Source organism: Paenibacillus rhizovicinus, from assembly GCF_010365285.1.
GTDB classification, from domain to species: domain Bacteria; phylum Bacillota; class Bacilli; order Paenibacillales; family Paenibacillaceae; genus Paenibacillus_Z; species Paenibacillus_Z rhizovicinus.
In genome coordinates this window covers 5377672-5839044 of record NZ_CP048286.1, presented here as the reverse complement: position 1 = coordinate 5839044, position 461373 = coordinate 5377672, and the positions used below count along the sequence as shown (strand labels likewise).

Sequence of the window (461373 nt, the reverse complement as noted above, 5' to 3'; positions counted from 1 at the left end):
GAATGACCCGATCTGCTCGGCCGCCGAATCCGAGGAGCTGACATCCCTGCTTCAAGGCGCCGGTGCTTCCGTGACGGTGCATTGGGAGAATAACGGTCACCGTTTGTCGGCATCCGAAGTTTATCAGGCGGCGGATTGGTTCCGCGCCGCGTTTCCATCTTGAGCAGCGGGAGGACGAGCGCTTGATATCCATCGATCCGGCAAGCCAGAGCGAGCGAGATAATTACAAATTCATGATCGGCAGCATCATTCCGCGTCCCATCGCATGGGTAACGACGATGACGCCTTCAGGAACCGTCAACGCGGCGCCGTTCAGTTATTTCAACATCGTAACGTCCAAGCCGCCGATGATATCCGTGTCGGTGCAGCGCAAGAACGGCGTGATGAAGGATACCGCCCGAAATGCCGGGGAACTTGGCGAATTCGTCGTCCATATCGCCGATGAACGCCATGTCGCGCAGATGAATCAGACCGCCGCCAACCTCGGACCCGAGGAAAGCGAAGCCGAGGCAGCGGGGCTAACGACCGTGCCGAGCGAAGTCGTGCGCGTTCCCGGCATTGCCGAGGCAGCCATCCGGATGGAATGCAAGGTCGAACGTATTCTGTCTCTCGGGGGCACTGACGATGCGCCGGCTTGCGATCTGCTTATCGGACGAATCGTCCGGTTCCATGCAGACGAAGCCGTTTACGACGAACATGGCCATGTCGACGCATCGGCGCTGCGGCCGGTCAGCCGGTTAGCCGGCTCCACGTACGCCTTGCTTGGCGAGACGTTCGATCTGGAGCGGCCATGATGGAGACCGATTTGGAATAGGGAATGAATACTTCATACTGGCTGTCGAAGTCCGCGGAAACGCGGACTTTTGCTCGTTCAGGTTGCGGTTTCGCCCCATTCAGGGTACTATCGTAACATTGAGTACATAGGCAAGCTGCCTGATCTTCGCAAATGAGAGGAACTGAATACACGGCTATGATCATTAAACCAAGAACACGCGGATTTATTTGCACGACCTCGCATCCGATTGGCTGCGCCCTGCAAGTGCAGGAACAAGTGGATTACGTGAAAGATCGCCCCGCCATTCAAGGCCCGAGCAACGTGCTCGTTATCGGCGCGTCCGCAGGCTACGGGCTCGCGGCCCGCATCGTGTCGGCATTCGGCGCCGGCGCCAATACGATCGGTATCTACCGCGCCAGCGAAGGCAAGCCCGGACGTACGGCCTCCGCAGGCTGGTATAATTCCGCAGCCTTCGAGAAAGCCGCCCAAGCGGCAGGCCTGAAATCGTTCAGCGTCACCGGCGATGCGTTCACGTCCGAGACGAAGGCCAAAGCCGTCGAGACGATCCGCAGAGAGCTCGGTCAAGTCGACCTTGTCGTCTACAGCGTCGCTTCGGCGCGCAGAACGGATCCCGTTACGGGCGAAACGTTCAATTCCGTCCTTAAGCCGCTTGGCGGCACCTATACGAACAAGACGGTCAACTTCCATTCCGGCGAAGTGAGCATGATTTCCATCGATCCGGCGAACGAGCAGGAAACGAAGGAAACGGTAGCCGTCATGGGCGGCGACGACTGGCAGCTGTGGATTGACGCGCTCCGTGAAGGCGGCGTGCTGGCAGAGGGCGCGACGACGATCTCGTACTCGTACATCGGCTCCAAGATTACGACGCCGATTTACCGCGATGGCACGATCGGTCAAGCCAAAGACCACCTGGAAGCGACCGCCAAGCGGTTGTCCGAACAGCTTGGCGCTACCGGCGGACGCGCATTCGTCACGGTCAGCAAAGCGCTCGTGACGCAGTCGAGCTCGGCGATTCCCGTCGTGCCGCTGTATATCTCCGCGCTCTATAAAGTCATGAAGGAAAAAGGCATTCACGAGGGCTGCATCGAGCAAACGTACCGTTTGTTCTCGGAACGTCTGTATGCCGGCGGCGAAGTACCTGTCGATAACGAAGGCCGCATCCGCATCGACGACTGGGAGCTGCGCGAAGACGTGCAGAGCGAAGTCGCGAAGCTCTGGGAAGCCGTTACGTCCGACAATATCGAGCAGTTGACCGACCTTGCCGGCTACCGCAAAGAGTTCTTCCAGCTGTTCGGCTTCGAGACGGACGGCGTGGATTACGAAGCCGACGTCGATCCGGCGGTTGAAGTGCCGAATGTGTATTAAGTAATGCTGGCCGGGCTCCTCGTATGAGGGGCCCTTTTTTCGCATTAAATGGCCTGGAACGAGAAGCGAATGTGCAGATTTTTATCTATAAACATAAAATGGTGCTGTTAACGGAGGAAGGGAAGGCGCTCCTTCATTATGCTACCCGCATAATTTCGTGGGCCGACGAAGCACGCCAAGTACTGACCGACTATGCGCAATTTAAAATCGGCAAAATCGTTATCGGATCGAGCAATACCCCGGCGACTCACTTCCTTCCGAAGCTGCTTGGCAGGATGCGCGAGCTTTATCCGGACGTTCACATCGCCCTGCAAGTGAAAAACTCGCCGCAGATCGTGGAGATGGTGAGAAAGTTCGAGATTGATTTCGGTCTGGTCGCGGAATACAAAGTCGATGATCCGAAACTCGAATGCGTCCCCTTGATTGAGGACGAGCTTGGTCTGGTCGTTTATCCCGGCCATGCTCTTGCCGACGCCGAAGCAATCGAACCGGGGATGCTTCAAAACGGATATTGGATTCTAAGGGAGCAGGATTCAGCTTCCCGCCGAATGATGGAGACGTGGATAGGCCAGCATCACATCAAAAGCAGAAGGCGCCGCCAGAATTACATGGCAACAATTCGGTTACATCCGTGTCACACTTTGGCGATATTTTTCCCTTATCTTTATCTTCGGACAACTACATTCCGAAAAGAGGGAAATAACATGAAGAAAATCGCATGGACCCTGACAAGCCTGATATGCTTGCTCGCCGCCTGCAGCAACGGCAACTCCAATGGGACAGCCGGCGCCTCTTCGCCAGCGAAAGCCCCCATCGAAAACGAGACAGCGTCCGAACCTGTCACGCTAACGTTTTCCACCTATTTCCTGAGCGATCAGATGAAGACGGCCGTAACGAAATATGAATCCATGCATCCCAACGTAACCATACAGCTTCAAGCTACGCCGTCTTACGGAAAGGATTTGGACGAAGCGGCGGCTTACAGGGAAACGTTCCTGACCAGCACGAATGCGGCCATTTTGGCGGGCAAAGGTCCCGATCTAGTGGAGATGGACATCTTGCCCATAGAGGCTTATGCGGATCGTCATCTGCTCGTTAATTTGCAAGACATAATGTCAGGCGATGCATCGTTTCACTCGCAAGATTACTTCACCAACATCCTGGACAATGCAAGACTGAACGATGGTCTGTACGGAATACCTTTATACTTCTACCTTGACGGATTGCTTGGCGATACTGCGGCAATCGACAAGACCGGCGTACCGATTAACGACAGCGACTGGACGTGGAACGATTTTATGGATGCGGCCAAGCAATTGCAGCAAAAAGGCGAGTACAAAACCGCGCTAATCAGCGAGCCCTCCGTCCTGCTGAGCGAGTTGACCGTCGATAATTTCACTCAGCTCGTAAAAGAGAAGAACGGCGAGCGCAAGTTTGATTCCGATTCGTTCATCGATCTTATTCATCAAGTAAAGTCAATGATCGATGACGGCTTGCTGTTCGACATGGTCAAGGACGGCGGCGGAAGAGGAAGCGCGACCACCCTACAAACGAAGGCATACTTCAACGCATGGCCGATCGACTCGTTCGAAAGTTATTTATTGAACGGTTTTGCCGAACAAACGAAGCTATATACGATGCCGCATCCACACAGTTACGGCGCCGGCGGTTATTTCTCCACGTTCGGCATGGTAGGTATCAACGCGAACTCTCCCCATAAGCAGGAGGCGTGGAAATTCCTCGAATTTCTCATGGATGACGAAGCGAAGACGATTACCGATGCTTCTATATCAAGTCACGGCTTTCCGATAAACAAGAACGCATACGATTTGCAAGTCGAGAAATTGAAAGAAGCGGGTACGATTCAATCGGACGTACATCCCGAGATCGCCGTTGACACCGAGAAACTGGATCGATTAAAAGGTTCGATTACGGAAGCCGTTCACTGGGTGCGGACACCTTCCGAAATAGAAGAAACGATCAGGAATGAATCCAAAGCCTACTTCAGCGGCCAGAAATCGGCCGAATCCGTCGCGAAGCTCGTTCAGAGCAAAATCAATCTCATACTCAACGAATGATAGTCATGCATGCAGGCTTGCTCTTAAACTTCGTTGCGCGTCGCTTCAACCCGGCAATAAATAACATAGAGCCCGCTAGCTCGAGGCTAGCAGGCTCCGCTCCACGCGAGTTCAGAATAATCCGTTACGCCGCGTATTTTAAATACTTAATGAGATTCGACCAAAAATCCGAATAGTGCTTCCAATTCATAAACTCCGGAGATCCCCAATGCGGAGAGCAGTCGCTTGCAAAAGCTGCAGTGTTACCTTTTCCATACTTCCCAACCGTCAGAATGGCATCGCCTCCGTGGCTTAGCAATTCCTCTGCTTCGGATTTGGCGGTCAGCTTGTTATAGCCCAGAAGTCTTGGCCATTCTCCTAAATTCTCAACCAATGGATGCGTCCGGGATACGACGGGCGAGAAGCCGCTCGGCATTTCTACACGATCATCGTTATCCATCATCGTAACCGGCAGCACTTCCGACAAGCATGTGTTTTTATAATTTGCTTTGCCTTCGATCCCCATGAACGTCAGGTAGCCCCCGACCATCAGAAGGCCTCCGCCTTCGGAGACATATTGCTTCACAAGTTCAAGCGCGTTCGGAAGCATTTGAAATTGGTAGAAGGTTGGATTCTGAAGCAGGAACGTATTCGCTCCTACGTCGCTAAGCACGATCGCATCATATGCCTGGAGCTCCTCCAACGTTTGAGGAAAGCGCACCTGTACCTCATGCGCCGGCATGTAAGTGACGTCGATGTCCTGCTCGCGCAGACAGGCAAGCAGATACGTGGCTCCCTCCTCGTACTTGGTCGAGGTAAAGCTGTCATAACCTTTCGTATGAATCATATGCACAATCCATGATTCTCCTACAAATAAGATCTTCATTGGTCAAGCACCTCCGTTTTTTATATATCCAGGCCGCTTTCGGCCATTGCGTTCAGTCCTAAGCTTCTTCGATTTCACACCAGTCGATAATCGTTTTGGCAATCATCTTGACGGCCTGAATCAATTCATCAATCGGTATAAACTCATCACTGTGATGGGCAAGGCTAGGATCGCCCGGACCGAAGTTGATTGTCGGAATGCCTACGTTCACCGGCCAGCCCATATCTGTATGGAAGCCGAGTCCCTCAATTTTCCCTTCCTCTCCAATGCCCTTCAAGGATTGCACGCATGTCTGAACAAAAGGATGGGATACTTCGGTCTCTGCACAGTCCGCGTCTACCATCCAGACGATTTCCGGCTTATGCTCGCTTAGCCACGGATCCGATTGGGCCACCTGTTGCAGAAAGGCGGTCAATTCTTTCTTCACATTGCCTCCCACCAGCTTCTCATCGCGTTCGGACGGCAAGTATTGGGCATTGAATACGATCTCCGCTTCATTCGCGAAGGAGGTTGGATACTCGCCGGCGTTCAATTGCGCTACGTGAACCTGACAAGGAATAGACAAATAAGGATGTGTCTTGCTTACAGCCCACTCTTCATTTAACCGGTCCAGATGATCAAGAATGTATCTCGCTTTTTTAACGGCGTCTACGGCACCGCCATCTTTGTAGTCCGCTTGCGGCATTTCAATATGACCGCTGCGGCCTTGGATCTTGATTTTCCCCCATAAAATCCCTCTGCACAGAGGGGCAATTGTCAGCGAAGTCGGCTCGGTCAGTATGCATGCATCCGCCCGGTAGCCATGATGGATGAAATCAAGCGCCCCCATGCCCCCGGCTTCTTCATCTACTACAGTTCCGACGACGACCGGCCCTTTCAACTTAAAGCCGCTGCGCAGCACAGCCTCGACAGCCATAATCATCGCCGCGACGCCGCCCTTCATATCGACAGTACCCCGGCCGTACATTTTCCCATCGACGATCTTGCCCTCGAACGGATCGACCGTCCATTTCGTGCCTGCCATGACGACATCAATGTGACCGAACAAGAGCAGAGACTTGCCTTCGGCTCCTTTGCCAAAAGTAGCCGCCAGATTCGGCCGTCCTGTAAAATCTCTCCCTGGATAATAGCCTGCCATGCCTTCGTATTGCTTCAATTCATCGGCAACCGGTTCCCACATTTCGATATCTGCGCCAAGGCCCTCCAGCTTGCGAGCAAGAAATTCTTGGAGCTCCTTCTCTTTGGAAGGTGCTGGCTCGTTGAAGAACCAGGGATTCACGCTTGGAATTTGAATGAGCTGCTGCAAAAATTGAATAATTTCATCTTGATGGCTTTCAATCCACTTCATCACTTGCTGTTCTTGGTTCATAGCTCATGCTCCCTCTCGGCAGAAGTATTGCCTGCTCTCTTATTCGAATCGAACGGTACGTCCGCCGGCAAAATCGACCCACGGGTTAATCATTTCATCGCCGAACTTATCCTTCTTCTTCTCAATCCCGAACAGATATCGGGCATCGTCGGATGCCGGGTAGGCCGGACTATGCCAGACCCCCCGGTTGATCACGACGGCTTGTCCGGGCTTAATCCTGAAACACTTGACGGTTGAGGAATCAGGATGCTCGTCCGGATCTTCAATGTCGATACATTTTGCTACGGGCTGCACAATCTCACGGTCGAAAGTAAGCAGCAGTTCTTCTCGACTGACATGCCTCTCCATTGCCGTTACGACGAATTCGCGCTTCTTGGTGACGACTAGGCCGAATCCTATCGGCTCCGTTACGTCCATCATTTGAATATAGCTCCAACAATCCCACCCTTCTCCGACTTTTGAAGGGTCGATCGCCGGTAAATCAATAACTTTGCCATAGGGCGCGAAGGCTTTCTCCGTCAAATCTTCGATAAACACCTTATGTTCCATTCAATGGCCTCCTAGCATGGGAAAATCAGAAATCAAAGCTGTCTACATTGTCGTTAGTTACTTCCAGCGTTCCGATAAATACATTTTGTCCATCGACCTTGATCGTCCCTGCGGATGGGATTTCCATGCCGTCCGTAATCTCTTTGCCCTGAGCCAGCTGATCCAAAATATAAACCGTTACATAGGCCAGCTTGCCTGGATCCCAAATAATATCTGTTTTGATGGTGCCATTCTTAATGTAATTTTTCACTACGCTTGGTACGGCGATGCCCGTAATTGCAATCTGATTTTTCTCCAAGGTGCCTGCCTTCACAGCTTGTTCCACAACCTCTGCCGCTGCCGACGGTTCACCGCCTGCAAATCCGATAATTCCTTTCAAATCAGGGTACGTCTTAATCAAGTTTTGCGCATTGGCAAACGCCTTCTGTTGATCATCGTCGCTGGCAACTGTCGTAACGACCTCAACGTCAGGATAGTTAGCCTTAAAATAAGCCTTCGCAGCATCAGCCTTGGCAATTTGGTTTTGCGAGCCCAGGCCGGCTACCATGAACGCTACCTGTCCTTTACCGCCGACTTCCTCGCCAATGGTTTTGGCTAGCAACTCGCCTACCTCTTGGTCTGTACCGGGAGCTACATAATATTGACGATCCGTCTCCGGAGCATCGCTGTCCCAAGTTACGATCTTGACATCCTGGCCGGCCGCCTTCTTAAACACAGGCCCTACGGCTTTTGCATCGTTAGGCGATACGCCGATTCCGCTCACCTTGCGCGTCAGCATGTCTTGAATCATATTAATTTGTTTCGCAGAATCCGCCTCCGTCGGAGCGTTGAAAACAACCTTTACGTTCAAATCCTTTTCCGCCTTTTCGGCCCCTTTCTCGGCAGCTGCCCAGTAGGCTGGTCCAATAGACTTTGGATTCATAAAGTAAGTTCTCTCGCCCGACGAGGAAGCCCCCCCATTAGTAGCGCCTTCGGAATTCGATTGATTGTTGCCCGTCTTCCCGCAAGCTGCCAAATTTAAAGCCAATACGCCTGTAAGTAACGCCAATGCTAGTTTTTTCATACGTTTCACGCTCCGTTGAATTTTTTGTTTCCTACGGCGAGCAGAAGCAGCGCCCCTAAGATAACCGCCTGGTAAAGCACTGACACACCTAGCAAATTCAAGCCATTCCTCAAAAAAACAATGATCAGCAGCCCCACGAATGTCCCTGCAAGACTCCCCCTTCCCCCAAAAATATGCGTACCTCCTATTAAAGTAGCCGTGATAACATCAAGCTCTATATTGGTACCCGATGTCGCTTCCGCGCTTGCTAAACGGGACATCAGGAATACGCCTGCCAAGGCAGAGAATAAACCGCTAAGCATAAAGAGGATAAATCGTATGCGCACGACCGAAATGCCCGAATAACGAACGACTTCTTCGTTATTCCCGATCCCGTACACATAGGCGCTGAATCTTGTTTTCTTCATGACAAAGCTGGCTATCAGGAAAATCACCACAAGAAAAATGGCGTTAAAAGGTACGCCTCCGATAAACCGCTGCCCCAAAAAGTAAAAGGAATCCGGGAATCCGCTGATCGGCCTGCCTTCGTTCACGACGTAAACCAGCCCTCTCAACATGACCAGCATCCCGATGGTGACGACAATCGCCTGCATGCGATGCCTAGCAATCAAATAACCGTTGACTGCTCCGCATAACAAACCTGCCAGCAAGCCGATTCCCACACTAACCCAAATATTGATACCACGCTCGAACGCAACTCCAATGCAAACTGCGGAGAAAGCCAAAATCGAACCTACCGAGAGATCCATTGCTCCGGAAATAATAATCAGCGTCATCGGAATCGCGATGAGGCCGACTTCGACCATCTGGTTCAACACATTCATGAAGTTGGTGGCAGACAGGAAGTAAGGAGACCATATACTGAACAGGACGAGAATGAAGAGTAGCAGAATCAACTGAACGACTAATGAACTCGACTTGAGCGAGAACCGACCAGTCCAAACACTCATACCAATTCACCCTCTTTGCCTTTGTTTTGTCGGAAGCGCTGCAATGTATTTATGATTATTGCCAGAATAATCAGAAAACCGGTCGAAGCATCTACCCAGAACGGAGACACCTTAGAGATGATCAGTCCGTTTTTAATAATGCCCATAAAGAGTACGCCCAGCATCGTTCCGGCTACGGTGCCTATGCCGCCGAATATGCTTCCGCCGCCGATCAGCACAGCTGCCATCACCTCAAACGACAAAGCATTTCCCGCCGTGGAGGCTTGCACGCTGCCTACTTTGGAGGCAAAAATAACGGAAGCCACTCCGACAAGCAATCCCGTTAACACGTACACCTTGAACTTGGATTTCGCTACGTCGATTCCAGCGAGCTTAGCTGCGGAGCCGTTTCCGCCGATCGCGTATATTCTTCTACCGGACCGAGTGAATTTAAGCAGATAGACGAAGATAGCAATGAGAACAAGGGCTATCAATAATGGAAAGGATATCCCGAACAGCTTACCTTGCCCGAAGAAGCGAAAACCTTCCGGAAAGTTGGTCATCCAGGTCCCTCCGCTGATACCGACCGCAATTCCTCTGAAAATATACATGGTGGCCAGCGTAACAATAATGTCAGGGATCTTCCTTACGGCTATAAAATAACCATTGACCATCCCGCACAGCCCACCGATGATTATCCCCAATAGCGCTGCAATCCAAGGATGGATACCATGACTGAGGAGAAGCCCTACGGCGGTCGCAGTCACTGCCAGGACGGACCCGACGGATAAATCCATCCCCCCTAGGAGAATGACCATCGTCATGCCAATCGCTACGATGAACGTAGAAATGTTCTGATCCAGAATGAGCTTCACGTTATCGAATTGGAAAAAATCAGAAGAAGTAATGGAAAACAACAGTGTGATAAGAATCGTAAAAACAATGATAGGCGCTTCATGCACGTTCAGTAATCGTTTCATACCGCGCCTCCTTCTATGCGCGGATGCGAAGCCCGTTGCAGCAATTGCTCTTGATCGGCCTCGCCATGCTGGAATTCATGCACAACCTCACCCTTGTGTAACACCAAAATACGATCGCTCAGACCGATGACTTCCGGCAATTCGGACGTGATGAGCAAGATACTCAGCCCTTCACCGGCCAGCTGATGGATAATATTGTATATCTCCGCCTTAGCCCCCACATCGACGCCCCGCGTCGGCTCCTCCAGAATGAGAATTTCCGGATTGGCGGCAAGCCATTTGCCGATGACGACCTTCTGCTGATTGCCTCCGCTCAGAAAGTCCACGCTTTGCTGATCGCTGGGCGCTTTAATCCGAAGCTTCTCCATATATTCGCCGCTCATCTGCTCGGTACGGGCACGATCCATTACGATCCCGTTTGAAAGTTGGGGCAGCGTGGGAAGCGATAAATTTTGCCGGATGCTCATCGGTTTAATAATGCCCTGACGGTGTCGATCCGGCGGGACATAAGCAATCTTCTTGGCTTTGGCTTCGCTGGGGCTATTGATTCGCGCCACGGTGCCGTTGATGATGATTTCGCCTGATCCGCGTTTTAACCCGAATAAACGCTCCGCAACGGTGTGCGTGCCGGAGCCCGGAATACCGAACAGTCCGAGTATTTCTCCTTTTCGCAATTCGAAGGAGACGCGGTGAGTTGAATCAAGCGACATATGCTTGACCTGCAATACAACCTCTTCCCCATGCTTCTGCTCACGTACCGGGTACAATTGCTTTACCTCTTTGCCCACCATCATTTGAATCAGGCTCTGTTCGGTAACCTCATCAATGCGTCGGGTATCGATCCTCGATCCATCCCGCAGCACCGTAACCTTATCCGCAATCTCGAAAATTTCCTTCATTCTGTGGGAGACATACACGATGGCTACGCCTTGAGACCGCAATCTGTTCACAACCTCGAACATTTTCTTCACTTCGTTTTCCGGCAAAGCGGCCGACGGCTCATCCATAATCAATACATCCGCTTGGAAGGACAGCGCCTTGGCAATCTCGATGACTTGCTGGCTATGAACGCCGAGATGACGCACCTCCTGTCGGACATCGATTTCGCCTCCTCCGATGGAGTCCACGAGCCGCTGGGCCTCGTCGAACATCTTCGACCACTTGATCCGACCGGCCTTTCCTACCATCTCGGGCCGATCGATAAAAATATTTTCCGCCGCGGACAAATTGGCAAATAAATTGAATTCCTGATGGATAATCGATACGCCCTGCCGCTGAGCATCCAATGGATTGTTGAATGTCACGTCCTCGCCCTTGAGCCTGATCGTCCCCCGCGACGCTGAATAGACGCCGGATAAAATCTTCATCAGCGTGGATTTCCCCGCTCCATTCTCTCCCATGAGCGCATGAACCTCACCTGGATACAGCTCAAAGTCGACATCGGACAGAGCCTTAACCCCTGGAAATTCCTTGCTGATTCCTTCCATTGTCAAAACCGGGTGCCCCATCATGCGACCTCCTCTTCATCTTGATTTGCTATAGCCACAAGAGATGACTTTATTAAGACTCAGCGTTAATGGATAAAAGCATTTGGCTATAGAGATTCCCTAAAGAGAAAGAATCTCTGTATATTGCAGTAAATATTCCCTTGTTCGGCTTAAGGTTTAATTGTCGCCAGGAAAGCCATTACCTCATCTTCAGTCGGAATCGAGCTTTGTGCACCGGCAGCGGATACGGCAAGCGCCGAAGCTGCAGTCGCATAATGCAGACACTCCCTTATCGTGCTTCCGTCCGCGTGTTTTGCAGCGAAAGCTCCTATAAAGGTGTCTCCCGCCGCTGTCGTATCCACGACAGATACTGAAAACGCAGGCATTTCCACAAAAATTCCGGTCTGATCCATATAGAGGGATCCCTTGCTGCCCAACGTTATAATAATACGAGATAGGCCTGATTCAAACATTCGCTTCGCCGCTTGCTTCGCCTCGTCGATACCTCCGATTTCGATACCGCTTATCTCTTCTGCTTCCAGCTCATTCAGAATCATGAAACTGACCTTCCTCAGCTGGGCAACGTCAAATCCGGCAATAGGTGCCGGGTTCATGAATACAGGAATGTTCGCCTCGACTGCTCTGTCCAGCACTCGCGCGGTCGCAGCCACGGAAATCTCATTTTGCAGCAATATGACGTCGTATCGAGCTAAATCTAGTTGATCCACATCATTTGCTCCATATGCGTTATTGGCGCCTGCAGATAAAATAATGTGATTCTCGCCAGCTTGATCAATCGTGATCAACGCGACGCCAGTCATTACTGATTTCTTAACGACCCGATCAAGTTCAATTCGATCCTCCGCCAAACGATTGATAATATCCAAACCGAAGGCATCCGAACCAATGGCTCCCGCCATGGCTACTAATGCCCCGGAGCGCGAGGCGGCAACCGCCTGATTAGCCCCCTTGCCTCCAATGTAAAAATTCGTTGCGTTGCCTTGTATAGTTTCACCGGGAATAGGATGACGATCAACCTGCGTGACGATATCCATATTCATGCTGCCGACTACCAAGATATTCGCCATCGTGTTCCTCCTTTAAGACTCATTCAGCTTTTTGACCGAGTCGAACTTCATCAATTCAACGTCTAATATCATCTTCTTCAGCTTTGCCTGCCCCTTGGGCGGTTCCTTGATTTTTTGTATAAGCATCTCTGCCGCTTGAATCCCCATTTCCCTTGTCGGCCTGCCAACAACCGTTACTCTTGGCCGTACAAACTGAGCAAGCTCGTTCTCATCGAAACCGATCAACGAAATATCTTCCCCGATATGAAGATTCAAATCCCGGATCGCTTTAATCGCCCCCGTACAAATGACATTGTTAGCCGCAAATATCGCGGTAGGAGGTTGCTCGGACTGCATAAGTTCAACCGTAAACCGATAACCGTCCTCTTCAAGCCATTTCCCCTGCTTATGGAGCTTAGGATCAGGTGTCAGTCTACTCTCATGCATAGCCTGATGGTAGCCCCAGTATCGATCCTTACCATCGTTATAATCATGCGCTCCGTCTATAATGGCGATTCGTTCATGACCGCATTCCACGAAATGCTTGGTCGCATCGTATGCCCCGCGAAAGTTATCAATTATCACTCCGTCATGACCGCAATCATTAATATAACGATCCACTAGGATGGTGGGCTTGCGAATATTCCGATAAAACTCCGCATCTTTGTGCGTACCGACCAAGACAATGCCGTCTACGTTTTTTCCGAGGAAGCTTTCGAAAAATGCCGCCTCTTCCACCTCGTCGTCATTCGTGGATACAACAAGCGTAACGAAACCTGCATGCTTGGCGATCTCTACCATGCCGCCAATAACCGCGGTATAGAAAGGATTCTGAATTTCCGGGACGACGACCGACAACATATTGGTCTTTTTATTTACCATGGATGCAGCCATTGTATTGGGAACGAAGTTTAGTTCATCGATAATCTTAAGTATTTTCTTTCGAGTCGCATCGCTCACTCGATCCCGTCCGTTCATCACTCGGGAAACAGTTGCTACAGACACGTTCGCCCGCTTTGCTACATCTTTTATTGTGATTTCCTTGTTCGTCATGGCAACCTCCAATCCTTAAAAAATATTGTAATAACGTTTACGCAATTTCTAGGTTCATTCTATTACACACGAATCCATATTACAAGAGTCTATCAAAAGAAAATAGTAATTAAAGCGCTTACATTTTATATATATGACATGAATGTGTTATGTTTTTAATGATTTATTATTATTTCCATCGAGTTTTTTTATTTTTGTGTCAACTAACATGACACTAATTTGCGGTTTATTAGATGAATGCATTGCATTGTATCGATTAAATGTTGGCTCCGCCACATTCGTTTATGATAACGTTTACGCAAAATCCTCGATTGCATCTTATTTCTTCTATAGGGGGATGCTTCCATTATCTGCTTAGGAGCAACGATAACCATGGTCGGTGGAAGTATACTCGGAACAGGCCTAATTGGGCCTAAAACAAATCAAAATGAGGGTTTCCATTCCGGAAACGAAAGGGAGCGTTTCGTCGGAGCTGGTTAAGCAAGAACTGAAAGAAATCCTCACGAAACGGTTTAATCGGAGTTTTCATAAAACGAAAGCCCGTGCCGGTATATTCTGATTGGCCTAATAATACGAAGAGCCTGCCCCCAAAGGGGCAAGCTCTTCTCCTTTACCGCTTTACCTCGCCCAGCCTCAGCGCCAAGCGGGCTACAGCATAACCTTCTGCCCGGTGCGCGCGCTCTCGACGGCGCCGAACACCATCGCTACGCTCTTGATGTTATCCAGGCAGTCGGTCTCGGCCGGCCGGCCCGCTTCGAGCGCCGCGAACATTTCGTCCAGACAGCCCCAGTGACCTTCTTGGCCGTCATAGACCTCTTGGCCTTCGATGCGAAGCATCTCGCGGATGAAGCCCTCGGCCTTCTCCGGATTGACGATTTCGCCGTACGGCATCGTCGCGCCGTCCCAGCGCGCGCCGCCTTTGCTGCCCGTGACGCGCCAGTCCGATTCCCACGACGTATTCAAGCCGTCCGCGCACCACGATCCGCGGTAGGTGAAGACGGAGCCGTCGCTCATTTCGTAAATGCAGATTGCCGACGCGTTGCCCGCATACCACGATCCCGGAGGGTTGAATTCATGACAGTACACGGATACGGGATCCGCGCCCGTAATGAAACGCGCCTGGTCGAACGTATGAATGGCCATATCGATGATCAACGGGTTGTCCATGGCATCGCGGAAGCCGCCGAAATGCGCGCCAAGGAAGAAGTCCGCGTGGATCGAACCGATGGTTCCGATGGAACCGGAGCCGACCATGTCGCGGTATGAACGAATTTGCTTGTTATAACGGCGGTTCTGCATGACGGAGTACCGTTTGCCCGTCGCTTGGCTGACTTCGACGATCTCTTTCGCGTCCGCGAACGACTCCGCCATCGGCTTCTCGCCGAATACGTTGCAGCCCGCCTGCATCGCCGTGATGGCGATTGTCTTGTGGCTTGCCGGAATGGTCACGTCGAACACGAGATTCGCGCCTGTCGCCGCAAGAGCCGCGCCAAGGTCCGTGAACGTCGGAACGTTCAGTCCTTTTTTCGCTGCCATCGCTTTCGCGCTTTCTTCGAAAATATCGACCAAGCCGACGATTTCGGCGTTCTCCCGCTGGATCGCGTAATCCAGCCAAGTGTTGGACATGCCGCCGCAGCCGGCAACGATGATTTTATGGGTCATGGCTTATTCAAGCTCCTTTTCGTAAGACAATAATAGATGGTGCATCGCAGCGATTAAACAATCGGATTCGGCACGAAATCGCCGCCGCGGCAGCGTTTCAAATAATTCAGGCCATGCACTTGCCCCGTCATCTCCAACTCGTCCTTGTACACCGGATCATGCCAGCCTTCGATATCGATGCTGCCCGTATAGCCCGCTTGCCGAAGAATCGAGATGATGTCCGTCCAATTCGTGTCCCCGAAGCCAGGCGTGCGGTGCCAGACGAATTCGCGCGGCCCATGAATGCCGTATTCCTTCACGACATCCCAAGCAATCGTGGCGTCCTTGCCATGCACGTTGAAAATCTTCCCTGTCGATGCCCACTTGCGAAGCTGCGGGATCGGATCTATCAGGCTTACCATCTGATGGCATGGCTCCCATTGCAGTCCGATGTTGTCGGCAGGCAGCGCATTGAACATCATTTCCCACGCCGTCGGATTATGCGCGATGTTCCACTCTCCGCCTTTCCACGTGCCGCCCATGTCGCAGTTCTCGAACGCGAGGCGCACGCCGCGCGCTTCCGCGCGTTTGGCGAGCTCGCCGAACACTTCCGCATAACGCGTCATGGACTCGTCGATGCTTCCCGGCATGCGGCCCGTGAACCCGTTGACGAGATTCGTGCCGAATGCTTCCGCCGCGTCGATCAAACGCTCCCAGCTCGCCAATGTATCCGCATTATCGCCTGCCCCCGTAAGCGGGTTGCCGAATACGCCGATCGCCGATATGGCGATGTCGTGTCCCTCGATTTGATCCCTGACCCGCTTGGCCAGCTCATAGAGGTCCGCTCCCCCGGTCGACTGCCAGAACGTTAATGCGAACGACTCGAAGCCGTGCGGAATGAGTTGAGGAATGACTTTATCTGCCGTGCCGCCGCCAACGAGCGTACCGATACGAATGTTTTTCATGATTGCAAATTCATCACCTTTCAGCGCAATATGGAACTGCATTAATCGTACTGAAAGATTCACGTTGAGACTAGCATCGAAATTGTGATATATTCGTACAATCTTACGTTTCTTCATTCAATTAAAACGGTAACAACGCTATTACTCGTGATCTTGATCGTAAAATCGTATGCTTGCGCCGAGGAGGTACGCCCGATGACAGTCAGTCCGCTCAAAGAAAACACGCCCATTCCCGATCGCACCTTTCCCATCAACGTCTTCATCGTCAAAGGCATTTCCACGCACTGGCATGATCATATCGAATGGGTTTACGTGCGCAAGGGGCAGGCGCGAATCCAGGTGGACGGCTCCTTCGAGCAGCTCGGCAAAGGCGAGCTCGCCTTCGTCAATTCAAAGCAGCTGCACAGCGCAGTCCAGCTCACGCCCGACACGGAGCTCGTCTGCATCGTCTTCAACGAAGCGCTCGTACGCGGAAGCGGCCTCGACATTACCGAGCATCACTACTTCGTCCCCTACTTGAACCAACATCTGAAATGGCCGAGCTGGATGCGGACGGATGCCCCGTATATCGAAGAAATGAATGCCTCGTTCTCGCGGCTGCTCATCGAATTCACCAACAAACAGTCCGGCTACGAGCTGCTCGTGAAGGCCGAGCTGCTGCGAATCTTCGGCCTCTACTTCCGATACGCGCAGCAGAGCACTTCCCAGTCGCCGACCCGCGTGCAGAAGCCGTACGACTTCACAAACCTGCTTCAGACGCTGCGCGAGCGGTACCAGGAGACGATCAGCGTCGGCGAAGCCGCCCGGATGGTCAACTTAAGCCCTAACCATTTCTGCAAAATCTTCAAAAGCGTCACCGGAAAAACGTTGATCGAATACATGCATATGCTGCGCGTCCAGGAAGCGGAACGCCTGCTGCTCGATACCGATTATCCCGTTACCGAGATCGCGAGCCTTGTCGGATTCTCCAACATGACGTATTTCGGCCGCGTGTTCAAGAAAGTTCGCAGCAAAGCGCCTTCGGCGATCCGCAAAGGGCCGGCTCCTCCTCTCCCGGAAGAAAGAAATCTGAGCTAAGCGTCCGCACGAAAGAGTTACTTTTGTCCCAAGCCACGGTATAATAACTCTATATTAATACCTTCTACTACGATCATCGGACAGACTCCTTGAGCTCAAGAAGTCTACTTTTCAGGGGGGATCCCATGCAACTGCTGAATAGAATTACGGATCGGGACATTCTGGGAGGGGAGCCGGACCTGCTGCCTTCCGTTAACCGCTACGCTTCCCGCGGGGTCCTGTTGGATGAGGAAGCCAACGTGGCCATGATGTACATGGCCAAATCGTCGCTCTACAAGCTTCCGGGCGGCGGCGTGGAAGCCAAAGAGACGCCGGAGGTAGCGTTCTTGCGTGAAATCCGGGAAGAAACAGGGTATGACGCCGAAATTTTGGAGCCGCTTGGGTATATCGAGGAACACAAGAAGCGGAATCATTACTTGCAGCTGTCTTATTGTTTCATCGCGCGCGCCAGCCAAGCGTACGAGACGCAGCTGACCGCGAACGAGAAGCGGCTTGGCATGACGGCGCAATGGATGACCATCGAGCAGGCGCTGGACGTCATGAATACCGGACTTGCAAGCTGCACGGACTATTCGACAGGGTTCATGCTGCTGCGGGACAAGCTTATTCTCGAAGAAGCCGCCAAATGGCTGGCGTTCTCCGACTCCGAACAAGCTCCGTAAATCTCTTCCGGACGACAATAGCCCGCGACTTCGAAAAGATCCCTTGCAACAAGGGCCTGTTTCGAAGCTGCGGGCTATTCGATATGTTCTTTATCGCTTATGCGCTTGATAATCGGCTTATACTTTTTACTTGTTACTTCACGTAGATTCGTGCGCGCTCTTGCCACACTTCTCCGGGCGCGAGGCTGAACAAGCCGATCTCGTCTGCCGGCAGGCTCGTATTCGGCGCGTTGACTAAGCTCACTTGCGGCTCCGGACAGAAGAACCCTTCCGTAGCGCCGTTGTTCCAGATCATCCACTGCTTATAGGACGTACCGGCGTCGTATACGAGCGTCAATCCGGCTTTCGTATCCGTCAGCTCCATCCGGTTGCGGCCGTTCTGCGGCTCCACGGTATAGTGATTGTCGAGCGATTCGAAGAACGGGTACACGCCTTCGCCTTTCAACAATTCCTCGTTTGCCGTCAGCGGCTGGAACTCGCCCGTCGGCAGCATGCGCTCGTTCAAATGCCAGCGCTCGCCGATCGTCAGCTTCAGGCGGTAGTCCTGCGCGGAATTGCCGGGCACGAACGGCGCATTGACCGACGTATGGAATGCGAAGAGGCAAGGCAGCGTCTCATCGCCTTCGTTGATGACCATGAATTGCTGCTCCAGCCCTAGATCGCTGATCGCATAACGAAGCCGCAGCGTGAAACGGAACGGCAAGTACTTGTACGCCGCGCTCTGCTCGTCTACTTTCAGTGCCGCGACGACATAGCTCTCGGTTGCCGTCGTGCCGAAATCTTCTACCGCCCACGCCTCGCTGTGAACGAAACCGTGCAGATGGTTGCCCGTCGCCGGCTCGTTGACCGGGAACTCCAGCGTGCGGCCGTTCCACGGGAACTTGCCGTCTTCGAAACGGTTCGGCGGGAACAGCACGGGAATGCCGTGAATGAACGGTCTTGCTTTGAATGATTCCATCTCTTCTTGCGTCGGTTCATGCAGGAAGGCGTAACCGCTCTCAACATCGCGGAAAGCAATCAGATTGCCTCCGACCTCGGGAAGCAGGACGGCTTCATAACGGCCGAACTTCAGCCATACCGCCGGTTCGCCTTGATACGTATCTTGATAAGCTTGCTTGCTGCTCATGCGGATGTCGTCTCTCCTTTATGGTTGAACGATAATAGGGATAGCAAATCTATCATACCACTATTGTCCCGGAGTATGGAACAGCCCGTATTTCGATAGTGGCCGGGAAGACACTGCCGTACGCCAATAGCGGCAGACATGCAAAGATCCTTCCCGCCACAGGCAGGAAGGATCCTTATCGCTCGCTTGCGAACCGCAAGCGGCAAACGGAACGGCGTTGGCGCATATTTGCCCGTCGTCCGCTTCTCCGCGTACTAAACTTGACTGCTGCTTACGCTTACGCGACTGCTAGAACGCGTAGCGCTTCAACCATAACCCGCACACCGTCGACCATGTCGCGACATGCGGATCTTCCTCGGCGAGTCCCAAACCGTGCCGCCCTTTCTCGTACACATGCAGATCGAACGGCACGCCCGAGCGGCGCAAAGCCATTGCGAACTGCAAGGCGTTCTCCACCGGAACCGCTCCATCGTCCGCGGTATGCCACAAGAACGTCGGCGGCGTATCCGAAGTGACCTGCAGCTCGCTGCTCATGCGTTCGATCATCGCCGCTTCCGGATTCTTGCCGAGCAGATTCTGGCGCGAGCCCTCGTGCGTGAACGGGGACCCCATCGTAATGACGGCATAACAGAGCATAAGCGCATTCGGACGGCTTGACATCCGCTCGACCGGATCCTCCGCCTCGGGATTTCCGGCATCGTACTGCGTTCCTGCCGTCGAAGCCAAGTGGCCGCCAGCGGAGAAGCCGAGAATGCCGATTTTCTGCTCGTCGATTCCCCATTCGGCCGCATGCAGACGCACGTAACGAATCGCTCGCTGCGCATCTAGCAGCGGGCTCGGATGCGAATACGGCTCCACGCGGTAACGCAGCACGAAAGCCGAGATACCGATGCTGTTCAGCCATAGCGCGATCGGATGGCCTTCATGGTCCGCCCGCATGCCGTAGCCGCCGCCGGGGCAAACGATGACGGCGCCCTGGCTGCCTTCGACCAGATACGTCGTCAGCGCCGGTCTGTCTTCATCCGTCGTCCCCGCTGCATAAGGGGCGCCTTCCGGCCAAAGCTCGATTAACGCGTTCTCAGATCCAGCCATTTGATTTCCTCCGGCGATAATGAAATGCTTGTTGCTTCCAGGCAAGACTTCATCTCCGCTTCATTGCGGGCACCGATGATGGCCGCCGAAGGGAAAGATTGATTCAGCACGTAAGCGAGCGCGATCTGAATCGTCGAGAAGCCCTTTTGCTTGCCGAGTTCCTCGGCGCGGCGGTAACGCTCCCAATTGTCGTCGTTGTAGAAGACGCGTACGAGATCGGCGTCCGAACGGTCTTCTTGCGTGAAGCGGCCCGTGAAGAAACCGCGCGCCTGCGACGACCAGGAGAAGATTGGCAATCCGTTGCTCTCATGCCATGCCAGAATCTTGTCGTCTACGCTGATGCAGTCTGCCCAATAAGGCTCCTGCGCTTTCGCGAGGCTGAGGTTCGGACTGCTGAATTCGAAGCCGCGCAAACCGTGCGCCGCCGCGTATTCGTTCGCTTCCTGCAATCTTGCGGTCGTCCAGTTGGAACCGCCGAACGTGCGAATGCGTCCTGCTTCGATATGCGAATTCAAGATTTCCACGATTTCGCCGACAGGCACGTTCACATCGTCGCGATGCAGTGCATAGACGTCGATGTAGTCCGTGCGAAGACGTTCTAGGCTGATCATCAGTTCGTCATAGATGGCTTGCTTGTTCACTTGCGGCACGCCGTTGTGCGGATGGCCGCCCTTCGTCCAGACATTGATCGAATCGCGGTTCTTCCGCTCTTCCATCCACATGCCGATTGCCTGCTCGCTCTTGCCGCCGTAATAAATGTAAGCGGTGTCGATCGTGTTGCCGCCAATAGCGACGAAAGCGTCCAAATTCGAGCTGACCAATTCATAAACCTCGGGCGAAAAATAATCAGACCCCATAATCAATTGAGATACGCCTTGCTTTAATCCGGGAAGTTCGATATGTTTCATTAGAATGTTTCTCCCTTCTATAATGTCACGCGCTTGCGGGAATACGCGGATTCCAGGCAGGCGTCGATGACTTTCATATTCGCTACCGCATCGGCAGGCGTGAATCTGACTTCTTGTTCGCCCCATACATTGCGCGCGAACGTATCGGCTTGAAGCGAGTATTGATTAAGCGCCGGCTGCTTCGCTTCGCGCTTGCCGTCTTTCGTGTAAACATAGAAGGTAGGGTCGTTAACGAACGCGTTCGGAATTTCGATCCGTCCGCTCGTTCCGAGAATTTCCAGCGTGTTGCGGAAGTCCGCCCACATGCCGCAATCGAAGGTCAGCGCCACGCTGCCCGGGAATTCCAGGATACCGGACGCCATCATATCGACATTGTCATGCTCCGGAGAGATCAGAGCATGCACGGTCGCCGCTTCTGGCTCCGTGCCCAGAATCAGTCTCGCCGCGCTGATCGGATAGCAGCCGACGTCGTAGAGGGAGCCACCGCCCCATTCTTTGCGGTAGCGGACGTTGCCGGAATCGCCGGCGTTGTTGAACGTGAACGCGCCGTGAATGCCGCGCAGCTCCCCGATTTCGCCGGAGTCGATGATCGCTTTGATCTCGTCGTAGCGCGGGTGGTTGCGGTACATGAACGCTTCGGCCAGGTGCACGCCGTTCTTGGCTGCCGCATCCGCCATCCGCTGTGCCTCTTCGGCATTCAGCGCGATCGGCTTCTCGCAAAGCACATGCTTGCCCGCTTCCATGGCGCGGATCGACCACTCCATGTGCAGATGGTTCGGCAGCGGGATATAAATGGCGTCAATCTCTTGATCCGCCAAAATTTCTTCATAGCTTCCATAGGCTTTCGGAATACCAAGCTTGGCTGCCGTTTCCTCGGCCTTGGCGATTCCGCGGCTTGCAATCGCTGTCACTTCTCCTGTCGAGGATTGTTGGATGCCGGGGATAACGGAATGAACGGCGATGCCCGCGCAGCCGATGACTCCCCAACGCAATTTACGAGTCAATTTGATAGCCACCTTTTTCGATAAAATGGATTCGTTCCTAGTATAGTCCATTCCGATATGGGAAGAAATATAAAACAACTACACTTTCATATAACATTCATGTCGTATCTATCGATCACGATCGCAGAAAGTAGGCCACTGCCTTGGAAAACCTCTTAGAGCTGCTCATTATGCGCTACGGATATTTCGGATTGACGCTTGCCTTGTCGCTCGGCATCGTCGGCGTTCCCGTCCCGGACGAAGCGCTGTTGACGTATTCGGGCTATCTCGTCGGCGACGGCAGGCTGCTTGCGCCGCTCGTCGTCCTCAGCGCTTTCCTCGGCGCAGCCATCGGCATCACCGCCAGCTACATGATCGGCAACCGTTTCGGACTGCCTTTCCTGCTCAAATACGGTCCTCGCGTCCGTCTCTCGCCTGCCAAGATCGAACGCGCCCAAGGCTGGATGAACCGCTACGGCAAATTGCTGCTGTTCGCCGGATTCTTCATTCCGGGCCTTCGCCACGTGACGGCTTATATGGCAGGCATGTCGCGTTTCAAGCTTCGGACTTTTCTGCTGTACGCCTACGCGGGCGCTCTCGTATGGAGCACGCTCTTCATCTATGTCGGCTACATGCTCGGGGAAGAATGGGAGACGGTCAAAACCTATGTCCATCACAATGCCCGCACGCTGCTGTTCATCGCCTGCGTGCTCGCGCTCGTCGCGCTCATCTTCCGCGTCATGCTGAACGGCCGCAAGGTGAAAGCTTAACGGCGCTGCGACTGAAGGCTTCTGCCCGCGCTTTCCTAAACCGGTTACCGGCGACAGCCGCAAGTCCGTCCCGCCGAACCAAGCTGCGATCGAGCCGTTTCTTCGGCTACGAAATCACGATGCCGAAATATTCAGCCAACGCTTCGTCCAGTTCGGCTTTCGTCGCCGGCTGAAGCACCGTTACGTCGCCGTTCCGGAACAGCCGGATTTCGCCGCCCGCGCCGGTGTTGCGGCCTTCCGGCGTACAGATCGCAAGCTTCAATTCCGCCCGAAACGGGGAGTCCGGCGCGTGTTGGCACCAGTAGCTGGCGAACGCGTAATCGTCCGGGAACTGCGGCTCTTCCGTAAAGGAATAAACTTGACCCCATATCCCCTTCTTCCGCTCGCTCAGAAACCACCCGAACGCCGCATCCCGGTCGAGCCGGTAGCATTCTTCGCCTTGCTGCTGCTCCAATCCATCCTCCAGCAGCAGCGGCCGGCGAGGTACACTCCCGCCTACGCCGACATCGCACAGATAAACTCTGCCTTCCGCTTCCACCCTCAGCACATGATGCCGCCTCTTCGGGGGCAGCGCCGTTTCGTCCCGCCAGAAGCGCGCCACGTAATTCGTGACGCGATAACCAAGCTCCCCGAGCAGCCAGCCGAACAGCGCGTTCAGCTCGAAGCAATACCCGCCGCGGCGCCTGCGGACGATTTTGTCCCATAATGCTTCCGGAGCGAGCGACAGCGGGACCCCGTTCAAAATATCCAAGTTCTCGTAAGGAACCGCGTGCAGATGCGCTTGCTGCAGCGCTGCCAGCATTTCGGCGCTTCCGTCGAGCGGCCCCTTATAGTCGATCCGTTCCAAATAAGCCATGATTTCCGGCTTCAAGCTTTCTTCCGATTTCATTCCGTTTCCCGCTCCTCTCCATACAGTCGGCCTCCCTTATAGACATTGGTTCCAGGCCATGACATAATCATCCTAACCAAGGTGAAACGAAGGGAAAGGATGCCGTCCATGACGATTTTCAAAGGCGATATGTACTTTAATCTGGATGACTTCCCTTTCTACATCGACCGCTATACCATTCAGAAGAATGAATATATCCCGCCGCATACCCATGACTTCATCGAGCTCGTGTTCGTCGTCGAAGGCAGCGCCACGCACGAAATGTCCGGACATACGTATCAGCTTGCCGCCGGCAACGTATTCGTCGTGGAGCCCAACGTCTATCACAGCTACGCGTGCGAGCCGGACAAAGATACGGTCGTGTACAACGTGCTGTTCGACGCGGGCTTCCTGCAGCGGGAGATGGAAGTGCTGCAGCGGATGCCGTCTTTCGTCGACTTCTTCTACCTCGTTCCCTTCTTGCGCAAAAGCCATTCCTTCGTGCCCTACCATCCGCTGCAGCCCAGCCAAAAGGTGCACATTCAAGCGCATCTGCAGACGATCTACGACGAGTTCATACAGCGGCGCGACGGCTACCAGCTCGTCATCAAGACGCGGCTGATCGAATGCCTCGTCTGGCTGAGCCGCTTCCACCAAGAGAATCGCGAAGCCGATCGAAGGCTTGGCGTCGGCGACCGCGCCTGGATGGACTCCATTATCAACTTCGTCGACCAGCACTACTATCAGCCGCTTACGCTGCAGCAGCTGAGCCGGTTAAGCGGCATGAGCGTCTCTTCGTTCACGGCCAAATTCAAAGAAGCAGCCGGCATGAGCCTGCTTGATTATAAGCATACCGTGCAAATCCGTCAGGCGTCTACACTGCTGCGGACGACGGACAAAAAAGTGCTCGACATCGCGCACGAAACCGGCTTCGGCGACATCAGCTTCTTCAATCGCATCTTCCGCAAGCATACCGGTTATACGCCGCGTGAGTTCCGTTCGAGTCCCCCGCGCCAGTAGACGGCGCCAGTGTATATTCCGCCTGGAGAAAGACCGCCGAACGTCTCGAGGAGGCTGGCGGTCTTATTAGGATTATTTGAATATTTTAGTAATTTTCTGTTGTTATAGGAACGTTCGTTTTTTATAATTCAGATGAATGGGATTTCCAGAAATGAGAGACAGACACAAAAAGACCCACCTATTGGTGGGTCTTCACGTGATTATCGGATTGGGCTTTCATCCGTGCAATGGCTCTGCTAATTTCTCTGTCCCGCTCTGGATTGACGCTGGGGACGGATTGTACGACGTAATGTCCATCGGCGGCATGGCGGGCAACATCATCAAGACTGTGCGTATTCTTTTTATCCATGGAACCTCACCTACCTCTGCTCTAAGTATAGCATGATTAACCGACGAGCAACAGTTTCATTAAGGATCATTCGAAGTCCTCCCACATGCTTGGCTCCAATAACCTGCGTGTAAAAGTGGAGAAGTCTTGGGGCTGATTTTGATTGTAGAACTACATATCCATCGTGCCCAAATCGCATGCTGAGCTGACAAGCATAGGCAAGCAAATGCTCACCAATAAATTCAAACACCTTATCCGAACGGTTATGCGGAGCGCTCTCAATTAAATGCACGTAAACATGATCTTCTTTATTTTCCAATGCAATGGCGCCTTGTATTGCATCATTACCTATAATCATCATCTTAAACACGAGAACTTGAGGATAATTATAATAAATGGTCCAATCAAATGCCTTGTCCCTCCCGTTTAGTTGTTCCTGAATTTCATGAGGATTCATTGCAGCAAAGTGAACTGGATAGGATTCTAGACTGGCATTGTGTAAAAGCAAGTATGACACCTCCCAAGGAACTATCATACCATGATTTTCCAAATACATAGAAAGTAGAAATGCATTTATTCGTATGATTACTTACCACCTCCAAGGAGGCCATTATGAACGCTATCCATCACATGATCGATCAACTGGACGCACGATTGGACGAGTATATGCAGCATGCACCGATGCCCGGACTGGCCGTAGGCGTCGTATTCAATAACCGAACCATCTATGCCAAAGGCTTCGGCTTGACGAACGCCGCCTCCGGCGAGCCTGTCGGCACCGGGACGTTATTCCATCAAGCATCGATATCCAAAACGGCCGTAGCAACCGGCATCATGCAGCTGGCCGAACAAGGACGGCTCGAGCTGGACGCCGGCATCGTCGCCTATCTCCCTTATTTCCACATGGCGGACGACAGATTCCGGCTAATCACGGTCCGTCAATTATTGAACCATACTTCGGGCATGCCCGATGAAGAGGATTACGAATGGGATCGCCCCCAATACGATGATCAAAGCTTGGAGAGATACGTCAGGAGCCTTCGGCCACGCTCCTTGTTAAGCGAACCTGGCGAGAACTATGCATACAGCAATATCGGCTATGAAATTCTGGGGGATATTATCGCGAAGCGCTCAGGGACAAGTTTTGAGCAGTATATGAAAGAACGGATATTCGAACCCGCCTTGATGCGGGAAAGCACTTATTTGAAATCGGAAGCGGACGATCGCCTAGCGGCTCCTCACGTGCTTAGTCTGCAGCATGGCTATGGAGGCAAAGTAAGCGACGTTTTCCCTTATCATCGCGCCCACGGGCCTAGCTCCACGATGTACGCCCATGTCGAGGATATGTGCCGCTATGCAATCGTCCACTTGAATAAAGGCATTACCGCTGATGGCCAAGCGCTTCTAACGCAAGAAAGCTACGACGAATTATGGACCTCTTATGCTGCGACCGGCCATGGAGAGGAGTCGGCAAACATCGGGCTGTCTTGGTTCATCGGCACGTACAAAGGCCAGCGGATGGTATCGCATTCCGGCATGGATACCGGCTTCCAGAGCCACCTCGTACTGCTTCCCGACAAAAGCATCGCAGTCGCGGTTATGGCAAACGCAGATTATGGCTGGCTCACCGTCGGCTCTTCTATTCTCGATTTCCTGTTAACCGGACACTTTCCGACGCTCAAACAATCCATGGCGCATCATTTAGCGCAGCATTTGACCTCCCACGGTATCGATTCCGCCATGCAAGAACATGAACGCATTAAGAATGACGAACGCTATTATTCATGGGAAGGCGAGTACGGCTTCATTGCCGCCATGTTGAAGGAGAACGGTTACGCCTCGGAAGGCGCGCGATTGTTGACGCTGTCCGCGCAGCTGTTTCCCGACTCTTCCGATCTTCGTCGTGCTCTAGCCGGGCTTCTCGGCGAAACGATTAGAGATTAAGAATTAAGGATTACGGATTATGGATTAAGGATTAAGGATTAAGGATTACGGATTATGGATTAAGGATTAAGGATTATGGATTACGGATTAAGCTCAGCCCTGGTTTCATCAGGCAGCGTCAATGCCAATGAGCCCGATTGTTCCTTCACTTCGTCGCCGACGACGCTTTTGCTTCCGATTAACGTCTTGCGGCCATCGGCGCCGATCGTCCCTGCCGTAGTATTCGTGACGTTCACGATTCCGCTCTTTCGGTAGAAGAACATCGGCCCGTCGATGACGGGTCTGGCACCCGTGGCCTTCGTCACCTGGTTGTCCATGAACAGCTCGTCCGTGTCCTTCTTCCCGACGGGAATTTGCGCCTGCCAGGTGATGACGAAGAACTCTCCCTGCAATTCATAGAACGAGACCATACTATCTGAAATCAAGAAGAAACGGTTGGCTTCTCCGAGCGGGAAGAAAAACGTGCTTTCGAAACCTTCGATTTCGTTCAAGTACTCGATCGGCGGCTTGGCATAATGCGCATGCTTCCAAGCGTTTGCCATGACGAACTGCCTTGCTTTGCCTAGATCTCCATGGTGCAGGATATCCTGCTCGTTCCGGCTAAAAGGCGAAGTCACGTTCACGGTATCCGCTTGCGCTTCCACGCGATATCCGTAGAACTGCGACAAGAAACGTAAAGGAACGTATACGCGATCGTGTACGAGGGTGACGGACGCATCGAGCTTCATCGTGTTATATTGATTGGCTTTTACATAGGATGCGATCGATTGACCGACTGTCAGCTTTACCGTTTCCGACCATTTGCCGATGGTCGCCGTCTTCGACTTCGCATTCCATGCTGCCGTAATGCCCAGCGGTTCCGTAACTGCACGAAGCGGAACCAATACGCGCCCGTTCTTAACGATCCATGCAGCATCGGACTGAATCGGCTTGCCCATAATAACAATGCCGGAAGGGGCCGCGGCGTAACTTATGGCGGATACAGCCAGCATACTTGCAGCAGCAGCAGTTGCGCATGCTATCTTCTTCATGATCTCATCCACGCTCCTTTATGATAAGTTGGACGACGCTGCCAACAGGATTGTTTCACCATCCCGCCCGCAAGGCGTTGTCCAATGCAAGCCCGAATGATTAACCGGATACAGCATGTTCAAAACGGGCAAGCTGATCTGCCGTTGAAGGGAGGGATATGATGGCCTCGTTCATTAATCCGAGAATCTCGGAGCACTTCCTTGCCTATTCTCCCTCGCATGTTGTCGTACTTGCGATCCTGCTCGCGTTCGCCGGCATGCTGTATCGCTTCCGAAACGAAATTCGCAGACGGTCGAGCGTGAAGCAGACGATTCGTTACGGCCTTCTTGCCTGCTTGATCGTACCGGAGTGCTTCCTCTTCTGGTGGTACGCGACGGAGGATTTATGGAACGCGAGGTATACGCTGCCGCTTGAGTTGTGCAGTATTTCGCAAATGCTTGCCATCGTCATGCTGATCGCGCGCAGCCGTCTTTTGTACCAGATCGTGTTGTTCGCCGGCATTGGCGGCGCGATTCAAGCGATGCTTACACCCGATCTCGTATATCCGTTTCCCCATTTCCGATTCTTCCACTTCTTCATCGTGCATATGGCCATCATCCTAGCGCCGCTCTATATGACATGGATCGAGCGCTATCGTCCTACCTGGAAATCCATCGGCATTACGATGATCTTCCTGAACATCCTCGTCGTTCTCGTGGGCGGCGTCGATTATTGGCTGGATGCCAACTATATGTTCCTCAAGCATAAGCCGGAAGCGGCTTCGTTATTGGATGCCTTGGGGTCTTACCCGTACTATTTAATCACGGAAGAGTTCATAGCGGTCGGCATCTTCTCCTTGATGTACGTACCCTTCCTTCTTCGCAAACGGAGGTAGCGGAGCCAGCCCGTCCGCCTCATCACGCATTGGCGACGAAAAGTCCTCCAGACGCAGCGAAGGCCGCCGCAAGCAAGTTGCGGCGGCCTTCCGCCAATGAACTATTCGAATCGGACGAGGAAATAATTCTTCTTCCCTTTGCGCAGCACGATGTATTTGCCGTGAAGCCGCTGATCGGCGGTAATGACCGTCTCCATGCCAGCTTGCTTGACTCCGTTCACGGAGATCGCGTTGCCTTCGATGTCTTGTCTAGCTTGACGGCGAGACGGAGCCACGCCCGCTTCGATAAGCAGATCCATGAGCGGCTTCTCCTCTTGAGCGGCAAGAACGGTCGTCGGCAAACCTTGCAAGGCTTCCACGAGCTCCGCTTCCGTCAACTTCGTAATATCGCCGGAGAACAACGCCAGCGTGATCTTCTCCGCGCTCTCGACGGCTTCTTCACCGTGTACGAGCTTCGTCACTTGACGAGCCAGTTCGCGCTGCGCGGCGCGTTTCTCCGGCTGCTGCTTCAGCTCTTCCTCGAGCGCTTCGATTTCCGGCCGGGTCAGGAACGTGAAATATTTCAAAAACTTGATGACGTCGCTATCGTCCGTATTCATCCAGAACTGGTAGAAGTGGTACACCGACGTTTTGTTCCGATCCAACCAGATGGCGCCCGTCTCGGATTTACCGAACTTCTTCCCGTCGCTCTTCGTTACGAGCGGCATCGTCAGTCCGAAAGCGCCGCTGCTGCCCATTTTCCCGATCAGATCCAGACCCGCCGTAATGTTGCCCCATTGGTCGCTGCCGCCGACTTGGAGATGGCAGCCATGCTCTTGGTGCAGCTTCCAGAAGTCGTAAGCTTGCAGAATCATGTAGCTGAATTCCGTGAACGAGATTCCGTTCGCCAAGCGCGAGTCGACCGAGTCTTTCGCCAGCATGTAATTCACCGTGAAGTTTTTGCCGACGTCCCGCAAGAACGAAATGACGTCCAGTTGGGAAATCCAATCGTAGTTGCTGACCAGCTTGGCGGCATTGCCTTCCGCATCGAAATCCAGGAACGTGGAGAGCTGGCGTTTCAAGCTGTTCGTCCATTCCGCGACCGTATCCGATGTATTGAGCGAGCGCTCCGACGAACGGCCGCTCGGATCGCCGATCAAGCCCGTGCCTCCGCCTACCAGCGCGATCGGCGCATGGCCGGCATTTTGGAAGCGGCGCAAAATCAAAATCGGAAGCAGGCTGCCGATATGCAGGCTGTCCGCGGTCGGATCAAAGCCGCAATACAGCGTAAGCTGCTCTTCTTGAAGCTTCTTGCTCAGATTCTCGCGGTCGGTCACTTGATGCACCAGTCCGCGGTATTCCAGATCCTCCAACAGATCGACATGCTCGATTACGGTTTCTTTCGTCATTTCAAGTCCCCCTAGCGTAATGTGAAAACAAAAAAGACCCGCCCTGTCAAAGACAGGGACGAGTCATCGCGGTACCACCCTAATTGAAAATGCGCATGCATCTTCCACTCTGCCCGATAACGGCGGACGGCCGTCTGCCCCTTCTGCAAGCATGCAGTTTCGGGACAAGAAGCTCCAGGCTGTAATTCGCGTTCATTCACGTACCGGCTTGCACCAACCGCCGGCTCTCTGGAAGCATGAGGTGAACACTACTAATGCCCTTCAACGCTGACAAAATGAATCCTAATGACAACACTTTATTCAATACGGCTGCGATTGTCAAGATTTACGCTGTTGACCGGACGGTTCAAATATTGGATAACCCTGTCTTCAAGCCGCAGAACCGGACAAGTCAACTCATGCGACGGCCGGCCGCATAAGGCAGAAATCCCCCCAGCCGGATAAGGCAGAAATCCCCCAGCCGCAGCGTTTCGTGGAATCAGGTTCCGCAGAACGTCCGATACGGAGCGGAAGAATCGTCAGGCAGCGAACAATAAGCTTCCTGCTCGGGCGCATGCGCGAATGGATTCGCCAGCGCAGCGAGCAGCCGTTCCATGACGCCGTAATCTCCCGCCGCCGCTGCCTCCAGCGCTTCTTCCACCCGATGATTGCGCGGAATTACCGCCGGATTGCTGGCCTGCATCAACTGCTGCGATGAAGCATGCAGCGCCTGCTGCCGGCCGCGTCTTGTTTGCCAACGCTCATGCCATTCCGTAAAGCCCGACGTGCCGAACATCGCGGTATTCTCCGGCTCATCGAACGTTAATGCGCGGAACGTATTCGTATAATCGGCCCGGTGCTTCCGCATGATGTCGAGCAGGTCATCGATCAACGCCTCATCCTCCGCCTCTTCGTTCAACAGTCCCAGCTTGGCCCTCATCCCGTCGAGCCAATGCGCGTGAAACGCTGCCGGGAATGCCGCGATCGCGTCCTCGGCGAGCTTGACGGCCTGCTCCTCGTCGTCATGCAGCAAGGGCAGCAGCGTCTCGGCGAATCTCGCCAAATTCCATGCGCCGATCTGCGGTTGATTGCCGTAGGCATAGCGGCCTTGCCTGTCGATCGAACTGAACACCGTAGCCGGATCGTAGGCATCCATGAACGCGCAAGGGCCGTAATCGATCGTCTCACCGCTGATAGCCATGTTGTCGGTATTCATCACCCCGTGAATAAACCCAACGAGCTGCCACTTGGCGATCAGCGACGCCTGACGCTTAATGACTTCCTGAAGCAGGGACAAGTATCGATTCCCGCCTTGGTTCTCATTCGCGTTCTCTCCCGCTTGACCGCCGGCAAAATGCCTTTCCCATGCGTAATCCGCCATCGCCCGCAGCTCGTCGATCGTTCCTCTCCCCGCAGCGAACACGAACGTGCCGACGCGCAGATGGCTGGCCGCCACGCGAGTCAGAACGGCGCCCGGCAGCTCCGTTTCGCGGAAAATGGACTCCCCTGTCGTCGTCACCGCTAGACTGCGAGTCGTCGGAATGCCCAGCGCATGCATGGCTTCGCTGATGATGTATTCGCGCAGCATCGGGCCAAGCGCCGCCCTGCCGTCGCCGCCTCGGGAATAAGGCGTCCGCCCCGAGCCTTTGAGCTGAATATCGAATCTCTCGCCGTCAGGCGTGATTTGCTCGCCGATCAGCAAGGCCCTGCCGTCGCCGAGCATGTTCAAATGCCCGAATTGATGCCCGGCGTATGCTTGAGCGAGCGGCAGCGCGCCTGCGGGAATCCGGTTGCCGGCGAACACCGCCGTACCTTCCTCGGTCTGCAGCGATTGCACGTTCAATCCCAACGACGCCGCTACCGTTTCATTCAGCACAGCCAGCTTCGGCGCGCTTGCCGGCGCCGGATGCTGCTTCGAATAGAAGATCTCCGGCAGGCGGGCATAGCTATTGTCGAAGCGCCAGCCCATTTCATTTTCAATCCCGTCCGTGCCGTTCATAGGATTGCCGTTCCTATCACTCGTCTCATGGTCATCCATCATTCCATCGTTCGCATTGTTCGCTGTCATTGGATCTCCTTTTGACAATGTATTGTATGGCGATCGTGCGCTTGTTTAAGATAGTTAGGTTATATACAGTATACCCTTTAACCCGCTCCTTGGCACACCGAATGCCGCTTCCTTGTTCTCGTTCCCGCGCAAGCCTCAACAACAAAAACAGCAAGCTCCTATACCGGATGCTTGCTGCTCTCGTCGAATTCGTTCCGTTCCTTGCTTGTTCGCCTGCTCGCGCTAGCAGTTATTTCGCTTGAATGTAGCCTTCTGCTTTGAGCAGCTCGGCGATCAGAACCGCGCCGCCCGCCGCGCCGCGCAGCGTGTTATGCGACAGGCCCACGAACTTGTAGTCGTAGATGGAGTCTTCGCGCAATCTGCCGACCGATACGCCCATGCCGCCTTCGAGATCGCGATCCAGCTTCGTCTGCGGTCTGTTCTCTTCTTCGAAATAGGTGATGAACTGTTTCGGCGCGCTTGGCAGGCCGAGCTCCTGCGGGCGACCTTTGAAATTCAACCAGCGCGCAAGAATTTCCTCTTTCGCCGGTTTGTTCTCGAACGATGCGAATACGGTAGCCAGATGGCCGTCCGTAACCGGAACGCGGATGCATTGCGTCGTAATGAGCGGCGAGCTTGCTTTGACGATCTCGTTATTGACGATGCTGCCCCAGATGCGAAGCGGCTCCTGCTCGCTCTTCTCTTCTTCGCCGCCGATGTACGGGATCACGTTATCCAGCATATCCGGCCAGTCGGTGAAGTTTTTGCCGGCGCCGGAGATCGCTTGGTACGTCGACGCCACGACCTGAGTCGGTTTGAAATCGAGCAAGGCGTGCAGCGCGGGCACGTAGCTCTGAATGGAGCAGTTCGGCTTCACGGCAATGAAACCGGTCGAAGTGCCCAGACGTTTGCGCTGTGCCGCAATCACTTCGATATGGCCCGGGTTGATCTCCGGGATGACCATCGGGATGTCCGGCGTCCAGCGATGCGCCGAGTTGTTGGACACGACGGGCGTACCCGTCTTCGCGTATGCCTCTTCCAAGGCTTGAATCTCGTTCTTCTTCATATCGACCGCGCAGAAGATAAAATCGACCTGCGATGCGACTTCCTCGACTTTCGAAGCATCCTGCACGACGATGTTCTTCACGCCTTCCGGAATGGATCCGGACAGCTTCCATCTATTTTGCACGGCTTCCTCGTATGTTTTGCCTGCCGATCCCGCGCTTGCTGCAATGGACGTGACTTGGAACCAAGGATGCTGCTCCAACAATTGGACGAGACGTTGACCTACCATGCCCGTTCCACCGACAATACCGACTTTCAGCTTACCTGCCATGAATGATTCAAATCCTTTCGACTGCCATAATGGATGGGAACGCGTTCTTCCCTAAATAACTATTCAAAACATTGGAATTGGTGAGTTTCATATCGAGCCGAGCACTGTATTTCCGCTTTGAAAAAAATAAAAAAATCCCACCCCCAAGACTATTGTCAGTCTCAGGGACGAGATTGGATCCTCGTGGTACCACCCTAGATTCGCCGATCGGTCGCCCGATCAGCCTCTTCAAGTACGGCATCGCGATGCAATGCTTATACTCTAGCTCTATAACAGGAGCTCCTGGCACACCATCCGCCTTCCGAAGGGTTCCGATGCGCTGCTCAGAGACTTTTTTCAATAACGAACGCTTTGCTCCTTTTCAGCGGACGGAGCTCTCTGTGAAAGCATGCATTTATTTACTCTTCTCTTCATTGCATTTGAATGCTTTCGACTATAGTATCAAATAATTCAGGCAAGGTAAACAGCATTTTTGAAAATTCGCAAACCCTGCCGCGCAGGTTCGCTTATCCGCTTCGTCGCTCCGCTTGATTCCTTTACTCCGCCCAGCATTGCGTCTCGGTCGTCACCGCTTCGCCCGTTTCCAGCGATCGCTGCATCGCCAGCGCCAAATAATGGTCTTGGCATGCTTCCGCCAAGCCGTAGAAGTCCGAACCGCCGGCCGCGTATTCGCCCATCCTCGCCAGACATGTCGCCACCGCGATTTCATCGTCGGTCAGCCGTGCCGGAGCGGATTCGTTCCGATAAGCCACCAGCTCTCCGCAATGCAGGCTCTTCAGGTAATAGCCTTCGAGATTGCCGTCCAGCCCCGCTTGTTGGCGGGTTAGCTGCAGATGAACGGGCGTCAGATGATCGACCAAGTAGCGCACGTCGAAATTGTTGATTTCTCCGCTATCTCCCCGCACGAGCAGCCTCGGAGAACGAATCCAGGAGAAATACTGATCGCCGGTGAAATCGTACGAGCCGTATTTGCCGTCGAAATCGAACGAGGCCATGACCTGATTGGACGTCACGATTCGCTGCTCGGCCGGCGGACCGGAACGCCCCGGACCTTCCACGATCGGCGATGCGAAGGCGGAAGCGCGGATCGTGGCATTCTCGAAGCCGATGCCGAGATAGCGGCGCATGAGGCTGATGCCGTGATAGTCGTGAGCGGCGGACACTTGCGCCTGCGTAACTTGACCTAACCGGCCGGAACGGACAATCTCCAGCCGGGCAGCATGATTCGGCTGGAACGCGTATTGCTCCGCCACCTGAATGCGTCCTTTGCGGTCTGCGGCCTGCCGATAGAGCGAGACGAGCTCCTCCAGCGTCTCTGCCGGAGGCGTCTCGCACAGCGTCGGAACGCCGCGGTCCGCGAGCTCCAGCATGATGGACGGAGCGACTTTACGCGGCACGCTGACGACGACGAATGCAGGAGAGGTTCCGCTTAGCAACGCGTCCAGCGTGCGATACGTCGGGACACCCCACTCGCGTTCGAACGCTTCCCCTTTCCCGGCGTCCCGGATGACGACGCCCGCAACCCGGAAGCGCCCGGGCAGTGCCTCCGCGATACGCATGAAGAACTCGGTACGCCAGCCGCCGCCAACGATACCGAAACGAACCGCGCTCATAGCTGCCTCCCGTCTCGGCCGCCGCCGATGCCGGCATACGGAATGCCCGGAATCCAAGCCTTCGCCCCCGCGGAAGGCGGTTCGAACGCATCGACGGGAAACCTGACGATGCCGCCGTGAGTCGCGGAGAGGTACGCACCTTCAACGATTTCCAGCGCTGCCAGCGAGCTGTCCGCCAGACGGTAATCCGCCGTTCCCTCTTCAATCAAATCCGCCATATTCTCCAAATGGCGCTGATGGCCGGTAACCGGGAATTCCTCCGGCACGATCAGGCTGCCGCCGGGATGCGCTTCATTCTGCAGCCAATAGCCGTTCTCCCAGCCCCAGAATTCGATGACGCCGCGCGTGCCGACGATCCGGAACAACGTTTCTTTGCCTTCGCGGTTAACCAGCACGTCGTCTCCGGTCATCATGACCGCCCGAATGCCGCTCGCCGTCTGCGCGTACGTGACCGCAGCCGTCTCCACCTGCATGCCGTCGCGGTACGTGCGCGTACTCGTATCGGCCTGAGCCAAGACATACGCGAGCGGCTCGTTGCCGGTCAATTGAACGAAGAAGTTGAGCCAATGGATGCCGGCATTGATGATGTCCCATTTGGTATTTTGAATTTCCAGCAGCTTCAGCTCGCCAATCTCGCCGCGGTGAACGCGCGAGATAATTTCCAGCGGCGTGATCTTCGCCAGCATGCCGTGCGGGACGACCATCGGCAGCCGGCGGCCCTTGATCGCCTCCAGGATCGCACGGCCGGAAGCGACGGTATGGCCGAGCGGCTTCTCCACGAGGATCCCTTTCAAAGGGAGCTTCAGCGCGTCCATCGTCACCTCTTCATGCGAAGGGGGGAACGTACTGACGCAAACGACGTCTGTCGGACATTGCGCGAACATCTCATGGTGGTCCGTAAACGTTTGGATACCCGGAAATTGCGCCTTCAGTTTCTCGCAAATCTCCGGCCGCAAATCGGCAGCCGCTTTCAATTCGAATCGTCCCGATTCCGCAAGCGCTTTCATGCTTAATAGCCCGCCTGCCCCGCCGCCCACTACGGACGCCGTAAATTTGTTCATGCTATAGGCTCCTTTCGCTGCGAATCGCCACGGCGATCTTGGAATCAGCCGTACCGTAATAGAGCAGCCACTAGTTCTTATGATAAACGAGTCCTTCGACGAAGCATACAGGTTAAGAAAAAATCCCTCCCCGGCGATCGGGAAGGGACGAACAGCTTGACTTAAATCAAATCGGATTGCTGCAGCAGCCGCTGAATGACCGTCGCCGTCTCGGCTCTCGTCATATGGTCTTTCGGCGCCAGCTTGCCGTTGCTCTTGCCCGTGACAATGCCCGCCAGTACGCTGTCGGCAACGCCGCTTCTCGCCCACGCGGACACTGCCGCCGCATCTGCATAAGAATGCAGCACCGTATCGCTTGCGGCATCGGACAGTTTGTTTTGAAGCCCGGTGAGCTTCATGGCTTTGGAGAGAATGGTCATCGCCTGCTCGCGCGTAATCTTGTCATTCGGCAGGAATGCGCCGTTCTTATCCCCAGTAACGAGTTGGTATGCTGCAGCCGTATTCACGGCACTGGCGAACCAGTCCGTCGCTTTGACATCCGTGAATGTCGACGAACCGCCTGTCGGCTTGAGTCCAAGTCCGCGAACGAGAATCGCCAAGAATTCGGCACGGGTAATCTCACCGTCAGGATTGAAACGACCGTCTCCCGTTCCCTCGATGATCATCCGCGAGCCCATATCATTAACGGCGGCTTTGGCCCAGTGCGCGGTCATATCGCTGAAGGCGACAGGGTGCCAGATGACGGCATACGTGCTATTGGTCAGGCTGCTGATTTGCGCATAAAATTTGCCATCGACTTGGACGATCTTGGTCGGTACATGATGAACCGTTCCGTTGGTCTCGATGACGACTGCAGTCGTAATCTTAGCCGGATCGACATCGTCCGGGAGTGCGATCGTACGCTTCACATAAGCGCTGAAGCTGGAGACCGGCACGCTCGCACCTTCATAGTCGACATGGATTGCAAACTCGACAGGCGGCACCTGCACGGTGAACTTGCCTGCGACCGCTGCATCTTCTGCCACTTTCAGCATCTCCGAAGATGGCGATGCGAGTTCAATTTGAACGATCACGTCTTGCAGCGAGATGCTTTGGCCCCATTGTTTGACCGCTTGGTCGATGTTGAGCTGCTGAGCGTTCAGCGTATACGTGGAGCGACCTGTTCTGATTTCCAGAGTGGCGTTATTATCATTTAGCATTTGAATCATTTGGCCATTCAAAACAATGCGCACGTCATCGGATTCCGCTTGCACATCGATCGTAATATGCCGTGCTTGTCCTTCGGCAAGCAACGCTTCCAGTTCAGTCTGATTCACGGTCGCCGTCGTAACGGCATTGCCATCGAGTTGACTCGTTGTTTCGGTCCACAAATCGTGATTCTCGGGCGCGACCTCTTGGCCGGGGCCTGGATCCACGCTGACGCTGTTAATGTTAGCCGTCGTCGTGTACGGATCGAGCGTATAATTGCCGGCATCGGTTCCCGTGAGGGCCAAGCCGCTGACGGTCACTGTCTTGCCTCTGCCTGTTTTGCGGTCTGCGAATTCGCCTGCGGCTGCTGACGCGTCCAAACCCACATCATCCGTGCCGACGATTCCGGTCAGCGCCGCCGTGCCGACGTCGATCTTGGCGGTTGTCTTGCCATCGTACGTTTTGTTTCTGGCGGTAATGCCCGTAACGGCAAGCGGCTTCGGCGTAATATCGGCCGTTGCGGTTGCTGTCGCGGATGCCAGCGTATAATTGCCGCTTGCTGCTCCGCTAAGGGCCAGGCCGCTAATCGCGACGGACTTGCCGGTGTCAGAGTTTCTATCCGAGAAAGTCCCGGTTACGGACGCGGTATCCAACGACACATCGTCCGTTCCGACTTTCCCCGTCAAGCTCGCAGCGCTAAAGTCGAGCGTTGCGTTTGCGTCGCCGTCGTACGTTTTGTCATCGGCTGTAATGCCCGTGACGCTTACCTGCTTCGGCGTAATATCTGCCGTTGCGGCAGCCGTCGTGGAAGACAGCGTATAATTGCCGCCCGCCGCGCCTTTCAGCGCCAAGCCGCTGATCGCAACGGACTTGCCGGCGGCAGCGTCTTCGTCCGAGAACGTCCCGGTTACGGCCGCGGTATCCAACGACACATCGTCCGTTCCGACTTTCCCCGTCAAGCTCGCAGCGCTAAAGTCGAGCATGGCGGTTGTTTCGCCATCGTATATTTTATCGTTGGCAGCAATGCCCGTGACGCTGATCGTCTTCGGCATAATATCGGCCGTTGCTGCTGCTGTCGTGGAAGACAACGTATAGTTGCCGCTTGCCGCGCCTTTAAGTGCCAGTCCACTAATCGCGACGGACTTGCCGTTGCCGGCGTCTTTATTCGCGAAAGCGCCCGTAACCGCCGCGGTATCCAACGACACATCGTCCGTTCCGACTTTCCCCGTCAGGTTCGCGGCGCTAAAGTCGAGCGTTGTGCCAGCGTCGCCATCATACGTTTTGTCATTGGCGGTAATGCCCGTGACGCTGAGCTGCTTAGGCATAATATTCGCCGTCGCCGTAACGGGGTTAAGGGTATAGTTAGCGGCATCGGGGCCTGTAATAGCCAATCCGGTGACCGTGATCAGTTTGCCGTTGCCGGCATTTTTATCCGAGAAGGCGACGTTTTGGTTTGCAAAATTTAAAGTTAAGAAGTCCGAAATGATGACTCCGGTGAACTGTATTCCGCCATAGCTAACTTGCGCGCCGGTCGTACCGTCATAGACTTTATCGATTCCCGCAAGGCCGGTTAGGGTAAGCGGCTTGGGCGTTATATTGGCTAATGCGTACGCGGAGGTGCTCGTCAACGCATAGTTATTCTTATCCGTCCCGCCAATGGCCAAACCGTTGATCACGACGATTTGCCCATTGCCGGCGTCTACGCCCGCGAAATCAGCCGTGCTTGCCGAAACGTCCACTCTTAGATCATCCGATCCGACTTTTCCGGTCAGGGTCGCGGCGCCGACGTTAATCGTGGCGGCCGTCGTGCCGTCGTAGGTTTTGTTAGTGGCCGTGATGCCGTCGATCGTCAGCGCCTTCGGCGTAATATCGGCCGTTAACGTAACCGGGTTAACGATGTAGTTTCCGACGAGAAGGCTAGCCGCGTCGGTCCTCCCGCCAACGGTAAATCCGGTTATTGTGACCTGCTTGCCATTGCCGGCGTTTTTATCCGAGAAGGCAGCGATTCCGTTTGCATACACACCGATGTCAGCATCAAAGTATCCATTTGCACTTACTACTGCGTGGCTATAATCGATGGAACCGCTGGTAGTGCCATCGTAAGTTTTGTTGTTGACTACGAGGCCGTTTACAGTAAACACCGTCTTATTGATCGTTGCCGTCACGTTCATGGTCGACGAATCCAGCGCATACTTGCCCGCATCGGCTCCGCTTAACGACAGGCCGGAGATGGTCGCCGGCTTGTTCGCGCCGGCATTCAGGTCCGCGAAGGCTGCCGTAACGCCGGCATGATTGATCGATACCGAATCGCCAGGCGTGACTCCACCTAATGTTGCGCCGCTCCAGTCGATCGTGGCCGACGTGTTTCCGTCATAATTCTTGTCGGCGACTTTCAGTCCGCTGATGGTGACCTGAGTTAATGGTGCGGCGGCATTCGCTGCATCCGGCGCGAACGGCCCTATCCTGCTCCCTGCCGTAACTCCAACTAAGGTAAGAAGGATAGCTGCAGCAACGAATAGTTTCATAGACAACCTCAAAAAAATTCCCCTCTCTTCATTCGACGCCTTTTTTCGTCAACAATCGACTCTTCCTATGCAAAATAGTATAAGAGACGATAGTTAGTATTGTAAACAAAACATTATATTGGAAATGAGCCTTGGATTATTTGACGAAAGCAATGAATATCCATATTTCGTCGTCAAATTAATCCCGGAAACAAACCCCACAGCGAATACAAAAGGCCTAAGAGTAACCAGTTCGGTTACTCTTAGGCCTTTGTTTGGCATTTCATATTCATCCGGCTGTTACTTTGTCGAAAGCCCCTTAATAAACGAATGCGCGATGACGTGATTCAACCCGACATCCTCGCCGGCCCACTGGCCGTGCAGCATATCGACCGCCATCCTGCCCATGCCGTGCTCGTCCTGCTGGATGTGAGTGAAGGCATGCTTGCCGAACGGATCGGGCGGAGAATCGAAACAAACGATCTCCACGTCTTCCGGAATCCGTTTATTCATGCCGATCAGCACTTCCCGAAGCACCAGCGCCAAGTTGTATTCGGCGGCGACGAAAGCCGTCAGCTCGGGATTCAGCTCGACGAACCGGCGGACCGTCTCGATATCCGTCTGAATATTCGCCTTATCGGATGGACTTGGCAGCGAACTGTGCAGATTCGACATCATATGCTGCGGCTTGAAGGGAATGCCGTTCCGGATCAGCGTCTCGGAGAAGCCGTCGATCCGTTCCTCGACGGAAGAGGTGTTGTCCGACGGCACCGAAATGAAGCCGATCTCCCGGTGCCCGCGCTCCAGCAGATGCATCGTCAAATCGGATACGGATTTCTGGTTATCGGTATAGACCGAGCAGGCCGCGATGCCCTTCAAGTAGCGATCGACGAGAACGACCGGGAACTTATCCAGCACCAGCCGCAACAGCGCCGTATTATAGTGTTCGCCATGCACGGGGAAGATGATGAAGCCGTCCACGCCCAGATCGATAAACGACTGGATGGCGGATTCTTCGACTTCGCGGCTGTCATAGGTCAGCTTCATCAGCATCCGGCAATTCGTCTTGGAGCACTGTTCTTCGACGCCGTGGATCAGCCGCGATCCGTACGATTCGGCAAATTCGGGAAGTATGAGCCCGACCAGCTTCACTGCTTCCGGCGATGATTCCGTTTCGGTATCCGCCAGGTTTTCATACAATATGGCTTCTTCCAAGTCCGGCAAGGCGTCCGAAACGTAAGAGCCCTTGCCTCTAATCCGTTCGACCAGCCGATGCTGGGCCAGCGTCTCGAGTGCTTTCTTGGTCGTAATCCTGCTTACGTTGAACTGATCCGCCAACTCATTTTCCGAAGGCAGCCGGTCGCCGCTTTTAAGCTCGCCGTCTTTAATCTTCTGAAATAGGTGGTTGTATATCTGCTCGTAAAGAGGCGCCTTCATGTGTGCGATCATCCTTCGAATATCATGATATACCAACTATATAAAATAAACGAAGCGATTTCAAGGTTAATTTTCGCGCCGCCCAAAAATAAAACTCCTTTGTTTTCACGCATAATTACTGCAATCGTACGCCGCGCGCTTATTATACTTGGTTGAAAAGCCATTATTAACCATCAATGATTACTTGTATTGATATATCAACATAAAAAATATATTGACATCATATTTTTCCAAATGATATGCTCTCCCACGTAAGCAATTCGCATGACGAACCATCATGACCAACTGTTAAGGAGTGGGACGATGTACGAAACTGTATTCCGCAAAATCGAGGCCATCTCATCTTCGCTAAAGGAAATCGATCCTCATATGGCGGATGTATTCCGAAACTGCTATCCCAATACGCTGCAAACGACCGTCGAACTGCTCGATGACGGCACTTCATTCGTCATTACGGGAGATATCCCGGCCATGTGGCTTCGGGATTCATCGGCGCAAATTCGCCCCTATATGGAGATGGCGAACGAAGATGCAGATCTTCGCAGGCTGATCCGCGGAGTGATTCATCGGCAAGCCAAATTCCTGCTGCTAGACAGTTATGCAAACGCATTCAACAAAGAAGCAAACGGGCAAGGACATACCGGCGACCTGCCTCCCAAAGGACCATCGGTATGGGAACGGAAATACGAGCTGGATTCGCTCTGCTACCCCGTACAGCTGTGCGCGCACTATTGGCGGACAACAGGAGACCGCTCGGTATTCAACGAGGATGTCCGCCTGATGTTCAAGCAGATCGTGGACACGATGCTGATCGAGCAGCACCACGACCGGCAATCGGGCTATTCCTTCCAACGGTTTCAATGCCCGCCGTCGGATACGCTGCCTTTCGAAGGGAAAGGAACGCGCACGAACTTCACCGGCATGGTCTGGTCGGGATTCCGGCCGAGCGATGACGCCTGCAAGTACGGCTATCTGATTCCCGCGAATATGTTCGCCGTCGTCATTCTACGCGACCTTGGCCAGCTGGCGCTCGATATGTACGGTGATTCGGCATTATCCGAAAGCGCTCTCAATTTGGCGGTCCAAATCGAATTCGGCATCGAGACGTACGGCAAAGTGCAGCATCCGGAGTTCGGGACGATCTACGCGTACGAGACGGACGGATACGGCAACTACAATCTGATGGACGACGCCAACGTGCCGAGCCTGCTCTCGATTCCTTATCTCGGCTACCGTCCGGCAGATGATGCCGTGTACCGGAATACGCGGGCATTCGTGCTCAGTCCCGCCAATCCGAGCTACTATTCAGGAACGCATGGACGCGGAGTCGGCAGCCCCCATACGCCGCCCGGACATATTTGGCCGATCGGCCTGATCATGCAGGGCTTGACCTCCGTTGATCCGCAGGAGCAAGAGGCGCTGATCCGCACGCTCATCGCGACGACGGCGGATACGGACTACATGCACGAAAGCTTCCATCCGGACGATCCCGGCACGTTTACGCGGGAATGGTTCGCATGGGCGAACAGCCTCTTCGGCGAATTTATCGTTCGCTGGGTCAGCGGCCGAACCGCCGCCGGCCAGTCGCTGCCAGTCTGACGCCGCAAGGCGATCACGAAAGGAGGAAATCCGTTTCCATGAACAGTGTCGCATCCCGCAAGAGAGACCGCTTCGGATGGGTGAAGGGCTACCTGCACATCTCGCCTTCCATTCTCGGCTTCTGCATCTTCGTCGCTTATCCGCTCGTCATGTCCGTTTATTACGCGTTAACCAAATGGGACGGGTACAACAAGCCGGAATATGTCGGCTTCGACAACTTCAACTACTTATTCACGGTCGATCCCGTCTTCTGGAAAGCGCTTCGCATTACGTTCTATTACGTCCTCATCAATGTGCCCGCTTCGTTGATCGGCGGATTGCTGCTTGCCATGCTGCTCAATAAGAATTTGCCGGGCATCAAGTTCTTCCGTACGGCCTTCTACTTGCCGACCGTACTCCCGATGATCGCTACCTTGACGCTGTGGAAATTCATTTATCAGCCGCAATACGGATTAGCCAACCGCGTCCTGCACTTATTCGGCGCAGATCCGGTCAATTGGCTGAGCGACGAGCGGCTCGCCCTCTTCTCGGTCATTATCGCCGGACTATGGCAAATCGGCGGCGGCATGATTATTTTCTTGAGCGGACTGCAGTCCATTCCGCAGGACTTATATGAAGCGTCGAGCATGGACGGCGCGAAGGGCTGGGCGGTCTTCCGCAACGTCACCCTGCCGCTGATCGCTCCCATCCTGTTCCTGCAGCTCATTCTCGGCATTATCGGCGCCTTCCAATCGTTCGCGCAGGTGCAGGTCATGACCGGCGGAGGACCAAACTACGCTACCGAGCTGCTGAATTTCAAAATCTATTCCGATGTCTTCGGCTCGAAAATGTTCGGCTACGGCATTGCGGAAGTATGGATTTTGTTCCTGATCATTATGTTCTTCACGCTTATCACGTTCCGCTTTTCCAACCAGTTCGTGCATTACGAAAACGACAACCGATAGGAGGTGCCTCTCGTGAAGACTGAATATTCCGCTCCGGCCGTCCGTATCGCCGGACCAAGCAGGCGCAAAGCCCAGCCTGTGAATATAATCCGAATGGCGGTTCTCCTGATCGGTACGGTCGCCATGCTATATCCGCTGCTTTGGGTCATCACGATCGCTTTGAAGGGCAACAACGATATTTTCACAACGACGCCGCAGTGGCTGCCCACTGAGTTTCATTTCGAGAACTTCGTCAAGGGGACCAAAGAAATCCACTTCTGGCAAATGTTCAAAAACTCGGTGTTCATATCGATTCTGAGCACCATCGGGCAGGTAGCCAGCTCCATCGTGGTCGGCTACGGCCTCTCGCGTCTGCGTTTTCCCGGCCGGAAGCTCTGGTTCAGCAGCTTCATCGGCAGCATGATGCTGCCCGGCTTCGTCGGTCTCGTACCCGTCTTCCATCTGTTCTCGCAGCTTGGCTGGTACAATACGTGGCTGCCGCTGATCGTCCCTTCTTACTTGGGGAATCCGGCCTTCACCTTCCTGTTCATTCAGTTCCTAAGCACGATTCCGAAGTCGTTCGACGAGGCGGCCAAAATGGACGGCGCCGGCGACACGCAAATTCTGTGGCGCATTCTGGTTCCGATGTCCCTGCCCGTCGTCGTCACGATGATCATTTTCGCCTTCAACGGTTCATGGAACCAATACCTGGAGCCTCTTATCTACCTGGTCGATCAAGACAAATGGACATTGTCCGTCGCGCTCGCTTCGTTCGCATCCAACTGGACGACGCAGTGGAACTATTTCATGGCCGCCGATCTGATCTACATGCTGCCGCTGCTCATTATTTTCTTCTTCGGCCAAAAGTACTTTATGCAGGGTCTCGGGTCGGTCAATTCCGCCGGCTTGAAATAAACAAACTATGGGAGGTCTTTCTATGAAAGCGATGAAAACTGGGGTTACGTTAACGGCATTCCTGCTGGTGGCCGGCATGCTGTCCGCCTGCGGCAACTCGGACAACAACAATTCGGGCAATACGGGAAACGCGAAGAACGCGGGCAATACCCAAGACGCAGGCAATACGAAGAACGCAGGGAACGACGGAGGCACAACCGGGACTACGACCGAGAAAGCCGAAGTAACGCTGATGACATGGGAATCGCAAGACATGAACAATAAAATCATGGAGAGCATGAAGAAGTTCGAGCAGGAGAACCCAGGCATTACGGTCAAACTTATGCCCGCTCCGCTCAGCGATTACGGCACCAAGCTGAACGGCATGATCGCCGCCAAGCAGGCGCCGGATATTTTCCAATTGGGTAACGACATGCTCGTGCAGGATCAAGCATCGAACCTGCTCTTCGATTGGACGGAACACGCAAGCGCGGATACGGACTTCATGAACGGCTTCTATCCGGGCGTCTTGGATGGCTGGAAGGTCGACGGCAAGAACTACGGATTGCCGGGCCTGCTGAATACGTACGGCATTTTCTACAACAAACAGCTATTCAAGGATGCGGGACTGACCGAGCCTAAGATCGGCTGGACTTACGATGAATTCTTCGCCGACATGAAGAAGCTCTCTTCGAAGAAAGACGGCGTTCAACAATACGGCTTGTACTTCCATCCCGATCCGTTCACCGTATCGCTCTATGCAGCATCCGCGGGCGGCTCTCCGTTCGCCGACAACCTGCTGAATCCGACAAGCGCGACGGTAAGCCCGCAATTCATTGAAGGCGTAACTAAGTATCAGCAAGCGATTGCCGACGGCTCGATGAACCCGGCGACGTTCGACCTGTCCACCATCATGGGACCGTTCAAAGACGGCAAAGTCGCGATGACGTATCAAGGCCAATGGATCGCCGACGATCTCATCCGCAATGCGCCGGACCTGCAATGGGGTTACGTTCCGATGCCTGTCGTCACTTCGCAAGCCGAAATTTATGACGCCGTCGGCTGGGCCAGCCCTGTCAGCATCAAGAATCCGGACGCCGTCTGGAAAGTCATGAAATACTTGGATTCGACGATGTACAAAGACGTGCTGCCGCAAACGCCGGTAGCTCCGTCCGCTTTCCAAGCTTCGGCCTCTTCCTATTACGATACGCTTAAAGCTGCCGGCCATCAGGACTTGGCTGACGGTATCGACCATATTTTGAAATCGCCTACGACGCTGCCGGTTCGTTTCCTAACGTCTTGGGCGGGCAAAGCGAATCCGTTCATCGATACGGTATGGAACAACGTGCTGAGCGGCAAAGGCGGCGAGAAAGAACTGCAAGGCATGGCCGACAAAATCAATAAAACGATCAAAGCCTCATAATCCTCAACATCACCCAATGACCAACAACAGGAGTAGTCAGCAACAGCGTGCTGCTCCTGTTTTTTTATTCGATAAAGGAGGTGAATTTGAGGTCACACGACCGGCGAGGGAGTCTGCGATAGCTACAAGATCCTAACATACCATTGGAGGTTACTAGAAATGGCTTTGAAAAACAGCAAAAAGTTGTACGTCTGCGCGACCGCAATCGCCTTAACCCTTTCTTCGTGGTCCGGTGCCTTGGTATCGCCAGCAAACGCGGCGCAAGCGAATGCTTCGGATGCAAACGGCTTGCCAGCGAGCGTAAAGCCAACCCCATCTTCGCCTGCGCAACCGGGGCAGGTTTCGTTCACGGCCGCGGATGCGGATACGGCGATGAAGGCGTTCAACCAAACGTTCTGGGACAGCACGGCCAAATTCTTCTGGGCCAACTCGAACAAAGGCACGAGCTACCAAGGGTTCTGGGTAGAGGCGGAGCTGTGGGAAATGGTCATGGATGCGTATCAGAATACGTCCGACCCCGCGTTGAAAGCGACGCTGCGCCAGCAAATCGACGACGTCTTCGACGGAACCGTCGCCAGCTACGGGCCGGATTGGACGAATAACCATTTCAATGACGATATCATGTGGTGGGCGATGGCCAGCGCGCGCGCTTACGACATTACCAAAGAGCAGCGGTTTCTGGACAAGGCGAAATATTATTTCGATTTCGTCTACGACACGCAGTGGGACGACGACTTCGCGAACGGCGGCATCTGGTGGATGAACAGCGATCATTCGACCAAGAACGCCTGCATCAACTTCCCTGCCGCCGAAGCCGCCGTTTATCTATATAACGTCACGAAGGACGATCATTACCTAGACGCCGCGACCCGCATCTATCGCTGGGGCAAAACGGTGTTGACCGACGGAAACGGCAAAGTATTCGACCGGATCGAAGTGAAGAACGGCACCGCTCCGGACGCGACGCACTACAATCAAGGGACGTTCATCGGCGCGGCGGTAGGCTTGTACAATATTACCGGCAACAGCGTGTACCTGGACGATGCGGTGAAAGCGGCCTCCTTCACGGAAAGCCATCTGGTCGACGCGAACGGCGTACTGGGCTACGAAGGGCCAAACGGAGATCTTAAAGGCGGCAAGACGATCCTGCTCCGCAATCTGGCCTACCTGCAGCAAGCGCTCGAGCAAGATTCCCATGGCCATAACGCCGCGTTCGCCGACCAGTTCAATAACTGGCTGTCGTTCAATGCTAATTTGGCTTGGCATAACCGCAACGCGAACAATATCGTGGACGGCAACTGGGCGGGTCAGCTGGTCTCCGGCACGTATGAATCCTGGTCGTCCGCGGCAGCCGTAGAAGCGCTAACCGTCTTGCGGCCAGGCAGCGCGAATCTTCATGATACCGTGCGAAATCCTTATGTCAGAACCGAAGCGGAATCGTATGCGATCGGCAGCGGATTCGGCTTGGAAGGCAGCGGCGACGGCACGCTCCAATTGGGCGGCATCCAACCTGGCGGCTATGTCGCCATGAAGAACGTAGATTTCGGCTCCACGGGCGCAACCGGCTTCATTGCCAGAGTGTCGAGCGCGACGGGCGGCGGAAACATCGAAGTCCATCTCGATTCGCTGTCCGGTCCGAAAGCCGGTACGCTGAACGTGCAGGGAACGGGCAGCTGGAATACATTCACCGATGCGGGCACAGTCCTTCGGGACGATCAAGGACAACCGACTACGATTACGGGCGTTCACGATGTCTATCTCGTCTTCGCGCGGACGAACGACGACTACCTGTTTAATTTGAATTGGTTCAAATTCACGCAGACGGACCCGACCAAGACGGACGCTTACGCCAGGCTGCAAGGCATCAACGCCGACGAAGTGTCGGGGTTGACCAAGAACACGGGCGCCGGCATTCTGGACGGCGTGAAGAACAACGCCTATGCCCTGTACAAAGGGATTGACTTCGGCACCGGTGCGGCAGCCGGCATTACGGCGCATATCGCCAGCGGCAATCAAGGCGGATCGATCGAAGTGAAACTGGACAGCCTGAGCGGTCCTACGGCAGGCTCGATCGACGTTCCGGCGCTGAATAGTTGGGATAACTGGGTCGACATCATGGCGAATATCGATGATACGCTGGCAACCGGCGTCCATGACGTTTATCTTGTTTTCCACGGCAAAGACGGCTCGGATTATCCGAGCAACCTAGGCTGGTTCACCTTTACGACGGTGAAGGGTAAATCGCGCGATGCCTTCGGCAAGCTGGAGGCCGAGGACTTTACGGGCGGTACCGGCTTCGGAACGGAGAACGGCGGCGGGCAAACGTATCTGGCAGGCATCAACGCGGCGAATGCGCCTTATGCCATGTACAACTATATTGATTTCGGGACGACAAGCCCGACCCAATTCACGGTCAATGCGGCAAGCGACACGAGCGGCGGTTCGATCGAAGTCCGGCTCGACAGCATGAACGGCCCGATCGTCGCGACCGATCAGGCGCCGGGAACCGGCGGCTGGCAGAACTTCGCGGTCTCCTCGGCGCCCGTCACGACGCCGGTTACCGGCAAGCATATCGTGTTCCTTTTATTCAAAGGCACTGACTACCTCTATAATGTAGATAAATTTACGTTCGGCGATCCGGCCGTCTTCACGGCCCCGGAAATCCCGCCGGTGACGGCACCGGACAGCGTGCCTCCGGGCGAAGTCGAGAACGTGCAGGTCATTCGCGATAACGGCTCCATCCAGCTGTATTGGGACGGCCCTTATGACATTGACGCGCAGAAAGTCGTGCTGAAGCCGGTGAGAAACGGACAGCCTGCTGGCGATGTATTGACGATCGGCAAAGGCATTCAAGGCGCTTTGTTAACCGGCCTTGGCGGGGATACCTCGAACCTCGCGATCGGCATTCAAGCGGTGGATGCATCGGGGAACGTATCGAAAGGCATGACCGTCAACCTGGCGGATTACCCTGCCTATACGCTGACGGCAGACGGCAAAACGCTGCAAGCCGGCGCCTCGATCGGAGATGATGCGCAGCTTCAATTCAAGGTGAAGGATAAGGCGGCATCCATCCAATCTGCCGGGATCGTGATCGACGGCACGACGTATGCCATTGCAGCCCCTGGCAAACAAAGCGTGGATATCGATTTGGCCGGCAATCTAGGCGCCAAGTCCGCCGTGATCACGATCGCGGACGCAGCCGGCAATCGCCTTCAGCAAACCGTAACGTTCAACGTCAGCGCCAGCATCCATTCGATGCAGCAGCTGCTCGACCGTTACAAACGCGCGGGGCAGCTGCGCGGGCCGCTGGTCCCGCAGCTGAACAACGATTTAGCGCAGGCGCAGCACCAGCTTGACGGCGGCAAAAAACCGCAGGCTGTCAAGGCGCTGCAGGATTTCGTGAAGCACTTGAATAACCAAGCCTTAAGCGGCTCGGTAGACAAGCAGGCAAAAGCTGTGCTGAATACGGATGCGGCTGCTGTTATCAAGTCGCTGCAATAATGAAGATGAAGACTCAGGAATCGCCTCTTAGGCGGTTGCTGAGTTTTCTTCGTTGTGGCCGCCAAGCATCGAATTGGCGCCATATGGCCGAAGTAGCGGATCAAGTGGCCGCGTATGGTAACTGCGCTCAGGTTCCCGCGGGGAGCGCCGGGAGCGCGGGTCCCGCGGGGTTCGCGGACTCAGATACTAAATAATACTAGCTGAACAGTGACGAAGCATCGTCTCTCCCTCCGCGAATCCGCTTGACGGCATTTCACCATCTCGCTTATCCTTGGACTGAACAAGGTGCTTATACGATTGTGAAACCGCTATCATCGATCAACTAAGACGATTCTCTATCTCTTGGCAATGGCCGACTATAGGAGGGAATGAATGATGCTGGATCAACGCAATTTGCCGGACATGCTGCTGACATTGGACGGCGAACGGATCGAGACGGCCGATCGCTGGCTGCAGCGCCGGCGGCCCGAGATTCTGGACTTGTTCCGCGAACACGTATACGGACGGGAAACCGTCGGACGTCCTTCGACCTTAGAATTCGATACGAAAGTCACGCCAAACATGCTTGGCGGCATCGCAGTCCGCAAGCAAGTGGACATTCGCTATGAAGGCGCGGGAGGAACGGGCAAGATCCGCTTGCTGATGTTCCTCCCGGACAACGGCCAGGAGCCTTGCCCGGCTTTCCTGCTTCTCAATAATCGAGGCGCGGCCCATATGGATCCGGAGCAGCAAGCTCCCTCCCCATTCTGGCCGGCGGAGCAAATCGTCGCTCGCGGCTATGCGGCGGTCGTCCTTGACGTCGAAGACGCAGATCCGGATTTCCACGATGGCTTCCGAAACGGCGTGCACGGCATTTTCGATCCGTCCACGGGCGAGCGTCCCGCGAACGCCTGGGGAACGATCGCAGCTTGGGCATGGTCCGCGAGCCGCGCAATGGATTATCTGGAAACGGATCCAGACATCGATGCCGCACGCGTTGCGGTCGTCGGTCATTCCCGCGGGGGCAAAGCCGCATTATGGGCAGGCGCCGTTGACGAACGCTTCGCGCTCGTCGTCAGCAACAATTCCGGCTGTACGGGCGCTGCGCTCTCCCGCGGCAAGAAGGGGGAAACGATACGGAATATTAACGATCAGTTTCCGCACTGGTTCAACGGAACCTACAAAACGTACAACGACCGGGAAGAGCATCTCCCCGTCGACCAGCATATGCTGCTCTCCCTCATCGCCCCGCGCCCGCTATACGTGGCAAGCGCTACGAATGACGAATGGGCCGATCCGCGTTCGGAGTTTCAGTCGCTCGTTCATGCCACTGCCGCATACCGGCTGTTCGGTTGCAAGGATTTAACGGAGATGAACTTCCCTCATCCTGAGGAACCTCTCCTGCGCGAGCGAATGGGCTACCACCTGCGAAGCGGGGAGCATGATTTGAAGCCGTACGATTGGGACAGGTTCATGGATTTTGCGGATCAAAATATCTAGACAGAAATGACCCGCAAGGCAGGCACTCTTGTCAAGTGTCCGTCTTGCGGGTCATCGTTCGCTCTGGCGACATGGCTCTACACCGAACCTACTATTGCCGGTTTTATCGTCTACTTTGATAGGTTAACATCGCGTTTGATAATAAACGCAGGGTGCGTCACATACTCCATGTAATTGACCGCTCCGTTAAAATCCAAATAAGCCTGATAACGAGCGCGCAGAGCGGGATGCGAAATGAAATCAAGCACGCGGTCTTTCGCCACCCAGCGGCTATCGGTCGTTTCGTCCGTAACCTCTACCAGCTCCCCGCCCACGGGTTTGCATACGAATTCGAAGATCACCTGCGTCGGAACATCCGTCACGCCGTCATACCATTTGAAAATCCCCGTATTCGAGCAGACGCCGACCAAGTAACCGACGGTGACGTCAATGCCGCTTTCCTCTTTGATCTCACGAACGACAGCATCGATCAGATTCTCTCCAACCTCCACTTGCCCGCCGGGACAAACCCAACCGCCGTCACGCGTTTTCACTAACAGAATATTGCCTTGACCGTCTTCCACGTACCCGCCCGCCGATACGATATGCGTTGGAAATGGCATGTTTGCGCGACCTCCTTATGGAATTGTCTGTCTATTTATTCCATTGGCTGCGGCCGCTTTCCTGCTTCGCTATTCAGTAAACATAGGCACTCCTGCGCCTTAACTCCTCCATACCACCCGAGCTAAAGAATCGTACCAACCTTATTGCTGGATTTTGCGGCCGATTTGGATTCTAACGAATCCTACACACCTTATTCAACTTCATTGCACTGATTTCAGCTAGTTTTTGCATGATTTCGCATCCATAAGCTTTTCTGGGTTCGTTAGATTTCGAATGGGCGTCAAAACTTCCAAATAACGCCTGCTCGATTCGTTACAGAAAAAGCCCACTTATATCGAATGCATGAATCACATGATATATACTAATTTCTGAAAGGCACGTCCTACCTGACATTGTCCGTCGTACAGGCAAAGGGAAGCCAAGGTGGACACGGAGTCATCTTCGAAAATCCGCTGCTTACGAACACGCTGCCGGCATCGGCTCAAGCGGACAGCGCCGCGCTGGCCACTGTCGGATTGGCGGGTTACAGCGACGACGACGACGTTCATTACGGCGGATGGGGATCGTCCCCTTTTGAGAAGAGCGACGGAACGCTCGTAGCACGCGGATACGGACTCGATGCGTACTACAGTTCCACGACTGACATGTACGGGAACTTCTTCATCGGCGACTATAATTACAATGCGCTCGAAACCAACGTATCCATCGATAATAAGTGGCGCACGGGGGACTTCGGAAAATCGATTATCGTGATTTATGCCGATGGCAAAACCATCTATAAACGCGAATTCTCGAACGCCACGCCGGTCCAACACGTACTCGCCCGTATTCCGTCCGGCACGAAATATCTGAAGATGCGGGTCGTGCAGAGCAGGGGAAGCAAAGGCAGCCATGCCGTTATTTTCGAAAATCCCGTACTGCTTAATAAACCCGTCTCGCCCATACTGAAGGCCTCCCAAGTAAAAGTCACGAAAAATAAGGGAAAAGCGGACACGGTATCGGTGAGCGGTCTTGGCAAAACGGATTCGTTTAATATCTATGACGCTAAAGGAAACCTGCTTGGCTTATCCTCCAAAGGCGCAACGACGCTTAGCATTAAGCAGGTTGGCACGAAAGCCGGCACGCTCTATGTGACGAGAACGCAAGACGGCATGCTGGAAAGCAGCAAGACGGCCGTTTCGTTCAAAGGCGAATAAACGGCCGATTAACGAGATCACTTATATCGTTCAATAAAAAACGGGGTATGCCCCAACGGAACACGCGCCTCGCTAGTTAAAATAAAACACCTCCAAAGTTATGCCCCCATGTCTAGAGACATGGCGGACAACTTCGGAGGTGTTTTTGCTTGGTCGGATTAGTCGGCTGCCTACGCCGCTAACCTATCGCTGTCCCATTCCTCACCGGTTCATCCGGCCTGAGCAGCACGACGTCGCCTTCTTCCGGGACGCCGCCCAAGACGAGCGCCTCGGATACGAATCCGGCGATCCGGCGCGGCGGAAAATTGACGACGGCGACGACTTGGCTCCCGACTAGTCCCTCCGCGTCGTATCGCTGCGTAATCTGCGCCGACGACCGCTTCACGCCGAGATCGCCGAAATCGATGGTTAATTTGATGGCCGGCTTGCGCGCTTCCGGGAACGGCTCCGCCTGAATAACGGTGCCGACGCGTATGTCCAATTGCATAAAATCTTCGATCGTTGCCATGTTTGCTCTCCCTTAATCACACGATATTCAAAGCAGCTATCTATCCAGTATCGCCAAAAACCCGCTCTACCGCAAGGAAGAGCAGGTGTAAGGGGCCGATACAAGCATCTGCACTAGCCGTTCCGCCTCGCCCTATTCAACTACAACGCACCAAAAAAAAGACCGCCGGCATCAAAGCCGGCAGCCTTCCCTTCGCTCATATCGCATCACATCGCGTTAAAGCGATTTCATTTCACCCGGAAACGGAAGTCCGCAGCCGCTGCACGAGGGATGACCCCGAATTCAGCCGTGATGGCTATCCGTTTTCTTGTACGCGGACGGGGATTGGCCCGTGTACTTCTTGAATTTGGCATGGAAGTAGTCGACATTCGCATAACCGACCTTTTCCGCCGCCTGTCGTACTTTCACGCCTTCGGACAGCAGTTGAATGGCCTTGGCGATCCGGACGCGATCCAGGTACGTATTGAAGGAATCGCCCGTATGGTTCTTGAACAGCTTCCCCAAGTAACCGCTGTTATAGCTGAACATCTCGGCCAGCGTTTCCAGCCTGAGCTGCTCCACGTAATGGCGCTCGATGTAATCCGTCATCCGCCGCACGATCGGCTGCGTACCGGAAGTGCCCAGCTGCTGCGGCAGCTCCTGCAAGCCGGCCTCCAGCTCCTTCATCAATGCGGGCAAATGCTGCTGCTTATAAGCCGCCGCGATTAATCCGTTATGCTCCTGCGCGGAGAATCCTTCATGGAGCGTATCGAGCTCCGCCAACACGAAGGTCAACAGCTGCGCGATCGACGTAGTTACGTACGCGCGCGAGCTGTTCCAGGCGGCGATCAATGATACTGCCCCCTCCAAGCTTGCGCTGATGCCCGAATCGTTCCCGGCATCGATGACCCGGCTGAGCCGTCGCGCAAGTCCCGCAAGGTCGGGCTCCGCCGGAATGCCTGTCCCTTGGCCGCCGTTCTTCATACTCGAACTCGAACTCGAACTCGAACTCGAACTCGAACTCGAACTCGAACATGACGAGGTCCCGGCCGCGGCGCCCGCTGCATCCTCGCCAAGATGCGCTGCATTCCCGTCTGCATCCGCGTCCGCTTCCGCTTGTGCGCATGCAGCCCGGCCGAGCAGCGCAGGCGGCCCGTCGTATATGCGGCCCGGCTCCAGCAAGAAGCGATGCCGCATCAGCTCGCGCGCCGCGACGAGCGAAGCGCGGACCGTTTCCACGTCCGACGCCTGAGTGCCGACCACGGCGGTGTAGCGATCCTCGCCGCCCGCTGCCTCCGCAAGCAGCTGCGCAGCAAGGCATCCGCCGCTCGCTTCTCCGCCGGCAGCCTTGCCTGCACTTGCACTTGCACCTGCACTTGCACCTGCGGATTCCGGCAGCAGCCAGCCGACGCCGGGCTTCGCGTCGATGACGACCCCCAAACCTTCGCGCTCGGCAGCCTCCGCCAGCCGCTGCCGGAAGCCGCTCTCGCTAATCGGCGCATCGTCGTCCTCTTCCAGCTCGACCAACAGCATACGGCAATTGACCGCACCAGCCTCCGGAGCATCCCTTCCGCTAATGAGCGCAGCAATATCGCACGCGTCTCCCGCCGAGCCGTCGAGCAGTCCCGCAAGCGCTTCCTCGCGGGCCCGTAACCCCCCGCCGCTCGCGGACTTCTCCGCGTTCAGCGAGGCGGCGATCCGCCGCGCGTAATCTTCCAGCTCTTCTTCGTTCACCGGCTTCAGCATATAACCTTCGATCCCGAAGCGAATGGCTTGCTGCGCGTAGGCAAAATCGGCATGGCCGCTTAAGATCAGCACCCGGCAGCGGCTGTCGCTGCGGCGAATTTCTTCGAGCAGCTCCAGACCGTTCTTCCGCGGCATCCGAATATCGATCAGCATCAGATCGGGAGCCAGCTCCCCGTGCAGCCGCAAGCCTTCTTCCCCGTTCCGCGCCGTCCCCGCGACGCGAAACCCGATGTCTTCCCAATCGATCAGCGAAGCCATTCCCTCGCGTATCGCCGGCTCGTCATCCACGATGACTAAAGTATACATGGTCGTTCCCCTCCTCGCCGGGCAGCCGGAACGTAATGCTCGTTCCTTCGTTTTCCCGGCTCTCGATCTTCAGTCCGCTATCCTCTCCGAATGTCAGCTTCAACCGCTGATGAACATTGCGCAGCCCGATCCGATGCTGCTTCTCCTCGTCCGTGTCGTCGAGCGAACGCCTTACTTCCTCCAGCCGTTCCGCGCTCATGCCGATGCCGTTATCTTCGACCGCGACCTGCAGCGTCCCGTCCTCCAGCCGCTGCGTCGTTATCCCGATCCGGCCGCCTTCTCCTGCCTCTTCCAGTCCATGCACGACCGCATTTTCCACCAGGGGCTGGATGATTAGCGGCGGAATGAGCGCGCTCTGCGCCCCTTCGTCCAGCTCCATGCTGAACGTCAACCGATCGCCTCCGTAACGGAATTGCTGAATCTCCAAGTAATACCGCACGATCTCCAGCTCCTGGCCCAGCGGTATGCTGCGCGAGCCAATTTCAATATTATTGCGGATTAGCCTGCCGAGCATGCGGACAACGGACGCGATATCCTTTTCCCCCTTCATGTGGATCCGCATGCGGATCGATTCAAGGGCATTGAACAGGAAATGCGGGTTGATCTGGCTGGCCATCATCTTCAGCTTAATATCCTTCTGCGCCAGCTCCAGCTGCGACTGCCTGCGGTTCGAGTCTTCTACTTCCTCCAACAGCCTGCGAATATTCGCGAGCATCGTATTGAATTGCCTGGACAGCAGGGCGATTTCGTCATTCCCCCGAATGTCCGATACCACCGTCAAATCCCCTTTGCCCGCGCGGCTCAAGTTCCGGTACAGCGTCAGCGTCCGCTTCGTCAACACCGAAGACATGAAATAAATAAGCACGAGGGCGATGACCATGCTCACGAGCAGCACCGTAAACCCGAGCTGCGCAACCCGATTCGCCCCGCCGACGATCGTTTCGACCGCGAACAGCGAGACGATTCGGAGCCCCGTCTCGCTCGAATGCGGCATCAAATCTTCAATGACGACCTGATACTGCTTGCCTTCGAAGCTCATCCGGTACGTGCCCTGCCCTTTGTGGGCCAGGTCGGGAAAATTCAGCCAGGACAAATTCCTCCCGATCCAGCTTCTGTCCTTGGCCGCTACGATGTTGTTCCCCGAATCGAGAATCATCGTATCGTAAGGCTCCTGGCTCAGCATCGTATTGAACAACTGCTGGTTGACGTCGATGACGAGCACGCCGGCAGTCTTGTATTCGGGGAAATTGATCCGCCGCACCAAGCTGAGCGACCGTTCGCCCTGCTTCGTCTCGTTGGACATCAAGCGCCAATTAATCTGCTCGCTGTCGTTGACGCTGCGGTACCAGTCGGTTTGCCGGATTTCCGGCGTCGCATGCAGAAAATCCCAATTCTCCAACAGCGTCTCGTTCGTCGTATAGAACCGGATCCCGTCGATCTCGCGGTACAGCTGCACCGCGTTCTTGAAGCTGTTGAATTCCCAGAGCGCCTGCACGGATTCGAACACGGTGTCGTACCGCGTGTTGACGAGATTTTTCAAAGACGTGCTTATGAGATAATCGTCCGACAGATCGAGCGGAATGCGCAAAATATCCGATGTCTGCGTCCGGATCTTGTCCACGTTGTTGGTCGTCTGCTTCGTCGCCTGCTCGAGCACGTTATTGCGGTACGCGGCCGTAAGGAAAATACCGACGAACAGCACCGGGATCAGAACGACGATAAAAAAAGCAAAAAACAACTGATTTTTCAACCGCAAATTGTTGAAGCTGAACCTGCTTGCCAATCGGCTCGCCGCCTTCCGCATTGCCCCGGCCTTCTCTCTGCTAATCTCGTCCCGCGAGAACGGCAGAAACAGTCTGCCCGCATGGCGGAACAGACTGTTCTATTGGTTTACCGCTTGTTTGCCCCCGGCGTTCCCGTTTCCGGGTCCCCCGGGCTCAGTAGGTCAAACGGTTCGCGCTTTCCTTAACCTTGCCATTGCTTGACGCGGTCCTGGATTGCTTTGGTGTACATTTGCTCCATTTTTTTCGTGCCGACATCATCCAGCTGCTTCAGCATGTTGTCGTACACCTTGTCGAAATCGGCCGGTTTCGCGAGGACCGCTTCCGGAATCTTCTTCCAGATAATGTCTTCGGCCTTCTTGAAGATGACGCTGTAATCGGAATCCGTCGGAGCCGGCGTATTCCATGCTGCGCCGTAAGCACGCACTTTAAACTCGCTCTCTTTCGGGAACAGGTCTTTCCACGTCGTCGCGCTGTACGCTTTCAGCGTATCTTTCTCCGCTTGCGTGTAGCCGGCTACGATTTGATCCGGGAAGTTCGTCGTATAATAGCTGCCTGTCGAATCTTTCACGCCGTCGCCGTAGTGCGCGCTGAAAATATTGTATAAGCCGATGCCCGTTTCTTTCGTGAATGCGGAGTTGTCTTCCGTCTTGCGCTTCTGCACGTCGGCCGGAATGGTGCGGATACCGTTCTCGATCGAGTAATCCGTGCCTTCAATGCCCCAGTTGCGAAGCACTTGGCCTTCGTCGGAAGCCAGATAGTCCAGGAATTTGATCGCGCGGACCGGATCTTTACAGGACGTCGTAATGCCAATGCCCCAGCCAGCCATGAATCCCGTAGGCGCGAAGGAATGATCCTTGTAATCCGCGGACAGCGTTACAGGCAAGTGAGCGTACGTGTATGCGCCGTTGTCTTTGGTCTTGAGCGAATTCTCCGCGTCGGAGTAGCCCCACTCCTGGTCGATCAGACCGAGTACGCGGCCGCTGGCGATCTTCGATTTGTACTGGTCGCTCTTCTGTACGAACGCTTCTTTATCCAGCAAGCCTTCGTTGAACAATTTGTTCATCCAGCGGAAATATTCGCGCTCTTCCGGACGTTTGATATGAAGGGAAGCTTCATACGTATCCTGGTTAATATAGTATTCACCGTCATCCGGCAGGCCAGTCGCTTCAAATGCCGGATTCGTGCCGGTGATCATGATGCGCCAATCGTCGGTGTCCAGCGTCAGCGGAATCGTCGGCTTGCCGTCCGTCGTCGGGTTTTTGGCAACGTAATCTTTAAGCGCTTTCTCGTAATCGTCAAGCGTATTGATTTTCGGATAGCCCAGCTCTTTCAGCACGCGCTGCTGCAGCTCGAAGCCGCCGCCGGCGTCGAAATACGTCGTGTCTACCGCGTCATTCGATGGAAGTACATAGATCGATTGATCGTCGTTGCTGTATTTCAGGCGCTGCATGTAGTCGCCGTATACTTTCTTCAAGTTCGGCGCGTATTTGTTGATCAGGTCGGTCAAATCGATCATCGCGCCGGCGTCGACGAGCTTGTCGATGTCGCCTTTGGCGAACACGAGATCCGGGTACTCGCCGCTTGCCGCCATCAGCGAGATTTTATCTGTGCCGCCGCCCGTAACCGCATACTCGGCTTTGATCGTAACGCCGGTTTTCTTCGTGATTTCTTTGCCGATTTCGTCCTGCATATTGTTCCAGTTCGGGCTTGCATCCGCGCCGAAGAACGAGAAGGTTACCGGCTTGGTGCTCTCTTGATTGTTACCGGCAGCGGCATTATTGGCCGTGCCTGCACCTGCATTGCTCGTGTTATTCGCGTTGTTGGCGCTGCTTCCGCAGCCTGCGGTGATGACAATCGTGCCGGCCAGGATTAGCGCGGCTGCTGTGCGTGGCTTTCTCATCTGTGATCGTTTCAAGATAATTGCCTCCCATAATATGATCGTGAATTCCCCTTGCGCTCATACGAGATCTCTATTTAGAACGAGCCTGCAGCCCGGCTAAATCATGCCAATAGGAACAGCTTTCGTGCCGGCCCTTCCGGGAAGGACCTGTTCTAGCAAATTAGGTAATTAAGACTTGACGGCGCCAAGCGTCATGCCGCCTACGAAATAACGCTGCAAGAACGGGTATACGACAAGAATCGGAACGGTAACGACCATCGTGATGGCCATCTTGATGGATTCCGGCGAGACTTGATTCATCAAGTCGGCCATGTCATTGGTGCCGCCCCGCATCGACGATCCGCCTTGCTGCGTGCTCTGCAGCACCTTCATGAGCTCGTATTGCAGCGTCGTCCACTGCGTAGAGCCGTTATACAAGTACGTATCGAACCAGGAGTTCCATTGTCCGACCGCCAGGAAGAGCGCGATCGTAGCAAGCGCCGGCTTGCACAGCGGCAGAATGACTTTCCAGTATATCGTAAAGTCGTTGGCGCCATCCAGTTTGGCCGATTCCTGCAGCGCGTACGGCAAGCCGTCGATGAACGAGCGGATGACGAACACATTGAAGGCGCCGACCATGCCAGGCAGTACGTACACGTAGAAAGTACCGATCATGTGCAGGTCCCGCATCAGGATGTAGACGGGAATCAAACCGCCGGAGAAATACATCGTCAGCGCCAGGAATACCGAGACGAACCGGCGTGCCTGGAAGTCCGGCCGGCTGAGCGTGAAGGCCAGCATGGAGGCGCTAATTAAGCCAAGCAGCGTGCCGACGACCGTCCGCAGGGCCGACACTTTCAAGCCTTGCACCAGCCCGCTGTAATTCATGATGACTTTATAGTTCTGAAGCGAGAACTGCCTTGGCCAAATTTGAATGCCGCCCCGCACCGTATCCGAGGAATCGTTCAGCGAGATCGCCAGCACGTTCAGGAACGGATACAGCGTGACCGACAGCAGCAGCAGCATGATAATGATATTGATGACATCGAACGTCTTTTCGCCTCGGGTGGCGTTGAAAGCTCGGTTCATTGTGCGATTGCCTCCCTACATGATGCTTTCTTTGGTCACGCGCTTGAGCGTGCCGTTCGCGATGAACAGCAGCAGAATGCTGACCACGGAATTGAAGATGCCGATTGCCGTACCGAAGGAGAATCTCGCCATGCCGAGACCGTAATTAAGCGCATACAAGTCCAGCACCTCGGAGTAATCTTTGACCAAATTGTTGCCGAGCAGGAACTGCTTCTCGAAGCCGATTCCGATCAGATGGCCGATCGACATGATGAGCAGCACCGAGATCGTCGTCCGGATACCCGGCAAAGTGATATGCCACATTTGCTTGAAACGGTTCGCTCCGTCGACGCGGGATGCTTCGTACAGTTCGGGATCGATGCCGGTAATGGCGGCCAGATAGATGATGGCGTTCCAGCCCATTTCCTTCCACAGGTCCGACCCGGTCACGATGCCCCAGAACAGGTTCCCCTTCGCCATGAACTGGATCGGCTCATGAATGATGTGCAGCCACACCAGCAGGTTGTTGATCGCTCCGCCGTCGGTGGAGAGCATTTTGGAAATGATGCCGGCCACGACCACCCAAGATACGAAGTGAGGCAGATAGGAAACCGTCTGCACGGTACGTTTGAAAAACTTGCCTTTGAGGTCGTTCAGCAGCACCGCGAACACGATCGGTACGATAAACCCGGCAACGAGACCCATGATGCTCATCGCCAGCGTATTGCGCATGACGAGGTAAAACCGCTCGTCCGTGAACAGTTCATGAAAATGCTTGAACCCGACCCACTTCTGTTCGCCGAAGCTCTTGCCCGGCTTGAAATCTTGAAAGGCCATCGTCCAGCCCCACAAAGGCAGGTAACTGAATACGAACACCCAGATAACGAAAGGAATAGACATAAAGTACAAATACCGCTGTGATTTCATGACTTTCAAAAACCGGGTAAATCCGCCGCGAGCCGCTCGTTTCTCCGCGCCCAGTTTCAGCGAGCCCTGTTTTTCTGATAGCGTTTCCATCGTTAACCTCCTTCATTCGCACGGGTCTCGCCGCATGCTGCGCCGCCCAAGCTCCGTTCTTGCTGTACATTCATGTTAACGGATTCATAAAAATCATCCTACCAGTCAAATCAGACCAGTAATCATGTCAAAATCGGAGATTTGTGAAAGCGCACTCATGCAAATTACAATGTTCCGATTCGTTTGCGGGATCCGATCATTTTTTTGGCAGATTTAATCATGGCAGAAGGACCGGTCAGGTGTTGCCCTTCCGGTCCTTTGGTTTTGTAGGGAATGGGGAATTGCCATGGTGATGGCTGGCGATTTCGTCGATGAGCCGCGTTAGCGCCGGGGTCGCGGGGACCGCGTTAGCGCCGGGGTCGATGAGCCGCGTTAGCGGCGGTTAATGTAACGAATCCTACAAACCTTATTCATGTCTAAATCGGCTATTTATAAATCTAATGAATCTGACGCACGCTATTTATCGCGATATGTCCGTTTTCAGCCTGTTTTTGCTCATCTTTGCATGCATAAGCATTGCTGGATTCGTTAGCTATAGAAAATACGCCAAAACGTGAAATTAGCACCTCCTGGATTCGTTAGAAACTCTATCTCACTCGCATCGAGCGCAGATCCTTGCCGCATCAACTGGCAGCGATTCCAACTTGCTGAGCGAGTTGTTCACTCTTGCTACTATGTAGTCGCGATTGCCTTTTCACGCAGTGAGAAGGACGTCATTCGCCCAGCCCCGCATATCACCAGCAAGTACTCTGGGCAGCGCCTCCCGCTCCTGCAGTCCAAGCCGCTCCCTGCGGAAGCACAAGCTCCACGTGTACCGTTGTCCAAGCTTGCAAACCGCGGGCGGTTCGCGGAATCGGACAAGCTTCTCTTAGTCAGTCCGTCTCGACGGTCCAAATGGTCAACGATATGAAAGAAACGGCGCGCAATAGAATCATCGCCGCAAAATAGCGAAGCTCGACTCCAGGCAGCAAGCCTTCCACCGCATCCATACCTCAAAACAAAAAAACGCGGCGAGATCACCCGCCGCGTTCTGCCTATTACTTTTCGTTCAACGTCACCGTAAACTCCGAAGCTCCCGCTGCCGGCGTAATCCGGACGCCTTGCTCCGTCTGCTCGGCTGTCGCGTTCTCGGACGCCGCCGAAGCAATGCCGCGAAGCAGCAGCGACCATGGCTTGCTTGCGCCTTCAGCCGATACGCGCAGCTCGTTTCCGTGGCGAATGACGCGTACCGTCAGCACGGCTTCGCCGGTAGTCGCAGGGACGACCGCTTGAGCAGCTGCTCCGTCTGCGAGTTCGAAGGCGTGCAGCACTACGCCGTCCGCATAATCGTAATCCGGATGCTGTTCGTTCGCGCCGACCGCGATCAGGCTGTTCGGACGGGCAAGGACCGGCAGGCTGAAGTAGTCGTGCTGTTCTCTTACCCAGCCGCCGTCATAGGTGCGGCCCGTTTGAAAATCCGTCCAACGGCCTTCGCCCTGCGGCACGTAATAGTGCGCTTCGCCGGCGTCGTTGAAGATCGGAGCCACGAGCAGCGAGTCGCCGAGCATGTACTGCCGGTCGAGGAAATCGCAGGTCGGATCGTTCGCGAATTCCAGTACCATGGCCCGCATCGCCGGATAGCCTTGCTCCGCCGCTTGGACGGCCGCGCCGAACATGTACGGCATAAGCGTCGCCTTCAGTTTGGTGAAGTGACGAAGCACGTCGACCGCTTCTTCGTCGAACTGCCATGGCACCCGGTACGACGAGTTGCCGTGAAGCCGGCTATGGGTCGACAGCATGCCGAAAGCCGTCCAGCGCTTGTACAGATCCGGCGTTGCCGTGCTCTCGAAGCCGGAGATATCGTGACTCCAGAAGCCGAAGCCCGATGCCGTCAGCGACAGTCCGCCGCGCAGCGACTCCGCCATGGACGGATAGTTGGCCGAGCAGTCGCCGCCCCAGTGAACCGGGAACTTCTGGCCGCCGGCAGTCGCGGAACGGGCGAACAATGCCGCTTCGCCTTTGCCGAGCTTGCGTTCCAGCACCTCGAACACGGCTTGGTTGTACTGCTGGGTATAGTAATTGTGCATTTTGAACGGATCGGAGCCGTCATGGTACACCACGTCGGTCGGGATGCGCTCGCCGAAGTCTGTTTTGAAGCTGTCCACGCCCATATCGACCAGCTCTTCCAGCTTGCCTTGGAACCAGCCGACGGCCGCGGGATTCGTGAAATCGACGAGCGCCATGCCGGCTTGCCACATATCCCATTGCCAGACGTCATCCTTATTCCGCATCAAGAGATAGCCGTTCTCCATGCCTTCGTCGAACAGGTATGATTTCTGCGCGATGTACGGGTTGATCCAGACGCAGACTTTAAGCCCTTTTTCCTTCAGACGGGTCAGCATGCCCTTCGGATCGGGGAATACGGCCGGATCCCATTTGAGATCGGTCCACTGGTATTCCTTCATCCAGAAGCAGTCGAAATGGAATACGTGCAGCGGAAGATCCCGCTCCGCCATGCCGTCGATGAAGCTGTTGACGGTCGCTTCGTCGTAGCTCGTCGTGAACGACGTCGTCAGCCAGAGACCGAACGACCAAGCCGGAGGAAGCGCCGGACGTCCTGTCAGCTTTGTATAGTTGGCGAGCACTTCCTTCGGATTCGCGCCGCCGATAATGAAGTAGTCGAGCGCTTGTCCCGGAACCGAGAATTGCACGCGGGAAACGTTCTCCGATGCGATCTCGAAGGAGACATGCTCCGGATGGTTAACGAATACGCCGTAGCTGCGGTTGGACAGGTAGAACGGAACGTTCTTATAAGCCTGCTCGCTGGAGGTGCCGCCGTCTTCGTTCCAAATATCCACGACCTGTCCGTTCTTGACGAACGGCGTGAAGCGCTCGCCCAAGCCGTAGACATATTCGCCCACGCCGAGGTCAAGCTGCTCGCGCATGTAGGCTTCGCCGGCATCCGTACCGATGATAGCCGGCCCCTTGTAGGCGCTGCTCGTCAGCGGGCGGCCGCCGTAGTTGAAGTTCGCGCGCCAGTCCGCGCCTTTCTTGAACGCTACGTTCAGCGCGCCGCTGGTCAACTGCCAGCCTGCTTCGTCTTCCGTCACGACCGGCGAGAATCCGGCATCGGCATCAAGCTGAAAATGCGGCCCTTTGCGCTTCGTGCCCTTGTGGTGAATATATTGCACGCGAATGACGTCCGGCATCGGCGAGCTGTACACCGCGGTGAACAGCGTCGCGTTCAGCGTATCGCCCTTTGTCTTGACATGCTTCATGGCAGCGTAAACGGTCAGCTCGCCTGCGCCAACTTCCACGTCGCGGATTTCGACCGGATTTTGCAGCTGAACGCCTTTGCGGACGCCCCAGTAACCATCGGTAAATTTCATATGTTTTGCCTCCTAATTGTTATACGAGAATGCGGTTTCATCATCTACATCTAATAATATTGATAACCGGGGCAAATTTCTTATAAAATATTGATATATAATCGCACTATTTTGATAACCGGAGGGAGAACGCGTTGGATCGTCATACACTGAAGGAAAACCGCATCCATGGACTTCCAGCCTATCCCTTGTCCGTCTACGAGGTCGATCTGCCGGGACACCAGTCGAGCGTGGACTGCCATTGGCATGACGAGTGGGAGTGGATGCTCGTGACGGCCGGGCGCGGTCTGTTCCAAATCGGCGCCCATACCTATGAAGCGACCGCCGGGCAGACGCTGTTCATTCGCAGCGGCGAGCTGCACGCCGTCTACCGGATCGACGAAGAACCTTGCCGCTTCACCGCCATCGTCTTCGACGCCGAGCTGCTCGCCGGCTCCCGCTTCGACGTCATCCAAGAGCGCTATCTCGATCCGCTCCTCAAGAAGCGCCTCGAGCCTCCCCCGCTGCTCGCGGGAGACGAACCGTGGGAACGCGAGACGCGGGAGCTGCTGGACCGGGTGCTGCGGCTGAACGATGATCGTCAGGACGGTTACGAGCTCGATACCAAAGCGCTGCTGCTTATGGCGGCAGGCCGCTTATCGCTGCATGCCAAGGCACCGCTGACGTCCGGCCGGCCCGACGGCGACCATGCCAAGACGGAACGGCTGAAGACCGCGTTGAACGCCATTCACGAGCATTATGCGTCCAAGCTGACGTTGGGCTGGCTGTCGTCCGAGGCCGGGATGAGCGAAGGACATTTTTGCCGATTTTTCAAAAGCATGGTCCGCAAAAGCCCCACGGAATATATTAACGGCTACCGTGTCCGGATTGCCGCCAAGCTGCTCGAGAACGAGGACCGCAACGTGTCGGAGGTCGCGCTGGACGTCGGTTTCGAGAACCCGAGCTATTTCATCCGCGTCTTCAAGCAGCATCAGGGCTGCACCCCTGCGGCGTATAAGAAAATGATCGCGGGTCAGGCGTGAATGGCAGCTGCATAAGATGGAGCGGCAATCGGTGCGTTCTCCCCCAAAGCCCCAGGACTTCCTTACAACTTAGCGAGTTGGAGATGCGCGTAATAAAAAAGCAGATTGCGCTTCTCCTATACAAGCAAAGAGCCTTCAGAATCACGACGATTTCGTGAAACTGAGGGCTCTTCTGGCAGCGGCCGTGCTGTTGACGCAGCTGCGTTATAGAAATTGCTTAGCTCAATTCGTGCTGCAGCAGTCACTGTGACTGCGACTGGACTGTATTCTTCACGCAGAGGAGAGCAGCGAATTTTGTCGCCGCGTCCACTTTTTGCGCGCTCAAAACGCGTACAATGCGTATACCGCGCCCACTTCAGTAACGATGTCTTCCGGCGGAAGCGGTCTGCGGACACCGTCCGTTATGCCGTTCACCGCATTCAACCGTTACCGCATGTTACCCGTTCAACCGAACGATCCGCACGCCTTTAGCCGCAACCGTAATCCGGCCCGCCAGCTGCTCGCCCGCCAGCAGATCATGACCGCTGGCCGCCCCGAGGTCGACCGCGGCTTCGCCCGCAGCATGGTTGAGCAGGAAGAGGAAGCGCTGGCCGTCTTTCGAGCGAACCGTCACTTCAAGGTCGGCAGGCGCATCGGCGATCGGCGCTTCAATGCCGTTGTCTTGAACCAAGCCGCGGATAAAATCATCCATGAACGCCTGATCCGGACTCGTCGCCACGTACCAGGCGCGGCCTTTGCCGAACGCGTTCACGGTCAATGCGGGCATGCCGCGGTAGAAGTCATCGCCGTATTCCGCGACCACTTCCGCGCCTTCGGCGTGAATGAGGTCGCATAGGATGCCGCATCCGTATTCGCCCGACAGCGCGCCGCGTTCTCCCTTCATGACGATCCGGTTGCGCTGCTCCGGCAGCAGGGCGTCGATCTCTTCCGCCCAGATGCCGAGCACCTTGCGCAGCTCGCCGGGGTAGCCGCCCAGCGTCACGATGTCGTTCTCGTTCACGATGCCGCTGAAGAACGTCGTGACGAACGTGCCTCCGGCTGCGACGAACGCCTCGACCTTCTGCGCAAAACCCGGACGCAGCATGTACAGAACCGGCGCGATAACGATCTTGTACTTATCCAGCGCTTCCTCCACGCTGATCATATCCGCCGCGATATGACGCTTATAGAGCGCATCATAGAACTTGTGCACTTCGTTCACGTATTTCAGCGCGACCGTCGGACCGCTCGACAGCTCCGTCGCCCAGCGGTTCTGCCAATCGTAGACGATGGCGACCTGCGATTCCAGGCGCGAATCCAGCAGCGCGTCGCCCAATCCGCCCAGCTCCCGGCCCAATTCCGCGACTTCGCGGAACACGCGCGTGTGCTCATGGCCGACATGCTCGATGACGGCGCCGTGATACTTCTCGCAAGCCCCTACGGATCTGCGGAGCTGGAAGAACAGCACCGTGTCCGCGCCGCGGGCTACGGCCTGATAGCTCCAGAGGCGCATGACGCCAGGACGCTTGAGGGAATTGTAAGCCTGCCAATTCTGCTGGCTCGGCGTCTGTTCCATCAGCATGAACGGCTGGCCGCTCTTCAGCCCGCGCATCAAGTCATGCGTCATCGCCGTGAAGCTCGCAGGCGTATCGAGACTCGGATAATTGTCCCAGGAGACGATATCCATGTGCTTCGCCCACTCGAAATAATCGAGCTCCGGATAGAAGCCCATCAAGTTCGTCGTCACCGGAATGTGAGGCGTACGCGCTTTAACTTCGTTGTATTCCATTTTATAGCAAGCCAGCAGGCTGTCCGATTGGAAGCGGCGGTAATCCAGCGAAATGCCTTGGAAATTCGTGCGGTGACCGCCCCATTCCTCGCTCAGCTCGTTCGGCACCGGAATTTCGTTCCAATCATAGAACGCGTGGCCCCAGAAGCGCGTGTTCCAAGCGCGGTTCAGCGCGTCGATCGTCTCGTATTTGTCGCGCAGCCAGCCGTGGAAGGCATTCGCGCAATTGTCGCAGTAACAGTAACCGCCGTATTCATTGGAAATATGCCAAATCAGAAGGGCAGGATGGTCCTTGTAACGATCCGCCAGCTTGCCGGCAAGCGCGGACGCGTACTTCCGGTAAGTCGGGCTATTCGGGCATGAATTGTGACGACCGCCGAATGCGCGCTTGCGTCCTTGATAATCTACGCGCAGCACGTCGGGATGGCGCTTCGCCATCCATGCAGGATGCGCCCCCGTTCCGGTCGCGAGGCAAACGCCGATCCCTTGCGCGTGCAGCAGTTCCATCTGCTCGTCCAGCCAGGCAAAATCATACGTCTCCTCGTCCGGCTGGTCCAGCGCCCAGCTGAATACGTTGATCGTGGCCACGTCGATGCCGGCCAATTTGAACATCCGATGATCCTCGGACCATGTTTCGCGATCCCATTGCTCGGGGTTGTAGTCCCCGCCGTACCATATTTTCGGAAGCTTCTCGTTAATCATGCCAGCGCACATCCTTTGTCGCCGCCAAGCGATCGCCGGGATTATCTCCCATTCCTTTCGCAAAGTCGGCATATAATGATATTTCCATTGTAGTGGCGACTCGTTATAATCGAAATATAAATAATTTCCCCGCCTATATAATAATCTTGCACCTCCTATTAATATACAGTCCCGGCAGAAGCATCCCATGAAAGGAGCGGTCTATCCCATGCTGATCGAATACGAAGAAACGCTTGCCACGGAGCATCGCCGGTACGTCGCCGCCGCCACCCAGGCGCAGACGCTGCCGCTGTATCTGGAGAGCATCGGCTTTAACCCGGCACAGGAGCCTATTCAACGTCGGAACGGCTATCCGCTTTATCACTGGCTGGAAACCGTAGAAGGCGAGGGGGACGTCCGGTTTCATGGCCGGGCCCTGACGCTTCCTCCGGGATCGGGAATTCTGCTCATGCCGGGCGAGCCGCACGAATACCGGCGGTCCGCGGACATCTGGCGGACCCGTTACGTCACCTTCGGAGGCGCGGCAGCTCCGGGCATGCTGGAATCGCTCGGCATGTCCGCCTCCGCCTCCTATCGCTGGGAGGCGGATTCGCCAATGGCCGGGATGCTGCCCGCCTTGCTGGCAGAAGCGGCGCGCGGCGGCGATGTGTTCGGTCTGGACGCTTCCCGCGGCGTCTACGGTTTCCTGCTGACACTGTGGAAATTCGGTCAGGCGCGCCAGGGGAGCGGCATTTCGCAGAGCTTGCAGCGGATCGCCCCGCTGCTGGAATGGCTGGAAGCGAGTCTGCAGGACCCGTCGTTGAATCTAGGCAGCATGTCCGAGCATAGCAGCCTGTCCCCGCGCCGGCTGAACACGCTTTTCCATCAATTATTCGGCCTCTCGCCTTATGCGTACCTGCTCCAGCTGCGAATCCGCCGCTCCCAAGAGCTGCTCGTCAGCCGATCCGGACGGACGGTCGCCCAGATCGGACAAGACGTCGGCTTCCGCGATGCCAGCCATTTCGTCGCTACCTTCAGGCGGCATACGGGCGAGACGCCGGAGCGATTCCGACTGCGGTAATCAGCAGCGCGAACAACAAAAAGACCCTGTTCCTAAGAACAAGGTCTTCACAACGAACTACTTTGCTTTTTCAGCTTTCCGCTATCCTAACTACTCCGTCATCCAACTCCGTTCAGCCGGATTTACTTCGTCATCGGATACATCGGCATCTGAAGGGCCGGCGCTTGTTCCGGCTCGCTCGCGTTGCTGAATTTATTGACTTCTTCCTTCAGCCCCAGCATGCGCTGATCCAGCATCCCGATCATATCGGCCGTCGCTTTAAGCTGCTCGCGAATGGAAGCCGGCATATCGTCGTGGAATTGATAATAGATTTTGTGCTCCAGGCTGGCCCAGAAATCCATGGCGATCGTGCGAAGCTGAATCTCGACCGTCACATGCTCCGTCCGATCCGAGAGGAAGATCGGAATGCGAATGATCATATGCAGGCTCTGATAGCCGTTCGGCTTCGGGTTCTTGATATAATCCTTCTCCTCGATCACTTCCACGTCGCCTTGGCTGCGAATCATATCGTATACCCGGTACACGTCCGTCGTGAAGGAGCAGATGACTCTGACCCCCGCAATGTCGCGGATATGCTCGGCGGCGTTCTCTTTGGACACTTCGAGCCCTTTGCGCTGCAGCTTCTCGACGATCCCCTCGGGCGATTTGATCCGCGTCTTCACATGCTCGATCGGATTGTAATTCTGAATAAACTGCAGCTCTTCGTTCAGAATCGTCAGCTTCGTGCTGATTTCGTCGAGCGCGAATTTATAGCTCATGAGCATTTTCGCCCATTCCATGACCATTTGCTTGTCCATCATGATTTCTTCACTCCCGTTGCATTCGTCTATGCCTGTTATAGAATCGGTGACAGCAGCCTTACGCAAGACTCCCGGAAACGCTGAAGCCTGGAACGCCGCTGGTATTCGTCATACGTCAATTCCGTGCATTCCTGCATATCCTCTTCGAATATACGTTTCAATCGCAGCGCCGTTTCCGTATCGTAGAGAATCGCGTTGACCTCGAAGTTCAGCTTGAAGCTCCGGATATCGACATTCGCCGTTCCGACGGATGCCACGCAGCCGTCCACGACGATCGTTTTCGCATGGAGGAAGCCTTTCTCGTAGAGGTAGCACTTCATGCCTTCCTCTAACAGCTCCCCTAAATAGGAAAAGGTTGCCCAATAAACCATTTTGTGATCCGGCTTGCTCGGCAGCATGATCCGGACGTCGATGCCGGACAGAACGGCCAGCTTAAGGGCGTTCAGCAAGCTTTCGTCCGGGATAAAATAAGGCGTTTGCATGTAAATGGTCTTTTTCGCGGAATGGATCATTTTGATATACGCATTCTTGATTTGCTCGAGCGTCTGATCGGGTCCGCTGGAGACGATTTGAATGCCCGTCGTGCCCGTATTCGCCGCCGGCGGGAACAGATCCAGCACCTCGCGGCTCATGGAAGTGTGACTCGCCAAATTCCAGTCCATCATGTAATGCGCCTGCATCTGCAGCACGGCATAACCGGTAATACGCAGATGCGTGTCGCGCCAATAGCCGAATCTTTTGTTGCGGCCCATATACTCGTCCCCGACATTGAAGCCGCCGATGTAGCCGATTTGGCCGTCGATGATAACGAGCTTGCGATGATTGCGGTAATTGACGCGAAAATTCAAGTAAGGGATTTTGGACGGGAAGAAATACGCGATCTCTCCGCCGGCCTGAACGAGCCGGCTGAAAAATTCCCGCTTCAGCAGCGAACTGCCGATATCGTCCACGAGGAATCGAACCTTCACGCCCTGCTTTGCCTTCTCGGTCAATGCGTCGACGAGACGGTTGCCGATCTCATCGTTATGGACGATGTAATACATCAAGTGAATATGATGGCTGGCGCGCTCGATATCCGCGAACAGCGCCTCGAATTTGTCGGGACCGTTCGTGTAAATATCGACCTTGTTGTTCTGCGTGTAGAGCGCGAATCCGCTGGTCAAATTCATATAGATGAGATCCGCGTATTGCGCGGCCGAGTCATCGTGAAACACGATCCGGTGATCCCGAAACTCCCGCCGCTGCTGCTCGATGAGCGCCGTCATCGTCTCCTTCGTGCGCTTGTTCAGCTTGTACAGCTTCTTCTTGCTTAAGTTCTGCCCGAATACCAAATACACCACGAACCCGACGGCCGGCAGAAACAACAGCACCATCAGCCAGGCCCAAGTCACCCCGACATTGCGCCGCTCCAAGAACATGACCGCGATCGCGAGCGGAATATTGATAATGGTAATGATCGTTACGAAATTCGAAAAGATAAAGTCCTTCATGGTCGGTTCTCCTCAGTTAGGCGGATGCAAACGAATCGGAACGCTTGGCGCCAGTACCAGTATAACCCATACGGGCCCCATGAGGAAAATACCCCCGATGCCCGACTCCAAAACGCGCGAAAAAAAGTGCAGCTTCCCGGCTTTCGAGAAACTGCACTTGATTCGTCGCTTTACCTTATCCCGTAACCCGGCACGGCCGATTTGACCGCAGTCGCTTTGCTTTCCGCGCCGCTGTCATTCACTGCCGAGACTTTGTAATAGTACCGCGCGCCGATTGCGGCCGTCGTATCCGTGAACGTCGTACCGCTTACTTTGGCGTTCAAGGTCTCGAAATTGCCGTTATCGGCGGTCGAGCGCATCACTTTATATCCTGTTGCGCCTTTAACCGCAGTCCAACTGAGAACCACTTTCCCGCTGCCGACGTTTGTCGTTGCATCGAAATTCCCGGGAACGGGCAATAACACAATTTGGCCAACGTCGGGCAAATGAATAGGCACGGTGTCTATGATATCGATGTTCTCTTTCGGAACATACACGACATTGCTTGGAGCGCTGATTCCGCCTCTGTCCCCCGCCGTGACTCTATAGCTGAAGCCTCTGATGAACGAAGTCGATGGATCGGTATACGTCGTGCCGCTGACATTAGCGGCTATCGTCTTAAAGTCCGTGCCGGTTCCGTCAGCCCGCTGCACGTCGTACCCTACGAGCCCGCCGACATCGTCCCACTTCAGAACGACGCCAGATTCGCCCCTTACCGCGGTTAAATTTTGAGGTGCCGGCGGCGGCTGCATGGTGACCGCGACCTTAATCGTATTGGAAGGAATGCTCTCGCCGTTTTCGTTCACGGCCGTTACTTGGTAGTAGTAGGTCTTGCCGATGGCAGCGGTCGTGTCCTTATACTTCGTATCCGCAAGGTTCGCGCGTCTCACGGCGAACGGACCGCCGGGCGATTCCGAGCGCTTCACGGTATAGCTCGCTGCATCGCCGACCGCGTCCCAGCTCAGCTGTACATCGGTTCGATTGATGATGACTTCATTATACTTGCCAGCCGTGCCTCTCACGCCGGATAACTGGAATTTCAAATTACCGGGAGGCTTCGGCGGCGGACAATTGAGGTCGTACTGGAAGAGCCGATAGTTCGCGTCGACCACGTTTTTCCTGAAATCATCGGATGCTACCCAAACATCGTAGCCTGCAATGACATCCAGTCGGAGAAAAGCGTCAACGGCGATCGCATCGCATCTTCCCTGTTCATAATTGCGATAATATCCTGCCTTAATGCCTGGATACAGGTCGATGCCGGCATACGCGATATCCAGCAGCGTAAGCGTCAATTGAACATCCGGACCGGCGGCCAGGCTGGCATTTGCCTTGGTGTCCACGTTCAACGCTGCCGTGTTCGTCGTGTTGTTGATCTGATGCAAGCCGTTGCCGGACGAGAGGCTGAAGCCTTCTTCCAGATGGAATTTGTCATTGAAGTCGACGACGATCGTCGCCCTGAAATCAGGATCGATTCTAAGAAAAAGCTGTCCTTTGACGAAGACGCCGGTAAAGACGGGCACATAAAAAGGCGTCGTGAGCGGAATCATCTTGGGCTCGTTCAGCGCACCGTTGCCCGTATCCGCTACGACATGCACGTTCGTCGTGACGTCTCCGATCAGCACGAGCGACGAATAGAAATCGAGATCAATATCGAACCAATCGATATCGATATCCAATCCGATGTCCGCTTTGACCCCCAAGTTGCAGAAGTTCATGTTGGCGTCGAGCGTAACGCCTTGGACATAGGCATGGTTCATGCCGATGTTCATGCACGGCAAGGTCACGGACGTGCTCTGCGCGGCGACCTCGTTCGCCTTGATGGTCACCGACGAATCGATCGGCTTCAGCATCTTCGGATTAATCGCTTCCGTGGTGCTGATATCGAGTTTGGAGAACACCTCGCGCGGCTTGGGCACGGATGTTTTGACGACCAGCGCGCCGTTCTCCTTGCTAAGGGATACCACTTTCTTCGCGACGCCGCCGTAATACTTGTCATTGGGAGGCAGGACGAACACATCGCCGACGTTTAATTTCAAATTCGGATCTTTAATGACCCAAGTAACGGCATCTCTTTTCGAATAATCCGTGCTCTTGCTTTGCTTGACTTCGGGCTTGTATTCGACGATTTTGCGCGAGCCTCCCGGTGTCGACGCAGGCTGCTGCCCCGGAGAATAATGCAGGGCTCTCACCAACATGACTGCCGCTTCCGCCCGGGTCGAATTATTCCCGCCTTTGAAATTGCCGTCCGGGTAGCCTTGAATAATGCCCGATTGCAGCGCGGCTTCGATCAAGTCGCGATTCAGCTTCAGGCTCGCTTGATCCTTCAGCTGGCCGAGCAAATTCTCTTCCGTTTGCGGCGGCAGCTGCAGTGCCCTTACGATCCAAACCGCCATTTCATAACGCGTAATGGGCTGGGACGGTTTAAAACCGTCCGGAAAGTCGGCGAGCAGCAATATGCCGTTCGATAAGCCTGCGGCAATATATGGCGCAGACCAACGCTTCGGATCGACATCCTTGAACGGAACGTCGGCGGACGCATGGGGAAGCTTCCGCAGCTCGACGAGCATCTTCAGGAACTGCTCCCGCGTGACTTTGCCCGAAGGCTTGAACGTTCCGTCTTCGAACCCGGCCACGATGTTCGCTGCGGCAAGCTCCATGATTTCGTTATACGCCCAGTGGGTCTTAATATCGCTGAAGGAAGGTGGTTTGGACTGCTCCGGCTGGCCTGCTCCGCTATTGCCGTTATCACCAGCATAGGCTGAAACACCAGCTGGATCCGCAAGGTCGGCAGGATCGCCAGCAGCGGCTGCATCGAGCGTTGGAGCAATGACGCTGAACAGCATGAGGAACATGGATAAGAAGAGCAATGTCTTACGGCTTCTCTTAAACATTCGAACGCACCTCCCGATTTCAATTAGAAGCGAGCAAAGCAACTCTCTTGACCGACGCTTAGCTGATTTGCTGCAACGTGCTCCCTCCTATCGCATGGAAATAGAAACCGAGGCTAGCTAGCTGATAAGCAAGCATGCATAAACAAGACCAAGAGTATGCAGGGACGCGAGTTGGCATGTCAGATTCAGAGAAAGCATGCGGTCGGAGTCGGCGCCGGAACGCCTAGCGAACAACTTGTATTTCGAAGCGTGCGAACGTCTGGAAGCAATTGCTATATTGAAGCGCGCGAGTGTTAGTAGTGGTATGTATCTGAAAATGGAAGGCATTTCTGACGATCGATGATTTTGCATTACACGTCGGATGTATAGAATCACCGGCAATTCGTTCGGGGAGTGGAACCGAGAGGCTGCTTGGCCGGAGCGATCAAGCCTCGACATGTCGCGCTTCATTGCGAAGTCGCTGCATTTGATTGAGGGGGGAGAGTCTATGCATAGGTGGCTGGACTTCTGGTCGGTTACAGCATATGGGCTAATGATGTAATTATTCGTGATAGGGATGATTTATCCTGTTTGGACCGCCGCGGTTAATGATTCAGCATGGGCTGTCGTCGGTTAGCAGCATCGCACATGTAGTGCGCGTAGTGCACTTCTTGGCTCGTATTCACTGGTTTTTCACCCCTGATGATTCGTGCCCCCTCCTCGTTTCAATTAAATAAGGCTGCCCCCTCGATAAAATCGGGTGAACAGCCTGTGCTTCAGAACCTATTTCGTATACGAACCATCAGCCCAAAGCGCCTATCCGCATGCCTCAGCAATCGAGGCCCATTTCCCTAACACTTCCGTTTCCGCCTTACAAATACCGCATCAAATTACTCACCACATGCTCCAAATGTTCTTTCATCCGCTGGCCGGCCAGCGCCGCATCCCGGTCGCAGACCGCTTCGAAGATCGCCAGATGCTCGCGGTACAGCCGCTCGGCAACGGATTGGTTGGCGTAGATTTCAACGCGCCGGATGTCGCGGATGACGATCTCCAGCTGGCCGACGATCGATTCGAACAAGCGCACCATGATGGAATTATGCGTCGCTTTGGCCATATTCAGGTGAAAAAGCAAATCCGTCCGCTCGCCTTCCAGATCGTCGCCGATCGCCGCTTCCATCTCCAGCATCAGCTTGCGAAGCAGCTCGATATCCGCGTCGTTCGCTTTCTCCGCGGCAATGGATGCATTCGCGACCTCCAGCGACTGCCTCGCTTCCAGCAGCTCGAGCAGCGTCTCGCGGTTCATGCGCAGCTGTTGGAGCTCGGGCAGCTCCACCGGCGCAGGCGCGCTGCTGATGACGCGGCAGCCGCCGCCTTGGCGGATTTCGATGAAGCCCATCGCCTTCAAGGCGCTCAGCGCCTCCCTCGTCGTCGAGCGTCCGACGCCGAACTGCTCGGACATCTCCTTCGTCGAAGGCAGCTTGTCGCCGACCTTCAGTTTGCCATCCAGGATCAGCTGCTTCAGCTGCTCGGCGATTTCTTCGTAATGGTTTCGTTTCGATAGACGGGTGATTTCCATAGCTGAAGCTCCTTTACTACGCGTCGTACGGCTGCGCGGCGCCCGGCCTGCTACCCGACGATCAGCGTATAGACGACGCCGGGGCCGTGAACGCCGATCGTCAAGTCGTTCTCGATATCGGCCGAACGGCTAGGTCCCGATATGAAATGAATGCCCGCCGGGAGATTCTCTCTCCCCGCGCGGTCGAAGTTGATCAGAATCTGTCCCAGCCGCGTGTGCAGCCGCTCGATCGGGATGATGACCATCAGCACCGTCGGCAACAAGCTGACGGAACGGCCTTTATCCTTCGAAGACAGCACCGTCACGGAACCCGTGTACGCAGCCGCGTAATCCGCGATGACGACGCCGAAATCCGCTTCCGCGGCGCGCGCTTTCCAATGCTCCTCCGGATCGCTGTTCCAGACGGAGAACGACGCATCCGGAATCGCGCCTTCCAGATCCAGCGCGTCCAGCTCGGGCTGGTTCTGGCGGATGATGTACCGCGCGCTCATCTCTGCCGCTTTGCCGGCGATAAAAGCACGCGCCTCCTCCATCGATGCGAGACGCTCCGAATGCCCCCCGGCCGCCTTGAAGTTCGCCCTGAACTTCTCGACCCGCTCGTCAACCGGCCATTCAAACGCATTCCAGAAATCCGGAGCGCCCCGGAACGGATGCGCCGGCGGTTCCGATACGCGCGGTCTCCGCAGTTTGCCCGATATGCCGTCAATGAAGCCAGCTTGCTTGGCGCGGGACTTCGCCTCCATGTCGGCAAGCCACGCTTGGTGTTCCTCGGATTTAGCCATGATGCCCGTGACCTCCTTTGCCCGCCGCGCGGTCTTTCACGATCTGTTCCATCCGGTCCTTCATGGCCGGATCCATGTCCTGCAGTCCATGCCGGATCTCTTCTTCCATCGTCTTCCACTGCTGGCGGAACGATTGCTTCGGCAAACTCGGCGCCACGCGGTACGTGTTCCAGCCTTTCAGCGGGCCGATCTTCAACCGGATGCCCCCGTCGCGAACGACGAGCTTCTGGCCGAGCTGACCGAGCTTGACCGCGGCGCCGTACCGCTTCGCATTGGACATGACGGCCGCGAAGCCTTTCATCCCGAGCGCTTCCAGCTTGTCGCCTCGTCCTGCTTCCAGCTTGCGCCGGCGGAGGTAGATCAGCATCTCATGCAGCGGAATCTTCACCGGGCAGGCTTCATAGCAGGCCCCGCACAGACTCGAAGCATTCGCGATATCGTCCCATTCCGCGACGTTCTTCTTCAGCGCCGGGGTCAGCACCGCGCCGATCGGTCCGCTGTACGTACCGCCGTAGGCATGGCCGCCGATATGGCGGTACACCGGGCAGGCGTTCAAGCACGCGCCGCAGCGGATGCAATTCAGCAGCTCTTGGAATTCCGGATCCCCCAGCTGAAGCGAGCGTCCGTTGTCCACGATGATGATGTGCATCTCTTCCGGTCCGTCGGCATCGACTGCGCGGCGCGGTCCGGTAATGCCGGACATGTACACCGTCAGCTTCTGGCCCGTGGCCGAACGCGGCAGCAGCGTCGCCATCACTTCCAAGTCCGCGAAGGACGGGATGATGCGTTCCATGCCCATGAGCGTAATTTGCGTTTTCGGCACCGTCGTTACCATCCGGGCATTGCCTTCGTTCTCGAACAACACCATCGAGCCCGTCTCGGCTATGGCGAAATTGCAGCCGGTCATGCCGATGTCCGCTTCCAGGAATTTCTCCCGCAGCTTGCGGCGCACGAAGCCCGCCAGCACCTGCGTATCCGGCGCCAGCGTCTCGCCAGCGTCGGCCGACAGCAGCTCCGCGATCTGGTAACGGTTCTTGTGAATCGCCGGAATGATAATATGCGACGGCGTCTCGCCTGCCAACTGAATGATATATTCGCCGAGGTCCGTCTCGATCGCTTCGACGCCGATTCCCTCGAGCGCATGGTTAAGATGCAGCTCCTCGGTCACCATCGACTTCGATTTCACGACCGTCTTCGCTTCCGCATGCTTCGCGATGTCCAGCGAAATCTTCACGGCATCCGCCGCCGTATCCGCAAAATGCACGTGCACGCCGTTCGCCCGCGCGTTGTCCGCGAACAAATTCAAATAATAATCCAAATGCGCGATCGTATGCAAACGGATCTGCCGTCCGCGTTCGCGCCAATCGTCCCAGTTGCCGTGATCGGCTGCCGCGTTTTCCTTGCCGCTGCGCAGGCGCTCCGTCGTGAATTTGACCGCTTTCCGCAGAAAATCGTTATTCAGCGCCAGCTCCGCGCGCTCCTTGACGGTCGCCCCGCCAGCATGCGTTCCCGTTCCGCTCATGCGCCCTTCACTCCTTCATATAGAAGTTCCGCCAGATGCATGACGCGCACCGGCTTGTCGCGATAACGCAAATTGCCCGCAATGTTCATCAGGCATGCCATGTCGAGCCCGACGAGCACTTCGGCTTCGGTCTCCAGCACGTGGTCGGTCTTCTCCGTCACCATCGCGCCCGAAATATCGGACATCTTGACCGCGAACGTACCGCCGAACCCGCAGCAATCGTTGGCGAACGGAAGCGGGATCAGCTCCATGCCGTCCACTTGCTCCATCAGCATGAGCGGCTCTTCCTTCACGCCGAGCAACCGGCTGCCGTGACACGAAGGATGGTATGTCACCTTGTGCGGGAAATGCGCGCCGACGTCGGTTACGCCCAGCACCTGGACGAGAAACTGCGAGAATTCGTACGATTTCTCCTGGAGCTTAAGCGCTTTCGCCAGCATGACGGGGTCGTTCTCGAACAGCTTCGGATAATGATGAATCATGCCGGTGCAGGAACCCGACGGCGAAATGACAAAGTCGGCATGCTCGAACGCCGCGATGATCGTGCTCGCCGTTTCGCGCGCTTCTTTCCAGTAGCCGCTGTTGAACGCAGGCTGACCGCAGCAGGTTTGCACGGTCGGAAATTCCAGCGTGACGCCGTATTTCGCTAGCAGACGCACCATCGCTTCCCCGACGCGAGGGTACAGCGCATCGCTCAAACAAGTAATAAACAAGGACACTTTCACGGTATCCGGCACCTCTCTCCAAGTAGGTTGCATACCCGAGCAGCGATATGTCGCGACCAAGGTAGGTTGCATGCCCGAGCAGCGATATGTCGCGACCAGGGTAGGTTGCATACCCGAGCAGCGATATGTCGCGACCAGGGCAGGTTGCATACCCGAGCAGCGAACAACGTTCGCGACCAGGGGTGATCTATGATTATCATTTTATCAGGTTGTCAGACATGTTGACAATACATAATCCGCCGCTTCCGTAAAAATAGGCGCGGCGTTCTGCTGCTGCCGTTCCGTTATGATCGCGATCTTTGAGCGGGATGAAGAGCAACGGATTGAGAAATAAAGCAACCGGCCGAGAAATCGCAGATCGTAAAGAAAGATCGTCTCGAACAAGCAGGATAGTTCCTTCATAAAGCGTATTGTATTTACTTAGTGGTCGTAATCGGGGGCTTACGCGATGGAACGACAAGATGATTAGGAATGGATTGGACTGAGAAGCGCGGTGACATTGCAGTGCTTCGACCCGCTGTCCGTCATGGCCTTTGGTGAATGTTGGTGGCGGTGGGCGGTGGCCTTGGCGGTGGCCTTGGCGGTGGCGGAGGGCGGTGGCGGTGGGCGGTGGCCTTGGCGGTGGCCTTGGCGGTGGCGGAGGGCGGTGGCGGTTGGCGGCGGCCTTGGCGGTGGCGGGACGTGACAGTGTCGATGTCCCCAACCATGCCTATGAATCTGAATCGCTCTGTCTACGGCTAACGAATCGTATCGTGCTTATATGCTCGAAAATCGATGCAAATTTGTTCTAACGAACTTCAGCGTCGTTATGACATGGGGAATACGCGAAAACAGGCTGAATGGCGGGCTTTTGCAGGAAATAGCGCTCGTGGAATTCGTTAGAAATTTAAAACGATGTGTTTTGACCAAATAAGGCTCGTGGGATTCGTTAGGTGGTGGCAGCATGCGTCAGGTGGTGGCACCATTCGTTTGGTGGTGGCACCATTCGTTTGGTGTCGGCAGCATGCGTCAGGTGGTGGCACCATTCGTTTGGTGTCGGCAGCATGCGTCAGGTGGTGGCAGCATGCGTCAGGTGGTGGCACCATTCGTTTGGTGTCGGCAGCATTCGTTAGATGTCGGCAGCATTCGTTAGATGTCGGCACCATTTGTTAGGGGTCGGCAGCATCGGCTCAGCACCCGTTCTGTTCAGGTATCAACACTAGCACAGCTCAGGAAACGGCATAGCTCCGGTTTGCAGTCCGCAACATTAGCTTTCAGCAATCGTTGACCGTATAAATCCTACTATGAACAGGAGCAAACGACATGACCGGAAAGATCAAACCTGCGTTTCAGCTCATTATGGCGGCCCTGATGGCGACCGTCCTGCTTGTCGGCTGCGATAACGCTGCCGATGCCAAGTATCGAGGACCGAGCCTGTCGGGCTATAAGCTCTACAAAGACTACTCGTTCGGCACGAAACGCAAGGTGAACAGTTTGGACGCGCTCTCGAAAGATTTCAATCCGTACGGCATCGCCGGCACGATCGTCATCAACAATGAATGGCAGATCTATCAGCCGATCAACGCGACCAACCATGTACTGACCGCCAATTCCTTGGATTTGACGGCACTCGCGAATCTTGGCGGAGTCAAGCAAGGCGGTATCAGCAGCGGACAAATCGCCACGAAAGAAACGTTCAGCCCTTCGAAGGGCAAGACCTATATCTTCCAGCTGCGCGCCAAAATTCCGAACGGCGCCGGAACTTGGCCGGCCTTCTGGATGTATTCGCCCGGCGGAGAGGGTTCGACCGATTCCGAAATCGATATTTTCGAATTCTTCAACTCCGAGAAGCAGAACGTTTACGACTGGACCGGCTACGACCATGGCGCCGGAGCAAGCGTCGATACCTTCAAGGTCACGGACACGAAAGGAATATGGCATCCGGGCACCGATTTCTCGGCCGATTACCATACGTACACGCTGATCTGGAAGGAAGGCCTGATCGAGAAATGGGTCGATGACACGAAGGTGAAGAGCACCAAATTCAAATGGTTCGGCCCGCCGCCTCAGGTCATCATCAACTTGGCGATCGGCGGCGGCCCGAACGCCGAACCGACTTCGGCCACGTTCCCGGCGAAGCTCAGCCTTGATTATTTCCGCGTCTATGTAAGCAAGTAACCGTCCATGCGAGCAAGCGAAAAAGGGATGAAGGGCATGCGCTTCATCCCTTTTTATCGTTCCGCCGCCGTATAACATCCGCCGTTGCTCGCCGGCGCTATCGCCGAATGCATTCGCCGCTCAACCTTAGAACCGGCATTTGACGAAACGACTCTTCGACCGATAGGGCGTATGATCACCCGCAACGCTTCTTCGTCATACGACGCTTACCGAAATCGACCGCTCCGCCAATGCGCCGAGCGTCTCCTGCGGCACGCGGCGGTCGGTGATGATGCGATGCACCTCGCCGAGCTCCGCCACGTGCGTAAACGCCTGGACGCCGAATTTGCTGGCGTCGGCCAGCAGGACGATATCGTCGGCCATGCCGAGCATTTTCTGCTTGATGCGCGCCTGCAGCTCGTTGGATTCGCTTATGCCGCGCTCCAGATGCACGCCTTTGCAGGAGAAGAACACCTTGTCGACGTGATACGCGTCAAGCGACCGCTCCGCGAGCGGACCGACGTAAGACAACGAACGCTGCGCAAGCGTGCCGCCCGTGGAAATGACCTCGATGCGCTCTTTGCCGCTCAGCTCCATCGCCACTTTAATGGAATTCGTCAGCACGGTCAGCGGCAGATCCGGCAGGATCGTTGCCATATACCAAGCGGTCGAGCTGGCATCCAGCAGGATGCGGTCCTTCGGACGGATCAGCTTCACCGCTTCCTCGGCAATGCGCCGCTTCTCTTCCGCATGGGTAATTTCGCGTTCCGCATACGGAATTTCCGGCTGCGAAGGCGCATCCTTCACGCTCACCGCGCCGCCATGAGAACGGCGGAGCCGGCCGGCCTGCTCAAGCCGGTCCAAATCGCGGCGGATCGTTTCTTCCGTCACCCGGCACAGCTCGCTCAGCTCCGTTACACGGATGCTGCCGCGTTCGTTTACCAGCCCAACGATTTTCTCATAGCGTTCTGCAACCAGCATAGTCAACCTCTTCCTCTTTCTGCGTGTTCGATTATGAAATGCCCGCCAATGCGCGGAACTTGCCGTACGCTTCTTCCCACTGCGCTCCGTCCCGCGGCTCGTAGACCGTGACCGGGAACGATTCGCGAATGACCTTGCGCGCTTCCCAAATATCCGAAAGCTCGCCCTGCGCGATCCATTGGACGACCAGATTACCTAATGCGCTGCCTTCTACCGGCCCGGCCCAGACCGGCTTGCCGATCGCGTTCGCCGCCCACTGGCACAGCAGCACGTTCTGAATGCCGCCGCCGACCATATGGAGACCGCTGAAGCTCTTGCCCGAGAGGCGCTCCGTTAATTCAAGCACATAACGGTATTTCAACGCAAGGCTTTCGAGTATGCAGCGCACCGTTTCGCCCGGCGTCTGCGGCGCGCGCTGTCCCGTGTCGGCGCAATATTTCGCAATGCGGGACGGCATGTCGCCTGGATGCAGGAACATCGGATCGTCCGGATCGATGAACGTCTGGAACGCCGGCGCCTTCTCCGCAAGCGCCACAAGCTCGGGGAAGCCGAACGAAAGTCCTTCTTTCTCCCACGTCCTGCGGGTCTCCTGAAGAATCCACAGGCCCATGATGTTCTTCAGCAGCCGGAACGTGCCACCGACGCCGCCTTCGTTCGTGAAGTTCAGCTCCTGCGCCAATTCGCCCATGATCGGGCGGTCGACTTCCGTCCCCATCAAGGACCACGTGCCGCAGCTTAAGTAGGCGAAATCCCGCTCGAGCGCCGGAACCGCGGCAACCGCCGCGCCCGTATCGTGCTCGGCGACCGCGTACACCGGAATCGTTCCGATACCCAGCTCTTCCGTAAGCGATGCCCGCGTCTGCCCGACTCGCGTTCCCGGCTGAACGACGGTTCCGAACAGCGCCGGCGATATGCCGATATCGCCAAGCAATTCCGCGTCCCAGCCGCCCTGAATCGGGTTATACAGCTGCGTCGTCGTCGCGTTCGAGAATTCGCTGAACATCTCGCCCGTCAGGAAGTAGCGAAGCAGATCCGGGATCATCAGGAAGTGTTCGGCCTGCTCCAGCAGCGGCGAATCCGCTTCCTTCAAGGCAGCCAGCTGATAGATCGTATTGAACGGCAGGAACTGAATGCCGCTCCGTCCGAAGATTCGTTCCGGCGTCAGCCTGGCCATCGTCCGCTCCATCACGCCGTCGGTATGGCGGTCGCGATAGTGGTAGGGATTGCCGAGCAGCTCGCCGTTTCGGCCGATAAAGCCGAAGTCAACGGCCCAGGAATCGATCGCCAGGCTGCTCGGCGTCTCGCCGGCATGCTTCGCTTTCAACAGTCCTTGCTTGATGTCGTGATAGATACGCAGAATGTCCCATTGCAGGCGGTCGCCGATCGCCACGGGATCATTGCCGAAACGATGGATTTCCTCCACCTCGATCGTACGGTTATTCAAACGGCCAAGCAGCGCTCTGCCGCTGCTTGCCCCAAGGTCGTAAGCCAATATGCTGGGCAAAGGAAATCCTCCTATACGTTCGTCTTTGCTGGAATGACGCTGGAATGACAAGACAAGACATCCGCCCGCACGCCGCATAAAACAAACCGCCGCGGACGTATCCGCAGCGGCAGCTTCTGCTTCGGCCGGGTGCTAATTCTTCGCCACGGCGGCTTCCGCACCGCGCTTCAGCAGCACGTCTTGCTCGTACGTTTTCACTTCGGCCAGCCACGCTTCGCGAACCGGCACGCCATGCTTGGCGCAATAGTAATCCCATACCGCGCCGAACGGATAGGACTTGAACTCTTCCTGCAGCGCGAGGCGCGTCGTGAAGTCGAACGCCAGCTCGGCTTTGCGAAGCTCTTCAACCGGATCCAAGAAGCCGCGAAGCAGCGCTTTGATCGTGTTGCGCGTGCCGATGACCCAAGCCGCGACGCGATTGATGCTGGCATCGAAGAAGTCCAGGCCGATATGGGTTTTGCCCAGCAGATCGCCGCGCACGAGCTCGCGCCCGATATCGATCAGCTCGTCGTCCAGCGTGACGACGTGATCGCTGTCCCAGCGCATTGGCCGGCTCACGTGGAGCAGGATGCCGTCGGCGAACAGGGACAAGGAGGACAGTTTATTCGAGATGACTTCCGTCGGATGGAAATGGCCCGCATCCAGACAGATCAGTTTGTTGTTGGCAATGCCGTAGCCCATGTAGAACTCGTGGGAACCGACCACGTACGCCTCGGAACCGAGACCGAACAGTTTGCTCTCGACCGCATCGAGGTGATGCGCAGGGTTCAGCTCTTCCGCGAATACTTCGTCGAGCGCATCCTTCAAACGCTGGCGCGGCGCCAGACGGTCGACCGGCACGTCCTTGAAGCCGTCCGGAATCCACACGTTCGTCACGCAGGTTTGTCCGAGCTGCTCGCCGAAGTAAGCGCCGATCTTCCGGGATGCTTTGCAATGGTCGATCCAGAATTGGCGAATGGCCGGATCCGGATGGCTCAGCGTGAAGCCGTCGGCCGACTTCTCGTGCGAGAAGCATGTCGGATTGAAATCGAGGCCAAGGCCTTGTTCTTGCGCCCAAGCTACCCATTTCTCGAAATGCTTCGGCTGCAGCTGATCCAGCTCCACTTTCTCGTCCGTATCCGCATAGATAGCATGCAGATTCACTTTGTGCTTGCCCGGAATGAGCGAGAACGCTTTCTCCAAATCGGAGCGAAGCTCCGCCGGCGTGCTTGCGGCGCCCGGATAGTTGCCCGTTACGGAGATGCCTCCTGTAAGCGCTTGATCATTATTCAGAAAGCCGCGGACGTCGTCGCCCTGCCAGCAGTGCATGGAGATTTTGATATCGGCAAGCTTCTCGAGCACGGCGTCGACGTCGATGCCGTGGCGTGCGTAGAGCGCCTTCGCCGCTTCGTAATTCGCAACAATACTTTGGTCCATGATCATTGCTCCTTCGCTCTTATTTGATAGGGTGAGCCATGACAGACATCAGCGCGTTCTCGGCCTGCGTAGCGTCCAGACGGCTGTACTGCACGATGACCGGCACATCGCTCAACACCTCGATCGCGTAAGGAACGCCCACCGGAATGGACGCTCCGTTCGCCGAGAGAGACGACGTGCGGATATGCTTCGTTCTTCTGCCGGGTACGACGGCCGAAATATGCTCAAGCGGATCGCGGTCTTCGAAAAATATCGTAATGTCCAGCCGCGCATCCTCGGAAGCGCAGTTCAGCACGCAGATGGATTCATGGCTCTCGTACGCGCCAGGCGCGCTCGTCGGCGGAATGAAGCCGTCCGGAATGATCCAATGTTTCTCGCCTCTAGCTTGATTCATCGTCCGCATCGTCCTCTCTTCTATTCCATTCACTTCAAGTCATTTCGATTAACGCGTGAAAGCAGCCGGTACGCCGCCATCGATCGTCATCATGCAGCCCGTCGTTTTGTCCGCCTTCGAAGAAGCGAAGAACGCGATGCCTTCCGCGATATCGCGCGGATAGATGTTCACGAGCAGCGTCGTGCGCTTGCGATAGTACTCTTCCAGTTGATCCGGCTCGATGCCGTAAGCCGCCGCGCGCTCGTTGCGCCAGTTGCTGTTCCAGATTGCCGAGCCTTGCAGGATCGCATCCGGCAGCACCGTGTTGACGCGGATGCCGAACTCGCCGCCTTCGGACGCGATGCAGCGTGCCAAGTGCGCTTCCAATCCTTTCGCCGCGCTGTACGCCGACGCGCTCTTGCCTGCATAGATCGAGTTCTTCGAGCCGATGAATACCATGTTGCCGCCGATAGCCTGTTCTTTCATCAGCTTGAACGCTTCGCGCGCCACGAGGAAATAGCCCGTGCCGAGCACGCTGATATTCAGGTTCCATTCTTTGAGCGACGTTTGATCGAACGGGCTCGAAGTCGCAAGACCCGCGTTGTTGACGACGATATCGAGGCCGCCGTAAGCGAGCGACGTTTCGCCGATTGCCGCCATAACCGCTTCTTCGCTCGTTACGTCCATCTTCACCGCGATCGCACGGCCTTCTCCGAACTTCTCGTTAATTTCGCCGGCTACGCGTTCCGCACCTTCCAGGTTCAGGTCGGCCAGCACCACGTGCGCGCCTTCGGATACGAGGCGTCGCGCCGTTTCGCTGCCGATGCCGCCCGCGCCGCCCGTGATGAACGCGACTTTGCGGGAGAATTCGGCTTCCGCCGGCGCAAGGGACAGCTTGTAAAGCTCAAGCGGCCAGTATTCGACGTTGAAGGATTCGTTCTCGCTCAGCGATACGAAATTGCCCAGCGCCGTCGCGCCGCGCATAACCGCGATCGCGCGATGGTAGAGGGCGCCGCTCACTTTGGAGTTGGACCAGCTCTTGCCCGTATTGATCATGCCGACGCCGGGAATCAGGATGACGCGCGGAGCCGTTTCGAAAATCACGTCGCCTTCGTTCTTGTTGCGCTCGAAGTAAGCTTCGTATTGTTTCTTGTAAGCAGCGACGCTTTCTTTCAGAATCGCCTTCAAGCCTTCGATATCGTTAGCGTCCGGCTTCCAGTCGATGAACAGCGGAACGACTTTCGTATGCACCAGATGATCCGGGCAAGCTGCGCCGACTTGGGACAGCTCCGCGGAATTGGCGCCGCCCACGAATGCGAGCACGTCGGCTTCGTCGTCGAACGTCAGGATGCTTTTCTTCACGTCGCTGACCGCTCCGCGAATGGTCGGCATGACTTGCGAAGCGATGCTTCTGCGAACGTCCGCATCCAGCGCGGGATGCTTCACGCCGCCGAACAGCTTCGTCTCATTGACGCGCGCTTCGATGAACGCTTCGGCTTCGCTGATGATCTTGATCGTCTGCGCGTAAGCTTCCTCGCTCGTTTCGCCCCATGTCACGAGACCGTGCTTCTCCATCAGAACGAGCTCGGCGTTCGGGTTGTCGAGCACGCCTTGCGCAATCATCTTCGACAGGGTGAAGCCCGGGCGTACGTAAGGCACCCAGACGAAGCGGTTGCCGAAAATCTCTTTCGCCAGCAGCTTGCCGTTGTCCGCGCAGCACAGGCTGATAATGGAATCCGGATGCGTATGGTCAACGTGCTTGAACGGAAGGAACGCGTGCAGGAGCGTCTCGATGGACGCGCGCGGATGCTTGCTGTCGATCATGCAGTGCGCCAGGTAAGCGACCATTTCCTCGTCCGGCATTTCGTCGCGTTCGAAGAGCGGACGGATGTCCTCCATGCGAAGACCCGTGAAATTGCCTGCTTTCATCGTCGCCAGGTCGGAACCGCTGCCTTTGACGTACATGACTTCGATATCGCGGCCGCGGAAATCCTTAACCGTCGTCTTGCTGGACGTATTGCCTCCGCCCCAGTTGCAAACGCGGCGATCCGTGCCGATGATGTTGGAACGATAAACGAGCTGTTCAAGTCCTCCTTGAAGCTCCGATGCCTTAGCGTGATCCCATAAGCTCTGTACCATTTGTTTACCTCCGAATGAGTGGGTATAAGTGCGTATGAACTCAGTTTAGCATGTTTGTTTGTTTTTGAATAGCCGATTCCAAACAAAAACAAAAACGATATCCGCGTTTCGGGGCAAAACAAAAACCCGATTCCGATGGGAACGGAACCGGGCCTTGCGGGCCGCACGGAGCTTGCCTGCCGCCGAACGATTAATCCTCGTAAAATAGACCGATGAACGTAATGATGATGCCCAACAGGATGCAAATAAACGCCGCGCTCGGAAAACGAATGCTGAAATCGATGATCTTGTTCGAAATCACGCCGAGCACGATAAACTGTCCGCCTAGAAACATGAGCTTCTTGCCCGTCAGTCGATGCCGAAATACGGTAAACGCCGCAATCAGCCCGAGGACGATTACGATTCCGATCAATGCGCTTATGAATAAGAATCCGTTCTCCGTCAGCTTGAAGAGCTTGTAATACGTCGGTTCGCTGCCCATCTTCGTCGCTCCTTTCGTCCCGCGCAGCCTTAACGGCCGCATCCGCCTATCATAGCGCAATTCCCAGATTTTTCAACCGATTCCTGTTTAACAATCGGCCTTATGGTTAATGAAAGGTAGAATCCTCCATTCATTTCAGCCATTCATTTCAGCGGCGCGCGTGAACGACGGCGCGAAAACGAAAAGGGAGTGAGCCTATGAAGAGAAGAACCTGGGGAATGACCTATACGGCTTTATTGTGCAGATTAATCCTGGACGAAAGCAAACTGGAAGCGCACGAGCGGCGTTCCGGCAGTGCTGGCTTGCAAGGCGAAGAGGAAGAAGCGGTCGCTTCCTGGACGGAATTGGACGGCAATGCCATGAAGACAGGCACCCGATAACAGGCACGCCAACGACAAACGCATCCCGCGCCGTCAATCGGCCGATCGAGATGCGTTTTTGTGCTGCCTATTCATTCCGTCAAACCCAGCTTCACGGCAAAGATAGCCGCTTGCGTACGATCCGCCAAGCCCAGCTTATCGAGCACATGGCTGACATGGGTTTTGACTGTCCGTTCCGTGATCGTCAGCGCATCGCCGATTTCTTTGTTGCTCTTGCCCTTGGCAATGTGCAGCAGCACCTCTTGCTCCCGCTTGGTCAAGTCCGCGAGCGGATCCAGGGCAGCAGCACCGGACTGCGCGCGGCCTTGCTCGGGAGCAGCCATGAGGTCCATCAACTGAACGGTCACGTTCGGATGAAGCTCCACCTGTCCTTGGAACACGCGCCGAATGGCGCGCGCCAGCTCGTCGGGCTCGACGTCTTTGAGCAGGTATCCGCGAGCCCCCGCACGAATGGCGGGCAGGACATGGTCCTGATCGGAGAAGGAAGTGAGCACGATGACCTTAATGTCCGGATGCGAGCTTTTCAATCGTCTGGTCGCTTCGATTCCATTAAGCATCGGCATGTTCAAATCCATCAGGACGATATCGGGCTGCAGCAGGGCTGCTTGCTCGAGCGTTTCAAAGCCCGTGGATGCTTCGCCGACCAAGGTCATGTCCGCCTGAGTGGCAAGAAACACATGCAGTCCTTTGCGGACCATCGCATGATCGTCGGCGAGCAGAAGTTTGATTGTCATCCTTACCATCCCCTCGTCAGCCGGATTAGCCGGATTAATGGATTGTCTGCATCGGAATGGCTGCCTCCACGACCGTTCCCTTGCTCGGAGAGCTTGTAACCGTCAACCGCCCGCCTAACGCCTCGGTTCGTTCCCGCATAATGCTCAGACCGATCGATTCATGCCGCGGACGCTTGCTTAGGCGCGCGATGCCGCGGCCGCTATCTGAGATCCGCAATACCGCCTGGTCCGCGTCCAAAGCCAGATACGCGTCCGCTGCCGAAACGCCGGCATGCTTGCACACGTTATTGAGCGCTTCCTGGCCGATGCGCCACAACGTCTCTTCGATCGAACGGGGTAACTCGCGCACGCCGGACAGCTGCGTGCTTACGCGAAGTCCAAGCTTCTCCCCATAGGTATGCAGGGCAGTCAGCAGTCCTGTCTCGAGCCCCGCCGGCCGAAGCTGCATGATGAGCTCACGCATCTCCTTCAATGCTTGCCGGGACAACGATTGCATGTCCTTGACCGCCATCCGGGCCGCATCCATCTCTTGTCCTGCCGCGGCCAACAGGCTATCCGTCCCTTTGGCCGTCATGGACAGCGAGAACAGCAGCTGGCACACCGAATCGTGCAAATCGCGCGCAAGCCGATTCCGCTCGTCCAGCCGGGCCAGTTCCCGCCGGTTCGTCTCCAGACTGGCGCTGTCGAGCGCAACGGCGAAATGCTCGCCAAGCGCTTCCAGCACCTCGCTTTCGATATCGAAATGCCCGCGCTCGCTGTCGCTGCCGACTACGATGATCCATGGCAGGCTCAGACCCGCGTTAGGCACGTGCACGGCCATCGCGTCCGCGAGCTTCAGCGGCGGCAAGCCAGACGGATTGGCCTGATTAGCCAGATGGGCCAGATCAGACGCAACTGTGCCCGCAGCGTTCGCGAAACGCTGTTTCTCTCCGATGCAGCGAAGCCATGCCGCACCTTCGGGAGGCAGATGCGTGAGTTCATGATTCAAGCGTCCATGCGCGTGGCTCGCGCGCACGATAAAGTCATCGCCGATTCGTTCCAGGACGGCTGCAAACGTCCATTCGAAATGCCCGGCGATCAGGGCGACCGCCTGTTCAGCCAGCTGAACGGAATCGGTATGCGTCATCGAAGCGATTCTCAGCAGCCTGCTGAAGGTGCCAAGCCGCTCGTACAAGTCCGCTCTGCGCTGTTCGGCCGCATACAATCGCATGCGCTCGACCGCGCCGCCGATCTGGAACGCCACCGCCTGCAGCAGCGCCAGCTCTTCGTCCGAGAAGTGCTCCTTCCCCGGCGCCGCGACGTTCAGCACGCCAACCCTGCGGCTGCCGGACCGCAGGGGCACCGTCGCATGGTGGGTAATGCCCAGCGTGTCTCCCCGGCGGCAGGCTTCAGCGTCCTCGAGCCTTTTGCAGCCCATAATGTTAACCGCGTTGTTCAGCCTGCCGTCCTTGTATCGGTCCATGCACCAGCATCGGCCCGCTTGCATCGGCTGCTTCTCCTCGGACAATAACGCGGGAGGCAAGCCGTAATCCGCGGCGAACACGTACTCCGGGCGACCGTCGCTCAGGAAGATCCAGCCTGTCGTGAGACCTGTCAGCTCCAGCAATTTTTCCAGCACGAGGGTGAGCATCGGGGTCAGATCGCCCGGCTGGTTGAGCGTCTCCGCAATGGTTTTGAGGGTGACGAGTTCATGCACGCGCGGTTCCTTGGTCAAGCTTGATCCCCCCTTTCTGCGGATATTGCCCTGCTTGCACATAACCGCATTCTGTTACATTCGCGCAACAAGCAGGCTTCTCCTGCGCTTTCGTCGTGCCGAGCGCCGGCGCTTCTTCACCACGATTCCGCCCTCTCCGCTATTTATCGAATTTCTTAAGTTCAACAAATTCAAGCCTTTCGCCGTTCAAGCCGTCAAGGAAGACATTGCTCCATCCATTCGCCAGAAGGCTCGGGCCTTCCACGAGGACACAGCCTGCATGCAGCAGAGGATCTATCGCGGCTCGCAAATCATCTACCTCGAACGCCATATGCGTCTGCAAGAGGCGGGCTCCCGTTGTCGGCGCCGCCGATGCCGAAGCTTCCGATTGCGAAGATGCCGATGCCAAAGCCGCCGGCTGAACCAGTTCCAATCGGGCCGCACCTAGCTTAAGGAATGCGATACGCTCCCCGTCGAGGAGCAGCCGCGATTCCGGCACGAAGCCGAGCAAGCGTTCATAGAAGGCGACGGACTGCTCCAAATCCTGCACCTCGAGAGAGAAATGGTGGACTCTCATCGTCCGGCCTCCCTTATATAATCACGTTGATATCTCCGAACTCATGCCACAGGTAGCCATATGCGATTGCTTCTTGATAGGCATCGTACAGCAGGCCGGGCTCGATGAATGCGGACAGCATCTCCAGATGGCTGGCTTCCGGCTCATGAAATCCGCTGATCAGCCCATCCACCACCCGAAGCGGCGTCGACGCCTCGATCATCAAATTCGTCCATCCGGACCCGGCAGCCGGCTCTCCATCCCGGCCTGCCGCGGATTCCAGCGCTCTAACGACCGTCGTGCCCGCCGCAACCACTCGGCCTCCTTCCTTCTTCGTCCGAATGATCGCGTCCGCCGTTTCCTTGGGTACCTCGTATTGCTCGAAATTGTTTCGCGGATCGGGATGTCCCCCTTCCTCGGGGATATAACTGAGCCCGGTATGCAATTGCACGTAAGCGATCCGGACCCCTTGGCGCTTCAGCTTGAAGAGCAGCTCCCAGCTGAACGCCCGTCCCGCGGACGGCATCTCGACCGAACCCGGAGCCGAAGCATAGACGGTCTGATAGTAATCCAGCTCCCACGGGTGCGAGATATATTCATAACGAATAGGTTCGGCATAGGCATACAGGTAGTCGGTCAACCGCGCTCCCTGCAGCGAGAATGCTATAGTGACCAAAGGCTGCGACGATGTCTCCGTTACCTCCGCCGTCACCTCGGCGGACAACAGCGGCTTGAAAGCAAAGCTGTCGCCCGGGAGGGGACGAAACTCTGTCGAAACGACGAGCGCCTGCCAGCTGCAATCATCCCTTCGACGGGCAAGCCGCACCTCGGTCCCCTCGCCAAGCACGACCCCGCCTCTTCGCCATTCGCCATGCAGCACGGCCGGGATCGTTCGACTCGCGTTCAATACGAGCAAATCCCCTTCCTTCATATGTTCATCCAGGCGATAAAATGAAGAATGCGATACGAACCCCGTCCGCCTGTTCAATACGAGCATTTTCACGTGATCGCGCCTTATTCCTCTTCGTTCAGGCGGCGCCGTCGCGTTCAGCTCCTCCGGCACATGAAACGAAGCCATTCTAGTCCGCTCGCTCATCGTCTTCCCCTCCTGTCGGCCATTCGAAACGCTGCGCCTGCAGACGCCGGCCATGAACGGCAGCGGATGCGTCGGAAGCCAAGTAGAGGAACACGTCCGTCACTTCGCTCGGATCCGCAAGCGCATAATCGCAATCCGGCACGGCCAAGGCATGCATAGCAGTATCCATTTCACCCGGATCGACCATATTGACGCGGATAGCCGTCTCCTGCACCTCATCCGCCCATGTTTCCGTCAGTCCTTCCAAAGCAAACTTGGAAATGCCGTAGGCTCCCCATCCCGCATATCCCGTCTGCCCCGCCTCGGAAGTCACATTGATGATCGATCCGCTTCCCCTCACGAGCATATTGGCGATCACGCGGCGAGTTACCAAGAACGGGCCGACCGCATTCACGCGCAGGACTTCGGCAAAGTCCTCCTCCGGATAGTCGAGCAGCAGAGGCATCGGACTCGGGCCAAGTATCGACGCATTGTTGACCAGCACATCGATTCCGCCGTATGCGGCCTCCGCCGCTGCTACGAATCGTTCGACGTCGCGGGATACGGACATATCCCCAGCGACCGCCAGCACCTCCGCTCCCAGCGCAGCCAATTCCTGCCGAACCTGAAGCAGCGACGTTTCTCCTCGCGCCGATATCGCAAGCTTAGCCCCGCTCCGTGCGAATTCAAGCGCGAGCGCCTTTCCTAACCCTCTTGAAGCACCCGTAATCATCACTGTTTTTCCTTGTAAGCCGAACATGGAACCCCTCCTCCGATTTGCGACGAACTTGCTTGGGTTCGTCATCCATGTTTTAATCATAGAGGTTCGCTGTGATTTCAGCGTCGGCACCAGGACTGAGCATCGGGCAGCAATTAGCTCCTTCTATGGATGAGCGTATTTACGACTTTAGGATGAGATTGTAGAATAAAACGAAGACGATGACGGATACGGAAACTTATAAAAGCTATGAACGAAGCATTTTAAACAGTTATGAACGAACAATTTTTTTGAATGAGGGGAATTTATGAACCGTAACGATTTTGTGCCGATTATCCTTGGCAGCGACGAGAACGCCTATGGCAACGTCAGACTTATCCATGAAACCTACCAGGTCAGACCGCTTCTGCTCTGCACGCGGCTGTTGATCCCGACCATGCATAGCAATTTGTTCGACCTCATCCGCATTGACGGCTTCGACCAAGAAGACGTCTTTCCCGGCGCGCTGCTGTCGATCTTGGAGAAGCACGCCGCACCGAACAAGAAGCTGATCGTCATTCCTTGCTCGGATTACTATGCCGGGATGCTGTCGCGTCACTATGACAAGTTCAAGGGACTGATCGCCAATCATTTCATATCGGGCGCGCTGCTCGATACGCTCGATACGAAGGACAAGTTCTACGAGCTGTGCGAACGTTTCGGCTTGGACTACCCGAAGACGGTCGTTTGCGGGCCGCATGAGCGCGAAGGCGCGTTGGAACGGATGGATTTTCAGTTCCCGATCGTCGTGAAGCCGGAGAACAGCAACGCCTATGAATACCTGCATTGCCACTTCGAAGGCAAGAAGAAGGTGTTCTTCTTCGACAACCGCGAAGATTATTTGACCATGGTCCGGAACATGAACACATCCGATTACAACGGCAAATTGATTCTGCAAGAGTTCATTCCCGGCGGCGACAGCGCGATGCGCGTCATCAACAGTTACTCCGACGACAACGGACAAGTGAAGATGATGTGTCTCGGCCAGCCCGTGCTCGAAGAGTACGCGCCGAAGACGCTCGGCAACTACGCCGCCATCATCAGCCGCTCCGACATGGACATCTACGAGAAGGTCAAAGCGTTCCTGGAGAAAATCGGGTATGTCGGATTTTCCAACATCGACATGAAGTTCGACTGCAGGACGGGCAAATACATGATGTTCGAAATCAATCCGCGGCTGGGAAGAAGCAGCTTGTTCGTCCGGGCCGCCGGGTTGAACATGCTCGAGGCGCTCATCAATCAGGTCGTATACGGCAAAGACGACGATGTCGTATACAGCAAAGCGACTGCGCTGTGGACGAATGTGCCCCGAACGGTATTGAAGCGCTATGTCACCGATCCTGCGCTGTCGGCCGAGATCAACCGGCTGTACGGCCAGAAGAAAGTCATCCGCTCGCTCTGGTACAACAAGGATCTGAACCTGAAGCGAATGCTGAGCGTGACTCGGTATGCCTACGGCCATATCAAGAATTACCGGCGCTATTACTTCGATAAAGGACAAGCTTCGTTTGCGGAGCTGCAAGAGTTGGGCGAATAAGAGACGCGTGCCGTTAGACGGACTCCAAGCTCGCGCGCTCTCGCCGGCTTGACGACTAAACGACGACGGGCCAGAGCGGTTGTTACCGCTCTGGCCCGTCGTTTTGCTATTCGTCCGCGATGATTCATTGCTGATGATGCTTCGTAATCGGCTCTGCACGGCGCTCACCGGTCATCGCTTAACCGTTCAAACTCTGTGATCTGCAGCCCTGGCGCAGCCTGCCGTTCGCGCATCTCGGTGAAGCCGAGCTTGCGGTACAGCCGCTTCGCCGGCAGGTTGGCCGAGCCGGTCGCCACGAGAAACGCCCGTCCTTCATTGGCGGCCAGGAGATCGCGCGCCAGCGCCTCCCCGATCCCTTGGCGAAAATAAGCCGGATTCACGACCAGACGGTGAATATCAACGATACCTCCGTCCGTCTTCCAAGCGATCGCCCCCGCCAGCTCGCCGTCCTCGCTAAACCAGCCTTTGAAGGTCTCGCCGCAATCTCTCAGCGTTGCCGCCGTGTCATGCAGGCCCGGTATACCGTCAAAACCGATTAGCTCCGCCTCTACTCGGTAAGCGGCATGCTGAACTTCGAGCAGCCGTTGCAGGAGCTCCGAATCATCGAGCGAAATTAGCCGTATCAGCGGATCCACTTCCTTCCGTTCATGCTAAGCCATTCAAGCGAATACGGACACCCGGATGCTTCTCTCAAGCGGCGATTCGTCCGAGACATTCCGGTCCAGCGCCAGCTTTTCCTTCAACGGCGACGTCCGGTTGCACATGAACCTGACATTGCCGCTGTGATTCTGGGAGGCGGCATGAATGAGGAACGGATGGCACAGGATCACGTCTCCCGCTTCTCCGGTCGTCTCCACCACCCGAAGCTGCGTCCCGTCCTCGTCGGCATAAGCGCTGTCCATGAAGGCGGCGTTCCGTTCTTCCGCGGTCTGCGGCTCGCCGGTCCGTCCCGCCAGCTTCGCGAAATACGGATGCTCGGAGAAGAATCCGCGGATGCCGTCGCCCAGCTCCATGCCTTCCGGATTCTTAGCCAAGTAACGGGCAACCGGCCGGTGCGAGCCTTCGACGACGAGCGTCCCGCCGCCTCGCGGACCGATGTCCGAGAAGAGGCACAAGCACAGCAGTCCTTGCTCCGGCGAATCAACGAAATGCTTGAAGTGAATGCCGTCCCAATGCCAGCCGGTCGTCGGCACAGCCCAAGGGTCGTCGCGGCCTACGAAGAAATTGATCGGCCACCAGCCCCAGCCCGGCAGCCGGTCGGGATCGGTCTCGCCGGCGACGAAACGATGGATCGTCCGGTCCGCGCCAGTCAAATCCTCAATGGCATCGGCGAAACTCGCGGAGTTGCAGGCGTCGAAAGCGGGATGGCGATAATTTTCCCGAAAATTGATCATCGGCTCGCGCCAGGTCGACGGATCCTCGCGCAAGACGCCGGCTTTCTCCGCAAGTCTGTCCCAGAGGAAGGATTGCGCCTCAAGGGCATGCTCTCGCGAGAACGCGCCTTTGATCTGAACGTACCCCTTAACGATGAATTCTTCGATCTGTTCCGTTGTCAGCACGCGCAGGCTCATGCTTCTGTCAGCTCCTTTTTCCCATATGCGATGAACATCGCTTCCTAATTTGGATATGTATACAATACCGCAAACGGGAATAGCTGTATAGTGAAAACGCTTTATTATCAAGGTTCAAAAACAGAAACAAGCCACACGAATAGGCGACTTGCCTCTGTTTCATGAATGGTTTCGCTTCTGCAAGATAGCCTCGACTGCTTCCACCTTGGACTCGATACTCTCCCAACGGTTCATGCAATGATTCATAATCATGTCCAAATCATTTTCATTCTGCGTCTCTTCCGTGTTGCGATAGAGAATATTCATGATCCAGTTGGTTAGATTCCGAAGATGATGGCGATAGGCATAGAACCGCAGCAAGTCCGGATTCAGCGTCACGGGTTGACCGATATGCTGCTCGTACGCGGACCAGAACACCTCGAACTCCTTGCCTATATAGCCCACTAGATCCAGTTCCGGCGGCGCCAACATCGCGGATTCCCAATCCAGCACATGCAGCTCGTTGTCATGAAGAATCAAATTCCCTCCCCAGAGATCGCCGTGGCAAAGGACGTTGTCTCTCGTATCGGCCAGCGCTGCGCCGCGAAGGCTTCGCACCAGGTCCAGCAGGGCCAAGATTCGCTCTTTCCGGGGCAAAACCCGCTCGCGCAGAGCCTGCCTGATTGGATGGTTGAAGGTCAACGTATCTTCGAGCACCGACATGCACTTCTCCAAGTCGGAGGCAAAGGAAATATCATAGTTCTCTGTCATAAGCGATGGCTTAGCTATAAGTGGGGGATTGCAATGAATTGCAGCCACGGTCACGGCAATATGTTCAACAATATCCTCCGAGAACGGGTAGGCCTCCGCTAATGTTTCCCCTTCGATGAAGTTAAAGACGACGACCGTGAACCCATTGAACGCAGTTATAAATTCGCCATGCCGATTGCGGAGCGGATAGGTGAGATTTTGAAAAAGTCCTTGATCATGCAGCTGCCAAGTGAATGGCAAATAGTGTTGAAGCCGCGCCATGCTGCTTGCTTGTCTCTCGTTCCGATGGTCGAACAGCTTCAGATAGTACCGTTCCCCGTTCGTGCAGCTCGCTTCATACGAGTATGCCGAATCGCCCATCGGAATAAAGCGGACGGCTTCGATTTCCAAGCCATATTCGCTGTTAAGGTGCATCGCAAGCGCGTGATCTTCGATCGGATAGTTGACTTTCATGCCGTTCACTCCTAATCTTGAGCTGTCGTTAGGAACCCGACCAAAGTAAGGAAGTATAGCCGGACAGTAGATTATCCCGCCTCTCACTTATATTAAAGGGATTTATACATAAAGGTCACCACTTCAGAGTCAATTCTCGAATTCCCTTCAGCATCCTTATACGCCCAACTGATCGTAAAGTCGCCATGGCCCCAATCGGCATAACCCAGTTTTTCATAAAGTCGTTTTGCATCCGGGTTGTCGCTGCTGCCGACTTCCATGCCGATACGGATACAACCATGCTCTTTGGCCAGCCGCTCTGCTTCATGTATGATTGCTGTCGCGACCCCTTTGCGCCGGTATGCTTCAATCGTCAGTCCGCCTTCAAGGAAGGCGCTGTTCGTTACGTCGACACGGGAAGAAACTCTGGTATCCTGAGGTCCGCTCCATCTGACGAGAAATCCGCCGACTGGAGTCCCGCGGTGCCAAGCAATCAAATATACGCCTTCGCCCTTGCGTTGGACCTCGTATCTTCGATGTTGGGGAAAGGTAAAGTTCTCAGGGGAGAAGATACGATGCACGAATTCGATTTGCTGGGCTTCTGCTGGTTGTATATCAATTTCAAATGGTTTTACCGGATCCCTCATAAGTTATTCCCCCGCCCATTTTAATAACTGAATTCAGTTCCGATGGCAGATTGCTGATCCCAATTCCACCAATCTACGGCGCCTACGAAAGGCGAATTCACCCTATGATCATCCTTCAGCTTCAGTAATTCCTTCGTTGGACCGGTCAGCACAGCGCCATAGATCTGAACCCCGTTCTCTTTCAAGTAGGCATACCTCTGTTCCAGCGTGACCGCTTTTACTTCAGGCTCGTGATTAACGGCAGCGAGTAATATATTCGTCCATTTGGGATGCGCGATCAAATATTGCAGCTCGTTCATATATGCTGTGGCTCTACGCTCGCCTTCCCCGTTCACGGCGATCGTGAAACTTCCGCTATCATCGTCTCCATAATTCAAAGCATCCGGCGCATAGCCGAATACCAATCCATTTCCGAGTAGCTGATGCCGCGCAGACAAACCCTTCTCGATGCCCGTATCGATGGCGAGCCACGTTGTATCCACGTCATAGTTCTTGATGAGCGCAAAATATTCGTCATGCGTCATAGGGCGGTCCAATGAAATCGCTAGTTGGGCGACGGTTCCTTCCGGCAATTTCTGCAGCGTCTTCCAGCCATTCGGATTCAAGGCTGTTTGGGCCCCGTTCGTGTCATCTCCGACGGGATAATGAAAGTTAAACGGCGTACTGTGCCGGCCATCGTTCCAATTAAATTTCCCGGTCAGCTTCGAGAAAACAAAGTTATCTTGAAAGGTGCCCACGGTACGCGCTTCACGTCCGACTCGTTCGTTCAGCTTAAACTGAAAGGTCCATGAGAAGAACTTGTTCTGGCCGGAAGAACTTGAAGCCGTAACGCCGGGCTTATTGAACTGAATCACATCCGCCGTGATCCGTAATGCCGCCTGGGTATTGGGTTCGAACCATCGCGTAACGAAGAGCGAATTCGAATACATATAACCGATTAGAATAAGTGCAAGCATGACGAGCGTCGAGAACGAGATCAGGATAACGAAGAGTCTGCTCCGCCGTCTTCCTTTCTTCAAGATACGTGTCTGCACCTCTTCCGGCAAGAAGGTCTGAGCATGCTGCTCCCGGGGTTTGAACTGCTTGAACAGCTGCCGATCCCACTCCTCGTCGTTATGTTCATTGCTCATGATCCTCACTCCTCCAATTGACGCGTAGTTTCTGCCTTCCCCGATAGATCGCGCTTTTCACGTCCGCAAGCGAAATATCCAGCACTTCTGCTATCTCCTCATAACTCAATTGATGCGCGTAAAACATCAGCAAGGCATGCCTTTGCTTCCACGGAAATTGGGAAATGACCTGCTCGAACGTTTCCCATAATTCCTTATGCAAGACGTGATCTTCCGGATCTTGCCTCTCTTCCGATGTTTCGGCGTATGCATCACGAAGGACAGTTAGCCCTACTCGTTTGCGTTTACGGTACCAGTCTATGAAGGCATGATAAGCGACCTTGAATAGCCAAGGCCGCACTACCCCGTCCTTCTTCACATCCAAATAGCGGAAAGCACGAATGAACGTGTCTTGCGTCAAATCTTCCGCAGCCCCGATATCCCCGGTCAATCTGTGCAAATACCGGTAGATATCGTTCATATGCATACGGTAAACGTCTTCTATCTTGACGCTCACAACTGCGATCACCCCGCTTTTCCTTGCTGCCTACAACCTTACCACGATCTGGCAACGATAAATGTTACAGTCCATGAAATAATAATTGCTAATCCATAATAATTAGTGAATCCAAGCTTCAAGACCAGCCAGCACTATACGACCGGAGCCGTCTTGAAATCGCAAACTAAAAACGGACAACCGGGTGCGCAATGGCACTCGCTTGTCCGTTGTATTGCTGCCTGCGCGACCTGCTCGGACCGCGCTTCAATCAGTGAACAGGGAAATGATAAAAGGAAAGAACGGGCATATACGTCAAGCTATCCAGCGGGAAATACGCGGCCGGATTTCTTTCATAGGCGCCATTCACATAGAGCTGTCCCTGCAGCGGACGGCCGGGCTTGATATGGATGGTGTCTTTGCCGGAGATATACCATTCCAGCACGTCTACGTTACCGTCCTCATCTTCCAACGTGAATACGGACTGACTTGGGCCTGTGTGCAGCAAATATCCTCCCACGTCACCGAACTCCAGTTCCACCGTCGTCCCTCCCGCGGCATCGCTGCTTAATCGGGCATTGCTGATGATCGGGGCACGGTAATGAAGGTTTTGTCCGTAAACCGTTGCCAACGCCGCTCGCGCCATACGTTCCCCGATCAACAAATTGCCTGCAGGGCTATTATGGATTTCGTCGGAAAGCGGGCAATCGATTGCCGGAACGACGGTTACATGATCCATCATTAGCGCAGCCGTCCGCTGCTGTTCTCTTAGCGTACCCCAAGAGCGATCGGCTTCGGCGTCGTTCATGGCCGGGGAAGCCGTATGACGATTTAACTGAACCGTAATGAATGGGAGACCGGCGTCTTGCAAATCGCGTCGCCACTCGCTTACCATGGCACCGAACCGCTCCCCGTAAGTATGGCATTCTTCTGGATTACAATCGCTGCAGCCTTGATACCACAGCACGCCTTTCACGGTTCCGCCCACCGATTGCACGATGTTTACCATATTGCGATACAGCGTGCCCTCTTCTTGCGGATTCCACGACCGAAGAGGCGAGCCGCCTAATGCGGTTTGCACGAGTCCGACCGGATAGCCTGTCTTCCGTTTGATCATACGCGCAAAAGCTAGAAATGGAGAATGACCCGGGTTGCCTCCCTCGCGGTTCTCGATATGTATCGTATTCGTAGACTCATTGAAGGGGTGCGTCGCCAAATCCCAGTTTCCGTTGTTCCGCAGCAAGTGAATCCCCATTTCGGGAGGATCGTTAACCGGTCCTTTACCGTAGCCTGCGGCATTGCTCTGTCCGGCGATCACCCATAAATCCCCGACTCCGACATGGTGAATCATATCTCCGCGCATGGCCCATTCGAGCCCGACTACGCTTCTTTCCCCTTCCGGTTCTGCATTCGCAATCTGTAGACAGGTTTCAATACGGTACAAGCCGCCTGCTGGCACATGATCTAACCGAATAGTCCAAGCTTGCCCTTCTCCCATCTCGGCAGCTACCCATGCGACAATCATCTCGGCCGAGTCCTCCCTGACAACCCGGGCGTATACTTGCGGCGACTTGCAAGCCTCGTTCGCGGACCAGATACCCGACATCGCTATGGATGCCGTTCCGTTCACTTGCTGGATAATCCCCCAAGACTGCGGACCTTGCTTAATCATAACTCCGATTTGCTCATTCCCCATTTATCGCACCTCATCCTCTACGGTATCCATTCCCTTATCAGACAACTATCCTATTCGAGAGCCGGAACAAAGATTCACAGCACAATGCCGCTGCCTTCACCTCGATGACTTGAATGCCATCACCGTCAATCCGAATGAAGCTTCCTGCCTCTTCTTCGTTACGTTCGACGATCGGCGACGTGTATACAGAAGCCACAGCCAACGTTAGCGCCTTTTGAATAGCTTATTATTGAGTCCCTTAATTCTAAACCAGAAAAGTCCAGCGGAAGACGGTGTATGTTACTGGAAAACCGATTACAAGTTGTGTTCTTTTACTAGTTAAAAACAGCCCAAGGTATGGTACCGTAACGAGTAATTCATATAACTCTCACTTGTTTTTGAAGCAAACGGAGTATATTTACATGCAGCTCATTGTTGATGTTACTTAATTTTGATACGATACGTATTGTATCCATATTAAGGAAACGGGGCGTGTGTGTGAAGAAGAAAATCATTCTTTCGTTTGTAGTAATTATGTTGTTGTTGACCGGGGTTGTTAGCGCAACAAGCTTGTACGGCAAGTATAAAGGTTATGACATCGTAAGAGTTAAAGTAGATGGGAAAGAAGTCAAGTCAACATCAGGGGTTCCTGCCATATCTTTTAATGGCAACACGATGGTTCCTGTTTCCATGCTTGCAAAAGCAGGAGTTGGAGTAAACTGGGATGCAAATAATCGTACAGTCGAAATCACTTCTCCAACAAAATCCGCCCCCTCTTCCGGAGCGAATGACCAGCAGTTGTTTTCGAGTGTTGTGAAATATGGGATTAACTCAATAGGCATAAAATATGACGGGAAATCCAGTTCAGTTACTATGAATTATAACGGAGTACCTTCAACATTAAGCGATGACAATCTCACGAATATTGCTGCTGCAGGTTATCATTTACCCACCAAACTACTTATAATAAATTTCACAAGCGGTGAATACTATGCGTTCTTTACATCAGACATCAATGAGTGGGTAGACGGGAAAATAACGGGCAAACAATTAATGGACAGAGTTGCATCGTATATCATCACCTCGACTACAACCTCAATATCTAATAACAATAACGCTAACTCTTCAACAAATACTTCAACAAATACTACTAAGACTTTTCCTCTGCTGTATTCCAACGATGGTAAGGTTTATCTCGGCAAGCTTTCAACTAACAAGTACGACTCGGATTCGATTTTCAATACATACGGAACATACGGCAGTAAATATTCCACTACAAGCATTTGGAATGAATACGGAACGTATGGCGGATCTTACTCATCGGATAGTGCTTTTAATAAGTTCACTTCGACCCCTCCTGAAATCGTTTATCAAAATAAAATTCTCGGCTACGTAACCACAAATTCAACCATTTCAAATGGCATATCACCTAATAGTCTATATGATTGGTTAGCTAATCAGGGATTCTAAAATATCATTCCTCCCCTACCCCTAAGGGCGTAGCGTTGAGAGCGATGTGGAGTATATCGGAGAGATTCCGGTAACCGCGATCGCTCATTTTGCGTTTGGCCTCGTTCAACTTCGACCTCGGCGATCGTCTTAAGTGCAGTCATTTCCATGCCTTGTTTCGCAGCCAGACCAATCAGACACCGAAGAAGTATTGGAACCAATGCCGGATCCAGAAGACTCAGCATGATCTGCTTCGAAGCAACGATTCTATCACGGACATTGTGGAACGAACGACTACTCTTCGATGCATGGTATTCACTAAATCTTTTCATCGGTCGACGGGCATGACGCCGACAGCTTATCGCCGGCAAAGCCGGCTTTATTAAAGAATCGGCAGCTTAAAGTTTCACCACGAGAGTCGTCTACCCGCGCGTCCGCGCGCTTCCTTCCCGAATTTCCGAGGAGAATGCCGGCCACCAGCTCAACTTTCCCGATTTTGACTCGACTCGGATTCGCTTGGGACTCGGCTGTTTAAAGATCCATATAGTGCCGACCTACGCAAGACTTCCAAACTGCTTGAAAGGAGAGATCGTTATGCCATTGCCTATTTATTATGTTTCGATATCCGCCAAGACCATTCAGGAGGAGGCGCCGGAGACCGATCATCTCGCCATTCAGGCGGACGAACGGCAGCTGGTCATACTCAAGCGCAAGCTCGAACGGGAGGAACACAACGACGAAATAACGTCGGGCCGGGCAATCATCCCATTCAAGTCAGCGGAGAAAGATCCTGCGACGGAAGAGTTCAGTGACGACTTGCTGGATCTGTACGCTTATATTTACGAGCTTGGGACGCCGGAGACGAAGGCGCATATCGAATCGCTACGCCTGCTTCCTAAGCTGACGAACCAGAATACGAATCTGCCCGGGTACCAATCCTAGCGGATTACGCGAAGAAAGGGCCAATGCCGCCATGGCATTGGCCCTTTCTCCATTATTCTTTCCTCCACAGACCAGCAGAACAACGAGCAAATCCACAGTTTGAATAGAAAGCTTCATGCTTTTTATCGTGCGTTAAGGTTACGATCTCGATTCCAGAGTGTTCTGCTTCTTCAAGTAAACGCGTTACTAAAGCTTTGCCTATCCCTTTTCGTTGATGTTGAGGATGTATAATGATGTCTTCCATATACCCATGTTGCAGTCCCATTCCTGCAATATAGCCGAATGCAATCAGCTCATTTTTGTCATCTCTGAGACCAGCCCAAAAATTGCAACGTTCAAATAAAATTGGATAATCCGAATGCCTTCCATCCCAACCAACGAGCTCCCTTAGTGTTGGAACTTCTTTCGGTTCAATAGGTAAATTAATGACGATTTCCAGAACCAACTGAACATCTCTCCTTTAAACCTACTGGTATCTCTCTATTCATGACCTATTGACTTGATTCTTTGCCCTCCAAAGGCTTCGCCGCTTGTGACAGCAGCCCTGCGACGGTTACAGCGACTAGCACGACGATCAGGGCACGCAGCAGACTGACCGAGTCGCCGATAATCCCGAGCAGCGGCGGGCCGACAAGAAAGGCAAGGTAACCGGCCGTCGATACCGCGCTTACCCTTGCCGCAACGCCGCGCGGATCGTCTCCCGCCGCGGACAGCCCAACCGGAAAGCCGAATGCCGCCCCAAGTCCCCAAAGCACGATTCCGCTTGCAGCAATCCCATAACTATGCCCGAATATCACGATTAACAGTCCTGCAATCGCAAACAGCGCGGATGCCCGCAATACGACGACTCTGCCGAATCGGTCGAGCAGCTTGCCGCCGGCTGCACGGCCTATCGTCATGGCGGCTACGAATAAGCCAAAAGCGAATGAGCCCAAGGCCGGCGTAACCTTGTAGCCGTCCACCATAACGAGCGGCAGCCAGTCGTTTGCCGAGCCTTCCGCAAAAGCCATGCCGAGCACGATAATCCCGATCAGGATGGTACGCCGCTCTTTCCATATCGCCATACGTTCGCTTGCGCGCATTGGCGGTTCAGCCGATTCGCCGCCAGTTTCCTTCCCGGTGCCTGCGGGTACGAGGCGGTAGGCATATAGAATGGAAAGCAAGATGACCGCCACGGCAAGCGCCATATGAACAGGGACCGGGATACCGAGCTTAATCGCAGCCGATCCGGCCATTGCGCCAAGCAGCGTACCTACGCTAAACGCGGCATGGAACCCGGTTAAGAGCGACTTTCGGGCAGCCCGCTCAACGGCGGTTCCCTCCACGTTCATGGCCACGTCGCATATTCCGTTTCCGAAGCCGAAGACGGCTAGTCCCAGAAACACCACAATGCCATTCGTCAGCCACGATCCCCCTAAACCTACGATCACAAGTCCAATCGAACTGATAACTAATCCGGCAATCATAACAAAGCGCCCGCCTTTATGCGCGATAAGATGACTCGAAAGGGTCAGACCGATGATCGAGCCTATGGCCAGTCCAAAAATAATCCAGCCCATCTGTGACGTCGTAGCGCCCAGATCATCCCGTATGGTCGGCGTACGCGAAACCCAGGAGGCAATAGCAAAGCCTGGCAAAGCAAATATGAAATAAATAGCCATGCGCCATAATTGAATTTGGCGTCCGTTTAATAAGGGTAAGTTCATGCCCGTCCTCCTCATCTAGTTGCGCTTCAATCTGCAGCCAGCATCTTCCGAATTGTCAATTGATGCAGTCCGTGAACATAATCCTCCTCCCAATTTCGAACAACAAGATCCGGGAGATTCTCCTGCGGAACTAGCGATGCGCTTGCGGTCCGAACGTGCGCCAGATCAAGGTCGGTTAGTTCCGAACTGCAGAAAACAACCTGATGCGGATTAATCGTCGCGGTCAACGAGACAACGAGACGGCTTATGGCTTCCATTAGCTTCGATCGGCCCTCATCGCCGTTCGTTTCAGCCGAAGCATCCTGAATCAGTTGAACGAAGTTCCGCGTACCGGACAACGGCATATAAGAAACTTCCCCTGAGAAGAAGGTTCTGCCTCTCACGACCTGTCCATTTACGATAATACCGGCGCCCGGTCCGTTCTTGCCTAAGTACAAGTACACAAGAGAGAGCGAATCATCGTTGCCAAGATGGTCGTAATAACCGATCACGGTGGCATTCATGTCATTCTCGACCTGCACGCTTAGAGGAAACCGTTCCTCATAATAAGCTTTGAAGTTAAAATCCTTAAACCGCTCGTAGCCGGGAATGTGGAAAGCGTGGCCGTTATTGACCGCAGCAGGAATCCCCAGCGTAAGAACGCGCAAAGCGGGGTATCGTGCCAGGAATGTCCCGATTTGTTCGGACAAGAGCTCCGGACCGGCCGCCAACACAGGCGGATGCGTTTCGCGCAGGATGACATCTCCCTCGTAGTTTAAGAGCGAATAGACGGAGACTTCCTTCTCCAGATATACGGCTAGTCCCGCCATATAGTCGGGGTTTAACTTATATTTACTCGGCCGCCTGCCTCCGTTTGATGTACCGAGCCCAGTCAGCAGCACCTCGCCGGCAGCATTCAATTCATCCAGCGCTTTACTGATCGTAGGAAAGCTGATGCCCGTGCGCTGTGCAAGTTCGGCTTTGGTGGATTCCGCATGATAGTAGAGCGTCGAACGAATGAGTTGCTGGATCATGCCGCTCATCATTTTCGGATTCATAAAAGGCTGCTTCATCGTACTCACCTCCGACTTATTAAGCATCTTTAATAAGTCAACATTTTAGCACAGAATATGCCGCTGCACAATCGAGCCGGTTCGTTCCTTGTAGCCACAGTTTAGAAATGAATAATTCTCCTATTCAGGTGGGAAGTTACATTCAAACTAACCTTGGGAGGTATCCGATGTATAGGAAGCTTCTTGCATGTTCTATCCTGTGTCTTTCTCTTATGAGCTGGTCCATTCAAACTACATATGCAGCAGTCCCCACGCTCATATCTGACCATTGGTCAGTCAGCCTCGACGCGCCGGATTCCGATAACCCTAACATGTCTACGCCTGTACCTAACAAAGTAAACATGTATAGCCTTAAACTCAAGAATACCGGCGGGCAGGCTTATCATGTTCGCGTACAAGCGTTCAGGGATGAACCAGGCTCTCACACGCAAATGCAACTAGCCGTAAACGGCATCGTCGCGCCGGTCTGGGAAAGCGGAAGAGAATTAACGGTACATCACAACCTTCCGGTTCTTGCGAAAGCAAACGACATCGAAGTTGTCGTCTATTGGGAAACTGCCGAGGATCAAGATAAAATCGTCCACGGCAAGAAGGCGGCTCGCACTTGGAAGCAATCCTTTCACTTTAAACAAAAAGCCCTTCGACGTTGAAGGGCTTTTGCTTGTTATTGAGGCATGGCGGCTCAAGTTTTAATGGATGCTTAATCGATCCAAATCACCAACAGCAGAGCAGTAATAAGCATTTTTTTGTTCATCATATAGCCGCCCTTCTCTCCGTAATGTCTTTGGCGCGCCATCAAGCGCAGCACGAGATGTTCCGATTATGACTGTATGCTTCCTATTTTCCTGTCAGGGTCTTTACCCTTTGACCGCAGAACCTACCGTTAGCTTTTCGCGCAATAAACCCCAATTGCTCAGAGGATTATTCTTTCACTTCCCATTGACGATTCCATACAATTTCCCACAAATGTCCATCAGGATCTTGAAAGTAACCCGAATATCCGCCCCAAAATGTACTGTGGGCTGGAACTGTGATTGTCGCGCCAGCTTTCTTAGCTTGTTCCATTACTAAATCAACTTCTTCTATGGTTCCAACATTATGACCTATCGTGAATTCTGTAGGACTTGTCATGGTTTGAATAAGATTGGTATCAAACGCAATGTCTTTTCGTTTCCAAATCGCCATTCTTAAGCCTTCCTGTAAATCAAAGAACGCCACGGTACCATGTTCAAATTCTGTACCAACGATCCCTTCCGTTGGAAACCCAAGTCCCTCTTGATAAAACTTTAATGCCCTTTCTACATCATCGACACCCAAAGTTAATACAGTAATTCTTGGTTTCATGAGCACACCTCCGGCCATTTATAATTAAAATTTGCCCGTACCTTCATAGGTTTACCGGTAGAAAAACAGATGTTTTAATATGATCCGAACCATCTATTGATATGCTTTTCTTTGGTCAACCCTAAATATTTATACCGTATCGTTACTTCTTGCAAAGGCTCTTGGTCGAATCGAACGGCGATCCCGTAATAGAGTGGCCTCTTCTGATCCGACTTCGCTTTATTCTCGATGATCGTCCCCATCTCTGGTTCGGATAATTGAGGACGGATGGATTCAGCATGCACATCCATAAATTTAGTCGACGGGTCTGTCTCATCCCCCATGAATTGAACTTGGTAACTACACCTATGATAGCCATTGCGCTAACTAATGCAGCGAGCAGTGATTTCGTCTTCAGTCGTTTCAACAGCAACGCTCCTTTGCTGTACTTCTCGTTTCCCGTTAGCGCGAATCGCTAAGCCCGATGTCATGCATAAGCAACGCTATAAAACCATTTCCTTTCGGCTCCATAGCCCAATATGTTTTATCGTTCATGGTTATTCCTTGACACCCTGTTGCACGTACCACCGCTTTGGAAACCTTCTGAGATTCGAGAGTAAACGTTAGTTCGTATTGAACGCCATTATCATTAGGGCAATTGATTGGCCCTTGGGGAAATAAAGGAAGACTTAATATCTTGTCGTACAGAGTCTCAACTACTTCTTTGTCAGCTACGCTTTTTTCAAAATGCACAGCAGATTGATGTAAGGGGTCTAAACGTTCCACAACAACTTTGTCAGGTTGAATCAGTTTGTCAGGCTGCGTATTCGTTGATGATTGTTTGCATGAAGTCAATACGATTACTATGCAACATGCTAGAACTCCCTTTAAGAATTGATTCAACTCTCATCTTCCCTTCCTCTTTAATTACTTATTTGACGGTATGAATGCTTGGTTTGTTTCATTAACGAAAAGGAACAGCTGCCAGCGGCAAACTGTTCCTTGGTACGATCAACTAACATTCCTCTTTAGCTCATGGGAATCATTCAATATGACGAGACTTAATCTTCGATCGCCTGATAGACCATGGTCCAGAAATCATGGATCAGATGCGCTGAATCCGAGGTGGACATTCCGACTTGGGTGAGCAGGACCCCGGTAAGCTGTTTGTCCGGGTCGGCATACGCCGAGGTTCCGGTTCCGCCGTCCCAGCCGAACTGACCGATGGAAGCGTAGTCGCCGCGATAGGTGCGGACCGCCATCCCGAAGCCCCAGCCGCCGTGCTGTCCTTGACCATGCGACAAATGGACGTTGTTTTTGGCTAAGTCTTCCCGGAACGATTGCTGCTCCGGTGTAAGCCGGTTGGTGGTCATTAATTGAACGGCGGGCCGAGAAAGGATCCGCTCGGTTCCGTGCATCCCTTGATTCAGCAGCATCTGCAAGAAAGCATGATAGTCATCGACGGTCGAGAGCAGTCCGCCGCCGCCTGCTTGAAACGCCGGGGGCTCCGTGTAGCGTCCGCCTTCGGCCTCATCCCACGCGATGAACGTTCCGGTCTGCGGATCGGGGATGTAGGCGGGCGGCAATCGGTCAATCTTGCCCGCCGGCACGTGGAAGCCGGTATCCTTCATCCCCAGCGGATCAAGAATTCGCTCGCGCAGGAACGTCTCGAAGGTTTGACCCGTGACTCTGGAAACGAGCACGCCCAGCACTTCATTGCTGACGTGGTACTGCCAACGCTCTCCAGGCTGGTAGCACAGCGGGAGCGTGCCTAGGCGGCGGATCCACTCATCGGGCTCGGGCAGCGCCTGCCCTGGCGTATCGAATAACCCGTTCTCGAAGATCGCATTTTGGATCGGGGAGCCCATCAACGTGATATCCACGCCTAGTCCGAACGTAGAAGTCAGTAAATCCCGAACGGTGATCGGACGTCGCGCCGGCACGGTTTCGTCCAGCGGGCCGTCGGGCCGCTTCAGCACTTGCCGGTTGGCGAGCTCGGGCAGCCATGTATCTACCGCGTCGTCCAGATGGAGCTTGCACTCGTCGAGCAGGACCATCACCGGCGCGGCCCCGACCATCTTGGAAGTGGACGCCATCCGGAAGATCGTGTCCCGGCGCATCGGAGAGCCGCCATCATGGCGCATCGTGCCGATCGCTTCGACATGCGTCTCGCCATTCCGGCTGACAAGGGCGACGAGCCCGGGAATCTTCCCGGACTCGACATGCCGGGAGAGCACGTCGCGCATTCTGCGCAGTCCTGTTTCGGAGAAGCCGCCGTTCTTTTGTTCCATCGTCTGTGTCATTTCGTTTCCCTCGCTTTGTTATCGTAGTAGGCCAATAATTAACAAGCTCCGTTAAATGACTGTGACATTTGACAGGTTAGCATCCATGCCTTTGAGCATTGCAAAGGTCAGTTTATCCATCGTTGCGCCGTCAAAGCAGATGGTCTTGATCATGCGGTAGTACTTTTTAGTTAACGTAAATCCCGGCTGGAAAGAAACGTTCTTTAATATAGCGCCTTTGAACGAAACGTCGGTTAATTCGGCTTTCTCGAACTTGACGCCGATGAACGTTTGTCCGTCGAAACGCTTCCCGCTCAGATCGGAGCTCTTGAAGTCGACGCCATCGAATAAACAGTCTTCAAAAATCGTTTTTCTAAGATCGGTCATCGTTAACGAGACGTCGGTCAATCTGACTCCCGTGAATTTGGCTCCTTCAAGCCGCGAGCTGCCGATACTGGTTCGAACAAGAATCGTCTTATTGAAGCTTGCGTTCGTCAGATCAAGGGCGGTCAGTCTGCAGTCCGTCAGATTCGCGCCGTCAAAATTAGCTGCGCGCACATCGCTGCCCTTGAACGTACTGCCGGTCAAGTTCGCGCCTGAGAAATCGGAACGGGAGAGCGCGCTGCCTTTAAACTGTCCTTTGTGAGCCGTAACGCCTGCAAAGTCGCCTTTCGTCAGATCGCTTCCGTTAAAGTTTGTCAATGCGTTACGTTCCTGCGAGCGGGAGCTCATTGTCGATTTCGGATTCATTACAATCACATCTCCTTAGAATTGGTTTCTTGCCTGATTTGAGATCGCGTCCTCATTCATACCGACCGACGGTATGTTTAACTGTAAAAATAAAGCTGCCTGGTTGGCAGTTTACTTTTCTACGCTGGCTTCTCGAGCCGACATACGGAACAATTCCTCGTATCGTTGAAACATTTGCTCATCGAACAGGTCCAGCCCCAAGCCTTTCAATAGTTCATCGAAAACCTTTACCTTATTCAGCATCTTCTCGGGCGAAGCCGGAATCACTGCCGGGTTCAACCACAGATTCGTGAGAATCAACAGCACCTCGCTGAGTTCCCTTGGATACTCGGTTCGGATCGAGCCGTCTCGCATCCCTTGTTCGATGATGGGCTGAATATAGACCGGAATGGCCTTTTCGAGCATATGCTCGATCTGGGCTGCCAGCAGCTTCGGATTGCGTAAGAGGTTCGGCGCCGCAGCTGCCATTTCGTTCTGGGCAGGATTGCTGAGCGAGACGCGGGAGATCTTACGAAGCTTCTCCAGACCGTTTAGCTCCTTGTCGTCCCGGACGCCGGAGAGCATCTCGTCAACGTCCTTGAACAGATGATCGATCACCGCCTGCATGATCTCTTCCTTCGACTTGAAGTGATGGTAGATGGCCCCTTTTGTCAGCCCGCCCAGTCCGTTGATGATATCCTGAATGGAGGTCTGCTCGTAGCCTTGCTGAATAAACAGGTTAAGCGCCACGGTTAGGATTTGGTTGGTCGTCTCCTCCGGGTATTTATTCCTTGCCATTTGCTCTCTCCTTACATACATTCGGTTGGTATGTAACCAATATATGCGATCTCCCTTTAATTGTCAACACCTTCCACTCAAAATATTGCGAGCCGTTCCACGGTTAATAAATGTGATTCTACGCTTGCCTGCATGACGACAATCAGAACTTGATTTAATCGCTCCTTTTGACTGATTCCTTTTCCTTCAAGTATCTCGAAAGGTTCATCGAACAAGCCCGTGTCATGCAGAAAATCATAAAGGTTAGATAGCGCCGCTGCAGGAGCGGTAAAAAGCCGATGCTGTGCAAATTTCAAACGCGTGGGGACATAAGACCAGCGCCCGCCACTGACGGTGCTATGCCAATCCGACTTATAAACGGGACGCACCCAGTCTGGTTTTGTTAGAAGCACCTTATACGGTAACTTCTGACCGGCGCGAATAATTTCTTGGGGCGATACCCGTTTCGAAGGAAACGGACGCGGGCTTACGGAGGCATCGAATATATCAATCGGCGTCTCGGGGCTCATGATCCGCTTCTCCAGATTAGTTTCTTCCTTCGTCTGCTGCTCGGGATTGGCGGATACGAGGCTGGATGGAATGAATATAGAAGTAACGATCAGCAGTGACACTATTAACTTTGAACAACTCTTCACTATTTAGTTCTCCCTTGAACAATCTGGTCATTTATTCATGTTCTTTAGGGTAGTATTACCGAGCTAAAGAAAACCACTCCTTCATCCATAAAACTGGCCGTTACTTCAATGAAAACGACAGCTGATCGTTTGACCGGCTGCCGCATTTTGTGATTGATTTGTACGTCTCCCTTTAGCGTGACAACTCATTGGGTTACTCTATTGTTATTTCGCTGACTTAGTTGAGTTGTCCGCATTTCTCCATAAGAGATATAATGTTTCGGGCCATGCTTGGCGGACCGTCAATGTCTTCCTCTAAACCGTTCAATCGCATCCTCGGTCACCGGCTCGAAGAGATTAAGAAGGTTGCCGTCGGGATCGCGGAACAGCATAGAACGGTTCCCCCACGGCATCATGGTAGGTTCCTGTACCCAATCATCGACAAATGGCTTCAAGCGCACGTATTCGGCCTCGACATCGTCGACGCGGAACTCAATAATGACAGTGCGATTGTTGGCCCCCACTACGGAACCGGCGCCGAATAGCCGTGCCGTCTGGGAGTGGCCGATTGCAAGGGTACATGATTGCGTAACGAGTTCGGCAAATACAGGCGCGGGTCGCTCCGCCGTAGCCCCCGTGACTTTCTCATAGAACGCGACGAGGCGATCCACGTCGTCCGTAATGATGCGTATTGAAGCGATATTCACAAGATATCATCCTTCCTAGTCCTAATAGATTCGGCTGTGTCCAGCCGTTGCAAAACCTACTTTTTGCTAATCTCTCCATTACGTTTACATGTCCGATTATAAAAGAACGCTACTGACACCATTATGTCAGTAGCGTTCTAAAATTTTTCGGGCTTCCTCACGAATCCGATCTCGGAAAGATTCGGGTTCCAACACGATCACATTCGCTCCCCAGCCAAGCACCCATTGCAGTAATTCATCCGGCCGACGAACGCGTAATACCACATCCAATCCATCTTGATGCTCTTTCACTTCCTCGATGTAAGGATAGTTCGATTCCTTCACCTTATCTGCGATGTCATAGTCAAACCGAAGGCAGACTCGCAAGTGGCGATCATCCAAGGGGCTATACTTCCCTAAGTCAAATTGCGCCGGGCGTTCGAATCGTTCTTCCAGTTCGATAAGTTCAGCCATTCGGGACAAACGGAAATGACGGATGTCCTGGCGTAGATCGCATTGGGCTATAAGCATCCAAGATCCTTCAACGAGTACGAGGCCATACGGAGCAGCGGTACGTTCGCTATGTCGGCTCTCCGTGGAATCCGTCATTTTTTTCGAATAATGAAATCTGATCTTTCGCCCATCCGATATCGCTCGGCGGATCTTATTGAAATTTTCCCTTTCGTTAGACAGACCTGCCTGCTTGCCCGGATCGAGCAAACGCAGCGACTTGCGTATACGGGAGGTCTCACTGCGGACACGGTCAGATAGTGTGACCTCGATTTTCCTCCTAGCAGATTGAGCCCTATCACGATAATCATCATCAAATCGTTGCTCGATAAAGTCTGTTCCTACAAGCAAGGTCACGGCTTCCTCTATTGTGAAACTGATTGGCGGTAGAAAATAGCCATCCATTAAAGAATACCCTGTGCCTGTAGTGCCTGTAATCGGCACGCCTGCTTCACTGAGCGCCTGAATGTCGCGATAGATCGTCCTCACGCTGGTTTCGAATCGTGCCGCCAAATCTTCTGCCCGTACCACTTGCCTGACTTGCAGCTCTAGCACGATGGCCAACAATCGATCTGTTTTGTTCATTGACTGCCCCCTTGAAACGTAATACTGTACAACAGAAACGCTGTATGAGCATTCATTAAGTTTACCATAGCCCCGAACCCTATATCAGTGTATCGATGCAAAGAAACCACTCTCGGAGTGGTTTCTTTGCATAACCGTATTTGCCTTTATAAGACAAGCAATTCCCCATCGCGGAAATAATAAATATCCTCTCTCTTAAATCCGTATTCTAAGTTCCGAGGCTTAATATGCGGTTCAAATGTAAAGAGAGTTACTTCACTCAGCTTAGTCTTATTTCCCGACTCCAAATATCTCCTGTTGTCCTTATCAAACTCAATTGTATGTCCCAAATTCCCGGCAAAATCAAGGTTAATATAACCGAGTTGGTTTATTGCCTCGTTCATATGCAGATAGACTTCTTCAAAAGTCATGTCGGGCTTGATAAAATCCATAAATAGGTTATGCAGGTTCTCCCCGACTTTAACTCCATCCCTAAGCTCCAAATCATTATCGCTGCATGCTAATGCATCTACGCCGACAGCCTTGCCATCAATGATTATAAACGTTCGGGCATAGTCTCCCCAATAGCTATTCATCTCCGGACTAAGGTCTACAGTTACAATATCGTTCCTTCCGACTAATGTATCCGTAGGCTTATACCCTTTGCCTGATTCGGAAATGGTTGTTCTCTTGCCAACGTGAACGAACGCCCCTATGCCATGATACCAAAAGCTTTTGACGCCTTTGGCTCTCAAAATCTCTTCGGTTATACAGACAATTTCACGTTCTGAAATGCCTTCTTTAATGACGTCCTTTAACTCGCTTATCGTGGATTTAGCGATAGATTGTACGTGCAGATACGTTGACAGTTGTTCCATATTAAAACCGCCTTTAACGAAAGAATGCGAGTCAGTGCGAGTGATTACACCACTAATCGCTCCAGTGCAATAGCAACACCATCGTTATCATTGGATTCGGTTACGTGGGCTGCGCAATGTTTCAATTCAATTATCGCGTTCTCCATTGCGATCGGAAATCCGCATAGTTGGAATAGTCCTACATCGTTAAAATCATCCCCGAAAACCATCACATTTTCCGGCTTCACCCCGATATCATCAAGCACCCATTGCACGGCTTCTTCTTTTGAGGCTGATTTTTGCATGATTTGAACCAATACGCCTCCATCGGTTGCGATTACGTTCACATGATCACCGAAGTGCTCGATCACATCCACCCATGCGCTGTAACCGTGAACCAATATTTTGGTTGGGGAAAGTGAACGAAGAAAATCCTTATCGACAACCAGAGGTTTTGGATCATTTGAACGAATACCGAAGTGACTAAGCTGCGAGTCAGGAATCGGCGTACACGTATAGCAGGCGTCATTCACCTCGTAATTTATTATCGATTGCGGTGCATATAACGCGATGAAATGGTTGATCTGCCGGCTAATTTCCATCGGGATACTAAAGTGCCGCTGAGTTTGCTTAGACTTGCATGTCGTCAGAGCCCCATTGTAATAAACCAAGTAGTCTACAAAAGGAAAATTCTTCACGAATTGATTAGCCGCTCTAGGCGGTCGCGCCGTGGCAACAATGATATGAATGCCGGAATCATAACATCTTTTTACCGTCTCATAGTTTCTAGGTGAGATGGACTTATCGCTGCCGAGTAATGTTCCGTCCAAGTCTAATACAATTGCCTTTATGTCCAGCATTTGCATCTCTCCCCACAAGTAATTCTTCCAATAATAACCTAATCCCTGGAGAGATGCTAGACTCCTGAATGGAAAAAAATTCTGGTTAGATGAACAAAGGCAGCAGATCATTTTCGCTGACCAGCTGCCTTCTCATTCTGTTCTATATAGAGTTTCGCGATTAAAAGCAACGCCCTCTTGGCTGGCCATTTGTCATCCACTCTTTCACGATGAAAATAAATATGCCTGATTACGTTCATCAAGTTATGTATGGAGCGAAGGTGCTGATGTATCATCAATAGTATAACAAATGAACCATCGAGGAGGAGTTAATATGAACATTCAACTCATTCGCCATGCGACATTATGGCTGGAATATGCAGGCTTGACCTTTTTAATCGACCCGATGTTTAGCGAAAAGGCCGTTAATCCGCCAATCGCCAACTCGGGTGACGAACGGAAGAATCCGCTCGTCCCGCTGCCAGGCGCGTTGGATGCATGGCTTGCACCGGACGCCGTCCTCGTGACGCATTTGCATCGGGATCATTGGGACGAAGCGGCAATGCATATGCTTTCGAAGTCTTCAGTAATATTTTGCCAGCAGGGGGATAGGGACGCGATCCGTTCGTCAGGCTTTACCGATGTAACAGAGATACAAACCTTCGTGACTTTCCAAGGCGTAACCCTTCATCGTACGAGCGGACAACATGGAACGGGCGAGATCGGTCAACAAATGGGGCAAGTGTCCGGCTTCGTACTCCAGGCACAAGGGGAGCCTACGCTGTACATCGCTGGAGATACGATCTGGTGTGAGGACATGAAGACGGCACTCGATACCTATAAACCCGATATGACAATTGTCAACGCGGGCGGGGCAAGATTCCTGGTTGGCGACGCGATTACGATGGATGAAGAAGACATAATTGAGCTTATCGGATACGCGCAGTATACTCGTGTCGTTGCTGTTCATATGGATACGATCAATCATTGCCACGTCACACGGGAGGTGCTGCGGACGAAGCTCTCCGCTCACAATTTGCTTCATAAAGTTGATATTCCAGAGGACGGTGAATGGCTATGAACCAAAAGATACTAGAAACGAATGGTATAGTGGTGTCGACCCGGCGAATCGCTCAAGGCAGAAGCGATCAAACCTTATTTGCCTTGGTCCGATCGCTTCTGCATTTCTCTCGTGTGACGGCGTGATGCAATAATGATTCTGCTCACGCTTATGGCTGCTCCTCCAGTTCGGTAATCGGCTGGTCGCAGACGACGGCCACCATGATCATCGGGGCGTCGCCGTCGCTGTGGCCGACGGAGACTGCGACCCATCGGCGGGCGGATACCGGCTCCCATACCGCAAGATCGCCGTAACAGTCCTTATCCAACAGCGCCTGGAACAGCGTCATCGTTGGTATGGAGTCACAGGCCACTTCGTAGTCGGAATCAGCTTCGCAGCATTACTTCACTTTTGATGGAGCTGCTCTTGTTTAATCCGGTTTGAGAACGATCCCCCTATTAGAAACTTTTGGCAACTTCCTTAGCACGTGCAATTGCTTTTTCCTTAATTGCTGGAGCTTGCTCTTGTGATTTTAAAGCGGTTCCTTCAATAAAAATTGCCTCAATAGATTGAATTCCATAGAACTGTAAAATCTTATTTAGATAGCTGTATCCCATTTCAAGTGAAGCTAAAGGACCTTCCGAATAAACAGAACCACTTGCTTGAATGTGTAAGACTTTCTTACCGGTCAACAAACCTTCAGGGCCGTTTTCGGTATACCTAAACGTCTTACCCGGAATTGAAGTCGCATCCGTGTATGCTTTCAAAACCGGCGGGATCGTGAAATTCCACATCGGGGAAACATATACATACTTATCAGCAGCCACGAATTGATCAACAACCGCTGCAAGAGAAGCCACTTTTGACTTCTCATCATCAGTCAGTTGATCGAAAGATGAACCCGACCGAAGTTTTTCCCAACCTCTTAAAACATCAGCATCAAATTGCGGAATATTCTCTTTGTAGAGATCCAAATGAACAACTTTATCTCCCGGATTTGCCTTGCGGTACGCTTCGATAAACGCTTTGCCTACCGCGAGGCTATACGATGATTGAGGATCGAGAGGGTGTGCGGTGATGTACAATACGGTTGCCATGAATCAAAACTTCCCTTCTGTAATGTTATACTTTCAAGGATAATCATATTATATATACTTACTTATTTTAAGTACGCACAATAATGTGGTATAGTATCAAAAAAGGTACTGTAAACGGAGGCCTATGCATGCAAAAGAACCCTGTCCAATGTCAATTCGTTGTGGCGTTGGATTCGATCGTCGGCAAATGGAAGCCGATTATCCTTTATCATTTGCTTCAAGGTAAACCTTTGCGGTTCAATGAGCTAAGAAGATTGCTCCCTGATATCACTCAAAGGATGCTTACGCTCCATCTGCGCGAATTGGAAGAGGAAGAGATTGTTAAACGAGTCATTTATCCGCAAATCCCTCCGAAAGTAGAATACTCCATCACGGAATACGGCATGAGCCTGTCTCCGATTTTGGAAACCTTACATCAATGGGGAGTAGCCCATGTTGAGCGAAAGCAGCTCAAAAAGGAGAAAAATGAACAAACAGAAACGGACTAGCGTTCGACATTACGCTAGTCCGTTTCATTCTTCTCCGAGTCACAATATAACGAAAGTGATTACGAGGCATGTCCGGTACCGCAGCCTGCCAGAACATAAAGAAGATCGATAAATTCGAACTTTCCTGCCACGTTTGCGTAATGAAAAAGGAGCAGCTGCCTACGGCAAACTACTCCAAAATGTATTGAACTATCATGTCCCGTTCGTTGAACAAACCGATATCACTTTACGATTGGCCGTTCGTGTATCAATGTCCATGAGCAAGAATGTTGATAAGCTTACCAAACGGGTCGCGGACATAGAATCGTCGAACGCCCCAAGGCTCATTAACAGGCCCATATTCGATCAGAAATCCAGCTCTCTTCATGCCTTCTAGTGCAGCATAGACATCATCGACTTCAATCGATAGATCAGGCGTAGGCGTCTCTGAGCCACCCTGTGAGGCGAAACTAATTTGTATGCTCATCTCCTCGTCTAAACCATACGTTCTAATCCAACCATGATCCATCATTACATCAAGGCCGAGCACATCCTGGTAGAAGCATTTAGCTGCCGTGATATCCTTCGTATTGATATTGGCGACGATTCGTTTGACCTTCATTTCAAACCTCCCAGCCATAATCAGATTATCCTTCATTATTGAATACATTCGACATTTAACAATTAATTCTTCTTTATAGTAACAATTACCCGTTTACTCCGTTATGCTGCCCGTTAACTTAATGAAATAGGAGCAGCTGCCTTATAACCTCGTCATCACTATCCACAGTAAAGAACGCGCAACAAGGATATTGTAATCTCATTCTCTCCACCTGTAAATCATTCCCAATTTTTAAGATTTCGCCTGAACTGCTTTTCTAAACAATTCTCTATAATGAATTAATCCAAAGTCTCTTTCAAGTCCATTTACAGTACTCCAAACGCCTACAAAGTCCTCCATAATTGACAAGGCAAGATTGTGAAAAGCTTGTGCTATTCGAAATACACGATTGTAGTGATCCATGTTGAATTCGCCACTGTTTTTAATATCCAGAAATGCTTGATAATTAAGGGTTAAGTAAGCTTTCTTTTTGCTTTCCTCCAAAATCCGTCACTCATTTCAAACTGGATTATTCTTTATTTATTCGCAATATTGCTTTCTATCCCTCTATGAATATCGCAAGTTCATTAACGTCAACTGCCTCTATGGACAACGGCCGCCGATCGTTCTGAGGCCACAAGCATGTCATCCTATCGAAGGAGAAGTACTTAGATCCACGTTTGAAACGATTTATTGACCATCTTTACTTTGTTCATTTTGGCCCAACTCTTTAAATCTGAGATACCACTATCTTCGTCCCCTGAGTACCTAAAAGCCATATCAACTGGGACGATCTTTCTCTTGTGAGGTAATATCCCAATAGTAGATTTAAAGTATCCTCTGACCATGATTACTTTAATGTCTCCAGGGTTAATTACATTCCCATTTAATATGATATGGCCATTGGAGAGACATAACTCGGTTGGTTTCTTGAAGAATGTTCTGTCCAACGCAAGTAAGCTTACAATCAGACACATAAGAACCACCGTTAACGAAATGTAGAAGTTACCTATCCGCTCCGATGATTTCACTACAAGAATGGATTGACTGCATATAATAGCCATCATGCTTATCATGGTTCCAATCCTTGAAGGACTTTTAACCGGATGCTTTATTTCCCTCAACCCTGTCCCTCCCTTGTTCAAATTCCTTATTTAGCTTATGGCATATATTGGAACACTTTTCCCGTTTAACTACACTACTTTTCGTGCAGTTACAATGGGCTGGTAATATCCTGATTCTGCTGGCATAGACCATTCGATATCCGCGAATCCGGCTGTACTCAAGATATGAGTGAATTCATCTCGTAATAAAGCTCGGTATCTCGTTTTGGCTTGGGTTGTTTTCCATTGCCCATTCATTTCTTGTAATAAAAAATGGTTTGTCTGATAGGTTTTCGCGTCATCAGCCCAATCCCAAACCTGGAATACGATTCGTTTGCCCTTTTCGAAAATGCGTGGTTCTGTAGTTTTAGGCTTTTCTTTTACCAACTCATCATAATCCCTCATTGTAAGGAGAAGCATGCCGTCTTTTTTAACTTTTGAATACATGTTGCGTACAGCCAGATATAAATCGTCGTCTGTTAGAAGGTGCGGGACTGCATTATCTGCGGAAAGAACGACATCATATACTCCGGAAACATCTTTTGCTAATGAACGAAAATCAGCTACCCTAAAGTTTATTTCAACCCCGTAAGATTCTGCCTCTTTGGTTGCTCTTGCGATGGATACTGGACTTAAATCAGTACCCGTTACTTTAAATCCGTGATTAGCCAACCCTATTGCTTGGGTACCGATCCCACAGGAGCAGTCTAGAAGCGAAGCACCCTCTTTGCTTAGACTCGCGAGCTTTGAATGAATAAATTTGCTTAAAACCTCGCCTTGCCATGAAATGGCATGATGCCAATCAACGAAAATAAGATGGTAAGCTTCAGCTAGGCCGTCATAAAAATCTAAAACAGACTCATCCAATTTACGCACCACCTAGTAGTCATCTTTAATGGTAATTTGCGGTCGTGTAGCCCGCTGCCGTTGTGTCTCCGTTCAACTATATTCCCATTTGTTAAACGATTGGAGTTCCTTGATGGAATATCATCTGCCATTTCGCGTTCTCATACTTCCAGATAGAACTACGTAGTGAATACTGCATGTTTTCTTTATTTAAAATTTTATAAGTGGACAAAGTTACTCCCTCAGATAAGGGATGAATTTGAAAATCGCTTAGTTCCATTTTCACTACACCGATTCCATTTGGATCAAGGGCATCCCTTCTGCTCCAAATCTTCCCCGAGCTGCCAAATTCAAAAAAATCATCTGCTAATAGTTTGGAGAGGGCAGTTACAGAAGTTCGAACTTCAGGCTGTAACAACAGTTCTTCTAATTCCAATAATTCTTGTCTAATTGAATCCATACTAATAATGATTCACCTCCATAATTGCTAACATAGCATGAACGGATAACCTCTCTATAGAAGCTAGCTATTATAACCTGTTTGCTTCTATGGAGAGGGCTTGCAGTTTTGAACTAGCGTTCCCCAGTAGCTCAGTCGAGGCTGTTTTTTCTTATAAAGAAGTGATTAAAAATTCCTAAGACACGTATCTCCTTCTCACCAGGGATACTAGTTTCAGCGGTCATGTAAAAAGGGAGATTACGAACATGCTCTGAAATCGGAACTGTATGAATACACTGGTCATTCCCGTTAACGCAAACTCCGTGAACGTTATATAGGTAGTTGTGATAATCATCTTCCGATGGCTTTGTTAAAGTCAGAATAAGTAATAAAATAAGCACTGTCCAATATAGCAACCTTTTTATCCTCATAACGCCCCCCTTAAAATCACGGATTGCCTCCTATGATAACGGCCTTCCCCGTTAATTTATTTCTTAGGCACAAATCTTTCTGGATAATTTAACATCGCTGCAACCGAACCATCAAAACTAACGGTGCCATACCTTGGACTGTTTGTATCTGATTCAAGAACACAACTTGTAATTGGTTTATCCATCACATTTACACCGTTTTCCATGAGATTCTCCGTTATCTTCATGCCCATAGCGGTATAAACCTTTTCAACGGCGGCCAACCATTCTTTGTTAGTTTGAAGCGATGCATCCTTCCAGCTAATCTGCATCGGCTCATTCTTTCCATTATATTGAAGAATGCTCCCCTGACCTCGCTGTTTATTGAGTTCCTTTTCTATATACGCGACGTCTTCCGGTTTAAACTTGGCAGTGATTCTAAACAAAATAGGCTCGGGGGAATAGTAATCAAACGTAAAACTAACTTCAGCAGGACGATCATGTATCTTTATTTTTTCGTTGGCTTTGAAAATACGCGTTGTACCTAGACTGCTTGTTTCGGTTAAACCCTTTTCCGCGATTCCCAGGACATCTAATGTCTCCTTTACGTTCATGCCCCATTTTAAGTTCTTTATCGGAGCGGGGGTTCCATAAGAAGATGATTGACTACAACCAGCAACAAGAAATACAAGGAACGAAATTAGGATTAAATAAGGACGACGTTTCACATCAAAACCTCCTGTATTAGACCTATTATTTCGACTTGCCTAGCTGTCTGTTCAACACACCCGCAGGTTTACGCATCCCAACTTTTTCCACAAAACATTATACGTCAAAATCCAGAATGAGTTGTGTTTTTATTAAGTTACTCCAATGAAAACGGCAGCTGATCGTTTGACCGGCTGCCGCATATCGTCATTTAATCAACGAGAAAATCGATCTGCGCGTCGATTCGCACCTTCTGGCCCGCCAAGGAAAAATCGGCATAACCATTTACGGCGTAATGGCCTTTGTCATACCCGTTTTTGCGGAAGTTATCGATAAAGTCCTTATAGGCCGTAGGATCGTTCTCGCTATAGCCACCACCTCGGATGTTGAATGTGCCGCGCATCGGTTGGCCTTTGATCAGCTTCGTGCTAGCGCCGACATCACTCATTGCGTAGTCGATGACGTAGCCTCTTTTCAACTCCTGAATCGGAAAATAAAACGGCGACGCGGAATGGTTGATTGTGACGCTCGCTTCATCTCCGATATACGTCAACTCCGCGTAAATCGGAACTGATTCCCCGCGGCTGTATTCGGGCTTCGCCGTCACGAGGCGGTAGGTGAAATCGCCTTTAGTAACAGACGCTTCGGTCGTCGGCTGGACCACCGCCTCTTCATGCGAACCGCAGCCGACCAGTAGGGTGAAGAAGAGGATAAGTCCAACAACTCCGTACGTACGCATCGAATTCCCCTTTCACTATGCAATCGTTCCACGTTGGCTATTCCGTTCAATTGTTACGACGTGATGGGATTGTTAATTGTTGCGTTAACGTATTCGTAAGCCGAAAGAAGGCAACCGATCAAATGTCAATGACCAGCTGCCTTCATGCTTAGTTAAGCTATTGTCTCCGTTTGCGCAGCGAGCTGTTTAAGCAGTAACCTCGCCTACGGCTGTTAATACCTTGCCAACAAAATATGGATTTCCCCAAATGACATAGCGGCCTTTTTTGGCTTTATCATCGTAGAAATATTGAAACTTCGCCTTTCCACGCTGGGGATTCGTCTCATTCATATGCCACATGATGATCTCGGATATTTTCATTGCCTCCGGTGTTCCTACATAGCAATCAAGGACCGTGCAAACTTGGAGCTTACCATCAATTTCGCTATCAAGACCCTGTATAAAGGCCTCGATCTCATTGGTTGCTTCTGTTTGAAGGCTTTCGAATCGTCCGCCTATAAACATTTCTGCATCCTCCTTTCGGATTCTCCACTCAGCACCAACCTTAGAAGCTTGAAGTTGTTTATCGCGAATGTATCGTCTGACCGTTCTTGGGTGGAGCTCAAGCATTTGAGCAAACTGGTCCACGGTAAAGAATTCAGCTATATCCATCACCTCCAAATGTCCGTATAGTTACATATTATTACACATCGTTACATATGTAAACACTTGGAATTCATATTTTGATGAAGTACTTCATAAGGATAACGTACCCTTTGTAGACGGAATGATATCGCTTGTTATCTGAATGGCTTTCTTCAGCGCATCGCCGAATGCCACGAAAATTGCCTCAATAATATGATGCGTATTTCTGCCGTACTCCAAATTGACGTGAATGGTTATCCCGCTATTACTCGCTACTGCGACAAAAAACTCTTCGGTTAATTCGGTTTCAAACTCGCCTACTCGCGTTGAAGGCATTTCCACGTTAAACACTAAAAAAGAACGATTAGCCACATTCAAATCCACCAATGCTAAGCTCTCATCCATAGGTATACGCGAACTACCGTAACGGTTTATCCCCTTCTTATCTCCGATCGCCTTCTTGATTGCTTGCCCCAAGCATATCCCAATGTCCTCAACCGTGTGATGCCCATCGATCTCCAAGTCACCTAAACAATCCACATGAAGTTTTATTCCTGCCCTAAAAGCAAAAAGCGTGAGCATATGGTTAAAGAATCCAATCCCCGTGTTAATCTTACCTTCACTGTATTCATCGAGATTAAGCTCTAGTTTAATGTCTGTTTCTCTTGTTTTTCGGATAATTAATGCCTCACGCACCAGTACCATAAGAATCCCCTTCCAAAATTGAGATATTTTTTTGATATCGTGCAGATTGAAGTTGTTTATTTGAGAGACTAAATCCTTCACCGCTTTATTTATCTAATATAGTAACGCAGTAAAGTGTGAATGTAAAGTTGTATATCGGTCTCCATGCTATCCTTCCTATGAGTTGAGAAAACGGCAGCCCTCGGCCGGCTGCCGTCGTATCACGAATTGGCTATAGTCCCGCAGCCGCTTTGATGTCCGCTCTCTGAGACGTAACCAATAATTTCAACTTATGTGTCCCCAAAGCGCCGCCGTTCGCAAAAGCGTTAGCATCGGGATAGTAGACCATTCGAAATGAAGTACCGTCCTTAAGGAAGAGGCGAAGGAAGATGCCTGTCTCGTTCTTAATTTTCTTATACACCTCATTGAAGCCAACCAAAGGTAAAGGAAGAATTTCTTTACTGAAATCCATGGCTGCGTCTTGGCTGAAGTAACCGATCAGACTACCATCTCTGCCGCTTTCCAACCCCACGGCCTTCACCTTGCCTTCAATGTCCATAAGGTCTCCAATCGTTTTGGCATTTGGGTTATCCGATACCTCATACACCCTGTTGTTAGCTACTACGCGAAAATTCGAGTTATACCCCTTCAGAGCATATACATCGGTGCCTATCGAAAGAAATGCCGCATCTCCATTAGCAGATTTGTAATTCGTGCAGGCATGCCCATTCAGCATGTATTTAATTTCCCCAACCTTTTCCCCTAATTGTTCTGCCGATACTTCTTTTGTTCCATCATGATTCTGATTGTACGTAATCGAATTGATTTTCAGAAAATCCACCCATTCAATGTCAGATCCACACGTTCTCTTTCCTAGCATGCCGCAACCGATCGCAGTAATCAGTAATAAGAGCGATAACATAACCAGTATCAACCTCATAATACCCCTCAGCTTCACTCACCTCTATCGCCTACGTCTGACGCTCTTCCGACCATCGTCTGGTTCTCGTTTGAGCGTCCATTCACTTGTTCCGGCTCGATGAAATCGGTCATGACGCCTTGGACGCCGGATGCCCGGAGCGACTTGATTCGTTCAAGGTCGTTTATCGTGTTGACGTACGTATAAATGCCCTTGTCCTTTAGCGCCTGCACGAATTCCGGCGAATATCGGTTCTCGTCCATGACGGCGATTCGAATGCCTTGCTCGGTCATATCGCGAATGACCTGTTCATCGGAATCCTGATTCATATATAACGTGTAGATATATTGTTTGAACGGATAGACGCCATCGACAGCCGCATAATTATCGGCCTGATAGAGCTGCGGCACGATGCGCTTCAGAAGCGCGGGGTCCACATCTTTCGTCTCATGGACGATTTTCCGGAAAATCGCAGCAGCTTTGGCCGCATCCGCTTCCTTCGTATCCGTTACAAGAAGCACATCGGGATGATTCGCCATAAAAGCAAGCAATTGCTGGAATGTCATCGGCGAATAATGCCCTTGAATCGGAAACGCCTCGAATTTCGCGAGCGTCATCGCTCCGCTCTCTTTCTGTACCGACTGTCCGAGGACGGGATACGTGCCGGCTTCCCAGTCGTGCCGCAACACCAAATGGCCGTCCGACGTAACGCTCACGTCCGTCTCGAACACGCGATGCCCGCAAGCATAGGCATGAACCAGCGCTTCTCGGCTGTTCGTGCCGGCGAATTGTTCGATGCCGCCGAGCGCATGCGAGATAAGAATCGTCTGTCGCACCCAATCGTACGGGGTCGATGCCAATCCAGGCGCAGGCGTCGGACGCGTGGCGCAATCGGGCGACAATGACTGGTTTTCGACGGGCGACATTAGGAATGGCGTAGAGAGAAAGACTAGGAGCGAGAGGATCAACTGTGGCAGCTTTGATTTGCGGTGACGCGGTTCTGTTCTGGTGGATCTGCTAGATTGAATATTAGTCGGAAACATAGATTCGCCCTCCCGGCGTCTGTCTTTCTTACCACTTAGACAGACTTGGGAGATCCAGAAACATGCAGCTCTCTCTCAACTTTCACCAAAACAACAACCGCCGTCCTAATTTTGGTTCACCCCGAATAATGGTACTAAGGTAATTTCCCTATGGTTAGCGCTAAGCATGAGCCAATGTAGGTGCACAAAAGGCAGGCAGCTTGCCTAAATCAGATCGCGATTTAATAAACAAGACATCCTCAAGCTCTCCGAAGGGTTCTGCAGACGCCTTATCAATAACTTGGTCTGGGGTAAAGTGAAAACGAACCTTCCTTGTTCCTTCCGCTGTAATCCGTGAAACCAACGCTTCAATGTCTACTTCTTCATCGCTGACAATATCATACAAATGCAACAAATCACCTTCATGCTCCAAAACTATGATGGCATCATCCGATTGGGAATAATAAAGGCATTCTTGGAAAACGTTCAAAGCGTAAAATTGAAATAACCCTTCGTTGTTAGTAACACCGAAATATTTTGAAATTGGTCTGCGGGAGCTAAGCCTCTGTTTAATGAAATTCCAATGCTCGTTCGTGGAAACATCTAGTTTTTCCAATGAAATTAAATTATTTTTGGGTTCACCAGATATATTTAGGAGAAAACGGTGTTCAGGTACGGCAGAAAATCCAAATTTGGGATAATACTCAAGCGCGGTTCTGTTCGCAAATAAGAAAAACAAGTCGCAGGTGTCTTTGTAAGTATCCAATACATGTTCCATCAGTTGTTTTGACAATCCCTTACCCCTATGCTCGGGATGAGTCATTACAGTCCCTATCTGAAGAGCCCTTATGGATTCACCATGAATGACCAAGTTCATTTTACTTACTGATACATTTGCAATTACCTCTTCATCAGCTACAAATGAATGGCAAATATAACGGTCGTCCCAGGCTCCCTTTTGGTACCATACTTCGAACTCAATACCAAAAACTAGCTTGGATAGTCGATTAAAGCTTGCTCGGTATCCGTCATGGTTTTTATAGTTACAACTATGTATGATCATCGAAAAATCGTTGTCCTTTCATAGTAGAATAAAGATTTATTTCACGCTCCGCCATGTAGTTCCACGCACAACATTCCCTTATTTTACTTGTGACGTTATCGTTTCCCGAGGGAGCTGAATGAATCAGGTGCCCATGAAGAAATACCATCTCCGGGAGTAGCCACGACAAACCATTCATTGCCGGTATATCCTATGCCATCTCCTGCTTGCCAACACTCGTATTTTTTTATGGTGTCCATTTACAAAAAGAGTTTTTCCAGACTCAAATTCAATATGTAAATGCGGAGAAATCTTGCCAAGCTTTATTTTGGCTATTTTTTCTCGCCGAAGTTCAAAAATTAATTTATACTCGTCTTCTTCCGAAAGCTCACTCATTTCATCTTCGGAATTCGGAAAATCATGCGTGTCTTTAGGAAAGACTCCCCATTTTGACTCAATATTAAGCCAAAGTTGATCTGGAGAATGATGATCATAGTGTTCAAAGCGTAATAAAAGCGCAGCTGGACCTAACCCGAATTTCACACCATCTAATTGACTGCCTATAAAAATATGGGAAAGAAGTTTTTCTGTGAACTCTTTGTGTTCAGAATTCAACTGAATGCCCCCTTGTTCTTATCTCTCCTTAATACTACCAAAAAGGATCCTGTTCATTTATCCTATCAGTTAGCGTAACGACAATTTATTTAGACACATAAACACACAATGGTTCAGACAATGGTGAGGAAGTCTTTCCAAGAATTGTTCATCTTAAAAAGGAGCCGTCAATTAAATTTAATATTGCAATAAGTAACAATAGAATTCCGAAAATCCGATTTAATATTTTCATTGCTTTATGTCCAGAATCAGGATAAGTAAATTTCCCAGCTTTTAAGTCAAAACTCATGCGAGAGATCATCCATACTTTTACAGGAAAGAAAAAGAATAAAAGCCCGATGCAAATCAGCATTATTGATAACAACATAATCCACCTATTCTTCCGTTAATGATATGAACTAATGTTCCAAACATTGACTGTCGGGAACAACCTAATGTTTGATTGAGCTATTGTTCCCAGTTAGCGTAATGCACCTTCACAAGGATTAGTAAGTATTGAACAAAATGTAAAATTATTTATTCTTCCTTCTTATCCAAGATATTAATAAGATCGTAAGTATCAAAGCAATATAAATAAACATAGTCCAACCATTTGAATCAATAGTATCCCGATTAGGTAACCAACCTAATTGCTTAATAGTAATGTAAATTCCAAAGAAAATGCATGCTATGAGAAAATTCAAACCAATCCTCTTCATTGCTCTACTCCTTGCTTCGCTCCTCAATTTTACTAACGTTCTCCGTTAGTTTGTTACTGTTCTATTTATCAAGTTTCTTTGATATCTCTTTGAGAACAGACATTATTTTATTAAGAGCAAATAAAATTAAGCCAAGCAGAACAAAAGCAACGATTTCATGTGTATATATTGAAATAGCGCCTAAAATTAAAGCGTATATAGAGTAAAGAAAACATTAATTCTCGACATCAATACTCCCCTCCAATTCTCCAGCTCACGAATAATATCATTCCATTTTCCCTTCGCCACTTAGCTGTGTCCCGCCTGGATGACCCACCTGATTAAAGGTGTACGTATACTCGGATTGATTTTTCTTTTTTATTCCTTCAAGCGAAACGAAATATTCCTTACCTTCCTCCAGAAGGTTATAGACCATTGAGTCCTTTATCATGACTTTATACTTTAATTTGCTTTGACTGCTGTCACTTGAGTTTGAACCAGTGACCCACATTTTCAAGTATCGTCCTGGTTCAATATCATATTCTTTCTTCTCAACATTCATAAACATTGTAATGCTTGTATAAGAGTTGTTGCCTCGTTCAACGTAGTAATATATCGAAGCAAATAAAACGATTACTAATACACCCGCGGCCGCAATGCTCCATCTCCTCTTGTTAGCCAAGCAATCACCTCTATCAATTCTCTATCTGCTCACACCTTAATTTACGTTTCCAACAGTTGGAAGGTTGCGGCAGGTCGGGATCGGAAACCAATCTGCCCCGTTACATTGAACAAAGGCTGCAGTTCATGCCTGCAGCCTGGTGTCGTAGTCGTATAGTTCCGCGTTTAGCTCAATTACGGGATCTTCTCTTATAGATGTATCCCTACGAAAGCATAAAGAATTGGAAGCAGGAAAGGGATAAAGACGATGCGCGTCTCCGTCTTAAAATGTTCAGCGAATATAATGAAATACGCACCCATGATTGCAAGTATCCACGGAAAGGATAAACAAAAAACTAAAAACACGGGAATAACAAGAACAATAAAGCTGTAATGCCCTAGAACTGTTAACAGCAGCCACAATGCAGACAGAAAATAAAGGATATCCAGTATGGTACGTTCAGCATCCTTCGACATGTGCTAGACCTCCGAACGGCTTTATTAGTGTTGAACTTCTCTTTACGAGTGAGTTCATTCTAACGTATTGCCGAAGCGACGAGCAGGCCTAACATTCATAGTACTCGCTGACAATGCTCAATGCCTATATGCTCCCAGTCTAATACATTATTTTCTACAACCGTGAACTTCAGCTTATCGATGGACTAGTCGACGAAAGAAACGGTTTTAGCTGCACTATTCAACATACGGGTTCGCACGTCGTTCTTCGAAATAAAAATCGCGTTTCCAGATGGGTCGAAACAGTAGGCAATCGGTATGGATACCCCACTGCCTCTAAATGAGCCGTCAGCGTGACTTGCTCCAATAATCATTGCCTTATAGGCAACAGCTATCTTTCTTGCTTCATTAATCCATTCATCGAATTGTTCTTCGCTGAACATTCCCACACCGATCGGATGCACAATCACGTCAATTCCACTGGTGTCTTCGTTCTTTACACCTTGTAAGACCAACTCATCGCAAAGCATGTGTCCGATCTTCAATCCCTCTATGGACTTAAAGGTCGTCTGGCTGTACTTAATTCGGTCTAGAACGACTTCGCCTGAACGGTCAATAAGGATTGCCCTATCTTTCGGACTTTCATTTAACCTTCTATACCCTCCGATAAGTATCTTGTTATGGTACTTTGCTAACGCACATGCTTGTTCCACGTTTTCATTTAAATAACCTTCCGGGAACAACACCGCATCGGCAGTAGGATTCGTTCTAAGCTCGTATTCAAGTTGCGTAATGTTCTGCTCAAGTTTTGGTTGGATGATTAGGATTTTCATATGAACCTCCACGAATGATTCTTATCCATATTATAGGATTACTTCAACCGTCTTGGATAGATACGCCGCTAATGTCAATCCCATAGCATCAGACTATACCCAAAGATAGTTTTTAAGTATTTTTTGATAGCAGCTTCCACGATCTATAATGAATCCAACATATTCGTAAGGAGCTGTTACTATTGAAAACGTCCATCATTGGTTATCCGCGCGTCGGCGCCCTTAGAGAACTGAAATTCGCATCCGAAAAATATTTTAAAGGCACGCTGTCGATCGAAGAGCTGCAGCAAACAGCCGCTCGGCTTAGATCCGCAAACTGGAAGCTTCAGCAGGAGAACGGCATCGACTTCATTCCGTCCAACGATTTTTCCTTCTACGACGGACTGCTCGACACGGCGTGCTTGCTCGGAATCGTTCCGCAACGCTACCAAGCGCTTGGCCTAAATCCGCTGGAGACCTATTTCGCAATGGCGAGAGGCTATCAGGGCGACAAGGGCGACGTAAAAGCGCTGGCGATGAAAAAATGGTTCAACACGAACTATCACTACATGGTGCCCGAAATCGACGATACGACCGGCATCCGTTTGTCCGGTTCGAAGCTGTTCGACGAATTCACGGAAGCCAAGCAGCTCGGCATCGCAACCAAGCCTGTGCTAATCGGCGCATTCACCTTGCTGAAGCTGGCGAGATTCACCGGCTCCAAGCAAGCCAAAGACTATGTTCCTGCGATCATCGAAGCGTACACGGCCGTCCTGAACCAATTGAATACGCTCGGCGCAGCATGGCTTCAACTGGATGAGCCTGCATTGGTAACCGATGTGACAGCAGAAGATATCGCGCTTTTCAACGAGCTTTATAACGGCATCCTTTCCGCCAAAGGCAGCGTTAAAGTTATCGCGCAGACGTATTTCGGAGACGTTCGCGACTGCTATCAAGCCCTTCAAGCGCTTCCGTTCGACGGCATCGGCATCGACTTCGTCGAAGGCAAGCAGTCTTTGGAACTCGTGCGCAAGCATGGCTTCGCAAGTGACAAGGTGCTGTTCGCCGGCGTCCTCAACGGCAAGAACATCTGGAAGAACCAGTATAAGCAGACGATTGCCCTCGTTCGCGAAATCAGCAAGCATGCCAGCCAAATCGTAATCGGCGCTTCCTGCTCGCTGCTTCATGTTCCCTACACGATGAGGCACGAAACGAAGCTGACGGCCGCGAATAAGCAATATTTCGCGTTCGCCGAAGAGAAGCTGCGCGAGCTTGCGGATCTGAAGTCGATCTTGGAGCAATCGAACCCGGAAGCCTTCGCGCTCTATACGGAGAACGAGAAGCTGTTCAGCGTATCGCGCCTTGCGAACGACAACTCGGTTCAGAAGCGAGTAGCCGGTTTGACGGATGCCGACTTCACGAGATTGCCTGCCTTCGCCGAACGGGAAACCATTCAGAAGGCCAAGTTCAATCTGCCGCTCTTGCCTACGACGACGATCGGCTCGTTCCCGCAAACGGCTGAAGTCCGCGCAAACCGCGCAGCCTTTAAGAAAGGCAGCATCACCGAGGAACAGTACAAGCAGTTCAACTTTGACCGCATCGCAGAATGCATTGCGCAGCAGGAAGAAATCGGACTTGACGTCATTGTCCACGGTGAATACGAACGCAACGACATGGTCGAATACTTCGGCGAATGCTTGGACGGCTTCATCTTCACGGAGAACGCCTGGGTGCAGTCTTACGGAACGCGCTGCGTAAAACCGCCGGTCGTATGGGGCGACATTAGCCGCAGCAAGCCGATGACCGTTGAATATTCAGCGTTCGCGAAGAGCCGTACTAACAAGCTGGTCAAAGGCATGCTGACGGGTCCGGTCACGATCCTCAACTGGTCGTTCCCTCGCGAAGATATCACCCTGAAGGAAAGCGCGCTGCAGATCTGTCTTGCGATTCGCGACGAAGTACTCGATCTCGAAGCCAACGGCATCGAAATGATTCAGATCGACGAAGCCGCATTGCGCGAGAAGCTTCCATTACGTCATTCGGACTGGCAGAGCGAATACTTGAGCTGGGCGATTCCTGCCTTCAGACTCGTGCACAGCGGCGTGAAAGCCGAAACGCAAATTCATACCCATATGTGCTACAGCCAGTTCAGCGACATCATTCGCGATATCGATGCGATGGACGCCGATGTCATCACGTTCGAAGCGTCGCGCTCGGATCTGGCCATCATCGATGCCATTAACGAATGCGGCTTCCGTACTGAAGTCGGCCCCGGCGTCTACGACATCCATTCGCCTCGGATCCCTAGCGTCGACGAGCTCAAACAAGGACTTGACCGCATGCTGGGCAAGATCGACGTCTCCAAGCTATGGGTTAACCCGGACTGCGGACTTAAAACGCGCGGCGTCACGGAAACGTGGGCCAGCTTGAAGAACCTTGTCCAAGCAGCCAAGGAAGTACGGGCAACGCTGTAATGACGTACAAGAGGATGGGCTCAGTCGAGCCCATCCTCTTGATTTATGATCGGATAGCCGAAATCCGTAATGACGGTTTTGAGCTTCGTCACATAGGCGGCAGCCAGCTGGCTCAAGCTCGCCTTCTGATTCACGATGTAACCTACCTGAATGTTCTCATCCGTACGAAGCCGCACCGATTTGATTTGCTCCCCGTTCAGATCCTTGTTCAGTACGCCCGAGCTGATCGTATAGCCGTTAAGCCCGATCAGCAGGTTGAATAACGTGGCGCGGTCGCTGACCAGTATTTTCTTCTTGTACGTTCGCGTGCTGAGTATCTCCTCCGCGAAGTAGAAGGAATTATATTCGCCTTGCTCGAAAGCCAAGCACGGGAAATCATCCAAATCCTCGATGTCCAGCAACGACTTGGAAGCAAGCGGATGCTCTTCGCTAATGAATACGTGCGCTTCCGCTTGGAACAACGCATGAAAGCGAAGCTCGTTGTCTTTTAATAGCTTCTGAATGACTTTTCGGTTGAATTCGCTCATATAGATGATTCCGAGCTCGCTTTTCATATTCCGCACGTCTTCGATAATTTCATGGGTTCGCGTTTCGCGCAGCGTACACTCGTACTCGTCCACGTCAAGCTCCTTCAGCAGTCCGACGAAAGCCTGCACGGAGAAGGCGTAATGCTGCGTGGAGATCGAGAACAACTTCTTCGAAGGCTTACGATTCATGTACCGCTGTTCGAGAAGCTCGGCTTGCTCCACGACTTGCCTGGCGTAGGATAGAAACTCCGCTCCGTCGCCGGATAGCACGATTCCCTTGGACGATCGTAGGAAGATCTCGATACCGGATTCCGCCTCGATCTCTTTCACCGCGTTGGACAAGCTCGGCTGCGAAATAAACAACCGCTTGGCCGCTTCGCTGATAGAGCCGCAGCTAACGATGGTCAGAATATATTTCAATTGCTGCAAGGTCATTGAGTTTCCCCTTTTGCTTCGGATTTTATCGCCTCTTCAATAAAACATGTCTTCGTTACTCGTATGCTTTGATTCGGCAAAGCGCCAGGAAATTCCCTGCATCTGCCGACAACAATAAAAAGCGTCCTCCCGCTGCAATAGGGAAAGACGCCTTCATATGCGTACATCATGACGGTTCATCTAACACCTCCCTATCTCCCGTAGGTAAAGCAGTGCTGTCAGAACGGGCAGGTCTCCTGGCTCCGGAATCGTCACTCGGCAGCGGCCTTCCCGATCCATGCTGATCAGTGGCCGGATGAGCTGCCTGCTCCTCCGTTACAGTGGCGGGACCGCGTCGGCATTGCACCGAACTTCCCTTTTAAGTCGGAACGACAAGCATGCTCGCCGATCAGACACCTGTTCTCGATTATGCGATTGGGCCGGTAAAGGATATTCATCTATTAAGATAACATACCTGGACGGTTATCACACGATTCCATTTTCTTTATAAACCAATTCCTCTAATGAAACAGGATAAATGGATTTTATGAGCTCTAAGACAGCCTTTGCATAATCCTGGATTTCTTTCTGCGCGTCATGCTCTAATCGTTGCGCCAAGAAGTGAGCAACCGATTGAAAGGATGCCGTCCAATACCAACGAACATACATGCCATAGGCCGGCAGGAACAATCGTGCTTGCTCCGCACATATTCCATCTTTCAAAGCTTGATCATACTTTGTCATCCCTAGTTCGATGTAGGACAACAACGCCTGCGTATGTTTCTCGCCAAGCTCCCAAGAAATAATGTCGCCGCTGCCTTGTTTGGAGTTCTCAGGCTTGGATCTCCATTCATCCGCCTTCGGCGTATAAAAAGCCGGTTCTTCGGTTATGTATCGACGACTCGATTCGTTCCAAGCATCCAAACTGAGCAATGCATCATACATAGGGCAAGTCACCGCATCTGAAGGAGTAAGGTTCAGGAATTATATGAGCGTGAATTTAGGGAAAATGACCGCATAAATCACCTCGAAAGTTGGTCACAACTGGTTTTAGACAATATCATCACTTGCAGCCATTAAAACAGAAAAGAGGGGCTAAAGATATTAGACTCATTAAGTTCTTTGCTCGTGAAGGCCATACCTCACCTTTCAGACATGCATTTCTGCAATTTGAAGTGTATGCACCTCTCATGGTTGCAAGGCAATGGTAAATTTTTTCGTGGCTATATGATATAATTTATATTGGAATACAACAATACAATATAGGAGTGGTCAAAATTATTTATTCTATTGGATCTAAAAAAGGTAAAATCGTGCTAAAGTGTGAAGATTGCGGTGAAATCAGAGAGACGCAACGCAACACAGCCATTTTAGAAAAAGAGGAACATCCTTGTAGGGCTTGCAGCAACAAGAGAAACGGCAAGAATAAAATAGGCAAACCGTCTTGGAACTCAGGTCACAGAAAGCCTCAAGATGAGCGTCAATTAGGTTCAATATATCAAAATCATCATGGATACTATGAAATTTATTTGGCAGGTGATTCTGTTAAATACGGTAGAAAAGATGGATATGTCCTAATGCATCGCAAAGTCGTACAGGATAATATTGAGCGACCATTAGGTGAAAAAGAACTTATTCACCATATCGACGGAAATAAACTCAACAATGATCTGAGCAATCTTTTTCTATGTTCTTCTATGTCTCATCACAGAGATATACATAATAGCCTAGAAGAGGTTGCGTTCCAACTATACCATTTAGGACTAATTACATTTGACCATGAAAATCAAAGTTACAAGTTAGCCCCCTCGGTTAGCAATGACCGTGTGGACGCGTGTGAATTCAGGAAACGCCTAAGGCCAATTAAAGGCTATGATAATCCTGAGCCAAGTCTAAACTAATATAAGTATAGTTTAGAAAGGTGCAACGACTATCCCGTAAGGGAGTAGGGATTAAGCGATCTCGAAGCGCTCGGCATCCCTTGTGGATGATGATATAGTCTGTCCTCATAGGAAACTATGAGAGAATATGTGGATGCGACATATTCGTAACATAAGAGGGAAGTATGTAATTGGCTCGGATCATATTATGGATAGTTGGAATGAATCTTCTCTGCCTGGTTCCAATGAATGGCGCTCTGCTCCTGAGAATAGCAAGCATCGGAACCTTTGGCTATTATATTTCAAACTTAAACCATCCATAAAGTGTAAGTTTTAATGTCACTTCTTCATGTTTTCCGTTAGGTTAGTCCACGCTAACTCAAATGAAACTTAAGAGTTATTTGATGGTCTGTTGCACCCGTATCGTTTAAAATTCGATCATCGCTGTTTTACCCTGTGCTTTCTTTAGACGTAGGCGCTTTTGGGGGCTCGCTCCCCGAATCTTGAGAAGGCGATTCCGTTCGCCGCTTTTCCAGTATGAGCTTGCCTGCAGACTGCGCTAACAACGCGGCGACGATGGCCATTCCCGCCAACGTCCACAGGGCCTCCCGCTTTCGTTCGGGCGCGCGGTCGAAGTGGGCGTGTCCCAGTCGTTGCGGCGCATGCTTCATCAACGCCAGCAATAGTTCCGGATTATCTTGCTTGCCGCCGGCATTGAGGCGGAAGCCGTTGTTCTGGCCAGTACTGTCGAGTCCGTCCTTAACCGTCAGCGTCACGTCGATGCCAAGCTGCGCGGAAATATGCAGCAGCGACTTGGAGAATGCCCCGTATGGGAAAGCTAACACATGATTCGGAGAGCCAAGTTCCCGTTCCAGAATAACATTCGCTTGCTCCAAATCGGCTTTCACTCGCCGTTCGTATTCGCTTTCCGTCTCCCGTCTGCCTAGCTCTTTCAAGTAAATGCGTCCGGTCAATGCGGCAATCATGTGCTTGCCTTTCGCATCCGTAGGCGCGTACCGATGAGAATCGAACGAATGGCTGTAGAATGAAATCCCGTTCCGGCTCATCTCTTTCACCTGGCTCCAATTCAACTTGGGAACCCCGGCTTCCTTCGGGTTACCCACCGTGCAGACGTTCAGAAAACTGGTCGCCGGCGCCTCGTATTTGCTCAAAATCGGATACGCGTACTGGTAAAAAGACGCATAGCCATCATCGAATGTCAGCAATACCGCGTTATTCGGAACAGGGGCTCCGCGCAGGATGAAATCGCGATACTGATCCATCGTGATCCAATGAAAATTGTTGGCTTTCATTAATTCGAGCTGGCGCTCGAATTTAGCAGCGGATAACGCGCCGATATCGTGCGGTACTTGTTCGACTTCGTGATACATCAGCACAAGCACGCGATTCTTATAGTAGGTGGCGTGGGGTTCGTCGGGGCCGGGACGCAGCCCGCTGAACAGCGGCGCAGCTGTCTCCGAATTAACGGCAATCGACGCGCTCCCCTCACCGTATAATCGTCCGATAAGAGGCAAACGGCTGTGATAAGCCTGGATGGTCAGCATGCCGCAAAGTACGGTGAGTCCAAGCAATAACGAAGACAGCAGATAAATTCTAGATTTTAATGACATTGCACAACTCCCATAATAAAAGTAGCGATGTTGAAACCGTCCGTCGACAGCCAATCATCACTTTATGGACGAGGGAACTTTATCGGATGTTGCCGGTCGTCGAATTCTGTCATATCGAACGTGCATCAATGGAGCTTGGACACCGTTCGCGGTTAAGGTCATGACGTCCCCCTTGTACATGATCTTTCTCCTGCTTCTTTTCAACCTCAACTTTCTGTTCATTTCATATAAAACATAAATCACAAAAAAACTTAGGATAAATAAACCCCAAAACACTTAGTCCTAGTAACGTCTTTAAGTAAACGAATCTCAAGCCCGAAACCGACTGCGAATCCTCTCGATACTTTGCTCGCCCCATCCTTTGATCGGCATAGTATGCACTAAATTCATTGTTTAATTTAATTCAAAAATCTCATTTTTGTATTAAGATTCTATTAAATAATTCATAAATCGGTTAGACCATGCTTCAAGACTGCTATTACTCCGCATTGAAGGGAATTTCCGGCCATACAAACCGATCAGGTCAACCGTTGGTGGATGCCTGTACTTACTTCAAGGTTACTGAGTAATCATTTTTTCAGTTCTTATCAGGCTCCGGCGCGCGCTGGTATACTGAAGACGAGACCATCATGGAGAGGGGACAAGCAGATGAAGCTATTGATTACCGGCGCAACCGGGAGCGTGGGCTCCGGCGCGGCCGAAGCGCTGCGCGCGCAGCACGAGATCCGTTTGTCAGATATCGCCGCGATGGATACGACGCTGCCGTTCTACTTGGCGGATGTCCGCGAGCCTGGCGCTTTGAATCAAGCGGCTGAAGGCGTGGATGTCATCATCCATACGCCGGCGTGGCACGGCATCCATATGGGACAGCGCTCCGAGCGCGATTTCTACGAACTTAATATTACGGGGACCTTCAACATGTTCCAATCCGCGGTCAACAATCGGGTGCGCCGCGTGGTGTGGCTGTCGAGCATGTCGTTCTACGGTTCGGACTTCTATGCATACACGAAGAAAATCGGCGAGCAGCTGTGCCGATATTACCACGATCAGCACGGCATCGAGGTCATCCTGCTGCGCCCGGCAGATTTTACGCCTTATACGAACGCGCGCCACTATGGCGAAAGGCTGCTTCACGGCGGGGTCGACCGCCGAGACGTAATTCAGGCCGTGGCGTCCGCCGTCGTATGCCCGCAGACGTACGGCACGTATCATATCGTGCGGGATGACGCGTTCACCGAAGCCGACAAGCTTGCCTACTCGGCCTCTCCCGCCGACGCGTGGGAACGGCTGTACCCCGGCGCGAAACGACTCATCGAAGCCTATCGCCTAGAGCTGCCTCTTCGGCTCGAAACGATGGACTTATCGCGGGAACGCGCGGAGCTCGGATATGAACCGCGTTATCATTTCGGCACCTTCATCCAGGAATTCACGCAGGACGGAACGATCGTCGAGCAAGCGTAGCGCATCAAGCGAAGAGAGGAGCCAAGCAGCCATGAACAAGGAATCAAAGCTGGGCTTAGGCGGACATTCATTCATCGAGGAGCTCGGAAACGATCCCCATGCGTCGTTCGAAGAGCAGTGCGCGATCGTCGCCGCTTGTCTAGATAACGGCATCGACTTAATCGACACGACTTACTATCAGGAACGCGTCGCGCTCGGGCATGTGCTGAAACGGCTAGGCCGGCAGGACGAAGCACGGATCATGGCATGGAATTTCTTCAAGCACCCCGGCCGGGAACACGAGCTGGTCGACTATACGCCGTACGAGCCGCAGCATCTCGACCTTATGCTGGAAGAACTGCAGACGGACGCGATCGATCTCCTGGTGATTCACGCCCACGACGATACCGCGAAACTCCGGGAAGAATTGGCGCTCGCGCAGGACTGGGTGCAAGCGGGCAAGGTGAAACAGGTAGCGCTCGGGATGGCGCAGCTCGGGCATTTGCGGCAGCTGCCGGCCGTTCATCCGATATCCGCCGTATTAGCGCCGTACAATGCGTTCCATCGGGAAGCCAAGGAGATGTTTGAAGCGGCGAAATCGCTGGGGATGGATGCAATCGCTTTATCCCCGTTCGTACGCGGCTGGAAGCTGGATGAGATCGGAGCGGACAAGAACACCGCTGCCGCCATCCTGCTCCGCTGGGTCGCCGCGGAGCCGCTGGTCGACCATGTCGTTGTTTCCATGCGCAAGGCGGAGTGGGTTCACTCCAATCTCCGTGCCGTCGGCGAAGGACCGCTGACCGAAGCGGAGATCGTGCAGCTGCAGGAATGGCTTGCGCGTTGAGGCAGAATTCGGCCGAGGATCGAGGATAGCAGCCATTTACTGAGAGAGGTGACAGCCCCCTCTCTTTTCTTTGCCGGGGACAATTTTGTATGATTGAATTGGATTCGTGCTGTGTTTCAAATTACAAAACCAGTCGGTTAACGGAGGTGGCGTGATGAATGACAATAATATGAGCACGGTGACGCTTGGCATGGGCTGTTTTTGGAGTCCTGACGCTTTGTTCGGACAACTGAGAGGAATCATAAGAACCCGCGTTGGCTATGCCGGAGGAACCCTGGATCAACCTACTTACCGGCAGCTTGGAGATCATACGGAAACGGTCGAAATCGATTATGATCCACGGATTCTTTCATTGGAGAACGTTCTGGATGTATTTTGGAGCAACCACAATCCTTTCAATATTAACGATTATAAAGGCCGTCAGTATCAATCCTTGGTGTTGTATCGCGGCCAAACTCAGCTAAACGCAATCCAGAACGTCATGCAAACACGGGAAGAACAAGGAAAAGGAAAGCCTGACACCGAGGTCGCTCCCTTTAACCGTTTCTACCTTGCCGAGGATCGACATCAGAAATATTATTTGAAACGCTATCCTAGTGCAATCGAAGAGCTGAGCAAGCTTTTTCCGTCCCCGCAAGAGCTGACGAATGCAACCTTGGCAGCAAGGCTGAACGGTTTGGCCAAAGGGTATACCAATCTGCGTGCGATCCTAGACGAAATCCGTACATGGCCGATCAGCGAGGAGGAACAGGGAAACTTGCTCCATCTAATTCAACGAATCAAATGGTAATGGAGCGGAATTTCTTTTCAATTTGGCGCCTTGCACCAAAAAGAGCCCATTTACTGCTCACCAATAAACTGAATCAGCAGTTGGTTTAGCTTGTCATGCTCCTCTATGAAAGTACCATGTCCGCTATACTCGAATGGTACGAGCTGCGAATTGGGGATCAGCTTATGTGTTTCCTCCGCTTGGCTGAACGGTACCACTTTATCATGAATGCCGTGAACGATAAGCGTCGGTACGTGGATCTTATTGAGATCGTTCCGTACGTTCTCATCCCGCAGCATCGCCATGATCGCTGCCGTCGAGTAGCCCGCTGCCACAAGGCCGAGCTGGGAGAACCATTCCGTCATCGGTCCAGACTGATATTGGAAGAAGAACATATCCGTAACGTCACGGAGCATCTTCGGACGATCGTTCAGCGTATCGGTTATGAACGTATTCGCCACTTCTTTCGGAACGCTATCCGGAGCAGCGGCGTCGATGAGCACGAGCTTGCTTACGCCATGGCCTTGGTGCCGCGACATGTACCGAATGGCGATTGCGCCTCCCGTGGAGTGCCCGACGAGGATCACATCCTTCAACTGCAGTGCATCCACGACCGCCCGGACATCATCTGCCAACCGATCATAATGATAACCTTGATAAGGCCGGTCCGACTCGCCGAACCCCCGCCAATCAAGGCCAACGCACCGAAAGCCAACGCCAGGAAGCACATTGTATTGGTATTCGTACTGATTATGGTTCAGCGGCCAGCCGTGAATGAACAGAATCGTCTTCTTGCCTTCTGGGTTAATGTCCTCTACGTATATGTTCACGTTCTTCTCTGCTTTTACGAAAAATCCCATATTCGTATCTCCTTCGCAAGTAGTATCACACTAGGATACTCTCCTATGCGCCCAGAGGTGCCATAATAGCAGATGGCAAGTCTCCTGGAAGGGGAAGCATGGCTGCTTCGAATCGGTTATCCAACAACTTCCGGATAAGTTACAAGGTAGCCTTAGAACTCTCCATGTTGAAAGGGAATGTCCCAAAAAGAAATGAGTGAACAGCTGGGAATTTCGTATTCGGGGGCAAAATCAATGGTTTTTGCAATTCGTTATTTCAAGGTTCCTATAAGCATTTCAATGGTAATCTCTGTTATAGACCCAACTATGTGGTCAGAAGAAGATAAATCTTGGTTTCCTGAATTCAAGTTCTGATACCCAATACACCTCATGCCTGCACGTTTGGATGCTAAAACACCATTGCGTGAATCTTCAATGACAGTGCATTTCTCTGGCGGGATCCCTAAAATTCTTGCTGCCTCGATGTATACATCTGGAGCTGGTTTCCCATTCTCAACTTCTTCACCACTTACGACGGTGTTAAAGAGTTTTCGTATATCAAATTTTGTCAGTACACCTTCAATAAATCGTCTCGGTGATGACGAAGCGATTCCGAGAGGAATATGGTTGTCAGATAAGTTTTGTAATAATTCAAGGATTCCGCTAATTGGTTGTATAGGTGTCTCATTCAAGATTTTGAGTTTTGAAGATAATTGATGTTCAATCAGTTCATCAACAGTTTGTTGAAGTCTGTATTCTTGAATAATTGCTTTCCACATTTCAGGATTGGTCATTCCTACATATTTCTCCAGATACTCACCTGTAACTTCCATACCGACAATCTTACTTAATACGAGTTTGTCAACGTAGAAATGGATGGGCTCACTATCAATAATTACACCATCCATATCAAATATGACTGCTTTCATTCTTGGATTCGCACCTCACCCTATGATAGATGGTCATATATTTCAGTCAAACTATGTAATTGGGTAATGGAATATCTCAATACCGGCTTCAATAAATCCCCTTCGTTGCGCGGCAAGCTTCTTGGGGCTACCTCCCCAGCCGATTTAGATGACAATCCGGGAGGGGAATAGCTTTGAAAACAAGGGGAACGCCTGAGGTTTAATAAAGATTCATGTCCTGCTCGGTTCATGCAATAGTGGGGTATACATCGAAGAGAACAAATTGTACTTTTTATTCTCTTTAAATCCTAATTTTTGTGCCATTCGAAATGAAGCCACGTTCTGAGTATCGCAAGTCCAATTCGGTATTACACCTCGATTCAAACAATCCCCAATGAAATTTCTCGCAAGTTGAAAGCCGAACCCCTGACCTCTTGCTGATTTATTCACATGGATGGAGAGCTCCGCCAATCCGCCTCCAATAAATGCAGCATGACACAGTCCTATCCCTTGTTCATCTGACGAGAAAGCGACCCATCCAACATCATGCTGTAGATATTTTTCTATACTTCCCCATAGACTTTCTATCTCTCTACGTAATGGTTCATACGCCTGAAGCATCGCTGCATCCATTCTAAACATACCTTCGTAATTTTCGACTGGTCCTAGACTTTCGAAAACCTGACGGTCAAATTCAAATTGTGTCCTGCTAATACAAAAAACCTTGTAACCGAATACACGAAAAATGATTTCATTCCATGATTCGGAGGCGGTTGACCAGAATAATCTAAAGTCACTGGCAGAACCATTTACGAAAAAATGATCTTTCATCATAGAAATAAAGCCTTCATTAAACGCCTTATCTACAGCATAACCAATCAAACGTCCCCCAATAAAATCATTGGACATAACAGCGGCACACCGAGGATCATCTTGGTTATCTACATAGACGATTCCATCAATCGTTCCTTCTAAAATCGAGAGTGGATAAGGCGTAAACACCGATTCCGCCCCAGATAATAACCCCTTAACAACATGATACTGATCGCTTTCAATGCGAATAAATGACATTCAGGCACTCCTCCGTTATGGTTAAAGTGACGCATACAAAAAGGCTTTGCTTCTTTTCGAAATACTGTCCGTTGCCCGGTTTTCAGTTATTCACATTGGTTGGGCCGGTGCAGTAAGGGGAAGGAAGTCTATCGGCATAAATGGCTCTCCGTTCGGCTGCGATGCGCTGTACGGCTTGCAGATGCGCGATTTGCTCTTGCAATTGGTTGATATGATTCGTCAGTAGATCTACGCGTTTGTTTAAAATTTGAGCGGTTAAAGTATCAGGCTGTTCCTCCCGTAACAAAAGACAGCCATCCTGCGCGAACAGGACGATATCCTCGAGCCTCATACCGGTTTTTTTCAGTCCGTCGATAAAGGCGATCATTTTCAAATCCGAATCCGTATAACGTCTTGCCTGGCTTCCGTCCGCTCGCTGCGGTACGGGCAGAAGGCTGATCGATTCGTAATAACGCAGCGTTGAGGCGGGGATGCCAGTCATTCGGGATACTTCGCCGATTGCGTACATCTAGATGCACCCTTTCTATGCGTTCATGCATGGACCAATACAATCTTACCTGCGTTCCTGGATGTCTCCAACATTTCGTGCGCCTGGATTGCATCCTCTAACGGAAGAATGCGGGAAACGAGTGGCTTAATTTCACCTCGCGCTAACAGATCAAGCACTGCCGCCACGTCCTCCCGAAACCAATCGGGCTGTTCCTGCTTCATACCCGTAATACTGTAAAGCGATATGGGGTTTCCGTTCTCGGTAGCCTGCTGTTCTGCCAGCCGCTTCCATGCGGATGCCCAGTCTTCCGACTCGCCCGCCTGAAGGATGGAGGTATAACCGTAACCGATGAACCGTCCTTTGACGCTTAAGGTTTGCATGGATCTGCGATAGTTGTCGCCGCCGATCGGATCGAGCACGATGTCCATGCCCTCTGGCACTTGTTCCCGGAGTACGTTAACAAAGTCCTGACTGCGATAATCGATGGGGATGGCTCCATACGACGTGACAACCGCATGCTTGACTTCGGAGGCAGTGCCGTACATCTGCAGTCCGGCAAGCTTGCCAAGTTCCAACAGCGCCGTGCCAACGCCGCCGCTTGCACCGTGAATCAATATTCGCTCGCCTTTGGTTGCGCATGCTAGACGGTGAAGCATTTGATAGGCGGAAACGTAATTCAGAATGACCGCTGCCGCAAGCAAGGGATCTACAGCTTCCGGAATCGGAAACACCTCGTCTGCTTTGGCATAGACATGCGTGGAATAACCGCCGGCGCCGTTAAAGAAGACTCCCACCTGTTGCCCCGGATGAAAGTGCTTCATTACAGCTCCTGCTTCCTCGACGACTCCTACAGCATCGTATCCTGGCGTATAGGGAAGCGTTAAGGATGCCGGATATTTCCCCGCCCGTCTCAAGACATCGCCGAGTGCAACACCGGCAGCTTGAATCTTGATCCGTACCTCTCCCGCGAACGGAGAGCGAAGCGGCTCCCTTACCCATTCCATCGCGTCCGGACCTCCGAACTGGTTGACAACCCAATGCGAACGAAACATAAGCATCTCTCCCCTGATCGAGTGATACTTCTCATTGTAACGTTTAAAGTTAACTTTAAGTCAAGGGAGAACGCCTAATAATTTCCTGCCCCTAAAATCACCTTCTTTGTTTTCCATTCATCTTCCGTTCACAAAAACGTTCTAAGCTGTTATTAATCGAATCGAACTCAAGGAGAGATCCATATGGAGAGCATGGAGAACAAATCATTAATCGAAGCGATGGAAGGCTATTTTCAAGCGGGGACTCTATTGGATTTGGATAGGCTGGATGCCGTCTATGCCCCTGATTTCGTTAACATTCGGACTGACAAGATCGGGCAAACCGTCTCGATTACCAAGGAACAGTTCATGGAAACTTTCCGCCGCTTGAAGGATGGGGGAGGGACGACGCTCGGAACGACTGAAGATGTGAAGTACATGGCCACGACCGTGTATGATAATCACGGATCGGTCGTTCTGCGTCGAACCAAGGAAGGAACGCCCGTGCTGTACAACTTCGTCTGGCGCATGGAAGGTGGATTGCCGACAACGATCATCCGCGAGTTTTCGGTGGAAGAAGACCTGAGTGCACTGATCAGCATGATTCGCGAATCATCTGCCGGCGGACACTAAGGCTCCCGTTAATCCAGTTTGTTACTATCTCTTAACCTGATTACTTTCTCATTATAAATTTTCAACTTGTTTTCAAAACTGTCTCTACTTTGTTCAAAATCCCTTGTCCATTTGTACATCATTTTCAACATCTTGAAATCAGGCTTATAATGAGACTTTTCAATTCCAACCTTTTGTTTTACAAATCTTGTTAGAATTCTAATCTTTCGCTTCCATAATGGAGTATCAACAAAAATGATTGTATCTGCCATTTGATACAAACATTGATAGGAATCTCTATCTGTTCCTTCGAATATCCATGTACCTTTAGTATCGATCTCTTTTATAACTTCAATTTGTTCTTCTGGTGAACGTTTGTAACGTCCCGTAAGTGTTTTATGATAGACTATGGTGTCAAGTTCATACCAAGGAACACTAATTTTCCTTGATAAGCTTCTAGCCAATGTCGTTTTACCACTAGCCACAATTCCAATAATAAGGATCTTTTTCATTCGTGTTCGATCTCCTTGTATTGGCTATTTCTTACTATTGTCCTTTCGCTATAGCTACGATTATCCCTTTGTTACGCTATGATTTTATGAATATTCATTAGCGTAATCTGCCCCTTTAGTTCAATCATCGTTATTTTATTTGTATAACATTATCTTTCAAGTTCAACATCTCCCAAAGGGTTATCTCTTCTAAGTCTAAACATCCAATAACGATGTCATATTGATTATTAGTTTCATTGATTTCAGTTATTACACCAGTTACATCCAAATTATTATTAAGCGGGATATGAATTTCCATTCCTTTGTTTAGCTGCCCTTCTAACAAAACACCTTGAATGATAAAAGCATTTTCTGACTTCAATGTTTCGATTACTTGGAACTGTGCCATAAGCGCCTCCGATATCTTACGACTTAAAGTTGAGCTTTAAATTCGATTGTACGCGTCAGTTCAATATAAAAACTAAGCTTTATTACAGTTTCAATATTACTGATCCAATATAAAAAATGTTCAAGATCGGAATGATAACGAGGATAATCGTGTAAGCCATCATTCGTTTATCATCTTTCTGTAGAGTCAAATTGCAGGAACCTCGCCACCATATCCTTATCCATTTCATAATGATTTCCATGGTTATGACAAACAAATTGACCGCTACAAATAAATATTCCCGAAAAAATTCAGTCGTATTGCCACTGAACAATCCAGTCAAAATATCAAGCGATTTATTCTTTTGATAATCATCATACATAGAAACAATACAGCTAAGTAGTAAAAAGAAGATGGAGCATTTTATCGACCACGATACCAGTGTTGCATAGTTACCGCCTGATACTCGATAAAGTATGCGCTCTAAACCAAAGAATAAAATAACGCTAAAAATAATGATTACGATCGTTTTTATGTCGTCCATACTAGACTCCTTATCTTCTCAGATCACTTGATGAGGACGATATTTATTACGGAGGTTATATGGTAACGTCGCACCATTGTTCAAACAATGCTGCCCGTTACTTCAATGAAAAAAAGGAGCAAGCTGCCGCGGCAACTGCTCCAAGTTTGTTGAGCTATCGTTGCCGTTAGCTGAACACCAGTCAGTTATTTATTACTGCCAAGTCTATCTATAATAAAATGTGATGCCAATAAAGCTAAAAAAAAGTCTGTTACTGGTGTCGATGTATGCCATACACTTGCAACAATCAAAAAGAGGATAACCGCCAACAGTAACACATTAAAGAGATATAAAAGCTTCTTATCGGTCATTCATTACATTCCCTTCTTCAGCAAAGATTCATCATGTTACTTCCTTTACAGTATTTTATAAGATCTCATAGGATGTACACCCGGTTAGTTGAATCATTTCCAACTTTGTTCATTAAATGTATCGATTAATTCTTGAGACATTTTCATTGCTTCCTGCCGGTTTTTCGCTGGGGCAGTAATCCTGTATCCGTTTGTCGGGTTCCACTGATTGTCATCACCCATAACGTTAATCGTGAATTCAGAGAATTTATCATCGACATATGCCAATCCGTAAGTTAACATATCAGAGGCTATTCTACCTTTATCATCGATGACTCGAAAACCGGAGAAAATGGTTGTGAAATTATGACCGTTGTAAATCAACTGTAGTTTTTCTCTATCTTTAGGAATTCGCGGGACCTTACTCCCTTCAAAATCAACGACCCCTCTAAAGGTTCTTTTGCCGTTTAGGTGCTTTTTCAATTTCCCATCAATATGTACTTGTATGTTCTCGATTACTCCTTCCGTACCTAACTGATAATAGACCCCGTTTATTGTCCTCGAATAGTGCTTTGGCGTTGTGTACCAAATAGCAAACACCCCTAGAATAACTACGACTATCGTAAGAAAAATAGCGATTTTCTGCTTCATTACATACCTCCTTTAAGCTATCAGAATCCTCCTATATTATTCCATTCCCCAAACGCCTGCCTTAGTTACGTATAAATTTCTGCTCAGACATAAAATATTCCATCTTGACGTCTGCGTAGGCTCTGTAGGGCCCTGTTTCAATCGTTTATAGTCTCGATAGTTCACGTTATCTCTCCTCAACGTGGCGATGCCTGTCAGCAGCGAAAACGGCAGCCATTGGCCGGCTGCCGTCGTATCAAAGTGCATCCACTAACCTGGAAGAAATCCTTATCGTACTCTCCAATACGTTGTAAATGCTTGGAAAGTTGCACTGCCCTGCCCGTAAGCGCAACGACAGCAGCATCTCAGACTGCACAGCATTATGAATGAACGATCGTTCCCCTTAGTTCAATGGTTCGTCTTGATTAATCGTTGGTTCATGCTCATTCTCATTCTTGATCTTTCTGACACGTACGATCAACCCTGTAACCTCTTCGCCGAAGCAGCCCCAGAGTAATAACAAAATACCGCAAATGATCATAACGATTGAAGAATGGTACGCGGTTGATCCGCCCGTTTCATTCAAAGCTGTCCCCAGTCGTCCAGGCGGTGTCGTCCAACCTCCTAGAGTAGATGCAAGACGAGCAGCCGGGATGAATACCCCTAAGTATAGGATGACTCCGCTGAATAACAGGATTCCTCCAACAATGATCTTCTTCAACTTCACGCTGACCTCCTTATATTAAAATGCTTTCGTAGATGCAATCGTAGGCGAAGCTACGCTTCGAATTTTAACTGCAACGAATCGCAAACGGGCCGGTAGCCTATCTTTTGATAGATGCTATTCGATGTGGGATTCGCCAAGTCCGTATATAAGACGCACTTCGTAAACCCTTTATCCAATGCAAGCTGGCTGATTTGCGCCACTATTGAAGTCGCGTAACCCTTCCTGCGCTCATATGGAGGGGTATATACAAAAGCCACGCCGATGGCCGTCTGCATTTCCCTTGTAAATCCCGCCATAGAAACGGGGATCCCGTTGTCTTCTAGGATATAAAGTTTTTTCGATGCGATTCGGTAGAGGTAAGGGTCCGCCTCTTGCGGGATGGCCATATCTGTTCTGCCATAACTTCCCGCTGCATAAAATGCTTCAGCCCAGTACGGGAAGAAGTGAATATCTTTTTCATCTAGCAGTCGAACGGTACCCGCCTTGTGAATGTCTGGATTTACTGCCGTAAGTTCATAGATACGCTGGCTCATGGTTGTTTTAAAGGTGATTCCCTTGCGCAAGGCATAGGCGTTGGCAAAATACGCCGCCAAGGCTTTTTCGGTTAGCACGCCTGGAATTTCACGGTCTTGAAGCCCATCGATCAGACAAGTTATAGCTTCTGGGTTAATGATGTTATCCGTTGCATAAAGCGTCATATTGTGCGGCGGTGTCATGATGGCGGTAAGTTGTATGCCCCTAGCATCCGAGATCGTTGCCATGAACCAATTTACGGGGTCGCGCCAGTCTGTTTTGTCTTTTCCTTCATGTCCGATTATGAGATTGCCGAGAGGAATTAAATTCTGCGCTTCATGACGCATCAGCACATCATAGGTATCATCGTAAAACGCATGCACATCCGTATACAGCTTAAACTGCATTTGACAGCCCTCCAATAATTTTTCATCTATGAAGACGCAAAAAAACTCCATCCCACGAGGGACGGAGTTACGCCGCGTTACCACCCTGATTGACGTTTATAATAAACGCCCGCTTAGTCATCGTCCAACAACGATGCTTCTTTGTAACGGTAGAATCCCGGGCCCGTCTACTAGATTCGGGGGCCAGCTCCGAGGTGATTTTTCAATTCGGATATCCGCTGCCTCGCACCGGCCGGCAGTTCTCTGAACGGCGTTTCCGTATCTACTTTGTCCTCTTCATCGCATTTGGAAGATATTAGTTGAATCCAATATATGATATTCGCAATTTTCTGTCAATAACTTAAATAACGACAGCTCATTATTAAACTATTCCCCTAGTCGACGACCATGCTTCGTTTCTCGCTCCAACAAAAACCGGGAGCCCTCAAGGGACTCCCGGTCTTCTGGCCTTCGCCGATTACTTCGTCGTCTTATTGTACGTATCGATCTTCGCCGTAATGTCCTTGGCAGCGCCGTCAAGCGCCTTCTTCGGATCCGTCCCGCTGAATGCGGATTCGATCGCGCTCTCGACGACTTGGCGCGCTTCGGGGAACACGCCCATGACGGCGCCTTGCGTGGCGGTGCTCAGCTTCGTCGCGTGCAGCTGGTCGACGGCCGTCTTGAACTGCGGGTAGGCCGCCATGTTGTCTTTGACGATTTGCTCGTCATAGGCTTTCTTCGTAATCGGGAAGTAGCCGGTGTTGATATGCCACTTCGCTTGAACGTCCGGCTGGGCCAAATATTTAATGAATTCCCATGCCGCCTTCTGCTCTTCAACCGGCTTGTTGTTCATGATCCAGTTGCTCGCGCCTCCGACGACCACGCCGCCGTCCTGCGCGCCTTCCGGCTTCGGCAGGAATCCCGTGCCGACCTCGAACTTGTCCTTGGCGCCGTCGACGTATCCGCGCAGGCCTGCCGTCGAGTCGAGCGTCATGCCGATTTGACCGGCCAGGAACGCCTTCTTCGTATCGTCCGTCTTGCGGCCCAGGTTCAACGCCACTTTGCTGTCGACGAGGTCCTTCCACCACGTCAATGTCTTCACGCCCGTATCGCTGTTGACCAGCGATTCCGAGGCGGTGCCTGAACGGCCGTTGCCGTTATTGAGGTAATCCGCGCCCTGGTTGGCGAAGAGCTGCTCCATGAACCAGCCGTAGATGGCGAACGATGCGCCCGTTTTGCCGTCCTTCGTCAACGCCTTGGCCGCATTCTTCACTTCCTCGTACGTAGTCGGCGGCTTCTCGGGATCCAGGCCTGCTGCTTTGAACATGTCTTTGTTGTAATACAGAATCGGATTGGACGTATTGAACGGCATGGAGTACAGCTTGCCGTTGAACGTATAGTAACCAAGGATGTTTTCTTCCAAGCTGGAGATGTCGTAATTGTCCGTATCGATGAAATCCTGAATCGGCGTGATGGCTTTGGAGTCGATCATGAATTTGGAGCCGATCTCGTACACTTGGATGAGCGTCGGCCCGGACTTGGAGTCCATGGAAGCTTTCAGCTTGTTCAGGCTGTCGTCATACGTGCCTTGGTACGCTTCTTCTACCTGAACATCGGGATGCGAAGCGTTAAAGTCGGCAACGAGCTGCGTAACCGCTTTGCCCAGCTCGCCGCTCATCGAATGCCACCAGACGACTTTGACCGGTTCCTTGCTCTGCTCGCCGCTTGCGGCGTTCGTCGCCGCGTTGTCCCCGGCAGCCGCGTTCGCGTTCGCATTCGTCGCTGTCGTCTCCGCCGGCTTGTTCGCGTTGTTGCCGCTAGCTGCGTTATTGCCGTTACCCGCGTTGTTGCCGCAAGCGGCAAGCATGATCGTCAGACCCGCCATTGCCAGCGGCAGTGCCGCGTGCTGTTTCAAAGCTTTCTTGCTCATTCTCTTCTCTCACTCCCATGTTTGTAATGATTTCTCTCGGAGGATCCGCTATGCCGACTTCGCCGGCGCGGCAGCTCCTTCCTATATGGATGCACGTCCGAAGACGATTCCCCCGTTTAGAGGCATACCGGCTGTCTCAGCCTTTCACCGCTCCCGCGGTCAAGCCGCGGACGAGCTGTTTCAGCCCCAGGGCAAGCAGCAGCAGCGACGGCAGCAGGACGAGCGTTACGCCTGCCAACACCAAATTCCATACCGTTACTTCTTGAAACTGCAGCATGCTGATGCCGATCTGAACGGTCCGCTTGGCGTCGGAGTTCGTCACGAGCAGCGGCCACAAATACATATTCCAGGCGTTCAGGAACGCATAGACCCCCAGCGACGCGAGCGCCGGACGGGAGAGCGGCAGCACGATCCGCGCCAAATGTCGGACATGGCCGCATCCGTCGATCCGCGCCGCCTCGAACAGCTCGCGGGGCAGCTGAAGGAAGAACTGCCGCAGCAGAAACACGCTGAAGCCGGAAGCGATGAACGGCACGATCAACCCTTGATAAGAATCGAGCCAGCCCCAGGATTTGACCGTCAAATAATTCGGTATGACCGTCACTTCCCATGGAATCATCATGGTGGACACGAATAGCGCGAACCAGAATGCCCTGCCGCGAAACGGCACATAGACGAAAGCGTATGCCGCCATCGCGGCAGTTATGGCCTGGCCGACCATGATGGCAATCGAGACGATGAAGCTGTTCATCAGGAACGTCTGCAGCGGCACGAGCTCGAGCACCTCGCGGAAACTGCCGAAGTAGAGATGCGACGGAAACATTTTCGGCGGATATTGCGCCGATTCGTCAGGCGTCATGAACGAAGCGAGCGCCGTGTACGCGAGCGGATACAGCACGGCGAGCGCCGCTGCCGCGATCACGGCGTACAGCGCGATCCGGCCGATCGTTCGGCCGTTCAGCCCCAACCGATTCGTCTTCAATGGTAATGCACCTTCCTCTCGGCGAATCGGAACTGCAGAAACGTCAGCAGCATGATGATGGCGAACAGCACCAAGGCATACGCGCTGCCCGTTCCGAATTGATAATTGACGAATGCTTCCTTATAGATCGAATAGACGAAGACTTCCGTCGAGCCGGCGGGCCCGCCTTTAGTCAAAATATTGATCTGTCCGAACGATTGGAACGCGCCCATGATCGAGACGACCGACAAGAAGAAGAGCGTCGGCGACAGCAGCGGCATGATGATCTGGAAGAAGGTGCGGAACGGGCCTGAACCGTCGATGCGCGCGCTGTCGAATATATCGTCCGCGATCCCTTGCAAACCGCTCAGCAGCACGATAAATTGGAAACCGATGTTCATCCAGACCGTCATAATCGACACCGAGATCAGCGCCCAAGCCGGATCGGTGAGCCACTGCACGGGATTCAACCCCAAGCGCGTCAGAAAATAATTCAAGGTGCCCGTCGTCGGATGGAACAGCATCATCCAGATGACGGACGAGGTGCTGACGGACAGCGCCGTCGGCAGCGAGAAGACGAACCGGAATAGCGGCATGCCGCGCAGTTTGCCATGCGTCAAGGCCGCGAGCAACAACGCCGCGAACAATCCCGACGGCACGGTGAGGGCGGTGAATTTGAGCGTAACGAGCAGGCTGTTCCAGAACGCCTCGGCTTGAAACAGCGACGTAAAGTTATCCAGTCCGACGAACGCCGCCACCCGGCCGCGCGGATCCGTCAGGCAGAGACTCAAGTACAGCGACTTCACGAGGGGATAGAACAGAAATACCGCGAACAACACAAGCGAAGGCGCCATGAACAAATATCCTGTCATATTGTCTTTCCAAGCAGTCGATAGGAACGGCTTCGCCTGCCGCGTCCGGCTTCCCGTGCTCTGCCGCGCGGCCAGCCCCGCTTCCGTCGTATTCATGAACAGACATCCTCTCTTATTAATTTCATAGGTAGGATAAGCTCGCGGTGTTAGCCATATGTTTTCAGAACATGAAGAAATTGTTTCAATTGTCCGACAATGCGATAAACATGTCGAAACGCGAAAAGGCCGATCCGATAGGATCGACCAGGTTCGTTAGCGTAATGCGCTTTCGTCATCTATCATTAGCTGTTCTTCTTAATCCTTCTTCATAGAAAGCTGGATTTTCTTTAACCCAAGCAACTTTACATGCATCTTCTGGCCCGAAAAGCCCTCTTCCGTTAGATTCAAATGTATGCTGAAATTCATCGAGTCTTATGATTCTTGCCCAATAAAAGACCATATAGCTATCTGGATAAGGGTACTTATAGTTCTCTGGCTTGTTATATAATCTTATCCGTTCATAGCCGAGAACTTGGGGAGAATCGATTATTGCACCCGTTTCTTCATACAATTCCCTTATCATGGCCTCGATTGGCGTTTCCCCAGGTTCAATATGCCCCCCGGGAATATCCCAGCCTCTTTCATTCAAATTCGTCAATAGCAAGGCATCTTCCTGAAATGCAAGAACAAACGAGCAGGTGATCAGTTCTCGACGAGGAAGGACATCAGTCAATACCGACTGTGTTTCATTAGGCGTAGGGAGGCCTTTAACGTCTTTCTCTTCTCGTATAATTTTCATTCTAATCGTTCACCTCAGTACCGGAATCGAGTACGGCAGCCTGCACGGTTATGAGCTGGGCTTAGTCAATCTGGTTTCAATCGTTTGCACGATGTCATCTACACTTACATCATCAGTCCGAATAAAATCTTCGAAACAGGGATCCTGATAGGCTTCCAAACATTTTCCGATCTGCTGAAAACACCAATTCCCTTCGGACTCCCCGCGATTTCGGAGGCGTTCACCTATCGTTTCTTCACTCCCAATCAAGCAAAAGTGATACGTATGAGGATCAATTTGCTTAAAGCCCTCGTATATGTAGCGAAAATAGTCTTTGTTATAGATTGTCATCGGCACAATCAAGCTTTTCCTATATTTCTTATACAGCAGCTCCGCGACTTGCACCACGAGGATTTTCCACAATTCCATGTCTTGAAAATTGTCCGTTCGTTCATCCGGTGTTCGTAGTTCTTCGGGAATCATGTTACGCAACATATAGCCCACTACTTCAGGGTCATAAATCATGCTATTCATCATGGAATTCCAAAGTTTATTGGCAACGGAGGTTTTCCCAATCCCGAATGCTCCATTTATCATGATAATCATCGTTTACGCCTCCGGCATGTTCGGACTCTACTAACTTCCAAATAATATATCCATCACGGTTCCAAGTTTTCCAATCTTATGGCCTTCCAGAACATCAGGGTCATAGACCTCCACAAACCCGCAATTCATGCACGATACGAACAAATAATGGTTGTACTGGATATCGAACAATTTACTCACGCCCGCACCCGTCATTGCGATCTCCTTCACGCTGCACTCGCTTCCTTTGCATTTCGCGCACTTGAAGTTGTCCTCGATGACCGCAATAATGCTTAATTCCTCCGTCGCGAAGGATTCGGAGTCGTTCTCACTGAGCGGGTCCGATATAAAATCCTCTTCCGTGACTTCGTACAGTTTATTCCGGCAGCGCGGGCATCTTCCTTTGACAATTTCCACCTCATGATTGCACCAAGGACATTCCATTTCGCCGACACTCCTTTCGGTCAATTACTCCTATTAAACGGACACCTATCTACTCTTGGTTTGGTTTGGATCGTTTCCCTTCATCCCCGAGAAGACCGTCCCTCTTCATTGCAGCATCAACAGCCTCTTTCGAATAATCCCGCTTCGGTAACTTCGCGTTAATCACAAAAAGTTGAATGATAATGACGATTAATAAGAGGAGAATAAGAGTCGTAATATGGAATCCCTCCTAGATGCGTTACTTAATCATGCTCGTTAGTCTAAAGGTTCTTCATTTCTCTGGTCATTGGTTTGGGCCTTTTTGTTTTGCCTGTATCGCATAATCGCAACAGGCAAATTCAAAGCCCCCATCAGGACGCAGCATGCAGCCGGCACCATTTGAATAAAAGTAGGGTAATTTGGTTTTCCATCACCTACAGGTCCTATTTTGGGTTGATGAATATCCCAAAGAAAGTAGAGCGTAAAAACGATAGGCAACAAAATACCCACGCAGCAGACGACGATTTGAAAACCATACTTGTTCATAAGGATCTCCTTGCGGATTCTATAAAATCGTCCAGATTTTGAGCGCCTTCATCCTACCATATTTTGAGATCATCCACGTAAATAAAACGTAACGAAAAAATGGAGCAGCTGTCACTGGCAAACCGCTCCAAGATACGTTAACCTCCAGCCCGTAACAGTTCCAAATTCCTATCGATCTCGCCATCGATGGCCATTCCCCATCCGTCCGGAATTCGCGGTTTGTTGATGAGGTGAAGCATGGTAGAGATATCGGCAAGCTTGGAAAGTTCGTACCATTTCTCGGGCAAAGGTTCTCTCGCCTCACGGTTGTAGCCTTCCTGGAAGGCGGCCACGGTGTCTGCGCCGATATAGCGCTCGACTTGCGTTCTTGTCCTGAAGAATTTTCCGATGTCATAAAAGACGGGCGCAGCGAAACAATACTCGTAATCGATAAAACAAGGCTCCAACGAAGGCCTGATCATAATATTGGAGAATATGAAGTCCCCATGCGAGAACGCATGCTTGTCCGCAATCCGCCCGACCAATCCAGCGTGATCCGTTAGGAATTGCAGACATTTCTCTTTCGTCGAAGGTTCAATGTGGGACCCTGCTTGGCCGTTTAGCAGCGTGTAATATTGGCTCTCGAAGGGTTCCAGTTGTTCCGCGGTCTGCAATTGCTCGTCTAACAGCGCCATGTGCGGATATTCGGTTTGATGCAGCAAGGCAAGCGAACTGCCGATTCGATGGATGACAGGGTCAGGACATCCCGCGTTCCCCTCAATAAAATCCCCTAACGTTGAGCCTTCAATAAATGCCATGATCAGGTACGAAAAAGGGACAAGCTGCTTGCTGTCATCGAAGAAGAAAATTTCAGGGGCACTTAGCTTTTCTTTCGCATACCGGTACGCCGCCACTTCAATTCGGCAATGATCGTTGTTAGGGGGATAAATCCGCAATACATACTTGCCGCCGCTGTCTGTCCATAAAGCATAATTGCTCGTGCTCATGCCTTTCGTTAAGGCCGAGACTTGGGTAATGTTGGCCCTGGGGTCGAACGTGGCGAACAGCCTCTTCACCATGTCTTCGTTCAGCGCTTGAAAATCGAACAATCTCGCTGCGTCTTTCACGGCTGCCACCTCCGAAGAACTACGATCCATTACTTACTTTCCGTAACGCAATGGAATTTTTTCTTTATTTTATAGGCGCGGCACGCTCTCCCAGTCGCATCGTACACGTCGGTGGTCACGTCTAATACAGCATCGTAATTCTCATAGTCGGATGGGTTTGTAATCGCAAGCGTACGATTATCCGCCCAGCTGATCGTCGGCGTATGATGCGTTTGTTCGTAATAGATCGTTCGAACGGCATCCTCATGCCGATGATCCGTAATATTCACGAACATCATCGTTCCGCCAGCGGCACCGCCATAATACCGATAGAATGCTTGGGCACTATATTCCCCGTTCGGTGACGCAAGAGGTGCATCAAAGGGCGTACCTTCCGTATAACCAAAGTCATTGGTTTGCTGGCGATAGAACACATAAGCGGCAATCAAAACAAGGCATATGCCAATAATCGTGATGAATTTTACAAGTTTTCGCATGGTGTCATCCCTTAGTAAATCAGTTTCCTCCATCATACCCGGCATTTATTTCCGCATAAAGAGAAGAAATAGTTCTCGCTTTTTCCTATTTACTGCCTATTCCTCGGTATTTGAATGCTTCCCGTCATGATAATCTCCCCATAGCGGGCCGATGTATTTCTCTAGAGCCTGTACGACGTCATCTCTTCTGCCCTCGTCCACATTGACCGTGTCATTTAAAATATCGCTTCTCATGCGTATGAGCACGAATAAAGGAGGCAGCTCGGCCTCGCGGAGCGCCTTAATCATGTTCTCTTCTTGCGGTGTAATATCCATTCATTAATCATCCCTTCGTCGTCGATTGGTTGAAAATATTCTTCATTCGATCCTTCCGGCAAGGGTCTGCATGTTTATGAATTCAACCATTAAACGGAACTCTCCTGCCCCTTACATCAAAACAAAAGACCCGCAGGTACGGGCTGCGGGTCTATGCCTATATGGAATTTACTCGTACTTATACTTATTGTCCAGTCTAAAGCGATATCTTCCCGGAACAAGAGCGTTGCAACGTTAGTTCGACGGCGTCAACAATTCGCTGATTCGAACCGTCCTGCCTTCCCGCGAGGAAGCCGCCGTCGCGAACAGCGCCGCCAGCGTGCGGAGGTTGTCCGCTCCGGAAATCGCCGGTGCCCTTCCCTCGCGGATCGATGCCGCGAATTCGGCCAATACCCCGTGGATGCTGTCCTTCTCGTTGACTGCGTTCGTCAGCTTCCGAACTTGTTGCCCCGCATCGGCCGCATACACGCCGTAGCCTTCGCCTAGATCGTCAAGATGGACCGCGCCGCGCTCGAATTGGAAGCGCCAGACGCCATCCCACGGATCCGCGACGCCCTTGGCCAGCAGGCTGCCGAGATAAAATACGGGAACGCCCGCTTCCGTATCGTACGTCGCCTGCACATGCGGATCGCCTTGATAGCCGCTGGCGGGATCGTTCCAGGTCCGGCCGTTGACGGCGACGATATCCGTGTCCAGCAGGAAGCGAATCATATCGACGTGATGGACCGACATTTCCAGGAGCGTATAGTTGTCCATCGCCCGCTGGTAAGGTTTCCCGTCATGGTCGCAGAAGAAGCGGGATTGCACGAATAACGGCTTCCCGAGCGCCGCGTCCGCGAGCGCCCCTTTCAAGGTAAGCACAGCCGTGTTGTAGCGGTAGTTCTGATTGATCATGATGTTGCATCCCTGCTTCTCAGCAAGCGTCACAAGCTCCTCCGCATCGGAGAGCGTCAGCGTGAACGGTTTCTCGATCAGCACGTGCAGGCCGTGTTCCAGCGCGCACTTGGCGATCTCGTAGTGCGCCGGCGAGATGACGACGAGCAGCATCGCATCGGCGCCCGACTCAGCGATGGCGGCGCGATAATCGGTATACAGCCGTTCCTCCGGGATACCGAACTCGGTTCCCGCCGCGCGCAAGGCATCCCGATTCAGATCGAGCAGCCCCACGAGTTCGAAGTCTTCGGAATGCCGGACGAAATGACGCGCCACGCCGCCCCCATGGCCGCCTATGCCGGCTTGGATCAATTTCAATTTTTGATTCACGCTGCACGCTCCGTTTCATTGATGCGTTGACCGGAATATGTCCCGATTCCCCGCTCATCCATGTGATTTATGACTGCGCCGTTTCTTGCCGCGCCGTGTCCCGGTAACGGTACCCGATCGAGCCGCCCGGAGGCAAAACGCCATAAATATAGACGGCCGTCATTTCCTCGGTCACGACCAGCGAATGTTCGTCGCCCTGTTTCGTCAACACTATGTCGCCGGGGCCGATTTCATAAGAATCCCCTTCCGTCGTGCAGATTCCCCGGCCGCTGACGATGATCCAATATTCGTTGCAATCGTGATAGTGCAGCGGGACTTCCTGGCCGACCTTCAAATAATTAACGCCATAATGATTGATCTCGCTCCAGCTCGGAAAATGCTCCTGTTCCTTCACCCGGATAACCGGCATTATGAATCACCTCTGCTGTAGAATGGATGGCTGCTGTCTTCTATTGTCGATTATTCGCCATGAACGGCTTACCGCAGCCGCAGCACCCGGGATTCAACCGGCTGCATATCATCGAAGAACAATCCCTCGCTCATCAGCTCGGCTCCCGTTTGAACGAATACCGCCCCTGTATCCACGTCCTCCACGGCGTAATGCCGGTCCGCTTCCAGGCCCTCCAGCCGGATACGCGCCGATGCCTCGCCATGCTCGAGCCTGAACACGAACAAGCAAGCCGTTCCTTCCCCGGCCGGCTTCACGAACGAATAGGCATTCCAACCGGCGCCTTGGCCGCCGCGAACCGCTTGCGGCGTCAGACGATAGAGCGTGCTGCCCCGAATCCATTCCCGCGCATGCGCTTTATAGAACGCGATTTGTGCCCGCATGTCGGCAAGCGTATGCCCGTCATATCGGGGCAGCGGATGCGAGTAGCCCGTGGTATGCAGCATCGCGGTGCGCATATGAAACTTGAACGCGCTCTCGCTCAGCTCCGGACTGCCGAAGTCCATGCCCGGGAAACCGTCTCCGCACGTATTCGACCACGCCCAATGGAGACAGCGCTGCGGAGGCAGGACGAGCGAAGCCGCCCAGAACGCTTGCAGCTGGTGCTCGGAGTAATCCGGATCGCTGAGGAAATTGACGTGCATCTGCCGTATGATGCCGAGATCGGTGCGCAGTCCGCCCGAGCTGCAGTTCTCCAAGACGATTTCGGGATAGCGTTCGCGAATCTGTTCCAGCACGCGGTAGAGCCCCTCGTAATGGGCATAAAGCCCGTCATGCGCGCCGTGTCCGTGATCGCCGCAATTGCAGCCTTCGCCCGGATCGAGATTGAAATCGATCTTGATCCAGTCGCAGTCGTAGTCCTCGATCATGCCGGCTAACGTGGCAAACGCCCAGCGCTGCGCTTCCTCTCCGCCCAAGCAGACATACCCGAGAAACGCGCCGTCGCGCTTCGCGACGAACTGCGGATGGGTGCCGCACAGGTCCGCTTTGGCGCCAAGCCCCTCGATCTCGCACCATAAACCGAACTTCATGCCTTTGCCGTGCACATAATCGGCCAGATAGCGGATTCCCTTCGGGAACCGTGTCCGGTTCACTTTATGCCAGTCGCCGCGAACGTCGAACCAATGTTCATCTGCATCGTCGGAGCCGAACCAGCCGGCATCCAGCGTGCAGACTTCCACGCCGATCTCCGCGGCCAGGTCGGCGTTGCGCAGGAAAACGTCCTCGTTGATCCATTTATCCTCGTAAGCCCACCAGTGATTCCATTCCACCGGCATCTGATCCGACAAGGCATTGCGAGGCGTTACGGTTTCGTACCAGGCATGGAATTTCGCGCTGATTTCGTTCAGCGAGCCGGTCTTCGAAGATGCACCCATGACTTTAGGCGTTGTCCATGTCTCTCCTGCAGACAGCTTCTTCGCGAAGGACGCCGACGCCAGTCCGCCGCGTACCGTGAATGCGCAATCGGAATCGGAGGGCTCGATCTCCAGCATCCAATTGCCCGACCACGCGACGGCATAGGCGTACACTGCTCCGCTCCGGCCATGCACCAGAATCAGCGGATGCACGTCGGCCGACGACCGCCCTTTACGATTCTCGATACGCAGTCGCCCCGTAACTTCCACCGTTACCGGCGTATACTCCCGCCCCCAAGCGCTTTCGTAGTAGACGGCCCGAACCGCGGAATCGCCGACGGATGCGTTCACACTGAATGCATCCGTCACTTCGCACCCCGCCGAAGTAAGACAAGTAAACGACGTCCAATACTCCGTAACGCCGTCCATCCCATGGCTAACGGCCATTTGCTCGCGTTTCAGACCTTGCTCCTCCATCGTCACTTCATGGCACCTCCGCTCATTGCGCGAGCCGATTCCTCGGCAGCTGCTTTCGCTCCGTTAGGAAGTTCGACTTTCCATGTCGTGCCGCTGCCGTCGACCTTCGTTCGATAGCCGTCCCCGTCGCGTTCTACTTGAACGCTTATCAAGCCCTCGCCGATCCGCATGTTGCCGATGCGCAATCGGTTCATGCCGCGAGGAAGAACAGGGTTGAGACGGATCGTCTTGGCCTCGAGATCGAGCGACAAACCGAGCATCGACGTCATGAATACGAGCGGCGTGCCGGCGGCCCAAGCTTGCGGCGAGCAAGCGACCGGGTAACTGACCGGACGGCCGTGTACGGCGGAGTAGCCGCAGAACAACTCGGGCAGCCGGTTGTTCTCGAACTTCTTCGAAGCTTCCAGCAAGCCTTCGATAACGACCGCGGCTTCCTGCCGGAAGCCTTGGGCGCTAAGCCCCATCAGGCACATGGAGTTGTCATGCGGCCAAATGCTGCCGTCGTGGTAGCTCATCGGGTTATAACCCGTCTGCCCCTCCGCCATGGTGCGGATGCCGTACCCTCCGAACATATCCGGCGCCACGAGCCGCTTGGCCACGGCCGCCGCGCGCTCCGGCGCGAACAGGCCGGACATGAGCGCGTGTCCGGGATTTGACGTCACGGACTCGACGCGCTTGTTCTCGCGATCGAGCGCGATCGCGTAGTAATTCTCTTCCGCCATCCAAAAATCGGCTTCGAATCGGGTCCGAAGCGCTTCCGCATCGGCTTCCAGTTTCTTGCCGAGGGCGCCGTAAGCATACTCGCCATCGCCTTCTCGCTCGGCCATGACGGCGAACAGCCCGGCCAATGCCCGCTTCGCCTGGTATACGTAGCCCTGCACCTCGATCAAGGCGATCGGCGCCTTCGCGTAGCTGCCGTCCCGGTGAACGACGGAATCGGCGGAATCCTTCCAGCCTTGGTTGGCGATCCCTTTGGAGGATTCCTGGAAATAGGCCACGAACTTGCCGCCTTCGCGGTGACCGTATTCGTCGATCCAATCGAGCGCGCGAAGCGCATTCGGCATCAGTTCCTTCAGTGCGCGGTAATCGCCCGTCCATTTCACGTATTCGCCCAGCAGCACCAGGAAGAGAGGCGTCGCGTCGATCGTGCCGAAATAAGGCGAGAACGGCACTTGATTCGTGTTCGAGAGCTCGCCTTTGCGAAGCTCGTGCATAATCTTGCCGGGCTGTTCGTCGTGCCACGCATCCAGCTTGACGCCTTGATGATGCGCCATCGTGCGCAGCGTGCCGAGCGCGATCTCCGGACGAACCGGAAGCATCTGCAGCGCCGTGATCAGACTGTCCCGTCCGAACGGAACGGCGAACCATGGAAGCCCCGCGACCGGGAACATGCCGAACCCGAGGTCGGTCATCAGCACGCGCAAATCCAGCATGCCGCGGTTATACAGGTCGTTCATGAGGGGCATGTCGCTGTCGAGCGTCGTGGACGTGCCCAGCCAGTTATCGTACTCGGCTTGAAGCGTGTTCAACGCCTCCGTCCGCGGGTACAGCTTCGGCTCGGCGCCGTTCACGATCGGCATGTAATGGAAGGGAATCGACGCGGATTGCGCTGCGTCCAGCGTGATCGGAAAACAAATCGTGCCGTCCGGCTTCACCGAACCGGCATCCTTCGGCCAACCGATCTTCAGTTCGCGGATCATGCCGTCGGCGCCATCGTAACCAAGCTGCATCGCGCCGCCTTGGATCCGGCGTCCCCTTGGCTTGCCCAGCTCGCCGTGCATGAAGCCGCGGACGACGAACATATCGGCGAAATCCGCATCGATCCGCAGCGATAGTTCGAACGAACATGCATACGGGCTGTAGTTCGTCGCTTGGATCGTTTCGTACAACACGTCCTTATAGATGTATCGCGTCCGCTTCAGCTCGATCGATTCTCTCCATAGCGTCAGCACGCCGTTCTCTTCCATATGCGGATTCGTGAGCAGGATCGTGGAGAGGAAGTTCTGGTCGGCTTCGGATGCCAGCACGATCGGCTTCTTGCCGTTGATCAGAAGCTCCATCCTGCTGAGAAACCTGGTGTCCTGCATATACAAGCCGAATCCGTCGCCTTGCTCTTGATGTTCCGGAATATTGCCGCTCTGGTCCGTCAGCAGAAACAAATCATTCTCTTTGATGACGCGATAATCCATAGGTGTTACAGCTCCTTTATGTCTTAGCATGAGTCCTCGTATTGCATGTTCGGCGTTCCGTCGCGGCAATTGCTCCCTTGTATGAACAGCGCCCCCTAAAGCAATTCATCGGCCTACGCCCGGGGCGTTCTCCCATGTCTGCTTTAAGGGGCGTGCGTCACTCTTGTATGGCGTTCTTATTTAGCTGCCAAGTAAGCGTTGATCTGCTTTTGCGTTTCGTCGATGACGTCCTGCAAGCCTGCGGCCTTCATCTTCTTCATGATTTCGTCTTTGACGGTATTGATATCCGTAACGCCAAGGCCCAAATTCTCGCCGTATTCGTTCATAACGGCTTGGAGCTGGCTGATTTGGGATTTGATCTTGCTTTGGTCCAGCGTAAAGCCGACGAACGGACTGATCTCCGACTTGCTGTCCCATGTTTTCAGTTCCTCGATGTCCGATTTCGCATAGTTGGACGAGAAGCGGGCTAGGCGAAGGTCGTTCCACATCCAGACGTCCGTGTTGTATTTGTCGGCATCCGCGATGCTGCTCGTGTCGACGGCATTGTCGGCCAATTTATAGTTCGTGCCTTCCACGCCGTACGACCAGAGATCGAAGTTGGCTTGATCTTTCTTGATCCAGTTCATCAATTCCACGGCTTCCTTCACGTGCTTGCTCGTGCTAGGTACGGCCAGCATATTATCTCCGGCGGAGAAAATATAACGTTTCGTCGGTTCCAGGTAGACCGTTTCGACTTTGGCGCCAGGCACGTTCTTGGTCAATGCATCCACGCGCTCGGATGCTCTGAAAATATTCGCGCCCAGGGCTGCGACCTTGCCGTTATCGAATCCCGCTTCGGCGTCGTCGAGTTTGGAAGCGTCGGCAGAGATGATTCCCTTCGTTTTCCATTCTTTCTTCTTGTTCACGATATCGGCAAAGGCTTGCGTATCCAAGAATGATTTCACGGTGTGCGTCGAATCGGCCGGATCGACGTAAACCGGGTACATGCCGCCGTCGCCGATCGGGAAGTAGTAGTTGGCGTAAACCGGGAACAACGCTTGCGTGTTGGAGCCGACGAATGCGTACATGCTCGGATCGTTCTTCATGACGGCTTGGAAATACGACTCCAGCCCATCGAGCGTCGTGATTTTCGGAATGCCGTACTTCTCGCGCAGATCGCCGCGGATATCGAATACGTTATTGAAGCCCGTCATCGGAATCGCTCTGGCGATCGCATATTGTTTGCCGTTGATGGCGCCGCCCTTGAGCACGTAATCCGGCGTATTCGCCAACAGGTCGGGACCGTCGGACTTCAATTCGTCGTCGATCGGCTGGTAGACCTTCTTCGCGACCAGATCGGACAACGTGCTGCTGTGCGCCCAAGCCAGATCGTACTGCGTGCTGCCGGCAACGCTGAGCGCAAGCTTGTTCCAATAATCGTCGAGGTACTTGATATCGACTTCGATGTTAAGTCCGTCCGCTTTCAGCTTGTCGTTGATCGCCTTCAGAACGGCCGGCGCCGCGGTCGATGCTTGTCCAGGGAATGCGGCGGTGAGTTTCACGACTTCCGCGCTTGACTTGCCGTTGTTCGAACCGGAAGCGGCCGTCCCCGAATTATTGCTTCCGTCCGATGCGTTGTTGTTATTGGAACCGCAGCCAGAAAGCACGAGAGCTGCCATTGCCAAGATGCTCATACCCGTAAACGCTTTTTTGAACTTTTTCATTTCCATCTCTCCCCTTTGTCAACAGCTGGATGTGAAGCGATTTTTATACCGCTGTCGATTGAGTATAAAAACGTTCCCCTTGCATGAAGTGCGAGATGCTATCACAAAAATCTAATTTTCATTAGATTGATGCCAAGATGAAAGTTACCCTTTGACCGCGCCGACCATGATGCCCTTGACAAAAAAGCGCTGAACGAACGGATAAAGCAAGATAATCGGTCCGATCGTCACGAACAAGGTTGCGACCTGGAACGTCGCCGCCGGCATGTCGGTTCCGCCCATGGCCCCGTTCTGGCGAACGAAGTCCATGATGGATTTGATCCGGTAAAGCATATATTGCAGCGGATAGAGATGCGTATTATCGATAAACCACAGCGCGCTCGACCAATCGTTCCAATACATGAGGCCGATGAACAGCGCTACGGTCGCAATGATCGGCTTCGATAACGGAAGGACGATTTGGACGAATGTCTTCAGCACGCCGCAGCCGTCGATTTCCGCCGATTCGACCAGCGAAATCGGCACCGTCGCGAAGTAGTTGCGCATCAGGAACACGTTAAACGGCGATACCAGCAGCGGTACGATGAGCGCCCACACGGTGTTCTGCAGATGAAGAATCTGGGTGCAGACCAGATACCAAGGCAGCGTGCCGGCGTTGAAGATCATCGGCAGGTAGAAGAACATGGCGGCCCAGTTGCGGTACCTCACGCGCTGTATGGACATCGCGTATCCGGCCATGCCGCAGATGAACAACGAGAGCGCCGTGCCGACGACCGTGACCAGAATGGAGACGCCGTAGCCGGTATAGATGAAATCGTTGCGAAACACCATTCGGTATGCCAGCGTCGAGAATTGCTCGGGTATGAGTTGATAGCCGTTAAAGAGAATGCTTTTTTCGCTGCTGAGCGAGACGATGAACGTCACGATAAACGGATATATGCAGCACACGGCAAACGCGAACAGGATCAAATGAATCACAACCTGCGCAATCTGCTCGCCAGTAGAACGCTTATGCATCGAAACCCTTCCTTTCCGCTTCCGGTACGGCTAGAATAGCGCGCTATCCTTGTTGTATCGTTTCACTAATGCATTCGATCCAAATACCAAGACGAAGCCCACTACGGACTGATACAACCCTACGGCAGCGGTCGGCCCGAAATCGGCGGCCTGTTTGATCGCGCGGAAAATGTACGTGTCGATGACATCCGTATGCGCGAATAACAAACCGTTATCCCCGACGATGGAGTAGATGGTGTCGAAGTCGCCGCGCAGCATGCTTCCTATGCTCAGAAGCGTCATGATGATAATGACGGGCGTGAGCATCGGCAGCGTAATCGTCCTGATCTGCTGCCAGCGCGTCGCGCCGTCGAGCGAAGCGGCTTCGTACAAATGATCGTCGATGCCGGCGATGCTGGCGAGATAGATGATGGACGAATACCCGGCCGTCTTCCAGATGTGGGTTCCGATAATGATCCAGCCCCACGGTCCCGACACTTGCGACCAGACGATCGGATCATGCCCGAAGAGGTGGAGAATCTGATTGGCAATCCCGTTCTGGTCGGAGAATACGATATCGGTGACGAGCTTGCCGACGACGACGGCAGAGAAGAAATAAGGCAGAAACATCATGTTCTGATAAAATTTCGTCGCCAGCTTCGAGCGAATTTCGTTCAAGAGAATCGCGAAGAGCACGCTCACGAAGGTCGTCCAGACCAGATAGTTCAAATTAATGAAGATCGTATTGAAGGTCGTGCGGTACGCGTAAGAGCTCGTAAAGAAAAATTTGAAGTTATCCCAGCCGACGAACGGGCTCTTAAATCGATCGACGAAATTAAAATCCTGAAACGCCACGATCATGCCGGGCATCGGCAAATAGGAAAACAAGAACATGATTAACGCGGCCGGCAGCATCATCAGGTAGTAAGGATAATTCCGTTTCATGTCGACGACAAACGCATTCCTTCTCTTGCCGACCGCGGGATTGTCTAAAGTCTCGACGCTTTTCATGCTGAACCTCCCCTTTCGGATAACGATTAGCCGGTCCGGCTAACCCGCAGCTCGTGCTTCCCTGCATTCGCGATCGCCACGGCGATCGATCCCTCCCGCACGGCCGTCGTCACCGGTTCGCCGTCGAGCGTGACGACGAAAGCATCGTCCGCCGGCTGCGGCAATTCCACGTTCACCGACCAGCCGGGCTGTTGCAGCTCGAAGCGGTAGACGTCCCCGTCGCCGGAACGGCTGACCTCGATATCGAGCGTGTTGGCGCGTTCGCCAAGGCCGAGTTGAACCTGCTTGGCCGACATGTCGTTCCAATCGTCCGGAAACCTAGGCCGCAGCGTCAATGATTGCCGGTATGCGTCGGGCTTAATGCCGAACATGAACGTCATCAGCGGCCAGGTCATGCCATAGTTCGTCCATGCCTGCACGAAGCAGCCGTAATCCGGCGACATTTCCGAAATCGATCCGGGAAGGCGCTTGTTGAAGGTGGAGGCGATGAGACGGATCATCCGCAGCGATTCGTTCATCCGGTCGTACCGGGCTTCGGCTACCGCCTGCACGCCGGTCGATATCGTCATCATCTGATCGCGGTACATGCCCGACAGGTACGTTCCCCATGGACCCGTGAATTCGTCCGTCGCCATGCGATCCAACGCTCGGACCGCTTGCTCCCGGGGAGCAAGACCGGTTTCCATCGGCGTGTTAATGACCCAGTTCTTGAAGAGCCACGGCCGCTCGCTCGCCGGATCAAGACCCGACAATTCCGCCTTGATTGCCTCCAAGTCACGTACCGCGTCAAGCGCCCCGAAGTTCTGCGCACGTTCGATGTAAATGTCGATCCGGCTTGCGATCTTGCCTGCCGGCGCCATCGCATCGGCATACAGCCCTTCCTTGTCGATCCACAGGTCTCGATTGATCTTATCGCCGAGGCGTGTCGCGAGCTGCCCGTAATTCGCCCGTGCTTCTTCTTCGCCGAACAGCTCGGCCATATTGGCGCCCGCGAGCAGCGCGGACCACGTATAAACCGCGGAATCGATCAGCTCGACGTTCAGGCCTTCGATTTCAATGATGCCGTAGCCTTCGGGCAGCAAATCTCCGTCCGGATCCATGTCTTCTAGCAGCCAGGACAACCCTTTCTTCACCGCCGGATACATGCGTTTCAGGAAATCGATGTCCCCTGTCCATTTGAACACTTCCCATGCGCATTGGATAAAATGGGCAGTTTCCTGCGTGTTGCCCGGATTGGCTACGAGTCCGCTCGTCGACAATTCGTGTATGATCCGTCCGTTGCCGTTCGCTTCCTCCGAAGCCTTCAAAATCAGCGACAGCGTCTCTTGCGCCATCTCAAGTCCGCCCACGGACAGTAAGCCTAGCAGCGTATAGCTGTTGTCGCATCCGAACCACCACGGATACTCCGGATGGCCGGCGCCCATGCCGCGCCCGACGTCCGGCACTTCCCGGACGAACCAGTCGTTATGGAACTTCACCCAATCGAACACCTTCTGCACATGCTTGTCGGGAATGTCCAAGACGGTCCGCTTGGCGATTTCCTCGTACCTGCACCGCTTGGCCTCCCATAACTGCTCGCGGTTATCCCGCAGGTTCGCGAAAGTTTGCAGGGCGTCTTGCTCGGAGCGATTCGATCCCGCCATATAGAAATGGATCGTCTCTGAGCCTCCGGCCGGAATCGACACCTTCTCGTAAACCAACGAGCCGCTGATGCCTTTGCCTGACGTCCAGTGCGGGCCGAACATTTCTCTTCCGACCTTTCCTCTGCTGCTCTTGCGATCAGCGCCGAGGACGAAATGCCACGGATTGCGCTCGTCCTTCGCGAGGAACAGGCCGGCCTCCTTGTCTATGCGCCCTTCGTCCATGCCGTCCACGATATCTTTGCCTTCGGAGAACCAGACGGGGCTCAAATCGGTTCGGGCCAGCATGTTGAGATCCAAGCTGCGGCTGCGGCCGCTCAAATCGCGGAGGATGTAGGTCACGATAATGCCCTCGGCATCGTCCGGACAGAACTGACGCCGCACGACCTCGAGCTCGAGCGGCTCGAGCCGGTACCGGTGCTCGTTGTAGAACGGATAGTTATGGAACGAATCTGATTCCGTCAGCCACATGGCGGTTGAACCATTCGACGCGGCTCCGGCTTCGCGATCGCCGATATGCAGCCAGAAGCCGTCCAGCAGCTTGATCGGGTGGAGCCAAAGTCCGCCCATCTCGAGTTTTACGTGATGCCCGAAATCGGGAAAGCCTCCGTTCTGGCTTCCTACCATATAAGTGCGGTTGCCGGCGCATATATAGAGGTCCTGCCAGGATAAACCTCTCGTTGCTCGCATTTCATGATAAGGGTCTAGAACCGGTCCGAGATGAAGATCGAACTTGTTATCAGGAATGGTTTGAAGCATTTCCTCTGCCTCCTTCGATAAACGAAAATTCCGAAACGTTTCGGATTGCAGCCATAAAAAAAGGCGAAGCAATTGTTGGATTTTTTGTTTAATTGGACCAATTTAAGCGCATTCATTTTACCGAAACGTTTTGGAAAAACCGGATAAAAAAAGCGCCTTACCGCTAACTCTCGTTGTCCATTCTTAGAGGCGCCGTGCTTTCTCGAACCATCAATTCATTATTCAACACGATTTTATGATTTACGTGCCTGTCCTCAAGCAAGTCGATCAACAGCTGCGCCGCCTGGTAACCCATCTCGTACCTATCTTGGCGAATCGTCGTTAATTTGGGAGACGAGTAGGATGCGATCGCTATGTCGTCATAACCCACGATGGAGAACGTGTCCGGCACTTTCCGCCCGCTCCGCTCCACGGCCCGCAGCGCTCCGAGCACCATCAAGTCGCTTGCCGAGAAGACTGCCGTCACTTCCGGATGATGCAGCATGATCCGGTACATCGCATCGCTGCCGCCTTCTTCCGTGAAGGCCCCGTTAAGGACGAGCTCCGGTTTGAACGGTATGCCATGCGCTTCAAGCGTCTTGCGGTAACCTTCCAGACGGTCCTTGCTGACGGCGGCGTCGTTATGTCCGTTGATCATCGCGATATTACGGTGGCCTTGCTCGATCAAGTGCATAACGGCCTTGGCGGCTCCCGCAACGTTATCGGTGGTCACATGGCCGACATTGTTACCTTCGGCCGGTATATCGATCAGGACGCAAGGGAATCCGGTATCCTTCGTGACTTCCTGCAAATAAGGGTCATTCACGCGCAAGCCCGATATAATCGCGCCATCCACGTTTCTTTCTTTGCACAAATCGCCGTATGACTTCGAAATCTGTTTCTTCGGGTTGGTACTGAACAGCATGATTTCGTAATTCAATTCCGATGCCCGGTCGTTAATGCCGCATAAAATTTCGAATGCCAATGCGTCTTTGGCGCCGGCTCGATTGATTTCGGATATAATGACTCCGATGGAGCGCGATTTCTTCGTAACCAAGCTGCGCGCAAGGACGTTGGGCCGATAATTCATTTCCTTCGCTGCGAGTAAGATTTTCCGGCGGGTCTCTTCATTAACGTCATAGTAGCCGTTCAACGCTCTGGAGACGGTGGTGACGGAGACGCCGGCATATTGAGCCAAATCCTTAATGGTAGTCAACCGCCTGCTCCTTTCGATCCGAAACGTTTTCGGTTCCTTGTCACTCATTATATTCCAACCATGAAAGCGTATGCAACACTTTTTTTTGACATTTTTTCTTCCGTGGGGAAGAATGCGCCGCGGAGTCCAGCTCATGGTCGTGGCGAACCGTGATTGATGAACATAGAATGCTAGTAATCTATGAAACGTAATCATCGAGGTGATAGGTTTGCCACTAACGGAGTTCCAAAGAAAGAAGATCAAGCAGTCGCATGGGATGCTTCCCTTAACGTTCGTCCCGAACAGAGGACAGATAGCCGACAACCGGATTGCATTTCAATCGCAAGCACAGGGCACCCGCTTCGCCTTCGGCGCGGGCAAGGCATGGATGACGTTCTGGACACAGTCGGACGACGACGCAGGAAAGTCCAGCAGCAGCACGGACAGTGCAGGTTTGGGACAGCCCGACAGTGCGGACGACGTAGGGTCAGGACCGCAACAAAGTTTAGACGGCATCACGCTCGCCTGGACGTTCCGCGGCGCTCGGGCAGATGCCGTGCCCGAGGGGCTGGAGCCCGAGCCAGGAACGTTCAGTCGCTTCAGCGGGAGTGATCCGGCGCGCCATTACTCAGGTCTGCCTCTGTACAAGCACGTGATCTACCGCGAGCTATGGCCTGACATCGACATGGACTTCTACGGACAAGAGGGACGATTGAAATATGATGTCCATGTGCGTCCGGGCGGACGTATCGAAGACATTTTGCTTCACTGCGAAGGGGCAAACGGATTGCGGCTGGACGAGGCTGGCAATCTGTTAATCTCCACGCCTCACGGCACGTTGACTGACCTGAAGCCTGTCGCTTATCAAGAGCAGGACGGGAGAACCCGGAGCTTGGCGTGCCGATTCGTCCTTCATCCCCAGGCAGACGGAAGCTATACGGTCGGCTTCGCGCTGGAAGAGGACCTCGATCCCTCGCTGCCGCTCGTTATCGATCCGATCCTTGCCTACTCCTCCTATCTTGGAGGAAGCGACAGGGACTCGGCATCCGCCATGGCGCTGGATGGAGACAGATGCGCCTACGTAACGGGCTATACCTTCTCAGCCAATTACCCGCTTACGCCCGGCGCCTTCGACACCACCAAAACCGGGGTTGACGTCATGGTGACCAAGATTAACCCGGAAGGAACGGCGATCCTGTATTCTACCTTTCTTGGAACGGGTACCGCTACGTGCATCTGCGTTGACTCGTCCGGCCATGCCTATGTGTCGGGCAGCATACAATCGCTGGATTTCCCCACCACGCCCGGTGCCTTCGAGACCGTAGCGACGGCGGCGTTCGCGATATTCGTCACCAAATTCAATCCGACCGGGACGGCGCTCGTCTACTCCACCTTCTTGGGCGGCAACACCTTCAGCGGCGGAAGCGGCATCGCGGTCGATGATTCCGGCTGCGCCTATCTTGTCGGCGCTACAGACTCGGCCGACTTCCCGGTCACGTCCGGCGCGTTCCAGACGACGTTCGGAGGCTCTGGCGACGCGTTCGTCACCAAGTTCAATCCGGACGGAAGCGGGCTAATCTATTCGACGTTTCTAGGCGGAAGCCAGGGCGAGGGCGCCAGGGCGATCGCGATCGACAGCGAGGGAAACGCCTACGTTGCGGGAAGCACCTTGTCCACGAATTTCCCGGTCACCGCCGGGGCATTCCAAACGACGGCGTCATCCGGAATCAAGATGTTCGTCACGAAACTGAATGCTGCCGGCTCGGATCTCTATTACTCCACCTATCTCGGCGAACCGTTATTGAATTACGCGTACAACATCGCGATCAATGACGCGGGCAACGCTTATATCACGGGACAGACCTACTCCGCCAATTACCCCGTTACGCCGGGAGCCTTCAATACCGAATTCGTGCCGCCGAATATGGCCGTCGTAACCAAGTTGAATCCGACAGGAAGCGCGCTTGTCTATTCGACGTTTCTGGGAGGAAGCGGCGACGATTTCGGCAGCGGCATCGTCCTGGATGCCGCCGGCAATGCGGCTATCGTCGGCATGACCTCGTCGCTCGACTTTCCCGTTACGCCCGATGCCATTCAATCCGATCTTGCCGGCGAGAAGGATGCATTCATCACCGTGATCGACCCGGACGGCTCTTCCCTTGTCTTCTCCACCTACCTCGGCGGAACCGGACCCGCCCCGTTCGTGGGTGAGCGCCCAAGCATCGCCATAGACGCCGCCGGCAGCCTGTATGTCGCGGGCACTACGGCCTCGCCTGATTTTCCTGTTACGCCCGGGGCGTTCCAACCGACTTTCGGCGGTTTCTATGATATTTTCGTCTCGAAAATCCAATTCTCCGCCGCGTTCACCACAGGCGTCTTGCCGAATGCCGCCGCGGCCGGGCTCGCCGCCTCCGCCGTGAAGCTGATCGTCAGCAACGATAGTTCGTCCAGTACCGCGATTATTCGAATCGCAGCCTTTGTCGTGAACGGAACAAGCCGAATTACATTCGCTGCCGAAATGATGAGCGTGCCGTCGGGCACCGCCTTGACTCGTAGCTATAACGTGGAATCGTTCGATGCCTTCGAAATCCAATACGAACTCGACGGACCTGGATACGGCGATACCGTCGTCTCCGTATTCCCGGTGGACGCAGGCGGCAACCCGCTCCCCGCCATGCGAGTGCTGCAAGCGGAAGCAACGCCGATCTTCAGGCTCACGCGAACTGACTGACCACGAATTAGAAAGGAGGTTACACGCATGCCAACATTTAGCAGCGGACCAATTCTTAATACGGGCACAAGCCCTTCCACCGTTCTGAACATCATTGTCAGTAACGAAGACCTGACAGGAACGGCGACGATCGAGCTGGAAGTCTTCCTTGTCGGTCTGAGCGCGACGGCGACGCCCAAAATCCCCGTCCTCCATCAGCTGTTCTCGCTTCCCCCCCTCGCCGTTACGACGAGGACTGCCGCTATTGCCGGTTTCCCTGCTTATGAGACGCAATTGAACGTGACGGGCTCGAACGTCGTCATCGACGTCTTCGCTTCCGATGCGGCCGGCAACATGAATGCTGCCCAGCGGGTGCTGCAAGCGGAGCAATCGCCGATCTCGGCGATTACCCCCGTTCTTTGACCTTGATATAAAAGCAGACAAAAGAAGAGATTGTCCCCTTCCAATCGGGACAATCTCTTTCGTTTCGTCATGGCTTGATTAATCCCCGCATCTCCTCTCCAGAACGATGACCCAGTCCTGGAACACTCTCGTCTGGCTGCATCTCCACTTTCCTTCTTCGCTGGGAACGACCCGCCCCATATCATGCTCTTCGCCAGTGGACGGATCGAAGAAAAATACGCGGTAAGGCACGTCGGCTTCGATGGCTTGCACCTCGAGTCCGCCCGCCAGATGGAACGGGGCGTAGATGACGCGAATTTGCCCGGGGATTCCCGAGGCGTGCGGCCTGGCGAACACGGGAGCTTCCGCGAGTTCGGCGGGCAGCCACTCCGGATGAGGTTGGAACGACCACCATTCGTAGCGCGACAACAATTTCTTGCCGAGCCCGACTTGCCCGGATCCCGGCAGCCGAGCGGCATCCTTCCAGGACGTATGGCCCCAAGCGACTCCGGTCGGCGAGGCGCCGTAAGGCAGTTCTTCCGAGTTCACCTGCCAAATCCCGTTCGCCCCGTAGGTGTGGCCGCAAGCCCCGTTCAGCATGCAGGACCAGAATACGTAGCGCTGCACGTCCTGCAAGCTTGACCCGCCGATTCCTTCGTAATTGACTTCCGAATTGATAACCGGCATTCGCGGTTCCCGGGCGACGGAATCCCGGACCATCTTGACGGTCGGTTCGAGCGAGTGATATCCACCATGCCCGGTCTGAAGCATATCGAGATCAAGAATCGATGCATCCTCCACCATATTGCGGCCGTATTCGGTCGGATGGATCGTCAACAGCCTGCCGTAAGGATCCGTCTCTCGGACATAAGCGGCGATTGCTGTCCACTCCTGGCGAAGGCGCGCTTGGTACGACTTCTTCAGCTCGGGATTCTTGAACGAATCCGATTGATAGTACGGCATGTCCGCCTCCCCGGCGAGACACCAAGCCACCGGATAGGCGCCGTATCTGGCAATCAGATACTCCCATTGCTTGCGGATGACGTCCTGGCCGGCGAAGTCGAGGTAGTACCCCCAACAAGCAACCAGACACGGCAATAGACCCGATTCGACCATCCACTCGATCTTCGGATCGGCTGCATCGAAGAACGCCGGGTTGATCCGGGCGAACCCTGGCTCCCAAGCTTGACCGCCTTCGTTCGCGCCTCTCGGATCGAAAGGTCCCATGTCCGGATACAGCCCCATAACGACTTGAATGACGGTAAACCCTTTGTCGACGCGGTCTTGCGCGAGCCACTTCACGTCCGCGGGCCATTTCAACCGGTTCGTAAGCGCCATCCACCACGTATCGCCAAGCCAGAAGAAAGGTTTCCCGTCCGCATGTTCAAGATACTGGCGACCCGAAGCAGCCCGAGGGCTTCCATGCCGGTACAGCGGATTGTCCCCGGCGTACGGGACGATTGCGATCGTTCCCTCTTGCCCGTGCAGATTCCGATCGCCTTGATCGGTGCATGCGGTACGATACCGATGGATTCCGATTTGCGCGGACGAGTAACGTATTTTCCATGTTTGGCCGCCGGCCCAGAAACCGGGAACGATGCGCTCCTTGCCGTCAGGCGACGTTACGAGCGCTTGCACGCGGATCTCGTTAAACGGATCCGCATGCTCCTTGACGGACGTAAATACCCATTCGGTTACGACATTCTGCATCACGTTCAACATGATCGATCCCTCCATTTGAGAAGATGTGACGCTCGGTTCTCACAGGTAGTCATGGGCACTGGTTTGAACGATCCGTGTCTAATCTTTCGTCGTGTCCTGCATGCTGCAAGCCCGTTGGAAGCGTTATCAATAGCATTCAACTTCTCCCGCGAATTTCCTTCGTCAAGGCATGGTTTGAATGAAAAAGCAGCGTACGGATAAATGCCGAACAAGTGTAGACGATTACCCCCTACGGCTGGGCTGTCAAATCCTATATTATGGAAAATGAAGGAAGTAGATTTTACTAATGTGAGGTGATATCGCTGTGAGAAGAGGCGCCTTATGCGTCACGACGATCTTGCTTGCGACGGCGCTAGTCGCGTGCAACAACGAGAAGCAGCCGTCCGGAACAGAGGAGCAGCCTGCGACTGCGACATCGGAAGACAGTGCAACGAAAGTTCCCCTGGTGTTCGCTTCGCTTGGCGAACTTCCTCAACAAGTGAAGGACGATGTAACGAATCATTTCAAAAATGATGACATCACGTTCTTGCCCGTCAATTTCAACGGTCTGGAAGATCATGCGGTAGACGATACATTCCCGGATCTGGTATTGGATATCAATCATCTGGCTACGCCGATTGATATTTGGGAGCAAGTCCGACTCGATTTAACCGATTTCATTCACTTGCAAGACATGGATCTCAATGTGTTTGATGCGGGGCTGATCGAACGACTCAATGCTTACGACAACAAAGAAGAGCATATTTACGAATTGCCGTTTTCCCGAAGCTACAGCGCTCTATTTTATAATAAGAAAGCATTCGATGCGATGAAGATCGCTTATCCGCATGACGGAATGACGTGGAAAGACGTTGCCGAATTGAACAAGCAATTCGCCGGATCGAGCTATGTCGGATTTACGCCGTACACGAGCGATATCAGCATCTTGAATATGATGGACGAGTACGGCTTGCATTTCCTCGATGCGACAACGGATCATTCGACCGTAACAAGTACGAAGTGGGTGGAGCTGGCGACGCAAATCCATGATCTGATCGCGCCAGCAGCTAACCAGGGGACCGAGGCAGGCAACCCGTCGTCCGCACGATCGCTGTTTACGTATAGCGGCAGCATCGCGATGGCGCTTGGAGACGGAACGGATCTGTTGGCGGAAGGAGCGAAAGGCGGACAGGATCTCGACCTTGTCAGCTTCCCGACCTTTGAGGAGGGAACCAAGATCGGACCGTTCCAGCTGTCGACTACGCTATACGTTTCGTCGACTTCCAAGCATGCGAAGGAAGCGTTCCAAATCATCGCTTACCTGTTGTCGGAAGAGAGACAGTTGGAATATGCGAAAGAAGGGTTCGGCCCCGCCGTTCGCACTGCTGGAACGATGGAACAATTCGGCGCATCCGTCACTGGAACGGCCGGCAAGAACGTGCAGGCATTCTTCGAGAATTCTTTCCAGCCGTATTCGGAAACAAGCAAGTACGAGAATGCAGCTTTGCAAGTCGCGGTGCAGCAAATTCCGGGCCTGGCGAATCCGAATGTAAGCGTTGAGGAATTCTTGCGGCAATTGGACGGCATGATCAACAGCGCCGTCGACGACAGCAAGGCCGCGAAGTAGCCACCAAATAGATGTAAGCACGCTCCTCAGCCGATCGATTCCGATCGGCTGCTTTTGGTTCCTTTATTGAACGATCATGCCCCTACGCCATGCATGAGTAAATCCTATTTTCCGGAACTAAAGAATAGGTACCGATTAGAGCAGCGCTATCGCTGTCCCGACCGCATTTTCGATAAACGATCGGTCCGGCTTTGCCTTCAGCATCACGGTGATTCCAATTAACGAAACCACTAAACCTTGAGCTAATGCTTTGGCATTGTTCTCTTTATTAAGCTCGCCCGAGCGGATCCCCCGTTCTATCTCCTCCTGAAACAAGGCAGCCAGATAGGTTTGATGTTCGCGCGTAATGATTTCGAATTTCTGATTTCTGTGCGCAAGTTCAACCATCGCATTGATGCAGAAGCATCCCGGACTGGATTCTCCTTGGTACGATTCGTCGACTAGACCCATGAAATACGAATAAAAGGCATCCCGGACAGAAGATTTGCTATGAAGCTTCTCCCTAACGTTGGAAGCATGCCATTGCGTGTACTTGCGTAAAGCTTGCTCAAACAGTTGTTCTTTATCACCGAAAGCTAAATACAGGCTAGGTCGCTGAATGGCCATTGCCTCCGTCAGATCGTTCAGAGACGCTGCCTCAAAACCTTTTTCCCAAAACACTCGCATCGCGGCACGAAGAGCCTCCTCCTTATCAAACTCCCGAAGTCGGACCATTGCAAAGCCTCCCTTATTATACTGATTGGTACAATAAAAATCATAGTACCAAGCTGCCGAAATGTCAAATATACGTTCATTAACCCTTGACTTCACGAGTATGAAGCCGTATTTTAATTTCATGCACATATTGTACTGATCAGTATATTATACTATTCAGTAAAATTAGAATGGAGTGTGAATAACCAGATGGCACAAGCAAAATCCAATGAAAGCTATGAAGCAGAGCCAGTCGATCAGCAGTCGTATTCCGTTCGTCAACCCGCTGTCATGTCACGCCGTTTAGCGTTATTGTTTGCCATAGCCTGCGGACTGGCTGTCGCTAATGTGTATTACGCGCAGCCCCTGCTTGACGTTATTTCAAGTGAATTCGATATCGGACGTTCGTCGGCGGGTATCCTTATTACGATCACGCAAGTGTCTTATGCTATAGGCCTCTTGCTGCTCGTACCTCTTGGTGATTTGATGAACAGACGCTGGCTGATCCCAGGGCAAATGTTCTTGTCCGTAATCGCGTTAATCGCCATCGTTCTTTCCCCGGGACCAGGTGTATTATTATCAGGCTTGGCGGTCGTAGGATTGTTGGCCGTTGTCACGCAAACACTCGTTGCTTATGCCGCATCCTTAGCAGCCCCCTCTGAACGGGGGCGGATAGTCGGGCTCGTAACTAGCGGCGTTGTCATCGGCATTTTGCTTGCGAGATCCGCTGCCGGGCTATTAACCGATCTCGCGGGCTGGCGTTCAGTCTATCTGTTCTCCTCGGTTTGCATGCTTATTACTTCCGTGACGCTGCTTCGGGTTCTACCTCAGGAACATCGCAAAGTATCATTGAGCTATATCCAACTGCTGCGTTCGGTAATGGTCTTGTATCGAGAGGAACCTATTCTGCGCGTTCGCTCTTTGCTCGGATTGCTAATTTTTACAGCCTTCAGCATCTTTTGGACCTCGCTTGTTTTGCCGCTCAGCATGCCTCCGCAATCGCTCTCGCATTCTGCGATCGGGGCCTTTGGTTTGGCTGGGGTTGCCGGAGTACTGGGCGCGACTCGAGCCGGACGTCTTGCCGACCGCGGACTGGGACAGCATACAACAGGAATTGCGCTCGCCTTATTACTGGTCTCGTGGCTGCCGATCAGCTATGCCAACCAATCGCTAACCGCTCTTGTTGCTGGTATACTCCTATTCGATCTTGCGGTTCAAGCCGTTCACGTCACCAACCAAAGCATGATATTGAAGGTCCGTCCCGAAGCACGCAGCCGGCTTACAGCAGCGTATATGATTTTTTATTCCGCCGGCAGCGCCATGGGTTCAATTGCATCTACAAGACTATACGCCTATGCAGGTTGGATCGGGGTGTGCCGGCTTGGAGCAGGCGTAAGCGCGTTAGCCCTGTTGTTGTGGGCCGTCACCAAACGCCGAAGTCGTGAATAGCGCACAGAAAAAAGAACTTCGAGCCACGGCATTCACGCCGCAGGGAGCTCGATGCTTGGTTTAACAGGAGATACACGCGGTAGAGCAATCGAGCGGTCTCCGCTCTTAGCGAACATGAAAAAAGGATTGCGCGGCGCGTGGCCGGCAATCCCTTGAACTGTCCCGCTGTCATTTCATAAACTCATAAACTCGTTAGCACGTTATCTCGTTACTATCTCGTGTACAGCGTCGGGAAATATTCCTCTCTGTCGAAGCGCATCCCCGGTACCGGACGACCGGCGAGCAGACGGAGATTGTCGTGCTTCTGCCGTACGTCGCGGAAGTACGTATCGCCCGGCATCAAGTGCGCTACGACCGACAACCGCGCCTCGTTCGTTAAATTCGGACCGGAGCCGTGGAAGGTGAGCGCATGATGGAAGCTGGCTTGGCCGGCCTTCAGAATGCACGGTTCTTCAACCCAGTCCCGCGTGGCGAATTTCGCCTTCAGCTTGCTCATGTCCTGTTCGAAGAACGTGTCGCTGCCTTCTACCGCGCCCCATTTGTGCGAGCCTAGAATCGTCATCATGCCGCCGTTCGTCAGGTCCGTATCCTGCAGCGCGATCCATACCGTGACCATGTTCGACGTGCTGCTGACCTTCCAATAACCGTAATCCTGATGCCAGCCCACGTTGCCGGCTTTCGTTTCCTGCCCGTCCGTGCCCGGCTTGTAAATGACTTGATCATGCCACAACCGGATGGAATCCTCGTTCAGCAGATCAGCAGCCATATGGCCCAAATTGCGGTCGGTCACGACAGCGCGAATTTCGTCGTTGATCCACCAGCCGTTGTCGAGCTTGCGGATCGCCAGCGGGTTCTCCGGCAGCGAATAGTGGTAGAACGGCAAGCCGTGACCGTCGTGCTTCTTGCTCCAGACGCGCTCATGCGCATCGCGCAGGCGCTGAATCGTATCGTCGTCGATCAGCTTCGGGCTGATCCAGTAACCGTCCTCGTTAAATCGCTGTTTATCCGCTTCCGTTACTTGATAGGGAATCACGCTCATTGTAGAATCGCCTCTTCTTTCTATTCGCATAGGTAAATGTATCCGCTTCCTATTCACATTGTAAGCGCCGAAGCGCTGCATTGACTTCCGAAAAACTATCAAATAGGATTAGAAACAAACAGATGATCAGAAACAAGCAACAAAGGAGCTGGAAGCCATGCCCCGCAGCAAAAGCGATTCCGCGCGTTGGGTGTACGAATGGGTGAACGCGGGCGAATTCGCCTGTTTTCCCGAGCTGGAAATGATGGGCTTCGACCGTTTTCAGGAGGCTTCGCCGCTCTCCGATCATCGGCATGATCGCTGCTTCGAGTTCGTCTATGTCGAGAACGGCAAATTGGCATGGGAGGTCGATGACGGGCACTATCCGACCCATGCGGGGCAATGCTTCCATACGAAGCCGGGCGAATGGCATCGAGCCGGATCGAATTACGTGGAGCCGTCCAGCATTTGGTGGATCATCATGGTCGATCCGGGCGAAATGCAAGGCTGGCTCGGATTCGGCGAAGCGGATCGGCTCCGCATCCAGGCCGCGCTCGGCGCGCTGCCGCGAATCGTGCATGCGGATATGCGCATCCGCGAGCAATTTCTGAAGCTGCGCGGCATTATCGAACACGGTACGGCAGCCGACTTGTTCCGGGCGAGGCATTATTTGCTGGATATCTTGCTGCAGCTGATCTACCCGCCCGTCGCGCGGCAAATCCCGCTCGATCTGCACGAGGCCATGCTCGCGCTCACCGAGGAAATCGAAGCCGAGCCCGAGCGGCGCTGGGCGAACAAGGAGCTGGCCGCCAAAGTCGGCGTCAGCGAATCGCATTTTTACCGGCTGTTTCAAGATATGCACGGGCAGTCGCCCGCGAATTACATCGACCGCCTGCGGATGAACCGGGCCTGCGGCCTGCTTCGCATGCCGGGCGCGAGCGTGACGGGCGTCGCGATGGACCTCGGGTACAAGACGAGCCAGCATTTCGCAACGGTATTCAAGAAGTATATCGGCGTATCGCCGACGCAGTGGCGTATGTAGAAGCAGGCGATTCCCGGAAGAATGCGGATTAGGAACTGCCGGCCAAGGGGATATATTCGTCATCCCGTTCGGCGCTCAATTCCGGTTCAGAACGGTGATCGAAGACGACGGTGAACGTAGTCCGTTCCGGGCCCGATTCGAAGGTAATCGCTCCGGCGTTGCGTTCGACGATTTGTTTGCAGATCGCAAGGCCGAGCCCCGTGCCGTCGGATTTGGTCGTGACGAAGGGGTCGAATAGATTCGGCCGTAGATGAGGGCGTACTTCCTGCCTTGGATCCTGAGCTGCTCCAGATCGTAAAAGAGCGGGTACGCTCGTTCCATGCGGTTTATCCAGCCCTCGATCATGTTGTCCTGCCGGGTGTCAAAAAAACGCCTGAGTTCACTCATAGAAATCGCTCCGTTTGGAATGAATTATAGTAACTTACCTATTCCCTAAGCCGACTCGATTTCCTTTAATGAAGCCACATACTTTTTGTACCAATCGTTGATCCGAGGAACGTTCGGCCGTGCGGCTTCTTGGTTACGCCAGACTGTTCACGTGCTTATAAAAAGAGGGCTGCCCAGCGTCATCTAGGATGACTTACGGGGCTGCCCCTTTGAATTCAGTGAATCTTCTCCTTCGGCTCGGCGGAAGAACCGTCCGCGGGCGGCTTCGGCTTCAATGCGGACACGGTCAGCAGCAGGAGCGGCATGAACAAGCCGAACGTAAGCGAGTAGAACGGCCAGATTTCGGCCGCGAACACGCGGAAATAGACGATATTCGGATAGACGACGATCGACAACACGCCTAGCACGATGCTGCTTGGCACGAGAAGGGGACGATAGGTTCGCAGGCGGAACAGCTGGGCCATGCCGAGTATCGAAGCATAGAAGCAGAGGGCCAGCTTGAAGAAGATCGTCAGAAACCAAATGATCGCCACCAATACCTCGATGCGCTGGAGAAACTCCCCGACTTGAATTTTTTTGGCCAATGTATAGCTTGGAAAGGTGTGTCTGGCCGTGAAATCCCATCCGAGGACGAACACGCATAGGATCGTCACGACGATGACGATCACGCCGCCGAGGAGCCCCCCCTTCATGAAGGCCGAGCGGATTTTCTTCGGTTTCGTAACGTACGGATAGACCATCAGCAAGACGACGAGTTCCATGTAGGGAATGCTCAGAACGGACAAGCTTCCGTGGATAATGCCTTTGACTCCGGTTTCGAACATCGGCTGTATGCGGTCCAATTGTATTTGAGGAATCAGGAACACGATCAACACGATGATCAGCACGGCGATCCACGGCAGGAAAATCTCCGACGAACGCGCAATGACTTCCAAGCCCAAGCTCACGCCCATGACGGCCGCAAGCAGGAACAACGCATGCACGACTTGAATCGGCGTCTCGGGCATGACGATCGTCGTAATGAAATCGCCTACGTTCCGAAGCACCAATGCCGACAGGATAAAAAAATACGACAGGAAGAGCGCGCAGGCGACCTTGCCCAGCCACCGGCCGAGAATGGCTTCGGTATATTGCATTAATGATTGGTCAGGGTATCTCGAGCCCAACATGCTGTAGAGGAAGATGACCGCCATGCCGCCGGCAACCCCGGCAACGGCGGCAATCCAGCCATCCTGCTTGGCGATGGACGTCAGCGCGGACGGCACGATCAGAATGGTACTGCCCAAGGAGAACAATAGCGTAAGGATCGAAAATTGCCGCGGGTTGATTTTGCCTTTCTCGATCATTTCGCCCATTTCGCCGATACCTTCTTTCCGTGTATTATTCAAGCGTGGACAGAATGGTCCTGCTCATCGGCTTGTACAGCGCGGTAATCCAATCAAGCGGGTTCGGGATGGGCATATGCAGGTATTCGGCCACGCTGAGCAGCATGCCGAAAGCCAGCAAGAACGTAAACAGCCACAGCTCCTTGAACTGTCCGGCGCGTCTGAGCCGCGGGTACTCGTAGAACGCGGTTCCGGCGAGGATGATCAAGACGATCCATTCCAACTCATTCCTCCTCCATTCGCTCTAGGAAGGACTGCACGACCGAACCTGTGCGGCGGATTTTGGCATCTACCGTCAGATGCACGGGCAGATGGACGAACTCGTCTTCCCAGTGGTCCTCCAGGCGGCGCCACACTCTGTAGTCGGCCCGATGAATCGCGGATCCGAAACCGAAGATGTCCGCTTTGTAAGCTTTAGCCCGCATGACGGAAGATGCCATGGTCGCCTTGATGCTATCGCTTAATTCCTTCTCGAGCAATGCCATCGCCTCGTTCGTGCCCAAATCCATGCCGCACTCCACCTCCCCCACATTGCCTTCCGCCCTGACGGTCACTTGGATTTCCGGATGTCCGTTCACGATCTTCCCTTTGATTTTGTGGGTCGCATGAATCAATTCAATGGCCAGATCGCCGCCTTTCGGACACGGGAGCCGAATGATCGTGCTTTGGATGTTTCCCAGTATGTAGTTATAGCCTTTGCTTTGTTTATCGCTCAGCCACCCCACGAGCTTATCCTTGCGAAACACGGCGAGACTCTCGTATTTCAGCAGCGTCTGCGGACTCACATGATCTAAATTGGATTTCGCTTCCCCCTGATTGATGTGGCCGATGATACGGACGCCGGGCAGAACGGGATCCTTGCCCAGGTCAACCAAATCAAAGATCAGCTGGTGCAGATCGACCGTAGACGTCACGCCCCAGTTTCGCTCGGAAGCCTCGAGAGAGGAGAACAGCTTATCGGTCGGAATTTTCTCCAGCGGCGTCAGGATTCTCAGCACGTCGGTCGCAGAAGCTCCCTTAGCTATGACGATGTAGAAATCCGTCCGCAATTCATGGTCGCGGGAGAGGGAGTCCAGCACTTTCGCGATGCCTTCCCTGGCCAGTTCCTCCCCGATGACGAGAATGCGCAAATGGGACGAATAAATCTTACGCGGCGTCGCCGTCGTCATGGCGCGAATCGATTCAAAGATCGTGTGCCCCTTGGACAACTGGACCGTGACCACCGGCACCCGACCGCCTCCGCCCTTCGAAGCGGAGATTTCCGATGCATTGATCAACTGGACCGATACGTTGTATTGATTGCGATACTTATCGAATCCGAAGGCCGTCGCAATGGAGATCTCGTTGAGTTCTTTCCGGTTCCAGCACCCTGTCAACGTCGCGGACGACAGGAGCAGAAGCGCGGACAACAGCAATTTGCGCAGCAGCATGGCTTGAATCATCGCCTTTCCAATCTGTAGATGAAGGGCCGCTATGGCGCAGGTTAAGGCGAAGAACGTTTCTTTTGCCGTTTACGGTCATTCGGGCTGATCATGTGCTGACGCGTCATGAGCATCCATTGAGGCAATCGGAAAATATTATCCTTCTGATCCTCCATGATGAACGGCGCGAACGGCGCCAGATAGGGCACGCCGAACGAACGCAGGCTGCAAAGGTGCAGCACCATGATAATGACGCCGGTCAAAATGCCGTACAATCCGAAGGAAGCGGCGAGCATCATTAGCACAAAGCGAATCATACGGATCGAAATGCCCATGTTGTACGACGGAATGACGAAATTCGAGATTGCCGTGATGGATACGACGATGACCATCGCCGGGCCTACCAACCCCGCGTCGACCGCCGCTTGTCCGATAACGAGCGCCCCGACGATCGATACGGCCTGCCCCACCGTCCTCGGCATGCGAACGCCGGCTTCCCTCAGGATTTCGAAGGTCACTTCCATCAGTAACGCTTCGATGAACGCGGGAAACGGAATCCCTTCCCGCTGCGCCACGATGTTGATGAGGAGCGGCATCGGAATCATCTCTTGATGAAAGGTCGTGATCGCGATGTACGCAGCCGGTCCGAACAAGGCTATGAACGTGCAAACGTACCGGAGTATCCGAAGGAGCGTGCCGATGTCCGCGCGTTGATAATAATCCTCGGCCGTTTGCAGGAAATGGGTGAATAAAGCCGGCACGAGCAGCACGAAAGGCGTTCCGTCGACGATAATCGCCACCCGTCCCTCCAACAGGGCGCCGGCGACCGTATCCGGACGTTCCGTATTGTAGATCGTCGGAAAAGGCGTAAACGTCTCGTCTTGAATCAACTCTTCGATGTAGCCGCTCTCCAGAATCGCATCGATGTCGATCCGATCCAAGCGGAGGCGGACTTCTTCCACGACCTTGTCGTCCACGATTCCTTGAATGTACATGAGGGCAACGTCCGTATGCGTAACGGTGCCTACCTGTCTCGTCTCCAGCCACAACCGGGGATCCTTGATTTTGCGCCGGATCAAAGAGGTATTCGTACGCAGCGTTTCGGAGAATCCTTCCCGCGGACCCCTGACGACCGATTGGGAGGTAGGCTCCGTGACGCCCCTGTCTTCCCACTCGCTCGTGCTGGCAATGATTCCCTCCGAATAACCTTCCACGAGCACCGCGGTTTCGCCGGATAAAATTCCGTGGCAGAGTACTTCGTAATTGAATGCAGCCTTGATATCGCCGATCTTGAGCATGTACATTCGGATCATTTCCAGGGGTTCGGTCTCGTCCGAGAGTTGTTGAAACGCCTGCGTCTCGACGCTGTCGGCAAGCAGCGACTCCAGCAGGTCCTTCGGATTGGCCAGCCCGTCGACGTATACGACCGCGGCCGAATGCGGCTGCAGCTTCGTCATGATTTTAAAATGGCGAACGATAAGATCCGTGCTGTTGCCAAGCAAGGACCGGATGACGCTCAAGGTGACTTCAAGCTCCGCGTTCAATTCTTGCTTAACCGTGTTCTCATCTATGTCCTGCAGCTTAACCACCTAATCCTTAACAGATTAGGACCTAATATTTCCATAAACCCTGTCGTTTAAACTTTTCTTGCCTCCTTCCCCTATTCAAGAAGGAAAGATTCGGGCCATGCTGTCCGTCCCATATGGCAGAGCTACTTTCGCTCCTTATCACGCCCCCGATTGCTTGCACCCGCCATCAAGCGCGCCGTTGGAAAAAACAGCCTTCGGCTTCCCCCGGCAGATACGGTATAATGAAATTTCACATCTTTAGAACGACTGACCGGGGGTATCCCAAATTATGCAACTCTCTTCCTATCCGAAAGAAATCAAAGTCTTCCTGCTGGCCAGCCTCGTCAATGCCATCGGAAGCGCGCTCATGTGGCCGCTCGTGACGATGTTCGTCTTCGACGAGCTTGGCCGAAGCATGAAGGACGCCGGACTCGTCATTCTGATTCAGTCGATCGGCGGCATTGCCGGCCAGCTGCTCGGCGGCTCGCTGTACCACCGGATCGGCGTCAAAAAACTGATCATCGGCGCGCTCGCCTTGAACGCGGCCGGATTGCTGCTGCTTCCCGCGCTCAGCCATTCATGGCCCGTCTTTATCGTCATGATGGGACTGATCGGCCTGTTCAACGCGCTCTCGATGCCAGCCATTCAAGCGTTCATCGGGTTTCGATTCGCCGACCGGCGGGGCGAGCTGTATAACGTCATCTATATCGCCAACAATATCGGCGTCGCCGTCGGCACGGCGCTAAGCGGGTTTCTCGCGGACGTCTCCTATTCGCTCAGCTTCATCCTGAACGGCGTGTCGTCGGGCGTGTTCGCGGTCTTTTTCTTATTTTATTTGAAGCAAGTCGGGACAGGCGGCGAAGGCGGAAGCCCTATGCTCAAGAAACGGGCATCCCAGGAAGCCGGAATCTGGCCGTTATTGACGGACTATCGCATCTACTTGTTCATGGCGCTCGGGGCGATGCTCATCAATCTCGGCAACAGCATATGGAATACCGGCGTGTCTCCGTTCATTATCGAGCACGGCATGTCGAAGCAGATGTTCGGCTTCCTCTGGACGTTCAACGGGATTCTCATCTTCATCGCCCAGCCGGTCACGAACCTCATCAAACGAATGGCCGCCCGTTCCATCAAAGCGCAATTGACGGCCAGCGCGGTGTTCTACTTCCTTGGCTATGCCGTCATTCTGGCAATGCACAGCTTCCCGGGCATGGTGCTCGGCATGCTGCTCACCACGCTGGGCGAAATGCTGATCGCGCCGGCCATCCCGGCTTTCCTGAGCGAGAACGGCGGCCGCCATGCGCCGTTCTATCTCGGCCTTGCCGGCGGCATCGGATCGGCGGGCCGCGTCATCGGCCCTTACGTTATGGGCGGCCTCTACGACGGCGGCGGCCTGACGCCTGTCGCTTGGCTGGCGGTCGCGACCGCGGCGCTGGCGACGGGATCGTTCGTCGTGCATGCGGCGGTCAATCGCCGCAAGGAACCGGCAGCGGCGCAGAAACGCGAGACGCTGCACGTTTGATCTCAACAACCTAGGCGGATGAATAACAAGTTGATCGAACAAGCAAGAGAAGGTTAAGCCATTACTATGCGTTCCAAACGAACAAGGCTTGCCCGCGGCGGACATCCGTCCATGCGGGCAAGCCTTGTTCGTTCCTTCCGGAAACATTCTGCTGCGGGAACTTGCTCAATCGTTCCGATCCGCGGCCACCATCAAGAACATCGGCCGGCGCAGCTCGTCGCGCATGCCGGGAATCGTCTCGACCATCTCCCGCGACGGCTGGGGCTCGGACAGCTTCCGAATGCTGAAGCCGGTTTCGATCAGCGCGTTCAGCAGCGTAGCGACGGTGCGATGGTATTTGATCACGTCATTCTCGAGAAATCTCGCCTGCCGCAAGCCTTCCGCGTAATAATCGTCGACCGGCCAATGCAGCTTCTCGCCCTCCGGACCGTAATGCCAATCCTGCGCGGCGCGCGCGGTGAAGACCGGGTGCTCGGTCGAGAAGACGAAGCTGCCGCCGGGCGCGAGCAGCCTGCGGACATCCCGGCAAACGGCGTCGAAGCGCTCGATATAGTGCAGGGCGAGCGAGCTGATCACGACGTCGAACGAGCCAGCCGGATAATCGAGATCCTCGATCGCCAGACGGCGGTACTCGATCTTCGGATCGTCGGTCAGCTCCCTGGCACGCGCCAGCATATTGTCCGAAATGTCGATGCCTACGACCGACTCGGCCTGCTGCTCCCTCGCATACCGGCAATGCCAGCCGAAGCCGCAGCCGATATCGAGCACCCGTTTCCCCTTCAAGTCAGGCAGCATCGGCCTGAAAGACTGCCATTCGCCAGCCGCTTCCAAGCCGCCGATCGAACGCGGCATCCCGCTGTAGTTGGCGAAGAAGCCATCTTCGTCGTATTTATTTTGTTTCATGGCAAATCCCTCCACTCTTCCATCATCTCTTCCATCATGCCAGAAATTGCGAAAGAAACAAACCGGAGGCGCACCCTTCGTTCGGGATGCGCCTCCGCTTATACTTTAGTCTTTAATATCGAGGTCTTGGCGAACCTTGCTGCGCTTGCCCGTCATTTCGTAAATAACCGGAACGACGATCAGCGTAAGCAGCGTCGAAGTCGTCAAGCCGCCGATAACCGTGATCGCCAAACCGCCGGAAATCAAGCTTGTCGAGGACGTCGACAATGCCAGCGGCAGCAAGGCAAGAATCGTTGCGCAAGCCGTCATCAGAATCGGTCTCAGCCTTGTCTTCGATGCTTCTACGAGCGATTCGCGAAGCTCCATGCCGAGCTTGCGGTTCGTTTCGACGCGGTCAAGGAGTACGACCGCATTGGTGACGACGATACCGACGAGCATCAGCATCCCGATCATCGCGCTCATCGAGAGCGAGTTGCCCGTGATCAGCAGGGCGCCAAGCGCGCCGCTCGGTACGAAGAGCAGGGAAGAGAGAATGATCAGCGGCACGCGCAAACCGCCGAACGTCATGCTCATGACCAGGAAGACGAGCCCGATTGCAGCTCCCATTGCCATGCCCATGCTCTTGAAGCCGCTGGTGATCATTTCGAGGCCGCCGCCGGTTTTCACATCGACATTGCTTGGCAGCGACAAGCTGTCAATATCCGATTTGATCGTGTTCGTGACCTTAGCCGTTTTGTCCGTATCTTTCACGTTGCCTTTCACTTCCGCGTACGTTTTGCCTTCTTCATGGTTAATGGCAACCGGAGCCGTCGACTCGGACAAGTCCGCGAGCTCGCTCAGTTTCTTCACGCCCGCAGCCGTCGGAATCGTAATGTTCTCCAATTCGGACTTGGACGAGATTTGCTGTTGGTACGCCATCGTGATATCCCAGTTCTTGCTGTCCAGCGTGTACGTGCCGACATTAACCGGACGCAGCTGTTCATTGACGGCACCCATGATTTGGAACGAAGAAACGTTCAGATCCTTCGCCGTTTGATTGAGCGAGAGCACCCATTTCGGCGATACGTCTTTGAGATTATTCGAGACGTCTTTCATGTCCGTGTTGGCTTTCATCAAGTTCTCGACTTGCGATGCCGCTTTGGACAATGCCGTCAGATCGTCGGAATAGAGGTCGATCGTGACTTCGCTGCCCGTCGGCGGTCCGTTCTGTTCGCCTTCTTTGACGTCAACTGTCGCTTTAGGCGATACGGCCGTCACGATTTTTTTCAAATCCTCGTTCGCTTTGTCGATCAATTCGTTCGTATCGACTTTCGCGTTTTCCTTGAATTGTACTTTGAACGAAGCCGTATTCGTGCTTGGAATTTGTACGAAAGGATTGTCCACGCCGCCAACCATCGCTTGATAATTGTCGATGTCCTTCAAGCCTTTCAAGTATTCCTCCACTTTCCCGGCTGCCGCGTTCGTCTCTTCCAGCGGCGTTTGTGCCGGCATCTTCAGGTCGACCCCGATGGAAGCGACATTGCCGGCCGGCAGGAATGCCACGCCGAGCAGCGGAATCGTGCCGAACGAAGCGAACAGCAGGACGATCGACAGGATCAATACCCATGCTTTGCGTCGCAGTGCGCCACGGATGACCCGCTCGTAGAAGTCGTTGAAGCGGCTGCCTTCCTTATGCGGCTTGATGGAATTGAAGAACTTCGCGCCCAGCACCGGAATGAGCATCATGGCGACGAGCAGCGAGCACAGGATCGAAATGACGACCGCGATGGCGAACGGACGGAAGAACTCGCCGATAATGCCCGTTACGAACGCAAGCGGCGCGAATACGACAACGGTGGCGATGGTCGAGGAGCCGACCGCGCCGATAACTTCCTTCGTTGCGCGGAACGCCAGCTCTTTGCCGTTCATCTCGCGGCCCTTCTCTTGGCGCCATCTGAAAATATTCTCGATAACGACGATACTGTCATCGACGATCCGTCCGATGGAAACGGCGATCCCGCCGAGCGTCATGATGTTAAGCGTATAACCCATTTGATTCATCAGTGCGATCGTTGCGAAAATCGAGATCGGCAGCGAGATGATGGAAATAAGCGTCGCCCGGATATTCCGCAGGAACAGGAAGATGATGATGACGCAGAACAAGGCGCCGAACAAGCCTTCCCGAATGAGCGAGTTAACGGAGTGCTTGATATCCTCGCCTTGGTCTTGAATCAGGCGAACGTCGAGCGTGCCTTTATCTTGGAAAGCTTTAAGCTCTGCCTTAACGTCATCGGATACGTCAGCCGTATTGGCGTCTTGCGTCTTAACGACGCTGACGATGAAGCTGGACTGGCCGTTGTAGCGCGTAATTTCATTTTGGGACGAGACGGTGTTGATTTTGGCGATGTCCGACAGCTTCACTTTCGCTGCCCCCGGAGCTCCGCCTTTCGCGCCGGCGCCTGCGCCCGCACCCATGCCTTGACCGCCGCCCGCGCTGAGCTGCAGGTTATTGATTTGATCAATGGAGTCGATCTTGCCTACGAGGCGGATCGGAATGGTATTGTCATCCTGGCTGACCGAACCGAGCGGCAGCGCGTAATCGAGCGATTGAATGGCCGTCTGAATCGCGTTCAGCGACAAGCCGTACTGCGCGGCCTTATCCTTGTCCACTACGATGCGAAGCTCTTGGGACACCGCGCCTTTCAGCGTTACCGAGCTGACGCCGGATACTTTCTCCAGCTTCGGAACGACGGTTTCTTCCAGCGTTTTCTGAAGTTCGGCCGTATCTTCCTTCGAGGAGAAGATGGCTGCTTCATAGATCGGCGCTTCGCCGAACGACAGCCGCTGAACCGTAACCTTCGCCTGATCCGGGAGCGTAAGCTTCGCTACCGCGGCCTCGGCGTCTTTCATCTTGTCGTCCATGTTCGTGCCGAATGCATATTGCAGGAAGATACTCGAGGAATTCTCGCTGCTCGAGCTTGTGAGCGAATCGTAATTTTTCAAGCCCAGCAGGCTTTGTTCGATCGGTTTCGTGACCTCCGACTCGATTTCCTCGGTCGAAGCGCCAGGGTATACCGTCTGAATGAAGACGGCCGGGAATGTCACGTCCGGGAACGTCTGCTGCTTGATTTGGGTCGACGAGTAGAAGCCGAAGCCCAGTACGAGCAGACAGAGAATCACGATCGCGACACCGTTTTTCAAACTGAATCTGGATAAAGCGTTCATTGGGTTCTCTCCTCTTCTCTTTATATAGAGAGTATCATAACGGAGTTTTTTGAACTGAACATGAACTGGCGGTTACAATATTAGACAATCTCCGTTTTTGGCCGTATTGGAAGCCTGACTGTGAACAACGTATGAACGCCGGGCTCGCTTTCCGCTTCAATGCTTCCACCATGCACGTCGATGATCGCTTTAACGATCGATAAACCGAGCCCGTTTCCTTTGACCGCGTAATCCCGAGCCTTGTCCGCCTTGTAGAAAGGCGTGAAAATATGCTGCAGCTCTTCGTGCCCGATACCGTGGCCATTGTCGCGAACGACGGCGACCGCCATGCCATCGATTAAGCGCAGCGTAATCGTGATTTCCCCCTGGGGCTCCGTGAACTTGATGCTGTTGCTAATCAAATTATGCCACACTTGCTCGAGACTATCCGCGTCTCCATAGATGGTCACATCGTCCAAATCCAGCTCCGGCTCGATCCCTTTCTCATGCCATTGCGGCTCGCTCGCAATGATGCTGCGGCGGATTTGCTCGTCCAGCCTGAAGTAACCGGGATGGTGAAGCTGCTGATCCTGCTGCAGCACCGACAGACGCAGCAAATTAGCGCTCAACCGGGACAGACGCTGACTTTCCTCTTCGATAATGGTCAGATAGTGTTTCCGTCCTTCTTCCGTCATCGTCTTCGTTCGAAGCGCTTTGGAAAATCCCGAGATCGACGTCAAGGGCGATTGGATTTCATGAGCGACGTTGTTGACGAAATCGCTTCGCAGCTTGTCCAGCATGCGCAGCGAGCCCGCCATTTCGTTGAAGCTGTCCGTCAAGACGCCCAGCTCGTCCTTGCGCTTCGTGCGTAGCACGATACCGAAGTCGCCTTTGGCCATGCGCTTGGTCGCCTCCGTCATCATTTGCACGGGCTTGACGATGTACCGGGCGGCAAGCAGAATGAGCAGACTTCCCGCGAGCAGCACGCAGCCGAATACGGTCAGCGTGAATTTGCGGAACATGTCCAGCAACTTGCTAAGCTCCGGCGTAATGTACAGCGCGTAGGATTGGTCGTGCAATTGGAATGGCAGGCCGATCAGCAAGGATGCCGTTTTATGATGATCATGGATGTACGTCACGGTGCCCCGGTAAATGCCGCCTTGGAGCACCGGCTTCAGCTGCGACGGCGAAATCGGCGTCTTCTCGCCGCTCCCGCCGTCGCCGTAAGATATCGTCTTTCCGTTCTCGTCCATGATTTTGACGCGCAGACCCGGGACGTCGACTGCGTTCTCCAGCACCGTTTGGAGGCTCTCCGGCGGCGCATCGCCGAGCTCGCGGATGATTTTCTTGCCGCTGGCGATCATCTGGTCTTCGGCGAGCGATGTCACGTTCCTGCTGTACATGTGGATTGCAAGCATGAAAGACACGCCAAGGCTGATAATGACGGCGGCAATGAAGATGAGCACGGTCCTGACGTACAGCGACCTAATCATGAAGGACCTCGAGCCGGTAGCCGAGTCCGCGCAATGTCACGATTTTGAATTTTTCTTCATAAGCTGCAAAGCGTTCACGTAATCTTTTGATATGAACGTCCACCGTCCGCTCGTCGCCTTCGTATTCGAATCCCCAGATCTGTTCGATGAGCGCAGCCCGCGTGAACAGCTGTCCGGGATGGCCCGCCAGCTTGTACATGAGCTCGAATTCCTTCAGCGGGATGGTCATCGCTTCCTCGGTGTCTTTGAAAATGACCTGGTAACCGAGCCGGTCCAGAACGATTCCGCCGATCGTCACCATCTGCGAAGCCGAGATCCGGTACCTCTTCAGCAGCGCTTTCACGCGCACGACCAGCTCCATGGGGTCGAACGGCTTCGTCATATAATCGTCGGTCCCCAGCTGGAACCCTTTGATTTTCTCCTCCGACTCGCCTTTCGCCGTGATCATCAGGATCGGCATGTCGCCGGATGCCCGGATTCTTCGGCACAGCTCCCAGCCGTCCATCCGCGGCATCATGATGTCCATGATGGCCATGTCGACCGGATTGTCCGTTATGTATAACCACGCCGCTTCGCCGTTCGCGAACTCCACGACATCGAATCCTTCGTCGCGCAAATAAAGCTGAACGAGCTCGCGTATATGCGCATCGTCGTCGATGACCGCAATTTTTGCCATTCCTGTAATCGCCTCGCGTTCATGTATGACTTTGGTCCTTGTCAATGACCGGACAATAACTTATTATTACAGAATTGCAGTCAGAGATGCTAGTCTAATAGACTCGCTTGTGCGTGAAAGGGGGAAATCGATGTGAACCTGTTGAAACGTTATTATCCATTGATCGGCATGCTTATTTTTCCTGTCATGGGCTGGATTTACGCTTATACGAACAATCCGAATCATCATCCGAGCCAGCAAATTTATAGCCTGATGACGGCCATGGACCGGGCGATACCGCTCGTCAAAATATTCGTGCTGCCTTACTCCGTTTGGATCTTCTATATCTATGTCTGCCTGATCTATTTCTTTATGAAAGACCCGGCCGTTTACCGCAGGGCGCTTATTACGTACGTGACCTGCGCGCTGATCTGCTACGGTATTTACCTCGTCTTCCAGACAACGGTGCCGCGTCCGGATTTGACCGGGAACGATCCGATTACGCGTTTGCTGATGTTCGTGTATCATCGCGACGAGCCGTTCAACTGTTTCCCGAGCATTCACTGCTTCTCCAGCTACATGGTCATGAAAGCCTTGTACGAGAGCAAATTCCGCACCCGTCTGAATCAAACGCTGATCTATGGCATGTCTACGCTTATTATCGTCTCGACGTTCCTAATTAAACAGCATACGCTGCTCGATGCCGCCTGCGGCATTCTGCTTGCGGACATCGTCTATCGCGTGCTGCTCCGTATCGAACGGAGTTCCGGACATCGCAGCAAAGCGAAGCAAGTCATGCAGCAGACGAACATGTAATAGATAAAGTCATAACAAAAAAGCCCCCTGACGAGCGATTGCCCGCCAGAAGGCTAATAGGAAACCTGCTATTCTTGAAGCTCCTGCGATTCCAGACCCAGCTCCGGACCCGGGCCGATCGACTGCCTTTCTATCCATTTTACCGGAATGTCGGCCCGTTCCCGCTGGATCGTCCCGTGCTCCAATTGATCGACGATCATCATCGCTGATCTTCTGCCGATCTCCACGTAATTCTGCTCGACCGTCGAAATCGGAATGTCGGCTTGACGCGACATGTCGTTATTATCGAAACCGACGACGGAGAGCTCTTCCGGCACGTTCACGCCTAATTCCATGCAAGCCTTGATGCAATCGTACGCGACCATATCATGCTCGGCCTGAATGGCCGTCACTTGCAACGCGAGCAAACGCTCGATGAGCTGCCTGTAGAACGCACGGCGGACGTCCGTCGGACCTTCCGCTTCCTTATGCATGTCGCTGAAGATCAATTCCGTATCCAGCGTGATCCCGTTATCGCTCAAGGCCTTGCAGTAGCCGAAATACCGGTCGTGCACCGTGCTGCGATATTGAATGCCGATGGTAGACAGGAACGCGATACGCGCATGACCGAGCTCGATGAGCTTCGATGCGGCCGTGTAGCCGCCTTCGAAGTTGTCCGATACCGCGCTCCCCATCGCCAGTAAACTATAATACTGATCGACGGTGACGATCGGATAACCGTTCTGATGAAGCGCGTGAACGATATCCATATTGTGCTGCGTGCTGACCGGGTACAGAATAATGCCGGACGTTCCTCGTTTGGGCAGCGATTGCAGCAGCTCCCGCTCGCGCGCGCTGTTCCATTCGCTGTTATGAATACTTAGATAGTAGCCTTTGGACTCCACGTATTCGGCCACGCCCTGCATATGCTCGAACGAGTTGTTCGCGGAAACGAATGGTAGAATCATAGAAACGATTCGGCTGGGCGCAGGAACGGCCTGCATCTCCTTCTCCGCCGTGACCTCTTCCTGCTTCTTGACGAAGCTCCCGCTGCCCCTTCTGCGATAGATCAGTCCTTCCCGCTCCAATTCGATCAGCGCCCGCTTGGAGGTTATACGGCTGACCCCGAATTGCTCCGCGAGCTCGACTTCGGTCGGAAGCTGCTGGCCGATCACGTATTCGCCCTGTGAAATGCGCTCTCGTAAAATCCCGAGTATCTGACTGTATAACGGCTTATAATCGCTAAGCAAAACGCACCCACACCTTAGCCTTAATATTTCCTTAAGTATATCGGTAATTGCTTGACGAATCCAACCTATTTTGCATCAGTAGACTTAACCCGTAATGCCCGTCCGCTCGACGCTTTCCACGAAATAACGCTGCACGAACAAATACATGATCACGAGCGGGGCGATCGTGAGCAGCACCCCTGTATTAAGCAGCATCGACGTATAGATCGGATCCGGTTCCTTCAAGCCGATGCCCATGTCCATCAGGCTTGTGGACAGCACCTTGACTTGCTTCAGGAACAAACTGACGTAGTAACTGTCGTTCCACTGCCAGACGAAGGAGAAGAGCAGCACCGTGACGATCGCCGGTACCGCATTCGGAAGCATGATCCGGAAGAACGTCCGGAAGACGCCCGCGCCGTCGACCAGCGCAGCCTCTTCGACCTCCTTGGGAATGCCCCGGAAGAACTGGCGGAATATATAAATGTAGAGCCCGTTCTTCAGCCCCATCGCCGTGCCGGCGGAAATAATAAACGGCCAGAACGTGTCGATCAAATTCAGTCCTCTCTTGCCTGTAACCAAATGCACGACCCCGAACAGATCGAAGTACCGGTAGGTCAAGTACAGCGGAATCATGATCGTCTGAGGCGGCACCACGATCGTGAAGATAACGAGCGCGAACAGAATGCCGCTGCCCTTAAACCGCAGTCGCGCGAAGGCGTAGGCGGCGAGCGCGCACGACGCCATCTGAATGACCGTCGTGCTTGCCGATACGTAGATCGTATTCAGCAAAGCGGTGACATAATGGGACGATTCGATGGCGATCCGAAAATTATCGAGCGTGATGTGGCGCGGAATCCAGAGTACCGTCGGATCGTAGATATCGGCTTTGCTTCGGAATGCCACGGAAACCCGCTGAAACAGGGGAAACAGAATGACGAAGCAGAAGCCGAGGATCATGATGGTGCGGATGAGCAGCCATAACCAACGTTTTGTTTTGTCCACCGGACGATGTTTCCTTACGAAGACAATGGCATAATCTGTTGGCGATTTCATAGACTTCCCTCCACGTTAGTCATAATAGAACACTTTGCGCGAGATCAGTCCGACCGACAACGCGAGCACGAGTCCGACGCAGAGGAAGAAGACCCATGACATTGCGGCGCTTAAACCAAAGTCGAACACTTTGAATGCCGTTTCCGAGATCAGCAGATTAATAGAATTGCTGTTCACCGTATCCGTGATCGAATACACCATATTCGTCAGAATGAGCGGCGTCATCATCGGGAACGTAATTTTCCAAAAGCTCTCGTAGCCCGTCGCTCCTTCAATCTTGGACGCTTCGTACAACGACGGGGAAATCGACTGCAGGCCCGCGAGGAAGATCAAGATCTGCACGCCGGACGAGCTGATGATTTCATAGATTCGGTCCACCGCTCCGGTGAGGTAGTTAACGATACCCGGGGACAGACCGGAATCCAGCATCATTTTGCTTAATTCGATGCTTTGCATCACGCCGCCGGAGTCGTCGCCGCTCCCCGATCCGATTGCGCCGCCCCCGACGAAACTGCTAATATCCAAGTTCGCGATCGCGCTGGAGGCGATGATGACCGGCAGGAAGAAGACGGCCCGGGCGAACGAACGCCCTTTGAACTTCTGATTCAGCAGCACGGCGGCGAACAGACTGAAGATAATGATTAGCGGCACGTTCACGACCAGGTTCACGACCGATTCGGTCAATGTGCGCGGAAAATCAGGATTCGTCGTGAACAGACTCGTATAGTTGCTGAATCCCTTGTACGTGACATCGAAGCCGCCTTCTACCATATCCAGCGAGCTTAAGCTGTAGCGGAACGACTGGATCATCGGCAGAATAAACAAGAGTACCATGCCGATCATGAGCGGTGTCGCGAACAGCACGCCGTACCAAGCGTTCTTCTGCTTAAGCGTCATACGTTTCTTCTCCATGCTATTCACCGCCTAACCGGAAGCTTTCGGCGCCGATGCTCATACCGTTCACCTGTACTGCTGTCGTATTGTAATTAATGAGAATCGAAAGACCGTTCTCGAATGTCGTTTCAACCACGCCATCTGCTAGATTGCGGTGCCCGACAATCGTTTCGTTCCGGACTTGCTTCAGGACGGGATTCATTTCTTGATAGAGCGCCGTCGCCTCGTCGATCCAATCCGCGTAATGCAGCGCGTACAAATCGTTGTAGGCCGTATCCTTCACGGCGGACGAGTCCTTGTAATACCATACGTAATACAGATTCGAACCCGTTTCGAGCGCTTTGAGCATCGAGGCCCTCGGACTCGTCGTATCTTCCCGGTTGAAAGGCGCCCCTGCCAGGTCAACGTAGCCGTGCAGCGCGATCTGATAGAACATGACGTCCTCGTCCGTGATATTCTTCCGGTTACTGGAGGTCGGTGCGCCGACGATGATATCCGCGTACGGCACCATATAGGCATTGCCGCCGCTGACCATCAGCGATTCGGTTCCCTGCTTCAATTTGCCGGCTTCGGCGACGATCGTACCCAGCGCATCCTGACGGCTGACGGGCGAGCTCGGATTGAAGTCCGAATTGACCTCGCTGCCCATGTCCCGCAGCGACAGGCCGTGGATGCCAAGCTTCCCGTAATCGGACAGGAATCCACCGACCGTACCCGGCAGCTTGTTCGCGGACAGCACATAATGCGAGAAGGAAGCGGAATCCTTGACGAACATAACCGGATCGTACTTATAGATCGCCGCATTGCGTCTGTCCAGGAAGTCCGCGCTGTCCTGCGATCCTTTGTATTTCTCCAGAAACGCGGTATCCGGATACAAGCGGACACCGTTCTCCTCGGCATAGTTCGCCAGCTTGTTCAGCCCCGATTTCCCGCCGAGCGCGCTTTCGGGCTTGATTGACTTCGGCGAGCCGTGACGGATGCCGCCATTGAACCAGCCGACATACCGCAGCGCCAGATCGTCGACTCCCCGTTCCTTCAGCATCGCGATAATCCGGGCAGCATCCTCGAAGGTCGTCAACGGTTCCGTCGTCTTGTACGGGATGCCGAGGAATGACTTCTGCCTCTTGAACGCCCCTTCCAGCTCGAGAATAAATGGCGCATTCTCGGCGGACGTCAGCTTCTTCAGGTCGTATTTCGCGATCAAGTATTCCCGGTAGGCTCCCGCCATTCCGACGTAATCCGCATCGTCCCCGGAGAGAAACGCATATCGGAGCTTGATATCGCCCTGATACGGATGCTTCTGAAACATCGGTACCGAACTCGACTTCGTACCGGACGTTAGCGTGTAGACATCCTGGGCGACGAACTGGAATTCCGCATTGACGCTGTTGTAGGCATCATGTCGGCCGCTAATGTCTGCCAATATGCTGGCGAGCGCGTCGCCGCCTTCGATAATGCCCAGCACCGCATGGTCGTTCTGCTTCATTCCGAATACGGGAAGGCGAACCGGCGTGCTTGTCAGTACGCGCTCCTTCACGTCGAACGTGCCGTCCTCGCCGTAGACCGGCATGCGGTACGGTTCGGCGGTCAGCTTCTTGTTGTTCAAGCGGATCAATGCGCCCGAGCCGTCAGGGACGAAAATATAACCGTCCTTCTTATCGTCAGCCGCCCCGAAGTGCTTCAGCACCTGTACGGAAGCGAGCGGAAATGCCTCGTTGTATTTGACATCCTTACCGTGGATCGTGACCACGAATTGATCGCCGTCCAAGGCATATTCGACCGGAATCGTAAATTGCGCCTCCGCCTCCGCCGCTTCCTCGGAAGAGCCGCCGTTCTCCTTGTTATCCTTGGCGGCATCCTTCGCCGTGTAACCGGCTGAAGTCAGATAGTCCGCGAGCTCCTGCTTCACGTTGTCCTGGAGGTTCCGAACCGTGTACACCTGCTTCTCTTCGTTATACCGGTATTTGTACGTCACCTGCTTGCGGGCATCGTCGTCCTTCAATTTCGCAAGGATCGCATCTTCGAACCGCTGCTTGCCGATAACGGCGGGGATGATATCCGTATTTCCCGCCGCTTTGCCGAACTGGTACGTGACGTTGACCGCCCCGTCCTTCACGTTGATGGCGAACTGCTTCTTCTGTACGCTGTCGTCGAAGCTGTTGAACCGATAGACTTGGCCTTTGTCGTTGTAGTAGTTCAATAGCAGCTGCGAGGACATTTCCGACCGGTACAGCGGCGAGGCAAGCTTGTCGCTGCCGGCGTCCACCGGATTGGAGAACCAGATATAGCCGTCCCGCTTGTCCTTGACGGCGATTGCCGCCGTTTCCCTGTTGATGAACAGCGCAAGCGAATCCGTCTCGGACACTTGCTCCATGCGGGTCAGCGCCGCCAGCTCCTCCGGCGTATTCGACGTGCGCGGAGTGACTGCCGCTTGCCCGGATGCCGTATCAATGGACGCGATTGCCGCTTCGCGCGCGGCGGCTTTTCCGTTAGCGGCAGCCGGCGACGGCGCGATGGACAGCTTCGGAGCGCCGCTGCCCTCGGATTGTCCGTGCGCGAAGTGGCGTACGGGACTGACTGCTGCCAAACTGACGCAGAGGGCAGCCATTACGATGCGTTTTCGATTTTTCACAACCGTCCCCCTTAATGAACGTAATTCCGCCGGCCGGTCACTGCCATCTGAATGACATTTCCGCATACAGCGATTTGAAGAAACTGACCATCTCCTGGGTCATATTGAAGAACAGCATGCCGAGGAACAGTATGATGCCGATTACGACAAGCGTAAGCAGCATGGTCAGGAGCGTTTTGCCTGCCGAATATTGATGAACGGTCATCGTGCCGACGAACAGCAGCCCGATAAACCAGCCGACCGCGATCGTATTCAGCAAATAGTAGAACGAGCTCTCGTCTGCCGTGATGACGTTGCTGTACAGCGTTTGCGGCAAATAAACGAGCATGAGCGGCATAAGCGAATAGCCGGTGGCCATCACGATCTCGCGAAACTTGCCTTCGCCGTCCATCAAGGTCGTCAGCGACCAGTTGGCCACGCACCATAGCAGAAACGGCAGCAGAATGAATTTCAACTCGTCGATGCTGTTCAATTCGGCCGGATTGTTGTAGTTCACGACAAACCCGCTGTATTGGCGTTTCAGAATCGTGAACACGGCAAGCAGCAGCAGAACGCCGATCGCGATCTTCAATCTGCCTTTCTTCTCGAACTTCATCTCCCAGAAACCGTTGAACGGATGCAGCATGGTATAGAACGGATTCTTGAGTATGCCGACTTCCTCGTAATGCTTGCCGGCGACCCGTCTGCGAACGAGCTTCGTTGCGCCGATAACGAGCAGAACGGCGGCCAAGACGACGAGTACGATCGTCCCGAAACGATCCAGCACGATTTCCTTGCGGTAACGCTTGAACGCTTCGGAGTACTTCTCCCGATTGTTGCCCAGCTTGAAATACCGCATCGCTTCTTTGTTCTCGCCCTGCTTCAGCAGCGATTTGCCGATCCCGATATAGGCGACCTCGTAGTTGCTGTTGATCTTAAGCACGTCCTGCCACGCGGAGGTCGACTGCTCGATCTTGCCGTTGTACAACGACGTAACCGCCTTGCGGATAAGACTGCCGTAACGGGTCGGTTCGAACACCGTCAAACGGCCGTTGTCCTTGTCCAGAACGAGCGTCTGCTCCCCTAGCATGCCGATCGCCGACGGGGTGCGGAACTTCCCCATCTCCGCTCCTAAGCCGCCGAACATGTAGAGCAGATTGCCGTCTTTGTCATAGGTGAAAATCCTTCCGCGCTTCGAGTCCAGCGCGCTGTACATGCCTCCCTCGTCCTGCGTGACGTCAACGAAGATCGAGCTGCCGGGAATGCTGCCCGCATCCCGCGTGCCGACATCCCCTTTGGGAGGAAAATAACCTTTGCTCCGCAAAATGTCGACGCCGGACGGATTCAGCTTCTTGAGCGGGCTGTTCCCGTTCTCTTCCACCGTCGTCGTGTACATGAAACCGTCGCCGTCGATGGCGATATTGTTGAACTCGAGCGGAATGAACTGCTCCATCTGATCGCGCTGCTTCTTCGTGGACAGCCGCTTCCACAGCAGGTCCGCCGGGTTGAACTTGACGCGGTTCGTTCCGATGAACCCGCTGAACGCGCCGTCCTGATCGAACTCCATGATCCCTTCGTAGGAACCGCGGCTGACCAGATAGAGGCGCTGCGCGCTGTCCATGACGATCTTGCTCGGCGCGTATTGGAAACCGTCGCGGATGAGCGTGGATTGCGGCTTGTCGATCGCCCGAATGAAGCGGCCGTCGGCGGCAAGTTCGACGATGCGGCGATTTTGCGTGTCGGCGACGTACAGATTGCCTTCCTCGTCCGCGAAGACACCTTCCGGCTGATTGAACGTATCCTGCTTGCCCTCATGCTCGAAGCCGGCGATGACCCGTTCGACCTGAAGTGCTTTATTCAAGACGATCATCCGGTTGTTGCCGGTATCGGCGATATAAACCTTGCCTGTTCGCGAGATGTACATATCCTGCGGCGACGATAGCCCGCCGATGTTCAAGTCCGCTCCGTAGACGACCCGCGCGGCGACATACGGATCCGGCGCCGGCACGGCGTCTCCCCAATAGGAATAGGTGTAGCTGTCGCCGGAGGCCGCTGCCACGGGAGCGAACTGGCTGATCAAGAAGATGACCAGCAGTAGTGCTGCAATCGTTCTTTTGGCTGTCAAATCCGGCTCCCCCCTGCTTACTCTTTCAGCCCCGATGTAGACATCGTTTGGATGACTCTGCTTTGCGTGAAAATAAAGACGGCGATCGGTACCGACATCATCAGCAGCGTTACCGCCGCGACCGGCCCCGTTCTGGCGATCCCGCCGCTGGCGATTTGCCCGAAGACCGCGTCGACCGTACGCAGCTGCTCGCTGTAAATATATTTGTGGCTCGTCACCGATCCGTTCGTCCACAAGCTCTGCAGCGAGAAGATGATGAGCGTCATCCAGGCCGGCTTCACGATCGGCATGACGATCTGCCAGTAGATCCGGTACTCGGTGGCGCCGTCGATCTTGGCTGCTTCGATGAGCGCGTCGGGAATTTGCTCCATGAACTGCTTCATGAGATACAGCCCGAGCGTCGATCCGAATGCCGGCAGCAGAATCGCCCAATACGTATCGAGCATGCCAAGATACGAAATCGTCATATAGTTCGGCACCTGGGTCACGTAGGGCGTAAACATCAGCGACATGACCACCAAGGCGAACAACGGCTTGTTGAACGAGAACTTCACCTTCGCCAGTACATAGGCCGCGGCGGACGCGATGATGACATGGCCGAACGTCCCCGAGATCGCGATGAAGAACGTATTGAACACGTAGCGCGAGAACGGCACCCACGAATCCGAGAAGATGCCGACCAAATCCTTGAAGTTCTTGAACGTCGGATTGCTGACGATGAACTTCGGCGGGAAAGCGAAAATTTCGTTAAGGGGCATGAATGCCCGGTTAATCGTGTAAATGAGCGGAAGCGACATGAATGCGGCAACGCCGGTAAGCAGCACGAACAGCAGAATATCGACCGTCCAGGAGCGATTCAGTCTTTTCTTGAGCAGTGACTTCACATTCATCGCCCTTTATTCACCTACTTTTCGGAGAAACTTCTGCGTAATCAAATTCGTCCCCATCATGATCGCGAACAGAATCGTGGCGATCGCGGACGCGTATCCCATCTGGAAGCGGATCGTGCCGTAGTCGATCAGATGCGTAACGATCGTGTGCGCGGCATAGTCCACGCTCGGGAAGCCGATCATGTAGATCGAAATTTCCGCGACGGCGAATGCCGACGTAATCTGAATCACGGCGCCGAACATGAGCTGCGGGCGCATGGCCGGCAAGGTAATGAACCATAGCTCCTGCCAGCGGTTGCGGATGCCGTCGATCGCGCCCGCTTCGTACAAGGTGCGGTCGACGTTCTGCAACCCGGCGATGAACGCCAGGAACGAGGTGCCGAGGCTGAGCCACAGCTGCACGACCATTAGAATCGGCAGCATGTATTTCGGGTCCTGCAGCCATTGGATCGGCTCCAGAATGAAGCCCCACTTGATCAGGAACGCGTTCATGTAGCCGTAAGAATCGCTGGAGAACAGCGTCTGCCAGATCAGGTACGTGTTGCCTGCAATCGACGGGGCGTACAGCACGAGCGTCAGTACGGCCCGCAGCTTCGGCGGCAGCTCGTTGATCAGCCACGCGAACAAGAAGCAGGCGATATAGCTGATCGGTCCGGTGATGAACGCGAACAGGAACGTATTCTTCAAGGCGATCAGGAAGACGTCGTCCTGCACGAACAGGTGGGCGTAATTGCTCCAGCCGATCCACCGCGGGAATTGCAGCATGTTGAAATACGTAAAGCTGAGCACGACGGACATCAGCACCGGAATGACGGTGAACACCAAGAAGATGAGAAAATAAGGCGCCATCAACACAAGCGCATGCTTGTTCTGCTTCATCTCGGACTTCATTAACCGGAATTTTCTAGCGATCATCGTAGCAATCGGGAATCCCCTCACTTCTCATAGGGAAGATTGAATTCTTCTCTTCTGGCGGTGATTTCTTCGTTCATCGTGCGGACATAGTCGTCCATGGTTTCACGCGCGTCCTCGCCCTGGTTGACGACTTTGCGGAACGCATTGTCGATATTCCGTCCGGTCAAGTAACCGCCTGGCACTTCCGGAATGCCTTTCACCCATTTCATCTGCTCCATCAACGTGTTCAAATCCTGAATCGGCCACGACAGCTGCTGCAGCGCTTCCAGGTTGGCGGTCGGATAACGGGCGGACGTGCCGAGCCGTACTTCCATCTCGCGGCCGAAGTCCAATTGCGTATCCTTGCTCGTCCACCATTTCATGAACGTCCAAGCCGCGTCTTTGTTCTTCGTATTCTTGAACATGACGGTTGCCGTACCGCCCGAGCCCGTGTCTCTGCGGATCGTTCCGTCAGTCTGCTTCGTGCCCGGAACCGGAGCGAAGTCCCATAAGCCTTTGATTTCCGGCGCGTACACCGACAGCTTGTTGTACATCGTGTAGTCGACGATGCCGATCGGCATTTCGCCGGTGCGGAACCGGTTGGCGAAATCCGTCTGAATCGGGACCTTGTAGTTGACGTACAGGTCCGTCCATTTCTTGAACTGCTGGATCGCCGTCTCGTCGTCAAGACCGCTCTCCATGTCATTGTTCTTGTAGAATTGGCCGTCGTTCTGATAGAGCAGCATCGCAAAAGTCGGACTCGGCGGAAGCGTGACGACATTGGTCGTCGCCACTTCGTTGCCTTGCGCATCCAGGCCGCGCTGCGGCAGGCCGAATTGCAAGTTATGCTTCTGCAGCTCGGGAATGAGCTTGTAGACGTCGGCCCATGTTTGCGGCACTTTCAGATGGAGCTCGTCTTCGATAATGTCTTTGCGATAGAACAGCACCGGGAACGTCTGCTGCTCCGGCAGTCCGTAATACTTGCCGGAATAGGCGTACGGCACCATCGCGCTGCCGCTGAATTGCTTCGTCACCTCTTCAAAGCCAGGGAACCGGGACAAGTCCTGCAGTGCGTCCCGCGTTGCGAAATTGACCGGCAGATCGTTGCCGGCTTGCAAAGCGACGTCCGGCCCTTTGCCGGCAACCGTCGAAGACAGCAAAATATCGGCCGAAACGAGCTTGAGGTTCACTTTGATGCCCGTATCGTGCGTGAACCTGTCATCAATCAAGCGTTTCAAAATTTGCGCTTGGTCGCGGCCCGAAGTGACCCATACGGTAATCGACTTGCCGTCGCCCTCGTCGCTGCTGAAGTCGTCGTATTTCTCATAGAACGAGGCGGTGAAGGATGCCACGCTCGCCTTCAGCTTCGCCATCGTCGACGCTTCAGGATCAGGCAGCTTCGCCCCCGGCGCGGAGACGATCAAATAATCGATCGCCAGCGGCTGCTCGTTGATCATGAGCATCCAGGCGCCAAGCGCGCCGACGTTGCTCTTGAACGCATCGATGCGGCTCGGCACGGTATCCGGCCGGTTCGCCATATCCTTCAGCTGGTAGGCCAGCGAATTAAGCAGCGCCGAGCGGTCATTGCCGCCTCCGGACCCTTGAATCATCTTCGCGATCGCGTAGAGCTTGCCGCTTTCCTTGCGGAAGAGATCCGTCATTTCAGGAATCCGCTCGTCCAGGGCATAATCCCTGAATTGATCCGGTACGACGCCTGTATAACTGATGACTTTGCGGTACATCGCATTCAGATTCAGAATGCTGTTCTCCACGGTCCGCAATACGGGCGCCAGCTCCCCCAGCGTCGCTTCCAGCCGGACGGAATGCTTGCCTTTCGAAAAATAAAACAGATAAGGCGTATCCGCGTCCTTGCCGAGCACTTTCATCTGCCAGTCGCTGCCGTAAGCGAAACCGATTCGCTGCGCTTCTTGGAACGGCACTTTGCCGTCGATCGACAGCGTGCGCAGCGCGGACATATCGGTCAAATAGTTTTGCCGGTTCTTGAACGCCAGCTGATAGAGCCCGTCGCTCGGCGCATCGACTTCCCATTCGATCCATTGTCCCGGCATCCGCCAGGTCCAGCCTCCCATGGCGTTGTTCCGCAGCTTCGAAGCATGAAACGGCTCGATAGCCGGGCTAGAGCGATCGTTATAAGGAATGAGCATCGGTGACGACTTGAACGCCGCCGCCTCGCCTTGGATTTTCAAATTGGCGCCTGCTGCCGGTTTATAGCCTTTCTCGCTGTACTGCGTTGCCAATTGATCATAAGTCGGCAGCTGCTCCGGCTTGACCAACCGCAAATAATCGATGACAAGCGGCTCTTTGCTCGACGTCAACGTAAGCGCATGCCTGCCTTTGGGGAAATAGAAGAAATACGGCTGTTCATAGTACCCTTGCGCATCCTTGAAAACCGTCTCCTGCCACATCGGCGCCTCGACTTGCTTCGGCGTCAGATCGTTGCCGCGGTCGTCCCGGTCGAAGGCGGCCTTCTCGTCTTTCCAAACCCGGTTGAAAATCAAGCTTTTCGCTTCGTTGAACGGCGTCTCTCCGTCAATCAGGAGCCCGCGCTCAATATCCGAATCTTTACCCTTGACCGTAAAATACTTCATGTCGATCTGATACAAACCGTCCTGCTCGACGTCGAATCCCCAAGTAATCGAGCCCGTGTCGCCGGTTACGACCATTTTGCCTTGCGCGCCTTCGTAATTCTCGACGATGGAGGCGTTCATGCCCTGCGCATCGTTGAATGACTCCGCTTCGATACGGATCTCGGCGTCAGCCGGCGCTTCATCTTGATGCTTGGACAAATATTCGTCGTAGCTTCCCTTCTTGAACGTGACCGACATATGCTGAAGACCGGCGACGTCGAGCGGTTGATCATCGGCGGAAGCCGTGCTGCCGGATCCGCCGCCAAATGCTGTCACAGTAAAGTAAAGTACGACCAACACGATGACGAGAAACGGAATGAGTTTGAAATAGGATGGCTTCATAGTTCCCCTCTCAAAACAGAACCCCTGTCGCGTTTACCGGACGAAAACACAGTAACGCTCCAGGGATTCCGCTCCACATGCGAATGTCTTATTTCGATTCCTCGGCTTGCAATTTGGAAATACCCGCCTCGAATTGATTTTTGATTTTCTCCACTGCCGTAGCAGGCGCTACTTTGCCTTCCGTAATATCCTTCAGCACGCCGTCAACCAGTTTGTCCGCATCAGGAATGGCGATGAAGCTGCCGCTGTAGTCGATTTTGTCGTACATTTGAGTCCGCGTATCGAGTGCGTCCGGCGTAAATGCGTTTTTCCAGCTTTCGATGGCCAGCTCTTTGTTCTTGCCGTGCAGGCTGATCTCGTCCATGATTTTCATCGCGATTTCCGGATGTTTGGAGTACTTCGAAACCATGTACATATTGCCGTAAGGCGTGTAGGACGTGTAGTCCGTCGCATTAGGCGCTTTCGGGAAGAACACATAGCCGAGCTCCGTATCCTTCATGTTCGTCTTCAACCCGTCCAGTTCCCAGCTGAATCCGCCGTACAGAACGCTCTTGCCTGCGATGAACGCCTTGTCGTTACCGTCCGTCGGCGCCGGCTGCAGGATCGACTTGTCTACGTTGTACATGTCGGCAACCAACTGAAGTCCTTGGATCGAGTTCGCGCTGTTCATCGAGAACTTCATGTTACCGCTTTCATCTTTATCGAATGAGCCTTTGTTCCCGTACACGAACTGCTCCGTGCTCGTCTTCATGTCGCCGATAAAGCCGAATACATCCGTTTTGCCGTCGCCGTTCGTGTCCTTCGTTGCCGCCTTCGCCAGCTCGCGGAACTTATCCCACGTCCACGTTCCGTTCTTCTGCAGCGTGTACGGATCCTCCAGCCCCATTTCCTGCACCAGCTTCTTGTTGTAGAAGATGCCGTACGGCGATGGCGGCGAATCAATGAATCCATACTGCTTGCCTTGGTAGCTGCCGCCGTTCTTCATCCAGGAGATGTATTTCGGATCGCTCAGATCCAGCATGTCGTCGATTGGCAGAATGAAGTTCTTATTGACCAGCGACGGGAATGCCCAGAATAATTCAAGCACGACAACGTCGGCGAAAGGATCGCCTGCAAGCGAGGTTGTCGTTAAATTTTCCACGTATTTGCCGTAGTCGCCGAATTTGACGAATTCGACTTTGCCGTTGTATTTCTTCTCGGCGGCTTCGATCAGCGCGATTTGCTCGTCGTCCGCAGGCGTGCGGTCCTTCTCTTCCTTCGCGCGCGGATCGGCTCCGTCCCACCACACGCCGATTTTGATCGTCTCGCCTTTCAAGTCGGCTGCGTTCTCGGCAGGAGGCGTCTCTGTATCGGTAGTCGCGTTGGCTGCTGCATTGCCTGTGTTGCCGCCGCTGTTGGCGTTCTTGTTGGCGTCCGCGGCGTTGGCCGGTTTGTTACTCATATTGGTATTGTTGTCGCTGCTGCTCCCGCAGCCAGTTACGGAGAATGCCACCATCAAAGCTGCTGCAGAGACCATCAAACGACGCGAATGTTTATCATGCATATTGTTTCTTCCTCCCCTTGGATAGAAAAAGTAGATATGAACAAGTGCCCCTTACAATGCCTCTTGCCTCGTCAACCCCCTCTCCGTATAGACCATTCACCACATTTCTCAATACCAATAGGATATATCTAATATTGAGTACCTCAGGCATATCCTTCCATTGGTTGCGCTTTCATTGTATGTCCTTTCCACTTGGTTGTAAATAGTGAATATATCTTTTATTAAAATTTTACATTTAAGGGGGTTGCCGGACTTGCGTCGAGGTATGGCTAGGCTAAAAGATATACTTTATGTAGATTAGAAAATGATGGGCCCGGCCGACTGATCGCCACTTCGCGGATTGGCTCCGACCCTAGCGCCGTACCAGCGCAAAAAGACGCCTCCAGTCCCACTTTCGCAGTGGTGCTGTAGGCGTCTATCGAACAGGCCTCGCAGGATTTAAATTGGTCGGCACGGGTATGGAGTACCGCAAGGCATACAAAAAGGCCCCAAACTTCGGGGCCCTTTCCAACACATGCAGCTATAAACTCAATAATTGCTAAATCGCCGGCATGACGTTGCCGCCGCAAACCGGAATGTAGGCGCCCGTAATGAATCCGGCCAAGTCCGAAGCCAGGAACGCGACGGTGTTGGCGATGTCCTGATCCGTGCCGCGGCGTTTCAACGGAACGTTCTTGTCGTAGCCTTCGCTCTTCTCCGTGCCGTTCGTGCGGTCGCGCTCCGAAATGGTCCATCCCGGGGCGACTTGGTTTACCGTAATCTGATGCGGGCCGACTTCCTTCGCGAGCACGCGGTAGACGCCGTCCATCCCCCGTTTACCCGCGACATACGCGGATTGGGACTCGAAATGCTGCATCGAACATTCGGTGTTGATGCCGATCATCCGACCGGCGCCTCGTTCGATCATCGCAGGCACGAACGCTTTGGCCAGATGCACGCTTTGCAGCACGCAGGATTCGAACTGGCTGCGGTAATCCTCCTCCGGCTGCTCCAGCACGGATGTCCACGTATACTGGATAACGGCATTGGCAACGACGATATCCACATGGCCGAGCTCGGCCGATATTTTATCGCGCATCGCCAGGATGGAATCCAATTTCGTAATGTCGGCCTGCACGCTGACGGCGCGTCTGCCCGCTGCTCTAATCTCGGCGGCAAGCGCCTCCGCTTTCGCTTCGTTCGTATTATAGTGAACCGCCACATCCGCGCCGCAAGCGGCGAGCGTCCGTGCCATCACGCGGCCCAGTTCGCCCGTCGCCCCCGTTACGAGTGCCGTACGGCCTTGCAAGTTCAATCCGATCATCCTGTTTACGCCTCCTCTTCCTCGCTATCGTCCGGCAGCGTTTCCGCCGCGGCGTCAATCAGACTGTCGAACAAATCGTCGTCCGTCTCGATAGCGGCTTCGACTTCGTTGATCTGCTCCTCCGAGCCGGGATCCTTCGCGAAACGGAGACTGTAATCCCATGTCGTGCCGCGCAGGCTGTTCAGCTGCAGCGTAATTTCGTACGGATGCTTGTGACCCTCCGCTTCGAACTGCACCGAGCCCAGGTAACCGTTTTCCTTGTCATGCGTCATCTGTGCATGAATAATCGTTACTTTCATCGTCATGACCCTCCACTTGATACAAGCTTGCATTAGGGCAATTATACCATACTATGCGGTCGAGCCAAGTATGGGCAGGACTAGCGAATATACAGGTTAGTTTTTTCTCCGATCACGGCTTCCTATTCCCAGAATCTGCTTACATACTCGTCGGAACTTCGTCATTTTGGCTTCCTGGAGTCCAGTATGGCCCTGGAAGCTTGGTTTCGTTTGCTGATCTAAATATTCAATTGCAAATTTCAACCTCTCCTCACGTACATGCACAGGCGGTTCGTAGGTTGTATGATTAACTGCAAATGAGTTTACTTTTACCTCTTTGCCCTCTGATTCCAAATGATTGACTATCGAGAACAACTCATCTACCGGCTTAATTGGTGTCCGTAACAAGGAGGCTTCGATTTCACCAAGCAGTTTGTTACGATCTCTATGATGCAGTTGAAGCCTTCCTTCCGTTTTCTCAATCTGAACTTCGTACCGATCGTAGTGTTCGCATATTACCCAGCCTGACCAGCGCTCACGAAGTCTTATCGCTAGATTCGTACAAACTTCTGCGTGCCATATATCAATCCGCTTTTGCCCGACATCCAAATGAAAACCCGAGGACGGAAAATTGTCTGTCCATTCGGCAGCATGAAATTGCTCAAAGCCCCCTACTTTATTGCTAGGATGAGCCAGCTCAGGCCCGATCCATAAATAACCTTCAGTCCCGCCCTCGAGGGGATAAATCAATTGTTCTCCGTCTTCAAACGTCAGGCTGCCAATCGTATCTACCCCATTTTTCTCCTCTGGTGGCGCTAAGCTTTCGAGCAATCGGACATCGTCTCTTTTTGCCGCCACTTTATCCCCAGAAGCACCAGCGTACTCGGAAATATCCCAAATACCCTCATTAGCCCAGCGGATTTCCCAACCAGTCCAAAGCGTTTGCATGAGTGCCAAGAAGAGCCTTCTAGATGGGATGTCCCGACTTAGATCTTCTCCTCCAAAAAATAAAAGCAGCTTGCATGCTTCGTCAATGAGGACGCCGCCTTCGGCCCAGATATCGTCCAGCCATCCAGTTTCATCGACTTTGGTTTGCCTTTCGATAAAAGCAATAGCATGTTCAGGCCCCCAAAACAAAGATTCGGGAAGCGTGTTGGCACACCAATGATTGTAATAAAGGTCGTAGCCGTCCTTCTTAACGATTACCAGGTTAGCACGTTGCCCCATCGAACACTTCCCCTAACCGACTGTATGACGTTTAATCTGCGGTCGAATTTCTTCATTCCATAAACACACGCTTAGCGGCATTTAATTATCTCCGCCCCCGGAACAATCCCTCCGCCAGTTCATCCAGCGTCTCCCGCATGGCCAGCTTGCTCGTCCACCGTTCCGGTATGGCGTCGAAGCCGTAATGCGCCCCTGCCAGCTGGCCGTAGACGGCACCGGTCGTATCGGCATCATCGCCGAGATTGACTGCGAGCAGCACGCCTTCTTCGAACGAGCCGCCCTTCGCGAACGCCCAGAGCGCCGCTTCAAGGGAACGCACGACATAACCGTTGCCTTGAATATCAGGCGGCTCATTACGCAGGTACGAACCGCCGTAAACTTCGGCGATTCTCGGCGCGAGCGCGGCCGCGTTCAGCCATTCGTCGAAAGCGCCGGGCTGCAGCAGCCGCTCTTTCTCCCAGCCTTGCAGCGCTGCCGAGATATACGCCGCGAACAGCCTGCAGGCGTCGATGCATTCCGCCGCCGCATGCGTCGTCCGCGAGCTTGCCTCCGCATAACGGATCGCTTCCTGAGGCTGCTCGCCGTAATACATCGGAATCGGAGCCAGCCGCATGATGGAGCCGTTGCCTGCCGAGTCCGGACTGGACGAACCGCAAAATCCTTCCCCGGTCCGTTCATGGCGGATAACCGCTTCGCGCGTCGCATTGCCGATGTCGAAGCATTGCCCCGTGCTGCTGCGATATCCTTCGCGCATCCACCTGGCATAGCGGCTCATCTGGTCGACCGCGTCGAAACCCTGAACGGCGAGCAAGCTGTCGGCCAGGCACAGCGCCATGGACGTATCGTCCGTCCACTGCCCCGGCTGCAAGCGAAACACGCCGCCGCCCGTCATCTCCGTCACCGGTTCGAACGTTCCCGGTCTGCTGAACTCCACCGTCGTGCCGATCGCGTCTCCCGCTGCGAGCCCGAAAAGGCAGCCTTTATAGCGATTCAATGACATCGTCATTTGTTGTCCTCCCGATTATGGAAGAGCGGTAGTCTGGAACGAAACCAAGTAAGGAATCGTTCAATGCTCTTCGAACTTTCATGCCGTAATGCTCCACTCTTACTAGGTTATTAGCTAGGTTCATATTACTCAAATTGTTCATATAGTTCATAACTTCACGCTAACCAAGCCGCCTTAACGCTTCTCATTCGTCGAGTTAGATCCGTTTTCCTTCACAAAAAATAAAACCGCCGCCCGGACGGATTCCCGTTCGGACGACGGCGCTTCATGCTTACCAGTGGGAATTGTACACCGGCGCGCTGTTCGGATTATTGTTGCCGTACGAGAGATTGCCTAGCGTGAGCACGTCCTCGTCGTAATAAGCTTCATAGGCGAGGGTAGAGCCGAGACTGTTGAAGAACGACCACATTTTCTCGATATAGAAAGGATTGTCGTTCCCGAAGTTCGGCGCCGCTCCATGGTAAAGTCCCCATTCCGGAACGCTGAATTTCTTGCCGTGCGCGACCGCGAAATCGATCCAGTGCTGCAAGCCGTAAGTGCCGCCGATATGGCTGCTGATCCATGTCGCGTCGTTGAAGGCGGGCGGCCATTGGTCGTAGCTGTCGACGCCGATATAATCCACGACGTCATCGCCCGGATAGACGAGCGCCGGATCCGCGTTGCCGGCCGCTTTGAGCCCGTCGCCGCGAGTGACGTTCCAATCGATCTTCACGTTCGGCGCTGCGGCTTTGATCGTCGTTGCCACTTGACGGAAGCACGCCTTCCAATCGGTCATGTTGGCGTTCGTGACGGAATGCGCGAACCAGTTCCCGTTGAACTCCCAGCCCAGCCGGATAATGGCGCCGCCCTGGCCGTGGCTGACGAGATTATTCGCGAACGTCGTCCAATTGCTGTTGTAGCTGCCGGCCGCGCAGGCGGAGAACGTCGCTCCGATGTTCTCCGGGAACATCGGCACGGCGTACGTCGGCGTCCATGGCGCGTTTTGCCAGCCATTGAAGAACGCGCCGTTGACCGTCATGATATCCCACGAATAGCGATATGGGAAATTCGTCGTAATGTCCGCAAGCCGCCCGCGCCATGTCTCGAAGTTTTGGATCGCCGTCCAGTTCGCCTGGTCGTTCGTCGTCCGGTAAACGCCGGATTTCCACGGCAGGCCGCTGCGGTTCCCTGTGCTTGCGTTCGTCGTCACGGCTAGCGAATTGCTGGCGGCGGACTGGTTGTTCGCCGCATCCCGCGCTTTGACCGTGAACGTATACGCCGTGCTCGCCGTCAAGCCCGTGATCGTCGCGCTCGTGGCGCCCGTCGTCGTGCCGGCCAGCGTCGTACCGCCACGGTAAATGTCATAGCCGGTTACGCCGACGTTGTCCGTCGAAGCCGTCCAAGTCAGATTGACGGTCGTATCCGTCTTGGACGGGGAAGCCAGACCGCTCGGCGCCGTCGGCGCCTGCGTATCGGAAGAGGTGCCGCCTCCGGTGCTGTAGATGGCTACTCCGGTCATTTGCGGATCGCCCTTGGTCGAGCGCAAAATATCGATATTCAAGGTCCCGTCGCTCACCGTAACGCTATAAGGCCCGTACTTCGCCCAGCTGCCGAGCGCGAGATCGCCGATGCCCGTCGCGACCGTCGTCCCTTCCAGCTTCACGTCCTCGTTGCGGAAATTGCTTTGATAGTTTTCAATCGTCCATAGATAGACCTGATAGCTGCCGTTCGCAATCGTCTGATTCAAGCTGAAGCCCTGCCCGTTCGGCGGCGCCGAGCGGTACAAAGCGGACTGCATCATCGTCTGCGTAGTGGCATCGGGCGTCGGATTCAGCGAGAACGAGTACGTTCCGCTCCAAGACGTCGCGTTCGAGACGGACAAGCCGCTGCTCAGCGCGGAAGCATACGAAATCCAGCTGTTGCCCTCGATCGTCGTCGCGGCGCCGTTCAGGTTAATGCCTTTCACGAATGCCGGTCCGCTGCTCGTTGAACCGCTGACGGTCACGTTGTCGATGGTCGTCGTGTTCAGCGTCGTGTTGTTCTGCGCCGTTACGGCGAGTCCGACGTACGCGCTCGAAGACATGGATACCGTTACGGTGCCGACTTGCGTCCAGGTCGTGCCGTTGCTCGAGATCGAGCTGGTAAACACGTTGCCCGCGCGCTGCAGCTTCACCCAATACGGCGCGGCGACGCCCGTTTGCGTGACGGTCGCCGTACTGCCCGAAGCGGCGCTGCGGCTGACCATTTGCGCCCCCGAAGTAGATGCATATTCAATGACCGTCGAGACATGCTTAGCGCCGGTCGTGAGCGCTTCGCGGATCATGACGCCGCCTTTCGCCCATGCGCTCGTATTCGAAATGGACGCCACCCGGGCCACGATCGTGCCGTCGCCGCTCAGCGGCTGATACACGTAGCGGAATTGATCCGCCGTTCCGGCGATGTCCGTTCCGGTTGCTTGGATCGTGAACGTTCCCGATGCGTAATTGCCGGTGCCGGCTACGCCGACAGAGCCGATGTCCTGCTGCAGCCAAGGACTTGGAACGGCTGCCGAGGCCGACTGGGTGAACGTAAATAAACTGAATAGGAGCGCTGCGGCCAAACAAGATAGAATGCCTTTGTTAATCTTCAAATCAACACCTCCAATAAGTTATCTTGCCTCACATTCCTACGAGAACCATGAATACTTCTGCTCTCCCTCCTTTGTGGCTGGCATGCCAGGGCAGATGATTGACGTGATACGATATGGAAACAAACAGCCAGGAGGGCATCATGCGAGTTCCCCCTGGCTGTCTGCAATTCCTATGAACGGTTGATCCTTGGTACGACTACAGGCGGTACACGTTATACAGGAACACGGCCGCCTCGGCGCGTGTCGTGCTTGCGCGAGGATGAAGCAGGCCGCCCGCGCCTTGAATTAATCCGGCATCCAGCAGCGCCGTAGCGCTGTCGGCCGCGTATCCGGCCAGCTCGCTCCGATCCTTGAAGCGGTCCAGCGAAGACGTTGCTCCAGCCGCATGAAGCTTGCCGAGCTTCGTCAACACCCGCGCGGTAAGGGCCATCATTTCCTGCCTCGTGATCGGCGCTTGCGGACGGAAGCGATTGTCTCCGCTTCCCGTTGCGATGCCTAACGCCTTGGCGATCCCGACGGCGTCATAGTAATAACTGCCCGGCTTCACATCGGCGAAATTGTCCTTCACGTCGGCGGTTAATCCGAGCGTCTTCACGAGCAGGAGCAGGTAATCGGCCCGGGTAATGCTTGCCGCCGGCGAGAATTCGGAAGCCGAGGTGCCGTCTATGATGCCTTTGGACGCAAGCGTCTCGATGGCATTCTTCGCCCAGGCGTGATGGCCCAAGTCATCAAAATGCTTCTCGACGTACACGACCGCATACGTGCTGAAATGCGCGGTTTGGAACGTTACGTTCCCCGCCGCCGGGTCATACTTCGCATCGTACACCGAAGTCGGTTGACCGTTCGCTCCGATATACCAGATGGTGATATGCTCCGCGTTCGCCGCTTCCGCGGCCGAAGGCGAATACGGAATCGCGACCGTAACCGGCGCTTCCGAATTGCTCCACGGCAGCTGCTCGCCGTTCACGCGCAGGCTGATGTCGATGACTGGACGATCGCCGATCGAAGTCTTTACATCCTCGCTTAGCTTGCTGGTATCCGCCTTGCCGATGACGATCGACACGGTATCCGCGCCTTGAACGTCGACACCTTTCAGCATGTCGGAGGACACGGTGATCGTCCCTAATGCAGTTTCAATCACGATCGTGCGATGAGCTGCAGCATTCGCGAGCACTTCCGTCGGCAACTGAACGACATAGCTCGCTGCGCCGGCTGCTTTCGGCACTTTGACCGTAACGGTGCCGGATGTAACCGGAACTTGTTGGAAGGCAGAAAGCGGAATGGAAACCGTTGCTTCGCCGGAAGCGGCATCCAATACCGGTACGGCAGAAGTGATAACGCCGGCTGCGGCATCGACTGTCAGGCCGTCTTCAGGGTTGGTAACGATAATTCCCCCTCCGGCACCGTTGCCGTTGTTGCCGGAAGCGGCATTGTCCACGAGCTCCGCCATGCCCCATTTGTCACGGCTGGAGGAGTTGCCGTCCACGCCGTTCCAGAGGTATTGACCGACGCGATTATTGCCTTCACCATTATCGAACCCGATATCGAATTTCAGCTTGCGCCCATCGGCTGGATCGTCGATATTGAGGCCGGACAGCGGAATGGCAGCCTCAACCGAATAGCCTTTGCCGTCCGCATCCGGTTTCGTTATCGTATCGATCGAAGGCTGAGGATCTTTATTGTTGTACCAATAAAATCCTCCCGTAGCGCTGAGAATGATTTGCGAATCCGATACCCTCAGCGAGCCTGGGCTGTCGAGAAACTTCGGATCGGGACCCACGAACAGTTCGAGGGCATCGCCGTTCCAAATATCGAAGCCTTCGTAAGCGTTCTGCATCGGCGTCGGGTCCTGAATATGCGCGTAGATGTAAAGATTGTCTTTGTCCCATGCCAAATCAAATTTACCCGAGACGTCCAGTTTCTGCGCACCTAGGATGCGGTCCTTGTCATCCAGGGACAACGTCGATCCGCTCGGCCAGGAAGACTCCTTCACGCCATCGATAACAATTGGCGTTTTCGTCATCGGAATGTCTGTCGCATTGTTGGAATTGCGCTCGGTGCGCCCTGGTCCAAAATCGTACTTATACGGCTGCTTGTTCCCGAGCAGCACATCGTAGATGCTGTCATTGGTCTTTTTGACGGATTCCAGCATCGTCTTGTAAGGACGATCGGCCACATTGAGCAGTCCGATACCGTAACTTTCGCCGTTATAACCTTGAAACCAGCGGCCAGTCGCGGCTTGATCCAGATACTCGAACCAATGCGCGCCGACGACCACGCCGGAAGCAGCCGCCTGCTCGACGTAATTGCGGTAGGCTTCTCCCTTCTCGGTTTCGTTATCCAAGACGCGCACGCCGCCTGTCAGACCCTGCGTCGGTTCACCGTAATGAAATTCCGTGAATAGGATCGGTTTGCCGGCCAGCGTGGACATCGTCTTGATGCGGTTCAAGTCGAGATCGTAGGTATAGTAGTTGTACGAGAGAACGTCCAAGTATTTGCCTGCGATCCTGCTGATCATTTCCCGAATGCCCGTATTGTTCATTGTGTTGACCAAGTACCGATCGCCGAGCATCATATGATTCGGATCGACTTTGCGGAATTCGGTCGTGATGGTGGAATAAAATTTGTCCAAATAGTGCTCCATGAACGTGTCCATGTCCTCCGAAGCCGCTTCCGAAGTGACCGGCAGCGCTGCCGCTCGCAGATCGTCGAAGCTCTCGAAGGTCGTTTCCCATGCCGTATTGAAAGCACCGATATTGGCATATTTCTCTTTCAGCTCGTCCACGAGCGCACCCTTGGTCGCGATTTGTGATGAGGCGTCGGCCGCTGTGAATACGCTTCTGAAATTCTGATACGGAAGCTCGTTGCCGAAGAAGTATCCGATAATGAGGGGATCATCCTTGCGTGCGGCTATGCCTTCATCTGCCAGCTTGGCCGCGATATCAGCCGCCGCTTCCGGTTTGTAGATGTCGAACAAGCCCGAGCTGCCGATCATATCATTCGTCGGCAGGTCCGCGAACTTTACCTGCGGGAACGGATCCTGCCTCAGCCTGTCAGCCGAAGGCGGGTTCGAGAAGCCGCCCTCGCTCGTGAAACCCCATTTTTTCAATCGATCCACGGTTTCATTGTAGAAATCGGCGGTATCGAAGGGCTGCCCGCCGGATTTCTTGATTTTGTTGGCGACGTAGAACGAAAAATTATCCGGATTACCATCCAAGAAAGCGCCAGCATACTTGGGATCGTCCTTGTCCGGCAGCCATTGATATTCATACTCCCTGCCCTTCACCTGCGTGTACGTATCCCCGGTATAGCCGGTACCATCAACGCCGACGCTGAAATACAGGTTACCAATGGGATCGACCATCACGAACTTGCCGTTCAACTTCTGAATATTAAAGTAGCCTTTGACTTCGAGGCCGTAGGTTTCCTTGCTGCCCGGCAGGCCGCCATACGTATCCCTCTCCGGAGCTTGAAGGCTGGAATAGTATTCTGCGTCTGCGGCCACGTCATCGAGCAGTTGTTGATCGTTCGTCACTTTCGCGGGAAAATCCGCGCTCTTCAGTTGACCGTACGTATCCACCTTCTCCTGCTCCGCGTTGTAATAGGTGAAGATATTCGTATAGCTATCTTCCTTGCCGGGATATGCGGCATAGGCATACAGTTTCGTATAACCGTCGATATGAATCGGAGCGGAATATAACGTCTCGGCCGGATTCGCATCCGTGAAATAATAGATGCTCGCACCCATGGTCTCGGATGTCAGCGTAATATCCGAAGGTCCCTCAAGCTTGCCTGTCGGTGGATTCGCCGCAACGCCCGCCGTACTGTTATTCAGGACGACCCTGGACACTTGAACCGCCCAGGCTTGCTCGCCTACCTTCAAATCCGGAAGATCGATCCGCACGTATCGAACGCTATCCGGCAGCGCGTACGAACTGAAATTTACTTTGCGCCAGCTTCCGCCGAAGTCGGCCTTGTTCAGGCTGATCGGTTCGTAGGCCGTGCCGTCCGTCGACACGGACACCGTAATGTCTCTCACCGGCTGGCTGTCCCAGTAATAAACGTCCGTGGAGATCGAATGCAAGTCGTAATCCGTGTGGTACACAGCATAGATGTCATCGTCTGGAACAGCATCGCCGCCGCGACTCAACCGGCCTGCATCGCCGGCGAATACATTCGGATTCGATGTATCGATGCCATACTTGTCGCTGTGGTCGTAGAGCTGGCCGATGTCGTTCAGCTCATCGACAAGGCCGTTCGCATCTAGCGGCGTTACCTCCGCCCCCGGCGCGCTGGGATGATCCTCCGTATCGTTCAGGCTGTACACGTTGCTTCCGTCTAAGCCGTCCCAATTGTTCGCCCCGTTCGAAAAGTCCGCATTGAGCAGCTTATTCGCCTTTCCGGCAGACCCGAAGAAGAAATCGTCGAGGTAGACCGTCCCGGACTGACCGCTTTTATCGGTCAAGATGAAAGTCAAATAATCGTTGCTGCCGGTAGAGATGGCAGGAATGGTGAATTTCTGCCAATCCTCAGTTGCGGTAAACGTATGGGAAATCAACTCCGTCGACCAGTCGGCCGTCATGATACGAAGCGAAATGTCGCCGCTCCCTTTCATCCAAAAGTATGCCTGATAGCTGTTGTTTGTTGACACGGCGGCATTCTGATAGAGATTATCCCAGTTGCCCTTGCCTACATTCGCCGTAATCGAATGGGCCGCCGCGCCTCCGTCCCCATCGTCCGCCGCATGGACTGCATTCATTCGGAGCGAAAACAAGCTGAGCAACATGGCAAGAATGACGGTCAAACTGACTGATTTTCTGATCATGTGTGTCATGATCCTCCTCGTCGATTGATATGAATACGCTCCCAATAGCTGCATACGAAAAGGGGACTGTAGATTCTTCGTCAGCAGTCCCCTCAGGTGTCGGTCCGTATGCGTTTGGCTTTTGCTATTTATTCTGCTCGTTCTCTCAGGAATCCCGGCGTAAATGCGGATGGACATGTATGGGACATCCAACGCAACGTTAGGATAATCCGTCGTCGACGGCAGGTTGAAGCCTCCTTGATCGGCCAAGCGCCATGGCTACGCCATTTCTCATACAAGCACGGATCAGTTCCTGTCCGATCCTGCGCAAAGCCGAAGCCTCGAATCGACTATTCCGTCGCGGTCAGCACCAGTACCCAGTCGCTGCCTCTTCCGCTGGAAGGCGGCGTGAAGGTGACGTCGCCGCTGTTGGCGTAGTCGCAGATCGAGCTGTATTCGCCGCTCCGCGGATCGAACCAGGACGCCTGCACGCGGTCGGCTTTCCACTTGCCGAGCGATGCGCGGAAAGGGATGCCGTTCGGACTGTAGATCATGCCGAAGTGCTCGCCGCGGGTCGCGACCATATAGTTCGCGCCTTCGAAATTGTCGGCGATCAAGCTTTGGTCGGGAACGCGGTCCAAGAATGAATGCGATTCGATCAAGGCGCGCAAATGCTGCATCTGCGCCGCCCCGGGACGGTTCAGTGCCTCCTGCCAGGTCATGATGAAATACGGTCCGGGCTCCGTCGTCATCGACCATATGCTGTGATGCCCGTATGTCGTGCCGAAGCCGCCGGCGAATACGCCGTAATAGGCGCCGGTCCGCACGTCCGCTTGATCGAAATAGCCATTGGACGCATTGAAATTGACGGGATGATCTTCGTAAGCGGGTTCCGCGTCGAGCGTCGGTTTAACCGGCAGCTTATCGTAATCCGCCTTGATATGCTTGTAATTCTCGCGCACCTGCGCATGATGGCCGGACTGAATCATGTTGAAATCCAGCCAGGATTCGTGATGCATATGATGCGACGAAGAAGAATTGCCGCACGGATGGAACGTAATCAGCTGCGAGTCGCCTACGGCTTCCCGCAATCCGGCGGCCAGACCGTTGTTGACTTCGAAATGGTTGCGCGTAATGAGCGAACGGTCCCCGCCGAGCACCCAAATGATGTTGGTGCGGCTGCCGTAGCGTTCGCCGAGCCAGCGTCCGTACACGCGAGCGTTGTCGCCGTTGAAAATTTCCGGTCCTTTCCCGAACGCGGCCTGATGGTACTTATCGCCCCAAGTCGGAAGGAACGCGATGTACAGTCCGTAAGAAGCCGCAAGATCCACGATATGATCGACATGCGTCCAATAATTGTCGTCTCCGTCCAGATTGGGCAGCGTCGGGTCGAACTGGCCGTCCGCGTTAAGCTTCAACGGCTGCCGGCCGTAATGGGAATCGGTCGCGACGCCGTCGAACTCCGCCAATGCAACCGCTTGCACGACATTGAACTTGAGCTGCGCCCGATTGCTTAAATAGGCATCCGCTTCCTCGCGGCTTAATTTATGAAAGAGTTCCCATGCCGTATCTCCCAGCCAGAAGAAAGGGGTTCCATCCTCTTGAACTAGAAATCTCTTATTCTCGCTTACTTTCAGACGCTGCAATGGCGTTGTAGACATGCCTTCCGTTCACGCTCCCGTTTCGGATGAATGATAATGATGGAGTAATATAGTCCAAGACTAACACATTCAATTATCGTACACAATATGTATACAATAAATATATGACAATAAATTTATATGCATACTTATTGTATCCGCCAACAAGGCAGAGCGAGGCCGTCCGCCGCACCCCGATATTACTTACCGCTCTTGATGTCCTCGTTAAACGCGTCGATCACCTCTTTCTGCGCTAAACGCTGCTGCTTCTGCAGCTCGGTTCTCGGATCTGCCTTCTCATCCATCAGAATGCTTTGGATCGCCGCCACTACGTATTTGCTTAGACGGTCCTTCAGATAATATTCTTGGCGAGGATTTGCGGCCGTTTGAAGGACCGCATCGACCAGATCCTGCCGAATGTCGGGGAACATGGCGCTCACGACGATGTCCTTGCGGACTTGAAACAGATTAGGGAAGCCGCCTCGCTCCTTTACCCATTGCAATTCCTTCTCCTTCTGTTCCTTGGAAGATACGTAGGTAATATAAGTCCAGGCAGCATCCTGCTTGTCCTTCGGGGAATGAGCGTTTATCGTCCAGAGCGCACCGCCTACTTGGCCGTATGCCTTGCCGGAAGGGCCCGCAGGAAACGGCATCAGTCCAATATTGCCGATATTCATCCCTTTGCCCGTAAACATATCTACCGAGCCGATTTGCATGCCGGCTTTGCCGGCCGCGAAATCCTGCAAGTTGCGGTCCCATTCCTGCAGCGCGTTCTTCTGAACGACTTTATATTTCCATTTCAAATCTTTGTAGAATTGCAATGCCGTAACGGCAGCATCGGAGGTAAACGTTAACGTCGCCGTTCCATCGTCATTCCGCCGCGTCAAATCTCCTCCCGCCTGCCACACGAAATATTCGAAAAACCAATCTGCCCACTCCGTTCCGAGGATATTGAAGCCATATTGCCCTATGGCGGGATCCGTCAGCCGCTGCGCGGTCCGCACGAATTCATCCCATGTCTTCGGAGGCGCGCCAATCCCGGCATCCTTGAACAGCTCCTTGTTGTACACCATCGTCATGACGTAGATGTCTCTCGGAAACCCGTACAATCTGCCGTTTCTCGTTCCCGCTTCGATCGCCGCGTTCGAGAACTGCTCTTTATCGGCGTACGCGTTCCAGCGTTCCGTTAAGTCTGCGACGAAGCCGTTCACTATGTATTTCTGGATATCCGGAAAAGCGTTGCCGGACCATACGTCGGGACCGACGCCGCCTGCCATGGCGGTCAAGTACTGTTCCCTGTATTTCGTCGGATCTACCTTCTCGTGCTTGACTTTAATGTTCGGAAACTTCGCCGCGAAATCATCCGTTTCTTGCTGCCATCCCGATTTATTGGCATCGTCATCCGGCGGCTCGTCCCATGCCGTTATCTCGACCGGATTCACGCCATCGACAGTACCGGCTTCCGATTCCGACGCTGCCGGAATGCCCGAGAGCAGCTCCACGGATGGAAGGCTTCCGCCGCCGCAAGCAGGCATGAGGGCAATCATCCCGGCCGGCACGATCATGGCACACACCTTAACGAGCCCCCTCGTCCTACTCGTCATGACTTGAATCCCCTTTCCGCAATTGAAGTACGATCCCCGTCAGCACGGACTGCAGTTCCGCGTGATCCACCGGCTTGAACAAGTAATGCTGAACGCCGAGACGACTCGCCTTGCGCGCGTATTCGAGATCGTTGTAACCGCTGACGATTACGCAGTGAATCGGCTTCCGCATCGCGCGGACATGCTCGATGAACCTGAGACCGTCCATCTCGGGCATGCGGATATCGGTAATGACGATATCCGGCAGCTCCCGCTCCAAATAGACAAGACCTTCTTCGCCGTCTCCCGCTTCGCCGATGATTCGAAGCGGAAGGTCCATCATGCCGATTTTGTTCGCGAGTCCTTGCAGCAAGATTCGTTCGTCATCCAACAGAAGCACTTTGTAATTCATCTCTTGCTTCCTCCTCGTTGGGGATGACTGTCTTTAAAGTAAGGGTCACTATCGTTCCGGATTGCTGGCTGCTCTCGATGGAGAGGCCGTACTCGTCCCCGTACAATAACCGAATGCGAGAATGGATGTTCCTGATCCCGATGGAAGTGGCCGTCTGGCCCGAGCTCGCGGAAAGCACCTGTTCGTTCAAGCCCTTCTGTATGGATTGCAGCTTCATAGGTTCGATTCCGATCCCATTATCGCTCACCCGGATTTGGAACTCATGCTTATTGAGCGCGATTGCCTCGATGCACACCATCCCGCCCCTGCGCAATCCTTCGATGCCGTGAATGATGCTGTTCTCGACGATCGGCTGGAACAACAGTTTCGGAATCGATACGGAAGAAAGCTTCGGATCCACGTTCAGCTCGTAGTCAAGCCGGCGGCCGAAACGGATTTTCTGTATCGACAGGTATTGGCGGATCTGCTTCATCTCCTCCTCGATCGCGGCGTACCGTCCGCCGTTGATGTTGTAGCGCAGCATGCTCGAAATCGAACGGCAGATGTCGCTTATCATCCTCTCGCTGCCGGGAATGGAAGCGAGACTCTCGATCGTGCCGAGCGTGTTATACAGGAAATGCGGGTTCATTTGGAGCTGCAGCGCCTTGATTTCGGCGTCCTTCTTCTTCAGCTCGGATTCGTAGACTTGCCGGATCAGACTGTCGGTTTCCGAAACCATCCGGTTGAAACTATGGCAAAAAAAACCGATCTCGTCCTTCGTTTCGACCGGTACGGCGATCTTGTAATTCCCCTTCTCGATTTGTTTCATCCCAAGACGCAAATGCTTGATCGGACGCAATACTTTGGACGACAAAATTGCCGCGAGCAGCATCGCGACGATCAGGCACAGCGAACCGATCAGCAGCGTGCGTTCGGCTACGGCGTTGACTTGCCCCAATAATTCGGATAGCGGCGCTTTGCCGACGAGCACCCATTCCGTTTGACTGATCGTACGATACACGACGAGCGAACGCCGTCCTGATTCGTCCGTGTACGCGTAAGGTTTCTCCTCCGAACGGCTCATCTGCGCGATTTCGATCGGAGATGCGCAGCTGCTGCTGCCTTCCCGTGTCCGAAGCACCGGGCAGCCGTCCTGCCCGTCCATGACCGTGTACGCGAAGGAGTTCTGCGCTTGCAGGGAATCCATCCACCGCTGCAGCATCTCGCCGTCTAACAGGATCACGATGGTCCCGATGATGGGCTGAAAATCTTTCTGTACGTCCTTCAAAGCTTGTACGAATACGAAAGTCGGCATGACGCGGTTCTCGGTACGATTGATCAGACGGGAGAATTCCCAGGTTCCGGTACCGTTGCGGCTTATCGCGACTTGCCGCAGACGTGCGATTTCCTGTTCGAACCCTACTCTTTGCTCGTCGTTCCCGTAATAATTGCTTACGCCCGTCTGAATCCGTCCCTCGGCGTCCATGTCCGTGATCAATATCGCTCCGATCATGGGGTTGTTGCGCTCCAAGATGCCCATTTTGCTCGCAAAATAGCTGGTCGCATCCGGGGAGCTGAACCCGTTCTTCACGAGCGACTGCAGCTCCGAATCGCCGAATAAGTTCCATGATTCGTTCCGAATCGTCTCCATCTGGGATTCGATCGTCAGCACCGCTTGATCCGTCAGCTTCTGCATGTTCGCGACGGCATCCCTTTTGATGCCGTTTGACGTCACGGCATAGAAATTCATGCCCAGGCTGCAAACGGTTACAATGATGATCGCCAAGAAGCTGATCAGCATCTTCAGAAAAAACGATCGCTCCACGGCCCGAATCGGAAACGTCAACCAAGCCCATGCCTGCTTCAAGCTGCAAACCTCCTACGTGACTGTTTCTTTTATAATAGCAGGATAGCGACGTTAAGCGACGAAAGACCGCCAGGGAAAATCCCGACGGTCTTTCGAAGCGTTGGAGTCGCGGAAAATGGTCCTAGGAAAGTCCGTAGATCCGGTACATGAGTACGGCCGTTTCCGCTCTCGTCGTATTCGCGAGCGGACGAATCATGCCGCCGCTTCCTGCTACTAGCCCCTTGGACACGAGGGAGGCGATATCGTCCGCTGCATAAGAGGCGATGCTCGCCCGGTCCGAGAAACCGTTCAAGTCCGCTTGCCGATCCGAACGGTCGAGTATGCCCGCAGCCTCCAGAGCCCTTGCCGTCATAACCATCATATCCTGCCTCGTGATCTTCTTCGAAGGATAGAATCGCGCGCCGTCAATGCCTTTGGCAATGCCGAGCGCCTTGGCTGCCGACAATGCGTCATCGTAGAAGGAGCCGGGTACCGCGTCCGCGAATTGCGTATCCGCGTTCTTATCCGCTTTCGTATCCAGACCGAGCGTTCTCATCAGCATCGTGATGAATTCGGCGCGTGTCACCTGCCTCGATGGCGCGAATTGCTGCTCGGAGACGCCGTTCACGATTCCTTTGGCGGCCAATACTTCGATCTGCTTGCGCGCCCAATCCACCGTTCCGAGGTCATTGAACGTTTTGTTCACGAACGCGACGGCATAGGTGCTGAAATGCGTCGTCGTAAACGTCATGCTCCCTTGCGTCTCGTTATACCGGCCATCATACACGGGCACGGCGTTTCCGCTGCCATCCACGTAACGCACGGTCAGATGCTCCGGATCGTTGAGCTCTGCGGCGGACGGAGTATAAGGAATGCTTACGGCAACCGGAGCATCAAGATTGCTCCAAGCGATGTTCTTGCCGTCGGCCAGCAGCTGAAGCTCGATGACCGGATGCCCGGCGATCGTGTGGTTCGCCGCGTCAGTCAGGTTCAGCTTGCCTGCGTCCGCTTTCCCGATGCTGATCGTGATCTCTCCCTGAGGCAGCGAACCCGCCGGAAACATATCGGTGCGCAGCGTTACGCGCCCGAAAGGCGTTACGATTTCAATGCGAACCTTCCCCGTACCGTCCGTAAAGAACGAGGGAGGCAGCTTCAACGCATACGCTTGCGCGTCCGGCACATCCGCCAGATCAACGCGGACGACTCGGTTGCCGTCCTCATCCTCCTTCGCGTTCTGAAGCTCGCTTGCCCACTTATCCGTACCTAGGGAAAACATGGCCGTATGCGAGTTGTTGGCGCTCTCCGTACCGGAGTCGGGCTGAAGCTTCCCGTCATCTCCCCCGGAATTGCCGTTGTTATTGCCGTTGCCGTTGCCATTGCCGTTGCCGCCGCCGTTATCGCTTCCGTTTCCGCCTCCGCCAGCCGGCGGATTATCTGCCGCTGCAATATCAACGGATAAGTTCGCGTTCACATCGATTTCAACCGATTCCAGCTTCGAATTTACGGTTTTGATATGTTGAAACACGACGGCGGTCTTGCCCGCAGCGATCGCTTTGAACGTCAGCGTATACAATGTCGCCGTGCCGCTTACGCCCGGTATGGCACCTACCATGGTGTGCGCCAGCGTGATGGCGTTGTCTTGCACGATCGGTTCAATGTCGTACCCTTTGCCTGCACCGACGGCTCCCTTGAACTGCAGCTTCGCGGAATCATAGGTCAGACGGACCTCGTTCGCGAACAGATCGGCTACGTCGTTACCAGTCAGCGTTACCTTAAACTCGCTGCCCGTCTTCAGCGTTCCCCCCGTTACCGCCAGCGAGAAAGACGGCGCGCCGTCCGCCAGCGCGGCATGCGGCAGCAGGCAGGAGACGCACAGCAGCAGGGCCATGCAAATCGGAAGAATCGTTCGCTTCATCGACATCGTCTTCGTTCATCCTCCCGGAAAATAGATGGAGAAAACGCGCCGGAAGCGCATTTCCTCCACCGAATTGGTCCTGATTATTGCGGATTGCCGAGGATCATTCTGGCTAACGCTGCAAGGTCGACGATATCCAATTTCCCGTCATGGTTGAAGTCGTATTTCTGCAGTTTGCTCCAATCCGAATCGGATGCGGTTGCCCCGTATCTCGCGGCGAGCCGTCCAAGATCGCCGACGGATGTCCGGGTAATCATGGAAGCGGAGAAGGCTTGAAGCGCCGCTCCTAGGCTTACGGTCGTCTCGTCGACTTGCGCCTGCAAAGCATTCTCGTCCAGGTTCACGCGGTTCGCGTCGCGAATCGCGGTTCCCAGCGCATTGTACGTATTTTGCGGATAATTGCCATACCCCGTACCTACTTCGGAAGCATCGAACTTCTCCTGAGATTCCGCTAGCTTAGCCGTCAGCTGCGTCTTGTCTGCAGGCTGCACCGTTCCGATGACCTGTACGGCGTAAGCGGAGCCGTTGCTCAACTTCGTTTCGTTGCCCGATGCGTCGGAGACGACCGCATTGCTGACGTAAACATAGCTGGTCGCCGTATGTTCGATGGACTGCGCTTTGAAGTGCAGCTTCAGAAGATCGACGGTTCCCGTAATCGTCCCGCTCGTTCTCGCGCCCAATATCCGGACTTTCCCCTCCGAAGCGGACTCATCGACAACCGCGAATCCCGCGACCGACGATTCGGAAGAAACATAAGCAAGCTGCGAAGGATCATACTGGACGGTGAAGTCTCCCGCATACACGTTCGATGCCACTCCCGCCAATCCTACCGCCACGTCGACCGGCTGTTCCGCGCCTGCTTCGGCAGGCCCGCCGAGGATCACGGAAGCGGATTGCTGGCCATTGAAACCGGTGTTGCCGTTCAACACGGGAACGACAAGCCTGTTTGCATTGTTATAGCTTTGGAGCGCATTGTTCTGTACCGTATTAAAGTTAAACTGCGTGCGGCCTCCGCTGTCGCCGTAAGCCGTGTTGTCGATGTGGATCCCTTCCGTCTCGCCGTTCTGAATCGTGTTCAATTCGACTCGAATGTCCTTCATCGGATTGACGGAGAGCCAGAAATGGAGACCGGCGTGGTTATGGCCGGTATGGCCTGCTTTATTGATCGTGTTCCGTTGGAACTTCAGCCCTTCGATCGGATAAGAGGTCTCGTGCTTGGCCTGATCTCCGACGGGCTCGGTCGCGACCATCATGCCCGCGTTGTAGGAACTGTCGACGAGATTGTCGCGCAGGGTCAAGCTGTTGCCTCCGATATCCGACAAGCCTCTTCCCCAGTAGCTTGCGATCATCGAATTGAACTCCGCCACGTTGCTGTTGGCGATTGCGCCGAAGTTGAGCAGGTTAACCTGCGCGACGCCGTCGTCCCCAAGGCCCCGCATCGCATTGTTGCGCGCAAGGTTCCCGCTGTTGCCGCCATCGCCCCAATGGATGCCGTCGAAATACGTGTCCCGGATACGGACGTTCTGGATGACCGAATCCGTCCAGTCCGTCCAGCCTTCCAAGCATCCGACGTGCTCCGCCCATAAATTCTGCAGCACGTCGTTGTGGCCCTTGCCAGGGTTCGTCAGAACGACGATTCCGGAGTGACCGCCCCGCTGCGTATCCACGCTGCTGATCCGGAGGTCGGAAATCGTCGTGTTGTCATTGAGCGTAAACCCGACCGTACCGCCCCAATCCGAAATCGATGTCGTGGCGTGCAGGCGCGAATACCAGATGCCCGCGCCTTGAATGTTCACGCCTGAAGGCACTTCGATCTTGACGCTTTGGTTGTATGTGCCTGCAGGAAGCCATACGCCTTTGCCCTGCGCTGCCGCATCGTCGACGGCGCTCTGGATCGCCGCCGTATCGTCCGCGACTCCGTCGCCTACTGCGAGATACGGAGCCTCTTTAACGGAGATGAAGTTCGCCGGCATGCTTAACGGAGCCGCCGCCGTCTCGAGGTCGATCAGATCGATCGCGTACCAAGCCAGGCTGTCGCCATCATCCTTCTGCAACTTGACGGTATCCCCGGCGTTGATGTCGATGGCCAGATCCGTCTCGTCGAATCTTCTCGTCGCATTGGCATCGCCCGTATCGTAAAGATACGTCGAGCTTAGGTCGATCGTCTGTTTCTTGACGTCGTTGACATACAGACTGAGCGTGCCGCTGCTGTCCTTCGGAATACTGTAACGGAGCACGAACCGGTTCGCGTCTCGCGCGTTGCTCCACTGCACGTACTCGCCCGTGCCGTTCAGATTGACGTAGGACTTGCCCGAGGCGACTTCCTTATGCATCGGATCCGGCGTATCGTTGAGCGCGGCGCCCCCGCCGAGCGTACCGCTTTCCGCTTCGTAGGTCGTATATGGCACGGTCGCGCCGCGCGATTCGTTGTTCGTCAGGCGGAACCAGTCGATATTGGCGATGCCGATACCCGACTTGCCGACGATGTACAGATTGTGCAGCCCTTTCGCTTCGGACGTCAGACCCCAAGTTTGGGTTTCATACTGGTTCCAGCCGTCCGTATCCGCCACCGTAAACGTACCGATGACAGGACCCGTCAAGCTGTCGAGCCTTACTTCGAATTGGCCGCCCGTAGTAACCGATGCGAGGCGGGCTTCAATCGTCTTAAAACCGCCGCTCAAATTGACATTGCCATAGACCAAGTAATCGCCTTGATCGAAGCCGCTGACGACTTTGCCGCCCTCGGCTCCGGCAGACGCAACCGCATTCGCGCCGGTTGCCGCCGTCTTATCTTCCGCTTGCAGCTTCAATGCGTTCGTCATCGTAATGACGGGCATCCATTTCGTCTCGTCGTTCGCCGCGCTTCCGTTGTTGTTGACGACGAAGTAGATCGCATCGCCGGCTTCCACATGGATGTTCGTCACCCCGTCCGGAATGGCATCCGCTTCGGAAGTGACCGTATGGCTCCACAATATATCCTTGTTCTTCAGAATGGATGCGACGATGCCATCGCCGTGAACGTCCGTCTTGAACACCGTTCCCGTAATGTCGATGTTGCCCGCCTTCGGCGCTACCCATTTCTTGACGGCGTCGGAAGCATAGTCAGGATGGAAGAAACCATCGCGCGTATACGGCAATCCTGTCGTGCTGTCCGGATCTACCCACTTCGGAATGGTATCCGTGACATATTGCGTCAGATAGGAATACGTGCCGTTAAGCTTCTTCATGCTGTACCAGCCGCCCGTGCCTTGCGTATTGCCGAAGGAAGCTTTCGCGTCGAAAGTTTCGCTCTCCGTCGCTGCGACGGCCGTTGGCCCCGTAACGCCGCCGCTTGCGGAACCGACGAGCGTAACTTCTTTGAACACGGTCGTGTCCGCCCAGTATGGCAGCGACTTGTCCACCCAGCTGACGTACGTATCGCGCTTGCCGTCGCCATTCGCATCGTCGTTCGCGGTCGCGTTGAATCCGATCTTGTCGCCCGGCTTCGGCGTCAGAGCGGTAAAAGGTACGGCGAACTCGACGATGTAACCGTCGGCTGTCGTTTTCACGGCGCTTTTTACTTTCGTCAGATCCAGCGAAGAAACCGCCGACGATACGAAATTGTTAATGTCCACTCTCGCCTGGTAATCGCCCAGCTGCATCGTGCCGTGCTTGGCGTTCAGCTCATCCGTCCATACCTCAACGGAATCGTTGTTCTCGTTCGTGCCGCTCGCGTTCGGCGTACTGTCTTTCACGTCGAACAGATAGTACAGATTTTTGCTGTCCCACGCGACCTTCGCCGTTCCGGTCGTGCCGTTCGCATCCGTATTCATTTGCAAGGACGAGGATCCGCTCCACAGCTCATCCGCGTTCCCATCGATAACAGGCGTCCCCATCGCCGCATGCGGCGGATCGATTAACGTAATCTCTTGGAATACGGTCGTATCCGCCCAGTACGGCAGCGATTTGTCGATCCAGCTGATATACGTATCGCGCTTGCCGTCGCCGTTGGCATCGTCGTTCGCGCTGGCGTTGAATCCGATTTTGTCGCCTGCTTTCGGCGACAGCGACGTGTACGGCACGGCAATCTCAATGACGTAGCCGTCCGCAGTCGTCTTCACCGCGCTTTTCACTTTGTTCAAATTCATGGAGGCAATCGTCGACGATAGCGCATTGTTGACGTCTACTCGCAGTTGATAATCGCCTTCCTGCATCGTACCGTGCTTGGCGTCCAGCTCATCCGTCCAAACCTCGACGGAGTCGTTGTTCTCGTTCGTGCCCTTTGCATTCGGCGTGCTGTCCTTCATGTCGAACAAGTAGTACAAGTTTTTGTCGTCCCACATGATTTTGGCCGTTCCCGTCGTGCCGTTCGCATCCGTGTTCATTTGCAGCAGCGAGGAGCTCTTCCATTGCTCGTCCGCTACGCCATCGATGATCGGAGTGCCTTTCGCAGCCGCGAATTCGGCCTCCGTCCCGCCGTCTCCGCCGGCTTCGGGATCGTTCTCCATATCCGTTGTCACGGCTGCGCCCGCTGCGCCATTGGAGAATGCGGCTTTGCCGGAACCCGACACCGTATTGCCGGAGAACGCAAGCGTGCCGACAACGGTCTGGACGATCCGAATCCCATACTCGGCCGGATCGGCGATTTGGTTGTCGTTAAAGGTCGCGTTGATCGGGAGCGAGCCCACGATCAAGACGGCGCTGTCTTTGGAACCGTTCAAGATGTTGTTCTCGATCAGCGCATTATCGATGCTTGGCGCTTTGTTCGTACCTTGCAGACGGATGCCTCCCCGTTCCGCAACCGAGCTGTTGCTGCTGTCCCCGGTGATCGTATTCCCTCGCACGACCAGATTGGATACGGCATAGGTATGCCAATTTCCTTCCGAAGCAATGTAGACGCCCGCTCCGCCGGTGTTCGCGATCTGGTTGTTCTCGACGGTAATGTCCTCGCCGCCGGAAACCGTAATTCCCCGGGCGTGGCCTCCCGACACATTATTGTTCTGAATCGTAACGCGCTTGGACCAGCTGGGCGTCTTCTCGTAGGAGACGATCGCGATTTGGTCATCGCCGTTATCGATGCAAGTATTGTTCTCGATGAGAAGATCGCTCGAGCCGCCGGTATTGTGAATCCCGTCGGCAAGCGTGTTCTTGACCGTATTGCCGCTTATCACGCCGTTGTTGCCGAAGTTGATGATCCCGGCGGAAGATCCGCCGTCGATAACGACGCCTTTAATCGAAAAGTTGGTGGCGGTATTCGTCACGAAAACCCGCGCGGAATCGTCGGTCGACAATCGTTCCGACGCCGTGACGGTGGTCAATTGCACGTTGCTCAAGTCGGAGCCGTCGCCGCCAAGCTCGATCGATTGATGCTGCAGATTCGTGCTTTTCAGAATCGATGTCTCTCCGTCGCCTGTCAGATCGACCCCGTCCAGCATAATGACGTCGTTGAACAGGAACGTCCCCGCCGGCACATACACCGTTGCGCCTTGCGTCTTGGCATCCGCGATCGTGCTGACGATAGCGGCTGTATCGTCCGTCTCGTCGTCCGGCGTCGCTCCGTAATCCAAGATCGACAGCGTACTTGCCGGTTCGGCACCGACAACCTTTGTTGTTGCGACTGTAATAGCAGGCATACACATTAAAAATGACAATAAAATGGCTAAAACCCTTTTACCCGACATTCAATGGCCTCCCGTTCGCATCGTTTCAACTTCCTCTCCAATTGTAGAAGACGAAACTTCGCAAAAAAACGGAATTCCTTAACCATCGACTATGAATTATTTAACCGCTTTCATTTGCGCGCGGAATTGTTTGGGACTCATGCCGAAGCACTTCCGGAAGACGCTTCCGAAGTAAGCCGGATCCTCGTAGCCGACCTTGCCCGCAATATGCGAGATTTTCAAATCCGTCTCTAGCATCCATTTCGCGGCCGATTTCATGCGCAGTTCGGTCAGATATTCGTGGAAGCTTACGCCGAATTTTTCTTTGAACCGTTTCGAGAAGTAGTTCGGATGGATGTAATAGGTATCGGAGATCTTTTGCAGCGAAATCGGTTCATTAAAGCAAGTATCCAAGTACTGCTTGGCCTTCTCCATCACGTCGGCATGCAGTCCATGATTCAGGTTCACGAAATATCCGACGATATTCCCCGCGTGGCTATTCAGCTTACGAACGGCTTCTTGCCAAGTCGTCATGTTCTGCAGCCATTGCAGCAATTCGTCCATGTCCCCGATTAACCGCTCCGGCGCGGTCGTTTTCGCCAAGAACTTCTGGAACAGCAAATACACGTCGACGCAGAACCATTCCAGTTGGGAAAAGGTCGAGCTAGGCGATGCCACGAGGATTTCCAAGCGTTGTTCGATCCAATTCGTGCAGGCTGCCTCGTTGCAATCCTCCAGCCACTGCAACAAGATGCGCTCATCCTCCTGGGATAGGAATGGGTTGACGATCGGCAGCTGCTGCTGGAAATGCTCGTATTCGAAAATATGCCCCGTTCCGCGAATGACTTTGTTGCGGATGATCAGTTTCGCCTGCCGGTAGGACTGCTGGATATCCTCGATCCGATCGACGGTCTTACCGATGGATACGGTCGCTTTCAATTTGAGGTAATTCTGAATACCGTCAAGAACGTCCCGCATCAGCGCATGGATCGCGTTCCTTTCCTCCGGACGATTGAAGCCGAACATGTAGAGCATTTCGTTCTCGTGGATCGCATGCGTGAAGAGAACGCCTTGCCGCCCGGACGAAGCCATCCGATCGGACATGATATTCTCGACCGCGAACCGGACAAGCTCCTCTTCTCCTTCGCGGAACGAATAGTGGGGAAGCGCATACGGCTCCAAAACCAAGGCAACGACCAAATAACGATCGAAATGCGCCTGCACCTCTTCGATCCTAGGGTTGGTTATTTCATTGCGCATCTCCGTCTGCGCGGATAATTGGATCAGCTTCGTCAGATGCTGCTGCCGCAAAGTCTCCTTGTTCAACGCTTGGTTTCTGAGAAGCAGCGCCCGTTCCTCCCCTAAGGCACGCTCCTCCTCGATTCTGTGAATCGCTTTCAAGAGCGCTTCCCTGAGTTCCTCGCTGTCGACCGGTTTGAGCAAATAATCGGACACGCCATAGCTCATCGCCCGCTTCGCATACTCGAACTCGCCGTAGCCGCTGACGATGATGACATTCAGCTTCTCTTGAAGCAGGAGCGCTTGTTCGATAAAATCCAGCCCGTCCATGCCCGGCATCCGGATGTCCGTCAGGACGATATCCGGTTTGATTTCGATGAGCAGCTCAAGCCCGTCGATTCCATTGTCGGCTTCGCCGGCTATGACGAGAGGGAGCTTGTCCATTGAAATTTTGTTCACTAAGCCTTGACGCAGAATAGGTTCGTCTTCCAAAATCAAAACCTTCAGCATGGTTCCACTCAGCTCCTTATCGGATCCCTGGGACAAATGAGCCGCATCAATTGCTTCTGGCTGGCGTGCTATTCTGATTATGCGAACATGAGCCGCTTCACCCTTGTCATGAATGCGCTTCCAATTGGCGCATGTAAAAAGGAGACTGTCGATTCTTCATCAGCAGTCCCCCGGTGTCGTATGATGCGATTAGCTTCGTTATGGAATAAACCCAGCCTAACACATCCTAATGGCGTACTCAAGACGCGTGCGAGAGAATGAACTCCCTTGCTTAGATCATGATGAAGACCTGGTTCGCTTCGACTTTAACCGGATACGTCTGCAAATCCTTGCACGCAGGCACGCGTACCGCGGCGCCGCTCGTGACGTCGAATCTGCCGTTATGCTTCGGACATTCGATCAATTTGCCCATCACAAGGCCGTCCGCGAGATGGAACTTGCCGTGCGTGCAGAAGCCGGCCGTCGCATGATAATCCCCTTTGTCCGTCCGATAGACCGCGAAGGATTGCTCCCCTTGATCGAAACGAATCACATCCTCCACGTCGATCTCGCCAACCTCGCAAACCGCCACCCATTCACCGTTCGACATTAGGCTTCACTCCTCGTTTCAATATTTAGCTCGGGACCGTAACGATACGGGGTCGCCGTTACCGGCAAAGGCTTAACGACCACGTAGGCAGGATCCTGCTTCTGCTTGCGCAGCGCGCCGACGACCTCCCGGAGTGCCGCCCACAGGCTCGGCCGCGCTTCCGGACAGTCGTGCTTCATCTCTTGGTGAAGCTTCGGCAGCGCGTGGAAGGGAACCATCGGAAACATATGATGCTCGGTATGATAATTCATGTTCCAGTACAGGAACCTGAAGACGCGGTTCATATAGATCGTGCGCGTGTTCAGCCTGTGATCCAGCACATCCTCGTACAGCCCCAAATGCTGCGTAATGCCGAAGATGAGCACGAGCAAGCCGCCGTAGAACGAAGGAAGAATGATGAACATCGCCGGGAGAATGCTGCCCGTGAACGCGCAAGCGGCAATGACGGCCAGGAAGACGAGCATGTAAATGCGGGCTTCGCGGAACACTTTCGCATACTCGGATTCCGGGATATAGTCCTTCTCTTGCTCCTCCAGCCTGCCGAACGTATGCAGAATGAATCGTTTGATTTCGATCGGACCGCCGTAGAGATGGAAGAGCTGCATATAAAGGATTTTCCAGACCGGCGGTCTCGCCGTAATGATCTCCGGGTCGCGGCCCACGATAATCGTATCGGTATGATGACGGGAATGGCTCCAGCGCCATGGCGTAGCGGAACGCAGGACGAAGAACGAGGCAATATGATAGACGACATCGTTCATCCAAGGCGTCTTGAAAGCCGTGCCGTGTCCGCATTCATGCCATCGGGAATCGCCCGGCGTCGCATAGAGCAGCCCGTAGAGGAAGAAGGCCGGAACCGCCCACCAGGTGCCCCAAGAGAGATAGGCCAGAACACCGAGAACAATAAGTCCGCCGAACCAAATGATCGTGTCCCGAATCGCCGGACCGTCCTTGCGCTTCATAAGCTCCTTCATCTTGGCCCGCGGTATTGCCGTTGCGTGCCATTGCGCGGATGCGAGCCCTTTCTCCTCCGCCCGTTTGCTTTCCTTGCCCTTCAAACTGTAGTCTCTTCGCTGAACGACGATCGCCATCCCGTTCGCCCCCTCGTAATTGGCCTTATTTTGAAACATACAAGCCTCTGTGCCCGGGCACGAAATTGCCCAAAAGAAAGCCTTACAGGCTTTCAGGGATATAAATGTGAGTCTCCGTAAAATGATGCTCGGACTCGGGCTGCTTGCCCGCAAACACATGGTCGTACAGCATGCGCAGCGATACATAGCCTTGCCTCTCCGGGTTCTGGACGATCGTGAAATCGATGATCCGCTCGCGAAGTCCCTGCTCCGCCGGCGGCATCAAATCATTGCACACGACGCGGAGCTGTCCTTCCCTCCGATGCTTCTTGATGGCATCGACGCATGCGGCGATATCGCCCGTCGCCATATAGATCCCGCCGAGGTCCGCGTGCTCGCCCAATAGCCGGTCCAGCTGCTCGAACGTTTCCGCATAGCGGTCGTAGCCTTCGATGACATCCAGCACTTCGAAGCGGCTTCCGTAATCGGCCAGCCCTTTCCGAAACCCTTCCACGCGCGAACGATGCGCATGGAATTTGAGATTGCCCGTAACGATGACGACTTTGGCCCGCTCGTGCAGCACGCGGTTCATCAGGCCGGCGGCTACCAAGCCGCTCTTGTGCAGATCCTGTCCGACGAAGCAGATCCGTTTACTGTGCTCCACGTCGGAATTAAACGTGACGACGGGGACATTTCGCTCCGCCGCGTAATCGATGCTCGCCCGGATCAGCTCGTCGTCCATGACGGAGAACATGATGCCGCTGACGCCCGCTTCGACCAGCTCGCGAATGGCCGCGGCTCCTTCTTCGGGACCTCTGTTGTCCACGTAGCGGTAATCCAACCGGATGCCGAGGTCCTTCAGCTCGTCTGCGGCGCTGTTGATTCCGCTGCGGATGGATTCGAAGAACTCAATGTCTTCCGGCGGCATGACGATGCCGAATACGACCGGCTTCTTCTGATAGGCGAGCGCTTTGGCGGCAAGATTGGGAACATAATTCAATTCGTTGACGATTTCTAGTATGCGGGCACGTACATGCGGCTTTACGCCTGGCCTGTCGTTCAATACCCGGTCGACCGTGCCTCTGGAGACGCCGGCCTGCTTTGCGATTTCTCTGATAGTTACGGTCATGATTCGCTCCTGATTCTTAATGTGCTCGGGCACAGTTTTAATTATAGAGCGAAGTGATCACGCTTTCAAGAGGCTTTTATCCGCTCGGCGAAGCTCCATTCCGAGGACGGCGGTTAGCAGGCTGCTGGTTGCGTTAGTTGGCTATTGGCGACTGGCTGCTGGTTGTTGGGGGATGGCAACTGGGTGCTGGATGCTGGATGCTGGATGTAGGCTGTTGGCTGTTGGCTGTTGGCTGTTGGCTGTTGGCTGTTGGCTGTTGGCTGTTGGCTGTTGGCTGTTGGCTGTTGGCTGTTGGCTGTTGGCTGTTGGCTGTTGGCTGTTGGCTGTTGGCTGTTGGCTGTTGGCTGTTGGCTGTTGGCTGTTGGCTGTTGGCTGTTGGCGACTGGCTGCTGTGTGCTGGCTGCGGCCGCCCGCTTTATTCGACCCACAGCGACGTCCGCAGACAGCGTTCCTCGCCCGCCACAATGCCCTGCGCACCCGTAAGGTCGGGCGAATACGGAAGGTTAAACGCATCCGTTAAATACGTGTAGGGCTCGATCGAGAACGATTCGTTCCAACTCGGACTGAACAGCAGCACGAACGGAAACTGTTTATCCACTTGGTAGGCGATCGAGTAAGCCGGCAGCTTGAAACGGCAGATGGCATCGGATTCCGGATCGAGCGTCAGCATCGAGCATCCGAGCTTCGGATAGCTTGCCAGCGGGAATCCGCTGCGCATCGCTTGGCTCAGCGCCGTATCCGACGGCATCCCCGTCACGAATGCTTTGTCCGTGGCCGGCCACTCTTCCACGGCGGGAATGTGCAGCGTCGTGCTGTTCTCGAGCGCAGCCGGAATCGAGAAATACGGATGCAAGCCATAGAAGAAAGGCGCCTCGTCCGTTCCTTCGTTCTTGATCGTACTGTCCATCTGCAGCTTCCCGTCCAGGAGCCGGTACGTGATGGCAAACGTCAATGGATGCGGGTAATACGCCAGGATGTCCGGGTGGTCCGCGTATTGCAAACGACTGGTCACCCACGCCCCTTCCTCTTCCGAGGAGCCGTAGGCCACAACTTCCCAAGCTCTGCTGACGAGTTCCCCATGCAGGTGATATTCAGGCGGTTCCGTTAGCGGAAACCGATAGTTGCGTCCCTTGAACGTAAACATGCCGTCTTGGATTCGGTTGGGCGGAAATAAAATCGGCGTACCGTATCTTGTCGCGGCAGACCGGTCTTCGCGCAGGCGATGCAAGCTGATCGGCGTCTTGATGATCTCCTGGCCCGCCGAGCTGAAAAGAAACAAGTTATTGCCCGCGTCCGGAAGCAGCCTTGCCTCGGAATCGCTGCTCCTATCTGTCAGAACGATAACGTTCAGGCCCTCTTGAACGCGCGTCTCGGCTGCGTATCTTTGCATGGGTTCCCCTCCTAATGGTGGTTTTCGTTCATTAGCAAGCCCGTATGGCAGCGGTTACACAATTTATGTGCCCGGGCACGTTCGATTGTACATCGCTTATGGGGTTTCGACAATAGGAAGTTCTTCGTGCGAAAGATCTTCGTTACAGCGAAGCTGCCACTGCTACCTACCATCGCAGCAACGGTCCAACGGCCACCATCGTGCCGATCGCAGAAACGAGTCTAACGCCACCATCGCCATGACCACAGCAGCAAAAGCCATCGCGCAAGTGCCGCTTTGAGAAAGTCGCTACGCACTAAATGCCGCCAGGATCCGGGCTCGACTCGAGGGAGATTGAGATTCTAACGAATTCAGGCGGCGTTATCTTCGTGTTTTAGCGTTTATTCAAAAGCTAACGAATCCAGCGATGCTTAAGAATCCGAAAATGAGTAAAAGCAGGCTGAAAATGGGCACATCGCGAGAGATAGCACGTGTCAGATTCGTTAGCATTTCAAACAGCCGATTTAGACATGAATAAGGCTTGTGGAATTCGTTATAGCGAAGCTGCCACTGCTACCATCTCAGCGTTCGGTACATTTCCCACACTTGGGCTTCTGACAGTATATGCTCCCCGTCAACATAGTCGATGCTCCAAGTTTACCATTACCCAGCCCCCGGATTCGCCACCGCGCCGAGGAATGCGAGCGTCCCCGTCGTCCGATCCTCGATCGCGAAGAAGAACGGGCGATCCGCGATAAACTCGAACGCCTCCGGCGGCGGAGCGGAGCTTCCCGTCACGTCGATCTTCGTCGCCGCAGCCGCTTTCGTCCCCAGCTCGTCTACGGAGATGAACGCCTTCTGCAGCACGTCGCTGACGAATAGTCCCTTGCTCCCGTTATCGGTCATGCCGGAGAAATCCGCCGCGGAAGGGTCGAAAGAAATCTTCATCCCCAGCCCCTCCAGCACCTCTCTCAGCTTCTTGCTCGTCTTGAACGTAAACTTCGGCAGCTGCAGCAGCGTGTCGCTAACGCCTTCGTCGAACCCATCCTGCCACGGCGACGGGTCGCTTAAGAACGTCTCTTCAGCGCGCTGCAGCGTCACGCCCGGTTCCGGCAGCACGACGATCATGCCCCATTGTCCAGAACCGTAGGGCAGCCGGACCGCTTTGTACTCCGCGGTCGTCAGATGAGCGAACTTATCGCGTTGACGCATCATAGGCACATTAACCATCGTATCTTCCGTCAGATGGAAGGGCTGCGTACTCGTCCCCGAAGCCTCGAAGGGCAGCTGCCACGTACCATTGAAATAGATCGCATTCATCAGCACCATCTCCGCATTGGCCAAATCCGAGCTATTCACCATCTGATCGATATGGCCGCCCGTCTGTTTGCTTACCCAGCGGTTGATCGTCTGCGCCGCGGCAGGCTTGCTGAAATCAATCGCATGGACTTCCGCCGCATAGAACGTTTGCAGCTTTTTCTTAAACTCGGACTGCAACCGTACGCCCTTCTTCGTCCAAATTGCATCGGCGATACGCACTTCGACCGCCGGATCGGCGTGCTGCAGCAGATCGAGCAGCACTTCGTTGCCTGCATGGAGCGACTCTTCCGTTATGCCCTTGGCGCCAAGCAGCGCCAGCAGTTCTTCCCGCGTCTCGCCCTTCGCGCCGTTCAGCAGCATCGAGAGCGCGAACGACACGCTGAGCGGCGAGAACGCCACGTTGCGTTTGCTGACGGCAGCCTCTTCAAGCAGCGGCTGCGCCATTCGCAGCGCGAAGCTGTTATCGCTCTTCACCTGTTCGGCATGCACGTCCTTCGCGGCGAATCGCGGCCCGTCCGCCGATTCGCCGCAGCCGCCGAGCAGGCCGATCATGCTTGCCGCCGCGAGTAGAACGGCGTTCGGTTTGATCATTCTCGCATAGATCCCCATGAATGAATGCCCCCTTCTCTGTCTCTGTCTCTGTCTCTGTCTCTGTCTCTGTCTCTGACTCTGTCACGGCAAACTAGCTGCCTGCCGCCGTCGGATCCGCCACGGAGCCGAGAAACGCGATCGTTCCCGTCGCATTGTTCCGGATGGCGAACAGGAACGGCCGATCCGCCCGGAACACGAACGGCTTCGCGTTCAAATCTGCACCGGAATCAGTGCCGATTGCCGTTGCCGCCGCCGCTTCCGTCCCCTTCTCGTTCACCTCGATGAACGCCTTATGCAGCACTTGATCGACGAACAGCCCCCCGTTCGGCGAGATGCCCGAGAAATCGGCGAGCGTCGCGTCCATGGACCGAACCATCCCGAGCGACTTCAGCGTTTCGTTCAAGTTGTACGCGGCTTCGAACTTGAACCGGGGCAGCTGCACCTGCCCGGTGCCGCTTTCGTATCCCGCCGTCCATGCAGCAGCATCGTGCAGCACGGCAGCCTCCGCGTCCTTCAACGTCGATCCGTCCGCCGGCAGCACGACGAACATGCTCCAGTCGCCGGCCCCGTAATGGAGCTGAACGGCTTGATACGCCGGCGCGGCTTTATGCAAAAACTCGCCATTGATCGCCATCATCGGCACCTGAACATTCTGGCCGCCATCCAAGTGGAACGCCGCATCCTTCGTGTTCGCTTCGTCGAAAGGCATCTGCCACGTCCCATTGAAGTACACGGCGTTCAGCAGCATCATGACCGTATCGGACGACAAGCTGTCGGCGGTGAGGAGCTCCTTGATCCGGTCGTTGGTCTGCTTCGCCGTCCAATCGTTAATCGTCTTGGCGGCAGCGGCGCTGCGGGCAAAATCAATCGCGGAGACGGGCGCCGCATACCGCTCCTTCATCCGCTTGACGAACTCGCTCTGCAGCGCCAGCCCCTTCTGTGCAAATATAGCATTGGCAATGCGGAACTCCACGGCGGGATCCACGTGTTGCAGCAGATCCATGAGCGCCTCGTTGCTTTGATTGAAGGTTTCCGCATCCGCGCCCTTCGCGGCAAGAAGCGTCATCAACTCCTCCCGCGTCTCGCCTTGCGCGCCGTTCAGCAGCAACGAGAGCGCGAAGGACACGCTAAGCGGCGAGAACACCGTGTTGCGGCTTCGGTCCATGGCCTCGGACAGCAGCGGTTCCGCGAGCCGCATGGCGAAGGCATTGCCGGACTTCACCAGTTCCTTGTTTACGTCAGCGGCCGTATGCTTTGGCGCCACGGGTTTGGATACGGTTTGATCGGATTCCCCGCAGCCGCCAAGCAGCGCAGCGACGAGTAACACGGCCGCCGCCGTCATCGCCATGCGTCGTTTGCTCTTTACTCTCATAGCGCTTCCCCCATAAATGTTCTATTTTCCCTATTGACGCAATTGCCGCCGAAATGGTTGCTCGCCGCCTGGGAATCCGCCAAGCGCTCCGCGTTCAATTTTTTAATGTTCAAGGGTCAAAGACTTTCAATTCGAGAAGAACAACCGGGTCTTCGGGCTTCATCACGCCGCGGAAGCGGACCGCATCTACGGGGATTCGTTTACGGTGAAGGAAACTTGGGTGGAGGGGATCGGCAATAACATTTCCCTGTAATTTGAAGAAATGGATTTCATGGGAAACGAAGCTTCGAGGCTAATCGTTCATGGCAACTCGCCGACCGGTTTGAACAGTAAAGAATAGCGAAACGAGAGTCACCGCTTGAGCTTCTCTATGAGGACAGCAGCTTTAACGACGATAACAACGAGAATAACGAAAACAGCGGCAGTAGGACGTCTTGCAAACGTCCATGACTGCCGCTGTTTCTGTTGCTGTTTCTGTTGCTATTGCTATGACTATTCCTATTGCAGTTGTGTTCGCATGAACCGAACATTTCCCCGGAAATATTTATGCCTTGGCCAGCAGACGGCAGCCCATCCTACCTCTGCTCTTCCAACAAAACCGTCCGATGCTCGGCTGCGCTGTCGTAGACGGCGAACGTCATGCGCAGCGTGACGATATTGTCTTCGCCGCTCGTCTGAAACGGCTCGCCGCTGTTCAAGCAAGCGATAAAATGGCTCTGCAGCCGGAAGTGGCTTTCCTCGTGATCCAGTCCTGTTCTCGACTTCACGATCCGCTCTTCCCTGCCGTCCTTCGACACGATCGCAATCGTGCCGTCCGTGTACATTTTAAGCGTTCCCTCGCTCCCGTCGATGACGAACTGCTCCAGATGGACCGGTCCGACGCTTTCGCCGAGCGGCTGATCCAGCTTCTGCCTCGTCGCCCAGCTCATGTCCATGAAGCCGTAGAAATCGTTATGGCCAAGCACGACAAGGCCGCTGTCCTCGCCAACGATATAATTGCTCACCTGCGTCAGCTCCGCCGTCAGCCGCTTCGGCGTTCCGAACAGAAACCGCCACGTATCGAACCAATGCACGCCCATTTCATAAAACAGCAGCCTCGGCATCGTCCGGAAGAACGGCTGCGGCAGCTTCGCTTCCGGTTCCATTCGCGGCGTGTAATAGTCCGTATGAATATAACGCGCGACATGAACCTTGCCGAGCTCGCCGCTGTCCAGCACCGATTTGATCGTCTGGAACGGATCCAGCCAGCGCCAATTCTCCGTCACCATCAGCCGGACGCCGCGTTTCTCCGCATGCGCGACCATCTCCTCCGCTTCGGCGAGCGATGACGCGAACGGCTTCTGGCACATGATCTGTTTGCCGGCATCCGCAGCCTTCTTCACGAATTCGAGATGGGTTTCCGTGCCGGTAACGATGTCGACGATGTCGATATCCGCTTTCGCCAGCATCTCGTCGATCGAGCTATATAGCTGCGCCTCCGGCACGCCGTACTTGGCTGCCGCATGGCGAAGCTTCCCTTCGGAGCGGTTGCAGAGCGCCGTAATTTGCACGCCAGGTATGCGGCTCCAAGCCTGCAGATGCTTATCCGACCAGAATCCGGTGCCGACCAGGCCGACTTTCCAACTTTTCTCCATATCCGTCTCAGCCCTTCTTCTCGTCCAAATGCAGCATCAGGCGCAGCACTTCATCGAGCGATTCCTTCGTGAATACTTGCTTCCAATCCGGTTTGAAAATCTTCTCGAAGCCGTATTCGATCGCGATCTTCGCGGCGTCGGAGAACGGATTGACGTTGTTGAAGGCGATGGCGAGCGGAATTTGGATATGACCTAACATGAACGAACGCGCCGCCGCTTCGGGAACGCCCATGCGGATGACTTCGTCCATCGCTTCCTTCATGATGCACGCCGCTGCCGCCGCAACGACCTCGGCCGCTGCCGGCTCCAGCAGCGCCATATGCTCCACCGTAATGCGATGGCATTGCGTCACCGGCGCAAACATGGCGATGCAGATCCTCTCGGCGAGTGCCAGTTTCTCTTCCTGTCCCTGATGCAGCGCAATGACGATATCCTGCTTCGCCGAGATGCCTCCGAACATATCCTTGCGCGCTTCCGGCGAATCCTGTTCTTCGAACAGAGCCGGGTGACACGGATGCGTGACAACGAAGTGGCAATCGTCGCGCAGCACTACCTGCTGTGCGTAAGCCGCTGCAGGATCGAGCAGAATGACGGTTGCGTCCGGCTTCAGCTGCGGAACGATCGTCTGCGACAACGGCCCGATGACCGCGTCCGGAACCGCGAGAATGATGACATCGGCGACGGCGAGCGCTTCCTCGTTAGGCGTGATCGTCAGTCCCCGCTCCGCCAGCCTCGCCATGCCGGATTCGGCCTGTTCGCATAATAGAAGCCGATACTCCGTCTTCCTCAAATTATCCGTAATCCGGCACCCCATCTTGCCGCCTGCGCCGATAACGGCGATTAATACGTCATTATTTTGAATCGCGTTCCCCATGGTTCATGCTCCTTTATGATCAAAAATGAAGGTGGTTCACTCCGGTTGGAATGATGCCGCTTGGATGATGCCACTAGCATAACTCATCATAAAAACATCTTCAATACAAAATGTATACAATTTATATATCTTTCATTGCCCCAGCTTGGAAATCCTGCTATGCTAAACTCAACCTAGCCGCACAGCTGCCCGATTTCAGGCGTCGAAGACACTGCAAAACGCCCCACTTGGGAGCGCGGATATCCGTCAGGAGGAATGTATCCCCATGAAACTCGGACTCAGCACCTACACCTTAACTTGGTCCGTCGGCGTTCCCGGCTACGAACCACCGCCGCAGCCGTTGACCGCCGAAGCGCTGGTCAAGCTGACCCGCGGCTATGGGCTTGGCCTGCTTCAAATCGCGGACAATTTGCCTTTGCATGCCATGTCGGACGGTGAGCTCCTTGCGTTGAAGCGGGTCGCCGACGAGCACGGGGTCGAGCTGGAAGTCGGCACGCGGGGAAGCGAGCCGGAGCTGCTGCTGCGCTATCTCGGCATCGCCGGCATGCTCGGGTCTTCCATTGTCCGGACGATCGTGACGACGCCCGATCTCGCTGCCGCCGAAGCGCAGATCCGCGAGGTTCTGCCGGCTTTCGAAGCCGCGAATGTCATGCTCGCTATCGAAAATCATGGCTTGCATACGACAGGACAGCTGGTACAATTGTTTCAGAACCTTCGGCACGGCCATGTCGGCTGCTGCCTGGACACGGTCAACTCGTTCGGCGCGTTGGAAGCCCCGGATCACGTTATCCGCGCGCTTTCGCCGTATCTCGTCAATTTGCACATCAAGGATTTCGACATCAAGCGCGTCGATCATATGATGGGCTTTACGATACTCGGCACGCCTGCCGGAGCAGGCCGCTTAGATATTCAAGGGCTGAAAGAAATCATCGAGGCGAACGGCAAGGCCGGCGTCAATGCGATATTGGAATTATGGACCCCTTACGCGAAGTCCGTCCGGGATACGATTGCAACCGAGCGCGACTGGTTGGAACAGAGCATCGCGTATTTGCGGTCCGTTCATTTTATAGAAGAGGATTTGAGGTATGCCACCGGTAACGTTGAAAGAGAAAGCCTATGAACAGCTGCGCGCCTATTTGCTGGAAGGCGCGATTAACAACAACGAGCAGCTGACGGAGAAATATCTGGTCGACCTGCTGCAGATGAGCCGGACGCCGATTCGGGCGGCGCTGGAGAAGCTGGCCGCCGAAGGGCTGCTGAACCTGGCGCCGAACAAAGGGCTCAGCCTGCCGGAATTGTCGCTGCAGCGCGTAGGCGACTTCTTCGACTTCCGCATCGCCTTGGAAAGCCATATTGTCTACAAGCTGGGGAGCCGCAAGCTGTCCCCGGACGAGATCGCCTGGTTTCGCGCGAATTTGGAGCTTCAGCGGCAGACGGCCGAGCAGCATGATTACTTGGCGTTCACGCATGCCGATTCGGACTTTCACCGGCGGCTCGCGCTCGTGTACGATAATGCCGAAATGGTGCAAATGATGGAAAATTTGCAGGATCGCCTCTTCCAATTGGCGCTCAAGGTGCTCCGGAAGGATAATGACCGCATTCAGTCGTCTTATCGGGATCATCTCGAAATCTTCGATTTGATTCTGGCCGGAGAAGGCGAGGAAGCCAAACGGCGCATGGTGGAGCATTTGGAGTATGGAGCGCGGATTCTGGTGCTGTAGTGCAGAAGGATTGAAGAATTGAAAAGCGGCTGCCGTGAAACGTCCATGAGACGCCGGCTGCCGCTTTTTTTGTCGTACCTCTCTATTCATCGCCGTGGCGGCTTATTGCTCCACTGGATTCAGCGTCACCCACTCGAATTGCGTGTCGTTAGGCGACTGCATCAGCAATTGCAGCGTCGCGCGATCGGGGAGGTCGGCTATTTTGCCGAAGGACAGGTTGTAAATCCCTTGTTCGGGCGGGCTGCCGTAGCTCATCGTTGCGCTTCCGTAGATCGTGTCTTCCGACTTCAGCGTATAGCGTACTTCCCCGGTTGGACTTGGCCCATCGCCAATGTATTTGGCATAGCAGCGTATTTGCCGGTCGTTGTCGTCCTTCGTCCGGTAGATGTAATATTCGGCTGCCCAACGGTCATTGTTTCCTTTGTATTCGCGCATCACCTCGATATTCGGGTCCGTGGCAAAATCGGGAATATCGGTTCGCTCGATGCCGGCAAAGACGTCGTGCCGTTCCGAGGTGGTGACGCTGGTCGTCCGATCCAACGTCGATAGCAGCCATACCGTGATCAAAACGAATACTACGATAAATACCGCCGCTGCGGACAGCTTCCACATTCGCCGCTCCTTCCGTCCTTTCGTTACCTTGTCGATAATCGCCTGCACGTGACTCGGCGCCGGCTGCCGCTCCTGCTGAAAAGGCCCCCGCCGCAGTCGTCCGTACCATTTCGGCTCATTCGGATTCACTGGCATCCGCCTCCTTCAGCCACTTGTCGACTTTCAATCTGGCGCGGTGCAGCCGGGATTTCACCGTGCCTTCCGGCAATCCGAGCACCCTTGCCATCTCTTCAAGCTTCAATTGATAATGCGCGTGCAGCAAGAGAACTTCGCGCTGCTTCACGGGCAGCCGTAGGACGAGTTCCCATATTCGATCCGCGAATTGAGCGTCGAAATAGGCCGCTTCCGCGGACGGGGAGGAACGATGCCGCCCCGCCTGATCCAACAGGATGATTTTGCGAAATAACGCCGAACGCCTGTAGTTGATGGTGAGATGCTTGGCGATTTTCAGCAGCCATGTCTTCACCGAGCTTTCCCCGCGGAACGTATGGAGCGCGCGAAACGCCCGTATGAACGTCTCCTGCGCAATGTCGTCCGCCATATCGTGCTGCCTTGTCATGACGTACGAGAAATGCCATACGTCCTGCCAATATTGATGAACAAGCTGTTCGATATCATAGGCTCCGATCTGCGAGAGATGCTTAAGATAGTCCTCCTCCAATCGTTTCACCTCCATGTAAACAGACAACGCACCGCCCGAAAAGTTCCACTTTGTTCCAAATAAAATCAGTTTGGCTGGCTGAGGCCGAAAAAGGCCGCCTGTTGGCTGCCCCATGCGCAAACTCGCTGATTTCTCCTGCAATCTTTAGCGGCAGCGAGAGAGAAGCATTTTTTGTTAGGTTCGCTCGTCGCAGGTTTTTTTGGATGATAGTCCTAAAGAATCACTCCGTTCTCGCCGATATTGAATCAGTAGTTCCAATTTATTACAAAGGAGTTTCACGAATGAAAGACAAAGTTAAAGGACTTGTTGCGGGATTATTGATCGGTTCCGTCTTATCGGGATCTGCGGTCTACGCGGCGGGCGGTAACATGATCGAAGTGTTTTACAGCGTCAAAAACATCAAAATCAATAAGGTTACGAAGACGCCGTCCGAGAAAGCTTTTACGTACAACGGCACCACTTTCGTCCCGCTTCGTTTCGTCGCGGACGCGCTCGGCCAACCGGTTAAGTGGGATGCGAAAACCCAAACCGTCTGGATCGGACAGGCAGAGAATGCAACGTTGGTTTATCCCGGTAAAGGGATCGACAATATGAATTATCAAGAAGGATATTCCACTAATTCATTTGAGTACAATGCAAACAGCGTAGAGGGTATTAAGGACAACGTCGGGAACGAGTACAGCAGCTACATTACCATGTACGTGGATGCATGGGCTGGCAAAGACAAAGCTTGGAATCTGCTGGACTTCCCGTTGAATGGTCAATATAAATCTTTTAAAGCAAAGCTGGGTCTGACCGACACATCCAAAAACACGAAGGCCGAATCCAAGCTGACGATCCTGCTGGACGGAACCAAAGCCTATGAGCAGAAAATCGTCGCTGGCGAGTTTCCTCGGGACATTAACCTGGATGTGCAGCATGTAAATAAAATTACGCTGCAATACTCGACGGATTCCGTAGATAATAGTCAAATCGGACTATTCAACGCTTACTTTACGAAATAAGAAGAGCAACGCCCTTCGACTCCGAATTCAGGAGTCCGGAAGGGCGTTTTTGCGTCTACTAATTGCTGCTGCCCGTACTAACCTCCTCCGCAAGCCCCGCTCCCCTGCAACTTTCTCCAGCCGTTCAACGTTTCTGTAGACAAGAACAGGGACAGCCGACGACAAGCGCCGCGCTGCCAAGGAGGAATCCAAGATGCTCAAACCCGCCTTCATCGGGGTCTTACTGGTCATCACGCTGGCACTGGCACTGGCAACGTCATGCGGAAGCGAACCGCCCAAATCGCAGTCGGCCATGGCCGACGCCGCACAGAACAAAGCCGTCGGCGAACAGACGCCGACGACACTGGCTTACGACAACGTTCAGGTTCAAATCATTACGATGAAAGACTTAACAGAAGCAGCGTCAAGAACCGTAACAGACACGGAAACCGTTGCCGTCATCATGAACGCGCTCTCCGCGATCGATTGGGAGAACGCCAAAGTATCGATGTCCCGCCCGCCGGACTATAAGATGCTGACTCAGAATACGGATCCGCTCGCCTCTTACGAACCGCAGCTCTACGAAGTATGGATTTCGCCGCAGAAGGATCACCTGGAGTTCGTGCAAGGCGCGGAAGGCAAGTACGGCCGCATGCCCGCAGCCGAAAGCGCGAAGCTGATCGCGATTCTACAAAGCAATTAACGTGCCCCGGTCCAAGCTCCCAAATCCGTCTCGCCGTCGGTATTCCACAGAATCACCCAGGCAGCCGGTTCGCCGAGCCGGCGCAGCGCTTTATGCCGGTGGTTGCCGTCTCTGATCGACAGGCGTCCTTCCTCGATAACCTGAACAATAAGCGGCGGGCTGGACCAACCCTCCCGGAGCGAGGTAATCAGCTCGCCGACATGCGCATCCCAACTCTCCGCCGGCGTATAAAATTCCATCTCCGGCTCCGGCCCGCAGCAGCGTTCCAGTTCATGAAGCGGCAGCAGCAAGGGACCCGCCCAGTTCCTCCGTTCCCGCTTAAGCCCCTCCGAGAAGGGAACATTCCCCCCGATCGTCTTCAGAAACAGATGCACCCATTCCTCCAAACAATCCTGCTTGGCAAAAACCATCGCTTCCTCCACCGTAAACGTCAGCGGCAGTGTCATAAGTTTAACCCTCCAGTATTGCAAGATACCGGACTTCATGTCCGTCCCATTTGGCGATCAGAATCAATAATCCATGCGTATCCGGCTTATATATTTCGGCGCCTTTCGGAAGCTTGGTGGCCATGCCGTCTTCGAAGACGCCGCCTTGTACGTATTGTTTCGCGATCGAATCTATTTTCTCCTCTGCTTTCAACGCTTCGGCCTGTACCCATTCGATATTCGCCGCATTGACGTAGATCACGTCGCCAAGCTGGAAGAAATCCGCATCCGGATTGTCCTGCAGCATTTCCTGCGCGGTCGGATTATGCGTCGCTTCACTGTTTATCGACGCTGTTCCGCCGCTCCCCGCTTCTCCGCATCCCATCAGCAGCAGCACGAACACGGCCATTACTGCCCATAATTGTCGCATGTAGAGCCCCCCCTTTCCGTCCTAGACGAATGAGGACTCCATAATGTTCTAACGATCTTCCCGGTCCGCGGCTTTTCCGCGCCTGCCGGGACAGGTGCCAATTCGGGCTTCGCATCCCCGTCATATCTTAGACTAGCAATGGATCATACCTGATAACGAGGACGCTGATGAAGGATGGCCTGCTGGATTCGGACCGCGATCATCGTCACCAACAACGGGACGATTTTGTTCGGGAACGCGGATATTCTCCCCATCGTCGGAACCGACAACACGAAGGACACGGTGGAGAACAATAAACAGACCAATTCCGCAGAAGGCGGAGCCGCTGCCGAAGGCGTTGCGGACACTGCCTCTGCACGGCGAAGAGCGAAGCGCCGACGGGCCGGCGGCCGCAAGTGAACCGCGCGGCCGGCGCATAAAGCAAACAAGCCGAACCCATGCCTGGGTCCGGCTTGTTTGCTTGCTGCTCGCTTTCGGCAGCCGCCCTGCTCAGTTCCGTCAGTACCGCTCAGTTTCGCTCAGTTTCGCTCAGGTCCCCTCAACCCCGCGAAGGCTCCGCCATCTCCAATCGCGCCTTCGCGCTCAGCGCGGCCAAGTGGCCGTCGTTGGCCATCACCTGCTCCAGATGAACCATCCGCTCCGGCGACGCCTCGTTCATCATCGTGTCGGAGAAGGCACGGTCGATCCAGAATCTCGCAGCGGTTCCGATATAGTCCCGCAGCTCTTGAATATCCGCTTCCGCATAACGCTGGCACATGTTGATCGTGAACATTCTGCGGTTCGTGCTGCCGTTCCATGCGGAGTGGAAGAGGTTGTGGTTGAAGACCAGAATATCGCCCGGCGTCACGTCCAGCACGTATGCGGGCACATCGGCTCCGGCGACATCCCACGTCTTGTTCGTGTCCTGCATTTGCAGCGTCAAATCATCGCCGTACTTGTCTCGCAGCCGGTGGCTGCCCGGAATGACGCGCAATGCGCCGGTATCCGCATCGAGCGGGTCCAAGTAGAAGGCGATTTTCAAATGCTTGTATTTCTCATGATATCCGTCGCGGTGCCAGCCCGTGTTGCCCGTGTAATAATTGCCGTCGCTGCCCATGTAGTTGAAATCCTCGCCAAGCAAGGATTTGCCGATCGCCAGCATCCGCGGATCGTCGATCAGCACGGACATCCGTTGATCGATGAACGGGACGACGCATGTCCGTTTCGTTCCGTCATGCCGGTTCTGCTCCGGGAACGTTCGCGTGAATTCCTCGATGATCCAATCCAGCCGATCTGCCATCAGCTGCGGAAACTTGAGAAAACCGAACGTCTCGAAGAAGTCGATTTGCGCTTGACTCAGCTGCATGCTTTCCCTCCGCTCTCGATAGAGTTGCCGCGTTGCGTTGGAAGCCGTTAGTCACGTTACACGTTCCATCCCCCATCAGGGATTTCCTGCCCGCCGCGCAAAAAAAAAAACCCTTTCTTCCATGGCTATGCAGCTTCCTGCGCCATAAGAAGAAAGGGAGAAGAATGAAGATTATTTCAACAGATCGTGGTCGACGTAACGCGCGCCGTTCAGTTCGCTGATCACGTTGATCGCGACTTTCGCGCCGTCGCCGGCCGTTACGATCGTGTGCACGCTTACGCCAGCACATGTGCCGGCAGCCCAGATGCCTTCGATGTTCGTGCGGCCTTGCGCGTCCGCTTCAAGGATCGTCTTGATCCGCGGCTCCGTGCCCGGCTTCGTTTGCAGACCGGATTTCTCTGCGAATTCGAGGAACAATCCCGATGCGACGATGACGTGTTTGGCTTGGTACGAATCGCCCGCTTCGGTGGAGATCGTGAAGCCGTCGTCCGTTTTGGCGATTTCCGTCACCTTGGCTTGTACGTATTCAGCGCCGAATTTCTTCGCTTGCTGAATGCCGATCTCGACGAGATCCGGCCCTTTGATTTCAGGCACGCCGTAATGGTTCTCGATCCAAGCTTTCTTCGTGATGCTTTGGTCGCTGTCGATCAGCAGCGTTTGCTTGCCGGCCTTCGCCGCGAACAATGCTGCGCTTCCGCCAGCGGGTCCTGCTCCGATAATCGCAATTTCAGACATGATGTTCCCTCCCAAATTTGGAATTCGCACTGCCGAACATGCCGCATGACCGGTGCAGCAATCCATTGACATGTCCTGCCATATCTATCATACCGTTTGAAAATCATAGATTCAACTTTTCATACCTGTATGTTTTGAAAATTGCTAGACTGTCTTCTCATTCGCGCTCTGCCGCTCGAATTACAATACCGGGCTCGCCTGTTCGCGAGAAGCGCGCTGCTCCGCCTCGTCCATCGCTTCGATGAGCATTTCGAACAGTTCCAGATCCTGCGCCGCATCCTCGGGCGTCGTCTTGATCGGAGCGTCGTTGACGATCACTTCATGGAAATGCCTCAGCTCGATCGTATACGAATCCGTGAACGTCGGGCGGATCACCGTTTCTTGATAGCGGTCGCCCGTCGTTTCCGTTATGGTCAGCACCGTCGGCAGATGACGGATGTAAGCCGTGTCGTAATCAACCCGCACCGTGCCCGTCTCGCCCATGACTTCGATCGTCGCGTCGAAGCGCCCTTGATGGTCGCAGCCTGTCTCGAACAGCACGTTGAAGCCTTCGTCGTATTGGAACATGGCGCTCATGAACTGACCGTCTTTCCAGCGCGAAGCCGCCAGCACGCGGGCAGGCATCCCTAATATTTCGCGCATGGCGGACAGATCGTGGCTGCTGAGGCCGCCCATGAGACGATAGGTGTTATTGAAACGCTCCGCACGTTCGCCCAGAGCTTCCTTAGCCAATGCCTGCGCGCGCAAGCGACGGTCTTCCGCCAGTTCGGCCGGAATGTCCGTGAAGCGGAGCACGTTCGCGCTTTGTTTGATAAAATAGCTGTTCTGCCCGATAATGTCGCGTACCCGCGCGTAATTAATCCGGCCCAGCTTCTTCACTTCTTCTACCCCTTGAACGAACGCTTCCGCGTACCGCCGCATGTAGCCGACCATCACTTTACCGGACGAGGCGTTCTTGGCTTCGATGATGCGCTTCGCATCGGCCTTCGTCAGACACATCGGCTTCTCCACGAACACATGCTTATCGCGTTTAAGCGCTTCCACGATACAGTCGGCATGATACTCGTCGCTGTTCAAGACGAGAACCGCTTCGACCTCTTCATCGTCCAGCAGGTCTTCCGCCGACGCGTAACGCCCTGGAACCCGGTATTGATCCCCGATCGCTTGCACGAGACTCGGGGAAATGTCGCAAACGGCCGTTATTTCGAATGCGTCCCCCATCGCTTGAAGCACGGGCAAATGGATGACCTGCGCCGCTTCTCCTAAACCGATTAGACCGATTTTCACAATAGCACTCATCATAATGTCTCCTTCCGGATTATCCCTTGCACCTCGGATCGCCGCGCCTGCCCAGCCTGGTTTCCCTGCGCGCAGCATTATTAAAATCCTTCGCTGCGCGAGCCGGAAATCCTTTCCTGCATCGACGGGACTTCCTTCTACAATTATAAACGTCCATTGCTCTAATCCATGTTGATATCTTAAGGGGTTACTCTGAAAAAAATAATCGATTCTATCGGCCGTTCTTCAAATTCCTCCCAAGACCGATCGCAAATAATGTGTTACCATAGAATCGGAATCAACGACAACAACACATGGAGGCGCTTTCAAATGGATCAAAATCAATCGACCGCCGGTTATTTCGGAGAGTTCGGCGGCAGCTTCGTTCCGCCGGAACTGCAGGAAGTGTTGAGCTACTTAAGCGATCAGTTTTATACATACAAGGACGATCCGGAATTCAACGAGGAATTCCGTTACTACCTGCGGGAATACGTCGGCCGCGAGAATCCGCTGACGTTCGCCAAGCAATTGACCGAATCGTGGGGCGGCGCCAAAATCTACTTGAAGCGCGAAGACTTGAACCACACCGGCGCGCACAAAATCAACAACGTTATCGGGCAAATCTTGCTCGCCAAACGGATGGGCGCCAAGCGGATCATCGCGGAAACCGGCGCTGGGCAGCACGGCGTTGCGACAGCGACGGCCTGCGCGATGTTCGACATGGAATGCATCATCTACATGGGAGCCGAGGATACGCGCCGCCAAGCGTTGAACGTGTTCCGGATGGAGCTGCTCGGCGCGACCGTCGTGCCGGTCAATAAAGGACAAGGCCGTCTGAAGGATGCCGTCGACGAGGCGCTCAACGATTTGGTCGAGAATTACAAGACGACGTTCTATTTGCTGGGTTCCGCGGTCGGTCCGCATCCGTTCCCGACGATGGTGAAGCACTTCCAATCCGTCATCAGCGAAGAGTCCAAACGTCAGATTTTGGAGAAAGAAGGCCGTCTCCCGGATGCCGTCCTCGCTTGCGTCGGCGGCGGCAGCAACGCCATCGGAGCGTTCGCGCATTATTTGGACGAGCCGTCCGTGCGCTTGATCGGCGTCGAGCCGGACCAAGCTCCTTCCTTGACCGAAGGCGTGCCTAGCGTCATCCACGGCTTCAAGTGCCTGGTGCTGCTGGACGAAGAAGGCAATCCGCGGAAGACCTACTCCATCGCCGCAGGCCTTGATTACCCGGGCATCGGACCGGAGCACAGCAACTTGAAAGTAACGGGCCGCGGCGAATACGTGACGGTCAGCAACGAGGAAGTGCTCGCGGCGTTCCAAGAGCTGTCCCGTACCGAGGGCATTATCCCGGCGCTCGAAAGCGCGCACGCGGTCGCTTACGCCAAGAAGCTTGCGCCGACCATGAGCAAGGATCAAATCATCATCGTCAACTTGTCCGGTCGCGGTGACAAAGACGTGGAGCAAGTGTTCCACATGCTGAACAAATAATCGTATGCGTAAAGCCCGGATTGCGATGATACGCTCATCGTAATCCGGGCTTTTTAGTGTTCGATCGGGAAGCTGCGGCTGCGTCGACTTGTTCTGTGGACTTGCTTTGTGGGCTTGCTCTTTGGGCTTGCTCTTGGGCTTGCTTTTGGACTTGCTCTTAGACTTGCTCTTGGGCTTGCTCTTGGGCTTGCTAATCAGCCCTGTTTGTCGATCAGTCCCGCCTGCTGAAGCAGCCGCACGACGATGACGGCTGTCTCCGCTCGCGTGATTTGGCCGGTCGGACGAAGCTGCCCGTCGCCGCCCTGCACGAGGCCGTTCTGGATCAAGATCGCCGCTGACGGAGCGGCCCATGTGCCGATGCTGGCAAAATCCCGATAAGCGGCAAGCAGCGACGCTGCCTGAATATCGCTGATGGAAGTCTCCATGCCGGCCAGTTTCATCGCCCTGGCGATCATCACCATCGCTTCCTGCCGCGTAACCGTATTCGCCGGACGGAAATTACCGTCCTCATAACCGGACACCAGCCCGAACATGGCTGCTGCCGCTACGTCGCCAGCGAACCAATCGGAGCTGTTCACGTCGCGGTACGCTTGCCCGCTCGCGCTGCTCTGCAGGCCGAGCGCGCGAAGTAAGATCGCCGCGAATTCCGCGCGGGTTACGCTGCTGTCCGGATGGAATTGGCCGTCGCCGCTCCCATTGACGACCATACGGGACGCCAGGTCGTTGACGGCGCTGCGCGACCAATGGAATCTCACATCCGTCAGCTTGACCGCATGCTGAACCGGCGCAAACAACCCGCCCGTCAAGCTGCTCGCGATCGCTGCATGCGAACCGTTCCGATTCGCGCCGGCAGTCGGCACGGAATGGAAACCGCCGTTCGGCTCCAGCGCAATCGCCGTCGTCAATTGGCCGGCTTCCGCTTCGGCCGGCAGCGGCAGCTCGAACTTCACGAAGGATTGGAAGTCATTCATCGCGTACGATTGCCCGTTATACGCGATCGTCACGGCAAAGGCCACCGGAGGCGCCAAGAGGGTAAAATCCCCTTTCGCCGCCGCTTCCTGCATCTGCTTTAATTGGGCTTCATCAGCCTTCGTAATGCTCGCGCGGATCGTCACATCCGAAGGCTGCACCTGCGAACCGACCAAGGCGCTTAATGCCTTCGCGGTGAATGCCTGCACAGGCAGCGGGAAGCTCCCGAATGGCGTCTGTACTGTAAGCGCCGCCGACTTGTCCGCAAGCGACTGCATCATGCCGCCGTTCGCTTCCGCGACGACGCGGTCCATGCTACCTGTAACAGGAAGCGTAATAACCGGCTTGTCTCCTGCTTTCGCGAGCAGGTCGGCCAGCTTCGCGGAATCGATAACTGCCGTCATGATGCTGCGTCCATCCGTTTGCGTAACCGTGCCCGTCGCAATCTGAGCTTGTTCCCCGCCGCCGGCGATGCCTGGCAAGCCGGCGGCATTCGTCGTTGAACCCGAGTTATCGGTTCCGCCAGACGGCGTCGGTGGAGTTACGACAGGCGGAGTTACGACAGGCGGAGCTTCGTTGACCTCAACGGCGAAATCGGCCGCCGCTTCCGAATAGATCCCTTGTGCTACATCGCGCACCGCGTTGTCGAGATACGATACGCGGAGCTCATCGCCTGCTGCCGGCGCAGACGACAAATTCAAAATCACTGTTTTATGCGACGCATCAGTCATGTCGTACTCGGCAGCATTAATCGTAACGGGACTGCCGCTCAGCGTAAATTGATTCGTCAGCGAAGTCCGCGTGTCGAGCGCCTTGTCGAAAACAAGCGTTATTTTCTTGCTTCCGCTGGTCATGGTTGCGCTCTGCAAGACCGGTCCCGCTTCGCCGCAGCGGGGACTGACGCCATAGCATAAGGCGAGGCCGTCCGTCAGCTTCGGTTCGTTCATCGCGTACAGCAGGCCATTCTGCGTGTTGAACCCGTTGCCTTGAATACCGGATACGGCATTGCTGCCCGACGTATAATCTGCAGCGGGGCTGGCAGTCGACACGTATTGGACGCGAACGTCTCCTGTCCGTTCATAGAGAACGGCTTGGAACGTCAGCGGCGCCAAATCCTCGTCACCGTAACGATAGACATGATCCCATTGCACGATGAACTGGCGATCGCCTTCATCGCCTACCGTGCGCGTGTATACATGGGACGGAGCTTGTGCATCCTCACCCGGCTCCGCGCCCGCATCGTCCGGCACATGCAAATAGAGATCGGACGTAAACGCGTAAATGGAAGGCGGCATTATGGAAGAAGGGTATTCTTGAAATCCGTGCGTATCGCGGCGCGCGAAGTTATCGAACGACAACGTCCCGTTGGTGCTGATGCTGACGTCGGAATAGGTCTCGTTGTAGAACTTAAAATCAAACGGCAGCGGCACCGTGCTGACGGCATCATCGTTCGAGTCGAAGCTCACTTCATCTCCGTCTTCGGAAGCATCTATCGGTTTAAACGACGCCCGGTCGTTGACGCTGTAAGGAATAAGCTTGCCCGCTTCGACGGCGAAATACGAATGCACGCTGTCATCCGCTTCGATTTTCGTTTCGCGAAGATAACGATTCATGTAGCTCGGGTAAAGCTTCATGGCCGCGTAGTCTCTGCCGTCGACCTGGGCGGCGATCTGATACGGTCCCGATTCCGTCGTGTCATAGGAGAAGGCGAGCGCATCGTCGGCGTAAGACACGCCGGGATCGCCGTTTCTCAGCGTAACCGAAGCTCCGGTTCCCGAAGTGATGGTGATGGTCAGTCGGTTTGCCAGTTCGGGCGGCGCAAGCACCGAGCCGTAGATGTTCGAGACCATGCTCCAAGTATACGTTTTGCTGTCCACCACTTCATCGTCGTTCGCGTCTTCCGTGTTGATTTTCACGGTATCGATGTTGAAGGTCACGGGATGCGGGTTGTCCAAATCGAAATTCGGAATCCACGTGCCCGGGTCGGATACATCGATGGTATATGGGATGGATGGATCCATGCTGGAATCGCTGTATAATTCCGCAGCTCCGTCATAAGAGGCGATGTCGAGGCGGTATTCGGATCCGGCGTAGTCCTCGTTCGTGTCCATTACCGTGAAGGTCTGCGGGTCATCCGTGCCCTCCAGCCTGATTTCAGCCGCCGCCAGCATCGGTGTTAACAGCTGCGCGCCAAGCGCCAGTGCCAGGATCGTGTTGATTTTGTTGCGTTTTCCCATCGTTTCCGTTCTCCTCCGCGTCCAAGAATGTTCAAACTGCTTCTAAATGTAGCGGAGAATTGTTAGGCAAACAATTAACGAAAGTTAACTCTCGGCCATTTTTCGTCAAAAAATGCAGGGCCGTTCGGTTATGCGGTTAGCAGCTGCTCCGGGGGAGGACACGGTGGTTGCCGTGTTTGGTTGGCGCAGGGGAGCGCGGCGGATCGGTCTCGGTCGCGGGTGGTGTCAAGTTAGAGGGTTGAACCGTTGTTCGCGCGCTACGGCCAAATTCCGGCTCGAATTCCTGCCGCAGAGGCAGCTTTTTCGCGCGCTCTGCCCCTTCGCCGCGCTCCATCCCCCACAAAAAAGAAAGCTAGCGCCATAGCAGGCACTAGCTTTCTCATCTCCTTACCTCCACACGACGGACTAACGACCCTGCCGGGCCAGCAGTTCGCTGACCGTCACAAGCTCATAGCCTTCCGACGTCAGCTTGTCCAGCAGAATGCGGACCGCCTCCATCGACTGCGACCGGTCGCCGCCGGAGCCGTCATGGAACAGCAGGATCGCGCCGTCGCGGATGGAATCCCACGTATGCTCCAGGATAAAATCCACGCCCGGCGTCTCCCAATCGCGCGTGCCCAGATTGAGCGCGCCGATCGAGCTGTAGCCGAACCGGCCGGCAAGCGCGAGCGTCTCCTCGTTGCTGTCCAGATACGGCGCGCGGAATACGGCCGTTCGGCGGCCGATGACCTGCTCGATCAGCTTGTCCGTCCGCTCCAATTCAGCGAAAGCCATCTCTTCGCCGATCTGGGTCAGATGGGGATGCGTATACGTATGATTGCCGATCTCGTGTCCTTCGTCATGAATGGACCGGACGAATGCCTGCTCTTCTTCGATCTTGCTGCCGATCATGAAGAACGTCGCTTTCCCGGATACAGCGTTGAACATATCTGCGGTCTGACGCGTAAATACCGAATCCGGACCGTCGTCGAACGTAATGGCAATGGCTTTGCTTGCGGTTGAAACGGAATGAATCATCTCGGACATGGGATCCCCTCCTATGAATGCGCTTTCTCGTCAACCATTATACCTCAGACCGGCAGCGGCGTCACACCTTAGCATGCAGATAGCGTGATGCCGCCTGCGTGTCCCTGCCAGATGATATGATGCCGCCTCCGTGTCCCTGCCAGATGATAGGACGCCGCTTCCGCGTCCCTGTCCTATGACGCGATGGCTCCGCGCCCGCTGGGTATCTCAGCGATGAAGCGCTCGGCACCTCAGCATCGCCTAGACTGACGCCCCGGCCTTCCGCACCGAATAGGACGCCTCGATCTCCCGCAAACAGCGGCCCGTATGCGACGCTTCGACTTGCGCGATATCTTCCGGCACGCCCGTCGCGACGACATAGCCGCCGTTCCGGCCGGCTTCCGGTCCCATGTCGATGACATGGTCGGCCGTCTTGATGACGTCCAGATGGTGTTCGATGACAAGCACCGTATGACCCGCTTCCAGCAGTCGGTTCATGCAGTCGAGCAGCTTCTGTATGTCCGCGAGATGCAAGCCGGTCGTCGGCTCGTCGAAGATGTACAGGTAGTGCGCGCCGCGCTTCATCTTGCCAAGCTCCGCCGCAAGCTTGATGCGCTGCGCCTCGCCGCCGGACAACACCGTCGCCGAATGGCCGAGACGCAGGTACCCGACGCCAAGCTCGTTAAGCACCTTCAGTTTATGCGCGACGTACTTCTCGCCTCGGAAGAACTGCTCCGCTTCCTCGATCGACATCTCCAGCACATCGGCAATCGTCTTGCCGTTGTAGGTAACATCGAGCAGCTCGCTGGCGAAGCGCGCGCCTTTGCACGCCGGGCACACCGATTCCACGTCGGCCATGAACAGCAGCTGCGACGTAATCGTTCCGTGTCCCTTGCATTCCTCGCAGCGTCCGCCCTTCGCGTTGAAGCTGAAATACGTCTCGGTATAACCTCGTTCAACGGACAGCTCCTGCGAAGCATACAGCTTGCGAATGCGGTCGTACAGCCCGACATACGTCGCAGGGCTCGAGGTCGGCATTCGGCCGATCGGCGACTGGTCGATGTTGATGACGCCGTTGATATGTTCTACGCCTTCGATCCGATCATGCAGTCCCGGAATGATGCGCGCATCCTGAAAATGCTTGTGCAGCGCTTTATACAGCACATCGTTAATCAAGCTGCTCTTGCCGGAACCCGACACGCCCGTCACGCATGTCATCACGCCAAGCGGGATCTCGACGGTGACATTCTTCAGCGTATTCTCGCGCGCGCCGACGATTCGCAGCACCTTGTCGCCAAGCTGTCTGCGTTCGGCGGGCGCAACGATGTTCCGGACGCCGCTCATGAACTGACCCGTCAGCGAATCGGGATTCGCCATGATTTGCGCGATCGTTCCCTCCGCCACGACATTGCCGCCGTGCTGGCCTGGGCCAGGGCCGATCTCAATGACATGATCCGCTGCCATCATCGTCTCGACGTCATGCTCCACGACGATAACCGTATTGCCGGAATCGCGAAGCTTCTTGAGCGTGTCGATCATCTTCTGACTGTCCCGCGGATGCAGTCCGATACTCGGCTCGTCCAGCACATAGAGCATCCCCATCAGGCCTGAACCGATCTGCGTCGATAAACGGATCCGCTGCGACTCTCCGCCGGAGAGCGTGTCCGAACGGCGGTCCAGGTTCAAATACCCCAGTCCGATATCGAGCAGCAGATCAATCCGCCCGAGCAGCTCATTCATGATCTGCTTGCCGACCTGCAGCTTCCGCCGCGGAAGCTCGAACGATTGCAGGAAGCTCTTCATCTCGTCCAGCGGCATGGAGACAAGGCCATGGATCGTCTTGCCCGCCAGCGTAACGAGCAGGCGCTCCGGCTTGAACCGCATGCCGTGGCACTCGGGACAGGTCTGTTCGACCATGACGAGATTGAACATCGACTCCTCGTAGCCTTTCAGCTCCTGCTTCTTGCGCGAGTTCCGGTACCACCGGTCGATTTCGCCTACGATCCCATCGTACGTCCACTGCTTGCCGACATGTTCCTGAATCCAGTGACCCTGGTGATTGTCCTCCGAACCGAGAAAAGTATATCGCTCCCCCTTCGTGCCGTAGAACAGCATGTCCACGATTTCGGGCGGAAGATCCTTGAACGGCGTGTCGAGACTGAAGCCGTAATGCTGCGAGAGGCTGTAGATGACCATGTTCCGCCATGCCCTCGGGTTCTTCAAGTTGTAGAGCCGCTCGTTCAAGGCTCCGCGGCGAAGGCTTCGCTCGCGGCTGGCGATCATCAGCTCCGGCTGCGCGTACTTGTAAGCGCCGATGCCCAGACAAGTGCGGCAAGCGCTGTCGGTGTCGTTGAAGGTAAAATAGCCCGGCGACATCTCGCCCGCGACGTAATGATGCGCCTTGCACGCAAACTGATGCTGGAAACGCTCGATGTCCCGCTCCGTCAGCTTGCTGCCGCTCGGCACGATATGAAGGAAGCCTTCGCCGATCTTCATGCCCAGCTCGATCGACAACACGAGCTGCTTATAGATGTCGCGCTTCACTTCGTACTTGTCGATCAGCACTTCCAGCTCATGGGGCGCATGCTCGTCCAATTCGATCCGGTCGCCCGTGTCGTGCAGGACGCCGTCGATCTTGAACATGCGGTAGCCTTTCGTCCGGATCTCGTCGAACAGCACGCTGAACGTCTCGCCGAATATGGGCTGTACGGGCGCGTACAGTTCGACCGTCGATCCCGCGGGCAGCGCCAGGATATGCTCCGCGATCTGATTCGGCGACTTCGCCTCGAGCTCGGCGCTGCAGCGCGGACAATGCGGCGTTCCGAGCGTCGCGAACAGCAGGCGCACATAATCGTACACGTCGGACATCGTGCCGACCGTCGAACGCGGATTCGGCGTTCCCGTCTTCTGCTCGATGGAGACGACCGGCGACAGGCCGTAGACGAAATCGACATCCGGTTTCTTCAGCTGCGGAATGTACCGCTTGGCATAGGAAGAGGAGATCGACTCCATAAACCTCCGCTGACCCTCGCCATAGATGACGTCGAACGCGAGCGACGATTTCCCGGAACCGCTGACGCCGGTAACGACGGTCAGCTTCTCCCGCGGAATATCGAGGGAGACGTTGTTCAAGTTATTTTCGCGCGCGCCCCGAATCGAGATCGTTTGCCTCATGCTCATTGTCCGAACCCCCTCCCGTCAAAGTAAGCAAGCTCTTCCACCTCGACCCGGCTCTTCGCCGTCAAACGGACGGGATAGGAAGCTCGCTTGATGAAACCCTTCTGCGCCAGCCATTCGCAGCCATGCACGATCAGCATGTCTTCCATTCGGTAGCGTTGTTTCAAATGAAGCATCAGCTCGGAGAATGGACGAACGTCGTGCTGCTCCGACAAGTAATCCGTGACCAGCTTGAACAACCGCTCATGCCGTTCTTCCACGTAGCGGTCGGCCGCTTGAATCGCATCGGCCATCGCCTCGATCGTCTTCGGCCCTTCGATCAGGTCGTGATACATTCTTTTGAAGAATACCGGATTGTAAACGAGCGCCTGCTGTACCACCTCGCGCGTCGGAATGTCGCGATTCAGCATCACTTCCAGCCGCGCCAGCTCCTCGACCGTCTTCATCAGCCAGAGGAAGCTGTAGGTCGGATCCTTCTTGACGACGATCCATTTCTCCGCCTTCTCGAGCAGCGTCACGACGCCCGAAGCGACGTTCAGCAGCTGCACGTCGAGATCGCGTTCGCCGACATGGCGGACCCGTTCGTATAGATCGCGAATCGAGGCGTCGTTGCAGAACAGCAGCGTCCCTTTCGACAAGTAGGAATGGAAGAAGCTCGCGTTCAGCGACCGCTCCAAGTTGCTCTTGAATTGCTGCCTGCTCACGAGATTGGCCGAGATGCAAATTCCCTGCTCGACGAGCACGACGGATCCGGTCGGCTTCTTCTCGTCGTCGGTAATGATCGTCATGTCGATATCCGACTTCTCCCAGACGACATCATACGATAAACTTCCCATCACAAAAGCCGCCAGGACGCGATTGTCGAGGCGCAGTTGTTCCGTCACCGTTTCAAGCGCGATGCGGTACGTTTGTTGTACATCATTCATTCAGTTAATGATCTCCTTGTTCGTGGAATGGAAGGACAATCGGGAGGAAGCTGCAGCGATGCGGTAGAGGCGTTACGGAAGCGGCGGTTCTATGCGTGTAGAAGATTATAGCAGAAGTTTCCTAAATGTGACAGATGTTTATTAACCGCTTTCATGACATTCGACGAGATCCGTGAAGAGAGAGGCGGCCCACGACGAAAAGCGCCTCTCGCAGCAGCATCGGTTGAAACACCTTGGTGTTTGTCCCATGTCTGCCATAAGAGGCGCGCCCGTCCAGCGGATCTTCCCGTTATCCCTCGTAGGCTTGCTGCAATGCCGCAAGATCGAATTTCTTCATCTGCATGAAAGCCCGCGTTACCCGCGCCCGCTGCTCGGGCGTGCCGTTCTGCGTCATCTCGTCCATGCTCCTCGGCACGATTTGCCACGACAGACCGTATCGATCCTTCAGCCAGCCGCATTGCTCGGCGGCCGGAACCGCGGAAAGCCGCTCCCAGTAATGGTCGATTTCCGCCTGCGTGTCGCAATAGACCATGAAAGAGATGGCTTCGTTGAATTTGAACTTGTGGTCGTGCGCGCTGTCCATCGCGGCAAGCCAGAGCTGCTCCAGCCGGAAGTCGGCGAACATGACGTTCCCCGCCTGATCGGGCTCCATGCCCGGCGGATATTTGATCAAATTGCCTTGTCGCGATTTCGCGAAGACGGATTCGTAGAATCGCATCGCTTCTTCCGCTTTGCCGCAATTATCGCCGACGAACATGAGCGCCGGCACGATCGGCGGCCGTTCCTCGCCGTCCGGATTGGTCAGCATAAGCTGCCAGGACACCCCGTACTTGTCCTGAATCCAGCCGAACTGCTTGCTGAACGGGTATTCGCCGAGCGGCATCAACGCCGTGCCGCCGTCGGACATTTTATCCCACATCGCCTGAAGCATGGAAGCGGCATCGGATTCCCTGGACGGATCGAAATTGACGATGAACGACACCGATGGATTGAACTTGAACAGCGGTCCGGCGCTGATCGAGGCAAATTGCTGTCCCCACAGCTCGAACGCGACAATGTCGCAGTCTCCCGACGGGGTACCCTTGATCGTCGATACATGCGTCACTTCGGAGTTCGGGAAGATGGACGCATACCACTCGGCGGCCTCCTTGGCCTCCTTCTCGAACCATAAATGCGGAATGATCGTTTGCTTGGTGCTCATTGGCATCCCTCCTACTGGCATCTTACACCAGATTATCGCAGCATACACATAACCATTCGCTATTGCATGAATAAAACCTTGGGCATGACCAGAATCGTTCAAGAAAGACTCGGGCCCGACGGCAAAAAGCGCCCGCAGCGACAACGGTGCGCGTGACACCGTCCTCGCCGCGAACGCCGGCAAGAAAACCAATCATATGGGATGCTGACTGACGTTACACCAGCATCTCTTCCACCAAGTTGTTGATCGTTTGCAATCTAGCCTGGAATGCCGCGTACAACCCGTCGGCCTGCTCGCGGATCGTGCGCTGCGTGAAGCTGTAATCGTTCAGCGCGGAGGCCCGGTCCACTTGATTAACGAGCTGTTCCGGCAGCGACGATGCGCCGCTGATCGCCCCGGAAATGCCGGCAGCCAGCGCAGTCACGCTGACGGTATCCCTTCCCATGTTGGCACCCGCAATGATGGCGTCATGGACATCGGCCTTCACCATGCGGACGATGCAGATCGCCTTCGTCACGACTTCATTCGAGAAGCTGTTGCCGTAAGGAACGCCGCAGCCATGATAAGTACGGTCGAAGGCTTCCCTCAATTCCCGGAAATCCGTGCAGTTCGCCGTGCGTTTCAACCCCGAATCAAGCTCGGCAATCACGTTGTCGCGCAGATACCCGTATTTGTAGCCATCGATCTGCGCGCCTACGTCGGAATAGTCGCAGAAGGTAAACAAATCCGCGATGACGGTGTCGATCGTCGCGCCGGGTTTGGTCGCAGCCGCGACAGCCGCAGCCGTAACGCCGGACCACTTCACGCCATAGCTCCTGGACGCCTGGTACAGCTGGCCGAGCTCGAAGGCGTCTCGAATGGCGTTCTTCACGTCGCCGGCATTGATCAAGCCGACCGGATGGCACCAGCCCGAGAAGCTGTTCAATCCCGCATAATCGCAATACTTGCCCAAATCCCGGGCCGGAATGCCGCTGCCCGCGACGGCCAGCAGGCCTGCGTCATACGGCTCCATCTGCTTGGCGATCGCAGGCGGCTGCAGCTCCCTGACCCATACCGCGCGCACGTCTTCGGCCGTCACGCGATCCCGTCGTTCCGTGATCGCCGCGATCAACAGCTTCTGTCTTTCCACGCCGCTTTCCGTCGTGCCTGCCTCGCGCATCCACCCGTTCTCGTAAGGCAGCAGCCCGGCAAGCACGCCATGTTCGGCATCGATTTCCTGCCAGCTTCTCCCTTGAACGGGAGCGCCCATCGCCGCTCCGACATGGGCGCCGGCAATGCATCCGTAAAATTTATCCTTCAAGCTGACCTTCTCGCTCATCGTCGCACTCTCCTTTGTGTATTGCGAGTGTATTGCGCTGCCGGGCGGTTCCGGCGAGAATCGCAAAACCCGCTTCGAAAGCATAACGCCTCTTCATGATTGACCTCCGCGGTTACGCGCGCCGTTCGCCGTTATAGCGCCCCCATCAGCTCGGAATAGGCTTTCAATCGCTGCAATCTGGAGCGGTAGGCTTGGTACAATCCTTCCGCATGCTCTTTCATCGTGCGTTGGGAGTTGGTCACGACATGCAGCGTCGTCGCATAGTCGGTCTGTTCGATCCATGAATCCGGCACGAACGCCGTCCCCGTCAGCGCCCCGGAGATGCCGGCGGCGACCGCCGTCACGCAATCGGTATCGCGTCCCATGTTGACGGCTGCGACCATCGCTTCTTTGACGTTTCCTTTGGTTCTGCTGAAGATGCATACCGCCTTCGTCACCACTTCGTTCGCGTAGCTGACCTCGTAAGGAATGCCGCGGATGCTGTACGATTCGTAGAGCGTCTTCCGGAATTCGCGGTAATCCTCGATGCCCGCGGTCCGTTTCAGCTCGCGTTCCAGCTCCTTGACGACGATGTCCGGATCGCAATGATCGAAGACGGCGCCGAGCACGCTGTCGACGGTCGCGCCTTTCTTGGTAGCGGAAGCAATCGCAACGGCCGTTACGGTCGCCCATTTCAAGCCGCGTCCGTTCGTCGTTTGATAAAGCTGGCCGACTTCGTTCACGTCATTGATCGCATTCGGAATATCGCCGGCATTAATGAGGCCGATCGGGTGACAGGAACGGGAGAAGCTGTTCAATCCCGCATAATCGCAATATTTGCCGATATCCCGGGCCGGAATGCCGCTCTTGGCCATCGCCAGCAGCACGGCCTCGAACGGTTCGGAGATCATGCCCGCCGATTCCGGCTTGATTTTGGAAATCCACATCTTGCGCACGTCCTCCGCCGTTACGCGGTCCTGCTTCTCCATAATGGCCGAGATCATCAGCTTCTGCCGCTCAACGCCGTCCTCCGTCGTGCCCGCTTCGCGCACCCACCCGTTGTGAAAATGCTCATATGGCAGCAATTCTTCCAATAGGCCGTATTCCTTGTCGATCCGCTCGAAATCCCAGCCCTCTACCGGCGCTCCCATCGCGGAGCCGATATGCACCCCGGCAATACATCCATAAAACTTATCGAATAACGTAGCTTCGCCCATTCTTGTTCGCTCCTCGCTAAAGTTGAAATGATCGACGACCGTTTGAAACGCCGCAGCAGCCGGCACCTGTATTAATTGTAACGAAGACGGCAACAACGAAATATACACAGATATCAAGCGGACGACGGCAATTATCGAACGCGATGTACAGAAATCAAACACCGGCGCCTTTGATTTGTGCACATTTCGATCCGCCTCACCGTCGCCTATAATGGACACATCGCCGCGAGTGGACGGCTACACTATACCGTGATTAAAGAGGTGCAACTTATGAACAGCCCTACATGGCCGCGTCTTGACGACGCACGCATGCTGGAGCGGCTCCAACATCCCCAAGGCCGGATCAAAATGATTCTGGACACCGACGCCTTCAATGAAGTCGACGATCAATTCGCGCTTGCCTACGCGCTGCGCTCCCCGGAGAAGATCGACCTGCTTGCCATTACGGCGGCTCCGTTCTTCAACTGGAACTCGACCAGTCCCGGCGAAGGCATGGAGAAGAGCTACAACGAAATTTTCAATATCTTCAAGCTGATGAACTTGACGACGGCGCCGCCGGTTTACAGAGGCTCCCCGAATTTCATGACCGGTCCCGCAGAGCCGGTGCAGAGCGAAGCCGTCGACAAGATCATCGAGCTCGCCCTGGCGGCCGACGATGCGGAACCGCTCTACGTGACGGCCATCGGCGCGATTACCAACGTGGCGTCGGCGATCGCCAAGTACCCCGACATCATTCGCAAAATCGTCGTCGTCTGGCTCGGTCCGAACGCCCATTGGTGGCCGACGCAGGATATTTTCAACGTGTCGCAGGACTACCACGCGTCCAGTATTATCTATGACAGCGGCGTTCCGCTCATCGTGCTGCCCTGCCATAGCGTTGCCTCGCACCTGCTGACGTCGACGTACGAGATCGATGCCTGCCTGCGCGGACGGAACAAACTGGGTACCTACTTCAGCGATCTGTTCCATGGCCGGTTCGAGCGTTTCGGACAAAATCGCCCCGGCTGGTCCAAGGTGCTGTGGGACGTCTCGGCCATCGCATGGCTGCTGAACGAGGAATGGGTGCCTTCCGTCGTGAGAAGAACGCCGATGCTGAATCCGAACTTCACGTATTCCACGGACGATACGCAGCATTTCTACAAGGAAGCGATCGATATCGACCGCAGCCTCGTGTATATCGATATGTTCGCCAAGCTATCGCAGCCGGATTAGCGTCGTTCTGTCGACCGTACAAATAGGGCACTCCTGCATGCATGGAGCTAGCGAATCGCTTGCTCGCGCATGTAAGAGTGCCCTATTCTTGCTGCGTTACTGCCGCCCTTTCCGGCGGATCACGCGGCTATGCGTTAATACGGTCATACGGTTGATAGCGTTATGGATGATAGATTATTGATGATAGAGTATTGATGATGACCACTTGCATTATGCGCTCATGCAGCTTTCCCGATATTGCCCCGGCGTGATTCCTTCGCTCCTTTTGAAAGCGCGGATGAAGCTGTGCACGTTGGTGTAGCCGACCGCCGCGCTGATCTCGCCTACGGTTAGACGATCTTGGGATAGAAGCTGCTTGGAGCGCTCGATCCGTTTCCGGGTCAGCAGGTTATAGAAGGTATTGCCCGTATATTGCTTCAGCAGCCGATTGAGATAAGTCGATGAACAGCGCATCGTCTCGGTAAGCTGGTCGAGGCCGAAATCGTTCTCGTAATGCGCCTCTATATAGGACAATGCCTCCTCTACCTTGCGCTCATTGCGATCCATGCCGCTTCGATAAGCCTCATCCGACAGAGGCATCGCTTGATGCAGCGCGGAGGCCAAATACCGGTAAATGAAGTCGAGCGCGTCCGCGGCTGGCGCATCTCCATGCTTCAGCTCCGGCGCGCCGGCGTCCGGCTGATGCGGGATCCGGTGAAAGACGCTGCGCAGGATGAAACCGCACAGCGCCTCGAGCTCTGTCCGGTAGGCATATTCCGTTGACAACGCTAGGCCTCCCGTTTCCAGAGACGGGGTCCAGCCAAGCTTCTGGCTGCCGGACGACAAGAAAGCATAAGGTGAAGTTGTGGTTTCATACGACGCGTTATGCACGGACACGCCTCCTGCCTGAGTCATTTAGGATTGCAACGATTGCGAGCCTTAACATGATGCGGCGCATTCTAGCGCCTGTTTTACCTACTCGGGCTTTATCATCGAAGCGGCTTCGCGCTCCAACACGGCCAGCTTCTCGACTCTTCTGCGAAATTGTTCTTCCGTGCTGAACGTCGCCGTGACATACGAGGATATCAGATCCTTCACGAGCCAAGCGCCGACGATCTGCGCGCCGACGCACATGACGTTGACGTCGTCATGCTCCACGCTTTGATGCGCCGAGTGATAGTCGTGGCAGACCGCCGCGCGAATGCCGGGAATCTTGTTGGCCGCGATGCTTGCGCCTACGCCGGTTCCGCAAACCATGATGCCGCGTGCCGCTTCCCCGCGCAGAACCGAATGGCAGACCAAGCGGGCAATATCGGGAAAATCAACGGCATCGGCGCTGTAGCAGCCATGGTCGACAACGTCGCAGCCGATCGACTTCAGATGTTCGGCAACCGCCGTCTTCAGATGAAATCCGGCATGATCGCAGCCTAGTGCAATAATCATTTCGATAACCTCCATAGTTTTGGTAGCAAACGCGAGGAACATATATGACATCGTTGCCATTTTGAATCGAACAGCAGCATGATGCGGCTGCAAGTAAGCATTTAAGCGGCGGATGAAGACATGGTTACCATTGTCCGCAATAGGCGGGCTACTGGATAGAGGCGAGATACTGGATAGTTGCGGAATAGTCAGGAATAGCGACTAGAATCTATTTTGGCAACGTTGCCAAAATGGTCAAAATAAAAAACTTACACTGCTTCTCTCACTGCCCAAGCCTTAAGCATGTAAGCCTTTTCGTGCCAATAATAGCCTACCTCCGACTGACTGTCAACCGCATTCTTCGCATTTTTGCCTGCAGACTGGTATTTTCTCTTGCCGCCCTTTACAATTCGAATAGATGGTATCGTTAACGCGTTTATAAGCAGCCACAATCGCCCAAGGAGGAACGCATATCAAAAAGCCAACCATACACGATGTCGCCAAACAGGCGAACGTGACTCCCTCCACCGTATCCAGAGTCATGAACGATTCCAATCTCGTCAAGCCGCGTACCAGACAGCGGGTGCTTGAAGCCGTCCAAAGCCTCGGCTACGTGCCGAACAAGGCAGCGCGCATGTTCAAATACGGCAAAAGCCGAATCATCGGGCTTGTCGTCAGCGCCCAGCATATCAGCGAGCTGATCTACAACGCCGGCTTCCAGGCGCAGTTCAAAGCGTTGACGGAGAAAGCTCATAACGAAGGATACAATATACTTATTATTACTTCTGCGGATGCGGATTCCGAAACGTATTTCGACGTCATTAAGAGCCAGGCGGCCGACGGCTTCATCATTATGAGCCCTTCCGCTAACGAATCTCTGGCCTCCATGCTGGAAGAAGCCGGCATTCCGTACATATTCAATATGAAATATTCGAACAACCCCGCAGATATCTACTATGCTTCCGCCGATGATTTCGAAGGCGGCTATACGGCAGCCAATCATTTGCTCGAACTCGGACATACCGATATTCGCTTCATCGTCGGCAGCGTCAAAGGTCAGATCATCTCTTTTAACGGCGATCGCATTCGAGGCTTCATGAAAGCACTCAGCGAATACGACATTCCCTTTAGGGAAGAAATGATCGTTCGCATCCCCGGACAGCTGGAAGAAAGTTATGCCGGCATCCATCGGTTATTCCAAACGGAGAAGCCGACGGCGCTGATGATTTCCAATGAAATCACGACGGTCGCGGCGTTGAATTATTTTCACGATCATGGCATCCGAGTGCCGCAGGATCTATCCGTCATCGGCTTCGGACCTTCCGAGTTCTTCCGCGGTCTGCGGCCGAATCTCACCAATGTGAGCTTCGACATTGCTTGGTCCAGCGGCCGGATCGTCGATATGCTGCTGCAGCGAATCGAACGCGGGCCGGTCAGCCTCGAACCTGCCATGAAACCCAAGCTCAACATCCAGGACAGCACTGCGCGTAACGAGTAGGCAAGTATGACAAGCGTATGTGTCCGAGTGTGAGGAAGTTTTCGTGATGGATGGAGAGAAAGCCGGTTCCGCAGGCGAACGCAATCGCCTTTGGAACCGGCTTTCTTCTTGCTTGTTGCTTGCTGCTAGGCGCATGGCATTGTTGGAGACTTGAAGATGATGACGGCGAACCTACTCGCCAAACTCCGTCATATGAAGCAGATTGTCCGTTCGCGGCTCGACAGGCGTTACCGCTTCCGATACGTCATTGAGCGCGAACAATCCGCATGTCGTCTCTCCTTCCAGCTTCAAGAAGATCCCGGTGCCTGGTTTTGCCACGCTGTGCAGCACCCTGGCTTTGCCGCCGTCGCGCAGGCAGATCGCCGCGCCTTCGGAAACGTCGCAAGGCTGCGGCTGCCTGCCCGCGAAGCCGTCGATCGTCAACTCTTTAAACTGCTCGATTTCCAAGCCGTACTTCATATAAGCCGGCAGCTTGCCCTGCCAGTCGATCGCGAAATTGCGAATCGTCAGCCCGTCTACGCAGCCGGCATATAAACCCGGAATGTCATGGGCGAACACGTTCTTCTTCTCGTCAATCGCCGGACGGAAGTCGAAGTTGCCGCCGAACGACTCCTGCAGCGGGCCTTCCCGCACGGTCAGCTTGACGTTCTCCAGCGTAACGCCTTCGATATAGCTGTCCGGATGGCCGGCAATGACGATGCCTTGGTCGCCCGTAGCCGTAATGCCGCTGAACGTGACGTTGCGGATCTTTCCGAGCTTGCCCGTAAACGCCGGACCGGTATGGACAGGCAGCGGGATGACGGAAATATGGATCGGCTCGCCTTTGCCCCACCACTTCCCTTGATGCAGGCGCGTCTCGATGATGATGTTGGAGAATACGATATTTTCGAGCGGTGCGCCCTGCCGCATGAACAAGCCGATTCCGCGATTGGAGTCGCGGATAATGATGTTGTGGAACAGGAAATTGCGAATCGGATATGCATCCCAGCCTACTCGGATACCGACCGAGCGCGACGTGATCGTGCAGTTCTCGACGACGATATTCTCGTTCGGGCTTTCGCCGTAGCCCTCCGCGCAAGGGCTGAACGCGAGTCCGTCGTCTCCCCCTTCGATGTGGCAATCGCTGATACGGACATTGCGGCTGCGGCTGACGTCGATGCCGTCGGCATTCGGTACGAGAAGGCTGTTCTTGATGGTCAGCCCCGTCATGCGTACATCTTCGCAACGGCCTGCGTGCACGCACCAGTTCGGAGAATTCCGAATCAAGATATCCGAGACATGCACGTTGGAGCAGTGGAGGAACAAGACCAGAATGCCCGGTCGCTCCTTATGCTTGACCGGCCCGTCCACCGGATTGTCGTTCACGATATGGTAGGCGTCGCCTTGTCTCGTATATTCCGCACTGAAGTCGCGCAGCAAATCCGGCTCCCCATCGAGCATGAACGCGTCGCTGTTGCCGTCGATTGTACCGCGCCCCGTGATCGCGACGTTAACGGCACCGATCGCGGCGATCAGTACTTGATCCCGGAATTCGCTCCGATGTGGAAGGCGCGGGTAATCCGCCATGTCCGGGCTGCCCAGCAGCACCGCTCCCGCATCCAGATGCAGCGTGATATGGCTGCGCAGCTCGACCGTACCCGTTACATACGTACCGGAAGGCACCCGGACAGTGCCGCCGCCTTGCTCATGGCATGCCGCGATCGCCCTGTTCAATGCCTCCGTATCTTTCGTCCGACCGTCTCCCGTTGCTCCGTATTGCCGCACGTTGAACATTTCGCTCATCGCTCTCGCCTCCTTATTCGTGGTGGACTATGGTTATGCTATCAATATCTAACGTTACTCGAGCGTGTTGGGAGCTCGGGCAGCGCAGAGCCACTGCAGCTCTGGGGGAGATCAACAGTAGAGCAGCGCAGGCCGAGCTCATGTTATCATTATAAAAACTGCCTCATCGCGAGCGCTATAGAAAATCCTTGTGATTTATTGTCTTCTAATAGCTGATTTGTTGCGCGAACACGGGAAGATTCCAAAAAAGATTTGCTCCGGTATCGGTGAACGCAGCAAAGACCCGTCGAATTGACGGGCCTCACTCTAGAGATCTCGATCTAAGCGGTTATCCGGGGATTCCTTTGAGGAAATCCACTGCCGGGGAAACCGCCACCGGGAAAGCCTCCTCCGGGGAAGCCTCCTCCGGGAAAGCCGCCACCGGGAAAGCCGCCTCCGGGGAAACCGCCTCCGGGGAAACCGCCTCCGGGGAAGCCGCCTCCGGGGAAGCCGCCTCCGGGGAAGCCACTTCCGGGGAAGCCACTTCCGGGGAAGCCGCCTCCGGGGAAACCGCCTCCGGGGAAACCGCCTCCGGGGAAGCCGCCTCCGGGGAAGCCGCCTCCGGGAAAACCGCCTCCGGGGAAGCCGCCTCCGGGGAAGCCGCCTCCGGGGAAGCCGCCTCCGGGGAAGCCGCCTCCGGGGAAGCCGCCTCCGGGGAAGCCGCCTCCGGGGAAGCCGCCTCCAGGGAAACCGCCTCCGGGGAAGCCGCCTCCGGGGAAGCCGCCTCCGGGGAAGCCGCCTCCGGGGAAGCCGCCTCCGGGAGCGGCGCTTACGGGGGAGCCGCCCAGCATGCTGCCCAGTAAACCTCCCTTAGGGAAACCGCCGCCCAGCATGCTGCCCATTAAGCCGCCCTTGGGGAAACCGCCGCCCAACATGCTGCCCATCAAACCTCCTTTAGTTAAACCGCCGCCCAGCATGCTTCCTAAAATACCGCCCGGGAGACCGCTTCCAAGTAAGCCGCGCTGCTGCCAACCATCTGCAGGTGAATACCAGTAACCATCTATCATAAGCTGTTGCCTCCGATGCAGGATGTCATTGCGATATTCTATGCCCGCATCGGATATCGTGACACTTGCCTACTCATCAAAATAACGCTCACGTAACGTTAGTCGCTATAATCCTGTCACGGCGACAGCTTGTTAGGAGCGGACACGACGAGAAAACCCTATAGCGCCCCCACTGCTCCTTTTATCATTTCATCATACTCCGCCTTATCAGCTGGAATCTTGAAGTAGATGACGAGTATATTTTCTTTCTCGTAAACGCTGGGAACGATAACAAAGTTAGCGCGAGCTACTTTGTCTTGCAATGCTTGATGACCCTCATTTCGCGCCTGCACGGAATCAAAGACAAAAATGTACACATCTACGTTCGCATGCAAAGAACCATCCACTTCATCCGTATCGGATTTGTCCATGGTGTATGTATCTATGGCAAATGTCGTCGCCCGAACATCATTTAGCACGTCAAAAGATGAACTGCCGCCCTCCGGTGTAAGCTGCAGCAATTTCAAACCTTGGTTTTCCAATGCTTGCGTAACCATTTCCAGCGTGACGTTACTTTCATGATTGTGTGCAGTATTTCTTACAGTAATTCCTTCAGTCTTTGTTTCACGATTATTTTCCCCGTCACTTCCACTTGCGCAGCCGCTCAATACAGCGACCAATACAAGGATACTAACCATCATCCGAATCTTCATTTCAGCATCCCCTTTTTCCCCCAGGTACCCCTATAACGTTTCAGTCTGACAATAATGTTGCAACCGCGCCTTTTTGCCTGCTAAACAAATAAAGGACCGCCGGAATGGCAGCCCTCATGAAACAACGATTATTGCCCCCGGTCACGCATAGCTGGGCCAACGGCTAGAGTTGTTTCTCCAGTACAATTTCGTCCCGAATCGGGATATCATAATAGCCTACTAGCGGGATCGTCGGCTTCAGCTTCCGAGATTCGGCTATGGCATCGGGATAGATGGCCGCTATTCGATAACCGCGTCGTTGATAGAAGCGTAGCGCATCGATATTATCGTTTGTCGTCAGCAGCCACAGACGATGAACCCCTGCCTGCCTTACAGCCTCTTCCGCCGCGGCAATCAACCGGCTTCCGATGCCTGCGCCAATGACAGTCGCATTAAGGCTCGTTAACTCGCATTCGTCACGATCTAGCAGATAGCTAGCTGCTCCCACTCGCATGCCATCCTCCCACGCTATGAGAGCGCTCACGTCCTGCGGACCATATGCGCGGCCCCGCGAGATCATGATTTCGCCGCCCCACTCGCTTATCCATAAACTGCGGAACCATTCCCTATCTTCCTCGGTCTGCGGCGGACGGATTTGAACGTTCTTGGCTTTCTCCATCGTCATCACCCACTACATGATATTGAAGAATCTCTGAAGATATGCGTCTAGGACTTGTATTCGATTGCATTCACCTTATGGCCTCTCGTCTTCGTCCGCGTCCAATACGCCGATGCGCCGATAATAAGCAATGCCGCCAGAACCAATGTCGCGGGAATGGCGAATATCGCCGGCCGGTAGCCCGGTACGAGAAAAGGAAGCAGATAGCCGATGAGCGAGGCCGTCTGGGTCAGAGACACGTAGACGCTGGAACCGAAACCGACGCGCGAATGAAACATGCGCTGCACATAGCCCATGGCTACGCCGTACAGCACGGAAACAAAGAACGAATACAACGGCTGCACGAGGAAGAATACCGCCATCGGCGGACTGAACGCATACGTCGCGTAGACGACGAGCGCGAAGAAGCTCGATAGGATCATAATCCGTTTGCTGCCGTACCGGGCCGCCCAATAACCGGCCAGCGTCATGAACAGCAGTTCGAAAACAGCCTGCACGCTCCACAAGTAGGACATCGTCTGCGGCCGCTCGAACAGCTGGACGACGACAAGCGGCAGGTACAGTCCGCGCAGCGAATCCGCGCAGCACAGCAGCAGCAGCGCGGCCAGCATGACGAGCGAGAAAGGTTCGCCCGTGCTCACGTTTTTCGCGGCCTTGCCCTCGTTCTCTTTGTAAAGCAGCAGACAGAGGAAGAGCAGCGCGTAGCCGAGCAAATTCCCCCAGAGAACGCCCCGGAACCCCGCGAAGAGATACACGTTCGCGCCGGCCAGCAGACCGGTGAAGAATCCGACGCTGAGCGTCGCCCGAAGCCAGATTTGCGCCATTTCGAAGAACGAGGCGGCATGAAGCATCATGTGGTTGCGAGCCATGGCGAACAATTGCCCCATGATGAGACCGGAAGGCGCCGAGGCAAGCACCAGCCCGAGCAAGGCCAGCGCATAACCGTCTGCCTGCATGTACAGCAGCAAACCCGCCATGCACAGCGGCACCGCATAAACCGTCAGCCTCTTCTTCTTCGCCATGCGGTCGCTGATCAAGCCGATCGCGATCGTAGCGGCCAAATTGAACAGCAGCGAGATCGAGAAGATCGAGGCGATCTCCACCTTGCTCAAACCGATCCCATCCCGCATGTACACGGCGTTCATCGGTGCCAAGATGCCGCTTCCGATCCCGTACAGGAACATGCCCGCGATTAATGGGGCCGCGCCGCGGATTTTGAAAAACGACCGAAAATCCTTCAACCATGTCAAGGCTTACGCACGCTCCTCATGCAAACACCTTCGCCTGGACCGGCAATCCGATCGGCGAAGGTGATCAAGGTGATTATAGTGATTATAGTGATTATAGTGATTAGAACAAAGCAGGCTTGAGCGTCCACGTCTGCAATTTGGACATCCGCACGATGTTCGGCACGCGGAAGTCCTCCGGGAAGATGATCCAGCCTTTTCCCCAGAAGTCGTCGTCCTTCGCATGCTGCTGCGACCGAAGGCGGCCGCGGACGACGGCCACTTCATCCTCGTCTGTCAGCCCGTCCCGAATGACCTTCGCCAAGGTGCACGTCAGATCGACCGGATTGACGCTCGCTTCTCCGACCTTGAACGTATCGGGAAGCTGCTTATAACCGAATACGTCCGGATACGGCTCGGCGATCGCCTGCTTCAACGCCCGCACGGTGACGACCGGGCTGCCGCCGCTTGCGACTTCCGTTTCCGGGCCGTAGATCAGCTCCGGCGCCAGCGGCCGGTCCAGCAAATAACGGCTGAACAGCGAATGCGTATCCGAAGCGGACAGCGAATAGTCGTCGATCTCCTTGAAATACAGCTCGCCGTCTACGTCTTCCGCCAGCTTCCGGACCTGCTCTTCGGATAGCTCGCCCTTGCTGGACCGTTCGAGCTCCCTCGCCTGCGCCGAAGTGATGAATTCGACGTTGTCCCTGGACAAGATATAATCGAGGAACTCTCCCAGCATGGCCAGGTACTTCTCCATTTCCCCCGGCGGCCGGAGCGGGCTGGCCGGCTGCCATTCGGAACGCGGCGGATTCTTCCCTCTGGCGAAATTCACGTCGTCCCAAAACCGCGGCGTGTTAAACTCGTTCGGATGGTACACGATGCTTACGAATCCGACGGGCTCACTGGATAACTTCTCGTAGATCGCATCGAACTCCTGCTTCGCCGTCTCCAGCCCGTCTTCGACGAGCTCCATTCGCATGAATCCCGTCAGCTCCATGAAGTTGAGCAGTCCGCCGTACCAATAAGGACGGCTGTTCAACGTCACCTGCTCATGATTGTCCAGGTAGACGGGAACGCCCCATTTCAAGATGGCGGGAAACGCCTGCGGCGCCCAAGCGCCGCCGGGCTGGCCGTAGCACTCGTTCGGCATGCCGGTGATCCGTTCTACATCCTTCAGTCCGGCATATTCCTCACGGTCGAAACGTTCCGCGCCGTCCTTGAATCCCATATGCTCCAAGTATTCGCTGATGGTAGGGTGAACGCTGTGATAGTCGGTATGATAGCCCACCTCATGATTGCGGAGCTTCTCGATAATGTCCTGCCGGCCGAGCTCTACCATCATTCTGGCCTTCTCGCCGACCAGTTTGAAAATCCCCTGAATTCCCCGCGAATCGCATAGATCGATCAATCCCCGGAACCCGTCCATCGACTCCGGCGTCGTGTAATCCTCCACATCGAACCAGAACAGCACTTTAATGTTGGCCAATTCGTATCGCCCCTTCTGAATAGAACCTTTTGACAAAAATCCGGATGTTCCTGCTTGCTGCACAAATTTATAATGACCTGACCGGCAACGGTCGAAAATGCTGCAACCCGGCGTCGCGCTGCCTCGCGCGCTTTCCATCCTACATCCACGTCGCTTAACCTTTAATTCCCGAGAACGTGATGCCTTTGATGACGAATTTCTGCAGCACGAGGAAGAAGATCAGCAGCGGAACGGTCGCCATCGCGGCGCCTGCCATCAGCAGCGGCTGCTTGGAGACGTAGACCCCCTGCAAGGAGTTGATGCCTACGGACAGCACTTTCATCGAATCGTCGTTCGTGACGACCAGCGGCCAGATAAAATCGTTCCAGCTCCACAAGACGGCGAAGAACGTCAGCGCGGAGAGGGCCGGTACGGTGAGCGGCAGCAGAATGCGCCAGAAGATCGTCCAGGGATTGCAGCCGTCGATAATCGCCGCTTCTTCCAATTCCTTCGGCAGCGACATGAAAAACTGGCGAAGCAGAAACGTTCCGTAAGCGGAGAAGATGCCGGGCACGATCAGCGCCCGATACGTGTCTACCCAGTGGAAACGGACCATCTCGTAATACTGCGGAATAAGCAGCACCTGAGAAGGCACCATCAGAATGGCGAGAACGCCGATGAAAATGACATTTCGCCCCGGAAACCGCAGACGGGAGAAACCGTAGGCCGCCATCGAGCAGAAGATCACCTGCGGAACGGTTCTCCCGACGGCTACCATGATCGTATTCATATAATACCTACCGAACGGCACCTGCTCGAATATCTTTCCATACCAGGAAAAGTCCGGATGGGTCGGGATCCATACCGGCGGAATCTGGACGGAATCCGCATAGGTCTTGATCGAGGTCGTAATCATCCAGCAGAAAGGAAGCAGCATCGTCAGTGCCCCGAGAATCAAGATTAGATGAATGAAAATACGCGTCGCGACGCTTGTCTCCTGTTTGCCATTCACGTCCTGCTCCCCCCTTATTCGTAATGAACCCACCTTTTCTGCAGATACATCTGCACCATCGTAATGAGGAAAATAATGACGAACAGCACCCATGCCTGAGCGGACGCATAACCGATCTTGAACCAAGTGAAGCCGTTCTGGTAGATCGAGTAAACCGCCGTGCGCGTTGCATCCTGGAGCACGCCTCCGGCTCCCCCCCCGTTGGAAGGCGGCGTCAGCATGAAGACGAGGTCGAACACCTGGAAGGCGCCGATCAGACTCGTCACCATCACGAAGAAAATCGCCGGCGTCAGCAGCGGCATCGTAATGTGGATGAACCGGCTCCAGCCCGTGGCGCCGTCGATCGCGGCCGCTTCATAATACGAATCGGGGATTCCCTGCAAGCCGGACAGCAGAATAATCATGTTGTAGCCGATTCCGCCCCAGACAGCGATTATCATGACGCTCAGCAGAATGAACCGCTCGTCCGTAATCCAATTGGGACCGTCGACGCCGACGAGCGACAATAAATAATTGATCAGACCGTTGCTGCCGTTATACATCCATTTCCAGACGACCGCTATGGCGACAGGCATGGTGACGGAGGGAAGAAAGAAGATCAGCCGGTACGCGTCCCGCCCTCGCATCTTCCTGTTAAGCAGCACGGCGATAATAACGGATAAAATAATGGTGCACGGAACCGTTACGACCGTATAGATCGTCGTGACACGCAGCGACTTGAGGTAGATATTGTCGGCGAACATGTCGGCGAAGTTGGCAAAGCCGATGAACTTGACGTCGCTCGAACCGTCCCAGCTCGTGAAGCTGAGCACCAGCGAGGCGACGATGGGAATGATCGTGAAGATCAGCAGCCCGATGACGACAGGTCCGATAAAGAAATAGCCCCAGAGCATTTCCTTCAAGCGCATCCGGGACTTGACGGCAGGCCTGGTCAAGGAAAGTCTCGTTTCACTCGCTAGCCGCATGCGCGTTCCCCTCCCCATGCTAAATGAAATGCCGGCGCTGGTCTTGGGCGGCGCCGCGCATTCCATTGCGGTATTGAAGCGGAAGGGCCCCGGTCGAATTTCCGGCCGGGACCCTTTCCGGGTCTTATTTGGCGGCCGAAAGCAGTGCGTTCGCTTCCTCGGTGACCTTCTTCATGCCGTCTGCCGGAGACTCTTTATTGAGCCAAATGTTGGTCAAGTGGGTCGCGACCGTCGTTTCCCATTCCGGATCGAATGCGGTCGGATAAGGCGTGGCGAATTCGGCGGACTCCGTGAAGATCTTCAAATTCATCGGGAGCGCCTTGACCCACGCGTCCTGCGTGCCTTTCAGAGCGGGAATGACCGTGCCGCTGTCCGCCTGCAGCATCGCGACTTCCTTGGAGCCCAAATATTTAATGACTTCCCACGTCTCGTCCTTATGCTTCGTGTTGGCGTTGGCGACCCAGGCTACGCCGTGAATGATGTTCCCTTTGGTCTTCTCGATCGGCATGAACTGCACGTCCACCTTATCCTTCAGGACATCGTAGTACGGCTTTGCCATCCAGGAACCGTTCATGATCATCGCGACCTTGCCGGATTGGAACAGTTGGGTCGGGTCGTTGTCGGTCATATATTGACCGTCGGGGGAGGATTTGTCTTTGTACATCAAATCATAGAGGAATTGGATCGCTTCAATGCCTTCGGGGCTGTCGTATTGCAGGGAAGTCCGATCGTCGCTCATCGGCTTGACGCCGTTCTGGACGAAGAACGGATAGATGACTTCCTGCGTCGAGGCAGGTACGGCGATGCCCCATTGCGTCGTCTTGTCGCCGGAGCCGATCGTCAATTTCTTGGCCGCGTTGCGCAGATCTTCCCATGTCCATTTCTCGGTCGGGTAAGGGACGCCGGCTTTGTCGAACAGCTCCTTGTTATAGAACAGCCCGATCGTATCGTAGTCCTTCGGCATGCCGTAAACGCCGTCCTTGGAATACAATTTCACCAGCGCATCCGGGAAATCCGCCATGGAGAAGCCGTCGCGCTCGATCAATTCATCGTACTTGAGCAGGAATCCCTTGGATTGGAATTTGGGGAAGTTCGGACCGTTCATCCACATGATATCGGGTCCGTTCTTGGCGGCGAGGGTGGTTTGCAGCTTCGTATAATAATCCGCTCCCGCGTTCAACTGTACCTTGAGGTTGATTTTATCCTGCTTCTTGTTGAAGTTGTCCGCGATTTGCTTCATCGCCGCTTCCTGTTCCTTCGCCGGAAACCACCAGACCACATCGACCTTCTTGCCGTTCGAACCCCCGCTGGATCCCTCTCCGTTATTGCCTCCGCCGGAAGAACAGGCTGCCGCGCCGATCGCGAACAGAATAACAAGCACGAGAAGTGCCGTACGGTTCCTCTTCATACTGAGCCCTCCTTGAATGGAATATTCAAAGCTCGATAGCTCGCCCCGACAGATGCGAGGCCAAGGCCGATCTTACGACCCGAAGCGTTGCCAGGCCATCCTCTCCGCTGATGGAAGCGGGTCTGCCCTCCCGGACGATAGCGAGAAAATCGCCGACAAGCCCTTCGTCCAGATCATCCGTCCAAAGCATCCATTCCGTCTTATCCTTGACGTCGTTGTAGAAGACGGACGCTTGCTTGTGCAGGTCGAGATGCAGCGTCCCTTTCGTTCCGGTGAACGAGATGACGAGGTCTCCCCAGATCGGATAGGAAGCCGGTCTGGACCAGCTCGGATCGATCGCGGCAATGATGCCAGATTCCATCTCGAGCAGCACGATGCCGCAGTCTTCGACTTCGATATCATGCAGCCGGGTATCCAGTTCGGCGTGAACGCGCGTCACCTTCTTCTCCAGCACCCAGAACAGAATATCCATCACGTGCACGATGTGGTCGACGGCCGCGCCGCCTCCGGACAACTGCGGGTCAATGAACCAGCCGCCGGGCATTTTGCCGTGATTCGTCGCGTTCACCCCGATGATGCTGCCGAGTTGACCGCTGCGAATCAGCTCCCTCGCTTGCCGGATCACCGGCGAATAGCGGACGGGGAATGCGATTTGCAGAATGACGCCGTTGTCGCGGCAGGCCCGGATCATCGCTTCCGCGTCGTCCGGGTCGACCGCGATCGGCTTCTCGCAGAGCACATGCTTGCCTGCTGCGGCCGCAGCGATCACATGCTCCTTGTGCCTGGCATTCTCCGAACAGACGATGACGGCCGCCGCGTCGGTCCGCAGCAGTTCGTCAAGCTCCCTGTAATACGGCACGCCGTAGCGCGACGCGGCTTCCATGCCGCGGGTTTCGTCTTCGTCCCACACGGCGGATAACTCGGCATCGGGCGAGGCCGTCAGATGCTCCGCATAGCTGTAAGCATGCATATGGGCGAAACTGATTACAGCCACCTTCACGGCGTCACCTCCTTGGACGCTGTCCTTGACAATGTCACGCTTTCGCCGGTTCGGGCGGATGCGATCGCCGCTTCCGCGATTTCCACCGCTTTGAAGCCGTCGTAGGCGGTGATCAACGATTCGCTGCCCGTTTCCAGGCAGCGGACGAAATGCTCGAGCTCCTTCTGCAGCGGACTCTTGTTCGCGATCAGCTCGGGCACGATAACGCCGCCCTCCGATTGCTGCAGACCGGAGCGCTGCCGGAGCAGGAGCGGCGCGTTGTTCGCCATATTCTCCACGATCATGCCTCCCGTGCCGGTAATCTCGAAGCTGCTGTTGAATTCCGTATGCGCCCACGAACCCTCTACAAGCGCAATCGTGCCGTCTTCCATCCGCAGCGTCACCAGCACGTATTCCAGCGGACCGGCCTCCGAATCCCGGGACGCGCGTCTCGCCGTCACCCGCTTCACCTCGCCGAAGGTCCAGCGCAGCCAGTCGAAATCATGGATCAGCAGGTCCATCAAGAGCCCGCCGCTGCGCGCCTCGTCCGCGAACCAGTTGTCCCAGCCCTGCGGATAAGCAGTCGTGCGGGACATCCGGACCACTGCAGTCCGGCCGAGCTTGCCCGACTTGACCAGGCGATGCGCACGTTCGTATTCCGGACAGAATCGCAGGTCGTGTCCGACGAACAAGCGCACGCCGCGCGCCTTGCAGGTCTCGACCAGTTCCTCCGCTTCCCGGGCATGGAGCGCGAGCGGCTTCTCGCAGACGACATGCTTGCCCGCGTTCGCGGCTTTCAGCACGAAGGCATGATGCAGGTAGGAAGGGACGCAAATGTCGAGCACGTCGAAATCCGCTTCGGCGAGCAATTGGTCAAGTCCGTAATAGGCCTGTACGCCGAATCGCGCGGCCAGCCGCTGCGTCTTCTCCGCATGCTGCCCGGAGATGCCGATGAATTGCACGCCGGGCATCCGCGACCATGCTTCCGCATGGAGTTGTCCCATGGTCCCAAGTCCAATTAACGCTACTTTAGGCATCCGCGGCTCCTTCCTCACGTTTCGCTTGCCTGCACGAGCAAGCGCTCCAGATTTGTTCTCGCCCGTGCCACCCGGCGATCCAGCTCCTCCAGCGGCAGCGGCGTTCCGTCGCCGTCGAGCTTCTCGACCACGACCGGTCCGCTGAATCCCGCTTCCGCCATTTGCCGGAACATCGCGGCGAACGGCATGTCTCCTTCGCCGGGGACGGGAAAGGCATACCGTCTCAGCCCGGTTTCATGATCTTTCGCGATAAACGAGGCGAGCAGCGGCACCACCGATTCGAACCCGGGCAGCGGGTCCAATCCCTCGTAATAGCTGATGTTGCCGGGATCGTAGCAGGCTTTGACGCTTGGCGATCCGATGGCGTCCACCGTGCCGCGCAGCAGCTTGGCCGTCGCGGTATTCCCAGTATGGGGCTTGAGCGAGACGACCACGCCGAGCCGCTCCGCTTCTTGCGCGAGCCGGGCGAAGAACGCCGCGAACTCCCTGCTGTTCGTTTCATATTCCTCCGCCGACAACGGCTCGTCTGGGAAGCGATGGTAGCCCCAGAAGCCCAGCGCGTTCACTTCCGGAATACCTAATGCATGCGCAAGCCGGATCTGCTGCAGCGCCCCTTCCACCGGTTCCGTATGGTGCATCTGCGCATGGGCGAGGAGCATGGCCGGCTCAAGCCCGAACCGGGTCAACAGCTCCCTTACCCGCTCGACCGATGCTTGATCCTCCGGATCGACGACGGACGCGTTCCTATGCGGCGTTCCGAACGCCACGTAACGATACCCCGCCCTTGCAATGCCTTCCAGCGCACGTTCGAACGGATGCGCGGCATAAGGCAGCGTCATGCAGGCAAGCTTCACGTCCATCGCGAGCTACGCCCCCTCGCCCAGCTGTACCGGATTACCGCTTAGCGCAGACTGATTGGCGGCCAGCGTAATTTCCACCGTGCGCAAGGCATCGTCATACGGCGCCAGAATGAGCGACCGATTCCCGGTAATCACGGCATCGATGAACGCGCTGTCCTGGGCGAACATGATGTCCTCCGTCTCGCTGTTCACCGTTTGCGTGCCTTCCTTGTCCGTAATCGTCAGCTTGGAGCCTTCCACCAGCACGCGGAAATCCTTCCCCTGCACCTCTACGCCTACCCGGTGATCCGGCTGAATAAAGCAGGTATCCACATGCCCGATCGCGCCGGACTCGAACGTTAGCGCTACCGTGCCGACATCCGGAATGTTGAGGTTCTCGATGTCGCCCATGACGCGAAGTGCCATCTGCGCATAGACCTTGCTGACATCGCCGGCAAGGAAACGAACCATGTCCACGGTATGCGTCGTCTGCTCCACGAGCTGCCCGCCGGACTTGGCCATGTCTCTCCACCATGGGGTGGAAACGAAGCCGGTCATATAGTGGGCGCGGACCATGCCGATCGTTTTGCCCTGCAAATACGCCCTGGCCTTGGAAGCCGTGTCCAAATACCGCAGCACGTAACCCGAGGAGCTCATAATGCCCGCATCGCGAATGATCGCCGCTTTCTTCCGAATGACGTTCATATCCAGACCGAGCGGCTTCTCCACGAACAGATGAATCCCTTTCGCGCAGGCCTTCTCTTCGATATCGCCGTGGGCGAATGGCGGTACGCAAACGAACAGCGCATCCACCTCTTCCGCGTCCAACAGCGAATCGAAGTCCGAATAGGCCTGCATCCCGTATTTTTCCGCGGCTCTGTGCGCGCTGGCCTGCACGACGTCGCATACAGCCGTCAGCTGTACCTTCTCATTCCTGACAAGCGCCTCCATATGGGCGGACGCAATGCCGCCGGCGCCTACGAATCCGACTCTCACCTTGCTCATCCGTCGAGACCTCCTTCGCCTATTGGGCGCTTCCGCCCAAGATGATATCCAAATGCCGTGCCGTATCGTACGCGGTTTGATACGGATTCGCCGCGTAGATGTTCAGCTCCGCGGTGAGCGTATCCGCATAGCCGATTTCGCGAAGCGCCTTGCACACTTCCGGCCAATCCACATCGCCCGCCAGCAGAGGGACGAAGCCGGTGATATTGCCGACGTTCAGCTTGAAGTCCTTCACGTGAACCTTGCGAATCCGCGGGCCCAGAATACGAATCCACTGCTCGGGAAAGCCGAAATTGAGCACGTTGCCGACGTCGAAGTACGCGCCGACCCAGGAAGATCCAAGCTCGTCGATGTACCGGGCCATCTCCAGCGGCGACAGCAGAAACTTGTTCCATACGTTCTCGATGGCGATGTTGACGCGATTCCGCTCCGCGAGCGGCACCAGCTTGGCGAGCTCCGCCTGGCTGCGCCGGTAAGCGACATCGTAGCCGTGATCGCCTTCCTTCTTGACGAACGCCGGAACGACGAGGATGGTATCGATGTCCATCGCATGGGCCAGCTCGATCTGCTTCTCGACGATGGCCCTTCCTTTGGCTCTGGCATGCTCGTCTTCGGAGGACAGGGAATTCGCCCACATCAGTCCGGTCGACAAGCTCCTTAATTGAATGCCGTACGACTCCGCCTTCCGTTTGATGCTTTCCGCTTCAGCCGCCGTAGATTCCAGCGTCAGTCCAACCCCGCCCGGCTCGTACAGGTTCAGCTCGACCGCGTCGAAGCCGGCTTTGCTGCTATGCGAGAACAAGGTGTCGAGATCCGTTCCTTCTGGAAAGCACCACTGATTAATCCCCTTCAGCATTGCATCATCTCCTTCACCAGCCTTGTCTTGTACAGATTAATCATAAAGTGACGGGGACAGGTGCGAATAGAGGAATCTCATGACCTTTCGTAGGAGGCTGATGACTTGTTTTACCGGGCAGCGGATGCCGTGAAAAGCCAATAGCAAAAAAGCCATCTCGATGACGAGACGGCTTCGGCTTGGCTTTGGCTTATCCTGTCCGCAACTTGGCTGATGCCTGTACACGTGCAGTCTATTCGGCTGTCTTGCTGACGCTTCCGCCAAACGTGATGCGGTAACCGTCCGCGTCTTTCATCGTAAACTCGCTCCAATGCTCCGAGTAATGCGGGCCCCTCACGATTTCCACGCCTAGAGCGGCGCATTGTTCGGCCAGCAGATCGACGGCATCGGTGTAGGCGTAAGCGTCGAAATACAGTCCGCCCGCGAGCGACGATGCCGGACGGACGTCCGATGGATTCGTCGCGGGATGCAGAATTAACGTTAGATTCCCTCTTGAGACATGGACATGCGACACGTCGGGGCCGCCGATCTCCTCGTAGGTAAAGCCAAGATTTCTGTAGAAGCCGGCTGATGCCTGCATGTCCGCTACGACCAGCACGATCGCCGATCCGGTAATATGGGCTGTTGTTGCCGCTTGTCCGTTCATTGCATCCCGTCCTTCTCCGCCTGAAATGACTGCCTCGTTCATCGCATTGCCTGCCGCAGCTGCAGCATCGTTGTGTCTGGCGCTATCAATCGCCTTCAACGCTTTAGGAACGAGTGCCGGCTTATAACCGTCGGCATCTCGAATGAGCTCCATATCGATCGCCACGTCATACCTCCTCCTTATGTTATCAATTTACCACATGGTGGAAATGTTGGTTATGTCTATTTTTATCAGATTACCGCTTCAGCTCGCCTGGCGTGACGCCCCAGAACTTCCGGAACAGCTTGATGAAATAACTGGCGTCCATGTATCCGGTCATCCGGGCCGCATCGGACACTTTCAATCCCGTCTGCAGCAGCTCCCTGGCTTTGTTCATCTTCTGCTCGAGCACATAATCCGAGAACGATCTGCCCGTCTCCTTCTTGAACAAGCGGCTCAGATAAGAAGAATTGATATACAGCCGGTCGGCAACCGTATGCAGCGTCACATCCTGGTCCATGCTCGCTTCGATCATCGCGTGAACGTTTCGAATGAGCCGGTGCGTACCCGATTTGCGTTCCGCCTCCGCATACCCGATGATTTTGTCGATCATCCGTCCGGACCATTCGCGCATCTGCTGCCGCGTCTGAACCGCCTCCGGCGTCTGCAATTCCATCGTATCATCGCCAAGCACATCGAGCACCGACCAGCCTTGTGCGTGGATGATCCGGGTGAGCAAGCTCTGCAGGAACAGCATGTATTCCTGAAAATTACGCAGCGTATCCAGCGACGCCACCTGATCGCCGACGATCGAAGTAATCCGAGCCGCCGCTTCCGTCTTATCGCTCGTTTCCAGCGCGATCAGCACCCGTTTCTCCAAATCCCGCTGAAATTCGAACGCGCGCGGTTCCTTCGGATGCTCATGATACGAGATAACGATCTCGTGCCCGAGAACGGCGCGTTCCTGCAGCGCTTTGCGCGCCTGCATGTAGGAGACCGCTACCGACTCGCGGCCCACCGCCAGCCCGATTCCCGCGCTGGACGTCGTCACCTTCAAGTATTCATGCGCGCTGGATACCAGCTTCTTGACTGATTGATTGGTTCGCTGCAGCAGATCCCGATCCTTCTCCCCTGCCGCACCTTTGAAGATCAGCACCGTCGTGCCGTTATAGGCCTGAAACACCTCGCATTGCGCCGAGCGAAGCCACTCGCTTGCGATGCTGAATAACGAGAACTGCAGCAAAGGCAGATCTTCTTTCCCGGAACTGGCTTCCGCCCGCAGCAGCGGATCGACTTCCGCCGCGACGACGCAGTACCGGCGGCCTGCTTCCAGGGCAAGCGACAGCTGCCGGACATGGTCGTCGATCTCATCGTCCGCGAATTTCCCGTTCACCCAATCGCGCAGAAAATCTACCCGCAGGCGGGGCAAATGCAAGGTCCACCGGGTTTGCAAATCCTCCAGCTTCAGCCGGTTTTCCCGCAGGCTTCGGGCGGCTGCAGCCGCTTCCGTCACCGCCTTGACGATCTCTTCGTCCCCCGCCGGCTTCAGCAAATATTTGAAAACGCCGATCTCCACGGCCCGCTGCGCATACTGGAAATCGTCATGCCCGCTGAGCACGATGATGCGGGTATCGGGCATGCGCTGCAAGATTTCCCGGGACAGGGACAGGCCGTCCTGTTCCGGCATGACGATATCCATGATGATAATTTCAGGCTGTTTGCGCTCGAACACGGACAACGCTTCTTTCCCGTCGGACGCCAGCGCAACGACTTCGATGGCATGCGCTTCCCACGGAATGTTGTTCGCCAAACTGTTCAGCAAGCGAAGTTCATCCTCCACGATCATCAGATCCATCGCTGTATGCCCCTTTCACGTCTGGATTGTCCGGTCAATCGGAATGAAGACGGTGACGACGGTGCCTTCCGTTTCCGTGCTTTCGTACCGCAGATCGGCCTGATTGCCATAGTAGAGGAGCAGCCTCGCTTTGACATTGCGGATGCCGTACATATCGGGATTCGCGTCGTCGTTGACGAACGTGAAGCCTTCCTTGATCGATGCGATCCGCCGCTGAATGTACTGCAGCCGCTCCCGGGACATCCCCACCCCATTATCCTTCACCATGACAGCCAGACGCCGGTCTTCGATGGCGCACACGATGGTCAATTTCCCGCCGTTGTCCTTGCGTTTCTCCAGCCCGTGAAAAATCGCATTCTCCACGATCGGCTGCAAAATCAGCTTGACGATCGGAAGCTGCTTCGTCTCTTCGGCCATCTGAACGTCGTACGCAAACTTGTCCAACAGCCGCAGCTGCTGAATTCGCATATAATACTGCAGATGCGCCACGGATTCCTCCAGCGTGAACGTATCTTTGCCCTTCGTCAGACTCAGACGGAAAAACTTGGACAGGTTCAGCACCATTTCACTGATCTCGTCGGCTTCGTAATTGCGCGCGGCCCAGTAGATGGAGTCCAAGGTGTTATACAGAAAATGGGGGTTGATCTGCGATTGCAGAAATTTCAAATCGGTCTTGGCCCGCTGGATTTGATGCTCGTAGATGTCGCGGATCAAGTGGCTTTGCTGCTCGGCCATCTGATTGAAGCTGTCCATCAAGAAACCGAATTCGTCGTTCCGGTCCTTCTTGAGCTTCACATTGTAGAAGCCTTTCCGTATCTGATGCATGCCGTACGAGAGAATCTTCAGCGGCGACGTGATTCTCCGGTACAAGATCCAGGAGATGAGGAACGCAAGCAGAACGCTGATGACGATGATGAGAATGATAAATTCCTGGATTTGCTTCGACGCGTGGTAGAGCGAGCTTTTCGGCTGAACGAGGACGATGGACCAGGAGGAGCTTGCCGACGTGACCTTGCTGACGAACACTTGCTGCTTGCCGTCCGGCGAACGGGTCAAGAAGCTTCTTCTCGGATCGGATAACCAGGACCGGGAGAAGGCCGTGCCTGATGAAGTCAGCATTTCGTTCGTATCGGAGAGGAGATAGACATCGCTGTCCGTATCTTCGAGGAGCTGTTCGAGCGATTCCAGCAGAATTTGCCGCCGGATGGCGACGCTGACGAGATTGGGATCGTACCCCGCCCGGTTGAGCCCCATGGCTCTGACCAGCAAGATATTGTCTTTGTTAAACAGATAGTCCACTTTCTTGAACCGGTCCGGCGTATCCCGTGGGTTTACCAGCAAGCTGATCCCTCTCAGATTATAGGCGCGCCAATACCAGTCTTCGCCAAGCAAATCGACTTGCCGGACGCCGGTTCGGGAGGAAGACACCAGCGTGCCGGTCTGTTTCTGAAAGATGGAGATGTCGGAGATGAAGTCGTTGACGGAGGAGATGCCGCCGACCTTGTTCATGATTCTCAGCTGCGTGAAAATCTCGTTTCCTACCGATTCCTTCTTGGACAGCATATCGTTCATTTCTTTGTCGGAGGCAATCAGAATCGAGATGTTCTCGATGCTCCGCATGATGACGTCGATATAGGCCATCGATGCGGATAGAGCCGCATAGACGCTGTCGCTTGTCTGCCGGATGAGCAGCGCTTGCGACTGACGGATGGCATAGAGGCTGACCCCCATCAACGGCAGCATGACGAGGAGCAAATAACAAATCAAGCGGATCTGCACGGACTGCATCGAATGCCACAAGCTAACCAGCTTCGCCGCCAATACGGGTCACGCCCTTTCGGTACGCTTGGTTTAGGAATGGAGCTGCACGGTGCAGCACGTAAAGAATCGATACGATAATCGGTCTGGTATGCGCTCGAGCAGCCGGTTTCCGGTTACGTCAGTCTTCCCAGAGGCTGGCATATGCATAGTTCCGAATCGTGCCGTGCCAGCGATACCAAGGCGAGCCGCCCTCCTGCTGCGCATAGAACAATGTCACTTCGGCCTCCGGATCGATGACAACATAGCAGCCGCGGGCGCCATCCCAACCGAACTCGCCATTTTGGCTCAATGCGTTGTTGTCCTCTCTGTCCACGAGCGTGCGAACGCCGAGCGCGTAGGAATACCCGCTTTTGCTCACGCCTCCGAATTTGGCGAAATCCTGCTGAGCCTCCGGGCTTAACCGCCGTTTCCTCATCTCGTTGACCGTCTCCGGCCGCAGGATCCGTTCGCCGTTCGGCGCCAATCCATAATTGCACAACGCCTCGGCAAACAAGATATAATCTGGCACTGTAGAGTAGAGTCCGCCCCCGCCGCTCTCATATGCCCGGCCCGGCTGCAGATTGAATGACTCTCCTATGCTCTCCGCGGTATGCGTCTTCCCGTTGAAGTTGTTGTACAGCTTGCAGAAACGATTGTCGTCCTGCAGTACAAAAGAAGTATCCCGCATGCCGATCCTGTCAAAAATGTTAGCCTTCAAATACGTCCCGAACTTCTTGCCGGAAAGCACCTCGATTAATGCGCCCAGCACATCATGGCAGGCGCCGTATTTGAAATGGGTGCCCGGTTCGAAGATTAACGGCTCCTTGGCAAGCGCCTTGATGACATCCAGCGTGCGGCCTTCGCCGCCTGATGCTTGGATCACTCTGTCGGTCTCCTCGGTATCCCGCCGGTCAATCCCCGCGGTCATGCTGAATAGATGTTCGATCGTGATGCGGTTCTGCGCGGGACGCAGCTCCTCCGACCCGTCTTCCCGAATATGCCGGACAAGCATGTCCTTGTATTCGGGCATATATTCGAACAGCGGGTCGCTGAGCTTGAACGTTCCGGCTTCGAACAATTGCAAGAGTGCCGTGCAGGTAATGACCTTGGTAGCCGAATAAAGCCGGAAAATCGTATCCGGTCCGAAATGGATTTGATTTTCCACATCGGAAAATCCTGTATAGTGCTCGAACACAGGCTCATGCTTGTGGTACACGGCAATTCCTAAGCCAGGAATGTTTTTCTCCGTATAGAACCGGTTTAGGTAGTCCTCCAATTTTGAGAAGCTCATTCTACTCCTTCACCCTCCATTCAAATCATCGTATCGAATTGCATATTGCTTCTATTAGCAAACGTCTCCATATACTAATCATTCGTGAATGGGTTGAAGTATCCTGCCGTTTCGCGGAGAAGTGCAATCCATTAGAGTTGAAAACAAAGGGCTGCCGTTTCTTCGTGCCTATTCAGCTTTCGTTCCATTTAGCGCAAGATTGTTTGATTATTTTTAACTCTACGCTCACAAAGAGGCGTTTCAATTCAACTCGCTTTACAAAGAATGTACACTTCGAGTCTCAAGAATCTGGTCGATGTGATGATTAGCGTGTGATAGATCCCAAATCACCTCATCGCGAATGATAACTTGTTCATTTCCAATAGTCACCACCCTGTCTAACGGGACAGACAATGTCTCATAAAGATACACAATATATTCTCTAACTAGTTCAAATAGTTTAAGTTCGACATAGATGGGTCGCTCGGAATATTTCATGGAGTCAGCCCAGATATCTGGATCAAAGCCATCGTCAAAAATGAACTTGTGACCCGTATTGGAGAACGCAACGCGATGTTTTTGAAAATAGTTAAGTTCGCAATCAACAATGTGATGAAGAAGTTGACGGATTGTCCATTTCCCTGGTGCACGGCACAAATCCAACTGTTCTGAGGTCAAGCCTGTTATTGCATCAAGAAGATGTTTGGGTTGATTTCTATATTGGTTTAGAAGAACTCTATCTGCTTCTAACAACAATTCTAAAACCCCGCTTTCTAATTTGTTTTATCCAAATATACACCAATATAATCCTTGAGATTGTAATCGCTAATGTACTTCATTAGTAGTTTTATTCTTATTTAATTCCATCAAGTGGTAGACATCGAGTTTCCAAATCCGATCCTCTTTTTGTAACCCTAAGGCCAAAGAATGTGTGAACGATTCTACACTTACCGTAATAAGAACTGTCACATTATTTTCCTTGGCAGTACTATCATCGACTTTAATAGAATCATAAAATCTATACTTTAGAGCTGTTTCGGCATCATCATTCATTTCATATTTAAAATAATCCTGTCGAAATTCATCTGGATCGGGCAGCTTCCCGCCGTTATAAGTAATCGTATAGATAAAATCCGGATCTCCAATCGATATGCCATATAGATAAGCCAGTACCATCTCTTCAGGAGTAAAATCGTATAAATGACTCAGGTCTTTATCCGCTATATAGCTTATTAACGCTTCCTGCTTCGCTAGGGGAAGCTGCTCCAGATAGGAAAACTTCCTATTCTTTTTCTTGGTAACGTCTATATTATTTGGGTTTGTTTGCGGGACTTCTACTTGTTCTTCTGCAGCTGCCTGCAGTGATGTTATCGACTTCTCTTCGTCCCTGCTGTTGTCGTTTTCGAAGCAGCCTGAAATCATAGACACCATAACTAGTGCTGTCAAAATAAGCACCGATTTTTTCAAATCCCTCACACCTCGATCTATTTATCAGCTAGGTGAATGACGCTGGCGCCCTTAAATTCTCCAGCTAAGAGAGAATACATCAGCGTATCCGTAAACAATGTGCCAAACGAGTATTCCCTCAAAAGGCCTTCTTTCTTAAACTCGATTTTTTCCAATACATGTATTGAGGCGATATTCTCAGGCATTACTGCAGCTTGAATACGATGTAATTCTAAATGATGAAACCCAAAGGGGATTACGGCTCTTAAGGACTCTTCCATGATGCCCTGTTTCCATTGTTCTCGAGCCAGATTGTAACTGAGGTTAGCCATTGAACCCCTGACGAAGTTACCTAGGATGCATGTACCGATTATCTTATTGGTTGTCTTGGAAGATATCCCCCAAACGATCATTTCTTTTCTTTTGAATGCATTACTGAACCGTACGAAGGTGTTCATCACTGTTTTAACATCTTTGGGACTATCATATCCCCAAAACCTCGTTACCTCATGGTCGGAAAAATAGTTATAATACTCTTCCGCATCATCCGGTTGAAGCTCCCTTAATAGAAATCGTTCAGTTTCAATAATGGGAAACTGTTGAAATTGTTCATTGAAGCTCATCTACTGACCTCCTCTAAATGTGTAATAGACAACTTCCATAATACACCTCTTCTTCCTTCCGCTTTCGTCCAAAAACCCGAAATATACCATGCTGCAGGTTTGAAGGCGTCGGGAAACCGGGTAAGTAGCTCTACAATCTACCAGAGGAGTGATAGCGATGGATGCATTCGAAAGAAGCGGCGACCGCCGGCGTAAGCAGCAGGGCAAGCGCGACAATCCTGAGGGCGTTCCGACGGAAAAGGAAAGCCTGTTCGACAAGTTCGCCAGCGAGCGCACCGTCGATCCGATTCCGGTCGAGGATCAGACCATCGAGCAGCAAGACGAGAAGGACAAGAGCCGCACGAAGCAGGATTCTTCCAGCGAACGCAAGTACCGTACGGGGATTTGACTTCAATCGGCCCCCTGCCCGGCGGCGCCGGAGGACAGCATCCTCCCAACATGGCGTGCGAAATAAATCGATTGATAAATGAACAAAAGCAGCCGATCCCTCGGATTGGCTGCCCCTTGTCTCCTATCGAACTCGTTCCTCACTGGCGTAAATACGAGCTATTTTAAACCCACGTAAGCAAACAAGCCATATAAAATCTGTATACTACGCAGCGGGCTTGCTTCTCCTTCCCTTTGCTCTAAGTTATCTATGGCCAGATGTGCACGCCGATGTGTCTGATTCAAAAATCCTCCATGAAACCCATGGCAGCCTCGCGCTAATGCCCACCCGAACGCTTGGCATTTATTTCTCCGCAGCGCTGTCGCTTTCATGCCAGAAGAACGTGTCCAGGCCCACCATGTTGCCAAGTTAATTAAATAAAACTCATCATTTTGCCAGTCTGATGAATCAACAATGAAGCCTTCGTTCCTCAGAAGCTGCCCCATCTCCTCAGCAATCAATAGATAAGGTCCGGTCATTAAATCGTATCCCATTCTGTCTCGTATTGTAGGAATATGCATAAATGGTCGCATATACTTAGGATTTGAGTTCCAGTAACGTTGATCAATCTCTGATGCAGATACAGGAAGCTGAAGGAGCTCATGCTGCACAATATCCTTCTCGCTTACTTCAGAGAACTCCGTCAGCTCTTTGGCGGTATTTCCAGACGCTTGTTCAATAAACTCGAGCCAGTACCCGCTCTCATCTTCAATCTTAAGCTGCCTTAGCATCGGCTTGATCTGATAAAACAACTTTACAACTTGTTGATGAATTTCAAAGGGACAGAAACCGGTTTTGACAAACCCGGAAACGTATGTTTCTCATCAAAGCTTATCGCAAGCGTTTCGCAATCTGGGTGTGGCGAAATCATAATGGAATTATTTTCAATCCTATTAATCTGCCACTCGTTGCTCATCGCGTAGTCTTCTATGTAACGTAATACGTTACCTTCATTTCCTCTCTTTGCCGTGCCACCATAATGAATCGTAGTTCCCATTGCCTACCTCCGCCAAGTCATTGTATAGGTAGCATTCTTCTTAGGTGTTATATATTCGGTTCCTCATGAGTTACGATGAGGTTTCCAAATGGGTCCTGGAATTTCAGAAAGCTTCGTCCATCATCGTCAGTTACAATCTCACCTATGATTTTTGCGCCGGAAGCTTCAACTTTTCTGTGCATACGGAATAATAGCGGGCTTGTAACTGTTATTTTACTAAGAACCAATAACTGCTATCGCGTCCATTTGAACCAAGAACCCTTGGTTGACACCAGTGATCGCTCTTGCTGGGTATGGTGCTGAGAAATATTCCTTATAGTACTCGTTAAACTTATCGAAATCAGCTCCTGGCTCGAGAAAAACTGTGACTTTGACGACATCGCTCATTTTTGCACCCGCCGCCTCCAGTATGGCTTTCATGTTTTCCAACGTCCGCCTAGCCTGATATTCCAGCGTATCACCATTACACATTCCTGTATCGGGTTCGAAAGGACCTTGCCCTGCGACGTATACAGTATTGCCGACCTTGATAGCCTGGGAATATGGCATTCCACCCGGTTGTTGCGCTTTGTTCGTTAATATGATTTCTTTCCTGCTAGACTCCTGCAAAATACCCGCTCCTCACTTCACGATTATCGATGTTGAATGTTTACTCTACGAAATTTGATTTTCCATGAGCCACGAACATATTTCCGCTAGGGTCATAAAAGTCAAAATCCATTTCACTTAGAATCTCCGTTGCACCAGATTCGGTTCTAATACTCCCTCTGTCATTTCTCACCTCACCAATATGTACTTCTTTACTCTTTAGGTCTGACAGCAACTTTTCGATATCCTCTGCTTCAAAACCGATAACGACCGACATCGTCCCCTTGTGCGATTCCACTTCGCACAGAAAGATCGATGGTCCCGAAGGGAGCGCAACGATCGCCATTCTATTATCCGGCCGTTTAAAGTGCAGCTCGAACCCGAGTTTACTTATATACCACTCCATAGATTCTTCCAAGTTCTTAACTGGAACTTGTAGAAATGAGACACTGTTTAGAATTGATTCTGTCATTTTAATAACCTCCTATAATAACTCAGACGACTGCCGGGAAGCTCAAGAACAACCATCTGACCGTTAGCTGAACGAAGGCAGCTGACCATTTTCACTGACCATCTGCCTTCGTGTTCTGTTGAACTGTCATTCTTGGTTAGTGCAATCACCGTCCGAAAATCACACTTTTACGGTTGCCATAATTCAAATAAATTGCCATCTGGATCGCAGAAGCTAAAATTAGGTCCACAAGGTCTGTCTTCCGGAATTTCTGTTACAATATTCACTCCGTTTTCTTTGAACCGATTAAACATTTCTTGGATTCGAGGTGTAGTGAAGCACGCGATAGCTGGTCGTTCACCGTTGTAGGATGCTTCTTTAGCTGTAATGAGGAATAAAGCGGGTACCGTGCTCCTTAGACCGGCTTCAGAAATTTGTCCATTATGATCAGGAAACCTCATAATCGAGATTCCCATCCCTGGTACGACCGGATTGTTGGACGTAGGCTCACATCTTAAGTTTTTTTCATACCATTTAACAGACTCGTATACGTTTTTTACCGGAATGTATAAACACGTGATTCCGGCAATGTCCTCCACTTTACTCTCCGAGATGGTTTCTTCCAATTGGCTGTCATTTGTCATCATAACTACCTCCAAAGAAGGATTGGTTTGTCCGTGAATGACTTTTAATGCATTGGGAATTCGGTGAGGTTTGTATCCATCGGAATTTTTGTTTCCTAATACGCCTTTTCTTGCAATCTGAGTCATTCATGCACCTCCTTGGAAAGCATATCATCACTTCAATGTTACGAATGTGTTCATTTTTCTCATTCTTTCGGATCCTCATTAGCTGAATGAAAAATCACTTGGGCCAGCCACCCCATATATCGAGTTTATTTCCATCCGGGTCATAGACGTAGAAATTAAGACCACAGCCCTCATTATCTTCAATCTCCGATACCTTTGCTCCGTTATTCTTCATTTGACTGTAAAGTCCTTGGAAATCATTTACCTCCAAGGTAAGTGCACATTGTTCCGTTCCACCTATCTGAATGTAGTTTAAATTTGTCTGCTCAGGAGTTCTAATCAAAAAAATGGCTTGTCCCGATGGGATTCGAAGCTGAGCCTGATTTTCATGAACGGGTCTCATTAACTCCAAACCCAAATTATGCACATACCATTGCGCGGATTCTTTTGTATCAGTGGTAGGGATGTAAATACAATTAATCTCTTTTACCATACTCATCAACATTTCCTCCTTGTATTTGGAATCTCGCTAAGAGCGTATCAAGTTTTGTTATTTTATGGAATATAAATTTGTGTCTTTTTTTATCAGAAACCGGCCCGTTAGCTGAACGAAGGCAGCTGACCATTTTCACTGACCAGCTTCCTTCGTTTATTGTGAGCCTCCGAAGACCATTACATATCCATCCAGGTCCTTAACAGCAAAATGTTTCCATTGACTATTTCCCATGGGTGATATTCTTGGTTCGTATGCAATGATCGCTCCCTTTGACTTGAATTCACTATACAACTGTCCAACTCCGTCAAAATTGCTATAGAAATAAGAATCCCATCCGATGGTTTGCTCGTCTTCGGATGGTTTATCTGGTTTTGGATTAGGGCGAACGTCTTCTGACTTTACGGCTTGTTGAAGTATAAAGCCAAGATTATTACCGCGTTCCGTATGTCCCCATCCATCAACTTGAAAGCCTAGAATATCTTGATAATACGTTCTTGCCTTGTCGAAATCCGAAACCAACCTTACTTGAAGGAAATTCTTAAGATAAGCAATCTCGTCACTCAAAAGAACAACCACCTTTATTTTAGATATGGTTCCATTTGAGTATATAGAACATTTGTTCCCATGTAAAGTTTTTCCTTTTCAGGGAGGCGGATGACCGCTTGACCCGCTCCGGGAATTAGTATGACGAAGGCACGACAGCCTGGCGTCATCTCAAATAATGATCTTGGACAGACATTTTTTCTTGAGTCAAATGGTAACCATCCGCATCATGCTTGATAATTTTTATCATGTCACTGGTATTATCAAAGACCCATACAGTATCTTTGTCAATTTGCACAGTGGAATACTGCTCTTGCGTTGGTTGAGCGGGTATTCCTTGAACAGATACAGTCTCAAAATCATCATGAGAAGTCACTACTTTATTTACTGCCCAGATTGTTAAAACAGTAAGCCAAATCATTATTACTAGGGTAAAGGTGTTTTTTTGCGTCATGTCTACACGCCTCTTTCTCCTTGAATTTGGTAAGTAATAGTAAGACGTTATTTTCAGCTTTTTGTTACGGATAACCGATCGCAAGTTAAAGGGCTGCCGAAGTTACTCGGCAGCCCTATTCCGTGCATCGTTTTTGTACTCGTTAACGTATTGAACGCAGAAGAATATCTAATCACCTCTCGCTCACTGCCGTTAGCGCAATACGCCCGCGCATTACAATGAAGTAGATTTGTAATCTCCTTCCAAACACTGCTTTGCAATATAAAAAACCTGCCCCATGTGTTCAGATAAATGTGCAGCGCATTGATGCAGCATGTCGAGGTTGGTTCTCTCCCGATTCCTTACCGTTTGCTTTTGTTCCAGTGTCTCATCGGAAATGCTTCTAATTGTATCCATTTTCAATTATGGCTTCCAATTCGGACTTCCTTACAAAGGCATGCTTCAACTCTTCCTCACGATTTCTCTGAATATCTTGATGTAAGATACCCTTTAAGACTCTTTCATTGATATTGCCTTCAATATGCCTAACAAGCGTTGAAATACTATGGCTTGTTTCGTTGGGTCTCCAATTGAGTTGTTTATCATTTAGTTGGCTGACGGCATTAAGCATTCTTCTTTGGATCTCCTCAAACTTGTTCACTAACCATTCTCGATTAAAATCATAATTCATACTCCCCATCCCCAGTTCACTGTTTATTTTTGTCTATTCATTCGGAAATTTGTTGAGTAATCCTGCCAGTAAATTGAAAAAGGCAACCGATCCTGAATGACCGGTTGCCTTCGTCTGCATTGTACTACTTATTATGAGAAACGATTGCAGACGTAGGATCCAACTACAACAAGGGCAATTAAGATTATCATTATGAAAGGATTTCCAACAAATGCTCGATCAAATGTATCTTGACTTCTACACGTTTCTTTATTGTCTTCTTTCCTGCTCATTAAGAAAACCCCTATTAATTTTAAGATAATCATATATACGCCTTAATGATGGATATGTTGCTCACTAACCAGCTGCCTTCGAGTCATATTGTACTCGTGTTCCACGTAAATACATGCTTGCTAACCTCTTTAACTAGATTGCTGTATTGATAAAAACGGCATAAAATCTTCGTTCAGCAGGTACGACGCCGTAATTCATAGAAGTACTGCACGATAGGATGCTTTAACTTGATCGTTTCCGACATGTTCAAAATCCGCTTTTTCCCCACCCGCCTGTCCACCAAAGCGAGAATATTCAATAGAATATCGGGACTCTCCAGGCACTCCTCTATGGAGCTGGACAGAAACTTGGTCGCCACGACGGTAAAGTTCGATTTGCTCAAGGATGACTGCGCCGACACCAGATCCTTCGCAAAACCGGTTATTTTTCGGTTTCTTGCAATGACATGAAGACGATCCTCCGGAACATTCCCCTTGGTTTCTTGTCTGACCGTTTCTAATTCTTCTTGGCTGATCGGAAGCTCGATTTCCGAATCATTCTTAATTTCCAGCTCTGTCTGATACCATCTGATTAAGGTCGTTTTATCGGCCATGTTGAAGATATTCTTCTTATCGACCGTAATATAACAATGCCCTGCTTTATCAGGCAAATAACGGTAGCTGGTTGCACGGTATTCGACCCTTCCCGCTAACGCAGGACAGAGAAAACTCTCAAGCTGTTGCTTCAATTTGCTCCAAGACATAAATCCACCTTCTATTCCTAACTTTTCTGAAACCATCATTGTGTGCTTATCTTGCCTATTATACTTCTTTCCATGCCCGCATGAAACGCAAAATCCCCCGCTTTGCACGAGGCAAAGAGAGGGATTGCTCGCAGCCGGCTATTAATCGAACAAATCGCCGAATACATCCAGCACGGATTTCTTCTTCTTCTTATGGGATCCGTAACCATCGCCATGCCGATTGTCGTAGCCGTGTCCGCTTGAAGAAGCCGGGGGATAACCGCCGCCGCTTGGCGGATTCGCCTTCATGCGGCGACGATCGTCATCGTCAGCATCACGATAATGCCATTCGTTGTATTCGCTCCGAACCTCGCGGACATCGCTCATCAGTTTATCCAGCTCGCCGCGATCCAGCCATACGCCCTTGCAGCTCGGGCAAACATCGATCAGAATACCGTTCTTCTCTACTTCCCGCATGCGGGAATTCTCGCAAACCGGACAATTCAACCAGCTTCGCCTCCTTCGCGTATTCATCGTTCTATACGTCTCGCGCATCGGTCGGTTTCGGGTCGCTTTGGACGGACTGCGCGCGGAAGAAAGAGAAGATTTGCCACTAAACAAAGATTTGGCTTTCTGAGCTAATGGCATAGCTAAAATGGAAGGCGTGATCGTATTTGAACGATTCCAGACATGACAAAAGCGGCTTCCGTCCAAAGAATCCAGGACGAAAGCCGCTTAATTGTGCACAGAACGACGAGCGTGCTACTCCAGCACGCCGGTATTCAGAATCGTAATCTTCACGTTCGGCTTAATCGCGAGCTTCGGATACTGCACTCGCCAGTTCATCCCTTTATACAGCTTGGGATGATAAGCCGCCAGCTCGTGACCCAGTTGAAAATAATCGCAATTCGCCTTTTGCAGCTTTGCAATCAGAGTAGCTGCCATTGAATCGAGATCCGCTTCGATTGCCTTCTCCATCTTCGCGCGTGTTTGTTTCGTATGTTTCCTCTCGAAATGTCCATCTTCGACCAATTTAACGCCGAGTTTGAGCGAAAGGTCTATTTCACGAAGGCCTTCCTTATTAAAGACGAATCGGAAGTCATGCTTGGCTTGCTGAACCTGAACCGTATAAGGCTTACCTTCAACTTGACCATTCAGCGGCTGGTTTGCGGCCCCGGTACCATTCAGAAGACAAGCGAGCAGCGTTTCCTCGTTATCCAATTTGATGCCCGTATACTTCCCGTCCCGAAACAAGGCGGTACCTGCAAGACGGGCACCCTCCCCGCTAGGCTCGAACAGGTTCAAGGCGAAGTCGTTCACGAGCTCCTCGCCTCCAAGAATGTAATGAAGCATTTTATTGGAAGGGATTCTTCCGCGTTTCAACTGATCGTCCAATACGCCAATCAAATAATCGTTAATGGTCTGATCGTGAACTTTCTTCTTCGATAACAGCTTGGACAAGTCTCCATCATACATAGCTAAATAAGCATATAACGGATTGGATATGAATTGGCCGGAGGCACTCAAACCGGTCAGCGGTTCATCCTTGGCGAAACGAGGCGATATGAGATACAGCCTTGTTTGCTGTACCGATAGAATCCCGGGCAGATCCTGGTTGATTCGAGTTGCGGAGTCGTAGAGACTTTCGCCTGTTGCGTTCATGTATAAGCTCGAAGGTTTGCCTCCGCCTTGATTGGCTTCCCGAAGCGAAGCAATGACGAAGCTCACCGCGAGTCTCTTGCTCTCGCCGGCATAATCGACGCCCACGATATCGACAAAGAGCTGCTTCTTCAGCGAAAGCTGATCCCAGCATCCCGTCAGCGTCAGCGACAGTAGCAGACAAAGGGCCACAACGGCCAACCCCCGCTTCATAATTTACTCCTCCCCACGCCTCGCAGCCCGGAAATAACGAGCAGAATAACCGGCAGAGCGACGACCATTATAATGGACAGTTGATCCTGAATGTTCGCGAGCCCTAATAGAGCGCTTCTTTTCTTCAAGAAGAACCCCCCAATGAAGCAAGCGCCTGCAATAAGCCAGATCCACATCATTTGGTTGCCTAATCCTCGGCCTCGAAGATGCATGAACGCTTTGGCTGCCATGAAGAAATACACGAATACCGTGCTTCCGATGATGCTGACGTAGAAGGTCAAAAACAAGATATCGATGCTTTGAACGACCGCAAGCCGGTAATTTTTCAGCACATACACGATCGGCTCGGGAATAAGCGTGAGCTGCTTCAAGCTGAACGACATGGAACAGATCAGGCAGACCGCTACGTAATACACCATGGTGCAGGCGTTCGCGAGCGTCATCGCGGCAAGCAGTCTCTTCTTGCTCTTGGTCTGCACATAGGGGTAGGCGTACATCAGCAGATCATAGCCGACATAGGCGGTAAATGCCGTGTAAGCGCCCTTCACGACCGGATTCCATCCGCCCGGCAGAATAGGCAGCAGGTTTCTGGCATCTATCCCGTACACGCCGCTGAACACAATGAGCAGAAAACCGATTAGCGGAAGAATCATGAAGGACTGCGTGATATTCGCAAGCTTGCGCAGCGACGATGTCGCTGCATAGCCGCAAATGATCACCATCATGAGCACTAGCACCCACCTCGGCGTGAGAATAAAGATCCAACGATTAAGAATATCGATATATAACATAATCAGCACATAGCCGGATAGCGTATAGTAGCAGCCATACAACAAATTGACGAACGCTCCGAGCGGTCTGCCGACAATCGTGGCACTATAGGCAAAGAAATTCCGCGCCGGATAGCGGCTGCCCAGCCACCACAGCAGCATAATGCCGGCTTGCGCAGCCAGTCCGCTCAGCAATATGGCCAGCCACGTATCATGCCCGGCAATGCTTGCCTCCACATGCGGCAGCGATAGAACCTCAAGTCCAATCTGAGACATGAAAATAAGCGTAAAAAGCTGTCTGCCGGTGATGACTTCTTCCTTGCTCATCGTTTCCATCCCCTTGGGTTCCGCAGCCTTGTCCGGTTGCCGGGCGCCGTGCCTTCCGGCCGCTTGCGCTGGTTCCAGACCGGCGCGCGAATCATCGTGTCCTTCACTTCGCTCAAGGAGAATGGAGGTTTGAAGTAAGGCAGTCCCATTGTCTCCAGTTGACAGAGATGAATGACAATAATCATGAAGAAGAAGGCAAGTCCGAACAAGCCGAACATCGCGGATAAGAGAAGCGCCGGATAACTTAAGAGCCGAATGGCGCTGCTCATTTCATAAGAAGGGATGATAAAGGAGGCCAGACCGGTCAAGGCCGCTATGATCACCATCGTATTGGATACCAAATTCGACTGCACGACTACGGTCCCGATGACGATACCGCCTACGACGCCGATCGTTTGGCCGACGGGGCTGGCCAGCCGTACGGTCGCTTCCCGCAATATCTCCAGCAGGAGCATCATGGCAAGCGCCTCGAGAGCCGGAGGAAACGTAATGTATTTCAACGAGCTCTGCAGCGTATTGACGAAATTCATCGGCAGCAGATGCGGATTGAAGGAACTTATCGATACATAGAAGGCAGGCAGGCCGAGGGCGATAAAGAGACAGCAAAGACGCAATATTCGAAAGATAGAGCTCATCAGCCAGCCCATTTGGTAATCCTCCGAGCTCTGGAAGAACGACCAGAACGATACCGGCAGAATGATCGCATCCGGCGACCCCGAGGCGGCGACGACGACCTTGCCTTCCATGAGATACGCTCTTGCGCGGTCCGGCCGTTCCGTTACGAGCAGTTGAGGGAATAAGCTGTATTTCTTCTCCCGGATCAGCTCATCAAGAAAGCCAGGCGATTCGATATAGTCGATGTCGATGCTTTGCAGCCTTTTATCCACCTCCTGGACAATGGAAGGTTCCGCAATGGACTTGATGTACATGACGGCGAGCTTCGTTTGCGAGAGCCGCCCGAGCGTATAGTCTTTGATAATGAATTCCTTCGAATTGATCAACTTCCGCATCAGGTTGAGATTCGTATCCAAGTTCTCGATGAATGCTTCGTTCGAGCCGCGGAGAACCCGCTCGTTGATCGGGATATTGATGGAGCGCTCCTTCTTGAGGTCCGTGCCCAGCAGATAAAGCTTATTTTCTCCGTCCAGCTGCAGGACGGTTTTGCCATATAGAACGGCTTGAACGGCCTCTTCCAATCGCTCGGTTTCCGTATTATCAAGAATCGACACGACATCTTGAATCTCGGCCTCCGGATGGAGCATCAGCGGTTTAAGGATGAATTCTTGAACCACGCCGGAATCGATCAGCGTGTCGAAATAAAACAAGCGATAGTCTGATTCCCCAATAGCCAGCCGTTTCGCTTGAAAGTCGCTTTGTTCGGCGAAGAGCTGCTTGAAGTACTGTTCGGTCTCCGCAACGGACGCACTTAGCTTCACCATACTCACTTTGCTCACCTTCCCGGCTAATGAATTGGCTTATTTTTACCTGCGGCTGGTAAAAGTATGCAGATGCGGAGGCGGCAAGGCAGGTATGCGGACCGGACAAGCGAATGGAACCTCTTGTTTTGTTCGGATGACAAAAAGACGCAGAGCATCACTCTCTGCGTCTTGCGTCTCGGCGTCTTCTTATTTCATACTGTTTCTTCCACTCTGAAATTAGTCGAAGCTTACGCGGACCGTGGCCAGTCCCCAAGCGCCGACGGGAATTCGAACGGAACCGTCCAGCTCAGCTTTAAGCTCTTCGCCGTCATGTTCGAGGAGATCTGTTAGCCGCGCCTTGCGAATCGGCCTTCCCGGGAAGGACAATGTCGCGCGCTGCTCCCGACCGGAAATTTCCTGCAAGCGGACGATGACGCCCTCCTTGTTCCTTGCTCCTTTGATCGTAGTCGCTGCCACCTGCGCAGGCTCGACGACGGCCATGGTGCCCCCGCTGTTCTCCAGGTACGGCGCCCGTTCCGTACGCTGCTCTTGAAAGCTCATCCGCTGGCCGTACAAGCCAAGCCTTCTGGAATGGCCGAACCGGTAAGCTTCTTCCAGCTTGGGCTCGTTCGAACTCGTCAACGAATAGGCAAACGTAATCAGCCCGCCTTGGGACGGCTTGTAATTCGATTTCCAATAATTATTCAGCACGTAGGAGAACACTTTGCTGCCGGATAGCTTGAGCTCCTTCGGCCAGCGTCCTTTGACCTCTTCGTTCACCGTGAAGAGCGGAATATCCGGCGAAGCGATGGTCACGGCCGCTTCGGCGCCATGCACGAGCATCGCGGTCTGCAACGGCAGCCATTCCTTGCAGGCGCCCGGCAGCTGGTCGCGATCCCAGTTCACCCAGCCGAGCTGCGAATCCGACAGCACGGAAGCATGCGTCAGCCGCAGCGGGAATGCGATATAGACGGCTTCCGTTGCCGTTGTCTCCCGCTTCGCGTACTGGAATCGAAGATCCAGCCGTTTGGACATTCGGAACAGCTCCCACTCGATCGTAAGTTCGCCCATCGGCACGACGCCCGTCACGGTAACCGAGCTCGATGCGGCATTCTCCGCGCGATGAACCGTCTTCAGCTCGAAGTCGCTGAGCAGTTCCGCCCCGCTATCCGACTTGTCCGCATGGTTGCCAAGCAGCTTCGTCCCTTCGCCGCCGCGCGCGTACAGGAAGGCGCCGAAGCCGTGCTCATCTCCGTCTTCCGCCAGTTCTCTTCCCGACTCCAGATCCGTCCAGGATCGTATGCAGCCGCGCTCCGCATCGATTGCCACGCGATAATGCGGACTTTCCAGCACGATCGGCGAGCCGCCTTTCACTTCGACTTGCCGCGGCTGCAACGGAACAGCGGACGGCTGCAGGATCAATCGCCTGCAGCTCATCCCCGGCACCTCATCCACCCACAGCTGCACCACTGCCTGGGAGTGCGTTTCGCGCAGTAAACGCAAAGGCACCGGCTGCCCCGATAACGGATCGACAACCTGTTCCCCTCTGGCGATTTCCACGATCACTTCCGAGCTTAAAGGCCAGCTATGCGGGTTGTAGACCACCACTTCGCGGCCGTTATTATTCCAGCGCAAGCTGTGCCGGGTCGCTGCCGCGAGAAGCAGCCGTTCCCCCCAGCCTTCCGCGGACTCCGCCATCTGCCGCTTCACCTTCCACTGATCCTGCTGCAGCAAGGCTTGCGAATCGGAACCGGCCAGGAACGCTCCCCAGGTGTGCTCGTCGTACAACAGTACATCTCGCCAAGCCGCGTTATAGTGCTGACGCGGGAATGCCGCGCCGTCGCCATGAATGACGGCGAGCGCGTCCAGCGTCTCGGCTGCGGGCAGCATCGCCTGCGTACGGCGAACCTTGATGGATTCGGCAATGCTCGAGCCTACGCCGTCTTCCCAATAAGCCCCTTGATCGCCTTTGACGGTTCGGAGCGTGTCGCCGAAGTTGGTTTCGACATAGCGGAAGAACGCGCTGACATCGCAAGGAATCAGCTTCGGATAGGCATAGGTATCGTTCCACTCTTTGACGAAGCTGATCGGGTAGGGATCAATATCCGTATTGTCCGCATCTTGTCCATACAGCATGACGGCATCGGGCGCGTAATGTTCGTGCTCGAATTCGTCCAGCCATACCTGCAGCCCCTTCGCGGCCGTCTCTTTCGTAGCGGGAGATCCGCATACCTTCTTGAGCTCGCAGTACATTTTGGCCAGCCAGACGAGCACGCGCCCTCCGTTCACGCCTTCCCAGTAGAACGGGTTCAGTTGATGCAAATTGCCGTTCAACCGGAATGGCCCCCGGTCCTGATTATTGGCATGCACCAGGTAGCGCACGCCCATGCCCGCCAGAATAGCGGGAAGCGAGCCGCTCGCGGATGCCACGTCGACAATGGCCGCATGGTCGGCGCGTTGTCCAAGCTCGCTTAGGTAGCCATCGCTGAATTCGCCGTTTCGGATCAGATCCTCCAGCGAGGCAAATTGCGTAAGCAGATCGGTATAATTGCTAGGGACGCCGATCTCCCCGCGCCGGACGGCATCCTTCAAGGCGGCCTGCATGTTCTCGTCGCGATAGGCGGCGAATTCCTCAAGCGCCCAGGAAGAGTCGAGCACGTACGTAAACGGCGGGTATCCCCAGCGTTCGCTCGTTTCGCGCTCCGCCTGCACGAGCTCGATCGTCTTATCCAAATTGCGGCAGAGCCGTTCGGCTACTTCCCACTGACGATGGGTGTAGCCGATATCGGTATGGACATGGGGCGTCGTATAGACCTGCCATTTGCGCCGGCGCTTGAACTGACCTTGCTCATGGATAGCAACGCCGTTCGCGCGTCCTTCCAGACGATACGCGACTTCGCCCTCCCCGTCTTCGATTTCAAAGGAATAAGCGGCGTGTCCGAACAGACCCACCGGGGGATGGAGCGGTATGCGCGTCTCGCGGCCATCCGCGCCCGCGAGCGTGAGTTGCAGCGGTTCGCCCGCATATGCGCGTCCGAATTCGAGATACGCGTCAACCCGTTCAAGAAGCTTCCCGCCTTCCTGACGGTACAAGACGGAAGGCTTCACCCGAAGCCGGACGATGGCCTGATCGGGCAGTCCGGTCAGCGCCTCAAGCTCCATCCAGTCATAGTAGAAGCCCGCGGCATCGGCCATGCGGTCCAATCGGAGGACGGCTTGCGGATTATGAACATGTACGATCGGATCGTCGTCCCGCGCCTCCACGGTCAGTTCATTCCACCCGGTTCGCAGTCCCTCGGCCGGAATGATCATCTCCATGGTACCTTTGGCAAAAATCGTCGTGTGCAGCGAATGCTTCGGTTTCATGATTCCGTCGGCTGAAGGCGCCGGATGCAGGAAGCCCTTTCCCTCGATGCCGTTCACAATGATGGCGACATAGGGGGTCCGCGGCGTGGTGACGATAAAATGCAGCGTTAACCGGTAAGCAGGCGCAGGCTGCCCCTCCAGCCGGAAACGAACCGTATACGGATGCGGCGCATAGCCGCCGTCCGGATCGGCATTGCTGACATGGAACAACGGCCACGGATCGGCATCCATCGGCCTGCCGTCCTCTCCGATCGTCCATATTCGCCTGGCGACGGTATCCGGATCGCGATAATTGTCCTGAAAGCCGCGCAGATCGCTGTTCGGCTCGCCGACCCGCCATATGAGCTGACTTTGATTCATTTGCTTCTCATCCTCTCGCGGTTTGCGTTTTTTGAATGTACAAAAGAAGACCGAACTAGCGTTAGCTCCGGTCCCGATTGGTTTGTCTGTATTTGCGTTGTTCGGTTATTCTACATCGCACGCGATAACCTGCACGCCGAGTTTCCGGATTTCGGCCAGAATGATCGGATCCGCCAGCGAGCTCGTGACCAAAATATCCACGTCCTTAAAGGCGCTGTAGGCAATCAAGGCTTGCGCCTGAAACTTGCTGTGATCGGCGACGACGACGACCTTCTGACCGGCCGCCACCATCGCCCGCTTGATCTCCGCTTCGTAAATGTCCGAGCTCGTAAAGCCTTTGCGCAGCGAAATGCCGGTCGTCCCCATGAACACGTAATCGGCGTTGTAATGCTGCAGCTCCGCTTCGGCTACAGGCCCGACAAGGCTCATCGATTTCTTGATGACTTTGCCGCCGAGCAGGAAAACCTCGGAGCCTTCGTTCTCCAGCAGTTCCTCCGCGATGTTGATGCCGTTCGTGACGGCGACCAGCCCTTCCCGCATTTTCAGATGGCGGGCCACGCACCACGTGGTCGAACCTGAATCGATAATGACGATTTGATTCTCCTGCACCAGCTCGGCCGCCTTGCGGCCAATGGCTTCCTTCTCCTCGAAATACTTGAACTTTCTCTGCTGCACGGGAGGGATAGACGCGGAAATTTGCTGGATGTCGTCGATCAATATGGCTCCGCCATAATTTTTCTGAACGATCCCTTCGATCTCCAGTTGATGCAAATCCCGGCGAATGGTCTCTTCGGAAACATTGAAGGTTTTCACGAGCTCCGCTACTTTAACGCTCTTCTCCAGCAGCAGCTGTTCTTTGATTTTGTTGCGCCTGTGTGCGACGATCACTGTGAATCCCCCCCGACAACTTTATATTCGCGAATCAACTGCATGCATCGCTGCTGAACCTGCTTCTGCTAGGCATGGCGAACGTGGTCTGCCGCCTGCAGCAGAAAATCCGGCTTGCCGAAGCTGCCCGACTTCAGCACGAGCAGCAGCGGGCGTTCGCCGAGCGTGACGCAAGAGGGCAGGCCGGGCTGAATTTCGCGGAAGATCCGCATGCCTCGCACGCCGAGCCCCGCGCACACGGCGGCGGAAGTATCCCCGCCGGCAATGACGGCCCGGTTCTGTCCGGTCGCCGCCAGCACGCGCTGGACGATCGCCGCGACGGCGCCGGATACGAGACGCGAAACTTCCGTGCCGGCGAGCCCGCGGCGTTCCCCTTCCGCTATCGTGCGGGCCACCGCTTCCGGCGTATTCGGGGAGTGCACCAGCGCATCGCGGCCGGCCGACACCGCGGCCGCCATGGATGCCGCAATGCGTCCCAGTTCCGATTCCCGCTCCTCTTCCGTAAACAGCAGCAGCGCATTCAGCTCGTACGCCGCGACTCGTCCGGCGGCCTTGACTTCGGCGATCTGGCCAGCCGTTTGAGGCATCAGGCTGCCGGCGGCTATAACCACGCCGAGCTCATCGCGCTTCGGCACGCCGGATTCGTCTCCCGCGCCTTGCTTCGCTCCCCATACAAGCGCCAGCTCTTCCGAAAGCGCCGACGCTCCGGCGGTCACGCGCTCGTCTTGGACGGCTTCGGCGATCGTATGCAGGGATGCTTGGTCTTCTACATCGATAATCGCGTAGCCGTAATCCTTCTTCAGCTCCTCGATTCGCGCGCTTACCGCCTTGGCGCCCTGCGCCACCGTTTCACCGGTAACAATCGTCACCTTCCGATTCGTCTGCCGCCGTAAAATGCCCGCCAAATCCGAACGCGTCATCGGATGCACCGGATCGTGCCGAAACTCGGAATCCTCCAGCTTGCGGCCGTGCACGTAATGAATGCCGCCTTGCGTCAGTCGCCCGTTCTTCGGAAATCCGAACACGACCGCGGCGAAGCGTTCGTTCAGCGCGTCCAGCATGGCGTCGAACTCCGCGCCAATGTTCCCCCGGCCGACGGAGCAGGTTTTATTGATAAAAGCCGTGCAGCCTGCGCGCTGCAGCTCCCGGGTTGCTTCGAAAACTTTGCCGTACGCCGTCTCGGGCGCGTCGAATCTGGAATCGGTGTCCAGCACGATCACGTCGGGCCGCTCGCCTGATTGCATATGAAGCGGTTCGGCGGGATCATACGTATAAACATGCGTCTTGTAGCCGGCTTTGGCGTACATGATGCCGATATCGTTCGCCCCGGTCACGTCATCCGCCACGATGCCGATCAGGGAAGGCGCATTGGAAACGACGCTCACGCCTTCCACTCCCTTCTCGGCTTATAGCCCGCATGATTCAAGAAGTGCTGAACCGTCTGCTCCGGAAGCTTGGCAAGCGGCACGCCGGCGCTCTTGGCCGTGACCAGCATGCGGCAGGCCATCTCCAGCGTTTGCAGCGCCATGCGCGCTTCGCGGATGTTCGTATCGTAGACGAGCACCCCGTGGTTCTCCAGCAGCAGCACGTTCGCTCGCCCTGCCTTCTCGCGCACGGCCGCGCCGAGCTCCTCCGACCCCGGATGGCAATACGGCACCCGTTCCACCCGTTCGAGGTAATACATCGTTTCGACGAACAAATCGGCCGGCAGCTCCTCGTTCGAACACGCGAACATGGTGCTGTAGAACGGCGAAGCGTGAAGCACCGCCCCGATCTCCGGCCGCCGTTCGTAAACCGCGCGGTGCATCGGCATTTCCTTCGAGGCTTTGCGGCCTTGCGGGAACGACAATCCGCCGAAGGTGCATTCTGCGAAATCGTCATCGCCCAGCTCGCCCAGGAAGGTTCCGCTCGCCGTGATCAAATAACGGTCTTCTCCCGTACGCGCGCTAATATTGCCGGCGTTGCCCCAAGCGAGGCCGTGTTCCATCATATAGCGTCCCGCTGCCTGCAGTTCGCTCCGGACCGCATCCTTGCCTAATAGCATCGAATTCGCCTCCTTTCCACCGTTTTCCTGCCTGTCAGGCCGAAAATCCTCGCGGATCCTCGGCCTGACAGGACATTACCATTCGATCATGTTCACTTCGCGGACCGGCACGCTTGCATCCTTCGATACCCGGAATGTCTTGATCTCGCACGGGCCGAACGTCGTCTGGATCGTGCGTCCCCATTGCGGCAGCGAAATTACGGCTTCCGTCGCGACCTTCGAGGTCTCGTACAGACGGATGATCAGATCGTCGCCGTCCTCGCTGTTCTTCATCGCGCCCACGATGACGTTATCCTTGTCCACCGACAGGAAGGAATTCTGCTGAGGCAGCTTGCCTTCATGGTAGGTCTCGATGACCGACAACGGACGCTGGATGAGCTCCTGCGCCTTCTTGACCGTGCCGGCTTCCTCCCAGTTGCCTTCATGCGGCATGATCCGATAATTGAAGGTCTGAATGCCTTGGTCGATAAACGTATAGTGGCCGTTCTCCTCCGGCACCTTCGGATCATGATGCGCGTAGATCGCGCTGCGCAGCACCGTGATCGCCAGTTCCTTGTTCATGATGCTGTAGCTGTATTTCGCGTCGTTCATGATGCTGCAGCCGTACAAGACGCCCTTGTCGCGCGCGATGCCGCCGTAATCGACCCAGGATTGTCCCGGCTCTTCCTCGCCGTTATGCTCCCGCTCCTTGAAACCGTACGGAATTTCGTACGTTTGGCGCGTGAAGACGAAGTTCATCGGAAACACCAGCTTCAGCATCTTGAATTGCTCGCGCCAGTCCACGGTCACTTTCACGTCGATGTAATCCAGTTCCCGGTACATGGTGAAATCCTGAACCAGCCTGGAGCTGCCGTATGCGGAGGTTACGCGGATGACCGATTTGACCGGACCGTGTTCGACCCGTTTCACGCTGGTCGCCGTGAATTCGCCGATCGCGTTATTGAAATGGAACACGTTATGGCTCCACGTATCGCTCTTGTCCTCGATGACGACCGGCTTGGCCGCGCCGCCGTTCTCCGGACGGAACACCTCGAAGTCGAGCTTCTTGTCATGCAGGCTGCTGATGAAGCCGGTCTTCGGATCGAATTCGACGCGGAAGCGGTCGTTCTCCATCGCGTAATCGTTGGCCTTGATCGGGCTGATCTGCAGCCTTGCTTCCGTCGCCTCCGTGCGCAGCTTGTACACCCGATAACCCATCGGAGGCAATTCGGCGACGAAGCTCAGACGGTAACGGCCGTTCGCCGTCGCGAGCGATTGCACGCTCTGGAACGCGATTTGCTTGCCGGTTTCATCCACGAGAATCGTGCCGTCCTTGATGCTGCCGCCCATTTCCAGCTCGATGTTCGCCGGGTAAGCCCAGGAATGCGGATTGAACACGACGATCGGCTTCATGCCCTGTTCTTCCTCGATATCGATGTTCCAGGAGAGCGATTGAACCGCATAGTTCAAATTGCGGTCCGCGATGGCAAGCGCCTCGCCGTACAAATTGCGCGCGTCCTCGTAAGCCGGCTCGATTGAAGTGCCGGCGAGAATATCATGGAACTGATTGAACAGAACGCCTTTCCAAGCGGTGATGAAATCCTTCGGATACGGCTGATTGGTCGCGCGTTCGGCAATGGCCGAGAACTTCTCCGCCGCGATCAGCATGTTTTCGGATTTGCGGTTGTATTTCTTGATTTCCGAGTGCACCGCGTAGCAGCCGCTCGCGTGATGCTGCAGATCGTCATGGACGACCGGATAGCGCACCTCCTTCTCCTCGACGGCTTCGAAGAACCGGTTCGGCGTGCTGAAGACGAGCTCGGGCAGCGCCGGATCCTCGTTCATGCGGCGAATGCTCGCGATGTTCTCCTTCGTCGGTCCGCCGCCGTGATTGCCGACGCCGTAGAAGCACATCAGCTCGTCGATCGGCTCGCGCAGCTCCGCGGCGCAGCGGGCGACGTGAAGATCCAGTTCTTTGCCCCACGTGCAGTATTCGAACATGATGCGGAAGCACAGCACTTGCGAACCGTCATCCGATTCCCATTGGAACAGCCGTCCCGGGAGGCCCTTCTCGTTAGGCATCGGGCGCATCATGACATAATAGTCCATGCCGGATTTCTTCAGAATCTGCGGCATCATGCCGAAATGGCCGAAGCTGTCCACGTTGTAGCCGACCTTCGCGGTCACGCCGAATTTCTCTTTAAAGTAACGCTGCGCATACAAGCCTTGGCGGACGAAGGATTCGCCGTTCGGAATGTTGCAGTCCGGCTGGATCCACCAGCCGCCGACGATTTCCCAGCGGCCTTCCTTGATTCGCGCGCGGATTTCTTCGAACATGGCCGGATCGTTGTTCTCCACCCACTCGTAGTAGACGGCGGAACTCGACGTAAACAAGAAATCGTCGTTCTCCTTCATCCGGTCGAGCGCCGAACGGAACGTCGCTTTCACTTCCTGAAAGCCCTCCTGCCATTGCCATAGCCAAACCGGATCCAGATGGGCATTGCCGATCATATGAAGCTTCTTTCTATTAGACATGTCGTAAACTCCTTCGGATGGAATCAAAGATTTTCGCGTGCGCGTGGGCTGCTGACAGGCTCGCTTGCTTGCCCGCCTCTAGAACAAGAAGTCCGCCGCGCGGTCCTTGCTGCCCAGGAAATTCGAAATTTTATCGAGAACGGTCGCTTCTACCGCGGCCAGGCCTACGTTCAACTCTTCCGGCGAGAGCGCCTTGAGCTCCGCATTGGTCATCCGCTCCGTCCGGCCGAGCGCTTCCAGCAAGGATAGTTCGAGATCCGTAGCGATGTTGACCTTGCTGACCCCGCCTTTCGGCAGCTGGATCGCCTTCTCGATCATCCACGCCGGAACGCCGGATCCCCCGTGAAGCACGAGATGCACCGGAGTCAGCTCCCGGATCGCCTCAAGACGGGCAAAATCGATCTTAGGCTCCTTCACCATATAAACGCCGTGCGCGGTTCCAACGGAAACGGCCAGGGAATCAACGCCCGTCTCTTCGACGAAACGCTTCGCTTCCTGCGGATCCGTATACAATTCTTCGTCATTGTCCGTCTCGATATAGTCCGTCGTGCCGATCATGCCAAGCTCCGCTTCGGCGGAAACGCCGTTCGCATGAGCAAAATCCGCCGCTTCTTTCGAAATACGGATGTTCTCTTCGAACGGCTTCTCGGAAGCATCGATCATCACCGAGGTGAAACCCGCTTCGATCGCTTCTCGAATGACCGAGAACGTCTTCGTGTGATCCAGATGAAGAACGGCAGGCACCGTAATTTGCTCGGATTTCAAGCACGCGTAGAATTCATCCGCGAACTCCTTCGGGGTAATCCCGTAACGCTCAAGTTCTTTCTGCGAAATCTGGCAAATAAACGGAGACTGCGCTTGCTGCGCGGCGCGCAATACGGCTTGGATGACCGGCGTATAACGCGGGGAGAAAGAACCGATCGCGTACTTCCCTTTCTCTGCCATTTCGGACGCGTGCTTCAAGGTAACGACATTATGCGGCTTGCTTGTAATAGTCAATGTAAATCACTCCCGCGTTAAGTTTCGTAGAAAAGGTTATCGATGAGTTCGATGCGTTCAATAAGTTCGGAATGTTGCTTCTAATCAGGCAGGCATCCGGCAGGCATCCGATTGAGAGCCGGCTGGATTCCTGCACCGTCTTGCCGGAATTCGGAGGCTTCTAGCTAGGCCCACCAAGCTCCGTTCACCGTTTCTTTCTCGGCGGCATTTCCGGCTTCCGGATTCCCGGATTCGCCGGGCGTCAATGCGCCCGCTCTCGCAGCTTCCGCGATGCTTCCCTTGCCGCCGTTCGCCCTCGATTGCGCCCAAGCGTCGCGAATGAGCTGATAGTCGGCTTCTTCAAGCGGCTCCTTCGTCATATCGATATGACTGACGTAGTAGAGAGACGGCACGCCGAGCTCGGGCTGCAGCTTCACGTATTCGCGCCAATCGGAACGATTCGTGATCGGCCAGTTGTCGGTATCGATAACGGCGTCCGGACAGCCGATGGCGGCCACTTTGGCCCGAAGGGTCATGGCCTTGATGACGTCCTTGCCCGTATTGATGTCGTTCAGACGGATCATATCGACGACGTCCGCCAAATAAGGATGCGGCGTATGCGACATAATGAGCGCGTCCGCTTTGGTCTTCTTGGCTTCGTCGTTCAGGATCCATAGATATTTGCGCATGAGCTCGATGCCCCATTCGTCCCCATGGGCACGAATGCCGGGGCCGCTCGGAATCCGAGCCGAGAAATCGATCTTGAAGCCGTCCGCGTCGTAGCCGTCCGCGCCGAGCATCTGGCGAATCGAAGCGCGCATCCGCTGCTCGAATGCCGGATTCGTCGGATCGAAGGCGATCGGAAGACCCGCAGCATTGCGGATGCACTCTTCTGCCGGCAGACCCTCCGGATCCCAGGCTTTCAACCACAGCAGCACTTTCTTGCCTGACTCATGCTGACTTCGGATGAAGCCTTTCACATCCGGCCACTTCTCTTCGTCGACGAGATTCTCGCCGTACTGCGCCTGCCACTTATCGTCCAGCACCACGATGCCCGGCGTAATGCCGTTCCGGTCCAGCTCCGCCATGAATTGCTCGTACAGCTCCTGGCGCGCAAAGTTCGGCGCGCGTTCCCCGGCAACCGCCGCGACATAGCATTGCGAACCCCAGCCGCAGAAGATCGGGCTCTTCCACCAATCCGGCTTGCCGGCAGCAGGCTTGCTGCTGACCAAGCCTCGTTCGCGCAGCGAGCGGACATGCGCCGCAAGCGCACCGTACTCGGAATCGGAGAAGTCGAAGCCGATCGCAGGCAAGGCGTAATGACCATTGGCCTCCGTATGCCCTTCGTAGGACAAGGACAGGTGGAACCCGAATTGCGCGTGATACGTGAACTCCGTAAAACGGTTATGGCCCGGCTTGGCTTCGACGCCGACGCCGATCCAGCCTTGTCCCGCTTCGAACGCGAAGCAGAACGGCGGCGGAGTGAAGAACCAGTCGCCTTTGCCCGGCAGCGGCACGCCCATCAGGTCGATCACCGAGCCGCCGGTAGGCGCGAAGTAATTGATTTCCTGGCCGTTGGGCTCGGGATTGAAGCCTTGCTTGAAACGCTGGCCGGAGCAGAAGAAGCCCGAACCCCAGCGCACATGCCCCGAGTAATAACCGCCGAAATAATTCACCTCGGCCAGCTTGCCCGCGCCGAACACTTCCATTTCGTACGAGAATCGAAGCGGCTCGCACCGGAAACGGTACAGCTTCTTCTCCCACACCGAGCTCTTCGCTTCAATCGACGCGACATAACAGCCATCGGCCTCCTCGATCGTCCAATCGCCGAGAATTTCGACGGTATCGTCGCGGTCGGCCAGCGAATGGATGCTCGAAGGAACGAACAATTCCATCACGGTTTCGCCGGATGCCTCCTTGACGTAGACATACGGGCGATCCTTCGGAAAGGTCAGTTCGTAGCGCTCCGCCTTGATGCTGGGCAAGCCGTTGTCTCTGCTGAATTCCATTATCGTTTCCCTCCACTCCGACCGGTGCCTGCTTGCCCGGTCTCTCTAATCACCCTTTGGTGCCGGATGCAATATTCATGCCTTCAATAAAATAACGCTGAAAGAAGAAGAAGAGCAGGATGACGGGCGCCAGCGAGATCAACGACGCCGCCATCAGGTAATTCCACTGGGTAAGTTCGGCGCTGCGGAATGCCGTAAGCCCGATCTGAATATTGAACATCGATTCTTTGTTCACGTAGAGCAGCGGACCGAGAAAATCGTTCCACGCCCCTTGGAACGTCGTAATCGCGATGACGATGACGGCCGGCTTCGCCAGCGGCACCATGATGCGGGACCAAATGTAGAAATGGTTCGCCCCGTCGATTTTGGCCGCTTCGATCAAATCGTTCGGAATACCCAAGTAAAACTGGCGGAGCATGAAGATTTGAAAGGCGCTGCCGAAGAAACCGGGAATCGTAAGCGGTAGATAGGTGCCTACCCAATGAAGCTTGGAGAACAGGATGTACTGCGGAATCAGCGTGCAGAACCCCGGAATCATCATGGTCGCCAGCATCAGGGAGAACAGAAAGTTTTTGCCGGGAAACTTGATCTTGGCAAAACCGTAGGCGATAAACGTGTTGGACAGAATATGCGCGACCACGCCGACGCAGGACAAGAAGAGCGTATTCAGGGCATAGCGGCTGAAATGGCCGCTGACCCAGGCATGCTTGTAGTTCTCCCAATGAAGGGCATGCGGATACTTCGTCGGCGGAAAGCTCATGATTTCCTTCATGGATTTAAGCGACGTGGACAACATCCACCAGAACGGCGCAAGACAAACGATTCCGAGCGCGATCATGATGATGGCGATGACGATGTTCGCTATTCGTTTGCGCGCTCGCCGGCTTTGAAAATAACTGCCGGAAGACGACGCGGCGGTCGTGCTCATCGATTATCCCCTCCTTCGTAATGGACCCACAGCTTCGACAAAGCCATGTTGATCAAGGTCAGGACGATGACGACGACGAAGAGGAACCAGGCCATTGCCGTCGCGTAGCCCATCTGGAACGATTGGAACGCCTTCAAGAACATATGCAGGTTATAGAACAGGAGCGAGTTCATCGGCGAGCCCGGCGTTGCCTGATCCTGCACCATGACGTAGCCTTCCTGGAAAATCTGGAACGCGCCGATCAGATTGGTCACCAGCTCGAAGAAGATAACAGGCGTGATCATCGGCACCGTAACATGCCAGAAACGGCGGATCGGGCTTGCGCCGTCGAGCTCGGCCGCCTCGTACAGATGGTCCGGAACGCCCTGCAGCGCGGCCAGATACAGGAGCATGCCCCCGCCCGCACCCCACAGTTTCATAAGAATGACCGCAGGCTTCGTCCAACTCGGATCGGTCATCCAGGCGGGTCCGTCGATGCCGACCCAGCCCAGCGCCATGTTGACGAGTCCCGTGCTGGGATTCAGCAGCATCATCCACAGGTAAAACACAGCGACGCCCGCAAGCACGGAGGGCAAATAGAAAACGGTTCGGAAGATCCGCATACCGGGAATTTTCTGATTCATGGTAACGGCCAGAAGCAAAGCCGCGAAGGTCGTGAGCGGAACGTTAAATACCACGTAGTACAACGTATTGTGCAGCGACTTCCAGAACAAGGTGTCATGGGTGAACATATTGCGATAGTTGCGTACGCCTACCCAATCCATTTGCGAAGTAATGTCGTAATTCGTAAAGCTCGCATACAACGAGAACAGCAGCGGACCGAACGTAAACACCAGGAATCCGATGATCCATGGCAGAACGAATGCATAGCCCCAAACGGCCTCCTTGCGCTCCAGCGACAACCGGCTCCTCTTGCCGGTTCTATAGGTATTGGACAAGTCAATCACCTTCCTCTTTACAATTGCGTTCAAGTCCGTCGGGAGGCGGTTCGCTTCAAGAAAGGAAGAGCGGCTGACAACCAACCGCTCCCCTGAACTATCGGCTATTCGGTTTAGCCTCCGTTTTGAGCTATCAGATCAGATACATCCTTTTGGGCTTGGTCAAGCCCTTCTTTAGGCGTGCTCTTCTTCGTCAGAATCGCGTCGACTTGCGGATCGAGCATTTTGAACAGATCCGCTGCAGCCGCCGGACGCGTGTATACGCGCGTGTTGGCCAAATTGTCGACGGACGCCTTGTAAATCGGATCCTTGGTCAATTCCGGATCGTTGGAAGCCTGCACGTTCGCGACGTTATCGTAATTCATCTTCGCCCAGTAGGTTTGCGCCTGAACATCGGTCAGATACTTGATGAATTCCCACGATTCGGCGGGATGCTTCGCGCCTGCCGGAATCTCGACCACGAAGCCGCCGCCCGTGCTCCAGTGTCCCGCGCCTTCCTTCGTCTCGGGAATCGGCGCTATGCCGACGTCCATGCCTTTGCCGAAGTCGCGAAGCTGCGTTTGGAAGGTCACCGCATCCGGCCAGATCGCCACTTTGCCCGCGATGAACGGATTCGCTTCTTTGCTGCCGAACGCCGCTTTGTACTCGTCGATGTTCTTCTGTCCGAGGCGGTCGGTGTAGCGCTGCACGTAATTGAAGCCTTCGATTTTATTCGGCGTGCTGATGTTCGCTTGGCCGTTCTCGTCCAGCCAGCCCTTGCCGCCGTCGAAATTGACCGCGATGCTCTTCGCGTCGAATCCGGCGAATTGCGGCGCATAGCCGATGCGCGCGTACTTGCCGTTCGCGTCTTTCTTGTCCAGCTTCTTCGCCACTTCTTCAAGCTCGTCCCAAGTATCCGGGAACTTGTTCGGGTCGAGCCCGGCTTCCTTGAAAGCGGTCTTATTGTAGAACATCATGCGCGTATCCGTCGTGAAAGGCAGCGCGTAAGGATCGTTCTTGTAGAGCACCGTGTTCCAGAGATCCTCGCGGAAACGATCCTTCACCGTCGGATCTTTGGCCAGGAATTCAGCCAGGTTCGTGTTCTGTTTCTTCGCCGCGCGGAGCCCCGTCTCTTCGATGCTGTTCACGATGACGTCCGGCGGATTGCCGGCCGCGGTCTGCGCGAGCGACTTCGTCCAGATGTCGCCGTAAGGATAATAAGAGTGCTTAACCTCGATTGTGCCTTCATGGGCTTTGTTGAAATCGTCGATGATCTTCTCGACCAGCGGCCGGCGCGTCTCGGATCCCCAGAACGTCCAGAAATCCAGCACGACCTTTTCTTTAGGAGCAGCATTGTCTTGCGGTGCAGGCGACGCGGCCGAGTTCTCGTTGCCGTTGCCGTTGTTGCTGCTTCCGCAGCCGGACAAGAGCGCGCCGGTCGTTAAAGTTAAAACAAGTGATGCGATTGCAGCTTTGTTCACTTTCTTCATCCCATAGACCTCCCATTTTAAGAAAACCAACATCAATCCCACAAATAATTATACAACCCCACATTCATTCAAACGCTTTCATGTGGAATTTGATGTCCTTGTGTCAGTTATAAAACTAATCAGTCATGAAGTCAACATAAATTTTGTGATGTTGAACGATTTATGATGCAATCCCTCGTTTTTCGATCGATAATACAAGTTTTTACAGGGGAAATAATTCATAAAAACGTCAAAAACCGTCGAATTCCTCCTCGACGGTTCTGATTCCATACTATTGTGTTCGACTGCGCCTCACTTCATTCCTAAACCTTCCAATTCCGCGTCAAGATGCCGAGACGCCGATTACCTCGACGCATGGAAGCCGGCCGGCGCAAGAAGAACTCACGCAGGCTCGACGAGGTTATATGCGACCGACAGGCTGGCCAAATCCCCGACGGCTTCCCCCAATCCGGCCGGTACGATGCTGCAGGCCCGCAGCGAATAAGGAAGCGCCTCTTCGCTCAGCGTCTTCATGACGATCGGCTCCAGAATCGCTTGCTGGCGTCCATAGATGCTTCCGATGACGATCCGTTCCGGATTCAGCACGTCCACGAGAATGGCCAATCCCCGGCCAAGCTTCTCCCCGACGACGCGGAAGATTTCGAGCGCAAGCGGATCTCCCCCGCTCGCGGCTTCGCCGATCCGCTGCGTCGTAAGCGAATCCAGCGCCTCCTCCGATTCGCAGAACGAAAGCGCCTCGCCTCGAAGAAGCGCCTCCCGAGCCTGCTGCTTCCCTAATTGCGCGATGCCGCCGCCGCTGCAATAGCCTTCGAACGAGCCCGCTTTGCCGTAGCCGACGGGGCCGTCGTTCTCCATGCGCATATGGCCCACTTCGCCTGCCATGTCGTTCGTTCCGGCATACAGCCTGCCGTCCAGGATCAAGCCCGCTCCCATGCCCGTGCCGAACGTCAGGAAGATCATATTGCGCGTCCCTCTGCCTGCTCCCCATTTCCATTCGGCCAGCGCGCAGGCGTTCGCGTCGTTCTGCAGCCCGACAGGCACCGCGAATCGCTCCAGAAGCGGCGACACCACGTCGATGCCGTCCCACCCGGGGAGGTTGGGAGGCGACAATACAAGCCCGGATCGGCTGTCGAGCGGTCCTCCGCAGCTGATGCCGATCGCTTGAAGCGATACCTGCGGGTGCTCGGCCAGCAAGCCGGCCATCGCGTCCATGATTGCGCGGAGCGCCTCTTGGGGCGTCCCTGGGGTAGGGAATTTGAATTTGGCGACGACGTCTACCGTGTCTGCCAGAGCCTTGCCTATCGTAACGGCGCATTTGGTGCCGCCGATGTCCACGCCGCCGATCCAGGTCATGATTCGAAGAACGCCTCCTCCAGCAAAATGCAAAGCGCATGGTAAACCGGCAGATGCCGCTCTTGGATATCCGGCGTCATGTCCTCCGGGATGCGGATCGTCACGTCGCACAGCTCCTTCATGCGTCCGCCCGAGCGGCCGGTCAAGCCGATCGTGCGCAGGCCAGAAGCCTTGGCGACCGTAATCGCGTGCAGCACGTTCGCGGAATTGCCCGAGGTGCTGAGGCTTACCAGGACATCGCCCGGCTTCCCGTAACCGTACACTTGCTGGGCAAAGACCAGATCCGGCGCCACGTCGTTCGCGAAGGCCGTCGCCAAGGCGGTATGGCTGACCAGCGAGATGGCCGGGAGCGCGCCCTGCAGGTTATCGGCGATGTACTCCGCCGCCTCCGGCGATACCGCCTTCAGCTCCTCGCGAAATCCCCCCGGAACGGGACGGCGCAGCAGGAATCCCTTCATCAGCTCCCCGACGATATGCTCGCAATCGGCCGCGCTGCCGCCGTTGCCGCAGACCAGCGTCTTGCCGCCTTGCGCGAACGATGTCTTCATGATCTCGAACGCGCCGACGATATCGGCGCCGCACGCTTCTTCGAGTTCAGGGTATTTCGCATATAATTTCACCAGTGCTGGGTTCATGATTGTTCCCTCGTTCCGTTTTTGATTGGACATACGATGATCTGAACGCCGTGCTGCTCGATTTCATGCAGAACCGCCGTATCGGTAAGCTCGCTGGTAATGAGGATATCCACCTCTTGAAAAGTGGCGAAGGATACGAAGGCGTTCTTCAGGAATTTGCTGTGATCGGCGACCACCACGACCTTCTGCGCCGCCGAGATCATGGCCCGTTTCACTTGCGCTTCATAGAGATCGGAGCTCGTGAAGCCTTTGCGCAGCGAGATGCCCGACGTTCCGAGAATCGCGTATTGGGCATCGTACTTCCGGAGCTCGTCCTCGGCTTGCGGGCCGACCAGGCACATGGACTTGCGAATCAGCTTTCCCCCGATCAAGAAGATGCTGCGCTCCTCGTTCGCGCTGCATTCCTCCGCAATGTTGATGCCGTTCGTCACGATGGTCAGATCAGGAACGTTCTTGAGATGCCGGGCCACGCACCAGGTGGTGGAGCCGGAGTCCAGGATGACGTTCGTATTGTCTTTCACAAGGCCGGCAGCCGCCTTAGCAATTGCGTCTTTCTCTTCGTAATATTGAAATTTGCGCTGATGCAAGGGCGGCACGGTCGACATCGCCTGCTGCAATTCCTCCGCCAGTATCGCGCCGCCGTAATTTTTCTCCAGAAAACCTTCCTGTTCCAGCTGCAAAAGATCTCTGCGAATCGTCTCTTCCGACACGTTGAAATGCTTGGCGAGGTCGACGACTTTCACGCTCCGCTCTTCCATCAGCATCTCTTTGATCACATTTCTGCGCTGCGATGCTATCATAGCCTGTCCCCCTCGTTCAAATGAGCTTTTATCGTAATCAAGGATTCCGCATGCTGGCCGATCCGCATTCCGTTCACTTTGAGATCAGCGGCAATCCGGGCACGCCGAACCGGCAATCCGTTCGGGGTCACGCGGACGGACAGCTTCGTTTCTTTCTTGGCGGCAAGCGTAATCGCCGACTCGGGAGGATCGGCGTGCCATCCGGAAGGCAGCAGCAAATCAACCTCAACCAAAGCATCCCTGCTTAATGGATTCCTTACCTCGATCTCAAGCGTAACCGTCTCTCCGCTCCGCGTTTCGCTCTGATAAGGCACGATGCGCGCCCCGAAGCCTTCCGCGCCATAATCAAGCTGCTCGAGCGGGAGCAGCTCCCGATGCATGCGCGCCAGAGCTTCGCCGCGTCGATCCAGTTCCTCGAAATATCCCGGCTCCACCCATAGCGGATCCCAATGTCCCGTAAGAATGACATCGGGCTGCAGCTTCTTGTACAACGCTGCGCTGGCCATATAGTCATCGGCGTCGAAGCGATTTTTGTATACATAATTATAGAGAAGCCCGTCGCCGCCTTGATACTGATCGCCGGCTACCAGCACCTTCCGCCCGTCGACCTCCAGCGCGATCGCGACCGCATAGCGGGTATGCCCCGGCAGCGGGTATAGCGTCAGCTGGTATTCCTCCCAGGCAATCGGCGTTTCGAGCGGCAGCTCCCGGTCGACCGGAATCGGATCGTACCAGAGGCAAGGAAGATCGTAACGCTCCGGATGACGCAGAATGCCGGCAAACGTATCCGCTGCCCATACCTCCGTTCCTTCATGATCGCGCAGCAAATTGAAGCCGGCGACGTGATCGTCGTGATAGTGGGTCGGGACGACCGTCTCCACTTTGGTCACCCCGTACTGCTTCTTCAACGTGCCGAGCGTACGCAGCCAAGGACGGCGGGCCGCCCGATCCGTTTCCGCGGGCTTCCCGGTGTGAAAGTCGTAACCGAAGTCCAGGAACATCGCCTTGCCGCTCTCCGAGAGCAGCACGAAATAATTCGATTCGCTGTTTCGGCTTCGCAGAAGATGCGGCGTTACCGGTTCGAAGGGCTGCTCGAGAAACTGAAACAGCCGTGGATTTTGCTGCCGATGCTTCATCATCTCTCTTAAACGTTCAATGAGACTCGCTATCGCCTCGACAGGCTGATCCATCGTCTCGCCGTGAGACGGCAACAGCCGTTCGGGACCGCGTTCCTGCAAGTCCAGCAGCGAAGCCGCGGTTGCCGGCAGACCTTCGCCGCCGTTGTAGGTCCATTGCGTTGCGGCGAGCGACCATAGCTTTCCCGGCCCCGCGATGAGATCGCCGGTAAAAGCGTTAAGCCGGCCATCGATACGGGCAAGCACGCTAATGGAACCGGGCGTATGCCCCGGCGTCGGAACGATCTGGAACTGGCAGCCCCCGAAGGTATAGGATTCGTAGTCTTTCAAGGTGCCTGCTATCGGGACGGCATCCAGCAGCGAGAAACGCTCCTGGCGAACGTTATAGTTGTTCAGCACTTGGCGCGACTGCCAAATCGCATCCATTTCGGCGAACAATTCCTGCTCCATATGGGGCACCCAGATCGGAATGCCGGCCGCCGCCGCGCGGGCAAGCCCTTGGCCTTGATCGCGGTGATGATGGGTCATCAGAACGGCACTGACCCGGGTAACGCCGATTTCGGACAGGCAGTCGAGCACGTCGCCGCTTCCGAAATCGATCAGCACCGCTTCCGCGCCGTTCTTGACCACGTAAACCTTGCATGTATCCGGATAGATATATAAATGTTCGGATAAAGCCTGCATCTCGTCTTCAGCACCTTTCCATGCCGTTTCGTTTCGCCTCCGCGAACTACAGCATGCGGTAATAGTTTCTTAGCGGCTGCTGCAATGGAACGTAGCCCTCTTCGAAAAGCACCTTGTACTTATCATGCGCTGCCCCTTGCGGATACACGATTCGGCCCCTGCGGGAAGCCGCAACCGTGCCGGCCGCCTGTTCGGCATTCTCGTATACGCCGGCCCCGACGCCCGCCAGCAGCGCCGCGCCAAGGAGCGCCGCTTCCGGAAGCTCCGCGTTCCGCAGCAGACAACCCGACGCGTTCGCCTTAATCTGCAGCCATGCCGGATTATGCGTGCCTCCGCCGGTAAGGATCAGCTCCTTGATGGCGGCGTTAGTGGCGTGTTCGCCCGTACGACGGATCCACTCCATCTCGTAGGCGGTGCCCTCCAGCACGGCTGTCAATAAATCGGTCAGCCCGTGCTCGGCGGTCATGCCGATAAAAGCCGCCCGCGCCCTGGCGTCCGGTTCCGGAGCGCCGCTGCCGGACAAGTAAGGAAAATAGAGGATGCCCGTCGGGCTTCCCGCTTCATTCGCCTCGGCATGTTCGGACAACAGCCGCAAAATCCGTTCATAGCTCAACTCCGGTTCGGACAAGACCGAACGAAACCATTCCACCGAGCCTCCGGACGCCGACAAACCGCCCATCCAGAAGCTGTGTCCCGCTACCGGATGGCAGCCGAACGACAAGCCGGAGCCGAAGTCTTCCTCCGTCAAGCGCCGTTCGGCCAATACCCCGACGAGCGTCTCGGCGGTCCCCATCGAATCCATCACCTGTCCCGGTTTGACGACCCCGACCGCAAGGCTGGCAGCGACGTGGTCATGGCCGGCGATGACGACCGGAATGCCGGCACGAAGCCCCAGTAGAGAGCCGGCTTCGGAATGAACGCTGCCGATTATCGTGCCGCTAGGGACCGCTTCCGGAAATAAGGAGGGATGAAAGCCGAAATGCCGGATCCAATCCGAATCCCATTCCTTCTTGTCGATACGAAAAGCGAACGTACGGGCCGCCAGCGTATAATCGGTTGCCATCGCCCCGCTCAGCTTATAGGCGATATAGTCGGAAGCCGATAGCCACACGGCGCCATCCAGCGCCGATGGACCCTGCTGACGCAGCCATAGCAACTTGGCCATTCCGAATTTGAAGCCGGCGTGCAGCCCCGTAGCGCGGAAGCGCTCCAGAACATTCCCTTCGGCAGCAATCTGATCGGCTTGCGAGAGGGAGCAGCGGGAGAACCAAGGAATGAACGGCGACCTTGCCTCCCCGGTCACGGGATCGACGAGCACCCCCGTTTCCGCCATGCTTGCGATGCCGATCGCCGCTACGGACACGGCCGCTTCTTCGGCTGCCGGCACTACGATGTCGCGAATAAGGCCGGCGATTCCGGTCCAAAGCTGCTCGGGATTATAATACGTCCATCCGTCTTTAATGTAGGATGTCGTTTTCATTTTCGAAATTCGGAGCAATTCTCCTTGCTCGGAGAACAATGCCGCCTTGCAATGGGTCGTGCCGACATCGATGCTTAACAGCATCTGTTGCTTAGCGGACACGGCGATCTCCCGCCGCGATCTGCGCAATATGCGCGATGCCGATGCGCGGGCTTGCCAAGAACTTCGGCTGCAGCTCTTCCGGCAGCGAAGCGACGACCCGTGCCATCGAAGCCTGCGCCAGTACGACGACATCAACCGATTTCACGAGATTCAGCAGGACTTCGGCCAGCACTCTGTCATGTCCTTCTTTGTCGCCGTTCATCAAGAGTCTGTAGGCTTCTGCCGCCAGAGCCGACTTGATTTCGATCTCGCGGCCTTGCTGCCCCGCCTTGCTTTCAATGAGGCTGATGGTCGGCTGCAAGGTTGTCGACAGCGTAGCCGCCACGCCGATTCTTCGGCCGCTTCGCACCGCTTCCTCTGCCATCGCTTCGTCGATTCGAAGTACGGGCACTTGCACGACCTGCCGCGCCATTGAAGCCACCTCGCCGACAGAGGAGCAAGCACTGACGATGTAAGCCGCTCCTTGCTGTTCGGCAAACTTGGCGTATGTCAGCCAGCGCTCGATGACCGTCTCGGTCATGCCTTCGTTCTGAATGAGCTCCGGAAGAATGGAATCGTCCACGAAATTGATCAGATCCCAGCCCGGCATAAATTCCGCCGCCAATGCTTTGAGGGGATCGACCGTAACAGGGGTCGTGTGAATGATAGCTAGCTTAGGTAGGGCCATGTTCAAGTTACCTCCAGATGTATTAAAGTAAGAAGAATGGTACTGATCTCTAATGTTTATGTGGTATTTTGTGCTTAATTCCCTTATTATATAAATCAAAAACCACATAAGTCAACAATTCATCGGCGTATGCGCAAAAAAGGCAAAAAGACGCAGAGCATTCCGCTCCGCGTCTTGTTGTTTATACAGCTGCATCCAGCCGCTCAATTAAAATGAAGGCCGCTGATTAAACTTAAATGTTTGCGTTTTGATATTCTTGAGGATGCCCGTTGCCGGATTCAGCTGATAGGTATCTAGAATCCAGGGCCGATCGTCATCTCGATAGTAGTTTAAGGTTTGGAACGTATTCTTAGCCGTACACTTGATTCTAAGCGGCGTTGCCACGCCTACCCCTCCGTACCCCTCGCTGGTTTTGATGAGAATGATTTTCCCGGCGTGGATGTAATACAAGGCATCGCCAAATGCATTTGTCCCTTCGCATTCGCTGATACCGAGCAAATTTGTCGCGCCCGTCACGGTAAGAGCTCGATTAAACTCCTTATCCAACGTCTGATTTCCGATGTTGAGCTTGATCATTTTCCCGGTGCTTTTATTGACTGCATAGATATCATAATTACCGGAGTACGTCGTTGCCCCCTCCGTGGCGCATGCCCACGAGAATTCGGAGGTTTCCGTGGTTTGATTTCCCGCATACACGTAGACATCATAAGCTTGGCCGGCATCGTCAAGCATGGAGGTTTGGTAGAAAGCGTCGTTCTTAAGCGTTTGAACCGTTACAGCGCCTCCGTTTGGTTTAACGCCCGTTACTTTCTGGTAATCGAACGTCTCGCCCGTTTCCTTCATCACTAGATACGCCATAGGCCCATCGTCCGTAGTGAAGGTGAAGCGATCGTAATACCCAAACTGCGGTGCCTGTTTCCATGAAGTTGTCGGCGCCAATTCATCTACGAATTTGATGTTTTGTGCATGGAGGCTCTTCAAATACTCATCGTCGCTTAGCAGTTTCTTCGCTTCATCAATGCTAAGGTCGAGCGAAAAGTCTGGAATCGGTGCATTTGTATCATAATCGTAGGAATTGTCTACGGAAATGTCATCTACCATCCATTGATCGGCCATATAGAGGAAGGTGAATTTCTCTTTGTACGCATGCGTCGACCCCATACCATCTAACAGATACGGGTTTCTGAGATTCAGCGCGAACTCATCTTCCGCTCCTGTTAATTTCGGCGCAAAATCAAAGGAACGCCGTATCTCGGTTTCATCCGTAAACGTGTCTTGACGGAGGAAATACTGTTCGTAGTAACCAAACATACGGTCAATGATACGGTCGGAGAAATACTTGCTTATTTCCTTATGATGACCCGCATACTTTCGTTGGATCGCTTCTTCGCTTAGATTCATTTGGGCATCCGCCCTGCCTAAATGGTTAACCAAGGTAATCCCGTCAAGCACGATCCGCTTCGCTTCATCGAGCGTTAAATCTTCCTGACAGGTATTCTGGCCTGAAATCGGGAGTGTCGCTTCTCCCAGCTCAACGTCCCACTTGAATGACTTCAGCCACAAATCCACGATAATCGAAGCTTGGGCGCGGGCAAAGAAATCCCATTCATTTTGGTAACAAAGCGGCGTAACCCCGCCCGCGGTGGAGAGCCCCATCGCTTTTATGGTCACCTCGCCGCGAATACCCGCCATGCCCTCCAGGCCAGCCATGCCGATTTGGAATACCGACAGATAAATACCCAGCTGAGGTCCGAATTCCAATTTCGCCTTCATTTCGCCGCTTGCAGCCACGTTCGTAGTCCTGCTATGCGAACCGTCTATCTTCCCCGTACCGTCACTGTTGTAATTGAACCCTAAATCCAGGTGCAAATCGTTTTCGACTTCAAAGGTGATGCCGACCCCTGGCCGTCGGACTATTCGCGAAGGCCACGATTTGCGCTTCTCTACACTTGAGCCAAACTCATCCCAATGCTCAGCTTATACCGCATCTTTCTTCCCGAAGGGGTCATACACGTCCAATGCCAATTGCCCAGTCTTTAGCATGCCGCCCCACTTGGCTAAACCCATCAGTAGAGACCGCTGGCAGCGGCGCGGCTTTTCATTGATGTCGTCAAAAGCGAAGCGCAGTATATTCCATCCTTCGATAAGCAGATGATTTTGGCGTTGAAGATCGTCCGCGAACTTCCACCGACTAACATCCCGCCAGTGCGGGCCGAAGCCGTCGATTTCCACGATCAGCCGAAACGGCAGCGGCGGGAGGTAGGCATAATCCGCGAATCGGGTACCTCCTTTGAAATCCGCCATCTCATACTCCGGGTGCAGATCATCCAAATGGCCGACTGCCGGCCACCAAACGTTTGCGAGCATCGTTTTCTCTGCCTGCGCCTTCTCCAGAAGACGCCTTTTGCGTTCCGATGAACTGTCGGCCAGCGCCTTCTCCATCATGCGCTCGTAAGCCGTCTCAAACCTATGATCCATGTCACTCTCTCCTCGCTCAAACAAAATAAAGCTGCCCCCTCGATAAAACCGAGAGAACAGCCCGTGCTTCAGGACTATATTCAATTTATATGACTTTCCATAAAAATCCAGTTTAGCATGCGAATTCGGAATCGGAAAGGCCAAAAGAGTACCTTATCAAAGAGCCCCTTCCCCTTGTTCCTTCATCCTTCCCGAACCCGCCAATGTACTGTACTGGGTGCAGCTCATGCTCCTATTCTGCCACTGTTCGCGCGATACGGCGCACACCGCGAACCTTTTCACCTTACTCATGCCCCAAATAAACAAAAAAAGAGAAACCCGCCGTGTCACAATACACGCGGGTTTCTCTTTCATCTATGGCCATCAATCCCAGCCAGCCTAATCTAGCAAAAGCAGCAAGCGGCAAGCGGATCAGCTTTCGCGCAGGATCCCTTTGTCCTTCAGCAGCTTCATGAAGATGCCGCCGACGACGCTGCGGTGCTGGAAGTTGAGCTGGCGGGCCGTCAGCGTATCCGTCCAATCCGAGAACGGCACGCGGTCCGGCGTCTCGTTCAGCATCGTCCAGATCGGCTCCGTCAGCGAGACGAAATCGCTGCGATCTACCGCCAGCGCGGCCGACCAAACGAGCCAATCGGCTTTCGTATACGTCGCCCGGCTGTCCAGCGGCGTCCCGTACACATTGCTTTGTTTCACATACCAAGCCACTTCGTTCCGCAGCGTTTGTTTCTCGAACAGCTCGGTTCCGAACAGCACATCCCAGATCAAGTTATACTTCAAGCTCCAAGTGCCCGCTTGGCCGAACGCCAGCTTCGTATGGTCGCCGTCGTCCGCAAGCGTTCCCCATTGCGAGGCCATTTCCTGCGCGAGCTTCCGGTAATGCGCCTTCGCCTCCGCGTCGCCTTCGATCCCTTTCAAGATCGAGAAGCTGGCCACGCCCATCACGGCCTTGACGGACAAATTCGCGTTGCGGGCCAAATGACCGGCAAAATCATCCGTGCACAGCTGATTTTCGGGATCCAGTCCATGCTCGACCAAGTAATTCGCCCATGTCGTCAAGAGCTCCATATGGCCCAGCAAATAATCCGAATTGCCGCCAGCCAAACAGTATGCAGCCGCCATAATCAGCATGTTGCCGCATTCCTCGACAGGCATTTGCCCTTCGATCGCGTTGTCGCTGTATACTTGGCCATTGCCGATCGGGTATTGGCCGATGTCATGCGGCGCGAAATCAAACGGCCATGCATCGCTTTCCGCATAGCGGACGATCGGTCGGATCATCGCTTCTACTAGCGCCGGATTATAGAGCAGATAGAGCGGAATGGACGGATAGCTGACGTCAACCGTCGCCATGCAGCCGTTGCTGTAGCATTCCTTGGACAAGAAAAGCAGCGCGCCTTCCGTATCCGTGACCAGCTTATGAGCGGCAATCGACTGGCGGTATGAGAGCGCCAGCAAATCCGCGTACTTCGCTCCGCCTGCTTCCGCTCCGTCAGCCAGCAGCTGCTTGTCGAATGCATCGCAGCGGGCCATCAACGACTCGTAGTCCGAGAATGCGGATGCCAGCATGGCTTCCGTGCTTTGGCCGTTCCGTTTCCAATACGCTTGCAGCTTGTCGCCGAAGTACTCGATCGCATAAACATCGTCGTAAGCCAGTACGATCACCGTTCCAACGGGAGCGTCAGCTATGCGGCCAAACTCATGAACGAGCGCCATGACCGGCTGCTCGTCCGCGACCGACTGCGGCAACCCGGTGACGGCATGACCTGCCAATTGTTCATTCCGGACGAAAGCTTTGCGCATTTCGGCGGAACCCGTAATTGCCCGAACGCGATCGGACTGCCGGGCAGCCAGATAGAAATAACCCCAGTCGATCCGGTGATCGTCTCCGGAACGATTCATGTAATCCTGCCGTTCATGCGACATGCGCAGCGCGACCAAATCCCCGCCTACCGTCGGCGATTCGGAGATGACGGCCTGCTGCGGATGGTCCACGCACCATTCGCCGGTGACGTCGAAGTACACCGCTGCCTCATGCTCCCGTCCATCCAAGGACGAGATTTCGAACGAGACATAGGAAGCCGGCCGCGACAAGATATCCAGATCGTCCAGCAGCAGCGGCGTCGTGAACGTAACCTTCAGCGCCACGCCGGCAGCTTCGAAACCATACACGGTGCTGAGCGGCGTTACGCGCAGCTCGCTCTGCGTCATCGCCGGCGGTTCCGCATAGTAACGTTCCGCCTTCGCTTGTACTTTTCCTGCGAAGCGCCATACGGTTCCATCGATACGAATCAGGCCTGTCATCGCATGTCTTTGACCGGTCCAATGGCGGGTAAAGTCATCTGTCAGCTGATCGGCAGCCGACCATACGCTGAAATAGGGATCTACGGCAACTAAAGGGACTGACGAGGGACGAAGCGCGCTGTTCATGTGCATCCTCTTTTCAATATATATTATATATAATAAACATATATTATTCCCTATACTGCCTGGTGTCAATCCACAAACTGACCTAAAGCCGCCCGCGACTTCCGATGTTGCAATTGATTCATCACTGATGATTAGCGTTCGGAGGCCATAATCCGCGTTCAGCTCCGGTTATCGGATCAATGGTCCCGCACGATCGTCAGTTCGGCCGTGCAATCCCCGTCTTGGCTGCCGCCGACCGCAATGCGCATCCTGCCCGGCTCTGCGGCGAAATCCATGGAAGCGGTCCAAATCGCCAGCTCATCCAAGCCAAGCTCCAAGACGACCGTTTGCGATTCGCCAGCCGCAAGTCCAACCTTGCGGAACCCTTTCAGTTCCGTCACCGGCCGCGTTACGCTCGCTTCCAGATCTTTGACGTACAGCTGAACGACCTCCTGGCCCGCCGTTTCGCCGGTATTGCGGACCGTGACTTTCACGGCGACGCGCCCACCCTGCACCAGCTCCTTGACGGAAATGGCCGCAGGCTGAAGCTCCAGTCCTTCATAAGCGAACGACGTATAGCTGAGTCCGTGCCCGAACGTGTAGAGCGGCTGTCCCGTCAGATCGAAGTAACCCGGTCTGCTGCCGCCGTCCTTATAGTTGTAATAAACCGGCAGCTGCCCGGCAGATCTCGGCAAGGAGACCGCCAGTTTGCCGCTCGGATTGACCTGTCCGAACAAAATTTCCCCGACCGCTTGGCCGCCTTCTTGACCGGGATACCATGCGCACAGCAGCGCGCCGCATAGCGAATCGATATCCGTCAGGGCATGCGGCCGGCCTTGAATCACGACGCCGATGACGGATTTCCCCGTCTCCGCGATCCGTTTCGCGAGCTCGCGCTGAGGCTCCCCGAGCTGCAGGTCGGCCACGTCGACGCCTTCGCCGCAGTCCATCTCGCCCGGTACGCCTTCCGTCGTAATCGCGGCGCCGTTCGTATCGAAGCGGATATCGAAATTGCGGGTGCTGCTTCCGCCGACGACGAGCACGACGACGTCCGCGTCTGCCGCGACGTCCAGCGCCTCTTGCAGCTGTTCCGGCGTGCCGCTGCGAATGCCGCTGCCTGCGGCATAGGCGACTTCCGTCCCCTCAGGGGCGATTCGGCGAATGCCTTCCAGCACCGTGACCCCTTTGCCTGCAGGCTGAGTCGACGTGTAATCGCCCAGTTGATTATAGATGTTGTCCGCATTCGGCCCGATGACCGCGATTTTGCGGTAGTTGCTGCCGAGCGGCAGCAGCGCATCCTCGTTCTTCAGCAGCACGATGGATTCGCGCGCCGCCTGCAGATTGTCCAGCCGGAAAGTCTCGCTGCCGACCGTCTCCTTAGCGATGTCCTCGTCCGTGAACGGATTGTCGAACAGGCCGAGCTCGAACTTGAGCTTCAGGACGCGGCGAACGGCCCGGTCGAGCAGTTCCTCCTCGGCCTTGCCGGCTTCCACCGCAGCTTCAAGCGTCGTAAACGACGTATCCCACAGGCTCAGATCGACGCCGGCCGCAAGCGCCATCCCCGCCGCCGATTCGTAATCGCCGCCCGTCATCGACAACAGACGGTCAATCGCTACTCCGTCCGCCATGACCACGCCTTCAAAACCCCACTCGTCGCGGAGGATGCCGGTCAGCAGCTCCTTGTTCGCATGGCATGGAATGCCGTCGATTTCATTGTAGGCCGCCATGCAGCCCTGTGCTCCCGCACGGACGCCCGCCAGCATTCCGGGCAGGTGGATCTCGCGAAGCTCGCGCTCCCCGATTCCCGCCGGACCGGAGTTGCGCCCGCCAAGCGCGGCGCCCTGCGCGACGAAATGCTTCAGCAGCGCCGCGATTTTGTCCGGCTTCTTCAGCTCTTCCGGCGTGCTGCCTTGCATACCGCGGACTGCCGATTCCGTCATCTTCGCCGCGAGATAAGGATCCTCGCCGTAGCATTCCTCCGAGCGGCCCCATCTAGGCTCGCGAAGGATGTCCAGCGTGGAGATCAATCCGACATGCGCGCCGCGCGCGCGAATTTCGGCCGCGACATGCCCATATACCCGCTCCATCAGCTCCGTATTCCATGTGGAGCCGATTCCGATGTTCGTCGGAATGAGCGTGCCGTCGAGCGCTTGATGACCGTGCGGACATTCCTCCGACAGCAGAACGGGAATGCCAAGTCGCGTATGCTCGCGAATATACCGCTGCACCGCGTTGGCCGCCTTCGCGCTCTGCGTCGCCGTAATCCCGTTCTCATAGGTAACCGCCGACCACGGATCGGCACGGAATAGGCCGTACAACGCTCCCATCCCGTCCCCGAACGCGACCTCTTGCTTGAATGCTTCGGTCAGCTCGATGCCATCCGGCAACCGTCGGTAAGCATTCCAGCCGTACATATGCTGGTTGACCTGTCCCACTTTCTCCTTGGTCGTCATTCTCCCAAGCAGATCCTCGATCCGTTCTTCCACCGTTAGTTCCTTATTCCAATAAGCCGCTTCCATATGTCACATTCCCCTCCGCTCGGCCTTGTTGCAAGCTTCGCCGCGTATTCATAGTTAAAGGTTAGATCATTACGTATAATAACAAAATCCGGAGCGATTCCGCTAGAAATAGAAATACCGCCGTCCGACTCCAATAGAAGTCGAATGGCGGTTTCTCCCTACCTGGTTCGGTTAGCTTGCAGCTTGCGACTAAGACAACCGAGCCAGCGCGAGCGGCTTACACCCGTACGATCGAACTGCGCGTGCTCAGCTCCAGCGGCGAATAATCCTCCGCGTTCGCCCGATTCAAATTCATCCGTTTGATCAGCGGCGTCGCGCGATTGCACATGAATCTAGGCAGGCCCGAAAGATTCTGCGAGGCGGAATGATAGAGGAACGGATGGCAGAGCAGCACGTCGCCGGGCGACGAAGGCGTCTCGACTACGCGCAGGCGAACCCCGTTGCCGTCCACGTACGTTTGCTCCATAAACTTCTTGATGCGATCACTGCTGCCGGAATCCTCGGCCTCGTCCGCATCCGCCGCATATACGTCGGCCGCAACGGCGTCATCGTCATGTGAATTCGTCAATTCCCTTAACCACGGATGCGAGCGATTCGCTAAATGAATCGCCTCGTCGGCCATCAGTCCGTCGCTGTTCTCCGCCAGCAGATTGGCGACGATTTTATGCGATCCCTCAGCCACCAAGGTGCTGCCGCCCATCGGACCGATTTCCGAGAAGACGCACAGCAGCAGCAGTCCCTGCTCGGGACTGTCCACATAGTGCGGACGCATCATGCCGTCCCAATGCCAGCCTTTTACCGGCACGTCCCAAGGACGATCGGCGCCGGAGGAGAAGTTGACCGGCCACCAGCCCCACAGCGTTTTTCGTTCGTCTTGTCCGTAAACCGAGCGTTCCTTCCAACGACCTTCTCCGATTAAATCTTCGATGGCGTTGGCCAGCCGTTCCGTATTGCAAACTTGGAACAACTCGTCGTCGAACTGTTCCCTGATGTGCACCATCTGCTGGGTCCACGTCGAAGGATCGTTCTTCAGCACGCCCTGCTTCTCCAGCTGCGTCCATAGAAACTGCTGCGCTGCAAGCGCCGACTCGCGCGGAAACGCCTCTTTCAGATGCACGTACCCCAGTTCGATGAATTGTTCGATTTGCGATTGCGTTAACACTTTCGTCCTCATCGTCTCACTCCCTGTCAGGCAGTTCTCGGACTAATCTTATAGAACGCTTGCCGTGCTCTCTACGAATAAATAGCATCCTATTAACGGTTTTATGACGAATTTATTCGACATCGCCAAGACGGACTCCTCCGCCCGGCAGCACCTCCTATTCCATTTTGTTCATGTCTTGCGGCAACGTAAAGAGACGGCCGCCTCTCGGCAGCCGCCTTCCCGTGTTTCGAATCATACTAGGCTTTAGCTCCGCTTCGCTCGGCGGCAATACCGGAACCAGGAACAACTCGAGAATATCGTCATCCCACCAGTCGCTTCATGGGCCAATTGCGATCTCCATTGTAAACGTCTACGTCCATGCGATCTCTTGGAACGTATTCGTATTCGCGGATTCGTTCGCCTTCAAGCAAAGCAGCGCGCTCATCAGACCGTCATCCAGCGAAGTCAGCGAATCCGCCGTGCCGTTCACGATCTGCATGAAGTTCTGAATCAGCACGTCGTCTCCCCCGCCGTGGCCGCCGATCGCGTTCGGATCGAATTGATGCGTTTGCACCCGCGCCTCGTGATGCATGAACACTTTCAGCTCGTTCGTAAACCAATCGAATTCCAGCGTCCCTTTGTACCCCAGCAGCCGTGCTCCCCGCTTCTCCGCCGCTCTTCTCGCGAAGAAGTTCTGCGTATAGGCCGCATGCATGCCCGACTCGTAACGAATGAGGGCGCTGCCTGAATCCTCGTTGCCGGTATCCGTCGCGAAGCTGCAATAGACGCCTCGATCGCGATTCTGCGGCTTCATCGTGCTTTCCTCGCAGTCATGCTGTTCCTCGCAATCCTTGCACATCAATCCGGCCGGCTTGTCGCCTTTGAAGATCTGTTTCGATTTCATCGCGCATACCGCGGTCGGCTGCAGGCCGATCAAGTAATTGATGTAGTCGAAGTCGTGCGTCGCCTTCTGCAGGAACAACCCGCCCGTAATGCTCTCGTCCCGGTACCAGTTATGATAATAGACGCCGCCGTAAGGGACGTTGTTGAAGGCTTGCACATGTTCTACCGTTCCGATCTGACCCGAATCGATGATCGACTTCGCCAGCTTCACAAGCGGCGTATTGCGCAGCGGGAACGAGACGACCACCTGCGACGAAGACGCTTCGTACCCCGCTTTCAAGCGACGCAAATCTTCGAAAGTCGTCGCGACCGGCTTTTCCAGAAATAGAGGCATGTTCCGCTTCAGCACTTTCAACGCCATCTCGGTATGTAAATTGCAGCGGGTACCGATGACGATTCCGTCCAATTCCGCTTTATCCAGCATCTCGTCCGCATCCTCGAACCATTCAATCCTCGCTGCCGCATCGCCCATGCGTGCAATATGCTCGTCCTTCCGGGGATCCGCAATCGCGGCAATTCGGAATTCGGGATTGATCTCTTCCAGTTTCCCGAATAAGTGGCCGACACGACCCCCAAATCCAATAATGCCAATACGCTTCGCCATACACTTGCTCCCCCTTTGGATCCTCATGATAGTTGTTCATTGTCGCTCAACTATTCTGAATGATACTATAGGATCTATAAGATGTATTTGCTCATATTCGATATAAAGTTGTCGATTACCGACATGAATGGCTAAGGGGATCGTAAATCAATGACCATCATGACGCCTTCCGTCCCCATGCAGGACAACAAGGCATGGATGCCGAGCATCCACTGGGCGCAGTACCAGACCACCTCGTACTATCAAGGCTTGGCAAGGCGGCTCTACGATTTTGAAATGATGCTGGTCATCTCCGGCGAATTGGCCGTTCATTTCCCGGACGAGCCCGAGACGATCCGCTATTACCCGGGCGATCTGCTGTTTCTGCACGCCAAGGATCCGCATCGCATCGAAATTCCGAATCCCGAAGGCGCGCGGCTGCTCGGCATTCATTTCGACTTCTATGACGAATTCGAGCCGACGGCCGATATCCATATGGTCGCCGACGAGACGCGCGTCCGCGATGAACTGTTCTGCATGACGCCCGCGGGACCGGACGGCGAACGGCTCTTCGCCCGCAAATATGCAGCCGTTCCCGGCGACGTCGTGAACAGCATGGAATTGATCTGCGAAGAGTTCACGACGGCCAGAGCCGGTTACGATCTCGTCTGCCGCGGGGCCATGCTGATGCTGCTCGCATCCCTTCTGAGACATCAGCCGGTTCCGCAGCATTCCGCTTCGTCGAACTACCTGTCCGGCCTTCAAGCGCTGACGCGCGAATTGGGCGGCAGCCTGCAGCTAGCTTGGCCGATCGCGGCGATGGCGGAACGGCTGAATGTCAGCGAGGATCATTTTATCCGCTTGTTCAAAGAGCAGTTCGGCGTGACGCCTAATCAATACGTGCAGCATCTTCGCCATCGGGAGGCCAAGCGCTGCTTGCGGGATACCGACATGAAAGTCGAAGCGATCGGCAGGCGCATCGGCTACGACAGCCTGCATCATTTCAGCCATGTGTTCAAACGTTGGCAGGGCGTCTCGCCGCGGGAGTATCGGAAAATGTGCAGTATTCTATAACAGGCTGCTTAGGCGAAACCGGTCATCTGCTTCAGCACGGCCATCGGTTCAATGTTCAAGATTCAAACTCCACGCTGGATCCGTCTGCCTCGCGCGCCGGGATCACCCGCTCCAGCACGCCGGCGAGCGCCTTCCACCGGCCGGGATGGCTGCCGTCGACGAGCGAAGGCACGAAGCCAAGACCCAAGTACGTCTTCACCGCCGGTATGCGAAAATCATCCGTATGCAGCACGGCGCGCGTTCTCTCCTCCCGAACCATCTGCAGCAAGGCCGCGAGACTTACGTAGTACCCCAGCTTCTTGCCCGCATGCTCGGGAAGCAGTCCCACCATGTGAAGATAGCCGGTATCTTCGCTCCATTGCGGGCGATACCAGGCGGAAGCCGTGGCGATCGGCTCCCCGGCGGCATCGGTCAGAAACCAGACCCGCTCCGGCTTGTACGCCTCATCGGCGGCCATCTCTCTATCGAAGGCATGCTCTCCGCCGAAAGATGCGATAATGATCTTCTCCCACGCCTGCTCGTCCCCCGGACGAAAACTGCGGATGCCGTATCCCTCGGGCAGGCGAAGCTCCGGGAGTGCGCCAAGATCCTCATGAATCATGAGTAATTGCACTGGCTGCTGCTGCTTTTGCACTTGTTGCTGCTCTTCCGCTTTTTGCTGCTCTTCCGCTTGCTGCTGCTCTTCCGCTTGCTGCTGCTCTTCCATATCCTTGCCGCTCCCTTCGCTCATCGGCGCTTATAGTTTAATAATTTGCTCGGCATACGAGGTGCTTTTACGAAAATCCGGCATCTCCATCGCACGGCCGCCGTTCATGACGGACAGTTCGGAGAGCATGGCTACGGCTGTCCATTCGCAGGCATCATAGACGTCGATTGGCGGGCTGTGCAGTCCTTTCACCGCGGATACGAAATCTTCGACGATGAAATAATCGCCGCCCCAATGTCCGGCAGCCTTCTGTTCTTCCGTCACTTCCTTGTAACGATCAGGCAAATACATATCGTAGTCGCTCAATGGCCGCCACGCCGCGCGATCCTCTTGATCGCCCATGCTGTCGAGCCAGATCTTGTGCGTATCGCCGAGCCCGCGCGGAGCCTCGTAGCTGCCTTTCGTCCCTTGCAGCGTATAGTAATTCATATTGTGCGGCCGCTTGGAAATGCAGTCGATCCGCAGCTTGATCAGCTTGCCGCTCTCCATCTGGCACATCGTGATCGACGTGTCTTCCTGGCGGAAACGCTCGTCCGTATGCCAGCCCGTGCCGAAGCAGGATACCGAACGAATCCGATCCCCCTGGAACCACTGCATCACCGGCCCCAGACTGTGGGTCGGGTAGAACGCGCCCCGTTTGCCCAGCTGCCAGTAGCTGCGCCACGTCGGCTTCGACGCTTCTCCCGGAGACTGCCGGTTTAACCGGTAGGCCAGGCTGCGGACGTCGTGCAGGTATTCGCCTTCGCCGAAGTAGACATTACCGAAGAGTCCTTGCTTGACCATGTTGAGGATCAGTTGATTTTGCGGGATGTAGCAGTAATTCTCGGCCATCATGTAAACTTTGCCGGTCGACTCCACCGTTTCTTTGAGCCACCATAATTCGTCCATCGTGACGCCCGCGGTCACTTCGCTCAGCACGTGTTTGCCCGCTTGAAGCGCCATGATGGCCTGCGGGACATGCAGCTGCATAGGCGTTGAAATGACAACGGCGTCGATGTCGGCATCCAGCATGTCTTCGAATACGCGGTACGTATGCGGAATGCCGTTGGCGGCGGCCGCTTCGGTCACATACGCTTCATCGAGATCGCAAAGCGCGGCTACTTCGATGTCCGGCATGCAGCGAAAGCCCTGCAGCGTACTGAGTCCCCTCGCACCGGCAATGCCAATTTTCAAGGTCATTTGATCCTTCCTCCATCCAGAGTTTGAGAGAATGCGGATACCTTTTATGCTAGCTTGCTTGTCCTACTAATTTGACAATGGCGGCAAGTTATCCTTTTCCGAAAATAAACCTCACAGGTAAAAGGCTCTGGCCGTCAGTTCGTTTGAACCAACAGGCCGGAGCCTCTCCAGAGACTACTAACCGTCCGAATGTCCGCATACGCCAGCGGGACCGGAGTCCCGCCGCCTACACGTTCTTGATGGCAAGCAGCGCATCCACGGGGGGATGATTAATTCCGAAGGTATTCACGAACGCCGGATTGCGCTGATCGTGCTGCCCCTTCATGACGGTGACTTCGTAACCGAGCCGTTCCAGCTCTTCAGGTTCCCAGCTGCTGCGATGCGTCTGGAACACCTCTCCGTTCAAGCCGAAATGGTCTACATTATCCTGGGGAAAAAAGCCGCGCGGCGTGAAGACGATGACTTGTTTACTGGCGATCAATTCCGCTTCGCGCAGCATATCGAGCGCATCCTGCTTGGTGAAATGCTCGATGGAATCCATGAAGGATACCGCCGAGAAGGACTTCGGCACGAACAGCTTGCCTATTAAACGCGCATCGGCGTTCAAGGGCAGAATATGCCCTGAATTCGTTATTCGATTGATCAAATAAGGCCGATGAACATCCAGGGCGATAATATGCTTATAGGGCAGATCATCCAGTATCAAGCAAGGACCGCAGCCGACATCGAGCAAGCTCTCCGTATCGATAATCCTTTGATGCAGTAACGCTAGAAAATTACGATCGTTCGTTTCGTGAATCACTCGCCTCGCCTCCTATGCTCTTACTGTTCATAGTGTATGAGCATGTCCGGGGAGACGTAACGGCGATTGCTGCGTCTGATCGCGATTCCTTCTGCCAGCTCTTTCATCCGAGGGTTGCTATTGCCCAACTTCGATTAACACCGGTTCGCGTTCTCGAACTTGAACGTCGGTTTCAGCTCGGCGGCTGCGCTGCTGTTCTTCCTGATTTTCGGGATCATCGTGCTTCCGTTCAGCGTCTCGACGTTCGCGATTCTATCGCTCTACCAATCGTTTCAATCCTTTCCGGGCGTGCTGATCGAAGCCGCCTGCATCGACGGATTGAGCGACTGGGGCATATTGACGCGGCTGATCCTGCCCAACGTGCGCTCGACGGTCGCTTCGCTCGGCATCATTCAATTCATCAATGCCTGGAACGAATAGCTCTGACCCATGCTTGTCACGAACAAAATGGAGCATGCACCGATCCAGATCGGACTGAAGCTGTTCGTCAACTCCGACTCCAACATGTGGGGCTCGCTGATGGCCGCAACGACCGTCTCGTGCTTGCCGATCCTGATCATTTACTTGCTGCTTCGCCGGCAGATCGTAGATTCTTTCATCCGCTTCGGCATCAAATAGAACAAAGCGCCAAGGATATGATCCCAGGCGCCTTGTTTTATTTATATATATTGAGGATAGCCGATTTAACTTTAGCTGGCTGCCTTCGGTTTCAAAGCAGCTTCCGTTCCTTTTTCTTCAGCCTGACCCGTGCGTTTAATGAAGAACGATAGCAGCAATCCGACGATGCCGATGCCGATAATGACCAGATACGCATCGTTGATGCCTTGAATCGTTGCTTCCATAACCATATGCTCCTGCGAAGAATCGTTGCCCGCAGCCACCATATCCAGCATATGCGTTTTGGTTCTGGTCGTCATAACCGTGACGAGCAGCGAAGTTCCGATCGCGCCCGCCACCTGCTTGATGGTGTTGGAGATCGCAGTACCATGCGCATTCAATCTTGCCGGCAATTGGTTCAGACCCGCCGTCGTAATCGGCATGAGGAACATCGCCATCCCGAAGCGTCGTCCCGTGGACATCAGAACCAAGTACGTATAACTCGTAGAGTCGGTCAAATTAACGAAGCCGACGGTAGTGCCGATCGTAATCGCCATGCCGATAACGGACAGCCACTTCGCTCCGAATTTATCGAACAGTCTTCCCGTTACCGGCATCATGACGCCCATCAGCAGCGCGCCGGGGAGCATCAGCAGACCGGATTCCAACGCCGTGTATCCACGCGCGTTCTGCAAGTAAAGCGGCAGCAGCATCATATCCGCATACATGACCATCGTTACCGCAATATTAATAACAGTCGTTAAGGAGAACATGCCGTATTTGAACGCCTTGAGATCAAGAAGCGGTTCTCTGGAAACCAGCTGTTTCCAGGTGAACACGATCAAGGAAAGAACGCCGATCACGATGGACAAAATGACTTCCGCGCTCGACCAGCCTTTGCTTCCGGCGCTGCTGAAGCCGTAAAGCACGGCGCCGAAACCGATCGTCGAGAGCAGGACGCCCACCATGTCGATTCTCGGATATTTGCGCTCCGTTACGTTCTTGAGGTACACATAGGCGACTGCAATGACGATGACGGCAAGCGGAATCATGCCGTAGAACATCGTGCGCCACGAATAATGCTGCATGACATAACCGGCAATCGTAGGCCCGATTGCAGGAGCGAAAATGATCGCGAACCCGACCATACCCATCGCCGCCCCCCGCTTGTCGGGAGGGAACACGGTCAAGATAACCGTCATCAGCAGCGGCATGATAATGCCGGCGCCCGCCGCTTGAACGAGACGTCCGGCCAGCAGCGCGTCGAAGTTAGGGGCTGCTGCGGAAAGAATCGTCCCCCCTAGGAAAATAATCATTGCCGTTTGATACAACTCGCGGGTCGTAAACCGCTGCATGAGATACGCCGTAATCGGTATAAGCACCCCGTTCACCAGCATGTATCCGGTGGTCAGCCACTGCGCGGTGGACGCCGCGATTTTGAAGTCGACCATCAGCTCCGGCAGCGCGACGCTCATTATAGTCTGATTCAACACGGCGATGAACGCCCCGAGAATCATGACGAACAACAGCGGGCCTTTCTTGATCGAGCTGCTGTCAAAACCCGTAGAAATACTCATCTTGTTCAATCCTTTCTTTTTGCTCTACAACTAATAGACACTTTGTTGTATACTGTACCTAATGTAAAATATTATATGGGCTGCTCTGCATGATCACAAGCAACAGTTTCATCAAAAACGTTTATTAATTGACGAATGCGCGGATTGTGTTGCATACACGCCACATCATTTACAGAGCCGCTCGCAATTGTCGTGCAGAATCCAGGTACAGAAAGGAAATGAACAGACGTTGTCAATCAAATCCCCACGGATAGATCCGCGAGTCGTTCGGACGCGGCAGTTGATCCGAGATGCCTTTATCGATTTACTCCAGGAGATGGAGCTTGAGAAAATAACCGTCAACCGGATCGCGGAACGCGCCACGATCAACCGCGTCACCTTCTATCTGCATTACAAGGATATTCCCGATATGGTGGAGCGGATGGCGGATGATATGATTCGCGAGTTTCATGCGGTCTTGCAAGACATACCGAACGAGCCCCATGCCGAAACGAGCTGGACGATATTGGTCAGCATCATCGAGCATATCGCGGAACATGCAGCCTTCTATAAGATCGTTCTCGCCTCCAAACGCATTCCGGCCTTCACGGACCGCCTTATGAACTTGATGGTTGAATTAATTTCAAGCCGAGCCGAGAATCGAATCGCTTCCTTGACGGTTACCTCCGTGAACGTTCCGAAAGACATTGCCATCTGGTATGGCTCCTCCGCCCTCATCGGTACGATTGTCTATTGGCTGCGCAGCGACATGCCTTACACGCCGCTCTTCCTTGCGAAGCAGCTCTCTATATTGTTCCGGCTGCCGCAAAATGCAGCAGAGTAGCCGATAATCCGTGACCGTGTGCATGATCAGCAAAAAGTTAAAAGCCCAAAGCCTTGACCGATTAACGGCCAAAGCTTTGGGCTTACGAGTTATGCGCTGCTGTTAACTTACGCGTTACGCGTACAAATGCGCCGGCAATGCCTGCACGAACGGCGACCAATCGCCCGTCGCGTAGAGCCCAAGCCGGTGCATGGCCCGCGTACACGCCGTATAGAGAAGCTTGCGTTCGTTCTCCCTGCCGTAAGCTCCGGATGAAGCGTCATAGACCAAGACTGCATCGAACTCGACGCCTTTGGCGAGATAGACGGGAATGACCATCACGCCCTTCTGGAAATTGAACGTCTCCTTCGTAATGAGCTGCAGCTCTTCGCCTCCATGCTTCCGTAACGATTCATAGGCTGCGCGGCTTTCCGCCGCGGTCTTCGTAATGACGGCGATGGAGTCGAAGCCTTCGGCCATGAGCACCGCAATGTCAGTCATCATTTGCGCGTCACGCTTCTCCGAGCCGTCGAATCGAGTCAGAAGGGGCTTGGCGCCTCTTCTGTCAAACGGTGCGATTTCTTCCCCGCCCGGGAGCATCGACCGCGTAAATTCCACGATCTCCCGCGTCGAACGATAACTGCGCACAAGGCGGATCAAGCTTGTTTCGTCTTCGCCATATAGCCGAATGAGCGGCGAGTCGGATGCGTCCAAGCTCGTAGACTGCATGAAGATCGCTTGCCCGAAGTCGCCGAGCACCGTCATCCTGGCGCGAGGGAACAATTTCTTCAAATATTCATATTGAAACGGCGAATAATCCTGCCCCTCATCGACGAAGACATGCCGAATCTCCGTGTTCGTTCGAACGCCCTCGATCAGCTCCTTGAGATACAAATACGGCGTCGCATCCTCATAGAACAATTCGCGCCGGTCTAGCTTTTCTGTGGTCTGCTTGCAGATTTCCGTCCATAATACCGGAATATCGGACTCCTTCGTCTTCTCCCGATAGGCGGCTTCGCCCTCGAACAATTGGCCATAGATGCCCTCAATATCAATAAAGGCGAATTTCTTCACGCTTTTCCGCAGCGGTTTGAAGAACGCCTTCACGATCTTGCGGCGAAGCAGGTCTTCTTCCTTCAAGCCATAATCAAAGTCGCCTTCGTCTCCCCGGCGCTTGTTGTTGATCCGTTCGCGAGCCGCGGTGTACGTCTCCGCGAGATCGAATAATTCCCGGTCTCCATGCAGCATGCCGAAGGCTTCCACATACTGATCGGTGTCGAGATAGTTCATCTCTTCCTGTACCCAAGGCGCTTCCCGTTCCGATCTTTCCAGCGAAGCCAGTTCTTTCAGCAGCCATTCCTGCAAGAGCGCGACCCGATTAACGAGCGGCAGCGAACGGTCGTAGCCATAGAATTCCGAATGCATTCGCTTCGCGGTGATCAACTCGCGTTCTTGGACCCGAATGCCATTGAATCGCATGCCTTCTTGTCCGAGCCACGTGCCGTAGTGCTGCAGAGCTTGCATGAAAGCCTCGGAGGCTTTATACCCGATTCCCTGAAGACGGGCTTCGTACCCCGGCGCTCCTTGCGCAGTCAGCACGTATTCGATCTGATCGAAGGGATCCTCCGGCCGCAGCGAGGAACCCAGCCAATAGTCGAGATATTCTTGAAACGTCGTCTGCTGCATGTTCTCTTCTCCCAGCTCGGGCAGGACGGTGGAGATATAGCTGTTGAACATCGGATTCGGCGAGAAGAGAACGATCTGGTTCGCCTTGATCGTCTGGCGGTGTTTGTACAGCAAGTACGCCACCCGCTGCAATGCCGCGGAAGTCTTACCGCTGCCTGCCGCCCCCTGTACGATGAGCATCCGGCTTCGGTCGTTGCGGATAATGGCGTTCTGCTCCTTCTGAATCGTGGCCACGATACTCTTCATTTGCGAATCCGCGCCTTTGCCTAGCACTTGCTGCAGCAATTCGTCTCCGATCGTTTCGTTCGCATCGAACATGTTGCGAAGCTGCCCATTCTGAATCTGAAATTGACGCTTGAGCTCCATCGTCCCTTCGATTCGTCCGCCCGGCGTGATATAAGAAGCGGGGCCCGGAGAGTAATCGTAGTACAGGCTCGCGATCGGCGTCCGCCAGTCATAGATCAGAAAACGCAATCCGTCTTCGTCGATGAAGGAGGATACGCCGATATAGATCTGCTCCGTCTGGTCCTGGTCCTCCTGAAAATCGATCCGTCCGAAATACGGAGACGGGAGCAGGCGGTTCATGCTTTTCCATTGCTGCACCAACAGCTTATGACCGCGCTCGCGCTCAGCCAGTACCGCTGATTGCTGGTTTATCGTGAGGAAGGTTTCTTCGAAATCTTCGTCCGTGCTCGTGTTGATCGTAACTTCTTCCCAGAATCGTCTGCGGATGTCCGTAGCCTGATCGCGCATGCCGGCAACCTCCGGCTCCAGCTCGGCAATTCTCGCTTGCAGTTTGTTCCTGACCTTCTCCAGCCGCTCCTGTTCCTGCTTCCAATCCGCTGTTTCCATATCTCTGTGAACACACTCCTTTTTCCGAATGATCGGGATAAAAAAGAGCATTGACAAATTAAAGTTCCAGCTGTACAATTAAAGTAGGAATAGAACTGGAAACTTCACATAACTAATTTATCAATGACGCTATCGATTATATCATGGCGTTATTTTGCATTCAATTGATTTTTTTCTATTGTCGTTATTTTACATTTACGGACATCCGGAACGCGAGCGATGAACGCTGAAATTAAAGAACCACGGGATGAACAATCCCGTGGTTCTTGTCGTTATGTCTCCGCGTGATCGCGGGAATTACGGCCATTATGATTGATTGGATGCACTTAACGCATCCAATGAATCCCCGAGAACCTTATCACACTTATCGACATTGGGGCTCTTCGTACGAACGGCTGCAAGCACGTCATCGATCGTTCCGTCAATCCGGGTCCACGTTTTCCGATCGATTTTCCTGAGCTTCGGTTCTGCCTGATCCCAGTCATGCTCCAGATCGTTGGCTTTCGACTTGGCTGCACTCAGATTATTTCCGTCGATATTAGCAAGGATTTCATTTTCAATGGTAATAAAATCGTTCAGCTGCCCGCTCAAGGTCGTTTGCGATGAAGCGACATCCGGCACAAGATTCTGATTGCACCAGATATACCCTCCGATTCCGACGGCTAGGAATAGAACGACCGCGGACACGGTTTGCGTCCATACCCGTTTTATCGTGCCGGACGACACTTTAGCCGAGTCTGATTCGCCTTTCGTAATGAAATCGTTCTTGGCTAAAGCCAAATAAACGATAATGACTACGATGGCGCTTAGAAAAATGACGCTTGTAAGGGTAGCGCCGAACGCCAGCCCGCCATTTTGTTTCGTCTGGGACAAATAGTCTCCAAGCGAGGCTCCGAGCGGACGCGTGAGGATATAGGCGATCCAGAAAGCCAGGATCTCATTCAGTTTCCGTTTCCAAGCCACGAACACGCAAGCAAGAATTACGAGCACGATCAGTCCTGTTTTCAGATATCCGACTCCAAGCTGCTCCGAATAGAGATCCCCAACCGCAGTACCCAAAGCGAAGGTAAACAGAATCGTTAACCAATTCTCTCCTTACTTCCAAATCCCGTCGATCGGCGTTGCATTTCGACTTCCGCCTAGCAATGGCAGTCCGTAGATGTCCTCGATCATTCTCAGCACTGAATAATGATTAATGCGCACCGCGTATTTGCCCGGCCGTACCATGGACCCGACCATAATGACCGGAATTTGATTCCGCTTCGAAAAATCGTCCTCGTCCCACGTAACGATCAGCAAACTCCGATGCGATTTAGCCCAAGCGGCATAGGAACCGATGCTTTGCTTCAACCAGTCATCCGCTTCCCGGACCGTCCCGTCATGCATGTCGTCTTGATGGTTGGGGATAACGAACGATACGGTCGGCAATTTGGCGTAGTCATGAGGGAAAGCGGAAAACGGCTTGTTCAATTGCGCAGGAATATTGCTGAATTGCACCCAAGGATTATGCTTGCGCCCGTAACCTCCTGCCGAGCAGCCGGTAAACCCCGTTCTGGGCAAGTCTTCGGAATATCCCGCGAAGGTTAATCCGGCTTTCAGCAGCTCGGATCCTAAATTCTTGGCTTGAACGGCTTTATGGCAGCCGTCATCCTTCACCCCTTGCGTCGACCCAGAGAAGAGTGCAATGTAATTAGGCTGACTGGGGTGCATCAGCGCATAAGCATTCGTAAACAATGCTCCCTGCTTGATTAGTGCATTCATATAGGGAGCATTCGAACTTCCAACGATTTGTTTGTACGAATGGTTCTCTTCTACGACGATCACAATATGGTCCGCTTCTACGTCTGCTTTCGGAATGGAGACCGATTGCTCGCTTGCGGCCGATGACTGCGGTTGGGACCGAGACGATAGCGGAGCCGCCGATGCTTCGGGCAATGGATCCAGCTTATGCTGTCCTCCTCCGAAACCACAGCCGGTCATCGTCAATAAAGCAATTGATAAACTTACCATGCAAGCAAGCGTGCCTGTTGATCTATTCATCAAAACCTCCATTTAACTAGCCAATTGTTCTCCGACTTCATTCGATTCCCGCGCAGGCGTTCCCCCGCGGAATACCACGAGCAGAACGATCAGTATCGTGAGCACGTAAGTAACCGGACCTTTTCCCCACCCTAGTCCGCCGCTGCCGTGAGCCGCGGACATCCAATCCGCGAAGGAAGCCCCGACTGGCCGGGTCATGATGTACGCAAACCAGAAAGCCACGATTTCTCGTAGTCCGAACGCGTAAAACGCGATTGCGGGCAAGGCGAGAATCCCAGTAAACATCAGTCCGGAGGCAACATAACCAAGGTGCATGCTAGTAGCCGTCATATCGCCCGCCGCCGTGCCCAGCGCAAACGTAGTCAGTACGGTCAACCAATAGAAGATCTCGCGGCGGCGCGTGTATATGCTATGGACGGACAATGTTCCTTCTTTCTTGTACCAGAGGAAGAGCACGACCGCGAGCGCGACCATGAAGAATATCGTCGAAGCGATGTAAGGGATGCCAAGACCTACGCGGACTACATCGGCAGCCGTCGTCCCGAAGATGCTGACCATGACGACGACCAGCCAATAAACCCCCGGAATATAGCGGCGCACTTTAAATTGCAGCAGCATGGCCACGACAAAAATCAATACGCTGAGCGGCGCGGAAATAACGGGGTTCAACTTTTCGAACAAATAATCCGAAGCGACTTCTCCCATGCCTGTCGTCAACAGTTTGGTTATCCAGAAGTACAGCGTGATTTCCGGGACCTTGGCAAGCATGCTTCCGGCGTTATCTTTGACGGTCTTCAGTAAATGGTTCACTGGATTCATTCCTTTCGCGTGTATGGCTCGAAATAAAAGACATTATGACATGACAAGCTGCAGCAATAAACAAATAACGATGCCTAGCAACGCGCCTGCGAGCACTTCAATCGGCCGATGTCCCAGCATCTCCTTCAACCACGGTTGTTCTTGTTCTTGCTGCTGAAATAGTTCCATTCTTCTGGACATCCTGTTTATCAACGACGCATGCATGCCCGCATGTCTCCGGATGCCGGCAGCATCATACATCGTAATGATGCCGAATAAGGCAGCAATGGCGAAGAAGCTGGATGAAAGCCCCTCTTTGATGCCGATTCCGGCTATTAATGCCGTTACGGCCGCGGAATGCGAACTTGGCATGCCTCCTGTGCTTACGGCAAGCTTCAAATCGAATCTAAAATTAGCGAAGAGATAAATAGGTACTTTGATAAGCTGTGCCACTACAATCGCTGTAAGCGCCGCAATAAGCGGCAGATAGGGTGAAATGCTCATTGCCGCCGCCACTTCCTTGTGCCCATAATGATGATCAATACCGCCAAAAGCATCAAAGAGGCGATACTAACCTTATCCGAAATGGATGAGTCGTTCATGGATGCTTTCATTTCTTCATCTCTGCTGGTCTTGGCTTTCTCGAACGCGACGGAAGTAACTTGAAAATCATAGCTGCGGGAAACGGATTCGTCTCGATGGCGCAAATTGACCTCCGCTTCGTACGTGCCCGGCTTTAAAACCGGCGCTTTATCGAGTGAAAACCGTTGCACCTTGCCAGGTAAGACGTTTACTTGTCGGGGCCAATTCAAGCTGCGAGACCGTTGCCGTCGAAACGAATGGGGCCATCATTACGCCTGCTTCCTTCGATGTCGCAAGATCCAATAGACTAGCAGCACTAACGCCGCAATCGCAAGCGCGTAACTTAACGGATGCAGATATTGCTCAAGCTTATCCGAATGGATGCTTAATTTGATGCCGATGTAAGCCAATGCCATATTCCACGGGATGCAGCCTAGAAACGTATACACAACGAATTTACGGAAATGCATGCCGGCAATACCCGCCGGGAACGAGATGAACGTACGTACGAAAGGCAGGTTTCTCGCGAAGAACACCGTTCCTTCCCCGTGAAGATCAAACCATCTTTGGGCTTGGTCGATGTGCGAGGAATTGATCAGCACATATTTCCCATATCGGTCCAATACCTTTCGTCCCCCGAACGCTCCTGCATAATAGGCAATGATTGAGCCCGCTACATTACCAAGCACGCCTGCTGCGACAATGCCTAAATACGACATAGAACCTGTCGCCGCAGCAGCTCCGGCACTCAACAAGATCACTTCGCTCGGAATTGGAATACAAGCGCTCTCTAATGTCATGGCGATGAATACGCCAATCAATCCAAATGCATCAATCCAGTGAACGGCGGTATTGGACAACCATTCCAAAACCTGCTGCATGTTCACCCCCACCTTTCCGCAACAAGTTCATTATGCCGTCATCAGCAGATAAGCCAGAAACACCGCCGCCAGAATAAAGCGATAATAGGCAAACGGCGCGAGTTTCAAACGTTCAAGAAGCTTAAGGAAGGTAATGACCGCAAGAAGCGCAACGACAAACGAGACAACGAACCCTGTCGCGAAGAATCCAATATCCGAAGAGGTCAACGTGTCGTAACTCTTTAATAGTTCATATCCGCTTGCCGCGAACATCATTGGGATCGCGATCAAGAAAGAGAAATTCGTCGCCGCCCGGTAACTTACGCCGGACAACAGCCCGCCGGCTATTGTCGCACCGGATCTTGAAAATCCCGGCCACAGCGCAAGGCACTGATAGAGGCCGACCAGCATCGCTTGTTTGTACGACAGCTGGTCGATACCATCCGCCTCTACGATTGCTTGTTTCTTCTGGCCGATCAGCATGAATATGCCGCCTAGCACCAAGCCCGCCAGGACCGTGTAGGGAGAGAACAAGTACGACTTGATAAACGAATGCAGGACCAACCCCAGCACCATGGCAGGCAAACAAGCAAGAATCACATGGAGAAGATTAAGCTTAGGACCCGCATGCGCCGATTCGTATTCGTTGTTGTTCGTCGAACGCACTTGATGAAACCCTAATAAACTCCATATTCGCCGCCAGTAGATGACCGCCACGGCCAATATAGCGCCGAGTTGAATGATAATTTCGAATGTATCCGCCTTGTCTCCGGTGAAACCGAGCAATTTCCCGGTTAATATTAAGTGTCCTGTTGAAGACACGGGCAGAAATTCAGTCAATCCTTCAACGATGCCTTGAATGATTGATGTGACTATGTTTGACATGAATAGGTGCACGCTCCCTTGCTTAAATGGACGTTCTATATGGACATTTCCTACTGTAGTGCCTAAATCTCAACCTGACATAAATCCATTCTTAATATTTTCTTAAGCGTGATTAAATCTTTGATTCGAATGTAAATATTTTCATAGCTGGAATTGTTTCCATATCAAAAAGCCGAAATCTCGGGCGAATGCAATCGTCCGGGACTTCGACTTTGATTTGACCGATGCTCGTTAACCTTGACGCTTGATGCGGAAGACGCTTCCATAGCGCCCTTGATACACGGGTTCGCCAAACGATGCTGCCCAGCCGCGGAACAAACGGCTCGAGCTGTTCGTGTTCACGATGACGTAATCCGGCTTATCGTAGGCGACGATATCAGGCAGAATGTCAGAGAATCCTTTCATGGAACGCTCGAATGCCGTATAGCCGAATACCCCTTTAGATGCACTCGTAACGAACGGATCCTGACGCCCGTCGCATAACACGTCCGCCCCGTGCGACATGACATAGCCCGAAGCCCCGTACGGAGCGATTACCCTTGGCCTAGTCCCTGCGGATCCATGCGCGTTGACATAATTCATCTCGTCGACCGGATATTGCTTGGCGTTCACTTCCGGCGGCGAAGCGAAGATCCATATGGTATTCACTGCCAAGCCTGCTGCAAGCCCGAGCATCATCCAACGTTTGCGATAAGGAATGCGAAAGATCCGATGATACGGAAGAAGTTCCGCGGCCGTCCCGGCGAAATACGGCATGAACAGCCACATGAACAGGTTCTGCTTATAGGACGACACCCCAAGATACAAGATACCGAGCATCAACATCATGCGGAACGGCTTGCGGTGCATGCAGAACGGCAGCAGCATTGCGAACGCTAACAATAACAATGTCCGCGGATCCACGGGATTCGCGAAGTAAACCGGCTGCCACTCGTTGATCATCATATTGAAGTGATTTTTCGTGACGGTGAAGATATACAAGAGGTTGGCCGGGCCTCCCACATTTAAGAACCCTGCCGCGATAACGGCCAGGAACGTCGCCGCCTTCATTCGGGTCAACCGGCGTTCGATCAATGCCTCGGCAGCTCCCATGGCCGTGAAGACGGCGATAACGAGCCAAACGCCGGCGTGGATATTCGCGATTCCGATCGAAATCGCAATCATCGCACACGCATACCGTTTGATTGGACGCAGATTAAACTCCCTCAAATAAATGAAAAACCATACGATCAAGAACGAAGAAATCATTTGAGGGCGAATCTTGAAATAGTTGTAGTACACGAAAGCACCCACGATAAGAACGAGCAGGAACAGAAGAAAGTGATGCTCGTCCAGCCCCAGTTCTTTCCGCGAAACCATGGCAAGCCTATACAATCCGAGTAGTAACAGGAACAAACATATGGCGGTAAGCAGATAGGTACCCGGCCAGCCGAACGCATCGTATAGCGCGGCGACGATCAACTGGAATCCGAATTCATGCGGGATGTAGGACAGCTTATCGTTATAAAACGTATGAATGGCATGATGCAGGACGACATGATGATCCATCATATAATTTCCCAATTCGATGTGCCAGAACGTATCCGGATCGTTATACGTTTCCTTAGGAATCATGGCGATGACGACGATTGCGGCGAGCAGCAAGTAAAGAAGCGGCAATGCCTTCTTAAGCTTCGGATTCATGCGGCTTCCTCGTTTCCCGGAACACGACAAGCTTTTGTCCGAAATAATTGATCAACGTATAGATTACGGTACTCGTGACGACGGCGATATCATTGACAACCGCTTCGGACAGATGCGGAAACGCCGGTACCGCGACGCGCGCAAGCCAAAGCCCTGAGTCAAATGCAAAGAAATAGCAAATCGTGATCACAATTACAAATTTGATAAACGAGCGAGAAACGGATGCTTGACTGGCGAACGTAAACTTTCGGTTCAGCATGTAACTGTTGACGGCCCCGAACGCATTGCCCGCGAACGTAGCGCCCCAATAGGAGAAACTTGCAAGATGGAGCAATCCATAAGAGACCCCGAGCCCGATTAAGGTGTTCAGGCCACCGACGAACAGGAAGCGCACGAACGGTCTTCGGAATAAAGCATGCCTAACTGTCATAACCGTCCTGCAGCAAATCGGACTCGATAATGTACGCCGGACGACGCTTCGTCTCCCAATAAATCTTGCCGATATACTCGCCGATCAAGCCAACGCTCATCATCATCAGTCCTCCGATAATCCACACCGAAATGATGATGGACGTCCAGCCGGACTCTGTATGGCCGAGCAATTTCTCAATCAACGCATAAGCGCCGGCCAGACAGCTAAGCAAGAAAGACAGAAAACCGACAATGGATACGAATCGAATGGGAACTACGCTAAACGAGGTCATGCCATTGAATGCGAAAGCCATCATTTTCTTCAGCGGATACTTGGTTGCCCCCGCGAATCTCTCCTTCCGGTCGTAATAGACGACGTCACTCTTGAATCCTAGCATGGGTACAATGCCGCGAAGAAACATATTTCGCTCCTCGAAGCCTTCCAACTCTCTCACCGCGCGCGTGCTCATTAACCGGAAGTCGGCGTGGTTGTAGATCAAGTCGATACCCGCCTTGCGCATGAGTTTGTAGTACGCTTGCGCGGTCGTTCGTTTGAACACGGAATCCGTCGTCCTGCTCCTCCGTACGCCGTAAACGATTTGCGCCCCCTCGAGATGACGCAGGACGAGCTCGCGAATCGCCTCGACATCATCCTGCAAATCCGCATCGATCGTAATGACGCAATCACTCCATTTGACCGACGTGAAGACCCCCGCCAGCAGCGCCCCTTGATGACCGAAGTTACGGGATAACTTTATGCCGGTTATGTACGAGCTGGCTGCGCGCTCCGCTTCGATCTGCTTCCAAGTGTCGTCACGGCTGCCGTCGTCGACGAAGATAATCTTGCTGCTGTCGCAGACGAGACCCTCTTGAATGACGTTAACCAGCACACGTTTCAATTGCCGCGCAGTTTCATGCAAAACTTCTTGCTCGTTGAAACATGGAACTACAATAGCCAACTTCGGTCGATACACGCGCTGCACCCTCCTATTTCTTTGATTTCCATCGTTCCGCAAGAAAATGTTCGTAGCCGCCGATGGATGCCGCAAGCCATGCGGCGCTAATGAGGTAGCCGCCGATCACGTCGCTCGGGTAATGCACGCCCAAATAAATACGGCTTAAACCGATCATGATAATCATGAACGAACCGGCTGAAACGACTATTATTCGGAGCCATCCATAACGAACATGTTTCCATAGAAAATAAACGGTCAACGCATACATCGTGAAAGCGGCCATCGAATGACCGCTTGGGAAGCTGTAGCCTGCAGCGTCGATGATCCGATTAATATCCGGTCTTGTCCGATGAAACAGTGATTTAAGCAAGAGATTGAGCAGGCTCGAAGCACCGATGACGCCGGCATACACATATAATTCCCTGCGATAGCCAATAACCGCCAAGATGATCAGCAAGCACGCAGCGATGATCGTCACGCTAATCCCCGCGCCTGCATTCGTAAAACCTTCCATGATCAACGTCAGCTTGGGAGTACGCATGCTTTGTACGGCGTCCGAAACGCTCCGATCAAAAGCAGCGAGGCGCTGCTGTTTAATTCCAAGGGCCAGCAGCAAAAATAGGATCGTTACTACTGTGGCGCATGCCCAGGCGCGGAACAGGATAGATTGATATAAACTCCGCAATGGATTTCCTCCGTGAATTCGTAAGTGAAACCGGAAAGTCCCGGTGATTTAGGGACACTTCATGTATTATTTCTTCCGATCGGATTTAGCATACCGTACAGATAGATTCGCCATGCGGACTCGGCATTATCGAATGTCTTCAATAAACGCAAGCCGTCCTCATTCGCATTCATAATCGGAACGGCGGAGAATATGTAGCGGCTTCCCCATTGATCGAAGTACGTTTTAAGGGATTGATCTTTGTCCAATTCCCTGGCAATAATGCGCCGAAAATCATGTTTATACGTCAATGGATAGTAATTGTTGTACGTATCCAATGTGTAGAAACCGTTGTATTGCGCAATTACGGGATGGATTCCGATGCTTGCGACGCGATAAGTATCTTGAGGCTGTCCGATATAGGTTTTTATTTGTTCGAATTGATCGACAGCGTAGAATTGTTTGAACGTCGGTTCGCCGTAGACGCGATACACGATTTCATCGTTGCAGCAGAACAACACGACCACTTGCAAGACCAAGAACCAGCGTACTCGTTTGCGCCAATCGCCTCCAAGGCGCCACAGAATATACAAGCCAAGCGCGAAGCCCAAGTAAATGACAAGCGGTCGAAGAAAATGGAACCGGGCAAAGTTGAAGGTGTCTAACAGCGAAAACCGCTCCTTTAACGGTTCCCATGCTTTGTTGTACCAGAAGGCGTACCACAGGGACAGTAAGCCATTTAGGACGAGCAAGTAAATAAACCTTCGATCTACTTGCCCGCTTCTCCGGATGATTACGATACGAAGCGTAATAACCAAGACGGGCAGGATGACCAACGTGTGCATGGTCAACACGTGGCTATGACCGAATATAAAGTTGCCCAGCGCCAATAGCAGCGAATGCCAGAAACCAAGAGTCGAATTGACGAATTCCTCTCGGCTCTTAGGCGCTTCGGCGAATACAAGCCCGAGAAGCAGGCGGTATTCAATCGCCAAGTAGATTGTCGTCATCAGCGCGATGCCGCCCAAGAAGACAGGGTTCCAGACGCGCTTCTTAATCAGGTCTCTCAGCCACAGCAGTCCCATTGCCGTCAAGAAGAAAAAGAAGCCGAGCACGAAGCTTGAATAGAACGGCAGCAGCACGAGCACGGCCCAGTTTCGCCAAGCTCGTTCGCCTTAGAAGGAATACAAACTTTGATGATCGCTCGAATAGGCAGGGAGATCATGCTTCAAATAACGACTACGAAATTAACCAAAGAGACCAAAGCGATTCTTGCTGCACTCGCATTCATTCTCTTGTATGTGTCGCCGCTGTTCTTGCTTGGGCAAAATGCCCACATTCGCGTACACGATAATTTGGACTCCAACGTTACCCTTCAAACGGTTTTACGAGCCAAGTATAGTGTCTAATTATAAAAAAACGATTAACAAAACCTTATTTTTTGATAACTGCGTTCGCAAGCGACTGCGGTTCAAGGCAATAAAGAAGCCTATCCATCCGGATAGGCGCATACGAATCAAAGCATACCTGCCTCGTTCAATAGATTTCGAATCACGCGGCTTTGATCGCGAACGCGAGTCACGACCGGCAAGCTCCAGCAGGTTTCCACCGTAATCGCCTTCGCCTTGAGCACGTGTTTGGCAGCATGGCGGCCTGACCCGGGCAATGTGCTCAGCCGAATCGAGAATTGCTTTCTTCTGGATGCAATGGAGCGATTGACGCGGCGCACTACTCGTCTTACCGCCGGAACCTCGCTGCTTCCAGGGCAAGCAATAAGCGTTTGGCCCAGAAACCTCCGATTCACCTTGGACAGTCCGTTCGCTTCATGCAGATCGATGTACCAGCGCGCCTTCATGTTCGCGGCCAGCCGGAACATCGCTGCCGAAAGCGAATGCGAAGCTTTCTGGCCCTTGGTCCTAGGAAACGTACGATTCAAATCGGGGACGCCGCGGATTCCCCGCCTATATGCGGACCGGTTCACGATCGGCACAAGAACGAGCGTCCCTCTGCGGAGACATAACGATCCTTGCTTGAGATTGCTCAGCAATCTGTAAGCAGCGAGGATGCTGGCTCGTTCATTGCCATGAATGCCTGCGGTAATGACGAGCGTATCTCCGGGAATGCTCCCTCTGATGACGTAATACGGCGTCGCGTGCCTCGTGCCTATTGCTAACTGGTGTTGGATGATGCGCACTTCATCACCTCCGCTTTACACTAACGTATGCGGACTTCGTTAAATGCGCTAACAGCGCCTATTTAAGCTCTTTGGAACGTTACTGTCGCGACCGTGCCTTGACCGACTTCGCTTGTTAATCGAAGCTTTCCTCCGTAGGCTTCAGTAATACGTTTGGCAATCGCCAATCCTAGACCGGCTCCCCCGCGCTTTCTGCCCCTGGCGGAATCAACGCGATAAAAGCGCTCGATAACATAATGATTCGCATTTTGGAGAAGAACGAGCAAGAGATCGTATTCGCGTTTCGTTAACGGTATGTCCTCTTCGCCCCGAAGTACCGTGCGAGATTGCAATTCCACGCGAAGGTCAAGGAATTCGATTACTCCGCTTGATCGCTGCTCTTCATCGCTGTCCGTTCGACGAAACAACGCCCTCATGCGAGCCAGAAGCTCTTCAATCTCGAATGGCTTCGGGAGATAATCATCGGCGCCGCTGTCCAGTCCCGTTACGCGATCCATCACGTTATTTCGAGCCGTCAGCATAATGATCGGCGTTCTATTCTTCTGGCTGCGAAGTCGTCTGCAAATCTCAATTCCGCTTAAGCCCGGAAGCATTAAATCAAGCAGAATCATATCCCAGTTTCGTTCGCTCGCCAATCGAAACCCTTCTTTGCCATCATGCTCCACCAGGATATCGAAGCCTTCGCGCACAAGTTCCAATTCCAGGAAACGAGCGAAGTTTGGTTCATCTTCAATAAGCAGCAGCTTTCTGATAATCGTTCCCCTCCTGCGCCAAACTCTAAAAGGGCAAGAGTCCTCCTTAATCAGGAAGACCCTTGCCCGCCGTACCTATGCCATTGCGTTAATCGTCGTTCGTTTCGCCGTCATTATCCATTTGGCCAGCCTGCCCCTGATCATCGTTAGTCTCTCCGTCTCCATCCGACTCTTCCTGATCGTCGGCAATCTCTCCGTCTCCGTCCGATGCGGCCTTCGCCGCGGAATCGGTATTTGTTGATGCCGTTTTGTCGGATGCAGCATACGTGGCGTGCAACCAAGTCCCTGAACCTGCAGCCAGAACCGTGAACAATGCAGCGGCAAGAAGCCATCTTTTTCTCATCATGTTATTACCTCCCGTATTGAGTTCTCTTCGGACAGTTCTTACTATAGCAATTGCCGATGAGATCCTCCTGTGAGGCAGATTAGGATTTGATGAGAAAATCCGCATTCGATCTTACTATTCTTGACCTGTTATGTAACTTTAATGATTATATTACCATGAATTTCTTCCCTAATGGATGCTCTCCGCTGCGCGGGCAGAAGCGCCGAGCTCTTCTATCGCTTGCTGTACGTGCTTGGAAAAGTCTAGCGGAACTAAGATAAGTCTAGCGAAAAGAAGAAAGGTCTAGCGGCACGAACCTGATTCATTCGTGCATTCTCTTGCGCTTTACTGCCCTGATTGAAGAAGAAACGGTTGCCTTTGCCGGCAACCGTTTCTTTGTGTTCATTGGTTTCGATGCGTTTCGTTGAAGCTGCTATCACGCGACAGGGCGATCCTGTTTTATTCGCCATAACAGCCTGCTGTCAAGTGCCCAGCGGATAATGGCAGGCCACTTCTCTGTCCAAGCCGAACGGCCGAGGAAGCGGTTCCTCTGTCCGGCAGCGATCCTGCGCATAGAGACAGCGCGGATGGAACCGGCAGCCTGAAGGCGGATTGACCGGGGAAGGCACCTCGCCCTGGAGCATGATGCGGTCCCGCTTCTGCCCGGGCGAAGGCTGCGGAATGGCCGACATCAGCGCCTGCGTATACGGATGTCCCGGACGGGCGAACAGTTCATCCGCCGGCGCGACCTCTACGAGCTTGCCCAGATACATCACGCCCACGCGATTCGAGACATGCCGAACGACGTTCAGTCCGTGCGCGATGAACAAGTACGTCAATCCGAGCTCCCGCTGCAGCTTCATCATCAGATTCAACACTTGCGATTGTACGGATACGTCGAGCGCCGACACCGATTCGTCCGCCACGATGAACTTCGGATTCAACGCGATCGCCCGGGCAATTCCGATCCGCTGCCGCTGACCGCCGGAGAATTCGTGCGGGTACCGGTTGCGCCGGCTCGCGTCGAGGCCGACCAGATTCATCAGCTCCACGACGCGGTCGTCGATATCCGGCTTCGACATGCGGCGGTGAAGCCGCAGCGGCTCTCCGATCAAATCCCGAACCAGAAACCGGGGATTGAGCGACCCCATGGGATCCTGGAAAATAATTTGCATCTCTTCGCGCAGCGCGCGCAGTTCCTGCGTCCCGGCCTGCTGGATGTCCCTGCCTTCGAACCTTACTTCTCCGGCCGTTGCCTTCTGCAAGTGCAGCATGACCCGGCCGAGCGTCGACTTGCCGCAGCCCGACTCGCCGACGAGGCCGAACGTCTCGCCGGGACGGACGCCGAAGCTAACGTCATCGACGGCTTTCACATGCCCGGCGGTCCGTCCGAACAGCCCCTCCTTGATCGGAAAATATTTCTTCAAGCGCTTCGCTTCTACCAAGTAGTTCTCGCTCATATCCCCGCCACCTCCGGAATTCCGTCTAACCAGCATGCCGCAAGATGCCCGGTCTCGCTATCGGCGGCCAGCAGCGGCGGCTCTTCGGTCAGACAACGTTCCATCGCATGCGGACAGCGCGGATGAAACCGGCAGCCCGAAGGAATGTCCGCGATGCCGGGCATGCTGCCCTGAATGGCGTAGAGCTCGCTGCCCGTCTCTTCTTCGAGGCGCGGGATGGATCGCAGCAGTCCGATCGTATACGGATGGCGAGGCGCATTGAAAATACGGTCGGCCGTTCCTTCTTCGACGATGGCGCCGGCATACATGACGGCAATCCGATCGGCCATTTCGGCCGCGACGCCCATATCGTGCGTAATGAGCAGCGTCGCGGTCTTGAGCTCTTGCTTCAACCGTCGCAGCAAATCGAGAATTTGCGCTTGAATGGTCACGTCGAGCGCGGTCGTCGGCTCGTCGGCGATGAGCAGCTGCGGTTCGCAGGCCAGCGCCATAGCGATGACGACCCGCTGGCACATGCCGCCGGACAATTGGAACGGAAACTGCTTCGCGCGGATTTCCGCTTCCGGGATGCCGACCAGCTTGAGCAGCTCCACGGCTTTGCTCCAAGCCGTCTTCGCGGTCATGCCCTTATGCATGCGCAAGCTTTCGGCGATTTGCTCGCCAATGGAGAACACCGGATTGAGCGCGGACATCGGATCCTGGAAAATCATCGCCAGCCGCTTCCCCCGAATGCGATTCATCTCGCTTTGGCGCTTATTCGTGAGATGATCGCCGTCGAAGACGATCTCGCCGCCCGCAATCATGCCGCCGGCATAGTCGATGAGCCGCATGACCGCGAGCGAAGTCACGCTCTTGCCGCTGCCCGATTCCCCCACGACGCACAGCGTTTGTCCTTCCTCAATGGTGAAAGAGATGCGATCGGTCGCTTTCAACAGCCCATGCTCGCGCGGAAAGCCGACGGTCAAATTTCGGACTTCGAGAATTTTTTTCGCCATCGGTCCAACCTCCTCGCCGTAAGAGCTGCGCGTTGGCGCGGATCCAGCACATCCCGCAAGCCGTCGCCGATAAAGTTGACCGCCAGCACGACGATCAGGATGCATAGGCCGGGATACACCGCCTGCAGCGGATCGACCAGCATGAATTCCTGCGCGTTCGACAGCATCAGTCCCCAGCTCGTCTGCGGTATCTGAATGCCGAGCCCCAGATAGGACAGCGCGGATTCGCCGAGAATGGCGCCGCCGACCATCAAGGTGGCATTGACGATAATCGGAGCCGAAGCATTCCGCAGCAAATGCCGGAAAATAATGCCGAAGTCCGATACGCCGATCGCCTTGGCCGCTTCGACGTACTGCATTTCCCGCAGCTGCAGGAACGCGCCCCGCACGAGCCGAGCCACGCTCATCCAGCCCGTCAACGTCAGTACGAGAATCATATAGTAGAATTTCGAGCCGAATATGGCCAGCACCAGAATGTTCAGGAACAGCAGCGGAACGGCATTCATCACGTCCACCAGCCGCATGAAGCAGCTGTCGATCCAGCCGCCGAAGTAGCCCGATACGGCTCCGATCAACGTGCCGATAAGGACCGATGCAAACGCGACGGAGAAGCCCACGAACAGCGATACTTGGCTGCTGTAGAGCAGACGCGAGAAGATGTCCCTTCCCAATTCGTCCGTGCCGAGCAAATGGTTGCCCGAGCCTGCGGGCAGGTTCGGGAACATCATGTCGATCCGCGACGGACTGTAAGGCGCGATCCACGGCGCCGTCAACGAGGCCAGGACGAAGAGGATCATGACGCCCAATCCGACCACGGCGAAACGGTTCGCGGCGAAGCGTTTCCAGCCGGCGCGCCATGCGCCCTCCGGCCGCCCGGGCCGATGGACGGCGGGTCTGTCGTTCAAGACGACGCTTGCTTGCTTCATGCCGCCGCACCTCCCTTTCGATCCAGCTTCACGCGCGGATCGACCAGCGCGTACAAGATGTCCGCAAGGAAGTTGCCGATAATGACGAACACCGCAGTGATCAGGGTGATCGCCATAAGGACGGAATATTCCCGGGCCACGGCCATCTGCACGAACAGCCTGCCCATGCCCGGCCAGTTAAACACGCTTTCCGTCAAGGCCGCGCCGGAGACAAGGATCGGCAGATCCATCCCCAGCAGCGTAATGATCGGAATAAGCGCGTTGCGCAGGCCATGGCGGAAGATCACCCGCCGTTCCGGCAGTCCTTTGGCCCGCGCGGTACGAATGTAATCCCGGTCAAGCACCTCGAGCATGCTCGAGCGCGCGTACTTCGAATAGCCTGCGAGGAAGCCGAGGGTCAAGACGGAAACCGGCAGGACGAGATGGAGCAGCAAATCGCCCACGTTCCCTTCCTTGCCCATCGTCCACATGTCGGACAACGGAAGCACATCCCATTTGAGCGCGAACAGTTCCTGCAGAATGATCCCGAACCAGAATGTCGGCATCGCGAAGCCGATATAGGCGATGAATGAAGCTGTCTGATCGGACAAGCTGTACTCTACCGTACTGTTGTAGATGCCCCACGGAATGGCGATCAGCAGGGAAAACAGCCAGGCAGCTCCCATCAGGATCATCGTGTGGCCGACGGTCGGCCAGATGATGTCTCCGACGGGGATATGATTCTTGAACGTATAGCCGAGGTTGCCCTGAAGCAGATCCCCCAGCCAGCCGAAGAATTGCGCGAGGACGGGGCGATCGAGCCCGAGGTTATGCGCCTGGACTTGCGCCGCTTCCTGGGAGAGGCCCGGCGACAAGTAAATTTGCCGCGGACCGCCCGGAGCCGCATGGATCAGCAGAAAGGTCAGCACAATGATCAAACCCAGTACGAGCGCCGACTGCAGCAAACGCCGGATGAAAAACGCGGTCATGCGATCTACCCCTTTCTAGGAAAAAGGGAAGGACCAGATGGACCTCCCCTTCAATATCCGTTGGATGTCGTTCTGAAGTTGGCTGGGCGGCGGGGCGGCGCTCGTTAAGGCGTGACCCACCAGTTGATCATATGGAAGAAGTAGCCGTAAGCCAGCGAGGATTCGGGCCGGTCAGCCTCTGCAAAATGAACCTTGTTCTTGGCGACCGCTTCCGGCAGGCCGTATTGGTATAAGAAGACGTAGGGCAGATCGGTCGAAATCTCTTTGGCGACATCGGCGTATATCGCTTTGCGCTCGTTCTGATCGACGGTGGAGTAGCCTTTCACCCATAGCGCATCCAGTTTCTCGTTCTTGTACCAGCCGGAGTTTTGGCCGGCAGGCGGGAAATACTTGGAGGAGAAGATGCTTTCGCCGTCCGGATCCGGGTTGCTCAGCGACCAGGACAGCAGCAGCGCCTGATATTTGCCCGGCGTGACGTTTTGGTCGATCCATGAAGCAAAATCAATGGCTTTCGGCGTCACTTCGATACCGACGTCCTTCAAGTTCTGCTGAATAACGGCCGCGACTTGCTCGCGTCGGCTGTTGCCGGCGTTGTACTGCAATTCAAAGGCGAAGCGGTGGCCGTCCTTCACCAGAATGCCGTCCTTGCCCGGCTTCCAGCCGTCTTCGGCGAGCATGGCCTTCGCTTTCTCCGTATCGTAAGCGTAATTCACGGCGGCGTCCTTCGGATCCGCCCACGAATTCGGCAGGAACGGCGCGTTCATCAGCGTGCCGGTGCCCTTCAGAATATTGTCGACCATGCCTTGGCGGTTAATCGCCGTCGCGATGGCTTGACGCGTCTTCTGGCTTTGAAACAACGAATATTTATCCGGGAAGTTCGCCCCGTTGAAGTTGAATTGCATGTACTCGTACTGCGGCCCCGGCTTCAGAATGATGTCGATGTCGCTCTTCGCCTTGACCGCGTCCAATGTCGTGAGCGGCACCGCTTCCGTCAGGTCGACGTCCCCCTTCAGCAGCGCTTGCGTCTCCGTGTTCTGGTCGGCGTAAATTTTATAAGTAATCGTCTGGATATGCGGCTTCGTGCTGCCCCAATAGTTAGCGTCGGCGTCGAACGTCAGGTATTGGCCATGCTCCCATTTGGACCATTTCCAAGGACCGTTCGTGACCGTATTGGACGGGTCGGAACCGAACGCGTTCTTCGCCAGATCCTTGACGGGCACGTCCTTGAGCACGTGGTAAGGCGCCATCGCGGAGGCGAGGGCATAACGGAACGGAGCGAAGATTTGTTTCAGCTTGAACGCGACCGTATGATCGTCGATCTTCGTTACGGCATCAACCTTGTCGACCATGCTGATGCCCGGTGAACCGGCATCCGGATTTTTCATCGTATCGAACGTATATTTGACGTCGTCGGCCGTTACGGGCTGACCGTCGCTCCACTTCGCTTCCGGCTTTAGTTTCACTGTATACGTGAGCCCGTCCGCGCTGATCGCCGGCAGTTCTGCCGCAAGCGACCACGGCTCGGCAGCCAGATTGCCCTGGCGGTCCAGGTCAAACAGATTCGCATATACGAACGCAGCCGCGTCGCCGGAGGCCGTATCCTGAACGTACATCGGATTGATCGATACGATGTCCGAGAACGAACTGATCACGATGCCGCCGCCGTCCGTTGGCGTGTCTGACGTTGGAGTCGTGCCAGCGTCGTCAGACGGAGCTGCATTAGCCGGTTTATCCGCGTCTGCATTAGCCGGCTTATTCGTGTTCGCGTTCGCGGGCTTATCCGCATTTTGCGCGTTCGCCGCTGCCGAATCGGAAGAATCCGAGTTCGAATTACTGCAACCGGCAAGCAATGATCCAGCTAGAGCAACAATTGACAGTACGACCGCAAACTTTTTCCTTTTCCCCATGATCACACTTCCCCGTCGTTTTTTTTGAAATCGTCGTGCTTCCGAAACCCATCAATACTCATTGTTAGTTTAATGTTATATATACTAACATCGCACTTACATTCTATCTCCAAAATACTGGAATGTAAATATATATCTTTAATTATTTAACGAACTTAATCGAAAACCGATCCACATTACGTGCAGAAGTCGATCGTTCCGATTAAGTACACCTAAAAATTAACTCAAACATGACATAGATTGTCAAAAAGGCTGATCGGAATGACCATGACAGAACGAAAAAACAACAAAAAAATAAGGCCGCCTTGTTGAAGGTAGCCTTATCCTGCGAAAACCATATACGATTCCATCCTAGTGCATTCCTGAACGCTTCCGCGTCCGCTCACTTCGCCGATCGGTCTCTGCCCAGCGGCACGACAAGCGGCGTATGCGAGACCGGATCTTCGATAATGGTGCATTTTAAACCGAACACGTCTTCTACCAGCTGCTCCGTCAGAATCTCGCGCGGATCGCCTTGCGCGATCAGTTGGCCGTTCTTCATGGCGATGATGTGCGTGGCGTATCGCGCGGCATGATTCAGATCATGCAGCACCGCGACAATCGTCCGCCCCCGCTCATTCAAGTCCTTGAATAGCTCGAGCAGCTCGATTTGATGGGCGATATCCAAGTAGGTCGTCGGCTCGTCCAATAGCAGCAGCGGCGTTTGCTGCGCAAGCGCCATGGCAACCCAGACGCGCTGCCGCTGTCCCCCGGAGAGCTCGTCGACCAAACGATGCGACAGCTCGCTCGTATCCGTAAGCCGCATCGCGGATGCCACGGCCTCCTCGTCTTCATCGGACCATTGGCGGATGAAGCTCTGGTAAGGGTAGCGGCCATGCGCGACCAAGTTCGCCACGGTAATCCCTTCGGGAGCCGTCGACGATTGCGGCAGCAGGCCGAGCTTGCGCGCCACTTCCTTGGACTTGTAAGTCGCAATGCCCTTACCGTCCAGGAGCACCTGCCCTTCGGAGGGCTTGAGCAACTTGGACAGCGTTCGGAGCAGGGTCGATTTGCCGCATGCATTAGGTCCGACGATAACCGTATACGAACCATCGGGTATCTGAACGGACAAGTTTCGGGAAATGACCCGATCCTCGTATTTGATGGTTATGTCCTCCGTCCAAAGCCGTGATACCGTTTCTTCCGCGACCGCTGTTGGGACGTCTGCCGCTGTTCTCTTCATCTGCTAGTCAACTACTTTCCTTCTCCATCTCGCAATGCACGAAGCCCGGACCCGCCAGGCTGTTGATACGAACGCCATGTTTATAATCCCGATCGTGCCTGCTTAAACAGTACGGCGATGAGATACAGACCGCCAAGCGACAGCGTGACCACGCCGACAGGCAAAATGGTCCCGGGAACGACCCGCTGCGCCGCGATGTCGGCCCCCAACAATAAGAAAGCGCCCATCGCCGCAACGGGCGCAAAGCTCTGCGCCGACTTCGTAAACCGGATCGCAATCTGCGGCGCCGCCAGCGCGACGAAGCTGACCGGCCCCATGACCGCCGTCGGCGCCGCCGTCAGCACGACGGCGATCGCGATCAGCGCGATGCGGGATCGTTCCACGCGGATGCCATGTGCTTTCGCCGCATCTTCGCCCAGTTCCAACGCCCGCAGCGGCCTGCCCATTACAGCCGCTGCGAACAGGAGCACGATTACGATCAGCATAGCCGGGAGCAGCTCCGTCCAGTTAATGCCGTTCAATGAACCGACGCCCCACGCCGCTGCCGTCAATGCGACCTCCGCTTTGCTGCGCAGCAGCAGCACCGAATTCACGCTGCTCAAGATCGTCGATGCCGCAACGCCGACGATAATCAAGCGGAAGCCGTGCGTACCCTTGCGAAATGCCAGCAAATAAATCAGCACGGCGGTGGCGAGACCGCCGATTAGCGCGCCAGCCGCGATGCCGATGAACGAAGTCGAGCCGACGATAAGCATGGCAACAAGCGCGCCCGTGTACGATCCCGACGTGAAACCGATAATATCGGGAGAGCCCAGCGGGTTGCGAGTGAGCGATTGAAAGATCGATCCGCTTACCGCAAGCCCGGCCCCGAATACCAAAGCAGCCAGCACGCGCGGCAAACGCCAGTCGACGACGATCGTCCTGGTCATTTTGGCCGCATCGCCGCTCAGCGCGGCGAATACCTCATGCACGCTTAACCGCATCGTGCCGATCATGAGACCGAAGATGCCGAGCGCTACGGCCGCTCCCAAGAGAATGACCGTTACCGTAAAACTTCTGGCGTCGATGCGCAGATTGAAAAGTCCCCTGATGCGTATGTATCGCCTGCCATAATTAATAGGAGGCATAACAATCACTCCTTCTTGCCGCTAAGCCCCATCCCGGTCCCGTAACCATCCGAAGCCTCATAGCTTGCTTGCCGATCGGCGCCGAACGAGGATGATGAGAATCGGCGCGCCGATGAAACCCATAATAATACCGACCGGTACTTCCGTAGGGGAGATGATTAACCTTCCGATGATATCGGCAATCAGCAGCAGCAGCGGGGCGACAACCAGCGAATACAGGAATATCCACGGCTGGCTTGGTCCTACGAGCCAGCGCACGCAATGGGGCACCATCAACCCGAGGAAGCCGATCGGACCTGCGATCGCTGTGGCGCTTCCGGCAAGAAGCGTGATGGCAATCAGGCCGATCCCCCGGATCAACAGTACGTTTACGCCCAATGACGAAGCTCTGTCTTCTCCGAAAGCAATGGCGTTCAGCGCCGGAGATATGGCTAACGCGAGAATCGCGCCGACGACGAGAAGCGGCAGGACGAGCCAGAGGTCGTCCGTGCTTTTGTGCGTCAACGTTCCTACGGTCCAATTCAGCATGCGCTCGAAAGCCTTGCTGTTCAAGAGCGTCATCGCCGTCGTAACGCCGCTCAAGGCGGCTCCCAGCGCTACCCCCGCCAGCGTCAGCTGAATCGGAGTCGGCGACTTCTTGCCGGCGCCTCCGCCAATAACGTAGACGATCAGCGTCGCGAGCAATGCGCCGACAAGAGCAAACCCTACATAACCGGACAGCGTGCCGACCGAGAATACGCCAACCCCCACAGCAACAGCAAAGGCTGCCCCTGCACTCACGCCAAGAATGCCGGGGTCAGCCAATGGATTTCGAGTTAAAGCCTGGATAAGCGCTCCGGATAGTCCGAATGCCGGACCAACCGCGAGCGCTAGCAGCGTACGAGGCAGCCGGGAATCCAGAATGACCCGGTGCTCGTAACTATCCGCGTTCGAGAAGAGCGCCTGCCAAACGGTTTCAACGGACAACCGTTTGGCGCCGATCATCAGGCTCAGGCATACCGCAGCCGCCAGCAGGACAAGCGCGACGACGAAACCCGTTATCCGCTTGGACTGCAGCGATGCGATCGTCTGCGCTTGTCCGCTACCGTTCAGCGGATGCTTGGCCAAAGTCACTTCATTCACGCTCCAATTATTTTACAAGTGCTTGGATTTGCGCAGGCAAATGCTCGATCGTCCACAACAAGGATGGAATCGTGCCTGTCGAGAAAGCGTTGGACGTATCTTTATCGAGAATAATCGATCTGCCGTCAACGACGGACGGGATCTTTTGATAGAGTTTGTTGTCCGTGATTTCTTTCGAATCTACCCAGATCGGCAGGACGACCGTCACGTCGGAATCCAGCAGGTCAAGCTGCTCGTCCGATACTTTGATGAAGAAGTTGCCGTTCGCCAGCTTCTCGACGGCTTCTTTATTCTTGAAGCCCAGACGTTCCATGAAGTCGACGCGGGCATCGCCTTTCACGTAAGCGCCGAAGCCGTCGGAGGAATACGCGCCTACGACGATGTTCTTGCCGGCAAACTCCGGATGATCCGCAGCCGCTTTAGCGAAAGCGTCATCGACTTTTTTGAGCAGCGCCGCGCCTTCCGTTTCTTTGCCCAATGCTTTGGCGATCATGTCCACTTGCTCGTTCGTAGTCGTCATGTAGCTTGCGCCGTCAGCGGGAACGCCAACCGTCGTCGCGATTTCCGAAAGCTTCTTGTAACGCTCTTCGTCGCCGGAAGACTTCGTGTCCAGAATCAGGTCCGGGTGAAGCGAAGCGATCTTCTCGTAGTCAAGCTCCATCGTTCCAAGAATCGTCGGAGCCGTCGTATAGGCGCCTTGCAGCCACGGGCCTACGCCTTCGCCGCCGAAAGCAAGCCAGTCGCTTGCGCCCACCGGCTGTACGCCGAGCGCGAGCGCCGTCTCTGCATCGCCCCAGCCGAGCGCAACGACGCGTTTAGGTTCTTCCGTGATTTTCACTTGACCGAATTTCGTATCGATCGTCGCGTTGAACGACGTGGTTGCCGTGTTAGCCGTGTTGCCTGCGTTGGCTGTATCTGTGGCGTTAGTCGCAGCATTAGTATTCCCTGCAGCTTCCTTGTTATTTCCGCCATTGTTATTATTCGACGAACAACCCATAAGTCCGATCACTACTGCTGTAACGACGCTTACGCTTCCAACCCATTTCGGCAGTTTCAAACTCGCTATCATGCTGATCCCCTTTTCTGCTCCGTGCAATTGATAATCATTATCATTAATTATGTTAATAAAATCTTTAGGTGATGTCAAGGCACGGAACGAAATAATCTTGTCCGATTATTGACAGTCGCCGATAAGCAACCCTAGTCCTAGTCTTTCGTACAAAATCCCCGCGTCGCGCAGCCTCACACGCTGCTTCACATGCTGCTTTGTACGATTTTTCGTACAAAACTCCCGCGGCACGCTGCCTCACACGCTGCTTTGTACGATTTTTCGTACAAAATGCCGACGGCACGCTGCCTCGCTCGCTGCTATGTACGATTTTTCGTACAAAACGCCGGCGACACGCTGCCTCGCTCGCTGCTGTGTACGATTTTCCGCCTCGGGCGGCGGGCACCCTTGCTTACTAACAGCAGACGCACGACAAAAAACCGGTCACTCGCTGGAGTCACCGGTTCAAAGGAATTTGCCCTCTGCGCCTATTGAAAAGGCTGAATCAATTCTACTGCCTAATACATCGCATTATGGTCCATGATCCAAATCGAACCATAGATGACGACGATCACGATGATCAAGCCGAGAACGAGCGTCAGCAGGTTATATCGAGGCCCTTCCTCTTCCCGCAAGTGCATGAAGAACAGCAGCTGCACCGCGAACTGCAGGACCGCCGTGGCCAGCAGCACGATGATCGTCGCCGTTGACCCGAACCAGCCGTTCAGCACGGCAAGGATCGGAATGATCGTCAGGATGATCGAGAGCGCAAACCCGAGCACGTATTCCCCGAGCGAGCCGTGGTGTCCGGCATGGCCGCCGCGGTCTCCGTGTCCGATGGCGTTATTTTGCGCCATGTCACATCACCCCCATCAAATAAACGAATGTAAACACGAAGATCCACACGGCGTCCAGGAAGTGCCAATACAGGCTGGTAATATGTACTTTGCGCCGCGTGACCGGCGTAATTCCATGCTTGGACAGCTGGATGATCAGCGCGGTAATCCAGCAGATCCCCAGCGAGACGTGCGCCCCGTGCGTGCCGACAAGCGTGAAGAAGCCGGATAGGAACGCGCTGGAATGGATCGTATGACCCTCGTCGACGAGCTTCAGGAACTCCGTCACTTCCAATACGATGAAGCAGGCGCCGAGCAGGACCGTCACGATCAGCCAGCCTAACAGTCCTTTCCGGTTTCCCGCATTCATAGCCAGCACCGCCAGACCGCTGGTAAAGCTGCTCGTCAGCAGAATGAACGTTTCGGCGATGACGCCTGGCATTTCGAAAATATCTTTGGCCGCGGGTCCGCCTGCCGTATTCTCGTGAAGCACGAGATACGTGGCGAACAGCGTAGAGAACAAGATCAAGTCGGTGATGAGGAAGATCCAGAAACCGAATTTCCGAAGCTCCTCCAAATCATGATGGCCATCATGGCCGCCGTCGTGCGCCATAGAATGATGATGAGCGTGCGCCATCAGGCACCCCTCCCTGCTTTTGCTTCCGTACGTTGAATCTCATCAACCGGAATATAGTAGTCGGTATCGTAGTTGAACGAGTGGACCAGCATGGTTACGGCAATGCCGATGAAGCCGGGAATCGCGATCCAGAGCCAGTGAAAGACAAGGCCGAAGCCGACCGTAAACCAGCAAATGGACTGTATGAAAGGAATCGGCGAGTTCTTCGGCATATGAATCGGCTCGAGCTCCGGCTTCGCCTTGGGCATCTTCCCTGCGGCGATCCGTTCCTTCTCCTCCCACCAATCGTCGCGATCCGTAACGAGAGGCGTAGTCGCGAAATTATAGAGCGGCGCCGGCGACGGGATCGACCATTCCAGCGTGCGCGCTCCCCATGGATCTCCGGTCGTGTCCTTCTCCATGAACTTGATGCTGTGCGCGATCTGCCATACCTGGAACAGGAACCCGATGCCCATGAGAAAGCCGCCGATGGTCGACGTGAAATTGAGCGCCCACCAGCCCGAGTCCCAGCTGTACGAATTAAGCCGGCGCGTCATGCCGTCGAGGCCGACGACATACTGGGGCATAAAGCAGACATAGAATCCGATGTTCCAAATCCAGAACGCCCATTTGCCGATCGTTTCGTTCAGCTTGAAGCCGAACATCTTCGGCCACCAATAGTACAAGCCCGCGAAGTAACCGAAGGCTACCCCTCCGATGAGCACTTGATGGAAATGCGCGATAAGGAAATAACTGTTATGGAACTGGAAATCCGCGGGCGCTACCGAGAGCATGACGCCGGTCATGCCGCCGACGATGAAGCACGGGATGAAGGCGACCGTCCACAGCATCGGCGTTTGGAACGATATCCTGCCGCGGAACATCGTGAACAGCCAGTTGAAAATTTTCACGCCGGTCGGAATCGCGATGATCATCGTCGAAATCGCGAAGAAGATGTTGACGTTCGCGCCCGATCCCATCGTGAAGAAATGATGGAGCCAGGTGAAATACGCCATCAGACTAATGCTCAGCATCGCGAACACCATGGAGCCGTAGCCGAACAAGCGCTTCCGCGAGAACGTCGCAACGACCTCCGAGAAGATGCCGAAGGCCGGCAGAACGACGATATAGACCTCGGGATGTCCCCACATCCAGATGAGGTTGACGTACATCATGGCATTGCCGCCGCCGTCCATCGTGAAGAAATGCGCGCCAAGGAAGCGGTCAAGGAAAAGCAGGGCCAGCGTGACCGTCAGCACGGGGAATGCGACGATGATCGCGATGCAGCTGGAGAGCACCGACCATGTGAATATCGGCACCCTCGACCAGGTCATACCGGGGGCGCGCATTTTGACAATGGTGACGATGAAGTTAATGCCTGTCATCAGCGACCCGATCCCGGAAATTTGAACGCCCCAGATGTAGAAGTCTTCGCCTACGCCCGGGCTGCCCGTCATCTCCGAGAGCGGCGGATACGACAGCCAGCCGGCATTCGCCGAGCCGCCGATGACGAAGGACATGTTGAACAGCATCGCGCCGATGAAGAACAGCCAGAAGCTGAGCGAGTTCAGGAACGGGAACGCGACGTCGCGAGCGCCGAGCTGAAGCGGAACGGCGATGTTGAACAAGCCGAACATGAGCGGCATCGCCATGAATAGGATCATGATGACGCCATGCGTCGTGAACACCTCGTTATAATGCTCGGGCGATAAAAACTTCAAATCGGGAAAAGCGAGCTGCGTCCGCATCAGCAGCGCATCGACGCCGCCGCGGAACAGCATCAGGAGCGAAGCGATGATGTACATGATCCCTACGCGCTTATGATCGACGGTCGTCAACCATTCGCGCCACAGCCAGCCCCATTTCTCGAAATAGGTGAGCACGAAGACGATTGCCGCCGTCGTCAGCACGATTGCCACGTCCGCTCCGTATATCAACGGATCGCCCGTGACAAAGAACCACGAAACGAAATCTGTTAGTCGGTCAATCACGGTAGCCTCTCCTCTCATTTGCCATGATTCATGTGCCGGTGGTCCAACGGATGACCGGATTGCCCGAAGCCCCTTACGTCGGGGGCATCTTTCTGCGCGTTATTGCCTGGCGGCAATTGGCCGCCTTCCGACTCTTCCGTATGCGCGGATTCCTTCTCTTCGCTGAGCGTTTTCGCCTTCAGCGTATAGCCCGGAGGCGCTCCGCGGCTCATGGAGTATTCATGGACGATTCGCTCGAACAAGCCGGAAGGGATGGAAGCGAACGTCAACCGGCCGGCGGTCCCGGGCTGTGCAAGCATTTGATATCCGTCTTCGGATAACGCGTTCCCGCCGGCCTTCGCTTCGGTTACCCACCGGTCGAAATCCGTCTGCGAAACGGCTTTGGCCGTGAACGCCATTTTGGCGAAATCGCGGCCCGTGAAATTAGCGCCGGTCCCCATGTAATTGCCGGGTTCATCGGCTTGCAGGTGCAGCGTCGTCGCCATGCCGGACATCGTATAGATCATCCCGCCGAGCTGCGGCACCCAGAACGAGTTCATCGGACCGTCCGACGTAAGTTCGAACTTCACCGGCGTCTTCTCGGGAATGACCAGATAGTTCACGGTTGCGATTCCTTGCTCCGGATACTGGAACAGCCATTTCCAGTCCAGCGACGTTGCCTGAATCGTGATCGTCTTCTTGTCGGACTCGAGCGGCTTGGCCGGGTCAAGCGCGTACGTGTAATGCGCCGTCACGATGGCCAAGATCAGGATGACGGCGATCGGGATGCTCCACCAGACGATCTCCAGTTTGGTGCTGTGGGACCATACGGGCTGGTAGGGAGCATCGTTGTCCTTCTTGTCGCGGTAGCGCCATACGATCCAGGCCGTAATAAGGAGCACCGGAACCAAGATAATGAGGCATAGCAGCATGGTGATATAGATCAGGTCACGCTGCTGAAGGCCGACCGGTCCCTTCGGATCGAAGACAATCATCGACTTGCAGCCCGTTCCAAGCAGCATGATGCCTATCATGACGGCGCCCATGGCAAACAGCCGCCGCAGCTTTGAAATACGCATACGTTTCCCATCTCCTGTCATCGCTAAAGTTCTATATGTTCCCCGAAAATCCGGTCCATATTACAGTGCCGGGCAAGAGAGCGGTCTCCCGCCTATTCCGGCCGTCACTTCAGTGTGCCTACGACAAAGCAAAATTAACAAAAAAGGAGGACGGTCTCCCATTGGAAGGAGGCCGCCCCTTTACGGTCATGGCATGTCTGGCTTATTCGGATTCGGTCTTGCGTTTCTCCACGAGGTTGATCGCAGTACCGATGATATAGATGAACACGCTGCCCACCATGCATCCGATGCCGGCCATTAATCGTCTGTTGCTGTCGCTGAAATCGTTGAAATTGGACAGACACAACGTCCCCCCTACGATCAGCGCTACCCAAGCCACGATTTTCATGGTCAGGAACAGGATGTTCCCGTCGCGGACCGTTCGTTGTTTAGCTGCAGATTTCGTCGTCATATGCGCATCGCTCCATTATCTCGTCGTTTAGCTATTACGTTGTCCTACATATTATTAACAAATTCATGTTTTTTAGTTTGCGCGTTGCGCGATGCAGCCTGACCGGGCAAATAGGCAGACAAAAAAGGAGAGCATGAAACTCTCCTTAGCTCTCCTTGGAGAAGCCCGTCAATTCCAGGCGGCATGCAGCTATTAATCGCACCGGTCCCGCGCCTGGTCCGGAGCCCCGCCCGCCGCGCCGGCCCCCCGGGTTATTGGTACGGGCGCTCCGGCAATTAATTCAAAGCTAACCCTTAGCAGCATCGCCAAGCTTGCAGCGGCGGTGCTTTTTCACGTGCTTACGTGCTTATGTGTTTACGTGCTTACAGGGCGTCCGCCTATTTTCGCCTCCTCCACCTCTCCCTCCTTCTTCTCTTCCTTCTTCTCCTTCTTACGCCCGCTTCTTGTTTTACCGATAAACCCCTTTAATAAAAACTTGCAGGGTATATTTCATGACCGTCGTCTAACGATATGGAGACTGCAAGGGGGGAGTGTTCTGAAGGAAGCAAAATGGATTGATGATGTACTTTCCGGCAGGCATGAATCCTATGCTTACCTTGTCAGTGAATACCAGAGCAACGTTTTTCATGTATGTCTGAGGGTAACCAGAGATGAAGAATCGGCTAAAGAGCTGGCCCATGTCGTATTGACCAAAGCGTTCTACGCCTTGTCCTCCTATAGGAAGGATGCGGCATTCGGAACGTGGTTGTATCGTATCGCGGTTCGGACGTGCTTGGACTGGAAGAAGGCGAATCAGCGCGAATGGAAGCACCGTGTCGCAGACGCCGATCCGGCATCGGATTCCGTAAACGAAGAGACGCCCGAGAAACTCCTCTTGGACAAGGAGATGAGATCGGAACTGATGCAGCTCGTACGAGAGCTGAAGGAACCTTATAAGTCTGTCGTCTATTTGTACTTTTTCCGCGGACTGTCCTATAGAGAAATCGCCGAACGGACGGGGGCGGCAGCAAAAACGATCGAATCCCAGTTGTACCGGGCCAAACAAATTCTTCGCAAGAAAAAGGAGCGATTCCGATGAAATGCGATTCCGTACAGATGAACATCGCATCGTATGCAGATCGATCGTTACATCCGATCAATATGGAGGAAATCAAAGCGCATTTAGAGGAATGCGAAGCGTGCAGAGCATGGTATCAGGATGTGCTGGAACTGGAACGCATATGGAACGACCCTGCTCTTCCGGCACTTGAAGAAGATTTGACTCCTGCTGTCATGGCGATGATCAATCGTAGACCCAGTCCCTATCGGCCGCATAATCGCTTCAATCCATTGTTGAAGATGGCCTTGGCATCCGCCTGCGCGCTGCTTGTGTTCATCTACAATGGAGCGGAATTTTTCGATGCTGCCGTATCCCATATCGGAATGATTAACGAACAATTCGCGCAATCGATATCCGCGATGCTGCACAGCGTATCAGGCAACTCGTAAGACAAAGGAGTGTGTCCACTATGGATCGCAAAAAAATGAGAATGAGCATCACGTTTGTTTTGTCCCTCGTTCCGGGGCTGGGTCATTATTATTTGGGCTTTAATCAACTGGGATTGAAGTTCATGATCGCTTCTTTTGCCTGCATCAGCTTGATTCCTGCGTTTCCCATGGTTTTCCCGTTCGCCCTTGCTACGATATGGTTCTATCAACTGTTCGACGCCTTGCAGAAAGCTGCATGGGTGAATAAGAATCTTGATTTGCAGGAAAGTCCGATATGGACGAATCCAACCTCGATGTTTGAAGAAATCGAACGGGAACGAACAGTATCCTCGTCGTTATGGATCGGCATTGGGATCGTAGCGGCGGGACTGCTTGTTATCGTCGTGACCCTATTCCCTGACCTGCGTGAATGGATTTTGAAACCCAAAAACGGAAGCGTGCTTGTAGCCGCCGGATTAATTCTATACGGAACAACGCTGATCATCAGACATCTGCTGCATAAGAACGAGGGATCGAAATGAGTGCTGCCCCAGTCTTTTGTCCAGCGGCGTTTGGGGCGGAGGCCCGGTTTAGCCAGCTTACGAGCCTGCTATGATGAAGCTGCAAGTAAAGTTTGAATCTTTCGACAGTCCGTATTATCCAGCAAGATAGTAGATGAGCATTTATAGAAAGCAGGATGTTATCATGGCAAAATATTTATATCGGCTGGGCCTCTGGTCCGCACGGCGAGCCCGTTTCATCATCGGATTATGGACCGTCATTCTCGTCGCGGCCATCTGCTTAGGCACGATATTTGCAGGTCCGGTCAGCGAATCCCTCTCCATTCCGGGAACGGACTCCCAGAAGGCACTAGACTTATTAAGCAAAGAGTTTCCGCAGGCGAACGGCGGCGACGTCCGACTTATCTTCGCCATGCCTGAGGGCAAGCAATTAACAGACCAGACAACGCAGCAGGCTGTTGCCAAGATGCTGGATGAAGCAGCCAAGGATAAAGCGATTATCAGCATCGTGAGTCCCTACGAGTCCGGGGCATTAAGCGCAGACAAACGAATCGGGTACGCCGATATCACCTACCAAGCTGCCGCGGAAGAAGTGTCTGCAGCTTCCAAAACCCATCTTCTTCAAAGTCTGGCACTCACTCGCGATGTTGGTATTCAAACCGAGGTAGGGGGTTCTGTCGACGTTATTGAACAGTCGGGCGCTGGCGCTTCTGAAGTAGTTGGCATTCTAATCGCCTTCCTGATCCTCGTCGTTACGTTCCGCTCTGTCCGCGTGGCGGGGCTGCCGATTATATCGGCGCTCGTCGGCGTTGGCATCGGCGTCATGGGCGTTAATTATGGCGCCAACTTCTTTGACATCAATTCCGATGGCACGATACTAGCCTTGATGCTAGGTTTGGCCGTTGGTATCGACTACTCGCTCTTTATTATTTCTCGTCATCGCCAGCAGCTGGAGAGCGGCATGGAAATCAAGGCATCCATCGCGCTTGCGACAGCGACCGCAGGAAGCGCCGTTATTTTTGCAGGCCTAACGGTCATGATCGCACTTGCTTCCTTCACGGTCGTCAACATTCCCTACTTTAGCGTCATGGGCTTGGCCGCATCGTTCACCGTGTTCATCTCGGTGCTGATTGCCATCACGTTAATTCCGGCCATCTTGTCGCTCGCCGGCAATCGCGTAGGCTCACGACGCCGCAACAACCGCAAGCCGCATACCCGGAAGAGCAAACCGTTCGCCTATCGCTGGGGACAATTCATAGCGAAGTTTCCGATCCCGATTCTCGTCGCCGGCATCATCGGGCTTAGCGCGCTTGCATTGCCTGCGCTAAACATGAAGCTCGGCTTGCCGGACGACGGCATGAGCCCGACCGATACTTCCGTACGACGCGGTTACGATCTGTTGTCCGAAGGCTTCGGCCCCGGATTCAACGGCCCGCTGGCCATTGCCATTCGATCCACGAGCGGGGAACAGGTGAAAGAAGCCGCCTCTAAGATTGCGGGCGACCTTGGGACGATGGACAACGTCGCTGCCGTTTCACCGCCCATGCTTAACGAAGCCGGTAACTTGGCTATCGTCAGCGTGACGCCGACGACGGGACCTAATGATGATCACACGCACGACTTGGTGAAATCGATAAGGGAACGCGGCAAACAGCTCGCATCCCAAGCTCCGATCCAAGTGATGGTAACAGGCGCTACCGCCATTAATATCGACATGTCCGAACATATGAGCGAAGCCTTCCCGCTCTTCGGATCGATCATCATCGGACTCGCGTTCATCTTGCTGCTGCTCGTATTCCGCTCGGTACTCGTGCCTGTTAAAGCGGTTCTCGGCTTCTTGCTGTCGCTGCTCGCGTCACTAGGCGTTGTTGTCTCGGTCTTCCAATACGGCCACTTGGCCAACTTGTTCGACGTTGCAGCCGAAGGCCCCATCGTAAACTTCCTGCCTATGCTGCTTACCGGCGTTCTGTTCGGACTTGCGATGGATTACGAGGTCTTCCTCGTCTCGCGAATGCGGGAAGAATATACGCGCACCGGCCAAGCGCGGCCATCGGTCGTGTCGGGACTCGGCCATAGCGGACGGGTCGTAACCGCAGCGGGACTCATCATGATCTTTGTTTTCGGCGGCTTTATTTTAGCGCCGGATCCGACAATCAAAGCGATCGGACTATCGCTCACGTTAGGCGTACTCATTGATGCTTTCGTTGTACGAATGACGCTCGTTCCGGCAATTATGACCTTATTAGGCCGATCATCTTGGCATTTGCCGCAATGGCTGAAGCGTATCTTACCAAACGTAGACATCGAAGGGGCGTCAATCCTTAACGAATTGGAATCACAGCAAGACTAATTGTCGGTAATGAATTGGAATTGTTAATAATAGGGGCAACCGAAAATGAAAGAAAATAGAAATCAGGATATGCCAATACGGATATGCGGCCTCTTGACGCAACGGGTTGAACCCCTGTCATGATCGCGAAAACGACTGCCATCCACGTCATGGATCGGCAGCCGTTTTTTTGCGTTCCGTTCTAACGGGCTATTTATATGCATTCCAGCGGCCTTGTTCAGGAAGACTCGCCGATTGAATTTGACGGAGACTTGTATTCCATATAGTTTCTCAAGACCTCGTCGGCCGTCAAATGGTACCGCTGCCCCAAAACGCCTAATTGTCTCGTGAATGCCGGGAGCGCATCGTTAATGTCCGTCTTGTCGATCGAATCGATAAGATCTTGGCATGCTCTCGCTAACTCCTGTCGATCGAATTCCATCGTCATCACTCCTTATCGGAAAGCCTGCCTTTACTTTAACCCGCATAGCTGTAGATTTTATGAACCGATTCTTAAAACTTCCTTAACAACGGTGCGGTTGGCTTTTCTTCGATAGGCAATACAAATAGCGGAACAGAGACGAGAGTATCCCTGTTCCGCTATGTTTCAGGAAATGATTAGGAAAATGTCCTAGACAAGATTGCGAAAAAACATCTCCAGGACTCGGGCATTGATAGGCTTGGTGATGTAATCGTCCATGCCTGCCGCCAAGCAATCCTCCCGATCCCCTTTCAACGCATTAGCGGTCACGGCTACGATTCGCGGACACTTGTCCGGCGACAACCGTTCCTTGATGGTTCGCGTTGCTTCCAATCCATTCACAATGGGCATGTGGACATCCATGAATATCAAATCGTACGGTTCCCGAAGGGCGGCTTCGATCACTTCCTCGCCGTTCACGGCCACCGATACCCGATGTCCCATTTTCTCCAGCATTTTCTGCAGCACCAATGTATTGATCGCATCGTCTTCCGCTATTAGAATATTTGCCCGGCCCGCGATAGCAGGGGTAGCCGGCAGCGAATCCGCGGAATCGAACGTCGCTTCATGATACTGAATCGTGAAGTGAAGAGCCGATCCGGACATCCCGTCGCTTTCGGCCCATATTTCCCCGCCCATCATCCCGACAATTTTTCTGCTAATGGATAAACCCAGCCCCGTCCCTTCGTGCTTTCGCGACATAAAACTGTCAAGCTGAGCGAACGGCTCGAAAATTTCCTCGAGCCGGGCTTGCGGAATGCCGATTCCCGTATCCGTAACGGTAAACGCCAGCAACGGATGTTGTCCCGCTGTCTTCTTGACGATTACCGCGACCTTCCCGCTCGACGTAAACTTGACGGCATTGCTGAGCAAATTAAGCAGCACCTGTCTCAGCCGTTCGACATCGCCGGAGATATATTCGGGCACGTCGTGATTAATCGTATAGGACAGCTCCAGATTCTTGTCCTCCGCCATCGAAGAAACGACGGACAGGCTGTCTTTGAAGCATAACCGCAGGTCGAACGTCGCTTCCTGCAATTCGGTTACGCCCGCTTCGATCTTCGACAGGTCGAGAATATCATTGATAATGGACAGCAGCGCCTCCCCGCTCTTGCGGATAATCTCCACGTAAGCCTTATGTTCCTCATCCAAATCCGAATCGAGCAGGAGATCGGTCATGCCGATCACGCCGTTCATCGGCGTTCGGATTTCGTGGCTCATCATGGCCAGAAACTCGCTTTTGGCTTTGTTCGTCGCCTCTGCCGACTCTTTGGCGTACACCAGTTTTTTTTGCTCCGAAATGTCCTTGCAGATGAGATAGAAGCCGATATTCTGCTTATGGACAAAGATCGGAGCGATGCTGGTGAGCACTTCGATCGTTTCGCCGCTCTTGGTGACGACGGCGTCGATCTCCAGTTCGACCGTATCGTCATGCAGCGCTTTTGCCAGGATGCGATCCACATTAGCCTGCCCGATGAGATTGGCAAGCGCCATCCCGATCAAATCCGCCTCGATGCCGTAGCCGGTCATTTTCTCGGCGACCGCGTTTGCATTAATGATGTTTCCTTGCAGATCAAACGAAATGACGGCATCGTGGTTATACTTTTTCAGCGATGTATACCGTTCTACGGTTTCTTGCAGCCGCCGCTCGGATTCCTTCTGTTTGGAAATATCCATGATTTGCGCAATGTAGTAAAGCGCATCTCCCTCGTCGTTACGGAATAACCGAATCGATAGATAGCCCCAGATCACCGCGCCGTCTCGCCTGACGTAGCGCTTCTCCATCTCCGCTTCGTTCGTGTCGCTCATGAGATTCCTGACGTCGTCGATGCAGGCGACCGGATCGTCCGAAAGCGAGAAGTCCCCGAAGCGCATGCCTTCCAATTCGTGCTTGCTATAGCCTAAAAACCGTTCGAACGCATCGTTAACGGTGAGAATCAATCCATCGGGAGCCAACAATGCGATGCCGAAGGAAGCATACTTGAATACTTGCCCGGTAAATGAATTCTGATCAAGATTGACGCGATACATGAAGTACCCTCCATTACCCATTCAATGCAAATTAAGACATATTAACCTCCGCGTGTTTATCTGAAACCGGTTTGACGCCCCGATCATGAAGCCCCGTCTATATTTAGTTGTTGCCCCCCGGAATTCTAGAATGCTTTCGGTAATCGAAAGGACTCCTTCCTTCCGCTGATTTAAAGAGCCGACTGAAGTAGGCTTGATCCGAATACCCGACCTCTTTGCATATTTGGTAAATTTTCAACCCCGTTTCGTTCAAGAGCCGTTTCGCGTGCTCCATCCGAATTCGGGCCAGATGCTGCGTGAAGGTCATGCCTGTCTCCGTCGTGAACAACGCGCTTAAATAATTGGGAGAGACATCGAGCGACTCGGCCAGCAAGCCCAGCGAGAAATCCTTGTTCGCGTACTCGGTTTCGAGCCGGTTCATCGCGAGCCGTATAGTGCGATTCACGAACTCGATCGTTCGAGATCCCGAAGTCGTATCCATGGAATCGGCCGAGAACGCCATCAGGCTCTGCTCGTACATGGAGCCGACCTCTCGCAAGTCCGAGGCTATGCCGCCGAAGCCCAAACGGAGATTAGGGTCCACGTTCTTTTGCAGACGCTTCTCCGCTTCCAACATCTTCTGCTCGACAGGCGGGACCGATACTTGGTTGGAGAACACGACGGCCGTCATCAATAAATCATCGACAAGCACGACCGAGCCCAAGGAGGACAAGACTTCCTCCAACAGTGACCCGGCGGAAGCCCGATGCTTATTATCCCAGTGAAGGTTATCCTGCCTGGAGATCGAACAGACGCTGATCCAGCGATACGATGGGAGCAGCGCTTCGTAGATTTTGGACGCCCCCGCGCCAAGCGTTCCGTAGAACAGATCCTGAACACGTTTTTCCATCAACGTCTGCTCCCTCATCCTCACCGCTCCCAGCATGGTTCTCCTTTCCGCATCGCTAAACTCCCTGTTCGCGAAGCTGCTTCCGTCTTGCATGAACATCTCGCTTAGAGCCGCGATCAGGCTTAGGGCAGCGGCTTTGATCTCGACTCGATGATATGAAGCGGAGAGGCCCGACGGGCGTGAAGCTTCTTCTATAAATTTGTCCAGGAGCGGTCGAATCCGCATGGTCGGCCCGGAATTTTTGATATTCAGAATGTCCGTTAAATGATAAAAGGGCTCCATGATGAAGTGATCGTCAATATTCAAATGTAGGCAGAAAAAAGTCATGCTCTCGTTCCCTTCGGACCTGCTGGCATGCCTCCGCCCTGGCGGTATAAGCAGCAAGTCTCCGGGTCCCTGCACGTATTCCTTGTCTTCAACCCGCGTCACTTGGGTACCCTTAAGCACCAGATTAAGTTCCAACAGCGGGTGCTCGTGTTCTCCGTAAGACCAGCCTTGCAAGACGCTTCGCCAATGAATACCGTAAATCTGGAAGGAAAAATGAAGATTGGACATTGCATGCAACTCGACACAAAGATCGTCGTTACCGGGTTCAAAATATTCTTCCATGTTCATTCTCCTAAAGATACATATGACTTGATTTCACTTTATCAGTTTGTATTCGAGATGCAAATCATAAACGCGCAAGAAAAGAATCGCTGCACTTGGCTCGGTTGCGCCATTAAGCTATAGATTGCAGTGGTTCCTTCTATAGTTTGCATAGTGTAAACCGCTTACATTTCCATTATCATGAAGTTGAATTTCCCGAGAGGAGGACCTGTTCGTGACGTTATGTATACTTTCGGAAGGAGGTTTCCCTTTTTTTCATTCAATTGTAAGCGCTTTACCGAGAGGCTTTATCCTATTTTTGGAGGGGAAATAACGCGATGAGCAAACGGATTAAGCAGATTTGGATGATCGTGTTCGCGGTTGCATTGTGTTTGCCGCAGATTGGAATCATGCAGAAGGCGAGCGCGGCGGATAATTCCTCCGGTACGCATGGAAATTACGCTCTGAAAATTCAAACCACGGGCGGGCATCAATGGGATGGCGCGCAAATTGCCACGGGGGCAAGCGGCTTGAACCTGGAGGTCGGCAAAACCTACACCTTCTCCTATGACTTGTATACGCCCGACCAAGACGTAGCAGGCCTTCTTCTGCAAACGAGCGGCTACGACTGGATTAAAAACTCGGGCGCTTTAAGCGCGGCAAGCCCGGCTTGGACTTCCTATTCCGAGCCGTATACGTATACGGCTGCAAGCGGCTCCTATGTTCAGATCGTTAAAACCGGCGACAACGGAGCTACGGATGTAAAGAATATCACCTATTACATGGACAACTTCGTTGTTAAAGACGCCAACGATACCGTCGTTTACAGGGCCGACTTTGACGACCAAACGGCTGACGGGTTTATACAATGCGGGGATGCCGCTTTGACTGCGGCAGCAACCAATTATTACTTAAAGGTTCAAACCACGGGCGGGCATCAATGGGATGGCGCGCAAATTGCCACGGGGGCAAGCGGTTTGAACCTGGAGGCCGGCAAAGCCTACACCTTCTCCTATGACTTGTATACGCCCGACCAAGACGTAGCAGGCCTTCTTCTGCAAACGAGCGGCTACGACTGGATTAAAAACTCGGGCGCTCTAAGCGCGGCAAGCCCGGCTTGGACTTCCTATTCCGAGACGTATACGTATACGGCTGCAAGCGGCTCCTATGTCCAGTTTGTCAAAACCGGCGACAACGGAGCTACGGATGCAAAGAATATCACCTATTACATGGACAACTTCGTCGTTAAAGACGCCAACGATGCCGTCGTTTACAAGGCCGACTTTGACGATCAGACGGCTGACGGATTCATAGCAAGCGCGGATGCTGCATTGACTGCCGTTAATAGTGTCAGCGCTGCAACAAAACCAACGATTAACCCGGACGTACTCGACTTGCCGAGCATTAAGGCCAATTACCCGGATTATTTGATGGGCAGCATCATAGGCCCCTATTACATGCAAGACCCGATCATGCCTGTCCTGAAAGCCCAGTTCGGCGTCGTGACGCCCGAGAACGCGATGAAGCCGGCTTCGCTGATCGGCACCAGCGCCGCTACGCATAAGGTTGCGGATCTGAGCTATAACGAAGCGGACACGGAGCTTCAGAGCGCGATCGACAATGGCCTGAAAATCCATGGACATACGCTCGTCTGGGAAGGGCAATCGATTCCGTGGCTGAACAACGATAAGACCTCCGACTCCGACTCGACTCCGTCCAACCCGGGACTGACCGCAGACCAGGCGTATGCGAACATGAACGCCTATATTAACGCGGTGCTCACGCATTTTGACGGCAAGTTCAACGCAAGCACGCAGAACATCATCTCATGGGACGTCGTCAACGAAGCGATGGCGGGCTCCGTCCGCGACAGCTCTCTTAGTCCGACGGACTGGCACAGCTACCTGAAATCAACCCCGTGGTTGAAGGCAACGGACGCCAACTACGTCGAACAGGCGTTCAAGGATGCCCGTGCAGCAGAGCCGAATTACAACGTCTTATTGTACTACAACGATTACAGCATGGACGACCAGAATAAGGCCGCGGCAGTTCGCGACATGGTGAAAGACATTAATGACCGCTGGGCGTTGGATCACCCAGGCAAGCAACTCATACAAGGCGTCGGCATGCAAGAGCATAACGGCCTCGGCACCAACCCAAACAATGAGAAAAAGACGATTCAGATGTTCAAGGATATTGGCGTCAAAGTCTCGATCAGCGAGCTGGACATCTCCGCCGGCACGAACGGACAGCAGACGACCGAGCAGGCACAAGCCCAAGGCGCACAGTACGCGCGTTTGATGCAAGTGTATACCGATCCCGCCTTCAAGGACACCGTGCAGCGCATCACGCTCTGGGGGCTGACAGACACCAACAGCTGGTTGTCTTCAGGCAGCCCGCTGCTGTTCGACGGCAGCTTGTATCCGAAAGACGCGTTCTACGCCGTGATCGACCCGGCCGGATACCTGGCGAATTACCATGCTCCGACAAAGCCCGCCGGAGGCAAAACTTCAAAAGCCGCGAAGGGAACGCCGAACATCGACGGCAAAGTAGACAACGTTTGGAAGACGGCAACGCCTGTCGCTATCAATGTCGCGCAGGCAGGCAACACGAAGGCGGATACGCACATGCCGGCCGCTACCGCACGCATGTTGTGGGACAACGGGAACCTGTACGTACTCGCGCAAGTGACCAAAGATCCGTCCGAACCGCTGGACAAGGGGAACGCGAACCCCTGGGAGCAGGATTCAGTCGAAGTGGTTGCCGACCTGACGAACGGCTCCAGCGCCATGTACTCGAACGCTTCCGGGCATTACCGCGTTCGGTATGACGGCTTTGCGACGGTTGACGCAGGCATGACGGATAATCAGGGCAAAGCGACGACGATGACTTCTGCGACGACGTACGACGAGACGACGAACGCCTACATCGTCGAGATGAAGATTCCGTTTATCCAGATCACGCCTGCGATTGGCACCCAGATCGGCTTTGACGTGCAGGTGAACGATGCGAAAGCCGGCGCGCGCATTGGCGCGTTCGCTTGGAACGACGCTACCGGAACGGCTTATCAGGATCTATTCCAGATTGGCACGTTGGAACTTGCGGCCGCAGGTTCGACCACTTCACCGCCATCGGGGTCGACCGCTACACCGCCTGGCAGCGATACGACGTCGCAAGGATCTAGCAACACCGTTGATAAGAATCATATCGTTGCAAAAGCTCAGCCGGACAGCAACGGTACGGCTTCCGTAACCATCGGTTCGAGCGATTTCCAGCAAGGAGTCAGCCAATCAACGGACAAATCCGTAACGATTCAAGTGCAGCTCGCTGCCGGCGTTAAAGAAGTGCAAGTCAACTTGCCGACAGATCAAGTGATAGCGCTGTCGAATCAGCTCCAATCGATCGCGATCGACACCGGTTTGGCCACGGTTACAATCGATCCGAATTTGCTGAAGCACAGCGATGCGAACGGAACCGGCAACGTTCAGTTGTCCGTAGCCGTCGTAGACCCGGCTTCGCTGTCCGACGCGGCAAGAAGCCAAGTAGGCGGAAATACCGTCTATGATTTCAACCTAAGCGTCAACGGCTCGAAAATAACGAATTTTACCGGAAACGACGTTAAAGTCAGCATGGATTACACCCTGAAGCCGGGTGAAAATCCAAACAATGTCGTCGTCTATTACATCGCTGATAACGGCAAGCTGGAGATCGTCAAAAACGGGAAGTACGACGCGGCGACGGGGAAAATCGAATTTTCTCCGAAACATTTCAGCAAATACGTCGCCAAGTTCAACGCTTCTGCATTCCAAGACGTGAACAATGTGCCGTGGGCGGCGGAAAGCATCCAAGCTCTCGAAGCGCGGGGGATTGTTGCCGGCGTTGCTGCCGGAACTTTCGCGCCGAACCATCCGGTTACCAGAGCCGAGTTCATCCAGATGCTGATGAATGCGCTGGATCTAAACAGCGACACGGCAACAAGCACCTTTACGGATGCGAAGGAAGGCGCTTGGTATTATCGGGCCATCGCTTCGGCCCAACAGCTCGGTATCGTGAGCGGGAAAGCGGACGGATCTTACGGCATCAACGATGCAATCAGCAGGCAGGAAATGGCCGCTATGCTGTATCGCGCTGCAGCCAAGGCCAATATCAAACTGCAAAATACCGTTGATGAAATCAAGTTTGCCGACGATGCAAGTATTAAGGATTATGCTGCACCGGCAATTAAAGCATTGCAGCAAGCCGGTATCGTGAGCGGCATGGGGAACGGGACGTTCGCCCCTGCCGGCAACGCTACCCGCGCTCAAGCAGCCGTTATCATTTACGGACTTTATAAATTCATGTAAGAACAGACATTGCAGCTTGCAGCAAAGAAGCCTTCCCCCTATATCCTCGGGGGAAGGCTTCTTTGTTGATCCGCGGACAGTTGTGATGAACGCATAGTGGATCACTGGATCTCTCTCCATATAGGCTCTTGGGGGTATGCATATCCTTTATGTACGCCCCACTACAAAGAAATAATAGCCGAAACCGCCCCTTTCGGACGCTGCTCCGTGTCGAACAATAGCGGCCAATTCTTCCTCCCGCGAACCGGAAAATAATCCAGCCACGTATAATCATCCGCCGCGCCCCAGAAGGTAACGCTTGCAAGCACGTCGCGATATTCCAGGAACAACCGAAAAAACTGCTCGTATCTCTCCTCCTGCAGTCGAAGCATCTCTGCCGTAGGCTCCGTCAGATCGGTGCGTCTGTCAGCGAACTCGAACATGGACACATCCATCTCCGTAATTTGAAGCTTCACGCCAAGCGAGGCATATCGTTCGATTGCTTCCCTGATATGATCGAGAGACGGATTCAACAAGCTCCAATGCGCCTGAAGCCCGATTCCATGAACAGGAGCGCCCTTCTCCAACAGAGCTTTGACGAGCGAATGAATTTTCTCTCTTTTGAGGGGGTTGCACTCATTGTAATCATTATAGAATAAGAGCGCATTCGGATCCGCTTCATGAGCGGACCGGAACGCCAGCTCGATATAATCCTCCCCGATGCCCTGCAGCCACTTCGAAGGACGAAGCTGCTCCGTTCCTTCATCGGTCACCGCTTCGTTGACAACGTCCCAGCAGTAAATCGTGTCCTTGTACCGGTTCACGACGGTGTCGATATGAGACTTCATTCGCGATAGCAGCAGCTCGCGTCCCGCCGGCCCTCCGTTGCCGTCCTCGAACACCCATTGCGGCGTTTGATTGTGCCACACTAACGCGTGACCTCTCAGCTTCATGCCATTCTCGCGGGCAAATTGGGCAATGCGGTCCGCTTGCTCGAACGAATACCTTTGTTCTCCCGGATGAAGACTTTCAAACTTCATTTCATTCTCTGCCGTGATGCTGTTGTAGTGCTGCTGCAGCAGGCTGCTCTGGCTGATGATCGTCCGCGAATTAACGGCTGCGCCGATCAGAAAATCGTTCTGAAACGCTGTCGCTAACGAATGATCCGCTCGTATCCGTCTTTCTGTCATACCTCGAACACCTCTTCCTTCCTTGTTCACCGATTTGTTGTCAGGCTTTCATATAATGGAAGTAATCGAAATCAACGAAACCTCCGGCTTCCTTCTCTGCATAGTTAAACAAGCCAATGCGATACCCCATGAAATGATCCAGCGTGTATGTCATCTGCAGCGGCCGTCCGATTGCGGTCCATTCCTCGCCGGCAACCGAATAGAAGAAAGAAGCAAGATCTCGGCTCTCCCGAAAATCGAACGCGATCTTCACCTGAATGCTGCTATGCTCGTAAGGGACGCGCTCAACGGTCTCCATCCCGCCGTCGCCGCGGTTCATCCCCGTCACGACGTAACGCTCGCCGCTATAACTCACTTGAATGCCCACTGTGCCATACGCATTCTGCAAGGCGACGAGACCTGCATAATCCCCCGGTCTCATATGGTTCAACTCCAGCACCGCAGCACCGCTGCAGACGGGTCCCTCCGTCCTCTGCGTCAGCGTGTTTCGTGCATGTACGACACTGCTGGCGAGATGACCGGTCATCAAACGCAAATAGCCCGGCCGAGTTGTTACAGACCATAACTGCTTGTCCGGATTGTGATTCCACTGCCAGTTCAAAGCCAATTTGTCCTCGGCATATTCGAATTCATCGCTAATCGCGATCGACTTGGATGCCGATTCCGGCAGCTGCGTTTCGAATGCCTCGGGCACTTTGCCGCCTTCGCCAAGTACCGGCCAACCACTCTCCCAGATCATGGGCAGCACGCATGGAATTCGCCCAACCGCATCATGATCCTGGAACAGGAAGGCATGCCATTCTCCGGCTGGCGTATCGACAATGCCGCCCTGCGCAACGCCTTTATTGCGATAACCCAGATCATCGTCCACGATCACTTTGTGCTCGTATGGCCCCAGGAGCTCCTTCGAGCGGTAACAAAGCTGTCTGCGGCGTCCGTTACCCGTTCTTGGCCAATCGATGAAAAACAAATAATAATAGCCGTTCAGCTTATACGCATGGCAGCCCTCGATCCGCAGGCCGATTCCGTCCCGTTCTCCCTCGAACAGCAGTTGACAGATGCCTTCCGGTTGGATCGCCTTCAAATCAGTCGTTAGTTCGGTAATATGAATATCCCCGTTCCCGCTGAACACGAAGACGCGGCCTGCATCGAACAACAAGGCGGGATCATGAAGGAGACCCTTGATCGCATTGCGCTCCCACCGGCCATTCTCGATATCCTGCGTCCGGTATATATAGAATTGCTGCATGTCGTTACACGAGAAGCAAACATAGAAGGTGCCGTTATGATACCGGAGACTGGAAGCCCAGGAGCCTTGGCCGTAAATGCCCTTTCCGTCTACTAGATTATGGGCATCGTTATCCTCAAGCGTATCGAACACATAATTGACAATTTCCCAATCCCGCAGGTTCGCCGACTTCATAATCGGACAGCCCGGCATCGCATGCATGCTGGTGCTGACCATATAGAAGGATGACTCCACGCGGATAATGTCGATATCCGGTACATCCGCCCATAGAATCGGGTTCGTAATCCTTGTGCCGCTCATGTGAACGTTCTCCTCTCTTCGCACCGTTTCATCCATTTCGGCAAAAAAGATCACGGCTCTTACGGGCCATGATCTTCCTACTTCACTCGATGGAGCTTATTCGCTGAACTGCCAGTCATATAGCTTGAACAGCTTGGTTTCGGGCTCCCCTTTAAATACCAGATATAAATCATGGACGCCTTCGGCACCACTTACCTCGGTGCGGTATTCGGCCAATTCCGCTGCCGCTGCCGGAACCTGCAATTTACCTACCAGCTTGCCGTCCGCTGCATCCAGCCGCAGTTCGATTACGCTCGCCGCGCCAGCATCCGACAAGGTTGCCGTAAACGCCGAAGCTCCTTTACTGCCGAAATCCACCTTGGATAACGCAATCCAGTCACCGCTGTCGATATCCGTAACGGCCATTCCGCCGGATGCGGCAGCTTCCGTTGCAATGCCTGACTGCCATGCTATCGTTGCCGCTTCCACCCGATTATACGGATTGAACGTTATAATCTGCGGTACGCCTTTGTAATCCGCAGTGATCTCTTGAATAGACGGATCGGCCTCCCGGAAGGTCAGCTGATTCAGATGGGTGGAACGATAGCCTTGCGCCACGCCCATCGCTTGGGATAAGGTTTGGGCATGATAGGCGATATACCAAGCATCCTTAAACCGGAAGATGACATGGTGGTTATTGCCGCCCACGCCGAAGAAATAGCCCGGGTTCTTCAGTATAGTCCCCCGGTATGTCCACGGGCCAAGCGGATTGTCGCTGGTCATATAGGCAATCTCTCCTGCCGGAGGACTACCTTCCGGACGGACGCCATCATAGAAGTTCGAACAATAAGTATAGTAGTAAGTGCCGTTATGCTTGTTGATTCCTGCATCTTCGAACATGAATGGAGCAGGAATAACCTTGGCTTCGCCTACTACGCTGGTCATATCGTCGCCGAGCTCCATCACCCGCGCGGTATTCGGCATTTCATCCTTGCCTTCCGGCACGCCGCCGCCGAAGTAGATATAAGCCTTGCCGTCATCATCGACGAATACGGCCGGATCGAATAACCATGTGACATCCTCGACTCCTGGCGTTGATCTTAAGATCAGCGCCTTGCCGATCGGGTCCTTCCAAGGTCCCGTCGGGCTGTCGCCCTCCAAGACGCCGATACCGCTCGCATTATTCGCGAAATAAAGGAAAAACTTATCCTTTCCATCCATCGCCTTATGCGCGATGGCAGGCGCCCAGGATTGCGTCGCCCATCGGGCCGCACCTGACGGACCTGCTGCGGCAATGACGCCATGGTCCGTCCAGTTCGCCAAATCATCGGACGAGATCACCCCGATTTGATTGATATTGCCGTACGTATTGTCCTTCACGCTTCCGTCCGCGTTATATTCGAGAACGTCGTTCGTCATGTATAGGTAGACACGGTCTCCATAGACGAGCGCGTACGGATCCGCCCCGAACTTATGCGAGACAAGCGGATTTCCTTGAGGCGGCAATTTACCGACAGCGCTTGCAACCTTGACTCCTGTATCTTCCATTTTGACTTCCTCCTGATTCATAATCGAAATAATGATGCGAATTGATTCCGAATTATTTAAAAATAAGCTGGGAGAAATGATACAAATCATTTTTCCATACCGGCCAATCATGCCCGCCGCTCTCTTCATACCATAGGTGAGGAACCTGGAGCTCTGCCAGATAGGCATGCGTTCTGTCGCTCACGTGTTTCAGTTCATCCAACATGCCGCACGACAACCACAGCAACCTGAGGTTTGCCGTCGTCTCCTCCGGCTGCGGGATAAGCAGCTCGGGCGCTTTCGTATTCGGCGCGGCAGAGAATGCCCCGATCCATGCGAATGAACGGAGATGTTTCAATCCAATGTTCAAGGATTGCCCGCCGCCCATGGATAGGCCGGCTAATGCCCGGTTCTCCGAACCCGTTAGAACCGGGTAGCGCGACTCCACATAAGGGATCAAGTCATTCATCAAATCCGATTCGAACGTCTCGAATGCTTTTATTTTATCGGCATCGAATAGGTTTCCCTCCGCCCTGTCATTCGGCATTGCACGGCCGTTCGGCAGAACGACGATCATAGGAGCGAGCTTGCCTTCCGCATGCAAATTATCCAGAATCACCTGCGGAGCGGCATGCGTATACCATTCCAGCTCATCCCCTCCGATCCCGTGCAAGAGATACAAGACGCTATACTTCGTTTCATCGGCGTATCCGGGAGGCGTGTAGATCATGCATTTACGTTTGCAGCCGACCGTGCCGGATTCATATTCGACCGTTGCCATTTTTCCGTGAGGAACATCATCCCTGCATTGGTCATAACCAGATGGAGCCGTTTCAAGATACATGTATTCACTTCCCCTTTCTATGCAAAAAAAAGGCCAACCAGCAAATGCCAGCTGACCGGGTTCTTACGCTGTACGGCGTTACTTGATTCGGATAGCGGCACGGACAAGCGGCTGCTACTCCTTCACGCCGCCGAGCTGCAAGCCATGTACGAAATACTTTTGCAGGAACGGATAGACGACGAGAATCGGCAAGGATGCGACGATCGTAATGGACGCCCGAATCGATAACGGGGTCACCATGTTGATCGCCGCCGGATTGTTCCCGTTGGCTACCGACGGGTTGCTGTTCGAAAGCGATGCGGAAGACAGCAGCTTCATCAGTTCGTACTGCAGCGTGCTCAAGTTCAGCTTGGAGGACGCATACAGGAAGGTATCGAACCAGGAATTCCACTGGCCGACTGCGACGAACAGCGCAACGGTAGCGAGAACCGGCTGGCACAGCGGCAGGATGATCGAGAAGAACGTCCGGAAGTCTCCCGCTCCGTCCACCTTGGCCGATTCGATAAGCCCTTCCGGCAGCGTCTGCATATAGGTCCGAATAACAATCATATTGAAGGCGCTGATCAAGCCCGGAACGACGTAGACCGCGAAATGATTGAGCAGATGCAAGTCCTTGATCAAGAAGTAGTTCGGTATAAGTCCTGCATTGAAATACATCGTCAGGACGACGATGATCGTTATCGGCTGGCGAAACACATATTCCTTGCGGCTAATCGTATACGCCAGCATCGAGGTCAGAAACAGGCTGAGCACCGTGGCGATGAGCGTTCTTGCCACCGATACCCAGAAGGCGTGAAAGATCGTTCCGCCTGCGAATACGGCGTTGTAGTTTTGCCAAGTCCAAATCCGAGGCCATAGATAGATGCCTCCGCGGAGCGTATCGTTACCGGCGTTAAACGAGACGGCAATTGTATTCAGAAACGGATACAGCGTGACGATTCCAAGCGCAATCATGACGATGGCGTTGAACGTGTTGAAGACAACCGGCTCCAGACTGTGCGTTCTCGATTTCATCGGTATGCCCTCCTCATATTAATCGATCTTCGCCGAAGCGTTTCGCGGTCGTATTGGCAGCGAAAATCAGCGCTACGCTGACCACGGTCTTAAAGATGCCTGCGGCGGTTGCCAGCGAATAGTTGCCGATCTGTATGCCGTATTTCAGGACGAATATATCGATGGTCTGCGACCAGTCGACGACGACGCCGTTACCCAGGAAGTATTGCACTTCGAATCCAGCGTCCATAATCCATCCGAGATTCATGATCACCAGTATAATGACGATCGATTTGATTCCCGGCAGCGTGATATTAAGCATCTTACGATATCGGTTCGCTCCATCGATCTCAGCTGCCTCATAAAGAGAGGGATCGATGGACGTAATAGCCGCCAAGTAAATAATCGTATTCCATCCGATTTCCTTCCACACGTGAGAAGCGCCGACAATTCCCCAGAAGTAGTGAGGTTTGCTGAGCCACATGATCGGTTCGTGAATAAATCCGAGCTTCATGAGCACGACGTTGATGATGCCGCCGTCCACGGAAAGCGCATTCGCAACGAGGCCCGTTACGATTATCCATGATAGAAAGTGCGGGAGATAAGAGATCGTTTGTATCGCTCGCTTATACAGCCTGGTCTTGATTTCATTAAGCAAAATGGCGAACACGATCGCCGTGACGAAGCCGAGCACAAGATTGATGAAGCTCATTGCAATGGTGTTGCGAAGCACGAGCAGAAACGTGTCGTCTCTGAAAAGAAATCTAAATTGCTTTAAGCCGACCCATTCCTGCTGGGAAAAAGACAACGCCGGCTTGAAATTCTGAAAGGCTTGCGTCCAGCCCCAAAGGGGGTAGTAGGAAAATAAAAAGACGTAAAGCAGCATAGGCAGCGACATCAGCATCAACTGCTTCTGGCTGCGCATCCGTTTCAGAAAGGAAGACTTCGGTGCGGTCATCACCACAGTCGTCTTGGATGTATGGGCTTTCGGGGCGCTTGCCATCGTTCTCTCTCCTCCTATCTTGCTGCCTGTAAGGCAGAAGGAAAGCATCGACGGTTCGCCGATGCTTTCCGCAGCCTATCGGTTCTTCGGTTAATTGCTGGACCAGTTCTGGGTCCGCCACTGAATTTGCGAGTTGATCCGATCTTCGTACGCTTTCACGTTGATCTTCTTGTAAGCATTCACGTACTGATCCCAGACAGTGTCGAATTTCTCCGTCTTCGCCATAATCGCCTGAGGCAGATACTTAAGCGTAGCATCCGTCATTTGCTTGTTTGCTACCGATGCATCCGAGCCGTCGATCAGATCGATGTTCCAGGCCGGATAAGCGACCGGATTCTCCGGCGCAGGCGTGAAGAATTCCGTCCAAGTCTTGTGTTTGTAGGCGTCCAGGATTTCTTTATCCTGCGGCTTAAGCGAGGCGTAGAACTCGTCTGGCTGAGTTCCCGCCGACGTAGCGTTGCCGTCGGTGAAGGTGCCTTCCATCTTCGGCGCGTAACCGTAGAACGCATCGGCTTTATTGGCCAGCTTCCAAGTCGGATCATTCTGCTCGTCGCGCTCTTTCTGCGTACGGGTGAATTTACCGTTCGCGTCCACTTCGTAGTCGACGCCTTTCTCACCCCACGACAGCGTCTTCTGCCAGTCTTCCGTCATTAACGCGTCGAGGAACTTGATGATGCGCACGGGATCCTTCGCATCCTTGCTGATGCCGAAGCCGTTGTTCAAGTTGAGAACGGGACGGTCCAGGTAGTGATCCGTAACGCCATCGTACGTCAGCGGGAAGCCAACATACGTTTCGCCAATCTTATTCTGCGAGATCAGCTCGTTTTCGCCGTCCTGGAAGTTCCAGTGCTGGTCGAACATGCCGAGCACGCGGCCTGTAGAGACCTTAGCGATGTACTGGTCATAGTTTTGAACGAAGGCTTCTTTGTCCATTAAGCCTTGGTTATAGATATCGTTAAGCTTCTTGTAATAAGTCTTCGCGATATCTTGCGTCGCGAATACGGAAGCGACTCCGTTGTCGACCACGACTCCGCCGTCGTTTGCGTGGCCGCTCAGGTGCTCCGGCGCGTTGGTCAGCGGGAACGTCCGCCAGTCGTAAGCAAGCGTCGTGAAACCGATTGTCGGCTGACCGTCGACCGTTTTCGGATGCTTCGCGGCGTAGTCGCTGATCAGTTTGAAATAATCGTCCAGCGTCTTAGGCGTCGGGAAGCCCGCATCTTTGAGCACATCCTTCTGGATCCAGAAGGCCGGTCCCGAATAATTGGTTGCAAGGAAATCCCCGGTATAGGCGCCATAGTTCGGCAGCCAATAGATATGGCCGTCGCTGGAATCCTTCATCTGGTTCCAATAGTTCGCATAATGCTCTTTCAAGTGCGGCCCGTATTTGTCGATCAGATCCTCCAGCGGAACGACCGCTTTGGCCGTTACCAGCTTCGGATCGGCAGTGATCAGATCCGGATACTCTCCGCCGGCGATCATGACGCCGAGTTTCTGCTGCAAGTCGCCGACCAGGAATTCCATGTTGAGCTTGACGCCGAGTTCATCCTGCATCTTCTTGTAAATCCGATTGTCCGCAGTCGGCTGCTGGTTCGGCGAGCCGATGAAAGCCGAAATCGTAATCGGTTTCAAATCGTCGGATGCCGTTGCGTTAGAACCGCTATCGGTATTTGCCGTACCGGCTGCCTGATCCGTCGTCCCTTGATTCGCTGCAGTATTGCTTTTGCTGCTGTTGTTGCTGCTGTTGTTGTTATTGCCGCAGCCGGCAAGCGCGAGACTAAGCGCAATCCCAAGCGACAACGAGCCCCAAAGGCGCTTTCTTGTTATAACCCCCATGTATTGCTCCTCCTCTAAGTTCGGTTCGACTTGCTACTTCCATTATGGAGAAATGTATGCGCTTGCAACATAATCAGATTTAAGTTCCATGCCCCCATAATTTAAGTTGCCGGCCGCGAGTTACAGAATAACCGGGGATCACTCGGAGCAATGAAGCCTATAATCGGACGGTTTCATGCCAAGCCGCTTCTCGAACTGCTTCAGAAAATGCTGATAGCCGCGATAGCCGAGCGCTTCGGCGATCGCCCACGAGGCGTCGTTCGTCTCCCGGAGCTGCTGCTTCGCTTTCTCGATGCGAAGATCGTGAATAAAGTCGAGAATGCCGATGCCGTATTTGCGCGAGAACGACTGGCCTAAATAGACGGGGTTGATATAGAATTGCTCCGCGATCTCCTTGATCGTGAACGTCTCCTTATAATGGCGGCGCAAGAAGTCCGCCACCTTCGCCGGCGTGCCGCCGCAATTCATTTCCTGCAGCTCGTGTACGGCAGCTTGGCATTTCAGGCAGAAGGCGATCAACGTCTCCGCCGATTTTTGCAGATGCTTGCCGCGATCGGCATCGGAGATCGAATCCCATAACAGGTGCATTTCATCGGGGTTTCCGCCTAGCTGCTTGACAAGAGACGCGCAAGCCAGCATGACCTGCGTCTCGAAGATGCGAACCAGCTCCGGCTGAACCATGCGCTCTTCGAACGTGCGGAACACTTCCCGGATCGCAGACGCAAGTTCCTCGGGACGAGCGTTCTCCATGGTCTCGACGACGCTGTCCACCGCCTTCAGCTCCATAGGCTCGAAGGACAGCTTTTGACCCTGGACTTTCGCGTAATGAACGATGGGGGTACCGCCGAAAAAAAGAAACCGCGCTGCCTCGATGGCGCTGCGGCAGGACGTTGACAACTTGTTCAGATCATCGACATCGCAGCCGACTGCCATTTCGATTCGCCCGGATATTGCGGCTCGCATGGCTGCATGCAGACGCTCGGCGAATGCGCTAACTTCTTCATTGTCCGGTTGATCCGAGCCGAGCACGAGCCCGAACGAACCTCCCATTCTATCGATTAAATAGCTGCGGCCGTATTCTTCGGCCATGCGCAAGGCGATCTCGCGGGCACTGCCCAGAACTTCTTCCCCTGTCCACACTTGCACGTACGTCCAATTGGACGCCTGGCTGGACAGATGATTCAGCGTCCGCATCAGTTCCTGCCGATTCGCTTCCTCGCCGCCGAAGAGAAGCATCGACAACGCTTGCCTCACGGCATACCGATCCGCGCCGGTGCGCATGAGCTGCCGTTCTTCCCGCCCGATAAGTTCATTGCGCATCCGCTCCAGCACCTCGTCCGCCTCGGCCTCAATGATCGGCTTGGTCAAGTAATGCTTGACGCCTAAACTCATCGCCTGTCTCGCGTAATCGAAATCATCGTAGCCGCTTGCGATGACAAAGAGGGTGGAGCGGTTACCCAAGCGACGCGTCTCCTCGATCAGTTCGAGCCCGTTCAGTACCGGCATGCGAATGTCCGTAACGACTAGATCGGGCGGGTTTAGGCGGATGTGTTCGATCGCTTCTTCGCCGTTTCGGCACAATCCCTCGACCCGAAAGCCCCACTTTTCCCAATTGACCATGATCTTTAGCCCTTCTAAGGCAAGCGGTTCGTCATCGGCCAGCAGCACTTTGTACATGTTCACACTTCCTTCTTTATTTCATGCATGGCTTCAAGCCGCGAGAGCGGAATATGAAAGCCTGCCTCGGTCCCTTTTTCGGGATCGCTGTTGATCCGAAACCAGACGCTCTCGTTGTAATACAGTTCCAACCGCCGGTAGACGTTTCGGATACCGACATGGCCATCCATCCCCTTATCCGACCTCACGTTCTCCATCAGCTGTCTCAATTTCGCTTCCTCCATGCCCACGCCGTTATCGATGACATTAATCTCCAACGCTCGCTCGGTCAGTTTCGCGGTCACTTTGATCGAACGGTTGTCCTTACGGGCTTGCAGCCCGTGTTTGCATGCATTCTCGACGAGCGTCTGAATGCTCATTCGCGGAACGTACAGCTGAATCGCCTTTGGATCGATGTCGAAGGAATACTCGAACAGGTCGCCGAAACGGAAGGTCTCGATCTGCAAGTACATGGTCGTCAATTCCAGCTCCTCCCGAAGCGGCACGAGGTCTTCCGACCGGCTAAGCAGCTGCCGCATGAGCAGAGACAAGTTTTTAATGATCATCGCCACGTCGGAATAGCCATTCCTCGTGCAGACGACCAGCAGCCCATTAAGCGTATTGAACAGAAAATGCGGATTCATCTGGTTATGCAGCATGGACAGCTCCGTACGCACCCGCTCCAGTTCAAGATCTTTTTGCTTGATTTCCAGCTTGTAGACATCGTTGATGAGCGAAGTAATCTTCCCCGTCATGACGTTGAAGGTGCGAATCAGACTCCCGATCTCGTCGCGCCCTTCCCGGATGTCGAGCAGATCAAACCTTTCATTGCGGAACTTCTCCATATGTCTGGACAGCTTCTTTACCCGATAGTGGTAGGAACGAAGGATAATGAAAATAAGCAGGGACGGAACTACCGTACTAATAATCGCCAGCCATATGATGGAGCGCCGGGCGTTATGAAGCAAACTGTCAATGTGCCGGGTATCCGCGATTCCGACTAGCTTCCAACCCTGCATATAGCTGTAATTCCCGATCGCTTCCTCCATCGCGTACCCGGAACTTACGGCAGTATCCGAGAGTGACGGAACGGGCGAATTCTCGGAACCTTCGATTCCCGCACTGGCGGCAACAACCTGGTTCCGGTCGTTGATAAGTCTCAGCTGCAGGCTGTCAAGTTCGCGATTCAGAATGCTGTCCATCTTATCGATGTTCAAGTCGATCCTCAAGTATTTGTCATATTTGGAATAGGAGGGAAAGGTATGCATCTTGCTGACGACACTGATTCGTTTCGCCGGGGTCAGATGGAAGTCTTTCTCACTATAAGCAACGACAAGAATATCCTTGTTCGATCGGTTTAATTGCTCCAACCAAGGAAGATCCTCAGTGACGCTGCCGATCACATGATAGTTTGCCCCTGTCTGTATGGTGCTATTAGTCGTATACATGCGAACTTCCAAAATATTCGGAGACATGTAGCGGGTCAGCCTATCCCGCAGAAAGTCATCGTATTCTTCATAGTAGTCGGCCGGCGACATGTACGCGTGATCAAGTGCATTGTAGAGCGAATCATCGCCTGCGAGTGAACGGCTGAGAGCGACGCTTTCGTCGATCATGCCCAGCAGTTCGCCGGATGCCCGTTCGATCGATTTATGCAAGTTATCCTTTTCTCGAATTTTGATATCCGCGGAATTCTGCTGATAAAAGAAGATGTTGATCGTTAGGATCGGAAGGAGCACGCATAACAAATAAATGAGCAGGAATTTGTATTTAAGCGGAATGTCGTTGACGACGCTTAGAACTGCAGGTTGACTTCGCATCCAGATCACCCTTGTCGTTTGGATTTATAAGTGGAGGGCAATTCCCCTGAAAGCGCTTTAAATTTAGTGGTGAAATATTCCGTATCGTGATAACCGAGTGCCGCTGCAATCTCTGACACCAACATATCCGTTCTGCGAAGCAATTTGCAGGCTTCATCGAACCGAAGGCGGTGGATATAGTCGTGAAAGCTATGACCAGTCTCCCGTTTGAACTGCTGCCCGAAATAAGTCGGATTGAGATGGAACCGGCCAGCCAGCTCCTGAAGTCGAATTTTCTCGCGGTAATGCTGCTTCAAGTAGTCGATTGCCTCCGTTATGGCATTGCTGTTCGCCCGGGCCGGCTTTTCCTTCACCGTAAACTGCTCGGTCGCCTTCACGGACAACCGCTTCAACGAAGTGCTTGTCCACGAAGCTATATCGGCTGATTCGGTCCCGTCCAGCAGTTGATGCAGCCACTCGGAAGCCTCCCTGTGGGTTGCTCCCCGTTCTGCGTATCGCCGAAGCAGCTCGCCGCGAAAATGACGAACGGCGGTCTGCATCAAGCTTTCCTCTGCCCCGCTCTTGCCGAACAGTCCGACCAGTTCATCCACGGAGCGGTCGATGCCCGGCAGATCATTGGACTCGATCGCTTGAAGCAGCGCCCTCACATAAGCCGTCATATCCTCCAAGTTCCATTGGCCGGTAACCTTCCTTTCTCGATAACTATAGATGCCTGCTTTCGAGCCAAGCAACGCTCGGCTCCGAATCTCCAGCGCCTGCCGGTAGAGATTCGGCACAGAGTGGAGCCCGATTGCAGTTTCGCTGCAGTAGAATGCCAGCTCTTGAGGCGGCCAGCCTTTCTTGACGACCGTCTCTTCCAACCAGACTTCGAATTGTTCCTCGTTCAGATCGTTATCTATAATCAGCAGCCCTGCCAGGCCCGGCGACTCCTCGAATATCCAGGCTCGCATACCGTCAATGATTAATGCCTCGGTCAGTGTTTTCATCAGAACGGCAATCGGACTTTTGCCAGACTCAGATTCGCCGCTTTCACCGATCGACTCGGCCGCCATCAGACGGAAGCGCGTTCGTTCGTTTACGCCAAGCAGCCGCGCAGCCGTATCGGCAGCCGCCGGACCTCCGTTACCGAGCAAGCCGACGATCGCGTCGGCGGCAGCGTCTGCCTGCATCTTGCGGGAAGACGCCGCCGTCTGCCTGCATTCCTCCAATGAAGCTGCCATATCGAGCAGCAGGCTGTGAATTTCATCCGTCATAAGAGGCTTCAATACGTATCGGTCTACCTCATAGCGAAGTGCATGTTGAGCATAGGAAAACTCCGAATAAGCGCTTACAATTATCGTTTTGGCGCCGTGTCCCATTTCCTTCATCGCCCGAATCAGCCCGATTCCATCGAGAACAGGCATCCGGATGTCGGTGATGACAAGTTCCGGATCGCAAGCACGGATTAAGGCAAGCGCCTCCTCGCCGTCAGTCGCCGTGCCGCACAATTCGTATCCGCAAGCGTGCCAATCCACCATCGTTTTCCAGCCTTCGAGCATCAATGGCTCGTCGTCCACCACAAGTACCTTATACATGTCCCTATCACCTGCCGCAGCTAATTAACTCATTTCTACATTAGTATGTCAATCGTTTGCATAAGCGGCTATGTAATGAATCTATTATTTCTTGGATTATTTCACGATAAGATTTGCTGATCGACGCCAATCGAATTCTGATCGGTGCAACCGATAGGAACGAATTGGTCCGATTGTATATTCTTCTTTCTAAGGGGAGATACTCCCACTATCTAAATCATTGTAGAAGGTGAAAAGCGATAAACACATTTCTGAAGCAACTACAACTTAAATTTGGCAACAACGATGACTTCTTCTATCTCCAAGAGACACTTCTCGACACGCCAATCGTACGAATGGGTTTTTATTCGTTGATTGACGTAGTACGTACCAAATTAAGTCTACAAACTTATATCAAAGCCGCCGCAGATGCCAACCTCACGGTTGATGAGTTCAAGAATATACTGGGCGATATTCAAAATAGTACGGCTGTCGATGATGCCATAACCTGTCTCTTGCAGGGGAAGCTCTTGATATACTTCGAAAAAGACGATTCTTATGTCATTATGGAGCCTGCTCCAAAACCGCTCAATCGTGCTGTTGAATCGCCAACCAATGAAAACGTATTTCTTGGTTCGCTAAATTCGTTTACCGAGGATATCGAAACCAATATCGGTATCGTACGGAAACAGCTTCTCACCGACAACCTGCGGGTAAAATCCTTTAAAATCGGCAGCGATGAAATCACGCAGCTTTCTCTCGTTTACTACGAAGGACGCGCAAATAGGGGACTAATCCATAAACTCATCGACCAAATCGAAAAAAACAAACATAAACAAACCGCGAACCTGCAGCAGCTGTCGAAAAAAGTGTTTGGTTTCTCTTCATGGAGTCTGATCTCGAATTTCAATCAAACGGAATTGCCGCAAGAAGCGGTTAACTCTCTAAGAAAAGGCCGAGCCATTCTATTCGTGGACAGGCTTCCCAACGCATTAGTCATCCCCGGTATACTATGGGACGTCTTCTGTCTCGACAGCGATCGTAACCTCTCCCTGCCGTTGATGTACTTTTTGCGCGTTTTACGTGTCTTGGGTGCATTTGTCACCATAATCTTACCGGGACTCTATGTAGCCCTCGTCTCGGTCAACCCCGAAGTGCTTCGAATCGAAATGGCACTATCGATTGCGCAGACCCGGATAGGCGTTCCATACCCGGCGATCATCGAAATCATTCTCATGCTTTTCGTACTTGAATTGATTCTCGAAGCCAGCATCCGATTACCCAAAAATATAGGACCAACGATAACCATGGTCGGCGGAATCATACTCGGACAAGCCGTCGTGCAAGCCAAGCTGGTCAGTAATTTGCTCATCATCATACTTGCGGCGACTACCATTGCGAATTCGACGATCGTCGGTCTACAGCAGTCATTAGCGCTTAGAATATCAAAATACGTCATCGTGGTCTTAGCAGCCATATTCGGAGTGCTCGGGATATTGGAAGGGCTGGTATTGATTTGCGCTTATATAGCGAGTTTGAATACCTACGGGATCCCGTTTCTTGGCTTATCCAAAGAAAAGGACGAAATCAATCATGGATAGAAGCTGGCAAGTCGCCTTGACCTACTTTATTTCAAATCTCGGGCTTATTTTCTTTCTGTATCCCGGAGATATAATCGCCTGTACGGAAGACGGTCACTGGATTCCGATCCTCCTCGGCTTCATCGTGCAAATCATTGTCCTGCACCTCTATACTACAGGACTCGGTTACATAGGAAAAAAGGATATCATTAGCCTTTGCTTGGGAATCGGCAAAGGAATGCCCTTCTTAATCTTGCTTCCGATGGCTGTATATCTCTTAATGGTATGCATCATCGCGGTTCGTACTTTGTCGGAGATCATGACGATTGTTTTCTTATCCAGCACGCCGCTTTGGGCAATCATGCTCTTGTTCTTAGCGATTTCAACCTATATAGCTTTTCAAGGCATCACATCCATCTTACGAACCAGCGTGCTGCTCAGCTTTATCAATGTTCCGGTCATATTATTTTTCTTCTCGGCTTCGTTTCAAAATGTCGACTGGCGCTATGTTTTCCCTCTGATAAGCGATGCTTCATTTCTAACCGCCCCTAGTTTCCTGACAAGTTTTTTTGTATGCGCTGGAGGGTTCCTGTTCCTAGGCTTCGTTCAGCCCTATGTTGCTTATCGAAAGAAGTTCATCATGATTGCGGCTTTGGCTTTACTGCCCTTCTTAGTTTTCTCCGTATATATCCCGTTAATGACGTTTGGCAAAGCTACGGCATCCACATTCTACTTTCCGTTTATTATCTCGCTTGATACGATTTCGATCACGTGGGTAATGTTTGACCGGATTACGATATTTCTATTATTAAGCTTGACTTCCTTTCTAATGATTCTTATGTCGATTTCGATTTGGTCCACGATGCGGGTCGTGAACCAGAGTTTTCCATTTGTGAAACCCCTGTATTTATTATTAGCGATTCCGCTATTCGTTTTTATCGTTTGCTTAGCGATTCCGAACTGGAAAGACATTGAGAAGATCTTTTGGTGGAGTACATACTTAAGATTTTATATCTTGCTTACCGTACCGCTTTCGACTTATTTTTTGGGAATGCGAATGAAAAGGAGATCGAGCTATGGGGCAATCGATTAAACATGCATGGAGAATTACAAGCATTGTCGGATGTTTAGGGGTTCTATGCGGTTGTTGGGACAACAGAGACATCGATCACCGCTCGTTGCCCGTGACCATGGGGCTTGCGTACCATGACAACTTATATGACGTTGTACTGCAAATTCCTGAACCGCAATCGAACGGAACTAATATTAGAATCATAAAACAATCGGGGAAAACCATTAACGAAGCCGTGGATAAGATCAGCGAGAGAATGGAAAGCAGCGTCGATCTGCTTCATCTGAAACTAATACTCATCGAAAAAGGATACGCCCAACAAGGCCTTACGGACAGCATCTCCAGTTTCATGAGGTCAAGGGATATTTCCCCGAAAGCAATCATTGCTATTTGCAATGAAGATTTGGGTCCTTTTTTCGATTTCGTGAAAAAATCCATGTCGCCCAAGGGGACGACGCTTTACGATTGCTTTGAGAAAAATGCGGGATGGAACCCTCAGATGGCTTTAACGCACATATGGCAAGTATACAGAAGTATTCATTCTTATACCCGAGACATAGCTATCCCTGTCATAAAATCCGGAAAGAGCGGAACAATCGATTACGAGGGCTCGGCCATCATTAAGAACGGAAAAATGATTGATCAAATCACCCCGGAAGAAACGTTGCTTTTCAATTCTTTTACCGGACAAAGTGCGCAAGGGAAAATCGAAGTCATGGACAAAGCGAGCGTTCTGGTCTTAAAAAGCTCGATGCATCATCACAGTAAACTTATACGAGATACCCCCTACCTGGATGTTCAAATCACAATGAAAGTTTCTATTCTGGAAACGAAAGGGAGCGTTTCGTCGGAGGTCATTAAGCAAGAACTGAAAGAAATCCTCACGAAGCGGTTTAATCGTATGTTTCGCAAAACGCAAGTTCGTGAAGCCGATATCCTTGGGTTGGGACAGTACTATAGAAACAAAATACCTCGAACCAAGCTGCGCCATTGGAGAACCGAGTACTTGCCCAAGCTGCGATTGAATTTAAAAGTGAAAACGATTATTCAGAACGAAGGAAATACGAAACTCGAATAATCGTGATTCTCGCCTCCGTCCGTACTCCCCTCCTTTGGCGCATCGTTCTACCCGCCATTTGTCCAACAGCAAAAAAAGCAACCCTACATAAATCGCTAGGGTTGCCATCGAAATTTCTTCGCATTCCTGTACTTACTATATTGATACATTGACTTCATACGTATCATTCATCATGATTACCAAGCCAAACTTCCTCGGCATCTGAAGGGCCGCCAGATTGGCAGCCCACACGATGCTACGCTCTTTCCCATTATGATATTTAGCGATCAATTGATAATAAAAATAAAGATTTCAAGTTACTTCCCAGTTATAGGATTTGTACTAGGATCCCAGTTAGCGAGAGGGTCCATTCGGTATCTGGTTAGAACCAAGCTGCTAATTTTCCAAACGCCATCCACGCGCTTATATGTTTCGCTGTATGATCCATACCCATCATGCCCCGGTGGAGCGTCCTTAACGGCAGGGTAGGTCAACATATCTTCCATTGCCCACATTCCCTTCGCGTTGTCCCGATCGATCAAATCAATCTCGGGCATATGTCCCTGGTGAACCGTAGGGGCCGCACCGATGACAGTTCCTGCCCCGTTTGCGAATGCTTCCCCGCCGGTAAACACATTGCCATCGATTTCAATTTTGGCATCAGGTGTAAAAAGCTCGGCAAAATCCGACCATTTTTTTTCATCGATAAAACGGAAATAACGGGCCTTCAATTTTTTGATCTCTTCAACGTCCTCTAAGTTTTGATATCTCTGTTCAAGTTCAGTGATTTGCACGGCTTGCTGGTCTTCTGCTGCTTGCTGTGCCTTATTATTTTGATCCGTGCATCCCGAAATTATAATAGTTAGCATAACTAATCCCAAAATCAAACTTGTTTGAACCGTTTTGCTCTTCAACATATCGTCACGTCCTTTGTTTATATGTTAATTAATGGTTTGTTCATGGTCATGGCTTTACGGACGTTACAGAATCCATTCGGATACTTGCTCCATCGTTCTTCTTGTTTTATCACGCGGTTCTTTTGCCCGGTAACCGAAAGCGACCATCACGCTTACTTCGTACTCGTCGTCTCCGAGCAATCCTCGTTGTGCCAAAATTTCGTTGACTCTATCAGGTACGAAGCCTTCGATCGGACAAGAATCGATTCCGATCATCGCCGCGGAAGTCATCATATTCCCTAATGCGATATACGTTTGCTTAGAAGCCCAAGCCGTTCTCGCTCGTTCGTTATCGAGATGGAACGAATCGAAGAAATCGTGCCATGCTCCCACGTTGTTTCGCACCATTTCGGCGGGATATTTTTTAACTTTCGTCAACTGCTCATAAATATAAGGGGATTCCGGGATAAGTCCTTTACGAGCAAGAATAACGACCATGTGACTCGCGGTCGGCAGTTGATTGTACGCGCCGTAAGCGAACGGCCGAAGCTCTTCCCTAAGTTCCGGATTTTGCACGACTAGAAATTTCCATGCCTCAAGACCGTTGGAGCTAGGCGATAATCTCCCTGTTTCCAGGATAAACCGGAAATCTTCTTCGGATATTTTTCGGGTTGGGTCAAATGCTTTCGCGGCATGTCTAAAATGATAGGCTTCCAGCACTTCTTTCTTTGTCGCATTCGTGTTCATGTCGGTTCCTCCTTGGTGTGGTTCACGATTTGTTAAGCTTGCTGCAACGCTGCCTTTTTCTTTCTCATGCCTGGCAAGGCCAAGAGCAAAGCGAATAACGCAAAGCAACCGCCAACGACTAATGCCGTTTGAAATCCCGACAGCATCGCTTCGTTGGACGATGGATCGGTTGCCGAAGCGGTCACCGAGCTCGCGACCGTAGCCAGAATAGACAATCCGAGACTGCCTCCTAGCTGCAGGAACGTATTTACGATACCGCCTGCCACGCCGTGCTCCTCAAGTCGCACATCCCTCACGGAACCTACGATGATAGCCGTAAATCCGGCTGCCGTCGAGAGGCCTAATAGAATGAAGACCGGTAAAATAAATGCGGCATAGACGCTGTCCATGGACATGGTGCTTAACCAGAACAAGCCGAGTGCATTAACGAGCTGCGAAACAATCAACAATATTTTCGCTCCGAATATACGCATGAAGTAAGGCGTGATTTGGGTGGCTAGAACGGACGATACGCCGAGCGGCAGAAAAGCCAAGCCCGTTATTAATGAAGAATAGCCAAGCGCATGAAAATACAGCGTCGAGAAATAAATAAATGCGGTCATGAAGGAATACATTAAGAATCCGATAATATTCGACGATACTAGCGAACCGATACGGAACAACCGCAGTGGCATGAGCGGGTTTTCGGCGTATTTCTCGATGAAGACGAATCCGGCCATAATAAGCGCTCCGGCGATTAAGGTTGCAATTTTCACGGTCGGCCAACTGCCGTCGACATCAGGCATGGACAACCCGTATACGAGAATGAATATGCCTAACAGCACGGCAATTGCGCCGGGTAAATCAATGGATTGCTTGTTCTTTTGCTCCATCGGCCGTTCTTTGACAAACGCTAACCCGAGTATGATCGCAACCCCGAGCGGGACGTTCAAGAAAAACAAGGAGCGCCAGCCGATCGAATCCGTCAGCAGCCCGCCAACGATTGATCCCGCCGCGAATCCGCCCGAACCCAACGCGCCGAAGATGGCAAAAGCTTTATTCCGTTGCGCGCCTTCGGGAATCGACGTGCTAATGAGCGACATGGCCGCGGGAATGGACAGCGCGGCGCCGATCCCTTGAATCGCTCTGCTCGCAATGAGCCAAACCGGATTCATCGCGAATCCGCCGGCAAGCGAAGCAGTTGCAAAAATCGCTAACCCGAGCGTTAACACGCGTTTCCTCCCGATCAAGTCGCTCGCACGTCCGCCGATAAGCAGAAAACAAGCGAAGGTGAGGACATAAGCCGTGACGATCCACTGTAAATTATTCGCATTCATGTGCAGCGCCGATTGAATCGCCGGCAGCGCCACGGTTACCGTGGATGAATTCATGACTTCCAGAAATTGCGCAAGACAAACTAAAATCAATAACAACCTATTCGCTTTAGAAATCCGATCGCCCACGTCATTAACTCTCCTTGTTTAGTTGTTGTAATTCTTGGTGCTCCACGGCGCATGAACCGTCTAAGCAGGCGAGCACTTCCGTCTCCCCGGCTGCGGAACGAAATTGAACGACGGGATGCTCTTCCGCCCAAGCTTTCTCCAGCGCCTCGGCGAAGACTTCCTTCGTCTGCGCCCCGGAGATAGCGTGTTTTTCATTAATTACGAAATAAGGAACGCCTCGAATACCTAACTTTTGCGCTTTAAGCTCGTCCGCCCTTACTTCGGCGGCGTATTGCTCGCTGTCCAGCATCGCGGCCGTCTCTGCAGCGTCCAGTCCGACCTCCTTGGCAATCATCACAAGCGTATTCGCGTCCCCGATATGCAAGGAATCGGTAAAATAGGCTTTGTACAACCGTTCCAACAATTCGTTCGTTTTGCCGAATTGCGCCGAATATTGCAGTAGTCGGTGCGCATTAAACGTATTCGTGTGTATTGCAGTATCGTAATTTAACGTCAGACCGTCTAGTTCCGCACGCTTTGTGATATCATCATGCACTGCTTTCATATGCGCTCTGGTCGATCCGAATTTCTTGGCGGATAGCCCATAAATATCATCGCTTACGTGAACGGCCATGTGCGGATCAAGCTCAAAGCTGCGATATACGAGTTCCACCGAATCGCGATGCTCGAAATTCTTTAACCCTTCTTCAAACTTACGTTTTCCTATATAGCAAAACGGACACACGATATCCGTCCAGACCTCTACTTTCATGAATTTCCCCCGCTTTCTGGATGTTTTGCCGGAAAGGAAGAAAAACCTCTCCTCTCCGGTTGTATCTTAGCCGCTGCGTTTCATGTGCAATTCGTTTAGTTCACTTTTTGCTCGACTCCGGTACGGGAAGCCGTCATGATCGCGTCATATAACAGGTGGCGTTTGACGGCATGCGCGAAGTCCGGCGTTTCATTCGTGCCTTCGCGAAGATCTTTAGCCAAGCTCGCGTAAAATTTCCCGATGTTGCTTGATCTTGCCGGTCCTTCGGGAATCGATTTGATATCTTCGGTATATGGGTCTGGAATGACGATCTCGCCGAGCGTCTTGTCTTCGCCTTTGCCGCCCCTCAATTTCAGCTCGGTATTTTGCATATTTCCGTTGAAATCGGCGGTAATGACAAGCTCGCCGTCCGTGCCGATGATCTCCCAACGCAAGTCGAAGTCCCGCGAAGTTCCGCTGCGGTATAAGGTCGTTGCCAACACGCCGCTTTCTAGCGTGCCGATGATGGCCATATGATCCGGAGCCGTCACTTTGAGCGTCGTCCCATCATCCGCGATTTGAACCTCAGGGTGACGAACTTCCAGCTTCGCGGACACGTTATCGTAATCGCCGAGCACGTAATTCAGCCCGTCGATGGCGTGAAGACCCGCGGACGCCAACATGGTCGCGCCGGCGTTCACGTCGTACGTATAAGCGAATTTCCGGATCGTGACGGGTTCCCAGATCAAGCCCGTGCCGGATAATGTAGTTGCGAGTACGTTGCCGATATAGCCTTGAGCGATCAAATCGCGGGCGTGTTGGATTGCCGGAGAGTAGCGCGCCTGCAAGCCGATAAACGTCCGAACGCCTGCCTCCTTGGCACGGTTTGCCAAGTCCTGCGCCTGTTCCGTGGACATGCCTAGCGGCCATTCGCTGTATACCATTTTGCCTGCTTCGATAGCAGCTAGAGCGATATCGTAATGGTATTGCACATTAATGGCGATCACGACAAGGTCTACTTCAGGATGCTGAATCAGATCCTGGTAATTATCGAATCCGGGAACGCCGAACGCTTCGGCTGCGGCATCCGCGGATTCGCGGTTGCTCGTGCTCACCGCAACCAGTCGGAAGTCCGGCAAGGCTTGAACCGCCGGGATGTGCGCTGCGACAGCCCACCCCGGGTTGGACGGACTTGCTCCGATAATACCTACACCGATTTTCTTATGATTGGCTTGCTGTTGATGATTGGACATTTTAGTTCCTCCTCTAATCGAATTGGCGATCGCGGACACTCGACTACCTGCCTGTACAAGATGGATAAGATATGTTCTAATAAGAGTTATTCGAGCTCTTAGTGGACCGCGGTCCGCTTGTTAAACAATATAACCGGACCACAGTCCGGTTGTCAATTGGATAATATTAAAACACGGGGGGAAATATAATGATGGAGAAAAACCTTCGCAAAGATGCGGAAGAACGCAGACAAGTCATTTTAGAAAAGGCCGCTGCTTTATTCGCCGAATATGGGGTCGAGCATGTCAGCATGCGTCAGATTGCCCGGGAAGCTGGAGTCGGTCAAGGCACGCTTTACCGAAGCTATAACAACAAAGGGGAATTGTGCTGGGATCTCATCGGCGAAAGCTGCATCCAGAACTACGATCGGATCCAATCGTTTTTGGGAGACCATACCTCCAGTCCGATAAAAGATCGTTTGGAAACCGTACTTCTGTATCATTTGGAATCGCTTGAGACGCATTCTCCCGTTCTTGCAGCCATCCAGGCGAACAATGGCGGCGATGAGCAGCAAAACGTCCCTTTCTATTCGGAGCATTACGAGTCCATTCATTCCGTTATCGTCCAATTATTGAACGAAGTCGCGAAGAATACCGAGAACCCCGCCCTCGACGCTGTATTTACGGCGGATGGCATCATGGCGTTATTGCGTCCTGATGTTTATATTTTCCAAAGGCAACATCGCGGTTATTCGCCGGATGAAATTAAAGACAAGCTCTTTCAGGTGTTTATTGAGCCGCTCTTCCACAGGTGAGGAACGTGGGATTGCGAAAAATACAAAAAGAACAGCCAACTATGCATAGCAGTGGGCTGTTCTTTTCCAGTGGTTTTTTTTTTGCTCATCGCCTATTATCAGCGTCATCGTTGCTGCTTGCGAGCGGAATCTTCACCATAAAAGCGGTTTTGCCTTCTGCACTCGCTGCGGAAATTGTGCCATGATGAAGCTCGACGATATTCTTGGCGATTGCGAGACCCAGACCCGAGCCGCCGGTATTCCGGGAACGAGACTGCTCGCCGCGATAAAACCGTTGGAACAACAATGGAATGACCGATGCTTGCAGAGGCTCGCCATAGTTGGCTATCTCAACGACTGCCTGCACCCCGTCGTTCCTGACTTCGATTTCGATCCGTCTGCCATCTTTGCCATATTGAATGGCATTGTCGATTAGATTCTCGAATACCCGTACAAGCTTGTCCCCGTCAGCATCGATTCGGATGGGGTGATCTGGCTGTGCCAAGCTGCATTTCATCCCCGCCTGCTCAAATTGGAGACGGAATTGTGCCGCCAATTGGCCAATCATCTCTACAAGATTGATCGGAGACGGATGAAGTGCCATCCCTCCGCTCGTCCTCGTATATTCAAACAAATCGTCGATCATCGTTTTCAGTCTAACTGATTTCTCGTACGCGATATGTACGAAATGCCGAAGCTCCACCTCGTCTCGGTAACGATCCGCTTCGATCAGCCCCAGATACCCGACGATTGACGTTAATGGTGTCCGCAAATCGTGGCTAACGTTAGTAACAAGTTCGACTTTGGTCCGTTCCGCGCGTCGCTCCTCCTCGATGGAGAGCTTAAGCTGAACGGTCATTTTATTAACGTTTTCCGCCAATCCCCCAAGCTCATCATTTCCTTGTATCGGTAAACGCGTATCAAAATCCCCGCCTGCGATTTGTTCGATTCCTTGCGAAATACTTAATAAATAACGGATTGTCGAGCGGCTGAGCAGGAAGAAATACATAATAAAGAAAAAAAGGAAGGAAATAATAAACGCAGCCAAAAGACCGAACTGATTCAGAGCCATCCTCAATATAGGGGGGAGATAAAGATATTCGCTACTATATGCGTTGGCCGCAACCAGGTATAACAAACCGACTGTCAAGACGGACGCAAGCATGCTAATGCCGACTAAATATAACATTTTAAATCGAAGGCTATTCCACGGTTTAAGGCTCAATTTTGTACCCTACTCCCCATACGGTCTGAATCAGCTTCACGCCGCCCAGCTCGCTATCCAATTTGTCCCGAAGCTTGCTGATATGAACCATTACGGTGTTGGTGGACTCCAGAAACTTGTCCTTCCATACCGCTTCGAATATCGCCTCCGCACTGAACACCTGACCCGCATGGCTTGCCAGAAAATAGAGGATATCGAACTCCGTGGACGTCAAATTAATGCCGCGGTCCTCCACAGTAACGGTATGCGATTTCTTGCTTATTTTCAGAGGATGAATCTGAATGATGTCTTGCTCCTGTGCCGTTTGAAGCTGCGTATTTAAGTAAATGGACCTGCGCAGCAGAGACTTCACCCTAGCAATCAGCTCAAGCGCATTGAACGGTTTCACCATATAATCGTCCGCGCCCGTCGTCAGCCCCATAATCTTGTCCATGTCCTCTGCTTTGGCGCTCAGCATCAGGATCGGAATGCCATACTGCGCACGTACTGCCCGAACAACCTCCAAGCCATTCATTTCTGGCATCATCACGTCGAGAATCATCAATTGGACATTCTCCTTGGCGATCACCTCCATTGCCTCGCGGCCGTTGCCGGCTATTAGCACCTGATATCCTTCGTTTGTCAGATAGATTTTGATCAGCTCGGCGATCTCCATGTCGTCATCCGTGATCAAAATTTGAATGGTGTTCATAAATGCCTCCATCTAATTTGGTTAATGAACGTGGCTACAGTGTATCAGAAATCTTCTCCGTAGCGGATCGCTCCGAAACACAAATAAGAAATTCTTAAGGTTTTCTTCAGGATGTATTACGAACTGCTCCGGGCTCGCACGTTATCCTTTGTTATAGAGCAACGGACAAGAATAAACCCGGAGGTTTGAACATATGAGAACAAAGCTATACGTGCTATACGGCGGTAAATCCGTCGAACATGAAGTGTCGCTCAAAACGGCCGTTACCGTCCTTGGTTCCCTTGATGAAAGACGATTCGAGATTTATCCCGTGTATATTACGCGAGACGGCTCGTGGTGCACGCCGGAGCAACATACCCTGAAAGATTTAACGGTCGAACGCTTGATCGTACAGCCCAAGTTTCACGACCCTGCCGCGTCCATCGGTGAAATCCTATCCGGCGTGATGGCTATGCCTGGCGACAAGGTCGTACTGCCGCTAATACATGGCTCGAACGGAGAAGATGGCACCGTTCAAGGACTGCTGGAACTTCTGAATGTCCCGTATGTCGGGAATGGCGTGCTGGCTTCCGCGTTAACGTTGGATAAGGCGATGTCGAAGCAGGTGCTCGCACAAGCCGGCATTCGTCAGACGGAGTACCTGGCGTGCCGTTACGAGGAATGGAGAACGGATCAGAAAGCGCTGCTGCTTCAAGCGGAAGACTCCATTGGGTATCCGTGTTATGTCAAGCCTGCCTCCCTCGGTTCCAGTATCGGCATTAGCAGATGCACGAACCGCGGGGAGCTGATCGCCGGTATCCGAGAGGCATTCTCCTATGACAAGAAGCTCGTTATCGAGCGCGAGGCGATCGGCCGGGAAATCCAAGTAGCAGTTATCGGCAATGACAAGCCTCTTGCCTCATTGCCCGGCGAATTCATACATGATCATCTCTTCTTCGATTACGAATCCAAGTACATGGACAAACGGCTTGCCATGTCAATTCCCGCCGAGCTGCCCGATGGTCTGACCCAGAGAATCCGCACGTTGGCTATCCAAGCTTATCAAGCCCATGGCTGCGAGGGTCTTGCCCGCGTTGACTTCTTCCTTGACGAAGCAGGCCAATTGTATCTCAACGAAATTAACGCGTTACCCGGATTCACGAATTTCAGTATGTATCCCGTTATGTGGGAACGCACGGACGGAACATCCTATTCCGAGCTGATTGAACAATTAATTGGGTACGCGATCTCCAGGCACAAAGACAAACAAACCATTCAATATAGGAAATAAGCGAGGTGTACGGGATGTTAAGAAACACTTGGGCTGAAATTAGTTTGAGCCGTATTCGCGAGAATATGCTGAACATCCGCCGATCTCTTCCAAATACAGTGAAGCTGATGGCTGTCGTAAAGGCGAACGGCTACGGTCATGGCGACATCGAGTCGGCTATGTCCGCGATTAGGGGCGGTGCGGATTATTTAGCGGTTGCCTATCTGGAAGAAGGAATCCGGCTGCGCGATGCTGGATTGAAGCATCCTATCCTCGTGTTGACGCCAATCCAGCCTGAGCTTGTGCAATTGGCGCTGAAGCATGATTTAGCCTTAACCGTCACAAGTGCCAAGAGGTTTTCCGAGATGCGCGCCATTAAGCCGTATGGCTCCGAAAGCAAGCTACGGGTTCATGTCAAGATGGATACGGGACTTGGGCGAATCGGCATCCGCACGAAACAAGAATGGGATGAGCTTGTTCCGTGGCTGCGGTCCGAAGATGTCGAAGTGGACGGTTTTTATACGCATTTCGCAACGGCGGGACTGGCCGATACCAGCTTCTTGAATCAGCAGGCTTCCCGCTTCATCGAGATGAAAGCTTGGGGTTCTTCTTCGGGTCTGGACATCCGTCATTATCACTGCGCGGGCAGCATTGCGGCGCTGAGGTTTCCGGATCTGGCGATGGATATGGTCCGAATCGGAGCTGCGATGTACGGCTTCTATCCTTCGCAGCTGTCCTGTCCCGTTAAGCTCAATCCGGCCTTAAGCCTTCACAGCCAACTTATCCAGGTGAAGCAGCTGGCCAAAGGCGAAGTGCTCGGTTACGACAATTCTTATCGGGCCGAGGAGGATGAATGGATCGGAACAGTTCCGATCGGTTATGCCGATGGTTGGACGCAGCGGATGCAAGGCACGGATGTCTTGGTCGGCGGGCGGCGCGCCCCTGTTGTGGGCAAAATCTACATGGACCAGCTGATGATTAAGCTTCCGGGGCCTTGTGCGGAAGGCACGCATGTTACCTTAATCGGCTCCCAGGGCGAGCAGCGCATTACATTCTCGGAGCTTGCCGTCCATATCGGAAGCGTGGCGCAGGAAGTATCCACTTCGCTTGGAGTTAGAATTGTAAGAACCTACAACGATTTCGAGGAGATGCGTCCAAGATGGGACAAACAAACCTGGCCAAACGAAATCAATCAGGCCGTCATATAACGATTCGTACGATTCAGGCTGCAAATTCCGGAATACACCAAGGGCATCTGGTTCTGATCAATCCCGAGAATCCCATTCAACAGACGATTTCTTCCGATCGTTTAATCCCGCTAAGCTCGATTCCGGCTATCCATACACTGAAACAAGGCATACTGCTGGAGCAGACCTGTTTACGTCATTTGACTGAACTGCTCGAGGCTAGTCAAGGAATAGACCATATTATTGCTGTAAGCGGCTATAGAACCAAGCAAGATCAGGAGCAAATTTATACCGCTTCATTGGCCGATAACGGCGCAGATTACACCGCACGCTATGTCGCTTTGCCTGATCGAAGCGAGCATCAAACGGGATTGGCCATCGACGTTGGCATGCTGCGCAAGGATGTCGATTTCATCGCGCCCGCTTTTCCGGACTCCGGCGTATATAAGTCCTTCAAGCAGCTCGCCGCAGGCTTTGGTTTCATACAACGCTACAAGGAAGGGAAAGAAGCCCTCACGCAAATCTCATGCGAGCCATGGCATTTCCGGTATATCGGTTATCCGCATGCCGAGATTATGGAACGGCAAAATTGGTGCTTCGAGGAATATATCGACGCACTCAGAAGCTGCACCTACGATAACGACCATCTTCTATTCGAGGATAACCATTCATTCGTAGACATTTATTACATTCCGGCGGACGCAGGCGCTTATACAACCATTCCTGTTGTATTATGCGATCGCTATCTCTTATCGGGGAATAACGTAGACGGGTTTATTGTGACGGCATTTCGGGATAAAAGCAGGCGTGCCTATGGCTAAATCGAATTACGGCGGTCTCGATTGGCTCAAATTCATTGCCGCTCTCATGGTCGTTGCCAATCATACGAGCCCGCTTCAATCTTACAGCGCTACAGCCGATTTTCTCGTAAGCGGTCTGCTTACCCGCATTGCCGTGCCGATCTTCTTTATGACGGCCGGTTTCTTATTGTTCCGCAAGCTGACAGGAAACCCGTCAACGGATCGAACGGCTCTGCGCAGCTATCTGCTGAAAATCTTAAAGTTATATGCAATCGCAATCGTGCTATATCTTCCGCTGAATCTATACATGGGTTACTTTACCGATTCCTTGACTCCGTATTCGCTCTTGAAGGACATCGTGTTCGACGGGACCTTCTATCATCTATGGTATTTGCCTGCATTACTTATTGGCCTGATCCTTACATTCGTGATGTACAAGTTCATGCCGTTCAAAGCCATGCTAGCTTCCGCAAGCCTCTTATATAGCATTGGACTGCTTGGAGACAGCTACTATGGCATCATGCGCGATAGCAGCTGGCTCAACCCAATCTATGAGGGCATGTTTACAGTATTTGATTACACCCGCAATGGTCTGTTCTATGCCCCCGTTTATTTGGCTCTAGGAGCTTGGGCCGCCAAGAAACCCGCTTCAGCGAGACCGGCAATCGTCAATGCAACCTTATTCTCCGCATCGCTTGGATTGATGCTCGCAGAGGGGATGCTCCTGCATTCGGCGGACTTTCCGAGGCATGACAGCATGTATGTGTTCGCGTTGCCTGCCACTTATTTTCTATTCCATTGGTCCCTGCAGTGGAAGGTACCTGCAAGCAGAAGGTTTCGCGAGTGGCGGACATGGGTGTATGTTTTACATCCTTTAGCCATCGTTCTTGTTCGAGGCGCAGCCGAAGCAACGCATTTGGAAAGGCTGTTTATTACGAGCAGCCTGCTTCATTTTGCCGTTGTCTGCGTATTTTCGATCGGTATTTCCATGGTTTCGGCATGGTTGGCATCGGTTATCCGGAAACTCCGTTTCTCGAAAATAACTGATCCATCAAGAAGATCCTATTCTAGCTCTCAGTGATTTAGCTTGAATTGGGATTCCGATAGGCTCGCTATGAATGTTTCCCTATCAATAGCGATTGAGCCTTGTCATGCTCATCTGAAACCGAATCGGCGAGGGTAATTGAACGGTCGATCCATAGAAACGAAAAAGCCGCAATTTCCGGCAACAGCACCGGAATTGTGGCCTTAAATTACTCTTCTTCCGCGATGATCCTCACGAATGCGGTGGCGAATCGCGGAGGCCCGTTATCCGACACGAAAGTCACTGGGCTCTCGACGACCTGGTTGTTTGGAGATTCAGGATCGGATCGTGCGAATCGTGCTCCCGGCGTAAAAGCCGCCTTTGAGCCGCACCTGCTCGAACGGCAGCAGCGGGTTGGCGATTCTTCGCAGCATCAGCTCCGCCGCCCGTTCGCCGACTTCCCGCACGAGGAGATAGGGCCTCGACATGTCGGGAAAATACGGATTCTCCTCGTTCTCCATCCCGATCAGCGAGAAGTGTTCCGGTATGTTGAGTTTAAGGAAGCTTGCCGCGATATAGATCCACTCCGCCATGTTCGGCACGGCGCTGATGACCGCGGTGAACCGTCCGGAGCTTAGTTTACCGCCAAGGTTCTCGAGCCAGGCGGTTCTGTCTCCGGCAGGACTATTGACATGCTCGCCGGGATCTCCCAATCCTTCCAGCCCCAGCCGCTCTGCCGCATCCTTGAAGGCCTTCCAGCGCAGGCGGAATCCGCGCAGCGGCTCGATATCGACCGCGTACAGAATGCGGCGGTGGCCATGGTGGTACAGCTCTTCCATGGAACGCTGAACCGCATACTCCACATCCCAAATGATACTGTCCACTTCCGCCAGGTCCGGCGGATAATTAATCAGCACCTTGGGGACCGGCAGCTGCAGAAGGAGCGTCTCCATCCATTCGGGAATCGCCGCGGTCAGGAACAAGCCATCGGCGAAGAACAGGTCGTTCTTGTCGAGCCATTGCCGGAAGCCCGCGCCTTCGGTCAAGCCTCCCGGAACGATCAGCGGATACAGCGAGTGGCCAAGCTCGTTCAACCGAATCCGGACACCCTCCAGCTGCAGCCGGTGAAAGTTCGTTTCGCCAATAATGAGCATCGCGAACCGCCTGGGCTTCCCGTAGACCGCCGGAATCCTCTCCCCGAACAGCCCCGTCTCCTGCTCCTTCGTCCGGTAGCCCAATTCCCGCGCCCGGCCGGCCACCGTCTTGCGCGTCGCCTCCGCCATGCCCGGCAGTCCGCGCAGCGCCTTGGACACCGTGTGGATCGTCAACCCGAGGTCATCGGCGATCGTCTGCAGGGTCACCTGTTTTTTTCTGGGCATGTGCCGCATCCTCTCTATTAACAGCCGCGATCATGAGATTCGAAGCGATAATTGAAACTAAAATGAAACTATAATTTAAGCGCTTTCTTTTCTAAAATGTAGTAGTATTTCAGGTTTGCGTCAATAATCGCGCGGGTACCTTCCGTGCGGTTATTAACAAGTCAGAGAGAGGATGATTTGATGAAACGGGTCAAGAAACTCAAAGCGATGCTCGCGATCGCGTGCACGGTAATCCTGATGTTGACGGTAATGCCGGGAGCGTTCGCCTTCGCAGCGGAGGATGACGGAGGCGCGGAGACCGTGACGCCGCATTCCGGCACGTACATGCTGAAAGGAGCGCTTAAAGGCGAACAGTCCTTATGGGCATACGTGGAGCAAGAAGTGAACGGCATTACGGCGAACACGGACTACTCCTTCGGCATGTGGGTGAAGGGCAGCGGCATCGTCACGATGAAGGTATCGTCGAACGGATCGACGGTCACCTACAAGCGCCCCGTCGCGACGGACGAATGGACGTACGAAAGCGTCGAATTCAATTCCGGCGCGAAATCCGGCAAAATGGTATTTTCCATCGTGGACAGCGCGGCGACCGCCTTCCCGCAAGATCAGGTCGCGGGAACGATGTACCTGGACGACGCCTACTTCGGCGTGAAGGATTCCGGCGTCAACCTGCTGCAGAATTCAGGCTTCGAGCAAAACGTCACCGGCTGGAACAATACTTTGAAGGACGTATTCTCCGTGGTTTCCACCGATCAGACGACGCCCGAGGAGCCTACGGACCCGGTAGATCCGCAGGACCCGAGCGACGACGCGACGACTTACTTGGAGACGGATCCAAGCAACGCGACGAATATCTACGCGGGCAACCGTTCCATGCAAGCGATCACGAAGGGGCTGAAGTCCGACTGGAAAACCGCGACCCAGCAGATAAGCGGCATCACCGCCAATACGGACTATACCTTCGGCGCCTGGATTAAAGGCGGCGGAGCCGTAACGATCAAAGTGGCCAAGCTCAGCGGCGGCGACAATCTGCACTTCATGCGTCCGAAAGCGGCGGATGTCTGGACGTACGTGACGACGAGTTTCAACTCGGGCGCTTACTCCGGCACGATCGTATTCTCGATCTCGGACAGCGCGGGCAACGTGCTTCCCCAATCGGAAGCGGCGGGAACGATGTACATCGACGACGTTGCCTTCGGCCCTGCGGGCGGAGCAAACCTGCTGCGCAATGGCGGCTTCGAGGAACAGCTGAAATATTGGAGCGGCGACAAAGGCAGCGTGTTCGTCCGCTATCCCGATCAATCGGACAATCCGCCGGCGCAGCAGTACGAAGGGATCGCCAATCTGGGCGCGTATTCATGGGACCGTAACCCGGACGGCGTAACGGATTTCGGCACGTGGACCGGGACGACCCCGTACCTGGCCGAGGACTTCCTCGAACAGAATACTTGGTCCGACCTGGAGGGCGGCAACCGGCTGGCCGCCTGGAAGGATTCCCCTTATGCGCAGAGCATGTTATGGGCGACGTATCCATTCCCGAAATCAGGCGGCAGCTTGGCGGCCGCGGCGCACGGCGACTACAACGCGTATTACCGCCAGCTCGGCGAGAACCTGATCGCGGCTGGCATGGACAACGCCATGATCCGCTTCGGGCATGAGTTCAACGGCGGCTGGTACTATTGGACGGTCGGCAATGCCAACGAACCCGACCACGAACAGAAATGCGCGGACTTCGCCGAAGCGTTCCGTCAATTCGTCACGACGCTCCGCGGCATCGAGGGGCAGCATTTCAAATTCGTCTGGAATCCGTCGACCGCAGTCTGGGGCGTCGATCTTCCGGCCGCTTTCCCTGGGCGGGATTACGTGGATTTCATCGGCATCGACCACTATGACCAAACCTGGGCGCAGAGCAACGGGCAATCCTTGTACGGCCCGGCCTACAAAACGGCTTCCCCTGCCGATAGAGCGAGATTGCAGCAATTGGCTTGGAACGCCGAAGCTTCGGACGCCAACTGGGGACTTGATATGATCGCCGCTTTCGCGGCGGATCAAGGCGTCCCGCTCGGGATCTGCGAGTGGGGTCTCGCAACGAGATCCGACGATATGGGCGGCGGGGACAACCCCGTCTTCATCCAGAACATGCATGATTGGATCGAGAATAACAACGTGGCTTGGCATGTGTATTTCAACGTATCGGCAAGCGACGGCGACCATGATTTATACGATACCGTGACGTTCCCACAAGCATCCGCGAAGTTCAGCGAGCTGTGGAATCCCAACGGCGCGCCTCAAACCTCCCCTGCGATCGAGCCTGCCGACATCGTCGCCAGCGGCGAGTCTTACGCGAAGCTCGAAGGCGAGAACGGCGTTCTCGCGGGCAGCGCCTTCCGGTATCACGGAGATCCTTGGGCATCCGGCGGAGCGTTCGCGGTGATGTATAAATCGCTCAACGCATTGATGTTTACGAACGTCGCCAAGGCGGATGACGGCATCGCGATCGTCTACCAAGGCTGGCAATCGGATCAGAAGGCCTCCCTGTATGTCAACGATGTCCTGGTCAAGAAGAACATCCTGTTTGCGCAGCACGGCCGTTCCTGGTCGAACAGCTACGGCTATGTTGTATTGAATGACGTTCGGATTCCGGCAGGCGCCACGTTGAAGCTGCAGATCAACAAGGACGACGAGCTGGACAATTTCGACAGCCTGAAGATCGACTACGTCCTGCTGCTCGGTACGGACAGCGGCGACGGCAATCCCCCCGTCAACCCCGGCGACGGCGACGGCGGAGCGACGGTCCCTAGCGTGAAGCTCTATGCGAAGAACGCCACGGTGATCAAAGAAGACGGCGGCAGCATCGCGTTCTATCTGGCGGTGAACGGCGCGGATAAGCTCAATGCCGTGAGCGCCGATTTCGGCTTCGACAGCTCGAAATTCAGCTTGCGCAGCGTGGAAGCCGTCGATGCGCCGGATGCCGTCATCGACAACCGGGTCAGCGGCGGTACCGTCCATGTTCTGGCCGGCTTCCCTACTTCGCTGACAACAACGTCATATACGGACGTTATCAAGCTGACCTTCGATCCGCTGGATCCGAACGCGAAGAGCGTGCAGGCGGAGTTGCGATTGCTGAGCGCGACGACCGCGTCGAGCGGCGAGAACGCCGATATCGTGCCGACCAAGGACGGCGATTCGGCATCGGTCATGCTTCGGTCGTACGCCGATCTGAGCGACGTGAACGGAGACGGCCGCCTGACGGCGGCAGACCTGTCGCTTGCGCTGGACTATTACCGCGCGACGCCGCAGGATGCGGATTGGAGCAGCGCCAGACAGGCGGACGTCAATGCCGACGATGTCGTCGACACGACGGACTTTACGATCATCATGGCTCGCATTTTGGACGCGCAGCTATAATTCCGGCCGCAGGATGTCATCCTGCTTCTTCCGGGACGGCAGGACGCGCAGGGATGCGCGTTCTGCCTCACTTTCAAGCAAAATGGGGCGTTCAATCATGAGAGTCAAGTTAATCGCGGCCTTACTGGCCGTGTGCTGCTTCATCTATCCGCTTGCGGCCTTCGCGGACGGCCAGCTTCAGAAGGCGGAATTCTCGCAGCGCGATGTCCAAGTGCCAAGCGGCGCGAACGAATTCTCGCTGGATATACTCGTTACGAATAAAGCCGCGTTCAGCAGCGCCGAATTCGGCCTGCAGCTAGACGCGGGGCTGCAGATCAAGAGCGTCCGGCTAGGCTCGGGCATTACGGGCTCGCCGGTCAACGTGCTGGAGAAGAACGGCATCTCCTATTTCGGATTCTTCGATACGAAGAACAACTATGCCGGCACGGTGAACGTCTGCACGGTCGTGTTCGGCTATGAAGGCGATGCGGCTGCGTCGGTGACGTTGAAAGAAGCGAGCGTGACGACGATTACGGCGAACGGAGGCGCGGCGAAGGAGACGACGGCGCCCGATGCCATCGCTCACGTGACGCGGCTTTCCGCCGGAAACGGCAGTACGCCGGGCGGCGGCGGAACGCAGGGCGGTGGCGGCGGAACATCGGCGACGGACCCGATCATTGATCCGGATAACGGCCGAGCGACGGTGAAGCTGGATGCCAACGCCATCGCGAATGCCTTGGAGCAGGCCGTTACGGATGCGAACGGCTACACCGTCCTCGCCTTCGATCTGACGAGCGAAACGTCGCGCGCGGAAGAAGCCGCGATCGTGTTTCCCGTCGACCTGATCCAAACGGCGGCAAAGCAGAAGCTTCTCATCCGGACCTCGCTGGGAACGATCGAGATTCCGGCCGGCGCCATCGGTAAGCAGCAGTCGGGGAATGCGTCGGCGGTCACGCTAGTCGTGAAGAAGGCGGGCGGAGCGGCCTTGCCCGCGGATGCCGCGGATCAATCCGGCCGCCGCCTCGCGGTGGATATCCATTTTGAGCTGGACGGTCAGCCGATTGCCTGGAGCAATGACTTGACGCCGGTTCACGTCATGCTGCCATACGAGCCGACAGTTGAAGAGAAGAGCCATCCGGACAACCTCCTCGTCTATTACGTGGACGACTCGAACGGATGGCATGTCATGCCGGGAAGCCGCTATGACGCGGCTGCGGGAACGATCGGCTTCTACGCGAATCACTTCAGCAGGTTTGCGGTTGCGCCGGCGTCGATGACATTCTCGGATACGGGTAACTCGTGGGCGGTCAAAGAGATCGAATCCCTTGCCATAAGAGGCATTATTACCGGCAGGACCACAGATACCTTCGATCCGAACGCGCAAGTCACGCGTGCGGATTTCACGAAGCTGCTGATCGGCGTGCTGGGGCGAACGGCTCCCGCAAGCGGCAGCGTCGTTTTCAGCGACGTGAAAGGGTCGGACTATTATTACGACGCGGTCATGACCGCCCGGACGCTGGGACTGGCTGCAGGCACGGCCGATAACGCCTTCGAGCCGAAGAATCCGATCACGCGGCAGGATATGATGGTTTTGCTGGACAGGGCTTTCGCTTTGTCGGGCAAGCCGTTCGCCGCCATGGCCGAATTGTCAGCCTATAAGGATGCCGGCCAATTATCCGCCTATGCACGGGACAGCGCGGCGAAGCTGATCGCTGCCGATGTCATTGCCGGCAGCGACGGTAAACTCCGCCCGAAGGACAGACTGACGCGTGCCGAAGCAGCGAAAGTGCTGTACAAGCTATTCGGGCTGCTGTATTGAATGCAGCCGATCTTGGCAAAGCCGGATGGAACACTCGCGCGAGTGTTCCGTCCGGCTTTTTTCTCCCCCTATTTCTCCCCTTATACGGGCAGCGCAACGCGATTATGACACGGAGTCCGTCGGCCGCCATTCCGCCCGGAGGCGGATCGTGACCGTCGTTCCGACGCCAAGCCGGGACGCAACTTCGAGTCCGTATTGATCGCCGGCATACAGCTTGATGCGTTCATTGACATTGAACAGACCATAGGAACTGCCGATGCCCTCCGTCTTCTCCTCTGGCCGCGGGGCTGCCCATAGCAGCTGCCGGCTGCGTTCCTCGTCCATTCCGATCCCGTTATCGGATATGGAAATCACTAAATCACCTCCTGCTTCTTTCACGGTAATCGAGATCAGTCCACGCCTATGCTTCATTTTCCGAATCCCGTGCAGCAGCGCATTCTCGATAATCGGCTGCATGATCAATTTGGGAATCTGACAATCGGCGATTGGGGGCTCCACGTCAATCCGGACATCGAACGTATTCGGGAACCGGCTTTGCTGAATATTCAAGTAGACTTCCGCGAGCCGAACCTCGTCTTCCACGCTGACAATGCTCTTGCCCTTGTTCAGACTTAAGCGGAAGTACTTCGCTAGGCTGTCGATCATTTGGCTGATATCCGACGCGCCCTTGCCGATGGCAATCCAATTGATCGTATCGAGTGTATTGTATAGAAAATGCGGATTAATCTGAGCCTGGAGCGCTTGTAACTGCGCCTCGCGCTCATGAATCTCGGCCAGGTATTTCTCTTCGACCAGCGTGCGAACACGAAGGATAAGATGGTCAACGCTGCGTTCCAGCACGAAGAAATCGCTGTTGGACGCGAGAGGCAGCTCGTCCAGGCTCTCCGTCCCTTCCCTTCGAATGACCGTAATGACCTTCTTCACTCTTTGATTCATGCCGCGGACGATAATCGCCAGCAGAACGAACGGCAGTAGGACGAATAACGCGAAATATTCCAATAGGGAAGTCAGACTGGACTGCTGCGTCATCTTTACCGCCTGCGGCGACAGCTGCCCTTCCTTATTTCGCGCCACCAGCTTCCAGTTAGTAGGCGAGACCGTCGTGTATATTACCTCATCCGACTCCTTGTTCAGCCGGAAGGCATGTCCATCGCTGTCTTGGCTTTCATTTAAACGCCCGCTCAGTTCCGGCTCCACCTTGGTTCCGATTCGCGTCCGGTCAGGATGGTAGATGATCGTACCCTTCGCATCGACGAGGTAGACCTCGGTCTCCGGCGAGAACGAAAGCGCGGACAACAGATCGCTGACCATCTGCTCCTTGACGTCGATCATCATGACGCCTGAAATTTGATCGTAATGATCCGGATCGCGCAGCATCCGGGCGGAAGAGAGCACGTTCACATTCCCCGCTTCCAGGTAGGCCTGCTCATAAATACCGCTCCATACGATACTGCCATTGGCCGCAATAATATCCTTATACCACGGATTGCCCATTAAGCCGTCCAGCGAGAAAAAGTTCACTTTCTCCCCCGCGTACAGCTTCGACTTGTCCACGAACAGCCTTACTCGAAACACGTCCGAGTTGGATTGCACGGATTCGACCAAGTTCCGCAAGTCCTTGACCACTTCAAGCTGAGTCTCGACGAGGCTGTCCGTGTCGCTGACGGATAAGTATTGGTGCAATTTATTATTCATGAAGGCGGCATCGCTTATCTCTTCGATATGCTCCAGCCGATAGGATAAATTGCTGCCGGCTTGCGCCAATGTCAGCTGCATCGTCCGCATGACTTCATTCTTCAGAATGGTCGTTGAGCGTTCATAGTACCCGTACAAAATCACCGCAGCAGGGATAACGATCAGTATGATATAAGCGATCAGCCACTGGCGGGGAATGGCGATACGGCGAAGAAGGCGACGAATCCATCCGCCGCCTTCCTTCTTATACGGTCGCTTTATGGGGCGCACCTCCTTCAGCCTGCCTATACATACTTCTCTCTGTAGCCGCTAGGCGTCAGGCCCGTCGCCTTCTTGAACAGCTTGGTAAAGTAGCTCGGATCCGTGTAACCGATCGCATAACAAATATCGTAAAATTTGTATTGCGGATCGCGAAGCATCTCCTTCGCTTTCTCTACGCGGACATGCGTCAAATACTCGCCTACCGTCTGTCCCGACTCTTGCTTGAATAATAGGCTGACATACGTCGGCGTCAGGAAGACTTCCTTGCCAATATCCGTTACCGTCAAGCCGCCGTTTGCATAATTCCGGTCGATAATCGCCCGGACACGTTCGACGAGATTAGCGACCTTGCCCGTGCGCTTCTCGCGGATCCGCTCGCAGACGGCAAGCAGATATGATTGCAGAATCTCGCTGATTTCTCCGAGCGTCTCCCGCTCGAACAGCGACTCCCACACCGTGGCTTCCGCCGCTTCCAGCTCTTCCGACTGCATGTTGAATTCCAGCAGCAGTTGGCCTGCAGCCAGAAAAATCTGCATGCATGCGTTGCGCCCGTACTTTAATCCGTCTGGACGGTTGCGATTCAGGTCTGCGAAGATAGATGCCAGCACTTCCCGCAGCTGACCGGCATCTGCCGCTTTTAGCGCAGAGATAAGCTCTTCATTGTAGACGAATTCGTACCGGCTGGGGCTGCCGGTGTCCATGTCCGGGCTTTCCAGGCTATCCATCGTAATGATGCGGTTTTTGCCCAAGTACCACTTATGATTGACCGCTTCGCGAGCCTGCTTATAGCAGTTGGCCAAGCTGCCGAGGCCGGTTACCCGGTCGCTGATCCCGATGGTCACGCTGATCTTCAGCCAACGTTCGAGATTATCGCGGATCATACCGGCCAGTTCAAGCAGCACTTCCGCTGCATCGCTGGATGCCTCGTAATCCATGTTCATGCGTAGGATGCCCGCGAATTCACCGGTATGATGCTCGAACGCATAGCCGCCCATCGAACTGTCGATCAGCTCCTCGCAAATGTTTCCGATCGAATACCAGAGCAGCTGCCGGTCTCTCTCGCTTCGGACGCTCTCCACATTAGCCAAATCGTCAACCGAGATCACGATCATCCAATAACAAGCATCCTCGGGGAGGCTCAGCTCGAGAAAATCGATCCGCTCGCGAATGTCCTGCTTCTGGACACCGCTGTTGATGAGCGACAGCAGGAACTTCTCCCGCAGCAGCGGCATCCCTTCCTTCAGCCTGACCTGCAGTTCTTCCTGCCGCTCCTGCTCGGCGCGCGCCTCATCCAAATCGCTCACGACCCGCTTCAGCACGGCGCTTAGCTCCTCCAGATTTACGGGCTTGAAGATATAGTCGACCGCGCTGACTTTCATCGCGGACTTCAAGTAATCCGCGTCGCCATGCCCGCTGACGAAGATGATTTTGACGGACGGATAATGCGCATTGATTAGGCGCGACAATGTTATTCCATCCATGTTCGGCATGCGGACGTCCGTCAGCACGAGATCGGGCGTTTCCTGTTCGATCATCTCGAAGGCTACGTCCCCGTCATCCGCTTCCCCCATGATTTCAATGCCGAAAGAGGACCAATTGAAGTAAGATTGCAAACCCATTCTGACCGTAATCTCGTCATCGACAATGAGCAGCTTATACATGACTTGTCCTCCTTCTCGGGCGTTTCTCTATTTCATAAACTTAACACCTTGATCTTGCAATATACCATGCAAGTTGTCCATGGGCACGTCTTCCATTTTGCAGCCGTTGTCGATCGCGAGAGAAGCAGCCGCGCCCGCAGCTTGCCCAAGCGCATAGCAGGTTGCCTGCACGCGCATCGATGACATTGCTACGTGGGTTGCGGAAATCGAGCGGCCCGCCACGAGCAGATTATCGAACGCTTCCGGTACCATGCAGCGGTATGGAATATCATAGCCGTCGATTCGCCGTTCGTCGGTCGTTTTCTTCGCGTCCGGACTATGAATATCGATCTCGTAATTCGTCTGCGCAACGACATCCCGGAATCTAGCACCGCTGGTCAGATCCTGCTCGTTAAGCGTATAGCGTCCTACGATCTGGTTGGTCTCGCGAGCTCCGGTCTGGGGAGCGATATGAGTAAGCGCATAATTCTCGAAGCCGGTCTTCTGGAGATAGTACGCAATGGAGAACACCTGTCTGAGCGCTTCCGTCTCTGCGTAATTGCTGTCCTCGATCTTGGCTCCATTCGCCTTGACGCGCGACATGTTGACGAGCAGCGAGCCGTCATTGTTCTGTTCCCAATACAATCTTCTGCCTTGGGGAAGATCGGCTACGTCTTGATAGTCATAACAGCCCTCCGGCAATAGCGGAGTTACCGGCTTGCCGGTGTCCTGCATCATGAACATGAGCGTCATCGGCTGGGTCAGTCCATCGCTTTCGCGGCCGCTCGTATAGGGAACGCCGGCTTCGATCGCGACGCGTGCATCGCCGGTACAGTCGATGATCGTCGCGCCTTCGAATGCTCTCAATCCCTCCCGGGTAGATACGATAACCGCCTTGATCCGGCTGCCTTCCTGAATCGTGCCGATAAATTCGCAGTGGAAATAGACATCCACCTTTTCTTTCTTCATCTTCTCATTCATATAGTGGCGCATGAGGAACGGCGAATATTGCGGCGCGATCGATTCGTCATGGCCCGCCGGAAGCGACTCCGCCAGCATCTCGGCAATGAGTTCGCGGTATATGCCCGTCACGTTGCCGATCGGCATGAACACACTCACGTTAGCGATGGTGCCCATGCCGCCGAGCTGTGCCGTCTTCTCCAGCAGCACGACTTTCTTGCCGCAGCGGGATGCGCTGATCGCAGCGGCCGTACCGGTCGGTCCTCCGCCAATAATAACGACGTCAGCCTGCTTGTAAGTCTCGATTTCGCGTGTGAAGGTATAGGTCGTCATAGTAGTGTTCTGTCTCCTCTCCAATTAGAAAGCAATAGAGGGCTTTGGAATAAGCCCTCCCTGCGGAACGATTCCTTATTTCGACGCGTACCAAGCGTTAACTTCCTTGATGCTCGCTTCTCCGCCTTCGGCATTGAATTTCTTCTGGAAATCGCCCAGGCCATCGAGTTTCTCGGCGCCCGCGATAAGTTTTACTGTATAATCGCCGGACATCGTCTCAAGCTTCTGGTTGTTTTTCGAGTATGCCTCCAGGTACGGCGCTACGCTAAGTTGGTTGAGAATTTTATCCGCATCCGCTGTCTTGTTGTTGAGCGTGTCGAATGCCTCGAACATGACCGGATCTTTATGAACGCGCGCCTGCCAGTATTGCGGATAGTTAGCTTCGTCCGTTCCGACCATATAATCGTTCGCCAGATTGCGCTCGTCGTTGAAGATCGGCAGAATCGGCATGTACGCACCGTTATCGACCGTATAATGCGTACCTTCCACGCCTATAGCAAGTTCTTTGAAGGTCGTCGGTTCAAGGCTTGCATTGATCCATTTGATTGCGTCTTCCGGGTTCTTCGCGGATTTCGGAACAAAGCTAAGGCGGTCAAAGCCTTTGTTCGCGCCAAAGCCGGATTTGCCGTTAGGGCCTTTAAGGGCCGGTACAAAAGCGAATTTCGCATCCGGAGCGGCTTTGGTCAGCGCATCGGAAATGCCCGGAATGTCGGCCCAGTGAACGACGATCGCGCCCGCTTTACCGCTGGAGAACTTTTCTTTGGCTGTTGCATCCTTGTTGACGACGAATCCCTTGTCCAGCAGCCCGCCTGCGTAGAGGCCGGAAACATATTTCACGTAATCCGGGAAGGACGGATCAAGCAAGCGCGGAGTAAGCTGTCCATTGACATCGTTCCAAGGGTTAGGCATGCCGAAAGCGCCGACAAGATCATCGATCATCGGCAGGTCGCCTTTGAGCGTGAAAGGAACGTCTTGGCTGCCGTGGCCGCCCGGATTTTTATCTTTGAACGCCTGCAGCACGGCTTGGAATTCATCCGTCGATGCCGGCATCTTCATGCCGACTTTATCGAGCCAATCGGTACGGATAAGAATGCCGAATCCTACGGGATACGTGATAATGTTCGGAATGCCGTACAGTTTGCCATCCACCTTGAGCGCATCCCTCGATTGCTGGGAAATCGCGCTTTTGATATTCGGACCGAATTGATCGATTAATGGCGTGAGATCGGTAAGAGCGCCTTTCTTCGCATAATCGGAGTACATGGCCATGTCGTTGTACGTGGTCACGATATCGTACGGTTCGCCGGATGCCATAAGCAGATTCAGCTTTTGCGTCGGGTTATCCTGCGGAAGCATATCGTATGTCATTTTGTAGCCCGTTTTCTCTTCCAGCAGCTTCCCTGCCGGATACGTGGCATAATCTTCGCCTTGGAAGACATCGAGCCGCTTGAGCGTGGGAAGCGTGGCGCTGGTATCCGTCGCCGCAGCATTGTTATTCGTTGCCGAATTGTCTGTCGTTGCTGCCGTTTCATTCGATGATGCCGAGTTATTGCCTCCGTTGTTATTCGATGAACATGCGGCCAGGGAGCTAGCCAGAACTACCGTCGTTGCAGCGATCGAAAGCATTTTTGTCATTCGTTTCATGCATGACCCTCCATATAGTTATAATTTATCATCAATCTTTAGGCTCAGCCGTCATGGTCGAAGAGTATCTCTTTCCTAATTATCGGCTAGCTTCAAGAAATGAAGACGAGATCGTTGGGGCTCAACCTTTCACGGAGCCGATGAGTACGCCTTTAATGAAGTACTTCTGAAGGAACGGATAGACGAGCAGGATCGGAATGGTAGAAGCAATCACGGTCGCCGCCCTGACTCCTTCGGCCGGCACGTTCATCATGTCCTCCGCGCTCATCTTGAAGCTCGAGGAATCCGCGTTCATTACGATATCCTGCAAGTACAGCTGAAGCGGCTTCAGCGAGGTGCTGTTGATGTACAGCATCGGGTTGAAATAATCGTTCCAATAATAAACCGCGTAGAACAGTCCGATTGTCGCGAGCACGGGGCCGCTGAGCGGCAGCATGATCCGGAACAAAATCGTAAAGTTGCGCGCGCCGTCAAGCTTCGCGGACTCTTCCAAGCTTTGCGGCAGACTTTCGAAGTAGCTTTTGATGACGAGCATATTGAATACGCTGATTAAGCCGGGCAGCACAAGAGAACCCAGATTATCTATCAAGTTCAACTGCCGGATAAGCAGATAGTTGGGAATAATGCCGCCGTTGAACATCATCGTAAAGACAAACAGTACAATGACGATGCCCATGCCCGGCAGTTCGCGTTTGGAGAGCGGATAAGCCGTCATCGCCGTAATCAGCAGCGAGGCCAGCGTGCCGATGACGGCCACGAGAACCGAGATGAGCATGGCGTGCAGAAATTGATGGTTCGTCACGACGTATTGCAGCGTATCCAGCTGGAAGCCGACGGGAAGGAGATTGACTTTCCCCGAAGTGATCGCCCATTCTTCGCTGACCGATTTCGATAACACCGTGATAAAGGGAACAAGCGTCGACAATCCCAACGCGATCAAAATCACATAAATGACGGTGTCGAGCGCATACTCGTTGATTTTTTTGCTGTGCATGTCATTGCCCTCCCTACCAGATGCTTCTCTTCAAGAACTTCTTGCTGAGCATGTTGCCGCTAATGATCAGAATAAAACCGACAAGCGAGTTGAACAGCCCGACCGCCGTGCTGAAACTGTAATCCTGTTGGCCGAGACCCATCCGGTAAACGAAGGTCCCGATCACGTCGCCCGAGTCGTAGACGAGCGGGTTGTACATCGTTAGAATCTGTTCCGTTCCGGCTTCAAGCAGGCTGCCGATGCGAAGAATAAACATCAGTACGATCGTCGGCATAATGCCTGGAAGCGTGATCGAAATCATTTTGCGAATTCGGCCGGCCCCGTCGATGGAAGCCGCTTCATATTGTTCCTGATCTATGCCCGCGATGGCAGCGATGAAGATAATGGCGTTCCAGCCGACTTCCTTCCATCCCGCCGTGAAGACAACGACGCTTCGGAATAACGAATTATCCTGCAGAAAGGAGAGCGGCTTCCCTCCGAAGGCGGTAATGATCTGGTTAACCAGCCCGTCCGTCGGAGACAGAAGCGTCACGAACAAGCCGGAGATCACTACCCACGACAGAAAGTGGGGCAAATAAATGATCGTTTGAATCGCTCGCTTGAACAGCATCTTGCGAACCTCGTTGAGCAGGAGCGCGACGACGATCGGAATCGGAAATAAGATGATGATCTTATACAAGCTGATGAGCAGCGTGTTCGTCAGCACCTGGTAGAAATCGTCCGAGTGCACGAGTTTCTGGAATTGATCCAGGCCCACCCACTCGCTCCCTTTGATGCCGCTGAAGATATTGAAATCCTGAAAGGCGATCACAACGCCGTACATCGGCGTATATTTGAACAAGAGCAAGAAGATTAATCCCGGTATGAGCAGCGCATACATGTCCCAATTGCTGCGCGCCAGCTTCCAGCGGCTGTTTCTATTCATTTTCCCTCACCTGCGTTCCCATAATGTTATATCTGTATTGTAAGAGATCAGGCAGTGTGGTTCGTAGCATGCAATCCTTTGATTTCTGGTCATATCCTATAAAGAAACCGCAAAAATAGCGGATCAGAGATTAGCTCCGATCCGCTTGTTGAAACATTCCGTTCAATTGTTCTGCCCTTCAACGAGCGATTTCGCCCTGAAAGCCATCCGTTCTTTAAAAACCGTCCTTTAAAAATCATTTCCCCTTCAGCTGCCGAATCGAACGATCCCGGCTCCAATCGAAGTCGGAAATCGTGACGACATGGTTACGGCCATCCTTCCCGTTGCTCGCGTTGGGGTGCCACTCCTTGGCCATGAACGCCGGTTGACCCTGCCGGAAGATGGGTCCGACGCAGCCTTGGTGCGCGCCTAGATTCCGATCGAGCAGCACGACTTCGTCGAATGTCAACTCGCCTTTATTCAAGAACGCGTACCAGCGAGGTTGGCGGGCGATGCCGTCGGTTTTGCCGTTTTCCATTTCCGCCGTGAAGATATCGAGCCGGCCGTCCCCGTTCAAGTCCAGCAAACGCAGCGTATGCAGCGCTCGAAAATCCCTCTCGGCGCCGATCAGCATGTTCCGCGTCCACGTCGCTCCGCGGTCCCGAGACGTCAGCAGCAAGATGCGCGCCGAAGACGTTACTTCGGATTCCGTTACGACGACCGTCACCGCTCCGTCATTCGTCAAATCGCCGGCGGCCACGCGGGATTCGGGATCAAAGCCAAGATCTTCGACGCCGTAAGGGCGAAAGCGCCATTCGGAGCCGTCCCCCGCGACGTTCTCGTAGAATCCCGTATTCGTGACGATGTCCAAGCTCCCCGTTCCCGTAATGTCGTATAAGTCCAGGCCGTCTCCTTCCTGCTGCTCGGCGACGACTTGCCTATACCATGGCTGAGTTGGATCTTCAGGCGGCGTAAACCGAAATATCGCGCGGTCTTTGTTGCGGACGATGACTTCCTGCCGGCCGCTTCCCGACACGTCCCCGACGGATATGTCGTGCGCGTTCAGGCACCCGTCGCCTAGAAAATGAATCACCCATGGTTCCGTGAACGGATCCGCAGGCTGTTCCGCCCAGTAGATGTTTCCGCCGGGTCTGCCAGTCACTTTCGTCCATTCGCCTTCCCACTCGTTCGTCCATTCCCCGAACACCAAGTCGAGCTTGCCGCTGCCGGTTACGTCCATTGCGGCGGCGCCGACCTGGTGCCGGAAGTCGCGGCTGATCTCCGTCTCCCGCCATGCAGTGCCATCCCAGTGATACCACATGATGAAGCCCCGTTCGGGATGTCCGAACTGCTTGCCTCCCCCGATCAGAAAATCCGGCGTCGTGCCGTTCCCCGCGCCAAGCAAATCGCACAGCACGCCGCCGCCAACATCGAACCAATCCGGATCGACGGACAAGATATCGATCTTGGCCATAATTACCCTCCTATTCCGTTCTTCTGCTCCACAGGCGTTTCGCCGATGCCCAGCTCGCGTTTCAGCAATGCGACAATTTCATCCCGCGCGCATTGGCTCGAAAACAAATTGTTGGCATAAGCGACGGCTAATCCGCTTTCGGGATCGGCATAGGCGAGCGATCCGCCGTACCCGCCATGGCCGAAGGAGGTCGCATGGGGACCCGTAACGTTATTGGGCCCGCCGAGATCGTAACCCAGCCCGAGTTCATGAACGACGCCGTCCGGCGTGACGAGCGGTACCGTAGCGAGTTTGACTCGCGACGGCGGCAGCAGCTCGATACCGTCCACGCCTTGCGGCAGCAGTGCCGCGTAGAAACGGGCGCCCGCTCGCGCCGACATGATGCCGTTGGATGCCGGCAGGCAAGCCCGGCGTGCAGCGGCGCCGTTCATCCAGCCGCCGAGCGGCTGGATCCAGGCCGGGACGGACTGCGGTCCCTCTTGGGGCAGCGTCGCGGCATCGAACCCGGGCTCTTCCAAGTACGCGACGCGAGGCTCCGCTTCATCCGGGATACCTACGAACAGTCCGTCGGCGATGCCAAGCGGTACAGCGATATCCTCCTGAAGAATGCGGGAAAATTCACGTCCGTCCACAAGGCGGGCCACTTCGCCGACCAGCCAGCCGTACGTGATCGCATGATATTCCCGATGTTCTCCCGGCGGCCAATGCGGCGTCAGCCCGGCGACGGCCGTGCACATCCTGTCCCAATCATGTGCATCTTCGAGCCTAATGCCTTCCGGCATATACGGGATGCCCGCTGTATGGTTCAGGGCATGGCGAACCGTGCATGTCGATTTGCCGTTAACTCCGAAAGCCGGCCAATAATCGGCGATGGGCCGATCGTAATCGAGCTGCCCCCGCTCCGCCAGCAGGTGGAGTACGGTTGCGGCAATGCCTTTCGTCGTGGAGAAGACAGGGAACAGCGTATCGCCGTCCACGAGCCTCCCCGTGCGAATGTCCGCGATCCCGGACCAGGCGTCGACGACCCGTTCGCCGCGGTAATAAGCGACCAGCTGAACGCCGCGCTCTCTGCCTTGCGCCACCGCCTCATCCAGCGCGCGCTGCATCTTCGTTTGGAGATTGGTCATGGTTCATCCTCCTCTGATTCCCATTCGTCCGGTTCTCCTCTATCACTTCTATATCGAGCCGCCGCATCCTCTTCCAACGGCGCGAACATGTCATGGTACGCAAAAGAACCGTCTCTCTAAAGCAGAGAGACGGTGAGAGACGGTTCTTAATGCAGAGAGACGGTTCTATACGTCCATCTTTATTCGAAATCAGCGCCCAGCGCAATAAGCGGCAGCGAGAACGTGAAGGTCACCATGTTGTCCTTGACGGACAGGCCATATGCCGCGCCGTGGCGTTCAAGCACGGTTTTGACGATCGACAGACCAAGGCCGGTTCCGCTGAGCTTCTTGCTTCGCGAGCTGTCCATGACGTAGAAGGGCTCCCACACCTTGCTCCAGTCGGCGTCCTCTCGGACAAGGGTCTCGTTGCGAATGCGAAAATACACCTTCTCCCGCTCTACGCCTGCCGATACGCTGACGCGCTTGCCGCTCGAATATTTGAGCGCGTTCGTCAGCATGTTGTGCAGGACGGACGCCAGCTTGCTCCGGTCGGCCATCACGACCGCCTCATCCGGCAGCCGCTCGTCGATCTCCAGCTCCAGTCCGTGCTGCCGGTACGCAGCCTCGTAATCCTTGAGCATCGCCGTTAACAGCGAATTGAAGGCGACGGCCTCAAACCGGTACGTATCCTCCTGCAGCCGGGAAAGCTCAAGCAGGCGGTCGATCAACCCGGCCATCGCTTCGCTTTGTTCGCGAATAACGGCGGTATAGCTCCCGTCATCGAGCCCGTCATCGATGCCCGAGGCATAGATTCTTATGAGCGACAGCGGCGTCTTCAGCTCATGCGAAATATCCGAGATGAAGGTCCGCAGGTTAGCGTTCTTCGTTTCCAGCGTTTGATGGGCTTCCTCGAGCTTGTCGCTCATCCGGTTGATGCTTCGCGCCAGCGATTCGATCTCGTCTCCCGTGCGGATATCGACCTTCGTGAACGACAGATTGGATATCGCCTCCGCCGCCTTGTTCAGCTCGCCGAGCGGCTTGACGATGCGGGCGGTATATAACGCGGACAGCAGGACGAGCAAGGCTAGCATCCCCAGCCAAATATAAACGTTGAAGCGGTTGATGAAGCTGATCGTATCCGACCAATGGGAGATGGATTCGCCCACCGCGAAGACGACCCCGCCAACCGACATGAAATTGACGAGGAAGCTCGATTTCAGCTGGGTCTGATCGTAAATCCGGTTCACTTTACCGCCTTCGTTCAGCGCGGCGATGCTCTCCTCGGTCAGCCAAAATTTGCTCAGCGTGATGCCTTTGCGGCCTAGCTGGAACAATAAAGCTTCGTTGATGTCGTCGACCGGCTTCGACAGCTCCGCATAGGCGATCGCAACGCCTTCCTCCGCTTCCACGGACGGAATCCGCTTCACCAGCGTCTCGTAAGGCAGCGGCTCCAGCTCGTCGACGAGACGCGCAAGCTTGTCCTTGTTCTGATGCAGGACGTATTTCGGAAGAAAATACGTATTCACCGTAAACCAAAGAACGAACACGGCGCACAGCGCAATCGTAATCTGCAGCATCAGCTTCCGTGCCAACCGGCTCATTGCGACTCCTCCAGGCAGTAGCCCATCCCCCGGTAAGTCCGGATCCACCGGTCGCCGATCTTCTCCCGCAGCCGGCGGATATGCGTGTCGACCGTCCGCTCTTCGCCGAAATAATCGAAGCCCCATACGTGGTCCAGCAGCGTCTTGCGCGACACGATCTGCCCTCTATTCACGATCAAATATCTCATGAGTTCGAATTCCTTATGCGTGGCGGACACGTCCTTGCCGGCGCGATAAATCTTCCGCGCGTCGAGATCGACCGTCAGCTCGCCGAGCAGGACCCTCGCCTCCAGCTGGAGCAGCTTCTGCACGCGCAGCAGCAGGATCCGCGGATCGAAAGGCTTGCGCAAATAATCGTCGGCTCCCGATTTCAGCGCGGCGAACTCGTCATCGGCATCGCCCTTGGCGGTCAGCAGCATCACCTTCGTCCGGCTGTTGCGCTTGATTTCCTGGCACACCTCGATCCCGCTCCGCTTCGGCATCATCCAGTCCAGCACGGCCATGTCGATTTTGTGGTTATAGAAATGGTCAAGCGCCGCTTCCCCATCCTCCGCGAGGTGCGTGCGAAAGCCTTCCTTCGTAAAATAAGCGTTCAAAATTTGAAGCATCAGCGGTTCATCGTCAGCGAGCAGCAGGTTCACGTCCATCCTCCTTTCGGTATCGCTTCTACTATAGGCGCCGTTTATTACACCAGTATGACAAATTCACGGGGCCGGCAAACAATTTCGCTTCGCCCCCGTCTTCAACGTATATACGCTTTCCTCCACCTTCTTCTGCCATATTGGCGTAACACAACGCGCCTACAATGAAGCCGAAAGCCACTATTGATTGGAGGAAAAACAGTATGAACAGAACCATCACCGGCTTATGCGCCTTCGGGCTGTTGGCCGCCATCCTATCCGGCTGCGCGGACGGTGGAGATGCCAGCGCACCGTCCGTTGCCGGCAGCCCGGCGCGCGCCGCCGGCAACGAAGCACAAGCAGCAGCGGATGCGGAGACGGCCAAAGCGCCTGTCAAATCCACCGCGGAGCCGTTCGATTTCGACGTCGATCCGGAGACGTTCGCCGTGACCATTATTAAGGACGGCGTCCGCATGCCGGCTTCGAAGCCGCTGCCCAAGACGGCCGTCACGAATGTCGTTCAGACGAAGGATGCCGTAAAGTGGACCTACCCCGACAAAGTGAGCGTAAGCATCACGAAGAAGAATAACGATCTCGACATCCAGATCGAATCCGCCGGAGCCGAATCGTTCCAATGGCCGTCCATCCAAGCCGACCAATATACGCTCCCCATCGGCGAAGGCAAGCGCATTCCCGCGAAGGACACGAATTGGCGCCAATTCCTGAAGGATCAGACGTTGACGTGGAGCGAATCGTTTTCGATGGACTTTTTCGCCCTGCATGCAGGAAGTAATCCGTTCAGTCTCGTCTACGTCGTGACGAACAAATACAATAACGATGTCCATTTCGATGCGGACCCGAACGTTGAATATCAGTTCACGCACGAGTTCCCAAGCATCAATCCGGACAAGAGCTACGGCTTCCGCCTCTATGTCACCAAGAACGATCCCGCCGATATCGTCTACCCTTACAAAAGCTACGTTGCCGAACAAGGGAACGTCGTCACGCTCGAGGAGAAAGCCAAGCGCAATCCGAACGTCGCCAAGCTGTATGGCGCGCCGCAAATTTACTTATGGAGCGAGTCGATTCTGACCGACGCCGACGTGAACTGGCCGAAGCTTCGGACCTTGCTCAAGGGTCAGCTCGGAACGCTGCTCGTGCAGCTGATGGCAGGCACGGCGGACGGCAATGTCGAGCTTGCAAGCGTGTTGGAGCAGGCTTCCGCGCAGGACTATATGGACAAGTACCAGAAGGGCATGGTCCTGAGCGCACTGAATCAGGCGCTCAAAATGCGGGATTTGTACACGGCCGAGCGGTTCCCGGACCCGGGTGCCGATGCGCAGAAGCTGATTGATCAAGGCGTGGACAAGCTGAGCGAAGAGAAACTGTACGACTTGAACAAGCTGCTGACAGGTCAATTACTCGGGGACGCCGCGGGCGATCCATCCACATGGGGCCAGGCGGATTCGACGGATCTGATTAAGGACATGCATGGCGCGGGCATCGACCATGCCTGGATCGGACTGCCCAACTGGGCGGACGGCCTTCTGAATCCGCAGCTCGTGGATGAAGCGAACAAGAGCGGTTACCTGATCGCGCCCTACGATTCCTACCATTCCATTCACGAAACGCAGGATATCAACTGGAACACGGCCTCGTTTCCGGATCCGGCGCTGTACGAGAACGCGACGATTACCCGCAAGGACGGCAGCAAGGTTAGCGGCTTCCTGGGACAAGGCCGCAAGCTGAATCCGACGCTGTCGCTGCCATTGGTTCAGCAGCGGGTAGCAGGCATCCTGCAGGACGGAGTCGCCTACAATTCCTGGTTCATCGACTGCGACGCGACGGGCGAAATCTACGACGATTACAGCCCTGCGCATATCACGACGCAGCAGCAGGACTTGAACGCGCGGCTCGCGCGGCTCGGCTACATGGCGAACGACAAGCGGATGGTCGTCGGCTCCGAAGGGGGCAACGATTATGCCAGCGGCGTCATCGCGTTCGCACAAGGTATCGAAAGCCCGGTTATCGCTTGGAGCGACCCGGACATGCGCGAGAAGAAAGACAGCCCTTATTATGTCGGCGGCTATTACGCGCCAACCGGCATCCCCGACCGGTACGGCAAGCCGGTGCCGATCAAACCGCTGTACGAGTCCGTATATGTAGATCCGGCCTACTCCCTTCCGCTCTATAAGCTCGTCTACAACGACGCGGTCATCACGACGAATCATTGGGAATGGGGCAGCGACAAGATCAAGGGGGACGAGCAGGAACGGATGCTGTACGAGCTGTTGTATAACGTTCCGCCGCTGTACCACTTGGACCGGGCAGCATGGGATCAAGAGAAATCGAGCATCGTGGCGTTCCTGAACGTATGGTCTCCTTTCCACGAACAGGCCGTTAAGCAGGAAATGAGCGGGTTCTCGATTCTAAGCTCCGACCGCTTGGTGCAAAGCGCGAAGTACGGCAGCGAGCTGTCCGTTACCGTCAATTTCTCGGATCATGACTACAAAGCCGGAGCCGAGGTTATCCCGGCCAAATCTGCCGTGCTCCGTAACGGCAAGCAGAGTCAAGTGTTTCATGCCGCCGATGCGGTTTAATGCATCGCGCGGCCAATAAGCAAGCCGATGACGCCTGGATCGAAACGGATCCAGGCGTCGTTCACGTTGCGGAAATTCGATTCATGTTTACGGGGACACAAAATAGACGGAGCGCTATCAGCTCCGCCTCGTGATTGCTATTCCGCCTAACAACGGCAGCCGGCCATCAATGTCCGCTGCCGCTGCCGTTGCCTTGTCTGAGCCCCTCGTTCACCTGCAGTCGAATATCCTGCTTTCGACGTCAATAACTACTCCCTAAATAAGTACTCGCTCTGGTCCTTGTTGTGATATAACTCCCAATACACGTCGGCTATCCGATTCGGATCGTAAAACGTTCCCGGTTGAACATGATCGGCAATCAGAACTTGACCGACATAAATCCCGTAAGGAGACAACGTCTCCGCCATTGAAAGCGCAAGCGAGCGGATTGCGGCTTTGCCAATGGATAAAGAAGCATAAAGCGGATTCGGAGTCAGCGCAATACCGCCTCCCGTGAAGAAGAGCGCCCCTTGCCGCCGTTCGATCATATCCGGAACGACTTGTTGAGCGCTGGTCAACGCGCCGACAGTGTTCACCTTAAAGTCTTCCATAAGCTGCTGTTCGGTTAACGAAAGGGGATCCCCCGGTACGATGTGGGCTGCATTATATACCAGCACATCGGTGGCTCCATATTCATTTTTTATATGATCGAAGGCTGATTTTAATGAGTCCGGATCCGATGCATCTGCCGTTATTCCGTGCGATTCAAGCCCTAACTGTCGAAGATCTTCCAAGACGCGTTCAAGTGATGGCTGGGTTCTAGCTATGAGAACGACCCGGAAACCATTGCTTCCAAATTTCTTAGCTATACCGGAGCTTACGCCCGGCCCAGAACCGACGATGACTAATAAAGGCTTATCGTTCATCCCTGCCCCACCTTGCTTCCATACTTACACTTACATGAAGCCTAGGGCAAGGAGCACCCAGCCAGCCATGAAACAAAGCCCGCCAAGCGGAGTGATGGGGCCAAGAAATCTTGCTCTCTTCACGCTAAGGACATACAGGCTGCCCGAGAACAACAAGATTCCCGCAAACAGAAGCCAGCCCGCCGCCTTGATCATTGCGGAATCCGGATCATGACTAGCAAGCAGGCCGATTAGAACGATGCCTAACGCATGCGCGATATGGTACTGCACGCCAACTTCATAAATCTTCAACTTGTCGGGCTCCAGCTTGCTTTTCATGATATGCGCGCCAAAGGCGCCGATCGCCACCGCGAGTACCATCATGATACTGCCTAGAACTACGAATGTTTGCATAACCTTCCATCCTCTCGTTGATTTTGGTCAATTGCGACAGCATGCGCACGCCGGCCAGTTCCTTATTGAACCTCTCATCGACGTCCTCTGAAGGTACGACGTAAATCATTAACCCATTCGTTCGGAATCTCCCAAAGTATGAAGTGTCCGCCATGTTCATGGGCTGTAATGTTCACAATGGATAAAATTGTATCACGGATTTATATAAGTTTATAATATAAATTTCAACGCGAATACGGAATGATGATAAATCAAACCCGTGGCTAACGGGTTAATTGGGCCACGGTCTTCACGCAGGAAAACGTAACACGCAAATTAGTTAGTTTCTTAGAAATAAATAAAGCTTAGCCGGACCGAAAGAGGTCCTGGTCTAAGCTTTTCAGGAATATTTTTGTTATTTTCATCCCTTATAAATTAACCTCTGTCACTAGCCTTTTAATGAGCCGACCATTATACCTTTGACAAAGTATTTCTGCAAGAACGGATAGGCGAAGAGAATGGGTAACGTCGCAATCACAATGGTCGAATATTGGATGAGCGCCCTATACATGTCCTCCGCTTGACCACTGATTCCGTTTTGTACTTGCAACATGCTGCCTTTATCATTTTGAATAAGGATTTCCCTAAGGATCAGTTGAAGCGGAAAGGTACTTCGATCTCTAAGGAATATGGCCGCATTAAACCATGAATTCCACATGGCTACACCATAGAATAACACCATAACCGCAATAATGGGCATCGATAATGGAAGGATGATTCTAAAAAGGACCGTAAAGTCATTTGCACCGTCCATCTTAGCAGACTCTTCCAGACTCTCGGGAATCTGCATAAACGAGGTTCTCATGATAATAAGATTCCATGTATTTATTGCGCTTGGGAGAATAATAGCCCATCTCGTATCGTATATGCCCAAATCTTTAACCAATAAGTAAAACGGAATAAGACCGCCGCTAAAGAACATCGTTATGGTGATTAGAATCAATATATATTTTGAAAATAGAACCCCTTTTCTTGATAACGCATATCCTCCGAAGCAAGTAAAAATCATGCTAATCAATGTTCCAACCACAACGTAATAAACGGTATTGTAATAGCCGATGCTGATATTGGGATTATTTAACACTAACGAGTAGCCTTTCCATGTAAACCCAAGAGGCTTTAGCAATAGTCCTTCATGCTGCATCAATAGCCTCGGATCGCTTAATGAGGCGAAGATTACATATAGCATCGGATATATACATGCGATGGAAAGCACAGACAAGAAAATAATATTAAACAAATCGAACGTTTTTTCACTCATCGAACGATTATGAATCATTTTGACACATCCTTTACCACAAGCTATTTTCCGAATATTTCTTCGAAAGCCAATTGGCTCCTATTAGAAACAAGAAATTTATCAGTGAATTTAGCAGACCGATAGCCGTGCTATAACTGTAATCGGCATTTAATAGACCTCTCCTATAAACATAGGAAGAAATAACATCGGCCGTATCATAGGTTAAAGGATTGTACAGAAGAATGATCTTTTCGAACCCTACGCTCATAATGGAGCCCATTCTGAGGATTAGCAGGATCATGATCGTAGAGGATATGCCCGGTAACGTAATATGCAATAACTGTTTCCAACGTCCGGCTCCGTCAATCGTAGCCGCTTCATATTGCTGCTGATCAATATTCGTCAAGGCAGCAAGATAGATAATGCTCCCCCAACCTATACCTTGCCAAATGCCGGAACCAATAAATATGGTTCTGAATAAATCCTTTTTAGCTAGTAAGTTCGTTTTTTCAAAACCAAAATGAGAAAGCAGCTGGTTAATGAGTCCATTGGTCGAGGTAAAATCGATAATGATACCGCATACGACGACGATCGATATAAAAAACGGCAGATAGGTCAAGTTTTGAACCGTTTTTTTGAATAGCTTGCTTCTAACTTCATTCATTAGCAAAGCAAGGATAATAGGGGCGGGAAAACCCCATAAGATGTCATAGATATTGATAAGAAACGTATTGGTAATTACGCGCCGAAAGTTGGGATCAATGAAAAATGATTTGAAATGGTCGAGTCCCACCCATGGACTATTGAGAATTCCACGTCCTGGATTAAAGTCCTTAAAAGCAATAATCACGCCGTACATAGGTATATAGGCAAATATGATGTACCACGCAACAACAATAGAAACCATTAAATAAATGTATTTATTTTTTTTGAAATCCGTTTTTAGAATATTCATTTTCCGGTTATGGGTTTTTACGATCAAAATGAATCATCCTTCCTGCCCTATTAAAACGATATGGGATGGTTATCTGTCGATTTGCCATCCCATATACGACGATTGGTTATCTATTGTTGTACCGTTCAAGTTGATCTTGCGTGATTTTAATCATCTTATCGATACCCATTTTTTTAATTTGCGCGACATATTGGTCAAAATCATCAATTGGTTCTTCACCCATGATGAACTTGTAAACCATTTCTTCCCGATACGTGTTGATTTGAGTCATCACTTCGGCATTTACATTGACTTCTTCATCGGTTGATGACAAAGGCGGCAAATTGTAATCCTTTGCCGGGGTGCTCCATTTATCCATTGCATCATAAACTTCAGGAGCCATTACATAAGAAAGCGGATTTCTAAGATAGGCCTCATAAAGGGATTTATATTTATCGATCGCAGTCCAGAAATCCACTCCGTCCGGATTCTTCGTTAAAAGATCCGTAAACTCGGGATGCTGCGTTTTAATTCTTTCACTCAAAGCTGGCGGGAAGAATCCGGAGCCGTCCTTCTTCTTCATAGGCCCGTCAACCCAGTTGTAGGATACGCCTTCAACGCCATAATTGAACAACATAAACCCTTCTGCCGAATAGCGGTAATCAAGCCATCTTAATGCGGCTTCAACGTTTTTGCTTTTTGCGGATATCGCAATATCGCTTCCTTTTGAATACCAATTCTTATTTCCGACGTGTATCGTCTTAGCTGGGTCATCTCCCTCTTTAAGTACGGGATACGTCGTCGGCACTAAATTGTAATTGGGGTTTGTTGCTTTGCCCGAAGTCGCCCACGGACCGAAGCTTCCGTAAAAAGCAACGGCAACTGCGCCGGCTTTTCCAGATGTAACCTGTGCATCGGCGCTCGTATCATCGCGAGTTGCGAAATCTTTGTCAATTAGACCCTCTTTATACCATTGATTCATCAAGGTCAGGAAGTCTTTGAACCCGGGCTCGATCGGACCGTAAACAACAGTCCCGTTTTTATTCAAGAATTGGGAATAGGAAGAACCAAAGGTACCGGCGAAAGCTTCTGCAGCACCGAATTTGCTCTTTAATTGCAAGAGCATCGGCGTCTCGAGCTTTTTCTTATCCTTAAGCGCTTTGAGAACATTGGTCCAATCGTCAATCGTCTTCGGCACCTGCAGTCCCAATTCGTCAAGATAATCTTTTCTGATTGCCGGACCTGCCCATGAAGGCTCTTCATCTGTCTGCAGCATCTTGAAGCTCCATATCGTACCATCATCTTCCTTGGCCTGTTTAGCGAAATCGGGATTCTGAGCCAACACTGCCGCATAGTTTGGCGCATACTTCGGAATAAGGTCATTTAATTTTAAATAGACGCCATCCTGTACGGCTTTGAGTCCGCCGCCTTTATATCCCTGATCAGGAATAATATCCGGAAGCTCTCCGGAGGCAATCATTAAGTTAAACGCATCTGATTCTTGTCCCGAAGGCGGCGTAACGTAATCCACCTTAATCCCCGTTCTTTTTTCCATCTCTTGAACAACCATGTTATCATTTATGCTTTTGATATAGGTTGAACTAAACGGATGCCAATACGTGAGCTTCGCGCCTTGGAATTTTGCAAAATCCGGTAACGACCCCGCCCCATTCGTTGCAGTGCTGTCTGGCGTGTTTGGCGTGCTGTCCGGTGTATTTGCGGAATTGTTCGTATCACTCCCGCAAGCTGCAAGAGATAGAACCATTGAAGCGACAAGTATGCCTGAAGATAGTGTAAGACCTAATTTCTTCATTCTCTTCATTGCCATTCCCCCTCTGGGTTATTGTGTTTCCAATCCAGGTAGCAAGTTAACAGATCCTAACTCGGTTACCCTGGTTAGACTGTATGTCAGGTAGGGAGGAACCGTAAATCGTCACTTTAATCTTCATCGCCAATAGTCAAACGATCGACGTTTGGATGCGCTATTGAACGCTTTCAATAGATACGCAAGCATAAAAGGACGGACGCATAATTTAGTCAATTGTCATTTTTTACTCGATCGCCTAAATTGAACTTCGATCTAAAACATGATGAAGTTCGCGATATTTCCCCGGGGTTACCCCTTCATTTTTTTTAAAAGTACGAATAAACATATTGCTGTTCAAGAATCCTGTTAATTCGGCAATCTCCTTGATATTCAATTCATCGTCCAGCAGATAAGCTTTTGCCTTCTCTAATCGGGTTTTGTTAATGGTAGACAAGACGCCTTCCCCTGTCTGACCCTTGAAAAATCTCGATATATAAACAGGCGTTAGCCCGAATTCAGCAGCAATAGATGCCACGCTTAAAGAACTGTCGTTGTAATGGCGTTCAATATAGGCAATAATCTCCATGCTTTTGCTTGCATTTACCACCTGATTTTTTTCATTGTAAGCCTGCTCTATTTTCAATAGAATATCCATCATTTGTTTCTGCATTTTAAAAATCGTTGTGCATTCGATTAATTTTCGAAAAGGATTCAGGCTCTCAATAAACTGGCTATCGTATATCAAACCTCTATCGTTAAATGCATTTATCATCGTATTTACGATAGCAAACATCAGACATCTAGCCATATCCAGCGAAATATTGGGATTCGCGAAATTCTGGTCGAATACATGCTGCATGACTTGTTTTGCATGTGCAAAGTCGCCGGCTCTTATACTATTAATAAATTGTTGTTGAACCTCGATCGGATACGTATTGGTGAAATTAATTCTGTCGGGAGGATAAATATCGCTATAGAGAATGATATTGTTATCGCCTACGACGATTTTATATTCCGCAGCTTCAAGACACTCCTTGTATGCCTCAGGTATACCGCTGATCGTAGAGTGTACATTGCTTATCGAGGCAGTTAGATGAATGCCGTATTTATCGAAAATCAAGTTTTTCCCGCTGATGATTTCATTTTGAATGAAGGCCGTGTCCTCGGATGATTGATCGATATTCGCTATGCACACGATGGATTTATCTACTTCGAAAAAAACGCAGTTAAAATGTTTCCCAACCAATTCCTCCATTATATTTCGAACGATAAACTGTGCTAGTTCTATGGATTTGTCATCGCTTTCATCATTTTCGGAAAAATGGATTTTACCTACGTCTTCTAAGTAGAACCCGATTACCACAAAATGATCACCATTGAGATCTATGCCATATGTACTGTATCTGTCATCGAGAGGCAGGCTGCTTTTGATAGATCCTTTTACTAATCTGTTTAGAAAATTATCTTTAAGCGTTTCCTTGTGCTGTTCCCATGTGCTTGTCATGCTTTTGTTTTCATCGATAATACTCAACATCGATTTTTCAATCAATTTGAATTCATTTAAGCTATGATCATATTTTATTTTGCCTACTTTCGAAAACATCATCATTATATTATCAATGGGATTATAATTTTTTCTAGCGAATAATAGCGCTACGAATGTCCCTCCGACCAGGCATAAAAAGGTGCATACTAACATGACTTTAATAACATCCTTTGCTTGTTTGGAAAAAAACGATCTCGGAACAATATTTATATAGCTCCAGTCTACATTTGCGGATTTGATATACGTTAATTCCACTTTGGAGCCGCCAAGCTTTAATTTTAACGAACCTTGATTTCCAATCAGGTTTAAAGCGGGAAGACTCAGATTGCTCTGATTATTTAAAGACGCAACTACCTCATTCCGGCTATTTATAATGATCGAGTTCCCTCCTAAACCTTTATTCAGATTACCTAATGCGTTTTCTAGAAATGCACGGTCAAGAATAATCCCAAGCGTTGCATTGCTTTCCTCGACGCCATAAGACGGAATGGATTGAAGAAGCACCGCGCCGCCCAAATTGGGGTATTCCGTATTTCTTGATGACATGGGATAAAAATCCCTCTTATGCAGCCGTTTTAAAAAGTTTATCCATGCCTCTTTATCATGCACCTCACCTGGATAATAAGCATCGAAGTATTCCATGCCGTTGCTTGTCCCTTTGTCGGACACGATGAGATCTCTTTTGGGAACATAGATGAAAACATCCTTAATATAGCTATTTGTGACTTTAGAGGTCCCAATGGTACGGATTACTTGCAGCATGGATAAACGGTAAGCCGGCGGAATAGGCTCGACAAGATTGCATTGTGCAATAACGTTCTTATCCAACACGATCGTGTTCATTATTTTGTCGATGTCGCTCAGTTTGTTATCTATCGTATCCTGCAGTTGGATTAGCATGGCATGATTGGCTTTATTGATTTCCGTTTGAATGACTCGAACGGATTGTATATAGGCTACGGAGCTTATAATGAGCGATACTAAAATAATGGTTAAATACGAAAGGAGTAACGATCTAAATATTTTCCTTTTTTCCTTAATGAATTTTAAAATCATACTGCCTCAATCCTCCATAATCTCCATTCAGAGAAATAGTAGATGACGAATCGTATAGGAAACATGTCGGTTACAAAGCAAAAGGCCCATGCCGGGTTCATGTAAAATGGAAGGAACTGAAATACCATTTACAAGAGAACTCAACATGAGCTGCTCCTAAAATTATCGAGAATTTGGAGACGTTGCATGCCAAATCGATCACGAGTTGGACCGAACCGCAACCGCTTCCCTTCAAACTGTTTTCAGCTTCGAACTGTTATCTTGCATAACTGTATGCCAAGCAAGAAGAAATTGTAAATCGTCACTTTTTACAGGATCAACTAAATTTAACATCGCTCTAAACATTATTTAGTTGCAACTCTAGAGCAGAGAGGGCGTAAGCCGTCCCATGGACGGGATGATGGCCTCTCCCTGGGAATCGTCCGCTGTCCGGCTGTTGAAAACTTTGCAGTGTTTTCACTAAAGCATCGTGTTCGCTGCTGCCCGCATTCGGCACTTGGTTTAACGTATACAGCAGAATGATCGCATCCGCCGTTCCGTACATATCTGCAACGACAGGATCTGAGAGCTTTTGACGATAGCCGCCATGCGGTTCAGCTTTGTGGGCTTCGATGGAACGAATTACTTTTGCTAAAAAAGGATTGATATTCATCTTCATTGTATGGTTGGCCTCGCTTTATTCAGAATTGACTTCATTCTAGATTAGTTTATCTAGGGCAGATAGGATTGAATGGAAGTAATATATGGCATAAAGACAATTTTCTTAGTTAGCCCTCGGAAGCGGATGCAGAAAGAGAAAAACTGCTCGGTGCATCTGTCGGAGCAGCACCTTTTCCATTACACATATCAATTTATTGACTTCTCTGCATGGCCGGCCACAGTAACGAAAAAAAAAAAAATTACCCGACCATCATTGATCGAGTTTAACTCATCATATTACATCAAACCGTCTTAATAGCTGCTCCGCCTCCTGAAGAGCCGCTACAAAAAAACCAGACAACCCGCGGGATGTCTGGTTTTCGCTTTAGTTGATCGGATAGATCCGTGCTTCGTAAGGTTGAAGAAGAAGGCCGTCCGCGGCGTCTTCCATCCGTTCCGGATAATTCCGAATGATCGTCTCTCCGAGCCTGGCGGTTGCCGCATCCGGGAGACGGCAAAGCGTCTCTTCTTCCGAGATGTTAAGCAGTACAAGCCATTTCACATCGCCAAGCGTGCGGTAATAGGCGTAGATGCGCGCATCATCGTCCAGAATCGGCTCGTAATCGCCGTATACCATTACGTCGTTTTCTTTGCGCATTCGGATAAGCTTCTGGTAGTAATAGAACACCGAATCCGGATCCGCGAGCGCTTGCTTCACGTTGATGTCCCGATAATTCGGATTCATCTTCAGCCAAGGCTGTCCCTTGCTGAACCCTGCATTCGCCGTATCGTCCCACTGCATCGGCGTTCGGGAGTTGTCTCTGGCGAGATGAAGCAGGCTTTCGAACACCTCCTGCGGCTCTCTTCCCTTGGCCACTTCTTCCTGATACTTATTTTTCATGGCAATGTCGTTGTAATCGTCGATCGAAGGAAAGCGAACACCCGTCATGCCGATCTCTTCTCCTTGATACACATACGGCATCCCCGGAAGCGTGTGAAGCAGCGTCGCGAAGCATTTGGCGGACTCCGTCCGATAGGCCGTGTCATTGCCGAAGCGAGTCACGAGCCGGGTGTGGTCGTGATTGTTCAGAAACTGCGAATTCCACCCTTTGCCCCAAATGCCGTCGTACCAGCGCTGCTGAATTTCCTTGAAGCGATGGATATCCCAGTGCGCCATATGATCGCATACTTCAAAGTGGAATAGCGTATTGAGCTCGCCGCGCTCTTCCCCGACGTAGAGCACGCCGTCTTCCGGTGATACGAACGGAATCTCGCCGACGGTAAACACATCGTAATGCTTCAATACTGCTCGTGCATCTCTTGCAGGTACCCGTGGATGCCGGGATTATTGCCCAAATAGGAAATGACGTCCGGGTTGTCCGCGTCCGGAAACCCTGCCTGCTTGGCGAGCAGGTTGATGACGTCCATGCGGAAGCCGTCGATGCCTTTATTGAGCCAGAAGCGCATCATGTCATAGATCTCTTCCCGAACCCGAGGATTGCTCCAGTTCAAATCCGGCTGCTCCGTGGCAAAGGAATGAAAATAATACTCGCCGGTCCGGTCGTCGAGCTCCCATGTTGAAGGCGTGAAGTAGGAGCGCCAATTGTTCTTCTCGCTGCGCCAAATGTAGTAATCCCGCTTCGGATTGGACTTCGAGGAACGGGATTCCTGAAACCACGGATGCTGATCGGAGGTATGGTTGACGACCAGATCCATAATCAGCTTCATGTCTCGGGCATGGACTTCCGCCAGCAGCCGGTCGAAGTCTTGCATCGTGCCCGCTTTGGCCATGACGGATCGATAATCGGAAATGTCGTAGCCGTTGTCCACATCCGGGGACCCGTAGCACGGATTCAGCCAGATTACATCAACCCCCAGGCTGCGGACATAGTCCAGCTTCTCGATGACTCCCTGCAGATCGCCAAAGCCGTCTCCGTTCGTATCGAAGAAGCTGCGCCAATAGATTTGGTATACGACCGCTTCTTTCCACCATGTTTTGTTCATCTTCGGGCTCCTTTTATTCCAGAATAAGCTCGTAGCCGGTCGTATTCCCGATGATCTCGCATTGGACGCAATTCTCGGCCGACGCGAGCGCTCGGGTAAGCTTCACGGACAAATGTCCTTCCCCGATTGCGATGCGCCGTGCCGTCAGCTCGTCGAATCCGTCCGGCAGGAACGGATTCATACGAATTTGTCTTGCCTGCGCATCCGGCGTTATGCCCAGCATGGCCTGCAAGAACACGAACGTCGTCGCGCCGGACCATGCTTGCGGAGAGCATGTCGTCGGATAAGGGATGGGCTTGCCGGATACTGCCTTGTCATAGCCGCAGAATAGTTCAGGCAGCCGCTGGTATTCGAAGGACTTGGACGCCTCGAGCAATCCGGACAGGAGCTGCTCGGCTTCTCGCTTCATCCCGAGCCGACTTAGGCCAAGCAGAATCATGCCGTTGTCATGGGGCCATACGCTGCCGTTGTGATAGCTCATCGGGTAATAGCCGGCTGCTTTCGTGCTCATGGTGCGGACGCCGTAGCCGTTAAACATATCCTCGGCGGTAAGTCTGCCGGCCACAAGCTTCGCGCGGGCCGGATTCGGCAAGCCCGAAAGCAGCAGATGCCCGGGATTGGACGTCACGGAGCGCACCTGTCTCTGCTCCTGGTCCAAGGCGATTGCGTAGAAGCGCTCGTCTTCCATCCAATAGGCCTGTTCGAACCTTAACCTCAGTGACTCCGCCTCGTCATCCAGCTTCTTCGCCAGATCGATGTCACCCAACTGCTTGAGAATGGGGGCAAGCGCCTTCTTCGCCTGATAGACATAGCCTTGAACTTCGGACAGCGCAATGGGAGATGAAGCATATTCGCCATTGTCGTGCATGATGGAGTTGCTGGAATCCTTCCAGCCTTGGTTCGGGAATCCTTTCTCCGCTTCCTGACGATACGTGAGGAAGCCCTCTTCCGCGCCGCCGATATGGCTGTCGATCCAGGAGAGCGCCCGGATCACATTCGGCTTCAATTCCTCGACAAGCGCCGTGTCTCCCGTCCAGCGGACGTATTCGCCAAGGACCACTAGGAATAACGGCGTTGCATCTACGGAGCCGTAATATGGCGAGAACGGCGATTGCTTCGTATTCACCAGCTCTCCGAAGCGGATTTCATGCATGATTTTCCCGGGCTGTTCATCCCGGGACGGATCGTTCTTCGTTCCCTGATAGGCGGCCAGCGTTCTCAGCGTTCCTTTCGCCTGATGGGCATTCAGCGGAAGCATGAACAAGGACGTGATGAGGCTGTCGCGGCCAAAGGGCACCGCAAACCACGGCAGGCCTGCCACCGGCGTTTGCCCATAGCCCAAGTCTGTCAGCAGCATGCGCATATCCTGGACGCCGCGGTTGTACAGCTCGTCGAACAACGGCACATTCGATGCGACAGCCGTCGTATCCGCATACCACGTTTCATAGGCATTATCCAGCAGCCGCAACCCTTGATCGAAGGTGTGGACATTGGAGCTTTGCCCGTTAAGCATCGGTGCAATTGTAAAGCAAATCTGCTTGGATTCCCCTGGCGCCAAGGAAACGGTAAAATGAATGCCGCCGTCGGGAGCCGGCTTCGCGGCCTCAGGCCAGTCCCACGCAATATGCGTCTCCCGCAGGATGTCATCCTTGCCCTGATAACGGATGCTCACCGCGTGATCGCCGATGTCCCGCCCGACGATTTCGCCAACCTCACCGGTACGGTATTTGCGGACGATAAACATATCCTGAAAATCCGCATCGAAAGCCGCCGCGAAATCGAAGCTTACCGACCGGGGAAAGAAATTCGTCAGCGACACCCGCTCATAAAGAATCCCGTCGTAAATGTATCGCTCCCGAAGCAGCTCGATTGCGCCATCGTCTTTGCTGACCTTCATCGACCGAAAGGACGCGTAATAGCTTTTGTCGGCATCGGAATGAAGAAGCGCGGGCTTCTCCCCGTCTATATAGAGCTCCATTCGGCTAAGAAAGCGCGTATCCTGCGTATATAAGCCATGCCCGGCCTCATCGTTGCCCGTCACATCGCCGCGGAGGTCGGTAAGAAAAAATACGTTTCCTTCTTTAATGACTCGGTAGTCCATGAATGCGACTTCCTCCTTCTTCCTGTTCAAGTGTCCCTACAAAAAGCAACCGGCGGGAAAAGGCTTGTCAGCCTTTCACGCCGGAGCTCGATATGCCTTCGATATATTGCTTCTGAAAAATAAAGAAGAAAATCAAGATCGGCAATGTCGTCAGCACGACCCCTGACATAATAAGCGGCGTATTCTCAAAGAACTGATCCTTCACGCTGTTCAATCCGACCACCAGGACATATTTCGCCGGGTCGCTCGTAAACGTGCTCGGGATGAGGTAGCTGTTCCAGGTTCCGGAGAAGGCCAGAATCGACATCGTAATGAGCGACGACTTGGCAAGCGGAAATACGATTCGCCAGAAAGCGCCCATTTTCGTAAGTCCGTCTATTCTAGCCGCTTCGATAAACTCATTCGGAATGCTCATGAAAAACTGTCGCAGCATGAAAATATACAAGCATTGGTATAGGAACGGCACTGTTAATCCCAGGACGGAGTTCAGCCAGCCGAGATGGGCCACGTTCACGTAGACCGGAATCAGAATCATATGGTACGGCACCATCATGGAAGCTACGACGATCCAGTAGATCAAGTTTTTGCCAGGGAAGTCCAGCTTCGCAAGAGCAAATCCGACCATGGGATTAATGATGAAATTCCCGAGGATGACGAGCGCCGTGATTACGATCGTATTGACAAGCCATTTCGGCACATTATAGGCATCATTGGTAAAGAACAATCGATAATTGGCAAACGTCCATTTCGATATCCCTGCCCATTTGTTGACGTCCTCCAGATGAAGCACCGAGGTGTACAGCGTATAGAGAAACGGAAGGGCAAAGAGCAATCCGAGCACGATCAGGAGCGCATAATTGCCGATCAGAGTGAGGCTCTTTCTGCTAGTCATGTGCTCACCCCTTTTCATCCAGCAGTTTTTTCTGAAGGAACGTAATAATCAAAATGATGAAGAAGAACAGCACCACGGCCGCGCTGCCGTAGCCGATATTCAGATAGCGAATTCCATTCTGATAGAAATAAGTTACGACGGTATTCGTGGCACCCGCCGGAGATCCAAGCGCACCGTATCTGGAAATGGCGGCAATTTGGTCGAAAATTTGAAAACCGAGAATCGTCGCCACCGAAACGATGAAAAAGGTAATAGGTTTCAAATAGGGCACCGTAATGTAGCGAAATTGCGCCCATCTGGATGCGCCGTCGATCTGGCCTGCCTCGTATAAGTCCTTGGGCACTTCCTGCAGGCCGGACAAATACACGATCATGCTGAAACCGCATTGCTGGAAAATAAATAGGATCGCAATGAATACCAGTGCATAATGCGTATCCGCAAACCAGGTCACATTGCCAAAGCCGAACAATCCGATAAAGTCGGTCACGAAGGTGCCTTGCTTGAACAGCGTCATGAACACCGTAGTAATCGCGATTTGGGAAGTGATGTACGGAATGAAAAACAGTGTCCTGAACAGACCCTTCCCTTTGATCTTTTGATTCACGAGAATCGCCATGATCAAGCCGATGATGGTTTGCAGCGGTACGGCGATGACCACGATTTCCAAGGAATGCAGAACCGCACGGTAAAATTCATGATCCTGCAGGATCTTCACGTAATTTTGCAATCCAATGAATTTCGCTTGGTCCAATGCAGCGAAGTTCGCGTCCTGGAAGCTTCGAATAAAGGACTGCAGGAACGGGTAGAAGAACCACCATACCCACAGCATCAGAAACGGCAGGCTGAACAGCCAGCCTACTGATAGATCCGAATCCAAGACTTTACGCAGCCATGATTGGCTTTCTTTGGTTGTTATCCGCCTCTCCGCGGTTGTATCTCCACCAGCACGCATCCAATTCCCTCCTTGCAGCTAGCCTCTTGGCTGTAAAAATGAAAACCGTTCCCGCTGCGTATGAAACGGGAACGGTCTGCTGTGCGCTTCTTACTTGAATTGTTGTTGAATCGCATCCAGGATTTCCTTCGGTGATTTTTTAGCCCCGCCGAGGATCGTAGCTTCGATTTGATTCACAAGCTCGTCCTTGAATTTCTTCGTTTCGGCCGGATAAGCAAAGTCGGTTGCCGTTTTCAAAGCCGGCTCGACTGATTTGAATTCCGGATTTTCTTGGAAATATTGCGGCGTAAGCGTCTTGACGGCGGAGTTGCTGCCGTTCTTCATGAACGCCGTTTGCGTTTGATCGTTCGTCATGTAATAAGCCGCTTGCAGAGCCGCTTGCTTATCTTTCGCATCTTTCAGTACGACGTATCCGTCCGCGATCATCGTGCTGCCCTCCGTCGTTCCTTTTGGAATCGGAAGCGTGACGTATTTCAAGTTCGGAGCCGCATCCTTCAAGAAGCCTTTATACCAGTAACCGCCCGTCGTCATGGCCGCTTTGCCGTTCGCGAACACTTCGCCGTCCCAGCCGAAGCCAAGCGATTTCGGCGTTACGGCTGCGCCGTCCTTGTACATATCGAAAATCTTTTGAAGTCCGTTAACGTTCGCCTGCGAGTTGATCGCTTTGCCATTGTCCCAGCCGCCGCCGTAGCTCTTCACATAGTTGGTAATATGGTACGGATCAATATTGATAACGATGCCGTGCACATCCTTGGTCGTCAGCTTCTTCGCAGCCGCTTCCACTTCATCCCACGTGGTTGGGTACGCGCCAAGGCCCGCTTGCTTCCACAGCTCTTCATTGATGAAGAACATCCCCGGTATTACGCTGCTTGGCAGCGCGTATTGCTTCCCGTCCACCTTCCAAATGTCGTTCGCGGAAGACACATAACGGTTTAGATCCACGCCGGCAGGACCGATCAAATCGTCCAGCGGAGCGAACAAGCCTTTCGTAATGTATTCGTAAGAGCCTTCGTTCGTCGTTTTAATGAAGTCGGGCGCTACGCCTGCTGCAATTTCACCCGGAAGCGTATTCCAGAATTGATCGCTGCTCGGATATTGCTTGATCTTGAGATCGATGTTCGGGTATTGCTTGGAAATACTGGAGGCGGCATCCTGATAAATTTTCAGATCCTCCGCGGTTCCCCAGAAGCCCATCGTCACCGTCGTTTTTTTGCCGGTACCCGGCGAAGCTTGTCCGCTATCTTTCTCGTTGTTGCCTTTGCTTCCGCAGGCAGCCAGCACGACAACCATACAAATCATCAGCACAATCGCTTTTCCAGCCCTCAGTTTCTTGCTCATCCAAGTATCCCCTTTGTCTGACTTATTTGTTTGCTCTCTAAGCATAAGTGCTGGTCTTCGCGATCAAAATCATTCAAATCGGCTTTCATTTAACGAAATGAACTTGTTTAGCGCTCGGGGCAGCAGCCCGGCGCGCCTTTTTATAATCAAAATGTTTTTTCTTTAACGATATTATCTAATTAAGCTCCTTGCGGAAGTCCGAGGGCGACATCCCTTCATATTTGTTAAACACGATCGCAAAATGCACCTGGCTGTTAAAGCCGACTTTTTCCGCAATTTCATAGATTTTGTTCCGGTAGTCCTTTAGCAGCTCCTTGGCCTGCCGAATTCGCACGACGTTCAGATAATCGAATACGCCTCTGCCCACCTCTTGCTTGAAAAGTCTGCTGATATAGTGCGGGCTGGAATGAAACGTATCGCCAAGCAGCTTAAGCGAGATTTTCTCGCTGTAACGGGTATCGATAAATTGAACCACGTTCCGGATTAGAGGACTATATTCCTTGTTTTTCCCCATAATACGGGTCCGCAGCTTCTCGTTAAACACGGCGTGGTAGTATGAGGAGCATTCTGTAAAATCCTCAAGCTGAGCGTATTCTCCGGCGGGCAGACTCTCGTCGTCTCCGACCGACAACATGAACAGCAGACCCTCGTACACCTTTTTGACTTCTCTTTCATTCATCCCTTCACAGTCCTGGAGCAACTTCTCCCAACTTGCGAGCGCAGCAGCGAAAGCATCGTATTTCTCCTCCTTCAAGCAGTCCTTCATAGCCACGATCGCCGCACCGATCTGCTCCTGGACCGACTCATCGTCGCGTTTGCGGTTCTGATAATACAATACTGGATCGTTCGGATGGTAAAACTTCATGTCGAGCGCTCTTCTGGCCTGATCAACGGCCTGGGGAAGCTCCGCATATGCATGAAAGGCATTGCTAATGCCGAAAATAGGATCAATATTGAGAAACCGTTTCATGGCGTTATGAATCATATATACGATTTCATTGACATGCGTGAACGAAGCCTGCGCGCTGTTGGAATCGCCGTGCGAAAGGACAACAAGGAACGCATTATCTTCCATCGGCACGCATTCCGTTTCCTGCTCCTTCGCCAACAGCTCGCTGACGATATTGAAAATGGTGGTGGGCAAATAGGCCGCATTCCCCTGCGTGTACCGCTTCAGAATCTGTCCGAACCGCTTGACCTTGAACACAACCGCGTATAGATTGCTTTCCTTCAGCCTGGTTTCTTCCGCGCGTTCCGCGCTTCCTGCAAGCAGCTCCCGGAGAATCGCAGCCTTCCCCGGCTTGACCTCCGCTGCTTCCGCACCGCTCATCCTGTTTTCTCGCGCTTCCGCCTGGATGTTTTGAAGCAAGCTGATAATTTCCTGAACGTTCATGCTCGGTTTATGGAAATAATCCAAAGCGCCTAGCTGCATCGCTTGTTTGACATGAACGAAATCGTCAAAGCTGCTTAGCATGATGACCTTGGTTCTCATGCCGCGGTCCCGAAGCTCCGCTAATACCTCGATGCCGTCTTTCTTCGGCATCTTGATGTCCAGAATTACGATATCCGGCTGCAGCTCCTCGATTAATTGGAGCGCTTCCTGTCCGTCCGCTGCTTCTCCGACGATTTCCATTCCGGCTTCCGCCCAATTAAACGACGACTTGATGCCGATTCGAACTAGCGGCTCGTCGTCCGCGATTATGATTTTCATCGTGAGTCTCCCTTGAATGCTGGTTTAATTACGGGTACAAGAAGAGAAGCCGCAGTGCCGGCGTTCTCCGCGCTGGTAATTGTCAATCCGTAGCTTGTCCCGAAGTGCAGCTCGATTCGTTTGCGAATATTGGATATGCCAATGGCGTTCAAATTATCGTCCACCTGTCTGCTGTCATTCATGCTCCCCAGTTGCTGAGGCGACATGCCTCTCCCGTTATCCGTCACCGTTATTCTGATGTTCCCCTCTTCTTCGTGCACGCGGATCTCAAGCTTTCCTTTATAGGGGATGGCATCGAAGCCGTGAAAGATCGCGTTCTCGACCAAGGGCTGAAGCAGAAACTTCAAGATTTGATACTCCCAAACACCTTCATCAATATCGAGCGTCAGCTCGAACTTGCCCAAATAACGGAAGTCCAAAATTTTCGCATAATCGCGGATGAATTGAATTTCTTCCCTGACGCTGACGAAATCAAGCTGCGTTCTGGCTGTAAACTGGATCACCGACGAAAACGCGGTCAGCGCCTCTTCGATGCCGGACGCTCCCTGCATGTTGGCCATCCACTTGATCGCGTTTAAGGTATTGTACATGAAATGAGGCCTTATTTGTGATTGCAAAGCAAGGGTTTCCAACCTTCGTTTCTCTTGCTCTTCCGTATAGATGGTACGGATCATCCTTCTGATGTCTTGAAGCATCCGATTGATCGTGACACCGATTTTGCCGAATTCGCCATGCTGAATGTCAATGGATATATCGAGCTCGCCTTGGGAAACGAGCTTCATTTGCCGTTCTAAGCGGCGCAGCGGTTTCGTGACGCCGGTGGCAATATAAATCGACGCGGCGATCGATAAGCCAAGCAGTACGAATAGCGAGATGGCGATCGTTCGCAGGATCGTGTCCACGAAGCCGAACAGCTCATGTTTAGGTATGACGGTCACCGCGCTCCAGCCGGACAGGCTTGAGGTTGCTTTAATCGCATAGTTCTGCTTGTCTTGATACAATTGTTCCTTGCCTCCGGCAATGGCCTGGAAGCTCTTGCCCAGCACGGCTTCGGCCGATTTACCGATGTCGCCGCCATCTTTGCTGTATATAATATTCGCGTTCTGATCCACCAGGTAATACCGCGCATGCTTTGTAAATTGAATATCGCTCCACAGCGACTTTAAATTTTCCGCATTGATATTAAACAAAATAAACCCGAGCTTCTCTTTCGAGAACGGATCGACAACCGCTCGCCCAATGGAAACGACGGGCGTAGGCTTTATGGAAAGCAGTCTTTCCTCATGGATGCCTACGGAAACATAATTTCCATGCTGACTTAGAATACTTTGAACAAACGGTTCATGATAGAATTCGTGCTCTAAATAAGCATGATTCATATAGTCATTATTGCTTCTTCCGAGGATCATGTTATTCTTGCTCTGGTAGATAACGGCTGAGTCGATCAAATCCGTGTACAGCATAATGCTGTTTCGGATCAAATCCCCGACCTCGTCAAACGCTTGCGACCTTTCCAGCAATGGAAACGCAGCGGCCTCGTAATCCTTCCGCATCAACTGGAACAGCGCTTTGTTTTGCACAGGAACCATAGTGAACCGCAATAGCGGGGATAGCGATGTATCGATATTTTGAGCAATTTGCCTGTTGTTAGCCAAGGTCGCGTCGAGGATCATCCGCTTATTGGATTGGACGAACAGCCAGGATAATGTGCCGCCAATTATGATGTACGGAATCACGATGAAACAAGCAAATGCCACAATCAGCTTTTGCCTGAGAGCCATTTGAAGCCAATGATTTTTAAGCACCTTCATAACCTCACCTATTTCATTTTGCGAACGTTTTCATTCGCGAGTATAGGGCATTTGCAGACGGAAATCAACGAAATAAGGCGGATTACCTTGCCTGTCCTTCAAAACGAATGGCATTCTATGATGCTCAGCCAGCTAGAACCGGTTATAAGCCCAGTTTTTCTGTCTTGGCAAGTTCCAACGTACGACGGAAAGATTGTGCAGGGATTCCCTCAAACAAAATATGTGATAACTCCAATACAAACAGCGAAAATCTGTTCCAAATGGGTTTGTGTTATATAGTTCATCCTTTAGAAGCGGAGATCGTTGCCTTATCTTTCAGTAAGCTAGTTATCTTGATGGATTGACCAAATCAGTTTTGGGTAAGTCGAGGGGATATCTATGTATGGGTAACAAGATTGGTATGAACAAAAAAGTGATGTTGTTAGTACCATAGTTGAAGCCGGAAATAACTTGCCCGATATCCTACAATTCATTGGACAGCTTCTTACAACAGCCGGAGATGTGATAACGACTATCGGCCAAACTATTGCACTTGAATAAGCTAGACAAGAACAAATTCAGTCCCAATTGGAAAAACAAGAACAAGAACGTCAGCAAAAAGAAATACAGATACAAACAGAGGAGATGAAGCACCAAATAAACCAAATACAAAAGCATATCAATGAAAGATAAGGTACTCCGATTTGCCGCGATATGTGTTTTTCAGACTATAGGATGTAATCGATGTATTGAATCCACGCGGTTTTGATGTTGAGATTCTTGAACTGTTTAGATACACAGACATCGATTTAGGAAAAACCAACAAACAAAGAGACCTGCAAGAAATTGTAGATCTTCTTACCGGGCTTTCAGACAGTGACATCATTAAAGCTAAGGTTATTTTGCGTGAAATTTTCGATAAACAGCAGTCTGATTTATAAGAATTATTTATAAATTAAAAAAGGTGACTCATCAGAAGTCACCTTTTGGTTTATATTTAAACCAAGTCCCATTGTTCAACTTGATCCATATGCTTAAAATCATCCCTATTTTCCACTAACGCACTCTATTTTCCACTAACAATCTTTATTTTCCAGCATCAACTACCTATATCTCAAGTCGAGCAGCAAGGCGCAAATCTCACGCTAACGTAAAGTATGTGAAAAGAATCACAAAAGTTCAATCTCCCGCCACAAATATTGTGAAATTAATCACAACTCTCGTTTATAATAGCCGTATAAAGGTGAACGAAGTATATGGAACATCGTACCAGCTTGCTCGCCGTTCCGCTTGCATCCTGACTTGATCCCCTTGCATGCTTACAGCGCTCACCGTATTTCCAACAGAAAGAAGGGATTTCTTATGGCCCGAGAACGCCGTTCCGGGAAGGACATCAGCCCCAGCCGAGTCGCCAAACAGGAGAAACGCCTCATCGTACTATGTATCGTCGTAGCCGTCATCATGCTGCTGTCCTTGTCCCGCTATCTGTTCGAATGATGCGTACGGCGGCTGTAAAATTTCTATACCATACCAAGCTTCGGGAGGGATTAAGATGCTGCTAAGCGGTTACGATCCGGTCATGTACAGCCGGATGCTCACAGGACTCACGCTCGCTTTTCATATTATCTTCGCCACGATCGGCGTCGGCGTGCCGCTCATGATTGCCATCGCGGAATGGATGGGCATTAAACGCAATGACGACCACTACCTGCTCATGGCCCGGCGCTGGGCGCGCGGCTTCGTCATCACGGTCGCCGTCGGCGTCGTAACGGGAACGGCCATCGGGTTGCAGCTCAGCCTGCTCTGGCCGACCTTTATGCGGGTGGCGGGCCAGTCGATTGCCCTGCCGCTCTTCATGGAGACGTTCGCGTTCTTCTTCGAGGCGATCTTCCTTGGCATTTATCTATACACATGGGAACGGTTCAAGAAGAAGACCACGCATCTGCTGCTGCTCATTCCCGTCGTAATCGGTTCATCGGCGTCGGCCTGCTTCATTACGATCGTCAATGCTTTCATGAACGCACCCGCCGGCGTCTCCGTGCAAGACGGCAAGATCGTCGACATCTCCCCGTTCGGCGCCATGCTGAGCCCGGCCATGCCGACGAAAGTATCGCATGTGCTCGTGACCGCCTACTTGACCTGCGCTTTCGTGCTTGCGGCAATCGCCGCATGGTCGCTGCTCAAAGGCCGCAATCATGTCTACTATAAGAAAGCGCTCAAGCTGACGATGATGTGCGCGTTCGTGTTCCTTATTGCCAGCGCCGTTATCGGCGACCTGTCAGGCAAGTATCTCGCCAAATACCAGCCGGAGAAGCTCGCCGCGATGGAATGGCATTTCGATACGACCAAGCAGGCACCGCTCGTGCTCGGCGGCATTCTGACCGATGACAATGAAATCAAATACGGTTTGAAAATCCCGTTCGCGCTAAGTATTCTCGCCCACGGCTTGCCGAATGCGGAAGTGACCGGCCTGAACGACATTCCGGAGGATGAACATCCCCCGCTCTATATTCACTATTTATTCGACTTGAAAATGGGCTTCGTCGCCGTTATGGTCGTAATCGCCGGCGCCTTCATGCTTCTGTTGTACCGCAAACGCAGCGCCGCCTTCAGCAACAAGTGGATGCTTCGAGGCATTATCCTGGCGGCTCCGCTGGCGATGATGACGATCGAGCACGGCTGGATTTTCTCGGAAGTCGGCCGACAGCCTTGGATCCTACGCGGCATCATGCGGACGTCGGAAGGCGCGACGACATCCGATCACGTGGACACGATGCTTGTCGTCTTCGTCCTGCTCTACATCGCGCTTGCCGTTTCTTCGGTCACGGTGCTGATCCGCATGTTCCGCAGCAATCGGGCGGAGGACGAGATCGCGGCAAAAGGCTTTAAAGGAGGCGACGAGCTATGAGCTACGAAGTGCTCGGCATCACCGTACTCTGGATTTTCCTATTCGGCTATCTCATCGTCGCTTCGATCGACTTCGGCGCCGGCTTCTTC

The 461373-nt window shown here is 53.6% G+C and carries 387 protein-coding genes, 6 pseudogenes, 1 riboswitch and 3 other annotated features (2 of these 397 cut by a window edge); of the genes and pseudogenes, 77 read left to right on the top strand and 316 right to left on the bottom strand.

Translation table 11 applies throughout. The annotated features are described in order from the left end of the window. From GZH47_RS25990 to GZH47_RS25975, 4 genes are all read left to right on the top strand, one after another. A protein-coding gene (locus GZH47_RS25990) for an alpha/beta hydrolase (RefSeq protein ID WP_192043658.1) crosses the window boundary here: on the top strand, window positions 1-163 show its 3' end. It extends 452 nt beyond the left edge of the window; the window shows 163 of its 615 coding nt (coding positions 453-615); the start codon falls outside the window, past its left edge; the stop codon is at window positions 161-163. 19 nt (window positions 164-182) lie between these two features. Then, entirely contained in the window at window positions 183-794 is a 612-nt protein-coding gene (locus tag GZH47_RS25985) for a flavin reductase family protein (protein ID WP_162643902.1), read from the top strand. Window positions 795-970: 176 nt separating this feature from the next. Further along, complete coding sequence (gene fabV / locus GZH47_RS25980) at window positions 971-2161, top strand: enoyl-ACP reductase FabV (RefSeq protein ID WP_162643901.1); 1191 nt, start codon at window positions 971-973, stop codon at window positions 2159-2161. Between the two features lie 71 nt (window positions 2162-2232). Continuing rightward, window positions 2233-4239 (top strand): extracellular solute-binding protein, encoded by a 2007-nt coding sequence (locus GZH47_RS25975; protein WP_162643900.1) that lies wholly within the window; start codon window positions 2233-2235, stop codon window positions 4237-4239. Window positions 4240-4363: 124 nt separating this feature from the next. Here the strand turns inward: GZH47_RS25975 and GZH47_RS25970 are convergent, their stop codons facing one another. The 11 genes from GZH47_RS25970 to GZH47_RS25920 form a co-directional block, all read right to left on the bottom strand. Continuing rightward, window positions 4364-5104: a glutamine amidotransferase gene (locus tag GZH47_RS25970; RefSeq protein WP_162643899.1), complete on the bottom strand. Its 741-nt coding sequence runs from the start codon at window positions 5102-5104 to the stop codon at window positions 4364-4366. A 58-nt stretch (window positions 5105-5162) separates the two neighbouring features. Further along, window positions 5163-6473, bottom strand: coding sequence for an ArgE/DapE family deacylase (locus GZH47_RS25965; RefSeq protein WP_162643898.1), 1311 nt, complete (start codon window positions 6471-6473; stop codon window positions 5163-5165). A 39-nt stretch (window positions 6474-6512) separates the two neighbouring features. After that, window positions 6513-7022: an ureidoglycolate lyase gene (locus GZH47_RS25960; RefSeq protein WP_162643897.1), complete on the bottom strand. Its 510-nt coding sequence runs from the start codon at window positions 7020-7022 to the stop codon at window positions 6513-6515. A 25-nt stretch (window positions 7023-7047) separates the two neighbouring features. Then, window positions 7048-8085, bottom strand: a complete 1038-nt coding sequence (locus GZH47_RS25955; RefSeq protein ID WP_162643896.1) for an autoinducer 2 ABC transporter substrate-binding protein — start codon at window positions 8083-8085, stop codon at window positions 7048-7050. 5 nt (window positions 8086-8090) lie between these two features. After that, window positions 8091-9035 (bottom strand): ABC transporter permease, encoded by a 945-nt coding sequence (locus GZH47_RS25950; protein WP_162643895.1) that lies wholly within the window; start codon window positions 9033-9035, stop codon window positions 8091-8093. Next, complete coding sequence (locus GZH47_RS25945) at window positions 9032-9994, bottom strand: ABC transporter permease (protein WP_162643894.1); 963 nt, start codon at window positions 9992-9994, stop codon at window positions 9032-9034. The genes GZH47_RS25950 and GZH47_RS25945 overlap by 4 nt, the downstream gene beginning before the upstream one ends. Beyond that, window positions 9991-11481, bottom strand: coding sequence for a sugar ABC transporter ATP-binding protein (locus tag GZH47_RS25940; protein WP_225446586.1), 1491 nt, complete (start codon window positions 11479-11481; stop codon window positions 9991-9993). Before GZH47_RS25940 ends, GZH47_RS25945 begins: the two co-directional genes overlap by 4 nt. 170 nt (window positions 11482-11651) lie before the next feature. Then, a complete protein-coding gene (locus GZH47_RS25935) occupies window positions 11652-12569 on the bottom strand; it encodes a ribokinase (RefSeq protein WP_162643892.1) in 918 nt (305 codons plus the stop codon). 12 nt (window positions 12570-12581) lie between these two features. Next, window positions 12582-13601, bottom strand: a complete 1020-nt coding sequence (locus GZH47_RS25930) for a LacI family DNA-binding transcriptional regulator (protein ID WP_162643891.1) — start codon at window positions 13599-13601, stop codon at window positions 12582-12584. A 648-nt stretch (window positions 13602-14249) separates the two neighbouring features. After that, window positions 14250-15263, bottom strand: a complete 1014-nt coding sequence (locus tag GZH47_RS25925; protein ID WP_162643890.1) for a Gfo/Idh/MocA family protein — start codon at window positions 15261-15263, stop codon at window positions 14250-14252. A 53-nt stretch (window positions 15264-15316) separates the two neighbouring features. Continuing rightward, entirely contained in the window at window positions 15317-16207 is an 891-nt protein-coding gene (locus GZH47_RS25920) for a sugar phosphate isomerase/epimerase family protein (RefSeq protein ID WP_162643889.1), read from the bottom strand. Between the two features lie 195 nt (window positions 16208-16402). On the opposite strand from GZH47_RS25920, the gene GZH47_RS25915 reads away from it, so the two are divergent. Next, window positions 16403-17284: an AraC family transcriptional regulator gene (locus GZH47_RS25915; protein ID WP_162643888.1), complete on the top strand. Its 882-nt coding sequence runs from the start codon at window positions 16403-16405 to the stop codon at window positions 17282-17284. A gap of 125 nt (window positions 17285-17409) precedes the next feature. After that, window positions 17410-17946: an NUDIX hydrolase gene (locus GZH47_RS25910; protein WP_162643887.1), complete on the top strand. Its 537-nt coding sequence runs from the start codon at window positions 17410-17412 to the stop codon at window positions 17944-17946. A 133-nt stretch (window positions 17947-18079) separates the two neighbouring features. Here the strand turns inward: GZH47_RS25910 and GZH47_RS25905 are convergent, their stop codons facing one another. The 4 genes from GZH47_RS25905 to GZH47_RS25890 all read right to left on the bottom strand — a co-directional run bounded on the left by GZH47_RS25905 (window position 18080) and on the right by GZH47_RS25890 (window position 22076). Then, entirely contained in the window at window positions 18080-19072 is a 993-nt protein-coding gene (locus GZH47_RS25905; RefSeq protein WP_162643886.1) for an aldose 1-epimerase, read from the bottom strand. A gap of 288 nt (window positions 19073-19360) precedes the next feature. Then, complete coding sequence (locus tag GZH47_RS25900; RefSeq protein ID WP_162643885.1) at window positions 19361-20164, bottom strand: alpha/beta hydrolase; 804 nt, start codon at window positions 20162-20164, stop codon at window positions 19361-19363. Further along, window positions 20140-21072, bottom strand: coding sequence for an aldo/keto reductase (locus GZH47_RS25895; protein WP_162643884.1), 933 nt, complete (start codon window positions 21070-21072; stop codon window positions 20140-20142). Before GZH47_RS25895 ends, GZH47_RS25900 begins: the two co-directional genes overlap by 25 nt. A gap of 17 nt (window positions 21073-21089) precedes the next feature. After that, on the bottom strand, window positions 21090-22076 hold the full coding sequence (locus tag GZH47_RS25890) for a Gfo/Idh/MocA family protein (RefSeq protein WP_225446220.1): 987 nt from the start codon (window positions 22074-22076) through the stop codon (window positions 21090-21092). A gap of 143 nt (window positions 22077-22219) precedes the next feature. On the opposite strand from GZH47_RS25890, the gene GZH47_RS25885 reads away from it, so the two are divergent. Beyond that, complete coding sequence (locus tag GZH47_RS25885) at window positions 22220-22825, top strand: DedA family protein (protein ID WP_162643883.1); 606 nt, start codon at window positions 22220-22222, stop codon at window positions 22823-22825. A gap of 106 nt (window positions 22826-22931) precedes the next feature. Here the strand turns inward: GZH47_RS25885 and GZH47_RS25880 are convergent, their stop codons facing one another. Next, on the bottom strand, window positions 22932-23714 hold the full coding sequence (locus tag GZH47_RS25880) for an arylamine N-acetyltransferase family protein (RefSeq protein WP_162643882.1): 783 nt from the start codon (window positions 23712-23714) through the stop codon (window positions 22932-22934). Between the two features lie 108 nt (window positions 23715-23822). Between GZH47_RS25880 and GZH47_RS25875 the strand changes: the two genes are divergently transcribed. Further along, window positions 23823-24713 (top strand): helix-turn-helix transcriptional regulator, encoded by an 891-nt coding sequence (locus GZH47_RS25875; protein WP_162643881.1) that lies wholly within the window; start codon window positions 23823-23825, stop codon window positions 24711-24713. 178 nt (window positions 24714-24891) lie between these two features. Here the strand turns inward: GZH47_RS25875 and GZH47_RS25870 are convergent, their stop codons facing one another. Next, the gene (locus GZH47_RS25870; protein ID WP_162643880.1) at window positions 24892-25062 is read right to left on the bottom strand and encodes a hypothetical protein; all 171 of its coding nucleotides are present in this window, start codon (window positions 25060-25062) and stop codon (window positions 24892-24894) included. Between the two features lie 10 nt (window positions 25063-25072). Continuing rightward, window positions 25073-25549, bottom strand: a complete 477-nt coding sequence (locus tag GZH47_RS25865; RefSeq protein WP_162643879.1) for a hypothetical protein — start codon at window positions 25547-25549, stop codon at window positions 25073-25075. A 104-nt stretch (window positions 25550-25653) separates the two neighbouring features. On the opposite strand from GZH47_RS25865, the gene GZH47_RS25860 reads away from it, so the two are divergent. Further along, window positions 25654-26985, top strand: a complete 1332-nt coding sequence (locus GZH47_RS25860; protein WP_162643878.1) for a serine hydrolase domain-containing protein — start codon at window positions 25654-25656, stop codon at window positions 26983-26985. Between the two features lie 80 nt (window positions 26986-27065). On the opposite strand, the gene GZH47_RS25855 is transcribed toward GZH47_RS25860, so the two are convergent. Further along, window positions 27066-28016, bottom strand: coding sequence for a copper amine oxidase N-terminal domain-containing protein (locus tag GZH47_RS25855; protein WP_162643877.1), 951 nt, complete (start codon window positions 28014-28016; stop codon window positions 27066-27068). A 158-nt stretch (window positions 28017-28174) separates the two neighbouring features. Here GZH47_RS25855 and GZH47_RS25850 point away from each other — a divergent pair, with 158 nt between their 5' ends. Then, window positions 28175-28891, top strand: coding sequence for a YwaF family protein (locus GZH47_RS25850; RefSeq protein WP_318653383.1), 717 nt, complete (start codon window positions 28175-28177; stop codon window positions 28889-28891). A 101-nt stretch (window positions 28892-28992) separates the two neighbouring features. On the opposite strand, the gene tyrS is transcribed toward GZH47_RS25850, so the two are convergent. The 7 genes from tyrS to GZH47_RS25815 all read right to left on the bottom strand — a co-directional run bounded on the left by tyrS (window position 28993) and on the right by GZH47_RS25815 (window position 41444). Beyond that, a complete protein-coding gene (tyrS, locus tag GZH47_RS25845) occupies window positions 28993-30279 on the bottom strand; it encodes a tyrosine--tRNA ligase (protein WP_162643876.1) in 1287 nt (428 codons plus the stop codon). A 51-nt stretch (window positions 30280-30330) separates the two neighbouring features. After that, window positions 30331-30553, bottom strand: a binding site (T-box leader). A gap of 204 nt (window positions 30554-30757) precedes the next feature. Continuing rightward, complete coding sequence (locus GZH47_RS25840; protein WP_225446585.1) at window positions 30758-32257, bottom strand: protein adenylyltransferase SelO; 1500 nt, start codon at window positions 32255-32257, stop codon at window positions 30758-30760. Window positions 32258-32555: 298 nt separating this feature from the next. Beyond that, window positions 32556-33641: an aspartate-semialdehyde dehydrogenase gene (gene asd / locus GZH47_RS25835; RefSeq protein ID WP_162643875.1), complete on the bottom strand. Its 1086-nt coding sequence runs from the start codon at window positions 33639-33641 to the stop codon at window positions 32556-32558. A 160-nt stretch (window positions 33642-33801) separates the two neighbouring features. After that, window positions 33802-34064: a binding site (T-box leader), on the bottom strand. Between the two features lie 113 nt (window positions 34065-34177). After that, window positions 34178-35254: a Gfo/Idh/MocA family protein gene (locus tag GZH47_RS25830; RefSeq protein WP_162643874.1), complete on the bottom strand. Its 1077-nt coding sequence runs from the start codon at window positions 35252-35254 to the stop codon at window positions 34178-34180. Beyond that, a complete protein-coding gene (locus GZH47_RS25825) occupies window positions 35251-36315 on the bottom strand; it encodes a Gfo/Idh/MocA family protein (protein WP_162643873.1) in 1065 nt (354 codons plus the stop codon). Before GZH47_RS25825 ends, GZH47_RS25830 begins: the two co-directional genes overlap by 4 nt. 161 nt (window positions 36316-36476) lie before the next feature. Then, window positions 36477-40028 (bottom strand): YDG domain-containing protein, encoded by a 3552-nt coding sequence (locus tag GZH47_RS25820; protein ID WP_162643872.1) that lies wholly within the window; start codon window positions 40026-40028, stop codon window positions 36477-36479. A 279-nt stretch (window positions 40029-40307) separates the two neighbouring features. Then, entirely contained in the window at window positions 40308-41444 is a 1137-nt protein-coding gene (locus tag GZH47_RS25815) for a GntR family transcriptional regulator (protein WP_162643871.1), read from the bottom strand. A 303-nt stretch (window positions 41445-41747) separates the two neighbouring features. On the opposite strand from GZH47_RS25815, the gene GZH47_RS25810 reads away from it, so the two are divergent. From GZH47_RS25810 to GZH47_RS25785, 6 genes are all read left to right on the top strand, one after another. Further along, window positions 41748-43043, top strand: coding sequence for a glycoside hydrolase family 125 protein (locus GZH47_RS25810; RefSeq protein ID WP_162643870.1), 1296 nt, complete (start codon window positions 41748-41750; stop codon window positions 43041-43043). Between the two features lie 38 nt (window positions 43044-43081). Further along, complete coding sequence (locus tag GZH47_RS25805; protein WP_162643869.1) at window positions 43082-43987, top strand: carbohydrate ABC transporter permease; 906 nt, start codon at window positions 43082-43084, stop codon at window positions 43985-43987. A 12-nt stretch (window positions 43988-43999) separates the two neighbouring features. After that, entirely contained in the window at window positions 44000-44881 is an 882-nt protein-coding gene (locus tag GZH47_RS25800; RefSeq protein ID WP_225446219.1) for a carbohydrate ABC transporter permease, read from the top strand. 22 nt (window positions 44882-44903) lie between these two features. Continuing rightward, window positions 44904-46283, top strand: a complete 1380-nt coding sequence (locus GZH47_RS25795) for an ABC transporter substrate-binding protein (RefSeq protein ID WP_225446218.1) — start codon at window positions 44904-44906, stop codon at window positions 46281-46283. 159 nt (window positions 46284-46442) lie between these two features. Beyond that, a complete protein-coding gene (locus GZH47_RS25790) occupies window positions 46443-49784 on the top strand; it encodes a carbohydrate-binding protein (RefSeq protein WP_162643868.1) in 3342 nt (1113 codons plus the stop codon). Between the two features lie 372 nt (window positions 49785-50156). Then, on the top strand, window positions 50157-51263 hold the full coding sequence (locus GZH47_RS25785) for an alpha/beta hydrolase family protein (protein WP_225446217.1): 1107 nt from the start codon (window positions 50157-50159) through the stop codon (window positions 51261-51263). A gap of 110 nt (window positions 51264-51373) precedes the next feature. On the opposite strand, the gene GZH47_RS25780 is transcribed toward GZH47_RS25785, so the two are convergent. Continuing rightward, window positions 51374-51865, bottom strand: a complete 492-nt coding sequence (locus GZH47_RS25780; RefSeq protein ID WP_162643867.1) for an NUDIX hydrolase — start codon at window positions 51863-51865, stop codon at window positions 51374-51376. 393 nt (window positions 51866-52258) lie between these two features. Here GZH47_RS25780 and GZH47_RS25775 point away from each other — a divergent pair, with 393 nt between their 5' ends. Further along, window positions 52259-53062 carry an NPCBM/NEW2 domain-containing protein gene (locus GZH47_RS25775; protein ID WP_162643866.1) on the top strand — a complete coding sequence of 268 codons (804 nt, stop codon included), beginning with the start codon at window positions 52259-52261 and terminating at the stop codon, window positions 53060-53062. A gap of 178 nt (window positions 53063-53240) precedes the next feature. On the opposite strand, the gene csaA is transcribed toward GZH47_RS25775, so the two are convergent. From csaA to yicI, 7 genes are all read right to left on the bottom strand, one after another. Continuing rightward, window positions 53241-53570: a chaperone CsaA gene (gene csaA, locus GZH47_RS25770; RefSeq protein WP_162643865.1), complete on the bottom strand. Its 330-nt coding sequence runs from the start codon at window positions 53568-53570 to the stop codon at window positions 53241-53243. Window positions 53571-53852: 282 nt separating this feature from the next. Next, entirely contained in the window at window positions 53853-55601 is a 1749-nt protein-coding gene (locus GZH47_RS25765) for a response regulator transcription factor (RefSeq protein WP_162643864.1), read from the bottom strand. Then, window positions 55576-57405: a sensor histidine kinase gene (locus GZH47_RS25760; RefSeq protein ID WP_162643863.1), complete on the bottom strand. Its 1830-nt coding sequence runs from the start codon at window positions 57403-57405 to the stop codon at window positions 55576-55578. The genes GZH47_RS25765 and GZH47_RS25760 overlap by 26 nt, the downstream gene beginning before the upstream one ends. A gap of 161 nt (window positions 57406-57566) precedes the next feature. Continuing rightward, a complete protein-coding gene (locus GZH47_RS25755; RefSeq protein WP_162645434.1) occupies window positions 57567-59285 on the bottom strand; it encodes an ABC transporter substrate-binding protein in 1719 nt (572 codons plus the stop codon). Window positions 59286-59453: 168 nt separating this feature from the next. After that, the gene (locus GZH47_RS25750) at window positions 59454-60353 is read right to left on the bottom strand and encodes a carbohydrate ABC transporter permease (protein ID WP_162643862.1); all 900 of its coding nucleotides are present in this window, start codon (window positions 60351-60353) and stop codon (window positions 59454-59456) included. 15 nt (window positions 60354-60368) lie between these two features. After that, the gene (locus GZH47_RS25745; protein ID WP_162643861.1) at window positions 60369-61349 is read right to left on the bottom strand and encodes an ABC transporter permease; all 981 of its coding nucleotides are present in this window, start codon (window positions 61347-61349) and stop codon (window positions 60369-60371) included. 1037 nt (window positions 61350-62386) lie between these two features. After that, complete coding sequence (gene yicI, locus GZH47_RS25740) at window positions 62387-64717, bottom strand: alpha-xylosidase (protein ID WP_162643860.1); 2331 nt, start codon at window positions 64715-64717, stop codon at window positions 62387-62389. 134 nt (window positions 64718-64851) lie between these two features. Between yicI and GZH47_RS25735 the strand changes: the two genes are divergently transcribed. After that, window positions 64852-65739: a helix-turn-helix domain-containing protein gene (locus GZH47_RS25735; RefSeq protein ID WP_162643859.1), complete on the top strand. Its 888-nt coding sequence runs from the start codon at window positions 64852-64854 to the stop codon at window positions 65737-65739. 436 nt (window positions 65740-66175) lie between these two features. Here the strand turns inward: GZH47_RS25735 and GZH47_RS25730 are convergent, their stop codons facing one another. Further along, window positions 66176-68209 carry a beta-galactosidase gene (locus GZH47_RS25730; RefSeq protein ID WP_162643858.1) on the bottom strand — a complete coding sequence of 678 codons (2034 nt, stop codon included), beginning with the start codon at window positions 68207-68209 and terminating at the stop codon, window positions 66176-66178. A gap of 208 nt (window positions 68210-68417) precedes the next feature. On the opposite strand from GZH47_RS25730, the gene GZH47_RS25725 reads away from it, so the two are divergent. Beyond that, on the top strand, window positions 68418-69269 hold the full coding sequence (locus GZH47_RS25725; RefSeq protein ID WP_162643857.1) for a helix-turn-helix domain-containing protein: 852 nt from the start codon (window positions 68418-68420) through the stop codon (window positions 69267-69269). A gap of 122 nt (window positions 69270-69391) precedes the next feature. Here GZH47_RS25725 and GZH47_RS25720 read toward each other — a convergent pair whose 3' ends face one another. From GZH47_RS25720 to GZH47_RS25690, 7 genes are all read right to left on the bottom strand, one after another. Then, window positions 69392-70069 (bottom strand): GTP pyrophosphokinase, encoded by a 678-nt coding sequence (locus GZH47_RS25720; RefSeq protein WP_225446216.1) that lies wholly within the window; start codon window positions 70067-70069, stop codon window positions 69392-69394. Window positions 70070-70104: 35 nt separating this feature from the next. Next, window positions 70105-71559, bottom strand: a complete 1455-nt coding sequence (gene cls / locus GZH47_RS25715) for a cardiolipin synthase (RefSeq protein ID WP_162643856.1) — start codon at window positions 71557-71559, stop codon at window positions 70105-70107. Between the two features lie 170 nt (window positions 71560-71729). Beyond that, on the bottom strand, window positions 71730-74492 hold the full coding sequence (locus tag GZH47_RS25710) for an S-layer homology domain-containing protein (protein WP_162643855.1): 2763 nt from the start codon (window positions 74490-74492) through the stop codon (window positions 71730-71732). Between the two features lie 850 nt (window positions 74493-75342). Next, on the bottom strand, window positions 75343-76050 hold the full coding sequence (locus tag GZH47_RS25705) for a FadR/GntR family transcriptional regulator (protein ID WP_162643854.1): 708 nt from the start codon (window positions 76048-76050) through the stop codon (window positions 75343-75345). 50 nt (window positions 76051-76100) lie between these two features. Further along, the gene (locus GZH47_RS25700) at window positions 76101-76832 is read right to left on the bottom strand and encodes a LutC/YkgG family protein (RefSeq protein WP_162643853.1); all 732 of its coding nucleotides are present in this window, start codon (window positions 76830-76832) and stop codon (window positions 76101-76103) included. Then, complete coding sequence (locus GZH47_RS25695) at window positions 76825-78354, bottom strand: LutB/LldF family L-lactate oxidation iron-sulfur protein (RefSeq protein WP_162643852.1); 1530 nt, start codon at window positions 78352-78354, stop codon at window positions 76825-76827. The genes GZH47_RS25700 and GZH47_RS25695 overlap by 8 nt, the downstream gene beginning before the upstream one ends. Continuing rightward, window positions 78351-79079 carry a (Fe-S)-binding protein gene (locus tag GZH47_RS25690; RefSeq protein WP_162643851.1) on the bottom strand — a complete coding sequence of 243 codons (729 nt, stop codon included), beginning with the start codon at window positions 79077-79079 and terminating at the stop codon, window positions 78351-78353. Before GZH47_RS25690 ends, GZH47_RS25695 begins: the two co-directional genes overlap by 4 nt. Window positions 79080-80381: 1302 nt before the next feature. On the opposite strand from GZH47_RS25690, the gene GZH47_RS25685 reads away from it, so the two are divergent. Next, the gene (locus tag GZH47_RS25685; RefSeq protein WP_162643850.1) at window positions 80382-81236 is read left to right on the top strand and encodes a glycoside hydrolase family 16 protein; all 855 of its coding nucleotides are present in this window, start codon (window positions 80382-80384) and stop codon (window positions 81234-81236) included. A 195-nt stretch (window positions 81237-81431) separates the two neighbouring features. Here the strand turns inward: GZH47_RS25685 and GZH47_RS25680 are convergent, their stop codons facing one another. The 6 genes from GZH47_RS25680 to GZH47_RS25655 all read right to left on the bottom strand — a co-directional run bounded on the left by GZH47_RS25680 (window position 81432) and on the right by GZH47_RS25655 (window position 88109). Next, window positions 81432-82196, bottom strand: coding sequence for a DeoR/GlpR family DNA-binding transcription regulator (locus GZH47_RS25680; protein ID WP_162643849.1), 765 nt, complete (start codon window positions 82194-82196; stop codon window positions 81432-81434). Window positions 82197-82227: 31 nt separating this feature from the next. Continuing rightward, complete coding sequence (locus GZH47_RS25675; protein WP_225446215.1) at window positions 82228-83700, bottom strand: rhamnulokinase; 1473 nt, start codon at window positions 83698-83700, stop codon at window positions 82228-82230. A 132-nt stretch (window positions 83701-83832) separates the two neighbouring features. Next, entirely contained in the window at window positions 83833-85116 is a 1284-nt protein-coding gene (rhaA, locus tag GZH47_RS25670) for an L-rhamnose isomerase (protein WP_162643847.1), read from the bottom strand. Between the two features lie 19 nt (window positions 85117-85135). Beyond that, window positions 85136-85510 carry a sensory rhodopsin transducer gene (locus tag GZH47_RS25665; RefSeq protein WP_162643846.1) on the bottom strand — a complete coding sequence of 125 codons (375 nt, stop codon included), beginning with the start codon at window positions 85508-85510 and terminating at the stop codon, window positions 85136-85138. A gap of 48 nt (window positions 85511-85558) precedes the next feature. Continuing rightward, window positions 85559-87628, bottom strand: coding sequence for a bifunctional aldolase/short-chain dehydrogenase (locus GZH47_RS25660; RefSeq protein WP_162643845.1), 2070 nt, complete (start codon window positions 87626-87628; stop codon window positions 85559-85561). Between the two features lie 190 nt (window positions 87629-87818). Further along, window positions 87819-88109, bottom strand: coding sequence for a hypothetical protein (locus GZH47_RS25655; RefSeq protein ID WP_162643844.1), 291 nt, complete (start codon window positions 88107-88109; stop codon window positions 87819-87821). Between the two features lie 197 nt (window positions 88110-88306). Here GZH47_RS25655 and GZH47_RS25650 point away from each other — a divergent pair, with 197 nt between their 5' ends. Further along, window positions 88307-88489 (top strand): hypothetical protein, encoded by a 183-nt coding sequence (locus tag GZH47_RS25650; RefSeq protein ID WP_162643843.1) that lies wholly within the window; start codon window positions 88307-88309, stop codon window positions 88487-88489. A 71-nt stretch (window positions 88490-88560) separates the two neighbouring features. On the opposite strand, the gene GZH47_RS25645 is transcribed toward GZH47_RS25650, so the two are convergent. The 5 genes from GZH47_RS25645 to GZH47_RS25625 form a co-directional block, all read right to left on the bottom strand. Then, window positions 88561-89223: a response regulator gene (locus GZH47_RS25645; protein ID WP_162643842.1), complete on the bottom strand. Its 663-nt coding sequence runs from the start codon at window positions 89221-89223 to the stop codon at window positions 88561-88563. A gap of 34 nt (window positions 89224-89257) precedes the next feature. Next, window positions 89258-90937, bottom strand: a complete 1680-nt coding sequence (locus GZH47_RS25640) for a GAF domain-containing sensor histidine kinase (protein WP_225446214.1) — start codon at window positions 90935-90937, stop codon at window positions 89258-89260. Between the two features lie 139 nt (window positions 90938-91076). Continuing rightward, the gene (locus GZH47_RS25635; protein WP_162643840.1) at window positions 91077-91493 is read right to left on the bottom strand and encodes a VOC family protein; all 417 of its coding nucleotides are present in this window, start codon (window positions 91491-91493) and stop codon (window positions 91077-91079) included. Window positions 91494-91506: 13 nt separating this feature from the next. Next, window positions 91507-92568, bottom strand: coding sequence for an S-adenosylmethionine:tRNA ribosyltransferase-isomerase (locus GZH47_RS25630; RefSeq protein WP_225446213.1), 1062 nt, complete (start codon window positions 92566-92568; stop codon window positions 91507-91509). Beyond that, on the bottom strand, window positions 92552-93307 hold the full coding sequence (locus GZH47_RS25625) for an SDR family NAD(P)-dependent oxidoreductase (protein ID WP_162643839.1): 756 nt from the start codon (window positions 93305-93307) through the stop codon (window positions 92552-92554). Before GZH47_RS25625 ends, GZH47_RS25630 begins: the two co-directional genes overlap by 17 nt. Before the next feature lie 265 nt (window positions 93308-93572). On the opposite strand from GZH47_RS25625, the gene GZH47_RS25620 reads away from it, so the two are divergent. Next, entirely contained in the window at window positions 93573-94841 is a 1269-nt protein-coding gene (locus tag GZH47_RS25620; protein WP_162643838.1) for a carboxylate--amine ligase, read from the top strand. A 164-nt stretch (window positions 94842-95005) separates the two neighbouring features. Here GZH47_RS25620 and GZH47_RS25615 read toward each other — a convergent pair whose 3' ends face one another. The 7 genes from GZH47_RS25615 to GZH47_RS25585 all read right to left on the bottom strand — a co-directional run bounded on the left by GZH47_RS25615 (window position 95006) and on the right by GZH47_RS25585 (window position 101542). Next, window positions 95006-95476 (bottom strand): GNAT family N-acetyltransferase, encoded by a 471-nt coding sequence (locus GZH47_RS25615; RefSeq protein ID WP_225446212.1) that lies wholly within the window; start codon window positions 95474-95476, stop codon window positions 95006-95008. Between the two features lie 24 nt (window positions 95477-95500). Next, complete coding sequence (locus GZH47_RS25610) at window positions 95501-96412, bottom strand: phytanoyl-CoA dioxygenase family protein (RefSeq protein WP_162643837.1); 912 nt, start codon at window positions 96410-96412, stop codon at window positions 95501-95503. A 159-nt stretch (window positions 96413-96571) separates the two neighbouring features. Further along, window positions 96572-97615, bottom strand: coding sequence for a phosphotransferase family protein (locus GZH47_RS25605; protein WP_162643836.1), 1044 nt, complete (start codon window positions 97613-97615; stop codon window positions 96572-96574). A gap of 92 nt (window positions 97616-97707) precedes the next feature. Then, window positions 97708-98241 (bottom strand): GNAT family N-acetyltransferase, encoded by a 534-nt coding sequence (locus GZH47_RS25600; RefSeq protein ID WP_162643835.1) that lies wholly within the window; start codon window positions 98239-98241, stop codon window positions 97708-97710. Window positions 98242-98261: 20 nt separating this feature from the next. Beyond that, entirely contained in the window at window positions 98262-99371 is a 1110-nt protein-coding gene (locus GZH47_RS25595; protein ID WP_162643834.1) for an anti-sigma factor, read from the bottom strand. Then, on the bottom strand, window positions 99361-99867 hold the full coding sequence (locus GZH47_RS25590; RefSeq protein WP_225446211.1) for an RNA polymerase sigma factor: 507 nt from the start codon (window positions 99865-99867) through the stop codon (window positions 99361-99363). Before GZH47_RS25590 ends, GZH47_RS25595 begins: the two co-directional genes overlap by 11 nt. A 250-nt stretch (window positions 99868-100117) precedes the next feature. After that, window positions 100118-101542 (bottom strand): sialate O-acetylesterase, encoded by a 1425-nt coding sequence (locus GZH47_RS25585; RefSeq protein ID WP_162643833.1) that lies wholly within the window; start codon window positions 101540-101542, stop codon window positions 100118-100120. 477 nt (window positions 101543-102019) lie between these two features. Between GZH47_RS25585 and GZH47_RS25580 the strand changes: the two genes are divergently transcribed. The 3 genes from GZH47_RS25580 (at window position 102020) to GZH47_RS25570 (ending at window position 103912) form a co-directional block, all read left to right on the top strand. After that, window positions 102020-102991, top strand: coding sequence for a stalk domain-containing protein (locus tag GZH47_RS25580; protein ID WP_162643832.1), 972 nt, complete (start codon window positions 102020-102022; stop codon window positions 102989-102991). An 89-nt stretch (window positions 102992-103080) separates the two neighbouring features. Further along, the gene (locus tag GZH47_RS34695; RefSeq protein ID WP_162643831.1) at window positions 103081-103356 is read left to right on the top strand and encodes a helix-turn-helix domain-containing protein; all 276 of its coding nucleotides are present in this window, start codon (window positions 103081-103083) and stop codon (window positions 103354-103356) included. Window positions 103357-103564: 208 nt separating this feature from the next. Continuing rightward, complete coding sequence (locus tag GZH47_RS25570) at window positions 103565-103912, top strand: hypothetical protein (protein WP_162643830.1); 348 nt, start codon at window positions 103565-103567, stop codon at window positions 103910-103912. 52 nt (window positions 103913-103964) lie between these two features. On the opposite strand, the gene GZH47_RS25565 is transcribed toward GZH47_RS25570, so the two are convergent. Genes GZH47_RS25565 through GZH47_RS25555 form a run of 3 tightly spaced genes read right to left on the bottom strand, consistent with a single transcriptional unit; the run spans window position 103965 to window position 106670 of the window. Then, window positions 103965-104357, bottom strand: a complete 393-nt coding sequence (locus GZH47_RS25565) for a GNAT family N-acetyltransferase (protein WP_162643829.1) — start codon at window positions 104355-104357, stop codon at window positions 103965-103967. A gap of 46 nt (window positions 104358-104403) precedes the next feature. Then, complete coding sequence (locus tag GZH47_RS25560) at window positions 104404-105618, bottom strand: MFS transporter (protein ID WP_162643828.1); 1215 nt, start codon at window positions 105616-105618, stop codon at window positions 104404-104406. 26 nt (window positions 105619-105644) lie between these two features. Beyond that, on the bottom strand, window positions 105645-106670 hold the full coding sequence (locus tag GZH47_RS25555; protein WP_162643827.1) for an ROK family protein: 1026 nt from the start codon (window positions 106668-106670) through the stop codon (window positions 105645-105647). Between the two features lie 167 nt (window positions 106671-106837). Here GZH47_RS25555 and GZH47_RS25550 point away from each other — a divergent pair, with 167 nt between their 5' ends. Then, window positions 106838-107320, top strand: a complete 483-nt coding sequence (locus GZH47_RS25550; protein WP_162643826.1) for a hypothetical protein — start codon at window positions 106838-106840, stop codon at window positions 107318-107320. Between the two features lie 271 nt (window positions 107321-107591). Here GZH47_RS25550 and GZH47_RS25545 read toward each other — a convergent pair whose 3' ends face one another. The 10 genes from GZH47_RS25545 to GZH47_RS25500 all read right to left on the bottom strand — a co-directional run bounded on the left by GZH47_RS25545 (window position 107592) and on the right by GZH47_RS25500 (window position 115893). Further along, window positions 107592-108014, bottom strand: coding sequence for a VOC family protein (locus tag GZH47_RS25545; RefSeq protein ID WP_162643825.1), 423 nt, complete (start codon window positions 108012-108014; stop codon window positions 107592-107594). 441 nt (window positions 108015-108455) lie between these two features. Continuing rightward, the gene (locus tag GZH47_RS25540; protein WP_162643824.1) at window positions 108456-108896 is read right to left on the bottom strand and encodes a hypothetical protein; all 441 of its coding nucleotides are present in this window, start codon (window positions 108894-108896) and stop codon (window positions 108456-108458) included. 158 nt (window positions 108897-109054) lie between these two features. Next, window positions 109055-110284 (bottom strand): serine hydrolase domain-containing protein, encoded by a 1230-nt coding sequence (locus GZH47_RS25535; RefSeq protein WP_162645429.1) that lies wholly within the window; start codon window positions 110282-110284, stop codon window positions 109055-109057. A gap of 63 nt (window positions 110285-110347) precedes the next feature. Then, entirely contained in the window at window positions 110348-111025 is a 678-nt protein-coding gene (locus tag GZH47_RS25530; RefSeq protein WP_225446210.1) for a pentapeptide repeat-containing protein, read from the bottom strand. 111 nt (window positions 111026-111136) lie between these two features. Further along, the gene (locus GZH47_RS25525; protein WP_162643823.1) at window positions 111137-111802 is read right to left on the bottom strand and encodes a TetR/AcrR family transcriptional regulator; all 666 of its coding nucleotides are present in this window, start codon (window positions 111800-111802) and stop codon (window positions 111137-111139) included. Window positions 111803-111879: 77 nt separating this feature from the next. Beyond that, window positions 111880-112437 (bottom strand): hypothetical protein, encoded by a 558-nt coding sequence (locus tag GZH47_RS25520; RefSeq protein ID WP_162643822.1) that lies wholly within the window; start codon window positions 112435-112437, stop codon window positions 111880-111882. A gap of 281 nt (window positions 112438-112718) precedes the next feature. Further along, a complete protein-coding gene (locus GZH47_RS25515; RefSeq protein WP_162643821.1) occupies window positions 112719-113123 on the bottom strand; it encodes a VOC family protein in 405 nt (134 codons plus the stop codon). A 126-nt stretch (window positions 113124-113249) separates the two neighbouring features. Next, window positions 113250-114197, bottom strand: coding sequence for a helix-turn-helix transcriptional regulator (locus tag GZH47_RS25510; protein ID WP_162643820.1), 948 nt, complete (start codon window positions 114195-114197; stop codon window positions 113250-113252). Between the two features lie 146 nt (window positions 114198-114343). Then, a complete protein-coding gene (locus GZH47_RS25505; RefSeq protein WP_162643819.1) occupies window positions 114344-115054 on the bottom strand; it encodes a M24 family metallopeptidase in 711 nt (236 codons plus the stop codon). Window positions 115055-115098: 44 nt separating this feature from the next. After that, complete coding sequence (locus GZH47_RS25500; RefSeq protein WP_162643818.1) at window positions 115099-115893, bottom strand: Cof-type HAD-IIB family hydrolase; 795 nt, start codon at window positions 115891-115893, stop codon at window positions 115099-115101. A gap of 313 nt (window positions 115894-116206) precedes the next feature. On the opposite strand from GZH47_RS25500, the gene GZH47_RS25495 reads away from it, so the two are divergent. Beyond that, a complete protein-coding gene (locus GZH47_RS25495; RefSeq protein WP_162643817.1) occupies window positions 116207-116953 on the top strand; it encodes an MBL fold metallo-hydrolase in 747 nt (248 codons plus the stop codon). Between the two features lie 148 nt (window positions 116954-117101). Here the strand turns inward: GZH47_RS25495 and GZH47_RS25490 are convergent, their stop codons facing one another. Together GZH47_RS25490 and GZH47_RS25485 are read right to left on the bottom strand one after the other, a co-directional pair. After that, window positions 117102-117305 carry a hypothetical protein gene (locus tag GZH47_RS25490; protein ID WP_162643816.1) on the bottom strand — a complete coding sequence of 68 codons (204 nt, stop codon included), beginning with the start codon at window positions 117303-117305 and terminating at the stop codon, window positions 117102-117104. A gap of 85 nt (window positions 117306-117390) precedes the next feature. Further along, window positions 117391-118029, bottom strand: a complete 639-nt coding sequence (locus tag GZH47_RS25485) for an FMN-dependent NADH-azoreductase (protein ID WP_162643815.1) — start codon at window positions 118027-118029, stop codon at window positions 117391-117393. A 128-nt stretch (window positions 118030-118157) separates the two neighbouring features. On the opposite strand from GZH47_RS25485, the gene GZH47_RS25480 reads away from it, so the two are divergent. Next, window positions 118158-118517 carry a winged helix-turn-helix transcriptional regulator gene (locus GZH47_RS25480; protein WP_056626055.1) on the top strand — a complete coding sequence of 120 codons (360 nt, stop codon included), beginning with the start codon at window positions 118158-118160 and terminating at the stop codon, window positions 118515-118517. Window positions 118518-118764: 247 nt separating this feature from the next. Here the strand turns inward: GZH47_RS25480 and GZH47_RS25475 are convergent, their stop codons facing one another. From GZH47_RS25475 to GZH47_RS25410, 14 genes are all read right to left on the bottom strand, one after another. Then, window positions 118765-119118 (bottom strand): VOC family protein, encoded by a 354-nt coding sequence (locus tag GZH47_RS25475; RefSeq protein ID WP_162643814.1) that lies wholly within the window; start codon window positions 119116-119118, stop codon window positions 118765-118767. Window positions 119119-119349: 231 nt separating this feature from the next. Further along, a complete protein-coding gene (locus GZH47_RS25470; protein ID WP_162643813.1) occupies window positions 119350-119601 on the bottom strand; it encodes a hypothetical protein in 252 nt (83 codons plus the stop codon). A gap of 689 nt (window positions 119602-120290) precedes the next feature. Next, on the bottom strand, window positions 120291-121067 hold the full coding sequence (locus GZH47_RS25465; RefSeq protein ID WP_162643812.1) for a class I SAM-dependent methyltransferase: 777 nt from the start codon (window positions 121065-121067) through the stop codon (window positions 120291-120293). Between the two features lie 91 nt (window positions 121068-121158). Continuing rightward, window positions 121159-121515: a nuclear transport factor 2 family protein gene (locus tag GZH47_RS25460; protein WP_162645428.1), complete on the bottom strand. Its 357-nt coding sequence runs from the start codon at window positions 121513-121515 to the stop codon at window positions 121159-121161. 457 nt (window positions 121516-121972) lie between these two features. After that, a complete protein-coding gene (locus GZH47_RS25455) occupies window positions 121973-122623 on the bottom strand; it encodes a hypothetical protein (RefSeq protein ID WP_162643811.1) in 651 nt (216 codons plus the stop codon). A gap of 191 nt (window positions 122624-122814) precedes the next feature. Further along, window positions 122815-123342: a hypothetical protein gene (locus GZH47_RS25450; RefSeq protein ID WP_162643810.1), complete on the bottom strand. Its 528-nt coding sequence runs from the start codon at window positions 123340-123342 to the stop codon at window positions 122815-122817. 186 nt (window positions 123343-123528) lie between these two features. Beyond that, on the bottom strand, window positions 123529-123993 hold the full coding sequence (locus GZH47_RS25445; protein ID WP_162643809.1) for a helix-turn-helix domain-containing protein: 465 nt from the start codon (window positions 123991-123993) through the stop codon (window positions 123529-123531). Window positions 123994-124077: 84 nt separating this feature from the next. Beyond that, window positions 124078-124662, bottom strand: a complete 585-nt coding sequence (gene hisB, locus GZH47_RS25440) for an imidazoleglycerol-phosphate dehydratase HisB (RefSeq protein ID WP_162645427.1) — start codon at window positions 124660-124662, stop codon at window positions 124078-124080. Window positions 124663-124882: 220 nt separating this feature from the next. Beyond that, entirely contained in the window at window positions 124883-125572 is a 690-nt protein-coding gene (locus tag GZH47_RS25435) for a hypothetical protein (RefSeq protein WP_225446209.1), read from the bottom strand. Between the two features lie 32 nt (window positions 125573-125604). Beyond that, entirely contained in the window at window positions 125605-126612 is a 1008-nt protein-coding gene (locus GZH47_RS25430; RefSeq protein ID WP_162643807.1) for a phosphatidylinositol-specific phospholipase C/glycerophosphodiester phosphodiesterase family protein, read from the bottom strand. A gap of 160 nt (window positions 126613-126772) precedes the next feature. Continuing rightward, window positions 126773-127654, bottom strand: coding sequence for a GNAT family N-acetyltransferase (locus tag GZH47_RS25425; protein ID WP_162643806.1), 882 nt, complete (start codon window positions 127652-127654; stop codon window positions 126773-126775). Window positions 127655-127828: 174 nt separating this feature from the next. Then, window positions 127829-128248, bottom strand: coding sequence for a hypothetical protein (locus tag GZH47_RS25420; RefSeq protein WP_225446208.1), 420 nt, complete (start codon window positions 128246-128248; stop codon window positions 127829-127831). A gap of 963 nt (window positions 128249-129211) precedes the next feature. After that, on the bottom strand, window positions 129212-129607 hold the full coding sequence (locus GZH47_RS25415) for a hypothetical protein (protein ID WP_162643805.1): 396 nt from the start codon (window positions 129605-129607) through the stop codon (window positions 129212-129214). Window positions 129608-130247: 640 nt separating this feature from the next. Beyond that, on the bottom strand, window positions 130248-130874 hold the full coding sequence (locus GZH47_RS25410; RefSeq protein WP_162643804.1) for a hypothetical protein: 627 nt from the start codon (window positions 130872-130874) through the stop codon (window positions 130248-130250). Between the two features lie 182 nt (window positions 130875-131056). Between GZH47_RS25410 and metE the strand changes: the two genes are divergently transcribed. Continuing rightward, on the top strand, window positions 131057-133327 hold the full coding sequence (gene metE, locus GZH47_RS25405; RefSeq protein ID WP_162643803.1) for a 5-methyltetrahydropteroyltriglutamate--homocysteine S-methyltransferase: 2271 nt from the start codon (window positions 131057-131059) through the stop codon (window positions 133325-133327). Window positions 133328-133347: 20 nt separating this feature from the next. On the opposite strand, the gene GZH47_RS25400 is transcribed toward metE, so the two are convergent. Together GZH47_RS25400 and GZH47_RS25395 are read right to left on the bottom strand one after the other, a co-directional pair. After that, entirely contained in the window at window positions 133348-134289 is a 942-nt protein-coding gene (locus GZH47_RS25400) for a LysR family transcriptional regulator (RefSeq protein WP_162643802.1), read from the bottom strand. Window positions 134290-134498: 209 nt separating this feature from the next. Then, window positions 134499-134704: riboswitch (cobalamin riboswitch) on the bottom strand. Window positions 134705-134754: 50 nt separating this feature from the next. Continuing rightward, window positions 134755-135213: an FAD-dependent thymidylate synthase gene (locus GZH47_RS25395; RefSeq protein ID WP_162643801.1), complete on the bottom strand. Its 459-nt coding sequence runs from the start codon at window positions 135211-135213 to the stop codon at window positions 134755-134757. Between the two features lie 122 nt (window positions 135214-135335). Between GZH47_RS25395 and GZH47_RS25390 the strand changes: the two are divergent. Together GZH47_RS25390 and GZH47_RS25385 are read left to right on the top strand one after the other, a co-directional pair. Next, window positions 135336-135473: pseudogene (locus GZH47_RS25390) on the top strand (hypothetical protein); the annotation flags it as partial. Between the two features lie 63 nt (window positions 135474-135536). Next, window positions 135537-136169, top strand: a complete 633-nt coding sequence (locus GZH47_RS25385; RefSeq protein ID WP_162643800.1) for an HNH endonuclease — start codon at window positions 135537-135539, stop codon at window positions 136167-136169. Between the two features lie 428 nt (window positions 136170-136597). Here the strand turns inward: GZH47_RS25385 and GZH47_RS25380 are convergent, their stop codons facing one another. Then, window positions 136598-137779 carry a polysaccharide deacetylase family protein gene (locus GZH47_RS25380; RefSeq protein ID WP_162643799.1) on the bottom strand — a complete coding sequence of 394 codons (1182 nt, stop codon included), beginning with the start codon at window positions 137777-137779 and terminating at the stop codon, window positions 136598-136600. Between the two features lie 648 nt (window positions 137780-138427). On the opposite strand from GZH47_RS25380, the gene GZH47_RS25375 reads away from it, so the two are divergent. The 3 genes from GZH47_RS25375 to GZH47_RS25365 all read left to right on the top strand — a co-directional run bounded on the left by GZH47_RS25375 (window position 138428) and on the right by GZH47_RS25365 (window position 140853). Next, on the top strand, window positions 138428-139240 hold the full coding sequence (locus tag GZH47_RS25375) for an NAD-dependent epimerase/dehydratase family protein (RefSeq protein ID WP_162643798.1): 813 nt from the start codon (window positions 138428-138430) through the stop codon (window positions 139238-139240). Between the two features lie 31 nt (window positions 139241-139271). Beyond that, complete coding sequence (locus GZH47_RS25370) at window positions 139272-140063, top strand: aldo/keto reductase (RefSeq protein ID WP_162643797.1); 792 nt, start codon at window positions 139272-139274, stop codon at window positions 140061-140063. A 154-nt stretch (window positions 140064-140217) separates the two neighbouring features. After that, complete coding sequence (locus GZH47_RS25365) at window positions 140218-140853, top strand: peptide-methionine (S)-S-oxide reductase MsrA (protein WP_225446207.1); 636 nt, start codon at window positions 140218-140220, stop codon at window positions 140851-140853. A gap of 50 nt (window positions 140854-140903) precedes the next feature. On the opposite strand, the gene GZH47_RS25360 is transcribed toward GZH47_RS25365, so the two are convergent. The 5 genes from GZH47_RS25360 to GZH47_RS25340 form a co-directional block, all read right to left on the bottom strand. Next, window positions 140904-141692 carry an alpha/beta fold hydrolase gene (locus GZH47_RS25360; protein WP_162643795.1) on the bottom strand — a complete coding sequence of 263 codons (789 nt, stop codon included), beginning with the start codon at window positions 141690-141692 and terminating at the stop codon, window positions 140904-140906. Window positions 141693-141943: 251 nt separating this feature from the next. Further along, entirely contained in the window at window positions 141944-142600 is a 657-nt protein-coding gene (locus GZH47_RS25355; protein ID WP_162643794.1) for an HAD family hydrolase, read from the bottom strand. Window positions 142601-142810: 210 nt separating this feature from the next. Beyond that, entirely contained in the window at window positions 142811-143650 is an 840-nt protein-coding gene (locus GZH47_RS25350; RefSeq protein WP_162643793.1) for a GNAT family N-acetyltransferase, read from the bottom strand. Window positions 143651-143732: 82 nt separating this feature from the next. After that, window positions 143733-144158, bottom strand: coding sequence for a MerR family transcriptional regulator (locus GZH47_RS25345; RefSeq protein WP_162643792.1), 426 nt, complete (start codon window positions 144156-144158; stop codon window positions 143733-143735). Between the two features lie 23 nt (window positions 144159-144181). Then, on the bottom strand, window positions 144182-145192 hold the full coding sequence (locus GZH47_RS25340; protein WP_162643791.1) for a medium chain dehydrogenase/reductase family protein: 1011 nt from the start codon (window positions 145190-145192) through the stop codon (window positions 144182-144184). Window positions 145193-145375: 183 nt separating this feature from the next. On the opposite strand from GZH47_RS25340, the gene GZH47_RS25335 reads away from it, so the two are divergent. After that, the gene (locus tag GZH47_RS25335) at window positions 145376-145804 is read left to right on the top strand and encodes a hypothetical protein (protein ID WP_225446206.1); all 429 of its coding nucleotides are present in this window, start codon (window positions 145376-145378) and stop codon (window positions 145802-145804) included. Between the two features lie 8 nt (window positions 145805-145812). Here GZH47_RS25335 and GZH47_RS25330 read toward each other — a convergent pair whose 3' ends face one another. From GZH47_RS25330 to GZH47_RS25210, 25 genes are all read right to left on the bottom strand, one after another. Then, window positions 145813-146295: a EutP/PduV family microcompartment system protein gene (locus GZH47_RS25330; protein WP_162643790.1), complete on the bottom strand. Its 483-nt coding sequence runs from the start codon at window positions 146293-146295 to the stop codon at window positions 145813-145815. Window positions 146296-146425: 130 nt separating this feature from the next. Beyond that, window positions 146426-146683, bottom strand: a complete 258-nt coding sequence (locus GZH47_RS25325; protein WP_162643789.1) for a hypothetical protein — start codon at window positions 146681-146683, stop codon at window positions 146426-146428. A 708-nt stretch (window positions 146684-147391) separates the two neighbouring features. Continuing rightward, complete coding sequence (locus GZH47_RS25320; protein WP_162643788.1) at window positions 147392-147556, bottom strand: hypothetical protein; 165 nt, start codon at window positions 147554-147556, stop codon at window positions 147392-147394. A gap of 93 nt (window positions 147557-147649) precedes the next feature. Beyond that, on the bottom strand, window positions 147650-148186 hold the full coding sequence (locus GZH47_RS25315) for a hypothetical protein (RefSeq protein WP_162643787.1): 537 nt from the start codon (window positions 148184-148186) through the stop codon (window positions 147650-147652). Window positions 148187-148568: 382 nt separating this feature from the next. Further along, a complete protein-coding gene (locus GZH47_RS25310) occupies window positions 148569-148886 on the bottom strand; it encodes a hypothetical protein (RefSeq protein WP_162643786.1) in 318 nt (105 codons plus the stop codon). A 56-nt stretch (window positions 148887-148942) separates the two neighbouring features. Next, window positions 148943-149812, bottom strand: a complete 870-nt coding sequence (locus GZH47_RS25305) for a GNAT family N-acetyltransferase (protein WP_162643785.1) — start codon at window positions 149810-149812, stop codon at window positions 148943-148945. Window positions 149813-149866: 54 nt separating this feature from the next. Further along, window positions 149867-150101 (bottom strand) — a binding site (T-box leader). A 168-nt stretch (window positions 150102-150269) separates the two neighbouring features. Further along, entirely contained in the window at window positions 150270-151721 is a 1452-nt protein-coding gene (locus GZH47_RS25300) for an ABC transporter substrate-binding protein (RefSeq protein ID WP_404823722.1), read from the bottom strand. Between the two features lie 136 nt (window positions 151722-151857). After that, window positions 151858-152682, bottom strand: coding sequence for a carbohydrate ABC transporter permease (locus GZH47_RS25295; protein WP_225446583.1), 825 nt, complete (start codon window positions 152680-152682; stop codon window positions 151858-151860). 17 nt (window positions 152683-152699) lie between these two features. Next, entirely contained in the window at window positions 152700-153650 is a 951-nt protein-coding gene (locus GZH47_RS25290) for a carbohydrate ABC transporter permease (RefSeq protein ID WP_162643784.1), read from the bottom strand. Between the two features lie 175 nt (window positions 153651-153825). After that, window positions 153826-154332 carry an NUDIX domain-containing protein gene (locus GZH47_RS25285; protein ID WP_162643783.1) on the bottom strand — a complete coding sequence of 169 codons (507 nt, stop codon included), beginning with the start codon at window positions 154330-154332 and terminating at the stop codon, window positions 153826-153828. Between the two features lie 48 nt (window positions 154333-154380). Further along, window positions 154381-154917, bottom strand: coding sequence for an AAA family ATPase (locus GZH47_RS25280; RefSeq protein WP_162643782.1), 537 nt, complete (start codon window positions 154915-154917; stop codon window positions 154381-154383). A 30-nt stretch (window positions 154918-154947) separates the two neighbouring features. After that, entirely contained in the window at window positions 154948-155340 is a 393-nt protein-coding gene (locus GZH47_RS25275; protein WP_162643781.1) for a zinc ribbon domain-containing protein, read from the bottom strand. Between the two features lie 255 nt (window positions 155341-155595). Further along, a complete protein-coding gene (locus GZH47_RS25270; protein WP_162643780.1) occupies window positions 155596-155865 on the bottom strand; it encodes a hypothetical protein in 270 nt (89 codons plus the stop codon). A gap of 137 nt (window positions 155866-156002) precedes the next feature. After that, a complete protein-coding gene (locus tag GZH47_RS25265) occupies window positions 156003-156971 on the bottom strand; it encodes a phosphotransferase family protein (RefSeq protein WP_162643779.1) in 969 nt (322 codons plus the stop codon). A gap of 29 nt (window positions 156972-157000) precedes the next feature. Next, on the bottom strand, window positions 157001-157492 hold the full coding sequence (locus tag GZH47_RS25260) for a DUF5412 family protein (RefSeq protein WP_162643778.1): 492 nt from the start codon (window positions 157490-157492) through the stop codon (window positions 157001-157003). Window positions 157493-157543: 51 nt separating this feature from the next. Next, entirely contained in the window at window positions 157544-157762 is a 219-nt protein-coding gene (locus GZH47_RS25255; RefSeq protein WP_162643777.1) for a hypothetical protein, read from the bottom strand. Between the two features lie 234 nt (window positions 157763-157996). Beyond that, window positions 157997-159025, bottom strand: coding sequence for a Gfo/Idh/MocA family protein (locus GZH47_RS25250; protein WP_162643776.1), 1029 nt, complete (start codon window positions 159023-159025; stop codon window positions 157997-157999). A gap of 67 nt (window positions 159026-159092) precedes the next feature. Continuing rightward, window positions 159093-159434 carry a cupin domain-containing protein gene (locus GZH47_RS25245; protein ID WP_162643775.1) on the bottom strand — a complete coding sequence of 114 codons (342 nt, stop codon included), beginning with the start codon at window positions 159432-159434 and terminating at the stop codon, window positions 159093-159095. Window positions 159435-159502: 68 nt separating this feature from the next. Then, window positions 159503-161305 (bottom strand): alpha-galactosidase, encoded by a 1803-nt coding sequence (locus GZH47_RS25240; RefSeq protein WP_225446581.1) that lies wholly within the window; start codon window positions 161303-161305, stop codon window positions 159503-159505. Between the two features lie 2 nt (window positions 161306-161307). Further along, window positions 161308-163494 (bottom strand): amylo-alpha-1,6-glucosidase, encoded by a 2187-nt coding sequence (locus GZH47_RS25235; protein ID WP_162643773.1) that lies wholly within the window; start codon window positions 163492-163494, stop codon window positions 161308-161310. A 176-nt stretch (window positions 163495-163670) separates the two neighbouring features. After that, on the bottom strand, window positions 163671-165197 hold the full coding sequence (locus GZH47_RS25230; protein ID WP_162643772.1) for an ABC transporter substrate-binding protein: 1527 nt from the start codon (window positions 165195-165197) through the stop codon (window positions 163671-163673). A 144-nt stretch (window positions 165198-165341) separates the two neighbouring features. Then, the gene (locus tag GZH47_RS25225; RefSeq protein WP_162643771.1) at window positions 165342-166214 is read right to left on the bottom strand and encodes a carbohydrate ABC transporter permease; all 873 of its coding nucleotides are present in this window, start codon (window positions 166212-166214) and stop codon (window positions 165342-165344) included. 30 nt (window positions 166215-166244) lie between these two features. Next, the gene (locus tag GZH47_RS25220; protein WP_225446205.1) at window positions 166245-167204 is read right to left on the bottom strand and encodes an ABC transporter permease; all 960 of its coding nucleotides are present in this window, start codon (window positions 167202-167204) and stop codon (window positions 166245-166247) included. Window positions 167205-167230: 26 nt separating this feature from the next. Further along, window positions 167231-169603 (bottom strand): alpha-L-rhamnosidase-related protein, encoded by a 2373-nt coding sequence (locus GZH47_RS25215; RefSeq protein ID WP_162643770.1) that lies wholly within the window; start codon window positions 169601-169603, stop codon window positions 167231-167233. A gap of 163 nt (window positions 169604-169766) precedes the next feature. Continuing rightward, window positions 169767-170798 (bottom strand): LacI family DNA-binding transcriptional regulator, encoded by a 1032-nt coding sequence (locus GZH47_RS25210; RefSeq protein ID WP_162643769.1) that lies wholly within the window; start codon window positions 170796-170798, stop codon window positions 169767-169769. 256 nt (window positions 170799-171054) lie between these two features. Here GZH47_RS25210 and GZH47_RS25205 point away from each other — a divergent pair, with 256 nt between their 5' ends. Both GZH47_RS25205 and GZH47_RS25200 read left to right on the top strand, forming a co-directional pair. Further along, complete coding sequence (locus tag GZH47_RS25205) at window positions 171055-173508, top strand: DUF7948 domain-containing protein (protein WP_162643768.1); 2454 nt, start codon at window positions 171055-171057, stop codon at window positions 173506-173508. Between the two features lie 27 nt (window positions 173509-173535). Next, window positions 173536-173910: a hypothetical protein gene (locus GZH47_RS25200; protein WP_162643767.1), complete on the top strand. Its 375-nt coding sequence runs from the start codon at window positions 173536-173538 to the stop codon at window positions 173908-173910. Between the two features lie 78 nt (window positions 173911-173988). Here GZH47_RS25200 and GZH47_RS25195 read toward each other — a convergent pair whose 3' ends face one another. Continuing rightward, window positions 173989-175611, bottom strand: coding sequence for a glycoside hydrolase family 140 protein (locus GZH47_RS25195; protein ID WP_162643766.1), 1623 nt, complete (start codon window positions 175609-175611; stop codon window positions 173989-173991). Between the two features lie 304 nt (window positions 175612-175915). Between GZH47_RS25195 and GZH47_RS25190 the strand changes: the two genes are divergently transcribed. Then, window positions 175916-177217 (top strand): ABC transporter substrate-binding protein, encoded by a 1302-nt coding sequence (locus GZH47_RS25190; RefSeq protein ID WP_162643765.1) that lies wholly within the window; start codon window positions 175916-175918, stop codon window positions 177215-177217. 135 nt (window positions 177218-177352) lie between these two features. Here GZH47_RS25190 and GZH47_RS25185 read toward each other — a convergent pair whose 3' ends face one another. Continuing rightward, window positions 177353-177931 (bottom strand): TetR/AcrR family transcriptional regulator, encoded by a 579-nt coding sequence (locus GZH47_RS25185; RefSeq protein ID WP_162643764.1) that lies wholly within the window; start codon window positions 177929-177931, stop codon window positions 177353-177355. 270 nt (window positions 177932-178201) lie between these two features. Between GZH47_RS25185 and GZH47_RS25180 the strand changes: the two genes are divergently transcribed. Next, window positions 178202-179359 carry an MFS transporter gene (locus tag GZH47_RS25180; RefSeq protein ID WP_225446580.1) on the top strand — a complete coding sequence of 386 codons (1158 nt, stop codon included), beginning with the start codon at window positions 178202-178204 and terminating at the stop codon, window positions 179357-179359. A gap of 211 nt (window positions 179360-179570) precedes the next feature. Here GZH47_RS25180 and GZH47_RS25175 read toward each other — a convergent pair whose 3' ends face one another. Next, the gene (locus GZH47_RS25175) at window positions 179571-180398 is read right to left on the bottom strand and encodes a phytanoyl-CoA dioxygenase family protein (protein ID WP_162643762.1); all 828 of its coding nucleotides are present in this window, start codon (window positions 180396-180398) and stop codon (window positions 179571-179573) included. A 157-nt stretch (window positions 180399-180555) separates the two neighbouring features. On the opposite strand from GZH47_RS25175, the gene GZH47_RS25170 reads away from it, so the two are divergent. Next, the gene (locus tag GZH47_RS25170; protein WP_162643761.1) at window positions 180556-181419 is read left to right on the top strand and encodes a helix-turn-helix transcriptional regulator; all 864 of its coding nucleotides are present in this window, start codon (window positions 180556-180558) and stop codon (window positions 181417-181419) included. A gap of 28 nt (window positions 181420-181447) precedes the next feature. Here GZH47_RS25170 and GZH47_RS34430 read toward each other — a convergent pair whose 3' ends face one another. The 5 genes from GZH47_RS34430 to GZH47_RS25145 all read right to left on the bottom strand — a co-directional run bounded on the left by GZH47_RS34430 (window position 181448) and on the right by GZH47_RS25145 (window position 186201). Further along, window positions 181448-181753, bottom strand: coding sequence for an ATP-binding protein (locus GZH47_RS34430; protein ID WP_162645422.1), 306 nt, complete (start codon window positions 181751-181753; stop codon window positions 181448-181450). Between the two features lie 268 nt (window positions 181754-182021). Next, entirely contained in the window at window positions 182022-183161 is a 1140-nt protein-coding gene (locus GZH47_RS25160) for a GerAB/ArcD/ProY family transporter (protein WP_162643760.1), read from the bottom strand. Window positions 183162-183186: 25 nt separating this feature from the next. Next, complete coding sequence (locus GZH47_RS25155) at window positions 183187-183414, bottom strand: hypothetical protein (RefSeq protein WP_162643759.1); 228 nt, start codon at window positions 183412-183414, stop codon at window positions 183187-183189. Between the two features lies 1 nt (window position 183415). After that, the gene (locus tag GZH47_RS25150; RefSeq protein WP_225446204.1) at window positions 183416-184633 is read right to left on the bottom strand and encodes a Ger(x)C family spore germination protein; all 1218 of its coding nucleotides are present in this window, start codon (window positions 184631-184633) and stop codon (window positions 183416-183418) included. Between the two features lie 41 nt (window positions 184634-184674). Beyond that, the gene (locus GZH47_RS25145) at window positions 184675-186201 is read right to left on the bottom strand and encodes a spore germination protein (protein WP_162643758.1); all 1527 of its coding nucleotides are present in this window, start codon (window positions 186199-186201) and stop codon (window positions 184675-184677) included. A 268-nt stretch (window positions 186202-186469) separates the two neighbouring features. On the opposite strand from GZH47_RS25145, the gene GZH47_RS25140 reads away from it, so the two are divergent. After that, entirely contained in the window at window positions 186470-187702 is a 1233-nt protein-coding gene (locus GZH47_RS25140) for an MFS transporter (RefSeq protein WP_192043543.1), read from the top strand. 165 nt (window positions 187703-187867) lie between these two features. On the opposite strand, the gene GZH47_RS25135 is transcribed toward GZH47_RS25140, so the two are convergent. The 4 genes from GZH47_RS25135 to GZH47_RS25120 form a co-directional block, all read right to left on the bottom strand. After that, window positions 187868-188605: a class I SAM-dependent methyltransferase gene (locus GZH47_RS25135; RefSeq protein ID WP_162643757.1), complete on the bottom strand. Its 738-nt coding sequence runs from the start codon at window positions 188603-188605 to the stop codon at window positions 187868-187870. A gap of 105 nt (window positions 188606-188710) precedes the next feature. Beyond that, a complete protein-coding gene (locus tag GZH47_RS25130) occupies window positions 188711-191809 on the bottom strand; it encodes an efflux RND transporter permease subunit (RefSeq protein WP_162643756.1) in 3099 nt (1032 codons plus the stop codon). Window positions 191810-191889: 80 nt separating this feature from the next. Further along, entirely contained in the window at window positions 191890-193281 is a 1392-nt protein-coding gene (locus GZH47_RS25125; protein WP_162643755.1) for a sensor histidine kinase, read from the bottom strand. Further along, on the bottom strand, window positions 193274-193957 hold the full coding sequence (locus GZH47_RS25120) for a response regulator transcription factor (RefSeq protein ID WP_162643754.1): 684 nt from the start codon (window positions 193955-193957) through the stop codon (window positions 193274-193276). Before GZH47_RS25120 ends, GZH47_RS25125 begins: the two co-directional genes overlap by 8 nt. A 132-nt stretch (window positions 193958-194089) precedes the next feature. Here GZH47_RS25120 and GZH47_RS25115 point away from each other — a divergent pair, with 132 nt between their 5' ends. After that, complete coding sequence (locus GZH47_RS25115; protein ID WP_162643753.1) at window positions 194090-194752, top strand: phosphatase PAP2 family protein; 663 nt, start codon at window positions 194090-194092, stop codon at window positions 194750-194752. A gap of 68 nt (window positions 194753-194820) precedes the next feature. On the opposite strand, the gene GZH47_RS25110 is transcribed toward GZH47_RS25115, so the two are convergent. The 30 genes from GZH47_RS25110 to GZH47_RS24965 all read right to left on the bottom strand — a co-directional run bounded on the left by GZH47_RS25110 (window position 194821) and on the right by GZH47_RS24965 (window position 244900). Further along, window positions 194821-195981, bottom strand: a complete 1161-nt coding sequence (locus tag GZH47_RS25110; protein WP_225446203.1) for a GntR family transcriptional regulator — start codon at window positions 195979-195981, stop codon at window positions 194821-194823. A gap of 84 nt (window positions 195982-196065) precedes the next feature. Continuing rightward, window positions 196066-197016, bottom strand: coding sequence for a carbohydrate ABC transporter permease (locus GZH47_RS25105; RefSeq protein WP_162643752.1), 951 nt, complete (start codon window positions 197014-197016; stop codon window positions 196066-196068). Window positions 197017-197031: 15 nt separating this feature from the next. Next, window positions 197032-197928 (bottom strand): carbohydrate ABC transporter permease, encoded by an 897-nt coding sequence (locus GZH47_RS25100; protein ID WP_162643751.1) that lies wholly within the window; start codon window positions 197926-197928, stop codon window positions 197032-197034. Window position 197929: 1 nt separating this feature from the next. Beyond that, window positions 197930-200542 carry a DUF5696 domain-containing protein gene (locus GZH47_RS25095; RefSeq protein ID WP_162643750.1) on the bottom strand — a complete coding sequence of 871 codons (2613 nt, stop codon included), beginning with the start codon at window positions 200540-200542 and terminating at the stop codon, window positions 197930-197932. A 37-nt stretch (window positions 200543-200579) separates the two neighbouring features. After that, window positions 200580-202646 carry a YIP1 family protein gene (locus GZH47_RS25090; protein WP_162643749.1) on the bottom strand — a complete coding sequence of 689 codons (2067 nt, stop codon included), beginning with the start codon at window positions 202644-202646 and terminating at the stop codon, window positions 200580-200582. 17 nt (window positions 202647-202663) lie between these two features. Next, window positions 202664-203536 (bottom strand): carbohydrate ABC transporter permease, encoded by an 873-nt coding sequence (locus tag GZH47_RS25085; RefSeq protein WP_162643748.1) that lies wholly within the window; start codon window positions 203534-203536, stop codon window positions 202664-202666. A gap of 6 nt (window positions 203537-203542) precedes the next feature. Then, on the bottom strand, window positions 203543-204451 hold the full coding sequence (locus GZH47_RS25080; protein ID WP_162643747.1) for a carbohydrate ABC transporter permease: 909 nt from the start codon (window positions 204449-204451) through the stop codon (window positions 203543-203545). A gap of 20 nt (window positions 204452-204471) precedes the next feature. Continuing rightward, window positions 204472-207420 (bottom strand): extracellular solute-binding protein, encoded by a 2949-nt coding sequence (locus GZH47_RS25075; protein ID WP_162643746.1) that lies wholly within the window; start codon window positions 207418-207420, stop codon window positions 204472-204474. 88 nt (window positions 207421-207508) lie between these two features. After that, window positions 207509-208963 carry an ABC transporter substrate-binding protein gene (locus tag GZH47_RS25070; RefSeq protein ID WP_162643745.1) on the bottom strand — a complete coding sequence of 485 codons (1455 nt, stop codon included), beginning with the start codon at window positions 208961-208963 and terminating at the stop codon, window positions 207509-207511. Window positions 208964-209501: 538 nt separating this feature from the next. Then, window positions 209502-210266 (bottom strand): SDR family NAD(P)-dependent oxidoreductase, encoded by a 765-nt coding sequence (locus GZH47_RS25065; RefSeq protein WP_404823721.1) that lies wholly within the window; start codon window positions 210264-210266, stop codon window positions 209502-209504. Between the two features lie 5 nt (window positions 210267-210271). Then, window positions 210272-210565 carry a hypothetical protein gene (locus GZH47_RS25060; protein WP_162643744.1) on the bottom strand — a complete coding sequence of 98 codons (294 nt, stop codon included), beginning with the start codon at window positions 210563-210565 and terminating at the stop codon, window positions 210272-210274. Between the two features lie 96 nt (window positions 210566-210661). Further along, a complete protein-coding gene (locus GZH47_RS25055) occupies window positions 210662-211771 on the bottom strand; it encodes a hypothetical protein (protein ID WP_162643743.1) in 1110 nt (369 codons plus the stop codon). Between the two features lie 85 nt (window positions 211772-211856). Next, window positions 211857-212777, bottom strand: a complete 921-nt coding sequence (locus GZH47_RS25050) for an ADP-ribosylglycohydrolase family protein (RefSeq protein WP_162643742.1) — start codon at window positions 212775-212777, stop codon at window positions 211857-211859. Window positions 212778-213048: 271 nt separating this feature from the next. Further along, window positions 213049-215385 carry a fibronectin type III domain-containing protein gene (locus GZH47_RS25045; protein WP_162643741.1) on the bottom strand — a complete coding sequence of 779 codons (2337 nt, stop codon included), beginning with the start codon at window positions 215383-215385 and terminating at the stop codon, window positions 213049-213051. 196 nt (window positions 215386-215581) lie between these two features. Continuing rightward, window positions 215582-220210: an S-layer homology domain-containing protein gene (locus GZH47_RS25040; protein ID WP_162643740.1), complete on the bottom strand. Its 4629-nt coding sequence runs from the start codon at window positions 220208-220210 to the stop codon at window positions 215582-215584. 329 nt (window positions 220211-220539) lie between these two features. Next, on the bottom strand, window positions 220540-221850 hold the full coding sequence (locus GZH47_RS25035) for a glycoside hydrolase family 140 protein (RefSeq protein WP_162643739.1): 1311 nt from the start codon (window positions 221848-221850) through the stop codon (window positions 220540-220542). Between the two features lie 179 nt (window positions 221851-222029). Continuing rightward, the gene (locus tag GZH47_RS25030) at window positions 222030-223433 is read right to left on the bottom strand and encodes an extracellular solute-binding protein (protein ID WP_162643738.1); all 1404 of its coding nucleotides are present in this window, start codon (window positions 223431-223433) and stop codon (window positions 222030-222032) included. After that, complete coding sequence (locus GZH47_RS25025) at window positions 223423-223824, bottom strand: response regulator (protein WP_162643737.1); 402 nt, start codon at window positions 223822-223824, stop codon at window positions 223423-223425. Before GZH47_RS25025 ends, GZH47_RS25030 begins: the two co-directional genes overlap by 11 nt. Beyond that, on the bottom strand, window positions 223796-225670 hold the full coding sequence (locus tag GZH47_RS25020; protein ID WP_162643736.1) for a sensor histidine kinase: 1875 nt from the start codon (window positions 225668-225670) through the stop codon (window positions 223796-223798). Before GZH47_RS25020 ends, GZH47_RS25025 begins: the two co-directional genes overlap by 29 nt. Before the next feature lie 121 nt (window positions 225671-225791). Then, a complete protein-coding gene (locus tag GZH47_RS25015; protein ID WP_162643735.1) occupies window positions 225792-227570 on the bottom strand; it encodes an S-layer homology domain-containing protein in 1779 nt (592 codons plus the stop codon). A gap of 77 nt (window positions 227571-227647) precedes the next feature. Continuing rightward, on the bottom strand, window positions 227648-233176 hold the full coding sequence (locus GZH47_RS25010; protein WP_225446202.1) for a sugar-binding protein: 5529 nt from the start codon (window positions 233174-233176) through the stop codon (window positions 227648-227650). Between the two features lie 144 nt (window positions 233177-233320). Next, a complete protein-coding gene (locus GZH47_RS25005; protein ID WP_162643733.1) occupies window positions 233321-234952 on the bottom strand; it encodes a response regulator in 1632 nt (543 codons plus the stop codon). 271 nt (window positions 234953-235223) lie between these two features. Beyond that, window positions 235224-235541, bottom strand: a complete 318-nt coding sequence (locus GZH47_RS25000; RefSeq protein WP_162643732.1) for a Rieske 2Fe-2S domain-containing protein — start codon at window positions 235539-235541, stop codon at window positions 235224-235226. Next, a complete protein-coding gene (locus tag GZH47_RS24995) occupies window positions 235541-236632 on the bottom strand; it encodes a fatty acid desaturase family protein (RefSeq protein WP_162643731.1) in 1092 nt (363 codons plus the stop codon). Before GZH47_RS24995 ends, GZH47_RS25000 begins: the two co-directional genes overlap by 1 nt. 82 nt (window positions 236633-236714) lie before the next feature. Next, complete coding sequence (locus GZH47_RS24990) at window positions 236715-237740, bottom strand: LacI family DNA-binding transcriptional regulator (RefSeq protein ID WP_162643730.1); 1026 nt, start codon at window positions 237738-237740, stop codon at window positions 236715-236717. Window positions 237741-238155: 415 nt separating this feature from the next. Further along, complete coding sequence (locus tag GZH47_RS24985; protein ID WP_162643729.1) at window positions 238156-239130, bottom strand: aldose 1-epimerase; 975 nt, start codon at window positions 239128-239130, stop codon at window positions 238156-238158. Between the two features lie 642 nt (window positions 239131-239772). After that, complete coding sequence (locus GZH47_RS24980) at window positions 239773-241038, bottom strand: serpin family protein (protein ID WP_162643728.1); 1266 nt, start codon at window positions 241036-241038, stop codon at window positions 239773-239775. A gap of 73 nt (window positions 241039-241111) precedes the next feature. Beyond that, window positions 241112-242392 (bottom strand): serpin family protein, encoded by a 1281-nt coding sequence (locus tag GZH47_RS24975; RefSeq protein ID WP_162643727.1) that lies wholly within the window; start codon window positions 242390-242392, stop codon window positions 241112-241114. Window positions 242393-242967: 575 nt separating this feature from the next. Next, window positions 242968-244026: a Gfo/Idh/MocA family protein gene (locus tag GZH47_RS24970; protein WP_162643726.1), complete on the bottom strand. Its 1059-nt coding sequence runs from the start codon at window positions 244024-244026 to the stop codon at window positions 242968-242970. A gap of 7 nt (window positions 244027-244033) precedes the next feature. Next, complete coding sequence (locus GZH47_RS24965; protein WP_162643725.1) at window positions 244034-244900, bottom strand: phosphogluconate dehydrogenase C-terminal domain-containing protein; 867 nt, start codon at window positions 244898-244900, stop codon at window positions 244034-244036. Window positions 244901-245165: 265 nt separating this feature from the next. Between GZH47_RS24965 and GZH47_RS24960 the strand changes: the two genes are divergently transcribed. Both GZH47_RS24960 and GZH47_RS24955 read left to right on the top strand, forming a co-directional pair. After that, window positions 245166-246020: a sugar phosphate isomerase/epimerase family protein gene (locus GZH47_RS24960; RefSeq protein ID WP_162643724.1), complete on the top strand. Its 855-nt coding sequence runs from the start codon at window positions 245166-245168 to the stop codon at window positions 246018-246020. Continuing rightward, window positions 245986-246621 carry a GntR family transcriptional regulator gene (locus tag GZH47_RS24955; protein ID WP_162643723.1) on the top strand — a complete coding sequence of 212 codons (636 nt, stop codon included), beginning with the start codon at window positions 245986-245988 and terminating at the stop codon, window positions 246619-246621. The genes GZH47_RS24960 and GZH47_RS24955 overlap by 35 nt, the downstream gene beginning before the upstream one ends. A 102-nt stretch (window positions 246622-246723) precedes the next feature. On the opposite strand, the gene GZH47_RS24950 is transcribed toward GZH47_RS24955, so the two are convergent. Then, window positions 246724-247362, bottom strand: coding sequence for a hypothetical protein (locus GZH47_RS24950; protein ID WP_162643722.1), 639 nt, complete (start codon window positions 247360-247362; stop codon window positions 246724-246726). After that, window positions 247349-247894, bottom strand: a complete 546-nt coding sequence (locus GZH47_RS24945) for an RNA polymerase sigma factor (RefSeq protein WP_162643721.1) — start codon at window positions 247892-247894, stop codon at window positions 247349-247351. Before GZH47_RS24945 ends, GZH47_RS24950 begins: the two co-directional genes overlap by 14 nt. 281 nt (window positions 247895-248175) lie before the next feature. On the opposite strand from GZH47_RS24945, the gene GZH47_RS24940 reads away from it, so the two are divergent. Next, entirely contained in the window at window positions 248176-248898 is a 723-nt protein-coding gene (locus GZH47_RS24940; RefSeq protein WP_162643720.1) for a stalk domain-containing protein, read from the top strand. Between the two features lie 193 nt (window positions 248899-249091). Further along, entirely contained in the window at window positions 249092-249580 is a 489-nt protein-coding gene (locus GZH47_RS24935; RefSeq protein ID WP_162643719.1) for a YhfM domain-containing protein, read from the top strand. Here GZH47_RS24935 and GZH47_RS24930 read toward each other — a convergent pair. Both GZH47_RS24930 and GZH47_RS24925 read right to left on the bottom strand, forming a co-directional pair. After that, window positions 249577-250026, bottom strand: coding sequence for a ParB/Srx family N-terminal domain-containing protein (locus GZH47_RS24930; protein WP_162643718.1), 450 nt, complete (start codon window positions 250024-250026; stop codon window positions 249577-249579). The two genes, GZH47_RS24935 and GZH47_RS24930, sit on opposite strands and share 4 nt — an antisense overlap. A 4-nt stretch (window positions 250027-250030) precedes the next feature. After that, window positions 250031-250435 (bottom strand): hypothetical protein, encoded by a 405-nt coding sequence (locus GZH47_RS24925; protein WP_162643717.1) that lies wholly within the window; start codon window positions 250433-250435, stop codon window positions 250031-250033. 174 nt (window positions 250436-250609) lie between these two features. On the opposite strand from GZH47_RS24925, the gene GZH47_RS24920 reads away from it, so the two are divergent. Then, window positions 250610-250834: a hypothetical protein gene (locus GZH47_RS24920; protein WP_162643716.1), complete on the top strand. Its 225-nt coding sequence runs from the start codon at window positions 250610-250612 to the stop codon at window positions 250832-250834. Between the two features lie 139 nt (window positions 250835-250973). Here the strand turns inward: GZH47_RS24920 and GZH47_RS24915 are convergent, their stop codons facing one another. From GZH47_RS24915 to GZH47_RS24905, 3 genes are all read right to left on the bottom strand, one after another. Further along, window positions 250974-251780 carry a phytanoyl-CoA dioxygenase family protein gene (locus GZH47_RS24915; RefSeq protein ID WP_162643715.1) on the bottom strand — a complete coding sequence of 269 codons (807 nt, stop codon included), beginning with the start codon at window positions 251778-251780 and terminating at the stop codon, window positions 250974-250976. Window positions 251781-251951: 171 nt separating this feature from the next. Then, on the bottom strand, window positions 251952-252515 hold the full coding sequence (locus tag GZH47_RS24910; RefSeq protein ID WP_162643714.1) for an FAD-dependent oxidoreductase: 564 nt from the start codon (window positions 252513-252515) through the stop codon (window positions 251952-251954). Between the two features lie 180 nt (window positions 252516-252695). Then, window positions 252696-253817, bottom strand: coding sequence for a Gfo/Idh/MocA family protein (locus GZH47_RS24905; protein WP_225446201.1), 1122 nt, complete (start codon window positions 253815-253817; stop codon window positions 252696-252698). Between the two features lie 306 nt (window positions 253818-254123). Here GZH47_RS24905 and trpB point away from each other — a divergent pair, with 306 nt between their 5' ends. Beyond that, window positions 254124-255287, top strand: coding sequence for a tryptophan synthase subunit beta (trpB, locus tag GZH47_RS24900; RefSeq protein ID WP_162643713.1), 1164 nt, complete (start codon window positions 254124-254126; stop codon window positions 255285-255287). 194 nt (window positions 255288-255481) lie between these two features. Here the strand turns inward: trpB and GZH47_RS24895 are convergent, their stop codons facing one another. From GZH47_RS24895 to GZH47_RS24865, 7 genes are all read right to left on the bottom strand, one after another. Continuing rightward, window positions 255482-258493: an S-layer homology domain-containing protein gene (locus tag GZH47_RS24895; RefSeq protein ID WP_162643712.1), complete on the bottom strand. Its 3012-nt coding sequence runs from the start codon at window positions 258491-258493 to the stop codon at window positions 255482-255484. A gap of 405 nt (window positions 258494-258898) precedes the next feature. Continuing rightward, window positions 258899-259519 carry a polysaccharide deacetylase family protein gene (locus tag GZH47_RS24890; protein WP_162643711.1) on the bottom strand — a complete coding sequence of 207 codons (621 nt, stop codon included), beginning with the start codon at window positions 259517-259519 and terminating at the stop codon, window positions 258899-258901. A gap of 240 nt (window positions 259520-259759) precedes the next feature. Next, entirely contained in the window at window positions 259760-262678 is a 2919-nt protein-coding gene (gene uvrA / locus GZH47_RS24885; protein WP_162643710.1) for an excinuclease ABC subunit UvrA, read from the bottom strand. Next, on the bottom strand, window positions 262675-263601 hold the full coding sequence (locus tag GZH47_RS24880) for a nucleotidyltransferase domain-containing protein (protein WP_162643709.1): 927 nt from the start codon (window positions 263599-263601) through the stop codon (window positions 262675-262677). The genes uvrA and GZH47_RS24880 overlap by 4 nt, the downstream gene beginning before the upstream one ends. A gap of 289 nt (window positions 263602-263890) precedes the next feature. Further along, window positions 263891-264802, bottom strand: coding sequence for a VOC family protein (locus GZH47_RS24875; protein ID WP_162643708.1), 912 nt, complete (start codon window positions 264800-264802; stop codon window positions 263891-263893). 214 nt (window positions 264803-265016) lie between these two features. Further along, the gene (locus tag GZH47_RS24870) at window positions 265017-266120 is read right to left on the bottom strand and encodes an ADP-ribosylglycohydrolase family protein (protein WP_162643707.1); all 1104 of its coding nucleotides are present in this window, start codon (window positions 266118-266120) and stop codon (window positions 265017-265019) included. A gap of 131 nt (window positions 266121-266251) precedes the next feature. Further along, window positions 266252-267316 carry an ADP-ribosylglycohydrolase family protein gene (locus GZH47_RS24865; protein WP_162643706.1) on the bottom strand — a complete coding sequence of 355 codons (1065 nt, stop codon included), beginning with the start codon at window positions 267314-267316 and terminating at the stop codon, window positions 266252-266254. Between the two features lie 270 nt (window positions 267317-267586). Between GZH47_RS24865 and GZH47_RS24860 the strand changes: the two genes are divergently transcribed. After that, on the top strand, window positions 267587-268528 hold the full coding sequence (locus tag GZH47_RS24860) for a nucleoside hydrolase (protein ID WP_162643705.1): 942 nt from the start codon (window positions 267587-267589) through the stop codon (window positions 268526-268528). A 210-nt stretch (window positions 268529-268738) separates the two neighbouring features. Here GZH47_RS24860 and GZH47_RS24855 read toward each other — a convergent pair whose 3' ends face one another. Next, window positions 268739-269293: a helix-turn-helix domain-containing protein gene (locus GZH47_RS24855; RefSeq protein WP_162643704.1), complete on the bottom strand. Its 555-nt coding sequence runs from the start codon at window positions 269291-269293 to the stop codon at window positions 268739-268741. A gap of 189 nt (window positions 269294-269482) precedes the next feature. Next, window positions 269483-269950 carry a ribose 5-phosphate isomerase B gene (gene rpiB / locus GZH47_RS24850; RefSeq protein ID WP_162643703.1) on the bottom strand — a complete coding sequence of 156 codons (468 nt, stop codon included), beginning with the start codon at window positions 269948-269950 and terminating at the stop codon, window positions 269483-269485. A gap of 430 nt (window positions 269951-270380) precedes the next feature. Between rpiB and GZH47_RS24845 the strand changes: the two genes are divergently transcribed. Continuing rightward, the gene (locus GZH47_RS24845) at window positions 270381-271427 is read left to right on the top strand and encodes a LacI family DNA-binding transcriptional regulator (protein ID WP_318653428.1); all 1047 of its coding nucleotides are present in this window, start codon (window positions 270381-270383) and stop codon (window positions 271425-271427) included. Window positions 271428-271598: 171 nt separating this feature from the next. Here GZH47_RS24845 and GZH47_RS24840 read toward each other — a convergent pair whose 3' ends face one another. Next, window positions 271599-273209, bottom strand: coding sequence for a glycoside hydrolase family 28 protein (locus GZH47_RS24840; RefSeq protein ID WP_162643701.1), 1611 nt, complete (start codon window positions 273207-273209; stop codon window positions 271599-271601). Window positions 273210-273561: 352 nt separating this feature from the next. Here GZH47_RS24840 and GZH47_RS34690 point away from each other — a divergent pair, with 352 nt between their 5' ends. After that, window positions 273562-274062, top strand: a complete 501-nt coding sequence (locus GZH47_RS34690) for a pentapeptide repeat-containing protein (RefSeq protein WP_162645416.1) — start codon at window positions 273562-273564, stop codon at window positions 274060-274062. A 351-nt stretch (window positions 274063-274413) separates the two neighbouring features. On the opposite strand, the gene GZH47_RS24830 is transcribed toward GZH47_RS34690, so the two are convergent. The 19 genes from GZH47_RS24830 to GZH47_RS24740 form a co-directional block, all read right to left on the bottom strand. Next, window positions 274414-274947: a hypothetical protein gene (locus GZH47_RS24830; RefSeq protein ID WP_162643700.1), complete on the bottom strand. Its 534-nt coding sequence runs from the start codon at window positions 274945-274947 to the stop codon at window positions 274414-274416. A 163-nt stretch (window positions 274948-275110) separates the two neighbouring features. After that, window positions 275111-275605: a GNAT family N-acetyltransferase gene (locus GZH47_RS24825; RefSeq protein WP_162643699.1), complete on the bottom strand. Its 495-nt coding sequence runs from the start codon at window positions 275603-275605 to the stop codon at window positions 275111-275113. Between the two features lie 47 nt (window positions 275606-275652). Beyond that, entirely contained in the window at window positions 275653-276855 is a 1203-nt protein-coding gene (locus GZH47_RS24820; protein ID WP_225446200.1) for an MFS transporter, read from the bottom strand. Between the two features lie 100 nt (window positions 276856-276955). Further along, entirely contained in the window at window positions 276956-278320 is a 1365-nt protein-coding gene (locus GZH47_RS24815) for a polysaccharide deacetylase family protein (protein WP_162643698.1), read from the bottom strand. A 154-nt stretch (window positions 278321-278474) separates the two neighbouring features. Beyond that, window positions 278475-279236, bottom strand: a complete 762-nt coding sequence (locus tag GZH47_RS24810) for a carbohydrate ABC transporter permease (protein ID WP_225446577.1) — start codon at window positions 279234-279236, stop codon at window positions 278475-278477. A gap of 89 nt (window positions 279237-279325) precedes the next feature. Beyond that, complete coding sequence (locus GZH47_RS24805) at window positions 279326-280276, bottom strand: carbohydrate ABC transporter permease (RefSeq protein ID WP_162643697.1); 951 nt, start codon at window positions 280274-280276, stop codon at window positions 279326-279328. A 124-nt stretch (window positions 280277-280400) separates the two neighbouring features. Then, window positions 280401-281684, bottom strand: a complete 1284-nt coding sequence (locus GZH47_RS24800; protein ID WP_162643696.1) for an ABC transporter substrate-binding protein — start codon at window positions 281682-281684, stop codon at window positions 280401-280403. 25 nt (window positions 281685-281709) lie between these two features. Continuing rightward, window positions 281710-282684 (bottom strand): Gfo/Idh/MocA family protein, encoded by a 975-nt coding sequence (locus tag GZH47_RS24795; RefSeq protein WP_162643695.1) that lies wholly within the window; start codon window positions 282682-282684, stop codon window positions 281710-281712. Then, window positions 282681-283700, bottom strand: coding sequence for a Gfo/Idh/MocA family protein (locus GZH47_RS24790; protein ID WP_162643694.1), 1020 nt, complete (start codon window positions 283698-283700; stop codon window positions 282681-282683). The genes GZH47_RS24795 and GZH47_RS24790 overlap by 4 nt, the downstream gene beginning before the upstream one ends. Window positions 283701-283714: 14 nt before the next feature. Next, window positions 283715-284560, bottom strand: a complete 846-nt coding sequence (locus tag GZH47_RS24785; protein WP_162643693.1) for a sugar phosphate isomerase/epimerase family protein — start codon at window positions 284558-284560, stop codon at window positions 283715-283717. A gap of 6 nt (window positions 284561-284566) precedes the next feature. Then, window positions 284567-285544 (bottom strand): Gfo/Idh/MocA family protein, encoded by a 978-nt coding sequence (locus GZH47_RS24780; protein WP_162643692.1) that lies wholly within the window; start codon window positions 285542-285544, stop codon window positions 284567-284569. A 19-nt stretch (window positions 285545-285563) separates the two neighbouring features. Continuing rightward, window positions 285564-286400, bottom strand: a complete 837-nt coding sequence (locus tag GZH47_RS24775) for a sugar phosphate isomerase/epimerase family protein (protein WP_162643691.1) — start codon at window positions 286398-286400, stop codon at window positions 285564-285566. Window positions 286401-286632: 232 nt separating this feature from the next. Continuing rightward, window positions 286633-287211, bottom strand: coding sequence for a VOC family protein (locus GZH47_RS24770; protein ID WP_225446199.1), 579 nt, complete (start codon window positions 287209-287211; stop codon window positions 286633-286635). A 70-nt stretch (window positions 287212-287281) separates the two neighbouring features. After that, window positions 287282-288880 carry a response regulator gene (locus GZH47_RS24765; RefSeq protein WP_162643690.1) on the bottom strand — a complete coding sequence of 533 codons (1599 nt, stop codon included), beginning with the start codon at window positions 288878-288880 and terminating at the stop codon, window positions 287282-287284. Between the two features lie 15 nt (window positions 288881-288895). Then, complete coding sequence (locus GZH47_RS24760; RefSeq protein ID WP_162643689.1) at window positions 288896-290701, bottom strand: sensor histidine kinase; 1806 nt, start codon at window positions 290699-290701, stop codon at window positions 288896-288898. 118 nt (window positions 290702-290819) lie between these two features. Further along, window positions 290820-291971: a serine hydrolase domain-containing protein gene (locus tag GZH47_RS24755; protein WP_162643688.1), complete on the bottom strand. Its 1152-nt coding sequence runs from the start codon at window positions 291969-291971 to the stop codon at window positions 290820-290822. Window positions 291972-292226: 255 nt separating this feature from the next. Continuing rightward, window positions 292227-292706 (bottom strand): DinB family protein, encoded by a 480-nt coding sequence (locus tag GZH47_RS24750; RefSeq protein WP_162643687.1) that lies wholly within the window; start codon window positions 292704-292706, stop codon window positions 292227-292229. 69 nt (window positions 292707-292775) lie between these two features. Beyond that, complete coding sequence (locus GZH47_RS24745) at window positions 292776-293417, bottom strand: hypothetical protein (protein ID WP_162643686.1); 642 nt, start codon at window positions 293415-293417, stop codon at window positions 292776-292778. A gap of 17 nt (window positions 293418-293434) precedes the next feature. Then, the gene (locus GZH47_RS24740; protein WP_162643685.1) at window positions 293435-294019 is read right to left on the bottom strand and encodes a GNAT family N-acetyltransferase; all 585 of its coding nucleotides are present in this window, start codon (window positions 294017-294019) and stop codon (window positions 293435-293437) included. A gap of 157 nt (window positions 294020-294176) precedes the next feature. On the opposite strand from GZH47_RS24740, the gene GZH47_RS24735 reads away from it, so the two are divergent. Further along, on the top strand, window positions 294177-294407 hold the full coding sequence (locus tag GZH47_RS24735; RefSeq protein WP_162643684.1) for a hypothetical protein: 231 nt from the start codon (window positions 294177-294179) through the stop codon (window positions 294405-294407). Window positions 294408-294565: 158 nt separating this feature from the next. On the opposite strand, the gene GZH47_RS24730 is transcribed toward GZH47_RS24735, so the two are convergent. From GZH47_RS24730 to GZH47_RS24555, 36 genes and pseudogenes are all read right to left on the bottom strand, one after another. Next, a complete protein-coding gene (locus tag GZH47_RS24730; RefSeq protein WP_162643683.1) occupies window positions 294566-295198 on the bottom strand; it encodes a hypothetical protein in 633 nt (210 codons plus the stop codon). Window positions 295199-295200: 2 nt separating this feature from the next. Beyond that, window positions 295201-295443: a hypothetical protein gene (locus GZH47_RS24725; RefSeq protein WP_162643682.1), complete on the bottom strand. Its 243-nt coding sequence runs from the start codon at window positions 295441-295443 to the stop codon at window positions 295201-295203. Window positions 295444-295659: 216 nt separating this feature from the next. Continuing rightward, a complete protein-coding gene (locus tag GZH47_RS24720) occupies window positions 295660-296052 on the bottom strand; it encodes a RidA family protein (RefSeq protein WP_225446198.1) in 393 nt (130 codons plus the stop codon). 40 nt (window positions 296053-296092) lie between these two features. Then, on the bottom strand, window positions 296093-296503 hold the full coding sequence (locus tag GZH47_RS24715; protein WP_162643681.1) for a VOC family protein: 411 nt from the start codon (window positions 296501-296503) through the stop codon (window positions 296093-296095). Window positions 296504-296670: 167 nt separating this feature from the next. Then, window positions 296671-297252, bottom strand: a complete 582-nt coding sequence (locus tag GZH47_RS24710; protein ID WP_162643680.1) for a VOC family protein — start codon at window positions 297250-297252, stop codon at window positions 296671-296673. Window positions 297253-297346: 94 nt separating this feature from the next. Next, window positions 297347-297730, bottom strand: a complete 384-nt coding sequence (locus GZH47_RS24705) for a VOC family protein (RefSeq protein WP_162643679.1) — start codon at window positions 297728-297730, stop codon at window positions 297347-297349. Between the two features lie 150 nt (window positions 297731-297880). After that, complete coding sequence (locus tag GZH47_RS24700) at window positions 297881-298291, bottom strand: VOC family protein (RefSeq protein ID WP_162643678.1); 411 nt, start codon at window positions 298289-298291, stop codon at window positions 297881-297883. 145 nt (window positions 298292-298436) lie between these two features. Beyond that, on the bottom strand, window positions 298437-298724 hold the full coding sequence (locus GZH47_RS24695) for a hypothetical protein (RefSeq protein WP_162643677.1): 288 nt from the start codon (window positions 298722-298724) through the stop codon (window positions 298437-298439). Between the two features lie 213 nt (window positions 298725-298937). Beyond that, window positions 298938-299334: pseudogene (locus tag GZH47_RS24690) on the bottom strand (DUF1572 family protein). A gap of 505 nt (window positions 299335-299839) precedes the next feature. Continuing rightward, window positions 299840-300409 (bottom strand): SF0329 family protein, encoded by a 570-nt coding sequence (locus tag GZH47_RS24685; RefSeq protein ID WP_162643676.1) that lies wholly within the window; start codon window positions 300407-300409, stop codon window positions 299840-299842. Between the two features lie 141 nt (window positions 300410-300550). Continuing rightward, a complete protein-coding gene (locus GZH47_RS24680; protein ID WP_162643675.1) occupies window positions 300551-300895 on the bottom strand; it encodes a TFIIB-type zinc ribbon-containing protein in 345 nt (114 codons plus the stop codon). A 255-nt stretch (window positions 300896-301150) separates the two neighbouring features. Continuing rightward, window positions 301151-302260 (bottom strand): Ger(x)C family spore germination protein, encoded by a 1110-nt coding sequence (locus tag GZH47_RS24675; RefSeq protein ID WP_162643674.1) that lies wholly within the window; start codon window positions 302258-302260, stop codon window positions 301151-301153. Beyond that, entirely contained in the window at window positions 302257-303357 is a 1101-nt protein-coding gene (locus GZH47_RS24670; protein ID WP_162643673.1) for a GerAB/ArcD/ProY family transporter, read from the bottom strand. The genes GZH47_RS24675 and GZH47_RS24670 overlap by 4 nt, the downstream gene beginning before the upstream one ends. Then, window positions 303354-304796: a spore germination protein gene (locus GZH47_RS24665; protein WP_162643672.1), complete on the bottom strand. Its 1443-nt coding sequence runs from the start codon at window positions 304794-304796 to the stop codon at window positions 303354-303356. Before GZH47_RS24665 ends, GZH47_RS24670 begins: the two co-directional genes overlap by 4 nt. Window positions 304797-305012: 216 nt before the next feature. After that, window positions 305013-308501: a glycoside hydrolase family 38 N-terminal domain-containing protein gene (locus tag GZH47_RS24660; RefSeq protein ID WP_162643671.1), complete on the bottom strand. Its 3489-nt coding sequence runs from the start codon at window positions 308499-308501 to the stop codon at window positions 305013-305015. Window positions 308502-308606: 105 nt separating this feature from the next. After that, window positions 308607-309389, bottom strand: coding sequence for a DeoR/GlpR family DNA-binding transcription regulator (locus GZH47_RS24655; protein ID WP_162643670.1), 783 nt, complete (start codon window positions 309387-309389; stop codon window positions 308607-308609). A gap of 68 nt (window positions 309390-309457) precedes the next feature. Beyond that, window positions 309458-310774, bottom strand: a complete 1317-nt coding sequence (locus GZH47_RS24650) for a four-carbon acid sugar kinase family protein (RefSeq protein ID WP_162643669.1) — start codon at window positions 310772-310774, stop codon at window positions 309458-309460. Beyond that, a complete protein-coding gene (locus GZH47_RS24645; protein ID WP_162643668.1) occupies window positions 310771-311433 on the bottom strand; it encodes a class II aldolase/adducin family protein in 663 nt (220 codons plus the stop codon). Before GZH47_RS24645 ends, GZH47_RS24650 begins: the two co-directional genes overlap by 4 nt. A gap of 75 nt (window positions 311434-311508) precedes the next feature. Then, window positions 311509-313947, bottom strand: coding sequence for an alpha-mannosidase (locus tag GZH47_RS24640; protein WP_162643667.1), 2439 nt, complete (start codon window positions 313945-313947; stop codon window positions 311509-311511). A gap of 78 nt (window positions 313948-314025) precedes the next feature. Next, complete coding sequence (locus GZH47_RS24635) at window positions 314026-314946, bottom strand: class II fructose-bisphosphate aldolase (protein ID WP_225446197.1); 921 nt, start codon at window positions 314944-314946, stop codon at window positions 314026-314028. A gap of 164 nt (window positions 314947-315110) precedes the next feature. After that, on the bottom strand, window positions 315111-316934 hold the full coding sequence (locus tag GZH47_RS24630) for an alpha-amylase family protein (RefSeq protein WP_162643666.1): 1824 nt from the start codon (window positions 316932-316934) through the stop codon (window positions 315111-315113). A gap of 49 nt (window positions 316935-316983) precedes the next feature. Continuing rightward, entirely contained in the window at window positions 316984-317862 is an 879-nt protein-coding gene (locus GZH47_RS24625; RefSeq protein ID WP_162643665.1) for a carbohydrate ABC transporter permease, read from the bottom strand. Beyond that, complete coding sequence (locus GZH47_RS24620; RefSeq protein ID WP_404823719.1) at window positions 317859-318809, bottom strand: carbohydrate ABC transporter permease; 951 nt, start codon at window positions 318807-318809, stop codon at window positions 317859-317861. The genes GZH47_RS24625 and GZH47_RS24620 overlap by 4 nt, the downstream gene beginning before the upstream one ends. Before the next feature lie 104 nt (window positions 318810-318913). Then, window positions 318914-320269 carry an ABC transporter substrate-binding protein gene (locus tag GZH47_RS24615; protein WP_162643663.1) on the bottom strand — a complete coding sequence of 452 codons (1356 nt, stop codon included), beginning with the start codon at window positions 320267-320269 and terminating at the stop codon, window positions 318914-318916. 381 nt (window positions 320270-320650) lie between these two features. After that, the gene (locus GZH47_RS24610) at window positions 320651-321622 is read right to left on the bottom strand and encodes an ROK family protein (RefSeq protein ID WP_162643662.1); all 972 of its coding nucleotides are present in this window, start codon (window positions 321620-321622) and stop codon (window positions 320651-320653) included. Then, window positions 321619-322257: a D-sedoheptulose-7-phosphate isomerase gene (locus GZH47_RS24605; protein ID WP_162643661.1), complete on the bottom strand. Its 639-nt coding sequence runs from the start codon at window positions 322255-322257 to the stop codon at window positions 321619-321621. Before GZH47_RS24605 ends, GZH47_RS24610 begins: the two co-directional genes overlap by 4 nt. Further along, the gene (locus GZH47_RS24600) at window positions 322254-323057 is read right to left on the bottom strand and encodes a DeoR/GlpR family DNA-binding transcription regulator (protein ID WP_162643660.1); all 804 of its coding nucleotides are present in this window, start codon (window positions 323055-323057) and stop codon (window positions 322254-322256) included. The genes GZH47_RS24605 and GZH47_RS24600 overlap by 4 nt, the downstream gene beginning before the upstream one ends. Continuing rightward, window positions 323054-324877, bottom strand: coding sequence for an MBL fold metallo-hydrolase (locus tag GZH47_RS24595; protein WP_162643659.1), 1824 nt, complete (start codon window positions 324875-324877; stop codon window positions 323054-323056). Before GZH47_RS24595 ends, GZH47_RS24600 begins: the two co-directional genes overlap by 4 nt. A gap of 46 nt (window positions 324878-324923) precedes the next feature. Beyond that, window positions 324924-326459 carry an FGGY-family carbohydrate kinase gene (locus tag GZH47_RS24590; protein WP_225446196.1) on the bottom strand — a complete coding sequence of 512 codons (1536 nt, stop codon included), beginning with the start codon at window positions 326457-326459 and terminating at the stop codon, window positions 324924-324926. Continuing rightward, window positions 326449-327126, bottom strand: a complete 678-nt coding sequence (locus GZH47_RS24585; protein ID WP_162643658.1) for an aspartate/glutamate racemase family protein — start codon at window positions 327124-327126, stop codon at window positions 326449-326451. The genes GZH47_RS24590 and GZH47_RS24585 overlap by 11 nt, the downstream gene beginning before the upstream one ends. Window positions 327127-327333: 207 nt before the next feature. Beyond that, on the bottom strand, window positions 327334-328917 hold the full coding sequence (locus GZH47_RS24580) for a hypothetical protein (protein WP_162643657.1): 1584 nt from the start codon (window positions 328915-328917) through the stop codon (window positions 327334-327336). Window positions 328918-329103: 186 nt separating this feature from the next. Beyond that, window positions 329104-329604: a hypothetical protein gene (locus GZH47_RS24575; RefSeq protein WP_162643656.1), complete on the bottom strand. Its 501-nt coding sequence runs from the start codon at window positions 329602-329604 to the stop codon at window positions 329104-329106. A 411-nt stretch (window positions 329605-330015) separates the two neighbouring features. Beyond that, window positions 330016-332031, bottom strand: a complete 2016-nt coding sequence (locus tag GZH47_RS24570; RefSeq protein ID WP_162643655.1) for a glutaminase family protein — start codon at window positions 332029-332031, stop codon at window positions 330016-330018. Window positions 332032-332207: 176 nt separating this feature from the next. Beyond that, a complete protein-coding gene (locus GZH47_RS24565) occupies window positions 332208-334529 on the bottom strand; it encodes a glycoside hydrolase family 3 N-terminal domain-containing protein (RefSeq protein ID WP_162643654.1) in 2322 nt (773 codons plus the stop codon). Between the two features lie 217 nt (window positions 334530-334746). Beyond that, the gene (locus GZH47_RS24560; RefSeq protein ID WP_162643653.1) at window positions 334747-335703 is read right to left on the bottom strand and encodes a phytanoyl-CoA dioxygenase family protein; all 957 of its coding nucleotides are present in this window, start codon (window positions 335701-335703) and stop codon (window positions 334747-334749) included. A gap of 340 nt (window positions 335704-336043) precedes the next feature. Continuing rightward, window positions 336044-337180 carry a Gfo/Idh/MocA family protein gene (locus GZH47_RS24555; RefSeq protein ID WP_162643652.1) on the bottom strand — a complete coding sequence of 379 codons (1137 nt, stop codon included), beginning with the start codon at window positions 337178-337180 and terminating at the stop codon, window positions 336044-336046. Window positions 337181-337330: 150 nt separating this feature from the next. Here GZH47_RS24555 and GZH47_RS24550 point away from each other — a divergent pair, with 150 nt between their 5' ends. Beyond that, the gene (locus GZH47_RS24550) at window positions 337331-338233 is read left to right on the top strand and encodes a helix-turn-helix transcriptional regulator (RefSeq protein ID WP_162643651.1); all 903 of its coding nucleotides are present in this window, start codon (window positions 337331-337333) and stop codon (window positions 338231-338233) included. A gap of 55 nt (window positions 338234-338288) precedes the next feature. On the opposite strand, the gene GZH47_RS24545 is transcribed toward GZH47_RS24550, so the two are convergent. The 3 genes from GZH47_RS24545 to GZH47_RS24535 form a co-directional block, all read right to left on the bottom strand. Continuing rightward, window positions 338289-338939, bottom strand: coding sequence for a GNAT family N-acetyltransferase (locus GZH47_RS24545; RefSeq protein WP_162643650.1), 651 nt, complete (start codon window positions 338937-338939; stop codon window positions 338289-338291). A 30-nt stretch (window positions 338940-338969) separates the two neighbouring features. Then, the gene (locus GZH47_RS24540) at window positions 338970-340055 is read right to left on the bottom strand and encodes a Gfo/Idh/MocA family protein (RefSeq protein WP_404823718.1); all 1086 of its coding nucleotides are present in this window, start codon (window positions 340053-340055) and stop codon (window positions 338970-338972) included. Window positions 340056-340344: 289 nt separating this feature from the next. Continuing rightward, window positions 340345-340920, bottom strand: a complete 576-nt coding sequence (locus GZH47_RS24535) for a class I SAM-dependent methyltransferase (RefSeq protein WP_162643648.1) — start codon at window positions 340918-340920, stop codon at window positions 340345-340347. A 159-nt stretch (window positions 340921-341079) separates the two neighbouring features. On the opposite strand from GZH47_RS24535, the gene GZH47_RS34235 reads away from it, so the two are divergent. Further along, on the top strand, window positions 341080-341340 hold the full coding sequence (locus GZH47_RS34235) for an ABC transporter permease subunit (protein ID WP_225446195.1): 261 nt from the start codon (window positions 341080-341082) through the stop codon (window positions 341338-341340). Between the two features lie 9 nt (window positions 341341-341349). Beyond that, entirely contained in the window at window positions 341350-341538 is a 189-nt protein-coding gene (locus GZH47_RS34230) for an ABC transporter permease family protein (protein WP_225446194.1), read from the top strand. Window positions 341539-341609: 71 nt separating this feature from the next. On the opposite strand, the gene GZH47_RS24525 is transcribed toward GZH47_RS34230, so the two are convergent. Next, window positions 341610-343094: a DHA2 family efflux MFS transporter permease subunit gene (locus GZH47_RS24525; RefSeq protein WP_162643647.1), complete on the bottom strand. Its 1485-nt coding sequence runs from the start codon at window positions 343092-343094 to the stop codon at window positions 341610-341612. A gap of 229 nt (window positions 343095-343323) precedes the next feature. Here GZH47_RS24525 and GZH47_RS24520 point away from each other — a divergent pair, with 229 nt between their 5' ends. Continuing rightward, window positions 343324-343917: a TetR/AcrR family transcriptional regulator gene (locus GZH47_RS24520; protein ID WP_225446193.1), complete on the top strand. Its 594-nt coding sequence runs from the start codon at window positions 343324-343326 to the stop codon at window positions 343915-343917. A gap of 114 nt (window positions 343918-344031) precedes the next feature. Here the strand turns inward: GZH47_RS24520 and helD are convergent, their stop codons facing one another. The 12 genes and pseudogenes from helD to GZH47_RS24460 all read right to left on the bottom strand — a co-directional run. Beyond that, a complete protein-coding gene (gene helD / locus GZH47_RS24515) occupies window positions 344032-346434 on the bottom strand; it encodes an RNA polymerase recycling motor HelD (RefSeq protein ID WP_162643646.1) in 2403 nt (800 codons plus the stop codon). A 306-nt stretch (window positions 346435-346740) separates the two neighbouring features. Continuing rightward, a complete protein-coding gene (locus GZH47_RS24510) occupies window positions 346741-347508 on the bottom strand; it encodes a COG4705 family protein (protein ID WP_225446576.1) in 768 nt (255 codons plus the stop codon). A 21-nt stretch (window positions 347509-347529) separates the two neighbouring features. Then, complete coding sequence (locus tag GZH47_RS24505; RefSeq protein WP_225446192.1) at window positions 347530-348474, bottom strand: alkaline phosphatase family protein; 945 nt, start codon at window positions 348472-348474, stop codon at window positions 347530-347532. 12 nt (window positions 348475-348486) lie between these two features. Further along, window positions 348487-349284, bottom strand: coding sequence for a COG4705 family protein (locus GZH47_RS24500; protein WP_225446191.1), 798 nt, complete (start codon window positions 349282-349284; stop codon window positions 348487-348489). 42 nt (window positions 349285-349326) lie between these two features. Then, window positions 349327-349776, bottom strand: a complete 450-nt coding sequence (locus GZH47_RS24495) for a divergent PAP2 family protein (protein ID WP_162643645.1) — start codon at window positions 349774-349776, stop codon at window positions 349327-349329. 347 nt (window positions 349777-350123) lie between these two features. Next, the gene (locus tag GZH47_RS24490; protein WP_162643644.1) at window positions 350124-350735 is read right to left on the bottom strand and encodes a DedA family protein; all 612 of its coding nucleotides are present in this window, start codon (window positions 350733-350735) and stop codon (window positions 350124-350126) included. A 30-nt stretch (window positions 350736-350765) separates the two neighbouring features. Then, window positions 350766-351599, bottom strand: coding sequence for an undecaprenyl-diphosphate phosphatase (gene bacA, locus GZH47_RS24485; RefSeq protein ID WP_162643643.1), 834 nt, complete (start codon window positions 351597-351599; stop codon window positions 350766-350768). A gap of 231 nt (window positions 351600-351830) precedes the next feature. Then, on the bottom strand, window positions 351831-353282 hold the full coding sequence (locus GZH47_RS24480) for a hypothetical protein (protein ID WP_162643642.1): 1452 nt from the start codon (window positions 353280-353282) through the stop codon (window positions 351831-351833). After that, on the bottom strand, window positions 353266-353712 hold the full coding sequence (locus GZH47_RS24475) for a GtrA family protein (protein ID WP_162643641.1): 447 nt from the start codon (window positions 353710-353712) through the stop codon (window positions 353266-353268). The genes GZH47_RS24480 and GZH47_RS24475 overlap by 17 nt, the downstream gene beginning before the upstream one ends. Then, window positions 353702-354667, bottom strand: a complete 966-nt coding sequence (locus GZH47_RS24470) for a glycosyltransferase family 2 protein (protein ID WP_162643640.1) — start codon at window positions 354665-354667, stop codon at window positions 353702-353704. The genes GZH47_RS24475 and GZH47_RS24470 overlap by 11 nt, the downstream gene beginning before the upstream one ends. A gap of 13 nt (window positions 354668-354680) precedes the next feature. Beyond that, a complete protein-coding gene (locus GZH47_RS24465; protein ID WP_162643639.1) occupies window positions 354681-355190 on the bottom strand; it encodes a phosphatase PAP2 family protein in 510 nt (169 codons plus the stop codon). Between the two features lie 203 nt (window positions 355191-355393). Further along, window positions 355394-356485: pseudogene (locus tag GZH47_RS24460) on the bottom strand (DUF6044 family protein); the annotation flags it as partial. Between the two features lie 51 nt (window positions 356486-356536). Here GZH47_RS24460 and GZH47_RS34225 point away from each other — a divergent pair. After that, window positions 356537-356701: pseudogene (locus GZH47_RS34225) on the top strand (DUF6044 family protein); the annotation flags it as partial. A gap of 128 nt (window positions 356702-356829) precedes the next feature. On the opposite strand, the gene GZH47_RS24455 reads toward GZH47_RS34225, so the two are convergent. The 18 genes from GZH47_RS24455 to GZH47_RS24370 form a co-directional block, all read right to left on the bottom strand. Beyond that, entirely contained in the window at window positions 356830-357507 is a 678-nt protein-coding gene (locus GZH47_RS24455; RefSeq protein ID WP_162643637.1) for a succinylglutamate desuccinylase/aspartoacylase family protein, read from the bottom strand. Window positions 357508-357569: 62 nt separating this feature from the next. After that, window positions 357570-358241, bottom strand: coding sequence for a response regulator transcription factor (locus tag GZH47_RS24450; RefSeq protein ID WP_225446575.1), 672 nt, complete (start codon window positions 358239-358241; stop codon window positions 357570-357572). A gap of 106 nt (window positions 358242-358347) precedes the next feature. Then, the gene (locus tag GZH47_RS24445) at window positions 358348-358605 is read right to left on the bottom strand and encodes a hypothetical protein (protein WP_162643636.1); all 258 of its coding nucleotides are present in this window, start codon (window positions 358603-358605) and stop codon (window positions 358348-358350) included. A gap of 251 nt (window positions 358606-358856) precedes the next feature. Continuing rightward, on the bottom strand, window positions 358857-359054 hold the full coding sequence (locus GZH47_RS24440) for a hypothetical protein (RefSeq protein WP_162643635.1): 198 nt from the start codon (window positions 359052-359054) through the stop codon (window positions 358857-358859). A gap of 12 nt (window positions 359055-359066) precedes the next feature. Continuing rightward, window positions 359067-360044 carry an ABC transporter ATP-binding protein gene (locus GZH47_RS24435; RefSeq protein WP_162643634.1) on the bottom strand — a complete coding sequence of 326 codons (978 nt, stop codon included), beginning with the start codon at window positions 360042-360044 and terminating at the stop codon, window positions 359067-359069. Then, window positions 360041-361039, bottom strand: a complete 999-nt coding sequence (locus GZH47_RS24430; protein ID WP_162643633.1) for an ABC transporter ATP-binding protein — start codon at window positions 361037-361039, stop codon at window positions 360041-360043. The genes GZH47_RS24435 and GZH47_RS24430 overlap by 4 nt, the downstream gene beginning before the upstream one ends. Beyond that, window positions 361006-361965: an ABC transporter permease gene (locus tag GZH47_RS24425; RefSeq protein ID WP_162643632.1), complete on the bottom strand. Its 960-nt coding sequence runs from the start codon at window positions 361963-361965 to the stop codon at window positions 361006-361008. Before GZH47_RS24425 ends, GZH47_RS24430 begins: the two co-directional genes overlap by 34 nt. Next, complete coding sequence (locus GZH47_RS24420; RefSeq protein WP_162643631.1) at window positions 361962-362933, bottom strand: ABC transporter permease; 972 nt, start codon at window positions 362931-362933, stop codon at window positions 361962-361964. Before GZH47_RS24420 ends, GZH47_RS24425 begins: the two co-directional genes overlap by 4 nt. Window positions 362934-363037: 104 nt before the next feature. Further along, entirely contained in the window at window positions 363038-364840 is a 1803-nt protein-coding gene (locus GZH47_RS24415; protein WP_162643630.1) for an ABC transporter substrate-binding protein, read from the bottom strand. Between the two features lie 382 nt (window positions 364841-365222). Next, window positions 365223-366062, bottom strand: coding sequence for an ABC transporter ATP-binding protein (locus tag GZH47_RS24410; protein ID WP_162643629.1), 840 nt, complete (start codon window positions 366060-366062; stop codon window positions 365223-365225). A gap of 80 nt (window positions 366063-366142) precedes the next feature. Next, window positions 366143-367189 carry a FecCD family ABC transporter permease gene (locus GZH47_RS24405; protein ID WP_162643628.1) on the bottom strand — a complete coding sequence of 349 codons (1047 nt, stop codon included), beginning with the start codon at window positions 367187-367189 and terminating at the stop codon, window positions 366143-366145. Window positions 367190-367246: 57 nt separating this feature from the next. After that, on the bottom strand, window positions 367247-368302 hold the full coding sequence (locus tag GZH47_RS24400) for a FecCD family ABC transporter permease (RefSeq protein ID WP_225446190.1): 1056 nt from the start codon (window positions 368300-368302) through the stop codon (window positions 367247-367249). A 16-nt stretch (window positions 368303-368318) separates the two neighbouring features. After that, entirely contained in the window at window positions 368319-369380 is a 1062-nt protein-coding gene (locus GZH47_RS24395; RefSeq protein ID WP_162643626.1) for an iron-siderophore ABC transporter substrate-binding protein, read from the bottom strand. Window positions 369381-369877: 497 nt separating this feature from the next. Further along, on the bottom strand, window positions 369878-370216 hold the full coding sequence (gene cyoD, locus GZH47_RS24390; protein ID WP_162643625.1) for a cytochrome o ubiquinol oxidase subunit IV: 339 nt from the start codon (window positions 370214-370216) through the stop codon (window positions 369878-369880). Window position 370217: 1 nt separating this feature from the next. After that, on the bottom strand, window positions 370218-370832 hold the full coding sequence (gene cyoC / locus GZH47_RS24385; RefSeq protein WP_162643624.1) for a cytochrome o ubiquinol oxidase subunit III: 615 nt from the start codon (window positions 370830-370832) through the stop codon (window positions 370218-370220). Beyond that, on the bottom strand, window positions 370832-372802 hold the full coding sequence (locus GZH47_RS24380; protein WP_162643623.1) for a cbb3-type cytochrome c oxidase subunit I: 1971 nt from the start codon (window positions 372800-372802) through the stop codon (window positions 370832-370834). The genes cyoC and GZH47_RS24380 overlap by 1 nt, the downstream gene beginning before the upstream one ends. Before the next feature lie 14 nt (window positions 372803-372816). Beyond that, window positions 372817-373860, bottom strand: a complete 1044-nt coding sequence (gene cyoA / locus GZH47_RS24375; RefSeq protein ID WP_162643622.1) for a ubiquinol oxidase subunit II — start codon at window positions 373858-373860, stop codon at window positions 372817-372819. Between the two features lie 202 nt (window positions 373861-374062). Beyond that, window positions 374063-374311 (bottom strand): hypothetical protein, encoded by a 249-nt coding sequence (locus GZH47_RS24370; RefSeq protein ID WP_162643621.1) that lies wholly within the window; start codon window positions 374309-374311, stop codon window positions 374063-374065. A 322-nt stretch (window positions 374312-374633) separates the two neighbouring features. On the opposite strand from GZH47_RS24370, the gene GZH47_RS24365 reads away from it, so the two are divergent. From GZH47_RS24365 to GZH47_RS24350, 4 genes are all read left to right on the top strand, one after another. Continuing rightward, the gene (locus tag GZH47_RS24365) at window positions 374634-375389 is read left to right on the top strand and encodes an RNA polymerase sigma factor (RefSeq protein WP_318653382.1); all 756 of its coding nucleotides are present in this window, start codon (window positions 374634-374636) and stop codon (window positions 375387-375389) included. Next, a complete protein-coding gene (locus GZH47_RS24360; protein WP_162643619.1) occupies window positions 375386-375799 on the top strand; it encodes a zf-HC2 domain-containing protein in 414 nt (137 codons plus the stop codon). The genes GZH47_RS24365 and GZH47_RS24360 overlap by 4 nt, the downstream gene beginning before the upstream one ends. A 20-nt stretch (window positions 375800-375819) precedes the next feature. After that, window positions 375820-376320: a hypothetical protein gene (locus tag GZH47_RS24355; protein WP_162643618.1), complete on the top strand. Its 501-nt coding sequence runs from the start codon at window positions 375820-375822 to the stop codon at window positions 376318-376320. Window positions 376321-376483: 163 nt separating this feature from the next. Then, window positions 376484-378649, top strand: coding sequence for an MMPL family transporter (locus tag GZH47_RS24350; RefSeq protein ID WP_162643617.1), 2166 nt, complete (start codon window positions 376484-376486; stop codon window positions 378647-378649). Window positions 378650-378866: 217 nt separating this feature from the next. Here the strand turns inward: GZH47_RS24350 and GZH47_RS24345 are convergent, their stop codons facing one another. The 4 genes and pseudogenes from GZH47_RS24345 to GZH47_RS34685 form a co-directional block, all read right to left on the bottom strand. Beyond that, window positions 378867-379070 (bottom strand): hypothetical protein, encoded by a 204-nt coding sequence (locus GZH47_RS24345; RefSeq protein WP_162643616.1) that lies wholly within the window; start codon window positions 379068-379070, stop codon window positions 378867-378869. A gap of 189 nt (window positions 379071-379259) precedes the next feature. Continuing rightward, the gene (locus GZH47_RS24340) at window positions 379260-381140 is read right to left on the bottom strand and encodes a PAS domain S-box protein (protein WP_162643615.1); all 1881 of its coding nucleotides are present in this window, start codon (window positions 381138-381140) and stop codon (window positions 379260-379262) included. 103 nt (window positions 381141-381243) lie between these two features. Further along, window positions 381244-382029, bottom strand: a complete 786-nt coding sequence (locus GZH47_RS34220) for a helix-turn-helix domain-containing protein (protein ID WP_225446574.1) — start codon at window positions 382027-382029, stop codon at window positions 381244-381246. 309 nt (window positions 382030-382338) lie between these two features. Continuing rightward, window positions 382339-382584 (bottom strand): annotated as a pseudogene (locus tag GZH47_RS34685) (AraC family ligand binding domain-containing protein); the annotation flags it as partial. Window positions 382585-382955: 371 nt separating this feature from the next. Between GZH47_RS34685 and GZH47_RS24330 the strand changes: the two are divergent. Then, the gene (locus GZH47_RS24330) at window positions 382956-386960 is read left to right on the top strand and encodes an endo-1,4-beta-xylanase (protein ID WP_162643613.1); all 4005 of its coding nucleotides are present in this window, start codon (window positions 382956-382958) and stop codon (window positions 386958-386960) included. Between the two features lie 161 nt (window positions 386961-387121). Here the strand turns inward: GZH47_RS24330 and GZH47_RS24325 are convergent, their stop codons facing one another. From GZH47_RS24325 to GZH47_RS24280, 10 genes are all read right to left on the bottom strand, one after another. Further along, the gene (locus GZH47_RS24325) at window positions 387122-388129 is read right to left on the bottom strand and encodes an endo-1,4-beta-xylanase (protein WP_162643612.1); all 1008 of its coding nucleotides are present in this window, start codon (window positions 388127-388129) and stop codon (window positions 387122-387124) included. Window positions 388130-388169: 40 nt separating this feature from the next. After that, window positions 388170-389678, bottom strand: a complete 1509-nt coding sequence (locus GZH47_RS24320; protein WP_162643611.1) for a glycoside hydrolase family 43 protein — start codon at window positions 389676-389678, stop codon at window positions 388170-388172. A 96-nt stretch (window positions 389679-389774) separates the two neighbouring features. After that, on the bottom strand, window positions 389775-391205 hold the full coding sequence (locus GZH47_RS24315; RefSeq protein ID WP_225446188.1) for a glycoside hydrolase family 43 protein: 1431 nt from the start codon (window positions 391203-391205) through the stop codon (window positions 389775-389777). Between the two features lie 52 nt (window positions 391206-391257). Continuing rightward, a complete protein-coding gene (locus GZH47_RS24310; protein ID WP_162643609.1) occupies window positions 391258-392028 on the bottom strand; it encodes an alpha/beta hydrolase in 771 nt (256 codons plus the stop codon). 114 nt (window positions 392029-392142) lie between these two features. Beyond that, entirely contained in the window at window positions 392143-393042 is a 900-nt protein-coding gene (locus GZH47_RS24305; protein ID WP_162643608.1) for a carbohydrate ABC transporter permease, read from the bottom strand. A gap of 13 nt (window positions 393043-393055) precedes the next feature. Then, on the bottom strand, window positions 393056-393979 hold the full coding sequence (locus GZH47_RS24300) for an ABC transporter permease (RefSeq protein WP_225446573.1): 924 nt from the start codon (window positions 393977-393979) through the stop codon (window positions 393056-393058). 135 nt (window positions 393980-394114) lie between these two features. Next, window positions 394115-395857: an ABC transporter substrate-binding protein gene (locus tag GZH47_RS24295; protein ID WP_162643606.1), complete on the bottom strand. Its 1743-nt coding sequence runs from the start codon at window positions 395855-395857 to the stop codon at window positions 394115-394117. Between the two features lie 138 nt (window positions 395858-395995). Then, entirely contained in the window at window positions 395996-397534 is a 1539-nt protein-coding gene (locus tag GZH47_RS24290; RefSeq protein WP_162643605.1) for a response regulator transcription factor, read from the bottom strand. Between the two features lie 2 nt (window positions 397535-397536). Continuing rightward, window positions 397537-399333 (bottom strand): sensor histidine kinase, encoded by a 1797-nt coding sequence (locus GZH47_RS24285; protein WP_162643604.1) that lies wholly within the window; start codon window positions 399331-399333, stop codon window positions 397537-397539. A gap of 5 nt (window positions 399334-399338) precedes the next feature. After that, on the bottom strand, window positions 399339-400907 hold the full coding sequence (locus tag GZH47_RS24280) for a response regulator transcription factor (protein ID WP_162643603.1): 1569 nt from the start codon (window positions 400905-400907) through the stop codon (window positions 399339-399341). Window positions 400908-401146: 239 nt separating this feature from the next. Here GZH47_RS24280 and GZH47_RS24275 point away from each other — a divergent pair, with 239 nt between their 5' ends. The 3 genes from GZH47_RS24275 to GZH47_RS24265 are packed head-to-tail and all read left to right on the top strand — an operon-like array spanning window position 401147 to window position 404616. Beyond that, window positions 401147-402487, top strand: coding sequence for a spore germination protein (locus GZH47_RS24275; protein WP_162645405.1), 1341 nt, complete (start codon window positions 401147-401149; stop codon window positions 402485-402487). Continuing rightward, window positions 402480-403559 carry a GerAB/ArcD/ProY family transporter gene (locus tag GZH47_RS24270; RefSeq protein ID WP_162643602.1) on the top strand — a complete coding sequence of 360 codons (1080 nt, stop codon included), beginning with the start codon at window positions 402480-402482 and terminating at the stop codon, window positions 403557-403559. Before GZH47_RS24275 ends, GZH47_RS24270 begins: the two co-directional genes overlap by 8 nt. Beyond that, window positions 403543-404616, top strand: a complete 1074-nt coding sequence (locus GZH47_RS24265; RefSeq protein WP_162643601.1) for a Ger(x)C family spore germination protein — start codon at window positions 403543-403545, stop codon at window positions 404614-404616. Before GZH47_RS24270 ends, GZH47_RS24265 begins: the two co-directional genes overlap by 17 nt. 296 nt (window positions 404617-404912) lie before the next feature. On the opposite strand, the gene GZH47_RS24260 is transcribed toward GZH47_RS24265, so the two are convergent. The 5 genes from GZH47_RS24260 to GZH47_RS24240 all read right to left on the bottom strand — a co-directional run bounded on the left by GZH47_RS24260 (window position 404913) and on the right by GZH47_RS24240 (window position 409663). Then, a complete protein-coding gene (locus tag GZH47_RS24260; protein WP_162643600.1) occupies window positions 404913-405512 on the bottom strand; it encodes a nuclear transport factor 2 family protein in 600 nt (199 codons plus the stop codon). 63 nt (window positions 405513-405575) lie between these two features. Then, entirely contained in the window at window positions 405576-406238 is a 663-nt protein-coding gene (locus GZH47_RS24255; protein WP_162643599.1) for an NAD(P)H-dependent oxidoreductase, read from the bottom strand. A 32-nt stretch (window positions 406239-406270) separates the two neighbouring features. Next, window positions 406271-407680: an MFS transporter gene (locus GZH47_RS24250; protein WP_225446186.1), complete on the bottom strand. Its 1410-nt coding sequence runs from the start codon at window positions 407678-407680 to the stop codon at window positions 406271-406273. 4 nt (window positions 407681-407684) lie between these two features. Continuing rightward, window positions 407685-408431, bottom strand: coding sequence for a DsbA family oxidoreductase (locus GZH47_RS24245; protein WP_162643597.1), 747 nt, complete (start codon window positions 408429-408431; stop codon window positions 407685-407687). 95 nt (window positions 408432-408526) lie between these two features. After that, complete coding sequence (locus tag GZH47_RS24240) at window positions 408527-409663, bottom strand: Gfo/Idh/MocA family protein (RefSeq protein ID WP_162643596.1); 1137 nt, start codon at window positions 409661-409663, stop codon at window positions 408527-408529. A 188-nt stretch (window positions 409664-409851) separates the two neighbouring features. Here GZH47_RS24240 and GZH47_RS24235 point away from each other — a divergent pair, with 188 nt between their 5' ends. Then, window positions 409852-410457 carry a TetR/AcrR family transcriptional regulator gene (locus GZH47_RS24235; protein ID WP_162643595.1) on the top strand — a complete coding sequence of 202 codons (606 nt, stop codon included), beginning with the start codon at window positions 409852-409854 and terminating at the stop codon, window positions 410455-410457. Between the two features lie 85 nt (window positions 410458-410542). On the opposite strand, the gene GZH47_RS24230 is transcribed toward GZH47_RS24235, so the two are convergent. Then, the gene (locus GZH47_RS24230; RefSeq protein WP_162643594.1) at window positions 410543-411661 is read right to left on the bottom strand and encodes a sensor histidine kinase; all 1119 of its coding nucleotides are present in this window, start codon (window positions 411659-411661) and stop codon (window positions 410543-410545) included. Beyond that, entirely contained in the window at window positions 411651-412352 is a 702-nt protein-coding gene (locus GZH47_RS24225; protein ID WP_162643593.1) for a response regulator transcription factor, read from the bottom strand. Before GZH47_RS24225 ends, GZH47_RS24230 begins: the two co-directional genes overlap by 11 nt. A 193-nt stretch (window positions 412353-412545) precedes the next feature. Between GZH47_RS24225 and GZH47_RS24220 the strand changes: the two genes are divergently transcribed. Genes GZH47_RS24220 through GZH47_RS24205 form a run of 4 tightly spaced genes read left to right on the top strand, consistent with a single transcriptional unit; the run spans window position 412546 to window position 416669 of the window. Beyond that, window positions 412546-413622 (top strand): D-alanine--D-alanine ligase family protein, encoded by a 1077-nt coding sequence (locus GZH47_RS24220; protein ID WP_162643592.1) that lies wholly within the window; start codon window positions 412546-412548, stop codon window positions 413620-413622. Between the two features lie 14 nt (window positions 413623-413636). After that, on the top strand, window positions 413637-414809 hold the full coding sequence (alr, locus tag GZH47_RS24215) for an alanine racemase (protein WP_162643591.1): 1173 nt from the start codon (window positions 413637-413639) through the stop codon (window positions 414807-414809). Continuing rightward, a complete protein-coding gene (locus GZH47_RS24210; protein ID WP_225446185.1) occupies window positions 414761-415609 on the top strand; it encodes a D-alanyl-D-alanine carboxypeptidase family protein in 849 nt (282 codons plus the stop codon). Before alr ends, GZH47_RS24210 begins: the two co-directional genes overlap by 49 nt. Further along, window positions 415602-416669, top strand: a complete 1068-nt coding sequence (locus GZH47_RS24205) for an acyltransferase (protein ID WP_162643590.1) — start codon at window positions 415602-415604, stop codon at window positions 416667-416669. The genes GZH47_RS24210 and GZH47_RS24205 overlap by 8 nt, the downstream gene beginning before the upstream one ends. A gap of 278 nt (window positions 416670-416947) precedes the next feature. Here GZH47_RS24205 and GZH47_RS24200 read toward each other — a convergent pair whose 3' ends face one another. Further along, the gene (locus GZH47_RS24200; protein ID WP_162643589.1) at window positions 416948-417991 is read right to left on the bottom strand and encodes a substrate-binding domain-containing protein; all 1044 of its coding nucleotides are present in this window, start codon (window positions 417989-417991) and stop codon (window positions 416948-416950) included. 180 nt (window positions 417992-418171) lie between these two features. Between GZH47_RS24200 and GZH47_RS24195 the strand changes: the two genes are divergently transcribed. Next, window positions 418172-421399 (top strand): glycosyl hydrolase, encoded by a 3228-nt coding sequence (locus tag GZH47_RS24195; protein ID WP_162643588.1) that lies wholly within the window; start codon window positions 418172-418174, stop codon window positions 421397-421399. A 97-nt stretch (window positions 421400-421496) separates the two neighbouring features. Next, window positions 421497-423197, top strand: coding sequence for an S-layer homology domain-containing protein (locus GZH47_RS24190; protein WP_162643587.1), 1701 nt, complete (start codon window positions 421497-421499; stop codon window positions 423195-423197). Between the two features lie 102 nt (window positions 423198-423299). Here the strand turns inward: GZH47_RS24190 and GZH47_RS24185 are convergent, their stop codons facing one another. The 10 genes from GZH47_RS24185 to GZH47_RS24140 form a co-directional block, all read right to left on the bottom strand. Beyond that, window positions 423300-425162, bottom strand: a complete 1863-nt coding sequence (locus tag GZH47_RS24185; protein ID WP_192043541.1) for a cache domain-containing sensor histidine kinase — start codon at window positions 425160-425162, stop codon at window positions 423300-423302. A gap of 14 nt (window positions 425163-425176) precedes the next feature. Beyond that, entirely contained in the window at window positions 425177-426814 is a 1638-nt protein-coding gene (locus GZH47_RS24180) for a response regulator transcription factor (protein WP_162643586.1), read from the bottom strand. 27 nt (window positions 426815-426841) lie between these two features. Next, window positions 426842-428086, bottom strand: a complete 1245-nt coding sequence (locus GZH47_RS24175) for an FAD-dependent oxidoreductase (protein ID WP_162643585.1) — start codon at window positions 428084-428086, stop codon at window positions 426842-426844. Window positions 428087-428161: 75 nt separating this feature from the next. After that, on the bottom strand, window positions 428162-429730 hold the full coding sequence (locus GZH47_RS24170) for an extracellular solute-binding protein (protein WP_162643584.1): 1569 nt from the start codon (window positions 429728-429730) through the stop codon (window positions 428162-428164). Window positions 429731-429851: 121 nt separating this feature from the next. After that, window positions 429852-430724: a carbohydrate ABC transporter permease gene (locus tag GZH47_RS24165; protein ID WP_162643583.1), complete on the bottom strand. Its 873-nt coding sequence runs from the start codon at window positions 430722-430724 to the stop codon at window positions 429852-429854. Between the two features lie 13 nt (window positions 430725-430737). Continuing rightward, window positions 430738-431649 (bottom strand): ABC transporter permease, encoded by a 912-nt coding sequence (locus GZH47_RS24160; RefSeq protein ID WP_162643582.1) that lies wholly within the window; start codon window positions 431647-431649, stop codon window positions 430738-430740. 235 nt (window positions 431650-431884) lie between these two features. Next, window positions 431885-433102, bottom strand: coding sequence for a hypothetical protein (locus GZH47_RS24155; RefSeq protein ID WP_162643581.1), 1218 nt, complete (start codon window positions 433100-433102; stop codon window positions 431885-431887). 2 nt (window positions 433103-433104) lie between these two features. Beyond that, complete coding sequence (locus tag GZH47_RS24150; RefSeq protein WP_162643580.1) at window positions 433105-434229, bottom strand: serine hydrolase domain-containing protein; 1125 nt, start codon at window positions 434227-434229, stop codon at window positions 433105-433107. Between the two features lie 179 nt (window positions 434230-434408). Further along, the gene (locus GZH47_RS24145) at window positions 434409-435809 is read right to left on the bottom strand and encodes a sensor histidine kinase (RefSeq protein ID WP_162643579.1); all 1401 of its coding nucleotides are present in this window, start codon (window positions 435807-435809) and stop codon (window positions 434409-434411) included. Then, window positions 435806-436450, bottom strand: coding sequence for a response regulator transcription factor (locus GZH47_RS24140; RefSeq protein WP_162643578.1), 645 nt, complete (start codon window positions 436448-436450; stop codon window positions 435806-435808). The genes GZH47_RS24145 and GZH47_RS24140 overlap by 4 nt, the downstream gene beginning before the upstream one ends. A 203-nt stretch (window positions 436451-436653) precedes the next feature. Between GZH47_RS24140 and GZH47_RS24135 the strand changes: the two genes are divergently transcribed. Then, on the top strand, window positions 436654-439029 hold the full coding sequence (locus GZH47_RS24135; RefSeq protein WP_162643577.1) for a glycoside hydrolase: 2376 nt from the start codon (window positions 436654-436656) through the stop codon (window positions 439027-439029). A 248-nt stretch (window positions 439030-439277) separates the two neighbouring features. Here GZH47_RS24135 and GZH47_RS24130 read toward each other — a convergent pair whose 3' ends face one another. The 14 genes and pseudogenes from GZH47_RS24130 to GZH47_RS24065 form a co-directional block, all read right to left on the bottom strand. Further along, window positions 439278-439934 (bottom strand): SDR family NAD(P)-dependent oxidoreductase, encoded by a 657-nt coding sequence (locus GZH47_RS24130; protein ID WP_162643576.1) that lies wholly within the window; start codon window positions 439932-439934, stop codon window positions 439278-439280. Window positions 439935-439964: 30 nt separating this feature from the next. Continuing rightward, window positions 439965-440327, bottom strand: a complete 363-nt coding sequence (locus GZH47_RS24125) for a DUF423 domain-containing protein (RefSeq protein WP_162643575.1) — start codon at window positions 440325-440327, stop codon at window positions 439965-439967. Window positions 440328-440754: 427 nt separating this feature from the next. Beyond that, window positions 440755-441645: a carbohydrate ABC transporter permease gene (locus GZH47_RS24120; RefSeq protein ID WP_162643574.1), complete on the bottom strand. Its 891-nt coding sequence runs from the start codon at window positions 441643-441645 to the stop codon at window positions 440755-440757. Between the two features lie 13 nt (window positions 441646-441658). Continuing rightward, window positions 441659-442561: an ABC transporter permease gene (locus tag GZH47_RS24115; RefSeq protein ID WP_162645402.1), complete on the bottom strand. Its 903-nt coding sequence runs from the start codon at window positions 442559-442561 to the stop codon at window positions 441659-441661. A gap of 106 nt (window positions 442562-442667) precedes the next feature. Then, window positions 442668-444362 (bottom strand): extracellular solute-binding protein, encoded by a 1695-nt coding sequence (locus GZH47_RS24110; RefSeq protein WP_162643573.1) that lies wholly within the window; start codon window positions 444360-444362, stop codon window positions 442668-442670. Between the two features lie 241 nt (window positions 444363-444603). Continuing rightward, complete coding sequence (locus tag GZH47_RS24105) at window positions 444604-446949, bottom strand: helix-turn-helix domain-containing protein (protein WP_162643572.1); 2346 nt, start codon at window positions 446947-446949, stop codon at window positions 444604-444606. 337 nt (window positions 446950-447286) lie between these two features. After that, window positions 447287-447607 carry a hypothetical protein gene (locus GZH47_RS24100; protein ID WP_162643571.1) on the bottom strand — a complete coding sequence of 107 codons (321 nt, stop codon included), beginning with the start codon at window positions 447605-447607 and terminating at the stop codon, window positions 447287-447289. Between the two features lie 366 nt (window positions 447608-447973). After that, window positions 447974-449592 (bottom strand): annotated as a pseudogene (locus GZH47_RS24095) (glycoside hydrolase family 13 protein). A gap of 13 nt (window positions 449593-449605) precedes the next feature. Further along, window positions 449606-451693, bottom strand: coding sequence for an amylo-alpha-1,6-glucosidase (locus tag GZH47_RS24090; protein ID WP_162643570.1), 2088 nt, complete (start codon window positions 451691-451693; stop codon window positions 449606-449608). A gap of 67 nt (window positions 451694-451760) precedes the next feature. Further along, window positions 451761-452585: a carbohydrate ABC transporter permease gene (locus GZH47_RS24085; protein WP_162643569.1), complete on the bottom strand. Its 825-nt coding sequence runs from the start codon at window positions 452583-452585 to the stop codon at window positions 451761-451763. Between the two features lie 4 nt (window positions 452586-452589). Continuing rightward, complete coding sequence (locus GZH47_RS24080; protein WP_162643568.1) at window positions 452590-453537, bottom strand: carbohydrate ABC transporter permease; 948 nt, start codon at window positions 453535-453537, stop codon at window positions 452590-452592. A 90-nt stretch (window positions 453538-453627) separates the two neighbouring features. Beyond that, the gene (locus GZH47_RS24075; protein ID WP_162643567.1) at window positions 453628-454875 is read right to left on the bottom strand and encodes an ABC transporter substrate-binding protein; all 1248 of its coding nucleotides are present in this window, start codon (window positions 454873-454875) and stop codon (window positions 453628-453630) included. A gap of 175 nt (window positions 454876-455050) precedes the next feature. Further along, entirely contained in the window at window positions 455051-456586 is a 1536-nt protein-coding gene (locus GZH47_RS24070; protein WP_162643566.1) for a response regulator, read from the bottom strand. Further along, complete coding sequence (locus GZH47_RS24065) at window positions 456583-458397, bottom strand: cache domain-containing sensor histidine kinase (RefSeq protein WP_162643565.1); 1815 nt, start codon at window positions 458395-458397, stop codon at window positions 456583-456585. Before GZH47_RS24065 ends, GZH47_RS24070 begins: the two co-directional genes overlap by 4 nt. Window positions 458398-459125: 728 nt before the next feature. Between GZH47_RS24065 and GZH47_RS24060 the strand changes: the two genes are divergently transcribed. From GZH47_RS24060 to GZH47_RS24050, 4 genes are all read left to right on the top strand, one after another. Further along, window positions 459126-459317: a hypothetical protein gene (locus GZH47_RS24060; RefSeq protein WP_162643564.1), complete on the top strand. Its 192-nt coding sequence runs from the start codon at window positions 459126-459128 to the stop codon at window positions 459315-459317. Between the two features lie 421 nt (window positions 459318-459738). Beyond that, on the top strand, window positions 459739-459873 hold the full coding sequence (locus tag GZH47_RS34420; RefSeq protein ID WP_263866873.1) for a hypothetical protein: 135 nt from the start codon (window positions 459739-459741) through the stop codon (window positions 459871-459873). A gap of 55 nt (window positions 459874-459928) precedes the next feature. Then, complete coding sequence (locus tag GZH47_RS24055; protein ID WP_162643563.1) at window positions 459929-461284, top strand: cytochrome ubiquinol oxidase subunit I; 1356 nt, start codon at window positions 459929-459931, stop codon at window positions 461282-461284. Further along, on the top strand, window positions 461281-461373 hold the 5' portion of the coding sequence (locus GZH47_RS24050) for a cytochrome d ubiquinol oxidase subunit II (RefSeq protein WP_162643562.1). The gene runs 933 nt beyond the window's last position; the window shows 93 of its 1026 coding nt (coding positions 1-93); the start codon lies at window positions 461281-461283; the stop codon falls past the right edge of the window. The genes GZH47_RS24055 and GZH47_RS24050 overlap by 4 nt, the downstream gene beginning before the upstream one ends.

Coding starts and splice junctions, on each gene's coding strand:
- GZH47_RS24405 (WP_162643628.1), bottom strand. CDS start 367,189: ATGCCTCCTATTAATTATGGCAGGCGATACATACGCATCAGGGGACTT.
- GZH47_RS24195 (WP_162643588.1), top strand. CDS start 418,172: ATGAAACGGGTCAAGAAACTCAAAGCGATGCTCGCGATCGCGTGCACG.
- GZH47_RS24055 (WP_162643563.1), top strand. CDS start 459,929: ATGCTGCTAAGCGGTTACGATCCGGTCATGTACAGCCGGATGCTCACA.
- GZH47_RS24295 (WP_162643606.1), bottom strand. CDS start 395,857: ATGGGGGTTATAACAAGAAAGCGCCTTTGGGGCTCGTTGTCGCTTGGG.
- GZH47_RS25075 (WP_162643746.1), bottom strand. CDS start 207,420: ATGAAGCCATCCTATTTCAAACTCATTCCGTTTCTCGTCATCGTGTTG.
- GZH47_RS25285 (WP_162643783.1), bottom strand. CDS start 154,332: ATGAAAATTATACGAGAAGAGAAAGACGTTAAAGGCCTCCCTACGCCT.
- GZH47_RS24225 (WP_162643593.1), bottom strand. CDS start 412,352: ATGAACACCATTCAAATTTTGATCACGGATGACGACATGGAGATCGCC.
- GZH47_RS25070 (WP_162643745.1), bottom strand. CDS start 208,963: ATGCATGATAAACATTCGCGTCGTTTGATGGTCTCTGCAGCAGCTTTG.
- GZH47_RS25290 (WP_162643784.1), bottom strand. CDS start 153,650: ATGAATACGACGGAAGCGGGGCTGGCCGCGCGGCAGAGCACGGGAAGC.
- GZH47_RS25555 (WP_162643827.1), bottom strand. CDS start 106,670: ATGAAGCAGCCTTTTATGAATCCGAAAATGATGAGCGGCATGATCCAG.
- cyoA (WP_162643622.1), bottom strand. CDS start 373,860: ATGCGTATTTCAAAGCTGCGGCGGCTGTTTGCCATGGGCGCCGTCATG.
- GZH47_RS24285 (WP_162643604.1), bottom strand. CDS start 399,333: ATGCGAAGTCAACCTGCAGTTCTAAGCGTCGTCAACGACATTCCGCTT.
- GZH47_RS25585 (WP_162643833.1), bottom strand. CDS start 101,542: ATGGGGAATGAGCAAATCGGAGTTATGATTAAGCAAGGTCCGCAGTCT.
- GZH47_RS25810 (WP_162643870.1), top strand. CDS start 41,748: ATGTACGAAACTGTATTCCGCAAAATCGAGGCCATCTCATCTTCGCTA.
- GZH47_RS25710 (WP_162643855.1), bottom strand. CDS start 74,492: ATGTTTAAGAGAAGCCGTAAGACATTGCTCTTCTTATCCATGTTCCTC.
- rhaA (WP_162643847.1), bottom strand. CDS start 85,116: ATGGACCAAAGTATTGTTGCGAATTACGAAGCGGCGAAGGCGCTCTAC.
- GZH47_RS24080 (WP_162643568.1), bottom strand. CDS start 453,537: ATGCGTGCTGGTGGAGATACAACCGCGGAGAGGCGGATAACAACCAAA.
- GZH47_RS24105 (WP_162643572.1), bottom strand. CDS start 446,949: ATGATTTTAAAATTCATTAAGGAAAAAAGGAAAATATTTAGATCGTTA.
- GZH47_RS25180 (WP_225446580.1), top strand. CDS start 178,202: ATGTCACGCCGTTTAGCGTTATTGTTTGCCATAGCCTGCGGACTGGCT.
- GZH47_RS25055 (WP_162643743.1), bottom strand. CDS start 211,771: ATGGGGCAACGTGCTAACCTGGTAATCGTTAAGAAGGACGGCTACGAC.
- GZH47_RS24540 (WP_404823718.1), bottom strand. CDS start 340,055: ATGCCGGACATCGAAGTAGCCGCGCTTTGCGATCTCGATGAAGCGTAT.
- GZH47_RS24490 (WP_162643644.1), bottom strand. CDS start 350,735: ATGCAGCAGGTTTTGGAATGGTTGTCCAATACCGCCGTTCACTGGATT.
- GZH47_RS25200 (WP_162643767.1), top strand. CDS start 173,536: ATGCCAACATTTAGCAGCGGACCAATTCTTAATACGGGCACAAGCCCT.
- uvrA (WP_162643710.1), bottom strand. CDS start 262,678: ATGAGCATGAGGCAAACGATCTCGATTCGGGGCGCGCGCGAAAATAAC.
- GZH47_RS24495 (WP_162643645.1), bottom strand. CDS start 349,776: ATGAGCATTTCACCCTATCTGCCGCTTATTGCGGCGCTTACAGCGATT.
- GZH47_RS24245 (WP_162643597.1), bottom strand. CDS start 408,431: ATGAAAGTAGAGGTCTGGACGGATATCGTGTGTCCGTTTTGCTATATA.
- GZH47_RS24560 (WP_162643653.1), bottom strand. CDS start 335,703: ATGAGGACGAAAGTGTTAACGCAATCGCAAATCGAACAATTCATCGAA.
- GZH47_RS24995 (WP_162643731.1), bottom strand. CDS start 236,632: ATGGCGATCGTCGTTCAGCGAAGAGACTACAGTTTGAAGGGCAAGGAA.
- GZH47_RS25905 (WP_162643886.1), bottom strand. CDS start 19,072: ATGAGCAGCAAGCAAGCTTATCAAGATACGTATCAAGGCGAACCGGCG.
- GZH47_RS24350 (WP_162643617.1), top strand. CDS start 376,484: ATGGCAAAATATTTATATCGGCTGGGCCTCTGGTCCGCACGGCGAGCC.
- GZH47_RS25950 (WP_162643895.1), bottom strand. CDS start 9,035: ATGAGTGTTTGGACTGGTCGGTTCTCGCTCAAGTCGAGTTCATTAGTC.
- GZH47_RS25695 (WP_162643852.1), bottom strand. CDS start 78,354: ATGAGCGGAACGGGAACGCATGCTGGCGGGGCGACCGTCAAGGAGCGC.
- asd (WP_162643875.1), bottom strand. CDS start 33,641: ATGGCAGGTAAGCTGAAAGTCGGTATTGTCGGTGGAACGGGCATGGTA.
- GZH47_RS24675 (WP_162643674.1), bottom strand. CDS start 302,260: ATGAAGCGGGGGTTGGCCGTTGTGGCCCTTTGTCTGCTACTGTCGCTG.
- GZH47_RS25500 (WP_162643818.1), bottom strand. CDS start 115,893: ATGCTGGACATAAAGGCAATTGTATTAGACTTGGACGGAACATTACTC.
- GZH47_RS25930 (WP_162643891.1), bottom strand. CDS start 13,601: ATGACGAACAAGGAAATCACAATAAAAGATGTAGCAAAGCGGGCGAAC.
- GZH47_RS25785 (WP_225446217.1), top strand. CDS start 50,157: ATGATGCTGGATCAACGCAATTTGCCGGACATGCTGCTGACATTGGAC.
- GZH47_RS25010 (WP_225446202.1), bottom strand. CDS start 233,176: ATGCCTGCTATTACAGTCGCAACAACAAAGGTTGTCGGTGCCGAACCG.
- GZH47_RS34230 (WP_225446194.1), top strand. CDS start 341,350: ATGCTTGTCACGAACAAAATGGAGCATGCACCGATCCAGATCGGACTG.
- GZH47_RS25350 (WP_162643793.1), bottom strand. CDS start 143,650: ATGTCATTTATTCGCATTGAAAGCGATCAGTATCATGTTGTTAAGGGG.
- csaA (WP_162643865.1), bottom strand. CDS start 53,570: ATGGCAACGATCGAAGATTTTATGCAATTGGACATACGCGTCGGCACC.
- GZH47_RS24585 (WP_162643658.1), bottom strand. CDS start 327,126: ATGGCCCTACCTAAGCTAGCTATCATTCACACGACCCCTGTTACGGTC.
- GZH47_RS25030 (WP_162643738.1), bottom strand. CDS start 223,433: ATGACGAGTAGGACGAGGGGGCTCGTTAAGGTGTGTGCCATGATCGTG.
- GZH47_RS24880 (WP_162643709.1), bottom strand. CDS start 263,601: ATGAATGATGTACAACAAACGTACCGCATCGCGCTTGAAACGGTGACG.
- GZH47_RS24220 (WP_162643592.1), top strand. CDS start 412,546: ATGAGAACAAAGCTATACGTGCTATACGGCGGTAAATCCGTCGAACAT.
- GZH47_RS25050 (WP_162643742.1), bottom strand. CDS start 212,777: ATGACGATGTCATTGAATCGCTATAAAGGCTGCCTTTTCGGGCTCGCA.
- GZH47_RS25530 (WP_225446210.1), bottom strand. CDS start 111,025: ATGAATCCGAAATCGACAATGAGCTCCCGCTCGCAGGAACGTAACGCA.
- GZH47_RS24715 (WP_162643681.1), bottom strand. CDS start 296,503: ATGACAGAATCAATTCTAAACAGTGTCTCATTTCTACAAGTTCCAGTT.
- GZH47_RS25475 (WP_162643814.1), bottom strand. CDS start 119,118: ATGAAGGTCAAACGAATCGTCGCCAATATCAATACGAAGGATATCACG.
- GZH47_RS24100 (WP_162643571.1), bottom strand. CDS start 447,607: ATGAAGATGAATATCAATCCTTTTTTAGCAAAAGTAATTCGTTCCATC.
- GZH47_RS24340 (WP_162643615.1), bottom strand. CDS start 381,140: ATGTATCGCGTCAATCTTGATCAGAATTCATTTACCGGGCAAGTATTC.
- GZH47_RS25430 (WP_162643807.1), bottom strand. CDS start 126,612: ATGTTTCCGACTAATATTCAATCTAGCAGATCCACCAGAACAGAACCG.
- GZH47_RS24605 (WP_162643661.1), bottom strand. CDS start 322,257: ATGAACCCAGCACTGGTGAAATTATATGCGAAATACCCTGAACTCGAA.
- GZH47_RS24415 (WP_162643630.1), bottom strand. CDS start 364,840: ATGGGGAAAAGGAAAAAGTTTGCGGTCGTACTGTCAATTGTTGCTCTA.
- GZH47_RS25920 (WP_162643889.1), bottom strand. CDS start 16,207: ATGAAAAACATTCGTATCGGTACGCTCGTTGGCGGCGGCACGGCAGAT.
- GZH47_RS25130 (WP_162643756.1), bottom strand. CDS start 191,809: ATGAACGCTTTATCCAGATTCAGTTTGAAAAACGGTGTCGCGATCGTG.
- GZH47_RS24780 (WP_162643692.1), bottom strand. CDS start 285,544: ATGAGCAAGGTGAGAGTCGGATTCGTAGGCGCCGGCGGCATTGCGTCC.
- GZH47_RS25895 (WP_162643884.1), bottom strand. CDS start 21,072: ATGAAACATATCGAACTTCCCGGATTAAAGCAAGGCGTATCTCAATTG.
- GZH47_RS24875 (WP_162643708.1), bottom strand. CDS start 264,802: ATGAGCACCAAGCAAACGATCATTCCGCATTTATGGTTCGAGAAGGAG.
- GZH47_RS25935 (WP_162643892.1), bottom strand. CDS start 12,569: ATGGCGAATATCTTGGTAGTCGGCAGCATGAATATGGATATCGTCACG.
- GZH47_RS24980 (WP_162643728.1), bottom strand. CDS start 241,038: ATGGGGATCTATGCGAGAATGATCAAACCGAACGCCGTTCTACTCGCG.
- GZH47_RS24410 (WP_162643629.1), bottom strand. CDS start 366,062: ATGAAGAGAACAGCGGCAGACGTCCCAACAGCGGTCGCGGAAGAAACG.
- GZH47_RS25215 (WP_162643770.1), bottom strand. CDS start 169,603: ATGCTTCAAACCATTCCTGATAACAAGTTCGATCTTCATCTCGGACCG.
- GZH47_RS24180 (WP_162643586.1), bottom strand. CDS start 426,814: ATGTATAAGCTGCTCATTGTCGATGACGAGATTACGGTCAGAATGGGT.
- GZH47_RS24630 (WP_162643666.1), bottom strand. CDS start 316,934: ATGGAATTCAGCAGAGACAACGGCTTGCCCAGCATCAAGGCGGAGCGC.
- GZH47_RS24235 (WP_162643595.1), top strand. CDS start 409,852: ATGATGGAGAAAAACCTTCGCAAAGATGCGGAAGAACGCAGACAAGTC.
- GZH47_RS24670 (WP_162643673.1), bottom strand. CDS start 303,357: ATGAGCAAGGAAGAAGTCATCACCGGCAGACAGCTTTTTACGCTTATT.
- GZH47_RS24660 (WP_162643671.1), bottom strand. CDS start 308,501: ATGAATCAAAGTCAGCTCATATGGCGGGTCGGCGAGCCGAACAGCGAT.
- GZH47_RS24090 (WP_162643570.1), bottom strand. CDS start 451,693: ATGGACTACCGAGTCATTAAAGAAGGAAACGTATTTTTTCTTACCGAC.
- GZH47_RS25855 (WP_162643877.1), bottom strand. CDS start 28,016: ATGAAGAAGATAGCATGCGCAACTGCTGCTGCTGCAAGTATGCTGGCT.
- GZH47_RS24065 (WP_162643565.1), bottom strand. CDS start 458,397: ATGAAGGTGCTTAAAAATCATTGGCTTCAAATGGCTCTCAGGCAAAAG.
- GZH47_RS24830 (WP_162643700.1), bottom strand. CDS start 274,947: ATGAAGATTCGGATGATGGTTAGTATCCTTGTATTGGTCGCTGTATTG.
- GZH47_RS25085 (WP_162643748.1), bottom strand. CDS start 203,536: ATGAATGTGAAGTCACTGCTCAAGAAAAGACTGAATCGCTCCTGGACG.
- GZH47_RS25595 (WP_162643834.1), bottom strand. CDS start 99,371: ATGAGCAATGAACATAACGACGAGGAGTGGGATCGGCAGCTGTTCAAG.
- GZH47_RS25510 (WP_162643820.1), bottom strand. CDS start 114,197: ATGAACAAAACAGATCGATTGTTGGCCATCGTGCTAGAGCTGCAAGTC.
- rpiB (WP_162643703.1), bottom strand. CDS start 269,950: ATGATTATTGCACTAGGCTGCGATCATGCCGGATTTCATCTGAAGACG.
- GZH47_RS25910 (WP_162643887.1), top strand. CDS start 17,410: ATGCAACTGCTGAATAGAATTACGGATCGGGACATTCTGGGAGGGGAG.
- GZH47_RS24280 (WP_162643603.1), bottom strand. CDS start 400,907: ATGTATAAGGTACTTGTGGTGGACGACGAGCCATTGATGCTCGAAGGC.
- GZH47_RS25410 (WP_162643804.1), bottom strand. CDS start 130,874: ATGAAAATCCTAATCATCCAACCAAAACTTGAGCAGAACATTACGCAA.
- GZH47_RS25355 (WP_162643794.1), bottom strand. CDS start 142,600: ATGAAAGCAGTCATATTTGATATGGATGGTGTAATTATTGATAGTGAG.
- trpB (WP_162643713.1), top strand. CDS start 254,124: ATGGATCAAAATCAATCGACCGCCGGTTATTTCGGAGAGTTCGGCGGC.
- GZH47_RS25850 (WP_318653383.1), top strand. CDS start 28,175: ATGATGGCCTCGTTCATTAATCCGAGAATCTCGGAGCACTTCCTTGCC.
- GZH47_RS25280 (WP_162643782.1), bottom strand. CDS start 154,917: ATGATTATCATGATAAATGGAGCATTCGGGATTGGGAAAACCTCCGTT.
- GZH47_RS25255 (WP_162643777.1), bottom strand. CDS start 157,762: ATGGATATTACACCGCAAGAAGAGAACATGATTAAGGCGCTCCGCGAG.
- GZH47_RS25185 (WP_162643764.1), bottom strand. CDS start 177,931: ATGGTCCGACTTCGGGAGTTTGATAAGGAGGAGGCTCTTCGTGCCGCG.
- GZH47_RS25680 (WP_162643849.1), bottom strand. CDS start 82,196: ATGCTGGTTGCAGAACGCTATGAGAAAATCGTTGGGCTGGTAAACGAA.
- GZH47_RS24960 (WP_162643724.1), top strand. CDS start 245,166: ATGAAACTCGGACTCAGCACCTACACCTTAACTTGGTCCGTCGGCGTT.
- GZH47_RS24775 (WP_162643691.1), bottom strand. CDS start 286,400: ATGCTGAAGGGGATTAATCAGTGGTGCTTTCCAGAAGGAACGGATCTC.
- GZH47_RS25060 (WP_162643744.1), bottom strand. CDS start 210,565: ATGAAAGTAACGATTATTCATGCACAGATGACGCATGACAAGGAAAAC.
- bacA (WP_162643643.1), bottom strand. CDS start 351,599: ATGTCAAACATAGTCACATCAATCATTCAAGGCATCGTTGAAGGATTG.
- GZH47_RS24075 (WP_162643567.1), bottom strand. CDS start 454,875: ATGAGCAAGAAACTGAGGGCTGGAAAAGCGATTGTGCTGATGATTTGT.
- GZH47_RS24425 (WP_162643632.1), bottom strand. CDS start 361,965: ATGAAGCAAGCAAGCGTCGTCTTGAACGACAGACCCGCCGTCCATCGG.
- GZH47_RS25760 (WP_162643863.1), bottom strand. CDS start 57,405: ATGCGGAAGGCGGCGAGCCGATTGGCAAGCAGGTTCAGCTTCAACAAT.
- GZH47_RS24270 (WP_162643602.1), top strand. CDS start 402,480: ATGGATAGAAGCTGGCAAGTCGCCTTGACCTACTTTATTTCAAATCTC.
- GZH47_RS25040 (WP_162643740.1), bottom strand. CDS start 220,210: ATGATCAGAAAATCAGTCAGTTTGACCGTCATTCTTGCCATGTTGCTC.
- GZH47_RS24595 (WP_162643659.1), bottom strand. CDS start 324,877: ATGCAGGCTTTATCCGAACATTTATATATCTATCCGGATACATGCAAG.
- GZH47_RS25395 (WP_162643801.1), bottom strand. CDS start 135,213: ATGTATGATGCATTGCTCAGTTTGGATGCTTGGAACGAATCGAGTCGT.
- yicI (WP_162643860.1), bottom strand. CDS start 64,717: ATGAAATTTACCGATGGTTACTGGGGCGTCCGCAAAGGCGTTCAGCTG.
- GZH47_RS25135 (WP_162643757.1), bottom strand. CDS start 188,605: ATGAAACAAAATAAATACGACGAAGATGGCTTCTTCGCCAACTACAGC.
- GZH47_RS24570 (WP_162643655.1), bottom strand. CDS start 332,031: ATGAACAGCGCGCTTCGTCCCTCGTCAGTCCCTTTAGTTGCCGTAGAT.
- GZH47_RS25160 (WP_162643760.1), bottom strand. CDS start 183,161: ATGGGCGAAATGATCGAGAAAGGCAAAATCAACCCGCGGCAATTTTCG.
- GZH47_RS25545 (WP_162643825.1), bottom strand. CDS start 108,014: ATGAAACCAAGAATTACTGTATTAACTTTGGGTGTCGATGATGTAGAA.
- GZH47_RS25945 (WP_162643894.1), bottom strand. CDS start 9,994: ATGAAACGATTACTGAACGTGCATGAAGCGCCTATCATTGTTTTTACG.
- GZH47_RS25100 (WP_162643751.1), bottom strand. CDS start 197,928: ATGGAGAAGAAACGTATGACGCTTAAGCAGAAGAACGCTTGGTACGGC.
- GZH47_RS24465 (WP_162643639.1), bottom strand. CDS start 355,190: ATGCGTACTCCCAAGCTGACGTTGATCATGGAAGGTTTTACGAATGCA.
- GZH47_RS24435 (WP_162643634.1), bottom strand. CDS start 360,044: ATGAGCGAGAACTACTTGGTAGAAGCGAAGCGCTTGAAGAAATATTTT.
- GZH47_RS25035 (WP_162643739.1), bottom strand. CDS start 221,850: ATGTCTACAACGCCATTGCAGCGTCTGAAAGTAAGCGAGAATAAGAGA.
- GZH47_RS24130 (WP_162643576.1), bottom strand. CDS start 439,934: ATGAACGATAAGCCTTTATTAGTCATCGTCGGTTCTGGGCCGGGCGTA.
- GZH47_RS24870 (WP_162643707.1), bottom strand. CDS start 266,120: ATGAGCGAGAAGGTCAGCTTGAAGGATAAATTTTACGGATGCATTGCC.
- GZH47_RS24480 (WP_162643642.1), bottom strand. CDS start 353,282: ATGAATCCGAAGCTTAAGAAGGCATTGCCGCTTCTTTACTTGCTGCTC.
- GZH47_RS25175 (WP_162643762.1), bottom strand. CDS start 180,398: ATGAGCGTGATTCCCTATCAAGTAACGGAAGCGGATAAACAGCGATTT.
- GZH47_RS25000 (WP_162643732.1), bottom strand. CDS start 235,541: ATGTCGAACGGTGAATGGGTGGCGGTTTGCGAGGTTGGCGAGATCGAC.
- GZH47_RS24320 (WP_162643611.1), bottom strand. CDS start 389,678: ATGAGCGGCACAAGGATTACGAACCCGATTCTATGGGCGGATGTACCG.
- GZH47_RS25205 (WP_162643768.1), top strand. CDS start 171,055: ATGCTTCCCTTAACGTTCGTCCCGAACAGAGGACAGATAGCCGACAAC.
- GZH47_RS24190 (WP_162643587.1), top strand. CDS start 421,497: ATGAGAGTCAAGTTAATCGCGGCCTTACTGGCCGTGTGCTGCTTCATC.
- GZH47_RS24925 (WP_162643717.1), bottom strand. CDS start 250,435: ATGCGACAATTATGGGCAGTAATGGCCGTGTTCGTGCTGCTGCTGATG.
- GZH47_RS25335 (WP_225446206.1), top strand. CDS start 145,376: ATGGAGAGCATGGAGAACAAATCATTAATCGAAGCGATGGAAGGCTAT.
- GZH47_RS25230 (WP_162643772.1), bottom strand. CDS start 165,197: ATGAAAAAGTTCAAAAAAGCGTTTACGGGTATGAGCATCTTGGCAATG.
- GZH47_RS25610 (WP_162643837.1), bottom strand. CDS start 96,412: ATGAGCCTGCGCGTGCTGACAACGGAACAGATCGAAGAATTCATCGTT.
- GZH47_RS24640 (WP_162643667.1), bottom strand. CDS start 313,947: ATGTCTAATAGAAAGAAGCTTCATATGATCGGCAATGCCCATCTGGAT.
- GZH47_RS24805 (WP_162643697.1), bottom strand. CDS start 280,276: ATGCGGCTAGCGAGTGAAACGAGACTTTCCTTGACCAGGCCTGCCGTC.
- GZH47_RS24975 (WP_162643727.1), bottom strand. CDS start 242,392: ATGAGAGTAAAGAGCAAACGACGCATGGCGATGACGGCGGCGGCCGTG.
- GZH47_RS24985 (WP_162643729.1), bottom strand. CDS start 239,130: ATGCAAAGATACGCAGCCGAGACGCGCGTTCAAGAGGGCCTGAACGTT.
- GZH47_RS24475 (WP_162643641.1), bottom strand. CDS start 353,712: ATGACAGTTAGGCATGCTTTATTCCGAAGACCGTTCGTGCGCTTCCTG.
- GZH47_RS25970 (WP_162643899.1), bottom strand. CDS start 5,104: ATGAAGATCTTATTTGTAGGAGAATCATGGATTGTGCATATGATTCAT.
- GZH47_RS24800 (WP_162643696.1), bottom strand. CDS start 281,684: ATGAAGAGGAACCGTACGGCACTTCTCGTGCTTGTTATTCTGTTCGCG.
- GZH47_RS24915 (WP_162643715.1), bottom strand. CDS start 251,780: ATGCAGCTGAGTCAAGCGCAAATCGACTTCTTCGAGACGTTCGGTTTT.
- GZH47_RS24970 (WP_162643726.1), bottom strand. CDS start 244,026: ATGGAGAAAAGTTGGAAAGTCGGCCTGGTCGGCACCGGATTCTGGTCG.
- GZH47_RS25315 (WP_162643787.1), bottom strand. CDS start 148,186: ATGAAGCAGAAAATCGCTATTTTTCTTACGATAGTCGTAGTTATTCTA.
- GZH47_RS24600 (WP_162643660.1), bottom strand. CDS start 323,057: ATGATAGCATCGCAGCGCAGAAATGTGATCAAAGAGATGCTGATGGAA.
- GZH47_RS24160 (WP_162643582.1), bottom strand. CDS start 431,649: ATGAATAGAAACAGCCGCTGGAAGCTGGCGCGCAGCAATTGGGACATG.
- GZH47_RS25240 (WP_225446581.1), bottom strand. CDS start 161,305: ATGGAGGAGCAAGGTCTGAAACGCGAGCAAATGGCCGTTAGCCATGGG.
- GZH47_RS25750 (WP_162643862.1), bottom strand. CDS start 60,353: ATGAACCGAGCTTTCAACGCCACCCGAGGCGAAAAGACGTTCGATGTC.
- GZH47_RS24705 (WP_162643679.1), bottom strand. CDS start 297,730: ATGAGTATGGTAAAAGAGATTAATTGTATTTACATCCCTACCACTGAT.
- GZH47_RS24740 (WP_162643685.1), bottom strand. CDS start 294,019: ATGAGCTTCAATGAACAATTTCAACAGTTTCCCATTATTGAAACTGAA.
- GZH47_RS25965 (WP_162643898.1), bottom strand. CDS start 6,473: ATGAACCAAGAACAGCAAGTGATGAAGTGGATTGAAAGCCATCAAGAT.
- GZH47_RS24990 (WP_162643730.1), bottom strand. CDS start 237,740: ATGACCGTAACTATCAGAGAAATCGCAAAGCAGGCCGGCGTCTCCAGA.
- GZH47_RS24930 (WP_162643718.1), bottom strand. CDS start 250,026: ATGACACTGCCGCTGACGTTTACGGTGGAGGAAGCGATGGTTTTTGCC.
- GZH47_RS24315 (WP_225446188.1), bottom strand. CDS start 391,205: ATGGAAGATACAGGAGTCAAGGTTGCAAGCGCTGTCGGTAAATTGCCG.
- GZH47_RS24175 (WP_162643585.1), bottom strand. CDS start 428,086: ATGACGACCTATACCTTCACACGCGAAATCGAGACTTACAAGCAGGCT.
- GZH47_RS25080 (WP_162643747.1), bottom strand. CDS start 204,451: ATGATCGCTAGAAAATTCCGGTTAATGAAGTCCGAGATGAAGCAGAAC.
- GZH47_RS25105 (WP_162643752.1), bottom strand. CDS start 197,016: ATGAAATCGCCAACAGATTATGCCATTGTCTTCGTAAGGAAACATCGT.
- GZH47_RS25830 (WP_162643874.1), bottom strand. CDS start 35,254: ATGAGCGCGGTTCGTTTCGGTATCGTTGGCGGCGGCTGGCGTACCGAG.
- GZH47_RS25560 (WP_162643828.1), bottom strand. CDS start 105,618: ATGAACTTACCCTTATTAAACGGACGCCAAATTCAATTATGGCGCATG.
- GZH47_RS25605 (WP_162643836.1), bottom strand. CDS start 97,615: ATGAAAGTCAACTATCCGATCGAAGATCACGCGCTTGCGATGCACCTT.
- GZH47_RS25705 (WP_162643854.1), bottom strand. CDS start 76,050: ATGGAAATCACCCGTCTATCGAAACGAAACCATTACGAAGAAATCGCC.
- GZH47_RS24355 (WP_162643618.1), top strand. CDS start 375,820: ATGGATCGCAAAAAAATGAGAATGAGCATCACGTTTGTTTTGTCCCTC.
- GZH47_RS24965 (WP_162643725.1), bottom strand. CDS start 244,900: ATGGGGAACGCGATTCAAAATAATGACGTATTAATCGCCGTTATCGGC.
- GZH47_RS25445 (WP_162643809.1), bottom strand. CDS start 123,993: ATGGATATAGCTGAATTCTTTACCGTGGACCAGTTTGCTCAAATGCTT.
- GZH47_RS24825 (WP_162643699.1), bottom strand. CDS start 275,605: ATGGAGAAAGCCAAGAACGTTCAAATCCGTCCGCCGCAGACCGAGGAA.
- GZH47_RS25015 (WP_162643735.1), bottom strand. CDS start 227,570: ATGTCGATGAAGCGAACGATTCTTCCGATTTGCATGGCCCTGCTGCTG.
- GZH47_RS24205 (WP_162643590.1), top strand. CDS start 415,602: ATGGCTAAATCGAATTACGGCGGTCTCGATTGGCTCAAATTCATTGCC.
- GZH47_RS24890 (WP_162643711.1), bottom strand. CDS start 259,519: ATGTCCGAGATGATTCATTCCGTTTCAACCGCAAGCAAAGCCATTGCC.
- GZH47_RS24505 (WP_225446192.1), bottom strand. CDS start 348,474: ATGAATAGATCAACAGGCACGCTTGCTTGCATGGTAAGTTTATCAATT.
- GZH47_RS25620 (WP_162643838.1), top strand. CDS start 93,573: ATGAACCGTAACGATTTTGTGCCGATTATCCTTGGCAGCGACGAGAAC.
- GZH47_RS25480 (WP_056626055.1), top strand. CDS start 118,158: ATGCAAAAGAACCCTGTCCAATGTCAATTCGTTGTGGCGTTGGATTCG.
- GZH47_RS25780 (WP_162643867.1), bottom strand. CDS start 51,865: ATGCCATTTCCAACGCATATCGTATCGGCGGGCGGGTACGTGGAAGAC.
- GZH47_RS25330 (WP_162643790.1), bottom strand. CDS start 146,295: ATGAAAAAGATCCTTATTATTGGAATTGTGGCTAGTGGTAAAACGACA.
- GZH47_RS25345 (WP_162643792.1), bottom strand. CDS start 144,158: ATGTACGCAATCGGCGAAGTATCCCGAATGACTGGCATCCCCGCCTCA.
- GZH47_RS25825 (WP_162643873.1), bottom strand. CDS start 36,315: ATGAACAAATTTACGGCGTCCGTAGTGGGCGGCGGGGCAGGCGGGCTA.
- GZH47_RS25125 (WP_162643755.1), bottom strand. CDS start 193,281: ATGATTAGGTCGCTGTACGTCAGGACCGTGCTCATCTTCATTGCCGCC.
- GZH47_RS25525 (WP_162643823.1), bottom strand. CDS start 111,802: ATGGCAAGGAATAAATACCCGGAGGAGACGACCAACCAAATCCTAACC.
- GZH47_RS25005 (WP_162643733.1), bottom strand. CDS start 234,952: ATGCTGAAGGTTTTGATTTTGGAAGACGAACCTATTCTGCGTCAAGGC.
- GZH47_RS34420 (WP_263866873.1), top strand. CDS start 459,739: ATGGCCCGAGAACGCCGTTCCGGGAAGGACATCAGCCCCAGCCGAGTC.
- GZH47_RS24370 (WP_162643621.1), bottom strand. CDS start 374,311: ATGACGACGAAATCTGCAGCTAAACAACGAACGGTCCGCGACGGGAAC.
- GZH47_RS24790 (WP_162643694.1), bottom strand. CDS start 283,700: ATGCCTAAAGTAGCGTTAATTGGACTTGGGACCATGGGACAACTCCAT.
- GZH47_RS24085 (WP_162643569.1), bottom strand. CDS start 452,585: ATGACTAGCAGAAAGAGCCTCACTCTGATCGGCAATTATGCGCTCCTG.
- GZH47_RS24905 (WP_225446201.1), bottom strand. CDS start 253,817: ATGATGAGTGCTATTGTGAAAATCGGTCTAATCGGTTTAGGAGAAGCG.
- GZH47_RS24785 (WP_162643693.1), bottom strand. CDS start 284,560: ATGGACGTGAAGCTTGCCTGCATGACGCTGCCTTATGCCGCGCATCCG.
- GZH47_RS25120 (WP_162643754.1), bottom strand. CDS start 193,957: ATGGCAAAAATTGCGGTCATCGACGACGATGCGCATATACGCGAGCTC.
- GZH47_RS25900 (WP_162643885.1), bottom strand. CDS start 20,164: ATGGCTGGATCTGAGAACGCGTTAATCGAGCTTTGGCCGGAAGGCGCC.
- GZH47_RS24665 (WP_162643672.1), bottom strand. CDS start 304,796: ATGGTGAAGCTAAGTGCGTCCGTTGCGGAGACCGAACAGTACTTCAAG.
- GZH47_RS25795 (WP_225446218.1), top strand. CDS start 44,904: ATGAAAGCGATGAAAACTGGGGTTACGTTAACGGCATTCCTGCTGGTG.
- GZH47_RS24920 (WP_162643716.1), top strand. CDS start 250,610: ATGGCCTGCTGGATTCGGACCGCGATCATCGTCACCAACAACGGGACG.
- GZH47_RS25820 (WP_162643872.1), bottom strand. CDS start 40,028: ATGAAACTATTCGTTGCTGCAGCTATCCTTCTTACCTTAGTTGGAGTT.
- GZH47_RS24865 (WP_162643706.1), bottom strand. CDS start 267,316: ATGGGCGAAGCTACGTTATTCGATAAGTTTTATGGATGTATTGCCGGG.
- GZH47_RS24135 (WP_162643577.1), top strand. CDS start 436,654: ATGAACAGAACCATCACCGGCTTATGCGCCTTCGGGCTGTTGGCCGCC.
- GZH47_RS25955 (WP_162643896.1), bottom strand. CDS start 8,085: ATGAAAAAACTAGCATTGGCGTTACTTACAGGCGTATTGGCTTTAAAT.
- GZH47_RS25025 (WP_162643737.1), bottom strand. CDS start 223,824: ATGAATTACAAAGTGCTTCTGTTGGATGACGAACGAATCTTGCTGCAA.
- GZH47_RS25365 (WP_225446207.1), top strand. CDS start 140,218: ATGAATGACAATAATATGAGCACGGTGACGCTTGGCATGGGCTGTTTT.
- GZH47_RS25805 (WP_162643869.1), top strand. CDS start 43,082: ATGAACAGTGTCGCATCCCGCAAGAGAGACCGCTTCGGATGGGTGAAG.
- GZH47_RS24110 (WP_162643573.1), bottom strand. CDS start 444,362: ATGAAGAGAATGAAGAAATTAGGTCTTACACTATCTTCAGGCATACTT.
- GZH47_RS24120 (WP_162643574.1), bottom strand. CDS start 441,645: ATGATTCATAATCGTTCGATGAGTGAAAAAACGTTCGATTTGTTTAAT.
- GZH47_RS25140 (WP_192043543.1), top strand. CDS start 186,470: ATGCAACTCTCTTCCTATCCGAAAGAAATCAAAGTCTTCCTGCTGGCC.
- GZH47_RS24305 (WP_162643608.1), bottom strand. CDS start 393,042: ATGAAATCGAGAACGCACAGTCTGGAGCCGGTTGTCTTCAACACGTTC.
- GZH47_RS34220 (WP_225446574.1), bottom strand. CDS start 382,029: ATGGAAAAACGTGTTCAGGATCTGTTCTACGGAACGCTTGGCGCGGGG.
- GZH47_RS24255 (WP_162643599.1), bottom strand. CDS start 406,238: ATGAACACGAATGCGACAAAGAAAGAAGTGCTGGAAGCCTATCATTTT.
- GZH47_RS24755 (WP_162643688.1), bottom strand. CDS start 291,971: ATGAGCTTCTCAAAATTGGAGGACTACCTAAACCGGTTCTATACGGAG.
- GZH47_RS25875 (WP_162643881.1), top strand. CDS start 23,823: ATGACGATTTTCAAAGGCGATATGTACTTTAATCTGGATGACTTCCCT.
- GZH47_RS25370 (WP_162643797.1), top strand. CDS start 139,272: ATGAACAAGGAATCAAAGCTGGGCTTAGGCGGACATTCATTCATCGAG.
- GZH47_RS25745 (WP_162643861.1), bottom strand. CDS start 61,349: ATGGAAACGCTATCAGAAAAACAGGGCTCGCTGAAACTGGGCGCGGAG.
- GZH47_RS25915 (WP_162643888.1), top strand. CDS start 16,403: ATGACAGTCAGTCCGCTCAAAGAAAACACGCCCATTCCCGATCGCACC.
- GZH47_RS25860 (WP_162643878.1), top strand. CDS start 25,654: ATGAACGCTATCCATCACATGATCGATCAACTGGACGCACGATTGGAC.
- GZH47_RS25665 (WP_162643846.1), bottom strand. CDS start 85,510: ATGAATCAAGCTAGAGGCGAGAAACATTGGATCATTCCGGACGGCTTC.
- GZH47_RS24420 (WP_162643631.1), bottom strand. CDS start 362,933: ATGACCGCGTTTTTCATCCGGCGTTTGCTGCAGTCGGCGCTCGTACTG.
- GZH47_RS25340 (WP_162643791.1), bottom strand. CDS start 145,192: ATGTTTCGTTCGCATTGGGTTGTCAACCAGTTCGGAGGTCCGGACGCG.
- GZH47_RS25730 (WP_162643858.1), bottom strand. CDS start 68,209: ATGATTAACGAGAAGCTTCCGAAAATATGGTACGGCGGGGACTACAAC.
- GZH47_RS24765 (WP_162643690.1), bottom strand. CDS start 288,880: ATGGATCTGATGATCGTGGAGGATGAACTTCGCTTGCTGAACAGTTTG.
- GZH47_RS25700 (WP_162643853.1), bottom strand. CDS start 76,832: ATGGCTAAATCCGAGGAACACCAAGCGTGGCTTGCCGACATGGAGGCG.
- GZH47_RS24430 (WP_162643633.1), bottom strand. CDS start 361,039: ATGGCGAAAAAAATTCTCGAAGTCCGAAATTTGACCGTCGGCTTTCCG.
- GZH47_RS25325 (WP_162643789.1), bottom strand. CDS start 146,683: ATGGCACAGTTCCAAGTAATCGAAACATTGAAGTCAGAAAATGCTTTT.
- fabV (WP_162643901.1), top strand. CDS start 971: ATGATCATTAAACCAAGAACACGCGGATTTATTTGCACGACCTCGCAT.
- GZH47_RS24200 (WP_162643589.1), bottom strand. CDS start 417,991: ATGCCCAGAAAAAAACAGGTGACCCTGCAGACGATCGCCGATGACCTC.
- GZH47_RS24935 (WP_162643719.1), top strand. CDS start 249,092: ATGCTCAAACCCGCCTTCATCGGGGTCTTACTGGTCATCACGCTGGCA.
- GZH47_RS25320 (WP_162643788.1), bottom strand. CDS start 147,556: ATGACCGATAAGAAGCTTTTATATCTCTTTAATGTGTTACTGTTGGCG.
- GZH47_RS24115 (WP_162645402.1), bottom strand. CDS start 442,561: ATGAATATTCTAAAAACGGATTTCAAAAAAAATAAATACATTTATTTA.
- GZH47_RS25195 (WP_162643766.1), bottom strand. CDS start 175,611: ATGTTGAACGTGATGCAGAATGTCGTAACCGAATGGGTATTTACGTCC.
- GZH47_RS24170 (WP_162643584.1), bottom strand. CDS start 429,730: ATGAAACGAATGACAAAAATGCTTTCGATCGCTGCAACGACGGTAGTT.
- GZH47_RS24710 (WP_162643680.1), bottom strand. CDS start 297,252: ATGACTCAGATTGCAAGAAAAGGCGTATTAGGAAACAAAAATTCCGAT.
- GZH47_RS25505 (WP_162643819.1), bottom strand. CDS start 115,054: ATGGAACAACTGTCAACGTATCTGCACGTACAATCTATCGCTAAATCC.
- GZH47_RS25880 (WP_162643882.1), bottom strand. CDS start 23,714: ATGAAATCGGAAGAAAGCTTGAAGCCGGAAATCATGGCTTATTTGGAA.
- GZH47_RS24610 (WP_162643662.1), bottom strand. CDS start 321,622: ATGACCTGGATCGGCGGCGTGGACATCGGCGGCACCAAATGCGCCGTT.
- GZH47_RS25790 (WP_162643868.1), top strand. CDS start 46,443: ATGGCTTTGAAAAACAGCAAAAAGTTGTACGTCTGCGCGACCGCAATC.
- GZH47_RS24395 (WP_162643626.1), bottom strand. CDS start 369,380: ATGATAGCGAGTTTGAAACTGCCGAAATGGGTTGGAAGCGTAAGCGTC.
- GZH47_RS24550 (WP_162643651.1), top strand. CDS start 337,331: ATGACCATCATGACGCCTTCCGTCCCCATGCAGGACAACAAGGCATGG.
- GZH47_RS24330 (WP_162643613.1), top strand. CDS start 382,956: ATGAGCAAACGGATTAAGCAGATTTGGATGATCGTGTTCGCGGTTGCA.
- GZH47_RS25300 (WP_404823722.1), bottom strand. CDS start 151,721: ATGAGCAAGAAAGCTTTGAAACAGCACGCGGCACTGCCGCTGGCAATG.
- GZH47_RS24260 (WP_162643600.1), bottom strand. CDS start 405,512: ATGTTGAAGAGCAAAACGGTTCAAACAAGTTTGATTTTGGGATTAGTT.
- GZH47_RS24840 (WP_162643701.1), bottom strand. CDS start 273,209: ATGAGCGAAATGTTCAACGTGCGGCAATACGGAGCAACGGGAGACGGT.
- GZH47_RS24070 (WP_162643566.1), bottom strand. CDS start 456,586: ATGAAAATCATAATCGCGGACGACGAGCCGCTAGTTCGAATCGGCATC.
- GZH47_RS25755 (WP_162645434.1), bottom strand. CDS start 59,285: ATGAGAAAGCCACGCACAGCAGCCGCGCTAATCCTGGCCGGCACGATT.
- GZH47_RS25685 (WP_162643850.1), top strand. CDS start 80,382: ATGACCGGAAAGATCAAACCTGCGTTTCAGCTCATTATGGCGGCCCTG.
- cls (WP_162643856.1), bottom strand. CDS start 71,559: ATGAAGGACTTTATCTTTTCGAATTTCGTAACGATCATTACCATTATC.
- GZH47_RS25150 (WP_225446204.1), bottom strand. CDS start 184,633: ATGATTCAAGCCATGCTGCTGCGCAAATTGCTGTTGTCCGCGCTTCTG.
- GZH47_RS24940 (WP_162643720.1), top strand. CDS start 248,176: ATGAAAGACAAAGTTAAAGGACTTGTTGCGGGATTATTGATCGGTTCC.
- GZH47_RS24955 (WP_162643723.1), top strand. CDS start 245,986: ATGCCACCGGTAACGTTGAAAGAGAAAGCCTATGAACAGCTGCGCGCC.
- GZH47_RS24345 (WP_162643616.1), bottom strand. CDS start 379,070: ATGGAATTCGATCGACAGGAGTTAGCGAGAGCATGCCAAGATCTTATC.
- GZH47_RS24525 (WP_162643647.1), bottom strand. CDS start 343,094: ATGAGTATTTCTACGGGTTTTGACAGCAGCTCGATCAAGAAAGGCCCG.
- GZH47_RS25660 (WP_162643845.1), bottom strand. CDS start 87,628: ATGGTACAGAGCTTATGGGATCACGCTAAGGCATCGGAGCTTCAAGGA.
- GZH47_RS24810 (WP_225446577.1), bottom strand. CDS start 279,236: ATGCTGCTTCCTTTCTGCTGGATGATTACGACCTCGATCAAGACCTAT.
- GZH47_RS25870 (WP_162643880.1), bottom strand. CDS start 25,062: ATGGATAAAAAGAATACGCACAGTCTTGATGATGTTGCCCGCCATGCC.
- GZH47_RS25270 (WP_162643780.1), bottom strand. CDS start 155,865: ATGAACAAGTATGGTTTTCAAATCGTCGTCTGCTGCGTGGGTATTTTG.
- GZH47_RS24125 (WP_162643575.1), bottom strand. CDS start 440,327: ATGCAAACATTCGTAGTTCTAGGCAGTATCATGATGGTACTCGCGGTG.
- GZH47_RS24325 (WP_162643612.1), bottom strand. CDS start 388,129: ATGACAGAAAGACGGATACGAGCGGATCATTCGTTAGCGACAGCGTTT.
- GZH47_RS25400 (WP_162643802.1), bottom strand. CDS start 134,289: ATGACCTTGCAGCAATTGAAATATATTCTGACCATCGTTAGCTGCGGC.
- GZH47_RS24210 (WP_225446185.1), top strand. CDS start 414,761: ATGGGACAAACAAACCTGGCCAAACGAAATCAATCAGGCCGTCATATA.
- GZH47_RS25170 (WP_162643761.1), top strand. CDS start 180,556: ATGCCCCGCAGCAAAAGCGATTCCGCGCGTTGGGTGTACGAATGGGTG.
- GZH47_RS24860 (WP_162643705.1), top strand. CDS start 267,587: ATGAACAGCCCTACATGGCCGCGTCTTGACGACGCACGCATGCTGGAG.
- GZH47_RS25925 (WP_162643890.1), bottom strand. CDS start 15,263: ATGACCCATAAAATCATCGTTGCCGGCTGCGGCGGCATGTCCAACACT.
- GZH47_RS24615 (WP_162643663.1), bottom strand. CDS start 320,269: ATGAAGAAAGTGAACAAAGCTGCAATCGCATCACTTGTTTTAACTTTA.
- GZH47_RS25635 (WP_162643840.1), bottom strand. CDS start 91,493: ATGAGAGTCCACCATTTCTCTCTCGAGGTGCAGGATTTGGAGCAGTCC.
- GZH47_RS25065 (WP_404823721.1), bottom strand. CDS start 210,266: ATGATCGGATTGAACTTGCAAGGCCGTACGGCACTCGTAACGGGGGCG.
- GZH47_RS25650 (WP_162643843.1), top strand. CDS start 88,307: ATGAAGAGAAGAACCTGGGGAATGACCTATACGGCTTTATTGTGCAGA.
- GZH47_RS25275 (WP_162643781.1), bottom strand. CDS start 155,340: ATGGAATGTCCTTGGTGCAATCATGAGGTGGAAATTGTCAAAGGAAGA.
- cyoD (WP_162643625.1), bottom strand. CDS start 370,216: ATGGCGCAAAATAACGCCATCGGACACGGAGACCGCGGCGGCCATGCC.
- GZH47_RS24265 (WP_162643601.1), top strand. CDS start 403,543: ATGGGGCAATCGATTAAACATGCATGGAGAATTACAAGCATTGTCGGA.
- GZH47_RS25380 (WP_162643799.1), bottom strand. CDS start 137,779: ATGTCATTAAAATCTAGAATTTATCTGCTGTCTTCGTTATTGCTTGGA.
- GZH47_RS24145 (WP_162643579.1), bottom strand. CDS start 435,809: ATGAGCCGGTTGGCACGGAAGCTGATGCTGCAGATTACGATTGCGCTG.
- GZH47_RS24440 (WP_162643635.1), bottom strand. CDS start 359,054: ATGGCGAATAAAACAGGATCGCCCTGTCGCGTGATAGCAGCTTCAACG.
- GZH47_RS25485 (WP_162643815.1), bottom strand. CDS start 118,029: ATGGCAACCGTATTGTACATCACCGCACACCCTCTCGATCCTCAATCA.
- GZH47_RS25375 (WP_162643798.1), top strand. CDS start 138,428: ATGAAGCTATTGATTACCGGCGCAACCGGGAGCGTGGGCTCCGGCGCG.
- GZH47_RS24685 (WP_162643676.1), bottom strand. CDS start 300,409: ATGTCTTGGAGCAAATTGAAGCAACAGCTTGAGAGTTTTCTCTGTCCT.
- GZH47_RS24645 (WP_162643668.1), bottom strand. CDS start 311,433: ATGCTATTAGGCAAGGATGCGGTCCGGAGCGAACTGCAGGCAGCGGGA.
- tyrS (WP_162643876.1), bottom strand. CDS start 30,279: ATGACGAAAGAAACCGTAATCGAGCATGTCGATCTGTTGGAGGATCTG.
- GZH47_RS24165 (WP_162643583.1), bottom strand. CDS start 430,724: ATGCACAGCAAAAAAATCAACGAGTATGCGCTCGACACCGTCATTTAT.
- GZH47_RS25260 (WP_162643778.1), bottom strand. CDS start 157,492: ATGCCGGGTATGATGGAGGAAACTGATTTACTAAGGGATGACACCATG.
- helD (WP_162643646.1), bottom strand. CDS start 346,434: ATGGAAACAGCGGATTGGAAGCAGGAACAGGAGCGGCTGGAGAAGGTC.
- GZH47_RS24895 (WP_162643712.1), bottom strand. CDS start 258,493: ATGGGAAAACGCAACAAAATCAACACGATCCTGGCACTGGCGCTTGGC.
- GZH47_RS25245 (WP_162643775.1), bottom strand. CDS start 159,434: ATGCCGGTTATCCGGGTGAAGGAACAGGAGCATTTTCCGAGCTGGAGC.
- GZH47_RS24290 (WP_162643605.1), bottom strand. CDS start 397,534: ATGTACAAAGTGCTGCTGGCCGATGACGAACCGCTTGCCTTAGAAGGG.
- GZH47_RS25225 (WP_162643771.1), bottom strand. CDS start 166,214: ATGCATAAGCGTTCTACTGGCGAGCAGATTGCGCAGGTTGTGATTCAT.
- GZH47_RS24300 (WP_225446573.1), bottom strand. CDS start 393,979: ATGACCGCACCGAAGTCTTCCTTTCTGAAACGGATGCGCAGCCAGAAG.
- GZH47_RS25235 (WP_162643773.1), bottom strand. CDS start 163,494: ATGGATTATCGCGTCATCAAAGAGAATGATTTGTTTCTGCTGACGGAC.
- GZH47_RS25220 (WP_225446205.1), bottom strand. CDS start 167,204: ATGAAAAGCGTCGAGACTTTAGACAATCCCGCGGTCGGCAAGAGAAGG.
- cyoC (WP_162643624.1), bottom strand. CDS start 370,832: ATGGCGCACGCTCATCATCATTCTATGGCGCACGACGGCGGCCATGAT.
- GZH47_RS25630 (WP_225446213.1), bottom strand. CDS start 92,568: ATGAGCGAGCGGACTAGAATGGCTTCGTTTCATGTGCCGGAGGAGCTG.
- GZH47_RS24155 (WP_162643581.1), bottom strand. CDS start 433,102: ATGGCCAAGATCGATATCTTGTCCGTCGATCCGGATTGGTTCGATGTT.
- GZH47_RS24625 (WP_162643665.1), bottom strand. CDS start 317,862: ATGAGCACGACCGCCGCGTCGTCTTCCGGCAGTTATTTTCAAAGCCGG.
- GZH47_RS24310 (WP_162643609.1), bottom strand. CDS start 392,028: ATGTATCTTGAAACGGCTCCATCTGGTTATGACCAATGCAGGGATGAT.
- GZH47_RS24240 (WP_162643596.1), bottom strand. CDS start 409,663: ATGTCCAATCATCAACAGCAAGCCAATCATAAGAAAATCGGTGTAGGT.
- GZH47_RS25940 (WP_225446586.1), bottom strand. CDS start 11,481: ATGGAAGGAATCAGCAAGGAATTTCCAGGGGTTAAGGCTCTGTCCGAT.
- GZH47_RS25960 (WP_162643897.1), bottom strand. CDS start 7,022: ATGGAACATAAGGTGTTTATCGAAGATTTGACGGAGAAAGCCTTCGCG.
- GZH47_RS25495 (WP_162643817.1), top strand. CDS start 116,207: ATGAACATTCAACTCATTCGCCATGCGACATTATGGCTGGAATATGCA.
- GZH47_RS24695 (WP_162643677.1), bottom strand. CDS start 298,724: ATGACGCAAAAAAACACCTTTACCCTAGTAATAATGATTTGGCTTACT.
- GZH47_RS25360 (WP_162643795.1), bottom strand. CDS start 141,692: ATGGGATTTTTCGTAAAAGCAGAGAAGAACGTGAACATATACGTAGAG.
- GZH47_RS24150 (WP_162643580.1), bottom strand. CDS start 434,229: ATGACCAATCTCCAAACGAAGATGCAGCGCGCGCTGGATGAGGCGGTG.
- GZH47_RS24360 (WP_162643619.1), top strand. CDS start 375,386: ATGAAATGCGATTCCGTACAGATGAACATCGCATCGTATGCAGATCGA.
- alr (WP_162643591.1), top strand. CDS start 413,637: ATGTTAAGAAACACTTGGGCTGAAATTAGTTTGAGCCGTATTCGCGAG.
- GZH47_RS24725 (WP_162643682.1), bottom strand. CDS start 295,443: ATGGGAACTACGATTCATTATGGTGGCACGGCAAAGAGAGGAAATGAA.
- GZH47_RS25625 (WP_162643839.1), bottom strand. CDS start 93,307: ATGTTCGGCTTACAAGGAAAAACAGTGATGATTACGGGTGCTTCAAGA.
- GZH47_RS25645 (WP_162643842.1), bottom strand. CDS start 89,223: ATGACAATCAAACTTCTGCTCGCCGACGATCATGCGATGGTCCGCAAA.
- GZH47_RS24910 (WP_162643714.1), bottom strand. CDS start 252,515: ATGTCTGAAATTGCGATTATCGGAGCAGGACCCGCTGGCGGAAGCGCA.
- GZH47_RS25600 (WP_162643835.1), bottom strand. CDS start 98,241: ATGAGGGATCCGGTAAAACCATTTGAAATTGATATACAACCAGCAGAA.
- GZH47_RS24565 (WP_162643654.1), bottom strand. CDS start 334,529: ATGGAAGCGGCTTATTGGAATAAGGAACTAACGGTGGAAGAACGGATC.
- GZH47_RS25840 (WP_225446585.1), bottom strand. CDS start 32,257: ATGAACGGCACGGACGGGATTGAAAATGAAATGGGCTGGCGCTTCGAC.
- GZH47_RS24545 (WP_162643650.1), bottom strand. CDS start 338,939: ATGGAAGAGCAGCAGCAAGCGGAAGAGCAGCAGCAAGCGGAAGAGCAG.
- GZH47_RS24575 (WP_162643656.1), bottom strand. CDS start 329,604: ATGGATCATAGGTTTGAGACGGCTTACGAGCGCATGATGGAGAAGGCG.
- GZH47_RS25815 (WP_162643871.1), bottom strand. CDS start 41,444: ATGAAGGCGCCTCTTTACGAGCAGATATACAACCACCTATTTCAGAAG.
- GZH47_RS25305 (WP_162643785.1), bottom strand. CDS start 149,812: ATGCAGTTTAAGCTGTATACGGATGTGCATGCGTTTTACGATGATACC.
- GZH47_RS25655 (WP_162643844.1), bottom strand. CDS start 88,109: ATGGGCAGCGAACCGACGTATTACAAGCTCTTCAAGCTGACGGAGAAC.
- GZH47_RS25450 (WP_162643810.1), bottom strand. CDS start 123,342: ATGCGTACGTACGGAGTTGTTGGACTTATCCTCTTCTTCACCCTACTG.
- GZH47_RS24445 (WP_162643636.1), bottom strand. CDS start 358,605: ATGATGAGAAAAAGATGGCTTCTTGCCGCTGCATTGTTCACGGTTCTG.
- GZH47_RS25550 (WP_162643826.1), top strand. CDS start 106,838: ATGTATAGGAAGCTTCTTGCATGTTCTATCCTGTGTCTTTCTCTTATG.
- GZH47_RS25435 (WP_225446209.1), bottom strand. CDS start 125,572: ATGTTATCGCTCTTATTACTGATTACTGCGATCGGTTGCGGCATGCTA.
- GZH47_RS25425 (WP_162643806.1), bottom strand. CDS start 127,654: ATGATCATACATAGTTGTAACTATAAAAACCATGACGGATACCGAGCA.
- GZH47_RS25535 (WP_162645429.1), bottom strand. CDS start 110,284: ATGGAACAAAAGAACGGCGGCTTCTCCGAAACAGGACTGCGCAGAATG.
- GZH47_RS24555 (WP_162643652.1), bottom strand. CDS start 337,180: ATGGCGAAGCGTATTGGCATTATTGGATTTGGGGGTCGTGTCGGCCAC.
- GZH47_RS25765 (WP_162643864.1), bottom strand. CDS start 55,601: ATGTATACTTTAGTCATCGTGGATGACGAGCCGGCGATACGCGAGGGA.
- GZH47_RS25570 (WP_162643830.1), top strand. CDS start 103,565: ATGCCATTGCCTATTTATTATGTTTCGATATCCGCCAAGACCATTCAG.
- GZH47_RS25725 (WP_162643857.1), top strand. CDS start 68,418: ATGCTGATCGAATACGAAGAAACGCTTGCCACGGAGCATCGCCGGTAC.
- GZH47_RS24735 (WP_162643684.1), top strand. CDS start 294,177: ATGGATGCATTCGAAAGAAGCGGCGACCGCCGGCGTAAGCAGCAGGGC.
- GZH47_RS25720 (WP_225446216.1), bottom strand. CDS start 70,069: ATGATGGACAAGCAAATGGTCATGGAATGGGCGAAAATGCTCATGAGC.